Origin of the sequence: Salmonella sp. NW645 (assembly GCF_051703725.1) — a bacterium.
GTDB classification, from domain to species: Bacteria; Pseudomonadota; Gammaproteobacteria; order Enterobacterales; family Enterobacteriaceae; genus Salmonella; species Salmonella enterica.
Genome location: NZ_JAMMKR010000004.1, coordinates 45,538 through 466,694, shown reverse-complemented (window position 1 = coordinate 466,694; position 421,157 = coordinate 45,538). Strand labels below are relative to the sequence as shown.

Below are 421,157 nucleotides of genomic sequence, written 5' to 3'. Positions count from 1 at the left end.
CCGAAGGAGGTATAAGATGGGAAGTGGATGGCATGAATGGCCGTTGATGATCTTCACGGTCTTTGGTCAGTGCGTGGCCGGTGGTTTTATTGTTCTGGCTCTGGCGCTGATGAAGGGCGACCTGCGCGCGGAAACGCAGCAGCGGGTGATCGCCTGTATGTTTGGTCTGTGGGTGCTGATGGGGATTGGCTTTATCGCCTCGATGCTGCATCTGGGCTCGCCGATGCGCGCGTTTAACTCGCTTAACCGCGTGGGTGCTTCCGCACTGAGCAATGAAATTGCCAGTGGCTCGGTGTTTTTTGCGGTCGGCGGGATTGGCTGGCTGTTGGCGGTACTGAAAAAGCTGCCGCCGGCACTGCGCACACTCTGGCTGATTATCACGATGGTACTGGGCGTCGTCTTCGTCTGGATGATGGTACGCGTCTATAACAGCATCGATACAGTACCGACTTGGTATAGCGTCTGGACGCCGCTGGGCTTCTTCCTGACGCTCTTTATGGGGGGGCCGCTACTGGGTTATCTGCTGCTGCGCATCGCGGGCGTGAACGGTTGGGCGATGCGTCTGTTGCCTGCGGTGTCGGTGCTGGCGCTGGTGGTTATTGCCATTATGGTGGCCATGCAGGGCGCGGAACTGGCGACGATTCACAGTTCCATTCAGCAGGCGTCTGCTCTGGTGCCGGATTATGGCTCGCTGATGGCCTGGCGTATGGTGCTGCTTGCGGCGGCGTTGTGCTGCTGGATTGTGCCACAGTTAAAAGGGTATCAACCTGCGGTACCGTTGCTCTCTGTCGCCTTCATTCTGATGCTGGCGGGGGAATTGATTGGCCGCGGCGTATTCTATGGGCTGCATATGACCGTGGGCATGGCGGTAGCCAGCTAACGCGTTGACGCGTATTCGGCCTGCAGAACGTGCAGGCCGAATACGCCTTTAGCCGCCATCAATTTAAGGGATATAACCGGGGCGGAGAAGGTGCATATAAATCCATAGAGAAGAAAACGAAGCTAAAGGAACCATGAAATTTTTCGACTGAACAAAACGCCGATTTTGCGGGTTAGATCAATAAAAACAAGGGGATGATTTTTTAGCCTTTTAATATATTCACGTGCAGAATAAGTAAATCAAATCGATAGTCTCAAAACTTGCGGATCGCCCATGCGGAGCCGATTGACAATGTTTTTGGCGATGGCATGATGCGCATGAAATTTGAACTTCCTCACGGTTTTTATTCATGTCCACCTATACCCGTCCCGTCATGCTTTTGCTGTGCGGGCTACTTTTGTTGACCCTGGCCATTGCGGTACTGAATACGCTTGTGCCGCTGTGGCTTGCTCAGGCAAACCTTCCGACCTGGCAGGTGGGGATGGTCAGCTCGTCTTATTTTACCGGCAATCTGGTCGGGACGTTATTTACCGGGTATTTAATTAAACGCATTGGGTTTAACCGTAGCTATTATCTTGCCTCGCTGATCTTCGCCGCGGGTTGTGTCGGGTTGGGCGTGATGGTGGGGTTCTGGAGCTGGATGAGCTGGCGTTTTATTGCCGGTATCGGCTGCGCTATGATTTGGGTGGTTGTCGAAAGCGCGTTGATGTGCAGCGGAACCTCGCATAATCGCGGGCGCCTGCTGGCTGCCTATATGATGGTCTATTACATGGGGACCTTCCTTGGACAATTATTGGTCAGTAAAGTATCTGGTGAATTGCTGCACGTCCTTCCTTGGGTGACCGGAATGATTCTGGCGGGAATTCTGCCGCTACTCTTTACCCGAATTGTAAATCAGCAAACGCAGGCACGTCATTCCTCTTCTATTAGCGCCATGCTGAAGCTACGCCAGGCGCGTCTTGGCGTGAATGGTTGCATTATTTCCGGCATTGTTCTTGGTTCATTATATGGCCTGATGCCGTTATATCTGAAGCATCAGGGGATGGCTAACGCCAGCATCGGTTTCTGGATGGCGGTGCTGGTGAGCGCCGGCATTTTGGGGCAATGGCCAATGGGACGTCTGGCGGACAAATTTGGTCGCTTGCTGGTGTTACGCGTACAGGTATTCGTTGTCATACTCGGTAGTATTGCCATGTTAACCCAGGCGGCGATGGTGCCAGCTCTGTTTATTCTGGGGGCGGCGGGTTTTACGCTTTATCCCGTCGCAATGGCCTGGGCCTGTGAAAAAGTCGAACATCACCAGCTTGTGGCAATGAACCAGGCGCTGTTGTTAAGTTATACAGTAGGGAGCCTGTTGGGGCCGTCTTTTGCTGCGATGTTAATGCAGAATTATTCAGATAATCTGCTGTTTATTATGATCGCCAGCGTATCGTTTATTTATCTGCTGATGCTGTTACGTAACGCCGGTCAGACGCCCAATCCTGTCGCCCACATCTAACTGTTCTCTGAATCGTATGCAGGACGTGAGTCTTGCATACTCTTTGTTTATGTTTTACGTAAAATAATTGACCTACATAATTTTCTTGCTTTACTGAAAAATAAAATGTGCCGAAGGTTATAATTTTGCGCTCCTCTATTTTCTCTCTTCGTCTTTACCGCGCATAATCCCCCGCTTCATTTATAGTAATAGCATTGTGTTCACGAAGGATCGCGTTATGCCGAATGTGCAGGAAAAACAGTTGCGATGGTACAACATCGCCCTGATGTCGTTTATTACCGTTTGGGGATTCGGCAATGTTGTCAATAACTATGCTAACCAGGGGTTAGTGGTTGTCTTCTCCTGGGTGTTTATTTTTGCGCTCTATTTTATTCCTTATGCCTTAATCGTGGGGCAACTGGGCTCAACCTTCAAAGAGGGAAAAGGGGGCGTCAGTACCTGGATTAAGCATACGATGGGGCCGGGGTTGGCTTACCTTGCGGCATGGACTTATTGGGTCGTGCATATTCCCTACCTGGCGCAAAAGCCGCAGGCGATACTCATTGCATTGGGATGGGCTTTAAAAGGCGACGGCTCGTTGATAAAAGAATATACCGTCGTTGCCTTGCAGGGGCTGACGCTGGCATTGTTTGTTTTCTTTATGTGGGTTGCTTCCAGGGGGATGAAATCGCTAAAGGTTGTTGGGTCTGTGGCCGGGATTGCCATGTTTATCATGTCAATTTTATATGTTGTGATGGCAGTGACCGCGCCAGCAATTACAAACGTTGAAATTGCGACCGCAAACATCACCTGGCAGTCATTTATTCCTCATATCGATTTTACCTATATCACCACTATCTCTATGTTGGTCTTTGCGGTTGGTGGGGCAGAGAAGATCTCGCCTTATGTCAACCAGACGCGGAATCCAGGAAAAGAATTTCCGAAGGGGATGCTCTTTTTAGCCGTCATGGTTGCGGTCTGCGCTATCCTCGGTTCGTTGGCGATGGGAATGATGTTTGATTCCCGGCATATACCTGACGATTTAATGACCAATGGGCAATATTATGCATTCCAGAAATTGGGTGAGTATTACCATATGGGTAATTCATTAATGGTGATTTATGCCATTGCCAATACTCTGGGGCAAATCGCCGCGCTGGTGTTTTCTATTGATGCGCCACTAAAAGTATTGCTGGGTGATGCAGACAGTAAATATATCCCGCAGCGCTTATGTCGTACTAACGCTTCAGGTACGCCAGTTAACGGTTATTTGCTGACATTGGTGTTGGTCGCTATCTTGATTATGTTGCCAACGCTTGGCATCGGCGATATGAACAACCTGTACAAATGGCTGCTTAATCTCAACTCAGTTGTTATGCCGCTGCGCTATCTGTGGGTATTTGTCGCCTTTATTGCTGTCATTCGACTGGCGCAAAAGTACAAACCCGAATATGTGTTTATTCGCAACCGGGCGTTGGCGTTAACTGTGGGAATATGGTGTTTTGCCTTCACCGCGTTTGCCTGCCTTACCGGTATTTTCCCCAAAATGGAGGCGTTCACACCGGAGTGGACATTCCAGCTGACGTTGAACATCGTGACGCCTTTTGTCCTGGTCGGGTTGGGATTAATTTTCCCACTGCTGGCGCGTAGAAACACATAACGACGCTCTTTTCCACGGCGCTCCTGTCAGGCGAGCGCCTTTTAAGGTCACAGGTGCCTGGGTTCCAGGCGGAGACCATGGTATTAACAGGCACCGGGTCAGCAATAGTTGTCAGACCTTCAACCCAGCAGCAGATAAGCGTAATACCTGGTAAGCGCAATATTGTTAACCAGGCCTGTCTGACGGCGGAGTCGGGTATTTTAGCGGTAAGAGCGTTATCCAGACAGCAAAACGGCTACCGTCACGGGTAGCCGTTTAAAAGCGGATAAGATAGCAGGCGATTAATACATCACTTTATGACCATACTGCTCAAGAATGCCCTTCACACGCTCCATGGTCTCTTTTTTAGGCGGCTTCACGCCATCCAGTTTATATTCTTCGCCCATTGCCACCCATTTATGTTTGCCCAGCTCATGATAGGGCAGCAGTTCGATTTTTTCGACATTCCCCATATCGCGGGTAAACTCACCCAGGCGATGCGCGGAATCATCGTCGTCAGACCAGCCGGGAACGACAACGTAACGGATCCAGACCTTCACATTTTTCTTTGATAAATACTGAGCGAATTCCAGCGTCCGGTGATTAGAGACACCGACCAGATTCTGGTGGATCTCATCATTCATCTGCTTGAGATCGAGCATCACCAGATCGGTAACGTCCAGCAGTTCATCAATCACTGGGTCATAACGGCGCACAAAGCCGTTGGTGTCGAGACAGGTGTGGATACCTTCTTTTTTACAGGCGCGAAACCAGTCGCGTACAAATTCTGCCTGCAAAATGGCCTCGCCGCCGGATGCCGTCACGCCGCCGCCAGAAGCATTCATAAAATGCCGATAGGTCACCACCTCTTTCATTAAGTCTTCAACGGTGATTTCTTTACCGCCATGCGTATCCCATGTGTCGCGGTTATGGCAATACAGGCAGCGCATCAGGCAGCCCTGGAAAAAGGTAATAAAGCGGATGCCTGGGCCATCAACGGTGCCACAGGACTCAAAGGAGTGAATGCGACCAATAACCGGCTTTTTATCAGCAGTTACTGCAACACTTTCATTTGTAATACAATCGGTTAAGTTACTCATATCGCTTCGGCTAGCTCTAAATAACATGGGGTTTATGGACACATTCCGGGCATGTTGAGCACCCTGGTAAGGGGGTTGCATCCTGTAAAAAAGCGGTACTGCGAGCGTAAATTTTGGACTACAGAATGTGTGGCTGTTCCAGAATGTGCTGCAATGGAGCTATTTTACCTCTATTCAGTATAAAATATACGGCAAATCTATGCTGCATAACTTGCACCGCCAGAAATTCTGGCTCATTCATCAGCTCGTAACGCCTCAACCGCAATACATACTGTAAGTGTATCATCCATAGCGTCCTGGTTTTGCTGTTTATGATCCGCCTCTTTTTTCGAATGGTTGGCGCCGTTTTGTTGTGGTCAGAACGAAAATAATTCTCAACATAATTCAGATGCGTCCAAAGAACGTTATGCGCTGTCCAGCGCCTGGCGTCGCATTCAACGTGTTATCAGGTGAAAATCTGATGCCATTTCTAAAGCCGGACTGATTCAATCTCTTAAATAGAGTGTGGCTTTAATCAAAAAATGAGAGCAACGGATTGGATTTTGCTTTCGCGGTAAATAATCAAGGGAGTTATTATGCCAGTTACGTTAAGTTTTGGTAATCGTCATCACTATGAAATTAATACTTCACGGCTAGCCCGTTTGATGAGTCCTGATAAAGAAGAAGCGCTATACATGGGGGTATGGGATAGATTTAAGGAATATTTCAGAACACACAAAAAAAGAGAGGTGCTGGAGGTATTATATACACTCATCCATGGATGTGAACGTGAAAATCAAGCTGAACTTAATGTTGATACAGTCGGCATGGAGAAGATATATGCCTTTGCACAATTAAAACAATATGCTAATCCATCTCAACAAGACCGCTTTGTTATGCGTTTTGATATGAATCAGACACAAGTTTTATTTGAGATTGATGGCAAGGTTATTGATAAATGTAATTTGCATCGTATCCTCAACATTTCAGAAAACTGTATTTTTAAAGTGATGGAAGAAGATGAAGAAGAGTTGTTTTTTAAAGTATGTATTAAGTATGGAGAAAAAATTGCTTGCTATCCAGAATTATTAGAAAACTTTGCTTTTGACCTTAGGCAGGAAGTTAATGAGGATGATGACATTAAGGATGAAGTTTATAAGCTTATGCGATCTGGAGAAGATCGAAAAATGGAATGTGTTGAATGGAATGGTACGCTTACTGAGGATGAGATGGATAAACTACGCTGTCTTCAAATGGGGTCTTTTGGTATTCATACCCAATTTTGTAAAATAGGTTACTGGGAATTAGAGGGAGAAGTCCTGTTTGATATGCTTCATCCAACACTTATCTATCTGCTACATGGATATATACCGTCATTGTCATGTGATTTTAAAGAAGCTAACACCATGCTGTTTTCTACTGTATTAAATAAGGATTATGATGATTATCAAAATAATAAAAGAGAAATTGATGCTATTCTGAGAAGAATATATAGATCACATAATAACACTTTATTTATAAGTGAAGGTTCTTGTTGTCGCAATATGCTTTTATAAAAATTAAAAAGGCCCCACTGACATGGAGCCTTTTTTTTGTACGCTTTTTATGGCGTAATTTCAGTCAAACCCATTACATGGTCTGCGTGAAGGTACGAGTAATAACGTCCTGCTGCTGTTCTTTCGTCAGGGAGTTAAAACGTACTGCGTAACCAGATACACGGATGGTCAGCTGCGGATATTTTTCCGGATGTTCCATCGCGTCCAGCAGCATTTCACGGTTCATGACGTTGACGTTCAGGTGCTGACCGCCTTCGATGGACGCTTCGTGGTGGAAGTAACCATCCATCAGACCTGCCAGGTTAGTCTTACGAACTTCGTCGTCTTTACCCAGTGCGTTCGGAACGATAGAGAAGGTATAAGAAATACCATCTTTCGCGTAAGCAAACGGCAGTTTAGCAACGGAGGTCAGAGAAGCGACAGCGCCTTTCTGGTCACGACCGTGCATCGGGTTAGCACCTGGTCCGAACGGCGCGCCAGCACGACGACCATCCGGGGTGTTACCAGTTTTCTTACCATACACAACGTTAGAAGTGATGGTCAGAACAGACTGCGTCGGGATAGCGCCACGGTAGGTGGTCAGTTTCTGAATTTTCTTCATGAAACGTTCTACCAGGTCAACCGCCATGTCATCTACACGAGCGTCGTTGTTACCAAACTGCGGGTATTCGCCTTCGATTTCGAAGTCGATAGCCAGACCATCTTCGTCACGAATCGGTTTAACTTTCGCATATTTGATGGCAGACAGGGAGTCAGCCGCAACGGACAGACCTGCGATACCACACGCCATGGTGCGGATAACGTCACGGTCGTGCAACGCCATCAGAGAGGCTTCGTAGCTGTACTTGTCGTGCATGTAATGGATAACGTTCAGCGCGGTGACATACTGTTTAGCCAGCCAGTCCATGAAGTGATCCATGCGATCCATCACTTCGTCGAAGTTCAGAACATCGCCTTTGATCGGTTCGGATTTCGGACCAACCTGCATTTTCAGTTTTTCATCAACGCCGCCGTTGATTGCATACAGCATGGTTTTCGCCAGGTTTGCACGCGCACCGAAGAACTGCATTTGTTTACCAACGATCATCGGGCTTACGCAGCATGCGATAGCGTAGTCATCGTTGTTGAAGTCCGGACGCATCAGGTCATCGTTCTCGTACTGCAGAGAAGAGGTGTCGATGGAGACTTTAGCGGCGAATTTCTTGAAGTTCAGCGGCAGTTTTTCAGACCACAGAACGGTGATGTTCGGCTCCGGAGACGGCCCCATGGTGTACAGGGTGTTCAGGAAGCGGAAGCTGTTTTTGGTGACCAGAGTACGGCCGTCAACGCCCATACCACCGATAGATTCGGTTGCCCAAATCGGGTCGCCGGAGAACAGTTCATCATATTCCGGAGTACGCAGGAAGCGAACCATACGCAGTTTCATGACCAGGTGGTCAATCATTTCCTGTGCGTCTTGCTCGGTGATTTTGCCTGCTTTCAGGTCACGTTCGATGTACGCATCCAGGAAGGTGGATACACGACCGAAGGACATTGCTGCGCCGTTCTGAGATTTAACCGCAGCCAGGTAACCGAAGTAAGTCCACTGGATTGCTTCCTGAGCGTTAGTCGCCGGGCCAGAGATATCGCAGCCGTATTTAGCTGCCATTTCTTTGATCTGACCCAGAGCGCGGTGCTGTTCAGCGATTTCTTCACGCAGACGGATAGTCGCTTCCAGATTTACGCCGTTTTCCAGATCGGATTGCAGAGACGTAAACTGCGCGAATTTGTCTTTCATCAGGTAGTCGATACCGTACAGCGCTACGCGACGGTAGTCACCGATGATACGGCCACGGCCATACGCATCCGGCAGGCCGGTCAGAACGCCAGATTTACGGCAACGCAGGATGTCCGGAGTATAAACGTCGAATACGCCCTGGTTGTGGGTCTTACGGTATTCGGTGAAGATTTTTTTGAGCATTGGGTCCAGCTCGCGATTGTACGCTTTGCAGGAACCTTCAACCATTTTGATGCCGCCGAACGGGATAATCGCACGCTTCAGCGGAGCTTCAGTCTGCAGACCAACAATTTTCTCAAGCGCTTTGTTGATGTAGCCAGCGTCGTGAGAAGTGATGGTGGAAGCAACGGAGGTGTCAAAGTCAACAGGCGCGTGAGTGCGGTTTTCCTGTTTAACGCCTTCCATTACGCTGTCCCACAGCTTGGTGGTCGCGTCAGTAGCGCCAGCCAGGAAGGACTCGTCACCCTCATACGGAGTGTAGTTTTTCTGAATGAAGTCACGGACGTTTACTTCATTCTGCCAGTCACCTTTGGTAAAACCTTCCCAGGCTGTGGCTAACTTTTCATTAAGCTCGGACATGTAACACCTACCTTCTTAAGTGGATTTTTTATTTACTGCGTGTAATGGGCATCAACAGATTAATGATGCTCGTTACCACGCAGGTAAATGACCCAGTATGTCAACCCGACCAACAAACCGCCGCCGATAATATTACCGATCGTGACCGGAATCAGGTTATCAGTGATGAAGCTCATCACGGTCAGGTGAGAAAAACTTTCCGGAGACGAACCGACTGCGGTCCAAAACTCCGGTGTAGCGAAATCGCGTATTACAATACCCATAGGAATCATAAACATGTTTGCGATACTGTGCTCAAAACCGCTGGCGACAAACATGGCGACGGGCAGTACCATGATGAACGCTTTGTCCATCAGGCTACGACCTGAATAGCTCATCCACACGGCCAGACAAACCATCAGGTTCGCCAGAATACCGAGGCAGACAGCTTCAATAAAAGTGTGGTGCATTTTGTGGTCGGCGGTTTGCAGGACGTTAAGTCCCCATTGACCGTTGGCAGTCATATACTCGCCGGAAAGCCACATCAGTAACACGAAAAGCAGAGCGCCAATCAGGTTACCAAAATAGACGTTTAACCAGTTTTTAGCCAGTTGCCCCCAGGTGATGCGACCGCTAGCTTTAGCTACAACGATCAGAACAGTAGAGGTGAAGAGATCAGCGCCGCAAATAACACAGAGAATCAGTCCCAAAGAGAAACAGATACCCCCGATAAGTTTCGCCATGCCATAAGGCATCGCGCCAGTACCGGTTGTCGCAGTAATATAAAAAACAAAGGCAATTGAAATGAATACGCCGGCGGTAATCGCCAGATAGAAAGTCTTAAGCGGATGTTTCGTTGCTTTATAGACGCCTGCTTCTTCAGCCACTTTGGCCATTGCTGCAGGGAGTAAAAGGTCAAAAGGGTTGTCAGCTTTCACACTAACTCTCTCTTTATTAAGTCGGCGACGAGATACTAACAAAGCATTATAGATGAGAATTTGATATAGATCATATCTCGCCTGGCTTATAGGCCCGTAAGTCGCATGGCTTTTATGCAATTACGGTGTAACTTTTTGATTATCCTAATAAAAATAAATTTTAAAAATTATAAATAGAGTTGAATTTTTTCCTGACTCCTCCTGCTGCACGGTTAATTAATATGGAGTAATCAACAAATAAAGTAACATCACTATGTCAATTAATTTAATATCAACAACCAATATTTAACCTTGTTATTACATTTTTCGCCGTTTAGCGAAAATAAATAAAACGGGGCCGCAAAGGCGCCCCGTAATATAACGCAGCCGAGAGGGTAAACCTACCCTAAGTCACTCATATGGCCTTATTTTGACCAGTATGCCGCTTTCGCACGCTGTAATTTATCATACGCTTTTAACAAGGACTGATGCGCCGGGAACGCTTGTAGATCGTGGTCGACAGCCGGTAGTCCATAAAAAGCCGCTTCACCGCTAAGCGCGGCGCTGGCGGCTTCTACAGCCTCTGCGCCATACATTTTTATAAAAGCATTGAGATATTGCAGCGGCTGACGCGCATCTTCTTGCGACAGGAGCAGCAGCGTTTGCAGGCAACGGTAATAGTTTGCGCGTGCCGGACTAAAGACCGACGAATTGAACTCCATCGTCCATTCTGTCCAGATTAGCGCCTGCTCCAAATCGCCGCCCGCTAACGCTAGCATTGCTTTTAATTCGCCGACGCGCAGTGTATACCAACCATTGTCCGCTCCGGTCGCCAGACCCAACAGTTCACGCACGCGGGTGAAATCGTCAAAACCTTCTTCATCCAATTGTTCAATCAGATTGAGATAGTCTTCTTTATTCCAGGCGCTACCGGGCAGCGAAAGCAGAGTCTCACGAAGATGGCTACCCATATTGTTGTTGGCCAGCCACAGATCTTCGGCAGGATAAATATCAGACATTCCCGGTACGATAATACGACAGGCGTATACGCCGAGATGCTCGTAATCGGCAATGTAAACTTCTTTATCTTCAGCAGCAAAGATGGCCATCAGCGTGGCGAATTCTTCTTCGGTAGTGCCGGAAAAACTCCAGTCCGTGAACGGGTAATCGGCGTCCTGTTTGAACAGATCCCAGGAAATCAGGCCGCTGGAGTCGATGAAGTGGGTCTCCAGATTAGTGTGCTCCGCGACTTCTTCATCATCGAACGTTGGCGGGGTGAAGACATCAAGATCTTTCAGACCGCGTCCCTGGAGTAGTTCGGTCACTGTACGTTCCAACGCAACGCCAAAGTCAGGATGGGCGCCAAAAGAAGCAAAGCAGGTACCGTTAGCCGGGTTGAACAGCACGACGCAGATAACCGGATACTTACCGCCCAGCGAGCCGTCATAGGCGAAAATCGGGAAACCCTCGGCTTCCAGCGTGGCGATTGACTCCATTACCGCCGGATAACGCGCCATCACCTCTGCGGGAATCTCCGGCAGACTGATACTTTCCGCAATGATGCGATTTTTCACATAGCGCTCGAAGACTTCCGACAGTCCCTGAACGCGGGCTTCATTACGCGTATTGCCAGCGGACATTCCGTTAGAGACATACAGGTTGCCGATAATATTCATCGGAATATACACGGTCTGGTTATCTGACTGACGGGTAAATGGCAGGCCGCAGACGCCGCGTGCTTCATTGCCGGACTGAAGATCAATTAACTGGCTTCCGGTGAGTTCATTTTCCGGATCGTAAAACGCGCGCAGACGGGCATCAAGCAAGCCTTCCGGTACGTCGTCATTTTCAGTCAGCGGGAACCACTTTTCATTCGGATAATGCACGAATGGCCCGTTGGCGACCGTTTCGCCAAGCCAGAAATCAGCAAAAAAGTAGTTGGTTGACAGACGCTCGAAGTATTCGCCCAGCGCCGAGGCCAGCGCCGCTTTTTTGGTCGCGCCTTTTCCGTTGGTAAAGCATAACGCGCACTCTTTATCGCGAATATGCACTGACCAGACGTTTGGCACCGGGTTCAGCCAGGAGGCCTCTTCGATGTGAAAGCCGAGGTCGAGTAACTTTTGCTGGAAGCGGGCGATGGAGTCTTCCAGCGCGGCGTCTTTGCCGGGAATAAATGTTTGCGTCATGAAAATCACTTTTGTCGTACGGAAAGCGCGCAATGATACGGGTTTTATGTGACGGGCGCTATCTCGCCGGGACATCGGCGGAAATAAAAGTATTGGCTATGCTTTTACACTGGAATTCACAGGAAGAGCATAAAAAATGAAAGCATTTGATTTGCAACGAATGGCGCTGGATAACGTGCCGGTAGCGTTTTTGGGGGAAGTGGCGCTACGTAGCTTTTACACCTTTGTTCTGGTGTTTCTTTTCTTAAAGGTTACAGGACGACGCGGCGTACGGCAAATGTCGCTTTTTGAAGTGCTGATCATTTTGACATTGGGGTCGGCGGCAGGCGACGTCGCGTTTTATGATGACGTTCCGATGCTCCCTGTTCTGGTGGTATTCATCACCCTGGCGCTGCTCTATCGCCTGGTCATGTGGCTGATGGCGCATAGTGAAAAGTTGGAAGATCTGCTGGAAGGCAAGTCGGTGGTCATTGTTGAAGACGGCGAACTGGCGTGGGAAAAACTGCAGCGCTCGAACATGACGGAGTTTGAGTTTTTTATGGAGCTTCGCTTGAATGGCGTTGAGCAACTGGGGCAGGTCAGACTGGCCATCCTGGAGACAAACGGACAAATCAGCGTCTATTTCTTTGAAAATAAAGACGTTAAGCCGGGGTTAAGCATTCTTCCTGAGCACTGTACGCCACGCTTTATCGTGGCGCCGGAGGCTGGCGACTATGCCTGCGTACGTTGCAGTGAAGTGATACGCATGAACGTCGGGAAAAAGCAATTATGTCCGCGCTGCGCAAATCCAGAATGGACGAAGGCAAGCCGGGCTAAACGCGTTGTTTAACAGCGAAAATATCGGATTTATACGGTTAATCCGGAAGATTCTGTTGTGTGACGCATGCCGCATTTTCTCCTCGCATTGTTTTACCCATTGCGGCGCGTGTCACTGAATGATAAAACCGATATTCACATGAATAACGTTTGCCTGATGTCTGTCAGGCAGGAAACAATGCAGCGTGGTGAGGGGAAATGGCTCAGGTCTTTAATTTTAGTTCAGGTCCGGCGATGCTACCGGCGGAAGTACTTAAACTGGCGCAACAGGAACTGCGTGACTGGCACGGTCTTGGTACGTCGGTAATGGAAATTAGCCATCGAGGCAAAGAGTTTATCCAGGTCGCTGAAGAAGCGGAGCAGGATTTTCGCGATCTCCTTAATATCCCCTCCAACTATAAAGTTTTATTTTGTCACGGCGGCGGTCGCGGGCAGTTTGCTGGCGTGCCGCTCAATCTGCTGGGCGATAAAACCACGGCGGATTATGTCGATGCTGGTTACTGGGCGGCGAGCGCCATCAAAGAAGCCAAAAAATACTGTGCGCCGCAGATTATCGACGCCAAAATCACCGTTGACGGCAAACGTGCCGTAAAACCGATGCGCGAGTGGCAGCTTTCCGATAACGCCGCTTATTTACACTATTGCCCGAATGAGACCATTGACGGCATCGCCATTGATGAAACGCCTGATTTTGGCCCGGAGGTGGTCGTCACGGCGGACTTTTCTTCTACCATCCTGTCTGCGCCGCTGGATATCTCTCGCTATGGCGTAATTTATGCTGGCGCGCAGAAGAATATCGGTCCGGCAGGACTGACGCTGGTTATCGTCCGGGAGGATCTGTTAGGCAAGGCGCATGAGAGCTGCCCGTCCATCCTCGACTACACCGTCCTGAATGATAACGACTCGATGTTTAATACGCCGCCGACTTTCGCCTGGTATCTTTCCGGTCTGGTATTCAAATGGTTGAAAGCGCAGGGCGGCGTGGCGGCGATGCACAAAATCAATCAGCAGAAAGCGGAGTTGCTGTACGGTGTGATTGATAACAGCGATTTCTACCGTAACGATGTCGCACAGGCCAACCGTTCGCGGATGAACGTTCCGTTCCAGTTAGCGGACAATGCGCTGGACAAGGTCTTTCTGGAAGAGTCTTTCGCCGCCGGTCTGCACGCCTTAAAAGGGCACCGTGTTGTTGGTGGTATGCGCGCCTCTATCTATAACGCCATGCCGATTGAAGGGGTGAAAGCGCTGACCGATTTCATGATCGATTTTGAGCGTCGCCACGGCTAATACATTTCTTTTTTCATCCCCACGGCCAGTCTGTGGGGTTTTTATTTCTGTTTTTTGAGAGTTGAGTTTCATGGAATCCCTGACGTTACAACCCATCGCGCGGGTCGATGGCGCCATTAATTTACCTGGCTCCAAAAGTGTTTCAAACCGTGCTTTGCTCCTGGCGGCTTTAGCTTGTGGTAAAACCGTTCTGACGAATCTGCTGGATAGCGATGACGTCCGCCATATGCTCAATGCCCTGAGCGCGTTGGGGATCAATTACACCCTTTCTGCCGATCGCACCCGCTGTGATATCACGGGTAATGGCGGCGCATTACGTGCGCCAGGCGCTCTGGAACTGTTTCTCGGTAATGCCGGAACCGCGATGCGTCCGTTAGCGGCAGCGCTATGTCTGGGGCAAAATGAGATAGTGTTAACCGGCGAACCGCGTATGAAAGAGCGTCCGATAGGCCATCTGGTTGATTCGCTGCGCCAGGGCGGGGCGAATATTGATTACCTGGAGCAGGAAAACTATCCGCCCCTGCGTCTGCGCGGCGGTTTTACCGGCGGCGAGATTGAGGTTGATGGTAGCGTTTCCAGCCAGTTCCTGACCGCTTTGCTGATGACGGCGCCGCTGGCGCCTGAAGACACAACTATTCGCGTTAAAGGCGAACTGGTATCAAAGCCTTACATCGATATCACGCTAAATTTAATGAAAACCTTTGGCGTGGAGATAACGAACCATCACTACCAACAATTTGTCGTGAAGGGCGGTCAACAGTATCACTCTCCAGGTCGCTATCTGGTCGAGGGCGATGCCTCGTCAGCGTCCTATTTTCTCGCCGCCGGGGCGATAAAAGGCGGCACGGTAAAAGTGACCGGAATTGGCCGCAAAAGTATGCAGGGCGATATTCGTTTTGCCGATGTGCTGGAGAAAATGGGCGCGACCATTACCTGGGGCGATGATTTTATTGCCTGCACGCGCGGCGAATTGCACGCCATAGATATGGATATGAACCATATTCCGGATGCGGCGATGACGATTGCCACCACGGCGCTGTTTGCGAAAGGAACCACGACGTTGCGCAATATTTATAACTGGCGAGTGAAAGAAACCGATCGCCTGTTCGCGATGGCGACCGAGCTACGTAAAGTGGGCGCTGAAGTCGAAGAAGGGCACGACTATATTCGTATCACGCCGCCGGCGAAGCTCCATCACGCGGATATTGGCACGTACAACGACCACCGTATGGCGATGTGCTTCTCACTGGTCGCACTGTCCGATACGCCAGTCACGATCCTGGACCCGAAATGTACCGCAAAAACGTTCCCTGATTATTTCGAACAACTGGCGCGGATGAGTACGCCTGCCTAATCCTTCTGTTGCGCCAGTCGACAGGCTGGCGCATCAAGGTCCGCATTCGCACTATTTTTACAATTATGACTAATGCTAATTTGTTGATGATTTAACACATTGATTTATGTGTTTTTTATAATAGTTATCAACGGAAGATTAGTATGAAAAATAAATCATTATTACTGGCGGTGGCGATTTCCGCTACGCTACTGGCAGGATGTAAAAATGGCGTGAATGGCAATTTAATCGCCAGTTCCGGCATGTCAGCCTACAAAGCCGCCACACTGTCCGATGCGGATGTTAAGGCATTATCTAATAATGCCTGTAAACAAATGGACAGCGAGAATCAACTGGCAGGTTCGAAAAGCAAATACACCAAACGTCTGAGCAAAATCGCTAAAGCGCTGGGTAACAACATTGACGGTACGCCGGTTAGCTATAAAGTCTATATGACCAGCGATATCAACGCATGGGCGATGGCGAACGGTTGCGTTCGCGTATACTCCGGCCTGATGGATCTGATGACCGATAATGAAATTGAAGGCGTACTGGGCCATGAACTGGGCCATGTCTCTTTAGGGCACTCCCGCAAGGCAATGCAAACCGCCTATGCCACGCTGGCGGCTCGCGATGCGATTTCCGCCACCAGCGGCGTCGCAGCGCAGCTTTCCCAGTCTCAATTGGGCGATCTGGCGGAAGGCGTAATCAATTCGGCGTTTTCTCGCAGTCAGGAGTCGGATGCGGATGACTTCTCTTACGATCTGCTGAAAAAACGCGGGATTAACACCCAGGGCTTAGTCACGGCATTCGATAAATTCGCCACAATGGACGCAGGTCATGCAAAATCATTGATGGACTCCCACCCGGCCTCAGCCGATCGCGCGCAGCATATGCGCGACAGAATTGCCGAAGATAAAAAGTAAATCATTGTCATCTTTCGGGCTGGTTTCTCGCCGGCCCGCTATAATTGCGCAATTATTCCGCATCTGATTACAGACAAAACTGGTTTTTGCACGCAACGTTAACGGTCGCGAGCGTTGGCGCGTATAATGCGCGGCGTTTACGTTAACGGTACGCCTGTTTAAGGAGATAAAGATGACGGCAATTGCCCCGGTAATAACCATTGATGGCCCAAGCGGTGCAGGTAAAGGCACCTTGTGCAAAGCAATGGCGGAAGCATTGCAATGGCATCTGCTGGATTCCGGCGCGATATACCGCGTATTGGCGCTGGCGGCATTGCACCACCATGTCGATCTCGCCTCTGAAGATGCGCTGGTGCCGCTGGCGTCCCATCTGGACGTGCGTTTCGTCTCAACGGACGGCAACCTGGAAGTTATCCTGGAAGGCGAGGACGTTAGCGGCGAAATCCGTACGCAGGAAGTCGCGAACGCGGCATCCCAGGTGGCGGCATTCCCACGCGTGCGCGAAGCGCTTCTTCGCCGCCAACGTGCATTCCGCGAAGCGCCTGGTTTAATCGCCGATGGACGCGATATGGGGACCGTGGTCTTCCCGGATGCGCCGGTAAAAATTTTCCTTGACGCCTCCTCGGAGGAACGTGCGCATCGACGTATGCTACAGTTGCAGGAGAATGGCTTTAGTGTTAACTTTGAACGCCTTTTGGCCGAGATCAAGGAACGCGACGATCGCGATCGTAATCGCGCTGTAGCGCCGTTAGTTCCTGCTGCTGATGCATTAGTTTTGGATTCTACCCGATTAAGCATTGAGCAAGTGATTGAAAAAGCGTTACAATATGCGCGCCAAAAATTGGCTCTCGCTTAAATGCGACCGAATTTGTAGTACCCCCGTTGCAAAGGATTGACAGCGGGTATGTTAAACAACCCCATCCGGCACGGAGCCAGGTGGACGTTAAATATGAAACCTGAAGATTAAACATGACTGAATCTTTTGCTCAACTCTTTGAAGAATCCTTAAAAGAAATCGAAACCCGCCCGGGTTCCATCGTTCGTGGTGTTGTTGTTGCTATCGACAAAGACGTAGTACTGGTTGACGCCGGTCTGAAATCTGAGTCCGCCATTCCGGCTGAGCAGTTCAAAAACGCCCAGGGCGAACTGGAAATCCAGGTTGGTGACGAAGTTGACGTTGCTCTGGATGCAGTAGAAGACGGCTTCGGTGAAACTCTGCTCTCTCGTGAGAAAGCTAAACGTCACGAAGCATGGATCACGCTGGAAAAAGCTTACGAAGATGCTGAAACTGTTACCGGTGTTATCAACGGCAAAGTTAAGGGTGGCTTCACTGTTGAGCTGAACGGTATTCGCGCGTTCCTGCCGGGTTCTCTGGTAGACGTTCGTCCGGTGCGTGACACTCTGCACCTGGAAGGCAAAGAGCTTGAATTCAAAGTAATCAAGCTGGACCAGAAACGTAACAACGTTGTGGTTTCTCGTCGTGCCGTTATCGAATCCGAAAACAGCGCAGAACGCGATCAGCTGCTGGAAAACCTGCAGGAAGGCATGGAAGTTAAAGGTATCGTTAAGAACCTCACTGACTACGGTGCATTCGTTGATCTGGGCGGCGTTGACGGCCTGCTGCACATCACTGATATGGCCTGGAAACGCGTTAAGCATCCGAGCGAAATCGTGAACGTTGGCGACGAAATCAACGTGAAAGTGCTGAAATTCGACCGCGAGCGTACCCGTGTATCCCTGGGCCTGAAACAGCTGGGCGAAGATCCGTGGGTTGCTATCGCTAAACGTTATCCGGAAGGTACCAAACTGACCGGTCGCGTGACCAACCTGACCGACTACGGCTGCTTCGTTGAAATCGAAGAAGGCGTTGAAGGCCTGGTTCACGTTTCCGAAATGGACTGGACCAACAAAAACATCCACCCGTCCAAAGTAGTTAACGTTGGCGACGTAGTGGAAGTAATGGTTCTGGATATCGACGAAGAACGTCGTCGTATCTCCCTGGGTCTGAAGCAGTGCAAATCTAACCCGTGGCAGCAGTTCGCAGAAACCCACAACAAGGGCGACCGCGTTGAAGGTAAAATCAAGTCTATCACTGACTTCGGTATCTTCATCGGCCTGGACGGCGGCATCGACGGCCTGGTTCACCTGTCTGACATCTCCTGGAACGTTGCAGGCGAAGAAGCAGTTCGTGAATACAAAAAAGGCGACGAAATCGCTGCAGTTGTTCTGCAGGTTGACGCAGAACGTGAACGTATCTCCCTGGGCGTTAAACAGCTCGCAGAAGATCCGTTCAACAACTGGGTTGCTCTGAACAAGAAAGGCGCTATCGTAACCGGTAAAGTCACTGCAGTTGACGCTAAAGGCGCAACCGTAGAACTGGCTGACGGCGTTGAAGGTTACCTGCGTGCTTCTGAAGCATCCCGTGACCGCGTTGAAGATGCGACTCTGGTTCTGAGCGTTGGCGACGACGTTGAAGCTAAATTCACCGGCGTTGATCGTAAAAACCGCGCAATCAGCCTGTCTGTTCGTGCGAAAGACGAAGCTGACGAGAAAGATGCCATCGCAACTGTTAACAAACAGGAAGATGCAAACTTCTCTAACAACGCAATGGCTGAAGCATTCAAAGCAGCTAAAGGCGAGTAATCCTCTGAAACTTCGGGCCTTTTAGTCCGAAGTATAACGAGATTACTTGACAGATTGCAGGTTTCGGCCTGTAATCAAGCACTAAGGGCGGCTGCGGCCGCCCTTAATCAATCTCACGGCTGCAGCCAATTTGCCTTTAAGGAACCGGAGGAATCATGACCAAGTCAGAATTGATTGAAAGACTTGCAACCCAGCAATCTCACATTCCCGCTAAGGCGGTTGAAGACGCGGTAAAAGAGATGCTGGAGCATATGGCCTCGACTCTTGCGCAGGGCGAGCGTATTGAAATCCGCGGTTTCGGCAGTTTTTCTTTGCATTACCGCGCGCCTCGTACCGGACGTAACCCCAAGACCGGCGATAAAGTGGAACTGGAAGGAAAATACGTTCCTCACTTTAAACCGGGTAAAGAACTGCGCGATCGCGCCAATATTTACGGTTAAGTTTTAACGCAAAACTTGAACCCGAAAAAAGCACCGTCAGGGTGCTTTTTTCATTTATACGCCGTCAGGCGCAAACGCTATTCGACCGAAAACTGGAAAACGTTTCGCATTTTTTGCTGCGTCTTACATTTATCAGGTAAAAAACCTGGAATCCGCGCCGTATAGTACAAAATCCCCTCCAGACAATGGCGTCCTGAACCTGCACACTTTCCCGCACAGGGAGGTGTCTATGAAGATAACGACGGTCAGCGTATGCGTAGTATGCGGCATACTTCCGCTCATGATATTGCCAGTATTACCTGACACGTGGATTCTCGCGGTGCTGTTTTGTCTGGCATGTTTGCTTTGCCTCATACCCCATCACTATGCGCGCTACGCGGCATTAACTTTGCTCTTTTTCATGTGGGGGATATTTGCCGCCAGGCAGGCCATCTGGGCGGGAAACGTCCTGCCCGCCGCGACGCAGGAGGCGACAGTCGTCATTACTGCCACCGATCATATGACCACTCATTATGGGCGAATCACCCATTTGCGCGGAAAGCCGCTCTTTCCTGCTGTAGGGATTGTCCTGCATGGCCAGTACTTACCCACGGAAGTGTGTGCCGGGCAACAGTGGGCGATGACGCTGAAGGTCAGAGCGGTACACGGACAGCTTAACGAAGGCGGTTTTGATAGCCAACGTTACGCGCTGGCGCAGCATCAACCGTTGACCGGGCGTTTTCTACAGGCTAAAGCGATTAACCCTGAGTGTAGCTTGCGAGGGCGCTATCTTGCTTCGCTTCGCGCTACGCTTGCGCCTTATCCGTGGCAGCAGGTTATTCTGGCGTTGGGAATGGGGGAGCGGGGAGCGGTGTCGCAGGAGGTGAAGGCCGTTATGCGCGATACGGGGACGGCCCATTTGATGGCGATTTCCGGCCTGCATATCGCTTTTGCCGCGTTATTGGCTGCCGGATTAATCCGTGGCGGACAATTCTTTTTGCCGGTCAGATGGATTCGTTGGCAGACGCCATTGCTGGGCGGCATTCTTTGCGCGATATGTTATGCCTGGCTTACCGGCTTACAACCGCCTGCGCTGCGCACGGTGGCGGCACTGAGCGTCTGGGGAGGATTAAAATTAAGCGGACGACAGTGGAGCGGCTGGCAAGTCTGGTGCTGCTGTCTGGCCGCGATTATTTTCGCCGATCCTGTGGCGGTTATATCACAAAGTCTTTGGCTGTCAGCATTTGCAGTTGCCGGCCTGTTATTCTGGTATCAGTGGTTTCCTGCGCCAAACGGAAATTTTCCACGGGGCGTACGCTGGTTGCTTAACCTGCTTCACCTACAGGCAGGCATTACACTTCTGCTTTTGCCTCTCCAGGTGGCGCTTTTTCATGGCATAAGCGTTACCGCAATGCTGGCGAATCTTTTTGCCGTACCCTGGGTCACATTTGTGACGGTTCCACTCATCCTGGCGGGAATGATTCTGCATTTAACCGGGCCGTTTTTTCTTGAAGAGTGGGTATGGTACCTGACCGATCGCGCGCTAGCCGCGCTATTTTACCTGTTGAATGCTTTACCGCAGGGCTGGGTGAATATTGATAACCGTTGGCAGTGGCTGACGCTTTTACCCTGGCTAACGCTTATCGCGTGGCGATTAAACGTCTGGCGTACCTGGCCGGCGGTTTGTTTATGCGGGTTATTGTTGATGAGCTGGCCACTCTGGCGGCCGATAAACGCCAGCGGATGGCAGGTGCATATGCTGGATGTCGGTCAGGGGCTGGCGATAGCGATCGTCAGGGGCGATAAAGTAATACTCTACGATACCGGTCGGGCATGGCCGGAGGGCGACAGCGGGCAACAGGTTATTATTCCCTGGTTGCGCTGGCATAATCTGACGACGGAGGGCGTTATTTTGAGTCATGAGCATCTGGATCATCGGGGCGGGCTGCGTTCGCTACAGCAGGTCTGGCCGTCAATGTGGATTCGCAGCCCGTTAGGCTGGCAGGGACATTTGCCCTGTTTTCGCGGCGAGCAGTGGCAATGGCAGGGGCTAACGTTTCAGGCGCACTGGCCGTTACGCGAAAGTGCCGATCGAGGAAATAACCGTTCTTGTGTGGTCAAAGTGGATGACGGTGTACATAGCATCCTGCTCACGGGCGATATTGAAGCGGGCGCTGAACAAAAAATGCTAAGTCGTTACTGGCGACATCTTGCGGCGACGTTTATCCAGGTGCCGCATCATGGTAGTAATACGTCGTCGTCGCTACCATTTATTCAGCGCGTACATGGTGAAGCGGCGCTGGCGTCCGCATCGCGCTATAACGCATGGCGGCTGCCGTCCCGCAAGGTAAAACAGCGCTACCGACAACAGGCGTATCTGTGGTTTGATACACCCCACCAGGGGCAAATTTCGCTGCGGTTTTCTCCGCAGGGCTGGCGCATACAAGGCTTGCGGGATCAAATTTTACCTCGCTGGTATCATCAGTGGTTTGGCGTGTCCGAGGATAACGGGTAGAATATGCGGCTATTTCAACAAATGCTGGTTTTTTGAATGCATAACGATAAAGATCTCTCTACGTGGCAGACCTTCCGCCGACTGTGGCCAACCATAGCGCCTTTTAAAGCAGGTCTGATCGTGGCGGGCATAGCGTTAATTCTCAACGCAGCCAGCGATACCTTCATGCTATCGCTCCTCAAGCCATTACTGGATGATGGTTTCGGTAAAACGGATCGCTCAGTGTTGCTGTGGATGCCGCTGGTGGTTATTGGGCTGATGATATTACGAGGCATCACTAGCTATATCTCCAGCTACTGTATTTCATGGGTGTCAGGCAAGGTGGTAATGACCATGCGCCGTCGCCTGTTTGGCCATATGATGGGAATGCCCGTCGCCTTTTTTGATAAACAGTCTACCGGTACGCTGCTGTCGCGTATTACATACGATTCAGAACAGGTTGCCTCTTCTTCATCTGGCGCGCTGATTACCGTGGTGCGTGAAGGGGCATCGATCATCGGATTGTTTATCATGATGTTCTATTACAGCTGGCAGTTGTCGATCATCCTGGTTGTTTTAGCGCCGATTGTGTCGATTGCGATTCGCGTTGTCTCAAAGCGGTTCCGCAGCATCAGTAAAAATATGCAGAACACGATGGGACAAGTGACTACCAGCGCTGAACAAATGCTGAAAGGACACAAAGAGGTACTGATTTTTGGCGGTCAGGAAGTCGAAACTAAACGCTTTGATAAAGTCAGCAATAAGATGCGACTGCAAGGCATGAAAATGGTCTCTGCCTCGTCAATTTCCGATCCTATCATTCAGCTCATTGCCTCGCTGGCGCTGGCGTTTGTTCTCTATGCTGCGAGCTTCCCAAGCGTAATGGATAGCCTGACGGCTGGGACCATCACCGTGGTGTTCTCCTCCATGATCGCGCTGATGCGTCCATTAAAATCGCTGACAAACGTTAACGCGCAGTTCCAGCGTGGGATGGCGGCTTGTCAAACGTTGTTTGCGATTCTGGATAGCGAACAGGAGAAAGATGAAGGTAAACGTGTCATTGACCGCGCGACCGGCGATCTCGAATTCCGCAATGTGACGTTTACTTACCCGGGCCGTGAAGTGCCGGCATTGCGTAACATCAATTTGAAAATTCCTGCCGGGAAAACCGTGGCGCTGGTGGGGCGTTCCGGATCGGGTAAATCAACTATCGCCAGTCTGATCACCCGTTTCTACGATATTGATGAAGGACACATCCTCATGGATGGTCACGATCTACGCGAATACACTCTGGCCTCTCTACGTAATCAGGTGGCGCTGGTTTCGCAAAACGTGCATCTGTTTAACGACACGGTCGCCAATAACATTGCTTATGCCCGGACGGAAGAATATAGCCGCGAGCAGATTGAAGAGGCGGCGCGCATGGCCTATGCCATGGACTTTATCAACAAGATGGATAATGGCCTGGATACCATCATCGGCGAAAACGGCGTACTGCTTTCCGGCGGTCAACGCCAGCGTATCGCGATTGCCCGCGCCTTACTGCGCGACAGTCCGATTCTGATCCTTGATGAAGCTACGTCTGCGCTGGATACCGAATCTGAACGTGCGATTCAGGCAGCGTTGGATGAGCTGCAGAAAAACCGTACCTCTCTGGTGATTGCGCATCGTCTCTCCACCATCGAACAGGCGGATGAGATCGTTGTGGTCGAAGACGGCATTATCGTTGAGCGCGGCACTCATAGCGAGCTGCTGGCGCAACACGGCGTTTACGCCCAGCTACATAAGATGCAATTTGGCCAATGATTGCGCGTATCTGGTCTGGTGAATCCCCGCTATGGCGGTTACTGCTGCCGCTCTCCTGGCTGTATGGCCTGGTGAGCGGGGCGATTCGTCTGAGCTATAAGCTTGGTTTTAAACGCGCCTGGCGAGCGCCGGTACCGGTGGTTGTAGTAGGGAATCTTACGGCTGGCGGTAACGGTAAAACACCCGTAGTCATTTGGCTGGTGGAAAAGCTGCAACAGCGTGGCGTGCGCGTGGGGATCGTTTCCCGCGGCTACGGCGGGAAAGCTGCCGCTTATCCGCTGCTCCTGACGCCGGAGACGACAACCGCAGAAGCGGGAGATGAACCGGTATTGATTTATCAACGGACCGGCGCGCCTGTCGCGGTGGCGCCTGAACGCGCCGCGGCGGTGAAAGCGATTCTGGCGGCGCATAATGTGCAGATTATTATCACCGACGATGGGTTGCAGCATTACCGACTAGCGCGAGATATTGAAATTGTGGTGATTGACGGCGTGCGCCGTTTTGGCAACGGCTGGTGGCTTCCTGCCGGTCCTATGCGCGAACGCGCCAGTCGCCTGAAAACCGTGGATGCCGCTATCGTGAATGGCGGCGTCGCCCGGGCGGGCGAAATCCCCATGCAGCTAACGCCTGGACTGGCGGTGAACTTACGTACGGGAGCGCGTTGCGATGTGGCGCAACTGAGCAATATTGTGGCGATGGCGGGCATCGGTCATCCGCCGCGATTTTTCGCGACGCTGGAAGCCTGTGGCGCGCATCCGCAAAAGTGCGTCCCGCTGGCCGATCATCAAACGCTCGCCCCTGCTGACGTTCAGGCGTTGGTCGGTGAAGGGCAGACCCTGGTTATGACGGAAAAAGACGCGGTGAAATGCCGTGCTTTTGCCGAAGATAACTGGTGGTTCTTACCGGTTGATGCGCGTTTGTCCGGTGAGCAGCCTGATAAGTTGCTTGAACATATCACCTCGCTGGTTCGCTAGCGTACCCCAATGCTGCGGCAGTGATGAATTTATGGAGTCATGAATGTCATTGTCGTACCTTTCTCTTTCCCAGGCCCGTTGTCTTCACCTTGCTGCGCAGGGGCTATTGAAAAAGCCGCGCCGTAACGCGCTGCCTGGCGATGTTCTTGCCGCCATCTCACGCATGGCGTTGCTGCAAATTGATACCATCAATGTTGTCGCACGTAGCCCCTATCTGGTGCTGTTTAGCCGTCTCGGTTCGTACCCGCAGGCCTGGCTGGATGAGGCGCTGCGACGCGGCGAGTTAATGGAATACTGGGCGCATGAGGCCTGTTTCTTACCACGCCGCGACTTTAAACTTATCCGCCATCGTATGCTGTCGCCGGAAAAGATGGGCTGGAAATATCGCGCGGCATGGATGCATGAGCACGCGGAAGAAATAGAACAGCTAGTGCGGCATATTCAGGAGCACGGTCCGGTGCGTTCTGCCGATTTTGAACATGCGCGGAAAGGCGTCAGCGGCTGGTGGGAATGGAAACCACATAAACGCCACCTTGAGGGTTTATTTACCGCCGGAAAAGTCATGGTTGTTGAGCGGCGTAATTTTCAACGTGTATATGATTTAACGCCCCGTGTGATGCCGCACTGGGATGATGGACGCGATGGACTGTCACAGTCGCAGGCGGAAAGCCTGATGCTGGATAATAGCGCGCGCAGTCTGGGGATTTTCCGTGAACAGTGGCTGGCGGATTACTACCGCCTGAAACGTCCTGACCTGAAGGGATGGCGGGAGAGCCGGGCGGAACAGCAGCAGATTATTCCGGTCGAGGTGGAAACGTTGGGGCGGATGTGGCTTCATGCCGATCTTCTTTCGCAGCTTGAACCGGCGCTAAATAACGCCTTAAAGGCGACCCATAGCGCAGTGCTGTCGCCTTTCGATCCTGTGGTATGGGATCGCAAGCGGGCAGCGCAGCTTTTCGGATTTAACTATCGGCTGGAATGTTATACGCCTGCGGCGAAGCGCCAGTACGGTTATTTTGTGCTGCCGCTATTATACCAGGGCCGTTTAGTCGGGCGAATGGATGCCAAAATGCACCGTAAAACGGGGGTGCTTGAGGTTATCTCGCTGTATCTGGAGGACGATATCCGCCCTGGCGTTAGTCTGCAAAAAGGAATCTGGCAGGCTATTAGCGCGTTTGCTGCCTGGCAACGGGCATCGCGCGTGACGCTGGGACAATGTCCGCCAGGCCTGTTTAGCGCCATGCGTCATGGCTGGGAAATAGACCCTGCATCATAACCGATTATGTTAATATTGAAGGATTCACAATCCGGTCCATCTGGAGGAACTATGGATCATCGTCTGCTTGAAATCATCGCCTGCCCGGTATGTAACGGCAAACTCTGGTATAACCAGGAAAAGCAAGAATTAATTTGCAAACTGGATAATCTCGCTTTCCCGTTACGCGACGGCATTCCTGTATTGCTGGAAAATGAAGCTCGCGCCCTGACATCTGATGAGAGTAAATCATGAGTTTCGTCGTCATCATTCCGGCCCGTTTTTCATCTACCCGACTGCCAGGCAAACCATTAGTGGATATTAATGGTAAGCCCATGATTGTTCATGTCCTGGAGCGGGCGCGTGAATCTGGCGCGGAACGCATTATTGTCGCGACCGATCATGAAGACGTGGCTCGTGCGGTAGAAGCGGCTGGCGGCGAAGTGTGCATGACGCGCGCCGATCACCAGTCCGGCACCGAACGGTTGGCGGAAGTGGTAGAGAAGTGCGGATTCAGCGACGATACCGTTATTGTGAACGTTCAGGGCGATGAGCCGATGATCCCGGCGGTTATTATTCGCCAGGTCGCGGAAAATCTGGCGCAGCGCCAGGTTGGCATGGCGACGCTGGCGGTGCCGATTCACAGCGCCGAAGAAGCGTTTAACCCGAATGCGGTAAAAGTCGTGTTGGATGCCGAAGGCTATGCGCTTTACTTTTCCCGGGCGACGATTCCCTGGGATCGCGACCGCTTTGCAAAAAGTATGGAAACGGTAGGGGATACTTGCCTGCGCCATCTGGGCATTTACGGCTATCGCGCGGGTTTTATCCGCCGTTACGTGAGCTGGCAACCCAGCCCGCTGGAACATATTGAAATGCTGGAGCAACTCCGTGTGCTGTGGTACGGCGAAAAAATTCATGTCGCCGTCGCCAAAGCGGTGCCCGGCACGGGCGTAGACACCGCCGACGACCTGGAGCGCGTGCGCGCTGAAATGCGTTAACATGATCCTGTTCATGATCGTCTTAGACGGTCATGAACAGCGCGGTATGATAGCGCAAAGATGAATACTCACGTTTGCTCATCAGTGGCGGTTTTCTCGTACCGTTACGATTTTCCTCATTTTTCTTTTCTTCCCTTGATCTGATACGGGTGACATCTGTCCATACGACGCTCATTATTAAAGCAGTAGCACTAATGGGGGTAATCTGGAATGGAACAGTTGCGGGCCGAACTCAGTCATTTGTTGGGTGAAAAACTTAGCCGTATAGAGTGCGTGAATGAGAAAGCGGATTCCGCATTGTGGTCATTATATGACAGCCAGGGAAATCCGATGCCGCTGATGGCGCGAAGCTTTACTACTCCCGGCGTTGCGCAGCAACTGGCATGGAAAACCTCAATGCTGGCGCGTAGCGGTACGGTGAGGATGCCGGTAATCTATGGCGTATTGACGCATGAAGAGCATCCTGGTCCGGATGTGCTGCTACTGGAACGACTGCGCGGTGTGCCGGTCGAGGCGCCGGCGCGCACTCCGGAACGCTGGGAACAGCTAAAAGATCAGATTGTCGAAGGGCTGTTAGCCTGGCATCGGCAGGATAGCCGCGGTTGCGTTGGCGCCGTAGACCATACTCAGGAGAATATCTGGCCTTCCTGGTATCGTCAGCGTGTGGAGGTGCTGTGGACGACGCTAAATCAGTTCAGCAATACTGGCCTGACGATGCAGGACAAACGCATTCTGTTTCGTACCAGAGAATGTCTTCCTTCGTTATTTGAAGGGTTTAACGACAACTGCGTACTGGTGCATGGCAACTTCTGCCTGCGCAGTATGCTTAAAGACGCCCGTAGCGATCAGCTTCTGGCGATGGTCGGCCCCGGGCTGATGCTGTGGGCGCCGAGAGAGTTCGAACTGTTTCGCCTGATGGATAATCCATTGGCGGAGGGATTGCTTTGGCATTATCTGCAACGCGCGCCAGTGGCGGAGTCATTCATCTGGCGGCGTTGGCTCTATGTGCTGTGGGACGAGGTTGCGCAATTGGTCAATACCGGACGTTTTAACCGTACCAATTTTGATCTGGCGGCGAAATCATTACTCCCCTGGCTTGCCTGATATGCCTTTCAGCCATTGCCAAAGTCGCCCTAATGTTTCATACCCAGCGCGATCGCTGTGCATCAGCCAGACCGGGGACGGAATTGCCCGCTCCCAGGGATTGAGCGGCGAATCGATCGCCAACTGATTCGCCGGCGCGGGAAGCGGATTCAGCCCGGCATGCTGAAAGAAAATCATCGCACGCGGCAAATGCGAGGCGGAGGTTACCAACAGGAAAGGGGCGTCGCCGATGGCCTGCTTAACGGCGGCGGCTTCTTCTTCCGTATCTTTTGGCTTATCCAGCGTAATAATATCGCTACGCGGTACGCCCAGTGACTGCGCCACCCGCGCACCGACTTCCGCCGTGCTTACCGTATTGGTTTTTGCTACGCCGCCGGTAAAAATCAGCTTGGCTCCCGGATTCGCGCGCCACAGCCGAATGCCTTCCGCCAGCCGCGGCAAGCTGTTGTTAATTAAATTAGAGCTCGGCGCCCACTGCGGGTTCCAGGTATAGCCGCCGCCGAGAACCACAATATATTCCACCTTTTGCGGACCCTGCCAGGTAGGGTAGCGGTTTTCTATCGGACGCAGCAGATGGTCAGAGACGGGTTGCAGGCTTAATAGCAATAGCGCCAGCCAACCTACGCTGATAAATACTTTTCCGGTTTTCTGAAAGCGGCTAAACCAGAGCAGCGCCAGGCCGACGCCAATCATTAGCAACATCAGCGGAAGCGGCAATAACATACCGCCAATCACTTTCTTTAGCGTAAAAAGCATCCTTTTTGGTTCCTTTTTTAACCATATAGCGGAGGATTAACGGTGATATTACACCAGACAGGTTCATTCTCGCCGCGGCTGTGACAAAATAGCGGTTTTATCAGATAACGCCTAAGCCAGCCTGTGGAGAGTCCGATGCAGGATCGCAATTTTGATGACATTGCTGAAAAGTTTTCCCGTAACATTTACGGCACGACCAAAGGACAACTACGGCAAGCCATTCTGTGGCAAGACCTGGATCGCGTGCTGGAGGAGATTGGCGGGCGAAAACTGCGGGTACTGGATGCCGGCGGCGGCGAAGGGCAAACGGCGATTAAGATGGCGGAACGCGGCCATCAGGTGACGTTATGCGATCTGTCTGGCGAAATGATCGCCCGCGCGCGGCAGGCGGCCGAGGCAAAAGGTGTGAGCAAAGACATGCATTTTATACAATGCCCGGCTCAGGACGTCGCTTCGCATTTGGAAAGCCCGGTTGATCTGATATTGTTTCATGCTGTGCTGGAGTGGGTAGCCGATCCTGTCGGCGTATTAGAAACGCTCTGGTCAGTATTGCGCCCTGGCGGCGCGCTGTCGTTGATGTTCTATAACGCTAACGGTTTGCTGATGCACAATATGGTGGCGGGTAATTTTGACTACGTGCAGGCGGGGATGCCTAAACGCAAGAAGCGCACGCTGTCGCCTGACTACCCGCGCGACCCCGCGCAGGTGTACCAGTGGCTGGAGGCGATTGGCTGGCAGATTACCGGTAAAACCGGCGTGCGTGTGTTTCATGATTATCTGCGTGAAAAACACCAGCAGCGTGACTGTTATGAGACCCTGGTCGAACTGGAAACGCGTTATTGCCGCCAGGAGCCGTATATTAGCCTTGGGCGCTACATTCATGTCACCGCGATTAAAAGCCCGGCGCTAGCCGCAGATGCAAGGATAACCTATGAGTGAATTTTCCCAGACAGTCCCCGAACTGGTTGCCTGGGCCAGAAAAAACGACTTTTCCATCTCGCTGCCGGTAGACAGACTTTCCTTTCTGCTGGCGGTCGCCACGTTGAACGGCGAACGCCTTGACGGCGAGATGAGTGAAGGCGAGCTGGTGGATGCATTCCGCCATGTGAGTGATGCGTTTGAGCAAACCAGCGAAACCATCGGCGTGCGCGCTAATAACGCGATTAACGATATGGTGCGTCAACGTCTGCTGAACCGCTTTACCAGCGAGCAGGCGGAAGGCAATGCGATTTACCGATTAACCCCGCTCGGGATTGGCATCACCGATTACTACATTCGTCAACGCGAATTCTCTACGCTGCGTCTTTCTATGCAGTTGTCGATTGTGGCCGGCGAATTGAAGCGCGCGGCGGATGCGGCAGCGGAGGGTGGCGATGAGTTCCACTGGCATCGCAACGTTTACGCGCCATTGAAATATTCGGTGGCGGAGATTTTCGACAGTATCGATCTGACCCAGCGCATCATGGATGAACAGCAGCAGCAGGTGAAAGACGATATCGCACAACTGCTGAATAAAGACTGGCGGGCGGCGATTTCCAGCTGTGAACTGCTGCTTTCCGAAACGTCTGGTACGCTGCGCGAGTTGCAGGATACGCTGGAGGCGGCGGGCGATAAGCTGCAGGCTAACCTGCTGCGCATTCAGGATGCCACGATGACGCACGATGATCTGCATTTTGTCGACAGGCTGGTGTTTGACTTACAAAGTAAACTTGACCGCATTATCAGTTGGGGTCAGCAGTCTATTGATTTATGGATCGGCTACGATCGTCACGTGCATAAATTTATCCGTACCGCGATCGATATGGATAAAAACCGTGTCTTCGCCCAGCGGTTGCGCCAGTCCGTACAGACTTATTTTGACGATCCGTGGGCGCTAACCTACGCGAATGCCGATCGTCTGCTGGATGTGCGCGATGAAGAGATGGCGTTGCGTGACGATGAAGTCACCGGGGAGTTGCCGCCGGATCTGGAATATGAAGAGTTTAACGAGATCCGCGAGCAGTTAGCGGCCATCATTGAAGAACAGCTGGCTATCTACAAAACCAGACAAACGCCACTGGATCTTGGGCTGGTGGTGCGCGAGTATCTGGCGCAATACCCGCGCGCGCGTCATTTCGACGTGGCGCGTATTGTTATCGATCAAGCGGTACGTCTTGGCGTAGCGCAAGCAGATTTCACCGGACTGCCAGCCAAATGGCAGCCGATTAATGATTACGGAGCCAAGGTACAGGCGCATGTCATTGACAAATATTGAACAAGTGATGCCGGTTAAGCTGGCGCAGGCGCTGGCGAATCCGTTATTTCCGGCGCTGGATAGCGCATTACGTTCGGGCCGCCACATCGGGCTGGACGAACTGGATAATCATGCCTTTCTGATGGATTTTCAGGAATACCTGGAAGAGTTTTACGCGCGTTATAACGTGGAGCTGATTCGCGCGCCGGAGGGGTTCTTCTACCTGCGTCCGCGTTCTACCACGCTTATCCCGCGCTCGGTGTTATCCGAACTGGATATGATGGTCGGTAAAATTCTCTGCTACCTCTATCTTAGCCCGGAGCGTCTGGCCAACGAAGGGATCTTTACTCAGCAAGAGTTGTACGACGAGCTGCTTACCCTTGCGGACGAAGCCAAACTGCTAAAGCTGGTGAATAACCGCTCGACGGGATCTGACGTTGATCGTCAGAAACTGCAGGAAAAGGTGCGTTCTTCTTTGAACCGCCTGCGTCGTTTGGGCATGGTATGGTTTATGGGCCACGACAGCAGCAAATTCCGCATTACCGAATCGGTCTTCCGCTTTGGCGCGGATGTCCGCGCCGGCGACGATCCTCGCGAGGCGCAGCGTCGTCTCATCCGCGACGGGGAAGCGATGCCCATTGAAAACCATCTGCAACTTAATGATGAGACCGAAGAGAGTCAGCCGGACAGTGGAGAGGAAGAATAATGATTGAACGCGGTAAATTTCGCTCGCTAACGCTGATTAACTGGAACGGTTTTTTTGCCCGCACTTTTGACCTGGATGAACTGGTCACGACGTTATCCGGGGGCAACGGCGCCGGAAAATCCACGACGATGGCGGCGTTCGTCACGGCGCTGATCCCGGATCTCACATTACTGCACTTTCGTAACACCACGGAAGCCGGCGCCACCAGCGGTTCGCGCGATAAAGGTCTGCACGGTAAGCTGAAGGCGGGCGTCTGTTACTCCATGCTCGACACCATTAATTCCCGCCATCAGCGGGTGGTGGTCGGCGTGCGTCTGCAGCAGGTCGCTGGGCGCGATCGCAAAGTGGACATCAAACCGTTCGCTATCCAGGGGCTGCCGATGTCGGTACAGCCGACACAACTGGTGACGGAGACATTAAACGAACGTCAGGCGCGCGTACTGTCGCTTGCTGAGTTGAAAGACAAGCTTGACGAGATGGAAGGCGTGCAGTTTAAGCAGTTTAACTCCATCACCGATTATCATTCGCTGATGTTTGACTTAGGGATTATCGCCCGTCGTCTGCGCTCCGCTTCCGATCGTAGTAAATTCTATCGTTTGATAGAGGCCTCGCTGTACGGCGGGATCTCCAGCGCCATTACCCGATCGCTGCGCGATTATTTATTGCCAGAAAACAGCGGCGTGCGCAAGGCATTCCAGGATATGGAAGCGGCGCTGCGCGAGAACCGACTCACGCTGGAAGCGATTCGTGTTACCCAATCCGATCGCGATCTGTTTAAGCATTTGATCAGCGAAGCCACCGATTATGTGGCGGCGGATTATATGCGCCACGCCAATGAGCGTCGGGTTCACCTTGATCAGGCGTTGGCGTTTCGACGCGAACTGTACACATCGCGCAAGCAACTGGCGGCAGAGCAGTATAAGCACGTCGATATGGCCCGTGAGTTGGGCGAACATAACGGCGCCGAAGGTTCTCTTGAAGCGGATTATCAGGCGGCGAGCGATCACCTGAATCTGGTGCAAACCGCGCTGCGCCAGCAGGAAAAAATTGAACGCTACGAAGCAGATCTTGAAGAGCTGCAGATTCGACTCGAAGAGCAAAACGAAGTGGTGGCGGAAGCCGCCGAAATGCAGGACGAAAATGAAGCGCGTGCCGAAGCCGCCGAGCTGGAAGTCGATGAACTCAAAAGCCAGCTTGCGGATTACCAGCAGGCGCTGGATGTACAGCAAACGCGCGCGATTCAGTATAACCAGGCGATATCAGCGCTTGCCCGCGCTAAAGAACTTTGCCATCTGCCGGATCTAACGCCGGAAAGCGCCGCCGAATGGCTGGATACTTTCCAGGCAAAAGAGCAGGAAGCTACGGAAAAACTGCTGTCGTTGGAACAAAAAATGAGCGTGGCGCAAACCGCGCACAGTCAGTTTGAGCAGGCTTACCAGCTGGTGGCGGCGATCAACGGCCCGCTGGCGCGTAGCGAAGCCTGGGACGTGGCGCGCGAGCTGTTACGGGACGGCGTGAACCAGCGTCATCTGGCGGAACAGGTACAGCCGCTGCGGATGCGCCTGAGCGAACTGGAACAGCGGCTGCGCGAGCAGCAAGAGGCGGAACGTCTGCTGGCGGAGTTCTGTAAGCGACAGGGCAAAAATTTTGATATTGACGAACTGGAAGCGCTGCATCAGGAGCTGGAAGCCCGCATCGCGTCCTTGTCTGATAGCGTATCGTCAGCCAGCGAACAGCGTATGGCCTTGCGTCAGGAGCAGGAGCAGCTTCAATCCCGTATCCAGCATCTGATGCAACGCGCTCCTGTCTGGCTGGCGGCGCAAAACAGCCTTAACCAGCTTAGCGAACAGTGTGGCGAGGAGTTTACGTCCAGCCAGGAAGTGACCGAATACCTGCAACAGCTGCTGGAGCGTGAGCGCGAAGCCATTGTCGAACGCGACGAAGTGGGCGCGCGTAAAAATGCGGTTGATGAAGAGATCGAACGTTTAAGCCAGCCGGGCGGCGCGGAAGATCAGCGTTTGAATGCGCTGGCGGAGCGTTTTGGCGGGGTACTGCTGTCGGAAATCTACGATGATGTCAGTCTTGAAGATGCGCCGTACTTTTCCGCACTGTATGGCCCGTCGCGCCATGCGATCGTCGTACCGGATTTATCGCAAATAGCCGAACAGCTTGAAGGTCTGACCGACTGCCCGGAAGATCTGTACCTGATCGAAGGCGATCCGCAGTCTTTTGATGACAGCGTATTCAGCGTTGACGAGCTGGAAAAGGCGGTGGTCGTGAAAATTGCCGACCGTCAGTGGCGTTATTCGCGTTTCCCGTCGCTGCCTATTTTTGGCCGCGCGGCGCGCGAGAACCGTATTGAAAGTCTCCATGCGGAACGGGAAGTGCTTTCCGAGCGCTTTGCCACGCTCTCGTTTGACGTTCAGAAAACCCAGCGTTTGCACCAGGCGTTCAGCCGTTTTATCGGCAGCCACCTTTCCGTTGCTTTTGAGGACGATCCGGAAGCGGAAATTCGCCGACTGAACGGGCGTCGCGTCGAACTGGAGCGCGCGCTGGCGACGCATGAAAGCGACAACCAGCAGCAGCGCCTTCAGTTTGAGCAGGCGAAAGAGGGCGTTTCCGCGCTTAACCGTTTGCTGCCGCGGCTGAATTTATTGGCCGATGAAACGCTGGCCGATCGGGTCGATGAAATTCAGGAACGGTTGGATGAGGCGCAGGAAGCGGCGCGATTTGTGCAGCAATATGGCAACCAGTTAGCCAAACTGGAGCCGGTGGTTTCCGTTCTGCAAAGCGATCCGGAACAGTTTGAGCAGTTAAAAGAAGACTATGCATGGTCGCAGCAAATGCAGCGCGACGCGCGCCAGCAGGCTTTTGCGCTGGCTGAAGTCGTCGAACGTCGGGCGCATTTCAGCTATTCCGACTCGGCGGAAATGTTGAGCGGCAACAGCGATCTCAACGAAAAGCTGCGCCAGCGGCTGGAGCAGGCGGAAGCCGAGCGTACCCGCGCCCGCGAAGCGCTGCGCAGCCATGCCGCGCAGTTAAGTCAGTACAGCCAGGTCCTGGCCTCGCTAAAAAGCTCTTACGACACGAAAAAAGAGCTGCTTAACGATTTGCAGCGCGAATTACAGGATATTGGCGTTCGCGCCGATAGCGGGGCGGAAGAGCGCGCTCGCCAGCGTCGCGATGAACTGCACGCTCAGTTGAGCAATAACCGTTCGCGTCGCAATCAGCTTGAGAAAGCGCTCACTTTCTGCGAAGCGGAGATGGAGAACCTGACCCGTAAGCTGCGCAAGCTGGAGCGCGATTATCATGAAATGCGCGAGCAGGTCGTAACCGCGAAAGCCGGCTGGTGCGCAGTCATGCGGATGGTGAAAGACAATGGCGTGGAACGCCGTCTGCACCGTCGTGAGCTGGCTTATCTGTCGGCGGATGAACTGCGCTCCATGTCGGATAAGGCGTTGGGCGCGCTGCGCCTGGCCGTCGCGGATAACGAACATCTGCGCGACGTATTGCGTCTGTCGGAAGATCCGAAACGCCCGGAACGTAAAATCCAGTTCTTTGTGGCCGTTTACCAGCATCTGCGCGAGCGTATTCGTCAGGATATTATTCGTACCGACGATCCGGTTGAAGCCATTGAACAAATGGAGATTGAACTGAGCCGTCTGACGGAAGAGCTAACATCGCGTGAGCAAAAGCTGGCGATCAGTTCCCGCAGCGTGGCAAACATCATCCGCAAGACTATCCAGCGTGAGCAGAACCGTATTCGTATGCTGAACCAGGGTTTGCAAAGCGTCTCGTTTGGCCAGGTGAATAGCGTGCGGTTAAACGTCAACGTGCGTGAAACGCATGCCACCTTGCTGGATGTGCTTTCAGAACAGCAGGAGCAGCACCAGGATCTGTTTAACAGCAATCGTCTGACCTTCTCTGAAGCGTTGGCGAAACTGTACCAGCGCCTGAATCCGCAGATCGATATGGGGCAACGCACGCCGCAGACCATCGGCGAGGAGCTGCTGGATTACCGTAACTATCTGGAAATGGAAGTTGAAGTTAACCGTGGGTCCGACGGCTGGCTGCGTGCGGAATCCGGCGCGCTATCCACGGGTGAAGCTATCGGGACCGGGATGTCAATTCTGGTGATGGTGGTGCAAAGCTGGGAAGACGAAGCGCGCAGACTGCGCGGGAAAGATATTTCGCCATGTCGCCTGCTGTTCCTCGATGAAGCGGCGCGTCTGGATGCGCGCTCTATCGCCACGCTGTTTGAACTATGCGAACGTTTGCAAATGCAGCTCATCATCGCCGCGCCGGAAAACATCAGTCCGGAGAAGGGCACGACCTATAAACTGGTGCGTAAAGTGTTTCAGAATACTGAGCATGTTCATGTTGTCGGGCTGCGTGGCTTTGCGCCGCAGCTTCCGGAAACGCTTCCCGGTACGCAGACGGAAGATACGCCTTCAGAAGCGAGTTAAATACGGCAGAAATAATGAAGTGCCCGATGGCGCTTCGCTTATCAGGCAAGGCCGGATAAGTCGGTTACGCCGCCATCCGGCACAACAAGTTCTGCTTTATCATTACCCTGGGGCGGCGAAAGCCGCCTTTTTCTTTATCTGAAAAATCTCTCCGGGTAGTGCATTTTCTTTAAACTTCTTTACATTAGGTTAGGCAAAAACGTAACGAACTTTATATACTGGAGTTAAGCCTGACGAGTGAGCAGGCTGACTCGTCATACTAAACAAAAGCATTGGTTGCGGTTGACCCGCGCTGCGGGCAGCACAATCATGCGGAGTATGATAATGAAAACAGGGGGCAAGGGATGTTGCTTAATAAGATGTGTGGTCGTTGTCTGTCGGCAATCAGTTTATGCCTGGCCGTAACATTCGCTCCACTGTTCAATGCGCAGGCCGATGAGCCTGAAATGATACCTGGCGATAGCGCCGTTGCCGCGACGGATCAGGCTGGGCCGCAGAAGCAATCCGCCGCGACGGCGATTATGGCCGGGATTCAGCCGCTGCCGGAGGGCGTTTCAGCCGAGAAAGTCCGGGCTGATTTACAGTCGCAGCTTCCTTCCGGCTATACGCCGGTCTATATGAGCCAGCTGACATTGCTGTATGCCGCGCGCGACATGAAGCCCATGTGGGATAATCGCGATGCGGTGAAAGCCTTCCAGCAACAGTTGGCGGAGGTGGCGATTGCCGGATTCCAGCCGCAGTTTACCGCCTGGGTGGCATTGTTGACCGATCCCGCCGTAAACGGTATGGCGCGCGATGTTGTGTTGTCAGACGCCATGATGGGCTATCTCCATTTCATTGCGAATATCCCCGTCAAAGGCCAGCGCTGGTTATATAGCAACAAACCTTACGCATTGGCGACGCCGCCAGTCTCGGTGATTAACCAGTGGCAAATCGCGCTGGAAGAGGGCCAGTTGCCGATGTATATCGCCAGCCTGGCGCCGCAGCATCCACAGTATGCGCCCATGCATGACGCGCTACTGAAGCTGGTGGCGGACTCTCGCCCGTGGCCGCAGTTGACCAATACCGCGACGCTGCGCCCGGGGCAATGGAGTAACGATGTGCCTGCGCTGCGCGAAATATTACAGCGTACGGGGACGCTGGATGGCGGTCCAAAGATAGCCTTACCCGGCGATAACACTGCTGATAGCGCCGTCGTCAGCCCCTCCGCCGCGGTAGTCGAAACATCGGTGGCGCAGCCGGTCGACGAACAAACGGCCCGCCGTAGTAAGTCGGCTCCGGCGGCACGCGCCTACGATCGTGAACTGGTCGAGGCGGTAAAGCGTTTTCAGGCATGGCAAGGGCTGGGGGCGGATGGCGTTATTGGCCCGGCGACGCGTAACTGGCTTAATATGACCCCCGCGCAACGCGCAGGCGTACTGGCACTGAATATCCAACGTTTACGCCTGCTGCCGGCGGAACTCTCTACCGGTATTATGGTAAACATTCCCGCTTATTCGCTGGTCTACTATCAGAATGGCAACCAGGTGCTGGCTTCGAGGGTGATCGTCGGGCGTCCTGACCGTAAAACGCCGATGATGAGCAGCGCGCTGAATAATGTGGTGGTGAACCCGCCGTGGAACGTTCCGCCCACGCTTGCGCGTAAAGACATTTTACCGAAGGTGTGGAATGACCCAGGCTATCTGGAGCGCCATGGCTACACCGTGATGCGCGGCTGGAACAGCAAAGAAGCGATCGATCCGTGGCAGGTTGACTGGGCCACCATTACGCCATCGAATCTTCCGTTCCGTTTCCAGCAGGCGCCAGGCGCGCACAATTCGCTGGGGCGTTATAAATTTAATATGCCGAGTTCAGATGCGATCTATCTGCACGATACGCCCAACCATACTCTCTTTCAGCGTGACGCCAGGGCGTTAAGTTCCGGCTGCGTGCGGGTCAATAAGGCCTCTGAACTGGCGAATATGCTCTTGCAGGATGCTGGCTGGAACGATGCGCGGATCTCAGGCGCCCTGAAGCAAGGCGACACGCGGTATGTCAATATCCGGCAGAACATTCCAGTAAATCTTTACTATCTGACCGCGTTTGTCGGCGCAGATGGACGTATGCAATATCGTACAGATATTTACAATTACGATCTCACAGCGCGATCCAGCGCACAAATTGTGCCAAAGGTTGAACAATTAATCAGGTAAATGAAGAAGTTCTGGTAAATATGTTGTCCTAATGTTTGGCTTCAACGGGGCGTTTCGCTGTAGACCCCCGTTGTGGCTGGGAGAGGGCCATCTTGACGCGGGCTTTATCGGCAGTTAAGGTGCCTTTCGTGCGCCAGAAGTGCATATACAACAACCTTTAAGTCGACCGGGCCGTTCAGAAGTCTGTGCCAGCCGGTATCATGTCTGCTTAAAGGTAGAAGTGTATTAACGATAACATTGACCTGTAGACCTGATTATCATGGACAAATTTGACGCTAATCGCCGCAAGCTGCTGGCGCTTGGTGGTGTCGCTCTCGGCGCCGCCATCCTGCCCGCGCCAGCGTTTGCCACACTCTCGACCCCACGCCCGCGCATTTTGACGTTAAACAATCTCCATACCGGAGAGTCAATCAAGGCGGAGTTTTTCGATGGAAGAGCCTACATTCAGGATGAATTAGCAAAGTTAAACCATTTTTTCCGTGACTATCGCGCGAATAAAGTCCGATCAATCGATCCCCGCCTGTTTGACCAACTTTACCGACTTCAGGGGCTGTTAGGGACGCGTAAACCTGTGCAGCTCATCTCGGGCTACCGTTCTCTTGATACCAATAATGAATTACGCGCCCGTAGCAGCGGCGTAGCGAAAAAAAGCTACCATACAAAAGGGCAGGCGATGGATTTTCATATTGAGGGCGTGGCGCTGAGCAATATTCGCAAAGCGGCGTTATCTATGCGCGCAGGTGGTGTAGGATATTACCCACGTAGTAACTTTGTGCATATTGATACCGGGCCGGCGCGGCACTGGTAATCAGCGAGGCTTAATCAAAGGAGCAGTATGAACTATCGTATTATTCCGGTCACCGCGTTCTCCCAGAACTGTTCATTAATCTGGTGCGAACAAACCCGGCTGGCGGCGCTGGTCGATCCGGGCGGCGACGCGGAAAAAATTAAACAGGAAGTGGACGCCAGCGGCGTGACGTTGATGCAAATTTTACTCACGCATGGGCATCTCGATCATGTCGGCGCGGCGAGTGAACTGGCGCAGCATTACGGCGTTCCTGTTATCGGTCCGGAAAAAGAAGATGAGTTCTGGCTGCAAGGACTGCCGGCGCAAAGCCGCATGTTTGGTCTGGATGAGTGTCAGCCGCTGACGCCTGATCGCTGGTTGAACGACGGCGATCGCGTCAGCGTAGGGAATGTGACGTTACAGGTGTTACATTGTCCGGGACACACGCCGGGACACGTGGTTTTCTTTGATGAACAGTCGCAACTGCTGATCTCCGGCGATGTGATTTTCAAAGGTGGCGTCGGGCGCAGCGATTTTCCTCGCGGCGATCATACCCAGTTGATTGACGCCATTAAGCGTAAATTGTTGCCGCTTGGCGATGATGTGACCTTTATTCCTGGCCACGGCCCGCTCTCTACGCTCGGGTACGAGCGTCTGCATAATCCCTTCCTGCAAGATGAGATGCCGGTCTGGTAAGCAGAATGAAAAAGCCTGCAATGTGCAGGCTTTTTTATCGGTCACGCCAGTCGGCAGCTTTTTACAGTACCGCGACAATGGCTTCGCACAGCGGCGCCATATTATCCGGGGTCATGCCCGCCACGTTCACGCGACCAGAAGCCACGGCATAAACGCCGAACTCTTCACGCAGACGCAGCACCTGCTCTTTGGTCAGTCCGCTGAATGAGAACATCCCGTTCTGCTTGATAATAAAGCTGAAGTCACGGTTCGCGCCTTTTTCCTGCAAGGTATTCACGAACAGTTGACGCATACGCTGAATACGCTGGCGCATGTCCGTCAGTTCCTGTTCCCAGATAGCGCGCAGGGCGTCATTACTCAGGATAGTCGCGACGATGGACGCGCCGTGCGCTGGCGGGTTGGAGTAGTTAGCGCGAATGGCGGATTTCATCTGGCTAAAAGCGCGATCCACGGTTTCCACATCGGCAGCCACGAGGGTGCAGGCGCCGACGCGTTCATTATATAAGCCGAAGTTTTTGGAGTAGGAGCTGGCGACAATAAGCTCTTTATGCAGCGCGGCAAAGGCGCGCAGACCTTCCGCATCTTCTTCCAGGCCGCGGGCAAAGCCCTGGTAAGCGAAATCGAATAGCGGCAGCCACCCTTTTTCAACGGAAAGCTCAGCCAGAACCTGCCACTGTTCCAGAGTAGGGTCAATGCCGGTTGGGTTATGACAGCAACCGTGGAACAGAACCACATCGCCGGCCTGTGCTTCGCTCAGGCTGGCTTGTAGCGCTTCAAAATCCAGCGTGTGATTTTCCGCATCGTAGTAAGCGTACTCCCGAACTTCCAGGCCGGCAGCGTTAAACACGCTTTTGTGGTTCGGCCAGCTGGGGTTGCTCACCCACACCCGTTTTACCGGAGTATTTTTTGCCAAAAAGTCGGCGGCAATGCGTAACGCGCCGGTACCGCCCGGCGTTTGCGCCGTGCGTGCGCGCTTATCGTTAATCAGCGCGCTGCCTTTGCCGAACAGCAGTTCCTGAGTACAGCGAGCAAATTCCGGAATCCCGTCAATGCCGAGATAGTTTTTCGTCGTTTCATTTTCCAGTAAATACTGCTCGGCTTTTTTAACGCTGGTGAGCACCGGTGTTTTGCCGGTTTCATCTTTATATACGCCAATGCCAAGGTTAATTTTCCCTGGACGGTCATCGGCGCGAAACAGATCGGCCAGGCCCAAAATTGGGTCGGCAGGAGCGGCGGTTATGTTCTCAAACATGACGAGGTTCCATTATAGTTACAGAAGGGAAATCCGCTATCAGGTTAACGGCAGATTTACAAAATGCCAACCGTTAGCGCTAAAAAGCCCGCCTGTTTTTGAAAGACGCACATTTTCTCTAAGAGAGATAAAAAAACAGGACCGAAGTCCTGTTTTTGAGGCATAAAACAAAGGGGTCTGCTGATCAGAACTGGTAAGTAATACCGACAGCCGCCTGATCGTCGGTGCCAACGTAGCTGGAGCTATAGTCGTTTTCGTCCAGCAGGTTGAAACGGTAGTCAACCCATACGTTCATGTTTTTGTTGAAGTAGTAAGTCGCGCCCGCCTGAATATATTTCGCCAGATCGGCCGAGCCGTCGGCGCCGTTCAACTGCTTACCTTTACTCTGCACATACGAGATTGCCGGACGCAGGCCGAAGTCAAACTGGTACTGAGCGACCACTTCCAGGTTCTGCGTTTTGTTTGCCATTTCCACGGTATCGGTAACCGTATTTTCAACAATGCTCATATTGCGGGTTTCAGCATATACGGCAGCCAGGTAGACGTTGTTTGCATCATATTTCGCGCCAACGGCCCATGACTCTGCGCGATCGCCATTACCATCGCGATCCTGCTGATCGTTAGTACGCTTGCTGTTGCTGTACGCTGCGGTGACGCCAAAGCCGTCGAACTCATATGCCATGGTGTAACCTACGCCATCGCCATTCTGAGAGTTAATGCTGTGGTTGTCCTGATTTTTACCCTGATACTGGATACCGAAAGAGAGACCGTCCACCAGACCAAAGAAGTCAGAGTTACGATAGGTCAACAAACCGCCAGCACGGCTGGTCATGTAGTTATCGGTATAGGCGCCGCCCCAGGTTTCGCCGGAGAAGTAGGGGGCCATATCGGTATAGGATTCAACATCGTAAACGATACCGTAGTTACGACCATAATCGATTGAACCCACTTCCGCGTATTTCAAACCCGCGAAAGCCAGACGGACCAGATTCGAGTTCTGCTGTTCGCCTTCAGCGCGGTCTGCTTTAGTACGGTATTCCCACTGACCGAAACCGGTCAGATCGGTGTTAATCTGCGTTTCCCCTTTAAAACCAATCTGGGCATAAGTCTGGTCGGCATTTTTGCTATCGCCGGTCGTTGTCCATACGTGACGACCCACGGCTTTACCGTACAGATCCAGCTTATTACCATCTTTATTATAAATTTCTGCTGCGTTTGCGGTTGCAGCAGCCAGCAGGGCAGGGATCACCGCTGCCAGGATTTTGCGCTTCATCATTATTTATTACCCTCATTGGTTTTTTTATATGACACCTGCCACTGCCGTCAATAAATTCCGTCAATAAAACTTTACAGAAATATTGATGAGAGTTTGGTGTCTTTATGTGTCTGACAGGCATCTTTCCATTCAAACTAACGTTTCGCTACCGTGAAAGTGCTACAAATATAAAGATTTAGTTTCAAAAGGAAAAAATATGTAAACAAATGTTATTTTCGCGGAACTTTGTGAACAACGTCAAACTTCCCCTGAGTTCTCGCTTTGATTTGATCGTTTTTCTTTTATCACTATGATTTTATTGCAATTATTGGCTTGTAGAACCGTTGTGTCTGAAAAAGCAGCAGGCGAGCTATTTCATAAAAATAGCCATTTGGAAGTCTTGATGTCTGAAATTGTGGTTAAAAATTGTGCTATTAGAACAGAAAAATCTAATCCGCAATAAAATTAAGGATTAATTTTTATGTGTAAATATTTTCGTGAAATATACAGTAACAAGATGTGGTAATTCAGAGGGTTGTAATTAAATTTATTTACTTATTGATAATAAAACTGACATTCAGGCGAAAAAAAGGCCAGCATAGCTGGCCTTGAGTGTGACGTAAAAATCAGAAGCTGGCGTTGCGTGGGGTCCGTGGGAACGGAATAACATCGCGCACGTTTTGCACACCCGTGACGTAAGCGATAAGGCGTTCAAAGCCCAGGCCAAAGCCGGAATGCGGTACAGTACCGTAGCGACGCAAGTCGCGATACCACCAGTAATCCTCTTTATTCAGCCCCATTTCGGCCATACGGGCATCCAGCACATCCAGACGCTCTTCACGCTGGGAACCACCGATGATTTCGCCGATTCCCGGCGCCAGCACATCCATGGCCGCCACGGTTTTGCCATCTTCGTTAAGGCGCATGTAAAATGCTTTAATTTCCTTCGGATAGTTTTTCACCACTACCGGCGCTTTGAAATGCTCTTCCGCCAGATAACGTTCGTGTTCGGAAGAGAGGTCGACGCCCCAGAACACCGGGTTTTCAAATGTCTTACCACAGCGTTCCAGAATGGCGACCGCATCGGTGTAATCCACCTGAGCGAAGTCGGTAGAGACAAAACGCTCCAGACGAGCGATAGCGTCTTTATCCACGCGTTCGGCAAAGAACTTCATATCATCCGCACGCTCTTCCAGAACCGCCTTGAAGACATATTTCAGCATGGCTTCCGCCAGACGGGCGTTGTCTTCCAGATCGGCGAACGCCACTTCCGGCTCCAGCATCCAGAACTCCGCCAGGTGGCGGCTGGTGTTGGAATTTTCCGCGCGGAAGGTCGGCCCAAAAGTATAGATTTTGGACAGCGCACAGGCATACGTTTCACCGTTGAGCTGGCCGGAGACGGTCAGGAATGATTCTTTGCCAAAAAAGTCTTTGTCAAAATCTACTCTGCCCTGGTCGTTACGCGGCAGGTTTTCCAGATCCAACGTTGAGACGCGGAACATTTCGCCAGCGCCTTCGGTATCGGAAGCGGTAATCAGCGGGGTAGAGACCCAAAAGAAACCCTGCTCATCGAAGAAGCGATGCAGCGCCTGCGCCAGAGTATGGCGGACGCGCGCTACCGCGCCAATCAGGTTGGTGCGCGGGCGCAGATGCGCGACCTCACGCAGATACTCAATGCTATGGCGTTTTGCCGCCATCGGGTAGGTATCCGGATCTTCCACCCAGCCTGCGACCTCTACTTTCGTAGCCTGGATTTCGAAACTTTGCCCCTGTCCCGGCGACGCGACAACCTTACCTGTTACTACTACGGAGCAGCCTGTCGTCAGGTGTAATACTTCTTCATTATAATTGGGCAGAGAATTATTAATGACAGCCTGTACAGGATCAAAGCAGGAGCCGTCATAAACGGCGAGGAAGGAGATGCCAGCTTTTGAATCTCGGCGGGTACGCACCCATCCGCGCACGGTGACTTCTTGGTCAACGGCTACGCGGCCCTGGAGTACGTCGGCTACAGGCACAACGCTCATAATATTCTCTCTGTTAATAGTCGGAAAAAATAAACACTTGTCCACCCGAAATGGGGGTATTCCTATGTTACCTGGCATCTGCAATCAGACAAGCAGAAATCGCATCTGGAAGCAGGTTTTCAGAAAGAAACCTGTAAAAAGTTCGCACCTGCTCGCGAACCATTGAGAATTTAGGCTGGTTTTGCAAGCTTTGCGCACGTTACTCGATCAGGACGCGCATCTCTTGCTTGGCGTTTTGCATCACGACAATCGTTTTAAAAGACTTAATATTGCCTGAGGAAAAGAAAAGCTCACGGGTAAGCGCTTCATATTCCGCCATGTCACGAACATTGAGCACCAGTAAAAAGTCGAAATCGCCCGTTACGTAGTAGACCTGCTGCACCTGCGGGCAACTGACAAACCGTTGACGAGCCTCTTCCAGTAAATTGAATCGCTCGTTTTCGATCACCACCTGCACCACAATCGTGACCGGGCGTCCCACTTTGCCAGCATCAATAAGGCTGACATTGCCTTTAATTATGCCCGCCTCCTCCAGTGCCGCGATACGACGATTCACTGCCGAAGGTGAAAGATTGACCTGTTCGGCGATTTCCCGCTGAGAAAGACGATTATCGCGTTGCAATAATGTCAGAATGTTTTTATCCCAGGCGTCAAGCTTCATATCGCAAATAACCTCTTTAATGTGATGACTATCACTGTGCGCAATTTTGCCGCGTCCAGGCCGTTAAAAAAAGGTGAAAATTGCACGACGATGGGCATTTTCGCGCCATTTAACAGCAATAAGCATAGTACTATCATAATCAGCGGAATAAAGAAACGGACGTAATAGATATTGTGCGACTCTTTTATCAGTACGTTTATTAAAGTGAGGATAACCACTACTACAGCCACAAAACGCGAGTTCTTTACTTGTTTCTACTCAATAATTGCCAAAAACATATTATTTCAATAAATAAACTTTAACAAAAGGTATCATTATGCATGAACTTATTAAATGCCAGTTTAATACACGTCGGAAAAAATATGGTACAGGAGCGGCCTTAAGTTTGCTTAACGAAAATGTTGGGCGTGAGGTGTTAGCATTTCATAAAAAATTACCCAATTATGCCGTTACGCCGTTACATAATCTGGCGCATCTAAGCCGGCGGCTTGGACTAGGGTCCATCCATATTAAAGATGAGTCCTGGCGTTTTGGCTTGAATGCTTTTAAAGGTCTGGGCGGCTCTTATGCTGTAGGAAAATATCTCGCTGATAAATTGCAATTTGATATTAACTCGTTAAGTTTTGCTGCCCTTAACACTCCTGAGATTAAAGAAAAAATTAAGGATTGTGTTTTTGTTACCGCGACGGATGGCAATCATGGCCGTGGTGTGGCGTGGGCGGCGGAGCAATTAGGTCTAAAAGCCGTCGTTTATATGCCTAAGGGATCATCGTTAATCCGGGCAGAGAATATTCGCCATCATGGAGCTGAATGCACCATCACCGATTTGAACTACGATGATGCAGTGCGACTGGCCCATAGAATGGCGCAAACAAAAGGCTGGGTGCTTTTGCAGGATACAGCCTGGACAGGGTATGAAGAGATCCCAACGTGGATTATGCAAGGCTATATGACACTAGCGGTTGAAGCTTATGAGCAGCTCGCAGAAACAAACAGTCCGTTGCCAACCCACCTTATTTTACAAGCGGGGGTGGGATCGTTTGCTGGCAGTGTTATGGGTTATTTTGTTGAAAAAATGCAGGAAAATATCCCTAATATTATTGTAGTTGAGCCGCATCAGGCCAACTGTCTTTATCAATCCGCAGTTATGAATGATGGTCAACCTCACTGCGTCACTGGCGATATGGCGACGATAATGGCCGGGCTTGCGTGTGGGGAGCCGAATATTATCAGTTGGCCTATTATTCGGGACAACACCAGTTGTTTTATTTCCGCTGATGATTGTCTGGCGGCTAAAGGTATGCGCATTTCTGCCGCGCCGCGTCCAGGCACTGATACGCCTTTTATTTCCGGCGAGTCCGGAGCTATTGGCGTAGGGTTACTTTATGAGTTGATGAACAATATGCGTTATCAGGATCTTGCTAATCGCTTACAGCTTGATGCCAGTGCTCATGTTCTGCTTATTAGCACCGAAGGCGATACGTCACCAGATATTTATGAAGATATAGTCTGGAACGGACGCAGTGCTTAAACATTACGACTAAAAAATTAGATAACAAAGGCAGCATGCAAAAATCGCGTTTTTTATACGCATAATAAACCTAATGCAGGAAGCAAAACTTCATAACAATATACCATTAAAACGGCATTTAGTGAGTAAGGGATGCTCCTACCCGCTGACTTTCCAGTTTAGTGTTGTTGGCAAAATTCAGGATTACGCTGAACTGGAAAGATTATTTCTGAGACTGAACGAATTAATTTAAATCCGAGGTCATTATGTTAGAGCAACTTTCACAACTCTTTGAATTTCTATGGGGTGGCCCATTATTTTTGTGTGTCATCGGCATTGGTTTTTATTTTACAGTACGCCTCAAATTTTTCCAGATTATCAATTTAAAAGAAATTTACCGTAATACAATTGGTACACTTGCCGGAAAAAATAAACAAAACACTACTGGCGAGGCAGCGTCTAAAAAATCCCTAAAATCAATAGAGGTGGCTGCCACTGTGCTATCCGGCTCATTAGGCGCGGGAACGATCGCAGGTGTTGCTGCGGCTATTGCGGTTGGCGGACCTGGGGCAATTTTCTGGATGTGGATCATTGCGGTCGTGGGTATGATGACCAAAATGGTTGAAGTGACGCTGGCGGTGAAATACCGAAGTAAAGGTGAGAATGGCGAATATTATGGCGGCCCAATGCATTATATTAAGAAAGGGCTCAATAAAAAATGGCATCCCCTGGCAGGATTATATGCGTTTGCATTAATGATTCTGGTTATTACGGATGCCTGTTTTGTGCAAACCAATACGATGGCGGCGGTCATTCACTATACGTTTGACATCCCAACAAGCGTCATTGGGGGATTTATTGTCATCGTAGGCGCGTTGGTTATTTTAAAAGGACTCGCCAGTCTTGGTAAATTCTGTACGGTTGCACTTCCACCGATCACCATTGCCTATTTCATTGGTGCCGCTGGTGTAGTGGTATTGAATATCGAGGCTATCCCACAGGTTATAAAAAGTATTTTCTATTATGCCTTTGCCCCTGCGCCAGCAGCCGGTGGCTTTGTCGGGTCAACCATCATGATGGCCATCAGTAAAGGAGCCAGTCGCGGAATATTCACTAACGAAGCTGGCATGGGTACCTCGGCCACAGTACATGCTACTGCCAACGTGGATTACGCTTTCCGTCAGGGAATGTGGGGGGCAGTGGAAGTTTTTTTTGTCTCAATGATTACCTGTAATTTTACTGCATTTGCTGTACTTGCTTCTGGTATGTGGGCAGACGCCAGTTATCAAGGTATTCAGATTATCTTTGCCGCCTTAAAAGAAACATGGCATCCGATTATTGTTCAGGTTCTCTGTCTCGGTGTGGCGTTGATTCTGTTTACTTCTTATCTTGGTTCATATATTAAATTTCGCACTTCGATAAACTATATTTTTGGCGATAAGCTAGAACGCATCATTAAATGGCTATATTTTTTGCCGCCACTGATTGCCGTTAATATGGAAATCCCGGTAATCTGGTTAATGGCTGATATTGCTGTCGGTTTTCTGGTTATCCCCAACGTAATTGCACTGTTCTTGCTGCGTAAAGAATTTATTAGCGAATTCAATATATTCAGAACGCGTACACAGCGGGACACTAATTCTGTAAAAACAACGCAAATCACGCACGTAAATATGTCGAAGAGTGAAGGGGAAGAATAGTCACCATCGCGGCCAGAACAAGTAAGATGGTCAGAAGAGTAACAAGCGCCCACTTTCCGGGCGCTTCGCACAGGCATGGTTAACTTGCTTTACGCACCTGCGGGAGATCAAAGGCTTTACGCAGCGCGCGCACAAACGCTTTATCATGACAGATCGTTTTACCGGGGCTGTCGGAAAGTTTAGCCACCGGCTTTCCGTTACATTCCACGAGTTTAATCACAATATTGAGCGGTTTTACCTGAGGGATATCGCAGGTCAGGCGGGTACCGATGCCGAAGCTTAACTGCACGCGAGAGGCGAAATGGCGATAGAGCTCGACCGCCTTTTGCAGATCAAGGTTATCTGAAAAGACCAGCGTTTTTGTCAGCGGATCAATCCCCAGCTTTTCATAATGGGCAATCGCCTTTTCGCCCCATGCGACAGGGGCTCCTGAGTCGTGGCGTAACCCCTGATAACGGCTGGCGAATTCAATGCCGAAATCGCGTAAAAACGCATCCATTGTAATGCAATCTGTCAATGCGATACCAAGCTGGTCCGGATATTCGTTAAGCCAGGCGGCCAACGCGGCACGCTGGCTGGTCGCCAGGTCCGGACTGATTTGTTGATGCGCCTGGAACCATTCGTGCGCCTGAGTGCCCATCGGCGTCAGCGCCAGGCGACGCGCGAGATCATAGTTGCTGGTGCCGACGAACCATGACTCCTGCTGGAGACGTTTAACTATCGCCTGCTGCACTTCACGAGAGAAACGGCGGCGGGTGCCGAAGTCCATCAGGTGGAAGCGGGACATATCGAGATTGGCGGTTAACGCAGTGAAATCAACCAGCTTACTTTCCAGCGCGTCGAGCGCCTGATCAACGCCCGCGTTTGGCGAGCGGTAGTGATGAACCAGCTCACTGATCACGGCCAGCAGCGGCACTTCCCACATAATGACTTCACGCCACGGGCCGGTTAAGCGAATATTCAGCTTGCCGTTATCGTTGGTGACACAGACTTGAGCTGGGTTATAGCGAAACTCGCGTAACCAGTTCAGATAATCCGGTTTAAAAAAGGGCAGGCCGGAGAGCCACTGGAACTCGTCCTCCTGGAGGCGCAGGTGCTGCATCGCGTCCACCTGCTCGCGAATAGCATCGGCATAAATACCCAGCAGGTCGTCGCCACGGCAACGAAACTCAGCCGCTACCTGCACATCATAGTAGTGGTGAAAAACGGCTTGCTGCATATGCAACTTATAAGCATCTGTATCCAGCAACGAGTGCAGAACAGGAGAAGCGAATTGTGTCATAGGTGCGCTGTTGCGTCCTCTCACGGGAGCGTTTAGTACAATAAACAACTAAGAAAACCGCTGGAGTATACCTTGTTTAGCGATTTATTGAACCCCGATCACACCATAAGCTGTCTTTAGGGTCGAGCGCATTTCGTGCCCCATGTTATAAAAATGTAGCAAAGAGGCCGTTTGTGCCTGAAAAGATGAACATTCTGCGTAGCGCGATTTGCGCAACAGGAATAGACTGGAGTCGACACTCTACACAAAGATGCGAAAGGTTTTTTATGACACAACAGCCACAAGCCAAATACCGCCATGACTATCGCGCGCCGGATTACCAGATTACTGATATTGACTTGACCTTTGACCTCGATGCCGAAAAAACCGTGGTCACCGCAATAAGCCAGGCTGTTCGTCATGGCGCGCCTGATGCGCCTCTTCGCCTTGATGGGGAAGATTTAACGCTGGTATCTATCCACGTCAACGATGCGCCGTGGACAGCATATAAGGAAGAAGAGGGCGCGCTTATCATCCGCGACCTGCCAGAGCGTTTTACGTTACGCATTGTCAACGAGGTAAGTCCGGCGGCGAATACGGCGCTGGAAGGATTGTACCAGTCCGGCGATGCGCTCTGTACCCAGTGTGAAGCGGAGGGCTTCCGCCATATTACCTGGTATCTTGACCGCCCGGACGTACTGGCGCGATTTACCACCAAAATTATTGCCGATAAAAGCAAATATCCCTTCCTGCTCTCCAATGGCAACCGTGTTGCGCAGGGCGAACTGGAGAATGGCCGTCACTGGGTTCAGTGGCAAGATCCGTTCCCGAAACCGTGTTATCTGTTTGCGCTGGTGGCCGGTGATTTTGACGTGCTGCGCGATACCTTTACCACCCGCTCCGGGCGTGAAGTCGCGTTAGAACTGTACGTTGACCGTGGCAATCTGGATCGCGCGCCGTGGGCAATGACCTCGCTGAAAAATTCCATGAAATGGGATGAAACGCGTTTTGGGCTCGAATATGACCTCGACATCTATATGATTGTCGCGGTGGATTTCTTTAATATGGGCGCGATGGAGAATAAAGGTCTCAATATCTTTAACTCCAAATACGTGCTGGCGCGAACCGATACCGCGACGGATAAAGATTATCTCGATATTGAGCGCGTGATAGGTCATGAGTATTTCCACAACTGGACCGGCAACCGCGTCACCTGCCGCGACTGGTTCCAGTTGAGCCTGAAAGAGGGGCTAACCGTGTTCCGCGATCAGGAGTTTAGCTCTGATTTGGGGTCACGCGCGGTGAACCGCATCAGTAACGTGCGTACCATGCGCGGTTTACAATTCGCGGAAGACGCCAGCCCGATGGCGCATCCTATCCGCCCGGATAAAGTAATCGAAATGAATAACTTCTACACCCTCACCGTTTATGAAAAGGGTGCGGAAGTCATTCGCATGATCCACACGTTGCTGGGTGAGGAAAATTTCCAGAAGGGGATGCAGCTTTATTTTGAGCGCCATGACGGCAGCGCCGCGACGTGTGATGACTTCGTACAGGCGATGGAAGATGCTTCTAATGTCGATTTGTCCCATTTCCGCCGCTGGTACAGTCAGTCCGGCACGCCGATTGTAACGGTAAAAGATGATTATAATCCGGAAACCGAGCAGTACACGTTGACCATCAGCCAGCGTACTCCGGCGACGGCGGATCAGGCGGAGAAGCAGCCGCTGCATATTCCATTCGCCATTGAACTGTACGATAACGAAGGCAACGTCATTCCGTTGCAAAAAGGCGGTCACCCGGTCAATGCCGTGCTGAACGTCACGCAGGCGGAGCAGACATTTACCTTCGATAATGTCTACTTCCAGCCTGTTCCGGCCTTGCTGTGCGAGTTTTCAGCGCCGGTGAAACTGGAATATAAATGGAGCGATCAGCAGTTGACGTTCCTGATGCGCCATGCGCGCAATGATTTCTCCCGTTGGGATGCGGCGCAAAGCCTGCTGGCCACATACATTAAACTGAATGTGGCGCGTCATCAGCAGGGGCAACCGCTATCGCTTCCGGTGCATGTCGCTGATGCGTTCCGTGCAGTACTGTTGGATGAGAAAATCGATCCGGCGTTGGCCGCAGAAATTTTAACGCTGCCTTCGGCCAATGAAATTGCGGAGCTGTTTGAGGTCATTGACCCGATCGCCATTGCGCAAGTTCGTGAAGCGCTAACGCGTACGCTGGCGGCAGAACTGGCGGATGAGTTCCTGGCTATCTATAACGCCAATCATCTGGATGAGTATCGTGTTGATCACGGCGATATCGGTAAGCGCACGCTGCGCAATGCTTGCCTGCGCTTCCTGGCGTTTGGTGAGACGGAGCTGGCTAATACGCTGGTCAGCAAACAGTATCGCGACGCCAATAATATGACCGATGCGCTGGCGGCCCTGTCTGCTGCGGTGGCGGCGCAGTTGCCGTGCCGCGATATGCTGATGCAGGAGTATGACGATAAGTGGCATCAGGACGGCCTGGTGATGGATAAATGGTTTATCCTGCAATCCACAAGCCCGGCGGAAAATGTACTGGAAACCGTACGCAGCCTGCTCAAACACCGTTCTTTCAGTATGAGCAACCCGAACCGCATCCGTTCATTAATTGGCGCATTTGCTGGCAGCAACCCGGCGGCGTTCCATGCGCAAGACGGTAGCGGATACCAGTTCCTGGTCGAGATGCTGACCGATCTGAATAGCCGTAACCCGCAGGTAGCATCTCGCCTCATTGAACCGCTGATTCGTCTGAAACGTTATGATGATAAGCGTCAGGAGAAAATGCGCGCGGCGCTGGAGCAGTTAAAAGGACTGGAGAATCTTTCCGGCGATCTGTACGAGAAGATAACTAAAGCGTTAGCCTGACAGTATCTGCTATAAAGAGGTAAGACATGCCCGGTAAGCGTTAGCGCTGCCGGGCATTTTTTTGCCGGACGATGACGCTCGCTGGCGAAACGTGAAGTGAGAATGAAGGAAAACGATTGCTATTTATTGCCGTAGGTCAATTCCCTTTTGCTTTGTTATCGCCCATAATACGCCCCCGGTTTGCACACCGGGAATCCAGGAGAGTTCATGTACTATCCCTTCGTTCGTAAAGCCCTTTTCCAGCTCGATCCAGAGCGCGCTCATGAATTTACATTTCAACAATTACGCCGCATTACAGGTACGCCGCTGGAAGCGCTGGTGCGCCAGAAAGTACCGACAAAGCCGGTTACCTGCATGGGACTTACCTTTAAAAATCCACTGGGGCTGGCTGCCGGTCTGGATAAAGACGGGGAGTGCATCGACGCGTTAGGCGCGATGGGGTTTGGCTCCCTGGAAATCGGCACCGTGACGCCGCGCCCACAGCCGGGTAACGATAAGCCGCGTCTTTTTCGTCTGGTGGATGCTGAAGGTCTGATCAATCGGATGGGCTTTAATAATCTGGGCGTCGATAACCTGGTCGAGAATGTTAAAAAAGCCCATTTTGATGGTATTCTGGGAATTAACATCGGTAAAAATAAAGATACGCCTGTCGAAAATGGCAAAGATGACTACCTGATTTGTATGGAAAAAGTCTATGCTTATGCGGGTTATATCGCCATTAATATTTCTTCGCCGAATACGCCAGGGCTACGTACGCTCCAGTATGGCGATGCGCTGGACGATCTGTTAACTGCCATTAAAAATAAGCAAAACGATCTTCAGGCGATCCACCATAAATATGTGCCGGTGGCAGTAAAGATCGCGCCGGATCTTTGTGAAGAAGAATTGATCCAGGTTGCCGATAGCCTGCTTCGTCATAATATTGATGGGGTGATTGCGACAAATACCACCCTCGATCGTTCTCTGGTACAAGGAATGAAAAATTGCCAGCAAACGGGGGGATTAAGTGGCCGGCCATTACAATTAAAAAGCACAGAAATTATTCGCCGTTTATCCCAGGAGTTAAAAGGACAATTGCCTATTATCGGCGTCGGCGGCATTGACTCAGTTATCGCCGCGCGCGAGAAGATAGCGGCAGGAGCTACGCTGGTACAAATTTATTCCGGCTTTATTTTTAAAGGCCCGCCATTGATTAAAGAAATCGTAACGCACATCTAAACTTTAGCCTTTATCAGACAACCAGGGCTTTATTTCCGGCGCTGGTTGTTTTATATTTCTCCACTGTTGCTTATTTAGACATTTTAGGCTTTTATTATTGGGGTAATAAACGAAGCGGCGAAAGGACAATGCTGTTACGAGTTGCTTAAAAGCGGGAGAGAGGTAATGCGAATTAAACCTGACGATAACTGGCGCTGGTATTATGATGAAGAGCACGATCGTATGATGCTCGATCTCGCCAATGGTATGCTTTTTCGCTCGCGCTTTTCTCGTAAAATGCTTACGCCGGACGCGTTTTGCCCGACCGGTTTTTGTGTGGATGATGCCGCGCTCTATTTTTCCTTTGAAGAAAAATGCCGGGATTTCGAATTAACTAAAGAGCAACGCGCGGAGCTGGTGTTGAATGCGCTGGTGGCGATTCGCTATCTCAAACCGCAGATGCCAAAAAGCTGGCATTTTGTGGCGCATGGCGAAATGTGGACCCCAGGAACGGGCGATGCCGCAAGCGTCTGGTTAAGCGATACGGCGGAACAGGTTAATTTGCTGGTCGTTGAGCCGGGAGAAAATGCCGCGTTGTGTCTGCTGGCCCAGCCGGGCGTGGTGATAGCAGGCCGAACCATGCAGCTTGGCGATGCGATTAAAATTATGAACGACAGGCTGAAACCGCAGGTTCACTGTCACAGTTTCAGCCTTGAACAAGCGGTTTAATTTTCCAGTCGTAACGCGGTCTTAGGTACGCAGCTACAGCTCAGAATCGTACCATCGTCACCCATAGCCGATTTTTTCAGCGGACTTACTTCGCCTTCCAGCAAACGTATCCGGCAGCAACCACAGATACCAGCCCGGCAAGAATACGGAATACGAATTCCCTGATTCTCCAACTGTTCCAGTAGTACCTGTTGATTATTCCCGCAGAAGGTTTGCCCCTGCCAGTCGATGGTTACACTCGCGTCCGGGTGTTTCTCTGGCGTAACGCTGTCGTCGACCGTTGTGGTGCCATAAGCTTTTGCCGGAGCTGTCGCCAGAATCTCCACTTCATCGCCGACGCGAACGACGCCGCTATTGCGGGCAATCAGATTCTGACCGAAATCCACATCGCCATTGTCCTGGGCGGTACGAAAAGCTTGCAGTGTCGCCAGCGGTTCTCCGGAAGGATGTTTTTGCCCCTTTTCAGGGCTGACGGTCGTAAAAATACAGCGGCTACAGGGCTTCACGACGTCAAAAATCACATCGCCAATGCGAAGCACTTTCCAGCTATCTTCCTCCCAGGCCGCTACGCCGGAAACCACTAAGTTTGGGCGGAATTGTTCCATTTGTACGCCTGCCGGACAACGCTGTTGCAGATCGCGCAGCGAGGCTTCGTTGGTCAATAAATACGGGTAGCCATCGGCAAATCCCAGCGGCACCGCGTTATGCCGTTTAACCCGGCGCGTCAACTGCGGCCCAACCCAGCGCAACTGGACATCGCGGGAGAAAAAGGCGCTCAACCATTGATTAATCGCCGTCGGGGCGACGCGAGCGGTAAAATGGTTTCCCCAGACCTCGGTCGGCGCATCCTGCGGGGTGAAATCCGTAAAGCGAACCAGCGCGCTACTGCCGTCTGGCGCGGTCAAATGAAGGCCGTCGTGTAAGGGGGAGGGGGTAAAACGTACCATTTGTGGAAACTGGCGGGCGGTGATAAATGTGCCGTCAGGCTCGGTTATCATAAAGATGCGATCAAAAGCCAGGCCGCTGATATCTGCCAGCGCATGAGTCAGACCAATGCCGCGCATGGATTTGACCGGATGAATAAAGAGCCGTGATAACGTCGCCACCGTACAGTCCCTCAAATGAAAATAAGCCTTCAACTTTATGACATGGGCGTGAGATTAGCTATAATGCGCAACAATTTTCTTAGCGTAAAAGTGACAATATGAATTCTCTGTTTGCCAGTACGGCCCGCGGGCTGGAAGAGCTGTTAAAAACTGAACTGGAAAAACTGGGCGCCGTAGGGTGTCAGGTTGTTCAGGGTGGGGTCCATTTTCAGGGCGACACGCGGCTTATTTACCAGAGCCTGATGTGGAGCCGCCTGGCCTCGCGTATTATCCTGCCGATGGGTGAGTGCAAGGTCTACAGCGATCTCGATCTTTACCTCGGCGTTCAGGCGATAAACTGGACAGAGATTTTTAATCCTGGCGCGACGTTTGCGGTGCATTTCAGCGGCCTGAACGACACCATCCGTAATAGCCAGTATGGCGCGATGAAAGTTAAAGACGCGATTGTCGATGCGTTTACGCGGAAAAATCTTCCGCGTCCAAATGTGGACCGCGAATCGCCGGACCTCCGTATTAATGTCTGGCTGAATAAAGAAACTGCCAGCATTGCGCTGGATCTCAGTGGTGATGGCCTGCACCTGCGCGGTTATCGCGATCGCACCGGGCTGGCGCCAATTAAAGAGACGCTGGCGGCAGCGATTGTTATGCGTTCCGGCTGGCAACCAGGTACGCCGCTGCTCGACCCTATGTGTGGTTCGGGGACACTATTGATTGAGGCCGCGATGTGGGCGACCGATCGCGCGCCGGGCCTGCACCGTGGTCACTGGGGATTTAGCGGCTGGGCACAGCATGACGAGGCTATCTGGCAGGAAGTGAAAGCCGAAGCGCAGACCCGGGCGCGTAAGGGGCTGGCGGAGTATTCCTCTCATTTCTACGGTTCCGACAGCGATGCGCGCGTCATTGAGCGGGCGCGCAGCAACGCCCGTCGCGCCGGTATCGGGGAGCTTATCACCTTTGAAGTGAAAGATGTGGCGCAACTGAGTAATCCATTGCCGAAAGGCCCGTATGGTACGGTGATCAGTAACCCGCCTTACGGCGAACGTCTGGACAGCGAACCGGCGCTGATTGCGTTGCACAGCCTGCTGGGCCGTACCATGAAAAACCAGTTTGGCGGCTGGAACCTGTCGCTGTTCAGCGCTTCGCCCGATTTGCTGGGCAGCCTGCAATTACGTGCCGACAAACAGTTTAAAGCCAAGAATGGCCCGCTGGACTGCGTGCAGAAAAACTATCATATTGCGGAAACCACGGCGGACAGTAAACCGGCGACGGTGGCGGAAGATTACGCTAATCGCCTGCGTAAAAATCTTAAAAAGCTGGAGAAATGGGCGCGCCAGGAAGGGATTGAATGCTATCGCTTGTATGATGCCGACCTGCCGGAATATAACGTGGCGGTAGACCGTTACGGCGACTGGGCAGTGATTCAGGAATATGCGCCGCCGAAAACGGTGGATGCGCAAAAAGCGCGGCAACGTCTGTTCGATATTATTGCGGCAACCTTGTCAGTGCTCGGTATTCCGCCGAATAAACTGGTGTTAAAAACCCGTGAACGACAAAAAGGAAAAAACCAGTATCAGAAAATGAGCGAGAAGGGCGAGTTCCTTGAGGTCAGCGAATATAATGCGCGCTTATGGGTAAATCTGACGGATTATCTCGACACCGGTCTGTTCCTCGATCACCGTATTGCCCGCAGAATGCTGGGAGAAATGAGCAAAGGCAAAGATTTCCTGAATCTCTTTTCTTATACCGGCAGCGCCAGCGTACATGCGGGGCTGGGCGGCGCGCGCAGCACCACAACGGTGGATATGTCCCGCACCTATCTGGAGTGGGCCGAACGTAATTTGCGTCTGAACGGACTGAGTGGCCGCGCGCATCGCCTGATTCAGGCCGACTGCCTGGGCTGGCTGCGCGAGGCGAATGAACAGTTCGATTTGATCTTTATCGATCCGCCAACGTTCTCTAACTCAAAACGTATGGAAGAGTCGTTTGATGTTCAGCGCGATCATGTTGCGTTAATGAAAGATTTAAAACGCCTGCTGCGTAAAGGCGGCACCATCATGTTCTCAAATAATAAGCGCGGATTCCGTATGGATCTGGAAGGGCTGGCTGAGCTGGGGCTTACCGCACAAGAAATTACGCAAAAAACGCTTTCCCCGGATTTTGCCCGTAACCGTCAGATTCATAACTGTTGGCTGATCCGCGCCGCCTGAAAGGAAAAGTAAATGTCATTAATCAGTATGCATGGCGCATGGCTGTCGTTCAGCGACGCGCCGCTTCTCGATAACGCAGAGTTGCATATCGAAGATAACGAACGCGTCTGTCTGGTGGGGCGTAACGGCGCCGGGAAATCCACCTTGATGAAGATCCTCAACCGCGAACAGGGTCTGGACGATGGGCGTATTATTTATGAGCAGGATCTGATCGTCGCGCGTCTGCAACAGGACCCGCCCCGTAATATTGCGGGCAGCGTCTATGACTTTGTCGCCGAAGGTATCGAAGAACAAGCGGAATACCTCAAGCGCTATCATGAGATTTCCCGTCTGGTGATGACCGATCCCAGCGAGAAAAACCTCAATGAAATGGCGCGCGTACAGGAACAGCTCGATCATCATAATCTGTGGCAGCTGGAAAACCGTATTAATGAAGTGCTGGCGCAGCTTGGACTCGATCCTAACGCCGCGCTGTCGTCGCTCTCCGGCGGCTGGCTGCGTAAAGCCGCGCTGGGTCGGGCGCTGGTCAGCAATCCGCGCGTATTGTTACTGGATGAACCGACTAACCATCTGGATATCGAAACTATCGACTGGCTGGAAGGGTTTCTGAAAACCTTTAACGGAACGATTATTTTTATCTCTCACGATCGTTCGTTTATTCGCAATATGGCGACCCGCATTGTCGATCTCGATCGTGGCAAACTTGTCACCTATCCGGGAAATTACGATCAATACCTGCTGGAGAAAGAAGAAGCGCTGCGCGTAGAAGAATTACAAAACGCGGAATTTGATCGCAAACTGGCGCAGGAAGAAGTCTGGATTCGCCAGGGTATCAAGGCGCGCCGCACCCGTAATGAAGGGCGCGTGCGGGCGTTAAAAGCGATGCGTCGTGAACGCAGCGAGCGCCGGGAAGTGATGGGCACGGCGAAGATGCAGGTCGAAGAGGCGACGCGCTCCGGTAAAATCGTTTTTGAGATGGAGAATGTCGATTACCAGGTAGAAGGAAAACAACTGGTAAAAGATTTCTCCGCTCAGGTGCAGCGCGGCGACAAGATTGCGTTAATTGGCCCGAACGGCTGCGGTAAAACCACGCTACTGAAACTGATGCTGGGACAGCTTCAGGCTGACAGCGGGCGCATCCACGTAGGAACGAAGCTGGAAGTCGCCTACTTCGATCAGCATCGCGCCGAACTGGATCCGGAAAAAACCGTGATGGATAACCTTGCGGAAGGCAAGCAAGAGGTGATGGTAAACGGTAAGCCGCGCCATGTACTGGGCTATTTGCAGGACTTCCTGTTTCATCCCAAACGGGCGATGACGCCCGTTCGCGCGCTTTCTGGCGGCGAACGTAACCGTCTGCTGCTGGCGCGACTGTTCCTCAAGCCGAGCAATCTTTTAATTCTCGATGAACCAACGAACGATCTTGACGTCGAAACGCTGGAACTATTAGAAGAATTAATTGATGGCTATCAGGGCACGGTACTACTGGTCAGCCACGATCGGCAATTTGTCGATAATACAGTGACGGAATGCTGGATTTTCGAGGGCGGCGGCAAAATCGGACGTTATATCGGCGGCTACCATGATGCGCGTGCGCAGCAAGAGCAGCATCTGGCGACGAAACAGCCGATGGCGAAAAAAAATGAGGAAGTTATTGCCCCTAAAGCAGAAATTGTAAAACGTGGCAGTAGCAAACTAAGCTATAAACTGCAGCGCGAGCTGGAGCTGTTACCCGGTCAGCTTGAAGACCTGGAAGCGAAGCTGGAAGCGCTACAGGCGCAGGTTGCGGATGCGGCCTTTTTTAGCCAACCCCATGAGCAAACGCAAAAAGTTCTGGCCGATTTAAGTCAGGCGGAGCAAGAACTTGAGCAAGCCTTCGAACGTTGGGAGTATCTTGAAGGCCTGAAAAACGGGGCATAACGAAAGGAGCGCCTATGTGTGAACATCACCATGCTGCGAAGCACATATTGTGCCCGCAATGCGACATGCTGGTGGCTTTACCCCGCCTCTCGCATGGGCAAAAAGCAGCATGTCCACGATGCGGCGCAACGTTAACGACCGAGTGGGACGCGCCCCGGCAGCGTCCTACCGCCTATGCGTTAGCGGCACTATTTATGTTGCTGCTTTCTAACCTTTTTCCCTTCGTGAATATGAATGTCGCGGGCGTCACCAGCGAAGTCACGCTTCTGGAAATCCCCGGCGTCATGTTTTCTGAAGATTACGCCAGCCTCGGCACGTTCTTTTTATTATTTGTCCAACTGGTGCCGGCATTTTGCCTGGTGACCATTCTATTACTTGTCAACCGCGCCAATCTGCCGTTGTCGGTAAAAAAAACGCTGGCAAGGATCTTTTTCCTCCTCAAATCGTGGGGAATGGCGGAAATATTTCTCGCCGGGGTGTTGGTCAGTTTTGTTAAGCTGATGGCCTACGGCGATATCGGCATCGGCAGCAGTTTTATTCCCTGGTGCTTATTTTGTCTCGTTCAACTGCGGGCGTTCCAGTGTGTCGATCGCCGCTGGTTGTGGGATGATATCGCCCCGCAGCCTGCACTGGCGCAGCCGTTAACGCCGGGGATTACCGGTATCCGGCAGTCTTTGCGTTCTTGCGCCTGCTGCACGGCGATCCTGCCTGCGGAGAGTCTCGTCTGTCCGCGTTGCCATACGAAAGGCTATGTCCGGCGTAAAAACAGTTTGCAGTGGACGCTGGCGTTATTATTTACCTCGATCATGCTTTATCTGCCCGCCAATATTTTGCCGATTATGATTACCGACTTACTGGGCTCTAAAATGCCGTCGACCATTCTGGCTGGCGTGATTTTGCTGTGGAGCGAGGGGTCTTATCCGGTGGCGGCGGTTATCTTTCTCGCCAGTATTATGGTGCCGACGCTAAAAATGATCGCTATTGCCTGGCTTTGTTGGGATGCGAAGGGCCACGGTAAGCGCGACAGTGAACGGATGCATTTTATTTATGAAGTAGTGGAGTTTGTGGGGCGCTGGTCAATGATTGATGTCTTTGTCATTGCCGTACTCTCTGCGCTGGTGCGTATGGGAGGGTTAATGAATATTTATCCTGCGATGGGTGCGTTGATGTTTGCTTTAGTCGTCATAATGACAATGTTTTCTGCGATGACCTTTGATCCGCGTCTGTCGTGGGATCGTGAATACGAACCAGGCCATGAGGAGTCCTGATAGCATGGAACCTAAAAAAGGGGAAGCCAAAGTACAAAAGGTGAAAAATTGGTCGCCTGTCTGGATATTCCCGATTGTTACTGCGCTTATCGGAGCCTGGATTCTGTTTTATCACTACAGCCACCAGGGGCCGGAAGTTACCTTAATTACCACCAATGCGGAAGGTATTGAAGGCGGAAAAACGACGATCAAAAGTCGCAGCGTGGATGTTGGCGTGGTTGAAAGCGCGACGCTGACTGACGATCTGACCCATGTACAAATCAAAGCGCGGCTTCATTCCGGTATGGAAAAGTTGCTGCATAAAGACTCGGTATTTTGGGTCGTAAAACCGCAGGTGGGGCGTGAAGGCATCAGCGGGCTTGGGACGCTGCTATCAGGCGCGTATATTGAACTACAACCAGGAAGTAAGGGCAGTCAGCCGGAAAGCTATCAGCTTCTTGACTCACCGCCGTTGGCGCCGCCCGATGCCAAAGGTATTCGTGTGATTCTGGACAGCAAAAAGGCCGGTCAGCTCAGTCCTGGCGATCCCGTTCTGTTCCGGGGCTATCGGGTAGGATCCGTTGAAACCAGCTCTTTCGATCCGCAAAAACGGACAATGAGTTATCAGTTGTTCATTAAGGCGCCAAACGATCGATTGGTTACCAGTAATGTCCGATTCTGGAAAGATAGCGGTATCGCTGTGGATCTGACATCGGCGGGAATGCGCGTGGAAATGGGATCGTTGACGACATTGTTTGGCGGCGGCGTGAGTTTTGATGTGCCGGAAGGACTTGAGCAGGGGCAACCTGTCGCCGAAAAAACGGCGTTTAATCTCTACGACGATCAAAAAAGTATTCAGGATTCGCTGTACACCGATCATATCGATTACCTGATGTTCTTTAAAGATTCGGTGCGCGGATTACAACCTGGCGCGCCGCTGGAGTTCCGCGGTATTCGTCTGGGGACGGTAAGCAAAGTGCCTTTCTTTGCGTCTAAAATGCGCCAGGTATTTAACGATGATTACCGTATTCCTGTGCTGGTGCGCATTGAACCGGAGCGTCTGAAAGCGCAACTGGGAGAAAATGCGGATGTTGCCGCGCATTTGGCGGAGCTGCTTAAGCGCGGTCTGCGTGCATCGCTTAAAACCGGTAATCTGGTGACCGGAGCGCTGTATGTCGATCTGGACTTTTATCCTAAGGAACCGCCGATTACCGGGCTACGCGAATTTGATGGTTATGAAATTATTCCCACCGTCAGCAGCGGCCTGGCGCAAATTCAACAGCGACTGGTGGAAACGTTGGATAAGATCAACAACCTGCCGCTGAATCCGATGATTGAACAAGCGACCAATACGTTGTCTGAAAGCCAGCGTACTATGCGTCGGCTGCAAACCACGCTGGATAATATGAACAAGATTACCTCCAGTCAGTCGATGCAGCAGCTTCCGGCGGATATGCAAACGACGTTACGCGAACTTAACCGCAGTATGCAAGGCTTCCAGCCTGGATCGGCGGCGTATAACAAAATGGTGGCGGATATGCAGCGTCTCGATCAGGTGCTTCGTGAGTTACAACCGGTGTTGAAAACTCTGAACGAGAAGAGCAACGCGCTGGTATTTGAAGCGAAGGATAAAAAAGATCCTGAGCCTAAGAGGGCGAAACAATGAAAAAATGGCTAGTCGTGATAATGGCGTTCTGGCTGGCGTCATGTAGTTCCGGCGGAGAAAATAAAAGCTATTATCAGCTCCCGATAGTGCAAAGCGGTGTGCAAAGCACCGCAAGCCAGGGCAACCGTCTCTTATGGGTAGAGCAGGTTTCCGTACCTGACTATCTGGCAGGTAACGGCGTGGTGTATCAAACCAGTGATGTTCAGTATGTGATTGCCAATAACAATCTGTGGGCCAGCCCGCTGGATCAGCAATTGCGTAACACGCTGGTGGCGAATCTTAGCGCCCGGCTTCCTGGCTGGGTCGTCGCTTCCCAGCCGTTGGGAACCACCCAGGATACGTTAAACGTTACCGTAACCGGATTCCATGGACGTTACGATGGTAAGGTTATCGTCAGCGGGGAGTGGCTATTAAACCACAACGGACAACTGATTAAGCGGCCTTTCCATATCGAAGCCAGCCAGCAGAAAGATGGCTATGATGAGATGGTCAAAGTACTGGCAAGCGCATGGAGTCAGGAAGCAGCCGCTATCGCAGATGAGATAAAGCGCCTTCCCTGAGATAAAAGTAATGTAAATTTAACCGCTTCAGGTCGTACGCCTGAGGCGGTTTTTTTATTTTTGACGCCGGAAAAATAGTTGTTATGGCTCACATTTTTTGTACAAATGATTTACCGTATAGCTCACAAATATGACATTGGTGTGAATTTTGCGCATTGACGGGCGATCCATTTAGAGGTATTCGTGTAGTGTGATTGCACATTTTGTAATCACTGTTTTCTTTTCCACCAGATACAAATATGAGGGAAACGAGGCATGAAGAGACAAAAACGAGATCGCCTGGAACGGGCACATCAACGTGGATATCAGGCCGGCATCGCCGGACGATCAAAAGAAATGTGTCCCTATCAGACGCTGAATCAACGGTCATACTGGTTGGGAGGTTGGCGACAAGCCATGGAGGACAGGGCGGTAATGGCCTGATTCTGTCTCTTTAGAAAAAGAAACCTCCGCAGTGCGGAGGTTTCGCCTTTATTGGCTTTGCAAGCATGATACCGATAGCGCGGAATATCAATTCAACACTTAGAACGCGGAAGTATCCTGGAACAAACCGACTTTCAAATCGTGTGCGGTATAGATTAGACGACCATCCACCAGAACCTCACCGTCCGCCAGGCCCATGATCAGGCGACGGTTTACGATACGTTTGAAATGAATGCGATAGGTGACTTTCCTGGCTGTCGGCAGAACCTGACCGGTAAATTTCACTTCGCCCACGCCCAGAGCGCGGCCTTTGCCTTCGCCGCCCAACCAGCCCAGGTAGAATCCCACCAATTGCCACATAGCATCCAGACCCAGGCAACCGGGCATCACCGGATCGCCGATAAAGTGGCATCCGAAGAACCATAGGTCCGGATTGATATCCAGCTCGGCTTCGACATAGCCTTTGTCGAAATTGCCGCCCGTTTCGGTCATCTTAACGACGCGGTCCATCATCAGCATGTTCGGCGCAGGGAGTTGCGGCCCTTTAGCGCCAAACAGTTCACCACGACCAGAGGCAAGAAGGTCTTCTTTTGTATAGGATTCGCGTTTATCTACCATGTTTTATGTAAACCTTATTTTATTGAAGCACGCAGGATAGCTAACACGTGTACGCTGAACAAGTCCGATCAGTTCGGAATAAAAGCGTTCAGCCAACGTAATGGCCACGGGAAACGATGACGGCCTTCCTGTTGCGTCGCCTGCGCGATACGCTCCTGGATAGTCTGCATCAACGTCGTTTGACCTTCGCCATCCCACACCAGATTTAACAGTAGCGGTAAGGCGTCGGTCACGTCGTCTACCGCCCAGATAGTGAACTTCTCTTCTTTAACCGCTTGCAGCAGTTCAGATTTAAGACTGAGATGGCGGACATTGGCGGCAGGGATAATCACGCCCTGTTTACCGTTTAATTCCCGCTGCTCGCAGATGGCGAAGAAACCTTCAATTTTTTCGTTTAGCCCGCCCACCGGTTGCGCGCGACCAAACTGATCGACCGAGCCGGTAATCGCAATGTTTTGATTCACTGGCACATTGGCCAGCGCGCTGATAAGCGCACATAATTCCGCCATTGAGGCGCTATCGCCATCCACTTCGCTGTAGGATTGCTCAAAGGTTAACGAGGCAGAGAAGGGAATTTGTTGCTCCAGCTGCAACTCCGACATCAGGAAGGCCTGCATAATCATCATTCCCTTAGCGTGGATATTTCCGCCAAGTTCGGCCTTGCGCTCAATATCGTTAAATTCGCCATCGCCGATATGCACAACACAGCTAATTCGCGACGGTTCGCCAAAGGCGCGCGGATGCCCGGGAAACTCAATGACGGAAAGCGCATTGATTTGTCCAACGCGTTCGCCTTCGGTTTCAATCAGGATCTGCTCTTGCAGAATCTCATCCTGCATCCGTTCCGCCAGAAAGCCTTCTCGCCATTCGCGTCGGGCAAGCATCAGACTGAGCGCTTCTGCGCTACAGGTATCGCCTTCGCATAAAGGCGACGCCTCCTTAAACTGGCGGGCTATCCACAGTGGGCAAAGAGGCAGCGTATCCTGTTCGCCGGTATAGCGCACAGCCTCGCGTATCAGGACGGGCCAGGCGTCCGGTGCCGGAGGGGGCAAATTATCGCGTAAAGCGATACGCGTCACCCATTGACACCACAGGGTCATAGCTTCTGCGTCCGCTATCTGTAAATTGTCTTCAAATTCACTGTAGATAGCCTGTTCCGCGAGCTCCGGTTCCATTTCCTGAAAATCAGCCAGTGATTCACGTTCGCCAACCAGAATCACCTTCAGTTTGAGCGGCATTGATGGCACGGAGACCGGTAATGGACGCGACTCGTCAAACGCCACCCAGTCAAAACGCTCGCGGCTAACGATGGCTTTCAGACGCATCCACAGTAACGGCTGCGCCAGAAGGGTTCGTAAGGAAATAATCAGCACGCCGCCGTTTGCCTGATGAACCAGTCCCGGCTGCAGGGTAATGTCGCCGTTATACTGCCGCAGGCAACCAAAGAGCTGTTCGGCTTCGACCCAGTCCGCGCTGACGACTTGTGTGACGGTGGCAAAGTTGTCTTGCGCATTCTGCGCGGCGCGGTAATGAACAGTATGCCCGGAAACGTCATAATGTCCGCCGGTTAATTGTCCGGCATCGGTTTGCAGAGCGCGGACGGCATCTGAAAGTAAAGTGAGATACTCTTGCTCTTCAGGCGCTTTAGTCAGCATAAAAGAGGATGAGGTCCACGGCTGAATAAGTTGCTCAAGCGCAAATTGCAGTCGTGGCTGAGTATCACTGAGTAAGGTGTCGTTTTCGTCAGTCGCGTGTGGCTGTGCAAATATCTCCTGATAGCTTTCGCTATCCGGAACCAGATCACGCCATGCAAGTTTCGTAATGGTCAAAGTTGAGGTTTTTTAGTCTGTTGTAAAAGGGGGGATTATAGCCTAACCCGTCACGCTGCACACGCGGAAAGCGAATGCAAAGTAATATGAAGACGTGTAACCATTCACAGGTTCGAGATTCTTTTCTTCAGATGGCTAAAAAACTGATATTCTGATAACAGTTACACGGTAACATTGGGATCACAATGAAATATCAACAACTTGAAAATCTTGAAAGCGGTTGGAAATGGAAATATCTGGTGAAAAAGCACCGCGAAGGGGAGTTGATCACCCGCTACGTGGAAGCCAGTGCTGCCCAGGAAGCCGTCAATTTGTTGTTGGCCCTCGAAAATGAACCGGTGCGGGTAAATGTCTGGATAGACAGGCATATGAATCCTGCCTTGCTTAATCGGATGAAACAAACCATTCGGGCAAGACGCAAACGACACTTCAATGCGGAACATCAGCATACGCGCAAAAAATCTATCGATTTAGAGTTTATGGTCTGGCAGCGTCTGGCGGGCCTTGCGCAGCGACGCGGTAAAACATTATCCGAAACGATAGTGCAACTGATAGAAGACGCGGAGCATAAAGAGAAATATGCCACGCAAATGACCACGTTAAAGCAGGATTTACAGGCGTTATTAGGCAAGAAGTAACGCTGAAAGGCGTTGTCATCCAGACCAGAGCAAAAAACCCCGCGACGCGGGGTTTTTTATCAGACGGAAACTTAAGCCTGCGGCTGAGTTACCACGTCTTTAACGCCTTTAACTTCGATCTCTACGCGACGATCCGGAGCCAGGCAATCGATCAGGGCAGCGCGAGGTTTCACGTTGTCACAGGTGTTGCCGGTAACCGGGTTAGATTCGCCCATACCACGTGCGGAGATTTTGTCAGACGGAATACCTTTGGAGATCAGGTAATCAACAACAGACTGAGCACGTTTCTCGGACAGACCCTGGTTGTAAGCGTCAGAACCGATACGGTCAGTGAAGCCCAGAACGACGACGGAACCGTCTTTCGGATCCAGGTTGCTCAGCTGGCTGTACAGCTGATCCAGAGCCTGCTGGCCTTCTGGTTTCAGAGTTGCTTTGTTGAAGTTGAACAGTACGTCAGACTTCAGAGTGAAGTGCTTGGTCTGTACTTCCGGAGCCGGAGCCGGTGCCGGAGCTACTACCGGAGCAGCTTCTTGCTGGCCGAAACGGTAGGAAACACCTACGCTCAGCAGGCCGTTGTCCGGACGGGTGCCGATGGTGTTGGCATCACCGATGTTGTTAGTCCACTGGTATTCCAGACGGGTTGCGATTTCAGGGGTGATGGCATACTCGATACCGCCCGCGAATACCGGGGAAACGCCGGTGTCGTGGTCTTTAGTAGACGCGCCGCCAGGGACGTTAGACTTGGTGTCTGCACGCCATACCATACCACCCAGACGGGTATAAACGTCCAGATCGTCAGTGATTGGATAACCCAGTTTAGCGGTCAACTGAACGCCCTGAGCTTTATAAGCGCCATTGATGTTGTCGCCTTTGTACGGCATACGGCCTAACCAGTCGTAGCCCATTTCAAAGCCAACGTACGGGTTAACCTGGTAACCACCAAAAGCACCTGCGCCCAGTTGGTTTTCATGAGTCGGGCCATCATTGTTAATGAAGCCGGTGTCATGGTACTGAGACCAGCCCAGTTTAGCACCAGCGTACCAGGTGTTATCTTTCGGAGCGGCCTGCGCTACGGTAGCGAAACCAGCCAGTGCCACTGCAATCGCGATAGCTGTCTTTTTCATTTTTTGCGCCTCGTTATCATCCAAAATACGCCATGAATATCTCCAACGAGATAACACGGTTAAATCCTTCACCGGGGGATCTGCTCAATAGTTACTCTACCGATATCTACGGCTTATGCTGAGCACCCCTGGCGATGTAAAGTCTACAACGTAGTTGGAAACTTACAAGTGTGAACTCCGTCAGACATGTGAAAAAAACATGATGGATATACACATCATTTAACAGTTTCAGATGATAAATCGTACAGCAAAAATTGCGGAAACCGCTTCTGGCAAGCTTTCTCGCAAAAAAAACGTTACCACTCAAAGGAGATGCGTTCGCGTAAAAAAAAGTCCAGGATAAATCCTAATTTTACTTAATGATACAAATTAGAGTGAATTTTTAGCCCGGAATGCTGTCTCCTGGGTAAAGCGTGCGCACGTACAGGGCGCATGATAAACCCTACCGCATTACCTACCTTCGCTGCTTCAACCAGGCTGGCATGTTCTTCTTCTGTCAGTTCTTCAGTCAACCAACCAATTACCACGCTGTAATTTCCTGTACGCAAAGCGCGGATCATCGACTCCAGCGTATGACGAGGCGCAAGCTGGCTAATTTGCATCACTTTCGTTAATGGCAAACCTGAAGACTGTACCCATTCACGGCTGAGCTTTTGCTGCGGCGTGAGCCAGAGCTGCCAGCGTGATTGTTGGCCTAACTGACGGAGTAAAGGCAAAAGCAGGAGCTGCGCCATCATGGGCTGGTCTTCGTGGTAGACAACTTCACTGACCAGTCCTGCCGCGGCATTTTCCGTAGCGGTGCGCGCAGCGTTGTGGGTAGTGGTAGGAAATGACGAAGAACGATTTGCATAACCTGAAGTGTACATAATCAATCCAGCCCTGTGAGTTACTGTATATTCATACAGTACCCCTGTGGCGATGAAAGATCAACTCTATTTTCGGAAACTGTCTCGCAATTTTTATTCTTAGTGGCGTCAAAAATAAAAATCATCTTGCTCGCGGAGTATAAGTTGCCTATTTTCGTCATTAACGGATCCGTTACTGCAAATCATTCTTTTACTTTATGATTTAAAAGGAATTTTATGAGAGCACTCTCTTATGACAGGATCTATAAATCGCAAGAATATTTGGCCTCTTTGGGGACGATCCAGTATCGATCTTTATTCGGTAGCTATAGTCTGACCGTGGAGGATACCGTCTTTGCGATGGTGGCTAATGGCGAGCTTTATCTCCGCGCCTGTGAAGAAAGCGTACCCTACTGTGTGAAGCATCCTCCCGCCTGGCTCATGTTTATGAAATGTGGACGTCCCGTTATGCTCAACTATTACCGGGTGGATGAAAGCCTGTGGCGCGATCAGCAGCAGCTGGTACGTTTATCGAAGTATTCTCTTGACGCGGCAATGAAGGAAAAACACAGCCGTATTTTACAGCACAGACTCAAAGATCTCCCCAATATGACCTTCCATCTGGAAACATTGCTCAATGAGTCAGGGATAAAGGACGAAAATATGTTACGCATACTGGGCGCGAAAATGTGCTGGCTAAGGTTGCGACAAAGCAATCCCTTGCTGACAGTGAAAGTTTTGTATGCCCTGGAAGGCGCAATTGTCGGCGTACATGAAGCGGCGCTCCCGGCGAGTCGTCGCCAGGAGCTTGCCGACTGGGCTCATTCGCTTACGGCTGGGTAATTAATGTAGAAGTCGGCGGTGAAATTTGCCGTTGCAAGCGTCCAATCTCGGGCAGTAAGGCAATGAGCAAACCAATTTGTTGAACAACCAGAGGTTCTTTGCTGTCCGGACGTGTTTCCAGCGACTGAACTCGCTGCTTTAAACCCTCCAGCGCCTGGTGTACGCGCTGTTCGTCTTCAGGTTGATGATGAAGCGCATCATCAACGTAGCAGACCGCGTCATCCAGAAGCCCCAACACGTCCGGATTACTGAGCTTTTCGCGGTGCGCGCCGAGGGCGGAGATATAGCTGGTAAAAGTGTGATTGAGGCAAAGCAGCCTGAACGCCGCCTCCCGGGTTTCGGCCGTGACGTCGGGTTCGCTCGACATATTAGAAACCACGGATGCCAGTTCTGCATCGCGGTTGTGCGCGTCGCGTCTGGCAATGCGATAGGTCAGGCGGTTATCCCGTCCCTGGTGATATTGCTCAAGGATCGCATCAAGGTAGCGGCAATTAGCATCGGTGGCGCGCTGGAGTACCCGGGGAAGGTTGCGAAAGCGCCAGTCCGGCCAAATAAAGCTGACCGCAGCCCAGGCGATAGCGCAGCCAATTAACGTGTCGACGACGCGCGGTAACGCTACCTCGAAGCCTTCGCCCAGGAGGTTAAAGCAGAGTAATACCAGCAGGGTGATGAACATCGTCGCATGGGCATACTGCACATTACGGAATGCGAAGAAAAGCACGCCGGTAATCACCAGCAGAACTAACTGTCCTTCAAGCGAAGGGACAAACCATAAAATCGGCAGGCCGATCGCAACGCCTACCAACGTACCGATAATCCTGAGCGCAAGGCGATGGCGGGTCGCGTTATAGTTAGGCTGACAAACGAACAGGCTGGTGAGCAATATCCAGTACCCGTGGCGCATCCCGGTAATTTGGATGAGAGCATAACCGATGCACAATACCAGCGACATGCGTACCGCATGGCGAAAGAGAGCGGACTCCGGGGTAAAATTACGGCTCAGACGCAGCCAGATGTCGCTAAACCCGTGCAGGCTATCATCAGCCAACTGGTTTTCTGACTCATTGCGCGGCATTGCCTGGGCCTGCTCCGACTCGATCGTCGCCAGTTGCGCATCAATGGCGCGTAGGTTGGTTAATAAGAACCCAAGCGTATTTAACAGCTCTAAAGAAGCGCCGCTGGCGCGCATACGTTCAAGCGCGGCGTCAATGTGGGTAAAGGCGCGTTCAAAACGCGGATCATGCTGGTACGGCGTACGCAGTAAGATACAGCGCGCCAGCTGCGTACAGGCCTGCGCCTGCATCGACATCAGACGTTGAAAGCGGAACATGACGTCGCTATGGCGAAAATAATCGCGCAGCGTCTGGTATTGAATATGCGAAGAACTGGCGCGTTCATGAATATCCTGCGCCACAAAATAGTAATGGAGGGTGCGGCGCGTACCGCGTTGACCGCGATCGCCGCGCAGGCGAGTCAACAACGACACTTTCGTTTGGTTCAGCGTCGCCATTAACTGCCCGTTCGCTAACGCTAAATCATAGAGCGGCGCCTGGCTTTCATCTTCAATATCAGGATCAAACAGACGTGATTTCAGTTCCAGATAGTGCGCTAACTGTTCGTAACTGCGTGCCAGATTATCCTGCAACGGACGGATCGGAAATAGCAGATGCCCGGTTAGCGTCAGTAGGTTATACCATACTGCGCCTGCCAGCAGGAGCAGTGGTTGCTGATACCAGTGATCGTATAAAGAAGCGCCCAGCATCGTATAGATGGCAATGAGTAACGCGCCGAACGCGATGGTGGCATAGCGTTGCCCCAGTCCTCCCAACAGAATAAACCCGCTGGTGGATAACGTTAAGCCCAACGCAAATAGCCACGGCCAGGGAAAGAGCAGCTCCACAGAAGCCGACGCGATAAAAAAGCAAATTAAGGTAATGATTAAATTACGCAAGCGTCCGGCAAGGCGATCGTCGAGATCGGTTAGCGCCGCGGCAACCATACCGAGCGTGAGCGGGATGGTAAGTTTGACGTCGCCCAGCCACCAGGGCAGGGCGGTGGTGCCGCACAGAGCGATAAAAATGCGGATGTAATACAGCCAGGCACTGTTCCAGGTATAACGGCGAATCAACGGACTTAACATAAAGGCTATTTGTCCCGATCATTCAAAACGGCGGCGCGCGTTAGCTTCTCGCGCGGCGCGAGCGGTTTCTACAGAGACGACGCGGCGACCGACAGGCCAAAGCGCAATCGCGGCAATTTTAAAGTTCGCAATACCGACAGGTATCCCGATGATAGTGACACACTGCGCGATACCGGAGGCAATGTGCATCAGGCATAGCCACCAGCCGAAAAAAAGTAACCAGAAAATATTCAGCAAAGTACCGCCAGTATTCATTAATACGCTTTTCGCCGCCGGATTAAGTTCGTCAACGTGAATGGCTTCATTACCGTAAGGGAACAGGGACAGTTTGGTTATCTCCCAGCAGGAGCGGGTCAACGGCAGGGTGAAAATAAGCACAATACTGACCAGCGTCGCCAGCAGCCAGGCCAGCGTAGTGGCAAAGCCGCCCAGTACAAAGTTTAAAATATTCAGAACGGTACGCATAAACCCTCAGTTCATTCCGGTTTTCTATCACTGCGGGCAATTGTAACGTTTTTTTAGACTGGAGCACGTTTTCTCTGGCGGTTACACTGATAAGCACATCTTTACGTCTGGATTCGCTGAGTCATGGAACTGAAAGCTACTTCTCTTGGAAAACGTCTGGCGCAACACCCGTATGATCGTGCCGTGATCCTCAACGCTGGGGTGAAAGTGTCTGGCGACAGGCATGAATATCTTATTCCATTCAATCAGTTATTGGCGATTCACTGTAAGCGTGGGCTGGTATGGGGCGAGCTGGAGTTTGTCCTGCCGGAGGATAAAGTCGTGCGTTTGCATGGTACTGAGTGGTCGGAAACCCAGCAATTCCATCGCTATCTGGACGCGCACTGGCGTCGCTGGAGCCAGGAGATGAGTGATGTCGCCGCGCAGGCATTGCAGGAGCAATGGGAGCGTATTAGTGAGCGAACGGGCGAAAACCAATGGCTTACCCGTGAACGCGTTCGGGGGCTGGAACACGAAATTCGCCAGACGTTTGCCGCCTTGCCGCTGCCGGTCTCACGTCTGGAGGAGTTTGCTCACTGTCGCGAGATATGGCGTAAGTGTCTGGCCTGGTTACAGGATAGCGAGGGAAGTCGGCAGCAGCATAATCAGGCGTATGCTGATGCCATGCTGGAAGCGCATGCCGACTTTTTTACGCAGATAGAATCTTCTCCGCTTAATCCTTCCCAGGCCAGGGCGGTGGTTAACGGCGAATCATCGTTACTGGTACTGGCGGGCGCGGGAAGCGGTAAGACCTCGGTGCTGGTGGCGCGCGCGGGTTGGCTGTTGGCGCGCGGACAAGCAGATGCGGGGCAAATTCTTTTACTGGCGTTTGGTCGCAAGGCGGCAGAGGAGATGGATGAGCGTATCCGCGAGCGCTTACATACGGAAGAGATTACTGCCCGTACGTTCCATTCGCTGGCGCTGTATATTATTCAGCAAGGCAGTAAAAAAGCGCCGGTTGTCAGTAAGCTGGAAAGTGACGCCACCGCGCGGCATCAGCTATTTCTGCGCACCTGGCGTCAGCAGTGTAGCGAGAAAAAAGCGCAGGCCAAAGGCTGGCGTCAGTGGCTGGAAGAGGAGATGCAGTGGGTAGTGCCGGAAGGTAATTTCTGGGACGATGAGACATTGCAGCGGCGTCTGGCCCCTCGCCTGGATCGTTGGGTCAGCTTGATGCGTATGCACGGCGGCGCGCAGGCAGAAATGATCGCTGGCGCGCCAGAGGAGTGCCGCGAGCTGTTTGGCAAACGCATTAAGCTGATGGCGCCGCTGCTGAAGGCCTGGAAAAGCGCGTTGAAAGCGGAAAATGCCGTTGATTTCTCCGGTCTGATCCATCAGGCAATGGTGATCCTCGAAAAAGGGCGTTTTATCAGCCCGTGGAAGCATATTCTGGTCGATGAATTTCAGGATATTTCCCCGCAACGGGCGGCGCTGTTAGAAGCACTGCGCAAGCAGAATAGCCAGACTACGCTGTTTGCCGTGGGCGATGACTGGCAGGCGATTTACCGTTTTAGCGGGGCGCAGCTCTCCTTAACGACGGCGTTTCATCAGATGTTCGGCGAGGGCGAGCATTGCCACCTGGACACCACGTACCGTTTTAACAGTCGGATTGGCGATATTGCCAATCGCTTTGTACAGCAGAATCCGCACCAGCTTAAAAAACCGTTAAATAGTCTGACCCCAGGCGATAAAAAAGCGGTGACGTTATTAGATGAAAGCCAGTTGGACGCGTTACTGGATAAATTATCCGGCTATGCGAAGGAAGATGAACGTATCCTGGTGCTGGCGCGCTATCATCATCTGAAACCCGCGAGTCTACAAAAAGCGGCGACTCGCTGGCCGAAGTTACAGATAGACTTCATGACTATCCATGCCAGCAAAGGCCAACAGGCCGATTACGTGATTCTTGTCGGATTGCAGGAGGGTAACGACGGTTTCCCCGCCCCGGCGCGAGAATCCATTATGGAAAGTGCGCTTCTTCCTCAGGTTGAGGATTTTCCGGACGCTGAAGAGCGGCGTTTGTTATATGTGGCGTTGACGCGCGCGCGTGCGCGGGTCTGGCTGCTTTTTAATAAAGATAATCCCTCGCGCTTTGTGGAGGCGCTTAAACAGCTGGATGTGCCGGTGGCGAGGAAGCCCTAAAGCGCGGGCGGTACAGCATCCCGCCCGCGTAGCGGTTATTTCAGGCGCTCGGCCAGATAACGCGCATAATCCGGAATAAGAATATCTACAGCGTCATTAAAATGCGGGGACTGGATGATAAAGTCCGCCGTTGAGACATTAGTGGCGACAGGAATATTCCATACGGTGGCCAGACGCAGTAGCGCTTTGACATCGGGGTCGTGCGGTACCGCGTTAAGCGGGTCCCAGAAGAAAATCAACACGTCGATTTTCCCTTCTGAAATGAGCGCGCCAACCTGCTGGTCGCCGCCCATCGGGCCGCTCAGCATCGCATTAACGTCCATACCGGTTGCGCGCTGGATCAGATTCCCCGTGGTGCCGGTTGCATAAAGAACGTGTTTTTCCAGCAACGGCTGATGGCGTTCCACCCAGTTCATTAACATCTGTTTGCAGTGGTCGTGAGCAACCAACGCGATATGTTTGCGCGTCGGCAAGGTGCGAGTCGTCAGTTCCATAATTCGATTCCGTAGTTAACCTGTCTACAGATTACTGGAAGCGCTTGATGCTGCAAGAGAAAGACAAAAAAATTGCGCGCTGGGACAACTCATATCAAGAGGGCGGCTGTTTTTCCGCCCATTGCAGAAAATGATGGCGTGTCTGCGGGTCGGCCAGTCGGAACCAATATTTCAGCCGCTGTTCTGTCAGAGTTTGTGATTGCGGCGGTACGGTATCAAGCTCTGAGACGTCGGAAAGTAATGTGCTGTCGTCTGCCATCATCGTGGCGAACTGAGGAAGCGAGGCGCGTTTCGCCGATTTATTATAACGCTCGGTCTCTATTTCATAATCGACCACTTTAGCCGTAGAAGTAATGGCCAGAATATCGAGTTTTACCGGAATGGGCATGGCGTCGCCGTCCAAAAGCGCCAGACGCGGCGCCGCGTTAAAATGCGAGGCTTCGCGCTCGTTTTCCAGCCGCGGGAGCTGAAAATTGACCTGACTTATCAGCTGGGTATCGAAACTTATCACCAGCGGCGGAGAAATATAAAGCCGCTCTTCATTACCGGGCAGGCGGATGGTTTTTTCCACCCGGAAAACGAGTTGATGCGGCCCGTTTTCCAGTTCGATGCTCTCTGCGCCGCGTAATAAAGAGCTGGACACCTTTTTACCGTCCAGCACCAGCAGATCAACCTCATTCGACAAACGGAGCGTTGTGGCAAAAACAGTCACCGGCAAACAGAGAGCAAGGAAGGTGGTTAGCGCGCCGGTTTTCATAAGGTTCTCCTGTCCAAAGGCCGTCTGGCTAATAATGTATCGAAATTTTTCTTAGATCATGTTTACTAACATATAGACATATTTTGGCGTTTTGCTCTCATACATCGGTATGGGATGAATGGTTGCTATGTCAGGTTTGTCGTACACTTTGCAAAACAGCCAGGAGAAAGATGATGAAAGAGACCGATATTGCTGATGTATTGACGTCCACTCGCACTATCGCGCTGGTAGGTGCGAGCGATAAACCCGATCGTCCAAGTTATCGGGTAATGAAATACCTGCTTGAGCAGGGTTACCATGTGATTCCGGTTGCGCCAAAAGTCGCGGGTAAGACATTGCTGGGGCAACAGGGGTATGCCACGCTGGCGGACATTCCAGAAAAAGTCGATATGGTGGATGTTTTTCGCAACTCTGAAGCTGCATGGGGCGTTGCGCAGGAAGCTATCGCTATCGGCGCAAAAACGCTGTGGCTACAGCTTGGCGTGATCAACGAGCAGGCGGCGGTACTGGCGCGGGATGCAGGCATGACCGTGGTGATGGATCGCTGCCCGGCGATTGAGATCCCTCGCCTGGGGCTGGCGAAATAAAAGTTTAAATGGCCGGATATCGCCCTCCGGCCTTTTAAATACAATCAGTTACGTAGTCGCGGCGCCTGAAGCTGTTTGCGAATGGTACGCGCCAGTTCATCCATCGATGGCTGTTCTGGATGCTCGTCCCGCATTTCGCTTCGCAACTGGGCCTCGGCCAGATAAGTATGCACTGGCTGACCATCATCATCTTCCATTACCACGTGGTACCACGGAGCGGCGCGAAGTTCGTCGTTAACCGCCAGTTCATCAGGCGACGGCTCATCAAGCGAATATTCCGGGTCGATATCGACGACCACTCCGAGGTAACCTAACAGGGAATGGCGGACCTGTTGGCCGATACCGAATTTGCTGGCTATCATAGTCACCTCCCGGGAAATAGATACCCTTTATATGAGGATACTATTCCACTTTTCAAGTTACATGACGCGACAGGCAAACCCTTTCAGATACAGCCCTTCCGGGTAGGTGGCGATCACCGGGTGATCGGCGGCCTGACGGAACTGCTCTATAAATTGTACATCACGACCGGCATCTATTGCGGCATCGGCAATGATTTTCTGAAATAAATCGCTGGTCATCAGTCCGGAGCAAGAGAATGTCAGCAGTATGCCGCCCGGATTGAGCAGTTGAATCGCTAGCATGTTAATGTCTTTATAGCCCCGGCAGGCACCCATTAACTGGCTTTTATTTTCGACGAATTTGGGCGGATCCATGATGATGACGTCGAATTTTTCGCCGTGTTCACGGTAAGCGCGCAGCAACTTAAACACGTCATCGCGCACGAATTCGGCTTTGCTCAAATCCAGTTGGTTCAGTTCAACGTTTTGCCTGGCGATATCCAGCGCATCCTGTGAGGTATCCACGCTGACAACCTGGCGACAACCGCCCATTAATGCCGACACGGCAAAACCGCCGGTATAAGAGAAGCAGTTCAGTACCCGCTGATTTTCCACGTAGCGGCGCGTCGCCAGACGACTGTCGCGCTGATCAAGATAATAACCGGTTTTGTGGCCGCCCTGGATATCGACCAGCAATTTCATACCGTGTTCTTCAATTGGCAGAAGCGCAGGCGGCAGTTCGCCAGTGACCGGGCCTTGCGTCAGCGCCATCCCTTCTTTTTTCCGCACGGCGACGTCGCTGCGATCGTAAATAGCGCAATCCGGATAGCATGTTTGCAGAGCGCTAATTAATGCGGCGCGTTGATATTCGGCCCCGGCGCTGAGCAGTTGCAGCACCAAAAAATGACCAAAACGATCGATAGTGACGCCAGGCAGGCCATCGGACTCACCGGCGATCAGACGATAGCTATCCAGGCCGTCTTTTTTCGCCAGCCAGTCGCGCCACTGCTGCGCCTGGCGCAGGCGGCGGGTGAAAAACGCAATATCAATGGATTCTGCTTTATCAAATGTCCAGACGCGCGCGCGGATCTGGGATGCTGGCGACCAGGCGCCGCGTGCTAACCACTTTCCCTGATGGTCGACGATATCGATAGTTTCACCGAGGTTGGCTTTGCCTTCCAGGCGGGATACGGCGCCGGAAAAGACCCATGGGTGGCGGCGGAGTAAAGATTTTTCTCGCCCTTTGCTGAGGACTAAACGGGGATATTGCGAAAATGTAGATTCAGTCATGCGGAGTAACCTCTCACAAACAGTAACGCGAGCCGGATGATAGCTCCAGCCAGGGACCGTGAAAACGAAATGGCGCGTAGGGTAGCACAGATAAGAGGGGCAATCATCAGCGTATGGTGGTGAGCGTTTCTGCACAAAATAGAATCGTAAAGGCACAGTTTCTTCAGCGGGCGCTTTTTATAGTGTTATTTCTTTATATGAAGAAGGAAATACAATGAAAACAGTCTTCTCTTTGACCGCAGCCGCAATGATGGCATTGAGTGGCAGCGTATCTGCCGCATCGGCGTTTAGCCTCAGTAGCGCGGATATTCCGGCGGATTTTCGTTTAACGCAACAGCACGTCTTTAAAGGATTTGGTTGTAGCGGAGAAAATATTTCGCCGCAGCTGAGCTGGCGCAATCCGCCTGCCGGAACCAAAAGCTACGCTATTACCGTCTTCGATCCTGATGCGCCCACCGGAAGCGGCTGGTGGCACTGGACGATGGTGAATATTCCTGCGCAGATTCACGACCTGCCGACGGGGGCTGATAAAAAAACGTTACCCGCTGGAGTGGTGCAGGGACGGAATGATTTCGGTTATGCTGGCTTTGGCGGCGCCTGTCCGCCGCCGGGCGATAAGCCTCATCGCTACCAGTTTACTGTGTGGGCGCTGAATACGGCAACACTGCCGCTCGACAGTGAGTCGAGTGGCGCGTTGGTAGGGTTTATGCTTAACGCGCATGTGATTGCGAAAGCAAAATTCACGGCCACATACGGAAGGTAAAACAGAGGACGGCACGGTGCAGGAGATGCATATTCGACATCAGGATCTTACGACGGCAGAGGTGCGTTCCAGTCATCTGCACCGTTTGCATCGTGTTACGCTTTTTTCCGCCGCTATCTGCCATATTACGCAGGGCAGTAAAGTCATCATTCAGGATGATAGCCGCCTTGTCGCCGGGCCGGGCGAGTTGATTATTATTCCGGCGAACACGCCGCTGGAGATTATTAATCAGCCTGCGCAGAACGGTTTTCGCTCCGACCTGTTGTTACTTTCACCGGAGATTATTGCTCGCTTTAAAACGATGTACGTTCAGGATTATCCACCGGCAAACCTGACATCGCTGTGTACGCCGATGAGCCGTAGCCTGACATTTATGTGGGAGAACGTGTTGGATGCTGTGCGCCAGGGTTTACCCGTTGGGCTACAGGAACATCAGGCGATGGGGTTACTGTTAGCGCTTTTGCATGATGGCGCGGCAGGACCGCTGCTTATTGAACGGCGTTACACCCTCACGGAGCAGGTGCGGCAACTGATTATGCTCTCGCCTGCTAAGCTATGGACAGCCCAGGAGATAGCCCGCCGTCTTGCTATGGGAACATCGACGCTGCGTCGACGTTTGCAGCGCGAATCGCAGAGTTATCGACAAATTGTTGAAGAGGTGCGCATGTCCTGCGCGCTTTCTCAACTGCAATCGACGACGCTGCCGATCGGCGAAATAGCGCTACGGTGCGGCTACCTGTCGGGGTCGAGATTTACGGCCAGATTCCGCCAACATTATGGGTGTCTGCCCAGTCAGGTACGTTAAGTATGTCCTGTATGAGCCTCCACCACTGATTATGAAAGGAGAACCATCATGTCGAACGTCTGCATTATCGCCTGGGTTTATGGTCGAGTTCAGGGAGTCGGGTTTCGCTATACCACGCAGCATGAGGCGCAGCGGCTGGGGTTAACCGGCTATGCGAAGAATATGGATGACGGAAGCGTAGAAGTAGTGGTCTGTGGCGACGCGGCGCAGGTGGAAAAACTCATCAAGTGGCTGAAAGAGGGCGGGCCGCGCTCTGCTCGTGTGGACAAAATCCTCACTGAACCGCACAGCCCTCGCGAGACGCTAACAGGCTTTAGTATTCGATATTAAATACATTTTACCGGCTTGGGCAGACCGGCGATTTTGGTCGCTTGCTTTGCCGGGCCTTTCGGGAACAGACGATACAGATAGCGGCTGTTGCCTTTTTCTTCGCCGAACTTATTCGCCATCGCTTTTACCAGCATTCGGATGGCGGGAGAGGTATTAAACTCCAGGTAAAATTCGCGCACGAAGCGCACGACTTCCCAGTGTTCCGCAGAGAGCTCAATGCCTTCATTGGCGGCGATAGCGACTGCCAGCGCTTCACTCCACTGCGTCGTCTCTTTCAGATAGCCTTCGCTATCAGTACTGATTTCTTTACCTTCAAAGATCAACATAACGTTTCACTGCGTAATCAACACGGACGGCAGTGTAGCAAAAAATAAAGCCCTGCATAAGCAGGGCTGGAAGAGGGGAATGTCGATTAGTCGCGGCTGGCGAAGCCCAGAATGCTGAGCAGGCTGACAAAGATGTTGTACAGCGAAACGTACAGACTGACGGTCGCACGAATATAGTTGGTTTCACCGCCGTGAATGATGTTACTGGTTTCATACAGGATAGCGCCCGAGGAAATCAGGATAAACACCGCGCTAATCGCCAGGTGCAATGCAGGCAGTTGCAGGAAAATATTCGCCACCATACCAATCAGCACGACGACGATCCCGGCCATTAACATACCGCCCAAGAAAGACATATCCTTACGGGTGGTCAGAACGTAAGCGGAGCAGCAGAAAAATACTAACGCGGTCCCACCCAGCGCCAGGCCAATGACATCGCCCATGCCTGCTGACAGATAGGCGTTAAGAATCGGGCCCAGGATATAGCCGAGGAAGCCGGTAAACGCAAAAGCAGACAGGATACCGACCGGCTTATTGGCGGTTTTATAGGTCAGGAACATCAGCCCATACATACCGACCAGCGTCAGAATCAGGCCGGGGGAGGGCAGCATCAGTACCGTACTGGCTGTCGCGGTAATTGCGGAGAAAGCCAGCGTCAGGCTCAACAGAAAATAGGTGTTGCGCAGTACTTTGTGCGTACTCAGTAGCGAGCTACGATCACGCGATGATGTAATGATACGATCCATTAGTCACTCTCTTATGACAGATGTAATTAATAAAGGAGAATAATAAAAACAGTCACTGTCACCCAGTGGTTTTACCCATCTTTACGCATTCGTTTACGTTTAGTTTCCTTAAGAGATTTCAGGTGATTACCGTCGTTAAAACGGTCTGCTCATGCCTGGCGCTACGCCATAAAACAGGCGGCAGCGCCAACTACGCGCTACCGATAAAAAATTGATAATCACAGAGGTAAAACAGTGGGGACGATCAACACGTATTAAGCCAGTTTTTGTGTTGAAGAAATGGTCAATGTGCCGCTATTTCAGGCAATTAACGAAATTTTGCCTGTTTTTCACGCAAACGAACACATTCGGTCTTTACATGACGCACCGGGATGTTTATAGTGCGCCTCATTCCGGAAGTGTGGCCGAGCGGTTGAAGGCACCGGTCTTGAAAACCGGCGACCCGAAAGGGTTCCAGAGTTCGAATCTCTGCGCTTCCGCCAGATTAAACAAGGGGTTACCGAAAGGTAACCCCTTTGTTTTTTGGCGCTTAGAATATAGTTAGAAAATACTGCTAGAACATTTCCCGAAAAAACGGACTACGCGGGTCTTTAGTTTCTTTTCGTTTCCTGATGTGTCTATTTATTGAAGATGTAGGCCATTCCAGGAGGTGAAGGATGCCCCATCTCTTTCAGAATAATGTTGGTATATTCGACAACAGGGTCTCCTGGATGATTTTTTTCTTTATCCTGAAGATGGCTCAGTGCATGTACAACTTCATGAATAAATGAACGTTTTATGTCAAAAAGTTGTGGTCCTTCGTTACTTTCATAATGTTCGGTATATGAATCATCAGAATCGTCCAGATTGAGACAAATAACGTTCCTGCCTTCTGAAAGTTTGAAGTGTTCCTGAGCCACGGTAGTTTCAAAGGCTTCGCCTGCCCCCGATAGCCAGCGCTGCTCCACATCATGTAGTTCTTTTTCATATGCGTAATTCATCAGTCTGCGGAATGTTTCGCTTTGGGTGTACGCATTTTGAAGTACGGAGGATAGTTCATCGTAGCATTCGTCATAAATGTCGTCATCAATTTCTGTATCAGGGTCTATTCCACCCGCGCCTGAGATAAGGTACTCCACAGCCTGGATATTTTTAATCAAAGAGCTTATTCTGCTACGCTCTCATATCAACAATGTAAAAATACGCTGAAAATGTTATTTATAATGAAACTTAGGGGCGGGGTTTATTTAATAAAACAAGGGGGGCTTCTGTTTGAATACTTCTTGTTTATAAAATCCCTTTATCTCGACTAAAATATCGGATGGGGGAAGAGAGTTTCATCATTGTAATCCGGGAGTGGAGTAGGGGTATGTTGACTACCTGTCAGATCGGCTCCTGTTAATGCTTTCGCTAAAGTTAGAGCTATCTTATCTAATTTTGCACCATTTAGTTTGGTGCCAGTTAAGTCTGAGCCGAATAGAATTGCAGCGGTTAAGTTTACACCGGACATGTTAGCGCAAGTCAGGTCTACGTGAGTCAGGTTTGCTTTAGTCATGTTTGAACCCATTAGATTTACAGCGTGTAGATTTGCACAACACAAATTTGCACCGACTAAATTTACATTAGAAAGAGTTGTTTCCCGGAAATCTGCATTAGAAGCATCTATTTCTGACAAATCTTCCCCCTGGAAATCTTTATGAGCCAGGTTTACTCCGCGCAGGTTCAGAAAACCATCTTCGGTTATAAGTGAATCAGGCTGTTGTATATTATGTTTACTCATCAGCTTTAACATTCGACATACATTCCAAAATCTCTCACTATCAACGTTATCCGTTACAGTTTTTCCACTTTTGTTCACTTCAATAATGACCATGGGATCCGTATTTTCGGATGCTGCTCCACATGACAGACATATAGTACACCCGTTGACATCCTCCAGAAATATTTTATTACCATCGAAGAAAGCATCTTTATTTACATATAATAATGATGTGGTCAGTTTTCCAATTACCTCCTGAAAGCATCTTTCATTGCTTCTTCTTACTCCACCACAGGTAAAAAAATTGACAAACCATTCCAGTATACCGCGTGGTGAAGTTGCACTTTTCATTGCTTCTTTCGTACCGGTACCGGCCGCATGCAAATATCTTAATATATTTTCTGGGGACGCGTTAGTTATTGGCATTTTGATTCCTTCTTATGGAAGTGAGTCGATTCCTTATAGGTGTGAGTCAAGTCACATTTATACAAGGAATAATAAAAAAAGATATAAGGTGATTTTTGTATTTAGAGCTTTGGTTGAGTATGAGTAGGTGTCTGGCATCTGACAAGAGGCGATGATATCTGCCATAACGGTGAAGCAGAAGTAATATCACCCGTGAATAATAAGATTATCCTTACTATTGACTTCCTTCATTTCCAGCATAGCTTACGCTTCATCATCAATGAATAAACAATTAAGTTTGTTGAGCGAAAATTTACCTAAAGAAAAAATAATAAGCCTTAATATTTTTTTTGCAGTATTTCAACTTATAGCAGAATAAATGTGCGTAGATGGCGTAAAAACCTGACGAGCAGAAATACTTACACACTAAAAATGCTCCCGCAAACAGAGCAAAATGAGAAAGAGGAACGTTTGCCCCTTACATTTCCACCAAAGATTCTGGTTTTGTCTCTTGTAAAGGGCATACGTATCGCGTTTTATCTCATTAAGAAAGTATGTTGACGTATTAAATTAAGCATAATGCTCTTTCAATTGCTTCACGTTTGAAATGAATAATTCAAAACCAGTGAGCGCCTCTTCTTCGGTACTGGTTTGCGGCAAGCGATAAAGCGCCACTAAAGCAGTATTGTCTGCGTCAGCGCCGATAGTGACGGCGCTGGTGTAGTTCAGACGTAAAAAATGCTGCAAAGTCAGGATGTCGTCAGGCAATGGCATAAAGGGACAGCACATTTCCAGTGTATGATCGGATTCATTAAAATAAACCTGTATCCCATCATCAATGATAAGCAGTGGCTCATCTTCTGGCGCATCCAGGCCTAACGCGTCATATAAACGATTTAATAGACTTTCCATATAGTTACCTCAAGACTCAAGATGTGATTAATGAAGAAATGCCTTTTACTGACTGCCAAATATTTTCATCCCCAACTCGTTTTTGATAGGAAAGATTGAGCACCTCTGGCGATAAATTTTTCATTACTTTGTTTCCCGCCCCGCCCGTATTTTGTTTCTGAATCTCCAGGTTGCCGCTATTCAGTAATACTTTTTGGAAAATTTTCTGTCCACCGCTATCCGGAAGACTACCAGGCGCACTTAACATATGGGTCTGATGTAAAGAAATGTGCTCTCGCTTGATTTCTGAATCCATCATCCCTGTACGATCTTTGCCGCTTTTACAATTCCAGGCGGGCACCGCGTCAATTTCATGGGCTAACATGGCAAGGCGTTGTGCGAGTTTATAGGGTTCACCGCCATCTTTATGATGTAGGTTATTTTTCCAGATATCCTTAATCTGGCGCGCTAATGTATTGACGACCTCATAATTATCCGGGTATTGCGCCAGCCATTCGCCAACCCAGCCACCAGGTCTGGCTTCAGGGCGTAAATCATTGCCTAATAACTGATGTAGCGCTTCGGCATTATATCTATCCGATGCCTTAAGGCCAAAGCCGAGCTTGAGCGCCAGCTCATTAACACCCACATTAAATGCGGCGACGTCCGGTTTTATTTTTACCGTCTGTAGATCGCCATCTTTATTGCGGATTTTTAAATGAATCATTTTTCCCGGCTGGGTCAACGATTGCCATGCGCGCATTTGATCCTCGACCATCGTTCCCTCTTTGCCGAAAATATTCGACGCGGTGAGTAACCCGACGGATACCAGTTTCAGGCTTACCGCTTCGCCCTCTAAGGCTCTGTTAAGCAACTCAGGTTTACTAAAAAGTGCCGCAGTTAATACTTCTTTGGCTTTGTTTTCAGCGCCGACCTGACGCAGAAGCGGATCTTTTTCATGATAGGGGGAAAGCACGCCATGACGTATCCCGCAAAAGAGCGTTTTATCTTTACCGTCCTCATGCACACTCACCGTGGACATCCACAAATTATTGGCGTGATGAATATTCCTGGTATCCCAACTGCATACCCCCTTTCCCTGATAAGCACTGGGAAAGATATCTTTTGCGCCGATTTTCATCTCTGCGGCAGGGAGCTGCGTGTTGGTATAGTGATGCCCGTTATGCGTGAGTGTATTTTTTATGGTTTGCCAGGGCTGGTTATTAAGCTGCTTGACCTGAGCATCTCTAAACGCTACTGCCGCAAAGCGATGAGCTTCTTTTGCAGGTAGGCCATTTTGCTGCTGAGTGCGTGCTGCAATAAGTTCGATAAGATTTTTCTTCAATGCTTTTGCCGCGGCTTCTTCTTGTTTTGTTGCTGGCCGGTCCGCTTTAACTTTGGCTAACTCCATTTGGTTTGCCATTGACGTTAGAACCGGGTCTTGTTTACCCAGAACGGTTGCCGCGACGGTAAGAAGATCGCGCTGTAAGTTATAGAGGTTATGCAGCGAGTGGTTAGACGTCTTCTGATGCTGTAGATAATTCCCCCATGTCGCGCCAGGTTCTCGCAGGACAATAATTTCCGGGCGAACGTCGGGCGCTTTAGCCGGCGCTTTGCCCTGGCCTGAGAGAATCTGCATTCCGTTGTATAAGGTTTTTTGTAGGCTTTTAAAAGCCTCCTGGGTTTTTAGTGAAGCTGAGTGATAGAAGCTCTGTATTTGCATAGCGTTTTTAATATTCCTGAATAGGGGAGTGGGAACATTCAACAGGGTTAACAACCCTTTAAAAGAATGTGACTTTTATGCGCCAGGAACTTTAAAAAAATGTCCTTTTTAATGAGAAAGCGCTTCTGATCAGGCGGGGAGGTGTCCTGACGTGCATACGTAGTGGCGATCATGGGGGGAACGGCGCATCAAATGTTCATAAAATCTACAAACTTCACAATTTAGGGCACAACTTTTATTGAAAACCCACCTTCTTGACTCAGATCAAATTCACCGATTTACTCCTGCGTAAAGTAACGGCGTTACATCAAATGTTATACAGGTGTGTGTATGCCAGCAAAGCCCCGGACAAGTAAGACCGTGACGAAGAATATTCGTTTTTCCTATTCCATGCTTGAACAGATAGAATTCGCGTTGAAATCTGAAAAGACGCGGAATTTTTCAGCGTGGGTAAAAGAGGCCTGTCGGGAAAAGTTATGTAACACGGGACATAAGTTGTAGTTATCGTTTTATGCGAGAGGAGGCGGCCATTTTGAAAAGAACAACGTGCTTATATACCTCCTGGGTTTTTGCCGCTTTTGTCTCTCTGCTGATATTTGCCTGGAGTGTCATAAACTATCCTCTCTATGAATCCATAATAATTATTGTCTTTTATATCTGGCTAATTCTGGTGCCGCTTTATCTTATTGTGTATGAGTGGCTAATAGATTGTCATTAAATTTATGGTTGCGTACTTGAAAAGTGATATTTCATATCTGTGCGGTAAGTCATTGTCGTAATAATATTATTGGTCAGGCGACGGGCGAGCGTCTGCGCATTTTGCATCGTTTTATCTTCAAAATTTTGCAGTAAGCGTTGCGCTTCTTTCGGATGCGACGCATATAATCTCAGATAGCTCTGCTCCATCTTATACTGCTGCTTAGCTGTTTGCTGTTCAAATGTTTTCCAGGCGTGTTGCACATCTGGCGCAAACGCATTGTAGTCCTGCATAACCAGCGTTTGCAGCGTGCGGAATGTCCAGTAGGTAGAGTCGTTGCTCGCCCGATCGGTTCCTTTATCATCTCCGGGTTGATAATGACGCATTCCCTGATAATAGGGGAGATAGACGCTAAGAGATGGCATTCCATAGGCGATGTATTCTACGTTGCCGATAGCCTGCGGTAATTTCGGTCTGACCTGTAAAATATGTGACTCCTGGGTACGAAAAACGGATATAGGTCGCCATGGTTCTTGTGGATTATGACTGGCATAAGGGTCGTGCGACGTTCCCTGATAGTGATTGCGTAACGCGTTTTTTACTGCCGCCACGCTAATTTTCGTTATTGGCGTTAAAAAAACAGGAAATGTTTCTCCTTCGCTAACGGCCGTATCCAGATGCGGATTAAACTGATGTTGTAGCGTCCAGACGCGCGGATAATTATAGGTGGTATCGTTTTTGTTATCCTGCGAATAGGCTTGATGAAAGTCGAATTCGCCGCGGGCCGGATCATATAATCCCTGCTTTTTCGCAAAGCTTACTAACGTTGGTGACGCCATATAATTCGCGTTATCATTCGGATCGTAATGGCGTAAACGTCCCTGATTGGCGGAAACGAAATAGCTATCTGCCGGAAGTCGTACTGCCAGCCATTGATGACCGCTTCCCGTCTCCAGATACCATATCTCTTTGCTATCAATAAACGCGACGCCGAAACCTTCGCCAGCGCCTTTTTGTTCAATAATGTCTCCCAGTAATTTGGCGCCCTGACGCGCCGATTGCGCCACTGGCAGGATCACGGACTCAATGGCGTCTTCCGTGATTCCCGTTTTTGTCACGTAAGGATCGGCAGCCAGCGCCGCTCTGCCGTTATAAATGGTTTCCGTTGCGCTCATTCCGACGCCCGCCGAATTGAAACCGGCTTCACCCATGGCGTTATCGTTAGTATCAAAGTCATGAATCGCCGTATAGCGCATCGCTGTCTCCGGAAGCGGCCAGCTAAAATTGTTCCGATGTGCTTTATACTCGCCTTGTTGATGAAACGCGACGGGATGAATAACCTTATGCTTGGCGTTATTTGCCGAGCCATCCTCGTTGCGCGCGATAATAAAGGAGCCGTCAGCCGAAGCCTGATTGCCTACCAAAAGGGTAGTACAGGCGATGACTTTACCCATACCCAGCAGCGTAACGGCGAATGCAAGATACTTTTTCATAAAGGTTCCCACTGAATAACGCGTTATGGGATGAATTGACCCTGGATTGGAAACCGAGAAAGTGATCGAGCCAGCAATATTCTTTGCCGGCATCCTTTATTTTCTCTTTATTGAGGTTGTATTGATAACCACAGCCCTGTGGCAGGGAAGGGGAACAGAACCTGTACTGACCTTAGCTATCACCGCTATCAGGCAGACGAACCGAAAAGATATTATGTTCATCGGCATAGCGGTAAGATGCCGAACCACCGTGTAATAGAGCAATCGCGTTAACTAACGATAACCCCAGGCCGAAACCGGCAGTGTGGCGGGCATTATCTCCTCGCCAAAAACGCCGGAAAAGCTTATCCGCATCGGCGGGGTGGCTGCCCGGATTAGCGACCCGAATTTCTGCAACGTTATCATCATAAGCGCTTTCAATACGTATCACGGCGTTTTCATCAGAATAACGGATGGCATTCGTCAGCAGGTTTGAGAGCACTCTTTGTAATAATATTTCGTCAGCCCATACCGTTCCCTGACATTGATTTATAAAACAGATGCGCTTCTCCTCGGCAAGGGGGCTAAGATAATCCAGCATATTTTCGACCAGCGCATTGAGCGAAACAGGCTGTTTTTTTACCGCTATATTCTGGTGCTCCGCGCGTGCCAGAAAGAGAATATTTTCTGTCAGTCGCGACAGTCCCTCCAGCTCTTCAATATTATCGACAAGGGCTTGTTGATACTCTTCGGCGCTGCGTTCCTGACTCAGCATCACCTGATTCTTCCCCAGTAAAATATTAACAGGCGTGCGCAGCTCATGCGCCAGATCGTCGGCAAATTGGTTCAGGCGTTCAAAATCGTCGGAAAGCTTCTGGCGCATGGTATTTAGCGCTTGTCCAAGCGGCCTGAGCTCAACGGGTAACGCCTGTTCCGCCAACGGCTGGCGAAGTGTGCCGCTATCTGTCGCCGCGGTGAGTCGGCTGAGCGACGTAATGGCCCGCAGCCCGTTTCTGATGACTAATGGACTGAGCGCCGAACAGACGAGGATCGCGATAAGGCTAATCAGCAAACTGTTGCGGCGATATTGCGCCAGCATTTGCCGTCTTTCCGTCGCCAGCCTGGCAATAGTAAGGGTCAGCGGGTCATCGCCGCTTCTGGCGTTTACTCGTACCGCGGTCAGTTCCGTGCCTTGTACCGCCTGGCGAAATAAGGTTTCGCGGGTGATGTTTTTAGCCAGCGGAATCTCGTTAAAGCGTTGGTCGGGGATGCCGCTATGATTAATCGCAACATTGTGGCCTGTTGCTGAATGGATCAATAAGATATCCTGCTTCGTATCCACCATCCGATTGAAATAGAGCGGCAGATTTTCCGGCCTGGCGCCATCCAGTAACAGTTGCTGCATTTGCGCCGCCCGATTTATTAGCGTCATATCATCCCGATACGTTAATTCTTTGCTCAGCGCGTTATAGAGCGTCCAGCTAATGCCGGTACAGGCGAGGATAAGTATGGCGATAAAAGAAATTGTCAGGCGCAGCGTCATTGATAACTTAACCATTCTGCGACGTTTCCGCCTGTAATTGATAACCCATCCCCCGGACGGTCATAATGAGCTTCTTTTCAAATGGATCGTCTACTTTGGCGCGCAGCCGACGAATCGCGACATCAACGGTGTTGGTTTCACTATCAAAGTTAATTCCCCAAACTTCGCTGGCGATCGCGGTTCGGGGCACAATTTCTCCTGCCCGGGAGGCCAGTAACCAGAGGAGCAGGAATTCTTTGCGGGTCAGGGAAATCGGTTTGCCATTTCGTGACACCGATTGCTTTGTGGCATCCATGTCCAGACCATTGATCGTCAGTCGGGTAAAGACCGGGACGTGCTGTCTGAGTTGAGCTCTCACCCGGGCCAGCAGTTCGGCGAAGGAAAAAGGCTTAACAAGGTAATCATTAGCGCCCGCCTCAAGACCTTTGACGCGATCCTCAACCGAGTCGCGCGCCGTCAGGCAAATAACGGGGGACTGATGCGCAGTGCGTAACGCGCGTAAAACCTGCCATCCATCAAGCCCCGGCAGCATAATATCAAGAATAATCAATGAATAATGTTCCTGAAGGGCCAGGTGTAATCCGTCTCGTCCATCACAGGCATAATCAACCACATAGCCTGCCTCCGTGAGTCCCTGACGTACCCACTGAATGGTTTTCTGGTTATCTTCAATCAATAAAATCTTCATCAACGCAGTATGCCATAGGCTTGGTAGCGAATCCGTAAATCTCCAACAAGATGACATAATTGTCATGTCCGTGTAAGGTTAATCCTGGACGCGCCAGATATATTTTCCTGCATCAATACCGTAAAGGAGTGAAGCATGAAACGATATATACTGGCTACCGCGATAGCATCTCTTGTTGCAGCCCCTGCAATGGCGCTGGCCGCTGGCAACAATATTCTCAGCGTACATATTCTCGATCAGCAAACAGGCAAACCGGCGCCCGGCGTGGAGGTGGTACTGGAGCAGAAAAAGGATAACGGATGGACGCAATTAAATACCGGGCATACCGACCAGGACGGACGTATTAAAGCACTGTGGCCCGAAAAAGCTGCCGCGCCGGGGGATTATCGCGTTATTTTTAAAACCGGCCAGTATTTTGAAAGTAAAAAACTGGATACGTTTTTCCCGGAGATTCCCGTCGAGTTTCATATCAGCAAAACGAATGAGCACTATCATGTGCCGCTGTTATTAAGTCAGTATGGTTATTCAACCTATCGCGGGAGCTAATTTAGAGCCTATCCCATTAGGGCTATTTTACTTGCCATTTTGGACCTGGGCAGTGCTCGCCAAAACGCGTTAGCGTTTTGAACGCCGCTAGCGGCGGCCCGAAGGGCGAGCGTAGCGAGTCAAACCTCACGTACTACGTGTACGCTCCGGTTTTTGCGCGCTGTCCGTGTCCAAACTGGCTGCGCCAATAACGCCTGGTGGGATAGGCTCTTAGATTGTATTAATCGCCGCGATTTATGGCGATCAAACATCGCGGCGGGAATAAAAATCTTCAGCGTATCGACTCTTCTCCCACAAGCGGTGGTTATCCCGCTTGTGGGCATGAGTGACGGTTAAACAGGCGCTTCCATCTCAAGTCTGACCGGATGAAAACGGCGTTTGAAATAAATCAGGCCATGCCCATCCTGGCTAAGGATAATATTTTTGATCGCCACCAGATACACCAGATGCGTGCCAATGGTTTGTACCTCGCTGATCTCGCCTTCAAGACCGGCCAGCGCGCCGTTAAGTACCGGCTGGCCCAGCGGCCCGTTTTGCCAACATGGCTGGTGAAAACGCTCCTCCATCGCCATCCCCGTCATACCGGCAAAGTGGCGCGCCATCAGCTCCTGCTCATGGTTAAGTACATTAATGCACAGCCTGCCGTTGCCCTGAAAGACGGGGTTCATGGCGCTATTGGCATTAATACATACCATTACGGAGGGCGGCGTATCGGTGACGGAACAGACCGCTGTTGCGGTGATACCGCAGCGTCCGGCGTGACCCGCCGTGGTTACGATGTTGACCGCTGCCGCCAGACTTGCCATCGCATCGCGAAAACGCAGACGTTGTTCATCTACTTGCATGAGAACCTCCTGCCGCGTTATTTCAGCAGCTTATCCAGTTGATTGATGTCGTCGTTATTGTGCAAATGCGAAACCGTCCAGCCATTCTGATCGTATTCGGAGAGGCAGCGATCGACCATTGCCATCATCTTATCCATATTGCCGGAGCTCTGGGCCTGACGCAGGCACTGCAGACGAATTTCATCCTGGCTGCCCGAGTAGTTAATCTCGTACAGCTCATGGCGACCGCCAAACTCGCTGCCGATGGCATCCCACATCAATTTAAGAATTTTGATACGTTCAACATGGTCCATTCCGTTAGAGCCACGTACGTATTTCGCCAGGTACTGGTCGATTTGCGGATTATTCAGATCGCGGGCGCTGGAAGGCAGGTAAATCAGGCCGCTGGTAACGTTACGTTCAATAATATTTTTAATTTTCGCGTAGGCCATTGGGGCCATGACACGATAGGTTTGCAGCGCGGCGTGGTCCGGTAGCCAGGCGCCGTTTACCCACGGGGTTGCTTCAGAACACATAGAATCGCTCAATGCCCAGAACATATTACGCCAGGCCACGACTTCGCCGAGATCGGCCTGCACGCCCCGGAACTCTACGGTACCCGTACATTCGAGCGATTTTTTCAGCAGCGCGGTAATGAAATCAAGTTTAACCGCCAGACGAACACAGGCTTGCAGTGGATACATACGGGCAAAGCCGCCTTCCATCGTCCAGCGACGGCAACGATCGAAATCACGGTAAATTAATACGTTTTCCCACGGGATCAGCACCTTGTCCATCACCAGAATGGCATCGTTTTCATCAAAGCGGCTGGAGAGGGGATAATCAAACGGCGAGCCCGTCGCGCCCGCGACCATTTCATACGAGGCGCGCGAAATAAGTTTTACGCCTTCGGCATCCATTGGCGCGACAAACATCAGAGCAAAATCCGGGTTTTCGCCCATCACCTGGGCTGAGCCGAAACCAATCATGTTGTAGTGAGTCAGGGCGGAGTTAGTGGCGACAACTTTCGCTCCGCTGACAATAATCCCGGCGTCCGTCTCTTTCTCCAGCTTGATATAGACGTCTTTCACTTCGTCGGCAGGTTTGTGGCGGTCAATGGGCGGGTTGACGATAGCATGGTTAAAGTACAGGCCGGTCTCCTGAATACGGGTGTACCAGTTACGGGCGTTCTGCTCAAACTGGCCGTAGAAAGCTGGGTTAGCGCCCAGAGCGCAGCCAAAGGCGGCTTTGTAATCCGGTGTGCGTCCCATCCAGCCGTAACTCAGGCGTGACCACTCGGCGATAGCATCACGCTGTTGGCGCAGATCGTCTGCGCTTTTCGCCACGCGGAAAAATTTATGCGTATAACCGCCGCTGCCGGTATCGGTATTCCAGCACAGGGTATCTTGCATCGACGGTTTATGTAATGCGTCATACAGTTGTGCGACAGAGGCTGCGGCATTGCGGAATGCCGGATGTGTCGTAACATCTTTAACGCGTTCACCGTAAATATAAATTTCCCGCCCGTCCTGCAGGCTTTTTAAATACTCTTCGCCCGTTAACGGACGCTTGTTATCAGTACGAAAATCTTCAGGTTTCATTGCGGCCTCTTCCTCGTTAATCGGAATGTTTTGTTAATAATATGTTTCTTATTTGTTGTTTAATTGAATAGGCAGAAGCGTAAACTGTGAAGAGACTTTCAGGACAACGGCGGGTACTTTTCAGATGAACGTCGAAGAAGAAGAGTAAAATGCGATCGCCGTCAACGTTGTAAGCGGGAGGGGATTCCCGTGTCGGCGGCGAGGGAAGGTAAGAATACTATGCTTCCGCTTCGCTATCAGGATGCTGGCGTCCCAGGGCAATAAGATCGTCCAGCAGCAGCATCAATTGCTGTGTTTTTTCGGGCGTGAAATCGGCCTCAATTTTTCGATAAGCCTCTTCTACCTGGCTCCGGGCACGGGCGTACAACGTTTGTCCCTGCTCCGTCAACATGACATATAACTTACGCTGATCGTTAACCGGCTTGAGTCGCAACACCAGTCCGTCTCGCTCCATGCGCGTCAATATTCCGGTCAGACTTGGACGCAAAATGCAGGTACGAAAGGCCAGCTCGTGAAAATCCATAGAGGGGCTATCGGCCAGGATTCGCACAATGCGCCATTGCTGGTCGGTCAGATTGTGGCTTTTAACGATGGGGCGGAAATAGGTCATTGCTGCTTCGCGCGCCTGAAGCAATGCGATGGTTAATGAATCATGCATAAGCGTTTCTCTTTTGCAGAATTATTAATACCTGAATAATCGTGTTTACCGATGTGAGCTATGACATCTGTTTTATGTCCAAAGTTTAACAGAAACAAGGTGTTTTATTTAACTATTTGATATATATGTATTTAATTATTGTTTTGTGAAAATATTGTTAATCACATCACAAATACTTTACTTCAGCTTGCTAAATGTACAGCGAAAGCATAAATCTAATCATTAATATATTAATGAAATCACAGCCCGTTAAATCGGCCTGAGGAGTTTATGTATGAAGGGTACTGTTTTCGCCGTTGCGTTAAACCATCGCAGCCAGCTTGATGCCTGGCAAGAGGCTTTCTCTCAGCCTCCCTATAATGCGCCGCCTAAAACCGCAGTGTGGTTCATCAAGCCGCGTAATACGGTGATTCGTCACGGCGAACCCATTCCTTATCCGCAGGGAGAAAAGGTACTGAGCGGCGCGACAGTGGCGCTCATTGTGGGGAAAACCGCCAGCCGGATACGCCCTGAAGCGGCGGCGGACTATATCGCCGGGTATGCGTTGGCTAACGAGGTCAGCCTGCCGGAAGAGAGCTTTTATCGCCCGGCGATTAAAGCGAAATGTCGCGATGGCTTTTGCCCTCTGGGTGAAATGGCGCCGCTGAGTGATGTGGATAACCTCACCATTATCACTGAAATCAACGGACGAGAAGCGGACCACTGGAATACTGCCGATTTACAGCGTAGCGCCGCACAGCTGCTTAGCGCGTTAAGTGAGTTCGCTACGCTTAACCCTGGCGATGCGATCTTACTCGGTACGCCACAGAATCGCGTTGCGCTGCGTCCCGGCGATCGGGTGCGTATTCTGGCGAAAGGTTTACCCGCGCTGGAAAATCCGGTTGTCGCAGAAGATGAATTCGCCCGCCACCAGACGTTTACGTGGCCGTTGTCAGCAACGGGAACGCTATTTGCGCTGGGGTTGAACTACGCCGATCACGCCAGCGAGCTGGCATTTACGCCGCCGAAAGAGCCGCTGGTATTTATCAAAGCGCCAAACACCTTTACCGAACATCATCAAACGTTGGTGCGCCCGAACAACGTCGAATATATGCACTATGAAGCCGAACTGGTCGTGGTAATTGGCAAAACGGCGCGTAAGGTGAGCGAAGCCGAAGCCATGGAGTATGTGGCCGGTTACACCGTCTGTAACGACTACGCGATCCGCGACTATCTGGAAAACTACTACCGTCCAAATCTGCGGGTAAAAAGCCGCGACGGCCTGACGCCGATAGGCCCGTGGATTGTGGATAAAGAGGCGGTTTCTGATCCGCATAACCTGACGTTACGCACCTTTGTCAACGGTGAGCTGCGGCAGGAAGGGACGACCGCCGATCTGATCTTCAGCATCCCGTTCCTGATTTCTTATCTGAGCGAATTTATGACGTTGCAACCGGGCGACATGATTGCCACCGGTACGCCGAAAGGGTTGTCCGATGTGGTGCCGGGGGATGAAGTTGTCGTGGAAGTAGAAGGCGTGGGTCGCCTGGTTAACCGAATCGTCAGTGAGGAGAGCGCAAAATGAAGAAAATAAATCATTGGATTAACGGCAAAAATGTTGCAGGTAACGACTACTTCCAGACCACTAACCCGGCGACCGGTGACGTGCTGGCGGAAGTGGCCTCCGGCGGTGAAGCAGAGGTGAACCAGGCTGTCGCGGCGGCAAAAGAGGCGTTCCCGAAATGGGCCAACCTGCCGATGAAAGAGCGCGCGCGCCTGATGCGCCGCCTTGGCGACCTGATTGACCAGCATGTGCCGGAAATCGCGGCGATGGAAACCGCCGACACCGGCCTGCCTATTCACCAGACTAAAAACGTGCTGATTCCGCGCGCCTCGCATAACTTCGAATTCTTCGCTGAAGTGTGCCAGCAGATGAACGGCAAGACCTATCCGGTTGATGATAAAATGCTCAATTATACGCTGGTGCAGCCCGTCGGCGTCTGCGCACTGGTGTCGCCGTGGAACGTGCCGTTTATGACCGCGACCTGGAAAGTCGCGCCGTGCCTGGCGCTGGGTAACACTGCGGTGCTCAAAATGTCCGAGCTGTCGCCGTTGACTGCCGACAGGCTGGGCGAGCTGGCGCTGGAGGCAGGAATTCCGGCAGGCGTGCTGAACGTGGTGCAGGGCTATGGCGCGACGGCTGGCGATGCGCTGGTACGCCACCATGACGTGCGTGCGGTGTCGTTTACCGGCGGTACCGCCACCGGTCGCAATATCATGAAAAATGCCGGCCTGAAAAAATACTCGATGGAGCTGGGCGGCAAATCGCCGGTGCTGATTTTTGAAGATGCCGACATTGAGCGCGCGCTGGACGCCGCGCTGTTCACCATCTTCTCGATCAACGGCGAACGCTGCACCGCCGGGTCGCGCATCTTTATCCAGCAGAGCATTTACCCTGAGTTCGTGAAGCGCTTTGCCGAACGCGCGAATCGCCTGCGTGTCGGCGATCCGACCGACCCGAACACCCAGGTCGGCGCGCTGATTAGCCAACAGCACTGGGAGAAAGTCTCCGGTTATATCCGCCTCGGCATTGAAGAAGGTGCAACGCTGCTGGCGGGCGGCCCGGAAAAACCCACTGACCTGCCTGCGCATCTGAAAGGCGGTAACTTCCTGCGCCCAACCGTGCTGGCCGATGTCGACAACCGTATGCGCGTCGCGCAGGAAGAGATCTTTGGGCCGGTCGCCTGCCTGCTGCCATTCAAAGACGAAGCGGAAGGGTTACGTTTGGCGAACGACGTGGAATACGGTCTGGCCTCTTATATCTGGACCCAGGACGTGAGCAAAGTGTTGCGCTTGGCGCGTGGGATTGAAGCCGGCATGGTCTTCGTCAACACCCAGAACGTCCGCGACCTGCGCCAGCCGTTCGGCGGCGTGAAAGCCTCCGGTACCGGGCGCGAAGGCGGCGAATATAGCTTCGAAGTGTTTGCGGAAATGAAAAACGTCTGCATCTCAATGGGCGACCATCCTATCCCAAAATGGGGAGTTTGATATGGGCAAGTTAGCGTTAGCAGCAAAAATTACCCACGTGCCGTCGATGTATCTTTCTGAACTGCCGGGAAAAAATCACGGTTGTCGTCAGGCAGCCATTGATGGGCATATTGAAATTGGCAAGCGTTGCCGCGAAATGGGCGTTGACACCATTATCGTATTCGACACCCACTGGCTGGTGAATAGCGCTTACCACATTAATTGTGCCGACCATTTCCAGGGCGTCTATACCAGCAACGAATTGCCACACTTTATTCGCGACATGACCTATGACTATGACGGTAATCCGGAGCTCGGCCATCTGATCGCCGACGAGGCAGTCAAACTGGGCGTGCGCGCTAAAGCGCATAACATCCCGAGCCTGAAGCTGGAGTATGGCACGCTGGTACCGATGCGCTACATGAACAGCGACAAGCACTTCAAAGTGGTCTCCATCTCGGCGTTCTGCACTGTGCATGATTTTGCCGACAGCCGCAGACTGGGTGAAGCCATTCTCAAGGCGATTGAGAAATATGACGGTACCGTAGCGGTATTCGCCAGTGGTTCTCTGTCGCACCGTTTTATTGACGACCAACGGGCGGAAGAGGGGATGAACAGCTACACCCGCGAGTTCGATCATCAAATGGACGAGCGCGTGGTCAAGCTGTGGCGCGAAGGCAAATTCAAGGAGTTTTGCACCATGTTGCCGGAGTACGCCGACTACTGCTACGGCGAAGGCAACATGCACGACACGGTCATGCTGCTGGGAATGCTGGGTTGGGACAAATACGACGGCAAGGTGGAGTTCATCACCGACCTGTTCGCCAGCTCCGGTACCGGCCAGGTGAACGCTGTTTTCCCGCTGCCTGCGTAAGGGGTGTTTATGCCGCACTTTATTGCTGAATGTACTGAAAATATTCGCGAGCAGGCTGATTTACCCGGCCTGTTCAGCAAGGTAAACGAGGCGCTGGCCGCCAGCGGGATTTTCCCCATCGGCGGTATCCGCAGTCGCGCCCACTGGCTGGATACCTGGCAGATGGCTGACGGTAAGCATGATTACGCGTTTGTGCATATGACGCTGAAAATCGGCGCCGGGCGCAGCCTGGAGAGCCGTCAGGAAGTTGGCGAAATGCTGTTTGGGCTGATTAAAGCCCACTTCGCCGACCTGATGGAGAACCGCTATCTGGCGCTGTCGTTTGAGATTGCCGAGCTACATCCGACGCTCAATTACAAACAAAACAACGTACACGCGCTGTTTAAATAGCACACTCTTTCGCCCGGTGGCGCTGCGCTGACCGGGCCTACAAAAAAAACGATGCACGAAGCAATACCGAACCGTAGGCCGGGTAAGACGCACCCGCGTCGCCACCCGGCGCAGCAGCACCGAATGACGTAACAGGAAGCAACTATGCTCGATAAACAGACCCATACCCTGATCGCCCAGCGACTTAATCAGGCTGAAAAACAGCGTGAACAGATTCGCGCAGTGTCGCTGGATTATCCCAACATCACTATTGAAGATGCCTATGCCGTACAGCGTGAATGGGTCAATATCAAGATCGCCGAAGGGCGCACGCTCAAAGGCCACAAAATCGGCCTGACCTCAAAAGCGATGCAGGCCAGCTCGCAAATCAGCGAACCGGATTACGGCGCGCTGCTTGACGATATGTTCTTCCATGACGGCGGCGATATCCCCACCGACCGTTTTATCGTCCCGCGTATTGAAGTGGAGCTGGCGTTCGTGCTGGCGAAACCGCTGCGCGGCCCTCACTGCACGCTGTTCGACGTCTACAACGCCACGGATTATGTGATTCCGGCGCTGGAACTGATTGACGCCCGTAGCCACAACATCGACCCGGAAACCCAGCGCCCGCGCAAAGTGTTCGACACCATTTCCGACAACGCCGCCAACGCCGGGGTGATCCTCGGTGGTCGTCCCATCAAACCAGACGAGCTGGATCTGCGCTGGATCTCCGCGCTGCTCTATCGCAACGGCGTGATCGAAGAAACCGGCGTCGCCGCAGGCGTGCTGAATCATCCGGCCAACGGCGTGGCGTGGCTGGCGAACAAGCTTGCCCCCTACGATGTCCAGCTTGAAGCCGGGCAGATCATCCTCGGCGGCTCGTTCACCCGCCCGGTGCCGGCGCGCAAGGGCGATACTTTCCATGTCGATTACGGCAACATGGGCGCGATCAGTTGCCGGTTTGTGTAAGGAAAAAACGATGAAAAATGCTTTCAAAGACGCGTTAAAAGCGGGGCGCCCGCAAATCGGTTTGTGGCTGGGGCTTGCCAATAGTTACAGCGCTGAACTGTTAGCGGGCGTCGGCTTCGACTGGCTACTGATTGACGGTGAACACGCGCCAAACAACGTGCAGACGGTGTTGACCCAGTTGCAGGTGATTGCGCCTTATCCCAGCCAGCCGGTGGTGCGTCCGTCATGGAACGATCCGGTACAGATTAAGCAACTGCTCGACGTCGGCGCGCAAACGCTGCTGATACCGATGGTGCAGAATGCCGATGAAGCGCGAAACGCCGTGGCGGCTACGCGTTATCCGCCTGCCGGTATTCGCGGCGTGGGCAGCGCGCTGGCGCGGGCATCGCGCTGGAACCGCATTCCGGACTATCTCCACCAGGCCAACGACGCCATGTGTGTACTGGTGCAGATTGAAACGCGTGAGGCGATGAGCAATCTGGCGTCAATTCTCGACGTGGATGGCATTGACGGCGTGTTTATTGGTCCGGCGGATCTTAGCGCCGATATGGGCTTTGCCGGCAATCCGCAGCACCCGGAAGTGCAGGCGGCGATTGAGAACGCCATCGTGCAGATACGCGCGGCGGGGAAAGCGCCGGGGATTCTGATGGCCAATGAAGCACTGGCGAAACGTTATCTGGAACTGGGGGCGCTATTTGTCGCCGTCGGCGTTGACACCACGCTGCTGGCGCGCGGAGCGGAGGCGCTGGCGGCGCGCTTTGGCGCAGAAAAAAACCTGTCCGGTGCGTCCGGCGTCTATTAAGCCTGGCCCGGTAAGCGTAGCGCTACCGGGCAACCGTAGTACCCTACAAAAATTCCCATCAGAGGAAAAAAAATGAGCGACACATCATCTGCACTTCCGGAAAGCCCCGAGTCTGTCCGTTCGCACAACGCGCTCAGCACGGGTCAACAAACCGTCATAAATAAACTGTTCCGCCGACTGATCGTATTTTTATTCGTGTTGTTTATCTTCTCGTTTTTAGACCGTATCAACATCGGTTTTGCCGGGTTGACGATGGGGCAGGATCTGGGGTTAAGCGCCACCATGTTTGGCCTTGCCACGACGCTGTTTTACGCCACCTACGTCATTTTCGGCATTCCCAGCAACGTGATGTTGAGCATCGTCGGCGCCCGCCGCTGGATTGCGACCATTATGGTGCTATGGGGCATTGCATCTACCGCTACGATGTTCGCGGTGGGACCGAAAAGCCTGTATGTGCTGCGAATGCTGGTGGGCATTACCGAAGCGGGCTTTTTGCCAGGAATATTGCTCTATTTAACCTACTGGTTCCCGGCATTTTTCCGCGCCCGCGCCAACGCATTATTTATGATTGCCATGCCGGCCACTACCGCGTTGGGGTCGATTGTCTCCGGCTATATTTTATCGCTGGACGGCATATTCAATCTGCATGGATGGCAGTGGTTATTCCTGCTGGAGGGATTTCCGTCAGTTTTGTTAGGCATTATGGTCTGGTTTTACCTGGATGATACCCCGGCAAAAGCCAAATGGCTGACGGCAGAGGATAAAAAATGTTTGCAGGAGATGATGGATAATGACCGCCTGACGCTGGTTCAGCCGGAGGGGGCCATCAGCCATAACGCCATGCAGCAGCGTAGTCTGTGGCGCGAAGTATTCACGCCAATTGTACTGATGTATACGCTGGCCTATTTTTGCCTTACCAATACGCTTAGCGCCATTAGTATCTGGACGCCGCAAATCCTGAAAAGTTTTAATGAAGGCAGCAGCAATATCACCATCGGCCTGCTGGCGGCGATCCCGCAGATTTGTACTATTCTGGGCATGATTTACTGGAGCCGCCATTCGGACAAACATCAGGAGCGTAAACATCACACGGCGTTGCCGTTCCTGTTTGCCGCCGCGGGCTGGCTGCTGGCGTCGGCGACCGACCATAACCTGATCCAGCTCCTGGGGATCGTGATGGCATCCACGGGTTCCTTTAGCGCGATGGCGATCTTCTGGACCACGCCGGATCAGTCGATCAGTTTACGCGCCAGGGCAATAGGCATTGCGGTCATCAATGCCACCGGCAATATTGGCTCCGCACTCAGCCCATTTATGATTGGCTGGCTAAAAGATATCACCGGTAGCTTCAATAGCGGACTCTGGTTTGTCGCTTCTCTGTTAGTCGTCGGCGCCGCCATTATCTGGCTCATTCCCATGAAAGCATCGCGTCCGCGCGCCACCCCTTGAGGAGAAACTATGTGCCAACGTGCGATCGCCAATATTGATATCAGCAAAGAGTATGACGAAAGCATGGGCAGTAACGATGTGCATTATCAGTCGTTTGCTCGTATGGCGGATTTCTTTGGTCGTGATATGCAGGCGCATCGCCACGACCAGTTTTTTCAAATGCACTTTCTTGATACCGGGCAGATTGAGCTACAGCTCGACGATCATCGCTATTCGGTGCAGGCGCCGCTATTTGTGCTTACGCCGCCCTCGGTGCCGCATGCTTTTATTACCGAATCGGATAGCGATGGTCATGTTCTGACGGTACGCGAAGAGCTGGTTTGGCCGCTGCTGGAAGTGCTTTATCCCGGCACCAGAGAGGCCTTCGGCCTGCCGGGAATCTGTCTGTCGCTGGCGGATAAACCCAACGAGCTGGCGGCGCTCAAACATTACTGGCAGCTAATTGAGCGGGAGTCCACGGAACAACTGGCTGGCTGCGAACATACCCTGGTGCTACTGGCGCAGGCGGTATTTACCTTGCTGTTGCGTAATGCGAAGCTGGACGATCACGCCGCAACCGGGATGCGCGGTGAACTGAAACTTTTTCAGCGCTTTACCCTGTTAATTGACAACCACTTCCATCAGCACTGGACGGTGCCCGATTATGCCTGCGAGTTGCATATTACCGAATCTCGTTTGACCGATATTTGCCGACGTTTTGCTAATCGCCCGCCTAAACGCCTGATTTTTGATCGGCAATTACGCGAGGCGAAACGACTGCTGCTTTTTTCCGACAATGCTGTCAACGAGATCGCCTGGCAATTAGGTTTTAAAGATCCGGCTTATTTCGCCCGTTTCTTTAATCGCCTTGCTGGCTGTTCTCCTTCGCAGTTTCGCCAACGTGAAGTTCCCTCTTTTCTCAACTAAGAAGAGTAAAAACATGATGAAAAAAAGCGTCGCTATGCTGGCGGTTTGTATGCTGGCGCAAAGCCACCTTGCTATTGCTGCTGGTGCTCCTGCGCCTCAAGAGATCAACATTGTTTTACTGGGCACCAAAGGCGGGCCTTCTTTGCTCAATACAGCCAGACTACCGCAAGCGACGGCGCTCACTATCGGCGATAAAATATGGCTGATAGATGCCGGCTACGGCGCCAGTCTGCAACTGGTGAAAAACGGCATTCCACTGCGCAACATCAATACTATTTTGCTCACCCATCTGCACAGCGACCACATACTGGATTATCCTTCCTTGCTGATGAATGCCTGGGCAAGTGGTCTGAAAGACCATACCATACAGGTGTATGGCCCGCCGGGAACCCAGGCGATGACGAAGGCTAGCTGGAAGGTCTTTGACAGGGATATCACGCTACGCATGGAAGAAGAGGGGAAACCCGATCCGCGCAACCTGGTTAAGGCGACCGATATTGGTCAGGGCGTCATCTATAAAGATGAACTGGTCACAATAAGCGCGCTAAAAGTGCCTCATTCCCCTTTCCCGGACGGTGAAGCGTTTGCTTACCGTTTTGATACTCAGGGTAAGCGAATCGTCTTCTCTGGCGATACGTCCTGGTTTCCGCCGCTTGCAACGTTTGCCCAGGGGGCGGATATCCTGGTACATGAGGCGGTACATGTCCCTTCAGTAGCAAAACTGGCTAATAGTATTGGCAACGGAAAAACGCTGGCTGAAGCGATTGCGTCGCATCACACCACGATTGAAGATGTCGGTAAGATTGCTCGCGAGGCCCACGTGAAAAAACTGGTGTTAAGTCATCTGGTGCCTGCGACGGTTGCGGATGACGTCTGGCAACAGGAAGCCATGAAAAATTACCCGGGCCCTGTCATTGTCGGTCATGACAATATGACGATAAGCGTACCGTAAGTATCAGGGCAAGGGTAAACCCACGGGCTGACATGATGTCAGCCCGTTATGCTTTTGGCGATCAGCATGACGCGCAGAGCTTTTGTCTAAAACATTATTTTTTCTAAACACTACTTGCTGATTTTTATGCACAATAAAGGTAAGATGATTGCTCTGGTGAAATATTACTAAATAAGAATGTCACGGATGGAATTTATACAGTGTTAAAAGCAATGCGTTTCTTTGTCTGCCGGCCATCAGTAATATCCTCTGTACCGGCTCCTCGTTGCCAAAGTGAAGGTTAGATTAAACGAATCAAAAAATATCCGAACTGTACAATTTTTATATCAAACATATTTAACTGCAAAATACTGCAAACGTGCGCGAATATACTTAATCAGTAATATGGCTAATGCATACTTTATTTCCTAAACTTTCTTATTATCTATTTGAATATTTCTGGTTAAACCAAATGGACAAACGGATACCAGACACTCGAAAGGATAACTGCAGGCTTCTGGTTTAGGATTGCAGTTACCAGGACAGTGGCTATTTTCTTTAAGCGATTTCCATAGAACAGGATTAAACCTGGTAACGTTGTAAACAGTAACGGGATAAAGTTTATCGTTTATTAAGACCCCCTTATTAAAGGGGATGATAATGCTACCTGGAGGCATGTAAACATCTGCCTGATACCATAAGGTCAATCTAAGATTTTTTAGGCTATGTATGCATGAGAACGATACTCCGGTAGAGGGACTTATAACTGTATCAACGACCTTCCATTCCATTACAGAAACCTTTTAAGTGAAATAGTCAATGGTGTAAATTACATTTTCCGCAAGCCTATTCAGGATAGATGAAAATCTGAGAAACATAACTCGTTGAAAACGATCGTTTTTTATTGACCACTCTATTTATATTGATTTTTTAATAAGTTATTTATTTTATGCTCTTATTTTGTTTACATTCTATTACATTTTTGTATTTTATACGTGGTGTAAATATTGGGCGGCAGTGGATGTTATAACGCTCAATTATTAAACTGTAAGTGACTGTTGTATTTCTTATTTATAAATACTGCAACCTGTAAGCGCAGCGGTACATTTTACCCGGCATTGACAGGGAGAAGGTACGTATCAACCAGAGAGTACAAAACAGTGAAAGAATATATTCTTCAGGCAATAAATGATCGCTAACGTGTAAAAATAACCGACGTATCTAAAAAATGTGAACTTGTGGCTGGTCTTTATTTAAACGATGATCTTCGCAATGGCGCATTAATGGCTGACATTGGCGGTTCGTTGATCGGGTTGTGCGCGGTGAAAGGCTATATTTCTTCCGTTGGGGGAAGTATGTCAGAGGCATTCTGGTATTATACCGGGTGCATGTAAATCCGGGGCGGGCAGAAAGCCCACCCTCGGTTTATTGCCTTTATCGTGGATTAGGGATGCGAGATAAAGCGAGAAAGGCGTTGCAGCAGTAACCGGTTTTCTTCGCGCAGCCGTGAATTCTCTTCCAGCAGCGTTAACGCGACCGCGATCCCAGGCCAGTCGAGCGCCAGCTCCTCGCGTAAGCGTAGCGCGCGTTGTACCACGCTCGCTGCGCGATCGTCGAATTGCCAGTCGGCGTTATCGTCTTCGTAAGGCTCAATTACGCCAAGTCCGACGATTTCGTTTAGCTCCTCTTCCGTCACGCCGGTGTGCAAACAAAATTCGGTGATGGTAAAGGTGACAGTGATGTTAGCCATTATGCTTTCCCCCATTGCTGGCGTGGGTCAAAGGACGACTGCGCGTCCGCCAGTTGTTGCCACAGGGCAGCTGTTTTCTCGTCAGGTTTCGGCGGCATAACGATTTTGATGATGGCATAGAGATCGCCAGTGTGCTTTTTACTGGCTAATCCTTTTCCTTTGATACGCAGCCGCTGACCTGCCTGGCTGCCGGGGGGAATGGTCAGCAAAATACGCTCTTTAAGCGTTGGCACAGACACCTTCGCGCCGAGCGCCGCCTCCCATGGGGCAAGCGGAAGGACGACTTCCAGATCCTGATTGACGATATCAAAGAGCGGATGCGGGGCAATATGGATAACGAGCCATAAATCGCCATTGGGTCCGCCGTTTTCCCCCGGCGTGCCCTGGCCTTTCAGTCTGATTCGTTGCCCGTTGCTGACGCCAGCCGGGATTTTCACATTCAATGTTTTGGGAATTTCCCGCTCCACCAGACCGAACGCGTTATAAACGGGGACGGAATAGCTAATCGTACGCTGGTGCTCTTCCAGCGTTTCTTCCAGGAATACCGCCACTTCAATTTCGATATCATGACCGCGTGCGGCGTGGCGGTGGTGCGAATGGCGACCGTGCTGACCAAAAATAGACGAGAAAATATCATCAAAATCTTCGGCGTTATACGGTTGGCCTTCGTGTTGCTGGAACTGGCGATTAAATTGTGGATCGTTACGGTGTTGCCATAACTGGTCATACTCGGCGCGCCGTTGCTCATCACTCAGCACTTCCCATGCTTCAGCAACCTCTTTGAAACGGGCTTCGGCATCGGGTTCTTTGCTGACATCTGGATGGTACTTGCGGGCCAGTCGGCGATAGGCGGTCTTAATCGTCTTGAGATCGTCCGTCGGTTTCACGCCCATAATGGCGTAATAATCCTTAAGTTCCATAGCATCATCTCGCTAAATCAATACATACAGAAGGGACCCCAAAAAGGTTTCTCCACTAAGTGTAGGGTAAACCTGAAAAGTGCGTATGAAAACACCAGTTATATCATTAGTAAGAATAAATTACGTTGTTCGACTATCAGAAGGTTGCGCAGCGCGCCGACATAACTTTACAGGGGAAAGGTTGCCAAAACCGCGCCAGTGGCTAAGATAACTCGCGTTAAACAGTGAGGGCGCAATGGCGAAACAACAACGGATGGGCTGGTGGTTTCTTTGCCTTGCATGTGTCGTGGTAATGGTTTGTACCGCGCAACGCATGGCGGGCCTGCACGCCTTGCAGATGCAGGCGACGGCCTCTTCAGTGGTGGTGAGCGCTCCCTCTTCGACAGATGACGGCTCGCCGGTCACTCCCTGTGAATTAAGCGCCAAGTCGCTGCTGGCGGCGCCTCCGGTACTCTTTGAAGGCGCTATCCTTGCGCTTTGTCTACTGCTTTCCTTACTGGCGCCTGTCCGGATCATGCGCCTGCCGTTTTCGCCTCCACGGGCTATTTCGCCGCCCACATTACGGGTACATCTACGATTTTGTGTCTTCCGTGAATGACAGACCGGTTATTGCTAACGGTTAATTACTCATTCACGGAGAAAAAATATGATGATTTTGTTCAGGCGGATACTGTTCTGCCTGTTATGGCTTTGGCTGCCCGTCTCCTGGGCGGCGGAAAGCGGCTGGCTGCGTTCGCCCGATAACGACCATGCCAGCATACGGCTACGTGCCGATACGTCCGCTAACGGTGAGACCCGGCTGTTGCTGGATGTCAAACTGGAAAACGGCTGGAAAACCTACTGGCGCGCGCCGGGGGAAGGGGGCGTGGCACCCTCTATCGCCTGGAAAGGCGACATGCCTGAGGTAAGCTGGTTCTGGCCAACCCCCTCGCGCTTTGATGTGGCGAATATCACCACCCAGGGATATCACGACGAGGTGACCTTTCCGATGATCGTGCGCGGTACGCCGCCGGCGACCTTGAGCGGCGTGTTGACGTTATCAACCTGCAGCAATGTTTGTCTGTTGACCGATTACCCCTTTTCCGTGACGCCCACTGTGCAGAATGCCGATTTTGCCCATGACTATGCGCGGGCGATGGGTAAAGTTCCGCTCCGCAGTGGGCTAACGGACTCGCTTGAGGTCGGCTATCGCCCGGGAGAACTGGTGGTCACTGCTACGCGAGCGGCGGGCTGGTCATCGCCCGGGCTCTATCTTGACACCATAGATGACGTCGATTTTGCGAAGCCTCGCCTGCGCGTAGAGGGCGACAGGTTACAGGCGACGGTGCCGGTGACGGACAGTTGGGGCGAAAAGGCGCCCGATTTGCGCAACAAATCGCTGACCCTCGTGTTAGCCGATGGCGCTATCGCCCAGGAGAGCACGCAAACCATTGGCGCTGCGCCAGCGCAAACGCCGGACAATGCGGCGCTACCTTTCTGGCAAGTTGTAATGATGGCGCTGATCGGCGGACTGATTCTTAATTTAATGCCCTGCGTGCTGCCGGTTCTGGGCATGAAACTTGGCTCTATTTTATTGGTAGAGGAAAAAAGCCGCTCTCACATCAGGCGACAATTTTTGGCTTCGGTCGCCGGTATCATTGCGTCATTTATGGCGCTGGCGGCGTTTATGACCCTCCTTCGCCTGTCAAACCATGCGCTGGCCTGGGGGGTCCAGTTCCAGAATGCATGGTTTATTGGTTTTATGGCTCTGGTGATGTTGTTGTTTAGCGCCAGCCTGTTCGGGCTTTTTGAGTTCAGGCTTCCCTCATCTATGACCACGAAACTGGCCACTTACGGCGGTAACGGTATGTCGGGACATTTCTGGCAGGGGGCGTTCGCCACGCTGCTGGCGACGCCTTGTAGCGCGCCGTTTCTGGGTACGGCGGTGGCGGTGGCGCTCACGGCGTCGTTGCCGACGCTATGGGGGCTGTTCCTTGCGCTTGGCCTGGGAATGAGCGCGCCGTGGCTACTGGTCGCGATACGACCAGGGCTTGCGCTACGTTTACCGCGCCCCGGGCGTTGGATGAATGTCCTGCGCAGGATCCTCGGTCTGATGATGCTGGGGTCGGCTATCTGGCTGGCGACGTTACTCCTGCCGCATTTCGGCTTCACTGCGTCAAAGAGCGCGCAAGACACGGTTCAGTGGCAACCGTTGAGTGAACAGGCAATCCAGTCGGCGCTGGCGCAGCATAAGCGGGTATTTGTCGATGTTACTGCGGACTGGTGTATTACCTGTAAAGTGAATAAATACAACGTCCTGCAAAAAGAGGATGTGCAGGACGCCTTGCAACAGCCGGATGTTGTGGCGCTGCGGGGAGACTGGACGCTGCCGTCCGATGCCATTACAGATTTTCTGAAAACGCGTGGTCAGGTCGCCGTGCCGTTTAATCAGGTATATGGCCCCGGCTTGCCGGAAGGGGAGGCACTGCCCACTTTGCTGACCCGCGATGCGGTATTACAAACGTTGAAAAAAGCGAAAGGAATAACCCAATGAAATACATGATTGTTTTACTGCTGGCGCTGTTTTCGACGCTGAGCATCGCGCAAGAAACCGCCCCTTTTACGCCGGATCAGGAAAAGCAGATTGAAAATCTGATCCATGCGGCGTTGTTTAACGATCCTGCCAGCCCGCGGATAGGCACTAAACACCCTAAGCTGACGCTGGTGAACTTTACGGATTACAACTGCCCGTACTGCAAACAGCTCGATCCGATGCTGGAAAAGATTGTGCAGAAATATCCTGACGTTGCGGTCATTATTAAACCGCTGCCATTCAAAGGAGAGAGCTCCGTACTGGCGGCGCGTATTGCGCTGACCACCTGGCGCGAGCATCCGCAACAGTTCCTCGCGCTACATGAAAAACTCATGCAAAAGCGCGGTTACCATACGGATGACAGTATTAAACAGGCCCAGCAGAAAGCAGGGGCTACGCCAGTGACGCTGGATGAAAAAAGCATGGAAACGATACGCACTAATTTGCAGTTGGCAAGGCTGGTCGGCGTGCAAGGAACGCCAGCGACGATCATTGGCGACGAGCTGATTCCGGGCGCAGTGCCCTGGGATACGCTGGAAGCGGTGGTGAAAGAAAAACTGGCGGCTGCCAATGGCGGGTAAACTGCGGCGTTGGCTGCGTGAAGCCGCGGTTTTTCTGGCGCTCCTCATCGCGATAATGGTGGTCATGGACGTCTGGCGCGCGCCGCAGGCGCCTCCGGCGTTTGCCGCGACACCGTTACATACGCTGACGGGAGAGTCGACAACTCTGGCGACATTGAGCGAAGAACGCCCCGTACTGCTCTATTTTTGGGCCAGCTGGTGCGGGGTATGCCGCTTTACTACGCCTACGGTCGCTCGTCTGGCGGCGGAAGGGGAAAACGTCATGACCGTTGCGCTCCGCTCCGGCGATGACGCTGAGGTTGCCCGCTGGCTGGCGCGCAAGGGCGTTGACTTTCCGGTCGTCAATGATGCTAATGGCGCCTTATCTGCTGGCTGGGAAATCAGCGTGACGCCAACGCTGGTGGTGGTTTCACAAGGTCGGGTTGTGTTCACCACCAGCGGCTGGACCAGCTATTGGGGCATGAAGCTTCGGCTGTGGTGGGCAAAAACGTTCTGAATATGCGCCGGGGTTTCCCGGCGCTAACGCGTTTACTGTAAGAAAAACCCCCGTTTTGCGAAATCGTTCCCGGAAAAATGATCCATTTCTGTCACACTCAGAACGATTTGATAACAATAAGAGGTCATAGGGATGAAAAAATCATTACTCGCTGTTGCTGTGGCAGGGGCTGTTTTGTTGTCATCCGCCGTACAGGCGCAGACAACGCCGGAGGGTTATCAATTACAACAGGTGCTGATGATGAGCCGCCATAATCTGCGGGCACCGCTGGCGAATAATGGCAGCGTACTGGCGCAGTCGACGCCGAATGCCTGGCCGGCGTGGGACGTTCCCGGCGGGCAACTGACGACGAAAGGCGGCGTGCTGGAAGTCTATATGGGACACTACACACGTGAATGGCTGGTCGCGCAGGGGCTGATACCGTCGGGAGAATGTCCGGCACCCGACACGGTATATGCCTATGCGAATAGTTTGCAGCGCACCGTCGCCACCGCGCAATTTTTCATTACCGGCGCTTTCCCCGGCTGTGATATTCCTGTTCATCATCAGGAAAAAATGGGCACTATGGATCCTACCTTCAATCCGGTGATTACCGATGATTCCGCCGCGTTCCGGCAACAGGCCGTACAGGCGATGGAAAAGGCGCGTAGTCAGCTACATCTTGATGAGAGTTATAAACTGCTTGAGCAGATAACGCATTATCAGGACTCGCCGTCCTGCAAAGAGAAGCATCAGTGTTCGCTAATCGACGCGAAAGATACCTTCAGCGCGAACTATCAGCAAGAGCCTGGCGTGCAGGGGCCGCTGAAAGTAGGGAACTCGCTGGTGGATGCGTTTACCCTGCAATATTACGAAGGGTTTCCGATGGATCAGGTCGCCTGGGGCGGGATCCACACCGATCGGCAGTGGAAAGTGCTGTCAAAACTGAAAAACGGCTATCAGGACAGCCTGTTTACCTCACCCACGGTGGCGCGCAATGTCGCTGCGCCGCTGGTGAAATATATCGATAAGGTGCTGGTTGCCGATCGCGTTAGCGCGCCGAAGGTGACCGTGCTGGTGGGGCATGACTCCAATATCGCGTCGCTGCTGACGGCGCTGGATTTTAAACCCTATCAGCTCCATGACCAGTATGAGAGAACGCCGATTGGCGGCCAGCTTGTCTTCCAACGCTGGCATGACGGCAACGCTAACCGGGATTTGATGAAAATCGAGTATGTCTACCAGAGCGCCCGGCAGTTACGCAATGCGGAAGCGTTAACGCTCAAATCGCCCGCGCAAAGGGTAACCCTGGAACTGAAAGGATGTCCGGTGGATGCGAACGGCTTCTGTCCGCTGGATAAGTTCGATAACGTCATGAACACTGCCGCAAAATAGCCGTATGCCCCCGCGCAGGCGGGGGCGTTTGTGTTATACGTTCTTACGTTCGATGATTTGTTCGCCCCAGAAGAGCGAGTCTTTGTCCGTTTTCTCAAAGGCTTTGATCAGCACCTCATCGCTACCTTCTTCCCATATTTTTTCTGCCAGTTTCTCGTCATAGTGAGCGACTTCAAAAATGGCTTCGGCAATTTCCGGCGACGTATTACGCAGGCTTGCCCATTCGCCGACGCGGTGCGCTTTTGCTTCTTGAGTTGGCATTCGAATCCTCCTGTTGAAGATTAGCCGTTGAGTTTGACTGCCAGACCGGCGACGTATTCCCCCTGATAGCGAGCGATAGAGAGTTCCTCCTGGCTTGGTTGACGCGAACCGTCGCCTCCGGCGATAGTCGTTGCGCCGTAAGGCGTGCCGCCGCGAACCTGGGAGACGTCAAACAGTTCCTGTGCGGCATAGCCTATCGGGACAATCACCATCCCATGATGGGCAAGCGTAGTCCAGGTCGAGGTGATCGTCTGCTCCTGGCCGCCGCCCGTTCCGGTAGAACTGAACACGCTGCCGAGCTTGCCGTATAGCGCGCCGGATGCCCACAGTCCGCCGGTTTGGTCCAGGAAGGTACGCATCTGGCCTGACATATTGCCAAACCGGGTTGGCGTACCAAAAATAATGGCATCGTAATCCGCCAGCTCCTGTGGGGTGGCAACCGGTGCGTTTTGCGTTTTACCGCCAGCTTTTGCGAAGATTTCAGGCGGCATTGTTTCTGGCACACGCTTTATAATGACCTCTGCGCCGTCGACTTTCTTTGCCCCTTCCGCCACCGCGTGCGCCATGGTTTCAATGTGTCCGTACATGGAATAATAGAGCACCAGAATCTTTGCCATTTGTACTACTCCTCAGATTAATCAGGTGTGTAGCGATTCGCTACGTCTATTTAAAGATATGCTCTCCTGTGAAGAGTGCAAATTTCAGCGCCATTTCTTTGATTTATAACAATAATTAATTTGGCGACCTTTGTTGCAAAATGATACATTTTTAAGCGCTTTGATTTTTCTAAATATAAGAATAACTTATTTATTTCTTATGGTTATTATTCTGCATATTCGGCTTCTGATGTTGCAGAATATTTCGGTAAGCGGCCTACCACGGCGTTTTTCACTATGCTTAATGTTACGCGGCGTTACTGATGATATCGTTCATACGCTGCGCGAGGAGATACTCCTCATTACCTATGCAATATGATGTCTAATCTATGACGGAGGTCAGTAATGGCAAACCATCGTGGCGGTTCCGGTAATTTTGCGGAAGACCGCGAAAGAGCATCAGAAGCAGGTCGTAAAGGTGGTCAGCACAGCGGGGGCAATTTTAAGAATGACCCGCAGCGTGCATCCGAAGCAGGCAAAAAAGGGGGCAAAAGCAGTAACCGTAATAGCTAGCCTGCGTCACAACAGCAAGACGCTGAGCGTTTCGCGCTAAAAAGCGTCATGCGCCACCGCCGCCGGATTTCCGGCGGTTTTTTTGTTTATAAGCCGGATTTGGTATGCTTGCGTCCTGACAAAAAGGAGAGGGCGCATGTCGCAACGCACAGAGAAAAAAATCGGGAAACGCTCGCAGGCCACCGGTGCAAAACGGCAGCTTATCTTAACCGCCGCGCTTGCTGTTTTTTCCCAGTATGGCATTCATGGCGCGCGTCTTGAGCAGGTCGCCGAGCGGGCAGGCGTCTCCAAAACCAATCTGCTTTATTATTATCCCTCGAAAGAGGCGCTGTATGTCGCGGTAATGCGACAGATCCTGGATGTCTGGCTGGCGCCGCTCAAGGCGTTTCGCGCAGAATTTTCCCCTCTGGAGGCCATCAAAGAGTATATCCGTCTCAAGCTGGAAGTTTCGCGTGATTATCCGCAGGCGTCGCGGCTCTTCTGCATGGAGATGCTGGCGGGCGCGCCGCTCTTAATGGAGGAACTGACCGGCGATCTAAAAGCGTTGATAGATGAAAAATCCGCGCTGATTGCCGGATGGGTGCACAGCGGGAAACTGGCGCCCGTCTCCCCGCACCATTTGATCTTCATGATTTGGGCCGCCACGCAACATTACGCCGATTTTGCCCCTCAGGTTGAAGCGGTAACCGGCGCGACGCTTCGCGATGAAGCCTTTTTCAACCAAACGGTCGAAAGCGTTCAGCGCATTATTATTGAAGGGATTCGCGTGCGTTAACCGGCAGGCGGCAGTGGGCAGCTCAAATCCCCCTCTTCACATTGCAGCAGCGAGGCTAAAAACGCTTCGCGTTCGTTCGTTTTATCGGTCAGGCACTGGCTGGCGATCATGGGTTGCACGCTGCCGCCCTCCGTACCTGAACGAATCAGAGCGCAATCGGCGTCGCGCAGGGCAATCCATGCCACCTGCGCTTTTTGCAACAGCTCGCGCTGCGGCGGTTGCGCACGCTTAAGCGCGCTTTGATAGGTTTCGTTCAGCTTTTTATCTGCCGCCTGGTATTGCGCGGCGGCGCAGCGATTCATTTCCAGCTGCGTACTGGCGCTGGCGCACTCATCAGCCAACGCCTGACTGCTGAACAACAACGCAGCGCAGGTAAGGAAAATTCGTTTCATACGGTCCTCTGACGCGAGTAAAAAGGCTCCATTGACGGAGCCTTAATTAACCACAGTATTAGCCAATTGTCATCAGGCTGGCATTACCGCCAGCGGCGGCAGTGTTTACGCTCAGCGAACGTTCAATATAGAGCCGTTCCAGCAGCATATTGCTTTCGCCGCGGGCGAACCCCTGTACCGACACTATCGCGCCTTCGCGGGCGGCGACGGCTTCGCACACGGTTCGTAGCTTGTCGGAGTCGCCGTGGAAAATCACCGCGTCAAACGGCTGCGCCATCAGTGTTTCCGCTTTCGCAAACTGGACACGCGCCGCGACGGCGGCGGGGAGACGTTTCGCCAGATCGCGGTGGAAGGCGTCGTCTGACCATAGCGCCTGACTGCCGACGGCGAGAACGGCGGCAAGCTGTGTCAGCGCATCCTGTTCATCATCAGCCAGGCATAACACCCGTTCACGCGGCAATAGCGTCCAGGTATTACGCTCGCCGGTCGGTCCCGGTAGCAGGCGCTGCGTGCCGGCCTGCGCCAGATCGGCGAATTGTCGGCAGAGCGTCTGTAGCGCCGGGCGATCCGCCGCCCATTGCGTCAGGGCGGTCAACGGCGCGAGTAGCGTGGTTTTAAGCTGCGCATCCACCGGGTAGCGCGCATCCTGACGAGTCAGCGTCGTATTGAGAGCATTGGGCGGGCGGTGTGCCAGCAGGCGGTAGAGATAGAGCGGCCCCCCCGCTTTTGGCCCGGTACCGGACAGGCCTTCGCCGCCAAACGGCTGGACGCCGACAACCGCGCCCACCATATTACGGTTAACGTACAGGTTGCCGACATGGGCGGAACCGGTGACTTGCGCAATGGTTTCATCAATACGGGTATGTACGCCCAGCGTTAGCCCGTAGCCGGAAGCGTTAATCTGTTCGATAAGCTCCGCCAGTTGGTTACGGTTATAACGCACGACATGCAGCACGGGCCCGAAGACCTCTTTTTCCAGTTCTGCGAAGTTTTCCAACTCAATAAGCGTGGGCATAACAAACGTACCGGTCTGCCATTCCTGCGCGTCATCGTTGTTTTCACGCGCGGCCTGGAAAACCGGGCGGCCTTTGGCGCGCATCGTCTGGATATGACGCTCGATGTTGGCTTTGGCCTCGCTATCAATCACCGGCCCGATATCGGTCGTCAGACGGCCTGGATTCCCCATCCGACACTCCGCCATCGCGCCGCGTAACATTTTCAGCGTATGTTCGGCGATATCGTCCTGCAAACACAGCACGCGGAGCGCGGAACAGCGTTGTCCGGCGCTGTCGAAAGCGGAAGCCAGCACATCCACGACCACCTGCTCGGTGAGCGCGGAAGAGTCGACAATCATAGCGTTCATACCGCCAGTTTCCGCAATCAACGGAATAGGGCGGCCCTGGGCGTCAAGACGCGTGGCGATGTTGCGCTGCAACAACGTCGCGACCTCCGTGGAACCGGTAAACATCACGCCGCGTACACGCGCATCGGCGGTAAGCTGGGCGCCGACGGTTTCTCCCCGTCCCGGCAACAGTTGCACGACGCCCGGCGGTACGCCCGCTTCCAGCAAAATGGCAATGCCCTGGGCGGCAATCAGCGATGTCTGCTCTGCCGGTTTCGCCAGAACGCTGTTACCTGCCGCCAGCGCGGCGGCGATTTGGCCGGTGAAAATGGCCAGCGGGAAGTTCCACGGACTGATACAGACCACCGGCCCTAACGGGCGATGCGTTTCGTTATCGAAATCGTCACGCACTTGACCGGCATAATAATGGAGGAAGTCTACCGCTTCGCGCACTTCGGCAATGGCGTTGCTGAACGTTTTCCCCGCTTCGCGCACCAACAGGCCAATCAACTGCTGCATTTGGTCTTCCATCAATACCGCCGCCCGCTGCAAAATGGCGGCGCGTTCTTGCGGCGGCGTCGCAAACCAAACCGGCGCCTGATTGACCGCGTTTTGCAATGCCTGTTCAACCTCGCTTTCTGTCGCTTCGCGTCCCCAGCCGACAATATCTTTCGGTTCCGCCGGGTTGATAACCGGCGTCATCTCACCGTCGGCCACCGGTTGTTCCAGCACAGGTTTGGCCTGCCATTTCTGCATGGCGTTGCTTAACAGGGCAGAAGAAAGCGAGGCGAGGCGATGTTCATTCGCTAAATCAAGTCCGGCGGAGTTTATCCGACCTTCGCCGTACAGATCGCGCGGCAGCGGAATTTTCGGATGCGGTATGCCAGCCTGACCTTCCTGCTGCGCCAGTTTTTCCACGGCCTCGACCGGGTCGGCCACCAGTTCATCGAGCGGTAGGGTGGCATCGGCGATGCGGTTGACAAAAGAGGTGTTGGCGCCGTTTTCCAGCAGGCGTCGTACCAGATAGGCCAGCAGGGTTTCGTGCGTTCCCACCGGCGCGTAAATACGGCAGGGACGGTTAAGTTTTCCGTCCGCCACTTTACCGGTGACCTGTTCATACAGCGGTTCGCCCATGCCGTGCAGGCACTGGAATTCGTACTGACCCGGATAGTAATTTTGCCCGGCCAGATGATAAATCGCCGCCAGTGTGTGTGCGTTATGGGTCGCGAACTGCGGGTAGATCAGATTAGGGACGGCGAGCAATTTTTTCGCACAGGCCAGATAAGAGACATCGGTATACACTTTGCGGGTATAAACCGGATAGCCCTCCAGCCCTTCCATTTGCGCGCGTTTGATCTCGCTATCCCAGTAGGCGCCTTTCACCAGACGAATCATCAGCCGACGGCGGCTACGGGAGGCCAGATCGACTAAATAATCAATGACCAGCGGGCAGCGTTTCTGGTAAGCCTGGATCACAAAGCCAATGCCGTTCCAGCCCGCCAGTTCGGGTTCGAAGCAGAGTTTTTCCAGCAGATCGAGCGAGATCTCCAGACGATCCGCCTCTTCGGCGTCGATATTGAGACCGATATCATACTGGCGCGCCAGCAGCGTCAGGGATTTCAGGCGCGGATAAAGCTCCTCCATTACCCGATCGTATTGCGCGCGACTATAGCGTGGATGCAGGGCGGACAGCTTAATCGAGATGCCTGGCCCTTCGTAAATACCGCGACCGTTAGACGCTTTGCCGATGGCATGAATCGCTTGCTGGTAAGAAACCATATAGGCCTGCGCATCGGCGGCGGTTAACGCGGCTTCGCCCAGCATATCGTAAGAATAGCGGAACCCTTTCTCTTCCAGTTTTCGGGCATTCGCCAGCGCCTGAGCAATGGTTTCGCCAGTCACGAACTGCTCGCCCATTAAACGCATCGCCATGTCGACGCCTTTGCGGATTAACGGTTCGCCGCTCTTGCCGATAATGCGGTTCAGCGAGCGTGAAAGATTAGCTTCGTTATGCGTTGAGACCAGTCGGCCGGTAAAGAGCAGCCCCCAGGTGGCGGCGTTTACAAACAGCGACGGGCTACGGCCAATATGCGACTGCCAGTTGCCATTACTGATTTTGTCGCGAATTAACGCATCGCGCGTAGCTTTGTCGGGAATACGCAGCAGCGCTTCCGCCAGACACATCAGCGCAACACCTTCTTGCGAAGAGAGGGAAAACTCCTGCAACAGGCCTTGTACCATACCCGCGCGACCGCTGGCGGATTTTTGATTGCGCAATTTCTCCGCCAGTTGATACGCCAGTTTATGCGCCTGCTCAGCGACAGGCGGCGACAGGCGCGCCTGTTCCACTAGCATTGACACCGCATCGGTTTCCGGGCGGCGCCAGGCGGCAGTGATGGCGGCGCGAGAGACGGATTGGGGAAGAATCTGTTCGGCAAACTCCAGAAAGGGCTGATGCGGCTCATCCTGCGGCGCGACCGGCTCCTCGCTTTCATTTGCCGCGCCGGCAAACAGCGCAGGTAGCTCCGGTAGCGTATCGCTATTTTCCAGCTTGTCCAGATAGCTAAAGATTGCCTGTTTTATTAACCAGTGCGGCGTGCGATCGATACGCGAGGCGGCCATTTTGATCCGTTCGCGCGTGGCGTCGTCCAGCTTAACCCCCATCGTGGTGGTTCCCATACCCTCTACTCCTGTTATTCGCTCTATCTGCTAACCAATAGTTAGCGGAAAATATCCACTATGTTGCAACTTTGTGCAACCGCGTTAAATGTGACCTGCGTTGCAAGCTTAAAAATGAATAAATTGTTAAAAAAAGAAAGTGGGAGTCTGACGGGGAAAACCATCTGGATTTATTTTCTCTGCGGTAGTTAACACTTTTAAAAGGTGCAACCGCAAAAAATGTGAGAGAGTGCAACCTGGAGAAAAATAGTATCCCTCTGCAATCAAATTTGATGTAAATGGTGTGTTAAATCGATTGTGAATAACCACCGCTTCCGGCAGGATACGGTCGCCCTGGTAAACATAACACCCTTGCCACGTTCCGGCAGGGTACAAAACGGCACGCTACGGTAGTGCCAATAAATAAATTTGGAGAACCTTGATGGCTATTAGCACACCGATGTTGGTGACATTCTGTGTCTATATTTTTGGCATGATATTGATTGGGTTTATCGCCTGGCGCTCAACCAAAAACTTTGATGACTATATTCTTGGCGGTCGCAGCCTGGGGCCGTTTGTTACGGCTTTATCAGCCGGCGCGTCGGATATGAGCGGCTGGCTGTTAATGGGGCTGCCTGGCGCTATCTTTCTGTCGGGGATCTCTGAAAGCTGGATCGCCATTGGCCTGACGTTAGGCGCATGGATTAACTGGAAGCTGGTGGCCGGGCGCCTGCGCGTGCATACCGAATTTAACAATAACGCGCTCACGTTGCCGGACTATTTTACCGGTCGGTTTGAGGATAAGAGCCGAGTCCTGCGTATTATTTCCGCGCTGGTCATTCTGCTGTTTTTCACTATCTATTGCGCGTCAGGTATTGTCGCTGGAGCACGACTGTTCGAAAGCACCTTCGGTATGAGCTATGAAACCGCACTGTGGGCGGGGGCCGCGGCAACCATTATTTATACCTTTATCGGCGGGTTTCTTGCCGTTAGCTGGACGGATACCGTTCAGGCCAGCCTGATGATTTTTGCGTTAATCCTGACGCCGGTGATGGTTATTGTCGGCGTAGGCGGTTTTAGCGAGTCGCTGGAGGTGATCAAGCAAAAGAGCATCGAGAATGTCGACATGCTCAAGGGGCTGAATTTTGTCGCCATTATTTCCCTGATGGGCTGGGGACTGGGTTACTTCGGTCAGCCGCATATCCTGGCGCGCTTTATGGCGGCGGACTCCCATCACAGCATTGTTCATGCGCGTCGTATCAGTATGACCTGGATGATTCTGTGTCTGGCGGGCGCGGTGGCGGTGGGCTTCTTTGGCATTGCGTACTTTAACAATAACCCCGCGCTGGCCGGGGCGGTGAACCAAAACTCAGAGCGCGTATTTATTGAACTGGCGCAGATCCTGTTTAACCCGTGGATTGCCGGTGTTCTGCTGTCTGCTATCCTGGCGGCGGTGATGTCGACGTTGAGCTGTCAGTTGCTGGTATGCTCCAGCGCGATTACGGAAGATTTATATAAGGCTTTTCTGCGTAAAAGCGCCAGCCAGCAAGAGCTGGTATGGGTAGGGCGAGTGATGGTGCTGGTGGTAGCGCTGATCGCCATTGCGCTGGCGGCGAATCCCGATAACCGTGTGCTGGGGCTGGTGAGCTACGCCTGGGCTGGATTCGGCGCGGCATTTGGACCTGTTGTCCTGTTTTCTGTGATGTGGTCGCGTATGACACGTAACGGCGCGCTGGCGGGAATGATTATTGGCGCGGTGACGGTTATCGTCTGGAAACAATATGGCTGGCTGGATCTGTATGAGATCATCCCTGGCTTCATTTTCGGCAGCCTGGGGATCGTAATCTTTAGCCTGCTTGGCAAAGCGCCGACAGCAGCGATGCAGGAACGCTTTGCAAAAGCGGACGCGCATTATCATTCCGCGCCGCCGTCGAAGCTACAGGCGGAATAACCGACATGTCCGATAGCATTATTGCCATCGGACATATTTTACCAGGCGGCGTTATACGCCTGCCTGGTCCTCTGATAAGTCCCGGACCGATTGACTGAAGATGTTCAGGTAAATGAGGACGCTCTCTCAAACTATTTTTAGCCCTTGAGCGCCGTTAACGCGGGCGTAATACATCTCAAGTAATCACTAACTAGCCATATATGAAATCGCCTGTTAATGGTACCAATAGCCTTGACGCAATAGAGTAATGACAAAAATTAAAACGAGTCAGCGTTACTGGCGTAAGTATGCCGCACAAAATTTTGCATAAATAATGCCGTTTTAGCGATGGGAGAGAGGACACGTTAATTACTCCATTTTAACCTTTTATATGTTGACTATTCAATGGGTTATGGATGTTTTCAGCATTAATACCCGCAGTAGCTAATGATTATCTTTTTTAGTCTCCTGCCGATGAAATAATCGTGTAATCTTTCTGTAAGAGACTGACAATGACGCAATAATTTTTGGTTAATGCTTGGTGAATATATTGTTGCATTATTGATGTTTTGTGTTGTACTTAGTAGTAATAGCGGTAGTTCCCCGGCAGTGATGGTCACTCACTATGGAGATCGCGAATGGTAATGTCCGCACCAGGACACATTGTTTACAGTAGTTACAACACCCTGTACGGACATTCTCTCTCCGGTGGTGGTCTTGTCATCTTAAAAGCTCTCATCATTTCCCTTACTGACCATACCCATGACGTCATATGTGGTGCGCGTAGCCGTGTGTGGCGTCGTTTCAAAAAGCAAGCTAAGGCTTACAAGGAAGCCAACCCTCAGATGTGTGTGCGCATAATCGCGTTCAAGAGAACGCGGGTGATGTATACCTACAACTCAAGGTGCTATCCATGGGAAGACAAAAAGCAGTGATCAAAGCTCGTCGTGAAGCAAAGCGTGTGTTGAGACGAGATTCGCGTAGTCATAAGCAACGTGAAGAAGAATCGGTCACGTCACTGGTACAGATGGGCGGAGTAGAAGCCATTGGCATGGCGCGCGATAGTCGCGATACCTCTCCTGTTAAGGCGCGAAATGAAGCACAGGCGCATTATCTGAACGCTATCGACAGTAAACAGCTTATTTTTGCGACCGGCGAAGCCGGCTGCGGGAAAACATGGATCAGTGCGGCAAAGGCGGCAGAAGCATTGATTCATAAGGACGTCGAGAGGATCATTGTGACGCGTCCGGTATTGCAAGCTGATGAAGACCTTGGTTTTTTGCCCGGTGATATCGCTGAAAAATTCGCGCCTTATTTTCGGCCCGTCTACGATGTCCTGCTTAAACGGTTAGGCGCGTCCTTTATGCAATATTGCTTGCGCCCGGAAATCGGTAAGGTAGAAATTGCCCCGTTCGCCTATATGCGTGGGCGTACTTTTGAAAATGCGGTCGTGATCCTCGATGAGGCGCAAAATGTGACTGCGGCGCAAATGAAAATGTTTTTGACGCGATTAGGCGAAAATGTCACGGTCATTGTCAATGGCGATATTACGCAATGCGACCTGCCGCGCGGCGTGCGTTCCGGGTTGAGCGATGCGTTGGAACGCTTTGAAGAAGATGAAATGGTAGGGATTGTGCATTTCAACAAAGACGACTGCGTGCGCTCGGCGCTTTGTCAGCGAACGCTTCACGCATACAGCTAATATAGCATTGACTTTCAGAGCCCGGGAAACCGGGCTTTGTTATCTATAAAGCATCCAGCAGACTCATGGACAAAAAAGGAAAATGACGCCTGTACGGGAAAGGAATTATTTTGTCATGTCCAGGGCATTCATTGTCCGTAATTTGCTTTCTCGGGCCTGTTCCGGCGAGGACTGTACAAGAAGGGTATAGAGCAGGTCAAAGACGAAAAGCTGCGCGGCTTTCGTACCGATCGAGTCACCCTGCAACATTCCTTGCCGATTACCATTGATCAGGCAAAAATCGGCCTCTTCACATAATGGAGAACCCAGATTATGGGTAATGGCGACTGTGGTGGCACCAGCCTGTCGGGCCAATCGGAGTGAATGCACTGTTTCTGGCGATGTGCCCGAGTGACTGACACCCATCGCGACATCGCCTGCTTTTAATAGCGTAGCCTGCATGTACATAAAATGGTTATTGCTTACCGCATCGCCCCGTAAACCAATACGCATTAGCTTGTGTTTCATATCCAGCGCCGTGATCCCCGATGAGCCCACACCAAAGATATAAACTGAGTGACAGTGACGTAGGGCGTCCACGACACCGAGAACCTGTTGCATATCAAGCAGATTTAGCGTTTCAGATAATACATTACTAATGGTGTTCTGCAATTTTAAACCAATGGCGTGGGCATCGTCGGATTCGCTAACTTCGGCATCCAGTAGAGGACTACTGTCATCAGACTCGGTAGTGGCAAGTTCAATGGCCAGGTCCATTTTAAAATCCTGAAAACCTTTATAGCCCAGGGTGCGACAAAAGCGAATAACCGTGGCTTCTCCGGCCTGTGTTTCGCGTGACAAATCGGCAATAGATGACTGTGTCACCTGTCTGGGGAAGGCTAAAATATATTGCGCAATACGCTGGGAGGCACGTGTCAGGCTTTTTTGCATAGCACCCAGAGTGTCAAGGATTTTTCCGGGTTTAAGACGTGGGGGTTGAGGCTCCATATAGTTCCTGCTCTTGAGGGCTGATTGCGGCACAAAGCCTGCAATATCGAACAGAGCAGAGCCTATCAAGTCTGCGGCATGAAAAAAAGCGCGATGTAAGTAAAGGAGGGGGAATATTTACATCGCGTTGCCAACTTATGACAGAACATCACTGGAGAGTAATCTGTTTGCTCTTACGGTGTTTATAGCGCGCCATTTGACGGATGGTTTATACCTGGCCCGGTATTGTCGCCCCGGGCGTTGGCGTCACCGTGTGCTGTGTCGGTATAGCGTGGTATCATGAAATCATAATGTCACCTTTGGTTCAGGTTTTTCATCCAGCGTCAATGGCGGTGCCGGGGCAAATAACGGGGCGAAAATAACGCCGCTGATCACCACGCTTAGCGAGCCAATGACCCCATAAAAGAAGAAGTTAAGGTCAGTGGCATAGCGTGCGCCCAGCACGGTAATGACGCTGATAATAATTCCTAAAACCGCACTCCCGGCATTTGCTCGTTTAAAGAAAATGCCCAGCATGAACAGACCGGTCATTGGCCCTCCCATCAGACCTATCAGACTATTAAATGCATCCCAGATTTCTGATTCATCGGCCATGACCAGCCATACCGAGGCCGCGCTACTTATTAGGCCCGCGACCAGAATAACTAACTTAGCTATTTTCATACGGTTTTCAGGCGTTCTTTTTTTATGACTCAAACGCTGATAGATATCGGAATTAAAACAACTAGAAATGCTGTTTAAGCTGCTGGAGATACTGGACTGCGCAGCAGCGAAAATAGCGGCGATTATCAACCCTGCAATGCCGACTGGCATTTCGGTGACCACGAATAAGGGTAAAATGCCGCCAGTGTTGAATCCCGCCGGTAATAATTGTGGATGTTGCTGATAGTAGACAAACAATGCCGAGCCGATAGCAAAAAAGAAAACAGGGATCACAGCAACCAGTTTGGCATTTGTAAGTAATGTTTTCTTCGTTTCCTCTATGGAGTCAGTCACGATATAGCGTTGGACCACATCCTGACTGGCAGTAAATTGCTGAATATTGGCAAACAGAAAACCAATAATCAATACAGGTACTGTGCTTTCCGTCCAGCTCCAGTGGAACTGCGTAGCCGGAAAGAATTTATCCGCCTGCTGCGTCACCGTAAAAATTTCACCAATGCCGCCCTGGACTTTGAGACATATCACTATAAAAATCAGTATCGCGCTGCCAGAAAGTAAGAGGCCTTGAATAACATCAGTCCATATTACTCCTTCAATTCCACCCATCCAGGTATAAATGATACACATCACGCTAATCAACAGTACCAAAATCACCGGGTCTATAGCGATGAAGGGGCGCAAGGCCAGCACGGTGAGGAAAGTGATAATGGCGATACGTCCGATATGAAACAACATAAATGACATGCTGGCGAATAGACGGCAGCGCACATCGAACCGTGCTTCGAGATATTCATAGGCTGATGTGACTTTCAATTTCCGAAAAAACGGAATATAGAAATAAAAAACCAGCGGTAAAATTGCGATAGCCAGATACTGACCAATGATAAACGTCCAGTCGGAAGTAAACGCTTTGGCAGGAATTGACATAAATGTAATTGAGCTTAACGTAGTAGCAAATACACTGACCCCAGCCGCCCAACCAGGAACCCGGCCACCACCGCGAAAATAATCGTCTGCTGTTTTTTGCCGTCTGGAAAAATAGACACCGACTAACATCATGGCCAGGAGGTAGCCAAATAATACAAGATAATTAACGATGCCGAAAGAATGTGTAATCATAGTTCTTTCCTGCTTATGGTTTTGAGTAGAGTTGCGGTCATCGTCTGTGTATTTTTATCTTCCCATCATTCAGACGATACGATATTCAGATCAAGTAATAGTTTTTGTTAATCTCAATGACGGTAATCATGAGATGTAAAAGGCAGAACATTTATGCTCCACCAATGGTGATGCCCAGACGTATGTCCTGCCGGATACCTGAAATAGCAGCTATCCGATATTGCGTTCAAACAGGTTTCAGGCCTGGGTATCGTATTTGCCGATAGCATTATTAACGTCGGATCATTCTCTGAGACATAAATATCAATAGTAAGCGTGTTCATTTTCTTTTCCTGTTCAGCGTCTTACTGCATGACTGAACCACTGACAGATATGCTCGATACGGGTGATAGCGGAACCAACGGTAACTGCCCAGGCACCATGCTCAATAGCATTGGCCGCCAGTGCAGGCGTGTTATAGCGCCCCTCGGCAATAACACGACAACCTGCATGGCTCAGTTGCGTCACCATTGCCAAATCTGGCTCAACCGGCGTGATGGGGCCGGTATAGCCAGACAATGTTGTACCAATGAATTCGATTCCTTTCTGATGGCAACTTATGCCTTCATTCACGGTTGAACAGTCTGCCATCGCCAGTAATCCATGCAGGCGAATACGTGTCAGTAAACTATCAATATCAACCGGGCGAGAGCGGAATGAGGCATCAAAAGCGATAATATCGGCACCTGCCTGCGCCAGGGCGTCAACATCCTGTAAATAGGGAGTGATACGGACTGGCGACCCTGTAAGGTCACGTTTAATTATCCCAATAATTGGAACAGAAAGATGGGGACGAACAGTCCGCAGATTCTCAATGCCTTCAATGCGCACAGCGACCGCACCCGCCGAAGCCGCTGCCTGTGCCATTGCAGCCACAATTTCAGGTTTATCCATAGGGCTGCCTGGTACCGGTTGGCATGAGACAATCAGCCCACCGTTTTCGTGTACACTTTGTTCCAGCCTGGCTAATAGTGACATCCAGTTCCGCCTTATATATTTTGAAGTTTTGCTCTGTTTTATGTTATGTTGTGGAGTGTTGCTGCATCAAGCAAAAAGATAGAAAAATGTGAACACAGTCATAAGGTATGTTTGTTATTCAATTACTGCGCAAGCGGATTTGAGGCTATAACCTGAAGCTACAAGACAAATACAATTCATTCTGACGGCAGCATGCTGTATTTTATTAACTGCTTCCGGAATAAAGATAAAATGCTCAGAAGGAGCTTATACGCCACGGGATAGCCAGTATGAAATGCATCACATAATTCTTGTTGTATTTATTCAGAATGCTATCACTAATGAGTTTGGCCATAACAGGTCACCCATAATCACTTCTAACATCACCATGGGGTGCTTTTACCTCGCACATGATAACCCCATGTAATTATTTTTAGCGCTTGGTCACATTTTGTCATTATCATTGTTGAAATTATGCTCCATAAGATCACTAATGATGAAGCTTTACTCCAATTGTATTTCTTCGCATGGGGATGCAGATGAAAAACTTTAAGAAAATGATGACGCTAATGGCGCTATGTTTATCAGTCGCTATCACCACATCAGGATATGCAACGACGCTTCCTGATATACCAGAACCACTGAAAAATGGTACTGGCGCTATTGATAATAATGGCGTGATTTATGTCGGCTTAGGTACCGCAGGGACATCCTGGTATAAAATTGATCTTAAAAAGCAACATAAAGACTGGGAGCGTATAAAGTCGTTTCCTGGTGGAGCTCGTGAGCAATCCGTGTCGGTATTTTTAAATGATGAGCTTTATGTTTTTGGTGGCGTAGGGAAAAAAAACAGTGAATCACCGTTGCAGGTTTATAGCGATGTGTACAAATACTCACCGGTGAAAAATACATGGCAAAAAGTTGACACTATATCTCCAGTTGGATTAACAGGGCATACGGGAGTAAAATTAAACGAAACGATGGTACTTATTACCGGAGGGGTTAATGAGCATATCTTTGATAAGTATTTTATTGATATAGCGGCTGCGGCTGCGGATGAAAGTGAAAAAAACAAAGTCATCTATAATTATTTTAATAAACCTGCCAAAGATTATTTTTTTAATAAAATCGTATTTATCTACAATGCTAAAGAGAACACATGGAAGAATGCCGGTGAGCTGCCAGGCGCGGGGACGGCAGGATCGTCATCGGTAATGGAAAATAATTTCCTGATGCTGATTAATGGTGAGCTCAAACCGGGTTTACGTACCGATGTGATTTACCGCGCCATGTGGGATAACGATAAGCTAACATGGTTGAAGAACAGCCAGTTACCGCCATCGCCTGGAGAACAACAGCAGGAAGGGTTGGCCGGAGCATTTTCGGGCTATAGTCACGGTGTCCTGCTTGTCGGTGGTGGCGCGAATTTTCCGGGAGCAAAACAAAATTATACCAATGGAAAGTTTTATTCCCACGAAGGAATAAATAAAAAATGGCGAGATGAAGTCTATGGTTTGGTTAATGGCCATTGGCAATATATGGGTAAAATGAAACAACCTCTCGGCTATGGTGTATCAGTAAGTTATGGTGATGAAGTTTTCCTTATCGGTGGTGAAAATGCTAAAGGGAAACCTGTTTCGTCTGTAACCTCCTTTACCATGCGTGATGGTAATTTATTAATAAAATAATTTTTAAATACAAAAATAAAGTTAATTGATAAGCGGAGTATTTTATGAAAATCAACAGATATCTTCTGGGTATGGTTTCGTTTATAGCATTTTCATCATATCTACAAGCGGCAACCCTTGATTATCGGCATGAATATGCTGATAGAACCAGAATTAATAAAGACCGTATTGCTATAATTGAAAAACTTCCTAACGGCATTGGTTTTTATGTCGATGCCAGCGTTAAATCGGGAGGAGTAGATGGTGAGCAGGATAAGCATTTAAGCGATCTCGTCGCAAACGCTATAGAACTGGGCGTAAGTTATAATTATAAAGTTACGGACCATTTTGTTTTGCAGCCTGGATTTATATTTGAAAGCGGTCCAGACACTTCAATTTATAAGCCTTATTTAAGGGTGCAATATAATTTTGATTCTGGTATTTATATGGCTGGTCGTTACCGCTATGACTATGCAAGAAAGACAGCTAACTACAATGATGATGAGAAAACGAATAGATTTGATACTTATATAGGTTATGTTTTTGATGAGTTGAAATTAGAATATAACTTTACCTGGATGGATAGCGATCAAATTAAATTTGATAACAAAAAAACAAACTATGAGCATAATGTGGCTTTAGCCTGGAAACTGAATAAGTCATTTACACCATACGTTGAGGTCGGAAATGTAGCGGTGAGAAATAATACCGATGAGAGACAGACCCGTTATCGCGTTGGATTACAATACCACTTTTGAGAAAGGTTAAAGAGTTACTGTACTAATCTTTGCTTAGTATTCATATCGATAATCTTATAGCCCGTGGCTACGTTACAGAACGTTAGACTTTGTCTTGAGTATTCACGTCCTTAACGTAGCTACGAATAAGGATGATAAACAATGAATATACGCTTTACATAGCTACGATCTCAGGCGGTTGTCGGAAAGTGCCGGTTGATAGTGTCTTATTCGGCAATTGATATGACTTAAAAATTAATTCCGTAAGCATTTCAGACGGTAACAGCAAATAAGGGTTTTATTGTGATAGCAAAATTCTTCCCGTGGTATAGCGAGATAACTCGTCCACAAAAAAATGCTTTATTTTCAGCATGGCTGGGTTACGTTTTTGATGGCTTCGACTTTATGCTGATTTTCTACATTATGTATCTGATCAAGGCTGACTTAGGATTGACAGATATGGAGGGCGCATTCCTTGCCACAGCGGCCTTTATTGGGCGACCATTTGGCGGGGCGCTATTTGGTCTGCTGGCAGATAAATTTGGCCGTAAGCCGTTAATGATGTGGTCGATAGTTGCCTATTCTGTAGGTACAGGGTTAAGTGGCCTGGCTTCCGGTGTAATTATGCTGACGCTTAGTCGTTTCATTGTCGGTATGGGGATGGCGGGGGAGTATGCTTGCGCTTCTACTTATGCCGTGGAAAGTTGGCCAAAGCATTTAAAATCTAAAGCGAGCGCATTTCTGGTTTCAGGTTTCGGTATTGGTAACATCATAGCAGCCTACTTTATGCCGTCATTTGCCGAAGCGTATGGTTGGCGTGCTGCTTTTTTTGTCGGTTTGCTACCCGTTCTTTTAGTAATCTACATCCGGGCCAGGGCTCCTGAATCTAAAGAGTGGGAAGAAGCCAAACTCAGTGGTCTCGGAAAGCACTCACAAAGTGCCTGGTCAGTTTTCTCTTTGTCAATGAAAGGGCTATTTAATCGAGCTCAATTTCCACTGACATTATGTGTATTTATTGTTCTGTTCTCTATTTTCGGCGCAAACTGGCCGATCTTTGGTCTACTGCCTACATATTTGGCGGGAGAGGGCTTTGATACGGGCGTGGTCTCTAATTTAATGACGGCGGCGGCATTCGGCACTGTATTGGGAAATATCGTTTGGGGTCTGTGCGCAGATAGAATTGGTTTGAAGAAAACGTTCAGCATTGGTCTTCTCATGTCCTTTTTATTCATTTTCCCGTTATTCAGAATTCCGCAAGATAATTATTTACTGCTGGGCGCATGTTTATTCGGTTTAATGGCGACTAACGTAGGTGTTGGCGGGCTGGTTCCCAAATTTCTCTACGACTACTTTCCTCTTGAGGTTCGTGGTTTGGGTACCGGGCTGATTTACAATCTTGCTGCGACATCAGGCACATTCAATTCAATGGCGGCGACCTGGCTTGGAATAACAATGGGGCTAGGCGCTGCGCTAACGTTCATTGTTGCCTTCTGGACCGCAACAATTCTACTCATTATTGGCTTATCCATTCCGGATAGGCTAAAAGCACGTCGTGAAAGGTTTCAGTCAACAAAAGAATTTTAATAGAGGATAAATGATGACGAAATACGGTGTTGTAGGTACGGGTTATTTTGGCGCTGAACTGGCGCGATTTATGTCTAAGGTTGAAGGAGCGAAAATCACTGCGATTTACGATCCGGTAAATGCGGATCCGATAGCGAAAGAGCTGAACTGTGTCGCCACTGCAACAATGGAGGCGCTTTGTACCCATCCTGATGTGGATTGCGTAATTATTGCTTCACCAAATTACTTACATAAAGCGCCGGTCATTGCGGCGGCTAAAGCGGGTAAACACGTGTTTTGTGAAAAACCTATCGCCTTAAATTACCTGGATTGTAAGGATATGGTTGATGCCTGCAAAGAAGCTGGTGTTACCTTTATGGCGGGTCACGTTATGAACTTTTTTCACGGGGTTCGCCACGCTAAAGCGCTCATCAAAGCCGGTGAAATCGGTGAAGTTACACAAGTTCACACTAAACGTAATGGTTTTGAAGACGTGCAGGATGAGATCTCATGGAAGAAGATTCGCGCAAAGTCAGGCGGGCATCTGTACCATCACATTCACGAGCTAGATTGTACACTGTTCATCATGGATGAAACCCCATCCCTGGTTTCAATGGCGGCGGGGAATGTTGCGCACAAAGGTGAAAAATTTGGTGATGAAGATGATGTTGTCCTAATCACTCTTGAGTTCGAAAGCGGTCGTTTCGCGACACTTCAGTGGGGATCATCGTTCCACTACCCTGAGCACTATGTATTAATTGAGGGCACGACAGGTGCAATTCTCATTGATATGCAAAATACGGCTGGTTATCTAATAAAAGCGGGCAAAAAAACACACTTTCTTGTGCATGAAAGCCAGGCGGAGGATGACGATCGTCGCAACGGTAACATATCCAGCGAGATGGATGGCGCAATCGCTTATGGTAAACCCGGTAAACGTACGCCGATGTGGCTCTCATCAATTATGAAACTGGAGATGCAGTACTTGCATGATGTGATAAACGGTCTGGAGTCAGGCGAGGAGTTTGCTAAATTGCTAACGGGAGAAGCGGCGACAAATGCCATTGCTACCGCTGATGCTGCGACGCTTTCCTCAAACGAGGGGCGCAAAGTAAAACTCACTGAAATTCTTGGCTAAAATTGAAAGCCGGATGGTGGTGTTATTGCCCGGTGGCGCTGCGCTTATGTAGACCGGATAAGGCGCCCGTGAACTGTGCCGCCATCCGGCAATGGACGGGTCACATATAAGCAAAAAGCCCGTACTTCTGTACAGGCTCTCAACTTAAATATGGCGGTGAGGGGGGGATTGACTCGCTGCGCTCGCCCTTCGGGCAGTCTCCTCGCAAGCTCGTCGTCTGTCCAACTGGCTGCGCCGCTATTCAGCCCATCCCTGGGCCTCGCCCCTTCGGGGCCAGAGCAAGCTCTGTTCAAAAACGCTCCCGGCGTTTTTGTGTCGAACCCCGGTCGGGTGTTCTCATCCCCCCTTGGTTTGGGGGATACATATAAGCAAAAAGCCCGTACTTCTGTACAGGCTCTCAACTTAAATATGGCGGTGAGGGGGGGATTCGAACCCCCGATACGTTGCCGTATACACACTTTCCAGGCGTGCTCCTTCAGCCACTCGGACACCTCACCAAATTGTCGCTCCAGCATTACTGGAACGGGCGCTAATGTAGGGAAATATCTTTTCTACGTCAATCAACTTTTTTAAAAAAAAGCGCGTTTATACAAACTTCCACCAATCTGTGGCTTTAATAGGCGAAAACTGCTTTTTTTGCCCGCGCCGGGAAATTTGCTATGCTGCACATCCCGTTGAAAACGCTGATAACAGGCGCAATCACATTCCGCACCATACTGCTCAGGAGATAACATGGAGATAATTTTTTATCACCCGACATTTAACGCCGCCTGGTGGGTAAATGCGCTGGAGAAGGCTCTCCCACATGCGCGCGTTCGTGAATGGAAGGTCGGTGATAACAACCCCGCAGACTATGCGCTTGTATGGCAGCCCCCGGTTGAAATGCTGGCCGGAAGACGCTTAAAAGCCGTCTTTGCGCTGGGCGCGGGGGTGGATGCAATTCTGAGTAAATTAAATGCGCATCCGGAAATGCTGGACGCCTCCATTCCTCTATTCCGTCTGGAAGATACCGGAATGGGCCTGCAAATGCAGGAGTATGCCGTCAGCCAGGTATTACACTGGTTCCGTCGTTTCGATGATTATCAGGCGCTGAAGAATCAGGCGCTATGGAAACCGCTGCCGGAATATACCCGCGAAGAATTTAGCGTCGGTATCATGGGCGCAGGGGTGCTGGGCGCAAAAGTGGCAGAAAGTCTACAGGCGTGGGGGTTCCCGTTACGTTGCTGGAGTCGTAGCCGCAAATCCTGGCCTGGCGTGGAAAGTTATGTGGGGTGTGAAGAGCTGCGCGCTTTCCTGAACCAGACGCGGGTGCTGATTAATCTGCTGCCGAATACGGCCCAAACGGTAGGAATTATTAATAGCGAATTGTTGGATCAATTGCCGGATGGCGCCTACGTGCTGAATCTCGCGCGCGGCGTTCATGTTCAGGAGGCTGATCTGCTGGCTGCGCTTGATAGCGGTAAGCTAAAAGGCGCGATGTTGGATGTCTTTAGCCAGGAACCGTTACCGCAGGAAAGCCCATTATGGCGCCATCCGCGAGTCGCCATGACGCCGCACATTGCGGCAGTCACCCGTCCGGCGGAAGCCATCGATTATATTAGCCGCACAATTACCCAGCTGGAGAAGGGAGAGCCGGTGACGGGGCAGGTGGATCGGGCGAGAGGATATTGACATCAACCCGGCGCGGGCCGGGTTTCGCTAAAAAACGCTGGCGATACCTGCTATCCTTGTCGGAAATGACTACAGGAGAGAGCAATGTATCCCGTTGACCTGCATATGCATACCGTCGCCAGCACTCATGCCTACAGTACTCTGAGCGATTATATCGCGGAAGCCAAACGCAAAGGCATTAAACTTTTTGCGATTACCGACCATGGTCCGGACATGGAAGATGCGCCGCATCACTGGCATTTTATTAACATGCGCATCTGGCCGCGTCTGGTTGACGGCGTGGGGATACTGCGTGGCATTGAGGCGAATATCAAGAACATTAACGGTGAAATTGATTGCTCCGGAAAGATGTTCGACTCGCTGGATCTGATTATCGCAGGCTTTCATGAGCCCGTTTTTGCGCCGCATGATAAAGAAACCAATACTCAGGCGATGATCGCGACCATCGCCAGCGGCAAGGTGCATATAATTAGTCACCCCGGAAATCCAAAGTATCCAGTGGAGGTTAACGCCATCGCGCAGGCGGCGGCGAAACACCATGTAGCGCTGGAAATCAACAACTCTTCTTTTCTGCATTCGCGTAAAGGAAGCGAAGATAATTGCCGCGCGGTCGCTGCCGCCGTACGCGATGCGGGAGGCTGGGTAGCGTTAGGCTCTGATTCCCATACGGCCTTTACGCTTGGCGATTTCACCGAATGCCGGAAAATTCTGGATGCGGTGAATTTTCCGGAAGATCGAATCCTGAACGTCTCGCCGCAGCGCTTACTGGCCTTTCTCGAATCACGCGGTATGGCGCCTGTACCGGAATTTGCCGAACTTTAATCGTTATTTACGGGAAGATATCAATGAATGAGTTTTCAATCCTGTGCCGTGTGCTGGGATCGTTGTATTACCGCCAACCGCAAGATCCTTTACTGGTTCCGCTGTTTACGTTAATCCGTGAAGGTAAACTGGCGGCAAACTGGCCGCTGGAGCAGGATGATATGCTGGCGCGTTTACAGAAAAGCTGCGATATCACGCAGATTTCCACTGATTACAATGCGTTATTTGTTGGGGAAGAGTGCGCGGTAGCGCCATACCGCAGTGCGTGGGTCGAAGGCGCGGAAGAGTCTGAGGTGCGCGCTTTTTTAACGTCGCGAGGGATGCCGCTGGCCGATACGCCTGCCGATCACATTGGTACTTTATTGCTCGCGGCCTCCTGGCTGGAAGATCAGTCTGCCGAAGATGAAAGTGAAGCGCTGGAAACCTTATTTGCCGATTATCTGCTTCCCTGGTGCAATACCTTCCTCGGTAAAGTTGAAGCCCATGCCGTTACGCCATTCTGGCGCACTTTGGCGCCGCTAACGCGTGATGCGATAGGGGCCATGTGGGATGAACTTCAGGAAGAAGATGAAGAATAATGTGATGTAAATCACTTTTAACTGCAACTGGTTTTACATAATTGCATAAAATGTGTGCGTGATCTCATTAATGTGCCGCTTTTCTGTTATGATGCGCGCCATGAACATACTTCTTTCTATTGCTATCACGACGGGCATCCTTTCTGGAATATGGGGATGGGTGGCCGTCTCCCTGGGGTTACTAAGCTGGGCCGGTTTTTTAGGCTGTACGGCTTATTTCGCCTGTCCGCAGGGCGGCTTTAAGGGATTGTTGCTTTCCGCCTGTACGCTGTTAAGCGGTATGGTGTGGGCGCTGGTCATTATTCACGGTAGCGCGCTGGCGCCGCATCTGGAAATTGTCAGTTACGTGTTGACGGGGATCGTGGCATTCCTGATGTGTATCCAGGCAAAGCAGCTATTGCTTTCTTTTGTTCCGGGAACATTTATCGGCGCCTGCGCGACATTTGCAGGGCAGGGTGACTGGCGGTTGGTATTACCGTCGCTGGCGCTGGGGCTAATCTTTGGCTATGCCATGAAAAATAGTGGGCTATGGCTGGCATCACGCCGCGAGCAACATTCAGCGAATACGGCGGTCACAAAATAAAAAAAGCGTGGGGTCTTCCCCACGCTTTGTCGTATTCATCAGGATTCTGGCGGTACTGACAGCTCACGGTATTTCACCAGAATATCATTTTGCCTGTCCGCTTTATTCTGCAAATCCCACAGGCCGCGATCGATACCATCATTAATGAGGAAGATAACGCCGGTTTCAATGGCTGACATCAGACACAGCATCACCGGTTCGTTCGAGGTATAGCCGATTTCGCCTTCCAGTAAGCGCTGGTAATCAATAAAACGGAACACGCCTGCCTGTACTTCATAGGAAAGGATCGTTTTACTGGTGTTCACCGAAGAAAGGATCTCGCCCGTACTGACGTTAACCACGCGCAGGTTGACAGCAATCTGATCCAGCTGATACTGCGTATCGGCGCCAATACCGAAATATCTTGCGCCGACCCCGCCGGATTTGACATTACTTTCATAACCAATAATAGAACCTTCCACCATAATATTTGCCGCCGTCAGCGACTGAAGCGGGATACGGTTATTCATCGCCACGGTGCCGTTTTCCTGGGCTGCGCGAATAATTTTCCGTTCATTCAAAAGATTCTGTAAGCCTTGTCGTTCCAGTGGGATAAACCAGCGCGAATCTTTCAGCGCGGTGACCAACATAGCGGTGGCGCTCTGCGGCACAGCCGTGGAAAAGTTACTTGCCGGGTAAGGTTTAAATTGGCCCGTTTCATCCTGAATGTTATATACCGAAACAAAGATCTTACCGGTGGGAGCAGGTAAGTGCGTCAAATCTTTGTAACTTTGTGCGCGGGGCATTAATGTCGGTTTCGCAGCTTGTTTCGGCGGGGCAGTTAAGCATCCGCTCAACAATAAAACGGTAACCAAAATAAGTAAGCGCGGCATGATTTATATCCTTTAGTGACTGTAGCTTAAAAATCGGTTGACTGAGTTTGTAAACCTGACACTTCGATGGTCGAGGTTCTTCCCGTTTTTCTGTCCGTAACGTTGAGCTGGAGCTGTCCGTCGCGATTAGCGATATCGATAATAAAATCGTTGGTCACCATACGTCCTGGTTTCCCGGTATTAATATTGGTCAACAAGCCGCCCAGAATTTGCGATTGAATAGCCTGCGTAAAGTTATCCAACGCTGAGGGGGTTTCGATACCAAAATCGTTATCATAAGCGGGGTCTTTATATGAATTTTGCGCCTGGGCGCTATTCAATAAAAAGGAACCGTTATTGGGGTTTCCACCAAAGTTAGGATTACGGAACTGGAACGTCATATTTCCAGCCCAGGTTAATGGCGAAAAAAGCATGAGCAGCACTACTGCATGTTTAACACGCATGACAGCCTCCGGATAAAAATCATGTTTTAGAATTCATCACGCGCTAAATCACTCGTACTTAATAGCGTTTGATCTATTTGTCGGCGATTTAATGCTTCCTCTGTTTGCGCTAATGCGAAGACGACGGTTTTCTCGAAGTCTCTTTTCATTGGAAATAAAAAAGTCTGGAAAATAACGTCCTGATTTACCGTTATGGTGATCCAGCTTCCCCAACGCGCACTGGGTCTTTCATTAATGGTCAGATTGCCGGTGTAGTCGCTTTCCCATTTGTCGCTGAATGCACGATAGAATTCATGTCCTATCGAAGAGACGGTATGGTCGGTTAACAATCCGGGAACCTCGACTTCAACTTCATTGGCATGCAGGTTTCCGGTAGCGAACAGTAACTCTGCTGCTACAATCCAGGTCAGATAGCGTTTCATGGCCTTACCGCCTGAGATTATCGTTTGCCCATGAAACTGCCTGGGTGCGATTTTTGACAGCTATCTTTTTGAAAAGATTATAAAGATGTGTCTTAACCGTATTCTCGCTGATAAATAGCGACCTGGCGATTTCATTATTAGAGGCACCAATACGTAACTTATTGAGGATCTCTTTTTCGCGATGAGTGAGTAATGCGGACTCGGTGCTGTTGTAGCGGTAATTTCCTGAGTGTGTAATCAGGTAACTGGCTAATTTTTGTGAAAAATAGCATTCGCCCCGCAGAATACCCTGTAATCCGCTGACCACGTGTTCCTGGTCTTCAGTGGCGTAAAACACGCCGTTAATATGAGGCCAGTTTTCAATTTCACGGTAGGGATAATCGTCAGGGGTATTTAACAATAATGTTTTTATATTATTGTTTTTGCGGCTTAAATTATCCTGCCAATAGTGGATAAGCTTCTTATCCGCTTCCATCATATCCATTAAAACAATGCAACCGGCTGAGATATCTTCCAAAGAACGTTGAATATTATGCAGTTTTCCGGTTATGGCCAGCGATTGCTTTAAATGTTGCAATAATGCCGTAGCTTGCAGAGATGGCTTTGTGATCAACAATAGTGTGTGACCATGACTACTATGGACTTCATTAAACATGATGAAACTCCACTTTTTTTAATCGCACATCTGACAGCTGCCCCCATAAAATAAAGGCACCAGAAGTACTGACAGATGTTGCACTGCTGTGGGTTGAAATAGCCCATTATCCAGAAAGAGAAAAATATTTACGAAAATACTTTTAACTGTTTTCAATCTAGCCATTACAAATCTTAAAGCAAGTGTTAAACTTGTAACAAGATGTAAAAATATATATTAAAATGTTGTTTTTGGGTTTTTTTGAAGTTTAGATTTGATAGTAAAGTTGTACATTTAGCTGTTATTGCATAGATTTAAAAAATCATACAAATTATAATAATTCATTGATTTTTAATCATTTTAATTATTGTAAGTCATGTTTTGATTTTATTTTTTCTTAAAATTTGAGACGTGGCATTAACCTGGACAGCACAAAGACAAAAAAAACGAAGTGTGTCACGTCTTGTGCGTATTGCCCCCCATGGGAAGCATAAGAACATCCCCATGGTGGCATAACACACACCAACACTTCATTTTTTGGGTGCGCGATACACTCTCTTCTGTGGCCAAAAATCAATTATAAAAAATCACATGGCTATCGTTTTATTAGCACTTTGGTATGAGCTTAAATAACAAAATACCACGCGTGGGTGAGTTATTAAAAATGTTTCCACGGACATACTCTTCATCGTAACGACGCGTTAACAAAAAACGCATGTCGCTAACAAAGCAATAGATAGTTTTCGCTATGTACGACCAGGTCCAGGGTGACAGCATGAAAAACAAATTGTTATTTATGATGTTGACAATACTGGGTGCGCCTGGGATTGCAACCGCGACAAATTATGATCTGGCTCGTTCAGAATATAATTTTGCGGTAAATGAATTAAGCAAGTCTTCATTTAATCAGGCGGCCATTATTGGTCAAGTCGGCACGGATAATAGTGCCAGAGTACGCCAGGAAGGATCAAAACTATTGTCCGTTATTTCACAAGAAGGAGGAAATAATCGGGCGAAAGTCGACCAGGCAGGGAATTATAACTTTGCATATATTGAGCAAACGGGCAATGCCAACGATGCCAGTATATCGCAAAGCGCTTACGGTAATAGTGCGGCTATTATCCAGAAAGGCTCTGGAAATAAGGCCAATATTACCCAGTACGGTACGCAGAAAACAGCAGTTGTAGTGCAGAAACAGTCGCAGATGGCTATTCGCGTCACCCAACGCTAATACCGTTACGACTTTTAAATCAATCCGATGGGGGTTTTACCATGAAACTTTTAAAAGTGGCAGCATTCGCAGCAATCGTAGTTTCTGGCAGTGCTCTGGCAGGCGTCGTTCCACAATGGGGCGGCGGCGGTAATCATAACGGCGGCGGCAATAGTTCCGGCCCGGACTCAACGTTGAGCATTTATCAGTACGGTTCCGCTAACGCTGCGCTTGCTCTGCAAAGCGATGCCCGTAAATCTGAAACGACCATTACCCAGAGCGGTTATGGTAACGGCGCCGATGTAGGCCAGGGTGCGGATAATAGTACTATTGAACTGACTCAGAATGGTTTCAGAAACAATGCCACCATCGACCAGTGGAACGCTAAAAACTCCGATATTACTGTCGGCCAATACGGCGGTAATAACGCCGCGCTGGTTAATCAGACCGCATCTGATTCCAGCGTGATGGTGCGTCAGGTTGGTTTTGGCAACAACGCCACGGCTAACCAGTATTAATTTAGCGTCTGCGCTAATAAAAAAACAGGGCGTAAGCCCTGTTTTTTTTCGGGAGGAAATTATGCATAATTTATTGCTCCTTGCCGCACTTTCAAATCAGATTACGTTTACCACAACTCAGCAAGGCGATATTTACACGGTGATCCCTCAGGTAACATTAAACGAACCCTGCGTCTGTCAGGTGCAAATTCTCTCTGTGCGCGACGGTGTCGGGGGACAAAGCCATACACAGCAAAAACAAACGCTATCTTTACCTGCTAATCAACCGATTGAGTTGTCTCGTCTTAGTGTAAATATATCTTCAGAGGACTCGGTTAAAATTATTGTTACTGTTTCGGACGGACAATCACTGCATTTATCACAACAATGGCCGCCTTCTGCACAGTAGTTTTTGATGGTGGCGGAAATGGATTGGCTGACCTGGGTATAAAGAGGCGATAAAAGCGTCTCATCGTCTCGGCATGTCGCTAAAAGGTAACGCCGAACCCTCGAGGATGACTAATCATTGAGGAGTTAACATGTCCGTAATCAAGAAAAATATCCCTGCCATAGGCCTGTGTATCTGCGCTTTTTTTATCCATTCTGCGGTAGGGCAACAAACGGTACAGGGCGGCGTTATCCATTTTCGCGGCGCGATTGTTGAGCCACTGTGCGATATTTCTACTCACGCCGAAAATATTGATTTAACCTGCCTACGCGAAGGTAAAAAGCAAATGCACCGGATTGACCTTCGGCAGGCATCTGGATTACCGCAGGATATTCAGTCCATTGCGACGGTTCGGCTGCATTATCTCGATGCGCAAAAAAGCATGGCGGTGATGAATATTGAGTACCGTTAACGGCGGTGTCATAGATATAAAAAGAGCGACTCTGTTGAAAGCCCTGCTGTACACTTTGCAGATAAGGTGAGACAAAGGGGGGGTTATGACATCACGTCTTCAGGTCATACAGGGTGATATCACTCAACTTAGCGTCGATGCGATTGTGAATGCCGCTAACGCATCATTAATGGGCGGCGGCGGCGTAGACGGCGCGATTCATCGCGCGGCGGGGCCGGCATTGCTGGACGCCTGTAAACTCATCCGCCAGCAACAGGGCGAATGTCAGACGGGACATGCGGTTATTACGCCTGCTGGCAAGCTTTCGGCAAAGGCGGTTATTCACACAGTGGGGCCCGTCTGGCGAGGCGGCGAACACCAGGAAGCTGAGCTACTCGAAGAGGCATACCGGAATTGTTTGCTGCTTGCCGAGGCGAATCACTTTCGTTCCATCGCTTTTCCGGCAATCAGTACCGGCGTTTATGGCTATCCACGCGCCCAGGCCGCTGAGATCGCCGTCAGGACGGTTTCAGATTTTATTACCCGTTACGCTCTGCCTGAACAGGTATACTTTGTCTGTTATGATGAAGAAACTGCCCGGCTTTACGCAAGATTACTTACTCAGCAAGGCGACGACCCTGCCTGATAAAACACGCCTGGAGCGTGCCGTTGAACCGCTATGCGCGCGCCATCCCGGAGAGTGCGGCATTCTGGCGCTGGATAACAGTCTGGACGCTTTTGCCGCCCGCTACCGCCTGACCGAAATGGCGGCGCGGACGCTGGATGTGCAGTATTATATTTGGGAAGACGATATGTCCGGGCGGCTGCTCTTTTCGGTACTGCTGTCGGCGGCGAAGCGCGGCGTTCATGTTCGTCTGCTGCTGGATGATAACAATACGCCTGGTCTGGATGATACGTTGCGCTTGCTGGATAGCCATCCTAATATCGAAGTTCGTCTGTTTAATCCTTTCTCTTTTCGTACACTACGCGCGCTGGGATATTTGACGGATTTTGCGCGGCTGAATCGGCGGATGCACAATAAAAGTTACACTGCCGACGGCGTAGTGACGCTGGTCGGTGGGCGCAACATCGGCGATGCCTATTTCGGCGCTGGCGAGGAGCCGCTATTTTCCGATCTGGACGTGATGGCCATTGGCCCGGTGGTCAATGATGTCGCTAATGATTTTGAACGTTACTGGCGCTGTAGTTCAGTGTCGACATTGCAGCAAGTATTATCCCTTTCTGAGCAGGAACTGACGCAGCGTATCGAACTTCCCGAATCCTGGTATAACGATGAGATCACCCGCCGTTATCTGCATAAGCTGGAAACCAGCCAGTTTATGGCGGATCTCGATCGCGGAACGTTGCCGCTGATTTGGGCAAAAACACGCTTGCTTAGCGATGACCCTTCTAAAGGCGAGGGGAAGGCGCAGCGCCATTCGCTTCTTCCGCAGCGATTATTTGACGTGATGGGGTCGCCGACGGAGCGTATCGACATTATTTCCGCTTACTTTGTCCCTACGCGCGCAGGCGTGGCGCAGTTGCTTAATCTGGTCAGGAAGGGCGTGAAGATCGCCATCTTAACTAACTCTCTGGCGGCCAACGATGTGGCGGTCGTTCACGCAGGGTACGCGCGCTGGCGAAAGAAATTACTGCGCTATGGCGTGGAGCTCTACGAACTGAAACCGACCCGCGAACATGAAACCGCCGTACATGATCGCGGACTCACCGGGAACTCAGGTTCCAGCTTACATGCTAAAACGTTCAGTATTGATGGTAGTAAGGTGTTTATCGGGTCGCTTAATTTTGATCCCCGTTCAACGCTTTTAAATACCGAAATGGGCTTTGTCATTGAAAGTGAGACGCTGGCGACGCTTATTCATAAGCGTTTTACGCAGAGCCAACGCGATGCGGCCTGGCAACTGCGGCTGGATCGCTGGGGACGAATTAACTGGATCGATCGTCAGCAAGAAGAGGAAAAGGTGTTAAAGAAAGAACCCGCTACGCGTTTCTGGCAGCGAGTTCTGGTACGGTTGGCGGCAATTTTACCTGTGGAATGGTTGCTGTGAACCCGCGCGCGGAAAACTACCCGATCGCGGCGCGGCTTTCTTGTTTTACCGGCGGTTTACCTGAAAAGAGAAATTTCAGGAGCGGGATGCGTAAATGAATTTCATACAGAATTAACGCAATACCCATAACAAATATCAGCCCGCACAAGAACCCGATCAGGTTGGAGGTGATATGCGGTGTAATATACGCGCCAAAGAAAAGCGTTAAGGGATGATGCACCAGATAGATAAACAGCGAAGCATTCACGAAATAGGTGACACGCGCGGACTGGAAGTTTAACAAGCGATGCCCCAGTGAGAATACCACGTTCACCATCCACAGTCCCATGACCATCGTAATCACGGATTCGGTTTCGTACATCCAGGCGTCGCCGCTCCCATAACGTTGATTCAGCAGATACGCGATAAAAGCAACGGCAGCGCCTAAAGTGCATCCGCGTGAGGGCGTGGTGAAGCGCGCTTTCAGATCGGGGTGAATGAAGGCCAACGCGCCGAGAATAAAAAATGGCACATAAAATAGCGTTTGCATCACAATAAAATTGAACATGCCGTCACTGAGGATTGCTGGATATACGATGAAAATAATGCGCCTGATAGCGGCGTAAGCGATCCCCAGCAGGAAAAAAATAAGCGAAAGTTTGGCCAGTGAAATAGCGGCGGGACGAGGCTTGCTTGTTTCCTGCCTTTTTTGGAACCAGGTAAAAATCCCGATGCTGACTGTGGTTAATATCACCAGCACCAGTAAAAACCACAGATGTGAAATGAGTTCCCACGCTAACGTATTATATTTTTCATAGGCAGAGAGTGTAGGCCAGTTCTCTGTTTTCTCTTTGACATATTGCAACAGGATAAATTGCGGCAAGGTAAGCAAAGGGATTGCGGTAAGCATGGGAATACCCACACGTTCTACCCGTACTTTCCACCAGCGTTTTAACGGATAACGTAAAAACAACATGTACGAAAAATAACCAGAAATAACAAAAAACACCTGCATACGAAAAGCGTGGATAAAATCGTTAAACAGGGTTAGCCACCACGATGGCGCGGCGCTATTGACATGCCAACTGTGAGTGGAATAGATCAACGAGATATGAAAGGGAATCCCTAACAACATCAGCCATGCGCGGATAGAGTCAAGAAAATATTCGCGCGGCGCGGGTACAGAGCTCATATAAGGTCACGTATTCTCAGATTTTTCACCTTATCCATAAGGCGAATTATAGTTACATTCGGTAGCAACCCTACACCAACTCCGACAACCTGTCTCCAGGATAAGCACGCAAAGTGAAAACAGGCGCGGGAGGTGCTTAATCCATGAGCCAGCGCGCTGAACAAAGCCTGGATTCAGTTGTCGTAATGCCTGATTATCCATTAAAATGGATCGGATCGATATAAGCACACAAAGGGGGAAGTGCTTACTTATTATGAAACATAAACGACAAATGATGAAAATGCGTTGGTTGGGCGCAGCTATTATGTTAACGCTCTACGCATCATCGAGCTGGGCGTTCAGTATTGATGACGTGGCAAAACAAGCTCAATCTTTAGCCGGGAAAGGCTATGAGGCGCCTAAAAGCAACTTGCCCTCCGTTTTCCGCGACATGAAATATGCGGATTATCAGCAGATCCAGTTTAACAGCGATAAAGCCTACTGGAACAACTTAAAGACCCCTTTTAAGCTCGAATTTTACCATCAGGGGATGTACTTCGATACGCCGGTCAAGATTAACGAAGTGACGGCGACGACGGTCAAAAGAATCAAATACAGCCCGGATTACTTCAATTTTGGCAATGTTCAGCACGATAAAGACACGGTAAAAGATTTAGGCTTCGCCGGGTTCAAAGTCCTGTACCCCATCAACAGTAAAGATAAGAACGACGAAATCGTCAGTATGCTTGGTGCCAGCTATTTCCGCGTGATCGGCGCAGGCCAGGTATATGGCTTATCTGCGCGCGGCCTGGCGATTGATACCGCCTTACCATCTGGTGAAGAGTTTCCCCGCTTTCGCGAGTTCTGGATTGAGCGTCCAAAACCCACCGATAAGCGTTTGACCGTCTATGCATTACTGGATTCTCCGCGCGCGACCGGCGCTTACCGTTTTGTGATCATTCCTGGCCGCGATACCGTGGTGGACGTGCAGTCAAAAGTCTATCTGCGCGATAAAGTGGGCAAGCTGGGCGTTGCGCCATTAACCAGTATGTTCCTGTTTGGGCCAAACCAGCCGTCGCCGACGACCAACTATCGTCCGGAATTGCATGACTCGAACGGCTTATCCATTCATGCGGGTAATGGCGAGTGGATTTGGCGTCCGCTGAACAATCCAAAACACCTCGCGGTGAGCAGCTATGCGATGGAAAACCCTCAGGGATTCGGCCTGTTGCAGCGCGGCCGCGAGTTCTCGCGCTTTGAAGATTTAGACGATCGCTACGACCTGCGTCCAAGCGCCTGGATTACCCCGAAAGGCGACTGGGGCAAAGGTAAGGTTGAACTGGTTGAAATTCCGACCAATGATGAAACCAACGATAACATTGTCGCTTACTGGACTCCGGATCAACTGCCGGAACCGGGTAAAGAGATGAACTTCAAGTACACTCTGACCTTCAGCCGCGATGAAGATAAACTTCATGCGCCGGATAATGCCTGGGTGCTGCAAACACGCCGCTCAACGGGCGACGTTAAACAGTCGAATCTGATTCGCCAGCCCGACGGCACTATTGCCTTTGTGGTGGATTTCGTTGGTGCCGACATGAAAAAACTGCCGCCGGATACGCCTGTCGCTGCGCAAACCAGCATTGGCGATAACGGTGAAATCGTTGACAGTAATGTACGCTATAACCCAGTCACTAAAGGCTGGCGTTTAATGCTGCGCGTGAAAGTCAAAGACGCGAAGAAAACCACGGAAATGCGTGCCGCATTGGTGAATGCCGATCAGACGCTAAGTGAAACCTGGAGCTACCAGTTACCTGCCAATGAATAAAACAACTGAGTATATTGACGCACTGCTGCTTTCTGAACGTGAGAAAGCGGCATTGCCGAAAACTGACATCCGCGCCGTGCATCAGGCGCTGGATGCCGAGCATCGGACTTACTCGCGAGAAGACGATTCACCGCAGGGTTCCGTAAAAGCCCGCCTTGAACACGCCTGGCCGGATTCATTGGCGAAGGGGCAGTTAATTAAAGATGATGAAGGGCGCGATCAGTTGCAGGCTATGCCAAAAGCGACGCGCTCTTCGATGTTTCCCGAACCCTGGCGAACCAACCCGGTTGGACGTTTCTGGGATCGCCTGCGTGGGCGGGATGTAACGCCGCGCTATGTTTCTCGTCTGACAAAAGAAGAGCAGGCGAGCGAGCAAAAATGGCGTACCGTCGGCACTATACGCCGCTATATTTTGTTAATTTTGACTCTGGCGCAAACCGTCGTCGCGACCTGGTATATGAAGACCATTCTGCCTTATCAGGGATGGGCGCTCATCAATCCTATGGATATGGTGGGGCAGGATATTTGGGTCTCCTTTATGCAGCTCCTGCCCTACATGCTGCAAACCGGTATCCTGATTTTGTTTGCCGTGCTGTTCTGCTGGGTGTCAGCCGGATTCTGGACGGCGCTGATGGGCTTCCTGCAACTGCTTATCGGGCGCGATAAGTACAGCATCTCCGCGTCTACGGTTGGCGATGAGCCCCTCAATCCGGAACACCGGACGGCGCTGATCATGCCTATCTGTAATGAAGACGTTAGCCGCGTTTTCGCCGGTCTGCGCGCGACCTGGGAGTCCGTTAAAGCCACAGGCAACGCCGCGCATTTCGACGTCTATATCCTTAGCGACAGTTATAACCCGGATATCTGCGTGGCGGAGCAAAAGGCGTGGATGGAGCTTATTGCGGAAGTGCAGGGCGAAGGCCAAATTTTTTACCGTCGCCGCCGCCGCCGTATGAAACGCAAAAGCGGCAATATTGACGATTTTTGCCGCCGCTGGGGCAATCAGTACAGCTATATGGTGGTGCTGGACGCGGACTCAGTGATGAGTGGCGAGTGTCTGAGCGGGCTGGTGCGCCTGATGGAAGCGAATCCAAACGCCGGGATTATCCAGTCTTCGCCGAAAGCGTCGGGGATGGATACTCTGTATGCCCGCTGCCAACAGTTCGCGACCCGTGTTTATGGGCCGCTGTTTACCGCCGGGCTGCACTTCTGGCAGTTGGGAGAGTCGCACTACTGGGGGCACAATGCCATTATCCGCGTGAAACCGTTTATCGAGCACTGCGCTCTGGCGCCGCTGCCGGGAGAAGGTTCGTTCGCCGGATCGATTCTTTCCCACGACTTTGTGGAGGCGGCGCTAATGCGTCGGGCAGGGTGGGGCGTCTGGATTGCCTACGATCTCCCCGGCTCCTATGAAGAGCTGCCGCCAAACCTGCTGGATGAGCTTAAACGCGACCGCCGCTGGTGTCACGGCAACCTGATGAACTTTCGTCTGTTCCTGGTGAAAGGAATGCACCCGGTGCATCGCGCCGTGTTCCTGACCGGGGTAATGTCATATCTGTCCGCGCCGTTATGGTTTATGTTCCTCGCGCTTTCTACCGCGCTGCAGGTCGTTCATGCGTTAACAGAGCCGCAATATTTCCTTCAGCCGCGCCAGCTTTTTCCGGTCTGGCCGCAGTGGCGTCCGGAACTGGCAATCGCGCTGTTTGCGTCAACGATGGTGCTGCTGTTCCTGCCGAAGCTGCTCAGTATTATGCTGATCTGGTGTAAAGGCACCAAAGAGTATGGCGGTTTCTGGCGCGTTACGCTGTCGCTGTTGCTGGAAGTGCTGTTCTCCGTGTTGCTGGCGCCGGTGCGTATGCTGTTTCATACCGTGTTTGTGGTCAGCGCGTTTCTCGGCTGGGAAGTGGTCTGGAACTCACCGCAACGCGACGATGATTCTACGCCGTGGGGAGAAGCCTTTATGCGTCACGGCTCTCAACTGCTGCTGGGGCTGGTCTGGGCGGTGGGTATGGCGTGGCTGGATTTACGCTTTCTGTTCTGGCTGGCGCCGATTGTCTTTTCGCTGATTCTGTCGCCATTTGTTTCGGTGATCTCCAGTCGTTCAACGGTAGGATTACGCACCAAACGCTGGAAGCTGTTCCTGATCCCGGAAGAGTATTCGCCGCCTCAGGTGTTGGTCGATACCGATAAATATCTGGAGATGAATCGCCGCCGTATTCTGGACGATGGCTTTATGCATGCGGTATTTAACCCGTCGCTGAATGCGCTGGCGACCGCGATGGCCACCGCGCGTCACCGCGCCAGTAAGGTGCTGGAAATAGCCCGCGATCGTCATGTGGAGCAGGCGCTAAACGAAACGCCGGAGAAACTGAATCGCGATCGGCGTCTGGTTTTGCTCAGCGATCCGGTGACGATGGCGCGTTTACACTATCGGGTCTGGAATGCGCCAGAGAGATACTCTTCCTGGGTAAACCATTATCAGTCTCTCGTCCTGAATCCGCAGGCGTTGCAGGGACGAGCATCGTCAGCGGGATAAGGTCTTCAGGTCTGGAGTGAGGTGAAAAATACCGGCGTGATGCCGGTATTTTTATAGTGAAATGAGGTATCAGGTGCGTATATTCGCGGTGAGCATAATGGTGATTACCCTGAGCGGCTGCGGCAGTATTATCAGCAGAACGATCCCCGGACAAGGACACGGCAACCAGTATTACCCTGGCGTGCAGTGGGATATGCGTGATTCCGCATGGCGCTATATCACTATCCTCGATCTGCCCTTCTCACTGATCTTCGATACACTGTTACTGCCGCTCGATATTCACCACGGGCCTTATGAGTAATTAACGCTCATCCCATTCGTCTGCCGCAGTACGGCCTTCCTCGGTATCGAGCGGGGGTTCAAGCTGGAATTCCCCCTCATCCCATTCATGCAAGGTATTCTCTTCCTGCCATTCCTGGCGGATCTCTATCTCATCATAATCGCCGTCAAACACGCTCTGCGCGGCTTCACCACTCAGCATCGGCAGACATTCGCCATCTTCACCTTCATCGGCGAAAAATTCGACCTGCCACATGATGTCCCCATCCTGCAGTACATATTTCTGAACGTTGAACTGCTGCACATTCGCTTCATCTTGTTCGAGGCCTGGATGGTCAGCCAGAAATTCTTCCCGGGCTGCATCGATAGCTTCTTCCAGCGTGGCATACATGGTCATCAGTGTCTCCCTTTGATTTGACGAGGTATTTAGGGAAAGAATAGCTGATTATGTGATATTGCAAGTATGAAAGCGCAAAAATCATTCTATTGCCAGTCTGCGCCGTCGTAAGCTGTTCCATGAATAGATAGCATTGAACAACACCACGCCTGCCGTGACGCAGAATACGGCGCGGAAGCCATAGCTCGCGGAAATTGCGGCGCCCATGAGAGGGCCGGTGACGTTGCCGATATCGCGGAAAGATTGGTTGTAACTGAATATGCGACCGGCTATCTGGTTGGTAGAGTTGTAAACCAGCAGAGTTTGAACGGCTGGCAGCAGCGCGCCATCCGCCGCGCCAAGCAGAAACCGCAATAGCGCGAGCTGCCACGGCGTTTGCACAAAAGACATTGGAATCAGCAGCAGTACGGAAATAATCAGCGCGACGATAAGGATCTTTTCCGGGCCAATTCTGTCGCCGAGCTTGCCTAGTCGGGGGGCGCTAAGTAATGCCGCCACGCCGGGAACGGACGCTATCATCCCGCTAATGAACGCAATATTACTGACATTTCCCGCGAGTTCGCGCACATAGAGCGTCAGGATGGGCGCAATAGACCCCGTCGCCACCTGAATAATCAGCGTGGTGACAAACAGACTTAACACCAGGCGGGGATTTTTTAACGAGGCGACCACTTCCCGAACGTGAAGCATCTCTTTTTTGCTCACCGGCAGGAAATTCTCGCGAATAAAAAAGAAGGTGAGCAGAAAACAGATAAACAACACGCTGGCGGTAATAAAAAAGACCGGGCGAAGGCCGTAATGGTCGGCGAGCAGACCGCCCGCAAGTGGGCCAAGCAGAGCGCCGCTGACGCCGCCAGTAGAGAGCGTCCCTAACGCCCAGCCGCTTTTATGGCGCGGCACCTGAGTGGCGATGAGCGCATTGGCGTTGGGAATAAATCCGCCCAGCAGGCCTAATAACGCGCGGAGGATCAGAAATTGCCAGATATTTTGCGCCATGCCCATTAACAGCATCACAATGGCCATGCCGAGAGCGGAACGCAACAGCATGATCTTACGCCCTTTACGATCCGCCAGGCCGCCCCAAAAAGGGGAAGCGATAGCTGAAAAGAGGAACGTAATACTAAAGACCAGCCCGGACCACATGTTGAGCGCGCTATGGCCTGTTACGCCGAGTTGCTCAACGTAGAGAGGGAGAAAAGGCATGACCAGGCTGAATGCCGCGCCGGTTAAAAAACAGCCCAGCCAGGTAACGGTTAGATTGCGTTTCCAGTTTATGGGGACATCAGAGGGTGACATAGCGTTCCACAGTATGATGCGCGGTTTGCGCTATCATCAATTTAATTATGAGCGTACTAATTATAATTATGCGCCGACCTTACCAGCCTCGCAATGTGGGGAGCTTTTAAAGCTAAAAGAGGGGAAAAATTGCAGCCTGACGGCTGCAATCCTGTCAATAGCGCGACGGTACGCCTTCAGGGCGAGTTTTAAAGCGGCGATGCAGCCACATATACTGCTCTGGCGCCATCATAATGCACTGCTCAACAATCTTATTCATCCATGCGGCAGTCGCTTCTGCGCTCTCCAGTGGAGGCGAATATTCCGCAGGAAGAATGATCAGTTCGTAGCCTTTCCCATCGGGTTTACGGCGAGGCACGAAGGGGATAATACAGGCTTTAGACATGCGCGCGAGCATCCAGGTACCGGAGGTCGTGGCAGCCTGGTCGACAGCGAATAATGGTACAAAAACGCTGGCGCGCGGGCCATAATCGTGATCCGGCGCATACCAGATCAATTCGCCGCTTTTCAATGCCTTAACCATGCCTTTCAGATCTTTGCGATCCAACATCGATTTATTGGAGCGTAAGCGTCCCCAGGTCTGTAACCAGTCGAGCAACGGATTATCATTCGGGCGATAAACCCCGATCCCCGGGTTATGCATACCAAACATGCGGGCGCCAAACTCAAGGGTAAGGAAATGTATTCCTACCAGAATGAACCCCAGTCCCTGCGCCTTAACTTCACGGATATGCTCCAGACCGCTCGCTTCCATCCAGCGGTTCACTCGCCGATCGGGCCAGAACCAGGCCATGCCGGTTTCCATCACGCCCATACCGACGGATTCAAAGTTTTTGACCACCATGGTGTGGCGTTCCTGCGCGCTCATTTCCGGAAAGCATAATTCAAGGTTGCGATAGGCGATTTTTGCGCGGCGTTTCATTACGCGTCGCGCCAGGTGGCCCAATGCGCAACCCAATTTATAGATGACCGGGTAGGGGAGTTGCACGACCAACCAAAGCGCGCCTATACCCAACCAGGTTAACCAATAGCGCGGGTGCAGTAAGGCCACGGAGAACTTAGGCAACTTCGTCATTTCTATCCTGTCTTTCAACGAACAATTCCCCGTATTCTCGCATCTTTTTGCGTTGAGCAAAAATATGTAGCAGGAGAGTGGCGATTAAATCGACAATTGTTGTTAATTATTTAGTGTAAAGCAGGAAATGTAGCGCAAAATGTGTGGATGTAAATTGGCGAGACTTGCCTTATCATGCCTGCCCACTTTATTTTTTGCTGATTGCAGGATACGTACACCATGCCAGTGTTACACAACCGCATCTCTAATGACGAGCTGAAAGCCAAAATGCTGGCGGAAAGCGAGCCGCGTACGACAATTTCTTTTTATAAATATTTCACAATCGCCTCGCCGCAACAGACGCGGGACGCGTTGTATCAGGTGTTTACGGCGTTGGACGTTTTTGGTCGCGTTTACCTGGCGCATGAAGGCATCAATGCGCAAATCAGCGTGCCGCAAAGCAAGCTCGAGACGTTTCGTCAACAGCTTTATACGTTCGACCCCGCGCTGGACGGGCTGCGTTTAAATATCGCTCTGGAGGATGACGGAAAGTCATTTTGGGTGCTGCGTATGAAAGTTCGCGACCGTATCGTTGCTGACGGTATTGACGATCCGACTTTTGACGCCAGTAATGTCGGCGATTATCTGAAGGCGGCAGATGTGAATGCGATGCTGGACGATCCTGACGCGGTCTTTATTGATATGCGCAACCACTATGAGTATGAAGTCGGCCATTTCGAAAATGCTCTGGAAATCCCGGCGGATACGTTTCGTGAACAGTTGCCAAAAGCGGTTGAAATGCTGCGGGAACATGCAGATAAAAAGATAGTGATGTACTGTACCGGCGGTATTCGTTGTGAGAAAGCCAGCGCCTGGATGAAACACAACGGTTTCAATAAAGTCTGGCATATTGAGGGTGGCATCATTGAGTACGCCCGTCGCGCGCGCGAGCAGGGGCTTCCCGTTCGCTTTATCGGCAAAAATTTTGTATTTGATGAGCGAATGGGCGAACGAATCTCGGATGAGGTTATCGCGCATTGCCATCAGTGCGGCGCGCCCTGCGATAGCCATACCAACTGCAAAAATGACGGTTGCCATCTGCTGTTTATCCAGTGTCCGCAGTGCGCCAGTAAATTTAACGGCTGCTGTAGTGAACAATGCTGTGAAGAGTTGGCCTTGCCGGAGGAAGAACAGCGCCGACGTCGTGCGGGTCGCGAGAACGGCAACAAAATTTTTAATAAATCGCGTGGTCGGCTTAATAGCAAACTGAGCATTCCCGATCCAGCTGAGTAATATTTTGCCGGATAGCCGCGTAAAGGCCGCTATCCAGCATTTCGCCAGGCGTTACTTCTGCTGAACGCCTTCTACTGAGATGATAAGCTCAACCTCTTGTGAGGCCGGGCCGAGATCGGTAGTTATATTGAAATCCTTCAGCTTAATTTTTCCTTCGGCCTCAAAGCCCGCGCGCTTACCGCCCCACGGATCGTCGCCCTGGCCCATCAGCTTCGCTTCCAGCGTCACCGGTTTAGTCACGCCATTGAGCGTCAGATTGCCGGTAATATCCAGTTCATCGCCCTCTTTTTTCACGCTGGTAGAGGTGAAGGTTGCCTGCGGGAATTTCGCAGCATTAAGAAATTCCGCGCTACGCAGGTGTTTGTCACGTTCGGCATGGTTAGTGTCGACGCTATTGGTGTTAATGGTCACGTTCACTTTGTCTGCCGACGGATTTTTTTCGTCAAAAGTAAACGTGCCGTCGAAATCTTTAAAGGTGCCGTATAGCCAGCTGTAGCCCAGATGCTGAATGCGGAAATTGACGAACGCATGTTGGCCTTCTTTATCAATTTTATACTCCGCCGCCACGGCGGAACCGGTCGTGAATAACAAGGATGCGAGGGTGAATCCCAGCAGGTTTTTTTTCATTTTTGAGCTCCATAGTCAGATGACGACATTCCTGTCATACGTTTCAGTGTGTCGTCTTTATCGATGAAATGGTGTTTTAGCGCCATAACCCCATGCGAGAGCGAGATAATGACCAGCGACCAGGCAAACCACAGATGCAGCGTTCCGGCGATGTCAGCCTGCGCGCCCGCGTCCGTAAGCGTGGCCGGAATCTCAAACCAGCCAAAGACGCTAATCGGTTTACCGTCGGCGGTGGAAATCAGGTAGCCGCTAATGATTATCGCAAAGAGCAGGAGATACAGGAGGAGATGACCTGCGGCGGCGCCAGCGCGCGTTAAACGGGAATAGCTGGTCAACGCAACGGGTGGTGGAGAATAAAGCCGCCAGATAATACGCACGATCAGCGCCATCATCAGTAATATGCCAATACTTTTATGTATTTCCGGTGCCTGGTGATACCAGCCGTCGTAATAACTGAGCGTGACCATCCATAAACCCAACGCAAACATGCCATAGACCACCAGGGCGGTCAGCCAGTGGAGCGCGGCGGAAACCACGCCATAACGCTGTGGAGTATTTTTAAATTGCATAAACACACCAATGAATATTTCACGAGAGAATGAAAATGGCGTGGAAAAGCGCCGAATGCAACTTATAAATAAGAATTTGAATGATATTTATTTTTATTTCAATAATTTTGATGTTGTTTGCGGTTCAGCTTCAGAAGTTTCGAGATATTTCCCCCTGATAACCGCGCAACGGCAGGAACTGGCATTATTGCCGTGCTTCAACGTTATGAAATAAAAAGTGAGGAACTTTCAGGAAGTGTCAGTTAACGTCAATGAAAAGCAATCAGAAGAAAAGGAGATAAACAATATCCATCACCGCCAGCAGCGACCAAAGAATAACGTAAAGCATGAAATGTTCGCGAATATTATTCATCAGAAAATGAAAGAGACGACGCATAGCTTACCTTAATAAACAGCCCCTTTACGGGGCCGACAAATTATTGGCTAAAACGGGAAAGCCGGAACGGCGTCAGATCAAAGGAGGGCGTTTTTCCCAACGCAAAATCCGCAGCGATTTCTCCTAACACGGGGGCGAATTTAAAACCATGTCCGCTGAGTCCAGTGATGACAAGCGTATTCTCATGACCAGGCAGCGTATCGATAATGAAATCCTCGTCCGGCGAATTATCGTAGGTACATGCCGCCCCATGTAAACAACCGCCGATACCCGGCAGTACGTTACGCAGGAAAGGAAATGCTTCCGCGCCATCGCTGGCAACGGCGGCAAAGGGCTTGCGCTCTTCCGGAGCCTGTATTCGCTGCCCGCCATTGTGTTTGCCGATTTTTAACTCGTCGTTCTCCGCCGGGAAGCCGTAATAGTGATCGCCGTTGGGCATTTCGCCGGTAAAAGCCGGAAAGCGGTTTTTAGTGCTGTAACGTCCATCCGCCTTAAACCAGGCAAAAACTTTACGTACGGGCTGAACGGGCAGCTCCGGTACCAGCGCTTTGACCCAGGTGCCCGCGCTAATCAGCGCCTTGCTGGCGTGGTAGCAGCCTTCACTCGTCTCTATCGTCATACCGTTATCATCATGGTGAATATGGCTTACCGGGCTGTTAAATAGCTGTGCGCAGCCTGCCTCTCGGGCCAGACGAAGCCATGTGGTAATGGCTAATTCGCTGCGCAGGAAACCGGAGTCAGTTTCAAACAGCCCGATATAATTATCGGGCACGCGAATTTCCGGCCAGCGCGTCATGAGGGCCGTCGCGTCCAGGCGCTCGACGTTTAATTGCCACTGTTGCGCGCTTCGTGCGACGTTGGCTAAGAAAGCGGAGTCGGCCGGGCCGAGGTTAACGACGCCGGAGCGGACAAAAATAGGCTCTTCATTGTGTGTGGAGAGTTCATCCCAAAGCGCCTGGGCGCGAAGCACCAGTGGGACATATTTTTCGCCTTCACCATAAGCATGGCGGATAAGACGGGTATCGCCGTGATGGCTGCCCTGTTGATGAGGCGGCATATGCGCATCGGTCATCAGGACCTTTAGCCCGGCGCGGGTGGCGTAATAACCAGCGGCGGCGCCAACCGAACCGCTGCCGATAATAATAAGGTCGTATTTCATCAGCTTCTCTCTGCTATCGCGATGATTTCAGGGTAAATAACTGCGCTGAGATATACAAGCCAGAAATAAGTGAGGCACCTTACGGTGCCTGAGAGAGGGGGAGCGCGTCACGCTAATGGCGACGATACTCGTTTTCCTGGTAATCACCTGATTCTATTTTGGCGATGCCGGCTTCTAATATTGAAATAAATTGCCTGGCTACATCTGTCGTTAACCAGAGCGTTTGACCAACTTCAGTCCCTTCCGGTTCCGGACGATTTGGGGTCTGGTAGTGCAAACGCAGCATCAGCGCATCATAGCTATCGACGGTGCTGATGTCCCATCCTACAAGCGGATGGGTCTGAATGACTTCATTATTCTTTTCCATCATGCCCCCCTGGTACGTGTTATAAGACAACGGTTCTCGAGGTTCAATGCGTGTTTTTCTTCTGAAGCAACTTCAGTATACCAATTAATAAGGCTATTCACTGCGTTTTTAAAGAGACCGGAGGATAAATTTCTCTTTTTAAGAATTATATGAACAATAAAGCGGCAGTTCATTCATATTTTTTTAGGATGTTGTGCAATTATTTTGAGGGTCAGGCGAAATATTCATCAGTTGCGCAAATAAAAAAGCCGGGGCGACCCGGCAAACATACATCACTGCATATCATTTTTTATTCATTGATGAACCAGTCATCAGCGCTCTCCCAGGTCTCCTGGAGAATCTCGCTAATGCGTTCTTTGTCCTCTTTTGATGCGCCAATGACGGACAAGTTGTTGGCGGTAGCGTAACGTACGGTGACGTTACCCAAGTTCTCAGGAAAATGATGGCTAATACGACGGGAGAGTTCGCCCGCCAGCGCATCAATCGCACCGGCAGGCAGAGGTGACGTTTTGGCTATAGTGACTTCAATACGCATAATGGCCCCCTGTTGAATATACTGGATATATATACAGTTAAATCCAATATATAGCAACAAGTAAGCGCATTTTTTATTTTTTTACTGACCAGCGTACTGTTTCACCCGCTAAAAAAGGCACCAGCGAATCATCAGCCAGCGCGATATTTTCCGGTATCTGTTGTTCATCGCGAACCAGTTCCACCCACCCCGTATTCACCGGCAGGCCATAGAATTGCGGGCCATTCAGTGAACAGAACGCTTCAAAGTGCGCTAGCGCGTTCATTTCCTCAAACACGGCGGCATAACTGCCAAGGGCGGAGGGGGCGTTGAAACAACCGGCGCAGCCGCAACTGGTCTCTTTACGATGACGTGAATGCGGCGCTGAATCCGTCCCCAGGAAGGCGCGCGTAAAACCACTGGCAACCAGTTCGCGTAACGCCTGCTGGTGAATATTGCGTTTCAGAATCGGCAGACAGTACAGGTGAGGACGAATGCCGCCAACCAGCATATCATTACGGTTAAACATTAAATGTTGAGGCGTAATGGTAGCCGCCAGGTAGTCGTTGCCGTCACGGACATACTGCGCGGCATCTTTGGTCGTGATGTGTTCAAAGACCACTTTAAGCGCGGTCAGACGCTGGCGTAGCGGTTCCATTACGGTGTCGATAAAACGCGCTTCGCGATCGAAGATATCAACATCCGCATGGGTCACCTCACCGTGGACCAGTAATGGCATTCCGAGTTTTTCCATCCGCTCCAGTACCGGCATGATAGCGTCGACTGACGTTACGCCATGACTGGAGTTAGTGGTGGCATTGGCCGGGTAAAGCTTAGCCGCAGTAAACACGCCTTCATGGAAACCACGCTCCAGTTCATCGGCATCGAGCGAATCCGTTAAATAGCAGGTCATTAACGGCGTGAAATCATGCCCGGCGGGCACCGCATCGAGAATATGCTGACGGTAGGCGATCGCTGCATCAACGGTCGTGATGGGGGACGCCAGGTTCGGCATCACGATAGCGCGACCATAAATTTCGCTGGTATAGGGTACGACCGTTTTTAACATGTCGCCATCGCGAAGGTGAACGTGCCAGTCGTCCGGGCGGCGGATCTTTAAAACCTGGGATGGTGCAGTCATTAATAAGCTCCGGCTGAGGAATAGTCTTTTTGCCGGAAACAAAGGATAAGCGGAAACGTTTTCGTTTGCACGTAAAAAAAGGGCGCGAGCGCGCCCTCGATATCAATTGGTGAAAGGAATAACGATTTCACCAGGTTTAACTTCAATACCTTTCGCGAGTTTCTTCGCTAACGCTTCGCCTTTACTGCTGTCCTCACGCAACACGTAAGCGGGCCGCTGGTTAAAGTAGCTACGTAAAGACTGATTTAAATAAGGCAGGAGCGTTTGTAGCACCGATTGCATTTTCTCCGGCGTCACGGTGGCGTCTACTACTTCCATCTCCTGAAGATAGATGGTGCCTTTTTCTTTATCAAAGACCGGCAGGGCTTTTAGCTTGAGTTTCATCGTCGCTTTTTGACTGCCAAACAGGGAATTCATATCCAGCCTGGCATCGCCAGTAAGGGTGACTTTATTAGGCTCTTCCCGACCAATCTGGCTGACAAGGTTAGTCAATACGATATGCGCGTCGGCAATGCCGGGCAGACCAATATCTTTTGAGAAATTATTCCGTTTTTCAAGCGCTTGATTGATTTCTTGTTCGCTAATGGTGTATTGCGTAAGTTGATTACAGCCCACTAACAGGCCGCTAACTACCAGCGCAGCGGCAAAAAAAAACTTTTTCATGGCGTTCCTTAGCATGTTGCCTATGCCCTAATCTTGACACAAAGCAGCATGTCGCGCCAGCGGACATGGCGCCACTAGAAAAAGCTGAAAAAGGCGGCAAGAAAGGGTTGCCGCCTGGCGGGCGTTAGATAGCCATTGAGGAGAGTAAATTAATTTGCGTCTGCTTTGCCATATTATCGCGATAGTCCGCGACTTTTGTCGGCCAGTGGATACCGGCGACCAGCGTCAGATTACGCAGAAGCGGAAACAGATGAATATCATCTTCCGATAATTCGCCGTTAACGGCGTTAGGCTGTACGATGAGTTTATCCAGCAAACGTAAATCATCGCCGATCTTTTTAATCAGTCCGGCAGAGTGCGCAAGATGGTTGTCAAAACTGCCAGATGAGGCCTCTTTTTTGCGGATAAAATACTGGCGCGCCGCAGGGGTAGAAAATTCATCGAAAGCGGATTTTGCAAATCGCGGCAGCAGTAGCTGATTAACGTAACCGTTAACTTTGCGCAACCACTCTTCAATGGCTGGATTGCGTTTCCCGGTTAACAGCGGTTTGCCGTCGAGGTTGTCGACATAATGTACAATATCCATACTCTCAGGAAGGTAGCGACTATCATCTTTTTGCAGGATGGGCACCATCTTTTGACCAATCATCCGGGTGGGCGTCGCCTCGTCGTCATTTTGTAACACGTTAAGTTCAACGGGGATGTTCTTCAGGCCGAAAATCATGCGGGCTTTAACGCAGAAAGGGCAATGATCGTAAATATAAAGCTTCACGTTTCTCCTCCATTTGACTGTCGGTTCCTGACCAGTATGGAGGAGATAGCGACAGGTATCAAATCAGGCACCGGGTTCCAGCATCCGGCGCGGCGTGCGTTTATGACTAAATTGCCAGCCTAAAGCCAAAAAGGTGATAAAGCCGATAATACCGAGCATCATCCACGGTAGTTCAGGCTGCGCAAGCGCTTTACCCATATCAAACAACCAGCCGCCGCCGATATAACCAATCGCGCCGCCAATGGCTAATCCCAGACGGCTAAAGCCCATATAGCTTCCCCGCGCTCTCGCGTCCGCGAGCGACGCGCTGAGCGTTTCGCGCGCCGGTTCGGCGATAACCGAGCCGATGTAGAAAGCGCAAATAAGCGTAAAAAGCTGCTGTAAATTGCCCACCATCCCGATGGGGAGCATGCTCAGCGACATGACGAGCAAACCGGCCATCAGCCGATGCTCCAGCCGAAAACGCTTTTCGCTCCAGCGGGCAATCGGGTAGAGCAACGTCAGCGAGAGACACGCCTCTATAGCGTACATCCATTTCACGGCAGCAGGCGAGCCGGCGATATCGTTTACCATAATTGGCAGCATTAACATGACCTGTACCGCCAGCATATAGTAGCCCGCCAGCGTCAGCACGTAGGTGACAAACCTTTTATCGCTCATGACGCGGCGCATTCCTTCACGCACCGGCGTTCTGACCGTTGATAGCTTCCAGGCCGGAAGCAGCCATGCATTGAAAAGGGCGCATAATATGAACAAAATAGCGCCTGTCGCGCAGACCAGACGAAAATCGTATTGCAGCAACCAGCTTCCCAGTAGCGCGCCAATCACCGCACCCGCGCTGTCCTGCATCATCAACAGAGAGAAGAAGCGGCCCCGTTGCTCCGGACGAATTAATTTGACCACCAGCGCTGAGCGCGGCGGGTCGAAAAGCGTACCGCCGAGACCGGAAAGAAAGCAGGAAAACCACAAGAGCCAGGGCTCATGCGCGATACCCATAGTGGCAAAGCCGGCGGCGCGCATCAGCATACCGGTGACAATCATCGGTTTCGCGCCAAAGCGATCGGCGATGGCGCCGCCAAAAATGCCCAGACCTTGTTGAATAAACTGGCGCAGGCCGAGCGCGATCCCTACCATTACGGCAGCCCACCCCATTTGATCGACAAAGCGAATAGAGATGAGCGGGAAGACGACGAAAAAACCCAGCACCACTAACATGTTATCGATGAGAAGAAAATATTTACCCAGGTTCCTCGCCTGCGAGACGCGCGACATTTCCCCTCCCGGGAAATAAAAGATGAGCGTCTTCTATTCTGCGGCGGCGTTTCGTTTTTTCCTACCGTTAGCGGGACAATATTTTTTTATCAAAAGTCCTTTTTAATCGAGAGTTTTCATCAAAATGTGGCAGCAATTCAAAAAATGACGATTTGCGCTTTTCACAGAGCCTGGTTGCGCAGGTATAGTAATGTTACTGGCGTGCTGAAGACGTTACAGGAAGGAGTAGGTATAGAATGTTTGGCTATCGTAGTAACGTGCCAAAAGTGCGCTTAACCACCGATCGTCTGGTGGTACGTTTAGTGCATGAGCGTGATGCCTGGCGTCTGGCCGATTATTACGCGGAAAATCGTCATTTTTTAAAACCCTGGGAACCGGTCCGTGATGAAAGTCATTGTTATCCTTCAGGATGGCAGGCGCGTCTGGGAATGATCGGTGAATTTCACAAACAGGGCTCCGCCTTCTATTTCGCGCTACTTGATCCGGAAGAAAAAGAAATTATCGGCGTGGCGAATTTTTCCAATGTGGTGCGCGGTTCTTTTCATGCCTGTTATCTGGGCTATTCCATTGCGCAGAAGTGGCAGGGGCAGGGGCTGATGTTTGAAGCCTTAACCGCTGCGATTCGCTATATGCAGCGCACTCAGCATATCCACCGTATCATGGCGAACTATATGCCGCACAACAAACGTAGCGGCGCGTTGCTGGCGCGGCTTGGCTTTGAGAAAGAAGGCTATGCGAAAGATTACCTGTTGATTGATGGACAATGGCGCGACCATGTCCTGACGGCGTTAACCACGCCGTTATGGACGCCGGGGCGTTGAGCGGCTTACGGAATGAGAGGCAAAGGGAGAAAACGATGAAATATGAATTAACCGCCACTGAAGCGCGAGTGATTGGCTGTCTGCTGGAAAAGCAGGTGACAACGCCGGAACAGTATCCGCTTTCCGTCAACGGGGTGGTGACAGCCTGTAATCAGAAAACCAACCGTGAACCGGTGATGAACCTGACGGAACAAGAGGTACAAGAACAGCTCGATAACCTGGTGAAACGCCACTTTTTGCGTACGGTCAGCGGGTTTGGCAACCGCGTCACCAAATATGAACAGCGTTTCTGTAATTCCGAATTTGGCGATCTGAAACTTAGCGCGGCGGAAGTGGCGCTTGTCACTACGCTGCTGCTGCGCGGCGCGCAAACGCCCGGCGAGTTGCGTAGTCGGGCGTCGCGGATGCATGAATTCAGCGATATGGCGGAAGTTGAATCCACGCTGGAACGGCTTGCCAGTCGTGAGGACGGCCCGTATGTCGTCCGTCTGGCGCGTGAACCGGGTAAGCGCGAAAGCCGTTATATGCACCTTTTTTGCGGCGACGTCGATGAACTGTCTCTCCAGACGTCTGCGCCGGAAAGTGCATCGGGCGATCTTCAGTCGCGCGTCGAAGCGCTGGAAAGCGAAGTGGCGGAGTTAAAGCAGCGGCTGGATTCTTTGTTAGCTCACCTGGGGGAGTAATGTGAGAACATTACGGATTGGCATTGTCGGATTAGGCGGTATTGCGCAGAAGGCCTGGCTGCCGGTATTAACCAACACCGCCGGATGGACGTTACAGGGCGCCTGGTCTCCTTCGCGGGATAAAGCCTTACGTATCTGCGAAAGCTGGCGCATACCGTATGTGGATTCGCTGGCGAATTTAGCGTCCGGCTGCGATGCGGTCTTCGTCCACTCCAGTACCGCAAGCCATTATGCCGTGGTCAGCGAACTTCTCAATGCCGGCGTCCATGTTTGCGTGGATAAACCGCTGGCGGAAAATCTACGTGATGCCGAACGGCTGGTGGCGCTGGCGGCGCAAAAAAAATTGACGCTGATGGTTGGCTTTAATCGCCGTTTCGCGCCGCTGTACCGCGAACTGAAGACGCGCCTCGGCACTGCGGCGTCACTGCGTATGGATAAACATCGTACCGATAGCGTCGGGCCGCACGACTTACGTTTTACTTTGCTCGATGACTATCTGCATGTCGTGGATACCGCTCTGTGGCTGGCGGGCGGCGAGGCGCGCCTTGCCAGCGGCACGTTGCTCACCAGCGAGTCCGGCGAAATGTGCTATGCGGAACATCATTTTTCCGCCGACAAACTACAAATTACCACCAGTATGCACCGGCGCGCCGGAAGTCAGCGTGAATCGGTCCAGGCCGTCACCGACGGCGGGCTGTATGACGTGACGGATATGCGTGAATGGCGCGAAGAGCGCGGGCAGGGTATTCTCATCAAACCCATTCCGGGTTGGCAAACGACGCTTGAACAGCGTGGTTTTGTCGGATGCGCGCGGCATTTCATTGACTGCGTACAAAATCAGACGGTTCCGGAAACGGCGGGGGAGCAGGCGATTTTGGCCCAGCGCGTCGTGGAGGCGCTGTGGCGGGACGCCATCAGCGAATAATCCTCTGTAACATCTGGCGGTAGTAATTCATCGTAATCCAGGTACTATACCCTCAATAATTCGAGTTGCAGAAAAGCCAACGCACATGCAGCTCGAAGTATGGCGGGTATATATGCCCACTCTACATAATACCTCTTTTCACAGTGAATAATGGCAAACCGTGGGGAGTCTGTAAGGCCTGATAAGACGTTTTAACGTCGTCGTCAGGCGCGGTGATACAGCCGGATACGGCAGAAGTTGCGTTATCCGGTCGATGGATCAGCCATGCAGGAGTTTTACGCCAGGGTCTGGAATACAAAAGAAATGAATTTATTGAAATCGCTGGCTGCCGTCAGCTCGATGACTATGTTTTCACGCGTGTTGGGTTTTGCCCGTGATGCGATTGTCGCCAGAATTTTTGGCGCAGGGATGGCGACCGACGCCTTTTTTGTGGCGTTTAAACTCCCTAATTTACTACGCCGGATCTTTGCCGAAGGCGCTTTTTCTCAGGCCTTTGTGCCTATCCTGGCGGAATATAAGAGCAAGCAGGGTGAAGAAGCGACGCGGATCTTTGTCGCTTACGTTTCCGGCCTGTTGACGCTGGCATTGGCCGTCGTGACGGTGGCCGGTATGCTGGCCGCCCCGTGGGTGATTATGGTAACCGCGCCGGGTTTTGCCGATACTGCGGATAAATTCGCGCTGACGACGCAACTGCTGCGGATTACGTTTCCCTATATTCTGCTGATCTCGCTGGCTTCACTGGTTGGCGCCATTCTCAACACCTGGAATCGCTTCTCCATTCCCGCTTTTGCGCCGACATTTCTTAATATCAGCATGATCGGTTTTGCATTATTCGCCGCGCCATACTTTAATCCGCCGGTGCTGGCGTTAGCCTGGGCAGTCACCGTCGGCGGCGTGCTGCAACTGGTGTATCAACTTCCGTATTTGAAAAAGATCGGTATGCTGGTGCTGCCGCGCATTAACTTTCGCGACACCGGGGCGATGCGGGTGGTCAAACAGATGGGGCCGGCGATTTTGGGCGTTTCCGTCAGTCAGATCTCCCTTATCATCAATACCATTTTCGCCTCGTTTCTGGCCTCCGGCTCGGTCTCATGGATGTACTATGCCGATCGGTTGATGGAGTTCCCGTCCGGCGTGCTGGGCGTGGCATTGGGGACCATCCTGTTGCCGTCATTGTCGAAAAGCTTTGCCAGCGGCAATCATGATGAGTACTGCCGCCTGATGGACTGGGGGCTGCGTTTGTGCTTTTTACTGGCGTTGCCGAGCGCGGTAGCGTTAGGCATTCTGGCGAAGCCGCTGACGGTCTCGCTGTTTCAGTACGGTAAATTCACCGCCTTTGATGCGGCGATGACGCAGCGGGCGTTAATCGCCTATTCGGTGGGGCTGATTGGCTTGATCGTCGTAAAAGTGCTGGCCCCGGGCTTCTATTCTCGCCAGGATATTAAAACGCCGGTGAAAATCGCCATCGTGACGTTAATCATGACGCAGTTAATGAACCTGGCGTTTATTGGACCGCTGAAACACGCCGGACTGTCGCTCTCTATTGGTCTGGCGGCATGTCTCAATGCGTCGCTGCTGTACTGGCAACTGCGCAAACAGAATATCTTTACGCCACAACCGGGCTGGATGTGGTTCCTGATGCGTCTGATCATTTCCGTACTGGTGATGGCCGCCGTATTGTTCGGCGTGTTGCATATTATGCCGGAGTGGTCGCAAGGGTCGATGCTATGGCGTTTGCTACGTTTGATGGCGGTAGTGATCGCGGGTATCGCGGCCTATTTCGCCGCGCTTGCCGTGCTGGGCTTTAAAGTGAAAGAGTTTGTTCGCCGGACGGCGTAAATTCAGTGCCTGATAGCGCTGTGCTATCAGGCCTACAAGGCATTCAGGCCGGAAAGGCGCAACGTCGCCATCCGGCAATGATTAGATAGAAATTTTTTTACCGCCGCGGTGAGAGACGGAAGTCTGACCGTCAGCCCCGTACAAGGTCGGCTCCTGGTGAGGTTTCAGCACCTCCAGCGCCTGTTGATTACGCTCGATTTGCCCTTCCAGCAGCCAGCCGTTGTGCTGGTTGAGGTCGCGAAGATGCTGCGTTTTTTCGGTAATCGCCTGCCAGCGCTCTGCAATGTCATCGTTTGCGCTACGCTGCGCGTTCTGTTCCAGACGGCGCTGTTGTTCCAGATAATCCAGCGTCGCCAGCAACGAGCTTTTTTCTTCTGTAATACGCTGTAGCTGGCTGCCGTTAATCTGGCCTACGGAAAGCTGTTGTTGCTCGGCGTCCATCACCGTCTTCAGGTCATTCAGGACGGTGGTCATCTGGTCAAGTATTTCTGACAAACGAGTCATACGCTTATTTACTCTGTAAGTAGCTCTGCGCCTCGCGAATGAGCGAGTCTGCTATTTTTCCCGTATCCATTTTTAACTCACCGTTACGGATAGCTGTTTTTAATGCTTCGACGCGTTCCATATTAATGTCGCTGACGCCTGGCTGCATGAGCTTCGCTTGCGCGTCGCTTAACGTTACGCTGGCGCTCGTCGCGGCGGACGTTTTTTCCTGACGCGTTTTTTGTACCGGCGTATCGCTGGTTTCGCGCGTCTGGACAGTGCTAACGGGTTTCAAAGGTGAGGTACGGTCAATGCTCATTTATTTATCCTCATCGAGGGTTACGTTGTAGCGGCCAGCTACCATCATGGTTGAATATCTCATCGGCAGCCGCGACAAAATCTTTACACAATTATAGGTTAATAAGAATATTCCCATCAGAATCGACGGTTCCACTCACGATTTGACCCGATGTCATGCGCACGCGCGCATTTTGCGCGACGGCGGCATTATTCATCGCCTGACCTTCCGCATTGACGCTAAACCCCTCGCCATTGGCGATAACCTGTACTCGTTGCCCCGCTTTGACGCGCCAGGCCTGACGTATCATCGTAAGCTGTACCGGCTGCCCGGGAGCGAGATCGCGCAAACTGACGGCATCCTGAATCTGACGGATATCCAGTACCGTCCGCGGCGGTAACTGATCCAGCCTGCCACGTTTTAGCGTGACGTTGGCCGGCGTCAATTTTCCGCCGCGCGCGACGGGCGCGGCAACGGCGACATAATTGCCGGTCGCTTGCACATTCACCTGCAAATAACGTTTTTCATTGGCGCAGCGCGCCACCACATTGACGTTGCCCCACAGCTTCGCGCTGCCCGTCATGCTGAAGGCTGGCTGCTCGCAGCTCGGCAGCAGATTAGGCGATGAACGGAGCGTGACAACCACCTCATCGCTGAAGCCAGCCAGACGCTGGGAAAACCACGTGGTCAATTGGGCGTTGATGTCCTGCGCCATTGTCAGGGGGCTGAACAGCAAAGCCGCCACGGCGAATCCTCGTTTTAACGTTTGCATGGTACTTCCCCCTGGTTGATGTCATGACAGGATTCTACCCGTGTGAAGCAAGCATCAACGCAATAAATAGCGACGCATTTTGCGTTTATTCCGTCGATAACGCGCGCGTGAAGGCATTTAAGCTGTCGGCTGAATTTTGCCATTTGCGGAGGAGATATGCTCGACAGGCTCGATGCCGCCTTACGATTTCAGCAGGAAGCGCTAAATCTGCGCGCGCAACGTCAGGAAATATTAGCGGCGAATATCGCCAATGCCGATACGCCGGGGTATCAGGCGCGCGATATTGATTTTGCCAGTGAGTTAAAAAAGGTGATGGTGCGTGGACGGGAAGAAACCGGCGGCGTCGCGTTAACGTTGACTTCCTCTCACCATATTCCCGCTCAGGCGGTCTCTTCTCCCGCAGTGGATCTGCTTTACCGCGTACCCGATCAGCCTTCTTTGGATGGTAACACCGTAGATATGGACAGGGAACGTACGCAGTTTGCGGATAACAGTCTCAAATATCAGATGGGGCTTACCGTTCTGGGTAGCCAACTCAAAGGCATGATGAATGTGCTACAGGGAGGAAACTAATTCGTGGCGCTGTTAAACATTTTTGATATTGCCGGATCGGCGCTTGCCGCGCAGTCCAAGCGGTTGAACGTTGCGGCCAGTAACCTGGCGAATGCGGATAGCGTCACCGGCCCGGACGGACAGCCTTATCGCGCCAAACAGGTGGTTTTTCAGGTGGACGCCGCGCCGGGTCAAGCCACTGGCGGGGTAAAGGTCGCCAGCGTGATTGAAAGTCAGGCACCGGAAAAGCTGGTTTATGAGCCAGGCAATCCGCTGGCGGACGCTAATGGTTACGTCAAAATGCCCAACGTCGATGTGGTCGGCGAAATGGTTAACACGATGTCAGCCTCGCGCAGCTATCAGGCAAATATCGAAGTCCTGAATACCGTAAAAAGCATGATGCTTAAAACGCTGACATTAGGCCAGTAAAGGAGGCGCGTATGTCTATTGCCGTAAATATGAATGACCCGACCAACACGGGCGTCAAAACGACGACCGGCAGCGGGTCGATGACCGGAAGCAACGCTGCCGATCTGCAAAGCAGTTTCCTGACCTTACTGGTCGCGCAATTGAAGAACCAGGACCCGACTAACCCATTACAAAATAATGAGTTAACGACACAGTTGGCGCAAATCAGTACCGTGAGCGGCATTGAAAAACTGAATACGACGCTGGGGGCTATTTCCGGGCAAATCGATAATAGTCAGTCCCTACAGGCGACCACGCTGATTGGGCATGGCGTTATGGTGCCTGGCACCACAATTCTGGCGGGTAAAGGCGCGGAAGAAGGGGCCGTGACGTCCACGACGCCGTTTGGCGTGGAATTGCAACAGCCTGCGGACAAAGTGACGGCAACCATTACCGATAAAGATGGCCGGGTGGTACGGACGCTGGAGATCGGTGAGTTGCGAGCCGGGGTACACACCTTTACCTGGGATGGTAAGCAAACGGACGGAACAACGGTACCGAATGGTTCTTACAACATTGCGATTACCGCCAGCAATGGCGGGACGCAACTGGTGGCGCAGCCGCTGCAATTCGCTCTGGTACAGGGCGTGACGAAGGGCAGTAACGGCAACCTGTTGGATCTGGGTACCTACGGCACCACCACACTCGACGAAGTTCGGCAAATAATCTAAGCCCTTACACTTATCAGGAGTCAGTCATGTCTTTTTCTCAAGCGGTTAGCGGCCTGAACGCTGCGGCCACCAACCTTGATGTTATCGGTAATAACATCGCCAACTCCGCCACCTATGGCTTTAAGTCCGGTACGGCATCATTTGCCGATATGTTTGCCGGTTCCAAAGTGGGGCTGGGCGTAAAAGTGGCGGGGATTACCCAGGATTTTACCGACGGTACGACAACGAACACCGGGCGCGGGCTGGATGTCGCGATTAGCCAGAACGGTTTTTTCCGCCTGGTAGACAGCAACGGCTCCGTGTTCTATAGCCGCAACGGCCAGTTCAAACTGGACGAGAACCGTAACCTGGTCAATATGCAGGGGATGCAGTTGACCGGCTATCCGGCCACCGGTACGCCGCCGACCATTCAGCAGGGGGCGAATCCTGCGCCGATCACCATTCCGAACACGCTGATGGCGGCGAAATCGACCACCACCGCGTCAATGCAGATCAACCTGAACTCGACGGACCCTGTGCCGTCTAAAACGCCCTTTAGCGTGAGTGATGCGGATTCGTATAACAAAAAAGGCACCGTCACCGTTTATGACAGCCAGGGTAATGCCCATGACATGAACGTCTATTTTGTGAAAACCAAAGATAATGAATGGGCCGTGTACACCCATGACAGCAGCGATCCTGCAGCCACAGCGCCAACAACGGCGTCCACTACGCTGAAATTCAATGAAAACGGGATTCTGGAGTCTGGCGGTACGGTGAACATCACCACCGGTACGATTAATGGCGCGACAGCGGCCACCTTCTCCCTCAGCTTCCTTAACTCCATGCAGCAGAACACCGGGGCTAACAACATCGTCGCCACCAATCAAAACGGCTATAAGCCTGGCGACCTGGTGAGCTACCAGATTAACAACGATGGCACCGTAGTTGGCAACTATTCCAACGAGCAGGAGCAGGTGCTGGGGCAGATTGTGCTGGCTAACTTCGCCAACAACGAAGGTCTGGCATCCCAGGGCGATAACGTCTGGGCGGCGACGCAGGCCTCCGGGGTAGCGCTGCTGGGGACTGCCGGTTCCGGCAACTTCGGTAAGCTGACGAACGGCGCGCTGGAAGCCTCTAACGTGGATTTGAGTAAAGAGCTGGTGAATATGATCGTCGCGCAGCGTAACTACCAGTCGAATGCGCAGACCATCAAAACCCAGGACCAGATCCTCAATACGCTGGTTAACCTGCGCTAAGCGCCTGACGGGATAGCTTAATGGATCACGCAATTTATACCGCTATGGGGGCGGCCAGCCAGACGCTTAACCAGCAGGCGGTAACGGCCAGCAACCTGGCTAATGCCTCAACGCCGGGCTTTCGCGCGCAGCTTAACGCGTTACGCGCGGTGCCCGTTGATGGCCTCTCTTTAGCAACGCGCACGCTGGTTACGGCGTCGACGCCGGGGGCGGATATGACCCCGGGTCAGTTGGACTACACCTCCCGTCCGCTGGATGTCGCGTTACAGCAGGACGGCTGGCTGGTAGTGCAAGCGGCGGATGGCGCTGAAGGATATACCCGTAACGGGAATATCCAGGTGGGTCCGACCGGGCAGTTAACCATTCAGGGACATCCGGTTATCGGCGAAGGCGGCCCGATTACCGTTCCTGAAGGGTCGGAAATCACCATTGCGGCAGACGGCACGATCTCCGCGCTCAATCCCGGCGACCCGCCAAACACGGTGGCGCCCGTTGGGCGACTGAAGCTGGTCAAAGCGGAAGGCAATGAGGTGCAGCGGAGCGATGACGGTTTATTCCGCCTTACCGCCGAGGCACAGGCTGAACGCGGGGCGGTACTGGCCGCCGACCCGTCAATTCGCATTATGTCGGGCGTGCTGGAGGGCAGTAACGTCAAGCCGGTTGAAGCCATGACCGACATGATCGCCAACGCACGTCGTTTTGAAATGCAGATGAAGGTTATCACCAGCGTAGATGAGAACGAAGGGCGAGCTAACCAACTGCTGTCGATGAGTTAATACAGGACATTTTATGATCAGTTCATTATGGATCGCCAAAACCGGTCTGGACGCGCAGCAAACCAATATGGATGTGATTGCCAATAACCTGGCAAACGTCAGCACCAATGGTTTTAAGCGTCAGCGCGCGGTATTTGAAGATCTGTTGTATCAGACCATCCGCCAGCCGGGCGCGCAGTCGTCCGAGCAGACGACGCTGCCTTCCGGGCTGCAAATCGGTACCGGCGTACGTCCGGTCGCCACGGAGCGCCTGCACAGTCAGGGGAACCTGTCGCAGACCAACAACAGTAAAGATGTGGCGATTAAAGGGCAGGGCTTTTTCCAGGTCATGCTGCCGGACGGTACGTCTGCCTATACCCGCGACGGCTCTTTCCAGGTGGATCAGAATGGTCAACTGGTGACGGCGGGCGGTTTTCAGGTGCAGCCGGCAATCACCATTCCGGCCAACGCGTTAAGCATCACGATTGGCCGCGACGGCGTGGTCAGCGTGACCCAGCAGGGGCAGGCCGCGCCGGTTCAGGTCGGGCAGCTTAACCTGACCACCTTTATGAACGACACCGGGCTGGAAAGCATCGGCGAGAACCTCTATATCGAAACGCAATCGTCCGGCGCGCCGAACGAAAGCACGCCGGGGCTCAACGGCGCGGGGTTGTTGTATCAAGGGTATGTCGAAACGTCGAACGTTAACGTGGCGGAAGAGCTGGTGAACATGATTCAGGTTCAACGCGCCTATGAAATTAACAGTAAAGCAGTATCGACGACCGATCAGATGCTGCAGAAACTGACGCAACTCTAAGGGGCCGCCGGTGGGGATACGCCACCGGCTCCCTGATTTTGAAGATGAAGGTAATGCAAAAATACGCGCTTCACGCTTACCCAGTTATGGCCCTGATGGTCGCGACGCTGACAGGATGCGCCTGGATACCCGCTAAACCGCTCGTGCAGGGGGCGACCACGGCGCAGCCGATACCTGGCCCGGTACCGGTGGCGAATGGCTCCATATTTCAGTCTGCGCAGCCGATTAATTATGGCTATCAGCCGCTTTTTGAAGATCGTCGACCGCGTAATATCGGCGATACGCTCACGATTGTGTTACAGGAAAACGTCAGCGCCAGTAAAAGCTCGTCGGCAAATGCCAGTCGCGACGGCAAAACCAGTTTTGGTTTTGATACGGTACCGCGTTATCTGCAGGGATTATTCGGTAATTCCCGCGCGGATATGGAGGCCTCCGGCGGCAACTCTTTTAACGGCAAAGGCGGCGCGAATGCCAGCAATACTTTTAGCGGCACGCTGACCGTGACCGTCGATCAGGTTCTGGCCAATGGCAATTTACACGTCGTGGGGGAAAAACAGATCGCGATTAATCAGGGAACGGAATTCATCCGCTTCTCCGGCGTGGTAAATCCACGCACCATCAGCGGCAGCAACTCCGTTCCCTCGACACAGGTGGCGGATGCGCGGATTGAATATGTCGGGAACGGCTATATTAACGAAGCGCAAAATATGGGCTGGCTGCAACGTTTCTTCCTTAATTTGTCGCCGATGTAAGCGAGGTGTATGTGTTTAAAGCTCTTGCAGGAATCGTTCTGGCACTGGTTGCCACTCTGGCGCACGCCGAGCGTATCCGGGATCTGACCAGTGTCCAGGGAGTACGGGAAAACTCGCTGATCGGTTACGGGCTGGTGGTCGGGCTGGACGGTACGGGCGACCAGACGACTCAGACGCCATTTACCACCCAGACGCTGAATAACATGCTGTCACAACTGGGGATTACGGTCCCCACCGGCACCAACATGCAGTTGAAAAACGTGGCGGCGGTGATGGTGACGGCGTCGTATCCGCCTTTTGCGCGACAGGGACAAACGATCGATGTCGTCGTTTCCTCAATGGGGAACGCTAAAAGTCTGCGTGGCGGGACGTTATTAATGACGCCGTTAAAAGGGGTGGACAGCCAGGTGTATGCTCTGGCGCAGGGCAATATTCTGGTCGGCGGCGCGGGCGCTTCCGCAGGCGGCAGTAGCGTGCAGGTTAACCAGCTTAATGGCGGGCGCATCACTAATGGCGCGATTATCGAACGTGAGTTGCCGACTCAGTTCGGCGCTGGCAACACCATTAATCTGCAATTGAACGACGAAGATTTTACGATGGCGCAGCAAATTACCGACGCCATCAACCGCGCCCGCGGTTACGGCAGCGCCACTGCGCTTGATGCGCGAACGGTACAGGTACGCGTGCCCAGCGGCAACAGCTCGCAGGTGCGTTTTCTGGCGGACATTCAAAATATGGAGGTCAACGTGACGCCGCAGGATGCAAAAGTTGTGATCAACTCGCGTACCGGTTCGGTGGTCATGAATCGGGAAGTCACGCTGGATAGCTGCGCTGTGGCGCAGGGCAATTTGTCAGTGACAGTCAATCGCCAGCTCAACGTCAACCAGCCGAATACGCCATTTGGCGGCGGGCAGACCGTGGTGACGCCACAGACTCAGATAGATTTGCGTCAGAGCGGCGGATCGCTACAGAGCGTGCGTTCCAGCGCCAATCTGAACAGCGTAGTGCGTGCGCTGAATGCGCTTGGCGCGACGCCGATGGACCTGATGTCGATTTTGCAGTCCATGCAGAGCGCGGGCTGTCTACGCGCCAAACTGGAAATCATCTGATGATCGGAGACGGTAAATTGCTGGCCAGCGCGGCCTGGGATGCGCAATCTCTGAACGAACTGAAAGCGAAAGCGGGCCAGGACCCGGCGGCGAATATCCGTCCTGTGGCCCGTCAGGTGGAAGGGATGTTTGTGCAGATGATGCTGAAAAGTATGCGTGAGGCTTTACCCAAAGATGGTTTATTCAGCAGCGATCAGACGCGTCTGTATACCAGCATGTATGACCAGCAGATCGCCCAGCAGATGACCGCCGGTAAGGGATTGGGGCTGGCGGATATGATGGTTAAACAGATGACGGGCGGGCAGACGATGCCTGCGGATGACGCGCCGCAAGTACCGCTTAAATTCTCCCTGGAGACGGTAAACAGCTATCAAAATCAGGCGCTGACCCAACTGGTGCGCAAAGCCATCCCGAAAACGCCGGACAGCAGCGATGTGCCGCTCTCCGGCGACAGTAAAGACTTTCTGGCCCGGCTTTCGCTCCCGGCGAGGCTGGCCAGCGAACAAAGCGGGGTGCCGCATCACCTGATTCTGGCGCAGGCGGCGCTGGAGTCGGGCTGGGGGCAACGGCAAATCCTGCGGGAGAATGGCGAACCCAGCTATAACGTATTTGGCGTGAAAGCGACCGCCAGTTGGAAAGGGCCGGTGACGGAAATCACCACCACTGAATACGAAAATGGCGAAGCGAAAAAAGTGAAAGCGAAATTCCGCGTCTATAGCTCGTATCTGGAGGCGTTATCGGATTATGTCGCGCTGTTAACGCGTAACCCACGCTACGCTGCCGTGACCACTGCCGCCACGGCAGAGCAGGGCGCAGTGGCTCTGCAAAACGCCGGATACGCCACTGACCCGAATTACGCGCGTAAATTGACCAGCATGATTCAGCAGTTGAAAGCGATGAGTGAAAAGGTCAGCAAAACCTACAGCGCGAATCTCGACAATCTCTTTTAAATTGCTCAAGTCCACGTAGTCGCTGCCGATAACAACGAGTATTGAAGGATTAAAAGGAACCATCATGTCCAGCTTGATTAATCACGCCATGAGCGGACTTAACGCCGCGCAGGCCGCGTTAAATACGGTCAGTAATAACATCAACAATTATAACGTTGCGGGTTATACCCGGCAGACAACTATTCTGGCGCAGGCAAACAGTACGTTAGGGGCTGGCGGCTGGATAGGTAATGGCGTTTACGTTTCAGGCGTACAGCGCGAATATGATGCGTTTATCACTAATCAGCTACGCGGCGCGCAAAATCAGAGCAGCGGCTTAACCACGCGCTATGAACAAATGTCGAAAATCGACAACCTGCTGGCCGATAAATCCAGCTCACTGTCTGGTTCGTTGCAGAGTTTTTTTACCAGCCTGCAAACGTTAGTCAGTAACGCGGAAGATCCTGCGGCGCGTCAGGCGCTGATTGGTAAAGCGGAAGGGCTGGTAAACCAGTTCAAAACCACCGATCAGTATCTGCGCGATCAGGATAAACAGGTCAATATCGCGATTGGCTCCAGCGTGGCGCAAATCAACAATTACGCGAAGCAGATAGCTAACCTGAACGATCAAATCTCCCGTATGACGGGCGTAGGCGCGGGCGCATCGCCGAACGACCTGCTCGATCAGCGTGATCAGTTGGTCAGCGAGCTTAACAAGATCGTTGGCGTCGAGGTGAGTGTACAGGACGGCGGCACCTATAACTTGACGATGGCCAATGGCTATACGCTGGTGCAGGGGTCGACGGCGCGTCAGTTGGCGGCGGTTCCCTCCAGCGCCGACCCGACGCGAACGACTGTCGCTTATGTCGATGAGGCCGCCGGTAACATCGAAATTCCGGAAAAGTTGCTGAACACCGGTTCGCTCGGCGGGCTACTGACGTTCCGTTCTCAGGATCTGGATCAGACTCGTAATACGCTGGGCCAGTTGGCGTTGGCGTTTGCCGATGCGTTTAACGCGCAGCATACCAAAGGTTATGACGCCGACGGCAATAAAGGGAAAGACTTCTTTAGCATTGGCTCGCCGGTGGTATATAGCAACAGTAATAATGCCGATAAAACGGTATCGCTAACCGCTAAGGTGGTCGACAGCACGAAGGTTCAGGCGACGGATTATAAGATTGTTTTTGACGGTACAGACTGGCAGGTTACTCGCACTGCGGATAACACTACCTTCACGGCGACAAAAGATGCTGACGGAAAACTGGAGATTGACGGTCTGAAAGTGACGGTAGGAACCGGCGCACAGAAAAACGACAGTTTTCTTCTCAAGCCGGTCAGCAATGCTATCGTCGACATGAACGTTAAAGTGACAAATGAAGCCGAGATTGCGATGGCGTCTGAGTCAAAACTCGATCCTGATGTGGATACCGGCGACAGCGATAACCGCAATGGTCAGGCATTGCTGGACTTACAAAACAGCAATGTAGTGGGCGGCAACAAAACCTTTAACGATGCTTACGCCACGTTGGTCAGCGATGTGGGTAACAAAACGTCAACGCTGAAAACCAGCAGCACCACGCAGGCGAATGTGGTTAAACAGCTTTATAAACAGCAACAGTCGGTTTCCGGCGTTAACCTCGACGAAGAGTACGGCAATTTGCAGCGTTATCAGCAGTATTATCTGGCGAATGCGCAAGTATTGCAGACCGCGAATGCGCTGTTTGATGCGTTACTGAATATTCGCTAAAGGAGAAGGATGACATGCGTATCAGTACCCAGATGATGTACGAACAAAATATGAGCGGCATCACTAATTCTCAGGCCGAATGGATGAAGCTGGGCGAGCAGATGTCTACCGGTAAGCGCGTTACCAACCCATCTGACGATCCGATCGCCGCGTCGCAGGCGGTAGTACTCTCTCAGGCGCAGGCGCAGAATAGCCAGTACGCCCTGGCGCGTACGTTTGCCACCCAAAAAGTGTCGCTGGAAGAAAGCGTACTCAGTCAGGTGACGACGGCGATTCAAACCGCGCAGGAAAAAATCGTCTATGCCGGAAACGGCACGTTAAGCGACGATGACCGCGCGTCGCTGGCGACGGATTTACAGGGGATCCGCGATCAGCTGATGAACCTGGCAAACAGCACTGACGGCAATGGTCGCTATATCTTTGCCGGGTATAAAACGGAAGCGGCGCCATTCGACCAGGCGACAGGTGGTTATCATGGCGGCGAGAAAAGTGTTACCCAGCAGGTGGATTCCGCACGCACGATGGTAATTGGTCATACGGGAGCGCAAATTTTTAATAGCATCACCAGCAATGCGGTGCCGGAACCGGATGGCTCGGACTCCGAAAAGAATCTGTTTGTCATGCTCGATACGGCAATTGCCGCGCTCAAGACCCCGGTGGAAGGCAATGACGTGGAAAAAGAAAAGGCCGCTGCCGCCATTGATAAAACCAATCGCGGCTTAAAAAATTCGCTCAATAACGTCCTGACCGTTCGTGCGGAACTGGGAACGCAACTGAGCGAACTCAGTACGCTGGATTCACTGGGAAGCGACCGTGCGCTGGGACAAAAGCTGCAGATGAGCAACCTGGTAGATGTGGACTGGAACTCGGTCATCTCCTCCTACGTAATGCAACAGGCGGCATTACAGGCGTCCTATAAAACGTTTACCGACATGCAGGGAATGTCGCTTTTCCAGTTGAACCGGTAACACCTCTTTTTGAAACATATCACGAAACTGGATATGTTTTGTCTGCCCGCGCCATCCACCCCGGCGCGGGCATTTTTTTAGTCGTCATTGAGTTAGTGGTCATATTGTCGCGCCCGTAGCGACGCCATCCGTACGTATTATCCCGCCCGATCTCATGACTAAAAGACGCCATGGGGTAAGGCATCGCCCTGTAAGGGGCATAAAAAAGCCGACCTGGCGGTCGGCTTTGTATCAGCATTTACATCATTCTACCGGTTGTGGGCGTGTCGCCGGGGCGCTGGCGACACGTGTGGCGCTGTGTCCGCCTGCTGCGCCTTTACCTTCAAAGTGGAAGGAAGGGCGTTGCCAGTCGCTATGGTGCGGGGTTTCCGGCACATATTCCGGCGCTGGCGCACGCGTCATCGGCGCGCTGGCGTGGTTATGATCGTCAACGCAGACAACGTCCTGCGGCTTTTCCACCACCTGGGCCGGTGCGATAACGGTTTCTTCTGCCGTGTGCTCCACAACAGCCGCTTCCGCTTTTGTCTCTTCTTCTGGCTCGACAACGACAACATCAGCTACGTTTTCAGCCACCGTAATGGACGCGTCGGCGGTTTCTGCTACCGGTTCGGCGTCAGCAATAACCTCTTGCGCTTCCGGCGTATCGCTTTCGGCAATCAGTTGCGGCTGTTCATCAACCGGCGCGGCAATCACTTCCGGATGCGTTGTCTCGACCTCGACGACTTCCGGCGCCTGTGGTTCGGCGACGGTCTGCGGCTCAACGGCAACGTTTTCTACTGCCTGTACCGACGCTTGTGGTTCTAACGCTACGGTCGCAGCGATAACCTGCGGTTCAGCGACAACCGGTTGTGGCAGCGCCAGATCTGCTTCACGCTGCTCTTCAACAACCTGCGTTTCCTGAGGACGGACAATCGGGTAGCGGATCCAGACTTTACCGGACGCCATTTCCGGCGACGCGCAGGCGACGGTTAACGGCATCGGCGATTGTGTCGGGTAGCGCTCGTCACGATAGCGACGACGACGCTGACCGCTAACGCGCAGGTGGCGCGGAGAACGGCGGGAGCGACGCGGCATACCAGTATTATCGCGAGGTTCTACGCTATCATCCTGCTCCGGCGCGATATCGGCAACGACAGGTAAATCAACTTTCGCCAATTCGGTACGCGGCGCTGGAACGGGCTGTTCAACGTTTTCAACCGGGCGCGGTTCGTCGACGACGACCGGCGTGTCAACCGTTTCAACCACTGCGCTGTTGGTAAAGCGGACTTTCTGATTAAGCTGACGCTGCTTGCGGCGCGGCTGAACCTGCTGAACGCGTTCTTCCTGCTCGGTCTCCTGGACAGGCAGTTCTTCGCGGTTAAGCGCTTTTACTTCCTGCTGCGCCTGGCGTTTGTCATCATTGCGGCGGCGGCTGCGTTCGCGACGCGGCGTCTGTTGCTGCTCATCGCCGGTTTTCACTTTTTCCGCCGTTTCCTGCTGGCGGGTATCGCGCGCTTCCGCATTTTGCTGCTGCGCCTGGCGACGGTTACGACGATTATCGTCGCGGCTCTCGCCGCCGTCACGTCCGGCACGGTTATCACGGGTGTCGCGGCGTTCGTTACGATCGCGACGGTTGTTCTGCCGTGGCTTGCGACGATCCTGCTGACGCTCCGCTTTTTCTTCCGCTTTCGGCGCGGCTGTTTCGACGGTTTTCGTTTCTTCACCGCTGAACAGTTGTTTCAGCGCGTTAAGGAAGCGGCTAAACAGACCCGGCTGGGCAGGCTGCGCGGCGGCAACATTATCCTTTTTCGCCGTGGCGACGCTAACCGCCGGTTCGACAGGCGTCGGCGCCGGAGGCACATCTGGCATAGCGAATGTCGCCAGCGCAGGCTGTTCCGGGCGTTTACGCTCGGCGTACTCTTCTTCAGAAGGCAGCGCCATCGCTTCTTCGTGCAGCTTCGGCAGCATGTAGCTCAGGGTCGGCGTTTCTTCCCCTTTGCGTACGCGCAGCACGGAATAGTGCGGCGTTTCCATCTGATCGTTCGGGACGATGACACAGCGGACGCCATCCTGACGCGTCTCAATAGCGTTAACTGCCGTCCGTTTTTCGTTAAGCAGATAAGAGGCGATCGGCACCGGAACAATGGCATGGACTTCCTGCGTATTCTCTTTCAGCGCTTCTTCTTCAATCAGGCGCAGAATGGACAGCGACAGAGATTCGTTATCGCGCACGGTGCCGGTACCGCTACAGCGCGGACACACGTGATGACTGGATTCGCCCAGCGACGGGCTCAGGCGCTGACGCGACATTTCGAGCAGGCCGAAGCGGGAAATATGGCTAATCTGAATACGCGCCCGGTCCTGACGCACCGCTTCACGCAGGCGGTTTTCTACCGCGCGCTGGTGACGTACCGGCGTCATATCGATAAAGTCGATAACGATCAGGCCGCCCAGGTCGCGCAGACGCAGCTGGCGGGCAATCTCGTCGGCCGCTTCGAGATTAGTGTTGAACGCGGTTTCTTCGATATCGCCGCCGCGAGTCGCGCGGGCGGAGTTGATATCGATGGCGGTTAACGCTTCGGTACTGTCAATGACAATGGAGCCGCCGGAGGGCAGGCGCACTTCACGCTGGAACGCTGACTCGATCTGCGATTCGATCTGGTAATGGCTGAACAACGGGATTTCACCGGTGTACAGCTTAATTTTGCTGCTAAAATCCGGGCGGCCCAACGCGGCGATATGCTGACGCGCCATTTCCATCACTTTTGGATTGTCGATCAGGATTTCACCGATATCCTGACGCAGATAGTCGCGAAACGCGCGTACGATGACGTTGCTTTCCTGATGGATCAGGAACGGCGCGGGACGGCTTTCAGCGGCTTTCTGAATGGCTTCCCAGTGTTTCAGGCGGAAGCTTAAATCCCACTGCAACGCTTCGGCGGATTTACCCACGCCCGCGGTACGCACGATAAGCCCCATCCCTTCAGGAAGTTCCAGGCTGGCCAACGCTTCTTTTAACTCGGTACGATCGTCGCCTTCAATGCGACGGGAAATACCACCCGCGCGCGGGTTATTCGGCATCAGCACCAGGTAGCTGCCCGCCAGACTGATAAAGGTGGTTAACGCCGCGCCTTTGTTGCCGCGCTCTTCTTTATCGATTTGAACAATGACTTCCTGGCCTTCGCGTAACACGTCTTTAATGTTCGGGCGACCATGAGCGCTGTAGTTAGCGGGGAAATATTCGCGGGCAATTTCTTTTAACGGGAGGAAACCGTGGCGTTCTGCGCCGTAATCAACAAAAGCCGCTTCCAGGCTCGGTTCAATACGGGTAATTTTGCCTTTATAGATGTTCGCTTTTTTCTGCTCGTGTCCGGGGCTTTCTATATCCAGATCGTACAGACGCTGCCCATCTACAAGGGCGACGCGCAACTCTTCCTGCTGAGTCGCGTTGATTAACATTCTTTTCATCGTAACTTACTCATTATTCTTACGTTGACGACTAAGCTGCGGGCATGGTGACGCCTTACCGGGCATGAACCGATGGCCTCGTGACTATTTCGCGTCGCCAACCTCACGGTTATCGTCAGCTCAAAGAGGCGCAGAGTGTCGGTTGCCTGTATTTCATACGGAAACACAGCGCAATTATCAGGGAAGCAGCCTGGGCATTACTCTCCAGAGAAGATCCTATCTACCGGTAAGGACTGCAACCCGCAGCCCGCTAACTGTCTGAAAAATCAATACGTCTTACGCCATTGCTGCGTTGATGATCGGTCAGACAAAATGGGTTATTCCGCTAAACTTTTTGTTTTAACAAGTTTCGGTGCGGAAACCGCATCATTATTCCACTGCTAACCTTGTTATAGCAAGATGACTTTTACCATTTATCACCCGCTTACTCACAGTTTTTTCACCAGCGTGAGCCAATTGCTTTAATAACCAGCAAAACCGCAGTGAAAAATGTTCATCCACTGGCGTAGGCGTCTCTATAAGCATAGAAAAATGTGTGGCGCGAATCTCACAGGCTATTTAGAATCGCCCCCCATGAAAACAGAAACGCCATCCGTAAAAATTGTTGCCATCGCCGCTGACGAAGCGGGGCAACGCATTGATAACTTTTTGCGCACCCAACTGAAAGGGGTACCAAAAAGTATGATTTATCGCATCTTGCGTAAAGGCGAGGTGCGGGTGAACAAAAAACGCATTAAACCGGAATACAAACTGGAAGCGGGCGATGAAGTCCGCATTCCGCCGGTTCGCGTTGCTGAACGCGAAGAAGAGGCCGTGTCGCCGCATTTGCAAAAAGTGGCGGCCTTGGCGGACGTCATTTTGTATGAAGACGACCATATTCTGGTGCTGAATAAGCCTTCCGGCACCGCCGTACACGGCGGGAGCGGGTTAAGTTTTGGCGTCATCGAAGGGCTGCGGGCGTTGCGTCCGGAAGCGCGATTCCTGGAACTGGTGCATCGTCTTGACCGCGATACCTCCGGCGTGCTATTGGTGGCGAAAAAACGCTCCGCGCTGCGTTCGCTGCATGAGCAACTGCGCGAAAAGGGAATGCAGAAAGATTATCTGGCGCTGGTGCGCGGCCAGTGGCAATCGCACGTTAAAACCGTACAGGCGCCATTATTAAAGAACATTCTGCAAAGCGGCGAACGCATTGTTCGCGTGAGCCAGGAAGGCAAACCGTCAGAAACGCGCTTCAAGGTGGAAGAGCGCTATGCCTTCGCCACGCTGGTGCGCTGTAGCCCGGTCACGGGCCGTACGCATCAGATTCGCGTACATACCCAATATGCCGGTCACCCTATTGCGTTCGACGATCGCTACGGCGACCGTGAGTTTGATAAGCAACTGGCGGATACGGGGTTGAACCGACTTTTCCTGCACGCAGCAGCGTTGAAATTTACCCATCCGGGAACGGGTGAAGTGATGCGTATTGAAGCGCCGATGGATAAGCAATTGAAGCGCTGCCTTGAGGTATTACGTAGTAAAGCCTGATGCGCGTTGCTTATCAGGCCTACAATCGTGTGATGCACCGTAGGCCTGATAAGACGCATCGCGTCGCCATCAGGCAGATTAATCAGGCATTCAGCGGGTTCATCTCTTCCCGCCGCAGCATTTGACACAACGCGATCAGCGGCAAACCGATCAAGGTATTTGGGTCACGACCTTCCAGGCGTTCAAATAATGCAATGCCTAAACCTTCGCTTTTAAAACTTCCCGCGCAATGCAGCGGATGCTCTTTACGGACATAGTCGTCTATTTCCGCTTCGCTTAAATGGCGAAAATGAACGTCAAAAGGCTCCACTTCGGTTTGTAAGTGCCCGGAGGCGGAGTTATACAGCGCCAGTCCGGTATAAAACGTCACAATATTTCCGCTGGCTTTGGCTAATTGCTGACGCGCTTTTTCTTCCGTCAGCGGTTTGCCGGTGATTTCGCCGTCCAGAACACAAATTTGGTCGGAGCCAATAATCAAATGATTCGGGAAACGCGCGGCGAGCGATTGCGCCTTCGCCTGCGCCAGCCGCAGCACCAACTGACGCGGCGCTTCGCCCGGCATGGGGGTTTCATCAACATCCGGCGCGGCGCATTCGAAAGGAATCGTCAGCTTTTCCAGCAGCGCGCGACGCCAGGGAGAGGTAGACGCAAGGATGAGACGGGGCATATTTTTTCCCTCAGATATAGCGTAATGATGAGAGCCATCTTAAACTATGCTCTTCGGTCTTCAAGCCTGTCATACTGACTCGTCTTGAGCGAAAATAAGTCTGTAACCCGCAATGTGTGCGAATTATTGGCAAAAGGCAACCGCAGGCTGCCTTTTTCTTTGACTATATGACGTTACGAAGTTAATATGCGCGCCCTATGCAAAAGGTAAAATTACCCCTGACTCTTGATCCGGTTCGTACCGCTCAAAAACGCCTTGATTACCAGGGTATCTATACCCCCGATCAGGTTGAGCGCGTTGCCGAGTCTGTAGTCAGTGTGGACAGTGATGTGGAATGCTCCATGTCGTTCGCTATCGATAACCAGCGTCTCGCCGTTTTAACCGGCGATGCGGTCGTTACGGTGTCGCTCGAATGCCAGCGTTGCGGGAAACCGTTTACCCATCAGGTTCACACAACGTATTGTTTTAGCCCTGTCCGTTCCGACGAGCAGGCTGAAGCACTGCCGGAAGCGTATGAGCCGATTGAGGTAAACGAATTCGGCGAAATCGATCTGCTGGCGACGGTTGAAGATGAAATCATCCTCGCCTTGCCGGTAGTTCCGGTGCATGATTCTGAACACTGTGAAGTGTCCGAGGCGGACATGGTCTTTGGCGAACTGCCTGATGAAGCGCAAAAGCCAAACCCATTTGCCGTATTAGCCAGCTTAAAGCGTAAGTAATAGGTCTTCCCCGCGGACGCAGGGATAAACCGTAATTGAGGAGTAAGGTCCATGGCCGTACAACAGAATAAACCAACCCGTTCCAAACGTGGCATGCGTCGTTCCCATGACGCTCTGACCGCAGTCACCAGCCTGTCTGTAGACAAAACTTCTGGTGAAAAACACCTGCGTCACCACATCACTGCCGACGGTTACTACCGCGGCCGTAAGGTCATCGCTAAGTAATCGCGCGATACTCGATGCCTTTTGCATCACAGGCGTGCCTGTGGTGTAAAAGCCGAAGAGTACAAGCGTGATAAAGCTTAGTGAGGATTTCTCCGCGTAAGCGGAGAACACCGAACCAGGCAGCGACGATACCTTGACACGTCTAACCCTGGCGTTAGATGTCATGGGGGGCGATTTTGGTCCTTCCGTGACGGTGCCTGCAGCATTGCAGGCACTGAACGCTAATTCGCAGCTCACTCTTCTTTTAGTCGGGAATCCCGATATTATCACGCCATTACTTGCCAAAGCTGACTTTGAACAACGTTCGCGTCTGCAGATTATCCCTGCACAGTCAGTTATTGCCAGTGATGCCCGGCCTTCGCAGGCGATCCGCGCCAGTCGCGGGACATCCATGCGTGTGGCCCTGGAGCTTGTGAAAGAAGGCCGAGCCGAAGCTTGCGTTAGCGCCGGTAATACCGGGGCGCTGATGGGGCTGGCGAAATTATTGCTCAAGCCTCTTGAGGGGATTGAGCGTCCGGCGTTGGTGACGGTATTACCGCACCAGCAAAAGGGCAAAACGGTAGTGCTTGATTTGGGGGCCAACGTCGACTGCGACAGTACCATGCTGGTGCAGTTTGCCGTGATGGGCGCCGTTTTGGCGGAAGAGGTCGTCGGGATCAAAAATCCCCGCGTGGCGCTACTCAATATCGGGGAAGAAGAAACCAAAGGCCTCGACAGTATTCGTGAAGCCTCTTTAATGTTAAAAACAGTTCCAACCATCAATTACATCGGCTACCTTGAGGCGAATGAGTTACTGACGGGAAAAACCGATGTACTGGTGTGTGACGGCTTTACAGGCAATGTCACACTTAAAACGATGGAGGGGGTTGTCAGAATGTTCCTTTCACTGCTGAAATCACAGGGCGAAGGGAAAAAACGGTCGTGGTGGCTGCTGTTATTAAAACGTTGGTTACAAAAAAGCCTGACGAGGCGATTCAGTCACCTCAACCCCGACCAGTATAATGGCGCCTGTCTGTTAGGATTGCGCGGCACGGTGATAAAAAGTCATGGTGCGGCCAATCAGCGAGCATTTGCAGTCGCGATTGAACAGGCAGTGCAGGCGGTGCAGCGACAAGTTCCTCAGCGAATTGCCGCTCGCCTGGAATCTGTATACCCAGCCGGATTTGAACCGCTGGACGATGGCAAAGGCGTAAACCTGCGGGCGCACAGATAATATCGCTGTCTCCCCGGCGCCGCCAGCGTGCCAGACGTTTACAGGTAACGGTATATAACCGAAAAGTGACTGAGCGTACATGTATACGAAGATTATTGGTACTGGCAGCTATCTGCCCGAACAAGTGCGGACTAACGCCGATCTGGAAAAAATGGTTGAGACCTCTGACGAGTGGATTGTCACTCGTACAGGTATTCGTGAACGCCATATCGCCGCGCCGAATGAAACTGTCGCGACGATGGGCTTTACCGCTGCGAATCGCGCGATTGAGATGGCGGGGATCGATAAAGACCAAATTGGCTTGATTGTGGTGGCTACCACATCAGCAACGCATGCATTTCCAAGCGCGGCATGTCAGATTCAAAGTATGCTCGGTATTAAAGGTTGCCCGGCGTTTGATGTCGCGGCAGCGTGCGCAGGTTTCACCTACGCGTTAAGCATCGCCGACCAGTACGTTAAATCCGGCGCGGTTAAACACGCGCTGGTGGTCGGTTCCGATGTATTAGCCCGCACTTGCGATCCTGGCGATCGCGGTACGATCATTATTTTCGGCGATGGCGCAGGCGCGGCCGTACTGAGCGCTTCTGAAGAACCGGGTATTATCTCCACTCATCTTCATGCCGATGGCCGTTACGGTGAATTACTGACCCTGCCGAATGCCGATCGCGTAAATCCGGATAACCCGATTTACCTGACGATGGCGGGTAATGAAGTCTTTAAAGTGGCGGTCACTGAACTGGCGCATATTGTCGATGAGACGCTGGCGGCTAATAACCTGGATCGCTCAGAACTCGATTGGCTGGTGCCGCATCAGGCTAACCTGCGTATCATTAGCGCGACAGCGAAAAAACTCGGCATGTCGATGGACAATGTCGTCGTCACGCTGGACAGGCACGGCAATACCTCCGCGGCTTCTGTGCCGTGCGCGCTGGATGAAGCCGTGCGTGACGGGCGAATTAAAGCCGGTCAGCTGGTATTGCTTGAAGCCTTCGGGGGTGGATTCACCTGGGGCTCCGCGCTGATTCGTTTCTAGTATAAGGATTTAAACATGACGCAATTTGCATTTGTGTTCCCCGGTCAGGGTTCTCAGAGCGTTGGGATGTTGGCCGAGATGGCGGCAAATTACCCTATCGTAGAAGAAACGTTTGCTGAAGCTTCTGCGGCTCTGGGATATGATCTGTGGGCGCTCACCCAGCAAGGTCCAGCGGAAGAACTGAATAAAACCTGGCAGACGCAGCCGGCGTTATTAACCGCTTCCGTCGCGCTTTGGCGCGTTTGGCAGCAGCAGGGCGGTAAAATGCCTGCGTTAATGGCAGGTCACAGCCTGGGCGAATATTCCGCGCTGGTTTGCGCTGGCGTCATCAACTTTGCTGATGCCGTTCGTCTGGTGGAAATGCGCGGTAAATTCATGCAGGAAGCGGTTCCGGAAGGTACTGGCGGCATGTCTGCGATCATCGGTCTGGATGATGCCTCTATTGCTAAAGCCTGTGAAGAATCTGCCGAAGGGCAGGTTGTTTCGCCGGTTAACTTTAACTCGCCGGGACAGGTGGTTATCGCCGGGCATAAAGAGGCAGTAGAACGCGCGGGCGCAGCCTGTAAAGCCGCTGGCGCGAAACGCGCGCTGCCGCTGCCGGTGAGCGTACCGTCGCACTGCGCGCTGATGAAACCAGCGGCAGATAAGCTGGCGGTTGAATTAGCCAAAATTACCTTTAGCGCGCCAACGGTGCCGGTAGTAAACAACGTTGACGTGAAATGTGAAACCGATGCCGCCGCTATCCGCGATGCGCTGGTTCGCCAGTTGTACAATCCGGTACAGTGGACGAAGAGCGTGGAATTTATCGCGGCGCAGGGCGTTGAACATCTTTATGAAGTGGGTCCAGGTAAAGTCCTCACTGGTCTGACGAAACGTATTGTCGACACCCTGACAGCGTCGGCGCTGAACGAGCCGGCGGCGCTGTCTGCGGCACTTACGCAATAAAAGAGGAAAACCATGAGCTTTGAAGGAAAGATTGCGCTGGTGACTGGTGCAAGCCGTGGCATAGGCCGCGCAATTGCAGAGACTCTCGTTGCCCGCAGCGCGAAAGTTATCGGGACTGCGACCAGTGAAAATGGTGCGAAGAACATTAGCGACTATTTAGGTGCTAACGGGAAAGGTTTGATGTTGAATGTGACCGATCCTGCATCTATTGAATCTGTTCTGGAAAATATTCGCGCAGAATTTGGTGAAGTGGATATCCTGGTTAATAATGCCGGTATCACTCGTGATAATCTGTTGATGCGAATGAAAGATGATGAGTGGAACGATATTATCGAAACCAATTTATCATCCGTTTTCCGCCTGTCAAAAGCGGTAATGCGCGCTATGATGAAAAAGCGTTGTGGTCGCATTATCACTATTGGTTCTGTGGTTGGTACCATGGGAAATGCAGGTCAGGCAAACTACGCTGCGGCGAAAGCGGGCCTGATCGGTTTCAGTAAATCACTGGCGCGTGAAGTTGCGTCCCGTGGTATTACTGTCAATGTTGTGGCTCCGGGTTTTATTGAAACGGACATGACGCGTGCGCTGTCTGACGATCAGCGTGCGGGTATCCTGGCGCAGGTGCCTGCGGGTCGCCTCGGCGGCGCTCAGGAAATCGCCAGTGCGGTTGCATTTTTAGCCTCTGACGAAGCGAGTTACATCACTGGTGAGACTCTGCACGTCAACGGCGGAATGTACATGGTTTAATCACGATTGAAAAATATTTGCGTTATTAGGGCGAAAGGCCGCAAAATAACGTAAAATCGTGGTAAGACCTGCCGGGATTTAGTTGCAAATTTTTCAACATTTTATACACTACGAAAACCATCGCGAAAGCGAGTTTTGATAGGAAATTTAAGAGTATGAGCACTATCGAAGAACGCGTTAAGAAAATTATCGGCGAACAGCTGGGCGTTAAGCAGGAAGAAGTAACCAACAATGCTTCTTTCGTTGAAGACCTGGGCGCAGATTCTCTTGACACCGTTGAGCTGGTAATGGCTCTGGAAGAAGAGTTTGATACTGAGATTCCGGACGAAGAAGCTGAGAAAATCACCACCGTTCAGGCTGCCATTGATTACATCAACGGCCACCAGGCGTAAGTGAACATCTCCAGGCGGTCATTCGACCGCCTGAGTTTTATCTTTTTGTCCCACTAGAATCATTTTCCCTCCCTGGAGGACAACCGTGTCTAAGCGTCGTGTAGTTGTGACCGGACTGGGCATGTTGTCTCCTGTCGGCAATACCGTAGAGTCTACCTGGAAAGCTCTCCTTGCCGGTCAGAGTGGCATCAGCCTGATCGACCATTTCGATACTAGCGCCTATGCAACGAAATTTGCTGGCTTAGTAAAGGATTTTAACTGTGATGACATTATCTCGCGCAAAGAACAGCGCAAGATGGATGCCTTCATTCAATATGGAATTGTCGCTGGCGTACAGGCCATGCAGGATTCTGGCCTTGAAGTGACGGAAGAGAACGCAAGCCGTATTGGCGCCGCTATCGGCTCCGGTATCGGTGGTCTCGGTCTGATCGAAGAAAACCACAGTTCGCTGGTAAAAGGCGGACCGCGTAAGATTAGCCCGTTCTTTGTCCCGTCGACGATTGTTAACATGGTAGCAGGCCATCTGACTATCATGTATGGCCTGCGTGGGCCAAGCATCTCTATTGCGACTGCCTGTACTTCAGGCGTGCATAACATCGGCCATGCCGCGCGTATCATCGCCTATGGCGATGCGGACGCGATGGTGGCAGGTGGCGCAGAAAAAGCCAGTACGCCGCTGGGCGTAGGTGGTTTTGGCGCAGCGCGCGCGCTGTCGACCCGCAACGATAACCCACAGGCGGCGAGCCGTCCGTGGGATAAAGAACGCGATGGTTTTGTACTGGGCGACGGTGCCGGTATGTTGGTGCTTGAAGAGTACGAACATGCAAAAGCGCGTGGTGCGAAAATCTATGCTGAAATCGTCGGCTTTGGTATGAGCAGCGATGCTTACCATATGACGTCGCCGCCGGAAAATGGCGCAGGCGCTGCGCTGGCGATGGTTAACGCGTTGCGTGATGCCGCGATTGAGCCTGCTCAGATTGGCTACGTCAACGCGCACGGCACGTCGACGCCTGCCGGCGACAAAGCTGAGACGCAGGCGGTTAAGTCAGTCTTTGGCGATGCCGCAAGCCGAGTGATGGTGAGCTCGACCAAATCGATGACCGGCCATCTGTTGGGCGCCGCAGGCGCAGTAGAGTCTATTTTCTCTATTCTGGCGCTGCGCGATCAGGCCATTCCGCCAACCATTAATCTGGATAACCCGGATGAAGGTTGCGATCTGGACTTCGTGCCGCATGAAGCGCGCCAGGTCAGCGATCTGGAGTACGCTCTGTGTAACTCCTTTGGCTTTGGCGGTACTAACGGTTCCTTGATTTTTAAAAAGATTTAAGTTAAGCCAGAGACAAACATTAATAAAAAGGTCCGCTTGTCGGGCCTTTTTTATCAGGCATATCACCTCTTGTTCTGCGTTATTCATCCTGCCACACTAGCAGGCGACGGATAAGGAGCCACTATGTTTTTAATTAATGGCCATGCGCAGGATCAACTTGCTGTAAGCGACCGGGCGACGCAGTTCGGCGATGGCAGTTTTACGACCGCACGTATTGTTGATGGCAACATTTGCCATCTGGAAGCGCATCTTCAGCGCTTGCAGGTTGCCTGTGAAAAATTACAGATCGCTTTTAGCCATTGGGCGACCCTTCGGCAAGAGATGACAATGTTGGCCACAGGGCATGATTCAGGCGTGTTGAAAGTGATCATTAGCCGTGGCAGCGGCGGCCGGGGATACAGCGCCATGAATTGTCAGGCAGCTACCCGAATCCTCTCCGTTTCTGCTTATCCCGCTTATTATTCTCAGTGGCGTAAGCAAGGCATCACTCTTACCCTTAGTCCCATACCGCTTGGGCGCAATCCTTATCTTGCCGGATTAAAACATCTGAACCGCCTCGAACAGGTGTTGATTCGCTCTCATCTTGAGCAGACGGACGCCGATGAGGCGCTGGTTCTTGACAGCGAGGGATGGGTTACGGAATGCTGTGCGGCTAATTTGTTCTGGCGTACAGGCGACATTGTTTTTACGCCGCGTCTGGATCAGGCCGGGGTGAACGGCATTATGCGACAATTTTGTTTACGCCAACTGGCGCAATCTCCTTTCCAGGTCCTTGAAGTTCAGGCGAGAGAGGAGGCGGTCAGGCAGGCGGATGAGGTTATCATCTGCAATGCGCTAATGCCGATTATTCCCATACGCGCCTATCACGGGACGTCGTATTCTTCGCGAACACTGTTTCAATTTTTAGCCCCATTTTGTGAGCATCCGAATTAGTTATGAAAAAATTGTCAGGCGTTTTCCTTCTGCTGTTGGTTGTGCTGGGTATTGCCGCGGGCGTGGGGATGTGGAAAGTTCGCCATCTGGCGAACAGCACGTTACTTATTAAAGACGAGACTATCTTTACGCTCAAGGCGGGAACGGGGCGGCTGGCGCTTGGCGACCAGCTTTATGATGAAAAAATCATTAATCGCCCCCGGGTATTTCAGTGGCTGCTGCGCGTGGAGCCTGAGTTATCGCACTTTAAAGCGGGAACTTACCGTTTTACGCCGGGGATGACCGTACGGGAGATGCTTGAGTTGTTGGAGAGCGGCAAAGAAGCGCAATTCCCGTTGCGGTTTGTGGAAGGGATGCGCCTTAGCGATTACCTGAAACAGCTACGAGAGGCGCCGTATATTCGCCATACATTGCCGGATGATGACTACGCCACTGTCGCTCAGGCATTAAAGCTTGCGCACCCGGAATGGGTAGAAGGGTGGTTCTGGCCCGATACCTGGATGTATACCGCCAACACCAGCGATGTCGCTATTCTCAAGCGAGCGCACCAAAAGATGGTGAAAGCTGTCGATACTGTCTGGAAAGGCCGGGCCGAGGGGCTGCCTTATAAAGATCAGAACCAACTGGTGACAATGGCCTCGATTATTGAAAAAGAGACGGCTGTCGCCAGCGAACGCGATCAGGTGGCTTCAGTCTTTATTAATCGCCTGAGAATCGGTATGCGCCTTCAGACCGATCCCACCGTGATTTACGGGATGGGGACGAGTTATAATGGTAACTTGTCGCGTGCGGATCTGGAAAAGCCGACGGCTTATAACACGTATACCATAACCGGGCTGCCGCCAGGACCGATTGCATCGCCCAGCGAAGCGTCATTGCAGGCGGCGGCGCATCCGGCGAAAACGCCGTATCTCTATTTTGTGGCCGACGGTAAAGGCGGTCACACATTTAACACCAATCTTGCCAGCCATAATCGGTCAGTGCAGGAGTACCTGAAAGTGCTTAAGGAAAAAAATGGGCAGTAATTATATCGTCATCGAGGGCCTGGAAGGCGCCGGAAAAACCACTGCGCGCGACGTGGTGGTGAAGACCCTTGAGCAACTGGGTATTCGTAACATGATTTTTACCCGTGAGCCGGGCGGTACGCAGCTTGCCGAAAAACTGAGAAGTCTGGTGCTGGATATTCGATCGGTAGGCGACGAAGTGATTACCGATAAAGCGGAAGTGCTGATGTTTTATGCCGCTCGCGTACAGCTCGTCGAAACGGTAATCAAACCCGCGCTGGCGCAAGGCGTATGGGTGATCGGCGATCGACACGATCTCTCGACCCAGGCGTATCAGGGGGGAGGGCGCGGCATTGATCAAACCATGCTGGCGACACTACGCGATGCCGTGCTGGGCGATTTTCGCCCTGACCTGACGCTGTATCTGGATGTCACGCCGGAAGTCGGGCTAAAACGCGCCAGAGCGCGCGGCGATTTGGATCGCATTGAGCAGGAATCTTTTGATTTCTTTAACCGGACTCGCGCGCGCTATCTGGAACTGGCGGCGCAAGACTCGCGTATCCGCACCATTGACGCGACCCAGCCGCTGGATGCCGTCATGCGCGACATTCGCGCCACGGTGACGAAGTGGGTGCAGGAGCAAGCGGCATGAAATGGTATCCATGGTTACGGCCCGCCTATGAAAAACTGGTAGAAAGTTACCAGGCGGGACGTGGGCACCATGCGCTACTGATTCAGGCCTTACCTGGCATGGGCGACGAGGCGCTGTGCTATGCGCTGAGCCGTTATCTGTTATGCCAGCAGCCTGAGGGCCACAAAAGCTGTGGGCATTGCCGTGGCTGTCAGCTTATGCAGGCTGGCACGCATCCGGACTATTACACGCTGACGCCGGATAAAGGCAAAAGCAGCCTCGGCGTAGATGCGGTACGCGAGGTCAGCGAGAAATTGTACGAGCACTCCCGTCTGGGCGGCGCGAAGGTGGTGTGGATTGCGGATGCGGCGCTATTAACCGACGCCGCCGCCAATGCGTTGCTCAAAACGCTGGAAGAGCCGCCGGAGCAAACCTGGTTTTTCCTTGCCAGCCCGGAGCCTGCTCGTCTGTTGGCGACATTACGCAGCCGCTGCCGGCTGCATCATCTGGCGCCGCCGTCCGAATCGTATGCGATGTCATGGCTGTCGCGAGAAGTGACGGCGTCACAAGAAGCATTGCTCACGGCGCTACGCCTGAATGCGGGGTCGCCCGGCGCCGCGCTGGCGCTGTTGCAGTCTGAACGCTGGGCGCAGCGTGAGGCGCTGTGTCAGGCGTTAATGGACAGTTTACATACGGGCGACTGGTATGCGTTATTAACGGCGCTCAATCATGAGCAAGCCCCGGCGCGCCTGCACTGGCTGGCGACGCTGCTGGTTGATGCTCTTAAACGTCAGCACGGCGCGTCGTACCTGACAAACGTTGATGCGGACGCGGTTGTTGCCGCGCTGGCGGGGCCGCTATCCCCGGCGCGTATTCAGGCAATCCTGAACGATGTTTGCCATTGTCGTGATCAATTACTTCATGTGACCGGATTAAACCGCGAACTGGTATTAACCGATCTCATTCTCCGCATCGAGCATTACCTGCAACCAGGCACCTTGTTGCCTGTTCCTCATCTTTGAGAGAGACATTATGTTTTTAGTCGACTCACACTGCCATCTTGATGGTCTGGATTATCAATCTTTGCATAAGGACGTGGACGATGTGCTGGCGAAAGCCGCCGCGCGCGATGTGAAGTTCTGTTTAGCGGTGGCGACGACGCTGCCGGGGTATCGCCATATGCGCGAGCTGGTGGGCAAGCGCGATAATGTGGTCTTTTCCTGCGGCGTGCATCCGTTAAATCAGGATGAAGCGTATGACGTAGAAGAACTGCGCCTCCTTGCTGCAGAAGACGATGTGGTGGCGATGGGCGAGACCGGGCTTGATTATTTTTACACGCCTGAGACCAAAATCCGCCAGCAGGCGTCTTTTATTCATCATATCCAGATTGGCCGCGAATTGCATAAACCGGTGATTGTCCATACTCGCGACGCGCGTGCCGATACGCTGGCTATCCTGCGTGAAGAAAAAGTGACGGATTGCGGCGGCGTACTACACTGTTTTACAGAAGACAGAGAAACGGCCGGCAAATTGTTGGATCTGGGGTTTTATATCTCTTTTTCCGGCATCGTAACGTTCCGTAACGCTGAACAGTTGCGTGATGCGGCGCGCTATGTGCCGCTGGATCGGTTATTAGTCGAGACCGATTCTCCTTATCTGGCGCCGGTGCCGCATCGCGGTAAAGAGAACCAGCCTGCGATGGTACGCGACGTCGCAGAATATATGGCGGTATTGAAAGGGGTTGCCGTTGAAGAACTGGCGCAGATCACCACCGATAACTTTGCTCGCCTGTTCCATATTGACGCGTCTCGTCTGTCATCAATCCGTTAAACGAGTTTTTTTAAAGCTCGTAATTAATAAGCAAAACGCGTAAAGTTCACCGCCACAAAAGGGGCGGTGAGCGAGCTTATAGAAACATTCGGAAACCCATTTTGGCAGAATGTGATACTTTTTAGGCTATCTGGCGCTGAAACGTGATAGCCGTCAAACAAAATCAGACGTATTTATTTTACTCTGTGTAATAAATAAAAGGGCACTTAGATGTCCTGTCCACGGCGGGGTTCTCCCCCCTCGCCAATGCGTGAGAACGTAGAAAAGCACAAATACTCAGGAGCACTCTCAATTATGTTTAAGAATGCATTTGCTAACCTGCAAAAGGTCGGTAAATCGCTGATGCTGCCGGTATCCGTACTCCCTATCGCAGGTATCCTGCTGGGTGTCGGTTCCGCTAACTTCAGCTGGCTGCCAGCCGTTGTATCGCACGTTATGGCAGAAGCGGGCGGATCTGTTTTTGCCAATATGCCGCTGATTTTCGCTATCGGCGTGGCGTTGGGCTTTACCAACAACGACGGCGTTTCGGCTCTGGCGGCGGTAGTAGCGTATGGCATCATGGTGAAAACCATGGCTGTGGTTGCGCCGCTGGTTCTGCATTTACCTGCTGAAGAGATCGCCGCTAAACACCTTGCTGATACGGGTGTTCTCGGGGGGATTATCTCCGGTGCGATCGCAGCGTATATGTTTAACCGCTTCTACCGTATCAAACTGCCTGAGTATCTGGGCTTCTTTGCGGGCAAACGCTTCGTGCCGATCATTTCGGGTCTGGCCGCTATTTTTACCGGTGTGGTGCTGTCTTTCGTATGGCCGCCAATCGGTACGGCTATCCAGGCGTTCTCGCAGTGGGCGGCTTATCAGAATCCGGTTGTCGCGTTTGGTATTTACGGTTTTATCGAGCGTTGCCTGGTGCCGTTTGGTCTGCATCATATCTGGAACGTTCCTTTCCAGATGCAGATCGGCGAATACACCAACGCAGCGGGTCAGGTATTCCACGGCGACATTCCGCGCTATATGGCGGGCGACCCGACGGCGGGTATGTTGTCTGGCGGCTTCCTGTTCAAAATGTACGGTCTGCCGGCTGCGGCCATTGCTATCTGGCACTCTGCTAAACCGGAAAACCGCGCAAAAGTGGGCGGTATAATGATTTCCGCCGCGCTGACCTCGTTTTTGACGGGTATTACCGAGCCTATCGAGTTCTCCTTCATGTTCGTGGCGCCGATCCTGTACATTATTCACGCGATTCTGGCAGGTCTGGCATTCCCGATCTGTATCCTGCTGGGGATGCGTGACGGTACGTCGTTCTCCCACGGTCTGATCGACTTTATCGTGCTGTCCGGTAACAGCAGCAAATTGTGGCTGTTCCCGATTGTTGGTGCCGGTTATGCGATTGTGTACTACACCGTGTTCCGCGTGCTGATCAAAGCGCTGGATCTGAAAACGCCGGGTCGTGAAGACACTACTGATGACGCAAAAGCGGGCGCGACCAGCGAAATGGCGCCGGCTTTGGTTGCGGCGTTTGGCGGTAAAGAGAACATCACTAACCTGGATGCCTGTATCACGCGTCTGCGCGTGAGCGTAGCCGATGTAGCGAAAGTGGATCAGGCTGGCCTGAAGAAACTGGGCGCGGCAGGCGTTGTCGTCGCGGGTTCCGGCGTTCAGGCTATTTTCGGTACGAAATCCGATAACCTGAAAACGGAAATGGATGAGTACATCCGTAACAGCTAAGCAGTAATGATGTTGGGGAGAATTAAGGCAGCCATTCGGCTGCCTTTTTTAATGGCGCTTTATATGCCGCTCTCCGACAGTCTGTCAGAACTGATAATTGGCGGTGAGGCTGACGTTACGCGGCGCGCCGTAAACAATGGAACCATCAATATTGGTGTCGTAGGTTTTATCGAACAGGTTGTTGATGTTTCCCTGTACGGAGAAATTTTTCGTCACCTGATAGCGGGTAAACAGATCGACCAGCGCATAGCTGCCCTGTTCGGCGCGGAAAGTGCCGTACGGCGTCGTGGTATCTTTGTAAACCCGATTCTGCCAGTTCACGCCGCCGCCGACCGTCAGCTCCGGCATCGCCGGCAGACGATAGCGGGTGAATAACTTCACGCTGGTGCGCGGGAGATTAGGGTTCACGGCGTTACCTTCATTGTCCTCGGCAACATACCGGGTAGCCCCGAAAGTCATCTGCCAGTTATCGGTAATTGCGCCGTTCACTTCAAATTCGACGCCTTTGCTCACCGTTCCGTCAGTAGACTTCCAGGCAAACTCCCCATTACTGCCAGGGATGGGAATAGTGGTTGCCTGAGCGACGTTATTCTGCTCAATGCGGAACACGGACAACGTGGTGGTGAGGCGGCTGTTCATCCAGTCGGACTTCAGGCCCGCTTCATAGTTATTACCGGTAATCGGAGCCAGATATTGACCTGCTTTGTCACGTTTATTCTGCGGCTGAAAGATAGAGGTATAACTGGCATAAGCGGACCAGTTGTCGTTGATATCATAAATCAGCCCGGCATACGGCGTGGTATGGTTTTTCTCCATGCTGTAGGTCAGTGTATCAACACGCCAGTTGGTATAACGAGCGCCAAGAATCAGATGCAGCGGATCAGCCAGCGAAATGCGCGTAGCGGCATACAGCGATTTCATATGCGTGGTATCGTCCTGCGCCAGATTTTGTGGCGCCCAGTGGGTTTGGGGGAAATTACCGTTAAAGGCGCTGAAGTTGCCAATGTCGTCCGGAAAGACGTTCGCCCAGGCGCTAAAATAGCGGTTATTCTGCTTACTATAACTGCCGCCAAACATCATATTGTGCTGACGGCCAAACAGCTCATAAGCGCCATCGGCAAAGAGATCTATGGCATCTACTTTGCGCTTGCCGCTGTTCCAGCCCGTACCGCCGACCACGGGGTAGCTTGCGCCATAAGGACTCACCAGCGTACCTGTCTCTTTATCGACTAACGCATCGATATACATCATTTTACTGTCGAATTTGACCTCAGTATGGGTCGCATTCAGGGTCGCCTGCCAGCTTTCGGCAAAACGCTGCTTAAGCGTGACGAAGAATTTATTTATCTCTTTGTTGTTATAAGCCCAGTCCGGGGCGGTACTACGCGCGCGGTCATAGCTATTTTTGCTGCCATCGGTGTTCCAGCGCGGCAGACCGCCCCAGGTCGGGCTATTGACATCAATTTTTTGATATTCATAACCGGCTGAAAGGCCAGTGGTTGCACCCAGATCGGCATCGACAATTCCGGAAAAGAACGCTTTCTCACTGTTATAGCGGTCCAGCCAGGAATCATTATTCTGATAACCCGCCACGATGCGCCCACGGACATTGCCGTCTGCGGTGAGCGGACTTTGCAGATCCATGACGTAACGCTGCTTATTCCAGCTACCGTATTCTGTGGAGACGTTACCTTTGAACTCCCGACTGGTGGCGTGTTTACGAATCATATTTATTGAGGCAGAAGGATTACCGGTTCCGGTCATCAGCCCATTCGCGCCGCGAACCACCTCCACGCGCTCATACAGCGCGGTATCCGTTAGCGCATCGCCCAGATTCCAGCGGGACTCAAAATACGTTGGAATACCGTCAACCATATAGTTGTCAATTTCAAACCCGCGCGAGTAATAGCTGATGCGATCGGAGTCAGCCTGGCTTCCGCTGATCCCCAGCGTATTGGTCATCACCTCGCCCAAGGTTTGCAACTGCTGGTCTTCCATACGCTGTTGGCTGACAATACTGACCGACTGCGGGATATCGCGCTGAGTCATCGTCATTTTGGTGCCCGCAGCGGTCGTTTTCACGCTGTAATCCTGTTCTTCGCGGTTTACGGCGTCAGCGGTCGTCGCGCCCTCGACAATAACGGTATCCTCAGCCGCGAAGGCGGCAGGCATAAATGCCATCGCCATACCCATAGCTAACAGCGACGGTGCGGCGGTGGACTGAAGGTGTTTGTCCCGGCGGTATTGAATGAAAGACATCTGAAAATCCTTGCTTGTTATTGGGGTAAGTTCAGGACGTATGACGTTGAACCTTTTCATTCTTTGCTAGTTAATGCGCATAAAAATACAAATGAGAAATATACGCATTTGTATTAAATGTGTAAAACGGTATAAACAGGCAAACTAAAAATATTTTTTAAGCGTACAAAGGCGTCATGGCAGGGGGATATGGCGGTAAGCCCAGCATGTAGTCATTTTTCGCTTAATAAATCGTGGGTTAAAGTTGAAAGAGCGTCGGTAACTCGCTCATACTCTATACTCGCAGTATGGCTCGGCGTAGCATGTGCGCTGCAAGGGCTATTATGAAAAAGGAAAACGTCGTGGCAGAAGAAACTATATTCAGCAAAATTATTCGTCGTGAAATCCCTTCGGATATCGTTTATCAGGATGAGCTGGTCACCGCCTTTCGTGATATTTCACCGCAGGCGCCGACGCATATCTTGATTATTCCCAATATCCTGATCCCAACCGTCAATGACGTGACGGCGGAACATGAACAGGCGTTAGGTCGGATGATCACCGTGGCGGCGAAAATCGCCGAACAGGAAGGCATTGCCGAAGATGGGTATCGTTTAATCATGAATACCAACCGTCATGGGGGCCAGGAAGTTTATCATATCCATATGCACCTACTGGGCGGCCGCCCGCTAGGCCCGATGCTGGCGCATAAAGGCTTGTAAATATGATCAAAGGATGCATCGCGGTTTCTCTGGGCTTGCTGCTGCTTACCGGCTGCCGGTCACACCCTGAAATTCCGGTAAGCGACGCGCAGTCGCTGGTGATGGAGTCCACGGTTCTGGCGGCGGGGGTCACCGCAGAGCCGCCTGAACTGACGGCGTCTGATATCCAGCCATCAGCTTCTTCCCGCGTCTATAACGAAAGGCAAGAGCCCATAACCGTTCATTATCGGTTTTACTGGTATGACGCGCGGGGGCTGGAGATGCATCCGCTGGAGGCGCCGCGTAGCGTAACCATACCCGCGCGTTCGTCGGTAACGCTATTTGGCAGCGCCAATTATCTGGGGGCGCATAAGGTCAGGCTTTATCTTTATTTGTGAGGAGTGAATTTTGATGACAAAAATGCATCGCTACGCTGCCATTGCTGCGCTGGCGATATTTCTCTCCGGGTGTATGGCGCAACGTCAACCTGCGCCAGTTGAAGAGGTAAAACCAGCGCCAGAACAACCCGCGCAGCCACCACAGCCTCCTGTTGTGCCGTCTGTGCCAACCATTCCACAGCAACCGGGGCCGATCGAACATGAAGATCAAACGGGCCAGCCAGCGCCTAAGGTGCGCCACTATGACTGGAACGGCGCGATGCAACCGCTGGTCAGCAAAATGTTGCAGGCTGATGGCGTGACGGCCGGAAGCGTATTGCTTGTCGACAGCGTGAATAACCGGACGAATGGGTCGTTAAATGCGAACGAGGCAACGGAAACGTTACGTAATGCGCTGGCGAACAACGGTAAATTTACGCTGGTCTCCGTACAGCAACTCTCGATGGCAAAACAGCAGTTAGGGTTGTCTCCGCAGGATAGTCTGGGAACGCGCAGTAAAGCTATTGGCATTGCGCGCAATGTCGGGGCGCAATATGTACTTTACTCCAGCGCATCCGGTAACGTTAACGCGCCTGCATTACAGATGCAGTTAATGCTGGTGCAAACGGGCGAGATAATCTGGTCAGGTAAAGGTGCGGTCCAACAACAATAATCCCTTAACGCGCGACGAGATCCTGTCGCGCTATTTTCCCCAGTATCGTCCCGCCGTCGCCGCATCGCAGGGGCTAAGCGGCGGGAGCTGTATTATTGCCCACGATACTCACCGTGTCGTGCTGCGTCGTCATCACGACCCCGACGCTCCACCAGCCCATTTTTTACGTCATTACCGCGCCTTATCCCAATTGCCGGCCAGTCTTGCGCCGCGAGCGCTTTTTTATACGCCAGGCTGGATGGCGGTAGAATATCTGCATGGTGTGGTAAATTCCGCTCTGCCAGATGCCGACGAACTGGCGGCCTTACTGTATCATTTGCATCAACAGCCGCGTTTTGGCTGGCGTATCGCGCTATCGCCACTATTGGCGCAGTACTGGTCGTGTTGCGATCCGGCAAGGCGTACGCCGTTTTGGTTGCGGCGGCTCAAACAGTTGCAAAAAAACGGAGAACCTCGCCCGCTGCGGCTCGCGCCTTTGCATATGGATGTCCATGGCGACAATATAGTATTAACGCCCGCCGGGTTGAGACTGATTGACTGGGAGTATGCCGGAGACGGCGATATTGCGTTGGAGCTGGCGGCAGTATGGGTTGAGGATGAACGCCAGCACCGACAACTGGCAGACGCTTATGCCGCGCGCGCGCGAATCGACGCCCGGCAACTATGGCGACAGATACGATTATGGCACCCCTGGGTCATTATGCTAAAAGCAGGGTGGTTCGAATACCGCTGGCGACAAACCGGCGAGCAACAATTTATCAGGCTGGCCGATGAAACCTGGCGCCAGCTACGTATGAAAGGATAAGGAGAGCAGTGTGGGCCCAGTAATGTTGAATGTCGAAGGATGTGAGCTGGATGCGGAGGAGCGCGAGATACTGGCGCATCCGCTGGTTGGCGGGCTTATTCTGTTCACGCGTAATTACCATGACCCGGAACAGCTGCGCGAATTAGTGCGCCAGATTCGGGCGGCATCGCGTAACCATCTGGTGGTGGCCGTCGATCAGGAAGGCGGGCGCGTACAGCGTTTCCGTGAAGGGTTTACCCGCCTGCCCGCGGCGCAATCTTTTTTTGCGCTGCATGGGCTGGAAGAGGGGGGACGACTGGCGCAGGAGGCAGGGTGGCTGATGGCCAGCGAAATGATCGCGATGGATATTGATATCAGTTTTGCGCCAGTGCTGGACGTCGGGCATATCAGCGCGGCAATTGGCGAGCGCTCCTATCATGCCGATCCCGCAAAAGCGTTGGCAATGGCAACGCGCTTTATTGACGGCATGCATGACGCCGGGATGAAAACGACCGGTAAGCATTTCCCCGGCCACGGCGCGGTCACGGCGGACTCCCACAAAGAGACGCCGTGCGATCCACGTCCTGAAACGGATATCCGTGGCAAAGATATGTCGGTGTTCCGCACGCTGATTAGCGAGAATAAACTGGATGCGATTATGCCTGCCCACGTGATCTACCGCGCTATCGATCCACGCCCGGCAAGCGGTTCGCCGTACTGGCTGAAAACGGTGCTGCGTCAGGAGTTAGGCTTTGACGGCGTCATTTTCTCCGACGATCTGTCGATGGAGGGCGCGGCGATTATGGGCAGCTATGCTGAGCGCGCTCAGGCGTCGCTGGATGCGGGTTGCGATATGATTCTGGTCTGCAATAATCGTAAAGGCGCAGTCAGCGTGTTGGATAATCTGTCGCCGATCAAAGCAGAACGTGTTACACGTTTGTATCATAAAGGTTCATTTTCACGCCGGGAGCTCATGGACTCAGCACGCTGGAAAACAGCCAGCGCCCAGCTCAACCAGTTACATGAACGCTGGCAGGAAGAAAAAGCAGGTCATTAACTCGAGTTTTCGTGAGGGTGCCAGATGATTATTTATTTACACGGTTTTGATTCAAATAGTCCGGGCAACCATGAAAAAGTGTTGCAATTACAGTTTATCGACCCGGATGTTCGGCTGGTAAGCTACAGTACGCGGCATCCTAAGCACGATATGCAGCATCTGCTGAAAGAAGTGGACAAAATGTTGCAGTTGAATGTGGACGAGCGCCCTTTAATCTGTGGCGTGGGGCTGGGCGGTTACTGGGCGGAGCGGATTGGCTTTTTGTGCGATATCCGTCAGGTGGTTTTTAACCCGAACCTGTTCCCCTATGAAAACATGGAGGGGAAAATCGATCGCCCGGAAGAATATGCGGACATCGCCACAAAGTGCGTGACCAACTTTCGCGAAAAAAATCGCGATCGTTGTCTGGTGATCCTCTCGCGTCATGACGAAGCGCTGGACAGCCAACGCTCAGCGCAAGCGCTTCACCCGTATTATGAAATTGTGTGGGATGAGGAACAGACTCACAAATTCAAAAATATTTCGCCGCATTTGCAACGTATCAAAGCGTTTAAAACGCTGGGATAACGCCATCCGGCAATATGGCGTTATCAGTGACCGGATAACCAGCCTTGCGGCTGGTTTTTTTATGCTCAATTCTCGCAAACTGTCTATCTTTTCAGCATGAAAACTTGATGCACATCAATTTTGGTATGACCAATGCACCGTTCATGCTATTCTCATATCAGAAGCTTATTCTCATTAACGTAACTTGTTGTTAATTAAAGGCTATGCTAATAACTTTTAATTAACAATTGGTTAATAAATTTAAGGGGGTCACGTTGACTACACCATTAAAAAAGATCGTGATTGTCGGCGGCGGCGCTGGCGGGCTGGAAATGGCGACGCAGTTAGGCCATAAACTGGGGCGCAAGAAAAAAGCGAAAATCACGCTGGTAGACAGAAATCACAGCCATCTGTGGAAACCATTGCTGCACGAAGTGGCGACTGGCTCTCTGGACGAAGGCGTGGATGCGCTGAGCTATCTGGCTCATGCGCGTAATCATGGTTTCCAGTTCCAACTGGGGTCGGTGATGGATATCGATCGCGAAGCGAAAACCATCACCATTGCCGAGCTGCGTGATGAAAAGGGCGAACTGCTGGTGCCGGAGCGCAAAATCGCGTATGACACGCTGGTGATGGCGCTGGGCAGCACCTCTAATGATTTCAACACGCCGGGCGTGAAAGAGCACTGTATCTTCCTCGATAACCCGCATCAGGCGCGCCGTTTTCACCAGGAGATGCTGAACCTGTTCCTCAAGTATTCGGCTAATCTGGGCGCGAACGGTAAGGTCAATATCGCCATCGTTGGCGGCGGTGCGACGGGGGTTGAGCTGTCGGCTGAACTGCATAATGCGGTAAAACAGCTGCATAGCTATGGTTATAAGGGGCTCACCAACGACGCGCTGAACGTGACGTTGGTTGAGGCTGGCGAGCGTATTCTGCCTGCGTTGCCGCCGCGTATCTCCAGCGCCGCGCATAATGAACTGACCAAACTGGGCGTTCGCGTGCTGACGCAAACTATGGTCACCAGCGCCGACGAAGGCGGTCTGCATACGAAAGAAGGTGAATATATTCAGGCCGATCTGATGGTGTGGGCGGCGGGTATCAAAGCGCCAGATTTTATGAAAGAGATTGGTGGTCTGGAAACGAACCGCATTAACCAACTGGTGGTGGAACCGACGCTGCAAACCACGCGCGATCCTGATATTTATGCGATTGGCGACTGCGCTTCCTGCGCACGCCCGGAGGGAGGTTTTGTGCCGCCTCGCGCTCAGGCGGCGCATCAGATGGCTACCTGCGCGATGAATAACATTCTGGCGCAGATGAATGGCAAACCGCTGAAAGCTTACCAGTATAAAGATCATGGTTCGCTGGTCTCTCTGTCCAACTTCTCTACCGTGGGTAGTCTGATGGGGAACCTGACACGCGGTTCAATGATGATTGAAGGACGTATCGCCCGCTTCGTGTATATCTCACTATACCGTATGCACCAGATAGCGCTGCATGGATACTTTAAAACTGGCCTGATGATGCTGGTGGGCAGTATCAACCGCGTCATTCGTCCGCGCCTGAAACTGCATTAATTTCTCTGCGCCTCACCGGCTGCTCGCGCCGGTGAGCGCTTCTCCATCACTCGCTTCGGAGTTGTCCGAATCCTTCAGCTTTACCGCCTCATCCCGCATTTTTCATCCTCATTCCGATTGGCTTTGTTCGCATACTGGTTGCAAAATTGTTACCAATAGCAACGAAGGAGGAACTCCCGTGAATAAATCAATGTTGGCGGGTATAGGGATTGGCGTAGCGGCTGCGCTGGGTGTGGCGGCAGTGGCCAGTCTCAACGTATTTGATCGTGGTCCGCAATATGCGCAGGTGATATCGGCTAAACCGATTAAAGAGACGGTAAAAACGCCGCGTCAGGAGTGCCGTAATGTCACGGTCACGCATCGCAGACCGGTTCAGGACGAAAACCGTATTGCCGGCTCGGTGCTTGGCGCAGTAGCAGGCGGCGTGATTGGACATCAATTTGGCGGCGGTCGTGGTAAAGATGTGGCGACGGTCGTCGGGGCGCTGGGCGGCGGTTATGCTGGCAATCAAATCCAGGGATCAATGCAGGAAAGTGATACTTATACTACCACGCAGCAACGCTGTAAGACGGTGTATGACAAATCTGAAAAGATGCTTGGCTACGACGTGACCTATAAAATTGGCGATCAGCAGGGCAAAATCCGCATGGATAAAGACCCCGGAACGCAAATTCCCCTCGACGGCAATGGTCAACTGGTTCTGAATAACAAAGCATAAAAAAGCTGTACTCTGCAAGTTAGCCCCTCATTCGCTCAGGCTGAGGGGCTTTTTTTATCCGAAGCCGCGTCGTTCAGGACTTGAGCAGTTCAGGCCAGATGCGCAGGGTCGTACGCGTAATTTGCATCAGTTGTTCGAAGGTGGCTCCCTCGCGGGCGCTGATCGACATTCCCTGTAAAATACAGTTTATATATTCCGCGAGCGCCTGCGGGTTACAGTGCGCCGGAATTTCACCGCGCTCCTGACGTTGGCGCAAAAACTGGATGAGCGTCTGTTCCTGCATGGCGTGGCGTGATTTTACCGTGCGAGCGATATCGCGCGAGGAGGCGGCGAGGGTGGCGGACGTATTAATCATAAAGCAGCCAGCCGGCGTGTCCGTACTGGTAAAGCAGGCGGCAATTTCTGTGAAGTAATCTTCCAGCGCCGATTCCACGCTTTTCTCTTCACAAAAGAGCTGGGCTTCGTGCTTTGAGGCAAAGCGAGTGATGTAGCGATCCAGGACAGCGCGAAATAATCCTTCTTTGTTAGTGAATTCCGCATAGAGAGTAGGCGCTTTCGCCCCGGTAGCCTCTACGAGATCGGCAAGCGAAGTTGCTTCATAGCCGTGCTGCCAGAAGAGAGTCATGGCCTTATCAAGCGCAGCTTCCCTGTCGAACACTTTTGGTCGGCCACGGCTTTTCTTCGCGCAACTCGTGGTATCCGTTGTCATGATGCCGTTGTACCTGTTTAAAGAGCGGTCTCTCTATTATAAAAACAAACCACTTCTGGCTCCAGAGTATTCATTAGAAAAATAAATCAATTCTATTCACATGAAAAATAACATCTTTATAAATTATATAACGATCATTATAAAAAGAAGTTGACGTGTGATGTAGATCACATCTATGATTAACTTATCGATCGTTAAGTTAATACTTACGACACCCATTCATCTGCTAAAGGTCATCACTATGAAAAACGTAAAAACCCTCATCGCTGCTGTGGTACTGAGTTCGCTCTCATTCGCCAGCTTCGCCGCCGTTGAAGTTCAGGCAACGCCAGAAGGTCAACAGAAGTTTGGCACCATTTCCGCGAATGGCGGCACGAATCTGGGCTCGCTGGAAGATCAGCTGGCGCAAAAAGCGCAGGAGATGGGGGCGAAGTCTTTCCGTATTACCTCTGTTACCGGCCCGAATACCCTTCACGGTACGGCGGTAATCTATAAGTAAGCATTAACCCTCATTAATGCCGCTGCGATTGCCACAATAAAAAGAGAAAGCCTCGCGATGCATCGCGAGGCTTTTTTGTCGGTCAGCTATTCACGCTTACAGCGACTGCGGTTTCGCCTCTGATTGACGGGTTACATCCACCGGCATTCCGGAGCGCACTTCCATAACATGTTCCATCACCGCGGCGTCGGTCTGCGGCGCGTCCTTAAAGGTCTGCATCGGGCCATTCAGCACAATCGGCAGCACCTGCGGATCGTCGCCTATATTTTTAGACAGCGGCTGATGAACTTCCACCAGTCGCACGCCGCCTGGCTCCACCGAGGCTTTAATCGGCGTATTGATAATATTCACTTTGGTTCCCGGCGTGACCTGACGGAACAATGTCTCTATATCACCGTCGCGCAGACGGATACAGCCGGAACTGACGCGCATACCAATGCCAAAATCGGCATTCGTGCCATGTAACAGATAGACGCCGCCGTAGGCCGCTAAACGAATCGCGTGATGCCCCATTGGGTTATCGGGACCGGCAGGCACCACGGCGGGGAGATCGATGCCTTGCGCTTTATAACGGGCGCGAATATTGGCGGTCGGCGTCCAGGTTGGATTGGCGCGTTTATCCGAAATGGTCGTCACCATCGTTGGCGTCAGGGTATCGCCGCCCAGTTGGCCAATCCCGATAGGGTAGACCGTGACCGTATTTTTCCCCGGTTGATAATAGTAAAGCCGTAATTCCGCGAGGTTAATGACGATACCTTCACGTGGCGCGTCCGGTAGCAGCGTTTGCAGCGGAATCGTCAGCACGCTGCCTGCGCGTGGCACGTAAGGATCAATGCCGGGGTTGGCCTGTAACAGGGCTAAAAAGCCCACGTTATATTTTTTGGCGATCGCCTCCAGCGAGCCGCCGTCGTCTTCAACGACATGGAATTTATTTTCTCCCACCAGTCGACTGCCGGGGGGCGGAAGAGGCCACGTATTTGCCTGCGCGGGAAGGGCAAGCATGATGGTCGCGGTAAGCGCAAACAACGCCCACCAGCGAGAGAGTCGCGTATTGTTGAACATTATAATAAACCCATGATTATTATGTGGTTATTTTTATAAAAGAGGAAATAAGAATTATGGCGGCTGGCTGTGTCTGGAACTGCAGGGAAGTGCAAAGAATTTGTAAAGATTAGGCCGGACGCAGGGTAATGACGCCCGGCCTGACGCTTATGCAATAGCGTTTTCTTCCAGTTGCTGCATGAACTGGCGTACCCAGTCTATACGCGTTTTACGTTCGCTTAAATCCTGAATAAACTTGAGGCGCGTCGGGCCATCCAGACGGAAATGCTGCGGTTGTTTTTGCAGCAACCCGATAAGCCAGGCAGGGTCAACGTGGTTTTTCTCGGCGAACTCAATCGTTCCGCCTTTCTCGTTACCCTCCAGTTTTCGGATGCCGAGCTTTTGCGCCTGTTGGCGCAGGCGGGCGATATCCAGCAGATTACGCGCTGGATCGGGCAGCAGGCCGAAGCGATCGATCAATTCCACTTTGATCTCTTCCAGCTCGTTTTCGTTCTTCGCGCTGGCAATGCGTTTATAGAATGACAGTCGGGTATTAACATCCGGAATAAAATCATCCGGCAGTAACGACGGCATTCGCAGCTCGACTTCCGTTTGCTGACTGGTGAGATCTTCCAGCGAGGGTTCGCGGCCTGCTTTCAGCGCATCGACGGCGTTTTCCAGCAGTTCCATGTAGAGTGAGAAGCCGATGGTTTCCATTGAGCCGCTTTGCTCTTCGCCAAGCAGTTCGCCTGCGCCGCGGATCTCCAGATCGTGGGTCGCCAGCGCAAACCCGGCGCCTAAATCCTCCAGCGACGCAATCGCCTCCAGCCGTTTTTGCGCATCGGTGGTCATGGCCTTAGGATGTGGCGTCAACAGCCAGGCGTAGGCCTGGTGGTGCGAGCGCCCTACGCGGCCACGCAACTGGTGCAACTGCGCGAGGCCGAAATGATCCGCGCGTTCAATGATGATCGTGTTAGCGGTGGGGATGTCGATCCCCGTTTCGATAATGGTAGTACACACCAGCACGTTAAAACGTTGATGGTGGAAATCGTTCATGACCCGTTCCAGCTCACGTTCGCGCATCTGCCCGTGGCCTATAGCGATTCGCGCTTCCGGCACCAGTTCCGCCAGCCGCTCTGCGGCTTTCTGAATATTTTCGACGTCATTGTACAAATAGTAAACCTGACCGCCGCGCAGGATTTCACGCAGAATCGCTTCCCTTACTACCAGGCTATCATACTCGCGGACAAAGGTTTTTACCGCCAGACGACGGGCAGGGGGGGTGGCGATAATGGAGAGATCGCGCATACCGCTCATCGCCATATTCAGCGTCCGCGGGATCGGCGTCGCCGTGAGCGTCAGAATATCGACATCGGCGCGCATCGCCTTAATTCGCTCTTTGTGGCGCACGCCGAAACGGTGCTCTTCATCGACAATCAGCAGGCCGAGGTCGCGCAGCTTCACATCGCTTTGTAGCAGTTTATGCGTACCGATCAGAATATCGATCTTACCCTCGGCGGCTTCCGACAGGATTTGCGTCTGCTCTTTGGCGCTGCGAAAGCGGGACAGCATCTCAATGCGTACCGGCCAGTTGGCGAAACGGTCGCGGAAGTTGTCATAGTGTTGCTGCGCCAGCAGCGTGGTCGGCACCAGTACCGCTACCTGTTTATGGTTTTCCACCGCCAGGAACGCGGCGCGCATCGCCACTTCGGTTTTGCCGAAGCCGACGTCGCCGCACACCAGCCTGTCCATCGCCAGCGGTTGGCACATATCGCTCAATACGGCGTTAATCGCCTGTGCCTGATCGGGCGTCGTTTCAAACGGGAAGCTGTCGCAGAATAACTGATATTGCTCACGATCATGCTTAAAGGCAAAACCCTCTTTTGCCGCCCGTTGCGCATAAATATCCAACAGTTCCGCTGCGACATCGCGCACTTTTTCCGCCGCTTTCTGCCGGGCGCGCGACCAGGCGTCGCCGCCCAGTTTATGCAGCGGCGCACTTTCTTCCGCGCCGCCGGCATAGCGGCTAATCAGATGCAACGAGGAGACCGGCACATACAGTTTGGCGTCATTGGCGTAGGTGAGCATCAGATACTCACCCTTGATGCCGCCAGCCTCCAGAGTGGTCATGCCGGCATAGCGCCCGACGCCGTGCTCCAGATGCACTACCGGTTGACCGACGTGGAGCTCCGCCAGGTTACGAATCAACGTATCCGGGTTGATCGTGCGGCGGGAATCCAGGCGGCGACGTGCAACCCGCTCACCCAGGAGATCGCTTTCACAAATCAGAGCCAGATTGCGTTGGGTGTCGATAAAACCATGTTCTGCGGCGCCAATCATCAGATAGCGTCCCGCATCCTGCGCCTCGTCCAGGCGTAATATCCGCTTCGGCGCGATTTTTATGCGAGCCAGGAGCTCTCCCAGCGCTTCGCGGCGTCCTTCGCTTTCCACCGAAAAAATCACCGGGCCGCTGAAAGATTCGAGGAACTTACGCAGCGCGTCCAGCGGCGCTTTCTGCTGCGCCTGGATAGCCAAATCCGGTAATTTCTGGAAACCGAGATTGGTATTGGCGGCTTTTTCCGGCAGATGGTCGGTTTTAAGCTGGAGGCGAGGCCAGCGTTTAAGCTCGGAAAAGAGCTCATCTACCCGTAGCCAGAGGGCTTCCGGCGGCAAAAGCGGGCGCATAGGATCGACGCCGCGATTTTCAAAACGCGCCAGCGTATCGGCCTGAAAGCGTTCGGCGCTGGTTTCCAGCGAGCCGGTATTCACCACCAGAGTATTGGCGGGGAAGTAGCTAAATAATGGCGGTAACGGTTCGCTGAAAAAGAGCGGCTGCCAGTATTCGATCCCGGCGGGCAGGGTGCCTTTGCTGACCTGCTGATAGATGTGCTCGGCGTCGCGTTTTACCTCAAAGGTATCGCGCCACTGGCTACGGAAAAGCTCAATAGCGGCTTTGTCGGTAGGAAATTCGTGCGCGGGCAACAAATTGATGGCCTCGACCTCCTCCAGCGTACGCTGGGTATCCGCGTCAAACAGACGCAGGCTGTCGATTTCATCATCAAAAAAGTCGAGGCGATAAGGCTGTTCGCTGCCCATCGGAAAGAGATCCAACAGCGCGCCGCGCGTCGCGTATTCGCCATGCTCCATCACCTGATCGACATGCCGATAACCGGCGCTGTCAAGCTGCGCGCGCAGAGCGTCGCGGGACAGCCGCTGGCCTTTTTTCATCACCAGCGCATGACCATGCAGATAGCTATGCGGACAAACGCGCTGCATCAGGGTGTTTACCGGTACAATCAAGACGCCGCGCTGCATTGACGGCAACTGGTAGAGCGTGGACAGGCGCGAAGAGATAATTTCCTGATGCGGGGAGAAGCTGTCATACGGTAGCGTTTCCCAGTCCGCCAGGTTCATGACCATCTGATCGGTAAACTGGCGGATTTCATCATGCAATCGCAGAGCATTTTGCATGTCAGGCGCTATGAGTACCACCGGACCGGCATGGCGTTCGGCTATCTCCGCCACCAGCGTAGCGCAGGCGGCGCCGGTAAGTTCGCCCAACTGGCGCTGATCGCCCGCTTTTGTCGGCAGCGTGTAACGTTGTTTTTCAGGCATAACGGTTGTCAGTATCTCTTTTTGTTTTACGCCGCACTCTACGCGTCACCCTTCAGGCTGCTTCATGGTTGGCTGTGCGCCAGGACAGCATGAAGGACTCAGGTATTCAGGGGCATATGACTGATAAGCAATGTTCTTTATTATCCGCGATCGTTGTTTATTAGCAAATTGAATCCGCCGGATAACGCGCCGAACAGGTAAAGTATGAACATGTAAGTGACTTGATTTGTCGGCCTTTTTCAGAATAACGCTGACGAACTCTTACGGTTCAGACATTTACGCATTCCGCTTTCGCTTATATACTCGGGACTTTGCTAACAGCAACCAGACGGATTACATGTATCAACCTGTCGCTCTATTCATTGGCCTGCGTTACATGCGCGGGCGTGCAGCAGATCGCTTCGGTCGCTTCGTTTCCTGGCTTTCCACTATCGGCATTACCCTGGGGGTGATGGCGCTGGTCACGGTATTGTCGGTGATGAACGGTTTTGAGCGCGAACTGCAAAATAACATTCTTGGTTTGATGCCTCAGGCCATCCTCTCTGCTGAACATGGTTCTCTTAACCCGAATCAGATGCCGGAAAAAGCGGTGAATCTGCAAGGCGTTAACCGTATTGCGCCGCTGACGACGGGCGATGTCGTACTGCAAAGCGCGCGTAGCGTTGCGGTTGGCGTGATGTTGGGTATCGATCCGGCGCAAAAAGATCCATTAACGCCGTATCTGGTCAATGTGAAGCAAAGCGAATTACAGCCGGGTAAGTATAATGTCATCCTCGGCGAGCAGCTCGCCGGACAGTTAGGGGTCAACCGCGGCGATCAGATTCGGCTAATGGTGCCATCTGCCAGCCAGTTTACGCCAATGGGACGCCTGCCCAGCCAGCGTCTGTTTACGGTGATTGGCACATTTGCCGCCAATAGCGAGGTCGATGGCTATGAAATGCTGGTCAATATTCAGGACGCGTCGCGTTTAATGCGCTATCCGGCAGGCAATATTACCGGCTGGCGTCTGTGGCTGGATGAACCGCTGCAAGTCGATACCCTCAGCCAACAGACGCTGCCGCAAGGCACGAAGTGGCAGGATTGGCGCGAACGTAAAGGCGAGTTGTTCCAGGCTGTGCGCATGGAAAAGAACATGATGGGATTGTTGCTGAGCCTCATCGTGGCGGTCGCGGCTTTTAACATTATTACTTCGTTGGGTCTGATGGTCATGGAGAAGCAGGGCGAAGTGGCGATTTTACAAACTCAAGGGCTGACGCCGCGACAAATTATGATGGTCTTTATGGTGCAGGGTGCCAGCGCCGGGATTATCGGCGCGCTGTTGGGCGCCGCGCTGGGCGCATTGCTTGCCAGCCAACTGAATAACCTGATGCCGATCATCGGCGCGTTTCTGGATGGCGCTGCGTTGCCCGTGGCGATAGAGCCGTTACAGGTGATCGTTATCGCTCTGGTGGCAATGGCCATCGCGCTGCTTTCTACGCTTTATCCTTCCTGGCGCGCTGCCGCCACTCAACCCGCTGAGGCTTTACGTTATGAATAAGATCCTGTTGCAATGCGACAACCTGTGCAAACGCTATCAGGAAGGCACCGTACAAACCGACGTGTTGCACGATGTCAGCTTCAGTATCGGCGAAGGCGAAATGATGGCGATCGTCGGCAGTTCCGGTTCGGGTAAAAGTACGTTGCTGCATCTGTTAGGCGGGCTGGATACGCCTACCTCTGGCGATGTGATTTTTAGCGGCCAGCCGATGAGCAAACTCTCTTCTGCGGCAAAAGCGGAATTACGTAACCAGAAACTGGGGTTTATCTATCAGTTTCATCATCTCCTGCCGGATTTTACGGCGCTGGAAAACGTGGCGATGCCATTATTAATTGGCAAAAAGAAACCGGCGGAGATTGACGCTCGGGCGCGAGAAATGCTGCACGCCGTAGGGCTGGAGCATCGCGCAACCCATCGACCTTCGGAACTTTCCGGCGGTGAGCGCCAGCGTGTCGCGATAGCGCGCGCGTTGGTGAATAACCCGCGTCTGGTACTGGCGGATGAGCCGACCGGTAATCTGGATGCGCGTAATGCCGACAGTATTTTTGAGCTTCTGGGCGAGTTAAATCGTCTGCAGGGAACCGCGTTTCTGGTGGTGACTCACGATTTGCAACTGGCGAAACGTATGAGCCGCCAGCTTGAGATGCGCGATGGTCGCCTGACGGCGGAACTGAGCCTGATGGGGGCTGAGTAATGGCGTCGCCTTTATCATTATTAATTGGGTTGCGCTTCAGCCGTGGGCGGCGGCGCGGCGGTATGGTTTCGCTCATTTCCGTCATTTCTACCATCGGTATCGCGCTGGGCGTGGCGGTATTGATTGTCGGTTTAAGCGCGATGAACGGTTTCGAACGCGAGTTGAACAACCGTATTCTGGCGGTGGTTCCACACGGGGAGATTGAAGCGGTCAATCAGCCGTGGACCAACTGGCGTGAAGCGCTGGCAAAAGTGCAGAAGGTGCCGGGCATTGCCGCCGCCGCGCCGTATATCAATTTTACCGGCCTGGTAGAGAGCGGGGCGAATTTGCGCGCCATTCAGGTTAAAGGCGTCGACCCTAAGCAAGAGCAGCAGCTTAGCGCGTTACCGTCATTTGTGCAAAATCACGCCTGGGATCATTTCAAAGCGGGCGAACAGCAGATCATTATCGGCAAAGGTGTCGCCGATGCGCTGAACGTGAAACAGGGCGACTGGGTGTCCATCATGATCCCCAATGCGAATACCGACCATAAGCTGCTCCAGCCCAAACGCGTGCGTTTGCATGTCATCGGGATTCTGCAACTGAGCGGCCAGCTCGATCACAGCTTCGCCATGATCCCGCTTGAGGATGCGCAGCAGTATCTGGATATGGGGGCCAGCGTTTCCGGTATCGCGCTTAAAGTCCATGACGTGTTTAATGCGAACAAACTGGTGCGTGACGCGGGTGAGGTGACTAACAGCTATGTCTACATTAAGAGCTGGATCGGCACCTACGGCTATATGTATCGCGATATCCAGATGATTCGCGCCATTATGTATCTGGCGATGATTCTGGTGATCGGCGTGGCCTGTTTTAATATCGTTTCCACCTTAGTGATGGCGGTAAAAGACAAAAGCGGCGACATTGCGGTATTAAGAACGCTGGGGGCGAAAGATGGTTTGATTCGTGCCATTTTCGTCTGGTACGGACTACTGGCGGGCTTGCTGGGCAGCTTGATTGGCGTGGCGATCGGCGTTGTCGTTTCGCTTCAGCTTACCGCCATTATTAATGGGATTGAAAAGGCGATCGGGCATCAGTTTTTGTCCGGCGATATCTATTTTATCGACTTCCTGCCATCCGAATTACATTGGCTGGACGTTGTTTACGTACTGGTCACGGCGTTGTTGTTAAGCTTACTGGCGAGCTGGTATCCGGCGCGGCGGGCGAGCAACATTGACCCTGCGCGAGTATTGAGCGGCCAGTAATCGCGGAATATAAAAACAAGGAGCGGTGATGTATTACGGGTTTGACATTGGCGGAACAAAGATTGCGTTAGGCGTATTTGACTCAACGCGGCGGCTACAGTGGGAAAAACGGGTTCCCACGCCCCATACCAGCTATAGCGCCTTTTTAGGCGCCGTGTGCGAACTGGTCGCGGAAGCCGACCAGCGATTTGGCGTAAAAGGGTCGGTAGGGATTGGCATACCCGGTATGCCGGAAACCGAAGACGGCACGCTGTACGCCGCGAATGTCCCGGCAGCCAGCGGTAAGCCGTTGCGCGCCGATCTCAGCGCCCGACTGGATCGCGATGTGCGTCTGGACAATGACGCTAACTGTTTTGCCTTGTCCGAAGCCTGGGATGATGAATTCACGCAATATCCTTTGGTTATGGGGCTTATCCTCGGCACCGGCGTCGGCGGCGGCCTGGTGCTAAACGGGAAGCCGATTACCGGTCAGAGCTATATCACCGGCGAGTTTGGTCATATGCGTTTACCGGTTGACGCGCTAACGTTGATGGGGTTTGATTTTCCTCTCCGCCGTTGTGGATGCGGTCAGATGGGCTGCATTGAGAATTATCTGTCCGGGCGCGGGTTTGCGTGGCTATATCAGCATTATTATGATCAATCGCTGCAGGCGCCGGAGATTATCGCGTTGTGGGAGCAGGGCGATGAGCAGGCGCACGCGCATGTTGAGCGCTATCTGGATTTACTGGCGGTTTGTCTGGGGAATATACTGACGATTGTCGATCCCGATTTATTAGTGATCGGCGGCGGACTATCGAACTTTACGGCAATAACAACGCAACTGGCGGAAAGACTGCCGCGCCATCTCCTCCCTGTTGCCCGCGCGCCGCGCATTGAGCGTGCGCGGCATGGGGATGCAGGTGGGATGCGCGGTGCTGCTTTTTTACATCTTACCGACTAATCAAAAAAAGAGGTTGTTATGCAGTCGCGTCGGTTTCATCGATTAAGCCGCTTTCGTAAAAATAAACGTCTGTTGCGTGAACGTCTGCGCCAGCGGATCTTTTTCAGAGACAGAGTGGTGCCGGAAATGATGGAAAACCCAAGAGTATTAGTCCTTACAGGTGCAGGAATTTCTGCAGAGTCTGGTATTCGTACGTTTCGCGCGGCGGATGGCCTTTGGGAAGAGCATCGGGTTGAAGATGTGGCCACGCCGGAAGGATTCGCCCGTAATCCGGGGCTGGTGCAGACATTTTATAATGCCCGCCGTCAGCAGCTTCAACAGCCGGAAATACAACCCAATGCGGCGCATCTGGCGTTAGCGAAGCTTGAAGAAGCGCTTGGCGATCGCTTTTTGCTGGTGACGCAAAACATCGACAATTTGCATGAACGCGCGGGCAATCGCAACATCATTCATATGCATGGCGAGCTGTTGAAGGTGCGTTGTTCGCAAAGTGGCCAGATTCTGGAATGGAACGGTGATGTGATGCCGGAAGATAAATGTCACTGCTGTCAGTTCCCGGCGCCGCTACGTCCGCACGTGGTGTGGTTTGGCGAGATGCCGCTTGGCATGGATGAAATTTATATGGCGCTGTCGATGGCGGATATTTTTATCGCCATTGGCACATCCGGTCATGTCTATCCGGCTGCGGGTTTTGTGCATGAAGCAAAACTGCACGGCGCACATACGGTGGAACTGAATCTTGAGCCAAGCCAGGTCGGCAGCGAGTTTGAAGAGAAGCACTACGGCCCGGCAAGCCAGGTTGTGCCGGAATTTGTTGATAAATTCCTGAAAGGGCTGTAGTGCTGTTTGCCCGGTAACGCCTTATCCGGCCTACATTTCACGTTACGTTCATCTGTAGGCCCGACAGGCGCTTTGGCTGAATTAGCGTCCTGCTTTTAGCTTTTGATAATACTCTTCATAAATGGCGCTGGCGTCGCCGACATCGTTTTGCCACTCGCCTTTGCTGATGGTTTGCGCATCCGGATAGAGCGACTTATCATTGGCGACCTCCGGGCTTAACAGCTTACGCGCCGCCAGGTTGGGGGTAGGGTAGCCGATGGTTTCTGCCACCTCTTTCGCGACGTCAGGACGCAGCAGGAAGTTGATTAGCTTCAGCGCGCCCTCTTTATTTTTCGCGTTCGCCGGAATAGCCAGGCTGTCCATCCAGAAAATACCGCCTTCCTTCGGCCAGACGACCTCCAGCGGCGTGCCAGCCTGACGAGCAACGAAGGCCGAACCGTTCCACACCATCCCCAGGTTGACTTCCCCTTCCATATACGGATTCGCCGGATTATCGGAGTTGAAGGCCGCTACGTTCGGCATCAGTTTTTTCAACTCTTCATATGCCGCTTCGATCTCTTTCGGATCGGTAGTGTTACCGGAATAACCTAGCTTGCGCAGCGCCATCTGGAAGACTTCTCGCGCATCGTCGGTTAAAAGCAGGCTGTTTTTATATTCCGGTTTCCACAAGTCAGCCCAGCTGGTAATGGTTTTTGGATCGATAGCATCGCTGTTCACGCCAATTGCCGTTGCGCCCCAGATATATGGAACGGAATAATCGTTGTTGGGGTCAAACGGTTTGTTGAGCATTTCCGGATCGAGGTTGTGGAAATTGGTTAATTTCGACTTATCGATCTTCTGGATCATGCCTTCTTTGCGCATTTTGTCGACATAGTATGTAGAAGGAACAACCAGGTCATACGCGCCATCTTTATAGGTTTTGAGTTTGGCATACATGGTTTCGTTCGACTCGTAGGTCGAATAAATCACCTTAATGCCAGTCTCTTTAGTGAACTGTTCCAGCAGGCCCGGCGGCACATACTCAGTCCAGTTATAGAAATAGAGCGTGTCGTTGTCGGAGGCATGAGCGGCACTCATACCCAGCGCCAGGGCGCCCGCCGCGAGCAGGTGGCGTGACCATTTTTTCATTTAACGTCCCCTGAATTACGGGCCTTATCGGCCCTTGGTTTTATCACGAGCAATAAGCTGGCTGGCAATGACCATTACCAGAGACAGCACCAATAAAACGGTCGCCAGCGCGTTCACTTCTGGTGAAACGCCGACTTTTACCATGGAATAAATCTTTAAGGGTAAAATTTCATAGCCCGGCCCGGTGACAAACGACGAGACCACGACATCGTCCATCGACAACGTAAAGCTCAGCAACCAGCCCGCCGCCACCGCCGGCATCGCCAGCGGCAGAATGATTTTGCGTAAAATCGTTACCTCACTGGCCCCCAGGTCTTTTGCGGCTTCCAGCATTCTGACATCAAAGCCTTTCAGGCGCGAATAGACCGTGACGACCACAAACGGCAGGCTAAAGGTGATGTGCGAGAACAGCAACGACCAAAAGCCCAGTTGAATGCCGAGTAACATAAACAGCACCAGCAGGGAGATCGCCATCACGATATCCGGCGACATCATTACTACAAACAGCATCCCGCTGACGAATGGCTTCCCGCGAAAGCGGTAGCGATAAAGCGCCACCGCGGTTAACGAGCCAATCAACGTGGCGAAGGTCGCTGAAAAAATCGCCATCGTCAGTGAATGTTGAGCGGCCTGCAACAGACTGTCGTTATTGATCAGTAGTTCGTACCATTTAGTGGTAAAGCCCTGCCAGTTAATGCCGAACCGCGAACTGTTGAAGGAGTTCACGATCAGAATAATGATGGGAATATACAGATACGCATAGATGGCAGTCATGAAACCGCCACGGAGCAGCCGACCGATCATTCAAGTTCCACCTTCTTATTCAGAGGATGGGGTGCTTTTAGAGTATTGAAAATGATCAATTTTTTCTCTTCTCCAAAATCTCTCCAAAACGTCTCGCGGTTATCAGCAGCCAGGAAGAAGCAAGCTGCCGCTTGAAGCCGCGAATTTTACAACAAATTGCCAGACGAGCGGGAAAAAAAGGCCATTTAAATGACTATTCTCATCCGATCCGGTCATATGCGGCATTATTGCGCCAGGCAAGAGGTTACTCTGTAGGCAAACATGGAGTACGTGAGTAAACCCTGAACGTGACGTTTGAGAAAGCGTCGTCTGATTTTATAAAAAACAACATAAACAGCCGCTTTGTTGTTCTGAGCGAACGTGTAGCGTGGTTAACTGTTCTTCCGCCATTTTTTGTATAGCCTGGGGGTCTATTCTAAAAATGGCGTGAAAAACCTGATCAGAGAGGGTTTCGATTATCTCAGCTAACATGCTTAGGCTGGCGCTGGGATCCGTTACAAGGAACGCCTGAAACGTCTTATCCGCCAGTAAAACCTCTTCTACCATTTTTTCAATAGGTATGTGGGTATGCGGTGGTGGTATTTCAATCTGTTTTAAGCCACACATCGTCATTGTTTCTAAAAATGCGTTTTGCTGAGTACTTTCGGATATATTCGCATGCTGTAAAATGCGCGTTGTCTTTTCAATCCCAGACTGAATTTTCGCTGCCAGGTAGGTTACCTTTTCTTGCGTTTTCCACTCATCTAAATTTCCTTTTCTCCATTCAGAATATAAATACCCCTTTATGTTGTCTAATGGAACCGATAATGTCGGCGCGCCAGCAGGATTGAGACATAATGTCGAAGGGAGGGGGTAATCTACGATTTCGCTATATCTTCTATTAATCATGGCCGTCATTTGTGGATGCGGTTTTAAAATATCGGGGCGATCTTTTATTAAAAAATAAGCATTCCCCATGACTTCACAGGTAAAGGCATCGGTATTTTGAGTGATACGTAACAATTCGTTCTCTTCGTTTTGATCCATGATGCGAAGAATAATAGTGTCATCATTTTCATTAGGATTATAAACCTGAAATCTATCTCTTTGTGATGCGCAGGCTAACTCTTTTAACTCAAAAAAAATCTCTGTAAGCCGCTCTCGTGTGGGGGTGCGATCGGCAAACAACATCTCATGTAGACAACTGTCCGCTTTTGCTTTGCCAGTAGAAAAAAAGAAGTCTTTAATTTTTTCCCATAAAACTTTCCACCATGCTTCTTTCGTATTCCTTGGGGAGTTGGTAAGGATTTCACTTTTTAAAAAACCATTCCCTATAGTAATCGGCATATTAATCTCACTTATACTGGAGTAAAAATGACTACATAATTGATTAAATCGGCCCTTTCTATCTCTACTGCGGGCGCATCGGATGTAATATAATTTTTAAAAGAGACTGGCAATCAGTATAAAACCTGAGAGCTTCGCGTATAAACGCATTACTGTCTGTGATAGCGTCGCTACAGGTAAAAATAAAAGAAGGCCTGGCGCGGATGATGCTGTAGATTTGCAATACTGGCGGCAACTGCTTTCATGCGTTTTTTATGCCGGAGGCATGAAGTTTACCCTTGAATAAACTTCATGCCTGAATGCGTATGGATTTGTTAGCGTTGCGCAATTAATCGCTTATATCACTCACCTTCTTATTCAATAAGCGGGAAGCCCGCCAGTAAATCAACAGCATGAGTCCCATCACAATGGTCAGCGTAATGCTGGTAGCCGCGCCAAACGGCCAGTCGCGAATATTCAGGAACTGTACCTTAATGACGTTACCAATCAGCAGGTTTTTCGCGCCACCCATTAAATCGGAGACGTAGAACAGGCCCATTGCCGGTAGCATCACGAGCAGGCAACCGGCGACAATGCCCGGCATGGTTAATGGAATAATGATGCGGATGAACGTTTGCATTTTACTGGCGCCGAGATCGCGTGCGGCCTCCAGTAGTGGTTTGTCGAGCTTCTCAATGCTGGAGTAGAGCGGCATGACCATAAACGGCAGCAAAATGTAAACCAGGCCGATAATAACGGCGCTCGGGGTGAACATGATGCGAATCGGCGTATCAATCACGCCCAGCCACAGCAGGAATTCATTGAGATAACCTTTAGTGCTCAGGAATATTTTCAACCCATAGATGCGGATCAGTGAGTTGGTCCAGAAAGGAACGATCAGCAAAAACAGCAATAACGGACGTATCTTTTCCGGTAACTTCGCCAGAAACCAGGCAAAAGGATAGCCTAGCACCAGGCAGGAGAGGGTGGCGATCAGCGCCATATTCAGAGAGTGCAGGAGCACTTCAAAATAGAGCGGATCGAGCAGGCGTGCGTAGTTATCCAGCGTAAAGACCATCTTAACGAAACTGGCGTCGTCACGGGTCAGAAAGCTGGTGCCAATGATCATCAGGTTGGGCAGAAAAACAAACAACACAAGCCAACCGACGATAGTGACAATCACTACATTCTGGAATTTACTTGTGTTCTTCATCAGCCAGTACGACCTCCCAGCTTTCTACCCAACTAATGGCCATTTTTTGGTCAAGTGAATGGTCGAAGTCAGGATCGTCTTCGTTGAAGAATTCGCTGACCATCACCATTTTGCCATTTTCCAGTTCAACCACCGACTCCAGCGTCATACCTTTATAATTGCGCTCGCGCACGTAGCCGATAAGCCCTTCGATGTGGTTATCATCGTTGATCTCTTCGACGCGTAGATCTTCCGGTCGCAGCAGGACGTTCAGTTTTTGGCCTGGTTCGACAGCGAAATTGACGTATATATTGCACTCCCGACCTTCTACGCTGGCGCGGACGCGCTGTTCATCAAGCCGTTCAATGACGGTTGCGTCAAAGCGGTTAATTTCGCCGATAAAACCGGCGACAAACAGGTTTTTTGGCTCTTCATAGATTTCACGCGGCGTGCCGTCTTGCTCAATCACGCCATTACGCATTACCACGATACGATCGGACATGGTGAGCGCTTCTTCCTGATCGTGAGTGACAAAAACAAACGTGATACCGAGTTTACGCTGTAATGCTTTAAGCTCGTTCTGCATTTGTTTGCGCAATTTATAGTCCAGCGCGGAGAGCGATTCATCCAGTAATAACAGGCGAGGTTTATTCACCACCGCGCGGGCGATAGCTACACGCTGCTGCTGTCCGCCGGAAAGCTGGTGCGGTTTACGTTGTGCAAACTCTTCAAGCTGCACCATACGCAGCGCATCGGTCACGCGGGGCGCAATCTCGGTGGCTGGCGTTTTTTGCATCCGTAAGCCAAACGCGACATTTTCAAACACCGTCATATGCGGAAATAAAGCGTAGCTTTGAAATACGGTGTTCACATAACGATTTTCGGCGGGAACGTGGGTGATATCCTGGTTATCCAACATGATATGCCCGGCATCAACGGTTTCCAGGCCGGCAATCAGGCGAAGAACGGTTGTTTTACCGCAGCCGGAAGGGCCAAGCAGCGTGAGGAATTCGCCATTGTTAATGGTCAAATCCAGTTGTGAAATGACCTCTTTGCCATCGAAACTTTTGCTAATTCCCGACAAAAGCACCAGCGGTGAAAGCGAACGCGGTTGTTTATTCAATTTCTTACTCTGTCCCATGTAAACGCAACGGATGGCTGACCGCTGCGGGGTTTGTGGTTAACCACCTTAATCACTCTTAATGAGGGCGGTCATTCTACGGCAAACCACTGTGATCGCCAATCCTTGTTGCGAATTACTGACTTAGCTTTATAGTCAGAAAGCGTGTCAAAGTGAAATATTCTTGTTTGCAGGGATAAAAGTGACCTGACGCAATATTTGTCTTTTCTTGCTTATTAATAATGTTGTCACGAAAAGTGAGGGTGACTGCATGGATAAACTACTTGAGCGTTTTTTACACTACGTATCGCTGGATACCCAATCAAAGTCGGGTGTTCGGCAGGTTCCCAGCACTGAGGGGCAGTGGAAGTTACTACGTTTGCTCAAACAGCAGCTCGAAGAGATGGGGCTGGTTAACATTACATTAAGTGAAAAAGGGACGTTGATGGCGACGCTCCCGGCCAATGTTGAGGGGGATATTCCCGCCATTGGTTTTATCTCCCATGTGGATACCTCTCCGGATTTCAGCGGTAAAAACGTTAACCCGCAGATTGTCGAGAATTATCGCGGCGGCGATATAGCATTAGGGATTGGCGATGAGGTGTTGTCACCCGTGATGTTCCCGGTACTGCATCAATTACTGGGACAGACGCTGATTACTACCGATGGTAAGACATTGCTGGGCGCGGACGATAAAGCCGGCGTTGCGGAGATCATGACCGCGCTGGCGGTGCTGAAAGGTAATCCTATTCCCCACGGCGACATTAAAGTGGCGTTTACGCCTGACGAAGAGGTAGGGAAAGGCGCGAAGCACTTCGATGTTGAGGAGTTTGGCGCGCAGTGGGCCTATACGGTCGACGGCGGCGGCGTGGGCGAACTGGAGTTTGAAAACTTCAATGCCGCCTCGGTGAATATCAAAATCGTCGGCAATAACGTGCATCCCGGTACGGCGAAAGGCGTGATGGTCAATGCGCTGTCATTGGCGGCGAGGATTCACGCGGAAGTGCCGGCGGATGAAGCGCCTGAAACCACCGAAGGTTACGAAGGGTTTTATCATCTGGCCAGCATGAAAGGCACCGTTGATCGGGCCGAAATGCACTACATCATTCGCGATTTCGACCGTAAGCAGTTTGAAGCGCGTAAACGCAAAATGATGGAGATTGCCAAAAAAGTCGGTAAGGGACTGCATCCGGACTGCTATATCGAGCTGGTGATAGAAGACAGTTATTACAATATGCGCGAAAAAGTGGTTGAACATTCGCATATTCTCGATATCGCCCAACAGGCGATGCGCGACTGTCATATTACGCCGGAGATGAAACCGATTCGCGGCGGTACAGACGGGGCGCAACTGTCGTTTATGGGCCTGCCGTGTCCTAATCTCTTTACCGGCGGATATAACTATCATGGTAAACATGAGTTTGTGACGCTGGAGGGGATGGAAAAAGCGGTACAGGTGATTGTACGTATCGCGGAGCTGACGGCGAAGCGCGGCCAGTAGCGAATGTTACGCATTGTGGCGAAGCGTTTTATTATTTATGGCGGGATATTTTCCGCCATAAATTTTTCTGCCTGGAGCGCCGAATATCCGCCTTCCTGGTCCCAGCGCCAGCAACAATCTGCAGCATGTTTTATGACCGGCGATGAAACCTGCATAACGTTTATTGATGATGCGGTGAGGCTGGCCTCGCAGCAATATGGCAAACGCTCAATACAGCTTGTTCGTAGCCTGCTATTACAAAGCGATATTTATCAATGGCTGGGTAAACCGGAGTTAACGCCGCAAATGCTGTTGCGGGCGCGGGCAATAATGAAAACATTTCCGGCGGGCACTTATCCGGGCGATCCGCAATATAACGATTTCGCCAAACCTGGCGGCGATCGTTGTGGATAGTTTGCGTCAGCCCGGCGGTCGCCGGGCATTGCGATGTTCTTATCCTTCGAAGAACCAGTACCCGCTATTCACCAGCGCCGCCAGCATCGCGAGGAAGGACGGGTCTTCCAGCGCATCGCCGAAGTTTTCAGCGGTTAGTGCAATATGATTGGCGAGCGCCTCCAGAGCGGGGCGATGCGGAGAGTCTATTTTTTCGCCATTCGCATAGACCTCATCGCCGATACGCAATACGCGAAGCCCTCCGAGACGTACTAATACCTCGCCTTGCTTTAAAGCATCGTAAATCTCATCAGGCTGATACGGCGGCTCCGGCGGCGCAATATCCAGTTCGTGGCGTGACTGAGAGAGAAACTCGCCAAGCCACTGTTGGAAATGCGCGGGTTCATTGATCAAATCGAGCATCATATTACGCAGTTTATCCATCTCCTGCGGCAGGATATCCGCCGGATGCTTGCGGGACGGCATATCCGGATCGCTGTAGTATGTATTGCCCAACTCCCGTTGCAGGACGTAATCGGCAAAACCGCTGATCAGCTCACGGCTATTGGGCGCGCGAAAACCAACCGAATAGTTCATGGCGTTTTCCAGCGCATAGCCTTCATGCGGGAATCCTGGCGGAATATACAGAATGTCGCCCGGCTCCAGCTCTTCATCAATAATGGCCTCGAACGGATCGACTTGTAACAGGTCGGGATGCGGGCAGTGCTGACGCATTTGCAGCTTTTCGCCCACGCGCCAGCGACGGCGACCAGTTCCCTGGATAATAAACACATCATACTGATCCAGATGCGGGCCAACGCCGCCGCCGGGAACGGAAAAGGAGATCATCAAATCGTCGATACGCCAGTCCGGCAGAGCGCGGAACGGGCGCATCAAGGCGGCGGTTGGTTCATGCCAGTGGTTTACCGCCTGTACCAGCAGCGACCAGTTGCTCTCACCCAGATGATCGTAGCTTTCGAAAGGGCCATGGCTGACCTGCCATTTGCCATCCTGATGGCTAACGAGACGACTGTCGATTTCGCTTTCCATCGCCAGCCCCGCCAGCTCATCCGGCGAGAGCGGATCGATAAAGTTGCTAAACCCACGTTTTAACACCACCGGGCGTTTTTGCCAGTGGCGTTCAAGAAAGTCGGGCCAGTTAAGAGTTAATTGGTATTCCATGTTAAGTATCCGCAGGCTGGTATCTGACACCGATTATAACGGATGCTTAACGAGATGCGTGGAAGAACGCACAGAAATGTTTATTCCTCTTTCTGTGTGGGGTGCTGTCGGCCAAAAACGACCTCCATACGGGCGCCGCCGAGCAGACTGTCGCTGGCAATGATCTGCCCGGCGTATTGTTCCGTAATCTCGCGCGCGACAGCCAGCCCCACGCCTTGTCCTGGTCGTAGGGTATCGGCGCGCTGACCGCGATCAAACACCAGGGATCGTTTGCTGTGGGGAATGCCTGGGCCATCATCTTCGACGAAAATATGCAAATGATCGTCGGTCTGGCGAGCCGAAATCTCGACAAACTCCAGACAATATTTACAAGCGTTGTCCAGTACGTTGCCCATTACTTCGACAAAGTCGTTTTGCTCGCCGACAAAACTGATCTCTGGTGAAATATCCATACTGATATTCACCCCTTTACGCTGATAAACTTTATTTAGCGCGGAGATCAGGTTATCTAACAACGGCGCGACGGGATGCAGTTCGCGGCTTAACAATACGCCGCTACCGCGCATACTGGCGCGATGCAGATAATAGCCGATCTGCTGGGAAATCCGGCTGATCTGTTCCAGCATCACCGGTTCAGCTTTGCTGACGCTCATCTTTTCGTTGCGTAAAGAGCGTAACGTACTCTGCAAAACCGCGAGCGGCGTTTTTAAACTGTGCGTCAGGTCGGTCAGGGTCGTGCGGTATTTGTTATAACGTTCACGCTCGCTTTTGAGCAGTTGATTAAGGTTGCGCACAAGGCTGGTCAGCTCACGCGTCGTCTCCGGATTGAGCATTTCGCGGTGATGATCTTCAAGCTCGCGGACTTCCCGCGCCAGCGCCTCGATAGGGCGTAAGCTCCACCAGGCGGCGATCCACAGTAAAGGAATGACTAACAGTAAATTGGCGGCCAGCACGTATACGAACCAGCTCCACACCATATAGGAGCGTTTTAGTTCTATCGGAATGGTATCGACCACCACGATGGTTAACTGCGGCATCCGCGCCGTGGCAGGATAAATATTTACCGCTACCGAGTGGGTCATCTCGGCATCATCGTCATCTTCACGTACTTCTTTGAGTTTTTCCTGCGCGGAATGGTCCTCGCTCAACAGCGTGCTGGTAGCGTCTACGTTGGTTTCAATTTCATGGAAGCCGTTCGTTTTTAACCATTCTGGTTGAATGCTTTTAATCAGCCAGGGGATGTTGCGCTGCGTCCATAATAATTTGCCCGTTTCATCGTAAATCAGCGTCATGGTCGGGCTTTGCATGTCCAGATTTTCAGGCAGCTCAACGCTGATTTTATTATTTTCCCATTTGGCGAGGGTATAAAACAGGTTGCTTTCGCCGCGCAGTAGACGAAAGGTGGTTTTATCAAAACTTACGCTATAGCCGACCAGCGCCACTATGCCATATGCCAGAGAAAGCACCAGCACGACGCCGGCTGTCGCCAGCAAAAAACGAACCCGCAGCGACAGCGGCAGAAAATGGCGAGCAAATTTATTCATTAGCGCAATTCAAAAAGATATCCTTGTCCGCGTACGGTGGTAATGACATCGTGCGGATACTGGGCCTGTATTTTTTTCCGCAGACGCCCCATGAGAACATCAATGGTATGACTTTCCCGCAGTTCCGCATCCGGATACAGCTGAAGCATCAGCGAATCTTTGCTGACCACTTTACCGTTGTTACGGATAAGCGTTTCCATAATGGTGTATTCGAACGCCGTGAGTTTGATGACCTCTTCATTGACGGATAATTCCCGGCGTGAGAGATCCACCTGGAAAGGCGGGATGTTGATCACCTGGGAGGCCAGACCGCTATTACGGCGCATTAACGCCTGCATACGCGCCATTACCTCTTCGATGTGGAATGGCTTCGTCACGTAGTCATCGGCCCCGGAGCTGAGAACCTCGACTTTATCCTGCCAACCTTCGCGCGCGGTTAACACCAGAACCGGCAGTGAAACATCACTGCTGCGCCAGCGGCGTATTAAGGAAAGGCCGTCTTCATCCGGCAGACCTAAATCGACAATAGCGATATCCGGAAGGTGTTCATTAAGGTAATAATCAGCTTCCCTGGCATCTTCTGCGGCATCGACCTGGTGACCTGAATCCTGGAGCTGAACCTTCAGGTGGTGGCGTAATAATGCATTATCCTCTACAACCAGTACGCGCATCATCTCTTCTCCCTTGTGTTAACAATAAGAACAGTCTAGCGTTGATTATGGTGCTTTGGGGATAAACAGTTAATAAACCAGACAAATAGTCACCCTCTTTCTGAAGAAAAGAGGGTGAGGCACGCATTATTTAAGTTCGTCGACCAGAGTCACAGCGCGACCGATATAATTTGCCGGCGTCATGGCTTTAAGGCGCGTTTTTTCTGCTTCCGGCAGGGCCAGACTATCAATAAACTGTTTCATTCCTTCGGCATCAACACGCTTGCCACGGGTCAACTCTTTCAGTTTTTCATATGGTTTTTCAATACCATAGCGGCGCATGACGGTCTGGATCGGTTCGGCTAATACTTCCCAGTTGTGATCCAGTTCGTCAAGCAGATGATCGCGGTTTACTTCCAGCTTGCTGACGCCCTTCAGGGTGGACTGATAAGCGATAAGCGCATAGCCGATGCCGACACCCAGGTTACGCAGAACGGTTGAGTCGGTCAGATCGCGCTGCCAGCGGGAAACCGGCAGTTTGTTTGCCAGATGGTGCAACACTGCATTAGACAGACCGAGGTTGCCTTCTGAGTTTTCAAAGTCAATGGGGTTAACTTTGTGCGGCATGGTAGAAGAACCGATCTCCCCGGCGATGGTTTTCTGTTTGAAATGGTTCAACGCAATATAGCCCCAGACATCGCGATCGAAATCGATCAGGATGGTGTTAAAGCGCGCGATACAGTCAAACAGTTCCGCAATATAATCATGCGGTTCAATCTGGGTGGTGTAAGGGTTCCACTGGATGCCCAGTGAGGTGACGAACTCTTCGCTGAACTGATGCCAGTCAACTTCCGGATAGGCGGCGATATGCGCGTTATAGTTGCCTACGGCGCCGTTGATTTTACCGAGGATCTCCACCTGGTTGAGCTGGCGGAACTGACGCTCCATACGATACGCCACGTTCGCCATCTCTTTACCCAGAGTGGAAGGCGTTGCCGGCTGGCCGTGGGTGCGGGAGAGCAGAGGAATGTCGCGATACTGCGTGGCGAGATCTTTAACCGCGTTAATCACCTGACGCCAGTAAGGCAGGATCACTTCATCGCGCGCGGTTTTGAGCATTAACGCGTGCGACAGGTTGTTAATGTCCTCAGAAGTGCAGGCAAAGTGGATAAACTCGGAAACGTCATGTAGCGCCGGGATCGCGGCGACTTTTTCTTTCAGAAAATACTCAACCGCTTTCACATCGTGATTCGTGGTGCGCTCAATGGTTTTAATGCGCGCGGCATCTTCTTCATTGAAGTTTGCAACAAGCGTATCCAGGTAACCGTTTGCGTCGGCAGCAAAAGCAGGAACTTCCTTGATCGCTGCGTGCGCGGCTAATTTCTGCAGCCAACGTACTTCGACTTGTACACGAAATTTCAGCAAACCGTATTCGCTAAAAATTCCGCGCAGCGCGCTGACTTTATCGCCGTAGCGTCCATCGACAGGGGAAACGGCGGTCAGTGAGGATAATTCCATAGATCATAACTCCGGGGTTAAATGAGCAAGAATTTGTTTTGCCTGAGTCGTCAGGCGATGACGAGAAAACATAAGCTGTAGGCGACCACCGCCTACCTGATGCCAGAGCACGGCTGCACGGATGCCTGCCAGTAGCGAAGCGCGGACTTTGGCCTGAACCTGCGGACTTTGCAGAACGGCCGGGGAGCCCGTCACCTGAATGCGTGGGCCCAATGGGCTAATCACATCCACGTAGATGCCCGCCATGGCGCTCATTAACGTGTCTGACTGTAAATCAAAATGGTCAAGCTGGCGCTGCAGGCCGTTAATGCGATCGCCTAACGTATTCAACGCGCCTTTGGTGGATGACAGCTTGCGCTCCAGCACCATCAGGCTAAGCGTATAACGCGTCAGTTCGGCGTTAAGTCCTTGTCGGCTGCTGGCATTCAGCACGCCGAGCAGTGTTTCCAAACCAAGACGCAGGTTAGCTTCGCTGCCGCCGAACACGCCCAGAGTAGAACTGGGATTCATATCAATGACACTGTTGAGTGAAACGTGCAACGCGTCGGCATCACAGTGCCCCTGGTGCGCCAGTTGTTGCACCAGGCGTGCCGACTGGCAAATGCCAGACAGCGCGAGGGTGATGTCATAATAATTCTTTGCCACAATCACTGCTTCCTTGTATCAAATAAAATACACTTCATCTTTTAAGCCGCTTTGAGGCGACTTGAATGATGTTGTGTATTGAATAATCAGACCGTCAGCGGCAGTCGCTGCTCGATAATGCCGCCGCCCAGGCAGACTTCGCCGCTGTAAAAGACAGCGGACTGGCCCGGCGTAACGGCGGCAACCGGCTCGTCAAAAATGACCTCGATACGATCGTCATCCAGCGCGTTAATCGTGCACGGAATATCGGTCTGGCGGTAGCGGGTTTTTACCGTACAGCGCAGGGTGCCGGTGAACGGTTCGCGATCGACCCAATGTAGCTGCTGGGCGATGAGGCCTACCGACATCAGGCGTGGGTGCTCATGCCCCTGGGCGACAATTAACACATTGTTTTCAACGTCTTTATCCACCACATACCAGGGGTCTTCGCTACCGTCTTTGGTGCCGCCGATTCCCAGCCCTTTACGCTGACCGAGCGTATGATACATCAGACCCTGATGCTCGCCGATTTCATCGCCGTCAACGGTAATGATTTTCCCCGGCTGCGCAGGCAGATAGCGCCCTAAAAAGTCGCGGAACTTGCGCTCGCCGATAAAGCAGATACCGGTAGAATCTTTTTTCTTGGCGGTTACCAGCCCCAGATCTTCGGCGATTTTACGCACCTGCGGTTTTTCCAGCTCGCCAACCGGGAACAGACTTTGCGCAATCTGCTCATGGCCAAGCGTATAGAGGAAGTAGCTCTGATCTTTGTTGCCATCGAGCCCGCGCAACAACCGGCTTTTGCCGTTTACATCCGCGCGGCGAACGTAGTGACCGGTGGCGATATAGTCGGCGCCTAAATCTTCTGCGGCAAATTCAAGGAAGGCTTTAAATTTGATCTCTTTATTGCACAGAATATCCGGGTTCGGCGTACGGCCCGCTTTGTACTCTTCAAGGAACAGTTCAAAGACGTTATCCCAATATTCTGCGGCAAAATTGACGGTATGCAGTTCAATGCCAAGCTTGTCGCACACGGCCTGCGCGTCAGCCAGATCGGCTGCCGCGGTACAGTATTCCTCACCATCGTCCTCTTCCCAGTTCTTCATGAACAGGCCTTCTACCTGATAACCCTGTTGTTGCAACAGCCAGGCGGAAACGGAGGAATCGACACCGCCGGACATGCCGACGATCACTTTTTTTGGGCTTTCTGACATTGGAATACTCGCGACATTGAACTTCAAGGCGGCGTATTCTATCACGCAGCCCTTTACTTGACACCCTCTGTAAACGGCCAGTTAAATTCGCCCACTATGGATAAGGGGTAACGTTGTCCCGTTTGATAACTGCGAATGCTTTCAGCCACCAGCGGAGAACGTAAATTCGGCGCGTTCAGAATCTCGTCGGCACTCACCCAACGGCAGCAATCGATGTCATTGTCATGGGGGGCGGTCGCGCAAATATGATCAAGCTTGATGGCGAATAAAAAGCGCAGGAACGGGGTTTTATCCGGCGCAATCCACTGATGCATACGGATAAAATACTGTGGTTGCGCCGTGATGCCAGTCTCTTCCCACAGTTCACGCGCGGCGGCCTGCGCCAGCGTTTCATCTGCCTCCAGGTGTCCGGCAGGTTGATTCCATAACGATTTACCGTTGATGGTCTCTTCCACCACCAGAAATTTATCTTCGGCATGTACGATGCAGGCAACGGTCACGTGCGGCTTGAACATAGGCATCCTTATTACAGCGGTTTATCAATGTGGTCATAGATCGCGTCAAGCTGTTTCAGACGCTCGTTATAAGCTTTTGTCAGGCAGGTGACGTCGGCCTTGCACTGCTGACGCTGTTTAAGCCAGCTCTGCTGGGCGTCCTGCAGCGCGCCGCGACTGCCCATCGCGAACAACCCTTTCAGAAACTGATATTTGGTGTGCATTTCCACGTCTTTATCATTCAGCGTCAGGTGCGCGCAGATAGCCTTTTCATCCGCAGCCTGCGCTTTCTGGCAGTCGAAGCTGGCCGCATTGACGGATAACGGTGTTAATAAAGCAAAAGCAATGAGAAGCCGTTTCATCTGTCTTTCTCCTGTGCGATCTCGCGCCACTGTCCATTATCGAGGCCGCTGAGCGTGTAGTCGCCCATGCTGTAACGAATTAATCGTAGAGTGGGATGACCGACATGCGCTGTCATGCGTCTTACCTGGCGGTTGCGGCCTTCATATAAGGTGACTTTTAGCCAACTGGTGGGAATATTCTTCCGCTCGCGAATCGGCGGGGTGCGCGGCCACAGCCAGTCAGGCTCCGCGACAATCTCAATACCGGCGGGCAGGGTAGGGCCATCGTTGAGCGTGACGCCAGTACGAAGCGCCTGTAGCGCTTCATTATCCGGGATGCCTTCTACCTGAACATAGTAAATCTTGCCGGTGCGCTTGCCCGGTTGCGTGAGGCGCGCCTGCAGCGCGCCGTCATTAGTCAGCACCAAAAGCCCTTCGCTGTCGCGGTCCAGGCGGCCTGCGGCATAAACGCCTTGCACAGGAATAAAATCTTTTAACGTGCGGCGACCTGCTTCATCCGTGAACTGCGGCAACACATCGTAAGGTTTATTGAACAAAACCACGCGTTTTGGCTGGTTTTCTTTCCGTGATTTAGATGCTTGTCGTGAGCTGAATCGCTTAACGTAGTGATTTCTAAAAGAAGTTTTTTGCATGGTGTTTTCAGAACTTATTAATTGCCGCATTATAGCGCAATAATGAGTGTCTTTCATGGCGGCAAACAATAGGGTAGTATTGACATGCTCATTACAAAACATTAACAAAAAATTGCTCTAACGCAGTCGTGCAGCAGGACGCCATTGCACATGCAGCGCGATGACAGACGAGCAAACCAGAAGCGCTCGAAGGAGAGGTGAATGGAAAGCAAAGTAGTTGTTCCGGTGGAAGGTAAGAAGATCACCCTGCAAAACGGCAAACTCAACGTTCCTGAGAATCCGATTATCCCGTTTATTGAAGGCGATGGTATCGGTGTTGATGTCACTCCAGCCATGCTTAAAGTGGTCGATGCCGCCGTCGAGAAAGCCTATAAAGGCGAGCGTAAAATTTCCTGGATGGAAATTTACACCGGAGAAAAATCCACACAGGTTTACGGCCAGGATGTCTGGCTTCCCGCTGAAACCCTTGATTTAATTCGTGATTACCGCGTAGCGATTAAAGGTCCGTTGACCACGCCGGTTGGCGGCGGTATCCGCTCTCTGAACGTTGCCCTGCGTCAGGAGCTTGACCTGTACGTTTGTCTGCGTCCCGTTCGTTACTATCAGGGCACGCCAAGTCCGGTGAAACATCCGGAGCTGACCGATATGGTCATCTTCCGTGAAAACTCTGAAGATATCTACGCCGGAATTGAATGGAAAGCTGACTCTGCAGACGCTGAGAAAGTGATCAAGTTCCTGCGCGAAGAGATGGGCGTGAAGAAAATTCGCTTCCCGGAGCACTGTGGTATCGGTATCAAACCGTGTTCTGAAGAAGGCACTAAACGTCTGGTTCGCGCGGCGATTGAATACGCTATTACTAACGATCGCGATTCCGTTACGCTGGTACATAAAGGCAATATCATGAAGTTCACCGAAGGCGCGTTTAAAGACTGGGGCTACCAGTTGGCGCGCGACGAGTTCGGCGGTGAGCTTATTGACGGCGGTCCGTGGCTGAAAATTAAGAACCCGAACACGGGTAAAGAGATCGTGGTTAAAGACGTTATCGCCGATGCGTTCCTGCAACAGATCCTGTTGCGTCCGGCGGAATACGATGTTATCGCCTGTATGAACCTGAACGGTGACTATATTTCCGATGCCCTGGCGGCTCAGGTTGGCGGTATCGGTATTGCACCGGGTGCGAATATCGGCGACGAATGCGCGTTGTTTGAAGCCACTCACGGGACTGCGCCGAAATATGCGGGCCAGGATAAAGTCAACCCAGGCTCCATTATTCTGTCTGCGGAGATGATGCTGCGCCACATGCAGTGGTTCGAAGCCGCAGACCTGATTGTTAAAGGTATGGAAGGCGCGATTGCCGCGAAGACCGTGACCTATGACTTTGAACGCCTGATGGAAGGCGCTAAACTGCTGAAATGTAGTGAGTTTGGCGACGCGATTATCGCAAATATGTAATATCGATAATTGTTAAAAACAAAAACGGGGACTTAACGTTCCCGTTTTTATTATTAGCATTCGAACGGTTATCAAAATAATTTATCAAAACTCCCTCAATTCAGACCGCAATAGTAATCTATCCTTTACCCCGATCGTCGTGGTAACCTGAGCCCCCCTGAAAGTTGATAGTTACCGGTTTTGATTGTAGTGGTTTTCTTTATGATGTGTGGTTTGGCTATTTTTTGAAAGTGCCTTATCAGATTTGTTGTTATTATCAGGATAATATTTCAATAAAAGGTGATAATTTATAGACTGCAATAGTGGGTAGATTAAGTATTTTATGAAATTATTAGTATGCTTTATTTGCACTTCTACAAGGCGGCTAAGAAGTGTTGAAATATCAGCCTGATAAAGAATACATCAGCGAAAGTGAATACTATTAGTCGTAAAAATTCAGGAGACATATGCTCAAACCTATCTGCTATAGTGGAAGTGTAAAGGTTCCGGAATATCTGGAAACAGATAAGGAAAAAAATGTCGGACATACTCCTCTGTCTTCAGACATTCAGCAAGTTAAAAATGTTGTTGAAGATGTTCCGCCATTTCCAGAAAGCAGAGCGGCGAGAGGTTCTGTAAGCGCAGCGTACAGGCTTTCTTTTGACGAAGTGTTTTGCGGTATCAGCAATGAAGAGCGTAAAAAGGCGTATGGTCGCCTTTTTGGAAAACAAGTACTTGCGCATATTCATTCCAGGTGTCAGCGCGACGCTGACATAATAAGAGAAAAAGCGCTCAGGCGGATAAGCCGTGAGTGTGGTGCCGAAATAGATTGCACTCTTTTGCTAAATAAGATGGTGGATGTTTTACAAAATGCCCGGTTGACAATAAATTTTAATGCAGCAAAAATTGACTTTGTCTCTCTCTTAAAAAATAAAGAATATCTGAACTCTTATGCATTAGGTTGCAGACCAGGCGATTTACCTGCTTATAATGTCGGACGTGATTCAGTTGAAACTAAAGCATTTGAACTGGAGAAGCTTGCAGATTCACCTTATGCCCCATATGGTCAGACAGGCGGTTTTTCCGTAGCATATACTCCCAATAGTAGAACCTTTAGCCCTACAAGCAGACCAATTTATGCTGCACTGGACTTTCTGAACGGTAAAAATGGAGGTGCCAGCGCCTATGGGAAATCATTTTTTGAATTAAATGATAATGTAAAAACAAATTGTACATTCTCACCTTTTGATACCTACGGCCACAGATTTGGTCTGGATACGAGTAAATTATCTACATTTTGGCATATGGAGAACCTGATTGCATCCTGTCAAAATGATTTTTTTGGTTATAATTGCTTTAAGAGTTTGGTTAAAATGGCTAAGGGCGAAAAGTTTTTAGCTCACTCTAATTATGGTACAGGCTATGAAGGGAATTATATAGAGGCTCATATCCATGGTGATGTATGCTTATTTAGAGATATAAAACACGTTTATTTGTCTTTGCAAGAAAATTCTTACTCGAAAAGTCAACTATATGATTATGCAAAACAAATAAACCAGGCGCTTGATAGAGACTGCATAATATTATATTGACAAGCTTAGTATCAGGCTCTTTAAAAGAGCTTTAAATGATCATGAGCGCATACTCCTTGAGGTAGGCAGTAGCTGCTATCTTTTCATATTTATTAGCTTAGGATCAATCTGGCAGATACCTGTGTGGCACTTCAGTATGGCCTGGCAAAATAGAGGAATATGGACCAGCAGAAGCGCCTGCTGGCTACTTTTCACTTAAATCGCTGGACTTCACCGGCGCTTCAGATGAAGCGACCTTCACAGTCATCAGGTGTCCTGCATTACCACAGGAGTGATTTACTGGCTATCGATGTTCCTGCTCATCAGGTTTTTACGCCATCTACGCACATTTATTCTGGTATAGTTGAAATACTGTAAAAATATTAAGGCTTATTATTTTTTCTTTAGGTAAATTTTCGCGCAACAAACTTGGATGCGTGAATGTTTGAAATATCATTGCTTTATACTAGATCTCAGCGACCTACAGCTCACAATTTTATTAGATCATCTTCCTGAACATATTACTTTTCTGGCGGTTATCAACAATAGGCTGACTAAATTGTCTGACACTTTACCTGGAGGGTACAGACTGATTACGCGGGTAGGATCACTACACTGGAAAAAGATTGCCAGTTAATAAGATGTCGTCCATGATTCAGTTGGATGATAATGATTTATTCCCCACTCTTTGATCCTACAATAGTGATCTGATAGTTATCCAGAACGTTCTTGCAAAGAGCGGACTTGTTAAATTATCGTCAATTTCTTAATGAGTTATGTCCTGCTTTGCTGAAAATGAAAACCAGTAGACAGACGACGGCGATCAATATGAGCCGGAAGTACCTGTGTTATTACCGTGGCAGGAATTCTGTAACTGATAAAACAGGTGTGCTTATTATCAGTGATGAAATTTTTTATATATGTATTAATTGCTATTCACAAGTAATTTGAGTGTTTGTTGTGGTTGGTAACATTGTGTTGAAGTAAATCATGATAGACTGGATTTAGATGTGATGAGATATAATAAATTTGTGCTTTGTTAATTATTTTAAATGTACAGGAGAGTAGTATGTATATAAATAAGTTTGTGCCTGTTTATACATTATTAATTCTCATTTATTCTTTTAATGCCAGCGCTGAGTGGACAGGAGATAAAACGAACGCCTATTACTCAGACGAAGTTATCAGTGAATTACATGTTGGTCAGATAGATACTAGTCCTTATTTTTGTATAAAAACGGTTAAAGCTAACGGTAGTGGTACACCAGTTGTTGCATGTGCGGTATCAAAGCAGAGCATATGGGCACCCTCCTTTAAAGAACTTCTTGACCAGGCAAGATATTTTTATAGTACAGGGCAATCCGTAAGGATTCATGTTCAAAAAAATATCTGGACCTATCCGCTTTTTGTAAATACCTTTTCAGCAAATGCTCTTGTGGGACTATCATCGTGCAGTGCGACACAATGCTTTGGACCCAAGTAAGAGGGGGGAAGAAATAATGAAAAAGTTAATACTCTTAACCTTATCTATAGTTAGCTTTAATAACTATGCAGTAGATTTTGTGTATCGTGTGGACTCAACCCCGCCGGACGTTATTTTTCGCGATGGGTTTTCACTACTTGGATATAACCGTAACTTTCAGCAATTTATCAGTGGAAGGTCATGTAGTGGTGGAAGTAGTGACAGTCGCTATATTGCAACAACCTCAAGTGTTAATCAAACATATGCTATAGCCAGGGCGTACTATTCTCGCTCAACATTCAAAGGTAATTTATACAGATATCAGATTCGTGCAGATAATAATTTCTACAGCTTGCTCCCATCCATCACCTATCTGGAAACGCAAGGTGGTCACTTTAATGCTTATGAAAAAACGATGATGCGATTGCAAAGAGAGTATGTTTCCACATTATCTATTTTACCCGAGAATATTCAAAAGGCCGTGGCGCTTGTTTATGATAGCGCAACAGGTCTGGTAAAGGATGGTGTAAGCACAATGAATTCCAGTTATTTAGGTTTAAGCACTACGTCTAATCCTGGCGTGATACCTTTTCTTCCGGAACCGCAGACGTATACCCAACAACGAATTGATGCATTCGGCCCATTAATAAGTTCATGCTTTTCAATAGGTAGCGTATGTCAATCACATCGAGGGCAAAGAGCTGACGTATACAACATGTCTTTTTATGATGCAAGACCTGTAATAGAACTTATACTTTCTAAATAAATGAAACTTACCTATGTTGCCTATTAAATTAAACAGACCGTTTATTAGTGGTCTGGTTAATATTGTTTATTAAGTTGGCTATCCACTTAAGTTTATATACTTCAATAAGTTTTTTATCAGATTCATTGCATTATCAATCATAGCATTCAGGTACGTATTTTATTAATATTAGAAGGAGTCATTATGACTAAAGATGAAATCTTTGCATCTATCCTTAGTAGAGAAGGCGGTTACGTTGATCACCCTGACGACAGGGGGGGACCAACGCATTGGGGTATAACCCTGACGACGGCCCGGGCTAATGGCTATATGGGGGATATGCGGAATCTTACCCGTAATCAAGCATTAAAAATCCTTGAGGCAGATTATTGGTATGGTCCACGACTTGATCAGGTTGCCATTATCTCTCACTCTATCGCAGCTGAGCTTTGTGATACTGGTGTGAACATGGGACCCTCAATCCCGATTAAGTACTTCCAGCGTTGGCTTAATGTTTTTAATGATCAGCAAAAAATTTATCCGGATTTGATAGCAGATGGTCAGATTGGGCCACGGACGCTTTCGGCACTAACATTTTTTCTCTCTCACCGGAGAGATGAGGGCGAAATGATACTTATCCGGGCATTGAATTGTAGTCAGGGACAACGCTATCTGGAGTTAGCTGAAAAGCGCCAGGCGAATGAGTCATTTGTTTATGGATGGATAAAGGAACGGGTAAGGTTGTAATCCCCTTACTTACCACTATGGCGGTTTGTGATGATAGCATATAATGATATATTCACACAGAGAACTGGTGAAAGCCACTAAGTCTCATTATTACTATATTAAGGCGTCAGGTTTTTCTATAGTTCTTTGTGTGTTAAAAACGAGAAATTAATTATGTTGTATGGTATGAGAATGATAGTATTTCCAGCCAAATATTCTTACGGCTAAATACATTATTATCCTTTTCCATTTTGGCACGCCCAGAACTTTCATTCCATCCAGGAATATGAGATCGGACTCTTTTCTGTTACGTAATGGATAATGATACAGGTAGTCATGAATGATTGCCGCTTTGGCATATTCACCATCCGGTGGCAATAATGACCAGAAAATACGCGGAACAGTGGCAAGGTCGGTAACGAATCCTACCGGTACTTCAATGACATCATTTTTATCTTCACTGAGATAAAACCTGAATGGCTCATAAACACGCCATTTATAATGACCTAACATTTCCATAATTGCTGGACTGGTAAAACAACTCATAATTTTACCTTACAATAAATATATATTCTGCACCTTACGCTCAAAGTACATGTCGTCAACGCTATTTACTCATTAACAGCTTCGTGCCAAAAAGGCTACGGGATAATGATCAGAAGCGAGTTGTGGATTACGTAATGCTTCAACCCTTTGTGAATAAGGTGCTCGATCGACAATGACCCCATAATCTAAAATACCACCGCCAATTTGCGTGGGTTCTGTAGGTGCGAGTACGGCTACAACTCGTTCCAGATGCTCAGTCATCAGGTCATTTTCAAGTCTGTCTGGGCTGCGATTAAAATCCCCGGCAAGAAACCAGGATAAATGCCGCATCTGAGGTTGTCTAAAAAAATTAATGGTAACCCTGACAATAGCTGCAGCATCCGGACCTCCACTAGCCAGTGCGTGCGCTGTCAGAAAAACATCATTACCCAGTCCGATGCCAATGACGGGGCGAGATGCGACAGTTGTCGGACGCAAGACATAAACATTATCCGCTCTTTGTCTGGAAACTATTGCCAGATTAACACGGCGCGCTCCAACATCAATAGCCGAGTGGTAGATATATCTTATATCCTGACGGCTGGTGGTTCCGAGATTCCAGGTGTATTCATCAATGGGAATACCCACTCCAAAAGGCTGAATATGTCGTCCGGTAGGAACCGCTGAGGTGGGAACAGCACCGGCCTCCTGTACCATAAGAATATCCACACCGGCAGTACCACTTAAAAGCTGTCTGACATTGACATTCCATTTACTTTCTGTAGATGCTGAAGAGCCCTGAAGATTCCAGGTCATAACTTTGTAGTCACTGATATTAGCGCAGGCAAAAGAAATATAGCTGCAGATGATCATGGTCAGAAGGAAAAAAACAGGTTTTTTCATGATATCTACTCTCCCGATTATTACTTCTTTATCTGAATGATATATGTGTTCATAACCCATTGTTTCATGACGTTGATTTTATTCTGGCAATGCCTGACTTGTTTCTGGTTCTATGTCTTGTGCAGATAGTAAGATACATAGTCTAACGTCAATAAAACTAAAATAGATGTCTATTACAGAGGTAAAATGATAGTTTATTCAGTACAATCAATTAATTATTGTTAATACCAAAGAGACAACTATAGATAAACAACTAACTGAATTTAAAACTACATTCACTTATCTCATTGTAACTGTATTGGGTTGATTTATATGCGGAAATAGAGATTCGATATCATTAGTAATTTATAAGTAAACATAAATTTTTAATTACCAGGATTATTATATCCCTGTGTGGAAGGTAACATTTCATCTATTCTCATTCTTGTAGTGACACAGTAAATTTGGTCACCTGATTAAAGGTGATATTCTCACCTCAACACAAAACAGGTGACTTAATGAACAAGAAAACCGGACAAATTAATGGATACATCTTGAACGACTACAATAGCGTCACACCTCACCATTATAACGGTGCACTGACGCCGGAAAAACCTGAGAACAGGTACCGTTTTATTGTAAAACCGTGACCAATATTATCGATGCGCAGCAAAACGTATAATCCGTTGATAGGGCGTACAGGTGTGGCACTGGGCAAAACGTTCAGTGGCAAGGACTGGAGCTGGCGGCATTTGGCAAATAGAATGTTGACCACGCTATAAACGCCACTTCCGCTACATGTTCTGAGTGGTGGCGTTTGCGTTATATCGTCACAGACAGCGCCTCAGGGCGCTGTTTTCGATCGGATATGTCGCTTTCGCAGGAGGGGACGTTATTCGGCGACCAGCCACATATCAGCCTCTTCAAACATCTCTTCCAGCATACGGTGCAGCCGTTCTTTCTCGGTTTTTGTACAGTCACTGTTTAATGCGTTCGCCTGCATTGGCTTAACTTTCACTTGCGCATCGGGAAAAAGTTGATGTACACGTTTTGTGAGTTCATTGAGGATGATTTCGCGTGCGCCTGGCAAACCTTCAACATTTCGCTTGTCATAAACGAGTTCGACGAACATCGCCATTTCCTTTTTACTGGTTGGATGACCAGTATTTAAGCTGGGTATATAACCTGTGTCAAGGTTTAGCCGCCGTTTTGTCATCCTGACGTCGCGGACGTAAAGTAAATTGGCCACACGTGGAAGTAAAGGTCGCTAACCTGTTGTCGTGTCATGAGGTTAGCGGCTCTCTCTTCACAGCGGTGTCCTGCTACCTGATGGTAAATTCCAGGGCACGACTAAAATCGCAATCGGCCAATACAACAGGGTCGCCTTTTCTGACAATAATGCTATTTGTGCCCAGGCATTTTCGGCTCTGTTTCCCCTTAATTTTGTTATCATCAGTGAGCCAGCGCTGGTTATCATTACCCGTGCATGAATAAAGAATGATTGGCGTGCCTTCTTTCGTACCCTGTCCTGCAGCATCCAGACATTTCTCACCCTGCATGATTCTGTCTCGGTGAAATGAGAAAAGCTGAGATTGCACATGCTTACACTCCCGCAGCGTCAAACGATTCTGTTGATCTGGGCCTGTATCAAGGCACAGACCATCAGTTGTCCGAATTTGTTCCGCGTCATTTATGTAATAACCACCGGAATTAATTTGGTTTTGTGTAATGACCGGGAACGACAAATTAATACTATAAGGTGCGGGTAAGCCGTTCGTCGTACATCCAGATAAAATAGAGGAGAGGCAGAGAACCAGTGTAGTTTTTCCTGAAAGCAAAGTCATTCAATTATTACCCTAAAAATAAATAGCGTTACAACTATATTGGCGATTTATACCCACTGAATATGACGTAGCATTGAGCGGCAATAGAGATAATTCCGATAGAATCACATAAATACTTCGGTTAAATGCGCGCAGCCAGCCACTCCTGTGACGATGGGTATATAGCGTTAAATACTTTTGCAATATTAGATGCTATCACAGTGAAAAACGGCTGTACATTTCTTCACGTTAAACAAAGTGAGAAGGGGGCTGACACCCGATATATGATAAGAGAGGTTACGGGAGTCATCAGCAAAATAAATCCTTTAGATTTTCGCCACTGAAAACATTCTGCAGCCTTTCAGGCAAAGCCTCATAGCACAGACTGCGGAGGTATACGGGCTCGCTAAATTTTTCTGAAAAAATGCCGAGTGACGAATTATGAAAGATAAACGTTGGCGGCGGTAGGTCCGCGGAGGCCATTAATACGACAAAACTCAACGCGTATACCGGGGATAAGCGCTTCTGTTTCGTGTTGGCAACATGCTGAAATGTGGACCTGAACATCTTTGCGTCCATCGGAGGGGGTGATGAGACCTTTACCGCTCTTACAATCAAAGGTTTTGACAATTCCTGTCATTTTACGAGACAAACAAATTCCTTAATGGGGATAACGAGGCGCACTATACACGTCAGGAAAAATAATGCCAGCTATATTTGATGGCAATCAAGATTTCCGGACGGCTAAAAGTAGTCGTTCGGCACCATTGTAGATAAAGAACATTATGTTCTGGAGAAAGTATTCCCTTTCCTGGCGTCATTGACTGGTGCGGACATCATGGGTTTTGCCGTCGGGCAGGATGGTGAACTAATCTGCCTGGCTTGCTTTTTATCGGTACTTGCAGGCGGCTGCGGGGTTTTACTACCAAAATCGTAGATAAAAATTTCCCATGATGCCTGTTGTAAACCAGGATAATGGCCTGAACTGGCCAAAACATGGAATGAAAAAATAAGTAATGACCAAAGTATAAAAGCATGATGTTTCATAACGCCTCCTGTTATACGCAATGACTTGTGAAGTTCATCTCCAGAATTATGGAGCGTCATTGGCATTTTTTATTCAACGAAGAGTTAACTATTCTTAATAATAATGGGTTTTATAGAGAAATAGACTTTTTTATCGGGTTTTCAATATTTGCGTCCGTTATTATTTTTCTGGAATGTAAATTCTCTCTCAACACAGGTGATATTTATATTGTAATTGTGGTGTTGATTCTATTCTTATAACAAGAAATGTTGTAACTGATAGATATATTAAAAAGGTTAAATCGGAGCGGGAATAAAGCGTGTTGAGCATCATAGTGAATATGGTTACGGCACCAGCGATGGCATATAACATTATTTCGGCTGGAGCATCAAGTGAGGACTGTGAAGCACAATGAGATATGTTCTGGTTATATGGCGAGTTTGCTTACTGATATGTTTTTAGTCGCGCGGCGTCAGTTCTCTTAGCATGGTTGTGGGGTTTTTCTTTAAATATCAAAATGTTGTGTGGCGAATTTATTGTTCCATAGTGGCTAAATACTTTATAGTTTCTGTTAAATATATATGCGTGAGAAAAATTAGCATTCAAATCTATAAAAGTTAGATGACATTGTAGAACCGGTTACCTTAAGGAGCGATAGAGAACTTCGGTAGTAAAAATATCTTTCAGGAAGTAAACGTATCAGGAGCGATAGTGGTGAATTATTCGTGGTTTTGTCGATTCGGCATAGTGGCGATAACTGAATGCCGGATCGGTACCGCAGGTGTTTAAACACACCGTAAATAATAAGTAGTATTAAGGAGTTGTTATGAAAAATATTATTTTATCCACTTTAGTTATTACTACAGGCGTTTTGGTTGTAAATGTTGCACAGGCCGATACTAACGCCTTTTCCGTGGGGTATGCACAAAGTAAAGTTCAGGATTTCAAAAATATCCGAGGGGTAAATGTGAAATACCGTTATGAGGATGACTCTCCGGTAAGTTTTATTTCCTCGCTAAGTTACTTATATGGAGACAGCCAGGCTTCCGGGTCTATTGAGCCTGAAGGTATCCATTACCATGACAAGTTTGAGGTGAAGTACGGCTCTTTTATGGTTGGGCCAGCCTATCGATTGTCTGACAATTTTTCGTTATACGCGCTGGCAGGTGTCGGCACGGTAAAGGCGACGTTTAAAGAACATTCCACTCAGGATGGCGATTCTTTTTCTAACAAAATTTCCTCAAGGAAAACGGGATTTGCCTGGGGCGCGGGTGTACAGATGAATCCGCTGGAGAATATCGTCGTCGATGTTGGGTATGAAGGAAGCAACATCTCCTCTACAAAAATAAACGGCTTCAACGTCGGGGTTGGATACCGTTTCTAAAAAGCATAAGCTATGCGGAAGGTTCGCCTTCCGCACCGCCAGTCAATAAAACAGGGCTTCTTTACCAGTGCACGTACCTGCCTGACTTTTCTCTCTTCGTTATAGTGATGCTGTACATAACATCTTACCAGCATAAGCACAGATAAGGGATTGTGGTAAGCAATCAAGGTTGCTCAGGTAGGTGATAAGCAGGAAGGACAATCTGGTATAAATAACGCCAGATCTCACAATATTCACTCTGAAAAATTTTCCTGGAATTAATCACAATGTCATCAAGATTTTGTGACCGCCTTCGCATATTGTACCTGCCGTTGAACGACTACTGAAAAGTAGCAAGGTATGTATCTTATCCAGGAGAGCACCTTTTTTGCGCCTGGCAGAAGTCCCCAGCCGCCACTAGCTCAGCTGGATAGAGCATCAACCTCCTAAGTTGATGGTGCGAGGTTCGAGGCCTCGGTGGCGGTCCAATGTGGTTATCGTATAATGTTATTACCTCAGTGCCAGGCTGATGATGTGGGTTCGACTCCCACTGACCACTTCAGTTTTGAATAAGTATTGTCTTGCAACCCTGTTACAGAATAATTTCATTTATTACGTGACAAGATAGTCATTTATAAAAAATGCACAAAAATGTTATTGTCTTTTATTACTTGTGAGTTGTAGATTTTTCTTATGCGGTGAATCCCCCTTTGCGGCGGGGCGTCCAGTCAAATAGTTAATGTTCCTCGCGAGCCATATTGACTGTGGTATGGTTCACCGGGAGGCACCCGGCACCGCAATTTTTTATAAAATGAAATTCACACCCTATGGTTCAGAGCGGTGTTTTTCTACATCAGGTGGGCAAGCATAATGCAGGTTAACGTGAAAGATATGAGCAATAGCAGAAACCTGTGATTTCGTTTATGGCCTGGGGATTTAACCGCGCCAGAGCGTATGCAAGACCCTGGCGCGGTTGGCTGGTAATCGTTCAATAGTGCGAATATGAATGGTTACCAGCCGCTGTGAATTCTACCTGGGCCACTTAATAAAGCAAAACATTTAAACACTAAACAACGACAATTAAGACAGTTCGAACTTTTCTTTAAAAATAGGATTAGCCATGTTTAAAAGTGGTTACTAATTAGCCATTATTTTATTGTAGTGATTCACATATTTTTTAACGTTACGTTACAGGAAGGTTGAAGTGGAAATGCCTGATGAGCCTTCAGGCATTTCTGAAGGTTAGTTAGCTAAGGAACAGTTACTGAGAACAGGTTTATCATCACCTTCCACCAGTTCAGCCGTTTTGCCTTTGGTATAAAGTTTATAAGTATAATTTTTGTCTATGGCTTCGTAATTTGCTCCGGAGGCCATTTTCATTAACCGCATCGGGATCATCTCGTTTACCTGGCTGATAATCGCATAGGCGTTTCCAGCCTCAGTGTTGACGTAAATCACCTCCATAACCTGGTTATCATTACAGGTGTATATAGATTTAGAAATCTCCTGCGAAGCTGCTATAGAGGTGGTACTGGCGCTAAGCGCAGCGAGAAAGAGGGCAAATGGGATCAATTTACGTTTCATCATTAGTATCCTTTGTGCATAAAATTGTCGTTAATTCCCTGAAGAACGGGAGATAAAGCGGCATCAATACGATGAATGCTGTAGTATTCCTGTTTACTGACGAAAAGTGCGCCAGAAAAGCGTATTATAATTTATCCATCACTGACATAGGTGATGAGTAGACAAATCTTAAAATCATAAACTATAGGCTGCAAATCATTATGGCGCGATAGAAAATGATTGTCACCACTGCTCAATACTATGGCATAAAAAGCGAAGAAAACGGTACTGTTCACTGTCTCGTTTCATACGGTATCTGTCAGTGAAACTATTTCTTCAAATGATGGTCTTTTTATTATCGATCAGATAATGACATCAACAGGGGTTATTCAGGAGTATATGTGAAAAAGTGGCTTATAGGAGGGATATTGATCGCAAGTTTTCTGACCGGTTGTCTGATGTGGCACAACATTGATAAATGGTTTAATAAAGATATCGAATTTTTCTACGCCGGAGACGATGACTAAAATTCCTGTCAGCTGGCAACGGGTGTCATATCTTCAGGTATGGCGCCCGGAGTAGCCGGGCGCAAATTGTAGATGTATAAATGTCATTTCAAATGTCATTTCAAATGTCATTTCATTAAAATTTTAGCGACAACATGGACAGCCACTATCGCGTGCTAACGACCCTCTGAAGTCACAAGATGAATAAGCCAGTTTTTTGTTTCAGCGGTGACTGAAACATATTTTGTTCCTGGTGGGCTTACCGCCAGTTGCTGAAAAAGACAACGATGATGTAACTGTTGCAGAGACTGATGAATACGACGACCGTGAATTTTATTTTTGGCGACCATATTTCCTCCCAAAAGGCCGCCCGAAGGCGGCGCTGGGTTTGATAATGGAGAAGGGCGTTGGTCACTGCCATAACCAACCTGTATACATTAATGCAATTGATAATCATTATCAATTGAGCTGGTGAAGAAAAATTGTAAAGATGAAGGGACAGCGGAAATGGCAATGAACGGGATGAGATTTTTCGTTAACCACTTAAATTTGTGACTAAAAAAAGGCTTTTATAGGCTTGAAAATGTTTTTTCCGTCCCTATGTAGTCAGTGGACAAGCAATGCTTGCCTTGATGTTGAACTTTTGAATAGTGATTCAGGAGGTTAATGATGGCACTCAGAACCTTGTCAGCACTTCCCGTGTTTGCTGATTCTCTTTTCTCTGACCGTTTCAACCGTATTGATAGACTTTTCAGTCAATTAACAGGAGATACGCCAGTCGCTGCGACGCCAGCTTACGATCTGCAAAAGCGCGATGCGAATAACTATCTGCTTACCGTGAGCGTTCCTGGCTGGAAAGAGGAAGAGCTTGAAATTGAAACGGTTGGCGGCAACCTGAATATTACGGGTAAACACACTGAAGATACGGTAGAGGATCAGACGCACTGGATTTATCGGGGTATTCGTAAGGCGGATTTCCAGTTGAGTTTTTCTTTGCCTGAACATGCTAAGGTGAATAATGCGAAACTGGAACAGGGCCTCTTGTTGGTCGAGATTTACCAGGAGATCCCTGAAAGCGAGAAACCGAAAAAAATTGCCATAGAAAGTAAACCAAAGGCGATTGAACACAAATCATAATCGCGTTAATGGAGGCCCGTTTAGACGGGCCTTCATTGTCTGTAGCGAAAAGTATCCCGTCATGCTTGTAGGCACAGATCGCTAAATATTATAACCCTGACCTCTATATTATCCCGTGCCACTGACCTCGTCGCCATTGGACGGCGGTAAGTTGGAATTATCCGCGAGGTCAGTCCAATTTTTGTCCACTCTCGACATTCTGCCTGTTATGGGCGCGATATCTGAACATAAATTCGTATAGCGGTTCATCGTTTTCACCGCGTTGATGCTATTTCTGCTAACACTACTTTCATACGTAAAAAAGCTGATGCTTTTTACCTTATTTAATAGAGGCAGGTATGAAATTAGCGCTCGTCAATCGGCAGGTCATTTTACCGGAAAGCGGAACCGAGCCCTTCCAGTGCCATGCCTCTACGCTTGTTCGCTTACCGTGCGGTACGCTCGTGGCCGCATGGTTCGCGGGGCTGCGCGAAGGAAGCGAAGATACAGCCATCTGGCTATCTCGCTATGAACATAATATCTGGACAACACCGCAGCGAGTGGCGGCACGCGAGGGGGAAGCGCACTGGAATCCGGTGTTATTTTACCCGTCGGATAAATTGTGGTTATTTTATAAAGTAGGCAGCGACGTACACGTGTGGAAAACCTGGTTTATCATCTCCAGCGATCGAGGATTTACCTGGAGTACGCCAGCTCCGTTGGTTAACGATGATATTTTGCCGCGCGGTCCCGTAAAAAATAAACTCCTGCTGGCATCAAATGGCGCCTGGATTGCGCCAGGGTCGATTGAAAGTCCTGAACGGTGGAGGGCATTTGTGGATCGATCCTCTGACGAAGGAAAACACTGGAATATCTCTTTTGTTCCGCTGGAGCCTGATAACGCTATTTCCGGGACAAACGTAGCGTTGTGGGATGGTGTAAAAAAGGGGATGTTGTGGGAATGTTGTCTGGAAAACCTCCTGCGCTGGGATGGCGTTATTCAGCCTACGCTGTGGGAGTCTTCTCCGGGGCATATCCATATGTTGTTACGAAGCACACGCGGGGCAATTTTTCGCAGTGATTCAATCGACTATGGCGCTACCTGGTCTGTTGCCCGCGCGACATCTTTACCGAATAATAATAGTGGTATCGATCTGGTTAGTATGCAGGACGGTACGCTGATTCTTGCGTTAAATCCGGTCAACGGCAACTGGGGAAAGCGCTATCCGCTTTCACTGATTGCTTCCCAGGATAATGGCGAATCATGGCTACCGCTACTGGACCTGGAAAGTGACCACGGTGAGTATTCTTATCCCGCTATTATTAGCGAGGGCGGCGTCGTACATATCACCTACACGTGGAACCGGAAAAATATCGTATATTGTCGATTACAAACGGTGTAAGGCGCTATAAGTCGAAATCGATAGCGCTGGAATAATAATGCCTTGCCCGGCGTGCTCAGTCACGCCGGGATGGCCGAAATAGTCATGATTTACCGGGTAACATCCTTGAAAATGTATCGTCTTTTTGTATGTAATGGTGAAACAACGCCGCTGCTGCATGCATAGCAATCAGGAAATAGCCGATATTGGCCAGCATTTCATGAATACGCTTTATATCCGATTTTAGGGTGCTATCTGGCGTCAAAAATACCGGTACAGTAAAACCAAAAAAGCTCCAGCTTTTTCCGCCTGACGCCATCATCGCGACGCCCAGCAGCGGTAAGGCGAGAAAAGTGAGATAAAGCGCGATATGCATTAATTTAGCGGCTACGTGCTGCCAGTGAGGAGGGGGAGGCGTAATGACCGGATCCGGGTATTTGTGTTTAAGATATAACCGTAAAAACATCAGCGCCCAGACCAGAACGCCCATGTCATAGTGCATGTCTTTCATAAACAGGTAAACGCTGGAGCCTTTTGGCACCCACCCCCGTAACTCAATAGCCGCATATGCGATGCCTGTCAGGAGCAGTGTTAACCAGTGAAGCGTTATTTGCAGTCTTGAGAAATGTGCCATTATTATTATCCTTTATTAACAACTGCTTGTAGGGTATGCGTAAAATCTTAACAGAACCTTAAAGCGGGGGCTGAGTCGCAAGGAACAGACAGAGATAGCGGCACGTAAAATGGGATAAAAAGCCGGCGGCATCGCCGGCTTACTGTTGTTATTGTCCTCTTACGACAACACAGGTTTTACCATAAAACGGATATGAGCCCGTAGTTTCATAATCAACACTCGACACTAAAGAAATATCGCCCGCTTTTTTCGCTGAATCAATAGATGCGTCGCCGGTATTTACAATACCCAATACCGTTTGCGCACACGCTTTACCGGTTTTGGTTGCCGGGAGACTCGTGGCAGTAATTGGCCCTTTAACATCCGTATATAAGCCAATCCCTGTCGGTGATGGTCCTGTAGCACACCCCGTTAAAAGAGAACCAATAAAGATAATTGAAAAAATGTGTTTTTTATTTGTCATGGGATTAGTCCATTATAAATTAATAGAAAATTTACCGTCCGAAAATGTCCGGACAGTCATTTAAAAAGTGGTGTATATTAAATATGCGATATTACTCTTTGCACCCTCCTGTTGATGTCGTACCTGATGGACAAATATCCGTTGAAGCCGGATATATTCCCCACGCCGTGTTTTTATAACTTGCGCATCCTGTCAGCAATGAGAACAGTACGGCTAAAAAAATCATCACGAGCCCTGGCGGCGTTAACATTTTTCGGTTGGACTCCATAGCATGTCATTTCATCGGGTTGCCATATGACTGGCGTTCTGCTGGTAAGTTTCATTAACGCCCGGTTCGTTTAATATTGGTTTAGGTTTAAAGCCAGGAGGCGCTAATTACGATACCTTCTTACGTTTCAGCACTGACTAATAACGTTGAGAAAATGAACAGCGTCGGATGGGAAGACGTAATACAGAATAGAAAGGCAATAAGAGAATAAGATGGCGTTAATTAACCCGCTATTCCTGGCATCATTTCTCTTGCGTTTTATCCCCATCAAAAGCGGCCTTTAGCCCACGTTGGCGCTCCCGGCGTTTGTGCGTATGATGTTTTTAAAAGATCGTCATACTTTCTGTTCTGCATCAATTTTTTCATTACAAATGCTCGCCATAATGCCGTCCTCAGGAGGCCTCCCGACGTTTATGCTGCGCCGGGAGGAACAAAAACAACGTATAATCTGGGGTAAACTGATGATTAAAGGCAAACTGGCGCTCATAACGTGCGCGATGGCTCTGGCATTCACCTCGCCGCTTTTCGCCGCGTCGGACACGGCAGATGGCCATACCTTAAAGCTGGCCATTGGCCCTGAGCCAACGGAAGGCTTTGATCCTATGCTGGGCTGGAGCCACGGCAGTTACTTATTGCTTCATGCGCCGTTGCTCAAGCAAAACGCCGATATGAGTTGGGGTAATTTACTGACGGAAAAAGTGGACACCAGCCCCGATGGTAAAACCTGGATACTGACCTTAAAACCCGATCTGAAATTCTCCGATGGCTCGCCATTAACTGCCGAAGATGTCGTTTTTACATATAACAAAGCGGCGAAGAGCGGCGGTAAAATTGACATGGGCAACTTTAGTCATGCGCGAGCGCTGGATGCGCGCCGAATTGAGATGACGCTGAGCCATCCGCAGAGTACCTTTGTGAATGTACTCGGGTCGTTAGGGATTGTTCCGGCCAGCCGTTATGATGAAAAAACGTTTGCCCGCGAACCGATAGGCGCCGGTCCGTACCGACTGGTCAGTTTCCAGCCTGGTCAGCAACTGATTGTTGAAGCCAACCCCTGGTATGCAGGTAAAAAGAATGACTTTAACCGGCTGGTTTTTGTCTTCCTGGATGAAGATAATGCTTATGCCGCCGCGCGCAGCGGACAGTTGGGACTGGTGCGCATTGCCCCTTCTATGGCGGTGGCCCCGCAGCAGGATAATCTTAAACTCTGGGTACGCGATAGCGTTGAAAACCGGGGCATAGTCTTCCCGATGGTGCCAGCCGGTAAAAAGGATGCTAACGGTTATCCTGTCGGCAACGATGTGACCGCTGATGTCGCTATCAGACGCGCAATTAACTATGCCATTAATCGTAAGCAACTAGCGGAACAGGTGATGGAAGGCCATGCGATACCCGCCTATAGCGCGGTGCAGGGATTGCCGTGGCAAAATCCTTCAGTGGTATTCAGCGATGGCGATATTGCAAAAGCGCGCGCCATCCTGGAAGAGGCTGGCTGGAAGATAAACAGTGCGGGCGTGCGTGAAAAAGCAGGTAAAGAAGCGCGTCTGACCTTATGGTATGCCAGTGGCGACAGCACCCGGCGGGATCTGGCCGAGGCGGTGCGCGCCATGTTGCAGCCTTTAGGCATTGTCGTCTCGTTGCAATCGGGAAGCTGGGAAACCGTAGAGCGCCATATGCACGCTAACCCTACGCTGTTTGGCTGGGGAAGTCTGGACCCGATGGAACTCTTCCATCACTACAGCGGAAAAGCCGCTGGTGTGGAATATTATAACCCGGGCTATTACAGCAACCCTGCGGTAGAAGCACATCTGAAACAGGCTATAGATGCGCCTGACTGGCAAAAGGCGATTCCTTTCTGGCAGCAGGTTGAGTGGGATGGAAAGCAGGGCGCGGGCGTCCAGGGCGATGCGGCATGGGCATGGCTGCTTAATATTCAGCATACCTATTTGGCCAACCCTTGTATTGATCTGGGAAAAGGCGCGCCAGAAATCCACGGTAGCTGGTCGGTGTTAAACAATCTTGATGACTGGACCTGGACCTGTCGGTGATGAAATTGTTCTTCAGTCATTTTTTGCGGCTGATTATTCTGTTGGTGCTGGTGGCTGCCGGCACCTTCATTTTGCTTAGCTTTTCGCCCGTTGATCCTATCCGCGCTTATATTGGCAACGATCTGCTCCATGTTCCGCCAGAACAATATGCGCGGATTGCGGCGCGCTGGGGGCTTGACCAGCCGCTGTGGGAGCGTTTCGGTCACTGGTTTTGGCGTCTGCTCCAGGGTGACATGGGGTATTCCATGCTGTTTAACATGCCTGTCGCCAGCGTGATCCGGGAACGTTTTGCGACGTCATTCGCGCTGCTGGCAGGCGCCTGGCTATTGTCTGGTGTGTTGGGCGTGACATTGGGTTTTCTGGCCGGACGTTTTCTCCACCGTTGGCCGGATAAGATGATTTGCCGTATCAGCTACTTATTGTCATCGTTGCCCACTTTCTGGATAGCAATGCTGCTGCTGGCGCTGTTTGCCGTCCGCTGGCCGGTATTACCTGTTTGTTGCGCCTGGGACCCCGGAAATAATGCAGGAACAGCTCTTTTATCGGAACGTTTACGCCATCTTGTGTTGCCGGTATGTGCGTTAAGTCTGTTGGGCATGGGGCAAATTGCGCTGCATACGCGAGAAAAAATAGCCAGCGTAATGAAGAGCGAATTTATTCGTTTTGCGCGCGCTCAGGGGGATAAAGGATGGTCGCTGTTACGTCACCAGGTGTTACGTCATGCGATTACCCCAGCACTCTGTTTACAGTTTGCTTCTCTGGGCGAACTGATGGGGGGGGCGTTACTGGCAGAAAAAGTCTTTGCGTATCCGGGGCTGGGACAGGCCACTATCGATGCCGGCCTGCGTGGCGATGTCCCGCTACTCATGGGGATCGTTTTATTCTGTACGCTATTAGTGTTTGCCGGAAATACGATTTCAGCCTGGCTTGTGGTGGTGCTTAATCGATCGCTGGAGCGTCCCGATGCTCTATAATCCTGCCCCGACATTGCTTCGTCTGATCCTCTCCGTTACCTGCCTGCTGTTTATTGCCGGATACGGTTATGCCACGTTGAGCCAGCCGCCAGAGGTTAATCTGCTTGCCCGGCATCTGTCGCCTGATATCCAGCACTGGTTTGGCACCGATAATCTGGGGCGCGATGTATGGCTTCGTTGCTTTCAGGGGGCCTTCACCAGTTTACAAATTGGCGTTGGCGCCGCGTTGTGCAGCGGCGTTATTGCGCTAGTGATGGCGGCAGCGGCGCGTATTCATCCCCGGCTGGACCTCCTGATGCGGCTGATAACCGATGCCATGCTCGCCATGCCGCATTTACTTTTGCTGATCCTTATCTGTTTTACGCTCGGCGGCGGTAAAAGCGGCGTCATTGCGGCCGTGGCGTTAACGCACTGGCCCCGTCTGGCGCTGATTCTGCGCGCCGACGCGGAGCGGGTAGCGCAGAGTGACTACCTGACATTGACCTATCGTCTGGGGCATGGACACCTTTATTGCTGGCGATATCACTATTTTCCGGCGCTATTGCCGCAATGGTTGACGGGAACGTTATTGATGTTTCCTCATGCGGTATTGCACAGCGCGGCGTTAAGTTTTCTGGGGTTTGGGCTGGCGCCGCATGAGCCTTCGCTGGGACTGTTGCTGGCGGATGCGTTACGGTTTATTAGCCATGGAAACTGGTGGCTGGTGCTGTTTCCCGGCCTAATGTTATTCACGCTGGTGATGCTCTTCGATCAGTTTGCGCGCGCCATTCAGCGGCTGTGGCTAAGGAGTGACGTATGCTGAGTTTACAACAGGTTACGCTGGAAAGCGCGCGTTATCGCTGGTATGGCGCGAGACGCTGGTCGCCGTTATTACAGAATGTCTCTTTTGATATCGCGCCCGGAGAAATGGTGGCATTGGTTGGCGGCAGCGGGGAAGGCAAAAGTCTGCTGCTGCAATGCCTGCTCGATCTGCTGCCGGAAAATTTACGCTTTCGGGGGGAAATTACGCTTGATGGCAACCGGCTGGACAGACATACCATCAGGCAGCTTAGGGGCAATACGTTTAGCTACGTGCCGCAGGGGGTACAGGCGCTTAATCCTATGCTGAATATCAGAAAACATTTGAACAGAGCATGTCATCTGACCGGACGCGTCTGGGATGAGACGCAGATGGTACAGCTATTGCAGCAAAGCGATCTCGAACCGACAGTCCTGGAACGCTTTCCTCGCCAGCTCTCCGGCGGGATGGCTAAACGAATTCTGGCGTGCCACGCCTCGCTCAGCCAGGCACGTTATATCCTCGCGGATGAGATCACCGCCTGGCTTGATACCGCACTGGCAAACCAGTTGCTTGAGCACTTGCGAGGTCTCTGCGAGCGGGGATGCGGCGTGCTGTGGGTGACTCATGACCTGCTGCTGGCGGCGCGGTATGCCGATCGCATTGTGGCGCTGCATCAGGGTTATATCACGGACAATATTCGCCGTGAACGATTACAGCCGGAAGAGATGAGTGAGCCGTTAAAACGGCAATGGCAAGCATTGCCTGAACTAAACCCGTTATTTATGCCGACCGGAGAGGGAATAGAATGCTAAGCTGCCGCGACCTCGTTATTCGTCAGGGTGGGAAAGTCTTATGGCATAACCTGACGTTTACGATTTCTGCCGGTGAACGGGTAGGAATTCATGCGCCAAGCGGAACGGGGAAAACAACGTTGGGGCGCGTCCTGGCCGGATGGCAAAAACCGACGGCGGGCGACGTTCTGCTGGACGGTAGCCCGTTACCCCTGCATCAGTATTGTCCGGTACAGCTGGTCCCCCAGCATCCTGAACTGACGTTTAATCCCTGGCGAAGCGCCGGAGACGCTATGCGTGATGCCTGGCAGCCTGACCCGGAAACGATGAGGCATTTGCATGTGCAGCCCGAGTGGCTGACGCGTCGGCCAATGCAGCTCTCAGGCGGTGAGTTGGCGCGTATTGCGATACTGCGCGCGCTTGACCCGCGAACGCGTTTTCTGATTGCCGACGAAATGACGGCGCAACTCGATCCGTCTATTCAAAAAGCGATATGGGTATACGTGCTTGAGGTGTGCCGCAGCCGTTCATTAGGGATGTTGGTGATTAGTCATCAGTCTGCGCTGCTTGATCAAGTCTGTACCCGCCATTTACAGGTGGAATAGCCGCAAGTCGTTTCCCCGCATTGCCGTGTCGCCGTTAACGCACCGGGAACCCATGGGTTCCCGGTATTGTCGGCAGAGATTTTACTGCATGACGCGTTTATCTGCGTTTTTTGCATCAGCGGTATTACTGTAGTCCCTGGTCTCTTCAACCTGTACAGGGGCTCTGACGACCAGACTAGGCAGCGCCAGTTCGATATCATTCTCAATGAGTTTTTCAATAATACGGATATTTATCTCTTGCTGAATATCCATGTATTTATTGTAATCCGCGGTATTGACGATATGCACCACCTCATAGGTCAGCCGATCCTGACCAAAGGCCAGTAGATGGGCGCGGTCGAATTGTGTTTCGCCGACATCGGTAATAATCTTTTTCACCATATCGCCGATGAGGCGTAACTTTTCCGGCGGTGTCGCAGTGGCGACGCCAAAAGTAAACACGATACGACGCGTTTGCATCCGCTTATAGTTGTGTATGGTTTGCTGCAACAACTGCGCGTTTGCACAAACGATCTGTTCGCCGCTGAGGCTACGGATGCGGGTGGTTTTCAAACCGATATGTTCAATCGTACCGGCTACATCATTAAAGACGACGAAATCGCCGATCTCGAAGGGCTTATCGAAACCAATCGACAGCGAAGCGAAGACATCGCTCAGAACGGTTTGTACCGCCAGGGCAATAGCAATACCGCCCACGCCGAGGCTTGCTACCAGTGCAGTAATATCCACGCCGACGTTCGCCAGGATGGAGAGCAGCATCATAGACCAGACGAGCACGCGCAAAATCATACCAAGAATGACTAACGTCACCGGGTTTTTATTGGAGCCTGGGGCATACAGTAAATGACGCATCCATGACTGTACGCCCTGATCAAGCCAAATCGCCATTTGAATCGCAACCACTAAAAACCAGGCGTGAGAGAGGGTAGAGAATAACCGGTCGGGCAGGGCGACAAAGCGCAGACTAAAGAGAAATGCGGCAAAAAAGATTAGCATTTTACTGGTCTTTTTCAGCATCTCGAAAACAATAGGCCGCAGCCGCCCATGAGCATCATCCTTTTTATCAGGGCGTTGTAGCGCTTTATAGACCACATTAAGTAGCCAGTTGATGAGCCAGTAAGTAATGAGGGTGACGAAAAAAACGACCGCCAGATTGATCCAGAACGTCGTTGACATCAGCATCGCAACGATATTTAGTCGTGCTAAATACTCCATTTTACCTCCGATGAAAAGCAGATGAACATTACAGTATAGACGTCACATCACCGAGGCCGATTTCCGGCTTTACTATTGCTGTTTTATTCAGCACTTTTGTTCAAAAAGTATGAAAAAGAGGGGTAGCCGTTTGGCTATCCCGGCGTTTCTGTGCAGACTTATCTACTCCTCTTAATAAAATAAGGAGTCATTTATGCAACAAGAACATCGTGAGTGTATTGAGCAGTGTTATGAATGCGCGGCGGCGTGTGATATCTGCGCCTCTTCTTGTCTGCGTGAAGATAACGTCGAAATGATGAAGCACTGCATCCAGTTAGATATGCAATGTGCGGCCATTTGTCGCCTGGCGGCGCAATTTATGGCGTTGGAAAGCGAGTACTCACAAAAATTATGCCGCCTGTGCGCGGATATCTGCAAAGCCTGCGCCGAAGAGTGTGCAAGGCACGATCACGACCATTGCCAGAATTGCGCGCGGGCATGCAGCCAATGCGCAGACGCCTGCCTTAAAATGGCCGCGTAATTTTTCTTCCGCCATTAGCTCAACCGGATAGAGCATAGAGCTTCTACCTCTAAGGTTCGGGGTTCAATTCCTCGATGGCGGACCAGTTGATATCAAAAAAGGCCACCTGCGCGGTGGCCGCTGAGTTTTTGTTGAAATAATTGTAATGTTATAATATAACAATCATCTTTCTAAGAAAGATGAGGGTAACGTTTTGGTGATTCATTTAAAAAAACTGACAATGCTTCTGGGAATGCTGTTGGTAAATAGTCCTGCCTTCGCGCATGGTCATCATGCTCATGGCGCGCCGATGACGGAGGTTGAGCAAAAAGCGGCAGCGGGCGTGTTTGATGACGCTAATGTACGCGATCGCGCGCTCACCGACTGGGATGGTATGTGGCAATCCGTCTATCCTTATCTGGTCAGCGGCGAGCTGGACCCTGTCTTCAGACAAAAGGCGAAGAAAGACCCGGAGAAAACGTTTGAGGATATTAAAGCGTATTATCGCAAAGGATACGCGACGAATGTTGAGACTATCGGCATTGAAAATGGCGTTATAGAATTCCATCGCGACAATAACGTTGCATCCTGTAAATACAATTATGCCGGCTATAAAATTCTGACTTACGCATCGGGTAAAAAAGGGGTGCGCTATCTGTTCGAATGTAAAGATGCGAATAGCAAAGCGCCTAAATATGTTCAGTTTAGCGATCATATCATTGCCCCGCGCAAATCGGCGCATTTTCATATCTTTATGGGAAATACCTCGCAGCAGGCATTGTTGCAAGAGATGGAAAACTGGCCTACCTATTATCCTTATCAGTTAAAGGCGAATGAGGTCGTTGACGAAATGCTACATCATTAAGTCTGATTGCAATGTTAAAAGCTCGCTATGAATAGCGAGCTTTTTTTCTGCCGTTATGCCATATTTCTGGCAATCAATATAAAAAATACCTGCGCCCCCGGAGCGATGATGACGCTGTCCATACCGCCCTCGATTCAATGCCAAACGGAAGCGGCATGTCGCCTGATTACTCGTGTCACAGGCGATACGTTGCGTGCTATTCATTTATATGGTTCCGCTGTCGCGGGCGGTCTGAAGCCAAACAGCGACATTGATCTGCTGGTGACAATATGTCAGCCGCTGACGGAGGCCCTACGCGCAATGCTGATGCAGGAATTGCTGGCGCTTTCATCGCCGCCGGGGGCGTCGGCAGAAAAACGCGCTCTGGAGGTCACTGTCGTGCTTTATTCGCAGCTGGTTCCCTGGTGTTTTCCACCTTCCAGGGAAATGCAATTTGGCGAGTGGCTAAGAGAGGACATTTGTCAGGGGATTTATGAACCAGCGCAGCAGGACTGGGACATTGTGTTACTGATAACCCAAATTCTGGAAACCAGTATACCGCTAAAGGGCGAACGCGCGGAACGGCTGTTCACGCCAGCCCCTGCGGCGCAGTTGCTGAAGGCCTTGCGTTATCCCCTCGACCTTTGGCAATCCACGGCAGATGTGCAGGGAGATGAGTATCATATCGTTTTAACCCTGGCGCGTATCTGGTACACCCTTTCTACCGGGAGATTTACCTCTAAGGATGCGGCGGCTGACTGGCTGTTACCTCAGTTGCCAGAAGATTATGCTGCTACGTTGCGTGCGGCGCAGCGTGAATATTTAGGTCTGGAGCAGCAGGACTGGCATATTTTGCTGCCTGCGGTCGTACGCTTTGTGGATTTTGCGAAAACGCACATCCCCACGCAGTTCACATAAGATGCCCCAGGACGTCTGTCAGGTTGCGCAAACGGCGTTCCTCAACTACTACTTAATAGGTTCTCATCGCTGAAGTAAGCAGATGATCTTATGCGGGCCATCGAATGGATATTTCCACATGGCTCTCGTTTTGTTGAGGTGGATATGACTGGTTCCGCATCATCTGTTTTAAAGACAGATACAAGACTATTGAGCGAAAACCTGTTTCTTAATTATGGTCTGGAGTCCTTATTTAAGGACGTCGCAATAATAGCTGGTAACGTAAATTATATTATTTTTGATATCGACGATTACTACACCGTACAGCAGTCTATTACTTCCACATTTAAAACGGTACTCATTGGAATTGTTACCAATAATGAATATAACTTTATTGATGAACATAATGCCATATATCGAATAAAGGTCGATGCCTCTATTGCTGAGTGGCGCGAATTACTGATTTTGGCCGCTGCTGGTCAATTTTTTCCCAGGTCAGAGAAAGTCAGATTAACGGCGAATGAAAGAAATGTTTTGGCGATGCTTGTTAAAGGAATGGATATCCGACAAATAAGCTGTGAGCTGAATGTACATTTAAAAACTATTTACTCAGTACGCTACCATGTTCTGACTAAATTAGGTTGTAGAACAGTTCTGGATTATCAAATACTGTCCGTCTCTAAAGCCTTTACGCACTGGCTGACAATAAATAATGTCGATAATGTAATTTCACGTGTAAATAGTAAGGTCATTGCTTAATAATGATTTGCTTCTGATGGCGTTTAGGTTCACTATGCTTTCTTACATCATCATGAGGCCAGACAGGCATGGCTACTTTTAGTATTAGCGCAATGGCGGCGCAGTGTGGTGTCACAACAGCAAATATCAGGTCCTGGGAACGCTATGGCCTGCTTCAACCTACCAAAGATGAAGTTGGCAATCGTTTTTATTGCATAGAAGATGCTATCAGAATACAGCATATTATCGACGCGTTAAGCAAAGGCTTCTCATTAAAAGAGATTAAACCTGCCCTCTATGGTGAAGAAACGCATTGCCGCTCGGGATGGTTATTCTACCAGGAAGAGATTTTAGCGCAGTGTAGAAAATTCGAACCCGCCAAATTGCGAAAATTACTCTGGCGTTATGGTCGGGAAATTCCGCCGTGTATCGTAATTGAGTCAATACTGCGTCCTTTACGGCTGTGGTTGTCCGCAGGCGATGATGATACACGCCGATTTGAAAAGGCATTACTGGATACTGCGATTATTGAATACGCCACGTTCCAGCTAAGTAGCGTACGAAAGGCGCCAGCAGGCACAATGCTTATTGCTGCGTTTTCGCTGAACGACCCCATTGAGCTATGGCTGGAAACGATTAAATATTGTAGTGAAGGTATGCGAGTTGAAGTCATCCCCTGGCAGGCGCCGATGCCCGATCTTTTATCAACGTCTTTCGAGCATATTGTTCTGTGGCATGATGAGACATTAACTCCCGCCCAGGAAAATCTTATTCAGGCGTTAAAAGAATCGGGTAAATTTAGTCTTCATGTGAAAAATGGCTCAGGCTTAACATTACTGCCAGCCGTATACCGGCAGCATGAGATGCCAGAAAGCATGCAGCATGTTGCACCGCAAATCCATGCAAACGGCTACGAAAAATCAGGTACCGCACGTTGAGGCATCTGCATTATTAACGAACAGGGGAGGAGTAACCCCCTCCCTTGTTTATACCCTTCATACTTCAAGTTGCTTATGTGTTGGCTACGGATTACTCGGCCCATCCATGGGCCTCGCCCTGACGGGCCGTCGCACGCGACGTTCAAATCTGCTCCCGGCAGATTTGTCGTTCACCCCAGTCACATAGTTATCTATGCTCCTGGGGACTCACTCCCTTGCCGCCTTTAAGCAACTCGAATTATTTTGGGTATATATTAGATGTCGTCAGGTGTCTGAAACAAAACGGCTTCTAAGGCATTACGGTAAATATCAAGCTGCACTACGTCTTTTTCTGTTTCCAGTTTTTCAATAAGTTTGGCGATGATATCCTTATTTGAGACATGCTGCTGCGATTGCAATAGTTCGTAAGTAATTTCCTGAATAGCTCGCTGTTCACATAACATATGTGCAGAAAAAGGATTGCCAGTACTATTTTGTTCGTTGACTAGTGTAATGGTAGTCATATTTCACCATATTCGATGTAAATTGAAGCCGATCTCCCTGAGCGGGGGAGAGAAATTAGTGACCTATTAAAGTTAGACCTATATCATAAAACTGTAATAAAAAAACATAAAAACGTGACGCGCATCACATTTGTGTGATTTGTTGTATATTTTATACACTTTAAATGAAGGTGAAGATTCCGCAGAATCAACGGCCTGTTCTTTTTATCACTCCAGTTTAAACGAATAAGCATTAATACCCATTTGTAATAATTACTTAATGTTATCTTAATAAAGGTAAATTACTGTCAGGCCTCCGTAAAAGGAGGTTGATTAATGATTCGTCATATCGCCATTTTTCTTTGTTCTTTATTGATGTGCAGCACCACTTTTGCCGATTCGGTAACGTCGGTATCGCTTGGCGCACTCTTAACCGCGCTCAATGAACGCATGTTATTAATGAAAGATGTGGCTGCTTATAAAATGAAGCACCATCTGCCGATAGAGGATTTCACGCGTGAACAAAATGTTTTTGCCGAGGCTGAAGAAGAAGCGAAAAATAACGGTCTGGACCCGCATTCGATAACCCCTTTTATTCGTTCGCTAATGGATGCCAGTAAAGCGATACAGTACCGCTATTTAGCGCAGTGGCGAACCGGCCCAGAACCCTCCTTTCCTATACAAACCTTGTCGGTCACCCGGCAACGTATTCGACAACTTGATAATCAAATGTTGATCATTATCAGCCAGCGCCTGATGGTCGGCGCTTTCAGCCATGAGGATATGGTGTGGCTGAGAACGCACTTTAATGCGCCGAATCTGAATGAGAGCGATATCAGTGATGTGTTGGCATCTCTGTCTTTGGTGCGACGCGCGCGTTAATTCCCCATGAGGAAACGTGGGCCAATACCTGGTGATTGCCTGCGGGGGGCGCGATACAAGAACGTTTTTGGGTGATGTGGATATAAGCGTGGCGGAATAGCGGCTGGAGAGACGTGGTTTCGCTTCCCATCTTCCGGTGCATTCGTTAGCATACTGTTTCGCAGCTAAGCGTAAATGTTTTCAGGAAGAGGTTAATGTGTTCGCGGAGTATGGTGTTCTGAATTATTGGACGTACCTGGTTGGGGCGATTTTTATCGTTCTGGTACCGGGGCCGAATACGCTTTTTGTGCTTAAAAACAGCGTGGGACGCGGGGTTAAAGGAGGATATCTTGCCGCATGCGGCGTGTTTATCGGCGATGCGATATTAATGTTTCTGGCGTATGCGGGCGTGGCGACGCTGATCAAAACAACGCCGGTTCTGTTTAATATTGTTCGCTATCTCGGCGCGTTTTATCTGCTCTACCTTGGCGCAAAAATCCTTTACGCCACGCTGACCTCAAAGGGGCGTGCGGCGACGGAAACGGTAGTTCCTTTTGGCGCTATTTTTAAGCGTGCTTTAATTCTTAGCCTGACGAATCCTAAAGCCATACTTTTTTATGTTTCCTTTTTTGTGCAATTTATTGACGTTACTGCGCCGCATACTGGGGTGTCATTTTTTATTTTGGCTACCACCCTTGAAATCGTCAGTTTTTGCTATCTGAGCTTTTTAATTCTTTCTGGCGCTTTTGTAACCCACTATATTGGTACCAAAAAGAAACTGGCAAAAGTGGGCAATTCGTTGATTGGCCTTCTTTTCGTCGGATTTGCCGCCCGGCTGGCAACGCTCCAGTCTTAACCCCCTGGACCCGTCGACAACGGCGGGTCATTGCTCTCCTTTCGGTTTTATTGCGTGGAAAACAGCAAAATAGTAACCAATAAATGGTATTTAAAATGCTGTTTTTGGAGCGTAACCTTTTTACGACAGCGATGAGATTATCGCTGAGTAACTTGCGGGAAGAGGGAAGCAAATGCGGCAAATTCCACAAAATCATATCCATACACGTTCCACGCCATTCTGGAACAAAGAGACGGCGCCTGCCGGAATTTTCGAACGCCACCTTGATAAGGGAACGCGACCCGGCGTTTATCCTCGCCTCTCGGTGATGCAGGGGGCGGTCAAATATCTCGGATACGCTGATGAACATTGCTCTGAGCCGGAAGAGATCATGGTGATCAATGCCGGCGAGTTTGGCGTGTTTCCTCCGGAAAAGTGGCATAATATTGAGGTCATGACGGATGATACCTATTTTAACATCGACTTTTTTGTCGCGCCGGAAGTACTGATGGAAGGGGCGACCTCACGAAAAATCATTCATGCCGGGAGAGAATAATAATGGGAAAAGCTACTTATACTGTCACGGTCACGAATAATAGCAACGGCGTCTCTGTGGACTATGAAACGGAAGCACCGATGACGTTGCTGGTACCTGAAGTTGCGGCAGAAGTTGTGAAGGATTTGGTCAATACCGTGCGTTCCTACGATACCGAAAACGAACACGACGTTTGCGGCTGGTAAGGATCTTGTAGTATCTATTTGATATAAAGTGATTTTTTAAATCAGAAGCCGCATCGCGCGTCGCCAGCGTGATGCGGTTTTTGCGTATTGAAAAGCGCTGTTTATTTACATCAGACATGGGTTGAAAAGAAACATTAAGAAAACATTAAGAATAGCGCATTGTTTGCTAATGAGAGCGTATTCATAAAACTTATGATTGGGTATTAAAAACCAGAAGAGTCTTATGATCATGAAACTCGATACCCGATTAACTTCGTCAGCACTTACTCTTGCGCTTGCCGCTGTGGTCATCCCGTTTACGGCGGACTGGCAATTGCCTTTGCTTAACGGCGTGGTGGTCCGATGGATTGAAAACGGACAAGCGTTATGGTTACTGTTTGGGGCGCTATTTACCGCCTGGTATATACGGCCACTTTCCCGTCCCGAAGGGGCAAAGCAGTTTTGGCTATGGGCTGTTGTCTGGTGGCTGGTACTGCTGGGTAGAAGCACCAGTTGGGGGCGTGACTATTTCCCTGACGAGCCGCGTATACTGTTCAGAATGATTTCAGTGCTATTAATTGCTGCGTTAGTCTTGCCAGTCCTGTTTTCTGCCGGGCTACGTAAGGAGATTGTTCGTCGTCTGCGGGACGTTTCTCTGCCATTGTGGCTGTTTGCCGTGACGGCATGTTCATATCTGATTTCCGACACTGTCGAGCATCATCGGTGGTTGTCGCCGATATTCCTGCATAACGCGCGTTACACAGATTTGATTGAAGAGCTTTATGAAGTGCCATTTATGATCGGTTTGTTTATGGTGACCATGGGGTTTATGCAGCAGGACAAGCAGGATGAATGTACGGCGCTGGAGATGACCCCGTATCACGCAAAATAGCGCGGCTGAAAAAGACCATGAATTCGACATGGGATAGATAGCGGTTAGCAAAAAAAGCCCGCGCTCGGTGAGGCGGGCAAATAATACTGGAAGCAATGTGAGCAATGTCGTACCGAACAGGTGGGTTATAAACTCAACCACTCGGTGTTGATAAAGATAATCGTTATCATTAATGATTGCAACCCTGATATTTATGCGCTTTTATCCACGACGCTAAAAGGTGATGGATATCACAAACTTCACTTTCCTGACGATGTGCTATTCTTTTTAACGGCAAATAAACCGCTAACGTTAAGACATAAGTGAGGAAAAAATGGGCATTCTTTCATGGATTATTTTTGGACTTATTGCGGGTATTTTGGCTAAGTGGATCATGCCAGGTAAAGATGGTGGCGGATTCTTTATGACGATCATTCTGGGGATCGTTGGTGCGGTAGTCGGAGGATGGATCAGTACGTTCTTTGGCTTTGGCAAAGTGGATGGTTTCAACTTCGGCAGCTTTGCAGTCGCGGTGATCGGCGCGATTGTCGTGCTGTTAATCTACAGAAAAATCAAAAGCTAAACGCAGAACTTTCAGAGATAATAAAGGCTACGACAGGTAGCCTTTATTATTCAAAATGAATTTACCACCAGCCCAGTTCGGTACCCGCCGCCGCAATTAGCGCGATGCCCATCAACACCATCGTTGTTTTCCTCATGGTTATGCTCCCGGCGCGGCGTAACCGCCAATAAAAAACCATGCCAAAAATAATATTGCCGTAATGAAAATGACGACAGGGAAGAGGATACCCACTCTCATGCTATTACCTTCACTGTTCAGGGGGTGCCAGAATAGCAGGGTTTTCTCAGCGACAAAAGGTCGGTTGCTTTGTGACAGGGCGTGGTTATTACTGACTTAACCCGGGATAAACACCCACTAAAGCGCTGACAGAAAGTATGGAAATAGCGTACCCGCCAGGTTATCCTGGACAAAATATCGCTTTAAGGAGTCGTTATGAAATTTACGTGGATTGCGTTGCCAGGCGTATTGCTGCTGAGCGCTTGTTCATCGTCGCAACCCAACGCCCCCAGGCCGCCGCGCATTGGGATGCCTAATCCGGCAGCCGTCTACTGTGAGCAACAGGGCGGTACGCTGATGCCGGTGCAGACCCCACAAGGCGTGCGTTCCGATTGCAAATTGCCCAATGGCGAAATCATTGATGAGTGGACATTATGGCGCAGAGAGCACCCTGATACGAAAAAGTGACAACCTGCGGTCCGACGGGATATGATTAAGAACAATCTGATAATGAGTTTCATGCGGCGCAAGAAAATATGTTTCAGTTAAAGCCGGGCGCGTTGGCAATAGTTATTGGCGCTAAAACACCCGCCGGACGGCGGAATATTGGTAAGTCGGTTGAGCTATTTTGCCTGTGCCAACCTGGGGATGAATTCATTAACCCGGTAAATGGACACGTCACCTTACTGCCGAAAGAAGCGCCTCGGGCGCTGTGGCTGGTTACGGGCGATGTAGCCTCCGTCGATGGTCAGCACGGTTTTGCCTGGGTGCGGGCAGAACATTTGATGCCGTTGTCCCCGGACAGACAACCAGGCCAGGCGGCGGCACGACAATCACAGCTCTCGTAGCCACTCCGCCAGTACAATGGCATGGTTCTGGCGAGTATCTTTAGCGGCGTATAGCAACGTTAGCGGTTGGTGTCGGGCAATATCCGCCAGCCGTTTGCCTTCTTGATGCTGTTGCGCAAGTTCTGCCCGGTATTGCTGCGCGAAGTGGTTAAAATCAATCACTTCGCTATGAAAGGCTTTGCGCAATTCGGTTGAGGGCGTAATGGCCTTATTCCATTCATCATAGACCAGCGCGGATTTTTTAATGCCTCGCGGCCATAGCCTGTCAACCAATACCCGATAACCATCGTCTTTTTCCGCCGGGAAATAGACGCGCTTACACTGGATTCGCATTTTTCCCTCCTGTGATGGTGTCGCTTACGGTACTTTTGTCGGATAGCGGTAATGATTTTAATGGATCAGGCCTGATAAACGAAGCGTCATCAGGCATTCAAGTGGGTATCAGGTTTATTTATGACGCTATCTCTCGATCGCGTCCGGCGTAGAGGCCGAAAATCGCCATGATGATAGCCAGAACCGTCACGCCTGATAGCGGCAGATACCAGCTACCACTGGCATCATGAAGTTTTCCCATGACGGGCGGCCCACATGCCGCCAGTAAATACCCGACCGACTGCGCCATGCCGGAAAGCGCCGCCGCCTGATGCGCCGAACTGGCGCGCAGGCCGATAAACGTCAGGCCGAGGATCATCGTCGCGCCTGAACCGAAGCCGAACAGTAGCGTCCAGATGATCGCCTGGCCCGGCACAAACCAAAGCCCCGTCGCGCCCACCGCGCACAATAGTGAGACCAGCGCGGCAATCCAGCGTTGATCGTTAAAGCGAGGCAAAATAAGCGGAATGGCTAACCCAGGCGCCGCGGTCGCCAGTTGTAGCAGGCCATGTAGCGATCCTGCCTGTGCTTCGCTGTAACCGTGGCTGATGAGTATTGTCGGTAACCAGCCGATAATCACATAATAAATCAGTGAGTTAAGTCCCAGAAACAACGTAACTTGCCAGGCTAAAGGCGAACGCCAGATACCGCGTTCATGTAATGCCCGGGAGCTACTCAGGTTAGCTGAGCGGGTAGTGCGCCACTGCGGCAACCAGATAAGAAACGCCAACAGCGGAAACAGCATTAGCATTAACAGCGCGCCGCGCCAGCCAAAACCGTGCAACGCCAGCGGAACCACCAGCGCAGACCCCAACGCGGCGGCGGCGCCCATCGTCAATGAGTACGCGCCCGTCAGCCTGGCGACATGTTGTGAAAAATCGCGCTTAATCAATCCTGGTAGCAGCACATTACCCAGCGCTATCCCGCACCCAATAATGGCAGTTCCGGCAAACAACAATGCAGCGGAGGGTAGGGAGCGGAGGGCAATACCCGCGCAAATCAGCAGCATTGCGGCAAACAGACTGCGTTCCATCCCAAACCGGCGGGCAATACCGGCCGCCAGCGGCGAAACCAGTGCAAACGCCAGAAGCGGCAAGGTTGTTAGCAGGCCCGTCTGGGCGGTGGAAAGACCGTAATCCGAACGGATTGTCTCCAGCAACGGCGCAGCGCCGGTAAATGTTACGCGCAGCGTAGTGGCTATCATCAAAATACCGGCAATCAGTAAAGCGCCCTGTTTGCCGCGTGGTGAAAGGGCTGTCGTCATCGTTTTCTCATCTCGTCAGGCGAGGCGATACCTTAACAGTTTTTACTGTTTGGATGAATCAAGCTAAAATGACAATTTATCGCTAAAATCGGACAATATAATGATTGGCCTGAGACTGGACGGTTACGATCCCGACCTTCACCACGATGCCGCTGTGGCCTTTTGTATTCGCGCCAGGGATGATGAACTGTTTAGCCCTCGCCATCAGCATCGCAAGGGACAGTTGATTCTCGCTCTGCACGGCGCGATCACCTGTGAGGTGGAAAATGCGATGTGGATGGTTCCGCCCCAGTATGCCGTCTGGCTCCCCGGCTCGCTGCCGCACAGTAATCATGTGACCGCAGGGGCGGAACTGTGCTTTTTATTTATTGAACCTGCGGCGGTCGTCATGCCGGAGCGTTGCTGCACGCTGAAAATTTCGCCGTTATGCCGGGAGTTGATTTTGTCGCTGGCGCGCAGAACCGATTCCGAAAGAGCGCAAATGCCGACGCAGCGCCTTATTCAGGTGTTGTTTGATGAACTGCCGCAGCAGCCGCAGGAACAATTGCAATTACCGGTATCGGGGCATCCGAAAATTCGCCAAATGGTTGAGACAATGGCGCAGGAGCCCGCGCGATGGAATACGTTAGGGCAGTGGGCCAGCGTATTCGCGATGAGCGAGCGTAACCTTGCCCGGCTGGTCGTCAAAGAGACGGGGCTAAGCTTTCGTCGCTGGCGTCATCAGTTGCAATTAATTCTGGCGCTACAAGCGCTAATCGCGGGACGTAATGTACAGCAGACGGCGCAAATGCTGGGTTATGATTCCACCACGGCATTCATTACGATGTTTAAAAAAGGCCTGGGGCAGACCCCAGGCCAGTATCTGACGGGCGAGTTACTGCTTCCCCACAATTAAAGAGACCAGCCCCGCCGCAATCAGTGGGCCGACCGGCACGCCGCGAAACAGCGCGACGCCAAGTACCGTACCGACCAGCAGCCCGGCGACGAGCTGCGGTTGGTTTCCCATCAGCGTAATGCCGCGACCGCCCAGCCAGGAGACGAAAACGCCGACGGCAATCGCGACCAGCGATTTCCAGTTCACAAAAGAGTGGATCAATGTGGAGGGCGGTAGGGTTCCGCTGGCGATGGGGGCCATCACGCCGATGGTCAGAATGATAATCCCGACGGTGAGTCCCTGTTTTTCAATCCAGGGAAAAAAGGTATTCAACGGGGTTACGCGGACAATAATCAGCACCAGAATTGAGACGGCGACAGTGGTGTTGTGGCTGATAAATCCCAGAGCTGCCAGTCCGAGCAGGATCAGCAGAGTGACATCAAACATTATGGTTTCCTTGCCAAAAAGTAAGCCTGACTACTTTACGCCCAAACGGGAAAGCGCACAGGCCTTTTTAACGATTGATGCGGATTTCAGGCAACTGCCTGAAAGACAATCTTTACATGAAAAACGGCGTTGTCATTAAATTGCCATCAACGCCGCGTATTGCTAACAGGTGAACCGTCATTGTTGTCTTCCTGAGGATACAATTATGTACGATCCACCATTTCTTGAAGCGCTGATGATAACGGCGTCGTTTTTCGCCATTATTATCATTATCGTTGTGTCTGTATTGCTCCTTGAAGGGGATAGACTCTAAGCCGTTGGCGATGACTGTAAGCGGCGGAAGACTGCCAGTTCTGGTCGGGCGATGCGCAGATAGTCCTGTGTATTCATAATGACTGATTTTTCCAGCAGGCCGGCATTAAAAGCAATTTCATCGAAACGCTCAAACAGGAGCGGATCGGCGACCAGTTTCAGATTGGGGTGAAAACTGAAAGGCGGGATCGCGCCAAAAACGCAGCCGGTCAGCATATCGACTTCCGCCGGGCTGGCAAGGGAAGCGCGTAAGCCGCCCAGATGTGAAGCAAGCTGAGAGAGGTCGGCTTGCTGATCGGCCGCCAGAATAGCAAGAACGTGCTGGTTGACGCCGTTGCCTTTGACTTTACAGACCAGCGCTTTTGCGCCCTGGCCCAGCGCAGTACCGCGTATTTCAGATACCGCTTCGCATTTCCCTACCGCTTCATGGCTAACCACACGATAGCGCGCGTTCTCCTGCGTTAATAAAGCCACTAAACGTTGGTGTGTAGCGACACCCTTCGCGACTTCAATCATTTCGGCCATTTCTTACTCCTGGTGCAATATGAACATTTACTGCGAAGCACTATGATGAACGATGTTGTTTTTGTTGTTTGTTCAGATAGAGCTGCGCATCGGAAGCCTGGTAGGCATCATTAATCGTATCATTGGGCTGCATATTATAAATCCCGGCGGAAAAATGGACTGTCTTATCCGGTGCGATAATTTGCAGGTTACGAATAATACGCTCCGGCAGATGGATAGCCAAATCCGCCGCGTAATCAACAAGAATAATACAGAACTCATCGCCGCCGAGGCGGATGGCGTAATCGCTTTTACGAATCGATGTTTTAATCGCTTTCGCCAACAGGGTAATAATTCGGTCGCCTTCCTGGTGCCCCTGGGTATCGTTGATCAGTTTTAACCTATCGCAATCAATAGCGACAAATGTCACCGGCGTCCCGGTATTGACCAGGCGTTGCAGTCGCTGTTCCAGCACTGGTGTTAATATTTTACGGTTGTAAAGCCCGGTCATGGCATCGCTAATATTTTCGCGTGTGACGTTGCGATAAAGCCGAAAGTGCATCCGTACCATATTAAGCAGGAGCGCCGTTGCCAGTAAGTAAAAGGCCAGCGCTTTCCAGGACGAGACAAGGAAATAGGTTAAATCAAGGGACAACGAAACGCGCAGCCCACCAGGGATATCATGGCTATAATTCACATATTGAAACAGATTATTTTTGCTTTGATTAATAATAATTTCTTTTCCGGAGTCCATATCCTTTAGTGTTACGTTAAGATAACGCCAAACCAGCGGACGGTCCTGGGTATAAAAAATATTTTTTAAATTATCCTGGTTAACATCTACCATCACGATACCTTTTAACGTTCCCGCCAGATAGACTGGCGTTAAAAAGCTCATGACGTTTTCCTGGGTAATATCATCCATGTAAATACTTGAAATAACTGTACGACCGGTAAAAAGTTTATCTATATCTTTTCTGTTAATACCCATTGTGCCTTTTTGTAAAAAAGTCCAACGATGCATGGCGAAGCGCCGTGAGTTGATTAAATCATAGAAATAGACATAATGTTTATTTAAATCAACGTAATAACGGAATTTAAGCTCCAGTGTGCCCAGCCCGTGACTGTGGTCGTCCTGCGAACGGTTGATGCTTACCGCCTGATCAAATGCAGGCAGTAAAAGGGCGTCATCAAGATTATCGGTACACTGTGTAGCGGCGGTTTGCAGGGTACCATGTAGCGCCGGGTAATTATGCCGGGTCAGGTTGACGCCGTGCGTACCGTTAATAGCCTCAAAGGCGTCGCAAAACGCGCGGCGTTTTTCTGCGGTGACGGGGTCTCCCGGCGCTTCAAAAGTTCGCATCAAATGTGCGGCGATGCTCTGATTCTGGTACTTATCGTACAAAAACGACGAATCGGCTCTCTCCATGATATAACGCATATAGGCATTCATTGCCCTGTCGCTGGCAATAAGTTCGTAAATCAGGAAGGACGATGTCAAAACGATGACGCTTGCCGAGATAAAGTGCCTGAGCGCTTTATGATGCAAATTCATGATGAACTACAGCCCTGAAAGTCGGATGCGTTAGTTTACCATAGCGATGAGAATTCCTCTAATAGACTGTTTAAAAATAAAACGTGTTGATGTTATGGAATAAAAATCATTCTCGGTTTAATAAACCAATTAATACGCTGTGTTTATATTTTCGTGTGTGACTATTGTGATAAAAACTAAATTTTTAACCAACAATACTGATCTATTTGTGACAAAAAGAAAATAACCTTTATTATGATGATGAAAGGAGTGTGAAGTGGTAAGGATAATAATGTACTTCCGTTCGGAGGCACTATGAAACGATTTAACGAGATGGCTGTGATTTTATTTTTTGCATTACTGGCAGCAGGTTTTACGTCGTCGGCGATGGCGGATGATCCTTTTTCACATGTTCTTGATCATGTTTTTGATAAAGTCCCTGCCTGTCACATTCTTCCTCCTGGAGTGGGGCAACCAGAACATCTTGGATATCAGCCTTGGCCTTGGTGTTGGTGATATTAACATGATGGAATTCTATTAATGGGTTAAATTACCCGATATGCCGGAATACCTTCATTCAGACTATTCGCGGGTAATTGCTTCAGTCATAAAAACCGAACACCAGGTTTATTAAAATCCGCCCGACATATGAACGGGCGGGTTTATTTATACGTTTTGATTGGCGCTCTGTTTCTGAAACAATTCGCGGAATACCGGATAAATATCCTCCTGATCGCGAATATGCTGCATGGCGAAGTTATCGAACGTCGCCTGCAGATGTTCATACTCGCGCCATAAGGTCTGGTGGGCGCGGCGGGTAATCTCGATATAGCTGTAATAGCGCACTACCGGCAGCAGCTTTTTCGCCAGAATCTCATGACACAGCGGTGAATCGTCGGCCCAGTTATCACCGTCTGACGCTTGCGCCGCATAGATGTTCCATTGACCGGGGTCGTAGCGCTCTTTAACTACTTCATCCATGAGTTTAAGCGCGCTGGAGACAATCGTCCCGCCGGTCTCTTGCGAATAAAAGAACTCATGTTCGTCCACTTCCTTCGCCTGGGTATGGTGGCGGATATAAACCACCTCTACGTTCTTATACGTTCGGCTCAAAAACAGATAGAGCAGAATGTAAAAACGCTTGGCCATATCTTTGGTTGCCTGGTCCATCGAACCCGAGACGTCCATCAGACAGAACATTACCGCCTGGCTGGAGGGTTCAGGCCGTTTTTCATAATTTTTATAGCGTAAATCAAAGGTGTCGATAAACGGCACCCGCTCGATTTTAGCCCGCAGTTCGGCAATCTCCCGACGTAACCGCTCCTCTTCAAGCAGTTGCGCTGGTTCGCTATGGCTGATGGTCTCCAGTTCCGTTTCCAGCGCGTGCAGTTCGCGGCGTTTTCCTGCCGTCATTGCTGTACGTCGCGCCAGAGAGTTTTGTAGCGAACGTACCACGCTGATATTGGCCGGCACGCCGTTTGAGGTGAAACCGGCGCGGTGAGTTTTATACTCGTTAAGCTGGCGATGCTGGTTTTTTTTCAGATTAGGCAGCGCTAAATCTTCAAAGAGCAGATCCAGATACTCATCTTTTGAAATCTGAAAAACAAACTCATCCTGGCCTTCGCCGTCCTGGCTGGCCTGACCTTGACCGCTGCCGGAACCGCCGCCGCCACCGCCTTGCGGACGCTCAATGCGATCATTCTGGATAAAGTGATCGTTACCCGGATGGACGCGATGGCGCAGACCGCCGCGCCCCTGATGAAACATCGGTTCGCTAATATCATCGGTTGGAATAGAGACGGACTCTCCGCTGTCGACATCGGTCACAGAGCGTTTATTAATCGCTTCGGAAATCGACTGCTTAATTTGTGCTTTATAACGACGCAAAAAGCGCTGGCGATTCACCGTGCTTTTATTTTTGCCGTTAAGACGTCGGTCTATGAACCAGGTCATATGCCCCCCGTACTGCCAACTGAGCGCCTGTTCTGTCAGTGCCGGATAGCGCTAACGCTTAGCCAGTCTACAGAACATTACTTTGTAGGCCCGGTAAGCGCAAGCGCCACCGGGCATTAACATCACGACGATTTACGCACGCGCAGGTACCACTCGCACAACAAACGAACCTGCTTACGGGTATACCCTTTCTCCATCATCCGATCGACAAAGTCGTCATGCTTTTTCTGCTCGTCAGTCGACGTTTTGGCGTTAAAAGAAATGACCGGCAACAGCTCTTCAGTATTAGAGAACATTTTTTTCTCAATCACCGTGCGCAGCTTCTCGTAACTGGTCCAGTTTGGATTACGGCCGCTATTGTTGGCTCTGGCGCGCAGGACAAAGTTTACTATCTCATTACGGAAATCTTTCGGGTTACTGATACCCGCTGGTTTTTCAATTTTTTCCAGTTCGGCGTTCAGCGACTCGCGATCGAACAGTTGACCGGTATCCGGGTCGCGATACTCCTGATCCTGAATCCAGAAATCCGCATAAGTCACGTAACGATCAAAAATGTTCTGCCCGTACTCAGAGTAAGATTCGAGATAGGCCGTCTGGATCTCCTTGCCGATAAATTCGGCGTATTTCGGGATCAGATAGCCTTTCAGGAACTCCAGATAACGTTCAGCCTGCTCCTGCGGGAACTGCTCACGCTCGATTTGTTGTTCCAGAACGTAGAACAGATGTACCGGGTTTGCCGCCACTTCCGCATGGTCGAAGTTGAATACGCGGGAGAGGATCTTAAAGGCGAATCGGGTGGAGAGACCGTTCATCCCTTCGTCCACGCCCGCATAGTCGCGATACTCCTGGTACGATTTGGCTTTGGGGTCGGTATCTTTCAGGCTTTCACCGTCATAAACGCGCATTTTCGAGTAAATACTGGAATTTTCCGGCTCTTTCAGGCGAGAAAGAATTGAGAAACGCGAAAGCGTTTCCAACGTGCCCGGCGCGCAGGGCGCATGAGCCAGCTCGCTATGATTAAGTAGTTTCTCGTAGATTTTGATCTCTTCGGAGATTCGCAGGCAATAAGGCACCTTCACAATATAGACACGGTCAAGGAACGCTTCGTTATTTTTATTGTTACGGAAAGTCACCCATTCAGATTCGTTTGAGTGGGCAAGTATGATGCCATTAAAGGGCAGGGCGGAAATACCTTCCGTACCATTGTAGTTACCTTCCTGAGTTGCGGTCAGCAAGGGGTGCAGCACCTTAATAGGCGCTTTAAACATCTCGACGAACTCCATGATCCCCTGGTTAGCGCGGCACAGCGCGCCAGAGTAACCATACGCATCCGGATCGTTCTGGGCGTGGTGTTCGAGTTTACGAATATCCACCTTGCCGACCAGCGCCGAAATATCCTGGTTGTTTTCATCGCCGGGTTCCGTTTTGGCGATGGCAATCTGCTCCAGAATGGAGGGCCAGACTTTCACCACGCGGAATTTAGTAATATCGCCGCCAAACTCATGCAGGCGTTTGGCCGCCCACGGGGACATAATCGTACCGAGATAGCGGCGCGGAATACCGTACTCTTTTTCCAGAATCTGCGCATCTTCCTGCGGATTAAACAGGCATAACGGATGATCGTTGACCGGGCTACGCTCGCCGTTGGCGCTTAAAACATAAATTGGCACGCGCTGCATTAGCGATTTCAGCCGTTCGGCGAGCGATGATTTGCCACCCCCCACAGGTCCCAGCAAATAGAGAATTTGCTTCTTCTCTTCCAGCCCTTGCGCCGCATGTTTCAGATAAGAGACAATCTGTTCAATCGCGTCTTCCATGCCGTAAAACTCTTCAAACGCAGGATAGCGAGCAATAACCCGGTTGGAGAAGAGTCGGGAAAGTCGGGGTTCCTGGGCAGTGTCGACCATATTAGGCTCGCCGATAGCCATTAATAGCCGCTCTGCCGCGTTGGCATAAGCACTGCGATCTTGCCGACAAATGGTAAGAAAATCCTGCAGTGTGAACTCTTCGTCCTTGGCAGCTTCGTAACGCTGGCGATAGTGATCGAATATATTCATGATATGCCATCCTTTCGTTTTTTCGCACATGTTAAGAGCCGTTCATATGAATAGTAGAGGCTCCCGGAAGAGGTAGACTGAACGCCGTCTCTGCTAAGGAAAAAAAAGCAACTCTCATGCCATTTTATTGGCCAGAAGATCAACGTGTCCGGTGATACACCTTCTTAACATTAAGCGTAGATGGCATTTGCAAAACTTGCCTGTACGCGTCAGTGGATTTCGATGACATATCAATAACTCATCAGGTAGAAAAGGCTGGTGGATATCAGAAAAAGCGTTCCCGGTCACATAACGATCATCAACCGATCATCTGAAAATAATCGGTGATGGTGATATTAAACGGTTACATTGTGTAAAATAGTTGGGCTTACAGGTATTGGCGGTTACACTTTTGCCGCAGAACATTTAAATAAGGAATTATGGATTGTGACCAAACTTAAACTTCTGGCTCTTGGCGTGTTTATTGCAACATCCGCCAGCGTCGCGCACGCTGAAAGCAACCTGACGTTGGGCGCAGGCGTTGGTGTGGTTGAACACCCTTATAAAGATTACGATAGCGATGTTTATCCGATACCGGTCATCGCTTATGAAAGCGAAAACTTCTGGTTCCGTGGTCTGGGCGGCGGCTACTACTTGTGGAATGACAATGCCGATAAGTTGTCAATCATGGCATACTGGTCCCCGATGTACTTCAAACCGGGCGACAGCGATGACCATCAGTTGCGTCGTCTGGACAGGCGTAAAAGTACTATGATGGCGGGCGTTTCTTACGCGCATCACACCCAGTATGGATTCCTGCGTACCTCACTGGCAGGGGATACGTTGGATAACAGTAACGGTATTGTCTGGGATCTGGCCTGGCTTTATCGGTATACCAATGGCGGGCTGACCTTAACGCCAGGTATCGGGGTTGAATGGAATAGCGAGAACCAGAACGATTACTATTACGGCGTATCACGTAAAGAATCTTCGCGTAGCGGCCTGCGCGGCTATAACCCGAACGATAGCTGGAACCCGTATCTTGAACTGAGCGCTAACTATAATTTCGCCGGTAACTGGAGCGTATATGGTACTGCGCGCTACACCCGTCTGTCGGATGAAATTACCGATAGCCCGATGGTGGATAAATCCTGGACCGGTATCCTTTCTACTGGCGTGACCTATAGATTCTGATTGATTGAATTTGCCAGAAAAACCATGACAAAGCCTGCGTTATGCAGGCTTTGTGCTGTCTGAAACGCGAACATGGCGGCTTGCATAAATGCGCTGTTGACCGGGTATGGCGCAGCCTTATGTGATTTATACTTTGTTACATCAATTTAAAAAACTAGCCTTTTATATGAAAAATCCAGGTGATTACAACTGCGCTAACAATTAGCGTAATAATTGTTGCAATGCTGGCTGATATCGCCCTGTCACGTCCCGCTTATGCTATACCCATTCTTCACAGCGAGTAAGACGAATGAGCATAGTATTCAATACCGTAGCCAAGCCCAGCGGCAGTCTGTGTAACTTATCGTGCAAGTACTGTTTCTATCTTGATAAACCCCGGGGCCAGCGCGTCATGTCTGACGATGTGCTGGAGACGTATATCCGCCGGGTAATTGATGATACGCCATCCTCAGAGGTCTCGTTTTGTTGGCAGGGGGGAGAGCCGACGCTATGCGGTCTTTCTTTTTACCAAAAAGTGGTGCGCTTGCAGCAACGCTATGCCAACGGCAAAACTATTTACAACAGTCTGCAAACCAATGGCGTATTAATCAATGAAGAATGGGCGGCTTTCTTTGCGCAGCACCAGTTCCTGATTGGTATATCGATTGATGGGCCGCAAGTCGTTCATGATAATTACCGGAAAACGCCGTCAGGGCGGGCGTCTTTTTCCCGTGTCGTTAATGCTATCCGCCTTCTGCAGGCAAATGATGTCGAGTTCAACACGCTCACTGTCGTGAATGATGTGTCATGCCGTCATGGCAACGCTATTTATCATTTTTTGACGCAGGAATTGGAAAGTAAACACCTGCAATTTATTCCCATTGTTGAGCCGCTCGCGCAAAAAACGCAGCGTTCTTTGACGTTATCTGACAATGAGGATTCGCCTTCGCTGATGCCCTTTTCCGTCACGCCTGAAGGGTGGGGCGCCTTTATGTGCGATGTTTTTGATCAATGGATACGTCACGATGTCGGACGCATATTCGTACAGCTTTTTGACAACTTACTTGGCGTCTGGATGGGGGAGCCCGCCACGCTTTGTACGATGCAGTCGACCTGCGGGCAAAGTTTGCTGGTGGAGCAGAATGGCGACGTGTTTAGCTGTGACCATTTTGTTTTTCCCGCCTATAAACTGGGCAATCTGCAGCAACACTCTTTAGAAGAAATGGCGGCTTCTTCTTTTCAGCAGCAGTTTGGCGCGGCTAAAGCAAACCTTTCCTCACGCTGCCAGAACTGTACGTGGCGCTTTGCCTGTCACGGCGGTTGTCCGAAACATCGAATTTGCATGGACGGCGGCGAACGGCAAAATTATCTCTGTAAAGGATATCTGGAGTTCTTTCAACATGTGACGCCCTATATGAATGTGATGCGTCAATTATTACTGAATCAGCGACCCGCCGCGCATATTACCCGCATCGTCGACATGATTGCGGATGACGTTCGTCAGTGACAAGAAAATCGCCCCCTTGCGCGGTATGATGCCGGACATTACCGTAGGGTCTAAGAGTCCTGTATTGTTTTACCGTCGAGTGACATTGAAAAGGAAATGAAATCAGTGAAAAACGTAACGTTTTGCGGGCAGGTGACGCTTCCTGCCATCGGACAGGGAACATGGTATATGGGCGAGCGCGCGGATCAACGTCAGCGCGAGGTTTCGGCGCTGCGCGCGGGGCTGGATTTGGGGTTACGCCTTATTGATACGGCGGAAATGTATGCCGACGGCGGGGCGGAAAAGGTCGTGGGCGAGGCGTTAGCAGGGCGACGCGATGAGGCATTTCTGGTGTCAAAAGTGTACCCGTGGAACGCTGGCGGCCAGAAGATAGTTGCCGCCTGTGAAGAAAGCCTGCGTCGTCTGAAAACAGATTATCTCGATCTCTATCTATTGCACTGGGCCGGAAGCTTTTCATTCGAAGAGACCGTTGAAGGTATGGAGCGGCTAATCGCGCAGGGAAAAATTCGCCGTTGGGGAGTCTCTAATCTTGATTATGACGATATGCAGGCGCTGTGGCGCATCCCCGGGGGACAGCAATGCGCGACAAATCAGGTGCTCTATCATCTGGCGTCACGCGGTATTGAGTATGATTTATTGCCGTGGTGTCAACAACAGCGAATGCCAGTGATGGCCTATAGCCCGCTGGCGCAGGCTGGCCGGTTACGTAGCGGTTTACTGAATCATCCGGTGGTGAATGAAATTGCGCAAGCGCATAACGCTACGGCGGCGCAAATCTTACTGACGTGGGTGATTGCGCATCCGGGCGTGATGGCGATCCCGAAAGCCGGAAGTACAGAACACGTGAAGCAAAATGCGGCGGCGCTTGAGATTACCTTGTCAGCAAACGAACTTGCCTTACTGGACAACGCCTGGCCTGCGCCAAAAGGGAAAACCGCGTTGGATATGGTGTGACGCCGGATAAAATGTGTAAGTGCCGCCATCCGGCAGGTCATGCCTGATGGCGGCTGACGCCTTCCAGAGCCTATAGCAACGCCGTTATCCATTCACTTTTAGCGTTTTGCGACGCAGATAGTCTGCGCCAGACGAGAGGGTTTTTCTTCTGTGGCTTGTTGCGGCGCAGTAGCATAAGCCGTTTCAACGCAGACAAACGTTTTATAGCCGTCATCCGGCATGTCGCCCATGCTGACGGACAACGCCGGGCCAGGGTTCCAGCCTACGACGTTAAGATGATGGTGGTGGACCACATCAATCGTGCGGTTTAATGTCGCATCGTGGATCACGCTACATGCTTCAGGATTGAGGTAAACGCGATCGGTACGGTCCGGAAAGGTTTGTATACCGTCGGCCAGGACATCTTCTTTAGCGTCGTTAACTTTATCAATAAACCGATCGCCGAGTCCGCTGACCTTAACGTTGGCGATGTCGCCAACGTTAAAATAGCTGTGGAGCGCGGATGTGGTTGCAAACTCGCCATGCGCTTCCAGTTCAATTTCACAGGTTTTGCCCACTTTAAAACGTGCCAGCAGCGTGAAATCGTGCGGCCAGTATTTCCGGGTGGCCTCACTGCTTTGCAGCTCAAATGTCAGCATTACGCCATTATTATCTTCATTATGCGCTTTTAGCGCCCACGGTAGATTACGCGCAAAGCCGTGTGACGGCAGACCCTGTTGAGCCGCAGGTCCAAACCAGGGCCAGCAGATCGGTACGCCGCCGCGTAGCGCCACGCCGGTTTTGAAAGGCGTATTATTACTGAGCCACAATACCTCTTCCTCGCCAACGGGTTTCCAGGAGAGAAGGTGCGCGCCCTGTAATGCAAAAGAGGCTTTAACCTGCGGATGGTCAACGACGATCAGATCCAGGTCATCAAGCTGACGACGGGAAAGGACAGGGGTAAGCTGTTCGATAACCGGGAGGGCAAAAATTTTATTAATCATTACGCAATCCTCTTAACCCTAAATAATTCGAGTTGCATGACAAGGCGCTTGTGCCTTGACCAGTGCTTGCGCTGGCCCGTAGAGGCGGGGCCGCAGGCCGAGTAACGCGGCAAGTGAACGACAAATTCATCGGGAACGAATTTGAACAACCGTAGGTAACCTACGGCCAGGGACATCCCTGATTCATCCCGATAAGTTCGACTTCCGTCAGTGATTCGGGTGAGAAAGCATAGCCAACACACCTGCAACTTGAAGTATGACGGGTATATCTTTAAGCAAAAAAAAGAGCGACCTAAGTCGCTCTTACCAATGACTGTGTCATCTCAACTTATTTGGAGATGTGAGCAATCAGGTCCAGTACTTTGTTGGAGTAACCGGTTTCGTTATCGTACCAGGAGACCAGTTTCACGAAGTTGTCGTTCAGCGCGATGCCTGCTTTAGCATCGAACACGGAAGTGCATACTTCGCCGTTGAAATCGGTAGATACAACGTCGTCTTCGGTGTAACCCAGAACGCCTTTCATTTCGCCTTCGGCAGCAGCTTTAACAGCAGCTTTGATCTGCTCGTAGGTAGCCGCTTTTTCCAGACGAACGGTCAGGTCAACAACGGATACGTTCGGAGTCGGAACGCGGAACGCCATACCGGTCAGTTTGCCATTCAGTTCCGGCAGTACTTTACCTACTGCTTTAGCAGCGCCAGTAGAGGACGGGATGATGTTCTGAGATGCGCCGCGGCCGCCGCGCCAGTCTTTGTGAGACGGGCCGTCAACGGTTTTCTGGGTTGCGGTAGTCGCGTGAACAGTAGTCATCAGACCTTCGATGATACCGAAGTTGTCGTTGATAACTTTAGCCAGCGGCGCCAGGCAGTTGGTGGTGCAGGAAGCGTTGGAAACGATGTCCTGGCCTTCGTATTTGTCAAAGTTAGCGCCTTTAACAAACATTGGGGTGTTGTCTTTAGACGGACCCGTCAGAACCACTTTTTTCGCGCCAGCGGTGATGTGTTTACGCGCGGTTTCGTCAGTCAGGAAGATACCGGTAGCTTCAGCCACTACGTCAACACCAACTTCGTCCCATTTCAGGTTAGCCGGATCGCGTTCAGCGGTAACACGGATTTTTTTACCGTTAACGATCAGATGACCGTCTTTCACTTCAACAGTACCGTCGAAACGGCCGTGAGTGGAGTCATATTTCAGCATGTATGCCATGTACTCTGCGTCTAACAGGTCGTTGATTGCAACGATCTCGATGTCAGAACGTTTCTGAGCAGCACGGAAAACAATGCGACCGATACGGCCAAAACCGTTGATACCTACTTTGATAGTCATATATTCCACCAGCTATTTGTTAGTGAATAAAAGGTTGCCTGTAAAATTACAAAAACCTTACGCAGCGTCAAGCGGAATCGTGTCAATCATTGCGACAAATCAATCCTCTGCACAACCTTTGCGCGGCTGATTCGCCTCACTCTTCCTTTCGGCTTGAAACCACATGGGGGCGCCGCCCCGAATTTTAAAGGGCAACCGAGATAATAATGTGACATCAGTCACGATTCGTGAGCCGCCATTTCGCAATGATCAAGTTTAGAACAAAAGTTGGTACTGAGGTGTTAATGTTTTGTTAGAATCGGTCAGGCAATGTGAGCACGTTTAAAGTGAGATGTGAGCAAATGGCTAACCAACCTTCAGCAGAAGAACTCAAGAAAAAATTGTCCGAAATGCAATTCTACGTGACGCAGGATCGTGGCACAGAACCGCCATTTACCGGACGCCTGCTACATAATAAACGCGATGGGGTTTATCACTGCCTGGTCTGTGATACGCCGCTTTTTCACTCCCACACCAAATACGATTCAGGCTGCGGCTGGCCTAGCTTTTACCAGCCTGTCAGCGAAGAGGCGATTCGTTACATAGACGATTTTTCTCATGGCATGCAGCGTGTCGAAATTCGTTGCGGAAACTGTGATGCGCATCTCGGACACGTTTTCCCGGACGGGCCGCAGCCAACCGGTGAGCGCTATTGCGTTAATTCGGCCTCGCTGGCCTTTTCTGACGAGAAAAACGGCGATCAACTGAAAGGTTGAAAAAACGATTCAGCAAATTATTCCACAGGAGCGGACACATCATGAATCTTGATGAGATCATTAACAGCATGACGCCGGAAGTGTATCAACGTTTATCCACCGCCGTTGAGCTGGGTAAATGGCCGGATGGCGTGGCGTTGACGCCGGAACAGAAAGAAAACAGCCTACAGCTGGTGATGCTATGGCAGGCGCGGCACAATACCGAAGCGCAACATATGACGATCGATACTCACGGTCAGATGGTGATGAAAAGCAAGCAGCAGCTCAAAGCGGATTTCGGTATTACGTCAAAGCCGATTGCGACATTGAAAATGCAGTAACGGCAGCCGGATAAGAGGTAGCCGCCATCCGGCGGTTTCATTGCCGATGCGTTGTGCTTACCGGGCCTGCACATTGCTGTCAGGCACAGGCCCGCCATATTTTTACCCATTACGCTTAATGTCCAGCGAGTCCGCCAACTGTGTCGCTAACTGATTATTGTCATCGGTGCCTTATTCCCAGAACATTGCGCCAGCCAGCCCGCGCTTTTTAATCTGTTTTGTTAGAAGCGCTCTCCAGCCTGCGTTGAGCTTTGCCTGGTAGCGACGCTGACGTGACGTATCCGGCCCAAAGATCTATGCAATGGTCTCACCGTTGCGTGATGTATTGACCGGATACGATACCTGCTCCGCTACCTGGCGACAGCCTGGCCCTGCGTCTCTTCCCAGTCTGCCAGCGTATACAGCGTCGCGCCTGCCGCCGCCATCTCCATAAACGCGTGTGCGCTATCCTGCGGGTGAATATTCACGCCGCGACAGCCATCGGTGATAACGTTAACGGCATAGCCCAACTCTAGCGCATCCAGCACCGTAAATTTTACGCAGTAATCGGTCGCCAACCCCATCACGATAAGCTCGGTAACGTCATGCTCGCGAAGCCAGGTATCAAGGGTAGTTTTCTGCCGATGTTCGTTGTCAAAAAACGCGCTGTAGCTATCAATCAGCGGGTTTTCACCCTTATAGATGCAGGCGTCAATCGCATGTTGGTTAAGCAGGGGATGTAACGCCGCGCCGTCGGTATGTTGAACGCAGTGATCCGGCCAGAGCGTTTGCGGCAGCCCGTCCAGCTTTCCCTGACTATAGGGTTCCGCCTGATGCTGGCTGGCGAAGCTGCCATGCTGCGCGGGATGCCAGTCCTGGCTGGCCAGCACCGGAATCTGCCGGGGCTGGCACCAGTCAATAAGAGCGTTGGCGATGTCGATGGTGCTGTCGCCTTCCGCTACAGCCAGCGCGCCGCCGGCGCAAAAGTCATTTTGCAAGTCGACCAGTAATAAGGCCCGGTTTGTCATTATCTTCTCCTTGTCGTCGGGATTTTTTAATCATCCGGCGTCAATTCACCACGCAAGTTTTGCGCCATCGCGCTACGAATCGCCTGAGTGTCCAGACCCTGGCTTAACAAATAATGCAGTTTGGTTAAGGTGGCTTCGACGGTCATATCGGCACCGCCAATCACGCCAGCGTGCGCCAGTGCATTACCGGTAGCGTACCCGCCCATATTGACTCGCCCTGACATGCATTGCGTCAGGTTAACCACCACGATGCCGCGCGAACTGGCCTCTTTCAGCTCCTGTAAAAACGCTTTATTTTGCGGCGCGTTGCCTACGCCATAAGAGCGCAGAATCAGCGCTTTTACCGGCTGACGCAGAAAGTTACGTACTACCTCGGCGGAAATCCCCGGATAAATCGTCACTACGCCTATCGGCTGCGGCGTAATAGGGTGAACGATTAATTCACCAGAACCGTAGGGCGCGGGAGGCGTATTTAAACGGCGAATGTGAATTCCTGCTTCCAGCAAGGGCGGCAGATTAGGAGAGGCAAAAGCGTCAAAACCATCCGCATGGGCTTTGGTCGTGCGATTGCCGCGGAACAGACGATTATTAAAAAACAGCGTTACTTCATTAACAGGATAGTTGGCGGCGACATAAAGCGCATTCAGCAAATTAATTTGCCCGTCGGAGCGCAGCTCAGCCAGCGGAATTTGTGACCCTGTCACAATAACTGGTTTACCCAGATTTTCCAGCATGAAAGAGAGCGCCGATGCGGTAAACGCCATCGTGTCGGTGCCGTGCAGAATAACAAAACCGTCATACTCATCGTAGTGCGCTTTGATATCTGCAGCGATATGCTGCCAGTCTTCCGGCGTCATATCTGATGAATCCATCAGCGGGGCATATTCATGGATGGTAAAATCCGGCATCTCCGGGCGGTGGAATTCCGGCATCAGCGCCAGCTGGCGCTGAAGGTGCCCGGACACCGGGATATACCCTTTATCTGAGCGCTGCATACCGATAGTACCGCCGGTATAGGCAACGTAAATTGATTTCTTTTGCATGATAATGTTCAGTCGTGTCGCGAAGGACGTATTAATGATTATCGGATGGCGGCTATGAGCAGACGCCGCCATCCGGTATGGCTATTGATGAAGCATTAGCGAACGTTCGCGCAAGTCAAACAGAACGCATAACGGTTTTGCGGATCGTTAAATGCCGCCAGTTTATCCCCCTCGGCCTTCACCGTGTTGGCGGCGGAAACGAGCGGCGCCGGGAGCATCGCCTGAATGGCCTCCGGCAGCATGGCGCGTACTGATCCGGTCATACTGTCCATGACCATATCAAGGACCGTCGGTTCGTCCTGATAGTAATCAAGATGCCACTGTTTCAGTTTCGCCAGCTCCGCCGCTTTGGCGACGGCGTCGTCAAAGTCGCCGAGACTGTCCACCAGACCATTGGCTTTCGCGTCTTCTCCGGTCCAGACATGGCCTTGTGCGATTTTATCAATCTGCTCCGGCGTACGCTTACGCGCGTCTGCCACCAGCGTGATAAAGCGTTTGTAGCCGTACTCAATACTGAGTTGCATCATCTGCTGCACTTCCGGTGACAGCGCTTTGGTCATCGAAATATCCGCCAGCGGCGAGGTGGAAACGCCGTCGCTGTGTACACCAATCGACGACAGGCTGTTTTCTACCGTATTGATGACGCCGAAGATGCCAATTGAACCCGTCAGCGTGCTGGGGTTGGCCACGATATAGTTTGCCGGCGTAGAGATCCAGTAACCGCCGGAGGCCGCCATGCCGCCCATTGAGACCACCACCGGTTTGCCGGCCGCTTTTGCCGCCGCCAGTTCGGCGCGGATAACTTCGGAGGCGTTGACGCTCCCGCCTGGGCTATTGACGCGCAGCACAATCGCTTTCACTTTAGGATCAAGGCGTGCGTCGCGGATCTGCGATGCCGTAGTGTCGCCGCCGACATTCCCTGGTGTTTCTTCGCCATCCATAATCGCGCCATTGGCGAAAATAACCGCAATAGTACCGCCGGTATCCGCAGGCGTTTTCAGCGAATAATCGTAATAGCTGATCGCGCGATAGTTATTTTCAGTTTTGCTCCAGCCAAACTGCTTCGTCAGCGCTTTTTCAACATCTGCGCTGGAGGCGAGGGCGTCCACCAGTTTATGGTCGAGCGCATATTTGGCGGTGTCACCGCCCACGCTGGTTAACCCGTCGATAATAGCCTGGGCGCCGGGGAAGAGTTGTTGCGGCGAAATCTGGCGATTGGCGGAAACGGTATGCAGGTAGTTCTGCCACAGTTCGCCTATCCAGCGGTTGTCGGCCTCGCGGGCGGCGGGCGACATATCGTCGCGGATAAACGGCTCGACGGCGGATTTATAGGTGCCGACCCGGAAAACGTGGGTAGAGACTTTCAGCTTATCCAGCAGCGTTTTGTAGTACAGGCCATTCGTAGCGAAGCCGTGAAGATCTACCTGACCCTGTGGGGAAAGCCAAATTTTATTGGCGAAACTGGCGAGGTAATACTGACCCTGGCTGTAGTTTTCACCCACGGCGAAAACCGGTTTGCCGCTATCGCGGAATTCGCGCAGCGCTTTACCGATATAGCGCATTGACGGCTGATCGGCGCCGGTGAAGTTTTTCAGATCCAGAACGATACCAGTGATGTTACGGTCATCTTTCGCCTGACGAATAGCGTTGACGATGTCAAACAGGGAGTTTTCCTGCAGACGGTCGGAGCTGGCGCCAAATAACTGGCGACCCAGCGCGCCCAGACGGTGATTGGTGGAGGGTTTATCCACAATGACGCCGGAAATATCCAGCAGCAGAGCGCCGCGCGCGGTTTGCTCACTGTTGCTGCCGTTACCGATCTGCATCCAGATCCCAACGCCCACCAGAACCAAAAAAATAAAGAACAGGTTGAGTACCATTTCACGGACGAGGTTCAACACTCGCCACGTCCATTTAAAAAATCCGGCAATAAATCGCCACAGGGTTCGCATGTATTCTCCCTATCTGAGTAACAACGCTTATACCTTGGTGAGGATAAAGCATTAAGATGTGGCTATCGTAATGACCCATCAGGCAGTTGTCAGCAGGAATCACTGCCTGCGCTGTAACAAAATCCGCTCCCGTGTTAATTTTGTGAATAAATATCATTGCTGGAGTTAATCAAATGGATGCACTAGAACTGCTGGTCAACCGTCGTAGCGCCTCTCGTCTCGCAGAACCGGCGCCTGTCGGAGAGCAATTACAGAACATTCTGCGGGCGGGAATGCGTGTTCCCGATCATAAATCTCTACAGCCGTGGCGTTTTTTTGTGATTGAAGGAGAGGGGCGCGACCGCTTCAGCGCCGTGCTTGAACAAGGCGCTGTCGCTGCCGGGGGCGATGAGAAAGCGATCGAAAAAGCGCGTAATGCGCCGTTTCGCGCGCCGCTGATCATTACCGTGGTGGCGAAATGCGAAGAAAACCATAAGGTTCCAGTGTGGGAGCAGGAGATGTCTGCCGGATGCGCGGTGATGGCGATGCAAATGGCGGCGATTGCGCAAGGGTTTAATGGTATCTGGCGTAGCGGCGCATTAACGGAGAGCGCTATCGTGCGGGAAGCCTTTGAGTGCCGCCCGCAGGATAAAATTGTTGGTTTTCTCTATCTCGGCACGCCGCAGCTCAAAGCGTCAACGACGATCAGTACCCCCGACCCCACGCCGTTTGTGCGTTATTTCTGACGCTGAGGGATAAAACTGTCTGGATTCTGAGCAAAGGCGCGGTAATTCAGACAGTGATACTTACCACATCAGGGAATGAGCGCTACCATAGCGCGAATGCAATGACAGGAGATGTCCATGAGCGAGCAAGCCATTCGTTTAACGCAATACAGCCACGGCGCTGGTTGCGGTTGTAAAATTTCCCCTAAAGTGCTGGAGACTATCCTGCATAGCGAGCAGGCGAAGTTCGTCGACCCGAACCTGCTGGTGGGTAATGAAACCCGCGATGATGCGGCGGTTTACGATCTGGGTAATGGCACCAGTATTATCAGCACCACCGACTTCTTTATGCCGATAGTCGACAACCCGTTTGATTTTGGCCGCATTGCGGCAACAAACGCCATCAGCGATATTTTTGCGATGGGCGGCAAACCGATTATGGCGATCGCGATCCTTGGCTGGCCGATTAATACCCTGTCGCCCGATATTGCGCGTGAAGTGACCGAGGGGGGGCGTTTTGCCTGCCGTCAGGCCGGTATCGCGCTGGCGGGCGGACACTCTATTGACGCCCCGGAGCCGATCTTTGGTCTCGCGGTCACAGGCGTAGTGCCGACCGAACGGGTGAAGAAAAACAGTACCGCGCAGGCGGGATGCAAACTCTTTCTGACCAAACCGTTGGGGATTGGCGTGTTGACCACCGCCGAGAAAAAATCGCTGCTTAAGCCTGAACATCAGGGGCTGGCGACGGAAGTCATGTGTCGGATGAACATTGCTGGCGCGGCGTTTGCCAATATCGACGGCGTAAAAGCTATGACTGACGTTACCGGTTTTGGCCTGCTGGGGCACCTGAGCGAGATGTGCCAGGGCGCAGGCGTGCAGGCGCTGCTTTGCTATCAGGACATCCCTAAACTGCCGGGCGTGGAAGAGTATATTGCTCTGGGCGCCGTACCGGGCGGCACAGAGCGCAACTTCGCCAGCTATGGTCATTTGATGGGCGACATGTCGCGTGAAGTTCGTAGCCTGCTGTGCGATCCGCAAACGTCAGGCGGTCTGTTGTTGGCGGTAACGCCGGACGCCGAAGACGATGTTAAAGCCACCGCGGCGGAATTTGGTATCGATCTGACCGCGATTGGCGAACTGGTCGAGGCCCGCGGCGGTCGCGCTATGGTTGAGATTCGTTAACCTGATGCGGTTGTTTATTGCCGAAAAACCGAGTCTGGGGCGCGCCATTGCGGATGTGCTGCCAAAACCGCACCGTAAAGGCGATGGTTTTATTGAGTGCGGAAACGGGCAGGTCGTCACCTGGTGTATTGGTCATTTGCTGGAACAGGCGCAGCCGGATGCGTATGACAGCCGTTATGCGCGCTGGAATCTGGCTGACCTGCCTATCGTGCCGGAAAAATGGCAGCTTCAGCCTCGTCCTTCCGTCACCAAACAGCTCAATGTGATTAAGCGCTTTTTGCATCAAGCCGGTGAAATTATTCACGCCGGCGACCCGGATCGCGAAGGGCAGCTTCTGGTTGATGAAGTGCTGGATTATCTCCAGCTTCCTGCCGAAAAGCGCCAGCAGGTGCGGCGTTGTCTGATAAACGACCTTAACCCGCAGGCGGTCGAGCGTGCTATCGACAGGCTGCGGGCGAACAGCGACTTCGTGCCGCTGTGCGTCTCCGCGCTGGCGCGAGCGCGAGCGGACTGGCTGTATGGCATTAATATGACCCGCGCTTACACGATCCTGGGCCGGAATGCCGGCTATCAGGGCGTGTTATCCGTGGGACGCGTGCAGACGCCGGTACTGGGGCTGGTGGTGCGGCGAGACGAAGAGATTGAGAACTTCGTCGCCAAAGACTTCTTTGAAGTAAAGGCGCACATCGTTACGCCTGCCGACGAGCGTTTTACCGCTATCTGGCAGCCGAGCGAGGCGTGCGAACCTTATCAGGATGAAGAGGTGCGCTTGCTGCATCGTCCGCTGGCGGAGCATGTAGTGAACCGAATCAACGGTCAGCCCGCGCTGGTAACCAGTTATAATGATAAACGGGAATCAGAATCCGCGCCGCTGCCGTTTTCGCTCTCGACGCTACAGATTGAAGCCGCTAAACGTTTTGGCCTGAGCGCGCAAAACGTGCTTGATATTTGTCAGAAGCTATATGAAACCCACAAACTGATTACCTATCCGCGTTCCGACTGCCGTTATCTGCCGGAAGAACACTTTGCCGGACGGCAGGCGGTCATGAACGCGATTAGCGTCCACGCCCCGGATTTACTGCCGCAGCCTGTGGTTAATCCTGATACGCGCAATCGCTGCTGGGATGACAAAAAAGTGGATGCGCACCACGCGATTATCCCGACGGCGCGCAGTTCTTCTGTCCATCTGACGGAAAACGAAGCGAAAGTGTACACCCTGATTGCGCGTCAGTATCTGATGCAGTTCTGCCCGGACGCGGTGTTTCGTAAATGCGTTATTGAACTGGAAATCGCCAAAGGAAAATTTGTCGCCAAAGCGCGTTTTCTGGCGGAGGCCGGTTGGCGGACGTTACTGGGCAGTAAAGAGCGCGACGAGGAAAACGACGGTACGCCGCTGCCGGTTGTCGCCAAAGGTGATGAGTTGCTGTGTGAAAAGGGGGAAGTGGTCGAGCGCCAAACCCAGCCGCCGCGTCATTTCACCGATGCGACATTGCTTTCCGCGATGACCGGAATTGCCCGCTTCGTGCAGGATAAAGATCTGAAAAAGATCCTGCGCGCGACCGATGGGCTGGGGACGGAAGCCACGCGCGCCGGGATTATCGAGCTGCTGTTCAAACGTAGCTTTCTGACCAAAAAAGGGCGCTACATTCATTCTACCGATGCTGGCAAAGCGTTAATACATTCGCTGCCGGAAATGGCGGCCCGTCCAGATATGACCGCGCACTGGGAATCTGTTTTGACGCAAATCAGCGAAAAGCAGTGCCGTTACCAGGATTTCATGCAACCGCTGGTCGGCACGTTATATCAGCTGATCGATCAGGCTAAGCGCACGCCGGTGAAGCGCTTCAGAGGGATAGTCGCGCCAGGCGGTGGAGACAAGAAAAAGAGCGCGCCGCATAAGCGAGCGGGCAAAAAAAGCCCGCCTGCTGAGGAGACAGGCCGTCAGACCGAATAAGCGTAAAGCCATCTGGCCTGACGACGGGATTAAATGACGCCCTGCGCCAGCATGGCGTCGGCGACTTTCACGAAACCGGCGATGTTGGCGCCCTGAACGTAGTTGGTATGCTTATTATCGCCGCCGTACTCGACACAGGCGTGGTGGATATCCAGCATAATGTGATGCAGACGGGCGTCCACTTTCTCGGCTTTCCAGCTCAACCGCGCGGCGTTCTGCGCCATTTCCAGACCTGATGTCGCCACGCCGCCCGCGTTGGCGGCTTTACCCGGCGCAAACAGTACGCCCGCCTCAAGGAAGAGATCGGTCGCTTCAATCGTGGTTGGCATATTTGCCCCTTCCGCCACGGCTTTTACGCCATTGGCAATCAGTACACGCGCGGCGTCAACGTCCAGTTCGTTCTGCGTCGCGCATGGCAGGGCGATATCCACCGGTACGCTCCAGGGCTGCTGGCCTTCCAGATAGGTTAAGCCAAACTCACGGGCGTAGTCAGCGACGCGACCGTCACGGCTGGCTTTAATTTCACACAGACGCGCCAGCTTCTCTGGCGTGAAGCCACTTTCATCGACCACCGTCCCGCTCGAATCCGACGCGGTAACCACGCGCGCGCCAAAGGCCATCGCTTTCTCAATGGCGTATTGCGCTACGTTGCCGGAGCCGGACACGGCGACGCGCATCCCTTCGAAACCGAGACCATGACGTTTAAGCATCGCTTCGGTGAAGTAGACCAGGCCATAACCCGTTGCCTCCGGGCGAATCAGACTGCCGCCGAAGGAAAGCCCTTTGCCGGTGAAGACGCAGGCGCTGTTATTGGAAAGCTTGCGCATCATTCCCGCCATAAAGCCCACTTCGCGCCCGCCCACGCCGATATCCCCGGCAGGCACGTCGGTATCCGGCCCTAAATGGCGATACAGTTCAGTCATCAGCGCCTGGCAGAAACGCATCACTTCGCCTTCGCTTTTCCCTTTCGGATCAAAATCGCTGCCGCCTTTACCGCCGCCCATCGGCAACGTGGTGAGGGCATTTTTAAAGGTTTGCTCAAAGCCGAGGAACTTAAGGATGGAAAGGTTTACCGAAGGATGGAAGCGCATACCGCCTTTATAGGGGCCGATAGCAGAGTTGAACTGCACGCGCCAGGCGCGATTTACCTGCACCTGGTTTTTGTCGTCCAGCCACACTACGCGAAACTGAATTACGCGCTCTGGTTCAACCAAACGTTCCAGTAAAGACATGTGGCGGTAACGGGGGTTTTGTTCAAGAAACGGCCACAGGGTGGTCATGACTTCACGGACGGCTTGCGCGAACTCGGTTTGATGCGGGTCGCGCTTTTGTACATGGTTGAGGAACGATTCCAGAGAACATGTCTGATCCATAGATATAAAAACCTCTTATATATTAATGTGGTTGTATTTGCGTTTTATCAGAATATGTATTTGCAGTTTTCGACTATACCATCAGCAATGTGACGGTAAGCAAGAAAAAAATGACGCTGCTAAGTAAATTCATAACGGGGCGAGGGTCATAACTAAAAGCGATGACAAAAGAGGATTAAAGTTTTCACGGCGGCTTACCGTTATACTGAGAATATACTTAGAAAAATAAGGAAATTCTATGCGCCGAAGCCTCGTGGTCGCCGTGATGGCGATAATGCCAATGGTCGGGCTGGCAAACCAGAACAGTCGTCCTGATATTCAGGTGAATGTCCCGCCGGAAGTTTTCAGCACGCGCGGTCAGTCGTCCCAGCCCTGCATTCAGTGCTGCGTTTACCAGGATCAGAATTACTCCGAAGGCGCGGTAATAAAAGTGGAAGGCGTCGTGCTCCAGTGCCAGCGTGACGAAAAAACCATCAGCACGAATCCGTTAGTCTGGCGTCGCGTAAAGCCATAAACGCCTGCAATAGCGGAATATCCGCCGGGGCGAGGGGGTACTCCAGCGCCTCTTCCGGCGTACACCAGGCTAATGCCTGATGTTCCAGCGCACGTATCAGACCGTTAAACGCAGGCACATGCCAGGCGTGCAAATGTATTCGTCGGCCAGACACGTCGCGTTGATGGCTGGCGATATAGACGCCGGGCGTGGCGTCAATCCCTAACTCTTCGCGTAGCTCGCGGATAAGCGCCTGCGGCTGGGTTTCGCCGGGTTCGACTTTACCGCCGGCAAACTCCCATAAACCGGCTTGATCCGCATGATCTGGGCGCTGGGCCAGCAGAATTTTGCCGTCGCGTTCAATGATGGCGGCAACAACATCGAGTTTTTTTATCATTGTCGTTAAGGTCGTTATTCCTGCCGGGAAGCGTCGCGCTATCCCGGACTTACGGTTAATCAGAAAGCGGAATCAAACACGAAACGTCGCCCAGACCGGCGCATGGTCGGAGGGTTTTTCCATACTGCGAATGTCGTAGTCTATACCGGTTTCTGCGCAACGTTCGGCCAGCGGAGCGCTTGCCAGCAAGAGGTCGATGCGCAGCCCGCGATTATCCACGAAACCTTTTGAGCGGTAATCAAACCACGAAAATTTATCCATTGTTTGCGGATTCGCCTGACGGAACGTGTCCACTAATCCCCACTTCAGTAACCGTGACATCCATTCACGCTCCTCCGGCAGGAAGGAGCATTTACCGGTACGCAGCCAGCGTTTGCGGTTCTCTTCGCCGATGCCAATATCCAGATCGGTCGGGCTGATATTCATGTCGCCCATAATTAATACCGGATTATCACACTTGAGTTCCGTTTCAAGATAGTTTTGCAAGTTCTGATAAAACTGCGCTTTCGCGGGGAACTTCAACGGATGATCCCGGCTTTCCCCCTGCGGGAAATAGCCGTTAATGACGGTGATATTACCCAGCGGCGAGGGGATTTCCGCCATGATAATGCGGCGTTGCGCCTCTTCGCCATCATCCGGGAAACCGCGTCTGACGGAAATGGGCGTGGCTTTTGTTAGCAGCGCGACGCCGTAATGGCCTTTTTGTCCATGATAGAAAACGTTATAGCCCAGCTTCGCGACCTCTTCGAGCGGGAACATTTCGTCGTGGACTTTTGTCTCCTGTAGACCGATCACATCGGGCTGGTGTTTTTCGACAATCGCTTCAAGCTGATGGGGACGGGCGCGCAGGCCGTTGATATTAAAAGAGACAAATTTCATAGTCACTGCCACTTTGCAAGGTGAATCGTGTTGGGATGGTAACAGAAATTTTACCGGGTGACTGCCACTCATCGTCAGATTCGGCCAATGGAAGCGTATGGTGTTTTCTATAGCGCGAAAATGGCACGGTTTGCGTGCAGATGCGCCAGAACGGGGCGGTAATTTCCAGTAAATTTCGTATAAGATCACAATTCCAGAATTATATTTGGCAACTGAATAATATTTCGCTTTTTCCTCTTTTTAGCCACCGATTATGCGGAAATATTCACTTTTCATGCAGTAAAAGTGAATATCGCTACGCTGTAACCCATTGATTTACCGTTTATCACTTCTGTTTATGCAATGTTAACGCTGGCTGGCACGAATGCTGCAATCTACATTTACAGCGCAAACACTCATATTAATTAACATATAAATAACTTTATTTTTACCAAAAGAGGTCGCTATGTCTCTGTCAGTTACGCGTGAAAACTTTGATGAATGGATGGTGCCAGTATACGTTCCCGCGCCTTTTATTCCTGTACGCGGAGAAGGCTCACGCCTGTGGGATCAGCAGGGGAAAGAGTACATTGATTTTGCTGGCGGGATCGCGGTCAACGCTTTGGGACATGCGCATCCGGCGCTGCGCGAGGCGTTAAATGAACAGGCGAATCGCTTCTGGCATACCGGGAACGGTTACACCAATGAACCGGCGCTGAGACTGGCGAAAAAACTGATCGACGCGACCTTCGCCGAACGCGTTTTCTTTTGTAATTCAGGCGCTGAAGCAAATGAAGCAGCATTAAAACTGGCGCGCAAATATGCCCACGATCGTGTCGGCAATCATAAAAGCGGCATTGTGGCCTTTAAAAACGCGTTCCATGGCCGCACGCTCTTTACCGTCAGCGCTGGCGGTCAACCCACCTATTCACAGGACTTTGCGCCGCTGCCGCCGGATATTCGTCATGCAGCCTATAACGATCTGAACTCCGCCAGCGCGCTAATTGATGACAATACCTGCGCCGTGATCGTAGAGCCTGTGCAGGGCGAGGGCGGCGTGATCCCCGCCACGAAAGCTTTTTTGCAGGGGCTGCGTGAATTGTGCGACCGGCATCAGGCGTTACTGATTTTTGATGAGGTGCAGACGGGCGTCGGACGTACCGGCGAACTGTATGCATATATGCATTATGGCGTTACGCCCGATATCCTGACGACCGCTAAAGCGCTGGGCGGCGGCTTCCCGATCGGCGCGATGCTGACCACGCAAGACTATGCCAGCGTCATGACGCCAGGCACGCATGGCACCACCTACGGCGGTAATCCGCTGGCAACGGCAGTTGCCGGAAAAGTTCTGGATATCATCAATACGCCGGAGATGCAAAACGGCGTCAGACAGCGCCACGATGCGTTTATTGAACGTCTAAATACCATTAATGTACGTTTTGGCATGTTCAGTGAAATTCGCGGGCTGGGGCTACTGCTTGGCTGTGTGCTACAGACGGAGTTTGCCGGAAAAGCCAAACTCATCGCTCAGGAAGCGGCAAAAGCCGGCGTGATGGTGCTCATCGCCGGCGGCGACGTGGTGCGTTTTGCGCCAGCGTTAAATGTGAGCGACGAGGAGATAGCCACCGGGCTTGATCGTTTTGCCCTGGCGTGCGAACGCCTTCAGACGGGAGGCGCATCATGCGGGTGATTCGTCCTGTCGAACATGCGGATATCGCCGCGCTGATGCAGCTTGCAGGCAAAACGGGCGGCGGCTTAACCTCGCTACCGGCAAATGAAGCGACGCTGGCGGCCCGCATTGAACGCGCGCTAAAAACCTGGTCCGACGAGCTGCCAAAAGGCGAACAAGGGTATGTATTCGTTCTCGAGGACAGTGAAACGGGTGAGGTCGGCGGGATCTGCGCCATTGAGGTCGCGGTCGGTCTTAACGATCCCTGGTATAACTATCGTGTCGGTACGCTGGTTCATGCCTCCAAAGAGCTGAATGTATATAACGCGTTGCCAACATTATTCCTGAGTAATGATCATACCGGCAGCAGTGAGCTTTGCACGCTGTTTCTCGATCCCGAATGGCGTAAAGAGGGTAACGGCTACCTGTTGTCAAAATCGCGCTTTATGTTTATGGCCGCGTTTCGCGATAAATTCAATGAGAAAGTGGTGGCGGAAATGCGCGGCGTCATTGACGAGCACGGTTATTCTCCCTTCTGGCAAAGTCTCGGCAAACGCTTTTTTTCTATGGATTTCAGCCGGGCGGATTTTTTATGCGGTACCGGGCAAAAAGCGTTTATCGCCGAGCTGATGCCCAAACATCCTATTTATACCCACTTCTTATCTGAAGAGGCACAGGCCGTAATTGGCGAAGTCCACCCGCAAACGGCGCCAGCCCGCGCGGTGCTGGAAAAGGAAGGCTTTCGCTATCGCCACTATATCGACATCTTCGACGGCGGGCCGACGCTGGAGTGTGATATTGACCGCGTGCGGGCCATTCGTAAAAGCCGACTGGTGGAAGTCGCGGAAGGGCAACCCGCGCCTGGCGACTATCCGGCATGTCTGGTCGCCAATGAAAACTATCACCACTTTCGGGCCGCGCTGGTGCGTGCCGATCCGCAGACTTCACGACTTGTACTTACCGCCGCGCAGTTGGATGCGCTGAAATGTCGCGCGGGCGACCACGTTCGGCTGGTACGCCTTTGCGCTGAGGAGAAAACCGTATGACGCTATGGATAAACGGCGACTGGATAACCGGTCAGGGCGAACGCCGCCGCAAAACGAACCCGGTGAGCGCGGAGATACTTTGGCAGGGGAATGACGCTAATGCGGCACAGGTCGCCGAGGCCTGTCAGGCGGCGCGCGCGGCGTTTCCTCGTTGGGCCAGAGAGCCTTTTGCGGCACGACAGGCTATCGTAGAGAAATTTGCCGCCCTGCTGGAGGCGCATAAAGCCGAGCTCACGGAGGTCATCGCGCGTGAAACCGGTAAACCGCGCTGGGAGGCGGCAACCGAAGTGACGGCGATGATCAATAAGATTGCCATCTCGATTAAGGCTTACCATGCCAGAACAGGCGAACAAAAAAGCGAACTTGTCGATGGCGCCGCGACGTTGCGCCATCGTCCTCACGGTGTGCTGGCGGTATTCGGCCCTTATAACTTTCCCGGCCATTTACCGAATGGCCATATTGTGCCCGCGTTGCTGGCAGGCAATACGCTGATTTTCAAACCTAGCGAGCTAACGCCATGGACCGGGGAAACGGTAATAAAACTCTGGGAACAGGCGGGGCTACCGGCAGGCGTTCTTAATCTGGTGCAGGGCGGCCGGGAGACCGGACAAGCGCTGAGTTCGCTCGACGATCTCGACGGACTGCTGTTTACCGGCAGCGCCAGTACCGGATATCAGCTTCATCGCCAGCTATCCGGCCAGCCGGAAAAAATCCTGGCTCTTGAAATGGGCGGAAACAACCCGCTCATTATTGAGGTTGTGGCAAATATAGATGCGGCGGTACATCTGACGCTGCAATCGGCGTTTATTACCGCCGGACAGCGCTGTACCTGCGCGCGACGCCTTCTGGTAAAACAGGGTGCGCAGGGAGATGCATTTCTGGCGCGGCTGGTTGACGTCGCCGGACGTCTGCAGCCCGGCAGATGGGACGATGATCCGCAGCCGTTTATCGGCGGACTGATTTCAGCGCAGGCGGCACAGCATGTGATGGAGGCCTGGCGTCAACGAGAGGCATTAGGCGGTCGCACGCTACTGGCGCCGCGGAAGGTCAAAGAGGGAACCTCTCTGCTGACGCCTGGCATCATTGAGCTGACGGGCGTCGCGGATGTGCCGGATGAAGAGGTGTTTGGTCCGCTGCTGAGCGTCTGGCGTTATGCGCATTTCGATGAGGCGATTCGTCTGGCGAATAATACCCGTTTTGGTCTGTCGTGTGGGCTGGTGTCGACGGATCGCGCGCAGTTCGAACAGCTCTTGCTGGAGGCGCGGGCAGGGATCGTTAACTGGAATAAACCGCTCACCGGGGCAGCGAGTACTGCGCCGTTTGGTGGTGTCGGCGCGTCTGGCAACCATCGGCCCAGCGCCTGGTATGCCGCCGATTATTGCGCCTGGCCGATGGCCAGTCTGGAATCTCCCGAACTGACGTTGCCTGCGACATTAAGCCCCGGCCTCGACTTTTCTCGCAGGGAGGCGGTATGACGGCGCATGAAGTTAATTTTGACGGGCTGGTGGGGCTTACGCACCATTATGCCGGGCTATCCTTCGGCAATGAGGCATCGACCCGCCACCGTTTTCAGGTGTCGAATCCTCGTCTGGCGGTAAAGCAGGGGCTGCTAAAGATGAAGGCTTTGGCGGATGCCGGCTTTCCCCAGGCGGTGATCCCGCCGCATGAGCGGCCTTTTATTCCGGCGTTGCGTCAGCTCGGCTTCACGGGTAGCGATGAGCAGATTCTGGATAAGGTTGCGCGTCAGGCGCCACGCTGGCTTTCCAGCGTGAGTTCCGCGTCGCCAATGTGGGTTGCGAATGCGGCGACGGTTTGCCCATCGGCAGACGCGCTGGACGGGAAAGTTCACCTGACGGTGGCGAATTTAAACAATAAATTTCATCGCGCTCTGGAGGCACCTGTTACCGAAGCGCTGCTACGCGCCATATTTCGCGATGAAAGTCAGTTTTCAGTGCATAGCGCGTTACCGCAGGTCGCATTATTGGGAGATGAAGGCGCGGCGAATCATAACCGTCTTGGCGGCGAGTATGGTTCGGCAGGCGTGCAGCTTTTTGTCTATGGGCGCGAAGAGGAGAATGAAATACGACCCGCTCGTTATCCGGCGCGCCAGAGCCGCGAAGCCAGCGAGGCCGTGGCTCGTCTTAATCAGGTGAATCCGCAACAGGTTATCTTCGCTCAGCAAAACCCGGAGGTCATCGATCAAGGCGTATTCCATAATGATGTCATTGCCGTCTCGAATCGACAGGTATTGTTTTGTCACGAAGCGGCGTTTGCCCGGCAGAAAGTGCTCATTAATCAGTTGAGTACGTGCGTTGACGGTTTTATGGCGATAGAGGTGCCCGCCGGTGAGGTTTCTGTATCAGATGCTGTGGCGACCTACCTGTTTAATAGTCAGTTGTTAAGCCGTGACGACGGCTCAATGCTGTTAGTGTTGCCGCGGGAATGTCAGGACCATGTCGGCGTCTGGCGCTATCTGAATAAGCTGGTGGCGGAGGATAACCCCATCAGCGCGATGCAGGTGTTTGATTTGCGAGAAAGTATGGCCAACGGCGGCGGCCCGGCCTGTCTGCGATTACGCGTGGTGTTAACAGAAGAAGAACGACGGGCGGTGAATCCAGCGGTAATGATGAATGACGCTCTGTTTACGGCCCTTAACGCGTGGGCGGATCGTTATTATCGCGATCGCCTGACCGCCGCCGATCTGGCCGATCCGTTATTATTGCGAGAAGGCCGGGAGGCGCTGGATGTGTTAACGCGTCTGCTGGATTTGGGGTCGGTTTATCCTTTCCAGCAAACGGGGGCGGCTGATGGATAACTTTCTGGCGTTGACGCTAAGCGGCACGACACCACGGGTGACGCAGGGGAAGGGCGCGGGTTTTCGCTGGCGCTGGTTAGGCCATGGTCTGCTTGAACTCACGCCCGATGCGCCGGTCGACCGCGCGTTAATTCTTTCTGCGGGGATACACGGCAATGAAACCGCGCCGGTCGAGATGCTGGATAAGCTGCTGTCGGCGCTGTTTTCAGGCAGCTTGATGTTAACGTGGCGAGTGCTGGTGGTACTCGGCAATCCGCAGGCGCTGGCGGCGGGAATACGCTATTGTCACAGCGATATGAACCGTATGTTTGGCGGGCGTTGGCAGTCCTTTGCCGAAAGCGATGAAACGCGGCGGGCGCGTGAGCTGGAGCTAAGTCTGGAGACCTTCTTTTCCTCTGGTCAGGCGCGGGTACGCTGGCATCTGGATCTGCATACCGCCATTCGTGGCTCGCATCATTTGCGTTTTGGCGTATTGCCGCAGCGCGACCGCCCGTGGGAGACAGATTTTCTGGCATGGCTGGGCGCGGCAGGACTGGAGGCGTTGGTATTTCATCAGGCGCCCGGCGGTACGTTTACGCACTTTAGCTCTGAACATTTCGGCGCGCTTTCCTGTACGCTGGAGTTGGGAAAGGCGTTGCCGTTTGGGCAAAACGATCTGACGCAGTTCAGCGTAACCTCGCAGGCGTTGTCGGCGCTGTTGAGCGGTGTCGAAACGTCAACCTCGTCTTCTCCGCCGCTACGCTATCGGGTGGTGTCGCAAATCACGCGTCACAGCGATAAGTTCACGCTTTATATGGATGCGCAAACGCTGAATTTTACTGCCTTTGCGAAGGGAACGTTGCTGGCCGAGGAGGGGGATAAGCGTGTGACGGTGACGCATGACATTGAATATGTTCTCTTTCCTAATCCCTCTGTCGCCTGCGGATTGCGGGCTGGATTAATGCTGGAAAGACTGCCTTGATAAATGTCCCTGTAAGCTCACGTTAGGATTACAGGGATGATTTGGGACACAGTTTCATGCTATTACGGATTATTCCTGGAGAATTGCTTTATTAATAAGCGTTGCTGCGTTATAGTTCTGCATAATTTCTGCTATATCATGCTACTGTATATTTATCTTTCAACTCTGCGCAATTTATTCTTTTTTTCTTCACAATTGGCGAAAAAGTGTTTTTTATACTTTCATTGTTTTACCGTTGTTATGACTAATTGACGCTAAGACGGTTAAAGTTAATCACGACAACACGGCGCTGTTTTAAATATGCCGTAAAAATAACTGAAAGGAAGGATGGAAATATGCGTAAACTGACTGCTCTATTTGTTGCCTCTACCCTGGCGATGGGTGCTGCGAATCTGGCTCATGCCGCTGAGACTACCACCGCCGCGCCAGCGGATGCGAAGCCAATGATGCAGCATAAAGGTAAATTTGGCCCACATCACGATATGATGTTTAAAAACCTGAACCTGACAGACGCACAGAAGCAACAAATTCGCGACATTATGAAAGCGCAGCGCGAGCAAATGAAACGTCCGCTGCTGGAAGAGCGTCGCGCCATGCATGATATTATTGCCAGCGATACCTTCGATAAAGCCAAAGCCGAAGCGCAAATTACGAAAATGGAAGCGCAGCGCAAGGCCAATATGCTGGCGCATATGGAAACCCAGAATAAAATTTATAACGTTCTGACGCCGGAGCAGAAAAAGCAATATAACGCTAATTTTGAGAAGCGTCTGACAGAACGCCCGGCGCAAGAAGGTAAAATGCCTGCTGCGGCAGAATAACTTTCCGCATAATTTAAGACCGCCGGTCTTGTCGACAACACAATCGTTGAGGTGGACAGGATCGGCGGTTTTCTTTATGACTGGCGACAGTCGGTGTGCAGTTCAATGATCTCATATTGACCTGACATTAGTGGCTTACAGAGAATTTTATAGCCATCCTGATCAAAGCCCGCAGGGGTGCGCACCAGGGTGGCGGCCTCATCCAGCGAGGGGACCGCCCCCAGCCATAACCAGTTGTTGATAATATGGAACTGGGTCATTTGCGGGCGGCTCTCTTTTAACGCGATAGCGCCTTTCCAGGGCCAGCAAACCACACGTAACCGTTCCAGCGAGGCCTGCAGACGAAGAAAATGCGCCTGCGGGGTTTCTTGCCCACAGCACGCGCCAGCGCAGCGCTTCAGAGCGAAACGAAAACAGGCGCGCCCACGGCTTACCGGTTCAAGCCCCAGCAGGCCATAACACAATTTTTGTTCATCGGCGAGGTTCTGTAAGCTTTGCAGCGCCGCCCGACGGTTGGCGAAGAGCCCAAACAGGTTCGGCTCATGGGAAAAATCGACGCTGCGGGCGGAAACGACCTCAATCTTTTGTTCGCTCAACTGTAGAGAGCAAAGCTGGCGATTACGCCGTAACCGCTTGTTAAACAGCGGCTGTTGTTCTTTGATCAGCCGCGCCTCCAGCAGCAACGCGCCCATTTCCCCAGCGGTGCAGATCCAGCTTATCCGCCGCGCCTGTCGCAGCATAGCGGCCTCGTCAGGCGTTCGCAGATGTGAGAGCACCCGGCTGCGAATATTTACGCTTTTACCGATATAAAGCGGCAGCGTATCGCTTTCGCTATGAAATATATAGACGCCCGGTAAGGCTGGCGCTTCGCTGAGGAAAGGACGTAAATGTTCTGGATATTCGTAAATGGCCGCCGCTTCAAACTCAAGGCGGGGGGCTGATTGACGCCGTACCACAGTGATCTCCGTTAACTGGTTATTCATCCAGTATAACAGCGGATGGGTGATTAAAAAAGAGGCTGGGAAGAGAGGAGGCCGGATAGACGAGCGATATCCGGCGCAACAGTAGAAGTACGCTTACTTTTTCCAAAAGTCGTCGAATACCGTAATCGGTAAACGGCGCTTATGTTCAGTTTTTACATACCAGCCTTCGATAGTTTTAGCGATGGCGGGGTCCAGCGTTTTGCCTTCCAGGTAATCGTCAATATTGTCATACGTTACGCCCAGCGCGGCTTCATCAGGTAGTGAAGGGCGGTCGTCTTCCAAATCGGCGGTGGGGACTTTTTTATACAGATGCTCAGGACAGCCCAGCTCTGCGAGAAGCTGTTTGCCCTGGCGTTTGTTAAGGCGATGAAGCGGGTTAATGTCGGTACCGCCATCGCCATATTTGGTGAAGAACCCGGTTATCGCTTCCGCCGCATGGTCGGTGCCCACCACGACGCCGTGAGTCATACCGGCGATGCTATATTGCGCTTTCATTCGCTCACGCGCTTTTTCATTGCCGCGAACAAAATCGCTCAGCTCAATTCCCGCTTCGCGCAGCGCCTGCTCGCTGGCGAGGACGGCGCCTTTAATATTGACGGTGAGTACTCTGTCCGGCTGAATAAAAGCAATGGCGTCCTGGCAATCCTGTTCATCGGCCTGTACGCCATAAGGCAGACGAACGGCGATAAACTGCAGCGCATTATCACCAGTCTCTTCCCGCAATTCGGCGATAGCCATCTGGCTGAGTTTCCCGGCCAGCGTCGAATCCTGCCCGCCGCTAATGCCTAACACCAGCGATTTCAAAAAGGGATAGGTTTTCAGGTACGCTTTAAGAAAATCCACGCTGCGGCGAATTTCTTCTTCAGGGTTGATATGTGGTTTCGCGCCAAGCGCCTGGATTATCTCTTGCTGCAGAGTCATTTAACCCCCTTCGACATTAAAAAAATGAATCTTTACCCTGTTAAAGCTAACCCTTCGCCGCTGAAACGACAAGGTTTGGCGGGCTAAGCGGTGTTTAAAACAACATATCGCCGCGTTAGAGAATTTTCCGAAAGGCTTTTTGTGGCGGGTCGCGGCTTGAAAAATATTCTGATGTATTCCAGGCTTACATAACACGCTGATAAACAAGAGGACGGAAAATGAACAAGAACGTAGCAGGAATTTTAAGCGCAGCGGCGGTAATGACTATGCTGGCAGGCTGTACGGCGTATGATCGTACAAAAGACCAATTTGTTGAGCCTGTCGTTAAAGATGTTAAAAAAGGAATGAGCAGGGCACAGGTTGCGCAGATTGCGGGCAAACCGTCATCTGAAGTGAGCATGATTCATGCGCGCGGTACCTGTCAGACCTACATCCTGGGTCAACGTGATGGTAAAGCGGAAACCTACTTTGTTGCGCTGGATGATACCGGGCACGTGATTAACTCCGGCTACCAGACCTGTGCGGAGTACGACACTGACCCACAGGCGCCGAAGCAGTAACAACTGTACATTGCCTGAACATTCAAGGAAACCGGCCTGCGAGCCGGTTTTTTTGTGCCTGCAATAACCTTATTTATTATCGCGAATTATTTGCCCGAAATGTGAGGGGGGTCATAACGCCAGGTCAATGAGAGACAATTTAGTGGGTCAAGGAAATACCATCCGGCGGTCCGATCCCGTATACTCATTTCAGCCACCTAAAAAAGTAAATCCGGTTACGCAAGTCGCCCAGAGTATGGATGCAGGTTGAGGCGTGCGGCGTATCTGGTTGACAGATAATCGCACATGAGGAAGGTTTTTATGGAAAAGAAACACATTTATCTGTTTTGTTCTGCGGGCATGTCAACATCGTTACTGGTATCAAAAATGCGCGCTCAGGCTGAAAAATATGAAGTACCGGTTATTATTGAAGCATTCCCTGAAACCCTGGCCGGTGAAAAAGGCCCGGCAGCGGACGTCGTGTTATTAGGCCCGCAAATTGCTTATATGCTCCCCGAAATTCAGCGTTTATTACCCGGTAAACCGGTAGAAGTCATTGATTCAATGTTGTACGGCAAGGTAGATGGTTTAGGCGTGCTTAAAGCTGCGGTAGCGGCAATTAAAAAAGCCGCCGCGAATTAATTATTTTTTAATTTTTCCCGTCAAAGAGTTATTTCATACACTAACCGCAATATTTTATTGCGGTATTTAAGGGTATTTTTCTATGAGTAACGTCATTGCTTCACTTGAAAAGGTACTCCTTCCTTTTGCTGTAAAAATAGGAAAGCAGCCACACGTTAATGCAATCAAGAACGGCTTTATTCGTTTAATGCCATTAACCCTTGCGGGGGCGATGTTTGTATTAATTAATAACGTTTTCCTGAGCTTTGGGGAGGGGTCGTTTTTTTATTCCATGGGCATTCGGCTTGATGCCTCAACCATTGAAACACTTAATGGATTGAAAGGCATCGGCGGGAACGTCTATAACGGCACATTGGGCATTATGTCGCTCATGGCGCCATTTTTTATCGGCATGGCGTTGGCGGAAGAGCGCAAGGTTGATGCGCTGGCCGCCGGACTGCTCTCCGTGGCGGCATTTATGACCGTAACGCCGTATAGTGTCGGCGAGGCCTATGCCGTAGGCGCAAACTGGCTGGGCGGCGCGAATATTATCTCCGGTATTATTATTGGCCTGGTGGTCGCGGAGATGTTTACATTTATTGTCCGGCGCAACTGGGTGATTAAACTACCGGACAGCGTACCGGCTTCGGTGTCTCGTTCATTCTCAGCATTAATTCCCGGCTTTATTATTCTCTCTATTATGGGGATTATTGCCTGGGCGCTGTCTAATTACGGTTCTAACTTCCATCAGATTATTATGGACACTATCTCTACGCCGCTGGCATCGCTGGGTAGCGTGGTAGGGTGGGCATATGTCATTTTTGTACCGCTGCTGTGGTTCTTTGGTATTCATGGTTCGCTGGCGCTGACCGCGCTGGACAGCGGCATCATGACGCCCTGGGCGCTGGAAAACATCTCTATTTACCAGCAGTATGGCTCCGTCGATGCGGCGCTGGAAGCCGGTAAAACGTTCCATATCTGGGCGAAACCGATGCTGGATTCTTATATCTTCCTCGGTGGTAGCGGCGCAACGCTGGGTCTGATCATCGCTATCTTCCTCGCATCTCGTCGCGCGGACTATCGCCAGGTGGCAAAACTGGCGCTGCCGTCAGGTATCTTCCAGATTAACGAACCCATCCTGTTTGGTCTGCCGATTATTATGAACCCGGTGATGTTTATCCCCTTTATTCTGGTACAACCGATTCTGGCGGCGATTACGCTGGTGGCTTACTATTTGGGTATTATTCCGCCGATTACCAATATTGCGCCGTGGACCATGCCAACCGGGCTGGGGGCGTTCTTTAACACCAACGGCAGTGTCGCCGCGTTGCTGGTTGCGCTATTTAACCTGGCGGTCGCTACCCTGATTTATCTCCCCTTCGTGGTGGTGGCTAACAAAGCGCAGAACGCCATCGAGCAGGAAGAAAGCGAAGAAGATATCGCTAACGCACTGAAATTCTAAACTCCGCGCCGGCATGGGATGCCATGCCGGGCTGAATCAGAGGAAAGACTATGTTTGATCTTGAAAATGTTGTAGATAACCAGACAGCGGCTGAGGAACTCGAAGAAGTCGTTATGGGGCTTATCATCAATTCTGGTCAGGCGCGCAGCCTGGCATATGGCGCGCTCAGAAAAGCGAAAGAAGGCGATTTTGAGGCGGCGAAAGCGATGATGGACCAGTCGCGCATAGCGCTCAATGAAGCGCATCTTGTGCAGACAAAACTCATCGAAGGCGATCAGGGCGAAGGCAAAATGAAAGTCAGTCTGGTCCTGGTTCACGCTCAGGATCATTTGATGACCTCAATGCTGGCTCGTGAACTGATCGCTGAGTTGATTGAGCTCCATGAGAAACTGAAATAACAGGGGGCGGATGATGCAGCTACAGGTTAACGCAACGGAAATCAAAACGGTTTATGAGCAGCAGCTCTTCAATGGCAAAAATTTCCATGTGTTTATCTATAACAAGACGGAAAGCGTCACCGGGCTGCATCAGCACGACTATTATGAATTTACCCTGGTATTAACCGGACGTTATTACCAGGAGATTAACGGGAAGCGTGTGCTGCTGGAACGTGGAGATTTTGTTTTTATCCCGGTGGGGTCGAACCACCAAAGTTTCTATGAGTTTGGCGCAACGCGTATTCTGAACGTAGGAATTAGTAAACGTTTTTTTGAACAGCATTATCTTCCGTTACTGCCGTTTTGTTTTGTGGCATCGCAGGTATACAGGGCGAATAGCACCTTCCTTACCTATATTGAAACGGTGATTGCGTCGTTGAACTTTCGCGGTAATGGGCTCGACGAATTTATTGAAGTGGTGACATTTTATATTATAAACCGCTTACGTCATTACCGCGAAGAGCAGGTTTATGATGATATTCCACAATGGCTGAAAGCAACCGTGGAGATAATGCATGATAAAACGCAGTTTGGCGAACATGCGCTGGAAAATATGGTGCGCCTGTCGGCAAAATCCCAGGAGTATCTGACGCGCGCCACCCGACGTTATTACAGCAAAACGCCGATGCAAATCATTAATGAGATTCGCATTAATTTTGCCAAGAAACAGTTGGAAATGACCAACTATTCGGTTACGGATATTGCTTATGAAGCCGGGTATAGCAGTCCAAGTCTGTTTATTAAAACGTTTAAGAAGATGACCTCATTCACACCGAATAGTTATCGGAAGCGATTGACGGAAATTAATGAGTAACGGTTTACATTGCTCGATTAGTTACATTTCACGCTTGCCCCAATAGCGCGGGGAACGTCACGCTATTTCTTACGAGCGGGCATAGCGTAATACATATCAGTGTCATACACTGAAGGGAGATATTATGAGCCAGAAATTAAAAGTCGTCACTATTGGTGGCGGGAGCAGCTACACCCCTGAATTACTTGAAGGCTTTATTAAGCGCTACCATGAATTACCTGTCACCGAATTATGGCTGGTTGATGTTGAAGACGGGAAAGAGAAGCTGGACATTATTTATGATCTCTGCCAGCGAATGATTGATAAAGCAGGCGTTCCGCTAAAATTGTATAAAACGCTGGATCGCCGGGAAGCGCTCAAAGACGCTAATTTTGTCACTACCCAGCTACGCGTTGGTCAACTCAAAGCCCGTGAACTGGACGAGCGTATCCCGCTTAGCCACGGCTATCTGGGGCAAGAAACCAACGGCGCTGGCGGTTTATTTAAAGGGTTGCGTACCATTCCGGTTATTTTTGACATCATTAAGGATGTTGAAGAATTATGTCCGAATGCGTGGGTCATTAACTTTACTAACCCGGCGGGGATGGTGACGGAAGCGGTTTATCGTCATACCAACTTTAAAAAATTCATCGGCGTATGTAATATTCCTGTCGGCATGAAAATGTTTATTCATGACGTGCTGGCGCTGAATGAGAATGACGATCTTTCCATTGACCTGTTTGGTCTAAACCATATGGTCTTTATTAAAGACGTGCTGGTGAATGGCACCTCACGGTTCGCAGAATTACTGGATGGCGTGGCGTCCGGTCAGTTGAAAGCGTCAACCGTAAAAAATATCTTTGATCTGCCGTTTAGTGAAGGATTGATTCGCTCGCTGAACATGCTGCCGTGCTCTTATTTGTTGTATTACTTCAAGCAAAAAGAGATGCTGGCGATTGAAATGGGCGAATATTACAAAGGCGGCGCGCGCGCTCAGGTCGTACAAAAAGTGGAGAAACAACTCTTCGACTTGTACAAAAATCCTGAGCTAAACGTGAAGCCGAAAGAGCTTGAGCAACGCGGCGGCGCTTATTATTCCGATGCCGCTTGTGAAGTCATTAACGCTATTTATAATGACAAGCAGACTGAGCATTACGTTAATATTCCACATCATGGGCATGTCGAGAATATCCCGGCGGACTGGGCGGTGGAAATGACCTGCATTCTGGGACGCAATGGCGCGACGCCGCACCCGCGTATCACCCGTTTTGACGAAAAAGTGCTGGGGCTTATCCACACTATTAAAGGATTTGAGGTCGCGGCCAGCAATGCGGCGCTGAGCGGAAACTTTAATGATGTGCTGCTGGCGCTTAACCTGAGTCCGCTGGTGCATTCCGACCGCGACGCAGAAGTCCTGGCGCGTGAGCTCATCCTGGCGCATGAAAAATGGCTGCCTAATTTTGCCGCTTGCATCGAAGCGCTTAAAGGTAAGCACCACTGACAGAGGTAGGCTATGGAACGCGTGTTGATTGTGAATGCCGATGATTTTGGCCTGAGTAAAGGGCAAAATTACGGCATTGTTGAAGCATATCGCAACGGCGTTGTGACCTCCACGACGGCGCTGGTCAATGGCGAGGCTATTGACCATGCGGCGCAGCTTAGCCGCGAGCTGCCTGCGCTTGGGGTGGGAATGCATTTTGTTTTGACGTTAGGCAAACCGGTGTCAGAGATGCCGGGCCTGACGCGAGATGGCCTGTTGGGGAAATGGATCTGGCAAATGGCGGAGGAGGATACGCTTCCGCTGGATGAAATTGCGCATGAACTGGCGTGTCAGTATCAGCGTTTCATCGACGTATTTGGCCGCGAGCCAACGCATCTCGACAGTCACCATCATGTGCATATGTTCCCGCAAATTTTCCCCATCGTCGCCCGCTTTGCGGCGCAGCGCGGGATTGCGTTACGTATTGACCGCCAGACGGTGTTGAACGCCGACGATCTGCCGTCGGATTTGCGCAGCACTCAAGGATTTAGCAGTGAATTTTACGGCGAGGAGATCACCGAAGCGTGCTTTTTACGCATTTTGGATGCCTCGGCGCATCGAGGAGAGGCCTCTCTGGAGGTGATGTGTCATCCGGCGTTTGTGGACAACATTATTCGCCAGAGCGCCTATTGTTACCCCCGCTTAACTGAACTGGAGGTGTTGACGTCTGCGTCACTCAAGGCAGCGATTGCGGAACGTGGATATCGTCCTGGCAGTTTTCTTGATATTTAGCTCCTGAGTTTGCGGCGCAAGAATGCGCCGCATTTTTTGCCGTTTATGCAGGAATCGCGTTAATTTTCCCCGCACGCGACCAGACACGGTGTGCCGCCATCAGCGTCAGCAGAGTGTCCATAAAGTGGTGGTCAACGTTATCTGCCTCAACAAGTCCTTCTTCCCCCTGGCTATCAATGTTTAAAAGCGCCTTAAACCGTCGGGCGTCGCCTGCCAGTGCGATGGGCTTCAGATGTTTGTAGGCTTCCAGAAGGTAGTAACGAGCATCGCCGCAACTCTCGATATCGGCAATATTGCCGCACGGTACTATTACCGCATCGACCGTTAGCGACGGCGCGCCGGCAAAGGTTGCCGCAATAGTTAATGTTGAACCGTCATCAGCCGTTACTTCACCCATCCGTGAATAGAGCAGTTTTGCGTGGACGCCTTTAGCTTTTAAAGCCTGCAAAATGGTCAGCAGATCGGCGGCGTTAACCTTGTCGTTCAGCAGGATAGCGACCACGCGGCCTTTAACATCGCCGTCCGGCACCGCATACAGGCTGAGCGCCGGATCTTTTTTCAGACCGTTGACATCAGGAGGCGGGGCAATTTGCGTTTGCTCATGGGTGAGTGCAAAACCGAGATTATGCGCGACGCCCTCAGCCAGCGTGACATCAATATGCGCTAACTGATCGACCACCCGCTCCCGAATATACGCGCGGGCGACTTTACCCAGTTCAAAGCTGAACGCGTCAATAATATGCTGCTGTTCTATCGGCGTCTGACTGAGCCAGAACAGGCGAGGATGCGCGTAATATTCACCGAAAGAGGGGCTGCGTTCGCGGATTTTATTGCCATCCACGCGTTCCTGGTATGATTCGAAGCCGCCGCGTTTTGGCGCTGGCGGCGTTTCGCGCGGCCAGTTGTCATTAATGGAGTTTGGTTCATAGTTCGCCGGATTGGTGTCGATATCCATCCGGTGCATACCGTCACGCTGGAAGTTATGGTAGGGGCAGGTAGGGCGGTTAATCGGAATTTCGTGGAAGTTTGGCCCGCCCAGACGACTGATTTGCGTGTCGGTATAAGAGAACAGACGCCCCTGTAACAGCGGATCGTTGGTAAAATCAATGCCGGGAACAATATGCCCTGGATGAAATGCCGCCTGTTCGTTTTCAGCGAAAAAGTTATCCGGATTACGGTTTAACACCATTTTGCCGACGCGTTGTACTGGCACCAGCTCTTCCGGAATCAGTTTGGTCGGATCGAGCAGATCAAAATCGAATTTAAATTCATCCTCTTCGGCAATGAGTTGTAGGCCCAGCTCGTATTCCGGGAAATCGCCCGCTTCGATGGCCTCCCACAGATCCCTGCGGTGAAAATCCGGATCGCGACCGGTCAGTTTTTGTGACTCATCCCACACCAGCGAGGCTTTACCTGCCAACGGTTTCCAGTGGAAACGGACAAAGGTCGCTTTCCCTTGTGCATTGATCAGACGGAAGGTGTGAATGCCGAACCCTTCCATCGTCCGATAACTCCGTGGAATACCGCGATCCGACATTGCCCACATGACGTTGTGCAGCGTCTCAGGCTGTAAGGAAACATAGTCCCAGAAGGTGTCGTGCGCGCTCTGTCCTTGCGGAATAGCCCAATGTGGTTCGGGCTTAACGGCGTGCACAAAATCCGGAAACTTATGCGCATCCTGGATAAAAAAGATCGGCGTGTTATTACCGACGAGATCGAAAATTCCCTCTTCGGTATAAAATTTGGTCGCAAAACCGCGGATATCACGTACGGTATCAGCAGACCCCGCGCCGCCCTGTACTGTCGAAAAGCGAACAAAGACCGGGGTAATTTTCTGTGGATCGCACAGAAACGCGGCTTTCGTGATGTCGCTCAGGTCTTTATATGGCTGGAAATAGCCGTGCGCTGCAGATCCGCGGGCGTGAACGATCCTCTCCGGGATACGCTCATGGTCAAAGTGGGTAATTTTCTCGCGCAGGATAAAATCTTCCAACAGCGTAGGGCCACGGCTGCCGGCGCGAAGAGAATTTTGATCGTCGGCGATGCGCACGCCCTGATTGGTGGTCAGCGCATAATTTTCGCTGCCTTTACGAAAGGCGTCGAGGGCGGTGAGCTTATCATTCGCGGTCTCGGGCGCTTTTAAGCTGCCGGGGGCCGTTGGTTGCGCGCCCGGCGGCGTCGGTTCTGGCGTGGGGCGATGTGAACCGTCTGACGGTGCCAGGGAGTCCAGGCCGGGCTGTGATTCACGGGTATCATGCACGGGGGACTGATGGGGGGATTTTTCATTATGCGACATTGAACTCGTCTCCTGCTTTCATCACTGAAATGGGCGTGGTAGTAGTCAAAATCACTCTAACTATAGAACATTTCAGCAATTATGCCGGGGGAGAGCGGAACGGCAGACAGGGTACAACGGGGAAATCGCACGCGCGGAACAGGACGTCGGGGGCGAAGATCGGCTAAAATAGTGTTTTTCTGATTTTTAGCCTTAGAGCCTATCCCAGTAGGCGTTATTGGCGCAGCCAGTTTGGACACGGACAGCGCGCAAAAACCGGAGCGTACACGTAGTACGTGAGGATTTTGAGCACTGCCCAGGACCAAAATGGCAAGTAAAATAGCCCTAATGGGATAGGCTCTTAGCCTCTTTTAGTGAAGCATTAATGATGAAACCTCTTCGCCAGCAAAATCGCCAGATTATTAGCTATATTCCGCGTGTTGAACCAGCGCCGCCGGAACATGCGATAAAAATGGATACGTTTCGCGACGTCTGGATACTGCGCGGTAAATATGTTGCCTTTGTTCTGACGGGGGAGTCATTTCAACGGTCGCCTGCCTTTAGCGTGCCAGAATCGGCGCAGCGTTGGGCGAATCAGGTTCGCCAGGAGAACGAAATCGCTGACTAAGTAAAAAACAAAACGCCGGTACTGGAGACCGGCGTTTTTAGTGACAGACATTTTGAGTTGCTGATCGTCGTGTCTCAGACGATATGAACTCCCGATAATGTATTATCGATGCGCCAGTTCGGCGTCTTCTTCGCTATCGAGAATGGTTTTATCGGTCTGCTTCAGCCACTGGCTGGTCAGCGTACCCGCGGTCATTGAGCCACTCACGTTCAGTGCGGTACGGCCCATATCAATCAACGGTTCGACGGAGATTAACAGCGCGACCAGCGTGACCGGTAAGCCCATGGCAGGCAGCACAATCAGCGCGGCGAAGGTCGCGCCGCCGCCAACGCCGGCAACACCCGCCGAACTTACGGTAACGATACCCACCAGCGTGGCTATCCATACGGGGTCTAAGGGGTTGATGCCGACCGTCGGCGCAACCATTACCGCCAACATCGCAGGATAAAGACCGGCACAACCGTTTTGGCCGATGGTCGCGCCAAAAGAGGCAGCAAAGCTGGCGATGGACTCCGGCACGCCCAGGCGGCGGGTTTGCGCTTCGACATTAAGTGGAATGGAGGCGGCGCTGGAGCGGCTGGTAAAGGCAAATGTCAGCACCGGCCACACCTTGCGGAAATATTTCAGCGGGCTAATCCCGTTCACGCCCAATAGTATGCCGTGAACCACAAACATTATCGCCAGACCAAGATATGACGCTACCACGAAGCTTCCAAGCTTAATGATGTCCTGCAGATTAGAGCCGGCAACCACTTTCGTCATCAGCGCCAGTACGCCGTAAGGCGTAAGTTGCATCACCAGACGCACCAGCTTCATTACCCAGCTTTGCAGGGTATCGATAGCAACAAGCACACGCTCGCCTTTTGGCGCATCATCTTTCAGCAGTTTAAGCGCGGCCACGCCCAGGAAGGCGGCGAAAATCACCACGCTGATAATAGACGTAGGATTTGCGCCAGTCAGATCCGCAAACGGATTTTTCGGTACAAAAGACAGCACCAGTTGCGGCACGCTGAGATCGGCCACTTTGCCGACATAGCTCGTCTCAATGGCATTCAGACGCGCGGTTTCCGCGCCGCCCTGAACCAGACCTTCCGCCGTCAGTCCGAACAGATTGGTGACCAGCACGCCCACCAGCGCTGCGATAAGGGTAGTAAACAGCAGCGTGCCGATAGTCAGAAAACTGATTTTCCCCAATTGAGAGGCGTTATGCAGTCGTGCCACGGCGCTTAAAATAGAGGCGAATACCAGCGGCATCACAATCATTTGTAGCAATTGCACATAGCCGTTGCCGACAATATTGAACCACTGAATGGAGTCTTTTAACACCTGACTGTCAGCGCCATAAATGGTGTGCAGGGCCAGACCAAAGACCACGCCCATCACAAGGCCGACAAGCACTTTTTTAGCCAGACTCCACTGTTTATGACGGGCCTGCGCCAGTACAAACAGCAGAATGACGAACACCGCAATGTTCGCAATTAATGGAAAATTCATCCCCGTTCTCCTGATTTTTTTATTATGAAGCGCTGTGTTTTAGCGATTCTGTTCGCGCAAGATTAGCAGAACTGTGAGCTGGCTCTTATATTCAAATGGAATGGTTTATACCAAAAATGACTTTGGCGTTGGTTTACTAATCAATCTGGTGATTTATAAAACGATTGAACTGCATTTGCAGGATAGTGATCATCTGCGAAGACCAGCGTATGACGTTGTTTTCCGGCATGGACTGCGGCATCCACACCGCCCAGGCAAACAACGCCATACATAAAAATCGCTCCAGTTGATTGCCCTTGCGCGGCGCCAGAATAGGCAGGCGGAAACGCCAGCGGCACGGCCACAGTAAGGGAACGCCTGCGGGGGTGAGCATATCCGCGACGATATGGCTTAAATAGCCGAGTACCATGCCTTGCAGCGCATCCGCCGGGATAATCCACGTATCCGGAACCTTGAGATAAAAGGTCGCCAGTAGGGCAAAGACCGCCAGCAGACTATGGGTAAACCCCCGGTGACCGAACGCGCGGGCGATCGGTTTCGATACCCATTTCAGGCGCTGACCAAGAAAAGATTTGGGGTGGTCGATATCCGGCAGCAGACAGGTCAAAATAGCCGAAGGAATAATATGCCACCAGTCGCCGTGCGCAAGGACGGGCGTTAACTCGGCATTCTTGGCGAAAACCGCGCTGGCTATAGAAAAAAGAAGATGTCCTTCCGCCGTCATGATAAAACCCATTAAACTGTCAATTCATACAGTATAGGGTTTTTATACAGTAGGCGGAAGTGGTGACGTTGTAACTCTTTGTCTCTGTCAAAGCCGCTTGCCGTCTGGCTCAGCGGCTAATTGCCCGTTGACTTTGTTTCGGAAACATCTTAACCGAGTAGATGCGCCGCCGTCAGCTCTGTCAGTGAGTTAAGTTTGACATTCGCCAGCGCAAAGCGCGGATCATGCTGGTTTTCTTCTGCTGGCACCACAATGGCGCGCATTCGCGCCGCCTTTGCCGCGATTAGACCATTCACCGAATCCTCCAGCGCCACGCAGGTTAATGGACCAACGCCTAATTTGGCCGCACAATCCAGATAGACCTGCGGATGCGGTTTGCTGTAGGGCAATTTTTCCGCAGAGGCCAGCGCGTCAAAACTGTCGCGCAGCTCAAACATGGTGAGCACTTTTTCCAGCATATGCAGCGGCGATGCCGAGGCAAGCCCCACTAATAGCCCCTGCGCTTTACACAGCGCCACGGCCTCGCGCACACCCGGTAAAAGAGGGCGCGTCTCTTCGATAAGCGTAATCGCGCGGGCAATGACACGGTTTGTCACTTCCTGGCGATCGGGGCCGCTCCACGGTTGCTGCGCAAACCAGAGATCGACAACCATATCAATGCGTAGCCCAAGCGTGTCTGGTAACTCATGGCGCCGAGTAATATCTACGCCTAAACTTGCCATCACGTCCAGTTCAGCGCGATCCCAGAGCGGTTCGGAATCGATCAGTAGTCCATCCATATCGAAAATTGCAGCAAGAATTTGACGTGGGGTTGACATCACAACCTCTCCTGTTGAGATTAAAAAATAACGAATTAAGCGTTCATTATGACCATGTTCTTAGTATATCGCCCTTAAAGATCAGGCGAAAACGGGAATCAACAGGTAGACTTAGGCCAAAACGACGCGTCTTTATCAAGGGGAACTCATGACGTATCAACAAGCTGGACGCATTGCAATCCTAAAAAGAGTTGTTGGGTGGGTTATTTTTATTCCGGCACTGCTTTCCACGCTCATCTCAGTCCTTAAATTTATGTATGCGCACAGTGAAAAGCAGGAGGGGATAAATGCGGTAATGCTGGATTTTACCCACGTAATGATAGACATGATGCGCGTGAATACGCCGTTTCTGAATGTTTTTTGGTACAACTCGCCGACGCCGAATTTTCAGGGAAGCCTGAATATCGGTTTCTGGCTCATTTTTATTCTGATTTTTGTCGGGCTGGCGATGCAGGATTCCGGCGCCAGAATGAGCCGCCAGTCACGTTTTTTGCGTGAAGGCGTGGAAGATCAGTTGATTCTGGAAAAAGCAAAAGGCGCGGAAGGGCTAACGCGTGAGCAGATAGAGTCACGTATCGTGGTGCCGCACCATACCATCTTTTTACAGTTTTTCCCGCTCTATATTTTGCCGGTCATTATTATCGTGCTCGGCTACTTTTTCTTTTCCTTGTTAGGCTTCATGTAAACTGAAAAATGCCGGATAGCCCGTATCCGGCATGGGCTGTACCTATACCGCAAGCAGCCGATCCATCGCTTTTTGCGCAGTAGCCAGGTGCTGACCGCCAAACAGCCTTGCCCGATTAAGCAGGGTGTAGAGCTGGTAAATCGGCTGCCTGTCGAGAAAATCCAGCGGTAGCGGCGAAACGGACTGATAGCCATCATAAATCTGCGGTGGCTGATCGGTATGCAGCGGCAGCATCGCCAGATCGCATTCTCTGTCGCCCCAATAGCAGGCTGGATCGAAGATATAGGGGCCGTCAGGGCCAAGCGCGCAGTTCGCCGACCATAGATCGCCATGCAAAAGAGAAGGCTGCGGTTGATGCGACGCCAGACGTTGCTGAACATGTTCAACAATGGCGTCAATATTACCAAAAGTAATGCCTTTTTCCGCGGCGAGTTCAAGCTGCCAGCCAATGCGCTGTTCGGCGAAAAAAGTCGACCAACGGCGTTGCCAGGTATTCGGCTGCGGCGTGGTAGAGAGCGCGTTGTCAAAATCGAGACCGAATTGAGGTTGATCGCTCCATTGGTGCAGACGCGCCAGCTGTTGCCCAAGAATAAACGCATTATGAGCATCCAGCGGGCGGGGCGAGAGGTAGTCCATGACTAAAAAGCTGTAATCCCGATCCGAACCTACCGCCCATACCTTAGGCACAACAACGGTTTTACTGCGGGAGAGCAGCTCCAGCTGATCGGCTTCAGCGGTAAAACCGCGAAGCATTTCTCGTTCATCGCACTTCACGAAAAAATCATGGCCTGCATAACGTAAATGCCATGCGGCATGAACTTCTCCGCCAGGCAGTTCATTACGCAGTTCGATTTCGCCTTCACCGACTTGCTCGCTTAAAAGACGACTGATAGCTTGCCACATAATGTCTCTCCCCACGTTGTCTGCCAGATCATAAGGTTAGCGCAAAAATGCGGTTAAAAAATACGAACTAACGCACATCGCGGACGCGCCGCGGCGGGAATGGCACTTATTGTGCGTTTTTACTCCACGCCTCCCAGGTCGCCACGGTAATGTCGACATCCTTATCTAACGCGCTTTTCGCAAGTCCGGCGACAAGCGCTTTGATTTCATCAGCGCTCTGAGCGCTAACAAAGCCAAACGTATTGGTGCCGAGCTCATGCACATTCCCTTCATCGTCCGTTAATGTCAGCAAAAAACCGCTGCGCGTCAGATGATTATTGAGTTCGTTAATCTCGGTCAGGGAATCTTCATGGAAGGTTACGGTAATAACATAACGGGTAATATCGCCACTGGCCATCGTTCACCTTGTTGGGAGCAACTGTGTTTTTAGCAGCGGCGGATGCGCCGCCCGTTAACCGATTTTCCGGTTTCCCCCTCGGCGAGGGGGAAACGATTATTGCGCGGAAAGATAGGCGTATATTTTTTGGGTATCGTCACGAGAACACAGACGCGTACCTTGATTGAGCGTAGCAGCGCTGCCTGCCGCCACACCGAAGCGCACCATCTCTTCCAGCGACGCGTCTTGCGCCAGTTTTAACGTCATCGCGCCTACCATACTGTCGCCTGCGCCAACAGTACTTTGACTTTTCACCGGGGGAGGAACAACCTGGATGCAATTCTCACTGTCTATGCCCAGTGCCCCTTGCGGCCCCAGAGAGACCACTACCCGGCGAGCCTTGCCGCTTTGCACTAATTCCTGGGCCGCTTTACGCACATCATCAGGTTGCGTCAGATCGCGATTAACCAACGCGCTCAATTCTTTCAGGTTAGGTTTCACCAGTTCGATATCGCCAAGCGCCAGCGCGGCGGTGAGCGCGTCGCCAGAGCTATCAATAATGCAGCGAATGCCTTGCTTCTGCGCGGCGGAAATCAGTTGCGTGAGTTTCTCGACCTTAACGCCGGGCGGAAGGCTGCCGCTGATAACCAGAATTGCCCCGGATTCAATTTCCAGTACCTGTTCTTCAAGCTGGCGAAATTCGTCATCGTCCAGCGTGGCGCCGGGCATAACAAAACGATACTGTTCGCCGCTGGACTCGACGTGGACGTGCAGGTTCTGACGCGTCCAGTCCTTCGCATCGACGGTAGACACGGGGACATTTTCGTCAGCCAGTAGTGCGACCAGATGTTCGCCGGTAGCGCCGCCAGCCGGGAAAATTGCGGTCGCGGTGCCGCCAAGATGCGCAATGGCGCGAGCGACATTAATACCCCCGCCACCGGGTTCGAATACCGGCGCGGAGCACCGCAGTTTACCTTCGGGATAAATTTGCGGCGTGATTGTTGCGCTATCGAGAGAGGGCGCAAGCGTCAACGTATAGATACGTACCATCGTTACCTCCTGTTAGGCTGATTTCAGTCTGGCACTTAATCCCCGGAAAGTGAAGGAATTAACAACATGATTTTCCGGATCTTTATTTAAAGAAGTACGATGTAAAGTTATATAAATAAATGAATGCTTCGGGAGGGTTCTTATTCAAAAAATGAAATAGTAATTGATTGCTATGTTATTCGGGGCTTCTTATAATTCGCTACCTTTCCAGGGGCGTTTGTCATTGATCCCTATGAAAGTTTCCGGGACCGTCGTGGTCTCTTTTTTAGTTGTACGGACTCTATATAAATGAAGCTTTTGAAGGCAGTACCCGCTGTAGTTATGCTGGCGGGTGGCGTGTTCGCGTCTCTGTATGCCGCCGCCGATGATTCCGTTTTTACTGTCATGGATGATCCCTCCACCGCGAAAAAACCTTTTGAAGGTAATCTGAATGCGGGCTACCTTGCTCAGTCAGGCAATACTAAAAGTTCTTCCTTAACGGCTGACACGGCGATGACCTGGTATGGACAACGTACCGCCTGGTCATTATGGGGCAATGCCAGCAATACCTCCTCTAATGATGAACGCTCTTCAGAAAAATATGCGGTAGGCGCGCGTAACCGTTTTAATATGACGGATTATGATTATACCTTTGGCCAGGCCAGTTGGCTGACAGACCGTTTCAACGGTTATCGTCAGCGCGACGTACTGACCGCCGGTTACGGGCGGCAGTTCCTTAATGGTCCAGTGCACAGCTTCCGTTTTGAATTCGGTCCAGGGGTTCGCTATGACGAACATACGGACGATACCACTGAAACGCAGCCGTTGGGTTATGCTTCCGGCAGCTATGCCTGGCAGTTAACTGACAATGCTAAGTTTACACAGGGGGTGTCAGTATTTGGCGCAGAAGACACCACACTAAATTCGGAAACAGCCCTCAATGTCGCCATTAACGAACATTTTGGTCTAAAGGTGGGGTATAATTTAACGTGGAACTCGCAGCCGCCTGAATCAGCGCCTGAACATACCGATCGCCGCACTACGGTAACGCTGGGCTATAAGATGTAATATTGTACCGGGTTACATTACGTAACCCGGTTATTCCGTGGTGACGCCTCAGAAGAAGAAGGTGATGTCGCCGTTGATATAAGAATAGTCGTCTCCGGTGCGAAATTCCGACGTGACTTTGTTTAAAGAAAGAGAAAATGCGACGGGAGAATAGCCGATGGTGGCACCGACGCGATATTCATCCACGGTTTTATTAATATCCACCGTTTCCATTTTTGTTTGCAGCGTTTTCCCCTGTAACGTGTAGTTTTTATCAACTTCCCTGCGCTCAACGCCAGCAAATACCTTATAGATCAATCTCTCTTTTTGAGTGTGTATTAACCCTCGGCGGGACAGTAACCCAAACCCATTATCAGAGTTGAAGGTCTTATCATTTCCCAGCGCAACGGTTGCGCCGTACCCTAAATACTGGAAGAGATTGCCGCCGACAGCAGAGACTTCTGGATAGAAGCCCACATTGACGCCCAGAATATCAATAGCTGGCGTAAGGGACACCATTCCTTTGGCCGTATAACCATAACGGTTTTCAATTTGATCCTGCCAGGCAGGGTATTTTTCTGCGCCTATTATTCGATGCGCCCGATTCTGAACCTCCTGACCACCTGCGTCAGGACCAATAACGCCGATATCGGTACCTAAACGATAACGTAACCAATTGGTGGCTAATGAATTCCACTCCAGTCCGGTATGAAGAAAGGCGCTGAACGCGCGGTCGCCTTTGACGGCTTCAGGCTTTCTCTTGTTAGCGCCTGATGGAGAATAAATATCTTGCGCGATATGAAAAGAGAGTTGACTGGCGTCAGTGAGATCGTGGCTGTAGCCTAAAAAGAGCCCGGCAGTATAATCACCCCGGTCTGCAGCCTTGTGCCCATAAAGGGCATTTAAGGATGGTTGAAATATACCTGCATCATCATTCGCCACTGAAATAGCAAGGCTACTGGCATTGGCCATTGTGGTCGTACTGAGTATGGCGGCAATCATCGTTGCGCAATAGCTGTATTTGTTCACTTTTTACCCCTGAATATGAAAGTGAATACTCTTATTTTTACAAAGTAATAAGCACAGCAGCATGATGCGCAGTGCTTATTAAACCTTTAAATATAACTAAACTCCTGCCAGCAGCGAGTCATTGAGAGGATACGTTGCCTTAATGTTGAAAAATGGTGTTGAAAAAAATGCGTCAGATATTATTGAATATCCATTTTTCATTCGCTATCTGAGTGCGAGAAATTATTGGCTTCACGATTATGCATATAATACGATGTTTTTTGGTATCAACATGAATATCACGTTGTATTCTTTTGAGCTCATTTTCTATGATGACTTCGATGTTTATCTGTTATTAATTTTTACCGTGATAGTGTTGTCTTTAATGATGAGAGTATCTAACGGCTGGTAGGGTAATATAACCAAATTATTACTATCTGAATTATTAGGGCAGTTATTATTAAGGAAGCAAAAGTGAATAAGACCATTAATCTGCTAAAATTACTGCCCGTAGTATTATTAAGCGCATGTACTACATCGTATCCTCCCCAGGATACAACATCGGCACCCGAGTTACCCCATCGTAACGTACTCGTTCAACAACCTGATAACTGTAGCGTTGGCTGTCCTCAAGGAGGAAGTCAACAAACAATCTATCGCCATGTCTATACGCTCAATAATAATAGCGCCACGAAATTTGCCAACTGGGTTGCCTATAGCGTGACAAAAACCAGCCAGGCAAGCGGTCGCCCGCGGAACTGGGCGCAGGACCCCGATTTACCGCCCTCGGATACGTTGGCCCCTTCCGCCTATAAAAATGCCCATACGCTATTAAAAGTCGATAGGGGACACCAGGCGCCGTTGGCAGGATTGGGCGGCGTATCGGACTGGCCGTCGTTAAATTATTTATCGAATATTACGCCGCAGAAATCCGCCCTGAATCAGGGAGCATGGGCTGCACTGGAAAACCGGGTGCGCGAACTTGCCAAACAGGCTGATGTATCTGTAGTGCACGTAGTGACCGGCCCCCTTTTTGAGCGGCATATCGCCACATTGCCAGAAGATGCGACGGTAGAAATTCCCAGCGGGTACTGGAAGGTTTTATTCACCGGAACGGCGCCGTCAAAAAGTGAAGGAAATTACGCTGCGTTTATTATGGATCAGAATACGCCCCGTTCGGCGAATTTTTGCGACTATCAGGTTACCGTGGACGCTATCGAACATAAAACGAAGCCAGTGCTGACGCTGTGGTCTGCCTTGCCTGAAGCGGTAGCCAGCGAGGTGAAAACAACAAAGGGGAGTCTGGCGCAGAAGTTAGGTTGTCGATGAGAAGCGCTATACGGCGCGTAGAAAGATAACGGAGAAATCCTGTCAAGGGTCTTGATTTGCTACAGAGTGATGCCATCTCCCTTTTTTTAGTGTTACCATCGTCATGCCGGACGAAAATAGCGATTTTCGTCTGTGTCGAAGGTTGTGCGCCAATTTAGCAATGGTTGGCTAGATGGATACACAACTCACTGTCAATAAATTCATTTTCTCTTTGTATGTGATCTTGCGTATGGGTCACCACTGCAAATAAGGATATAACATGCCTGTTATTACTCTTCCTGATGGCAGCCAACGCCATTATGACCACCCTGTAAGCCCGATGGATGTTGCTCTGGACATTGGTCCTGGCCTGGCGAAAGCCACCATTGCGGGCCGTGTGAATGGCGAGCTGGTTGATGCTTCCGATCTGATTGAAAATGATGCGACGCTTTCCATCATCACCGCAAAAGATGAAGAGGGTCTGGAGATCATTCGTCACTCTTGCGCGCATCTGTTAGGTCACGCTATCAAGCAACTTTGGCCGCACACGAAAATGGCGATCGGCCCGGTTGTCGACAACGGTTTTTACTATGACGTTGATCTTGACCGCACGCTAACTCAGGAAGATGTCGAAGCGCTCGAAAAGCGGATGCATGAGCTCGCCGAGAAAAATTACGACGTTATCAAGAAGAAAGTCAGCTGGCACGAAGCGCGTGAAACCTTCGTGAAGCGTGGTGAAAGCTACAAAGTTTCCATTCTTGATGAAAACATTGCCCATGATGATAAGCCAGGCTTGTACCATCATGAAGAATATGTCGACATGTGTCGTGGTCCGCACGTGCCGAATATGCGTTTCTGCCATCACTTTAAACTGATGAAAACTGCTGGCGCATACTGGCGCGGTGACAGCAATAATAAGATGTTGCAGCGTATTTACGGTACGGCATGGGCAGATAAAAAAGCCCTGAACGCTTATCTGCAGCGCCTGGAAGAGGCCGCAAAACGCGACCACCGTAAAATTGGTAAGCAGCTCGACCTGTATCATATGCAGGAAGAAGCGCCGGGCATGGTGTTCTGGCATAACGACGGCTGGACTATCTTCCGCGAGCTGGAGGTCTTTGTTCGTTCTAAACTCAAAGAGTACCAGTATCAAGAAGTTAAAGGCCCGTTCATGATGGACCGTGTGCTGTGGGAAAAAACCGGGCACTGGGACAACTATAAAGATGCGATGTTCACCACATCCTCAGAAAACCGCGAATATTGCATCAAGCCGATGAACTGCCCGGGCCACGTTCAGATCTTTAACCAGGGTCTGAAATCCTATCGTGATTTGCCGCTGCGTATGGCGGAATTCGGTAGCTGCCACCGTAACGAGCCATCAGGCGCGCTGCATGGTCTGATGCGCGTACGCGGCTTTACGCAGGATGATGCGCATATCTTCTGCACCGAAGAGCAGATCCGCGATGAAGTTAACGCTTGTATTCGTATGGTCTACGATATGTACAGCACCTTTGGCTTCGAGAAGATCGTCGTCAAGCTTTCCACTCGTCCTGACAAGCGTATCGGCAGCGATGAGATGTGGGATCGTGCTGAGGCGGATCTGGCGGTTGCGCTGGAAGAAAATAATATCCCGTTTGAGTATCAACTGGGTGAAGGCGCATTCTACGGTCCGAAAATTGAATTTACCTTATATGACTGCCTCGATCGTGCATGGCAGTGCGGTACAGTACAGCTGGACTTCTCCTTACCGTCTCGTCTGAGCGCCTCCTATGTAGGCGAAGACAATGAGCGTAAGGTGCCGGTAATGATTCACCGTGCGATTCTTGGGTCGATGGAACGCTTCATCGGTATCCTGACCGAAGAGTTCGCTGGTTTCTTCCCGACATGGCTCGCGCCTGTTCAGGTAGTCGTGATGAATATTACCGATTCGCAGTCTGAATACGTTAACGAATTGACGCAGAAACTACAAAATGCGGGCATTCGTGTAAAAGCAGACTTGAGAAATGAGAAGATTGGCTTTAAAATCCGCGAGCACACTTTACGTCGTGTCCCTTATATGTTGGTCTGTGGTGATAAAGAGGTGGAAGCAGGCAAAGTTGCCGTTCGCACCCGCCGCGGTAAAGACCTGGGCAGTCTGGACGTAAATGACGTGATTGAGAAGCTGCAACAAGAGATTCGCAGCCGCAGTCTTCAACAACTGGAGGAATAAAGTATTAAAGGCGGAAAACGAGTTCAAACGGCGCGTCCGAATCGTATTAATAGCGAAATTCGCGCGCAAGAAGTTCGCTTAACAGGTCTGGAAGGCGAGCAGCTTGGTATTGTGAGTCTGAGAGAAGCTCTGGAAAAAGCTGAAGAAGCCGGAGTAGACTTAGTCGAAATCAGCCCTAACGCCGAGCCGCCGGTTTGTCGTATAATGGATTACGGCAAATTCCTCTATGAAAAGAGTAAGTCTTCTAAGGAACAGAAGAAAAAGCAAAAAGTTATCCAGGTGAAGGAAATTAAATTCCGTCCTGGGACAGATGAAGGCGACTATCAGGTAAAACTCCGCAGCCTGATTCGCTTTCTCGAAGAGGGCGATAAGGCCAAAATCACGCTGCGTTTCCGCGGTCGTGAAATGGCCCACCAGCAAATCGGTATGGAAGTGCTTAATCGCGTGAAAGACGATTTGCAAGAACTGGCAGTGGTCGAATCCTTCCCAACGAAGATCGAAGGCCGTCAGATGATTATGGTGCTTGCTCCTAAGAAGAAACAGTAAGGCCTTCAAGTAACAATTCTGTGAAGCCTTCGGGCTTCACAGGTTTTGTTCGCCTATGTTTCGTTTATTAACAATGCGAAGTGGAAGTTATTAAAATGCCAAAAATTAAGACCGTACGCGGTGCTGCTAAGCGCTTCAAAAAAACCGGTAAAGGTGGTTTTAAGCACAAGCACGCTAACCTGCGTCACATTCTGACCAAAAAAGCGACTAAACGTAAACGTCACCTGCGTCCGAAAGCCATGGTTTCTAAAGGCGATCTGGGCCTGGTTATCGCGTGCCTGCCGTACGCATAAGCCGTTAACGTTTTTAACTTTTTAATTAGAATAGATACAGGAGAGCACATATGGCTCGCGTAAAACGTGGTGTAATTGCACGCGCACGTCACAAGAAAATTTTGAAACAAGCCAAAGGCTACTACGGTGCGCGTTCTCGCGTATACCGCGTTGCCTTCCAGGCAGTTATCAAAGCTGGTCAGTATGCTTACCGTGACCGTCGTCAACGTAAGCGTCAGTTCCGTCAACTGTGGATTGCGCGTATCAACGCAGCAGCACGTCAGAACGGTATTTCTTACAGCAAATTCATCAACGGCCTGAAAAAAGCCTCTGTTGAAATCGACCGTAAGATCCTGGCTGATATCGCCGTATTCGACAAAGTCGCGTTCACCGCGCTGGTTGAAAAAGCGAAAGCAGCTCTGGCATAAGCCAGTGAAAAGAGGGAGCCTGGCTCCCTCTCTTTTATTTACTGTTCAGTGAGTTGACAATTGACCTGTAACCCTTTTCAATAAAGGATATTCGGTTTTACCACATAAGGTAACGCAAGCATGAACGCTGCTATTTTCCGTTTCTTTTTTTACTTTAGCACCTGATCCCAGGAGGCTAGCGCGTGAAAAACGAAACGAAAAACAGCGCAAAAAAGCCTCCTGATGGAGGCTTTTTTTGTATCTGAAATCGAGAGATTACGTCCAATGAACCGGTGTCTTCACCGACACAATGAGGAAAACCATGTCACATCTCGCAGAGCTGGTTGCCAATGCAGCGGCCGCCATTAACCAGGCGTCAGATGTTGCCGCGTTAGACAATGTACGCGTCGAATATTTGGGCAAGAAAGGGCATTTAACCCTTCAGATGACGACCCTACGCGATCTGCCGCCGGAAGAGCGTCCGGCAGCCGGGGCAGTCATTAACGCCGCGAAAGAGCAGGTACAACAGGCTCTTAACGCGCGTAAAGCCGAGCTGGAAAGCGCAGCGCTTAACGCCCGTCTGGCCGCTGAAACCATCGATATCTCCCTGCCGGGGCGCCGTATTGAGAACGGCGGTCTGCATCCGGTCACGCGTACCATTGACCGTATTGAAAGTTTCTTCGGCGAGCTTGGTTTTACCGTGGCGACTGGCCCGGAAATCGAAGATGACTACCATAACTTCGACGCGTTAAACATTCCGGGTCATCATCCGGCCCGCGCCGATCATGATACCTTCTGGTTTGACGCGACCCGTCTGCTGCGGACCCAGACGTCTGGCGTCCAGATCCGGACGATGAAAGCGCAGCAACCGCCGATCCGCATTATTGCGCCGGGCCGTGTATACCGTAATGACTACGACCAGACGCATACTCCGATGTTCCATCAGATGGAAGGCCTGATTGTTGATACCAACATCAGCTTCACCAACCTCAAAGGTACGCTGCACGACTTCCTGCGTAATTTCTTTGAGGAGGATCTGCAGATTCGCTTCCGTCCTTCTTATTTTCCGTTTACCGAACCTTCTGCAGAAGTAGATGTGATGGGTAAAAACGGCAAATGGCTGGAAGTGCTGGGCTGCGGGATGGTGCATCCGAATGTGCTGCGTAATGTCGGTATCGATCCGGAAATCTATTCTGGCTTCGCTTTTGGTATGGGGATGGAACGTCTGACCATGTTGCGTTACGGCGTCACCGACCTGCGTTCATTCTTCGAAAACGATCTGCGTTTCCTTAAACAGTTTAAATAAAGGCAGGATAAAACAATGAAATTCAGCGAACTGTGGTTACGCGAGTGGGTTAACCCGGCAATTGATAGCGATGCGTTGGCTAACCAGATTACGATGGCTGGCCTGGAAGTAGACGGCGTTGAGCCGGTCGCGGGAAGCTTCAATGGCGTTGTGGTTGGGGAAGTGGTTGAGTGCGCCCAGCATCCGAACGCTGACAAATTGCGTGTAACGAAAGTCAACGTTGGCGGAGAACGCCTGTTGGATATCGTCTGCGGCGCGCCAAACTGTCGTCAGGGGCTGAAAGTAGCGGTGGCCACCATTGGCGCTATTCTGCCGGGCGATTTCAAAATTAAAGCGGCAAAACTGCGCGGCGAACCGTCTGAAGGGATGCTGTGCTCCTTCTCCGAACTGGGGATTTCCGACGATCACAGCGGCATTATCGAACTGCCGGCGGATGCGCCGCTGGGTACCGATATCCGTGAATACCTGAAGCTCGACGACAATACCATCGAAATTAGCGTCACGCCAAACCGTGCGGATTGCTTAGGTATCATCGGCGTTGCGCGTGATGTGGCGGTACTGAACAAAGCGCCGCTCCAGGAGCCTGAAATGGCGCCGGTTGCGGCAACCATCAGCGATACGCTGCCGATTACGGTAGAGGCCGCTGATGCGTGTCCACGCTATCTTGGCCGGGTGGTAAAAGGCATCAATGTTAACGCGCCGACGCCGCTGTGGATGAAAGAGAAACTGCGTCGCTGCGGTATTCGCTCCATCGATGCGGTGGTTGACGTCACCAACTATGTGTTGCTCGAACTGGGTCAGCCAATGCATGCTTTCGATAAAGATCGCATTGATGGCGGTATTGTCGTGCGGATGGCAAAAGAGGGTGAAACCGTCGTCCTGCTGGACGGTAGCGAAGCGACGTTAAATGCGGACACGCTGGTGATCGCCGATCACCATAAGGCGCTGGGGATAGCCGGTATTTTTGGCGGCGAACATTCCGGCGTGAACGGCGAAACGCAAAATGTGCTGCTGGAGTGTGCGTATTTTAATCCGCTGTCTATCACCGGTCGCGCTCGCCGCCACGGTCTGCATACCGATGCGTCTCACCGCTACGAGCGCGGGGTAGACCCGGCGCTGCAATATAAAGCGATAGAGCGCGCTACTCGTCTGCTTCTTGATATCTGTGGCGGTGATGCGGGTCCGATAATTGATGTGAGCAACGAAGCAACGTTGCCGAAACGCGCCACCATTACGCTGCGTCGCAGTAAACTGGATCGCCTGATCGGGCATCATATTGCGGATGAGCAGGTCAGTGATATTCTGCGTCGTCTGGGCTGTGAAGTGACCGAAGGGCAGGACGAGTGGAAAGCCGTGGCGCCGACCTGGCGTTTCGATATGGAAATTGAAGAAGATCTGGTGGAAGAGGTGGCCCGCGTTTACGGTTATAACAATATTCCGGACGAGCCAATCCAGGCCGGTTTAATCATGGGGACGCACCGTGAAGCCGATCTGTCGTTGAAGCGGGTTAAAACCATGCTGAACGACAAAGGCTATCAGGAAGTGATTACCTATAGCTTTGTCGATCCTAAAGTACAACAGCTTATCCATCCAGGCGCAGAAGCGCTGCTGCTGCCAAACCCTATCTCCGTTGAGATGTCGGCGATGCGTCTGTCTCTGTGGAGCGGATTGCTGACGACGGTGGTCTATAACCAAAACCGCCAGCAGAATCGCGTGCGTATTTTTGAAACCGGTTTACGTTTCGTTCCGGATACACAAGCCAATCTGGGTATTCGACAGGATCTGATGCTGGCTGGCGTGATTTGCGGCAACCGCTATGATGAGCACTGGAACCTGGCAAAAGAGACCGTTGATTTCTATGATTTGAAAGGCGATCTGGAAGCAGTACTGGATTTAACCGGCAAACTGGGTGATATCCAGTTTAAGGCGGAGATGAATCCGGCTCTGCATCCGGGACAGTCTGCGGCGATTTATCTGAAAGATGAACGTATTGGTTTTATTGGGGTTGTTCACCCTGAACTGGAACGTAAACTGGATCTGAATGGTTGTACGCTGGTGTTTGAACTGGAATGGAATAAGCTCGCAGACCGTATCGTGCCGCAGGCGCGGGAGATTTCACGCTTCCCGGCCAACCGTCGCGATATTGCGGTTGTTGTTGCAGAAAACGTTCCCGCAGCGGATATTTTATCCGAATGTAAGAAAGTTGGCGTAAATCAGGTAGTTGGCGTAAACTTATTTGACGTGTACCGCGGTAAGGGTGTTGCGGAGGGTTATAAGAGCCTCGCTATCAGCCTGATCCTTCAGGATACCAACCGTACACTCGAAGAAGAGGAGATTGCCGCTACCGTCGCCAAATGTGTAGAGGCATTAAAAGAGCGATTCCAGGCATCATTGAGGGATTGAACCTATGGCGCTTACAAAAGCTGAAATGTCAGAATATCTGTTTGATAAGCTTGGGCTTAGCAAGCGGGATGCCAAAGAACTGGTTGAACTGTTTTTCGAAGAGATCCGTCGTGCTCTGGAAAACGGTGAGCAGGTGAAACTCTCTGGTTTTGGTAACTTCGATCTGCGTGATAAAAATCAACGTCCGGGGCGTAACCCGAAAACGGGTGAAGATATTCCTATTACAGCACGGCGCGTGGTGACCTTCAGACCCGGGCAGAAGTTAAAGAGCCGGGTCGAGAACGCTTCGCCCAAAGAAGAGTAATCAGATCCAGGCATAACATCCATCAGGGTGTATTGCGGCAGATACGCTGCCATCCCGAAAGTAGATCAGCGGGATGACAGCGTATCTGTTAGCCTGAAAGATGACTCGTATAACTAAAAAGGCCGCATTGCGGCCTTTTTTCTTTCAAGTAAAGGATACCCACCGTAAAATCACGCTACCTCTTTTCAGCTGAATGGATAACATGCTGACTTTTGCCCGCCAACAACAGCGACGAAACGTTCGCTGGCTTCTGAGCCTGTCACTGCTGGTGCTACTGGCTACATTTCTGAGCTTATGCGCAGGCGAACAGTGGATTGCCCCCGGTGACTGGTTAAGCGCCCGGGGAGAACTGTTTGTCTGGCAAATTCGTCTTCCCCGCACGCTTGCGGTATTGCTGGTTGGCGCTGCGCTGGCGCTATCGGGCGCTGTGATGCAGGCGCTGTTTGAAAACCCACTTGCTGAACCGGGCCTGCTCGGCGTTTCGAATGGGGCCGGTGTTGGGCTTATTGCCGCCGTCTTACTGGGGCAGGGGCAACTGCCTGGATGGGCGCTGGGACTGTGCGCTATAGCCGGCGCGCTCATTATTACGTTAATCCTGCTGCGTTTTGCGCGCCGCCATCTCTCTACCAGCCGCTTGTTGTTGGCGGGCGTCGCGCTGGGCATTATCTGTAGCGCGCTGATGACGTGGGCTATCTATTTTTCCACCTCTTTCGATCTGCGGCAATTAATGTACTGGATGATGGGAGGATTCGGAGGCGTTGACTGGCAGCAGAGCTGGCTAATGATTGCGCTCATCCCGGTACTGATCTGGATATGTTGCCAGTCGCAACCGCTGAATATGCTGGCGCTAGGGGAAACCTCGGCGCGGCAGCTTGGCCTGCCGCTGTGGTTCTGGCGCAATTTGTTGGTCGTCGCCACCGGCTGGATGGTGGGCGTCAGCGTGGCGATGGCGGGGGCGATTGGTTTTATCGGTCTGGTTATTCCGCACATCCTGCGCTTATGTGGTTTAACCGATCACCGGGTTTTACTTCCCGGCTGTGCGTTGGCCGGGGCTATCGCCCTGCTATTGGCTGATGTGGTCGCCCGACTGGCGCTGGCGTCGGCTGAACTGCCTATCGGGGTGGTCACCGCCACATTGGGGGCACCAGTGTTTATCTGGCTGCTGCTCAAATCCGCGCGTTAGCGCATCGGTAAACAACTGCTTTCATCATTCGCAGTCTATGATTAAAGGCTAACGATGAAACCCGCTATTCTACCGACATCAGGGAGACACCATGCAAAACTCGCTTCTTAATACTCACGTTACGACGATTGATGGAGAGGTCACTACACTTGAAAAATACGCCGGAAAAGTGCTGCTCATTGTAAACGTCGCCTCCAGATGTGGTCTGACGCCGCAATATGAACAGCTGGAAAATATCCAGAAGGCGTGGGCAGATCAGGGGTTTGTCGTGTTGGGTTTTCCCTGCAACCAGTTTATGGGGCAGGAGCCAGGCAGCGAAGAGCAGATTAAAACCTATTGTGCCAGCACCTGGGGCGTCACGTTCCCGATGTTCAGTAAAATTGATGTGAATGGCGACGCGCGTCATCCGCTGTATCAAAAACTGATAGCCGCTGCGCCAACGGCAGTCGCGCCGGAGAAGAGCGGCTTTTACGAACGGATGGTAAGCAAAGGGCGTACGCCACTCTATCCGGATGATATTCTGTGGAATTTTGAAAAATTTTTGGTAGGCCGGGATGGTCAGGTGGTACAGCGTTTTTCGCCGGATATGACGCCTGAAGATCCTATTGTGATGGAAAGCATAAAAATCGCGTTGGCAAAATAATGTCTCAATTGATGCAATTAAAGGACGTCGCCGAGAGCACCCGCCTGGGGCCGCTTTCCGGCGAAGTAAGCGCAGGAGAGATCCTTCACCTTGTCGGGCCGAACGGCGCCGGAAAAAGCACGTTGCTGGCGCGTATGGCGGGGTTAACCTCAGGCGAGGGGAGCATCAGGTTTGGCGGAGCGCCGCTGGAGGCATGGGCGACGGCAACGCTTGCCCAACACCGCGCTTATCTTGCGCAACAGCAAAATCCGCCGTTCGCCATGCCGGTCTGGCATTACCTGACATTGCATCAACCTGATAAAACGCGAACCGGGCAGCTTAACGAGGTGGCCGATATGCTTGGATTGGGCGACAAACTGGGGCGAAGCGTGAATCAGCTTTCCGGTGGCGAGTGGCAACGTGTTCGCCTTGCTGCCGTTGTACTACAAATTCATCCCGACGCTAATCCGGTCGGTCAATTATTGCTGCTTGATGAGCCGATGAACAGTCTCGATGTTGCGCAACAAAACGCTTTGGATCGGGTATTACATCATTTGTGTCAGGCAGGAATCGCGATTGTGATGAGTAGCCACGATCTGAACCACACGCTGCGCCATGCGCATAAAGCCTGGTTACTAAAGCGCGGTAAACTCATTGCCTGCGGCCGCCGGGAAGAGGTGCTCACCCCCTCTTATCTGGCGCAAGCCTACGGTCTGCGCTTTCGACGACTCGACGTTGAGGGGCATCCAATGCTCATTTCGGCCACTTAAGTAAAATCGTTTCTTGAAAAGCAGGTAATTTCGACGCTAAATTAATACCAAAATAAAAACAGAGGATTGTTGCGGCATGCGTTTTTGGCTTCTTGTTATCACAGCATTGTTCCTGGCAGGATGCAGTACTCATCGGGCACCGGCGCCAAACGCCAGATTATCAGACTCCATTACCGTCATTGCGGGTCTGAACGATCAGTTGCAGTCCTGGCGCGGTACGCCATACCGTTACGGCGGCATGAGTCGCAGAGGTGTGGACTGTTCCGGCTTTGTGGTAGTCACTATGCGCGACAAGTTTGATTTGCAGTTGCCTCGTGATACGCGTGAACAATCAAAAATCGGCACCAGAATCGATAAAGATGAATTGCTGCCCGGAGATTTGGTTTTCTTTAAAACCGGTTCGGGCGAAAGTGGTTTACATGTTGGTATTTACGATACAAATAATGAGTTTATTCATGCCTCTACCAGTCGTGGCGTGATGCGTTCATCGCTGGATAATGTGTACTGGCGAAAAAACTTCTGGCAGGCACGGCGAATTTAACCTCGCAGACGATATAAATTTTATAGTCTATTTTTAACATACCGTCGGTTGAACTTATGACATCTGTTGTCATCATATATAATGATATAACCGTAGCATTTACAAACGTACTTTTATTAAAAACGGGCGTGCTCACGCCCTGTTAAAAGTACAACATTGGATATTGGTTTATAATCAGAGTAAGTTAAAAAAAGGAACCGGTTTACCGGTAAACAAGAAAAATGATGACGCTTCAATTAGTATCTGAAGTTACGTCTGTTTCCGTCCGTAGTGACTGGATGGCGAATAGCGCCCTAACCATGGGACTGGCGTAATGATTGCTTCACTTGATGAGCTTTACCATTCCGAACTCTTTTTCCTTCCCGTCATGGATGAAAACGCTCGGCTTGTTGGTTTAGAGATTATTGCAACGTTTGCCGCTGAAGACGGCGCCGTGCGGATGCCGACTGAGTTGGTAGCGCCTCGCCTTTCGGTGGAGGAGCAATACTGTCTGTTTGTTGAAAAACTTGCGTTGTTAGAAACCTGTCAGCACTTTTTTATTCAGCATAAACTTATTGCATGGCTTAATTTACCGCCTGCAATTAGTGACTTATTATTATTAGATAGCGAACTTTTTTCCCGGGCAGCACGCTTTCCGTTTCTTGAATTAGCTATAAATGAGAATTATCCTGGGTTAAACCAGGGCAAAAACAATGAAACGTTAGCTAATCTGGCAATGCATTTCCCATTAATGCTGGCAAATTTTGGGGCAGGCGAGGCGTCGACTAAAGCTATTTTCGATGGACTTTTCAAACGAGTCATGTTGGATAAAAACTTTATTCAGCAGCGTGCTGAAATGATCTCATTCGAACCATTCATGCACGCTATCGTTGCCCAGATCTCCTCCAGCTGCGAGTCGCTGATGATTGCCGGTATTGATACTGAGGCGATGTTTGCGCGCGCAGCGCCATTGGGGTTTAGCGCATTCCAGGGCGGACTATGGCCTCCGGTGCCGGTAAACCAGCTCATTAAACTCGTTCAGCGATAACCTTTCTGTTTGCCGGTGTTTAACCGGTGATTAACCGTCTACACTGAAGACAGGAGGCCCTATGACCCTGTCTTTTACTGCCCGTTGGCGCGATGAACTGCCAGCAACGTATACCGCGCTTTTACCCACACCGTTAAAAAATGCGCGACTGATTTGGTATAACGACGAACTGGCGCAGCAGTTAGCCATTCCCGCGTCGTTATTTGACGTTACCAATGGCGCTGGCGTTTGGGGCGGCGAAACCTTATTACCCGGTATGTCGCCTGTCGCGCAGGTATATAGCGGGCATCAGTTCGGCGTCTGGGCGGGACAACTCGGCGACGGACGCGGTATTTTGCTGGGCGAACAGCTCCTGGCGGATGGCTCGACCCTCGACTGGCATCTGAAAGGCGCCGGATTAACACCCTATTCGCGAATGGGGGATGGACGCGCCGTCCTGCGTTCAACCATACGAGAAAGTCTTGCCAGCGAAGCCATGCATTATCTGGGTATTCCCACTACGCGCGCGTTATCTATCGTAGCCAGCGATACGCCGGTTCAGCGAGAGACGCAGGAAACGGGCGCCATGTTAATGCGTCTGGCACAAAGTCATATGCGTTTTGGTCATTTCGAACATTTCTATTACCGCCGTGAGCCGGAAAAAGTTCAGCAACTGGCTGATTTCGCTATTCGTCATTACTGGCCGCAATGGCAGGATGTCCCGGAAAAATATGCTTTGTGGTTTGAAGAGGTGGCGGCGCGTACCGGAAGACTTATCGCCGAGTGGCAAACCGTCGGTTTTTCGCACGGCGTTATGAATACGGATAACATGTCGATTCTGGGGCTGACCATCGACTATGGCCCCTTTGGTTTTCTCGATGACTACGATCCCGGCTTCATTGGTAACCATTCCGATCATCAGGGACGTTACCGCTTCGATAATCAACCGTCGGTGGCGCTGTGGAATTTACAACGTCTGGCGCAGACGCTAACCCCTTTTATTGAGATCGACGCGTTAAACAGAGCGCTGGATCGTTACCAGGACGCGTTGTTAACGCACTATGGGCAGCGAATGCGCCAGAAGCTGGGCTTCTTTACCGAGCAAAAAGACGATAACGCTTTACTGAATGAATTGTTTAGTCTGATGGCGCGCGAAGGGAGTGATTATACCCGTACATTTCGGATGTTAAGCCATACGGAGCAACAGAGCGCTTCCTCGCCGTTGCGGGATACGTTTATCGATCGCACGGCGTTCGATGCCTGGTTCGACCGCTACCGGGCGCGATTGCGCACAGAGGCGGTGGATGACGCGCTGCGCCAGCAGCAGATGCAACGCGTGAATCCTGCGGTTGTGTTGCGCAACTGGCTGGCGCAACGCGCGATAGATGCGGCTGAACAAGGAGACATGGCGGAACTGCATCGGTTGCATGAAGTTTTACGTCAACCTTTTACTGATCGAGATGATGACTATGCCAGCCGACCGCCGGAGTGGGGAAAGCGGCTGGAGGTCAGTTGTTCAAGTTAGCCTGATGCCAGCAGCATCGTCTGCTGGCGGAGCGTTATTTGGTTAACAGTAGCTTACCAGCCTGAGTTTTACGCAACAGATACTCCTGACCATTGTGATCGATAATGACTTTGCCGTCCGGACCTAATAGCGCCTGACTGTTGACGCGCCGTTCAGCGGCAGGGAGAAGCGTTTCATTGTCTATTTCCTTAGGGTGAGGCAGCTCGGTGTTATCCATACGCGACATGCTATTTATTAATAATCAAACTCACAATGATTATTATTATCAATAATTAATGCGATAACAGCAAGTGCTAATTCTGCGGAGTGATATACGCGCGCGGAGAGAAAAGGGCGGGTAAAGCATCGAAGAAACGCCCATCCCGGCAGGATGGGCGAGCTATTAAAAGCGGCTATCTACCGCCGCGGCCAGTTTTTCCAACAGAACTTCCGTATCTTCCCAGTTCAGGCAGGGATCGGTAATGGACTGACCATAGATTAATGGTTGACCGCTGATAATTTTTTGCGTGCCTTCCCGTAAAAAACTCTCGGCCATAATCCCGGCAATTGCCGTGGAGCCATTACGAATCTGCTGGCAAATATCATCACATACCTCTAACTGGCGGCGATGCTGTTTTTGACAGTTGCCGTGGCTGAAGTCGACGACCAGATGTTCCGGCAGATCAAATTCATGCAACGTGTCGCAGGCGGCGGCAATATCTTCAGCGTGGTAGTTAGGTTTTTTACCGCCGCGCATGATGATGTGCCCATACGGGTTGCCACTCGTTTGGTAGATGGTCATCTGTCCGTCTTTATCCGGCGAGAGAAACATATGGCTGGCGCGGGAGGCGCGAATAGCGTCAACGGCAATGCGAGTATTGCCATCCGTACCATTTTTAAAGCCGACCGGACAAGAGAGCGCAGAAGCCATTTCTCGATGGATTTGGCTTTCGGTGGTACGCGCGCCAATCGCTCCCCAACTGATCAGATCGGCAATAAACTGGCCGGTGACCATATCAAGAAATTCTGTGGCGGTCGGTACTCCCAATTCGTTCACCTGCAATAGCAAGCGACGCGCCAGTTCAAGCCCATAATTGACGCGGTAACTTCCATTCAAATCGGGATCGGAAATCAGGCCTTTCCATCCCACAACGGTGCGCGGTTTTTCAAAATAGGTGCGCATGACGATTTCCAGACGCGCCTGATGCTTTTGGCGTTGTGCCTGGAGCTGCGTCGCGTATTCCATAGCAGCATTCAGATCGTGAATCGAACAGGGGCCAATGACGACCAGTAGCCGTGGATCTTCACCATTTAAAATCTTTTCTATCCGGCGTCGGGAGTCGGTAACGTGACTGGCGACGGAGGACGATACAGGATACCGCTGCGCGAGTTCGGTCGGTGTTACCAGGCTGTCGATACGCGCAGTACGGAGTTCGTCGGTTCTGTTCATTACAAGTCTCAGAAATTTGTTGCTTCAACGGCAGGACTACCGGGAAGTGATGGGCATCACGATAAACCAATCCCTGCTGATTTCAAGTGCGAGGCGTGTCACACCTCGCAGGCAGAACAGCATGATAACAAAAACCAAACCATTAAACTAGTTTGCTAGTACATTCTGCGGTTAAGCCCCATAATATCGAGAATCTTGGTGGCTATCTCTTCAACGGAATAATTGGTGCTGTTCAGGCAGGGGATCTGATTCTTACGATACAGCGCTTCGACCTCCGCCACTTCCATGCGGCACTGACGCAACGAGGCATAGCGACTGTTTTCACGGCGTTCTTCGCGAATAGCCGCCAGGCGTTCAGGGTCAATTGTCAGGCCGAACAGTTTATGTTGTAGCGGTTTTAACGATGTGGGCAGCGTCAAATTATCCATATCATCGGCGATGAAAGGGTAGTTAGCCGCACGAATACCGAATTGCATCGCCAGATAGAGACTGGTGGGCGTTTTTCCACAGCGCGAAACGCCAAGCAAAATGACCTGAGCCTGATCGAGGTTGCGCAATGAAATGCCATCATCATGCGCCAGGGTATAATCGATAGCGGCAATACGGGCGTCATACTTGTTCAGGTTACCCGGATTAAGCCCATGAGTACGATGAGCGATCGGCGTCGGATCCAGTTTCATCTCCTGCTGAAGCGGCGCCACCAGCGCCTGGACGATATCCTGGCAGAAACCTTCGCTCTGTAAGATGATGGCGCGAATTTCAGGTAAAACAATCGAGTAAAACACCAGCGGGCGAACGCCGGTTTGCTGATAAATGGCGTCAATTTGGTCTTTGACGGCGCGGGCGCGACTTTCGTTTTCCACGAATGGCAGCGTGATGCTGCTGATCGTCACCGGAAACTGCGACATAACCGCGTGACCCAGGACCTCGGCGGTGATGGCGGTACCATCAGAAATATAGAAAACATGGCGATCAACAACATTATCCATTCTGTTCATCCTGAAGAGTAAACATAATTATCTGAAAGCATAAATTAAAAGTAACGGGAAACGTATAACTTGTCGCTTATTTTATAAAATGACAGACACTTTTTATAATTAATGAAAAGTGTGTTTCATTTCCTGGAAACGCAGTTTATACCGAGGGTGATTAAGGGAATGCCGTGCTATGCGCGGGTTTGCGCAACTACGTAAACAATCTGAAAAAATGAAAAAATAAATTTGCTTGAACGATTCACCGTTTTTTTCGCGGGTTTAAGTATGCCAGGATAAATACGCAACTATGTGTTTCTTAAACTCGTTCATTTATCACAAAAGGATTGTTCGATGTCCAACAATGGCTCGTCACCGCTGGTGCTTTGGTATAACCAACTCGGCATGAATGATGTAGACAGAGTTGGGGGCAAAAATGCCTCCCTGGGTGAAATGATTACTAACCTTTCCGGCATGGGCGTATCCGTTCCGAATGGTTTTGCAACCACTGCCGATGCGTTTAACCAGTTTTTGGATCAAAGCGGCGTAAACCAGCGCATTTATGAGCTGCTGGATAAGACAGATATTGATGATGTCTCCCAGCTGGCGAAAGCGGGCGCGCAGATCCGCCAGTGGATTATCGACACTCCTTTCCAGCCGGAGCTGGAAAACGCCATCCGCGATACCTATGCGCAGCTTTCGTCGGATGATGAAAATGCCTCTTTTGCCGTGCGTTCCTCCGCCACGGCGGAAGATATGCCAGATGCTTCGTTTGCGGGTCAACAGGAAACGTTTCTTAACGTTCAAGGCTTCGATGCGGTTCTGGTGGCAGTGAAACACGTATTTGCTTCTCTGTTTAACGATCGCGCCATCTCTTATCGCGTTCACCAGGGATATGATCATCGCGGCGTAGCGCTTTCCGCTGGCGTGCAGCGGATGGTTCGCTCCGATCTCGCCTCGTCAGGGGTGATGTTCTCTATCGATACCGAATCCGGTTTTGACCAGGTGGTCTTTATCACTTCGGCATGGGGACTGGGTGAAATGGTGGTGCAGGGCGCGGTTAACCCGGATGAATTTTATGTCCATAAGCCAACCCTGGCGGCAGGCCGTCCGGCCATCGTACGCCGCACCATGGGGTCGAAAAAAATCCGCATGGTTTATGCCGCCACCCAGGAGCACGGCAAGCAAGTGAAGATTGAGGATGTGCCGCAGGAACAGCGCGACATTTTCTCGCTCACCAACGAAGAAGTGCAGGAACTGGCGAAACAAGCGGTGCAGATTGAGCAGCACTATGGTCGTCCGATGGATATCGAATGGGCGAAAGACGGTCATACCGGTAAACTCTTTATTGTGCAGGCACGTCCGGAAACCGTGCGCTCCCGTGGCCAGGTGATGGAGCGTTATACGCTACATGCGCAGGGGAAAATCATTGCCGAAGGTCGTGCCATTGGGCATCGTATCGGCGCAGGTACAGTAAAAGTTATTCATGATATCGGCGAAATGAACCGTATTGAGCCTGGCGATGTGCTTGTCACCGATATGACCGACCCGGACTGGGAACCGATCATGAAAAAAGCGGCGGCGATTGTCACTAACCGTGGCGGGCGCACCTGTCACGCGGCGATTATCGCCCGCGAATTGGGCATTCCGGCGGTAGTCGGCTGCGGCGACGCCACCGAACGCATGAAAGATGGCGAAAAAGTAACCGTCTCCTGCGCAGAAGGTGATACCGGTTATGTTTATGCCGACATGCTGGATTTCAGCGTAAAAAGCTCCAGCGTAGACACCATGCCAGAGCTACCGCTGAAGGTCATGATGAATGTCGGCAACCCGGACAGGGCATTTGACTTTGCCTGCTTGCCGAATGAAGGTGTAGGTCTGGCGCGACTGGAATTCATCATTAACCGTATGATTGGCGTTCACCCGCGTGCGCTGCTGGAGTTTGACGACCAGGATGCCGCGCTGCAAAACGACATTCGTGAGATGATGAAAGGGTTTGACTCGCCGCGTGAATTTTACGTTGGTCGACTGACGGAAGGGATCGCGACGTTAGGCGCCGCCTTCTACCCGAAACGCGTTATCGTTCGTCTGTCTGACTTTAAGTCCAACGAATACGCCAACCTGGTCGGCGGCGAACGCTATGAGCCGCATGAAGAAAACCCTATGCTGGGCTTCCGCGGCGCGGGCCGTTACGTCGCAGAAAGTTTCCGCGATTGTTTTGCGCTGGAATGCGAAGCGGTGAAACGCGTGCGCAACGATATGGGCCTTACCAACGTCGAAATCATGATCCCGTTCGTGCGGACGGTCGACCAGGCGAAAGCGGTCATCGAAGAGCTGGCGCGCCAGGGGCTTAAACGCGGCGAGAACGGGCTGAAGATCATCATGATGTGCGAGATCCCGTCCAATGCCTTGCTGGCTGAACAGTTCCTCGAATATTTTGATGGCTTCTCGATTGGTTCTAACGACATGACGCAGCTGGCGCTGGGGCTGGATCGCGATTCCGGCGTGGTGTCTGAACTGTTTGACGAGCGTAACGACGCGGTGAAAGCGCTACTGTCGATGGCGATCCGCGCGGCGAAAAAACAGGGCAAATATGTTGGAATTTGCGGCCAGGGCCCGTCCGACCATGAAGACTTTGCCGCCTGGCTGATGGAAGAGGGGATCGACAGCCTGTCTCTGAACCCGGACACCGTGGTTCAGACCTGGCTGAGTCTGGCGGAACTGAAGAAGTAAACCGTGACCAGATAACGCTATGCTTATCCGGCCTGCACAAGAAACATGTTGTGTAGGCCGGATAGGGCGTAAGTTGCCCGACGCCTGCATAATGCCGGGTCAGGCGTTGTGCAGAATCATTAATACACTGCGTAGATCATTTACGGCGATTTGCCCCGGCGCTGAAGCCTGCTTCACCGCGCCAAACGTGGCGGCAGAGCCAAACACTTCCCCTGCCAGACGTGAAATGACACCCTCTTTCGCCATTGACATAGTAATTACCGGACGGTCGGCGTAATGTTGCTGCATCTCCAGCGTGGCAGTGAGTAACGTTAATACATCATGCTTGCTTTGCGGCATAACGGCAATCTTGGGAATATCCGCGCCGAGCGCTTGCATTTTACGTAGCCGCAGAACCATTTCCTCTGCGGACGGCGTCTGGTGAAAATCGTGGTTAGACATCACGACATAAACATTATGCGCATGGGCATAATCGACAGTGGCTTTAACGTCAGCATCACCGGTAAATAGCTCAAGATCGATCATATCGACCAGGCCGCTGTCGATTGCGGCACGATTAAGCGTGAGATAATGCTGAGTGGTTATTGTCTGCTCGCCGCCTTCTTTGGCGCTGCGGAAAGTAAACAGTAACGGAATGTCAGGCATCGCATCGCGGATAACACGCGCAGCGGTAAGAACGGATTGAGTCGATGCGATATCCATAAAGTGATCCACGCGCCACTCCAGAATATCGAATGTAGCTTCGCGGTAGGCTAGCGCCTCTGCTTTCACGCTATTGATGTCTCTTCCCATCAACGACACGATAATTTTGGGCATCCCTTCGCCAATGATAAGATTTTTTACGGTGACGGTTTTCATGCGTGTCCTGTCAGTTTTTTTTCTTCTCGCCATTATGAACGGTGAGGCTGGCCGCTTGAAGTAAAAAAAAAGCCCATCGTAGGAGACGGGCAAAGACTACACACAGCAATTCGTTGTTTCACTCAGGGGATTTCCATGCTTATAAATCAATGTGTTGATTTATAACCGTGTGCTAATAGTAGGCATGAGCACTTTTTGCGTCGATCAGATTCGTCTCAATAGTTTAAAAACTGTAACGGATTTGCGACAGAAATGAGATGCGGCGGGGAACAGACGGGCGAATCAAAATGGGGTGTGCGTTGAATTGATAAACGTCGCTAAAGCATCGGGCGGCGATGCCGCCCGACGGGATTATGACTGCTTGTTGGCTTCCTCGATGTCATCCAGCTCTTCAAGGATCTCCTCTGGTTCATTCGTCGGCGCCGGAACTTCATGTACCCATGCGGAGAACAAACGCCAGGTCACGGCCAGAAGCACCGGTCCAATAAACAGACCAATCATACCGAATGCAATCAGTCCGCCGATTACCCCGGAAAGGATCAGAAGCAGCGGTAAATCGGCGCCCATGCGGATGAGCACCGGGCGAATCACGTTATCCAGCGTGCCGACGACGGCGCTCCAAACCAGCAGCACGGTGCCCCAGGTGGTGTCGCCTGTCCAGTAAAGCCAGATAATGGCTGGAATCAATACCGGCAACGGCCCCAACTGAACCAGACACGAAAGGATCATCACTACCGTCAACAGGGTAGCGTAAGGCACGCCGGAAATCGCCAGCCCGACGCCGCCAAGTACCGCCTGTACCAGCGCGGTGACCACCACGCCAAGCGCCACGGCGCGGATCGCCTGGGCAGCCAGCAGAACCGCCGCATCGCCGCGTTTAGCCGCGAGACGACAGGCAAAATGGCGTATTCCCATCGCCACTTGTTCGCCGCGCCAGTAAAGCAGGGCGCTAAACAACAGCATCAGGGCGCAGTGCATCATAAAGCGTCCGATATGCGCCGCCTGACCGACAAACCAGGTCGTGGTTGTGCCGATATAAGGCCGCACTTTCGCCATAATAGCGCTACCGCCCATATCCAGCAGGCTATGCCATCCGGCATACAGTTTGGCGCCAACTAACGGAATATTATTTAACCATGCCAGATCGGGTAGCGTCATATCGCCGCCAGTCACTGCATGGATGAGCGGGCCGCTACCGTCGACAATGCTGTTCACCAGCAAGGCGACGGGAATAACGAAGAGCAGCACTAACAGCAGCGTCATGACCAGTACGGCAAGCGAGCGGCGGCCCCACAATATTTTTTGTAATTTCAGCAAAACGGGCCAGGTCGCGATAACAATCGTACCTGCCCATGCAAACCCCAAAATAAAAGGCTGTACTATCCACAAACAGGCCACAATCATGATGGCTAAAAACAGCACCGATAGCAGCACTTGCGCAATATCCCTGGGCTGACGAACATTTACCATAAATACTTTTCACCTTTGTCTTTGCGCCAGAACGTTGGCGCGACGTGAACATGCAAACCACACCCTATAATGATGAGCAATTTCAGCGGTTTTTAACAGGCCGATTCTGCATGTAATTCTGTTGGGCGCACAGGAAAAAAATGTGATACAACAAATAACGCAACACGCAAACGATTAAGCATCCCTTCCTGTGCGTAGACCGCTCGCGCTCGCCGGGTTGGGCGCCACCGTTCACAACATAGACCGCAGGAAAAGGTCAATATAATGATTCCACAAATTTCTCAGGCACCCGGCGTCGTTCAGCTGGTGCTCAATTTTTTGCAGGCGCTGGAGCAGCAAGGGTTTACGGGCGATACGGCAACCAGCTATGCCGACCGTCTGACAATGTCGACCGATAACAGTATCTACCAGCTTCTTCCCGATGCTGTTGTGTTTCCCCGTTCTACGGCGGATGTCGCGCTTCTTGCCCGTCTGGCGGCGGAGCCGCGCTTTACGTCGCTGATATTTACCCCGCGAGGCGGCGGTACTGGCACGAATGGCCAGGCGCTAAACCAGGGCATTATTGTTGATATGTCCCGCTATATGAACCGCATTATTGAAATTAATCCTGAAGAGGGATGGGTGCGGGTAGAGGCGGGAGTGATAAAAGATCAGCTTAATCAGGCGTTAAAGCCGTATGGCTATTTTTTTGCGCCGGAACTTTCCACCAGTAATCGCGCAACGCTTGGCGGTATGATTAATACCGATGCCTCTGGTCAGGGGTCGCTGGTCTATGGAAAAACGTCAGATCACGTCTTAGGCATACGGGCCGTATTGTTGGGGGGCGATATCCTTGACACGCAATCGATGCCCGTAGAGCTTGCCCGGACGTTGGGTGAAAACACGACGATGCCAGGCCGCATCTATCAGACCGTCTATCAGTCCTGCCTGGAAAACCGTCAACTTATCCTCGATAGCTTTCCAAAGCTCAATCGCTTCCTGACAGGCTACGATTTACGCCACGTCTTTAACGATGACATGACCCGCTTCGATCTTACCCGCATCTTAACGGGGTCGGAAGGGACGCTGGCGTTTATTACTGAAGCCCGGCTGGATATTACCCCGATACCCAAAGTCCGCCGTCTGGTGAATGTAAAATACGACTCCTTTGATTCCGCGCTGCGTAGCGCCCCTTTTATGGTTGATGCGCGCGCCTTATCCGTCGAGACGGTCGATTCCAAAGTCCTTAACCTCGCGCGGGAAGATATTGTCTGGCACTCCGTTAGCGAATTGATTACCGATGTGCCGGATAAAGAGATGCTTGGCCTGAATATCGTGGAATTCGCGGGTGACGATGAAGCGCTTATTGACGGGCAGGTCGAGACGCTGTGCCACCGGCTGGATGGCCTGATGGCGCGTGCGGAAGCGGGCGTGATCGGCTGGCAACTTTGTACCGATTTGACGGGTATTGAGCGTATTTACGCGATGCGTAAAAAAGCGGTAGGGCTGCTGGGTAATGCGAAAGGCGCAGCCAAACCGATTCCTTTTGCGGAAGATACCTGCGTGCCGCCTGAACATCTGGCCGATTACATCGCCGAATTTCGCGCTCTGCTGGATGGTCATGGCTTAAGTTACGGCATGTTCGGCCACGTGGATGCCGGGGTGCTGCATGTGCGTCCGGCGCTGGATATGTGCGATCCGCAGCAGGAACTGCTGATGAAACAGATCTCCGATGAGGTCGTCGCACTGACTGCCAGATACGGCGGGCTGTTGTGGGGTGAGCATGGAAAAGGTTTTCGTGCGGAATACAGCCCGGCCTTTTTCGGCGAAGTCCTGTATGGCGAGCTGCGCAAAATAAAAGCGGCTTTTGATCCGCATAATCGACTTAACCCGGGTAAAATCTGTCCACCGCAGGGGATAGAGGCGCCGATGATGAAGGTGGATGCGGTAAAACGCGGCACCTGGGATCGGCAAATCCCGCTGGCGGTGCGGCAGACCTGGCGCGGCGCTATGGAGTGTAATGGTAACGGCCTGTGCTTTAATTTCGATGCGAAAAGCCCAATGTGCCCGTCGATGAAAATTAGCCTTAACCGGATCCACTCGCCGAAAGGGCGGGCGACGCTGGTGCGGGAATGGCTCCGTCTATTGGCCGATCGCGGCGTCGATCCGTTGAAGCTGGAAAAGGAGCTGCCGGAAAAACGCGCCAGCTTGCGCACGCTGATTGCTCGCACCCGGAATAGTTGGCACAAACGCAAAGGCGAGTATGACTTTTCCCATGAAGTTAAAGAGGCCATGTCCGGCTGTCTGGCGTGTAAAGCCTGTACGACCCAGTGTCCGATTAAAATCGATGTTCCGGAGTTTCGTTCACGTTTCTTACAGCTTTACCATACGCGTTATCTGCGTCCGGTACGCGATCATCTGGTGGCGACGGTCGAGACCTACGCGCCGCTGATGGCGCGTGCGCCAAAGACCTTTAACTTTTTTATTAACCAACCGATGGTTCGCAATCTGGCGAAAAAACATATCGGTATGGTGGATTTACCTCTGCTTTCTGCCCCTTCATTGCAACAGCAACTGGTGGGCCATCCGTCCGCTAATATGACGCTTGAGCAACTGGAGCGCATGAGCGCCGAGCAAAAAGCGAAAACGGTACTGGTGGTTCAGGACCCGTTTACCAGCTACTACGACGCCCGGGTCGTAGCGGACTTTATCCGCCTGGCGGAAAAACTGGGCAGGAGGCCGGTATTGTTACCGTTCTCGCCGAATGGTAAGGCGCAGCATATTAAAGGTTTTCTTAATCGCTTTGCGAAAACGGCGAAAAAAACCTCTGAGTTCCTTAATCGGATCGCCGCGTTGGGGATGCCGATGGTGGGCGTCGATCCGGCGCTGGTACTGTGTTATCGCGACGAATACAAACTGGCGCTGGGCGAACAGCGCGGCGATTTTCATGTGTTGTTGGTGAATGAATGGTTGGCGCAGGAAATAAATGCAAGACTGTCCGTCGAGGTGAGCGGCGAACCGTGGTACTTTTTTGGTCATTGTACGGAAGTCACGGCGTTACCCGGCGCGCCTGCGCAGTGGGCCGCCATCTTTGCCCATTTTGGCGCGAAGCTGGAAAATGTCAGCGTAGGCTGCTGCGGTATGGCGGGCACTTATGGACATGAACTCACCAATCATAAAAATTCGCTGGGAATTTATGAGCTATCCTGGCATCAGGCGATGCAACGTCTACCGCGAAACCGTTGCCTGGCAACCGGCTATTCCTGCCGAAGCCAGGTTAAACGCATTGAAGGTACGGGCGTGCGTCACCCGTTGCAGGCATTACTGGAGATTATAGGTTGATCTGGAAACGTGAAGTGACCCTCGATGCGCTTAATGCGATGGGGGAAGGGAATATGGTTGGCCTGCTTGATATCCGCTTTGAGCATATTGGGGACGATACGCTGGAAGCGACAATGCCCGTCGATCATCGCACCAAACAGCCGTTCGGCTTGCTGCATGGCGGAGCGTCTGTGGTGCTGGCGGAAAGTATCGGCTCGGTCGCAGGCTATCTGTGTACGCAGGGGGAGCAAAAGGTGGTGGGGCTGGAGGTGAATGCCAACCATGTACGGTCGGCGCGTCAGGGGCGCGTACGAGGCGTCTGTAAAGCGTTGCATACCGGGGCTCGCCATCAGGTCTGGCAGATAGAGATCTTTGATGAACAGGGACGTCTGTGCTGTTCTTCGCGCCTTACTACGGCGATTGTGTGACGTTGTCACCATAAAAGTGTGATGCATATTGCTTTTGGTCAAAATGTGCGCAGAAAAAGGTGATATACTGTGCACGTTTACACATAAGCGAGGATGATATGTCTACTGATTTAGACCCAACCCAACTGGCGATTGAATTTTTACGCCGTGATAAAACCGAACTTTCTCCCGCGCAGTATTTGAAGCGTTTAAAACAGCTGGAGTTAGAGTTTGCCGATCTCCTCACCCTCTCTGCAACCGAACTGAAAGAAGAGATCTATTTCGCCTGGCGGTTGGGCGTGCATTAATAAAGTCGGTGTAGGCCGGATAAGGCGTTAGCCGCCATCCGGCTATGTTACCAGGCAATCTCACCAGACCCTGTCCCCAGGTAATAGATAATCCTCTTGATTTTGTTTAAAAAAAATACAGATCGCCATTTGTGCTAAAAAGGCGCGCTCTCTTTATGAGATTATTCTTATGCCCCTTCAAGAGCTAAGCCATTAAGAGTGCCGGAGATAAGCGCCGGATGGGGCCGGAACCCTTAAGCCTGTATTGAACAGACTTAAGGGTTTTTCTTTTCCGGGCGCGTAAAAAACTAAGGTCTGTCAATAACCGCTGGCATGTCGTCAGCCGTATGATTATTCAAAATACGGTTAGCCAGCACACCTGACATCATCGATCCGTTAACGTTCAGAGCCGTGCGGGCCATATCAACGATAGGTTCGATGGCAATAAAAATACCGACCAGCGCAACGGGAAAATTCAACGTCGACAGGACAATCAGCGCCGCGAACGTACCACCGCCGCCGACGCCGGCTACGCCAATAGACCCTAGCGCAATGGCAGGCAACATCGCGGCCAGAAAATGCAGCGAGAGCGGATCAATGCCGATGGTGGGCGCAATCATCGCTACCATAATAGCCGGATAAATCCCGGCGCAGCCATTTTGCCCCATACTGGAGCCAAACGAGGCGGAAATATTGGCAATGGTGCTTTGTACGCCAAATTTTTCCTGGGCGGAAATGGCCAGCGGGATAGAGGCTGCGCTGCTGCGGGAAACAAACGCAAAGGTTAAGACGGGCCAGACCATTCTGAAATAACGCGCTGGATTATTACCGCTGAGGATCAGCAAAATGGCGTGCACGATAAACATCATGAAAATCGCGATGTAACAGGCACCGATAAAACCAAGTAAACTGGCGAATTGTTCAAGGCGGTATGATGAAAATACGGTAGTCATTAATGCCATGACGCCATAGGGCGTTAATGCAATAACGATACGTACCATCTTCATGACCCAGATCTGAATAGCGTTAATGCCTGCGCTTAATTTCTGACCTTCTTCCGGCGCCTCTTTTTTGACCTTTAACAGAGCGATCCCCGCTATTAGCGTGAAGATAACGATGCCGATAACGGAAACACTTCTGGCTCCCGTAAGATCAAGAAAAATATTAGTCGGGATCAGCGATGTCACTAACTGGGGAATCGACACCGCGGCAGTCTTATTGACTTCTTCCGTAGTTAACATTGACGGCATGTGCACAAAAGCGCTGGCATCAAGCCCCAGCACATGAGCGGTCAGTAATCCGATAAAACCGGCAGCCATCACCAGGCATAACATGCATCCGACGATCGTCAGCGACATTTTTCCGATGCCGGCGCTATTTTCCAGTTTATTGATGGCGGAAAGAATAGAAATAAAAATTAGCGGTATAGCGACCAGTTTTAACAGGTGGACGTAACCATTGCCGACGATGCTGTACCATTCGATAATAGTTTTAGTGTGATTTGCTGAAATAAAATGCAGGGATAAACCAATAACAGCCCCTAAAAAGATAGCGATAAAAACGCTTTTCGACAGGGAATCGCTTTTTTGATTAATTCTCAAGATGACCCACGAGAAAACCAAAAAAAGTGCGATATACGCGAGCGTAACAACCATATTTTAAGCCTCTTGCCTCATTCAGCACCTGAAATGCCGGAAAGAGTTTACATAAACCTATAGCTCAAACTGAGTTATAGAACCGCAGCGGATTATAAAGAGCGCAACGCCAGGTATCCATACAAAAAATGGGGTTCTGACCTCGCCACCCGGCAATGTCGACAGCCTATTAATTAAATAGTCATTTTCTATACATCTTTTCGTTTTTGACCTGCCAGAACGGTTAACATCTTATAAATCGTTAATTATCAAAAGGTTAAGTGATTTTTTGTCTATCGTATGACCTGGCGGACAGGGTCTATGCTTAATAAAAGGCGCTCAATATGACCATTTGTTGGAAAGCCCCTGCGGTTAAGGGGTTGAAGTGATAATCATTATCACTAACATGCTGTTATATCCTGGTGATTTAGAACGCGAGGTAACTCTATGGAATTGCATTCAGACACGTTTAACCCGGAGGACTTCCCCTGGCAAGGGCTGACGTTAACGCCAGCGGCGGCAGCGCACATACGTGAACTGGCAGCAAAGCAGCCGGGCATGTTGGGCGTGCGGTTAAGCGTAAAACAGACGGGATGTGCCGGATTCGGCTATGTTCTGGATACCGTTCGGGAGCCGGATAAAGACGATCTGGTTTTTGAAGCCGAAGGCGCAAAGCTTTTCGCACCGTTACAGGCGATGCCTTTTATTGACGGAACAGAAGTGGATTACGTACAGGAAGGGCTGAACCAGTTATTTAAATTTCATAACCCCAAAGCCCAGAATGAATGCGGCTGCGGCGAAAGTTTTGGGGTATAGGCGGTACTATGTCTCGTAATACTGAAGCAACGGAAGAGGTCGGCATCTGGACAGGCGGACGCCTTAATTACAAAGAAGGATTTTTCACGCAACTACCCACTGATGAACTGGCAAAAGGCATCAGCGAAGAGGTGGTGCGCGCGATTTCCGCAAAGCGTAACGAACCTGAGTGGATGCTGGAATTTCGTCTCAATGCCTATAGAGCCTGGCTGGACATGGATGAACCGCACTGGCTGAAGGCGCACTACGATAAACTGAACTATCAGGACTACAGCTATTACTCTGCGCCATCATGTGGAAACTGCGACGATAGCTGCGTTTCCCAGCCCGGAGCCGTACAGCAAACGGGCGCGAATACCTTTTTGAGTAAAGAGGTAGAAGACGCCTTCGAGCAACTTGGCGTTCCGGTTCGCGAAGGGAAAGAGGTCGCCGTCGATGCGATTTTTGACTCGGTCTCCGTAGCGACCACATACCGTGAAAAACTGGCGGAACAGGGCATTATTTTCTGTTCTTTTGGCGAAGCGATACACGATCACCCTGACCTGGTCAGGAAATATCTTGGCACCGTCGTGCCGGGGAACGATAACTTTTTTGCCGCGCTGAATGCGGCAGTCGCTTCCGATGGGACATTTATCTATGTTCCCAAAGGCGTGCGTTGCCCGATGGAGTTATCCACCTATTTTCGCATTAACGCTGAGAAAACCGGTCAGTTTGAGCGCACGATTCTGGTGGCGGATGAAGGCAGCTATGTGAGTTATATCGAAGGCTGCTCCGCGCCCGTACGCGACAGTTATCAGCTCCACGCCGCGGTAGTGGAAGTCATCATCCATAAAGATGCTGAAGTAAAATATTCCACCGTACAAAACTGGTTCCCGGGCGACAACAACACGGGTGGTATTCTGAACTTTGTGACCAAGCGGGCGTTGTGCGAAGGGGAAAACAGCAAGATGTCGTGGACCCAGTCGGAAACCGGTTCGGCGATTACCTGGAAATACCCGAGCTGTATTCTGCGTGGTGATAATTCTATCGGCGAGTTCTATTCCGTTGCGCTGACCAGTGGACATCAGCAGGCTGACACCGGTACCAAAATGATCCATATCGGTAAAAACACGCGCTCAACCATTATCTCAAAAGGCATTTCCGCCGGCCACAGCCAGAACAGCTACCGTGGGTTGGTAAAAATTATGCCGACGGCGACCAACGCCCGAAATTTCACCCAATGCGACTCCATGTTGATTGGCGCGGACTGCGGCGCGCATACGTTCCCGTATGTTGAATGCCGCAATAACAGCGCGCAGCTGGAGCACGAAGCGACAACATCACGCATCGGTGAAGATCAGCTTTTCTATTGTCTGCAACGCGGCATCAGCGAAGAAGACGCTATTTCGATGATCGTCAACGGTTTCTGTAAAGACGTTTTCTCGGAACTGCCGCTGGAGTTTGCCGTTGAAGCGCAAAAACTGCTGGCGATTAGCCTTGAGCACAGCGTCGGTTAATGATGAAGGAAAACCCATGTTAAGCATTAAAGATTTACAGGTCAGTGTGGAAGAAAAAGCGATTTTGCGTGGCCTGAATCTGGAGATTCGCCCCGGCGAAGTTCACGCCATTATGGGGCCGAACGGTTCCGGGAAAAGCACGCTCTCCGCCACCCTGGCGGGACGTGAAGATTACGAGGTCACCGGCGGCTCGGTTACGTTCAAAGGTAAAGATCTGCTTGAACTGTCGCCGGAGGAACGGGCGGGCGAAGGGATTTTTATGGCCTTCCAGTACCCGGTAGAAATCCCCGGCGTCAGTAACCAGTTTTTCCTGCAAACCGCGCTGAATGCCGTGCGCGCCTACCGCGGGCAGACGTCGTTGGATCGCTTTGATTTTCAGGATCTGATGGAAGAAAAGATCGCATTGCTGAAAATGCCGGAAGATTTGCTGACCCGTTCGGTAAACGTCGGTTTTTCCGGCGGGGAGAAAAAGCGCAATGATATTTTGCAAATGGCGGTGCTGGAGCCGGAACTGTGCATCCTTGATGAGTCGGACTCCGGACTGGATATCGATGCGTTGAAAATTGTGGCGGAAGGCGTCAACGCGTTACGCGACGATAAACGCGCTTTTATTATCGTGACCCACTATCAGCGCATACTGGACTACATCAAGCCTGATTACGTCCATGTCCTCTATCAGGGGCGAATTGTCCGATCCGGCGATTTTACTCTGGTCAAACAACTGGAGGAGCAGGGTTATGGCTGGCTTACCGAACAGCAGTAAAGCGCTACAGCAATGGCAGCATCTCTTTGAAGAAAAAGGAGAAAGTCGAACTGAGCAGGCAAGACAACATTTACAACAGATGTTACGTCTGGGATTGCCGACGCGTAAACATGAAGACTGGAAATACACGCCGCTGGAGGGCTTAACCCATAGCCAGTTTATCCAGCAGTGTGCGACTATCAGCGCCGCACAGCGTGATGCGCTGGCGCTGCAAATCGATGCCGTGCGGCTGGTGTTTGTCGACGGTCGGTTTATGCCAGAGCTTAGTGATAGCACGCAAAACAGCGGATTTGACGTTAGCGTCAGGGATGAACGCCAGACGCTTGCCGCGCCGGTACATCCCGAGGTTTTTCTGCATCTGACGGAAAGCCTGGCGCAATGTGTCACGTATATACAGGTACGGCGAAATCAGCGTCCGACCAGGCCGCTACTGTTAATGCATATCACGCAGGGCGTGGATGGCGACGAGCTGAATACCGCGCATTATCGCCACCATCTGGCGCTGGCGGAAGGCGCGGAAGCGACGGTTATTGAGCATTATGTCAGCCTTACAGCGGCAAAACATTTTACCGGCGCGCGTCTGACGATGAACGTTGCAGACAATGCGCAACTGCGTCATATCAAACTGGCGTTTGAAAATGCGTCCAGCTATCACTTTGCGCATAACGATCTTCTGCTGGCGACAGACGCCTCGGCGTTTAGCCACAGTTTTCTGCTGGGCGCCGCAGTACTACGTCACCACAGCAGCTCACAACTGAATGGCGAAAACGCGACGCTTCGACTGAATAGTCTGGCGATGCCGGTGAAAAATGAAGTCTGCGATACGCGGACATGGCTGGAACATAACAAAGGTTACTGTAACAGCCGCCAGTTGCACAAGACCATCGTCAGCGACAAAGGACGCGCGGTCTTTAATGGCCTGATTAACGTGGCGCAACACGCCATTAAAACCGACGGCCAGATGACCAATAATAACCTGTTGTTGGGGAAACTGGCTGAAGTCGATACCAAACCGCAATTGGAGATCTATGCCGATGACGTGAAGTGCAGCCACGGCGCGACGATCGGGCGTATTGACGATGAGCAGATGTTTTATCTGCAATCACGCGGCATCAGGCAGCAGGAGGCGCGGCACATGATTCTTTACGCGTTTGCCGCAGAGTTAACGGAAGCTATCCATGATAGCGCCCTTAAACAGCAGGTGCTGGCGCGAATCGGCCAGCGACTGCCCGGAGGCCTGGTATGACATTTCCTGTAGAAAAAGTACGGGCAGATTTTCCCATACTGCAGCGTGAAGTTAACGGCCTGCCGCTGGCTTACCTGGACAGCGCAGCCAGCGCTCAAAAACCCAATCAGGTGATTGACGCTGAATCTGCCTTCTACCGTCACGGCTATGCTGCGGTACATCGGGGTATCCATACGTTAAGCGCGCAGGCGACCGAAAGCATGGAGAATGTGCGTAAGCAGGCGTCGCGGTTTATTAACGCCCGCTCCGCAGAAGAACTGGTTTTCGTGCGCGGTACGACGGAGGGCATTAACCTTGTCGCCAACAGTTGGGGAACGGAAAATATTCGCGCCGGGGATAACATTATTATCAGCGAGATGGAGCATCACGCCAACATCGTTCCCTGGCAGATGCTGTGCGAGCGCAAAGGCGCCGAACTGCGCGTGATCCCATTGCATCCTGACGGTACGCTGCGGCTGGAGACCTTAGCTGCGCTGTTCGATGACCGGACCCGACTGCTGGCCATTACCCACGTTTCCAATGTGCTGGGGACGGAAAACCCACTGCCGGACATGATTGCGCTGGCGCGCCAGCATGGGGCGAAAGTGCTGGTGGATGGCGCCCAGGCCGTGATGCATCATGCTGTTGACGTCCAGGCGCTGGACTGCGATTTTTACGTTTTCTCCGGCCATAAACTTTACGGGCCGACCGGCATCGGCATTCTGTATGTTAAAGAGGCGTTGCTGCAAGAAATGCCGCCGTGGGAAGGGGGCGGGTCGATGATCTCGACCGTCAGCCTGACGCAGGGAACGACATGGGCGAAAGCGCCCTGGCGTTTTGAGGCGGGAACGCCGAATACTGGCGGCATCATCGGTCTGGGCGCGGCAATTGACTATGTGACGTCGCTGGGACTGGATAAGATTGGCGATTATGAGCAGATGCTGATGCGCTATGCGCTGGAGCAACTGGCGCAGGTGCCTGATATCACGCTGTATGGTCCGGCACAGCGGTTGGGCGTCATCGCGTTTAATCTGGGTAAACACCATGCTTACGACGTCGGCAGCTTTCTTGATAATTACGGCATCGCGGTACGAACGGGGCATCACTGCGCAATGCCGCTCATGGCCTGGTATGGCGTGCCGGCAATGTGCCGGGCTTCGCTGGCGATGTATAACACCCATGAAGAAGTGGACCGACTGGTGGCAGGATTAACGCGTATCCACCGCTTATTGGGATAACAGTGAGGTTTTATGGCTGCGCTACCGGATAAAGAAAAATTGCTGCGTAACTTTACGCGTTGCGCTAATTGGGAAGAGAAATATTTATATATTATTGAGTTGGGGCAGCGCCTGGCGGAGTTAAATCCGCAGGATCGCAATCCGCAAAATACGATTCATGGCTGTCAGAGCCAGGTGTGGATCGTGATGCGGCGAAACGCCAACGGCATTATCGAATTGCAGGGCGACAGCGACGCGGCGATCGTTAAAGGCCTTATGGCGGTGGTATTTATTTTGTACCACCAAATGACGGCGCAGGATATTGTGCATTTTGATGTCCGGCCATGGTTCGAAAAAATGGCGCTTACACAGCACCTCACGCCTTCTCGTTCTCAGGGGCTGGAAGCAATGATTCGCGCAATTCGCGCTAAGGCCGCCACTCTTAGCTAAACTGTACAGACAGCGTTCTACCTGATGTCAAATCCTTTGTCGGACGGCGACGTCGCTTTATCCAGAGTGGACAGAGCGTATATTTTGTTGTTCTGATAAGCGAAGCGCTATCAGTCGTCGCAGAGGACATCACCAGGAATACAGGAGGTTTGGTATGAAACGTGCGTCTTTCATTACTCTAGCTATTATCGGCGCGTATAGCGCGTTACAGGCAGCCTGGGCGGTTGATTATCCATTACCGCCCGAAGGCAGCCGTCTTATTGGTCAGAATCAAACCTATACCGTACAGGAAGGTGATAAAAACCTGCAGGCTATCGCCCGGCGTTTTGATACGACGGCGATGCTCATTCTTGAAGCGAACAATACGATTGCGCCGGTGCCTAAGCCCGGTACGCTAATTACCATTCCCTCGCAGATGCTATTGCCGGATGCGCCCAGGGAAGGCGTTATCGTCAACCTCGCGGAGCTACGGTTGTATTATTATCCGCCGGGAGAAAACCTCGTTCAGGTATATCCCATCGGCATCGGTTTGCAGGGACTGGAAACTCCCGTCATGGACACCCGGATAGGGCAAAAGATCCCCAACCCGACGTGGACGCCGACGGCGGGCATACGCCAACGTTCGCTTGAGCGGGGGATCACGCTGCCGCCGGTGATCCCTGCCGGGCCAAATAACCCGCTGGGACGCTATGCGCTGCGTCTGGCGCACGGTAATGGGGAATATCTCATTCATGGCACCAGCGCGCCGGATAGCGTGGGTCTGCGCGTGAGTTCCGGTTGCATTCGCATGAACGCGCCGGACATCAAAGCGTTATTTGCGCAGGTCAGAACGGGGACGCCGGTAAAAGTGATTAACCAGCCGGTGAAATTCTCTGTCGAGCCGAATGGCATTCGTTATGTAGAGGTACACAGGCCGCTATCGCCGGAAGAAGAGCAAAACGTGCAGACGATGCCCTACGTGTTGCCTGCGGAATTTACCGCATTCAGAAACGCGCAAGGGGTGGATAGTCGCCTGGTCGATAAGGCGCTATACCGGCGAGCCGGGTATCCTGTCAGTGTGAGCGCCGGGCAGACGCCAGCGGTAAATACGACCGCAGTCGAATCCGCTCAGAACGGTTTTGTCGGGGAAGAGGGGCAAACGCGCGCGACGCAGTAGCCTTCGCAGCAAACGACGGACAAAAAAATGGCGCACGATGTGCGCCATTTTTATTACGCAGGTACTATTACTTACGGTATTTAGTAGCCTGGTTGTCCAGACGCTGGTTAGCGCGAGCTGCGTCGTCTTTAGCAGCCTGAACGTCGGAACGCATTGCGTTCACGTCGTTGCTCAGCTGGTCAACTTTAGCGTTCAGAGTCTGAACGTCAGAAGACAGCTGATCGATTTTAGCGTTGCTGGAGCAACCAGCCAGCAGAGTAGAACCCAGGATTACCGCGCCCAGTACCAGTTTAGTACGATTCATTATTAATACCCTCTAGATTGAGTTAATCTCCATGTAGCGTTACAAGTATTACACAAACTTTTTTATGTTGAGAATATTTTTTTGATGGGAATGCACTTATTTTTGATCGTTCGCTCAAAGAAGCATCGAAATGCATGAAAGTCCCTAAAAAACCGAAAGAAAACAGGGGGCTTCCATCGGATTCTTCTTAGATAATCCGCAATTAGATAGTAAAATCCGATTTGATTTTTTTATTAATAGTGGCTATCGATTAAATAAAAAAAGCGCCGGAAGGGCGCTTTTTTAAACAAATTAATTCACACAACAATTATTACAGTACGTGAACAGAGGCGGTGTTAGTGGTGCCGCTTGGAACCAGCGCGCCGGAGACCATCACTACGACGTCACCTTTCTGGGCGAGGCCGCTTTGCAGGGCGACATCTTTGCCCAGACGGTAGAAATCATCAGTAGAATTGATTTCTTTCACCAGCTGCGATACCACGCCTTTGCTCAGTACTAACTGACGGGCGGTCACTTCATTGGTGGTCAATGCCAGGATGGTGGCGTCCGGGAAGTATTTACGCACGGCGCGAGCGGATTTACCGCCCTGGGTCGCTACCACGATCAGCGGCGCTTCCAGTTTTTCGGCGGTTTCTACCGCACCGCGGCATACCGCTTCCGTAATGCGCAGTTTACGGCTGTCGTTGTTGTAGTCCAGACGGCTATTCATGACACGGTCGGTACGTTCGCAGATGGTCGCCATGATAGAAACGGCTTCCAGCGGGTATTTCCCTTTTGCGGATTCGCCGGACAGCATAACCGCATCCGTACCGTCGAGGATGGCGTTCGCAACGTCGCCTGCTTCTGCACGGGTCGGACGCGGGTTTTTGATCATAGAATCCAGCATCTGAGTCGCGGTGATCACGACTTTACGTGCGCGGATACATTTTTCGATCATCATTTTCTGCGCAAAAATCACTTCTTCAACCGGGATTTCTACGCCCAGGTCGCCACGCGCAACCATGATGCCGTCGGAAGCTTCGAGAATTTCATCGAAGTTGTTCAGGCCTTCCTGGTTTTCGATCTTAGAGATAATCTGGATGTTTTCGCCGCCGTGGGCTTTCAGATGCTCGCGAATTTCGACAACGTCAGAACGTTTACGGATAAAGGACGCCGCAACAAAGTCAACGCCCTGTTCGCAACCGAAGATCAGGTCCTGTTTGTCTTTTTCAGCCAGCGCCGGCAGAGCAATAGAAACGCCCGGCAGGTTAACGCCTTTGTTCTCGCCCAGATCGCCGTTGTTCAGCACCTTACAAATTACTTTATTGCCTTCGATGGCGGTCACTTCCATACCGATCAGACCATCGTCAACCAGGACGGTGTTGCCAACGCTCAGGTCGCTGGTGAAGCCTTCATAGGTGACGGCAACGATTTCATTATTACCGACCACGGATTTGTCGGTGGTAAAAGTGAAGGTTTGACCCGCTTTCAGCGAAACGTCGTTACCGCCTTCCAGTTTAATGGTGCGGATTTCTGGTCCTTTAGTATCAAGCAGAATAGCGGCTTTTTTACCAGTTTTGCTCATCACGTTGCGCAAGTTCTGGATACGCTGACCGTGTTCTGCATAATCGCCATGAGAGAAGTTCAGACGCATCACGTTCATGCCCGCGTCCAGCATTTTGCTTAACATCTCTTCGGATTCGGTTTTCGGACCGATAGTACAAACAATTTTCGTCTTTTTCATGACAGTCTTAGTCTTTAAGTTGAGGAGGATATGGAAATCTGGCTTCGGGCGCGCACGGCCCGGAAGCTAAGCCTGTGTTGCTAAAGTGATGATGCCTCGCTCTAAGGATAGGTGACATCGAAAGAGCGTGCAGAGGAATGTGTGCTCGCGTTTCAGCCCAACGGGAAGGGGATAATTTTAGTCGTTGAGTTTTACAGTCCAATGCGCTGAAACCATTCAAGAGACAATTGGCGCGCATTATACGCTGAAATTTACAAAAAAGGAAAATGAAAACCCTGTTTCAAAAGACATCTGTGCAGATCCACAACGGTTTGTTATTACGCTGTTTACGATGTCGCTGGCGATGACGCCGCCCGAACAGGGGCGGCGTTGCGCAACAATGGGTGTTGTTGCGCATAATGTCAATCGAGCAACTTTTTGCCTTCCAGGTCGATGGCGATGTTTTGGTTGTGTGCTTTTCGATAGCACAGAATCGCTATCCCGATCGCCGCCCAGCTAATTCCGAGTATCAGAGCGTGAATGTTCATGTTTAAACAGACGTAGCCGATGACGATCATCCCCATGATCGGCGAAATGACATGGGCGAAAATGCGCCGCTGGGCTTTCATCCGGAAATTGAACAGGATAAACACACACAGGTTCACGACAAAAAAAGCGAAAAGCGCGCCAAAGTTCACCAGCGTGGAGATAGATTCAATCTTGCCGGAAAACAGGTAGCTGAGCAGTAGGGTGACGCCGCCGGTAAACAGAATGGCATAATCCGGCGTTTTACGCGTGGTATGGACGTGAGCGAGGAAGGCGGGCAACATTCGGTCGCGCCCCATTGAAAATAGCACTCTGGACACCGCCGTTTGCGCGGTAATAATGTTTCCGACGGCGCACACAAACGCCACAATGATGGAAAACGCCACTTTGAGCCAGATACCGCCAACGTTGCCGGCAATGGTGAAAAATGCTTCATTCGTCGCATTACCTTCCGCGAAGCGGTCGACATTACCGGTGGCGAACGCCGCAAACGCCACAACGATAATAAACAGTACCGTCGCCAAAACTAACGCCAACAGCGTTGCTTTACTGACGGCGCGTCCCCCGCCTTCGCTTTCTTCACTTAATGTACTGATAGCGTCAAAGCCGAGAAAGTTCAGCGCAGCCACCGAAATCGCCGTCGCGATGAGCCCTGGGGTGAACCACTGTGAATCGAAAAAAGGCCGGAAGGAAAGCGTTATCTGACTACTGTCCAGCATCAACAGACGGACAATGAGCAGAACGAAAATCGCCAGAATACCGAGTTGAATGAAGACCAGTAACTTATCAAATTTCGCCGTTTGCTGTATCCCGAGATAGTTGACTCCGGTGCCAATAGCCACATAAATCAACGGCCAGACCCAGACCGGGATTTGCGGTAAAATAGCGTGGACCGCGACGCCGCCCAGCACTGCCACGAGCGTAGGGAACAAAAGATAATCCAACAGTAATATCCATCCGGTCAGAAACCCTACGGCGGGATTAATGCATACGCCAGCATACGCATAGGCCGAACCCGACGAGGAGATATGTTGCGATAAGGTAGAGTAGCTGTACGCGGTAAAAAACATCGCGATCGCGCCAATAATATAAACCAGCGCAACCATACCGTGCGAAAGATTATAAACGACGCCATAAAGAGAGACTGGCGCGATAGGCACCATAAACACCAGACCATAAAGCACTAAATCGGTAAGAGACAATTTTTTGACTTTTTTCATGATAAATACCTTAATGGCTTTTTATGCCAGATCGCGTAAAAACGCGCTTACCGCTGCGAGGCAGGGCGCGATATTTTCTTCATGTGGGTTATGGCTGCTGCCGGGAATAGTGACCGCGCGGCAGTCTGAAATGTGAGAGAGCAGCGGAGAGACGACGCGCTCGGTTGCCTGATCGTTTTCGCCGCGTAATACCAGAACAGGACAGCGTATCTGGCACAAATGGGGCGTAATATCCCAGTCGGCAAGTTTGCCATTTGCCGCCAGTTCATTGGTTCCCCATAAAATGTGATAACCCGTAGGGTCGGCGGCGAACTGCGCATTAGATCGCTGAACATGAACGGCTTCTTCCGCGAGGGTATAAACGTGCCTGGCATAATAAGCGACCAGCTGTTCCGGTGGGTTTTGATAAATGACGGCGGGCATAATGACGTTTTTGATATCGTCATCGGACATTGGCGTCAGAGCGTTAAAGAGCCGTATGCCTTCCTGTTGCCACAGGGCGATACTGGCCGGCGAACTGGCCAGTATCGTCCCGCGAAGCCCGGCAGGCTGTAAGCAGGCGTGCTCTGCGGCAAGCATTCCGCCCCAGGAATGTCCCAGTATCGAATACCCGTGTCCAATACCCAGGTGATTAATTAATTGGGTTAATTGACGGAGATAACGCGCAATAGTCCAGAAAGACGCGTCGGCATGAGGAAAATGCGTTGAACGACCGCAGCCATATTGATCGTAAAATATTACCATGCGCCCGTCATCAGCCAGATGGCGATAATTTAATAAATAATCAAAGCCGCCAGAAGGGCCGCCGTGAAGGATAATGAGCGGCGTGAGTAATGATTTTCTGTCTCCATAAATCCGATAGCTTGTCAATATGTTTTCAGAAAACATTTCGCCATAGAGATAAGTATCATTCATATTCTTAATGACTCAGTGTGTGGCAGGGCAGGCGAAATTTATATTCGCCTGGATAATATTATTTTTTTATTGTGTGTAAAACATTACACCAGAAGGTGGCGTAATGTTCCCATTGCAGAAACTGCGGGCTTCCCCAGTGCGGCGAACAATCACTGGCAAAGCAACATACTTTCCCTTTATGGTAAGTACCCATAACTAACAGTGGATCGCCATTAATTTCAGCAAGGACCTGACTATTTTCTTTGGCGATAAGCTTGTTATAGCCCAACAGCGGCGGCCATTCGCTAAATGGCTGGGTAATAACATGCTCTACCGCAGTATTTACTGCTTTACATCCTTGCGGTAGTTCTACGCGGTCATCTACATCCAGCATATCAACCGGCAATACCTCCGCCAGAATCGTATTTTTATAATTGGCTTTTGCTTCTATTCCCGTAAAGGATAAATACCCGCCGATCATCAACAGACCGCCGCCCTCAGCAACATAATCCGCGATAAGTTGTAATGCATCAGGAATAATATCCATATTATAAAACGTTCTGTTTTGTAGCAGGAACGTATTGCTACCGATATCACTGATGACGATCGCATCATAGCAGGCTAATGCTTCGGCGGTTTGTGGAAAACGAGTTTGCACAATATGGGCAGGCATGTAGTCCACATCGATATTACCCTGGCGTAAGCAGGATAATAAATAGTCTGCGCCTTCTTCATATTTGCTCGATGTAAAGCTATCAAAACCTTTAGAGTGAATCATATGAATGTGCCAGGATTCGCCAATAAATAAAATTTTCATTATGTCACCTGTTAATTAATGTTAATGACTTTATTAGATTGGGTACGCATTCGATGTAAAACCTGCAAGTGCTGAGGCATACTCGACGCACCGACTTGTTCCACCGCCAGAGAAGCGAAAGCGGAGGCATATTGAATGGCTGCGACCATGTCTGCTTGTCGCGCCAGCGCGGCGGCTAAGGCGCCATTAAAAGCGTCACCGGCCCCGGCGGCATCTTTTACCACGGCGCTCCACGCAGGAATATACAACGTGCGGGCGTGCTCACAGAGCAGAAAACCACGGGCGCCAAGGGTAATGATGACTTTTTTCACCCCGGATTGCAGAATAATATTTCCGGCTTTTTTCGCATCATTAATATCAGTAATGGTTACGCCGGATAAAAAAGATGCTTCAGTTTCATTCGGCGTGATGATGTCAATATCAGATAATAAATGCGTCACCTGTTTCGTATAGGGGGCAGGATTCAGCATGATCATTTTATTTTCTTGTTTGCCCAGGCGAATAAATTCAGTCAACGCTTCAATGTTCGTTTCGAGCTGCATTAACATAACGTCAGACTCGGCGATATAACGGTGTTGCTCGTTAATCTCTTGCGTGGTGAGCATCATATTGGCGCCAGGGTAGATGGCGATAATATTATCGCCATCTACGGCGGAGACATAGATCAATGCGCTACCGGTGGGCGCTTTATCTGTTTGATACGCGCTGTATGAGGTGATGCCTGATTGAATAATATGATTCATAGCAAATGCGCTGAACTGATCTTTGCCCACTTTAAAAATAAAATGCGCCGCAGCGCCGGCATTGTTTGCCGCTAAAGCCTGGTTGGCTCCTTTACCGCCAGGATAGAATCCAAATTGACTGGCCAGAATGGATTCTCCGCTTTGTGGAAACCACGGCACGGTTGCTGAAACATCAATATTGAATGAGCCTAAAACACACACCTTGCCTGCTTTTTTTGTGTTTTCCCGGCGCAGTTTTGCATCCTGATGGATTGGCGTGGCGATAGTGCTGGAGATATCAATCTTATTTTCAGTGATAAGCTTACTCAGCGCGTCACGGTTTAAAATCCCTCCGCCATAGCAACGCTGAAGCATACCTGATTTCTGGAAATAGCGTAGATCGGAACGAATAGTCTCCTGGCTAACCTTATAAAGGTCTGAAAGTTTACTGACGCTAACACTATTATCCTTTATCAGTAAATTAATGATGGCATGACGTCTTTCTTCTTTAAACATATTGCCTCCGGGTAGTGAGTTGAATTGTATTTATGGCAATGTTGTCATGCGGTGAATTCAATCACAGATTATGCGGTCAACCGGAAGTAACCCCAAATGAATGTCAATAATCAGAAGCGCAGCCAATGTGTTAAATATTAATTGCTTACAGAAGGGGAAAATAGTTTTGTGAGTGTTGTCATATATTTTCTATGTAATATGACGGGGTGAACGTAAAATAGTTGGGCTTGCACGATTCAGTGAGTATATGCAGCCGGACAGCGTTCGCTTATCAGTCGCTACCCTCGACGAAATAAGACGATATCGCTCTCCGGCCCTGGGGTTATATACGCTCGATTTTTGCCGGTAGCCCCTGACGTACCGCCGCGCCAGAAACCCAGTCGAGCCAGGTGTTGGTAATGGTTCTTGTCGGATCGGCAAAGCCCAGATCGTTAAGATTTATGCCTGCCCTGATTTGTGGATCATACGGCATAGGCACGCCATCCAGAGAGTGCTGCGTTGCGCCCATCTCGCGGTGACCATATCCGTGTTCGATGGCGATGACGCCTGGCATCACGCCATTTAACAAACTGATTTGCGCCACGACCTGACCGCCCGGCGTAATGATCCGTACCCGATCGCCATGTTGCAGTCCATAACGCTCGCCGTCTTGCGGATTCAGCGCCACCAGGTTTGCTGGCTTCACATGGTGTAAGCGCGGGATGACGGCTGTTGAGCTGGACATGGTGTTTGATTTAAATGAAATCAGTTTCAGCGGCCACTGTCCAATGGGAAACTGGTCGTCAATCGCACGACCATCTGACAAACGCGCCGGATACCAGACCGGGCAACCGCTGAAACGCTCCCCGGTGATGGCGTGACGGTGGGCGGCGACATCTGCATTCCAGATCTGTAAGGGTTTTTTCCACGCGTTACCTAACCGTTGCTCCGTATAGCCGCTATCCTCGGGCGCAAACCGGCCGCCACGCGAGTAGATAAACGCCACGCGATCGACCTCATCAGCTTTAAGCGTGTGCTGAATTGCTGGCAGAATGCGGCTGACGCCGGTAAGCGAAATATCTTCCTGATTTGCCGGCGCGACCGGCGTCTTGCCCATAAAGGCGATATTAGCGGCTACGCGCAGATAGAAATCTTCCGCCCGGTTCAGTGGAAAAGCATTGCCCTGCGGATCGGTTATCGCCCGGTCGCCGAAGCCGGGCAGATGGAGCCGTTTTGCTACCGCAATACAAAATGCTTCCATTGAGACAGGTTGCCCGTCCGCCGTTCGGCGAGTGGCGGGGGCGACAACCGGCCAGCGGGCGGTAGTGGCTTTACTGGCTACGCCGCCCCAGGGTGCCGTAAAGCCCCAGCTCTCAAAATTGTGCGTATCCGGCACAATGTAATCCGCCAGCGCCGTCGTTTCATTCATAAAGGCGTCAATCGCGATAAAGAGCGGCAATCGGCGAGGGTCTTTTAGCTTTTCTTCCGCCACGGCGCGTAGACCGGGAACACCGTAAAACGGGTTGCTCATATTGGAAATCCAGGCTTTAAGCGGATAAGGATAGCCTTCGAGTGCGGAGGTCAACAGTTCGGTAAGCTGGCCTGCCACAAAGGGATACCACGGCGCTTTGGCTGGATAAGGGGATTGCCCGCCGGCAATTTTGTCGCGGTATTCTTCCGATGCTTCATAAGCGGTTTTGCTACGGGCAATACTTAACCCGGACGGTTTCACTTTTCCGGCAAAACTGTTCATGTTGTAGCGGGGGCCGTCGCTAACGCCGTTGAATTTGCCGCCGCCGACAAAGACGCCGCCGGACAAGCTGAGGTTGCCGATCAGCGCGTTAAGCATCATGACCGACCAGGCGTTATAAAACCCATTGCCGGCCATCATGCCGCCGTGACTGATGACCGCGGCTTTACGTCCGTGACCGGTAAAGGTTTCCGCCAGCGCGATAATTTGCGCTTCCGGCACGCCGCACTGTTCGCTGTATTGCGCCAACGAGAGCTTTTCTGCCGCCTCTTTCAGGCGTTGCAACCCGCTCTTCACCGTGACCCGTTGGCCGTCGGCGAGCGTAACGTACTGCGTCACGAAAAGCCGTGCCTGTCGGCAAGTGGACGCATCGACCAACTCGCCGTCGGTATTCAGCACGACGGGGGTCTCTTCGCCATCGGGCGTAAGATGGCGCAGCGTCAGGTGTTGTCCGGCAAGCGTCGGCAGTTCATCCGCAATGACCAGGTGCGTGGCGTTGGTCCAACTTTGCTCGCCGGCCTGCTGCATCGCTTGTACGCCGGGAATCGCCAGATAATCAGCATTATAACGTTGATTATCCATGATCCAGCGGATCATCCCCATTGCCAGCGCCGAATCGCTGCCGGGCATAACCGGTTGCCAGCGACCGCGAGGATCGGCGAGCACCGTTGATAAGGGCAGGGCAGGGGCGACCACGACGTATTGAAAATTCTCACGCAGCCGGGCGCTCGCCAACTGACGCGCCTGGCGTTTAAACGGATTGCCGGACTGTGCCGGGGAGGTGCCCATAAAGAGCGCAAACTCCACGTTTTCCCAGTCGGGTTTGACATGCGGGTTTTTATCCAGATCGCCCATCAGCGCCCCGGAGCCGGCCCGGTAAGCTAGTCCACAGTAGGCGCCATGCGCGCCGAAATTCTTGCTGCCGAAGCTATTTAGCGCAAAACGACGCAGAAACGCATCGCGGCCTTCGTCGCTGGTATTCGTGACCAGTAACTGATTGGTTTTGGGCCCGAAACTGGGATGCTTTGCGTCAATTGGCGTATCCGGCGCATGAATAGCGCGCAGTCCGTCCACATGACCTTCGCCAAACAGATCGCCGCCTTCCACGACTTCTTCAATAAGCTGCTCAAAGCTGATGCGCTGCCATTTCCCTTCGCCGCGTTTACCCACGCGTTTCATTGGTTCAAGCAGTCGCAGCGGACTGTACAGGCTTTCCAGCAGCGTGGCGCCGCGCGCGCAGGCGGTTGAGCGGGCGTCAAGACCGCTTTCTCCCGCCAGTTGCTCCATGGCTTCGCTAAAAGGGACGGACGAGTCAATCGGGTGTTCCTGCGACAAGGGGTGATAGGGATTGCCGGCGATGCGTATCACTTTGCCATCGGCATTAACCCGGGCGCGGATACCGCACTGTGTCCAACAGCCGAAGCATTGCGTCATGGCGATGGTTTGTTGTGGATTTTGCTGCCAGTGCGTTTGCGCCTGCGCCTCCGGAATTAACGCATTGCCAAAGATGCGGTCGCGCGTTACCTTGCCGGATGTCCCGTTTAACAGGCCATCAATTGCGCGTTTCGCCACATCACGGTAGCTCAGACCAAAAGTGACCATCCCACCGACGGCGAGACCGACTTTTAGCCACTGACGACGGGTTAAATTAGCCATGTTGTAATCTCCTGGTGAGTCCGTTCAGCGTTTCACGAATAATAATCAGTAGCGCTATCCACAGGCCGAAGGTGCCGAGAATAGCCAGCCAGCCATCCGTTCCGCCTGGTAACGAGTAAGGGTTAAATTGCGCGTTGAACTTGGGTACGGTTTGTACCTGAATCAACAATGTCCAGCGTATCAGCCAACATAGCGCCAGCGCGCTCAGAGCCAGCAGAACGCGTCTTAGCTGCGATAACGGATGACGTAGCGCCAGGCTACAGAACAGCAGCGTGAATACCCACAGCGCTAGCCAGCCGACAGCGTAATATTTGGCTGACAGGGCGACGGAAATCCACTGACGGATTGCCGTGCCGGAAAGCGTATCGCCGCTGACCCACATGGCCACGACCAGCCCCAGCGCCGCCAGCGTCCAGAGTTGTCCCCACAATATTTTTGGCAGCCTTACCGAGTCGCGTCGGGCGGCGACAATCATCAGCGCGAAGAACGCCTGTAAGGCGCTAAGAAACATCGCCACGGGGAAGGCGTAGCTAAACCAGATTGGGCGCGCCAGCACAACGGAGACTTCGCGGCCGGTATAAATCAACAGGCCCACCGCGCAAAGCGCGCTGGCTAACGCCAACCATTTAGTGACGTTGTAACTTTTATTGAATAATCGTTTTATTTGCTGCGCCAGGAACCACAGAGCGAGAAATCCGGTAAACAGCGGCAGGAACAACGCTCCCCAGGGCATCCACGACCAGGGCGTCGGCCAGGCATAGAAATGCCAGACGCGGGCGGTCTGGTGCAGATCCGCCGTCAGCGCCAGCGGTGCGGTAATCGCACAGGTAATGGCAATCAGTAATGCCCGATTTTCTTCTGTTGCGGCGTCTTTTTTCCGCCAGTGAAGATAACAGGCAAACAGTGCGGCGCAGGCGGCAATGCCAATAAAAAAGAAATATTGTACCGCCCACGGCAGCCAGCTAATGTCCTGCGGGTGAGCCAGCACTTCTTCAATGATGAGTGAATGCGTCATTCAGACCTCCTGCCAAAGCGCGGGCTGCGCACGGCCCATTAATGGGGTGACAAAGGCGTCGTCCAGACCCAGGTAGAAAACATGGGGCAACGTGCCGTTTTCCGGCTTTAATACCTTGATAGCGTCGCGATGTTGATGAAGCATGGTGGCGATGCGGCTATGGGGATCTTTGATATCGCCAATAATACGCGCGCCGCCGACGCAGGACTCTACGCAAGCGGGTAACAGTCCGGCTTCCAGACGATGGACGCAAAACGTGCATTTATCGGCAGTTTGCGTTTCATGATTGATAAATCGGGCGTCGTAAGGACACGCCTGGACACAATAGGCGCAGCCGACGCAGCGTTTGTTATCCACCACCACAATGCCGTCTTCCCGCTGAAAGGTGGCTTGTACCGGGCAGACCGGCACGCAGGGGGGGTTATCGCAATGGTTGCACAGACGCGGCAACAGCACATTCGTGACTTCCTGACTACCTTCACGCTGGACCTGGTATTGGTTCACCGTCGTACGAAACGCGCCCTGCGGCGTTTGGTTTTCAATAGTGCAACTTACGGTACAGGACTGACAGCCGATACAACGCCGCAGGTCGATAAGCATGGCGTAACGGTGTCGGGGAGAGCCTTCATGCCGCTCCGGCGAAAAAGGAAATTTCGCTTCAGCCAGCGGAACCAGCGAGGCGCCAGCGGTCAGGACGCCGAGCTGCTGGAGAAATTGCCGTTTACTGCTGTCCATATTGACTCCCGTCCACATTGCCAACAATGAAACATTTGTCACGATGTTGGTTCATGTGTAATGAATAAAAAATGTTGATGATTTACAGTGTAAAAATCGAGACGGGGTGCGCTCTATTGTGGTTAACCACATACCCGGCTTGTTGTTGATCTAAAACAACATAATTGACAGGGATATTGGGGTGAGAGGTAAAACCGTAAGGCGCCTGGCGGTGTTGGCGGCAGTAGGGCTACTTTGTCATGGCGCGTGGGCAGGGACGTGGAATATCGGTGTTTTGGCCATGCGCGGCGAGGCGTCTACGCGTAGCCACTGGCAACCGTTGGCAAAGACATTAAGCCAACAGCTTCCAGGCGAAACCTTTCACATCCAGCCGCTGGATCTGCATCAAATGCAGGAGGCCGTTAACCAGGGAACCGTGCAGTTTGTGATAACCAACCCGGCGCAATTTGTCCAACTGAACAGCCATGCGCCGCTCCGCTGGTTAGCTTCCCTGCGCTCCACGCGCGATGGGAAAGCGGTGAGTAATGTTATTGGCAGCGTGATTTTGACCCGGCGCGATAGCGGCATCACCACGGCGCATGATCTCATCGGTAAGACAGTCGGCGCGATTGATGCTCAGGCGTTTGGCGGCTATTTATTAGGCTATAAAGCGCTCAGCGACGCGGGCTTACGCCCGGAGCGCGATTTTCATCTTCGTTTTACCGGATTTCCTGGCGATGCCTTAGTCTATATGCTGCGCGAAAAAGCGGTGCAGGCGGCAATTGTGCCAGTGTGCCTGTTAGAAAATATGGATCAGGAAGGATTGATTAATAAAAAGGACTTTATCGCGCTGCTTTCCCGACCGACGCCCCTACCTTGCTTAACCAGTACGCCGTTATATCCTGACTGGTCGTTCGCGGCGCTACCTGCGGTAAGCGATGCGTTGGCGGATCGCGTAACGCGAGCGCTATTCAACGCGCCCGCCGCCGCGCCATTTCACTGGGGCGCGCCTGCGTCCACCAGTCAGGTGGAAGCGTTGCTGCGCGATGTTCGTCAGCACCCTCAGCAGCGTCGACTGTGGCTGGATGTCAAAAGTTGGTTAATCCAGCACCAGCTAATGGTCGGCGGCGTGATTCTGGCGTTCCTGTTGCTCACGCTCAATTATATTTGGGTCATGCTGCTGGTGCGTCGACGTGGAAAGCAACTGGAACGTAATAGCGTAGTCCTTCATCAGCATGAGCGGGCGCTGGAAACCGCCCGGCAAATGAGCGTGTTGGGTGAAATGACCTCCGGGTTTGCCCATGAGCTTAATCAGCCGCTTTCCGCGATTCGACATTATGCCCAGGGGTGCCTGATTCGACTGCGCGTTGCAGATGAACAGCATCCCTTGCTGCCGGCGCTGGAGCAGATTGACCAGCAGGCGCAACGCGGTGCGGATACTCTGCGTAACCTGCGTCACTGGGTTAGCCAGGCGCAGGGCAACCCGGTGCTAACCGAAGCGTGGAAGGCCATAGCCATTCGCGAGGCGATTGATCATGTCTGGCAATTGTTGCGTATGGCGCAACAGTTTCCGACAGTGACTCTGCATACCGAGGTTAGCGCTGCGCTGCGCGTAACGCTGCCATCAATGCTGCTGGAACAGGTGCTGGCGAATATCATTCTTAATGCGGCTCAGGCGGGCGCCACCCATTTATGGGTCGTTGCTGAACGTACTGAAAACGGCATCAGTATCGTTTTACAGGATAACGCCGGGGGAATCGACGAGGCGCTATTACGTCAGGCGTTTCAGCCGTTTATGACCACCCGCAAAGAGGGGATGGGCTTAGGGCTGGCGATTTGCCAGCGGCTGGTGCGGTATGGGCGGGGCGATATCAGCATCAGGAACCAGACCGCGCCGGATGGTCTGTCGGGAACGGTGGTCACGATACATTTCTTACATGAACATGGGGGCAGGGATGGCGACAATTCATCTACTGGATGATGATACGGCGGTCACTAACGCGTGCGCGTTTTTACTGGAAAGTCTGGGATATGACGTAAAATGCTGGACGCAGGGGGCGGATTTTTTGGCGCAGGCCAGTCTGTATCAGGTCGGAGTCGTATTACTGGATATGCGAATGCCGGTACTGGATGGGCAGGGCGTTCATGATGCGTTGCGCCAGTGCGGAAGTACCCTGGCGGTTGTTTTTCTTACCGGGCATGGCGATGTACCGATGGCCGTGGAGCAGATGAAACGCGGTGCCGTCGATTTTCTGCAAAAACCGGTATCGGTAAGACCGCTACAGGCGGCGCTGGAGCGTGCGCTGACGGTTTCATCGGCAGCGGTGGCGCGCCGTGAGATTATACTTTGTTACCAGCAGTTGACGCCGAAAGAGCGTGAGCTGGCCAGCCTGGTGGCAAAAGGATTTATGAACCGTGAAATTGCGGAAGCGATGAATATCGCGGTGCGTACCGTAGAGGTGCACCGCGCCAGAGTCATGGAAAAAATGCAGGCCGGTAGCCTGGCGGAACTGATTAGGCGTTTCGAAAAAATGGCCTCGCCAGAGACCAGAATACGAACAACGTATGAACCATGAATAATAAACTGCGTTATTTCTTTGATTTGCATCAAATTTTGTTTAATAGAGAAGACTGTTATATTCTGTTGGTTTGATCTGGCGACGAGTAAAACGTATGACAAAACCGACAAAAGATGACGAGCTGTACCGCGAGATGTGCCGGGTGGTGGGCAAGGTCGTGCTGGAAATGCGCGATTTGGGGCAGGAGCCTAAATATATTGTTATTGCGGGCGTGCTAAGAACCGCGCTGGCGAATCAACGCATCCAACGTAGCGCGTTAGAAAAACAGGCTATGGAAACCGTGATTAACGCTCTGGCGCGGTCATAGCCGCTATCAGGGTGGAAACAGTCTGTTGGCAATAACGAAATCGCCTTTGAATTGTCGCTATTGTCACCATGGCGGGCAGGTTGCCCGCCGTTAGCGATGCGCAGGGTTATCAGTTGATGGCTAAGCGCAGCCCTAATGTATCAGGGTACGGCTCAAAATAATTCTGGCTGCGTAGATAGTCATCCGGATGTTCCGCCAGATAGTGCTTCAGCAGCGTTAACGGTGCCAGGATAGGTAGTCGGCCCGCCCGGTAGCCGAGAATCACCTCGCGTAATTCCGCGCGTTGCCTGCTGTTCAACGCACGGTGAAAATAGCCCTGGATATGCATCAGCACATTGGTGTGATTTTTACGTGAAGCGGGATGGCGCAGGATAGCCATCAGTTTTTCTCTGTATCGGACAAAGAAGGCATCCAGATCGTCCCACTCATGCAGACGCGCGACGAAAGGGCCAATTTCGCGGTAGCCGGCCTGGTGGTGGGCGAGAAGCTGAAGTTTGTATCGGCTATGAAACGCGAGCAAACTATGACGACTCAAGCCCTGCGCGCGTAGCGCATTTAATTCATGTAGCGCGAAGATACGAGCGATGAAATTCTCGCGTAGTACCGGATCGTGCAGGCGACCATCTTCCTCTATCGGCAGCCAGGGATATTTGTCCATCATCGCGGCGGTAAACAGCCCCGTGCCAGCTTTGCGGCCCCTGTTACCCTTTTCATCATACAGGCGAACGCGCTCCATTCCGCAACTGGGCGATTTTGCACACACAATAAACCCCGCCAGTTCGCCTATTGTTGGCAGAAACCGATCGGTAAAGGCATTCATTCGCTCGGTAACGTCATCGTGCGGGGCATGGCTATAACGCATCCGAATGTCGCCACAGGTCGTCTGGATAAGACGCAGCGCAGGGCGAGGCACGGGCAGGCCGATCGCCACCTCCGGGCAGATCGGTTTGTAGTCCACCCACGGTGCCAGAGAGTTCATGACAAAATCCATACGCTTATGTCCGCCATCAAAGCGTACCGCGGCGCCAGTCAGACATCCGCTAATGCCGACTACGGGTTTGTTATTCATGATTGCCCCTTATTGAAAGTACGACGACTGACGCCAATGGCGCAAAATGTTATCTCACGCTGATTTAAAACTTACACAACTTTGTTTTTTTGTCTAAGTTTTCGCGGGAATTTTTTTGACGTAGTTAAATATCAATAAGATAGAATGAGGGGAAGAAATCTATTTCAGCGCTTATAGTGTGATAACCTCCAGCGAAGCGACCACGTTGCGCCACTGGGCAAGCTGTTTTTTCTGCCCGGTAGTGAGCTTTCCGGTGGTCACCAGGAACCATTTTCTCTGGGCGAACAGCTCGGGCGCCAGTATGGCTGGTGGAGAGGGAAGCACATTGAGCCGCAGCTCTTGTCCGGTACGAGTCAACGCTTCCAGCCAGATTTCACAGTGATCCGAGAGATGCCATCCGCTAATAAAGGCATTGTTGCCAGGCGCTTTTCTGTCGCCTTCAAGGCAAAAAGAGGTGTAGGCAATAATGATGCCATCCAGTATTTCGCGCAGCGTCATCACGGCGGGAAGATGCGCGGACACTTTGCTGCGCAACGGACGCAATAAATGGGTCACCAGTTCTGCGCGAGGATATTCCCGGCCACAGTCATAAATCAACTGCCGCAGCGCGTCAATTCGCCCTTCGTGGAGATGTTGAAGCATCGTCTCCTGAATCGTTATCCAGTTATCGCCCAGGCGAATGACCGGACGCGATAGTAAGGGTTTGACCTGGCTTATCGGTACGCCTTTTCTCACCCAGTCGAGGATGCTAAGCGCTTGTCGAATATCGTCATCGCTGTATAAGCGATGCCCGCCATCAGTACGCTGCGGTTTCAATAAACCATAGCGTCGCTGCCATGCCCTTAGCGTGGCGGCATTGATACCGCATAGTCTGGCAAATTCGCCGATAGAATACGACATGGTAAAGCCCGTTAAATAAGGGGATTCTACTATATCATGATTAAATGAAGACTAAGGTAGTGATAAATGGTGCGGCATACCAGGGCATCCGTATGGATTTTGTCGATGATGAGCAATACTGCGTGGCGTAAGGCTCATCAAAATATGACCAATGCTTAATACCATCGGATGCCCCTGGTTAATACTCTATTAACCTCATTCTTCGGGCGCAGTTAAGTAACTCTGTCACTTTATGAACCTGTAGCTTTCTCATCATATTCATCCGATGTGTTTCGACGGTTTTTATACTGATATGTAGCTTTTCGCTGATCCCATGATTGGTATACCCCTCGTCAATAAGTTTAAGAACCTGACGTTCGCGCAAAGTAAGCAGTTGATGATTGGTCGTGTCAGCGTTTAATTCAGCCAGGATAGCTTCCCGATTCAACGTCGGGTCAATGTAACGCTTGTTTACTGCTACTGTTTGCAATGCCGCTAACAGAACTTGCTGACTACTGCTTTTTAAAACATAGCCATTAGCACCTGCGGCTAAAGTTTTAATGGTCATATACTCTTGTTGGTATGCTGTGTAAACCAGAATATTCATTGCTGGCCAACGCTGATGTAATTGGGGAATGATATCCAGGCCATTGATGCCAGGTAAACTAAGATCAAGGATAAGTATGTCAGGCTCGTATGCGCAACAGGCATTATAAACCTCAAGACCATTTTTAACATGTTCTACAATTTTAAAATGAGGCCAGGGTAGTAAGGCATTCATAATGCCGTTAATGATGATTTCATGATCGTCTACTAATAAGATCTTATATTCTTTCATTTTGCTGCCCTCGCGAAAATTAAGATAATATTAAGTAATGGTGTAGTTTTTGAAGATTATACGTATTTTCTGGCGTAAGTCGGTTAGTTCCTCCAGCGCGATGATTTTCCCCATTTTTACGCGATTCTCAATGTCTATGACATAGCATACCAATTCAGTCTGCCCTATTTGACCTAAACAGCCTTTTAATGTGTGAATTAACTGATCGATTTTTTTTCCAGCCGATACGGCATTTTCAATATCAGCCAGCAAGAGGTCCAGTGATTGGAAAATCTTGCTATTAATGACCATATCATCTGTCGCCAGTAGCGCTGAGCAGCGACTCGGATCCTGCTCCTGTAGCTCTATATTTCGCAAAAGTTGATATTCTGCGGCAATACTGATATAGCGAGCTAAGGTAGCCAACGTCACTGGTTTGGTAATGTAATGATGAATCCCATTTTTTTTACAACGATGAATATCTTCTGTCGCTACGCTAGCGGATAGCGCCACAAACATGCAGTCAGGATCTAAATTATTCGGCTCATCGTGCCATAATTGTACACATTCAATACCATCTATTTCTGGCATTCTAATGTCAATCAGTACTAAATCGAATCGCTGCTGTTGTGATAAAGTCAGAGCCTCGTTACTACTGGCGGCAATAGTGACGTGTTGGCCCAGGCTGACAAGCATTTTGCCGATGATATCCCGATTAATATCGGCATCATCAACCAAAAGAATCTGCAACTGCCAGGGTGGTAACAAATTATTTATTACTGGTATATTTGGTGTACACAATATTAACTGTTGCGCCAGGTCGTAAAGTTTTCCGGGGAAATACAAAAGCTCTGCGTTGAGAAGCGCATTTTGCTGGTGGGGTGGCTCGCCGCGTATTCCCCAGCAAGCCAGTTGGCGATGCAGGCAGAACGGCGCTGACAGTGTCCCTTTAATTGGTTGAGGCGGCTGGTATTCTTGTAAGGGTAATACTAGCGAGACACAGGTTCCAACCCCGGGGACACTTTTTAGTGTCAGATTACCGCCCATCATTTTAGCCAGGCTTGACGCAATAGTCAGTCCAATTCCTGTACCTTGCGAATTTGTGTCTGCTTGATAAAAAGCAGTAAAGATTTGAGACTGCTGCTGTATTTCAATCCCTTTACCGCTATCGCTAACCAGAAATATTAATTGTTCCTCATGACGCTTGACCGTCAGACGTATCCCTCCGGTTTCGGTAAATTTTACCGCGTTCCCGAGTAAATTAACCAAAATTTGCCGTAAACGGATACTGTCGGTATGAAAATAGAGAGGGACATGTTGACCGACAAAAGTACGTAATGACAGTTTTTTGCTTTGCGCCGGCCCCTGGATGGTTTGCATTGCCTGGTCCAGTAACGGCAGTAACGCTGTTTCTTCCATATGTAATGTGAAATGACCAGACTCGATGCGTGAAAAATCCAGCAGATTATTAATAATAGCTAACAAAGACAGTGTACAATTCCTGGCGGTATCAGCTAATCCTTGCTGCTCTATGTTTAAAGGGGTGGTTTGTAATAATTCAATCGCACCGAGTACGCCATTCATCGGAGTACGTAACTCATGACTTATTACCGTAAGATGAATGCTTTTACGTTTGTTAGCTTGCTCAGCGCGTTTTTTTGCTTCATTTAGCGCCTGGGTGCGCTCTGCGACTTTGTTTTCCAGATTGTCGTATTGGACTTGTAGAGTATCAAGCAGTTGGTTAAAAGCACCGGCAATACTATCTAATTCATCCAGTCGTTGTGCTGGTAAACGTGTGCTCAGCGGTGCAGTTGCGGTTTTATTAATGACATCGACAAAACGCCATAACGGTTTGGCCAGTGAGCGATGTAGTAACCAACAAAAAGCCGACGTCATCAACACCAATGCTGTTAATGTAAAGGGGATTTGTTGAAGGATAATTTTTAAGATGCGATTATGTAGATTACCGTATGGGTACAGCGTAACCAGACTCCATCCGGGGCCATGCAAGGTTGTGCGTAATATCAGAAATCCGGGAATTTGCTGCCATCCATCATGCAGCGTTACATTTTCTAACTGTGTACGTATTTTTTGCGGGATGTATGAAAACGGCAATAAGTGGTTGTTTTGATCCAGCCATACTCGAATACTATCATCTAATGGCAGGTGGCTCTTAGTAATGAGATCAGGAAGTTTAACCGTCACCCCAAAAAATACGCCTTGCTGATCGGCAACCGCAACGGAAGCGTGCCATCCTTTGCCGTTTATGTATTCTGGTTCACTCCAGTAAAACCCGGCATGGGTTGGGTATAAAGGAAAGCTTTTTCGCGTTAAAGGCTGTAGAGTTGAATAATCTGAAGGGTTATCAGTAGATAATAACGAAATCTCATTTTTATGGTTAAGAATAAAACTATCGCGACGAAAGCTTTTTTCATCGATATCAGAGGACTGCAGAAAGATACGGTGCTTCTCTCCGTTTAGCGTCGGCGTGCAATTTGAAGGACCGACAGAAAGATGCCGGCTCACCTCAGGGAAAATATCGTTATGATGAATCTCAGTCGCTAATGAGCATTGATACATTAAGTTTTTAGCGTCACGCTCAGCCTCTTCAAATCGTTGATTGCTTAGTACAATATTCATCTCGGATAGAACAGATAAGTCCTCTATTATATGCTGCCGTTTCTGAACCATTGATATATAAGCTGCAATAAGCACAGATAGCAGCCAAATAATTATTATTGTTAATAAAAATAAAAAAGTTAGCCTGATTACTAAAGATGTTTGCAGCGTATTCTTGAGATTGAGCAAATTCATAATGCTTTCCTTCAGTTGCCTGTTGCAAAATCTTTGGCACTTGATCACTATCGCAGTACATATAGTTTCATCAGAAGATTAATCGATGGTGTTATCATTAGGAAGGTAAATTTCTTCATATATAACCCAGTCGATGACTACAATTACTTTTTAATAAAGCGGCGATGTAAAAACATCGTAACAGTTTATTTAATAAATAATTTTTCAAATTGTAATTTTTTATGTCAATACTGAAAGTGTAATTGTGAATTTATCGGAAAATCCGAATGATAGAATCGCCTGTCACAAGGTGTATGTAGACAGCATCTTGATATTGTACAAGAAGAGTATAGTCGAAATAAATGTGAATCAGGCTTTTTACGGATGTGGTTGTGAGCGAATTTGATAGAAACTCTCATTTATGTCTGAGGAGGGATTCATGCTGGCAGTTTTAAAAGGCATTCCATTAATTCAGGATATCAAGGCCGAAGGTAATAGCCGATCCTGGATAATGACTATTGATGGGCATCCTGCCAGAGGAGAAATTTTCTCAGAAGCATTTTCTATTTCTTTGTTCTTAAATGACCTGGAAAGCTTACCTAAGCCTTGTCTTGCCTATGTGACACTACTGCTTGCAGCACACCCGGATGTCCATGATTATGCTATACAGCTCACAGCGGATGGAGGATGGTTAAACGGTTATTATACCACAAGTAGTAGCTCTGAGCTTATTGCTATTGAGATAGAAAAACACCTGGCTTTAACTTGCATTTTAAAAAATGTAATACGCAATCACCATAAACTTTATTCGGGTGGGGTATAAAATGGTAGTAAATAAACGTTTAATTTTAATTTTACTATTTATACTCAATACGGCAAAGAGTGATGAGTTATCATGGAAAGGTAATGACTTCACCCTTTATGCCAGACAAATGCCATTAGCAGAGGTTTTACATCTGCTCTCAGAGAACTATGATACGGCTATTACTATTAGCCCATTGATAACAGCTACATTTAGTGGAAAAATTCCGCCTGGACCACCGGTCGATATTTTGAATAACCTGGCAGCACAATATGATTTGCTTACCTGGTTTGATGGCAGCATGTTATATGTATATCCTGCATCATTATTAAAACATCAGGTTATCACTTTCAATATTTTATCTACTGGGCGGTTCATTCATTACTTACGCAGCCAGAATATCCTTTCATCACCGGGATGCGAGGTTAAAGAAATTACCGGTACCAGCGCTGTGGAGGTGAGCGGTGTTCCCAGTTGCCTGACCCGTATTAGTCAATTAGCTTCAGTGCTGGATAATGCGTTAATCAAACGAAAAGACAGTGCGGTGAGTGTAAGTATATATACGCTTAAGTATGCCACTGCGATGGATACCCAATACCAATATCGCGATCAGTCCGTCGTGGTTCCTGGGGTCGTGAGTGTATTGCGTGAGATGAGTAAAACCAGCGTCCCGGCGTCATCGACGAACAATGGTTCACCCGCTACACAGGCATTGCCCATGTTTGCTGCCGACCCACGCCAGAATGCAGTGATCGTTCGTGATTATGCGGCCAATATGGCCGGGTATCGGAAACTCATCACAGAATTAGATCAACGCCAGCAGATGATAGAGATTTCGGTGAAAATTATCGATGTTAATGCTGGCGATATTAACCAGTTAGGCATCGACTGGGGAACGGCAGTGTCGCTGGGTGGCAAGAAAATTGCGTTCAATACAGGTTTGAATGACGGTGGAGCTAGCGGTTTTTCAACGGTAATCAGCGATACCTCAAACTTTATGGTGCGTTTGAATGCCCTGGAAAAAAGCTCTCAGGCTTATGTACTTTCCCAGCCATCTGTGGTGACTTTAAATAATATCCAGGCTGTGCTGGATAAGAATATTACTTTCTATACCAAACTGCAGGGAGAAAAAGTGGCTAAACTTGAATCCATCACTACGGGTTCTTTGTTGCGCGTTACACCTCGCTTGTTAAATGACAATGGCACGCAAAAAATAATGCTTAATCTTAATATTCAGGATGGACAACAAAGTGATACGCAAAGCGAAACAGACCCGCTGCCCGAAGTGCAAAATTCTGAAATTGCTTCGCAGGCCACATTATTGGCCGGACAAAGTCTATTGCTGGGAGGATTTAAACAAGGTAAACAAATCCACTCGCAAAACAAAATTCCTTTATTGGGCGATATTCCTGTCGTAGGTCATTTGTTTCGCAATGATACGACTCAAGTACATAGTGTAATCAGGCTTTTTTTGATTAAAGCCTCAGTAGTAAATAATGGCATATCTCATGGTTAATCCAAAGAGCTCATGGAAAATACGTTTTTTAGGTCACGTTTTACAAGGCCGGGAAGTATGGCTGAATGAAGGTAACCTGTCACTGGGGGAGAAAGGATGCGATATTTGTATTCCGCTTACTATAAATGAAAAAATTATTCTGAGAGAACAGGCAGATAGTTTATTTGTTGATGCCGGGAAAGCCAGAGTTAAAGTTAACGGCCGCAGATTTAATCCAAATAAGCCGCTACCATCCAGTGGGGTTTTGCAGGTTGCGGGAGTGGCTATCGCGTTTGGTAAACAGGATTGTGAACTTGCTGATTATCAAATACCCGTTTCCAGATCAGGGTACTGGTGGTTGGCTGGCGTATTCTTGATTTTCATCGGTGGAATGGGGGTCCTGTTAAGTATTGGCGGTCAGCCTGAAACGGTAAATGACTTACCTTTGCGGGTTAAGTTTTTATTAGACAAAAGCAATATTCATTATGTGCGGGCGCAATGGAAAGAAGATGGCAGCCTGCAGTTGTCCGGTTATTGCTCGTCAAGCGAACAGATGCAAAAGGTGAGAGCGACTCTCGAATCATGGGGGGTCATGTATCGGGATGGTGTAATCTGTGATGACTTATTGGTACGAGAAGTGCAGGATGTTTTGATAAAAATGGGTTACCCGCATGCTGAAGTATCCAGCGAAGGGCCGGGAAGCGTGTTAATTCATGATGATATACAAATGGATCAGCAATGGCGTAAGGTTCAACCATTACTTGCAGATATTCCCGGGTTATTGCACTGGCAGATTAGTCATTCTCATCAGTCTCAGGGGGATGATATTATTTCTGCGATAATAGAGAACGGTTTAGTGGGGCTTGTCAATGTTACGCCAATGCGGCGCTCTTTTGTTATCAGTGGTGTACTGGATGAATCTCATCAACGCATTTTGCAAGAAACGTTAGCAGCATTAAAGAAAAAGGACCCCGCTCTTTCTTTAATTTATCAGGATATTGCGCCTTCTCATGATGAAAGCAAGTATCTGCCTGCGCCAGTGGCTGGCTTTGTACAGAGTCGCCATGGTAATTACTTATTACTGACGAATAAAGAGCGTTTACGTGTAGGGGCATTGTTACCCAATGGGGGAGAAATTGTCCATCTGAGTGCCGATGTGGTAACGATTAAACATAATGATACTTTGATTAACTATCCATTAGATTTTAAGTGAGTGGAAAATGACAACTCTGACCCGGTTAGAAGATTTGCTGCTTCATTCGCGTGAAGAGGCCAAAGGCATAATTTTACAATTAAGGGCTGCCCGGAAACAGTTAGAAGAGAACAACGGTAAGTTACAGGATCCGCAGCAATATCAGCAAAACACCTTATTGCTTGAAGCGATCGAGCAGGCCGAAAATATCATCAACATTATTTATTATCGTTACCATAACAGCGCACTTGTAGTGAGTGAGCAAGAGTAAAGTAAAAATATCTTAGAGCCTATCCCACCAGGCGTTAATTGGCGCAGCCAGCCTGGACACGGATAGCGCGCAAAAACCGGAGCGTACACGTAGTACGTGAGGATTTTGAGCACTGCCCAGGTCCAAAATGGCAAGTAAAATAGCTCTAATGGGATAGGCTCTTAGTTAGCACGTTAATTATCTATCGTGTATATGGAGGGGAATGATGATAAAGAAAAAGGCTGCGTTTAGTGAATATCGTGATTTAGAGCAAAGTTACATGCAGCTAAATCACTGTCTTAAAAAATTTCACCAAATCCGGGCTAAGGTGAGTCAACAGCTTGCTGAAAGTGCAGAGAACCCCAAAAAGAGCAGAGAGACAGAGAGTATTCTTCATAACCTATTTCCACAAGGCGTTGCCGGGGTTAACCAGGAGGCCGAGAAGGATTTAAAGAAAATAGTAAGTTTGTTTAAACAACTTGAAGTACGACTGAAACAACTTAATGCTCAAGCCCCGGTGGAGATACCGTCAGGAAAAACAAAAAGGTAAAGCATAATGTCTTCAGGAAACATCTTATGGGGAAGTCAAAACCCTATTGTGTTTAAAAATAGTTTCGGCGTTAGCAACACTGATACCGGGGGGCAGGATGACTTATCCCAGCAAAATCCGTTTGCCGAAGGGTATGGTGTTTTGCTTATTCTCCTTATGGTTATTCAGGCTATTGCAAACGATAAATTTATTGAAGTCCAGAAGAACGCTGAACGTGCCAGAAATACCCAGGAAAAGTCAAATGAGATGGATGAGGTGATTGCTAAAGCAGCAAAAGGGGATGCTAAAACCAAAGAGGAGGTGCCTGATGACGTAATTAAATACATGCGCGATCACGGTATTCTCATCGATGGTATGACCATTGATGATTATATGGCTAAATATGGCGATCATGGGAAGCTGGATAAAGGTGGTCTACAGGCGATCAAAGCGGCTTTGGATAATGACGCCAACCGGAATACCGATCTTATGAGTCAGGGGCAGATAACAATTCAAAAAATGTCTCAGGAGCTTAACGCTGTCCTTACCCAACTGACAGGGCTTATCAGTAAGTGGGGGGAAATTTCCAGTATGATAGCGCAGAAAACGTACTCATGAAAAAAGACCCGACCCTACAACAGGCACATGACACGATGCGGTTTTTCCGGCGTGGCGGCTCGCTGCGTATGTTGTTGGATGACGATGTTACACAGCCGCTTAATACACTGTATCGCTATGCCATGCAGCTTATGGATGTAAAAGAGTTCGCCGGCGCAGCGCGACTTTTTCAATTGCTGACGATATATGATGCCTGGTCATTTGACTACTGGTTTCGGTTAGGGGAATGCTGCCAGGCTCAAAAACATTGGGGGGAAGCGATATACGCCTATGGACGCGCGGCACAAATTAAGATTGATGCGCCGCAGGCGCCATGGGCCGCAGCGGAATGCTATCTCGCGTGTGATAACGTCTGTTATGCAATAAAAGCGCTAAAGGCTGTGGTGCGTATTTGCGGCGAGGTCAGTGAACATCAAATCCTCCGACTACGTGCAGAAAAGATGTTACAGCAACTTTCTGACAGGAGCTAAAAATGAATCGAATTCACAGTAATAGCGATAGCGCCGCAGGAGTAACCGCCTTAACACATCATCACTTAAGCAATGTCAGTTGCGTTTCCTCGGGTTCGCTGGGAAAGCGCCAGCATCGTGTGAATTCTACTTTTGGCGATGGCAACGCCGCGTGTCTGCTGTCAGGGAAAATTAGTCTTCAGGAGGCAAGCAATGCGTTGAAGCAACTGCTTGATGCCGTACCCGGAAATCATAAGCGTCCATCATTGCCTGACTTTTTGCAGACCAATCCCGCGGTTTTATCAATGATGATGACGACATTAATACTCAGTGTTTTTGGTAATAACGCTCAATCGTTATGCCAACAGCTTGAGCGGGCAACTGAGGTGCAAAATGCATTACGTGATAAGCAGGTAAAGGAGTATCAGGAGCAGATCCAGAAAGCGATAGAGCAGGAGGATAAAGCGCGTAAAGCGGGCATTTTTGGCGCTATTTTTGACTGGATCACCGGCATATTTGAAACCGTGATTGGCGCCTTAAAGGTTGTGGAAGGTTTTCTGTCCGGTAATCCCGCAGAAATGGCTAGCGGCGTAGCTTATATAGCCGCAGGTTGTGCAGGAATGGTTAAAGCCGGAGCCGAAACGGCAATGATGTGCGGTGCTGACCACGATACCTGTCAGGCGATTATTGACGTGACAAGTAAGATTCAATTTGGTTGTGAAGCCGTCGCGCTGGCACTGGATGTTTTCCAGATTGGCCGTGCTTTTATGGCGACGAGAGGTTTATCTGGCGCAGCTGCAAAAGTGCTTGACTCCGGCTTAGGCGAAGAAATGGTTGAGCGTATGGTTGGTGCAGGGGAAGCAGAAATAGAGGAGTTGGCTGAAAAGTTTGGCGAAGAAGTGAGCGAAAGTTTTCTCAAACAATTTGAGCCGCTTGAACGTGAAATGGTTATGGCGAATGAGATGGCAGAGGAGTCTGCCGAGTTTTCTCGTGAGGTAGAAAATAATATGACGCGAAGCGCGGGAAAAAGCTTTACGAAAGAGGGGGTGAAAGCCATGGCAAAAGCAGCGGCAAAAGAAGCCCTGGAAAAATATGCGCAAGAAGGGGGAAAATTTCTGTTAAAAAATTTTCGTAAGAAAGTTCTCTGGAATATGTTCCAAAAAATCCTGTATGCCTTACTGAGGGATTGTTCATTTAAAGGCTTACAGGCTATCAGATGTGCAACCGAGGGTGCCAGTCAGATGAATACTGGCATGGTTAACACAGAAAAAGCGAAGCTCGAAAAGAAAATAGAGCAATTAATAACTCAGCAACGATTTCTGGATTTCATAATGCAACAAACGGAAGACCAAAAAAAGATAGAACAAAAACGCTTAGAGGAGCTTTATAAGAGTAGCGGTGCCGCGCTTAGAGATGTATTAGATACCATTGATCACTATAGTAGCGTTCAGGCGAGAATAGCTGGCTGTCGCGCTTAATCTGAGGATAAAAATATGGAAGCGAGTAACGTAGCACTGGTATTACCAGCGCCTTCCTTGTTAACGCCTTCTTCCAGTCAAGCTCCCTCCGGGGAGGGAATGGGTACTGAATCAATGCTTCTGTTATTTGATGATATCTGGACGAAGCTAATGGAGCTTGCCAAAAAGTTGCGCGATATCATGCGCAGCTATAACGTAGTAAAACAACGGCTGGGCTGGGAACTGCAAGTCAATGTTTTACAGACGCAAATGAAAACAATTGATCAAGCGTTTAAAGCATCAATGATTACTGCGGGTGGCGCAATATTGTCGGGAGTGCTGACGATAGGATTAGGGGCTGTAGGCGGGGAAACCGGTCTTATAGCGGGTCAAGCCGTAGGCCACACAGCTGGGGGCGTCATGGGCCTGGGGGCTGGTGTAGCGCAACGTCAAAGTGATCAAGATAAAGCGATTGCCGACCTGCAACAAAATGGGGCCCAATCTTATAATAAATCCCTGATGGATATTATGGAGAAAGCGGCTGAAATTATGCAGCAAATCATCGGTGTGGGGTCGTCACTGGTCTCGGTTCTTGCTGAAATACTCCGGGCATTAACGAGGTAAATATGGTGCAAGAAATAGAGCAATGGTTGCGTCGGCATCAGGTGTTTACTGAGCCTGCATATTTAGGGGAGACCGCCATATTACTTGGGCAACAGTTTATATTATCGCCTTACCTGGTGATCTATCGTATTGAGGCAAAAGAAATGATTATTTGTGAGTTCAGGCGCCTGACGCCCGGGCAACCTCGACCACAGCAATTGTTTCACTTACTGGGACTTTTACGCGGGATATTTGTGCATCACCCGCAGTTAACATGTTTAAAGATGTTGATAATCACCGACGTTCTGGATGAAAAAAAAGCCCTGCTACGCAGGAAATTATTGCGCATCCTGACAGTAATGGGAGCGACCTTTACACAGCTTGATGGCGATAACTGGACAGTTTTATCCGCCGAGCATCTTATCCAGCGACGTTTTTAAATGACCTTCCTGACGTAAATCATTATCACGTGAAAATAACAATCAATAGGTATGATGATGAAAGAAGATCAGAAAAATAAAATACCCGAAGACATTCTGAAACAGCTATTATCCGTTGATCCGGAAACCGTTTATGCCAGTGGTTACGCCTCATGGCAGGAGGGGGATTATTCGCGCGCCGTAATCGATTTTAGCTGGCTGGTGATGGCCCAGCCATGGAGTTGGCGTGCCCATATTGCATTGGCTGGCACCTGGATGATGCTTAAAGAATACACGACGGCCATTAATTTCTATGGACATGCCTTGATGCTGGATGCCAGCCATCCAGAACCGGTTTACCAAACGGGCGTCTGTCTCAAAATGATGGGGGAACCCGGGTTGGCGAGAGAGGCTTTTCAAACCGCAATCAAGATGAGTTATGCGGATGCCTCATGGAGTGAGATTCGCCAGAATGCGCAAATAATGGTTGATACTCTTATTGCTTAAATAACAGAACGAAATATGAAAATTCATATTCCGTCAGCGGCAAGTAATATAGTCGATGGTAATAGTCCTCCTTCCGATATACAAGCGAAGGAGGTATCGTTTCCTCCCCCTGAAATTCCAGCCCCAGGTACCCCCGCAGCCCCAGTGCTGCTTACGCCTGAACAAATAAGGCAGCAGAGGGATTATGCGATACATTTTATGCAATACACTATTCGTGCGCTGGGTGCGACAGTCGTGTTTGGGTTATCGGTTGCTGCAGCGGTAATTTCTGGTGGGGCAGGATTACCCATTGCTATTCTTGCGGGGGCGGCGCTCGTGATTGCTATTGGGGATGCTTGCTGTGCGTATCATAATTATCAATTGATATGTCAGCAAAAGGAGCCGTTACAAACCGCCAGTGATAGCGTTGCTCTTGTGGTCAGTGCGCTGGCCTTAAAATGTGGGGCAAGTCTTAACTGCGCTAACACCCTTGCTAATTGTCTTTCTTTATTAATACGTTCAGGAATCGCTATTTCTATGTTGGTTTTACCCCTACAGTTTCCACTGCCCGCCGCTGAAAATATTGCGGCCTCTTTGGACATGGGGAGTGTAATTACCTCCGTTAGCCTGACGGCGATAGGTGCGGTACTGGATTATTGCCTTGCCCGCCGCTCTGGCGACGATCAGGAAAATTCTGTTGATGAACTTCATGCCGATCCCAGTGTGTTATTGGCAGAACAAATGGCAGCGCTCTGTCAATCTGCTACTACACCTGCATTAATGGACAGTTCTGGTCATACATCTCGGGGAGAACCATGAAACCTGTTAGCCCAAATGCTCAGGTAGGAGGGCAACGTCCTGTTTACGCGCCTGAGGAATCACCTCCATGTCCCTCATTGCCACATCCGGAAACCAATATAGAGAGTGGTAGAATAGGACCTCAACAAGGAAAAGAGCGGGTATTGGCCGGACTTGCGAAACGAGCGATAGAGTGTTTTCCAAAAGAAATTTTTAGTTGGCAAACGGTCATTTTGGGCGGACAGATTTTATGCTGTTCCGCTGGAATAGCATTAACAGTGCTAAGTGGTGGAGGCGCACCGCTCTTAGCCCTGGCGGGAATTGGCCTTGCTATTGCCATTGCGGATGTCGCCTGTCTTATCTACCATCATAAACATCATTTGCCTATGGCTCACGACAGTATAGGCAATGCCGTTTTTTGTATTGCTAATTGTTTTGTCAATCAACGCAAAAGTATGGCGATTGCTAAAGCTGTCTCCCTGGGAGGTAGATTAGCCTTAACCGCGACGGTAATGACGCATTCATACTGGAGTGGTAGTTTGGGACTACAGCCTCATTTATTAGAGCGTCTTAATGATATTACCTATGGACTAATGAGTTTTACTCGCTTCGGTATGGATGGGATGGCAATGACCGGTATGCAGGTCAGCAGCCCATTATATCGTTTGCTGGCCCAAGTGACGCCAGAACAACGTGCGCCGGAGTAATCGTTTTCAGGTATATACCGGATGTTCATTGATTTCTAAATTTTGCTATGTTGCCAGTATCCTTACGATGTATTTATTTTAAGGAAAAGCATTATGGATATTGCACAATTAGTGGATATGCTCTCCCACATGGCGCACCAGGCAGGCCAGGCCATTAATGACAAAATGAATGGTAATGATTTGCTCAACCCAGAATCGATGATTAAAGCGCAATTTGCCTTACAGCAGTATTCTACATTTATTAATTACGAAAGTTCACTGATCAAAATGATCAAGGATATGCTTAGTGGAATCATTGCTAAAATCTGAAGTTATTAGCGACGATGTTCGACGGTTGCTGCTGGAAATCATGTTTGCGGGCGTTAACCATAGCCTGATTTCCCAGGTACATGCGATGTTACCAGCGCTAACGGTTATTGTTCCGGATAAAAAATTACAGTTGGTATGTCTGGCATTATTGTTGGCGGGTTTAAATGAGCCGCTAAAAGCCGCGAAAATTTTATCGGATATTGATTTGCCAGAGGCTATGGCGCTGCGTCTGTTATTTCCTGCACCAAATGAGGGGTTTGAAAATTGAATATTTCTGATATGAGCGTAGTGCCTGTAAGCACTCAATCTTATGTAAAGTCCTCTGCAGAACCGAGCCAGGAGCAAATTAATTTTTTTGAACAATTGCTGAAAGATGATGCATCCACCAGTAACGCCAGTGCTTTATTACCGCAGGTTATGTTGACCAGTCAAATGGATTATATGCAGTTAACGGTAGGCGTCGATTATCTTGCCAGAATATCAGGCGCAGCATCGCAAGCGCTTAATAAGCTGGATAGCATGACATGAAGGTTCAGCGTATAGTATTTCTTACTGTCCTTACGTTCTTTCTTACGGCATGTGATGTGGATCTTTATCGCTCATTGCCAGAAGATGAGGCGAATCAAATGCTGGCATTACTTATGCAGCATCATATTGATGCGGAAAAAAAACAGGAAGAGGATGGTGTAACCTTACGTGTCGAGCAGTCGCAGTTTATTAATGCGGTTGAGCTACTTAGACTTAACGGTTATCCGCATCGGCAGTTTACAACGGCGGATAAGATGTTTCCGGCTAATCAGTTAGTGGTATCACCCCAGGAAGAACAGCAGAAGATTAATTTTTTAAAAGAACAAAGAATTGAAGGAATGCTGAGTCAGATGGAGGGCGTAATTAATGCAAAAGTGACAATTGCGCTACCGACTTATGATGAGGGGAGTAACGCTTCTCCGAGCTCAGTTGCCGTATTTATAAAATATTCACCTCAGGTCAATATGGAGGCCTTTCGGGTAAAAATTAAAGATTTAATAGAAATGTCAATTCCTGGGTTGCAATACAGTAAGATTAGTATCTTGATGCAGCCTGCTGAATTCAGAATGGTACCTGATGTACCCGTGAAACAAACATTCTGGATTATGGACGTGATCAACGCCAATAAAGGGAAGGTGGAGAAGTGGTTGATGAAATACCCTTATCAGTTGATGTTATCGTTGACAGGACTGTTAATAGGAGTGGGCATCCTGATCGGCTATTTTTGCCTGAGACGCCGTTTTTGAGCCGACCTGATCCCGAGGTGTTGCAACTTTATCGTTATTTCTGGCAACCTGCTCGTTACGCTGTACCGGAATGGCTTGATAAGCTGGGTTTTCATCCTTCAAACTGCTGGCGTTATGGCGATCGGCCCGAGTTGGATCGTCTTCTTGACAGAGCGTTAAATAGACTAAGGGGAAGCTCTGTTATTCCAGCCTGTTTAAATGACAGGCAAAAACGGCAGGTTCGTCTTGCGCCGCGTATATCGGCATTTGCCTTTGGGCTGGGATTATTCAAACTCAGGTGCAGTGACTATTTTATGCTACCAGAGTATCGGCAATTGCTTCTACAGTGGTTTAGCGAGGATGAGATCTGGCAGCTATATGGTTGGTTGGGGCAAAGAGATGGCAAATTACTTCCTCCGCAAGTGATGCAACAAACTGCATTGCAGATCGGTACCGCCATTCTTAATCGGGAAGCGCATGACGATGCGGTTTTACATGCGCTATTAGTATTATTACCCCCTCCGCAGCGTATACTTTGGCCGAAGACTTCTCTTACCGAGATTATCTTCATGGAGCATTTGCTATGAGTTTCACTTCACTTCCACTGACGGAAATTAACCATAAGCTACCCGCTCGAAATATTATTGAGTCACAGTGGATAACATTACAATTAACTTTATTTGCACAAGAGCAACAAGCTAAGAGAGTTTCACATGCTATTGTGAGCTCCGCTTACCGTAAGGCTGAAAAAATCATCCGAGACGCCTATCGTTATCAGCGTGAACAGAAAGTTGAGCAGCAACAAGAACTAGCGTGGTTGCGTAAAAATACGCTGGAAAAAATGGAAGTGGAATGGCTGGAACAGCATGTAAAACATTTACAAGACGATGAAAATCAATTTCGTTCATTGGTCGATCAAGCAGAGCATCATATTAAAAATAGTATAGAACAGGTTCTGTTGGCCTGGTTCGACCAACAGTCGGTAGACAGTGTTATGTGCCATCGTCTGGCACGCCAGGCTACGGCTATGGCGGAAGAGGGAGCGCTTTATTTGCGTATTCATCCTGAAAAAGAGGCATTGATGCGTGAAACTTTTGGCAAGCGGTTTACGTTGATTATCGAGTCTGGTTTCTCTCCCGATCAGGCTGAACTTTCCTCAACACGATATGCCGTTGAATTTTCACTTTCTCGTCATTTCAACGCGTTACTGAAATGGTTACGTAATGGTGAAGATAAAAGAGGTAGCGATGAATATTAAAATTAATGAGATAAAAATGACGCCCCCTACAGCATTTACCCCTGGCCAGGTTATAGAGGAACAAGAGGTTATTTCGCCTTCAATGTTAGCTCTCCAGGAGTTACAGGAAACGACGGGGGCAGCGCTCTATGAGACGATGGAAGAAATAGGAATGGCGCTGAGTGGTAAACTGCGCGAAAGTTATAAATTCACTGATGCTGAGAAACTGGAGCGCAGACAACAGGCTTTGCTGCGTTTGATAAAACAAATACAGGAGGATAATGGGGCAACGTTGCGTCCGCTTACCGAAGAGAATAGTGATCCTGATTTACAGAATGCGTATCAAATTATCGCTCTTGCAATGGCGCTTACTGCCGGCGGGTTGTCAAAAAAGAAAAAACGCGATTTGCAATCGCAACTGGATACGCTTACAGCGGAGGAGGGATGGGAACTTGCCGTTTTTAGTTTACTGGAACTTGGCGAAGTGGATACCGCTACGCTGTCCTCGCTGAAGCGTTTTATGCAACAGGCGATAGACAACGATGAAATGCCCTTATCGCAGTGGTTCAGACGCGTGGCAGACTGGCCGGATCGCTGTGAACGGGTCCGTATTTTGCTAAGAGCGATAGCCTTTGAACTTAGCATATGCATCGAACCCTCGGAGCAAAGTCGTTTGGCCGCAGCATTAGTACGCTTGCGTCGTTTGTTGTTATTCCTTGGCCTTGAAAAAGAGTGCCAGCGTGAGGAGTGGATTTGCCAGTTGCCGCCTAATACATTACTGCCGCTACTACTCGATATCATTTGTGAGCGCTGGCTTTTCAGTGATTGGTTGCTTGATAGACTTACCGCTATAGTTTCTTCATCGAAGATGTTCAATCGGCTACTCCAACAACTTGATGCGCAGTTTATGCTGATACCCGATAACTGTTTTAACGACGAAGATCAACGTGAACAAATTCTCGAAACGCTTCGTGAAGTAAAGGTAAATCAGGTTTTATTCTGATACCTGGCTTTCAATATTTAGGTAAATTGGCGTTCTGGCTCATCATGAGGCGGCAGGATGGATTGGGATCTCATTACTGAACGTAATATTCAGCTTTTTATTCAATTAGCAGGATTAGCTGAACGGCCTTTAGCAACCAATATGTTCTGGCGGCAAGGACAATATGAAACCTATCTAAACTATCATAACGGTCGTATTCACTTATGTCAGATACTCAAGCAAACCTTCTTAGACGAAGATCTGCTTTTTAAAGCCTTAACTCACTGGAAACCTGCAGCGTTCCAGGGTATTCCTCAACGATTATTTTTGTTGCGCGATGGGCTTGCAATGAGTTGTTCTCCTCCTCTTTCCAGCTCCGCCGAGCTCTGGTTACGATTACATCATCGACAAATAAAATTTCTGGAGTCGCAATGCGTTCATGGTTAGGTGAGGGAATCAGGGCGCAACAGTGGCTCAGTGTATGCGCGGGTCGGCAGGATATGGTTCTGGCGACGGTGTTATTAATCGCTATTGTGATGATGCTGTTACCTTTACCGACCTGGATGGTTGATATCCTGATTACTATCAACCTTATGTTTTCAGTGATCCTGCTCTTAATTGCTATTTATCTTAGTGACCCTCTCGATTTATCGGTATTTCCGTCTTTATTACTTATTACTACATTATATCGTTTGTCACTCACAATCAGCACATCACGGCTGGTACTGTTACAACATAATGCCGGTAATATTGTGGATGCTTTCGGTAAGTTTGTCGTAGGAGGAAATCTCACCGTTGGGTTGGTCGTATTTACCATCATTACTATCGTGCAATTTATTGTCATTACAAAAGGTATCGAGAGGGTGGCGGAAGTTAGCGCACGTTTCTCGCTTGATGGGATGCCAGGCAAACAAATGAGTATCGATGGCGATTTGCGTGCCGGAGTTATCGATGCAGACCATGCCCGTACATTAAGGCAACACGTCCAGCAGGAAAGTCGTTTTCTCGGTGCGATGGACGGTGCGATGAAATTTGTTAAAGGCGATACGATTGCCGGTATTATTGTTGTTCTGGTGAACATTATCGGCGGTATTATTATCGCTATCGTACAATATGATATGTCGATGAGTGAGGCTGTTCACACTTATAGCGTACTGTCAATCGGAGATGGTTTATGTGGGCAAATTCCATCGCTGCTGATTTCCCTTAGCGCGGGAATTATTGTCACCCGTGTTCCGGGTGAGAAACGCCAGAACCTGGCGACAGAGTTGAGTTCTCAAATTGCCAGACAACCTCAGTCGCTAATATTAACCGCTGTGGTTTTAATGCTCCTCGCCTTAATTCCTGGCTTTCCTTTTATCACTCTCGCTTTCTTTTCAGCGTTGTTAGCATTGCCAATTATCCTCATTCGTCGCAAAAAGTCTGTGGTTTCCGCAAATGGCGTCGAAGCGCCGGAAAAAGATAGTATGGTTCCCGGCGCATGTCCTCTAATCTTACGTCTTACCCCGACGTTACATTCTGCCGACCTGATTCGTGATATTGACGCCATGAGATGGTTTTTATTTGAGGATACCGGCGTCCCTCTCCCTGAGGTGAATATTGAGGTTTTGCCTGAACCCACCGAAAAATTGACGGTACTGCTATATCAGGAACCCGTATTTAGTTTATCTATTCCCGCCCAGGCGGATTATTTATTGATAGGCGCGGACGCCAGTGTGGTGGGTGATAGCCAGACGTTACCGAACGGGATGGGGCAGATCTGTTGGCTTACAAAAGATATGGCCCATAAGGCGCAAGGTTTTGGACTGGACGTTTTCGCGGGCAGCCAACGTATCTCTGCCTTATTAAAATGTGTCCTGCTTCGGCATATGGGAGAGTTTATTGGTGTTCAGGAAACGCGTTATCTAATGAATGCGATGGAAAAAAACTACTCTGAGCTGGTGAAAGAACTTCAGCGCCAGTTACCCATTAATAAAATCGCTGAAACTCTGCAGCGGCTTGTATCAGAGCGGGTTTCTATTAGAGATTTACGTCTTATTTTCGGCACCTTAATTGACTGGGCACCACGTGAAAAAGATGTCCTGATGTTGACAGAATATGTCCGTATCGCGCTTCGCCGTCATATTCTGCGTCGTCTTAATCCGGAAGGAAAACCGCTGCCGATTTTGCGGATCGGCGAAGGTATTGAGAACCTCGTGCGTGAATCCATTCGCCAGACGGCAATGGGGACCTATACTGCGCTGTCGTCTCGTCATAAGACGCAGATCCTGCAACTTATCGAGCAGGCGCTGAAGCAGTCAGCCAAATTATTCATTGTCACTTCTGTCGACACCCGACGTTTCTTGCGAAAAATTACAGAAGCCACCTTGTTCGACGTACCGATTTTGTCATGGCAGGAATTAGGAGAGGAGAGCCTTATACAAGTAGTAGAAAGTATTGACCTTAGCGAAGAGGAGTTGGCGGACGATGAAGAATGAATTGATGCAACGTCTGAGGCTGAAATATCCGCCCCCCGATGGTTATTGTCGATGGGGCCGAATTCAGGATGTCAGCGCAACGTTGTTAAATGCGTGGTTGCCTGGGGTATTTATGGGAGAGTTGTGCTGTATAAAGCCTGGAGAAGAACTTGCTGAAGTCGTGGGGATTAATGGCAGCAAAGCTTTGCTATCTCCTTTTACGAGTACTATCGGACTTCACTGCGGGCAGCAAGTGATGGCCTTAAGGCGACGCCATCAGGTTCCCGTGGGCGAAGCGTTATTAGGGCGAGTCATTGATGGCTTTGGTCGTCCCCTTGATGGCCGCGAACTGCCCGACGTCTGCTGGAAAGACTATGATGCAATGCCTCCTCCCGCAATGGTTCGACAGCCTATTACTCAACCATTAATGACGGGGATTCGCGCTATTGATAGCGTTGCGACCTGTGGCGAAGGGCAACGAGTGGGTATTTTTTCTGCTCCTGGCGTGGGGAAAAGCACGCTTCTGGCGATGCTGTGTAATGCTCCAGACGCAGACAGTAATGTTCTGGTGTTAATTGGTGAGCGTGGACGAGAAGTCCGCGAATTCATCGATTTTACACTGTCTGAAGAGACCCGAAAACGTTGTGTCATTGTTGTCGCAACCTCTGACAGACCCGCCTTAGAGCGCGTGAGGGCGCTGTTTGTGGCCACCACGATAGCAGAATTTTTTCGCGATAATGGAAAGCGAGTCGTCTTGCTTGCCGACTCACTGACGCGTTATGCCAGGGCCGCACGGGAAATCGCTCTGGCCGCCGGAGAGACCGCGGTTTCTGGGGAATATCCGCCAGGCGTATTTAGTGCATTGCCACGACTTTTAGAACGTACAGGAATGGGGGAAAAAGGCAGTATTACCGCATTTTATACGGTACTGGTGGAAGGCGATGATATGAATGAGCCGTTGGCGGATGAAGTCCGTTCACTGCTTGATGGACATATTGTGCTATCCCGACGGCTTGCAGAGAGGGGGCATTATCCTGCCATTGACGTGTTGGCAACGCTCAGCCGCGTTTTTCCAGTCGTTACCAGCCATGAGCATCGTCAACTGGCGGCTATATTGCGACGGCGCCTGGCGCTTTACCAGGAGGTTGAACTGTTAATACGCATTGGGGAATACCAGCGAGGAGTTGATACAGATACTGACAAAGCCATTGATACCTATCCGGATATTTGCACATTTTTGCGACAAAGTAAGGATGAAGTATGCGGACCCGAGCTACTCATAGAAAAATTACACCAAATACTCACCGAGTGATCATGGAAACTTTGCTGGAGATAATCGCGCGGCGTGAAAAGCAATTACGCGGCAAACTTACCGTACTTGATCAGCAGCAACAGGCGATTATTACGGAACAGCAGATTTGCCAGACGCGCGTTTTAGCAGTGACTACCAGACTGAAAGAATTAATGGGCTGGCAAGGTACGTTATCTTGTCATTTATTGTTGGATAAGAAACAACAAATGGCCGGACTATTCACACAGGCGCAGAGCTTTTTGACGCAACGGCAGCAGTTAGAAAATCAGTATCAGCAGCTTGTCTCCCGGCGAAGCGAATTACAGAAGAATTTTAATGCGCTTATGAAAAAGAAAGAAAAAATTACTATGGTATTAAGCGATGCGTATTACCAAAGTTGAAGGAAGTCTAGGGTTGCCATGCCAGTCTTATCAGGATGATAACGAGGCGGAGGCGGAACGTATGGACTTTGAACAACTCATGCACCAGGCATTACCCATTGGTGAGAATAATCCTCCTGCAGCATTGAATAAGAACGTGGTTTTCACGCAACGTTATCGTGTTAGTGGCGGTTATCTTGACGGTGTAGAGTGTGAAGTATGTGAATCAGGGGGGCTAATCCAGTTAAGAATCAATGTCCCTCATCATGAAATTTACCGTTCGATGAAAGCGCTAAAGCAGTGGCTGGAGTCTCAGTTGCTGCATATGGGGTATATAATTTCCCTGGAGATATTCTATGTTAAGAATAGCGAATGAAGAGCGTCCGTGGGTGGAGATGCTTCCAACGCAAGGCGCTACCATTGGTGAGCTGACATTGAGTATGCAACAATATCCAGTACAGCAAGGGACATTATTTACCATAAATTATCATAATGAGCTGGGTAGGGTGTGGATTGCAGAACAATGCTGGCAGCGCTGGTGTGAAGGGTTAATTGGCACCGCTAATCGATCGGCTATCGATCCTGAATTGCTATATGGAATAGCTGAATGGGGGCTGGCGCCGTTATTGCAAGCCAGTGATGCCACCCTCTGTCAGAACGAACCGCCAACATCCTGCAGTAATCTACCACATCAGCTAGCGTTGCATATTAAATGGATAGTTGAAGAACATGAGTTCCATAGCATTATTTTTACATGGCCAACGGGTTTTTTGCGCAATATAGTCGGAGAGCTTTCTGCTGAGCGTCAACAGATTTATCCTGCTCCTCCTATTGTAGTCCCTGTATATTTAGGCTGGTGCCAGCTTACATTAATTGAACTTGAGTCTATCGAAATCGGCATGGGCGTTCGGATTCATTGCTTTGGCGACATCAGACTCGGTTTTTTTGCTATTCAACTACCAGGGGGAATCTACGCAAGGGTATTGCTGACAGAGGATAACACGATGAAATTTGACGAATTAGTCCAGGATATCGAAACGCTACTTGCGTCAGGGAGCCCAATGTCAAAGAGTGACGGAACGTCTTCAGTCGAACTTGAGCAGATACCACAACAGGTGCTCTTTGAGATCGGACGTGCGAGTCTGGAAATTGGACAATTACGGCAACTTAAAACGGGGGACGTTTTGCCTGTAGGTGGATGTTTTGCGCCAGAGGTGACGATAAGAGTAAATGACCGTATTATTGGGCAAGGTGAGTTGATTGCCTGTGGCAATGAATTTATGGTGCGTATTACACGTTGGTATCTTTCCAAAAATACAGCGTAAACCTGATAAGAAAAATAATATGCGAACAATATAATAGCGTTCCAGGTCGTGTCATGAGAGATACAGTATGTCTTTACCCGATTCGCCTTTGCAACTGATTGGTATATTGTTTCTGCTTTCAATACTGCCTCTCATTATCGTCATGGGAACCTCTTTCCTTAAACTGGCGGTGGTATTTTCGATTTTACGAAATGCTCTGGGTATTCAACAAGTTCCCCCAAATATCGCACTGTATGGCCTCGCGCTTGTACTTTCCTTATTCATTATGGGGCCGACGCTATTAGCTGTAAAAGAGCGCTGGCATCCGGTTCAGGTCGCTGGCGCTCCTTTCTGGACGTCGGAGTGGGACAGTAAAGCATTAGCGCCTTATCGACAGTTTTTGCAAAAAAACTCTGAAGAAAAGGAAGCCAATTATTTTCGGAATTTGATAAAACGAACCTGGCCTGAAGACATAAAAAGAAAGATAAAACCTGATTCTTTGCTCATATTAATTCCGGCATTTACGGTGAGTCAGTTAACGCAGGCGTTTCGGATTGGATTACTTATTTATCTTCCCTTTCTGGCTATTGACCTGCTTATTTCAAATATACTGCTGGCTATGGGGATGATGATGGTGTCGCCGATGACCATTTCATTGCCGTTTAAGCTGCTAATATTTTTACTGGCAGGCGGTTGGGATCTGACACTGGCGCAATTGGTACAGAGCTTTTCATGAATGATTCTGAATTGACGCAATTTGTAACGCAACTTTTATGGATCGTCCTGTTTACGTCTATGCCGGTGGTGTTGGTGGCATCGGTAGTTGGTGTCATCGTAAGCCTTGTTCAGGCCTTGACTCAAATACAGGACCAAACGCTACAGTTCATGATTAAATTATTGGCAATTGCAATAACCTTAATGGTCAGCTACCCATGGCTTAGCGGTATCCTGTTGAATTATACCCGGCAGATAATGTTACGAATTGGAGAGCATGGTTGAATGGCACAACAGGTAAATGAGTGGCTTATTGCATTGGCTGTGGCTTTTATTCGACCATTGAGCCTCTCTTTATTACTTCCCCTATTAAAAAGTGGCAGTTTAGGGTCCGCGCTTTTACGTAATGGCGTGCTTATGTCACTTACCTTTCCCATCTTACCAATCATTTACCAGCAGAAGATTATGATGCATATTGGTAAAGATTACAGTTGGTTAGGGTTAGTCACCGGAGAGGTGATTATTGGTTTTTTAATTGGGTTTTGTGCGGCGGTTCCCTTTTGGGCCGTTGATATGGCGGGGTTTCTGCTTGATACTTTACGTGGCGCGACAATGGGTACGATATTCAATTCTACAATGGAAGCTGAAACCTCACTTTTTGGCTTGCTTTTCAGCCAGTTTTTGTGTGTTATTTTCTTTATAAGCGGCGGCATGGAGTTTATATTAAACATTCTGTATGAGTCATACCAATATTTACCACCGGGGCGTACTTTATTATTTGATCGGCAATTTTTAAAATATATCCAGGCAGAGTGGAGAACGCTTTATCAATTATGTGTCAGTTTCTCTCTTCCTGCCATAATATGTATGGTATTAGCCGATCTGGCTTTAGGTCTTTTAAATCGGTCGGCACAACAATTGAATGTGTTTTTCTTCTCAATGCCGCTCAAAAGTATATTAGTTCTACTGACGCTCCTGATCTCATTCCCTTATGCTCTTCATCACTATTTGGTTGAAAGCGATAAATTTTATATTTATCTGAAAGACTGGTTCCCATCTGTATGAGCGAGAAAACAGAACAGCCTACAGAAAAGAAATTACGTGATGGCCGTAAGGAAGGGCAGGTCGTCAAAAGTATTGAAATAACATCATTATTTCAGCTGATTGCGCTTTATTTGTATTTTCATTTTTTTACTGAAAAGATGATTTTGATACTGATTGCGTCAATAACTTTCACATTACAATTAGTAAATAAACCATTTTCTTATGCATTAACGCAATTGACTCATGCTTTGATAGAGTCACTGACTTCTGCACTGTTGTTTCTGGGCGCTGGGGTAATAGTTGCTACTGTGGGTAGTGTGTTTCTTCAGGTGGGGGTGGTTATTGCCAGCAAGGCCATTGGTTTTAAAAGCGAGCATATAAATCCGGTAAGTAATTTTAAGCAGATATTCTCTTTACATAGCGTAGTAGAATTATGTAAATCCAGCCTAAAAGTTATCATGTTATCTCTTATCTTTGCCTTTTTCTTTTATTATTATGCCAGTACTTTTCGGGCGCTACCGTACTGTGGGTTAGCCTGTGGCGTGCTTGTGGTTTCTTCTTTAATAAAATGGTTATGGGTAGGGGTGATGGCTTTTTATATCATCGTTGGCATACTGGACTATTCTTTTCAATATTATAAGATTAGAAAAGATCTAAAAATGAGTAAAGATGACGTAAAACAGGAGCATAAAGATCTGGAGGGCGACCCTCAAATGAAGACACGGCGTCGGGAAATGCAGAGTGAAATACAAAGTGGGAGTTTAGCTCAATCTGTTAAACAATCTGTTGCGGTAGTGCGTAATCCAACGCATATTGCGGTTTGTCTTGGCTATCATCCCACCGATATGCCAATACCACGCGTCCTGGAAAAAGGCAGTGATGCTCAAGCTAACTATATTGTTAACATCGCTGAACGCAACTGCATTCCCGTTGTTGAAAATGTTGAGCTGGCCCGCTCATTATTTTTTGAAGTGGAACGCGGAGATAAAATTCCTGAAACGTTATTTGAACCCGTTGCAGCCTTGTTACGTATGGTGATGAAGATAGATTATGCGCATTCTACCGAAACACCATAAATGCCTTTGGTATGCTTCTTCAGGCCACTGCGAAGGTTAAGAGGGTAATAGCGTATAGAGCAGCGCGTTGATTTGTTTGACGATAAAGATGAGAGACTGAAAATAATCGCTTTTAGCCTGACACAAGCACCAGATAGCGTATTATAAAATTAAACAAGATAATGGATTGGTGCGTCTGAATGGACTCGAACCATCGACCCCCACCATGTCAAGGTGGTGCTCTAACCAACTGAGCTACAGACGCATTAAAATGATGGTGCGTTCAATTGGACTCGAACCAACGACCCCCACCATGTCAAGGTGGTGCTCTAACCAACTGAGCTATGAACGCAACGTTGTAGGTGACAACGGGGACGAATATTAGCGTCACAACTGCAATGAGGCAAGAGGGAAATCGCAATTTTCTTCCTGAAATCACCTGATTGCGGTGGAAATATGCAACATGTCGAGAAAATAGCCGCCATGCGACGGCTATCGTCGTATTATCGCGCAGCGCGCTGCAAAATGATGGCGGACGGCTGACGTTGTAGATAGCGCATCCGTAGCATCATTAACACCGCCGCCGAGGTCAGGCCGATGATGAACCCCATCCAGAAGCCTGCCGGTCCCATACGATCCACCACCAGATCCGTTAACGCCAGGATATAACCGCTGGGTAAACCTAACACCCAGTAGGCGGTAAAGGTGATAAAAAAGATGGAACGCGTATCTTTATAACCGCGCAGAATACCGCTGCCGATAACCTGTATAGAGTCGGAAATCTGGTAAACCGCAGCGAGCAGCATTAATTGCGCGGCAAGCGCCACGACCTCAGGGTTGTCATTGTAGAGCAAAGCAATATGCTTACGCAGAGTAACGGTAAAGATCGCGGTAACCACAGCCATACAAATGCCGACGCCTAAACCGGTACGCGCTGCGGTTTGCGCATCCAGCGTTGAGCCCTGGCCCAGACGATAACCCACTCGAATCGTTACCGCCGCAGCCAGCGACATCGGCAGTACGAACATCAGCGAGCTAAAGTTAAGCGCAATCTGATGACCCGCGACATCCACAATACCTAATGGCGAAACCAGCAGCGCAACGACCGCAAACAACGTCACTTCAAAGAACAGCGCCAGCGCAATCGGCAACCCCAGTTGAACCAGGCGCTTCATGACGACGCTATCGGGTTTGCCAAAGCCTGTTTCATTACGAATATCACGCATTGAACGCGCGTGTTTAATGTAAGAAAGCATGGCGATAAACATCACCCAATAGACCGCCGCGGTCGCAACGCCGCAGCCGATACCGCCGAGTTCAGGCATACCAAAATGGCCATAGATAAAAATATAGTTCACCGGAATATTCACCAGCAGGCCCAAAAATCCCATCACCATACCCGGTTTGGTTTTGGCCAGACCTTCGCACTGGTTTCGCGCTACCTGGAAGAAAAGGTATCCTGGCGCGCCCCACAGTAGCGCGCGAAGATAACCCACGGCTTTATCGGCCAGCGCCGGATCAATATTATGCATGGAGCGGATAATGTATCCGGCATTCCACAGGACGATCATCACCAGCACGGAGACAAAGCCCGCCAGCCAGAACCCTTGTCGAACCTGATGCGCGATACGCTCACGACGGCCGGAGCCATTGAGTTGCGCAATCACAGGCGTCAAGGCCAGCAGTAAGCCGTGACCAAACAAAATGGCGGGAAGCCAGATAGAGGTGCCGATAGCGACGGCAGCCATGTCCGTAGCGCTATAGCCTCCTGCCATGACGGTATCGACGAATCCCATTGCGGTCTGTGCCACTTGCGCAAGGATCACCGGTATCGCTAACGCTAATAACTGACGCGCTTCACTGGTATACTTCTGCACGTATTCACCTTTTATTTTGTTGTTATATGAAAGACTAAAAAGCCGCCGTAGTGGCAGCCAAAAGAAATAGCAGGGGAAATTTCAGTCTATTGTAGCGGGGTATTACTATTTCTCCAGCGAAAAAACAGTTGTTAACGGCGCATTGCTGGCAAGCTGTTTTTCCACCTGCTATTGTGCTGAACAGTTCTGCTTTTATTTATTTCAGGAGTTGAAGATATGTTTACGGGGATCGTACAGGGTACCGCGAAACTGGTATCGATTGATGAAAAACCCAACTTTCGCACCCATGTGGTGACGTTACCGGACTACATGCTGGAGGGGCTGGAGACGGGGGCGTCGGTAGCGCATAACGGATGCTGTTTGACGGTGACTGAAATAAACGGCAACCAGATAAGCTTTGATCTGATGAAAGAAACGTTGCGCATCACCAATCTGGGCGCGTTGAGGGTAGGTGATGAGGTCAACGTAGAGCGCGCCGCCAAATTCAGCGATGAAATCGGTGGTCATCTGATGTCGGGGCATATTATTACGACGGCGGAGATCGCGAAAATCCTGACCTCCGAAAATAACCATCAGGTGTGGTTTAAAGTGCAGGATGCGTCCCTGATGAAGTATATCCTGTATAAAGGCTTTATCGGCGTCGACGGCATCAGTTTGACCGTCGGCGAGGTAACGCCAACGCGCTTCTGCGTGCATCTCATTCCGGAAACGCTGGAACGTACTACGCTTGGCAGAAAAAAACTGGGTGAGCGTGTGAATATCGAGATCGATCCGCAAACGCAGGCGGTTGTTGATACCGTAGAACGCGTACTGGCTGCACGAGAAAATGCGGTCAGAAATCAGGCCGACATTGGCTAACGGAAAATAAGATTCCCCCGCATGAAATGCGGGGGAGATGATTAGCGAGGAACGCGCAGACCGTTTTCAACGCCGCGCGTAAATACCACCTGCCAAAGCTGGATATCACGCGCGCGAAACGCACCCGCGCAGGCGTTGAGATAATAGCTGAACATACGTTTAAAGCGCTCGTTATAATTGCCCGCAATCTCTGGCCAGGCATTGATAAAGCGCTCATGCCACGCCATCAGAGTCGTGTCATAGTCGGCGCCAAAGTTATGCCAGTCTTCCATTACAAAGTGTGATTCGCTGGCCTCGGCGATTTGACGAACAGACGGCAAACAACCGTTGGGGAAAATATACTTATTGATCCACGGATCGACATTATGATCGGTTTTTTTAGAACCAATAGTATGGAGCAGGAAAAGACCATCCGGTTTTAAATTCCTGTCAACAACCTCAAAATAGGTGTTGTAGTTTTTTGGCCCGACATGTTCGAACATACCGACGGAGACGATTCGGTCAAACTGATCGTTAAGGTCGCGATAATCTTCCAGGAGAATGGAGACATCCAGACCTTCGCAACGCGTCTGCGCCATTTTTTGTTGTTCAGCGGAGATCGTTACGCCCACCACGCTAACGCCATAATGGGTCGCCATATATTGCGACAGGCCGCCCCAGCCGCAGCCGATATCCAGCACACGCATCCCGGGTTGTAGCTGTAGCTTTTCGCAAATTAATTTCAGCTTGGCTTGCTGTGCCGCTTCCAGCGTATCGGCATCTTTCCAGTAGGCGCAAGAATATTGCATATAGGGATCGAGCATACGGGAAAAAAGGTCATTACCAAGATCGTAATGTTCCTTGCCGACAATCCAGGCGCGTTTTTTACTTTGTAGATTAATCAGACGCGCGCCGAGGATACGGAGCGTATCTTTAACATGGTGGGGGAGTTGATTTTCAAGACCGGCACGTAAGACTTTGCTGAAGAAAATATCCAGACGCTCGCATTCCCACCAGCCATCCATGTAACTCTCACCTAACCCCAACGATCCTTCCTGAAGGACGCGTTTAAAAAAATCGGGATTCTTAACACGAATGTCAGACGGGGCGGAACCATTAATTGTAATATCCGCGCGACTTAACAATTCGTTGGCGATTCGGTACCAGTTATCATCCGGTACGCTGACTTCTTCTATACACGATGAACTCATAGTTTCTCCATCACTGGACGGTGATCAGAACCTTAAAACAGCGTAGACGCTTTTTTGGCTTTGTGAGAAATCCCACGGGCAATTCCGTGAGCCAGTTATCCGACGTAGAACAGAGGAAGGGAGGAACCCTTGCCGAAAAGGCCATCCATGGTGAATCGGGAACGCTCCGGTTCCCGTTAATGCCTAATAATTATCGTAATATAAACAACCGTGAATCAGTATAGGCCGCAATTTTTGATGATTCAACCGAAAATTGTTAGCGTGCTAATTACCAGCGGTTAACAAGCTTTTAGTGAGACTTGTCGTGGGCGACATTGGCATGGTGAAATTCGGCCTCAGCGCACTCTGCATGAGACTGCATTTTGTAACCTAACGCCGCCAGAACAACGGTAGAGAGCATTACGCTGGTGGTAGTCAGTAGCGGCGTGCTGATGAGCCATGAAACCACCAGGCTTGCCAGGAAACATAACCCCAGCTGCAGCGTATTTTGTAGCGCCGCAGCGCGCCCAGTGGCTTGAGGGAAAGGGCGTAACGCTTGCGCGACGACGATAGGGTAGATGGCGCCATTAGCAATCGCCATTACGCAGAAAGGAATCAGGATCTCCACCAGTGAGGCATTATTCAGAAGGCCCGCTCCCCAGGTGGCGATAACGCTCAGCGCGTACAGCCCTAACAGCCACGGAAGCAATTGGTAGCCCTGCCATTTTTGTAGCGCCGCGCGGCAACCATATCCGCCAATCAGAAAAGCGATGGTTTGCGGAACATAGCTCAGGCCAATCACTGCCGGGCTGTAACCCATCGCGCTGAGAATAAACGGCGACCCTGTTAGCCACGCAAAAAAGCTGGCGGAACAGGCGGCATAAATCAGCACATTACCGCGATAGGTTTTAGAGCGTAACAACGTCGCGAAAGTGAGTTTATCCTGTCCCTCGGTACGCGCTTTTACCGATGGTTTTAAGCGCAGCGCCGGCAACATCAGCAACAACGTAATCACGAACAGGGTGGCGAAAATCGCCTGCCATGAGAAATGCGTCAGTATCCAGCTTCCCAGTAAGGGCGCAAGCGCCGGGGATAATCCCACCAGTGGCATGATCGTGGCGAAGATACGGTTAATTTTTTGCGAAGGATAATAATCGGTCACCAGCGCTTGCCAGATTACCGTTGCCGCGCAAACGCCGACGGCCTGCACAAAGCGCAGCGTCAGCAGTGCTGCCGCGCTTTCTACCCACAGCATCCCCAGACTTCCGAGTGCAAAGATAGATAACCCCAGCAGTAAAATCGGTTTACGGCCATAACGATCCGATAGCGGTCCCCAGAGGAGTTGCGCGACGGCAAAGCCAGCTAAAAACAGGCTGAGGCTGGCGCTGACCGCGGCGGCAGGCGTTTGTAAATCCGCCTGTATGGCGGCAAACGCGGGCAGGTACATGTCCGTAGCCAGAAACCCCAGCACGCTAAGGCCGGCTAACCAGACTAAAAAACCTTTTCCAGGTTGCATATTTGTTTCTCTTTCTTATCAGACAGACATTGTCGCAGAGTGTAGGGAGTGAAATTACGGTTGTGAAACGTTAATATTTGTCCAGTGAATTCAAAATTTTTGTAGGCAAATTATGTGGTCGGAATACTCGCTTGAAGTGGTTGACGCCGTGGCGCGCAATGGCAGTTTTAGCGCGGCGGCGCAGGAACTGCACCGTGTGCCTTCAGCAGTCAGTTACACCGTTCGTCAGCTAGAGGAGTGGCTGGCCGTACCGCTTTTTGTACGACGTCACCGTGATGTTGAACTGACGCCTGCTGGCATCTGGTTTTTAAAAGAAGGGCGTTCTGTTATCAAAAAAATGCAGATCACTCGCCAGCAGTGTCAGCAAATTGCTAATGGCTGGCGCGGGCAGTTAGCTATTGCGGTGGACAATATCGTCAGACCAGAACGTACCCGGCAGATGATCGTCGATTTCTATCGCCATTTTGACGATGTGGAACTGCTGGTTTTTCAGGAGGTGTTTAACGGCGTCTGGGACGCGCTCTCCGACGGGCGTGTCGAACTGGCGATTGGGGCGACGCAGGCGATTCCGGTAGGGGGGCGTTACGCTTTTCGGGATATGGGGACCCTGAGCTGGAGCTGCGTAGTGGCAAGCGATCATCCGCTGGCGTCAATGCCTGGGCCGTTAAGCGACGATACCCTGCGCAACTGGCCGTCGCTGGTCAGGGAAGACACTTCGCGAACCTTACCGAAACGGATTACCTGGTTGCTGGATAACCAAAAAAGGGTCGTCGTACCGGACTGGGAGTCATCGGCAACCTGCCTGTCGGCAGGACTATGCGTGGGAATGGTGCCGACGCATTTTGCCCGACAGTGGATAGACAGCGGAAAATGGGTGGCGCTGACGTTAGAGAATCCGTTTCCCGATGCGGCCTGTTGCGTGACGTGGCAGCAAAACGAGGCCTCGCCCGCGCTGGCATGGCTGCTGGACTATTTGGGCGATAGCGAAACGTTGAATCGGGAGTGGCTTCGGGAGCCAGAAGAGGCTCCCGACTGCGGGGATTAACGCCGATAGTCGCGGAACGGGCCGTCAGCGACCGAGCGACGCTCAACCAGGCGTGGATGAACTTCAATAGACTGTGACTCTTCACGCTTATTGACGATGCGATCCAGTAGCATATTAAATGCGGTTTCGCCTAAAGAGTCTTTGGGCTGGTGAATCGTCGTCAGCGCCGGGGTAAAGTAACGGGCGTTACGCACATTGTCATAACCGATCACCGAAACATCCTGCGGTACGCGAAGCCCCATTTCGTCAGCCGCGCAAAGCGCGCCCATCGCCATAATATCGCCGCCGCAGAAAACGGCGGTAGGGCGATGTGACTGCGATAAAATTTGCTGCATCGCGTGGTAACCGGATTCCGGCTCGAAGTCGCCCTGAACAATCCAGTTGTCCGGCACGTTGATCAGCGCCTCCTCCATGGCTTTCATGAAGCCTGCCAGCCGGCCCGCGCCGGTGTTGCGCTCCAGCGGGCCGGGAATAACGCCAATATCCCGGTGGCCGCGCTCAACCAGATAACGACCCGCCATATAGCCGCCTGCAAAGGCGTTATCAATCACCGTGTCGGTAAAATCGGCCTTCGCCTCACCCCAGTCCATCACCACCATCGGAATATGGCGATACTCTTCCAGCATGGAAAGCAGAGGTTCTGGATACTCAGAACACATCACCAGCAGGCCATCCACGCGCTTTTGCGCCATCATGGACAGGTAGGCGCGCTGTTTTTCCAGGTTATTCCAGGCGTTGCCTAAAATCAGCGTATAGCCTTTCTGGAAACAGTTTTTTTCAACTGCCTCGATAATTTCGGCAAAATAGGCCGCTTCGCTGCTGGTCGCCAGTAAGCCTATCGACTTGGTATGGTTAACCTTCAGGCTACGTGCGACGGCGCTGGGAGAGTAGTGCAGCTCTTTAATTGCCGCCCAGACCGCGTTACGCGTTTCTTCAGCGACAAAACGCGTTTTGTTGATTACGTGTGATACAGTTGTAGTGGAAACGTTTGCTCGTTTCGCTACATCTTTAATTGTTGCCATTACATTTCACTCCAGACCCTCGCTAAGCTCCTGAGAAACGCCAGGTAAACGTTTGCCTACACACACCCTAATCGCAACATCAGGGTTGCGGCACGCCGGAAAAACGACACGGAACGTCAGGAAGGGGTCAATGGCCGTTACGCTAATTCAGTAAGCCTGGAATTTTGTCTGATCTTGAGGAAAAGGGGAAGCGTTAAAAACAGTTATCAATATAAAACATGAGAGATTTTTGTGCGGGAATGTGCAAAAATGCGCTATATCACTTTTTGTGTGGGAATAAAAAGGAGAAAACTTGATGAGTACCGACCTGAAATTTTCGTTGATTACTACGCTGATTGTTCTGGGCGTGATTGTCGCAGGTGGATTAACGGCCGCTCTGCACTGATTTCCTCTCTTCTGAGGGTGGGCGTCTCCTCTATTCTATCCCTCTCTAAAACGCAGAAGGCGTACCTTCTGCGTACTCAGACTTATGCGGCGAGATTTTTCGCAACAAATTCCCAGTTAACCAGCGCCCAGAAATGCTCCAGATAGTTTGGACGGGCGTTGCGGTAGTCGATGTAATACGCGTGTTCCCACACATCAACCGTCAGCAACGGCGTTGCATCCGTAGTCAGCGGCGTACCGGCATTTGAGGTAGAAACGATAGCCAGTTTGCCATCAGCGCTTTTTACCAGCCATGTCCATCCGGAACCAAAGTTTTTGATAGCGGCATCGGTGAACTGCGCTTTAAATTCCGCGAAGCTGCCAAAAGATGCCGCGATAGCATCAGCCAGTTTCCCGGTCGGTTCGCCGCCAGCGTTTGGCGCCAGGCAGTTCCAGTAGAAGGTGTGGTTCCATACCTGAGCGGCGTTATTAAAGATACCGCCTTCGGAGGCTCGCACGATCTCTTCCAGCGATTTGCCTTCAAACGCCGTGCCTTTGATCAAATTGTTAAGATTGGTCACGTAAGTCTGATGATGTTTGCCATAGTGATATTCCAGCGTCTCAGCAGAAATATGCGGTGCCAGAGCATCTTTGGCATACGGTAATGCAGGTAATTCGAACGACATTGCTTCTCTCCTTATTATTAATATTGCGCACGCACAATAACCCTGGTGCGCGTAAGGATAGGGTAGCAAATTGAGAGGTGGCGCAAAAGAAGAAGTTATCCTGTCGTTAAACGACAGGATAAAATATTAGCGAATTGTTTTAGGCGTCATCACCCGACGGGCGCCGACATAATGACGCTGCCAGTACTCTTCGTTCAGTGAGGTGATCTTAATTTCCTGACCGCTGCGCGGAGACTGGATAAACTTACCGTTGCCGACATAGACGCCAACGTGATCGGCGGTGCCGCGCCCCTGCGTACGGAAGAACACCAGATCGCCGTTTTTCAACTCGCTACGCTCAATGGGCGCCGCGTCACGCAGGTGATACATCTCATTCGCCGTTCGGGGGATACGGATCTTCACTAAATCTTTATAGGCATAATACACCAGACCGCTGCAATCAAAACCGGTGCGCGGCGACGCGCCTCCCCAGTGATACGGTTTACCAATCTGATTCATGAGCTTGGACATCGCGGTTTTCGTCGCTTTTTGTACTTTTGCACGATGCGCATCGGCAATAGAGACCGGCAATGTTCCTTTCCCCTTCACGCAGTGCGGCTTACGGCCTTTACGCGTCGTGCATTTTTCCGTTACGTCGAGGGCGGCGATTGACGTGGGCGCGGTTCTGTTACGACGATGCGTCGTATGACGAGATTTCGTGGAGGCGGTGGTACGTTTTGGCGTAGAAGCGGAAGAAGAACGGCTGGTTTTTGAGGTTTTTTTTACGTTTTTTTTGTTGGTCTTACTGATCTTTTTCGTTGTGCTTTTCTTTTTATCTGCCGTTTTCGTGACATGAGAAACAGCAGGCGTCGCTTTGGCTTGCCTGGAAGCATGGGCCATTGGCGTAAAAGGGAGAGTAGTAAAAAGTAAAGCACAGAGCGTGATCGAGATTTTGTTTATCCGCGCCACTGAGCAATCCTCTGTTAAAGGCAGGCGATTCATGCCTGCGTATGATTTACAAAACCTGATAATTCTAATCTACAAAAGCACAGATTGGTAATTGCTTTTGGTTTCTGAAGCTGTGTTTCGTTAACAGATGTAAAAAAAATAGCAATTAATGCTAAACACGAACGCGTTATCTACAAATCACTGCGTGGCAACCCGCTTAAAAGATATTTTGTATACAACTTATTCCCGCAGACGGTAAAATAATAAGGCATGATGAAAATGTTATTTTCCGTTGCCAGCCTGACCCGTTACAATGACAGGCTTCAGTCGTAAAAGTAGTTTAAGGAAGCGAGACAATGAGCACCACTATCGAAAAAATTCAGCGCCAGATCGCTGAAAACCCGATTCTCCTGTATATGAAAGGTTCACCGAAACTGCCAAGCTGTGGTTTCTCTGCGCAGGCCGTTCAGGCGCTTTCAGCCTGCGGGGAACGTTTTGCCTATGTTGATATCCTGCAAAACCCGGATATTCGCGCTGAATTACCGAAATATGCCAACTGGCCGACATTCCCACAACTGTGGGTGGACGGCGAGCTGGTCGGCGGGTGTGATATTGTGATTGAAATGTATCAGCGTGGTGAGTTGCAGCAGCTTATTAAAGAAACTGCGGCAAAATATAAAACTCAGGAGCCGGACGCAGAGTAATCTGTGAAAGGAGAAAGCGACCTGTAAAGGTCGCTTTTTTACTGCCATCGTGAGCAAAAGCGGCGTCGTTAGCCACGTTATTTGTCCGTCGGCAAAGGTAACGGCCAGCCGCCCAGGCGCTTCCAGCGATTGACGATTTCACAAAACAGTACCGCTGTCCGCTCGGTATCATACAAAGCGGAATGGGCCTTTTCGCCGTCAAACTCCATACCTGCCGCCAGGCACGCTTTTGATAACACCGTTTGTCCCAGCGCCAGTCCGCTCAATGCCGCGGTATCAAAGGTGACGAACGGATGAAACGGGTTACGTTTCAGCGAGGCGCGCTCTGCGGCGGCCATCATAAAACTGTGATCAAAAGTGGCGTTATGCGCGACCATAATGGCGCGGCTACAACCGCTTTCTTTGATACCTTTACGCACCATTTTGAAAATAGCGTGTAGCGCCTCATATTCACTCACCGCGCCGCGTAGCGGGTTAGAGGGATCGATACCGTTAAACGCGAGCGCTTCCGGCTGTAAGTTGGCTCCAGCGAATGGCTCCACATGGAAATGCAGCGTCATGTCCGGCATCAGCCAGCCTTGTTCATCCATTTTCAGCGTGATGGCGGCGATTTCGAGCAGCGCATCGGTTTTAGCGTTAAATCCTGCAGTTTCAACGTCGATGACGACAGGATAAAAACCACGAAAACGGTCGCACAGACCGGAAAGTTGAGCGTTATCGGACATCTGAGTCTCTTAATACGAAAAAATGCAGCGCGTATTATGGCAAATTTTACGCCGGGATGCAGTAAAACAACGGGCGCAGTGACCTGCGCCCGGCGGGGGATCAGTTACCCAGACCGCGGCCTGCGTCTTTAGCTTCAATCAATTCGATTTTATAGCCATCCGGATCTTCAACGAAGGCGATGATGGTCGAACCGCCTTTTACCGGCCCCGCTTCACGGGTCACGTTGCCGCCGTTCTGACGAATGCGTTCACAGGCTTCAGCAGCATTGTCAACGCTCAGCGCGATATGCCCGTACGCATTACCCATGTCGTAGCTCTCAACGCCCCAGTTATAGGTTAGTTCGATGACCGCTTCTTCCGTTTCCGGACCATATCCCACAAAGGCCAGCGAGTATTTGTATTCCGGATTCTCACTGGTACGCAGCAATTTCATGCCCATAACGTTAGTGTAAAAAGCGATGGAACGCTGCAAATCGCCGACGCGCAGCATAGTATGCAATAAACGCATTTTCGTTGTCCTTAAAATAGTCAAGATATTCAAAGTATAGCGGCGATGTGAGGCCGCTATCAATGAAATTACAGAGTAGGGTAGTCAGTGTAGCCTTCCGCGCCGCCGCCATAAAAACTTTCGGGACGCTGTGGATTGAGTTTCGCTTTACATTGCAGACGCGCTACCAGATCCGGGTTAGCGATGTAATCGCGACCAAACGCCACGGCGTCAATCAGCCCTTTTTCGATCAGATCTTCCGCTTTTTCTGGCGTATAGGCACCAGCGCCGATGATGGGACCGTGGAAACGTGCGCGCACTTTTTCACGGAACGCGTCGCTGTACGGTTCGCCGCCCGCCCAGTCTGGTTCAGACATATGCAGATAAGCAATGCCGCGTTTGCCTAACGCTTCAATCAGATAAAGGGCGTCAGCTTCTTCATTCGGGCCGTTATCGACATTCTGGAAAGTGCCGACAGGAGAAAGGCGGATGCCGATACGGTCCGCGCCCCATTCCTTAATGCCGGCATCAACCACCTCCAGCACCAGACGGGCGCGATTCTCTACGCTGCCGCCGTACTGATCGGTACGGTGATTAGAAGACGGTGAGAGGAACTGGTGCAGCAGATAACCGTGCGCGGAGTGCAGCTCCACCAGATCGAAGCCTGCCTCTCGGGCATTGGCGATAGCCTGGCGGAAATCGTTGACGATCCCTGGAATCTCGTGAGTATCCAGCGCGCGCGGCGTGGAAGTCTCTACGCGGATGGCCTGGCCGTTTTCATCACGCAAAGAGGTGCGGGTTCCCGCATTGATAGCGGATGGCGCGACGGGCGCTTGTCCGCCTGGTTGCAGGCTGGCGTGTGAAATACGGCCCGTATGCCACAGTTGCACCGCCATATGGCCGCCCTGGGCATGGACTCCCTGAGTGATTTTTTTCCAGGCGGCGATCTGCTCATCGCTGTGTAATCCCGGTGCGCCGGCATAGCCTTTCGCCTGTGCGGAGATTTGTGTGGCTTCGCTGATGATCAATCCGGCGCTGGCGCGTTGACGGTAATATTCCGCCATTAACGGCGTAGGAATGTCGCCCGGTTCAATACTCCGCAAACGCGTCAAAGGCGCCATAAATACGCGATTTGTCGCCGTGATGGCACCCACCTTGAGGGGGGTAAACAATTTTGCTGATGACATAGTGGCTCCTGATATAAGTAGACCGGTCGTCTTGTAATAAAGGAAATAAAAACGCCTGTTACTGCTCAGGCGTTGCAATGATGGTCTTAACATGCGCCAACGCATTTTCCAGCGGCGCGGCGCTACGGGATATTTTGGCCTGCAAATTGGCGCCCAGCCACAGGGCATAAAGTACCTGCGCCTGTGGCAACGGCTGGCCGGTGAAATGTAAACAGTGGCTATTACGGCCATCTTCCAGCGCGCGTGCAAGCAGTGCCATGATCTCCTGCGCCCCTTTATCCATCGTAGAGCGCATATCCTCCGACAGATCGCAGACTTCCGCTGACAGTTTCACCGTCAGGCAACCGCTGATGGCGCCTTGCTGGCAAAACTGCTTTAACGTTTCCTGATACCAGGCGAGAAGACGATCGCGATGATTACCGGGACCGGAGGTGAAGTGCGCCGTAAGACGCTGATGATAGCAGGCGTAATGTCGTTCAAGCATGGCGACGCCGAAGGCTTCTTTCGAGCGAAAGTAGTGATAAAACGACCCTTTAGGCACCTGGGCGGTTTTGAGCAACTCGCTAAGCCCCATGCCGGTAAAACCCCGTTGCATACAAAGCTGCTCGCCGGTGGCCAGCAGATGTTCGCGGGTATCGTGTTCGGTTTGCTTATTCATGACAGGCAGTATAGTAGACCAGTCGGTCTACTGCAAGCAGAGTTGCCATAATGTCAGTTAGCGTCTTCAATAGTCATAAGCGCCAAACGTTGAGGAGGGGATGTGGCCGAGCAGTTGGAGTTTTTTCCTGTAGCAAGCCCATGTCGCGGTATCTGCCAGTCTGATGAGCGTGGCTTTTGTCGGGGATGTATGCGCAGCCGCGACGAACGGTTTAACTGGCAAAAAATGAGCGATGCCGAGAAACAAAATGTACTGCGGCTTTGTCGCCAGCGTTTCTTGCGTAAAATACGCGCAAATAAGCCTCTCCCATCGGAAGATCCTCAACAACCTTCACTCTTTTAAACGCGGAATTGCGTATACTCAACCTCATTATACTCTATGAGGAATCTGTTATGGTTCAGCGTGTCACCATCGCTCCACAAGGCCCGGAGTTTTCGCGTTTTGTCATGGGTTACTGGCGTTTGATGGACTGGAATATGTCCGCGCGTCAGTTAGTGAGTTTTATCGAAGAACATCTGGATTTGGGCGTCACTACCGTTGACCATGCGGACATTTATGGCGGTTATCAATGCGAAGCGGCGTTTGGCGCGGCGCTAACGTTGGCGCCGCATTTGCGGGAAAAACTGCAAATCGTTACCAAATGCGGTATTGCGACCACCGCCAGAGCGGAAAATAGGCTCGGTCATTATATTACCGATCGCCGCCATATTATTCTGAGCGCCGAACAGTCATTAAAAAATCTGGCGACAGATTATCTGGATATGTTGTTAATTCACCGTCCCGATCCGTTAATGGATGCGGATGACGTCGCCGAGGCGTTTCAACATCTGCACCAAAGCGGCAAAGTGCGCCATTTTGGCGTTTCTAATTTTACGCCAGCGCAATTTACGTTGCTGCAATCGCGCCTGCCGTTCACCCTGGCGACCAATCAGGTGGAGATCTCGCCGGTTCATCAGCCTTTGTTGCTGGACGGCACATTAGATCAATTACAGCAACTGCGTATTCGTCCGATGGCCTGGTCATGTCTTGGCGGCGGTCGGCTGTTTAATGATGAGGCTTATCAGCCGTTGCGCCAGGAACTTTCCGTTATCGCGCAAGAACTCAACGCCAGTTCTATTGAACAGGTGGTCTATGCCTGGATTTTACGTTTGCCGTCGCAGCCGCTGCCGATTATTGGCTCGGGTAAAATCGAACGCGTACGCGCTGCACTAGAAGCGGAAACGCTGTCATTGTCGCGTCAACAGTGGTTCCGAATCCGCAAGGCGGCACTGGGTTATGACGTGCCGTAATCGCCAACTCGTTGACTTTCCGTTCATGTTTTCGCCAGTGGTTTACACTTAACAGACGACCACATGTAACGGAGGTTTTATGAAGCGATTAAGTTTAGCGATGGTGACGCTGCTGGCCTGTGCGGGTGCGCAGGCCGCCAGCGAGAAAGTAGAGATGAACCTGGTGACGGCGCAAGGCGTAGGACAGTCTATCGGCACCGTCGTCGTCGATGAAACCGAAGGCGGCTTAAAATTTACCCCACACCTTAAAGCGTTACCGCCGGGCGAGCATGGTTTTCACATTCATGTCAACGGTAGCTGCCAGCCCGCGATTAAAGATGGCAAAGCGGTTGCCGCAGAAGCCGCTGGTGGTCATCTGGACCCACAAAATACCGGTAAGCATGAAGGACCGGAAGGTCAGGGGCATCTGGGCGACCTCCCGGTGTTAGTCGTTAATAATGATGGTATCGCCACCGAACCGGTTACTGCGCCGCGTCTGAAGTCTCTTGATGAAGTGAAAGATAAAGCGCTCATGATCCATGTGGGCGGCGATAACATGTCCGATCAGCCGAAACCGCTCGGCGGCGGCGGAATGCGTTACGCCTGCGGCGTCATTAAATAACCCGGAGACAGTGTTCCCTGCGCTGGAGCCTGTTCCAGCTGCGACAGCGAACAGTGTAAACGCCAGATAATCGCCGCCAGCTCATGCGCGGCGGGCTGATGATGATGTGCGAGCGTGTCGCAGATACGCTGTAATTCCTGTAGCGTGACGGCAAGCGGGCGTTGCTGCACGCCGCGCTCGCTCATCACATCACGCAGCAGGGATATACAAATATCCCGCACCCGGGAAAGCGGATCGGAACGCGACTCCCAGGCGCGCAGCTGCCACACCACATGCGAGCAGTTCAGCAGTACCACTCCCCAACGTAATAACCACCGGCGCGCCAGCGCATCTTGGCTATTGCTGAGCTGACTGACGTGATGATAGGTCAGCGATTCAAACTCGCTTTCGCTATGGGAAGGATGACGGCTAAGCTGATCGACGAAATCCCGGCGTAGCGCGCGGATATGGCGGCGACTTTTTACGGCATCGGAACCGGGGCGCAAAATCGCAAACGCCAGCCAGGAAATCGCGACGCCGACGATCTTGGCGGTATTATCGTTAAGGAAGTCGGCGAAGTCGTACACCGGCGGGTTGGTCACGGCGATGAATGAGCCCATAAAAACGATAAGCTGCCCCCACAGTCCCGCCAGCTTAGGCATCTGCAGTTTAAGCAGTTGCATCGTGACGAACAGCGGAAAAAGGAAAAGCAAGAATTGCCACAGATCGGTGATTTGCACCATCAGGCCAAATTTCACCACGAAGCTGAATAAGGACAGCAGCACTAAAGTACGCATTAATAAGGTGAGCGACTTAAACGGCGTGGCGACGATGGAGTAGAGGACGCAACTGATCGCCGCCAGGGTTAATGCGCCGGGCCCGGATTCCCATTGCGCGCCAATACTCCAGGCGCCAATCACCGTGAGCGTGCAAAAGGTACGCACGCCGCTCCAGATGGCCTCTGCGTTATCCGTATGCCGCGCAAGGCCGGGAGTGCGGCGGATATGGATTTGATCCACCGGCGCGCCGCTTTCGATCAGATATAACTGGCGGCTGCTGCGCAGATATAGCTGGCAAAAATAGCGTAATCGCTGCCAGAACGCGAGGTGACGATAATCCTGTTCATCCTGCGGGCGTAGCGGCGCAATAATCCGCGCCACGGTGTAGCTGTCCGCGCGCGGTTTCGCCAGCGCAGCTAAGAGTTGTTCAATAACTTCGCGGCTGTTTTCCGGCGGCGTCGGCCAGTTTAAAAGCATTCTACGCAGACTGGAGATCACGCTGGTTAGCCGTAATTGCTGGTGTAACAATGCATTTAGCAATGCATTCTGGCGGCGAAAACGGTAGTGACTCCAGAAGGCCTGAATACGCAGCAGGTTCATGGTCAGGATTTGCCCAATGACGCCCTCATGCGCGGAGCGGATGGCGTCGGTAGTCTCCGGCTGCCAAAGTAGACTGGCATGTTCCAGCAAGCGCGCATGCATGTTTTTCAACGCGGTGAGCAGGGCTGTGCCATCCGATGTGCTGGGCAGGATCATCATCATCATGCCGCCACAGAGGATGCCGACGATAACTTCACATACACGTGCCTGGGCGATATCCCACAACTGCGTGATTTCTACAATATTAACCATCGGGAACGCGATGATTGCCGCCGTGTAGCCGGACAACTGGAAAGCATAAGCGGCATTATTGGTAAAATGCGCGCAGGCCCAGGTACAAAAACCGATCCAGGCGGCCATGCTAAATAAGAACAACCAGGGTTCATTCAGCGTATGGCCGGCAATAATTAACGCGGCGGTCGCGCCGAGTAAACTCCCGGCAATACGCCCCAGACTTTTACTGATTACGCCGCCTACGGTCGGAAAGCTCACCACTGCGGCCGAAGTCATCGCCCAGTAGGGCTCATCCAGATTGAGATAATAAGCGAATGTCAGCGCGAGACACATAGCAATGGTATTGCGCAACGCGTAACGCCACTGGCCGGAGGTCGCTTTAAACCAGGGCGTATTTCGCAGGGCCGGCAGGGATAGTTTCATTACCGCTGTCCAATGGCTACGCTGCAGGTAGTGCCGGAGACGAGCGTGATATCCTGCGGCAAAGCGTCAAATTCGATACGTACCGGTACGCGTTGCGCCAGACGTACCCACGGTACGTTGGGTTTGATATCGGGCACTAAACCGGAGTCGCTTTCCACGCTTTGGTCGTAAATAGCGCGCCCGATACTGCCAACGTGACCCTGTAACTTAATATTGCCACTATACAGTGTTATTAATGCAGGCTCACCTTCGCGGATATGGCGTAGTTTGGTTTCTTCGAAATATCCCATTACATAAAATGAATGGCTATCTACCAGGGCGAAAAGCGGCTTACCGGTACTGGCATAATCACCGGTACGCGTGGAAAGGTTGGTCACCCAGCCGGATACCGGCGCTTTTACTTCCGTCTGGCTAAGCTGCCACTGCGCCTGTTTTAACGTTGCCAGTGCGACATCTACGTTGGCCTGCATCGCTTTAACATTCAGATTGGCACTATCCAGATCTTCAGCAGAGATGTAGTTACGCGATAAATGTCGACGTCGATCGGCTTCATTATTCGCTTTTGCCAGATCGGACTGCGCTTTGGCCAACTGCGCCTGCGCGTTAAGTTCTGCAATATGGAAGGGCGTTTTATCAATGACAAAGAGAACGTCCCCGGCGTTGACGAACTGATTATCTTTGATATTGAGTTGGGTAATGCTGCCAGAAACCTGTGGCGTTACGCTGACCTGTTCCGCGCGGATTTTACCATCGCGCGTCCACGGTGACTGCATATAGTAATTCCATAACCACCACGCGGCCAGAACGGCGACGACGGCGACAATGAGAGTAGAAAAATATTTTATTGTTTTTAAGGACATATTTACCACGCGATCAGTAAAACGAGGCCCAGACATACGCAAAGCGTAAAGAGGGAGAGATCCATTAACAGGGGATGCCAGATTTCATCAGAGTATATCCGGTCACGCAGGAGTCGGTGAATAAACAACCAGATAACGAACCCAAGCGCAAAGGCTTTAAAGAATGGCGGAAAGTAAACAGATGCTCCCAACATGAGATCTTGTAAGGGCAATCCTGTGGCGTTGAGTATACACTTCACAAGCAATGTTCCTTTGCGTCAGACATCGATGCTTTGGTTTTAGCCAAAACCGAAGCTACAGGTGCCAGGTGCGCACTATGTCTGAAAAAATGTCTATTGGTAAGCAAATTTAGCAATACATTTGTTTTGAGAATACAAATACTGCACACTATTCTAAAATCAGCATAATAACTTAGCAAGCTAATTATAAGGAGATGAAATTGGAATCGCCACTAGGTTCTGATCTGGCACGGTTAGTGCGCATTTGGCGTGCTCTGATTGACCATCGCCTCAAGCCTCTGGAATTGACGCAGACACATTGGGTCACGTTGCACAATATTCATCAATTGCCGCCTGACCAGTCGCAGATTCAATTGGCTAAAGCGATAGGCATTGAGCAGCCATCGCTGGTACGCACGTTGGATCAACTTGAAGATAAGGGGCTAATTTCGCGGCAAACCTGCGCCAGCGATCGTCGCGCTAAGCGCATTAAACTGACCGAAAAAGCGGAGCCGCTGATCGCTGAGATGGAAGCGGTCATTCATAAAACGCGCGGTGAAATTTTGGCTGGGATTTCTTCAGAGGAGATTGAGATTCTGATTAAACTTATCGCCAAGCTTGAACACAACATTATGGAATTGCACTCTCACGATTGAGGTGCAGGGGCATACGTGTGGCCATGTGACCACACGTAAAGCCTGGTTTAGCGTGGAGAGACAGTAACCTGGCTGCCATTGCTGGCCAGCACGACACGCTGACCTGCCGAGAAACGCGTATTTCCTTGTTTCTGCACAACCATAATGGTGTTGCCATCGTCTTTACGAATTTCCAGTTCCACACCCTGGGTTTTATTCATTGCGCTCTGGACGCCCTGGCCCGCTACGCCGCCAGCCACCGCGCCTGCCGCGGTCGCCAGTGAACGACCCGTACCACCGCCGATAGTGTTGCCGAGGAATCCGCCCAACACCGCGCCGCCGATAGCGCCAATCACGTTAGAATCATCACCGCCCTGAATTTGAACCGGACGAACGTTAACGATAGTACCGTACGTTACATTCTGAACTTGTTTAGCCTCGGATGCGGTATAAACATCACCCGAAAGGCTATCATTGTTAACACACCCCGCTAAGGATAACCCCATCAGTGAAACGGCCAGTACACGTTTAATCATTTACCCATCTCCTGTTCTTCACGAAACGCTATTTCAGCATCCCTATAGCTAAATTATATGGCATTTATGCAGTTAAGGTCATATCTTCTGCCAAAAGAATGTAAAAATCATAATCAGAAGTTAATTAACTAATCTTAAACGAAGTGGGAAGCAAGAAAAGATAGGTCATTGATATCCGTGGACGGCACGGCAAAAAACGTGACGCGGGCATCGCATTGCAAAATACGTTATGCCGAGTGTTAAGGCTTAACCCAGCTTAATAAGGAAGAGGTATGAAATCGGGCCGTTTTATTGGCGTTATGTCCGGGACCAGCCTTGATGGCGTGGATGTTGTACTGGCGGCAATTGATGAAACAATGGTAGCGCAACAGGCAAGTCTCACCTGGCCCATTCCCGTTCATCTGAAAAAAGGCATTCTCGATATTTGCCAGGGACAGCCGCTTACGCTCTCGCAACTCGGCCAGCTGGATACCCAGTTAGGCCGACTTTTTGCACAGGCGGTTAATGCGCTGTTAGCGCAACAACGTTTGCAGCCGCGGGATATCGTCGCCATTGGTTGTCATGGGCAAACGGTCTGGCATGAGCCGACCGGCGAGGCCCCGCATACGTTGCAAATTGGCGATAATAATCACATCGTCGCCCATACGGGGATTACAGTGGTCGGCGATTTTCGGCGGCGGGATATTGCGCTGGGCGGACAAGGCGCGCCGCTGGTGCCCGCTTTCCATCACGCGCTGTTGGGACATCCGACGGAAAAACGTATGGTCCTGAATATCGGCGGCATCGCCAATTTATCTCTGCTTTTCCCCGGGCAGGCGGTGCGCGGGTACGACACGGGGCCGGGTAATATGTTGATGGATGCGTGGATTTGGCGACAATGCGCGCAGCCCTACGACAAAGACGCGGCATGGGCGAAAGAAGGTCAGGTTATTCTTCCATTGCTGCAAAAGATGTTGCGCGATCCGTACTTTGCTGCGTCGGCGCCCAAAAGTACAGGACGCGAATATTTCAACTATGGCTGGTTAGAGCGTCATCTTACGGCTTTCCCTGGCGCAGACGCGCGCGATGTACAGGCCACGCTGGCGGAGCTGACGGCGGTCTCCATCGCCCAACAGGTGCTGCTCAATGGCGGCTGCGAGCGGCTGATGGTCTGTGGCGGCGGAAGCCGGAATCCGTTAGTGATGGCCCGTCTGGCGGCGCTGTTGCCCGGTATCGAGGTTTCGACCACCGATAAGGCGGGGATCAACGGCGATGATATGGAAGCGCTGGCCTTTGCCTGGCTTGCCTGGCGAACGCTCGCGGGCCTGCCGGGAAATTTACCTTCCGTGACGGGGGCTACAGAAGCCAGTGTTTTAGGCGCTATTTACCCGGCTAACCCAATAACTCAGAGTTAACTGAATTTTTCCCGGACCCTATATCGGTAAACTAGCAAGGTCAGGAAGGGGCATTTGCCCTTCCAGAAGCAGGAGAGCTTTCGGGATATGCCTATGAAAAAGATCGCAATAATGTGTTTACCTGTGCTGCTGACCGGCTGTAGCGTTTATCAACAATTTGTTGAACGTATGCAAACGGATACGCTGGAATACCAGTGTGATGAGAAGCCGCTTACCGTTAAAGTCAATAACCCGCGTGAAGAGGTCAGTTTTGTTTATGACAATAAGCTGCTGACCCTGAAGCAAGGAATCTCGGCCTCGGGCGCGCGTTATACCGACGGGATTTATGTTTTCTGGTCGCAAGGCGAGAGCGCCACGGTCTATAAACGAGACAGAATTGTGCTTAATAACTGTCAGTTACAAAATCCGAAGCGTTGAGATTTTCAGTATGGGGGCGCACAATAGCGCCACCCACTGTTTATTTCTGATCAACGCCATGTCTGATAACGACCAATTGCAGCAGATCGCGCATCTGCGCCGTGAATACACGAAAGGCGGCTTGCGTCGCCGCGATTTACCCGCTGAACCGTTAACCTTATTCGAGCGCTGGCTTGGGCAAGCGTGCGACGCCAGACTGGCCGATCCGACGGCAATGGTCGTGGCGACCGTAGATGACAAGGGGCAACCGTACCAGCGTATTGTATTGCTCAAGCATTATGATGAAAAAGGCCTGGTCTTTTATACCAACCTGGGAAGCCGCAAGGCGCATCAGATTGAGCACAATCCGCGTATCAGCCTGTTATTTCCCTGGCATATGCTTGAACGCCAGGTGATGGTGACAGGCAAAGCCGAGCGTCTCTCCACACTTGAGGTGGTGAGGTATTTCCACAGCCGTCCGCGCGACAGCCAGATTGGCGCATGGGTCTCTAAACAATCCAGCCGCATTTCCGCGCGCGGTATCCTCGAAAGCAAATTCCTGGAGCTCAAGCAGAAGTTTCAACAGGGCGAAGTACCGTTACCCAGCTTCTGGGGCGGTTTTCGCGTGAGTATCGAACAGATGGAGTTCTGGCAGGGCGGCGAACATCGTCTGCACGATCGCTTTTTATACCAACGCGACGACGGCGCATGGAAAATCGACCGTCTTGCGCCCTAAAGATGCAAAAATCTTGTTTTAAGCACTGGTGCGGATGAATCCGCCGTTTTATGCTATGTCTCTTTCGCGTCTGGCGAAAAGTCGTGTACCGGCAAAGGTGCAGTCGTTTTATACATGGAGATTTTGATGGCAAGCAGTAACTTGATTAAACAATTGCAAGAGCGGGGGCTGGTAGCCCAGGTGACGGACGAAGACGCGTTGGCAGAGCGACTGGCGCAAGGCCCGATCGCGCTCTATTGCGGCTTCGATCCTACCGCTGACAGCTTGCATTTGGGGCATCTGGTTCCATTGTTATGCCTGAAACGCTTCCAGCAGGCAGGGCACAAACCTGTTGCGCTGGTAGGCGGCGCGACCGGTCTGATTGGCGACCCGAGCTTCAAAGCCGCCGAGCGTAAACTGAACACTGAAGAGACCGTTCAGGAGTGGGTGGCGAAAATTCGTAAACAGGTTGCCCCATTCCTGGACTTTGATTGCGGCGAAAACTCCGCTATCGCGGCCAATAACTATGACTGGTTCGGCAGCATGAATGTGCTGACTTTCCTGCGCGATATCGGTAAACATTTTTCCGTTAATCAGATGATCAACAAAGAAGCGGTGAAGCAGCGTCTGAACCGTGACGATCAGGGTATCTCTTTCACGGAGTTCTCTTATAACCTGCTACAGGGGTACGACTTCGCTTGTCTGAATAAACTGCACGGCGTTGCCTTACAGATTGGCGGTTCTGACCAGTGGGGGAACATCACTTCCGGTATCGACCTGACCCGTCGCCTGCACCAGAATCAGGTATTTGGTTTGACCGTTCCACTGATCACCAAAGCTGACGGCACGAAATTCGGTAAAACCGAAGGCGGCGCTGTCTGGCTGGATCCGAAGAAAACCAGTCCGTACAAATTCTACCAGTTCTGGATTAACACCGCAGATGCCGATGTTTATCGCTTCCTGAAATTCTTCACTTTTATGGACATTGAAGAGATCAATGCCCTGGAAGAAGAAGATAAAAACAGCGGGAAAGCGCCGCGCGCGCAGTATGTGCTGGCCGAGCAGGTGACGCGCCTGGTTCATGGTGAAGAAGGGCTGGTCGCGGCGAAACGGATCACTGAATGTCTGTTCAGCGGTTCACTGAGCGCGCTGAGCGAAGCTGACTTTGAGCAGTTGGCGCAGGACGGCGTACCGATGGTTGAAATGGAAAAAGGCGCCGACCTGATGCAGGCGCTGGTAGACGCCGAGCTCCAGCCGTCACGTGGTCAGGCGCGTAAGACTATCGCCTCCAACGCTGTCACTATCAATGGTGAAAAACAATCCGATCCTGAATACATCTTTAACGATGAGGACCGTCTGTTTGGCCGCTATACCTTATTACGTCGCGGCAAAAAGAACTATTGTCTGATTTGCTGGAAATAAGGCATTAAGTAACAGGGAGTGAGAAATCACTCCCTTATTTTTGATGTTCAGGTAAAAAAATGAAGAATATCCTCGCTATCCAGTCCCATGTTGTTTTCGGACATGCGGGCAACAGCGCCGCCGAATTTCCCATGCGCCGTCTTGGCGCGAATGTTTGGCCGCTGAATACCGTTCAGTTTTCTAACCACACGCAATATGGTAAATGGACCGGCTGTGTCATGCCGCCCAGCCATCTGACTGAGATTGTCCAGGGGATTGCGGACATTGGCCAGTTAGCGCACTGCGACGCCGTACTTAGCGGTTACCTGGGATCTGCCGAGCAGGGAGAACACATTCTCGGTATTGTGCGCCAGGTTAAAGCGGCAAATCCGCAGGCAAAATATTTCTGCGATCCCGTGATGGGGCATCCGGAAAAGGGCTGTATCGTGGCGCCTGGCGTCGCAGAGTTCCATGTGCGTTATGCGCTACCCGCCAGCGATATTATCGCGCCTAACCTGATTGAACTGGAAATTCTCAGCAAACATAGCGTGAATAGTGTGGATGACGCCGTGCAGGCGGCGCGCGAACTGATTGCTCAGGGGCCAGAAATTGTACTGGTAAAACATCTCGCCCGCGCCGGTTACAGTTCAGAACGCTTTGAAATGCTGCTGGTGACAGCGCAGGAAGCCTGGCATATTAGCCGTCCGCTGGTGGATTTCGGCTCACGTCAGCCGGTTGGCGTTGGCGATGTCACCAGTGGTTTATTGCTGGTCAAACTTTTGCAGGGCGCGACGTTGCAGCAGGCGCTGGAGCACGTTACGGCGGCAGTCTATGAGATTATGATCGCCACCAAAACGATGCAGGAATACGAACTGCAGGTCGTGGCGGCCCAGGACAGGATCGCTAACCCTGAACATTACTTCAGCGCAACGCGGCTGTAATTATTGCTGCTAAAAAGAGGCCGGATGGCGCTACAGCGAGCTATCCGGCAACATGACATTAATTCAGTCCTTCCGCTTTAAGCGCTGCCGCAACGGTCGGTCTTTTTGCGACACGCTGCATATAACTTTCAATATGCGTTAACCCGTCCATATTCAGTTTTACGCCATAGGCCCAACGCAATACGGTAAACAGATAAGCGTCTGCAATGGTAAAACGCTGGCCGCAAATCCACTGGTCGTCTGAAAGCGACTCATCCACATACTGCAATTTCTTTTCCAGACCGGCGCGAACGGCGGGTTTAAGTGTTTCCGGCGTGTCAGGGCGGAACAGCGGGGTAAAGCCTTTATGCAGTTCCGTTGCAATATAGTTGAGCCATTCCAGCGTATGATAGCGAGCAAGACTACTTACCGGCGCCAGAAGCTGGCGGTCGGGAACGCTGTCGGCGAGGTACTGCATAATGGCGACGCCTTCAGTCAACAGTGTGCCGTCATCCAGCAGCAGAGCCGGAACCTGTCCTTTAGGGTTGACTGCCAGGTAATCATCACCGTTTTCCAGGCGTTTTTTTGCGAGATCGACGCCATCAAGCGTAAAGTCTTTGCCAATTTCGCGCAGGGTAATATGGGAAGCAAGAGAGCAGGCACCCGGTTTGTAGAACAGTTTCATCGGTAACTCCTTTTTGCTGAGGTTTAAAGTATGGTAGTGCGGGGACGAGCAAAAAAAAAGCCGCTAACGCACAGTTAGCGGCCTGAATGTTGTTTCCCGGAAAATTAAACTGTAGCGGCTTTAGAGCCTTTTTCAGCGTTATCATCGTCCTGGGTCATACGGTTCAGCTTAGGCGCTGTCAGCAGCATCAGGATGGCGATAACGGCGGTTGCTATGCCAATCTGCATAAATACGCGACCATAGACTTCCAGGGACATCAGTGGGTCAGTCACGTCGCTCGGCACAGCCATCAGGTTGGCGACATAACCGCCGATGATGTTAGCGCCTGCCGTTGTCAGGAACCAGCTACCCATGATGAAGCCCATCAGACGCTGCGGAACCAACTGTGCGACCATTGCCAGTCCCAGACCGGAGATCATCAGCTCACCGATACTTTGCAGGCCGTAGCTTGCGATCAGCCAGTTTACGGATACGATGCCGGCATCGTTCGCAAATTTGGCGCCCAGCGGCAGAATCAGGAACGCGCCGGAACACAGCACCATACCAATGGCGAATTTCATCGGCATCGGCAGCGTATCGCCCATCCTGTTATAGATAGCGGCCAGAATCGGGCTGCCGATAATGATCCAGAATGGGTTCAGCGCCTGATACTGTTCCGGTTCGAACGCGATACCGAGAATAGAGTGCTCGACGTTACGAATGGCAAAGAAGTTCAGCGACGTCGGCATCTGGCTGTACAGTACGAAGAAGATAATCGCCTGCAGCATCAAAATAAAGGCGACGATCATTTTACGGCGAGCCGCGCCGTGCATGGAAAACGCTTCTTTACCGAAGATAATGACGATGCCAAGAGCGATTACGCCCAGCACCATACGCGCGATATCCTGGTTGTGCAACAGCCAGGTGGCGACCGCAATCAGAACGACAATACCCACGATTGTCAGCAGCAGATTACGGAAGTTGATCGGTTCAAAGTCGGGTTTGGAACCGTAGCTTTTCACCCAACGCTGGCAGAAAGCAAAGTTAACGACGGTTATCAGCATACCGACGACGCTAAGCGCAAACGCGGTGCTCCAGCCATAACGCGCCGCCAGCCACGGCGTCGCCAGCATAGAGAAGAAGGAGCCGATGTTGACGGACATATAATACATCGTAAATGCGCCGTCGAGACGCGGATCGTCCTTCGCGTAACAGGTAGACAGCAGGGAAGACGGGTTAGCTTTAAACAGACCGTTACCCACAGCGATAGCCGCCATGCCCATATAGACGATGCCAGCGTCATGACCAGACCATGCGACCAGCGCATAACCGATAGCCAGCACCACGGCACCCAGCATAATAACGCGTTTGGTGCCCAGAATTTTATCACCTAACCAACCGCCAATGGCGACCAGGCCGTACACCAGCGCACTGAAGGAAGAGAAAAGGGTGATGGAATCCGCTTCTGACATACCCAGTTGTTTTACCAGGTAGACGGCCATAATGCCTTGCAGGCCGTAATAACCAAAACGCTCCCATAACTCTATCGAGAAGATGAGATAGAACGCCTTCGGTTGTTTGAAAGCGTTCAAACTGACGCTCTCAGTTGGTTTTTTGTTTGCAGTAGACACTTTTACCTCTTTTTTACGCCCCGTATTAACAGGGATTGTCTGGCGCGTGATGAGTCAGACTCATCCGTCCGATTGTTATATTGGAGGGGAAACGGCAGGTAATGTTCACTATCTTTCCTCTCCAGACAAGAGCTTTGTAATAATCTGTTACATATAACTCTTCTGGTTGAATCGTCCGATGTCAGAAATGTTATCCAGCGTTAAATTTCTTCATTTGAAGAATGGCAGATTTTTACACTGCAAAAAGGCCATTGGTTTGGGTGAAAGGCGATATCTTCTGCTATTTAAGGTGAAAAGCAGTGATATAGGCCATTATCTGAAAAAATGGCAGAGTAATATTTTGTAGTGAAAACGGGGCGTCAGTCTATCCGGTTGTAAATGTAACCTTAGATGTCATTAAATTTCACATGAAGTTATCAAAGTGATCCTGATCACGGATAGATAGAAATTTTTGCGATTAAAAAAATGATTAACCTGACGTGGAGGGAAAACGAAAGCACATTACATCAGAAAAAGGACAGAGACTGGAATGATTGATGGCTAAAATAGATCCAAGCCGAAGGTGGGAGCGCGCTGGCGTGACGGACGCGCTCCGAGCATATCAAATATCGACTTTTTCTTTGTATTCGCAAAGGTCTTCAATGAGGCAGGAGCCGCAGCGGGGTTTTCGGGCGATACAGGTATAGCGGCCATGCAAAATTAACCAGTGATGGCAGTCCACTTTGAACTCATTCGGCACTACTTTCAGTAACTTCTCTTCTACCTGCTCGACATTTTTACCCGGCGCGAACTGTGTTCGGTTGCATACACGAAATATATGCGTATCAACGGCGATGGTCGGCCAGCCGAAGGCGGTATTTAGCACCACGTTAGCGGTTTTACGGCCCACGCCGGGAAGCGCTTCCAGCGCCGCCCGATCCTCCGGCACTTCGCCATTATGCTTGTCCAGTAAAATACGGCAGGTCTTAATCACGTTTTCCGCTTTACTGTTAAATAAACCGATGGTTTTGATATAGGATTTCACGCCTTCTACGCCCAGTTCCAGCATCGCGGCTGGCGTATTGGCGACCGGGTAAAGTTTGGCGGTAGCCTTGTTCACGCTGACGTCGGTTGCCTGCGCGGAAAGCAACACGGCAATCAGCAACTCAAACGGCGACGTGAAATTGAGTTCCGTTGTGGGGTGCGGATTGTTGTCGCGCAGGCGCGTCAGAATTTCCAGCCTTTTTGCTTTGTTCATCAGACTTTCCCTGTTTCACCTGCCGGAACAGCGGAAGGCGCGGTTTCGGCGCGGCGTTTCTTCATTTTTTCATCAATAAGATATTTTACCGCCAGCATGAGCCCCAGGCCGATAAACGCGCCTGGCGGCAGCATCGCCAGCAGGAAAGGCGAGTCGGTGTGAAATATCTCGACCCGTAATACTTTTGCCCAGCCTCCCAGCAGGCTATCCGCGCCATCGAAAAGCGTACCATTCCCGAGGATCTCGCGCAGCGAACCCAGCACGAACATCGCGCCTGTCGCGCCCATGCCGATGGAAAAACCGTCCAACGCGGAAAGCCACGGTCCTTTTTTCGCGGCAAACGCTTCGGCGCGACCGACAACAATGCAGTTCGTTACAATCAGCGGAATAAAAATCCCTAAAGACTGATATAAACCGAACGCATACGCATTGATCAGCATCTGTACTGCGCTTACCACCGAGGCAATGATCATAACGTAAATCGGGATACGGATTTCTGCCGGCGTCCAGCGACGTAGTGCGGATACCGTAAGGTTGGTCAGCGTTAATACCAGCGTTGTGGCCAGACCCAGCCCCAGAGCGTTGGTTGCCGTAGACGTCACCGCCAGTAAAGGGCACAGGCCAAGTAGCTGCACCAGAGCAGAGTTATTTTTCCATAACCCCTGAACAACAATGTCTTTTATTTCGCTCATGGCTATTCTCCACAGGCGGTTAAATGGGGGAGCTGAGCGGGCAGTGATTCGGCGTACAGCCCGGCGCGTTTAACCGCATTCACCACGGCGCGCGGCGTTATTGTCGCCCCGGTAAATTGATCAAAATCACCGCCATCCTTTTTCACCGCCCAGTGCGTATCATTTTCACCGCTGATGGTTTTACCGCTAAAGTGGGTAATCCAGTCAGACAAACGGCGCTCAATTTTATCACCTAACCCTGGCGTCTCATGATGTTCCGTCACACGCGTCCCCAGGACGGTACCGTTGAAATCTGCGCCAACAATAAGCTGGATAGCGCCGGAATAGCCATCTGGCGCGGTGGCCTCAATGATGGCTGCTACGGGTTTATCATCCTTGCGAGCGATAAAAACACGATGTGTGCCTTTGCCGAGGGCGGGCGCATCGACCAGATAACAGCTATCTTGCAGATTATTATTGTAACGATCTGGCGGCAATACCTGATCGAACAGGGCATGCTGTTGTTGCAGCGCTTGTTCGTGGATGGTTGATTTTGTCATCTGATTAATCACCGCAGTCAATCCCGTAGAACCTGCGGCAAAAAGCGCCAGCGTAATACCGTGTTTACGAATCGTTTTCAGCATGGTTTATCCTTTGCGATGTCCATAGACGCGGGGGCGCGTGTAGTAGTCGATCAGAGGAACCGTGATATTCGCCAACAGGACAGCAAAAGCAACGCCGTCCGGATAGCCGCCGAAGCTACGAATCAGCCACACTAATACCCCAGCCAGCGCGCCGAAAATTAAACGTCCACGGTTGGTCGTGGAGGCGGTAACCGGATCCGTCAAGATAAAAAATGCGCCCAGCATGGTGGCGCCTGACAGCAGATGAAGCTGCGGCGAGGCCAGCGTAGCGGGCGAAAAAAGCCAACCTAACGCGGCGCATAGCGCCAGCGTCAGTAGAAAACTGACCGGGATATGCCAGCGGATAGCTTTTTGCCACAGCAGGAATACGCCGCCGACAAGCCAGGCGAGGTTAACCCACTGCCAGCCCACGCCAGCCAGCGCGCCGCTGTATATCGGGTACTGCATGATTTGCTCAACGGAGTGCCCGGCGCGCAAGGACGTTTTAAACGTATCCAGCGGCGTCGCCTGGCTGATACCGTCAATACCAATACGTAGCAGTGTCATATCGCCGCCGCTGGCGGTATGCCCGGTAAAAATCATCCGCAACGTGTCCAGCATATCGGGCGTTGTTGCGGCTATTTCATAAGGCGGCAACCAGCTTGTCATTTGCACCGGAAAGGAGATTAAGAGCACCACGTAACCGATCATTGCCGGATTAAAGGGGTTTTGTCCCAGCCCGCCATATAACTGTTTAGCGATAATAATGGCGAATCCGGTTCCCAGCACGACCATCCACCAGGGCGCGAGCGGAGGGATGCTGACCGCCAGCAAAAGCCCCGTCAATAACGCGGAATAATCCTGTAGGTGACTGGCGACCGATTGTTTGCGCAGTCTAAGGACAATGGCTTCCGCGACGAGCGCCGTGATGGCAGCCAGAACGATCTGGAAAAGCGTTCCCCAACCAAAAAACCACGTCTGCGCGGCAATCCCCGGCAGAGAGGCGATTAATACCAGCAACATGATTCGCGATGTCTGGCGCTGGTTATGGGTATAAGGCGAGCTTGCGATTCTGAATACCATTTAATCCTCGTTAACAACCTGCTGCTGTGCTGCTTTTTTTGCCTGAACGCGGGCGATGGCCGCTTCCACCGCGGCTTTACGCGGGTCGGCCGGTTCGACAGGTTCGCTTCCGGCCTGCTGCTCCTGCTTGCGGGCTTTGGCGCGGGCGATAGCCGCCTCCACCGCGGCTTTGCGCGGATCGACCGGTTCGGCAGGTTCGCTTCCGGCCTGCTGCTCCTGCTTGCGGGCTTTGGCGCGGGCGATAGCCGCCTCCACCGCAGCTTTGCGCGGATCGACCGGTTCGGCAGGTTCGCTTCCGGCCTGCTGCTCCTGCTTGCGGGCTTTGGCGCGGGCGAT

417 protein-coding genes, 6 tRNA genes, 1 other RNA gene, 8 pseudogenes and 1 other annotated feature are annotated in these 421,157 nt (G+C 50.9%); of the genes and pseudogenes, 262 read left to right on the top strand and 170 right to left on the bottom strand.

Going from position 1 to position 421,157, the window contains the following annotated elements:
* Window positions 1-16: 16 nt before the first annotated feature.
* The 3 genes from NA389_RS11850 to NA389_RS11840 all read left to right on the top strand — a co-directional run bounded on the left by NA389_RS11850 (window position 17) and on the right by NA389_RS11840 (window position 4,017).
* Window positions 17-880, top strand: coding sequence for a dimethyl sulfoxide reductase anchor subunit family protein (locus tag NA389_RS11850; RefSeq protein ID WP_000534681.1), 864 nt, complete (start codon window positions 17-19; stop codon window positions 878-880).
* A gap of 349 nt (window positions 881-1,229) precedes the next feature.
* Window positions 1,230-2,378 carry an MFS transporter gene (locus NA389_RS11845; protein ID WP_061377723.1) on the top strand — a complete coding sequence of 383 codons (1,149 nt, stop codon included), beginning with the start codon at window positions 1,230-1,232 and terminating at the stop codon, window positions 2,376-2,378.
* A 217-nt stretch (window positions 2,379-2,595) separates the two neighbouring features.
* Window positions 2,596-4,017 (top strand): APC family permease, encoded by a 1,422-nt coding sequence (locus NA389_RS11840; RefSeq protein WP_001134260.1) that lies wholly within the window; start codon window positions 2,596-2,598, stop codon window positions 4,015-4,017.
* A 281-nt stretch (window positions 4,018-4,298) separates the two neighbouring features.
* Here NA389_RS11840 and pflA read toward each other — a convergent pair whose 3' ends face one another.
* Together pflA and NA389_RS11830 are read right to left on the bottom strand one after the other, a co-directional pair.
* The gene (gene pflA, locus NA389_RS11835; RefSeq protein ID WP_000067928.1) at window positions 4,299-5,096 is read right to left on the bottom strand and encodes a pyruvate formate lyase 1-activating protein; all 798 of its coding nucleotides are present in this window, start codon (window positions 5,094-5,096) and stop codon (window positions 4,299-4,301) included.
* Between the two features lie 118 nt (window positions 5,097-5,214).
* Window positions 5,215-5,484, bottom strand: coding sequence for a cytoplasmic protein (locus tag NA389_RS11830; protein ID WP_077905952.1), 270 nt, complete (start codon window positions 5,482-5,484; stop codon window positions 5,215-5,217).
* A gap of 187 nt (window positions 5,485-5,671) precedes the next feature.
* Here NA389_RS11830 and sopD2 point away from each other — a divergent pair, with 187 nt between their 5' ends.
* Window positions 5,672-6,631, top strand: a complete 960-nt coding sequence (sopD2, locus tag NA389_RS11825) for a type III secretion system effector SopD2 (protein ID WP_001145550.1) — start codon at window positions 5,672-5,674, stop codon at window positions 6,629-6,631.
* Between the two features lie 73 nt (window positions 6,632-6,704).
* On the opposite strand, the gene pflB is transcribed toward sopD2, so the two are convergent.
* From pflB to ycaO, 3 genes are all read right to left on the bottom strand, one after another.
* Window positions 6,705-8,987 (bottom strand): formate C-acetyltransferase, encoded by a 2,283-nt coding sequence (gene pflB, locus NA389_RS11820; protein ID WP_001292803.1) that lies wholly within the window; start codon window positions 8,985-8,987, stop codon window positions 6,705-6,707.
* Window positions 8,988-9,046: 59 nt separating this feature from the next.
* The gene (gene focA / locus NA389_RS11815; RefSeq protein WP_000642539.1) at window positions 9,047-9,904 is read right to left on the bottom strand and encodes a formate transporter FocA; all 858 of its coding nucleotides are present in this window, start codon (window positions 9,902-9,904) and stop codon (window positions 9,047-9,049) included.
* Between the two features lie 404 nt (window positions 9,905-10,308).
* Complete coding sequence (gene ycaO / locus NA389_RS11810; protein WP_000194822.1) at window positions 10,309-12,069, bottom strand: 30S ribosomal protein S12 methylthiotransferase accessory factor YcaO; 1,761 nt, start codon at window positions 12,067-12,069, stop codon at window positions 10,309-10,311.
* Window positions 12,070-12,205: 136 nt separating this feature from the next.
* Between ycaO and NA389_RS11805 the strand changes: the two genes are divergently transcribed.
* The 14 genes from NA389_RS11805 to NA389_RS11740 all read left to right on the top strand — a co-directional run bounded on the left by NA389_RS11805 (window position 12,206) and on the right by NA389_RS11740 (window position 28,124).
* Window positions 12,206-12,898, top strand: a complete 693-nt coding sequence (locus NA389_RS11805; protein ID WP_000642869.1) for a DUF421 domain-containing protein — start codon at window positions 12,206-12,208, stop codon at window positions 12,896-12,898.
* A 185-nt stretch (window positions 12,899-13,083) separates the two neighbouring features.
* Window positions 13,084-14,172, top strand: coding sequence for a 3-phosphoserine/phosphohydroxythreonine transaminase (gene serC / locus NA389_RS11800; protein ID WP_000079586.1), 1,089 nt, complete (start codon window positions 13,084-13,086; stop codon window positions 14,170-14,172).
* 70 nt (window positions 14,173-14,242) lie between these two features.
* Entirely contained in the window at window positions 14,243-15,526 is a 1,284-nt protein-coding gene (gene aroA, locus NA389_RS11795; RefSeq protein WP_000445193.1) for a 3-phosphoshikimate 1-carboxyvinyltransferase, read from the top strand.
* A 143-nt stretch (window positions 15,527-15,669) separates the two neighbouring features.
* Entirely contained in the window at window positions 15,670-16,431 is a 762-nt protein-coding gene (locus tag NA389_RS11790) for a M48 family metallopeptidase (RefSeq protein ID WP_000792301.1), read from the top strand.
* 172 nt (window positions 16,432-16,603) lie between these two features.
* A complete protein-coding gene (cmk, locus tag NA389_RS11785) occupies window positions 16,604-17,287 on the top strand; it encodes a (d)CMP kinase (RefSeq protein ID WP_000125007.1) in 684 nt (227 codons plus the stop codon).
* Between the two features lie 113 nt (window positions 17,288-17,400).
* Window positions 17,401-19,074 carry a 30S ribosomal protein S1 gene (gene rpsA / locus NA389_RS11780; RefSeq protein WP_000140324.1) on the top strand — a complete coding sequence of 558 codons (1,674 nt, stop codon included), beginning with the start codon at window positions 17,401-17,403 and terminating at the stop codon, window positions 19,072-19,074.
* A gap of 155 nt (window positions 19,075-19,229) precedes the next feature.
* The gene (gene ihfB, locus NA389_RS11775) at window positions 19,230-19,514 is read left to right on the top strand and encodes an integration host factor subunit beta (RefSeq protein WP_000167332.1); all 285 of its coding nucleotides are present in this window, start codon (window positions 19,230-19,232) and stop codon (window positions 19,512-19,514) included.
* A 229-nt stretch (window positions 19,515-19,743) separates the two neighbouring features.
* Window positions 19,744-22,008, top strand: a complete 2,265-nt coding sequence (locus NA389_RS11770; protein ID WP_000705788.1) for a ComEC family protein — start codon at window positions 19,744-19,746, stop codon at window positions 22,006-22,008.
* A gap of 36 nt (window positions 22,009-22,044) precedes the next feature.
* On the top strand, window positions 22,045-23,793 hold the full coding sequence (gene msbA, locus NA389_RS11765) for a lipid A ABC transporter ATP-binding protein/permease MsbA (protein ID WP_000551246.1): 1,749 nt from the start codon (window positions 22,045-22,047) through the stop codon (window positions 23,791-23,793).
* Window positions 23,790-24,767 (top strand): tetraacyldisaccharide 4'-kinase, encoded by a 978-nt coding sequence (gene lpxK, locus NA389_RS11760; RefSeq protein WP_000561674.1) that lies wholly within the window; start codon window positions 23,790-23,792, stop codon window positions 24,765-24,767. The genes msbA and lpxK overlap by 4 nt, the downstream gene beginning before the upstream one ends.
* Window positions 24,768-24,810: 43 nt before the next feature.
* The gene (locus tag NA389_RS11755) at window positions 24,811-26,043 is read left to right on the top strand and encodes a winged helix-turn-helix domain-containing protein (protein ID WP_000059524.1); all 1,233 of its coding nucleotides are present in this window, start codon (window positions 24,811-24,813) and stop codon (window positions 26,041-26,043) included.
* A gap of 51 nt (window positions 26,044-26,094) precedes the next feature.
* Window positions 26,095-26,277, top strand: a complete 183-nt coding sequence (gene ycaR / locus NA389_RS11750; RefSeq protein WP_000350055.1) for a protein YcaR — start codon at window positions 26,095-26,097, stop codon at window positions 26,275-26,277.
* Window positions 26,274-27,020 (top strand): 3-deoxy-manno-octulosonate cytidylyltransferase, encoded by a 747-nt coding sequence (gene kdsB, locus NA389_RS11745; RefSeq protein ID WP_000011578.1) that lies wholly within the window; start codon window positions 26,274-26,276, stop codon window positions 27,018-27,020. Before ycaR ends, kdsB begins: the two co-directional genes overlap by 4 nt.
* A 210-nt stretch (window positions 27,021-27,230) precedes the next feature.
* A complete protein-coding gene (locus tag NA389_RS11740) occupies window positions 27,231-28,124 on the top strand; it encodes a YcbJ family phosphotransferase (RefSeq protein WP_000436893.1) in 894 nt (297 codons plus the stop codon).
* On the opposite strand, the gene elyC is transcribed toward NA389_RS11740, so the two are convergent.
* Entirely contained in the window at window positions 28,104-28,880 is a 777-nt protein-coding gene (gene elyC, locus NA389_RS11735; RefSeq protein WP_000899562.1) for an envelope biogenesis factor ElyC, read from the bottom strand. The two genes, NA389_RS11740 and elyC, sit on opposite strands and share 21 nt — an antisense overlap.
* A gap of 135 nt (window positions 28,881-29,015) precedes the next feature.
* Here elyC and cmoM point away from each other — a divergent pair, with 135 nt between their 5' ends.
* The 7 genes from cmoM (at window position 29,016) to NA389_RS11700 (ending at window position 39,960) form a co-directional block, all read left to right on the top strand.
* On the top strand, window positions 29,016-29,819 hold the full coding sequence (gene cmoM, locus NA389_RS11730; RefSeq protein ID WP_001154025.1) for a tRNA uridine 5-oxyacetic acid(34) methyltransferase CmoM: 804 nt from the start codon (window positions 29,016-29,018) through the stop codon (window positions 29,817-29,819).
* Entirely contained in the window at window positions 29,812-31,134 is a 1,323-nt protein-coding gene (gene mukF, locus NA389_RS11725; RefSeq protein ID WP_001288830.1) for a chromosome partition protein MukF, read from the top strand. The genes cmoM and mukF overlap by 8 nt, the downstream gene beginning before the upstream one ends.
* Window positions 31,115-31,819: a chromosome partition protein MukE gene (gene mukE / locus NA389_RS11720; protein ID WP_000060025.1), complete on the top strand. Its 705-nt coding sequence runs from the start codon at window positions 31,115-31,117 to the stop codon at window positions 31,817-31,819. The genes mukF and mukE overlap by 20 nt, the downstream gene beginning before the upstream one ends.
* The gene (mukB, locus tag NA389_RS11715; protein ID WP_000572738.1) at window positions 31,819-36,285 is read left to right on the top strand and encodes a chromosome partition protein MukB; all 4,467 of its coding nucleotides are present in this window, start codon (window positions 31,819-31,821) and stop codon (window positions 36,283-36,285) included. The genes mukE and mukB overlap by 1 nt, the downstream gene beginning before the upstream one ends.
* Window positions 36,286-36,629: 344 nt before the next feature.
* Window positions 36,630-38,477, top strand: coding sequence for a L,D-transpeptidase (ldtD, locus tag NA389_RS11710; protein ID WP_000925894.1), 1,848 nt, complete (start codon window positions 36,630-36,632; stop codon window positions 38,475-38,477).
* Window positions 38,478-38,736: 259 nt separating this feature from the next.
* The gene (locus NA389_RS11705; protein WP_000357052.1) at window positions 38,737-39,285 is read left to right on the top strand and encodes a YcbK family protein; all 549 of its coding nucleotides are present in this window, start codon (window positions 38,737-38,739) and stop codon (window positions 39,283-39,285) included.
* A gap of 27 nt (window positions 39,286-39,312) precedes the next feature.
* Complete coding sequence (locus NA389_RS11700) at window positions 39,313-39,960, top strand: MBL fold metallo-hydrolase (protein ID WP_001109471.1); 648 nt, start codon at window positions 39,313-39,315, stop codon at window positions 39,958-39,960.
* A gap of 61 nt (window positions 39,961-40,021) precedes the next feature.
* On the opposite strand, the gene aspC is transcribed toward NA389_RS11700, so the two are convergent.
* The 4 genes from aspC to NA389_RS11680 form a co-directional block, all read right to left on the bottom strand.
* The gene (gene aspC, locus NA389_RS11695; protein ID WP_000462656.1) at window positions 40,022-41,212 is read right to left on the bottom strand and encodes an aspartate transaminase; all 1,191 of its coding nucleotides are present in this window, start codon (window positions 41,210-41,212) and stop codon (window positions 40,022-40,024) included.
* Between the two features lie 184 nt (window positions 41,213-41,396).
* Window positions 41,397-42,488 (bottom strand): porin OmpF, encoded by a 1,092-nt coding sequence (gene ompF / locus NA389_RS11690; protein WP_000977709.1) that lies wholly within the window; start codon window positions 42,486-42,488, stop codon window positions 41,397-41,399.
* A gap of 605 nt (window positions 42,489-43,093) precedes the next feature.
* A complete protein-coding gene (asnS, locus tag NA389_RS11685) occupies window positions 43,094-44,494 on the bottom strand; it encodes an asparagine--tRNA ligase (protein ID WP_000117867.1) in 1,401 nt (466 codons plus the stop codon).
* Window positions 44,495-44,693: 199 nt separating this feature from the next.
* On the bottom strand, window positions 44,694-45,155 hold the full coding sequence (locus tag NA389_RS11680; RefSeq protein WP_000762342.1) for an Lrp/AsnC family transcriptional regulator: 462 nt from the start codon (window positions 45,153-45,155) through the stop codon (window positions 44,694-44,696).
* 316 nt (window positions 45,156-45,471) lie between these two features.
* Between NA389_RS11680 and dpaL the strand changes: the two genes are divergently transcribed.
* Both dpaL and NA389_RS11670 read left to right on the top strand, forming a co-directional pair.
* Window positions 45,472-46,686 (top strand): diaminopropionate ammonia-lyase, encoded by a 1,215-nt coding sequence (gene dpaL, locus NA389_RS11675; protein WP_000544847.1) that lies wholly within the window; start codon window positions 45,472-45,474, stop codon window positions 46,684-46,686.
* A gap of 245 nt (window positions 46,687-46,931) precedes the next feature.
* Window positions 46,932-48,365 carry an alanine/glycine:cation symporter family protein gene (locus tag NA389_RS11670; protein ID WP_000893194.1) on the top strand — a complete coding sequence of 478 codons (1,434 nt, stop codon included), beginning with the start codon at window positions 46,932-46,934 and terminating at the stop codon, window positions 48,363-48,365.
* 79 nt (window positions 48,366-48,444) lie between these two features.
* Here the strand turns inward: NA389_RS11670 and pncB are convergent, their stop codons facing one another.
* On the bottom strand, window positions 48,445-49,647 hold the full coding sequence (pncB, locus tag NA389_RS11665; protein WP_000191403.1) for a nicotinate phosphoribosyltransferase: 1,203 nt from the start codon (window positions 49,645-49,647) through the stop codon (window positions 48,445-48,447).
* 266 nt (window positions 49,648-49,913) lie between these two features.
* Between pncB and pepN the strand changes: the two genes are divergently transcribed.
* The 3 genes from pepN to zapC all read left to right on the top strand — a co-directional run bounded on the left by pepN (window position 49,914) and on the right by zapC (window position 54,452).
* On the top strand, window positions 49,914-52,526 hold the full coding sequence (pepN, locus tag NA389_RS11660; RefSeq protein WP_000193768.1) for an aminopeptidase N: 2,613 nt from the start codon (window positions 49,914-49,916) through the stop codon (window positions 52,524-52,526).
* A gap of 207 nt (window positions 52,527-52,733) precedes the next feature.
* Window positions 52,734-53,744, top strand: coding sequence for a quinone-dependent dihydroorotate dehydrogenase (gene pyrD, locus NA389_RS11655; RefSeq protein WP_000291723.1), 1,011 nt, complete (start codon window positions 52,734-52,736; stop codon window positions 53,742-53,744).
* A 165-nt stretch (window positions 53,745-53,909) separates the two neighbouring features.
* Window positions 53,910-54,452, top strand: a complete 543-nt coding sequence (gene zapC, locus NA389_RS11650; RefSeq protein ID WP_001220671.1) for a cell division protein ZapC — start codon at window positions 53,910-53,912, stop codon at window positions 54,450-54,452.
* On the opposite strand, the gene NA389_RS11645 is transcribed toward zapC, so the two are convergent.
* Entirely contained in the window at window positions 54,449-55,558 is a 1,110-nt protein-coding gene (locus NA389_RS11645; protein WP_000224061.1) for a YcbX family protein, read from the bottom strand. The genes zapC and NA389_RS11645 overlap by 4 nt on opposite strands.
* 98 nt (window positions 55,559-55,656) lie before the next feature.
* Here NA389_RS11645 and rlmKL point away from each other — a divergent pair, with 98 nt between their 5' ends.
* The 6 genes from rlmKL to rmf all read left to right on the top strand — a co-directional run bounded on the left by rlmKL (window position 55,657) and on the right by rmf (window position 63,581).
* Window positions 55,657-57,765: a bifunctional 23S rRNA (guanine(2069)-N(7))-methyltransferase RlmK/23S rRNA (guanine(2445)-N(2))-methyltransferase RlmL gene (gene rlmKL, locus NA389_RS11640; RefSeq protein ID WP_001086481.1), complete on the top strand. Its 2,109-nt coding sequence runs from the start codon at window positions 55,657-55,659 to the stop codon at window positions 57,763-57,765.
* Window positions 57,766-57,777: 12 nt separating this feature from the next.
* Window positions 57,778-59,685: an ABC transporter ATP-binding protein gene (locus NA389_RS11635; RefSeq protein WP_000053043.1), complete on the top strand. Its 1,908-nt coding sequence runs from the start codon at window positions 57,778-57,780 to the stop codon at window positions 59,683-59,685.
* A gap of 14 nt (window positions 59,686-59,699) precedes the next feature.
* Window positions 59,700-60,953 (top strand): membrane integrity-associated transporter subunit PqiA, encoded by a 1,254-nt coding sequence (gene pqiA / locus NA389_RS11630; protein WP_000333143.1) that lies wholly within the window; start codon window positions 59,700-59,702, stop codon window positions 60,951-60,953.
* Between the two features lie 4 nt (window positions 60,954-60,957).
* Entirely contained in the window at window positions 60,958-62,598 is a 1,641-nt protein-coding gene (pqiB, locus tag NA389_RS11625; protein WP_000433412.1) for an intermembrane transport protein PqiB, read from the top strand.
* Window positions 62,595-63,158: a membrane integrity-associated transporter subunit PqiC gene (gene pqiC / locus NA389_RS11620; RefSeq protein WP_000759139.1), complete on the top strand. Its 564-nt coding sequence runs from the start codon at window positions 62,595-62,597 to the stop codon at window positions 63,156-63,158. The genes pqiB and pqiC overlap by 4 nt, the downstream gene beginning before the upstream one ends.
* 255 nt (window positions 63,159-63,413) lie before the next feature.
* Entirely contained in the window at window positions 63,414-63,581 is a 168-nt protein-coding gene (rmf, locus tag NA389_RS11615) for a ribosome modulation factor (protein WP_001537784.1), read from the top strand.
* 99 nt (window positions 63,582-63,680) lie between these two features.
* On the opposite strand, the gene fabA is transcribed toward rmf, so the two are convergent.
* Entirely contained in the window at window positions 63,681-64,199 is a 519-nt protein-coding gene (gene fabA, locus NA389_RS11610) for a bifunctional 3-hydroxydecanoyl-ACP dehydratase/trans-2-decenoyl-ACP isomerase (protein WP_000227928.1), read from the bottom strand.
* Between the two features lie 68 nt (window positions 64,200-64,267).
* Entirely contained in the window at window positions 64,268-66,028 is a 1,761-nt protein-coding gene (locus NA389_RS11605; protein ID WP_000156463.1) for an AAA family ATPase, read from the bottom strand.
* Window positions 66,029-66,213: 185 nt separating this feature from the next.
* On the opposite strand from NA389_RS11605, the gene matP reads away from it, so the two are divergent.
* Entirely contained in the window at window positions 66,214-66,666 is a 453-nt protein-coding gene (gene matP, locus NA389_RS11600; RefSeq protein WP_000877172.1) for a macrodomain Ter protein MatP, read from the top strand.
* 71 nt (window positions 66,667-66,737) lie between these two features.
* On the opposite strand, the gene ompA is transcribed toward matP, so the two are convergent.
* Both ompA and sulA read right to left on the bottom strand, forming a co-directional pair.
* The gene (gene ompA / locus NA389_RS11595) at window positions 66,738-67,790 is read right to left on the bottom strand and encodes a porin OmpA (protein ID WP_001562588.1); all 1,053 of its coding nucleotides are present in this window, start codon (window positions 67,788-67,790) and stop codon (window positions 66,738-66,740) included.
* Window positions 67,791-68,146: 356 nt separating this feature from the next.
* Complete coding sequence (sulA, locus tag NA389_RS11590; protein ID WP_000288730.1) at window positions 68,147-68,656, bottom strand: SOS-induced cell division inhibitor SulA; 510 nt, start codon at window positions 68,654-68,656, stop codon at window positions 68,147-68,149.
* 216 nt (window positions 68,657-68,872) lie between these two features.
* On the opposite strand from sulA, the gene NA389_RS11585 reads away from it, so the two are divergent.
* Complete coding sequence (locus NA389_RS11585; protein ID WP_001202375.1) at window positions 68,873-69,478, top strand: TfoX/Sxy family DNA transformation protein; 606 nt, start codon at window positions 68,873-68,875, stop codon at window positions 69,476-69,478.
* On the opposite strand, the gene yccS is transcribed toward NA389_RS11585, so the two are convergent.
* A complete protein-coding gene (gene yccS / locus NA389_RS11580) occupies window positions 69,465-71,618 on the bottom strand; it encodes a YccS family putative transporter (protein ID WP_000950858.1) in 2,154 nt (717 codons plus the stop codon). The two genes, NA389_RS11585 and yccS, sit on opposite strands and share 14 nt — an antisense overlap.
* Window positions 71,619-71,636: 18 nt before the next feature.
* Window positions 71,637-72,083, bottom strand: coding sequence for a YccF domain-containing protein (locus NA389_RS11575; RefSeq protein ID WP_001261222.1), 447 nt, complete (start codon window positions 72,081-72,083; stop codon window positions 71,637-71,639).
* Window positions 72,084-72,206: 123 nt separating this feature from the next.
* On the opposite strand from NA389_RS11575, the gene helD reads away from it, so the two are divergent.
* Entirely contained in the window at window positions 72,207-74,261 is a 2,055-nt protein-coding gene (helD, locus tag NA389_RS11570; protein WP_000420528.1) for a DNA helicase IV, read from the top strand.
* Between the two features lie 35 nt (window positions 74,262-74,296).
* On the opposite strand, the gene mgsA is transcribed toward helD, so the two are convergent.
* A complete protein-coding gene (gene mgsA / locus NA389_RS11565; protein ID WP_000424187.1) occupies window positions 74,297-74,755 on the bottom strand; it encodes a methylglyoxal synthase in 459 nt (152 codons plus the stop codon).
* A gap of 94 nt (window positions 74,756-74,849) precedes the next feature.
* A complete protein-coding gene (locus NA389_RS11560) occupies window positions 74,850-75,512 on the bottom strand; it encodes a DUF2057 family protein (RefSeq protein WP_000847732.1) in 663 nt (220 codons plus the stop codon).
* Window positions 75,513-75,685: 173 nt separating this feature from the next.
* On the opposite strand from NA389_RS11560, the gene NA389_RS11555 reads away from it, so the two are divergent.
* On the top strand, window positions 75,686-76,099 hold the full coding sequence (locus NA389_RS11555; protein ID WP_001537782.1) for a CoA-binding protein: 414 nt from the start codon (window positions 75,686-75,688) through the stop codon (window positions 76,097-76,099).
* A 44-nt stretch (window positions 76,100-76,143) separates the two neighbouring features.
* Here the strand turns inward: NA389_RS11555 and hspQ are convergent, their stop codons facing one another.
* Complete coding sequence (gene hspQ / locus NA389_RS11550) at window positions 76,144-76,461, bottom strand: heat shock protein HspQ (protein ID WP_000561983.1); 318 nt, start codon at window positions 76,459-76,461, stop codon at window positions 76,144-76,146.
* A 57-nt stretch (window positions 76,462-76,518) separates the two neighbouring features.
* On the bottom strand, window positions 76,519-77,730 hold the full coding sequence (gene rlmI / locus NA389_RS11545) for a 23S rRNA (cytosine(1962)-C(5))-methyltransferase RlmI (protein ID WP_000140488.1): 1,212 nt from the start codon (window positions 77,728-77,730) through the stop codon (window positions 76,519-76,521).
* A 214-nt stretch (window positions 77,731-77,944) separates the two neighbouring features.
* Here rlmI and NA389_RS11540 point away from each other — a divergent pair, with 214 nt between their 5' ends.
* The 3 genes from NA389_RS11540 to yccX are packed head-to-tail and all read left to right on the top strand — an operon-like array spanning window position 77,945 to window position 79,628.
* A complete protein-coding gene (locus tag NA389_RS11540; protein WP_000859426.1) occupies window positions 77,945-78,493 on the top strand; it encodes a YbhB/YbcL family Raf kinase inhibitor-like protein in 549 nt (182 codons plus the stop codon).
* 25 nt (window positions 78,494-78,518) lie between these two features.
* Window positions 78,519-79,298, top strand: coding sequence for a helix-turn-helix transcriptional regulator (locus NA389_RS11535; protein ID WP_000548082.1), 780 nt, complete (start codon window positions 78,519-78,521; stop codon window positions 79,296-79,298).
* Between the two features lie 48 nt (window positions 79,299-79,346).
* Window positions 79,347-79,628: an acylphosphatase gene (yccX, locus tag NA389_RS11530; RefSeq protein WP_000072886.1), complete on the top strand. Its 282-nt coding sequence runs from the start codon at window positions 79,347-79,349 to the stop codon at window positions 79,626-79,628.
* Here yccX and tusE read toward each other — a convergent pair.
* Window positions 79,625-79,954, bottom strand: a complete 330-nt coding sequence (gene tusE / locus NA389_RS11525; protein WP_000904446.1) for a sulfurtransferase TusE — start codon at window positions 79,952-79,954, stop codon at window positions 79,625-79,627. The genes yccX and tusE overlap by 4 nt on opposite strands.
* 86 nt (window positions 79,955-80,040) lie before the next feature.
* Window positions 80,041-80,700, bottom strand: coding sequence for an FtsH protease modulator YccA (gene yccA / locus NA389_RS11520; RefSeq protein WP_000374046.1), 660 nt, complete (start codon window positions 80,698-80,700; stop codon window positions 80,041-80,043).
* A 394-nt stretch (window positions 80,701-81,094) separates the two neighbouring features.
* On the opposite strand from yccA, the gene NA389_RS11515 reads away from it, so the two are divergent.
* Window positions 81,095-81,182: transfer RNA gene (locus tag NA389_RS11515), tRNA-Ser, on the top strand.
* Window positions 81,183-81,317: 135 nt separating this feature from the next.
* Here the strand turns inward: NA389_RS11515 and NA389_RS11510 are convergent.
* Together NA389_RS11510 and pipB are read right to left on the bottom strand one after the other, a co-directional pair.
* Window positions 81,318-81,818, bottom strand: a pseudogene (locus NA389_RS11510) (PipA/GogA/GtgA family type III secretion system effector); the annotation flags it as partial.
* Between the two features lie 170 nt (window positions 81,819-81,988).
* The gene (gene pipB, locus NA389_RS11505) at window positions 81,989-82,864 is read right to left on the bottom strand and encodes an SPI-2 type III secretion system effector PipB (RefSeq protein WP_079917085.1); all 876 of its coding nucleotides are present in this window, start codon (window positions 82,862-82,864) and stop codon (window positions 81,989-81,991) included.
* Window positions 82,865-83,081: 217 nt separating this feature from the next.
* Here pipB and NA389_RS11500 point away from each other — a divergent pair.
* Window positions 83,082-83,404 (top strand): annotated as a pseudogene (locus NA389_RS11500) (hypothetical protein).
* A 9-nt stretch (window positions 83,405-83,413) separates the two neighbouring features.
* Here NA389_RS11500 and sigE read toward each other — a convergent pair.
* Both sigE and sopB read right to left on the bottom strand, forming a co-directional pair.
* Entirely contained in the window at window positions 83,414-83,755 is a 342-nt protein-coding gene (gene sigE, locus NA389_RS11495) for a type III secretion system chaperone SigE (RefSeq protein ID WP_000444724.1), read from the bottom strand.
* A 16-nt stretch (window positions 83,756-83,771) separates the two neighbouring features.
* The gene (gene sopB / locus NA389_RS11490) at window positions 83,772-85,457 is read right to left on the bottom strand and encodes an SPI-1 type III secretion system effector inositol phosphate phosphatase SopB (RefSeq protein ID WP_001166958.1); all 1,686 of its coding nucleotides are present in this window, start codon (window positions 85,455-85,457) and stop codon (window positions 83,772-83,774) included.
* A gap of 330 nt (window positions 85,458-85,787) precedes the next feature.
* On the opposite strand from sopB, the gene NA389_RS11485 reads away from it, so the two are divergent.
* Window positions 85,788-85,958, top strand: a complete 171-nt coding sequence (locus NA389_RS11485; protein ID WP_001111006.1) for a YlcI/YnfO family protein — start codon at window positions 85,788-85,790, stop codon at window positions 85,956-85,958.
* On the opposite strand, the gene NA389_RS11480 is transcribed toward NA389_RS11485, so the two are convergent.
* The 4 genes from NA389_RS11480 to hprR form a co-directional block, all read right to left on the bottom strand.
* Window positions 85,959-86,069, bottom strand: coding sequence for a hypothetical protein (locus tag NA389_RS11480; protein ID WP_000174815.1), 111 nt, complete (start codon window positions 86,067-86,069; stop codon window positions 85,959-85,961). It abuts the gene before it with no gap.
* A gap of 108 nt (window positions 86,070-86,177) precedes the next feature.
* Window positions 86,178-87,647 (bottom strand): C69 family dipeptidase, encoded by a 1,470-nt coding sequence (locus NA389_RS11475; RefSeq protein ID WP_000760232.1) that lies wholly within the window; start codon window positions 87,645-87,647, stop codon window positions 86,178-86,180.
* Window positions 87,648-87,819: 172 nt separating this feature from the next.
* On the bottom strand, window positions 87,820-89,184 hold the full coding sequence (locus NA389_RS11470) for a heavy metal sensor histidine kinase (protein WP_000240026.1): 1,365 nt from the start codon (window positions 89,182-89,184) through the stop codon (window positions 87,820-87,822).
* Window positions 89,177-89,857: a response regulator transcription factor HprR gene (hprR, locus tag NA389_RS11465; RefSeq protein ID WP_000698216.1), complete on the bottom strand. Its 681-nt coding sequence runs from the start codon at window positions 89,855-89,857 to the stop codon at window positions 89,177-89,179. Before hprR ends, NA389_RS11470 begins: the two co-directional genes overlap by 8 nt.
* Window positions 89,858-89,992: 135 nt before the next feature.
* On the opposite strand from hprR, the gene hiuH reads away from it, so the two are divergent.
* The gene (gene hiuH / locus NA389_RS11460; protein ID WP_000833182.1) at window positions 89,993-90,403 is read left to right on the top strand and encodes a hydroxyisourate hydrolase; all 411 of its coding nucleotides are present in this window, start codon (window positions 89,993-89,995) and stop codon (window positions 90,401-90,403) included.
* Between the two features lie 332 nt (window positions 90,404-90,735).
* Here the strand turns inward: hiuH and NA389_RS11455 are convergent, their stop codons facing one another.
* The 3 genes from NA389_RS11455 to hpaR form a co-directional block, all read right to left on the bottom strand.
* Complete coding sequence (locus tag NA389_RS11455; RefSeq protein WP_001195556.1) at window positions 90,736-91,248, bottom strand: 4-hydroxyphenylacetate 3-monooxygenase reductase subunit; 513 nt, start codon at window positions 91,246-91,248, stop codon at window positions 90,736-90,738.
* Between the two features lie 17 nt (window positions 91,249-91,265).
* Window positions 91,266-92,828 carry a 4-hydroxyphenylacetate 3-monooxygenase, oxygenase component gene (gene hpaB / locus NA389_RS11450; protein WP_000801496.1) on the bottom strand — a complete coding sequence of 521 codons (1,563 nt, stop codon included), beginning with the start codon at window positions 92,826-92,828 and terminating at the stop codon, window positions 91,266-91,268.
* A 217-nt stretch (window positions 92,829-93,045) separates the two neighbouring features.
* Window positions 93,046-93,486, bottom strand: coding sequence for a homoprotocatechuate degradation operon regulator HpaR (gene hpaR, locus NA389_RS11445; RefSeq protein WP_000543922.1), 441 nt, complete (start codon window positions 93,484-93,486; stop codon window positions 93,046-93,048).
* Between the two features lie 274 nt (window positions 93,487-93,760).
* On the opposite strand from hpaR, the gene hpaG reads away from it, so the two are divergent.
* The 9 genes from hpaG to NA389_RS11400 all read left to right on the top strand — a co-directional run bounded on the left by hpaG (window position 93,761) and on the right by NA389_RS11400 (window position 102,813).
* Window positions 93,761-95,050 (top strand): 4-hydroxyphenylacetate degradation bifunctional isomerase/decarboxylase, encoded by a 1,290-nt coding sequence (hpaG, locus tag NA389_RS11440; RefSeq protein ID WP_000679209.1) that lies wholly within the window; start codon window positions 93,761-93,763, stop codon window positions 95,048-95,050.
* On the top strand, window positions 95,047-96,513 hold the full coding sequence (gene hpaE / locus NA389_RS11435; protein ID WP_000723525.1) for a 5-carboxymethyl-2-hydroxymuconate semialdehyde dehydrogenase: 1,467 nt from the start codon (window positions 95,047-95,049) through the stop codon (window positions 96,511-96,513). The genes hpaG and hpaE overlap by 4 nt, the downstream gene beginning before the upstream one ends.
* Window position 96,514: 1 nt before the next feature.
* Complete coding sequence (gene hpaD, locus NA389_RS11430) at window positions 96,515-97,366, top strand: 3,4-dihydroxyphenylacetate 2,3-dioxygenase (RefSeq protein ID WP_000516978.1); 852 nt, start codon at window positions 96,515-96,517, stop codon at window positions 97,364-97,366.
* Between the two features lie 9 nt (window positions 97,367-97,375).
* Window positions 97,376-97,756, top strand: a complete 381-nt coding sequence (locus tag NA389_RS11425) for a 5-carboxymethyl-2-hydroxymuconate Delta-isomerase (protein ID WP_001119849.1) — start codon at window positions 97,376-97,378, stop codon at window positions 97,754-97,756.
* Window positions 97,757-97,900: 144 nt separating this feature from the next.
* Window positions 97,901-98,704 (top strand): 2-oxo-hept-4-ene-1,7-dioate hydratase, encoded by an 804-nt coding sequence (gene hpaH, locus NA389_RS11420; protein WP_000884795.1) that lies wholly within the window; start codon window positions 97,901-97,903, stop codon window positions 98,702-98,704.
* Window positions 98,705-98,714: 10 nt separating this feature from the next.
* On the top strand, window positions 98,715-99,506 hold the full coding sequence (gene hpaI / locus NA389_RS11415; protein WP_000785078.1) for a 4-hydroxy-2-oxoheptanedioate aldolase: 792 nt from the start codon (window positions 98,715-98,717) through the stop codon (window positions 99,504-99,506).
* Window positions 99,507-99,578: 72 nt separating this feature from the next.
* Window positions 99,579-100,955, top strand: coding sequence for a 4-hydroxyphenylacetate permease (gene hpaX, locus NA389_RS11410; RefSeq protein ID WP_001285795.1), 1,377 nt, complete (start codon window positions 99,579-99,581; stop codon window positions 100,953-100,955).
* A gap of 9 nt (window positions 100,956-100,964) precedes the next feature.
* Window positions 100,965-101,861: a 4-hydroxyphenylacetate catabolism regulatory protein HpaA gene (gene hpaA, locus NA389_RS11405; protein ID WP_000336602.1), complete on the top strand. Its 897-nt coding sequence runs from the start codon at window positions 100,965-100,967 to the stop codon at window positions 101,859-101,861.
* A gap of 13 nt (window positions 101,862-101,874) precedes the next feature.
* Complete coding sequence (locus NA389_RS11400; protein ID WP_000976557.1) at window positions 101,875-102,813, top strand: MBL fold metallo-hydrolase; 939 nt, start codon at window positions 101,875-101,877, stop codon at window positions 102,811-102,813.
* Window positions 102,814-103,220: 407 nt separating this feature from the next.
* Here NA389_RS11400 and NA389_RS11395 read toward each other — a convergent pair whose 3' ends face one another.
* The 3 genes from NA389_RS11395 to cbpA form a co-directional block, all read right to left on the bottom strand.
* Window positions 103,221-103,583: an anti-adapter protein IraM gene (locus NA389_RS11395; RefSeq protein WP_001537781.1), complete on the bottom strand. Its 363-nt coding sequence runs from the start codon at window positions 103,581-103,583 to the stop codon at window positions 103,221-103,223.
* 653 nt (window positions 103,584-104,236) lie between these two features.
* Window positions 104,237-104,542: a chaperone modulator CbpM gene (cbpM, locus tag NA389_RS11390; protein WP_001284251.1), complete on the bottom strand. Its 306-nt coding sequence runs from the start codon at window positions 104,540-104,542 to the stop codon at window positions 104,237-104,239.
* A complete protein-coding gene (cbpA, locus tag NA389_RS11385) occupies window positions 104,542-105,462 on the bottom strand; it encodes a curved DNA-binding protein (protein ID WP_000420603.1) in 921 nt (306 codons plus the stop codon). The genes cbpM and cbpA overlap by 1 nt, the downstream gene beginning before the upstream one ends.
* Window positions 105,463-105,697: 235 nt before the next feature.
* Between cbpA and NA389_RS11380 the strand changes: the two genes are divergently transcribed.
* The 5 genes from NA389_RS11380 (at window position 105,698) to agp (ending at window position 110,485) form a co-directional block, all read left to right on the top strand.
* On the top strand, window positions 105,698-106,060 hold the full coding sequence (locus tag NA389_RS11380) for a hypothetical protein (RefSeq protein WP_001118907.1): 363 nt from the start codon (window positions 105,698-105,700) through the stop codon (window positions 106,058-106,060).
* A 48-nt stretch (window positions 106,061-106,108) separates the two neighbouring features.
* On the top strand, window positions 106,109-107,995 hold the full coding sequence (locus NA389_RS11375) for a protein-disulfide reductase DsbD family protein (protein WP_000972972.1): 1,887 nt from the start codon (window positions 106,109-106,111) through the stop codon (window positions 107,993-107,995).
* On the top strand, window positions 107,992-108,615 hold the full coding sequence (locus NA389_RS11370) for a DsbA family protein (protein ID WP_000876694.1): 624 nt from the start codon (window positions 107,992-107,994) through the stop codon (window positions 108,613-108,615). The genes NA389_RS11375 and NA389_RS11370 overlap by 4 nt, the downstream gene beginning before the upstream one ends.
* Complete coding sequence (locus NA389_RS11365) at window positions 108,605-109,111, top strand: protein disulfide oxidoreductase (protein WP_000907525.1); 507 nt, start codon at window positions 108,605-108,607, stop codon at window positions 109,109-109,111. Before NA389_RS11370 ends, NA389_RS11365 begins: the two co-directional genes overlap by 11 nt.
* Window positions 109,112-109,243: 132 nt before the next feature.
* A complete protein-coding gene (gene agp / locus NA389_RS11360) occupies window positions 109,244-110,485 on the top strand; it encodes a bifunctional glucose-1-phosphatase/inositol phosphatase (RefSeq protein WP_000749201.1) in 1,242 nt (413 codons plus the stop codon).
* Window positions 110,486-110,518: 33 nt separating this feature from the next.
* Here agp and NA389_RS11355 read toward each other — a convergent pair whose 3' ends face one another.
* Both NA389_RS11355 and wrbA read right to left on the bottom strand, forming a co-directional pair.
* Window positions 110,519-110,746 carry a YccJ family protein gene (locus NA389_RS11355; RefSeq protein ID WP_001143125.1) on the bottom strand — a complete coding sequence of 76 codons (228 nt, stop codon included), beginning with the start codon at window positions 110,744-110,746 and terminating at the stop codon, window positions 110,519-110,521.
* A gap of 20 nt (window positions 110,747-110,766) precedes the next feature.
* Window positions 110,767-111,363 (bottom strand): NAD(P)H:quinone oxidoreductase, encoded by a 597-nt coding sequence (gene wrbA / locus NA389_RS11350; RefSeq protein WP_001062898.1) that lies wholly within the window; start codon window positions 111,361-111,363, stop codon window positions 110,767-110,769.
* A 384-nt stretch (window positions 111,364-111,747) separates the two neighbouring features.
* Between wrbA and NA389_RS11345 the strand changes: the two genes are divergently transcribed.
* Both NA389_RS11345 and rutR read left to right on the top strand, forming a co-directional pair.
* The gene (locus tag NA389_RS11345) at window positions 111,748-111,915 is read left to right on the top strand and encodes a general stress protein (RefSeq protein ID WP_001273663.1); all 168 of its coding nucleotides are present in this window, start codon (window positions 111,748-111,750) and stop codon (window positions 111,913-111,915) included.
* Between the two features lie 136 nt (window positions 111,916-112,051).
* A complete protein-coding gene (gene rutR, locus NA389_RS11340) occupies window positions 112,052-112,690 on the top strand; it encodes an HTH-type transcriptional regulator RutR (protein ID WP_000083128.1) in 639 nt (212 codons plus the stop codon).
* Here rutR and NA389_RS11335 read toward each other — a convergent pair.
* Both NA389_RS11335 and putA read right to left on the bottom strand, forming a co-directional pair.
* Window positions 112,687-113,082, bottom strand: coding sequence for a lysozyme inhibitor LprI family protein (locus NA389_RS11335; protein ID WP_000821064.1), 396 nt, complete (start codon window positions 113,080-113,082; stop codon window positions 112,687-112,689). The genes rutR and NA389_RS11335 overlap by 4 nt on opposite strands.
* A gap of 58 nt (window positions 113,083-113,140) precedes the next feature.
* Complete coding sequence (gene putA, locus NA389_RS11330) at window positions 113,141-117,103, bottom strand: trifunctional transcriptional regulator/proline dehydrogenase/L-glutamate gamma-semialdehyde dehydrogenase (RefSeq protein ID WP_000537519.1); 3,963 nt, start codon at window positions 117,101-117,103, stop codon at window positions 113,141-113,143.
* 421 nt (window positions 117,104-117,524) lie between these two features.
* Here putA and putP point away from each other — a divergent pair, with 421 nt between their 5' ends.
* Both putP and phoH read left to right on the top strand, forming a co-directional pair.
* Window positions 117,525-119,033 carry a sodium/proline symporter PutP gene (gene putP / locus NA389_RS11325; protein ID WP_001018467.1) on the top strand — a complete coding sequence of 503 codons (1,509 nt, stop codon included), beginning with the start codon at window positions 117,525-117,527 and terminating at the stop codon, window positions 119,031-119,033.
* A gap of 892 nt (window positions 119,034-119,925) precedes the next feature.
* Window positions 119,926-120,714, top strand: a complete 789-nt coding sequence (phoH, locus tag NA389_RS11320) for a phosphate starvation-inducible protein PhoH (protein WP_000533527.1) — start codon at window positions 119,926-119,928, stop codon at window positions 120,712-120,714.
* A 105-nt stretch (window positions 120,715-120,819) separates the two neighbouring features.
* On the opposite strand, the gene NA389_RS11315 is transcribed toward phoH, so the two are convergent.
* From NA389_RS11315 to NA389_RS11305, 3 genes are all read right to left on the bottom strand, one after another.
* Entirely contained in the window at window positions 120,820-121,701 is an 882-nt protein-coding gene (locus NA389_RS11315) for a MurR/RpiR family transcriptional regulator (protein ID WP_000433674.1), read from the bottom strand.
* 285 nt (window positions 121,702-121,986) lie between these two features.
* A complete protein-coding gene (locus NA389_RS11310) occupies window positions 121,987-123,483 on the bottom strand; it encodes a sodium:solute symporter (RefSeq protein ID WP_000628083.1) in 1,497 nt (498 codons plus the stop codon).
* A gap of 336 nt (window positions 123,484-123,819) precedes the next feature.
* Window positions 123,820-124,500: an N-acetylmannosamine-6-phosphate 2-epimerase gene (locus NA389_RS11305; protein WP_000054244.1), complete on the bottom strand. Its 681-nt coding sequence runs from the start codon at window positions 124,498-124,500 to the stop codon at window positions 123,820-123,822.
* Window positions 124,501-125,006: 506 nt separating this feature from the next.
* Between NA389_RS11305 and NA389_RS11300 the strand changes: the two genes are divergently transcribed.
* From NA389_RS11300 to NA389_RS11285, 4 genes are all read left to right on the top strand, one after another.
* The gene (locus NA389_RS11300; RefSeq protein ID WP_000525757.1) at window positions 125,007-126,167 is read left to right on the top strand and encodes an N-acetylneuraminate epimerase; all 1,161 of its coding nucleotides are present in this window, start codon (window positions 125,007-125,009) and stop codon (window positions 126,165-126,167) included.
* A 44-nt stretch (window positions 126,168-126,211) separates the two neighbouring features.
* On the top strand, window positions 126,212-126,904 hold the full coding sequence (locus NA389_RS11295) for an oligogalacturonate-specific porin KdgM family protein (RefSeq protein ID WP_000700859.1): 693 nt from the start codon (window positions 126,212-126,214) through the stop codon (window positions 126,902-126,904).
* A gap of 282 nt (window positions 126,905-127,186) precedes the next feature.
* A complete protein-coding gene (locus tag NA389_RS11290) occupies window positions 127,187-128,467 on the top strand; it encodes an MFS transporter (RefSeq protein WP_000560753.1) in 1,281 nt (426 codons plus the stop codon).
* A 10-nt stretch (window positions 128,468-128,477) separates the two neighbouring features.
* Window positions 128,478-129,584: a Gfo/Idh/MocA family protein gene (locus NA389_RS11285; protein ID WP_000988593.1), complete on the top strand. Its 1,107-nt coding sequence runs from the start codon at window positions 128,478-128,480 to the stop codon at window positions 129,582-129,584.
* Window positions 129,585-129,993: 409 nt separating this feature from the next.
* Here the strand turns inward: NA389_RS11285 and NA389_RS11280 are convergent.
* Window positions 129,994-130,081 (bottom strand) — tRNA-Ser (locus tag NA389_RS11280).
* A 235-nt stretch (window positions 130,082-130,316) separates the two neighbouring features.
* On the opposite strand from NA389_RS11280, the gene ghrA reads away from it, so the two are divergent.
* The 4 genes from ghrA (at window position 130,317) to NA389_RS11260 (ending at window position 133,238) form a co-directional block, all read left to right on the top strand.
* Window positions 130,317-131,255, top strand: a complete 939-nt coding sequence (gene ghrA / locus NA389_RS11275; RefSeq protein WP_000402547.1) for a glyoxylate/hydroxypyruvate reductase GhrA — start codon at window positions 130,317-130,319, stop codon at window positions 131,253-131,255.
* Window positions 131,256-131,339: 84 nt separating this feature from the next.
* Window positions 131,340-132,077, top strand: a complete 738-nt coding sequence (locus tag NA389_RS11270) for a phosphatase (protein ID WP_000283646.1) — start codon at window positions 131,340-131,342, stop codon at window positions 132,075-132,077.
* A gap of 23 nt (window positions 132,078-132,100) precedes the next feature.
* A complete protein-coding gene (locus NA389_RS11265) occupies window positions 132,101-132,655 on the top strand; it encodes a TorD/DmsD family molecular chaperone (RefSeq protein ID WP_001001890.1) in 555 nt (184 codons plus the stop codon).
* A gap of 100 nt (window positions 132,656-132,755) precedes the next feature.
* Window positions 132,756-133,238, top strand: coding sequence for a DUF1097 domain-containing protein (locus NA389_RS11260; RefSeq protein ID WP_023212476.1), 483 nt, complete (start codon window positions 132,756-132,758; stop codon window positions 133,236-133,238).
* Window positions 133,239-133,276: 38 nt separating this feature from the next.
* Here the strand turns inward: NA389_RS11260 and csgG are convergent, their stop codons facing one another.
* The 4 genes from csgG to csgD are packed head-to-tail and all read right to left on the bottom strand — an operon-like array spanning window position 133,277 to window position 135,630.
* Window positions 133,277-134,110 (bottom strand): curli production assembly/transport protein CsgG, encoded by an 834-nt coding sequence (gene csgG, locus NA389_RS11255; protein WP_079917084.1) that lies wholly within the window; start codon window positions 134,108-134,110, stop codon window positions 133,277-133,279.
* A 26-nt stretch (window positions 134,111-134,136) separates the two neighbouring features.
* Window positions 134,137-134,553, bottom strand: coding sequence for a curli production assembly/transport protein CsgF (gene csgF / locus NA389_RS11250; protein WP_001264073.1), 417 nt, complete (start codon window positions 134,551-134,553; stop codon window positions 134,137-134,139).
* A 26-nt stretch (window positions 134,554-134,579) separates the two neighbouring features.
* On the bottom strand, window positions 134,580-134,975 hold the full coding sequence (csgE, locus tag NA389_RS11245; protein WP_000833305.1) for a curli production assembly/transport protein CsgE: 396 nt from the start codon (window positions 134,973-134,975) through the stop codon (window positions 134,580-134,582).
* Between the two features lie 4 nt (window positions 134,976-134,979).
* Window positions 134,980-135,630 carry a biofilm master transcriptional regulator CsgD gene (gene csgD / locus NA389_RS11240; RefSeq protein ID WP_000481517.1) on the bottom strand — a complete coding sequence of 217 codons (651 nt, stop codon included), beginning with the start codon at window positions 135,628-135,630 and terminating at the stop codon, window positions 134,980-134,982.
* Window positions 135,631-136,384: 754 nt separating this feature from the next.
* Between csgD and csgB the strand changes: the two genes are divergently transcribed.
* The 6 genes from csgB to NA389_RS11210 all read left to right on the top strand — a co-directional run bounded on the left by csgB (window position 136,385) and on the right by NA389_RS11210 (window position 140,224).
* A complete protein-coding gene (gene csgB / locus NA389_RS11235; protein WP_000791656.1) occupies window positions 136,385-136,840 on the top strand; it encodes a curli minor subunit CsgB in 456 nt (151 codons plus the stop codon).
* Window positions 136,841-136,881: 41 nt separating this feature from the next.
* Window positions 136,882-137,337 (top strand): curli major subunit CsgA, encoded by a 456-nt coding sequence (gene csgA / locus NA389_RS11230; RefSeq protein ID WP_000771416.1) that lies wholly within the window; start codon window positions 136,882-136,884, stop codon window positions 137,335-137,337.
* Between the two features lie 61 nt (window positions 137,338-137,398).
* A complete protein-coding gene (csgC, locus tag NA389_RS11225; RefSeq protein ID WP_000551739.1) occupies window positions 137,399-137,725 on the top strand; it encodes a curli assembly chaperone CsgC in 327 nt (108 codons plus the stop codon).
* A gap of 130 nt (window positions 137,726-137,855) precedes the next feature.
* Window positions 137,856-138,176 carry a type 1 fimbrial protein gene (locus NA389_RS11220; protein ID WP_000111255.1) on the top strand — a complete coding sequence of 107 codons (321 nt, stop codon included), beginning with the start codon at window positions 137,856-137,858 and terminating at the stop codon, window positions 138,174-138,176.
* 85 nt (window positions 138,177-138,261) lie between these two features.
* Window positions 138,262-138,801: an O-acetyl-ADP-ribose deacetylase gene (gene ymdB, locus NA389_RS11215; protein ID WP_000203941.1), complete on the top strand. Its 540-nt coding sequence runs from the start codon at window positions 138,262-138,264 to the stop codon at window positions 138,799-138,801.
* Entirely contained in the window at window positions 138,737-140,224 is a 1,488-nt protein-coding gene (locus NA389_RS11210) for a phospholipase D family protein (RefSeq protein WP_000976323.1), read from the top strand. The genes ymdB and NA389_RS11210 overlap by 65 nt, the downstream gene beginning before the upstream one ends.
* A gap of 16 nt (window positions 140,225-140,240) precedes the next feature.
* Here NA389_RS11210 and mdoC read toward each other — a convergent pair whose 3' ends face one another.
* Window positions 140,241-141,395: a glucans biosynthesis protein MdoC gene (mdoC, locus tag NA389_RS11205; RefSeq protein ID WP_000100058.1), complete on the bottom strand. Its 1,155-nt coding sequence runs from the start codon at window positions 141,393-141,395 to the stop codon at window positions 140,241-140,243.
* Window positions 141,396-141,666: 271 nt separating this feature from the next.
* On the opposite strand from mdoC, the gene mdoG reads away from it, so the two are divergent.
* From mdoG to NA389_RS11190, 3 genes are all read left to right on the top strand, one after another.
* Entirely contained in the window at window positions 141,667-143,202 is a 1,536-nt protein-coding gene (gene mdoG, locus NA389_RS11200; protein ID WP_001562609.1) for a glucans biosynthesis protein MdoG, read from the top strand.
* Window positions 143,195-145,738 (top strand): glucans biosynthesis glucosyltransferase MdoH, encoded by a 2,544-nt coding sequence (gene mdoH, locus NA389_RS11195; protein ID WP_001044615.1) that lies wholly within the window; start codon window positions 143,195-143,197, stop codon window positions 145,736-145,738. Before mdoG ends, mdoH begins: the two co-directional genes overlap by 8 nt.
* Before the next feature lie 73 nt (window positions 145,739-145,811).
* Window positions 145,812-146,039 (top strand): YceK/YidQ family lipoprotein, encoded by a 228-nt coding sequence (locus NA389_RS11190; RefSeq protein WP_001217832.1) that lies wholly within the window; start codon window positions 145,812-145,814, stop codon window positions 146,037-146,039.
* On the opposite strand, the gene NA389_RS11185 is transcribed toward NA389_RS11190, so the two are convergent.
* The 3 genes from NA389_RS11185 to NA389_RS11175 all read right to left on the bottom strand — a co-directional run bounded on the left by NA389_RS11185 (window position 146,040) and on the right by NA389_RS11175 (window position 148,785).
* Window positions 146,040-146,414: a MysB family protein gene (locus NA389_RS11185; RefSeq protein ID WP_000180050.1), complete on the bottom strand. Its 375-nt coding sequence runs from the start codon at window positions 146,412-146,414 to the stop codon at window positions 146,040-146,042.
* Between the two features lie 81 nt (window positions 146,415-146,495).
* The gene (mdtG, locus tag NA389_RS11180; RefSeq protein WP_000075053.1) at window positions 146,496-147,710 is read right to left on the bottom strand and encodes a multidrug efflux MFS transporter MdtG; all 1,215 of its coding nucleotides are present in this window, start codon (window positions 147,708-147,710) and stop codon (window positions 146,496-146,498) included.
* A gap of 154 nt (window positions 147,711-147,864) precedes the next feature.
* A complete protein-coding gene (locus NA389_RS11175; protein ID WP_000163973.1) occupies window positions 147,865-148,785 on the bottom strand; it encodes a Kdo(2)-lipid IV(A) acyltransferase in 921 nt (306 codons plus the stop codon).
* 219 nt (window positions 148,786-149,004) lie between these two features.
* On the opposite strand from NA389_RS11175, the gene trhO reads away from it, so the two are divergent.
* Complete coding sequence (gene trhO, locus NA389_RS11170) at window positions 149,005-150,057, top strand: oxygen-dependent tRNA uridine(34) hydroxylase TrhO (protein WP_001144629.1); 1,053 nt, start codon at window positions 149,005-149,007, stop codon at window positions 150,055-150,057.
* A 51-nt stretch (window positions 150,058-150,108) separates the two neighbouring features.
* Here the strand turns inward: trhO and NA389_RS11165 are convergent, their stop codons facing one another.
* From NA389_RS11165 to mdtH, 10 genes are all read right to left on the bottom strand, one after another.
* On the bottom strand, window positions 150,109-150,684 hold the full coding sequence (locus NA389_RS11165) for a YceI family protein (RefSeq protein WP_000739884.1): 576 nt from the start codon (window positions 150,682-150,684) through the stop codon (window positions 150,109-150,111).
* Window positions 150,681-151,253, bottom strand: coding sequence for a cytochrome b (locus NA389_RS11160; RefSeq protein ID WP_001159784.1), 573 nt, complete (start codon window positions 151,251-151,253; stop codon window positions 150,681-150,683). Before NA389_RS11160 ends, NA389_RS11165 begins: the two co-directional genes overlap by 4 nt.
* Before the next feature lie 262 nt (window positions 151,254-151,515).
* Window positions 151,516-151,629: a YceO family protein gene (locus NA389_RS11155; protein WP_001253282.1), complete on the bottom strand. Its 114-nt coding sequence runs from the start codon at window positions 151,627-151,629 to the stop codon at window positions 151,516-151,518.
* 40 nt (window positions 151,630-151,669) lie between these two features.
* Window positions 151,670-152,788, bottom strand: coding sequence for an N-methyl-L-tryptophan oxidase (gene solA, locus NA389_RS11150; protein WP_079917083.1), 1,119 nt, complete (start codon window positions 152,786-152,788; stop codon window positions 151,670-151,672).
* Window positions 152,789-152,900: 112 nt separating this feature from the next.
* Window positions 152,901-153,155 (bottom strand): biofilm formation regulator BssS, encoded by a 255-nt coding sequence (gene bssS, locus NA389_RS11145; RefSeq protein WP_000414441.1) that lies wholly within the window; start codon window positions 153,153-153,155, stop codon window positions 152,901-152,903.
* 289 nt (window positions 153,156-153,444) lie between these two features.
* Window positions 153,445-153,690 (bottom strand): DNA damage-inducible protein I, encoded by a 246-nt coding sequence (dinI, locus tag NA389_RS11140; RefSeq protein WP_001217763.1) that lies wholly within the window; start codon window positions 153,688-153,690, stop codon window positions 153,445-153,447.
* Between the two features lie 73 nt (window positions 153,691-153,763).
* On the bottom strand, window positions 153,764-154,810 hold the full coding sequence (gene pyrC / locus NA389_RS11135; RefSeq protein ID WP_000126577.1) for a dihydroorotase: 1,047 nt from the start codon (window positions 154,808-154,810) through the stop codon (window positions 153,764-153,766).
* 102 nt (window positions 154,811-154,912) lie between these two features.
* Window positions 154,913-155,473 (bottom strand): lipoprotein, encoded by a 561-nt coding sequence (locus NA389_RS11130; protein ID WP_000713058.1) that lies wholly within the window; start codon window positions 155,471-155,473, stop codon window positions 154,913-154,915.
* Window positions 155,474-155,597: 124 nt separating this feature from the next.
* Entirely contained in the window at window positions 155,598-156,245 is a 648-nt protein-coding gene (grxB, locus tag NA389_RS11125; protein WP_000780893.1) for a glutaredoxin 2, read from the bottom strand.
* A 63-nt stretch (window positions 156,246-156,308) separates the two neighbouring features.
* Window positions 156,309-157,517: a multidrug efflux MFS transporter MdtH gene (gene mdtH, locus NA389_RS11120; protein WP_000092178.1), complete on the bottom strand. Its 1,209-nt coding sequence runs from the start codon at window positions 157,515-157,517 to the stop codon at window positions 156,309-156,311.
* Between the two features lie 236 nt (window positions 157,518-157,753).
* Here mdtH and rimJ point away from each other — a divergent pair, with 236 nt between their 5' ends.
* The 4 genes from rimJ to murJ all read left to right on the top strand — a co-directional run bounded on the left by rimJ (window position 157,754) and on the right by murJ (window position 161,785).
* Window positions 157,754-158,338 carry a ribosomal protein S5-alanine N-acetyltransferase gene (rimJ, locus tag NA389_RS11115; protein WP_000468204.1) on the top strand — a complete coding sequence of 195 codons (585 nt, stop codon included), beginning with the start codon at window positions 157,754-157,756 and terminating at the stop codon, window positions 158,336-158,338.
* 35 nt (window positions 158,339-158,373) lie between these two features.
* Entirely contained in the window at window positions 158,374-159,021 is a 648-nt protein-coding gene (locus tag NA389_RS11110; protein WP_000873047.1) for a YceH family protein, read from the top strand.
* 1 nt (window position 159,022) lies between these two features.
* A complete protein-coding gene (locus NA389_RS11105; protein WP_001259728.1) occupies window positions 159,023-159,946 on the top strand; it encodes a Gfo/Idh/MocA family protein in 924 nt (307 codons plus the stop codon).
* Between the two features lie 303 nt (window positions 159,947-160,249).
* On the top strand, window positions 160,250-161,785 hold the full coding sequence (gene murJ, locus NA389_RS11100) for a murein biosynthesis integral membrane protein MurJ (RefSeq protein WP_001537775.1): 1,536 nt from the start codon (window positions 160,250-160,252) through the stop codon (window positions 161,783-161,785).
* Between the two features lie 81 nt (window positions 161,786-161,866).
* On the opposite strand, the gene flgN is transcribed toward murJ, so the two are convergent.
* From flgN to flgA, 3 genes are all read right to left on the bottom strand, one after another.
* Window positions 161,867-162,289 carry a flagella biosynthesis chaperone FlgN gene (flgN, locus tag NA389_RS11095; protein ID WP_000197547.1) on the bottom strand — a complete coding sequence of 141 codons (423 nt, stop codon included), beginning with the start codon at window positions 162,287-162,289 and terminating at the stop codon, window positions 161,867-161,869.
* Between the two features lie 4 nt (window positions 162,290-162,293).
* Window positions 162,294-162,587: a flagellar biosynthesis anti-sigma factor FlgM gene (gene flgM, locus NA389_RS11090; RefSeq protein WP_000020893.1), complete on the bottom strand. Its 294-nt coding sequence runs from the start codon at window positions 162,585-162,587 to the stop codon at window positions 162,294-162,296.
* 91 nt (window positions 162,588-162,678) lie between these two features.
* On the bottom strand, window positions 162,679-163,338 hold the full coding sequence (flgA, locus tag NA389_RS11085) for a flagellar basal body P-ring formation chaperone FlgA (RefSeq protein ID WP_001194086.1): 660 nt from the start codon (window positions 163,336-163,338) through the stop codon (window positions 162,679-162,681).
* Window positions 163,339-163,494: 156 nt separating this feature from the next.
* Here flgA and flgB point away from each other — a divergent pair, with 156 nt between their 5' ends.
* The 11 genes from flgB (at window position 163,495) to flgL (ending at window position 173,344) form a co-directional block, all read left to right on the top strand.
* Window positions 163,495-163,911: a flagellar basal body rod protein FlgB gene (gene flgB / locus NA389_RS11080; protein ID WP_000887043.1), complete on the top strand. Its 417-nt coding sequence runs from the start codon at window positions 163,495-163,497 to the stop codon at window positions 163,909-163,911.
* A 3-nt stretch (window positions 163,912-163,914) separates the two neighbouring features.
* Window positions 163,915-164,319 (top strand): flagellar basal body rod protein FlgC, encoded by a 405-nt coding sequence (flgC, locus tag NA389_RS11075; protein ID WP_001196448.1) that lies wholly within the window; start codon window positions 163,915-163,917, stop codon window positions 164,317-164,319.
* A gap of 11 nt (window positions 164,320-164,330) precedes the next feature.
* Complete coding sequence (flgD, locus tag NA389_RS11070) at window positions 164,331-165,029, top strand: flagellar hook assembly protein FlgD (RefSeq protein ID WP_000020450.1); 699 nt, start codon at window positions 164,331-164,333, stop codon at window positions 165,027-165,029.
* A gap of 26 nt (window positions 165,030-165,055) precedes the next feature.
* Window positions 165,056-166,267, top strand: a complete 1,212-nt coding sequence (gene flgE, locus NA389_RS11065; RefSeq protein ID WP_000010567.1) for a flagellar hook protein FlgE — start codon at window positions 165,056-165,058, stop codon at window positions 166,265-166,267.
* Between the two features lie 20 nt (window positions 166,268-166,287).
* Window positions 166,288-167,043: a flagellar basal body rod protein FlgF gene (locus NA389_RS11060; RefSeq protein ID WP_000349278.1), complete on the top strand. Its 756-nt coding sequence runs from the start codon at window positions 166,288-166,290 to the stop codon at window positions 167,041-167,043.
* Window positions 167,044-167,056: 13 nt separating this feature from the next.
* Window positions 167,057-167,839 (top strand): flagellar basal-body rod protein FlgG, encoded by a 783-nt coding sequence (gene flgG / locus NA389_RS11055; RefSeq protein ID WP_000625851.1) that lies wholly within the window; start codon window positions 167,057-167,059, stop codon window positions 167,837-167,839.
* Between the two features lie 53 nt (window positions 167,840-167,892).
* Window positions 167,893-168,591, top strand: a complete 699-nt coding sequence (gene flgH / locus NA389_RS11050; protein ID WP_001174897.1) for a flagellar basal body L-ring protein FlgH — start codon at window positions 167,893-167,895, stop codon at window positions 168,589-168,591.
* 11 nt (window positions 168,592-168,602) lie between these two features.
* A complete protein-coding gene (locus NA389_RS11045) occupies window positions 168,603-169,700 on the top strand; it encodes a flagellar basal body P-ring protein FlgI (RefSeq protein ID WP_001518955.1) in 1,098 nt (365 codons plus the stop codon).
* Window positions 169,700-170,650, top strand: a complete 951-nt coding sequence (gene flgJ / locus NA389_RS11040; protein ID WP_000578688.1) for a flagellar assembly peptidoglycan hydrolase FlgJ — start codon at window positions 169,700-169,702, stop codon at window positions 170,648-170,650. Before NA389_RS11045 ends, flgJ begins: the two co-directional genes overlap by 1 nt.
* Window positions 170,651-170,714: 64 nt before the next feature.
* The gene (flgK, locus tag NA389_RS11035) at window positions 170,715-172,376 is read left to right on the top strand and encodes a flagellar hook-associated protein FlgK (RefSeq protein ID WP_000096425.1); all 1,662 of its coding nucleotides are present in this window, start codon (window positions 170,715-170,717) and stop codon (window positions 172,374-172,376) included.
* 14 nt (window positions 172,377-172,390) lie between these two features.
* Window positions 172,391-173,344: a flagellar hook-associated protein FlgL gene (gene flgL / locus NA389_RS11030; RefSeq protein ID WP_001223032.1), complete on the top strand. Its 954-nt coding sequence runs from the start codon at window positions 172,391-172,393 to the stop codon at window positions 173,342-173,344.
* A gap of 243 nt (window positions 173,345-173,587) precedes the next feature.
* Here flgL and rne read toward each other — a convergent pair whose 3' ends face one another.
* Complete coding sequence (gene rne / locus NA389_RS11025) at window positions 173,588-176,791, bottom strand: ribonuclease E (protein WP_000827463.1); 3,204 nt, start codon at window positions 176,789-176,791, stop codon at window positions 173,588-173,590.
* 573 nt (window positions 176,792-177,364) lie between these two features.
* Between rne and rluC the strand changes: the two genes are divergently transcribed.
* The gene (gene rluC, locus NA389_RS11020; protein WP_000846310.1) at window positions 177,365-178,318 is read left to right on the top strand and encodes a 23S rRNA pseudouridine(955/2504/2580) synthase RluC; all 954 of its coding nucleotides are present in this window, start codon (window positions 177,365-177,367) and stop codon (window positions 178,316-178,318) included.
* An 82-nt stretch (window positions 178,319-178,400) separates the two neighbouring features.
* On the opposite strand, the gene NA389_RS11015 is transcribed toward rluC, so the two are convergent.
* Window positions 178,401-178,985 (bottom strand): Maf family protein, encoded by a 585-nt coding sequence (locus NA389_RS11015; RefSeq protein ID WP_001137603.1) that lies wholly within the window; start codon window positions 178,983-178,985, stop codon window positions 178,401-178,403.
* A 197-nt stretch (window positions 178,986-179,182) separates the two neighbouring features.
* On the opposite strand from NA389_RS11015, the gene yceD reads away from it, so the two are divergent.
* The 14 genes from yceD to ptsG all read left to right on the top strand — a co-directional run bounded on the left by yceD (window position 179,183) and on the right by ptsG (window position 191,712).
* The gene (yceD, locus tag NA389_RS11010) at window positions 179,183-179,704 is read left to right on the top strand and encodes a 23S rRNA accumulation protein YceD (protein ID WP_001174492.1); all 522 of its coding nucleotides are present in this window, start codon (window positions 179,183-179,185) and stop codon (window positions 179,702-179,704) included.
* A 51-nt stretch (window positions 179,705-179,755) separates the two neighbouring features.
* Window positions 179,756-179,929, top strand: a complete 174-nt coding sequence (rpmF, locus tag NA389_RS11005; RefSeq protein ID WP_000290727.1) for a 50S ribosomal protein L32 — start codon at window positions 179,756-179,758, stop codon at window positions 179,927-179,929.
* A 133-nt stretch (window positions 179,930-180,062) separates the two neighbouring features.
* Window positions 180,063-181,142 carry a phosphate acyltransferase PlsX gene (gene plsX, locus NA389_RS11000; RefSeq protein ID WP_001518286.1) on the top strand — a complete coding sequence of 360 codons (1,080 nt, stop codon included), beginning with the start codon at window positions 180,063-180,065 and terminating at the stop codon, window positions 181,140-181,142.
* A 79-nt stretch (window positions 181,143-181,221) separates the two neighbouring features.
* Window positions 181,222-182,175, top strand: a complete 954-nt coding sequence (fabH, locus tag NA389_RS10995; protein WP_000288148.1) for a beta-ketoacyl-ACP synthase III — start codon at window positions 181,222-181,224, stop codon at window positions 182,173-182,175.
* A gap of 15 nt (window positions 182,176-182,190) precedes the next feature.
* Window positions 182,191-183,120 carry an ACP S-malonyltransferase gene (gene fabD / locus NA389_RS10990; RefSeq protein WP_000191343.1) on the top strand — a complete coding sequence of 310 codons (930 nt, stop codon included), beginning with the start codon at window positions 182,191-182,193 and terminating at the stop codon, window positions 183,118-183,120.
* A 12-nt stretch (window positions 183,121-183,132) separates the two neighbouring features.
* Window positions 183,133-183,867 carry a 3-oxoacyl-ACP reductase FabG gene (fabG, locus tag NA389_RS10985; protein ID WP_079917081.1) on the top strand — a complete coding sequence of 245 codons (735 nt, stop codon included), beginning with the start codon at window positions 183,133-183,135 and terminating at the stop codon, window positions 183,865-183,867.
* A 155-nt stretch (window positions 183,868-184,022) separates the two neighbouring features.
* Window positions 184,023-184,259: an acyl carrier protein gene (acpP, locus tag NA389_RS10980; RefSeq protein ID WP_000103754.1), complete on the top strand. Its 237-nt coding sequence runs from the start codon at window positions 184,023-184,025 to the stop codon at window positions 184,257-184,259.
* 85 nt (window positions 184,260-184,344) lie between these two features.
* A complete protein-coding gene (gene fabF / locus NA389_RS10975) occupies window positions 184,345-185,586 on the top strand; it encodes a beta-ketoacyl-ACP synthase II (RefSeq protein ID WP_000044664.1) in 1,242 nt (413 codons plus the stop codon).
* Between the two features lie 123 nt (window positions 185,587-185,709).
* Window positions 185,710-186,519, top strand: a complete 810-nt coding sequence (gene pabC, locus NA389_RS10970) for an aminodeoxychorismate lyase (protein ID WP_000478652.1) — start codon at window positions 185,710-185,712, stop codon at window positions 186,517-186,519.
* Window positions 186,520-186,521: 2 nt separating this feature from the next.
* The gene (yceG, locus tag NA389_RS10965) at window positions 186,522-187,544 is read left to right on the top strand and encodes a cell division protein YceG (protein WP_000736454.1); all 1,023 of its coding nucleotides are present in this window, start codon (window positions 186,522-186,524) and stop codon (window positions 187,542-187,544) included.
* Window positions 187,534-188,175: a dTMP kinase gene (gene tmk, locus NA389_RS10960; protein WP_000535406.1), complete on the top strand. Its 642-nt coding sequence runs from the start codon at window positions 187,534-187,536 to the stop codon at window positions 188,173-188,175. Before yceG ends, tmk begins: the two co-directional genes overlap by 11 nt.
* Complete coding sequence (holB, locus tag NA389_RS10955; protein WP_000872450.1) at window positions 188,172-189,176, top strand: DNA polymerase III subunit delta'; 1,005 nt, start codon at window positions 188,172-188,174, stop codon at window positions 189,174-189,176. Before tmk ends, holB begins: the two co-directional genes overlap by 4 nt.
* Before the next feature lie 10 nt (window positions 189,177-189,186).
* Window positions 189,187-189,984: a metal-dependent hydrolase gene (locus NA389_RS10950; protein WP_000480268.1), complete on the top strand. Its 798-nt coding sequence runs from the start codon at window positions 189,187-189,189 to the stop codon at window positions 189,982-189,984.
* 294 nt (window positions 189,985-190,278) lie between these two features.
* Window positions 190,279-191,712, top strand: coding sequence for a PTS glucose transporter subunit IIBC (gene ptsG / locus NA389_RS10945; protein WP_000475705.1), 1,434 nt, complete (start codon window positions 190,279-190,281; stop codon window positions 191,710-191,712).
* An 84-nt stretch (window positions 191,713-191,796) separates the two neighbouring features.
* Here the strand turns inward: ptsG and fhuE are convergent, their stop codons facing one another.
* Complete coding sequence (gene fhuE / locus NA389_RS10940; RefSeq protein ID WP_000008418.1) at window positions 191,797-193,971, bottom strand: ferric-rhodotorulic acid/ferric-coprogen receptor FhuE; 2,175 nt, start codon at window positions 193,969-193,971, stop codon at window positions 191,797-191,799.
* A gap of 341 nt (window positions 193,972-194,312) precedes the next feature.
* Here fhuE and hinT point away from each other — a divergent pair, with 341 nt between their 5' ends.
* The 8 genes from hinT to NA389_RS10900 all read left to right on the top strand — a co-directional run bounded on the left by hinT (window position 194,313) and on the right by NA389_RS10900 (window position 200,386).
* Window positions 194,313-194,672 carry a purine nucleoside phosphoramidase gene (gene hinT, locus NA389_RS10935; RefSeq protein ID WP_001532068.1) on the top strand — a complete coding sequence of 120 codons (360 nt, stop codon included), beginning with the start codon at window positions 194,313-194,315 and terminating at the stop codon, window positions 194,670-194,672.
* Between the two features lie 2 nt (window positions 194,673-194,674).
* Window positions 194,675-195,049, top strand: a complete 375-nt coding sequence (locus tag NA389_RS10930; RefSeq protein ID WP_000589563.1) for a YcfL family protein — start codon at window positions 194,675-194,677, stop codon at window positions 195,047-195,049.
* Window positions 195,050-195,062: 13 nt separating this feature from the next.
* Window positions 195,063-195,701: a penicillin-binding protein activator LpoB gene (gene lpoB / locus NA389_RS10925; protein WP_000164359.1), complete on the top strand. Its 639-nt coding sequence runs from the start codon at window positions 195,063-195,065 to the stop codon at window positions 195,699-195,701.
* Window positions 195,682-196,506, top strand: coding sequence for a thiamine kinase (gene thiK, locus NA389_RS10920; RefSeq protein ID WP_001257331.1), 825 nt, complete (start codon window positions 195,682-195,684; stop codon window positions 196,504-196,506). Before lpoB ends, thiK begins: the two co-directional genes overlap by 20 nt.
* Window positions 196,507-196,516: 10 nt before the next feature.
* Window positions 196,517-197,542 (top strand): beta-N-acetylhexosaminidase, encoded by a 1,026-nt coding sequence (gene nagZ / locus NA389_RS10915; protein ID WP_000529340.1) that lies wholly within the window; start codon window positions 196,517-196,519, stop codon window positions 197,540-197,542.
* 24 nt (window positions 197,543-197,566) lie between these two features.
* On the top strand, window positions 197,567-198,109 hold the full coding sequence (ycfP, locus tag NA389_RS10910) for an alpha/beta hydrolase YcfP (protein WP_000587945.1): 543 nt from the start codon (window positions 197,567-197,569) through the stop codon (window positions 198,107-198,109).
* 254 nt (window positions 198,110-198,363) lie between these two features.
* Entirely contained in the window at window positions 198,364-199,668 is a 1,305-nt protein-coding gene (gene ndh / locus NA389_RS10905; RefSeq protein ID WP_000211053.1) for an NADH-quinone dehydrogenase, read from the top strand.
* 178 nt (window positions 199,669-199,846) lie between these two features.
* A complete protein-coding gene (locus NA389_RS10900; protein WP_001043449.1) occupies window positions 199,847-200,386 on the top strand; it encodes a glycine zipper 2TM domain-containing protein in 540 nt (179 codons plus the stop codon).
* Window positions 200,387-200,459: 73 nt separating this feature from the next.
* Here the strand turns inward: NA389_RS10900 and comR are convergent, their stop codons facing one another.
* Window positions 200,460-201,095 carry a TetR family copper-responsive transcriptional repressor ComR gene (comR, locus tag NA389_RS10895; protein WP_000205986.1) on the bottom strand — a complete coding sequence of 212 codons (636 nt, stop codon included), beginning with the start codon at window positions 201,093-201,095 and terminating at the stop codon, window positions 200,460-200,462.
* 241 nt (window positions 201,096-201,336) lie between these two features.
* On the opposite strand from comR, the gene bhsA reads away from it, so the two are divergent.
* Window positions 201,337-201,594 (top strand): multiple stress resistance protein BhsA, encoded by a 258-nt coding sequence (bhsA, locus tag NA389_RS10890; RefSeq protein WP_000800161.1) that lies wholly within the window; start codon window positions 201,337-201,339, stop codon window positions 201,592-201,594.
* A gap of 96 nt (window positions 201,595-201,690) precedes the next feature.
* Here bhsA and ldtC read toward each other — a convergent pair whose 3' ends face one another.
* Complete coding sequence (ldtC, locus tag NA389_RS10885) at window positions 201,691-202,656, bottom strand: L,D-transpeptidase LdtC (RefSeq protein WP_000482962.1); 966 nt, start codon at window positions 202,654-202,656, stop codon at window positions 201,691-201,693.
* Between the two features lie 147 nt (window positions 202,657-202,803).
* Window positions 202,804-206,250 (bottom strand): transcription-repair coupling factor, encoded by a 3,447-nt coding sequence (gene mfd, locus NA389_RS10880; protein ID WP_001114324.1) that lies wholly within the window; start codon window positions 206,248-206,250, stop codon window positions 202,804-202,806.
* 337 nt (window positions 206,251-206,587) lie between these two features.
* On the opposite strand from mfd, the gene lolC reads away from it, so the two are divergent.
* Genes lolC through cobB form a run of 5 tightly spaced genes read left to right on the top strand, consistent with a single transcriptional unit; the run spans window position 206,588 to window position 211,505 of the window.
* Entirely contained in the window at window positions 206,588-207,787 is a 1,200-nt protein-coding gene (lolC, locus tag NA389_RS10875) for a lipoprotein-releasing ABC transporter permease subunit LolC (RefSeq protein WP_001518787.1), read from the top strand.
* On the top strand, window positions 207,780-208,481 hold the full coding sequence (gene lolD / locus NA389_RS10870) for a lipoprotein-releasing ABC transporter ATP-binding protein LolD (protein ID WP_001033714.1): 702 nt from the start codon (window positions 207,780-207,782) through the stop codon (window positions 208,479-208,481). The genes lolC and lolD overlap by 8 nt, the downstream gene beginning before the upstream one ends.
* Complete coding sequence (gene lolE, locus NA389_RS10865) at window positions 208,481-209,725, top strand: lipoprotein-releasing ABC transporter permease subunit LolE (RefSeq protein ID WP_000168095.1); 1,245 nt, start codon at window positions 208,481-208,483, stop codon at window positions 209,723-209,725. Before lolD ends, lolE begins: the two co-directional genes overlap by 1 nt.
* 28 nt (window positions 209,726-209,753) lie before the next feature.
* Window positions 209,754-210,665: an N-acetylglucosamine kinase gene (nagK, locus tag NA389_RS10860; RefSeq protein WP_000291341.1), complete on the top strand. Its 912-nt coding sequence runs from the start codon at window positions 209,754-209,756 to the stop codon at window positions 210,663-210,665.
* Between the two features lie 18 nt (window positions 210,666-210,683).
* A complete protein-coding gene (cobB, locus tag NA389_RS10855; protein WP_001191856.1) occupies window positions 210,684-211,505 on the top strand; it encodes a Sir2 family NAD+-dependent deacetylase in 822 nt (273 codons plus the stop codon).
* A gap of 81 nt (window positions 211,506-211,586) precedes the next feature.
* On the opposite strand, the gene potD is transcribed toward cobB, so the two are convergent.
* From potD to potA, 5 genes are all read right to left on the bottom strand, one after another.
* Window positions 211,587-212,633, bottom strand: coding sequence for a spermidine/putrescine ABC transporter substrate-binding protein PotD (potD, locus tag NA389_RS10850; RefSeq protein WP_000759329.1), 1,047 nt, complete (start codon window positions 212,631-212,633; stop codon window positions 211,587-211,589).
* A 24-nt stretch (window positions 212,634-212,657) separates the two neighbouring features.
* Window positions 212,658-213,437, bottom strand: coding sequence for a spermidine/putrescine ABC transporter permease PotC (gene potC / locus NA389_RS10845; RefSeq protein ID WP_000580297.1), 780 nt, complete (start codon window positions 213,435-213,437; stop codon window positions 212,658-212,660).
* Between the two features lie 315 nt (window positions 213,438-213,752).
* Window positions 213,753-214,763 carry an SPI-2 type III secretion system effector SifA gene (sifA, locus tag NA389_RS10840; RefSeq protein ID WP_001531091.1) on the bottom strand — a complete coding sequence of 337 codons (1,011 nt, stop codon included), beginning with the start codon at window positions 214,761-214,763 and terminating at the stop codon, window positions 213,753-213,755.
* Window positions 214,764-215,091: 328 nt separating this feature from the next.
* Entirely contained in the window at window positions 215,092-215,955 is an 864-nt protein-coding gene (gene potB / locus NA389_RS10835; protein ID WP_000799391.1) for a spermidine/putrescine ABC transporter permease PotB, read from the bottom strand.
* Window positions 215,939-217,075 carry a spermidine/putrescine ABC transporter ATP-binding protein PotA gene (potA, locus tag NA389_RS10830; RefSeq protein ID WP_000531583.1) on the bottom strand — a complete coding sequence of 379 codons (1,137 nt, stop codon included), beginning with the start codon at window positions 217,073-217,075 and terminating at the stop codon, window positions 215,939-215,941. The genes potB and potA overlap by 17 nt, the downstream gene beginning before the upstream one ends.
* Before the next feature lie 250 nt (window positions 217,076-217,325).
* Between potA and pepT the strand changes: the two genes are divergently transcribed.
* Both pepT and NA389_RS10820 read left to right on the top strand, forming a co-directional pair.
* Entirely contained in the window at window positions 217,326-218,555 is a 1,230-nt protein-coding gene (gene pepT / locus NA389_RS10825) for a peptidase T (protein WP_000359413.1), read from the top strand.
* Between the two features lie 3 nt (window positions 218,556-218,558).
* Window positions 218,559-218,900 (top strand): annotated as a pseudogene (locus NA389_RS10820) (hypothetical protein); the annotation flags it as partial.
* Between the two features lie 87 nt (window positions 218,901-218,987).
* On the opposite strand, the gene NA389_RS10815 reads toward NA389_RS10820, so the two are convergent.
* The 9 genes from NA389_RS10815 to rluE form a co-directional block, all read right to left on the bottom strand.
* A complete protein-coding gene (locus tag NA389_RS10815; RefSeq protein WP_000456511.1) occupies window positions 218,988-220,109 on the bottom strand; it encodes a ribosomal protein uL16 3-hydroxylase in 1,122 nt (373 codons plus the stop codon).
* An 80-nt stretch (window positions 220,110-220,189) separates the two neighbouring features.
* Window positions 220,190-221,653 (bottom strand): two-component system sensor histidine kinase PhoQ, encoded by a 1,464-nt coding sequence (gene phoQ, locus NA389_RS10810; protein WP_001031687.1) that lies wholly within the window; start codon window positions 221,651-221,653, stop codon window positions 220,190-220,192.
* Window positions 221,653-222,324 (bottom strand): two-component system response regulator PhoP, encoded by a 672-nt coding sequence (phoP, locus tag NA389_RS10805; protein ID WP_001537766.1) that lies wholly within the window; start codon window positions 222,322-222,324, stop codon window positions 221,653-221,655. The genes phoQ and phoP overlap by 1 nt, the downstream gene beginning before the upstream one ends.
* A 126-nt stretch (window positions 222,325-222,450) precedes the next feature.
* Window positions 222,451-223,821 carry an adenylosuccinate lyase gene (purB, locus tag NA389_RS10800; protein WP_000423763.1) on the bottom strand — a complete coding sequence of 457 codons (1,371 nt, stop codon included), beginning with the start codon at window positions 223,819-223,821 and terminating at the stop codon, window positions 222,451-222,453.
* A gap of 3 nt (window positions 223,822-223,824) precedes the next feature.
* Window positions 223,825-224,466 (bottom strand): high frequency lysogenization protein HflD, encoded by a 642-nt coding sequence (hflD, locus tag NA389_RS10795; RefSeq protein WP_001542628.1) that lies wholly within the window; start codon window positions 224,464-224,466, stop codon window positions 223,825-223,827.
* Window positions 224,467-224,552: 86 nt separating this feature from the next.
* Window positions 224,553-225,659 (bottom strand): tRNA 2-thiouridine(34) synthase MnmA, encoded by a 1,107-nt coding sequence (gene mnmA / locus NA389_RS10790; RefSeq protein WP_000004540.1) that lies wholly within the window; start codon window positions 225,657-225,659, stop codon window positions 224,553-224,555.
* A gap of 53 nt (window positions 225,660-225,712) precedes the next feature.
* Complete coding sequence (locus tag NA389_RS10785; protein ID WP_000476064.1) at window positions 225,713-226,174, bottom strand: NUDIX hydrolase; 462 nt, start codon at window positions 226,172-226,174, stop codon at window positions 225,713-225,715.
* An 11-nt stretch (window positions 226,175-226,185) separates the two neighbouring features.
* A complete protein-coding gene (locus tag NA389_RS10780; RefSeq protein ID WP_000825956.1) occupies window positions 226,186-226,515 on the bottom strand; it encodes a lysozyme inhibitor LprI family protein in 330 nt (109 codons plus the stop codon).
* Window positions 226,512-227,177, bottom strand: coding sequence for a 23S rRNA pseudouridine(2457) synthase RluE (gene rluE, locus NA389_RS10775; RefSeq protein ID WP_001249416.1), 666 nt, complete (start codon window positions 227,175-227,177; stop codon window positions 226,512-226,514). The genes NA389_RS10780 and rluE overlap by 4 nt, the downstream gene beginning before the upstream one ends.
* Before the next feature lie 171 nt (window positions 227,178-227,348).
* Here rluE and icd point away from each other — a divergent pair, with 171 nt between their 5' ends.
* Complete coding sequence (gene icd, locus NA389_RS10770) at window positions 227,349-228,599, top strand: NADP-dependent isocitrate dehydrogenase (RefSeq protein WP_000444508.1); 1,251 nt, start codon at window positions 227,349-227,351, stop codon at window positions 228,597-228,599.
* Between the two features lie 446 nt (window positions 228,600-229,045).
* Entirely contained in the window at window positions 229,046-230,170 is a 1,125-nt protein-coding gene (gene sopF / locus NA389_RS10765) for a type III secretion system effector SopF (RefSeq protein WP_000917276.1), read from the top strand.
* Between the two features lie 291 nt (window positions 230,171-230,461).
* On the opposite strand, the pseudogene NA389_RS10760 reads toward sopF, so the two are convergent.
* Window positions 230,462-230,606 (bottom strand): annotated as a pseudogene (locus tag NA389_RS10760) (hypothetical protein); the annotation flags it as partial.
* Window positions 230,607-231,218: 612 nt separating this feature from the next.
* Between NA389_RS10760 and pltB the strand changes: the two are divergent.
* From pltB to NA389_RS10745, 3 genes are all read left to right on the top strand, one after another.
* Window positions 231,219-231,632: a typhoid-like toxin S-CDT binding subunit PltB gene (gene pltB, locus NA389_RS10755; RefSeq protein ID WP_000275698.1), complete on the top strand. Its 414-nt coding sequence runs from the start codon at window positions 231,219-231,221 to the stop codon at window positions 231,630-231,632.
* Between the two features lie 16 nt (window positions 231,633-231,648).
* Window positions 231,649-232,377: a typhoid-like toxin S-CDT ADP-ribosylating subunit PltA gene (gene pltA / locus NA389_RS10750; RefSeq protein WP_000733630.1), complete on the top strand. Its 729-nt coding sequence runs from the start codon at window positions 231,649-231,651 to the stop codon at window positions 232,375-232,377.
* Window positions 232,378-232,560: 183 nt separating this feature from the next.
* Window positions 232,561-233,103 carry a glycoside hydrolase family 108 protein gene (locus tag NA389_RS10745; RefSeq protein ID WP_000158845.1) on the top strand — a complete coding sequence of 181 codons (543 nt, stop codon included), beginning with the start codon at window positions 232,561-232,563 and terminating at the stop codon, window positions 233,101-233,103.
* A 147-nt stretch (window positions 233,104-233,250) separates the two neighbouring features.
* Here NA389_RS10745 and NA389_RS10740 read toward each other — a convergent pair whose 3' ends face one another.
* Window positions 233,251-233,628, bottom strand: a complete 378-nt coding sequence (locus NA389_RS10740; protein WP_001277616.1) for a DUF1353 domain-containing protein — start codon at window positions 233,626-233,628, stop codon at window positions 233,251-233,253.
* A gap of 72 nt (window positions 233,629-233,700) precedes the next feature.
* The gene (cdtB, locus tag NA389_RS10735; protein ID WP_001529135.1) at window positions 233,701-234,510 is read right to left on the bottom strand and encodes a cytolethal distending toxin S-CDT; all 810 of its coding nucleotides are present in this window, start codon (window positions 234,508-234,510) and stop codon (window positions 233,701-233,703) included.
* A gap of 497 nt (window positions 234,511-235,007) precedes the next feature.
* Here cdtB and NA389_RS10730 point away from each other — a divergent pair, with 497 nt between their 5' ends.
* The gene (locus NA389_RS10730) at window positions 235,008-235,139 is read left to right on the top strand and encodes a hypothetical protein (RefSeq protein ID WP_256861182.1); all 132 of its coding nucleotides are present in this window, start codon (window positions 235,008-235,010) and stop codon (window positions 235,137-235,139) included.
* Between the two features lie 6 nt (window positions 235,140-235,145).
* Window positions 235,146-235,229 (top strand): annotated as a pseudogene (locus NA389_RS10725) (hypothetical protein); the annotation flags it as partial.
* A 152-nt stretch (window positions 235,230-235,381) separates the two neighbouring features.
* On the opposite strand, the gene msgA reads toward NA389_RS10725, so the two are convergent.
* From msgA to pagD, 4 genes are all read right to left on the bottom strand, one after another.
* Window positions 235,382-235,621, bottom strand: a complete 240-nt coding sequence (msgA, locus tag NA389_RS10720; RefSeq protein WP_000497451.1) for a virulence protein MsgA — start codon at window positions 235,619-235,621, stop codon at window positions 235,382-235,384.
* Window positions 235,622-235,811: 190 nt separating this feature from the next.
* Window positions 235,812-236,333: an RICIN domain-containing protein gene (locus tag NA389_RS10715; RefSeq protein WP_024134268.1), complete on the bottom strand. Its 522-nt coding sequence runs from the start codon at window positions 236,331-236,333 to the stop codon at window positions 235,812-235,814.
* A 418-nt stretch (window positions 236,334-236,751) separates the two neighbouring features.
* The gene (gene cspF, locus NA389_RS10710; protein ID WP_061377749.1) at window positions 236,752-236,964 is read right to left on the bottom strand and encodes a cold shock-like protein CspF; all 213 of its coding nucleotides are present in this window, start codon (window positions 236,962-236,964) and stop codon (window positions 236,752-236,754) included.
* A 131-nt stretch (window positions 236,965-237,095) separates the two neighbouring features.
* Window positions 237,096-237,359: a virulence protein PagD gene (gene pagD / locus NA389_RS10705; RefSeq protein WP_001605721.1), complete on the bottom strand. Its 264-nt coding sequence runs from the start codon at window positions 237,357-237,359 to the stop codon at window positions 237,096-237,098.
* Between the two features lie 806 nt (window positions 237,360-238,165).
* Here pagD and pagC point away from each other — a divergent pair.
* On the top strand, window positions 238,166-238,723 hold the full coding sequence (gene pagC / locus NA389_RS10700) for a virulence membrane protein PagC (protein WP_000789467.1): 558 nt from the start codon (window positions 238,166-238,168) through the stop codon (window positions 238,721-238,723).
* A gap of 390 nt (window positions 238,724-239,113) precedes the next feature.
* A tRNA-Arg gene (locus NA389_RS10695) sits at window positions 239,114-239,190 on the top strand.
* Between the two features lie 754 nt (window positions 239,191-239,944).
* Here NA389_RS10695 and NA389_RS10690 read toward each other — a convergent pair.
* Window positions 239,945-240,289: a c-type lysozyme inhibitor gene (locus tag NA389_RS10690; protein WP_000977720.1), complete on the bottom strand. Its 345-nt coding sequence runs from the start codon at window positions 240,287-240,289 to the stop codon at window positions 239,945-239,947.
* Window positions 240,290-240,666: 377 nt separating this feature from the next.
* On the opposite strand from NA389_RS10690, the gene NA389_RS10685 reads away from it, so the two are divergent.
* The 4 genes from NA389_RS10685 (at window position 240,667) to NA389_RS10670 (ending at window position 243,290) form a co-directional block, all read left to right on the top strand.
* Window positions 240,667-240,792: a hypothetical protein gene (locus NA389_RS10685; protein WP_000758944.1), complete on the top strand. Its 126-nt coding sequence runs from the start codon at window positions 240,667-240,669 to the stop codon at window positions 240,790-240,792.
* Window positions 240,793-241,015: 223 nt separating this feature from the next.
* Entirely contained in the window at window positions 241,016-241,246 is a 231-nt protein-coding gene (locus NA389_RS10680) for a hypothetical protein (RefSeq protein ID WP_077905964.1), read from the top strand.
* 194 nt (window positions 241,247-241,440) lie between these two features.
* Entirely contained in the window at window positions 241,441-241,908 is a 468-nt protein-coding gene (locus tag NA389_RS10675) for an Hsp20 family protein (protein WP_001218117.1), read from the top strand.
* Between the two features lie 338 nt (window positions 241,909-242,246).
* Window positions 242,247-243,290 carry a sialidase family protein gene (locus NA389_RS10670; protein WP_000761732.1) on the top strand — a complete coding sequence of 348 codons (1,044 nt, stop codon included), beginning with the start codon at window positions 242,247-242,249 and terminating at the stop codon, window positions 243,288-243,290.
* 82 nt (window positions 243,291-243,372) lie between these two features.
* Here NA389_RS10670 and NA389_RS10665 read toward each other — a convergent pair whose 3' ends face one another.
* Together NA389_RS10665 and NA389_RS10660 are read right to left on the bottom strand one after the other, a co-directional pair.
* The gene (locus NA389_RS10665) at window positions 243,373-243,903 is read right to left on the bottom strand and encodes a cytochrome b (RefSeq protein ID WP_000929983.1); all 531 of its coding nucleotides are present in this window, start codon (window positions 243,901-243,903) and stop codon (window positions 243,373-243,375) included.
* Between the two features lie 148 nt (window positions 243,904-244,051).
* On the bottom strand, window positions 244,052-244,366 hold the full coding sequence (locus NA389_RS10660; protein ID WP_000182479.1) for a TRL-like family protein: 315 nt from the start codon (window positions 244,364-244,366) through the stop codon (window positions 244,052-244,054).
* A gap of 681 nt (window positions 244,367-245,047) precedes the next feature.
* On the opposite strand from NA389_RS10660, the gene NA389_RS10655 reads away from it, so the two are divergent.
* From NA389_RS10655 to NA389_RS10635, 5 genes are read left to right on the top strand one after another with little or no spacing between them, the layout of a single operon-like run.
* Entirely contained in the window at window positions 245,048-246,682 is a 1,635-nt protein-coding gene (locus NA389_RS10655; RefSeq protein ID WP_000946070.1) for an ABC transporter substrate-binding protein, read from the top strand.
* On the top strand, window positions 246,682-247,656 hold the full coding sequence (locus NA389_RS10650) for an ABC transporter permease (RefSeq protein WP_001520270.1): 975 nt from the start codon (window positions 246,682-246,684) through the stop codon (window positions 247,654-247,656). Before NA389_RS10655 ends, NA389_RS10650 begins: the two co-directional genes overlap by 1 nt.
* Window positions 247,646-248,458, top strand: a complete 813-nt coding sequence (locus NA389_RS10645; protein ID WP_000966647.1) for an ABC transporter permease — start codon at window positions 247,646-247,648, stop codon at window positions 248,456-248,458. The genes NA389_RS10650 and NA389_RS10645 overlap by 11 nt, the downstream gene beginning before the upstream one ends.
* Entirely contained in the window at window positions 248,452-249,249 is a 798-nt protein-coding gene (locus NA389_RS10640) for an ATP-binding cassette domain-containing protein (protein WP_000950208.1), read from the top strand. The genes NA389_RS10645 and NA389_RS10640 overlap by 7 nt, the downstream gene beginning before the upstream one ends.
* Window positions 249,243-249,833, top strand: coding sequence for an ATP-binding cassette domain-containing protein (locus NA389_RS10635; RefSeq protein WP_000947448.1), 591 nt, complete (start codon window positions 249,243-249,245; stop codon window positions 249,831-249,833). Before NA389_RS10640 ends, NA389_RS10635 begins: the two co-directional genes overlap by 7 nt.
* Window positions 249,834-249,914: 81 nt before the next feature.
* Here NA389_RS10635 and NA389_RS10630 read toward each other — a convergent pair whose 3' ends face one another.
* Window positions 249,915-251,048, bottom strand: a complete 1,134-nt coding sequence (locus tag NA389_RS10630) for a mechanosensitive ion channel family protein (protein WP_000456065.1) — start codon at window positions 251,046-251,048, stop codon at window positions 249,915-249,917.
* A 193-nt stretch (window positions 251,049-251,241) separates the two neighbouring features.
* Between NA389_RS10630 and NA389_RS10625 the strand changes: the two genes are divergently transcribed.
* From NA389_RS10625 to NA389_RS10600, 6 genes are all read left to right on the top strand, one after another.
* Complete coding sequence (locus NA389_RS10625; RefSeq protein ID WP_001183699.1) at window positions 251,242-251,568, top strand: four-helix bundle copper-binding protein; 327 nt, start codon at window positions 251,242-251,244, stop codon at window positions 251,566-251,568.
* Window positions 251,569-251,576: 8 nt separating this feature from the next.
* Window positions 251,577-251,653: transfer RNA gene (locus NA389_RS10620), tRNA-Arg, on the top strand.
* Window positions 251,654-251,764: 111 nt separating this feature from the next.
* Window positions 251,765-252,412 carry a metal-binding protein ZinT gene (gene zinT, locus NA389_RS10615; protein ID WP_001537483.1) on the top strand — a complete coding sequence of 216 codons (648 nt, stop codon included), beginning with the start codon at window positions 251,765-251,767 and terminating at the stop codon, window positions 252,410-252,412.
* A 108-nt stretch (window positions 252,413-252,520) separates the two neighbouring features.
* Window positions 252,521-253,309: a cryptic aminoglycoside nucleotidyltransferase ANT(3'')/ANT(9) gene (gene aadA / locus NA389_RS10610; RefSeq protein WP_000175790.1), complete on the top strand. Its 789-nt coding sequence runs from the start codon at window positions 252,521-252,523 to the stop codon at window positions 253,307-253,309.
* Between the two features lie 144 nt (window positions 253,310-253,453).
* On the top strand, window positions 253,454-254,047 hold the full coding sequence (locus tag NA389_RS10605) for a helix-turn-helix domain-containing protein (protein ID WP_077905965.1): 594 nt from the start codon (window positions 253,454-253,456) through the stop codon (window positions 254,045-254,047).
* Between the two features lie 68 nt (window positions 254,048-254,115).
* Window positions 254,116-254,964 (top strand): MerR family transcriptional regulator, encoded by an 849-nt coding sequence (locus tag NA389_RS10600; RefSeq protein ID WP_000190271.1) that lies wholly within the window; start codon window positions 254,116-254,118, stop codon window positions 254,962-254,964.
* Between the two features lie 254 nt (window positions 254,965-255,218).
* Here the strand turns inward: NA389_RS10600 and NA389_RS10595 are convergent, their stop codons facing one another.
* Both NA389_RS10595 and NA389_RS10590 read right to left on the bottom strand, forming a co-directional pair.
* Entirely contained in the window at window positions 255,219-255,467 is a 249-nt protein-coding gene (locus tag NA389_RS10595) for a biofilm/acid-resistance regulator YmgB/AriR (RefSeq protein WP_000208086.1), read from the bottom strand.
* A gap of 78 nt (window positions 255,468-255,545) precedes the next feature.
* Window positions 255,546-255,700, bottom strand: a pseudogene (locus tag NA389_RS10590) (hypothetical protein).
* An 82-nt stretch (window positions 255,701-255,782) separates the two neighbouring features.
* Here NA389_RS10590 and NA389_RS10585 point away from each other — a divergent pair.
* The 6 genes from NA389_RS10585 to NA389_RS10560 all read left to right on the top strand — a co-directional run bounded on the left by NA389_RS10585 (window position 255,783) and on the right by NA389_RS10560 (window position 259,316).
* Window positions 255,783-256,328: a chorismate mutase gene (locus NA389_RS10585; protein ID WP_000617984.1), complete on the top strand. Its 546-nt coding sequence runs from the start codon at window positions 255,783-255,785 to the stop codon at window positions 256,326-256,328.
* Window positions 256,329-256,524: 196 nt separating this feature from the next.
* A complete protein-coding gene (leuE, locus tag NA389_RS10580; RefSeq protein WP_000457190.1) occupies window positions 256,525-257,163 on the top strand; it encodes a leucine efflux protein LeuE in 639 nt (212 codons plus the stop codon).
* A gap of 172 nt (window positions 257,164-257,335) precedes the next feature.
* A complete protein-coding gene (yeaR, locus tag NA389_RS10575; protein WP_001248992.1) occupies window positions 257,336-257,698 on the top strand; it encodes a DUF1971 domain-containing protein YeaR in 363 nt (120 codons plus the stop codon).
* A 2-nt stretch (window positions 257,699-257,700) separates the two neighbouring features.
* Complete coding sequence (locus NA389_RS10570; RefSeq protein WP_000513733.1) at window positions 257,701-257,883, top strand: DUF1869 domain-containing protein; 183 nt, start codon at window positions 257,701-257,703, stop codon at window positions 257,881-257,883.
* A gap of 229 nt (window positions 257,884-258,112) precedes the next feature.
* Window positions 258,113-258,754 carry a hypothetical protein gene (locus NA389_RS10565; RefSeq protein WP_000762775.1) on the top strand — a complete coding sequence of 214 codons (642 nt, stop codon included), beginning with the start codon at window positions 258,113-258,115 and terminating at the stop codon, window positions 258,752-258,754.
* Between the two features lie 313 nt (window positions 258,755-259,067).
* Window positions 259,068-259,316: a GlsB/YeaQ/YmgE family stress response membrane protein gene (locus NA389_RS10560; RefSeq protein ID WP_000512149.1), complete on the top strand. Its 249-nt coding sequence runs from the start codon at window positions 259,068-259,070 to the stop codon at window positions 259,314-259,316.
* A 138-nt stretch (window positions 259,317-259,454) separates the two neighbouring features.
* Here the strand turns inward: NA389_RS10560 and NA389_RS10555 are convergent, their stop codons facing one another.
* The gene (locus NA389_RS10555) at window positions 259,455-259,553 is read right to left on the bottom strand and encodes a YoaK family small membrane protein (RefSeq protein ID WP_001589065.1); all 99 of its coding nucleotides are present in this window, start codon (window positions 259,551-259,553) and stop codon (window positions 259,455-259,457) included.
* A 195-nt stretch (window positions 259,554-259,748) separates the two neighbouring features.
* On the opposite strand from NA389_RS10555, the gene NA389_RS10550 reads away from it, so the two are divergent.
* Both NA389_RS10550 and NA389_RS10545 read left to right on the top strand, forming a co-directional pair.
* The gene (locus tag NA389_RS10550) at window positions 259,749-260,000 is read left to right on the top strand and encodes a putative hemolysin (RefSeq protein WP_000673492.1); all 252 of its coding nucleotides are present in this window, start codon (window positions 259,749-259,751) and stop codon (window positions 259,998-260,000) included.
* A gap of 68 nt (window positions 260,001-260,068) precedes the next feature.
* Window positions 260,069-260,380 carry a hypothetical protein gene (locus NA389_RS10545; protein ID WP_000487132.1) on the top strand — a complete coding sequence of 104 codons (312 nt, stop codon included), beginning with the start codon at window positions 260,069-260,071 and terminating at the stop codon, window positions 260,378-260,380.
* On the opposite strand, the gene NA389_RS10540 is transcribed toward NA389_RS10545, so the two are convergent.
* Complete coding sequence (locus NA389_RS10540; RefSeq protein ID WP_001222533.1) at window positions 260,366-260,713, bottom strand: DUF488 domain-containing protein; 348 nt, start codon at window positions 260,711-260,713, stop codon at window positions 260,366-260,368. The two genes, NA389_RS10545 and NA389_RS10540, sit on opposite strands and share 15 nt — an antisense overlap.
* A 118-nt stretch (window positions 260,714-260,831) precedes the next feature.
* Entirely contained in the window at window positions 260,832-262,016 is a 1,185-nt protein-coding gene (locus NA389_RS10535) for a CynX/NimT family MFS transporter (protein WP_000205347.1), read from the bottom strand.
* Window positions 262,017-262,116: 100 nt separating this feature from the next.
* Between NA389_RS10535 and NA389_RS10530 the strand changes: the two genes are divergently transcribed.
* Window positions 262,117-262,911 carry an AraC family transcriptional regulator gene (locus NA389_RS10530; RefSeq protein ID WP_000579798.1) on the top strand — a complete coding sequence of 265 codons (795 nt, stop codon included), beginning with the start codon at window positions 262,117-262,119 and terminating at the stop codon, window positions 262,909-262,911.
* Here the strand turns inward: NA389_RS10530 and NA389_RS10525 are convergent.
* Complete coding sequence (locus NA389_RS10525; protein WP_000460698.1) at window positions 262,891-263,337, bottom strand: DUF441 domain-containing protein; 447 nt, start codon at window positions 263,335-263,337, stop codon at window positions 262,891-262,893. The genes NA389_RS10530 and NA389_RS10525 overlap by 21 nt on opposite strands.
* Window positions 263,338-263,542: 205 nt before the next feature.
* Between NA389_RS10525 and yoaI the strand changes: the two genes are divergently transcribed.
* Complete coding sequence (gene yoaI, locus NA389_RS10520; protein WP_000272242.1) at window positions 263,543-263,650, top strand: small membrane protein YoaI; 108 nt, start codon at window positions 263,543-263,545, stop codon at window positions 263,648-263,650.
* Here yoaI and NA389_RS10515 read toward each other — a convergent pair.
* Window positions 263,647-264,165 (bottom strand): YbaK/prolyl-tRNA synthetase associated domain-containing protein, encoded by a 519-nt coding sequence (locus tag NA389_RS10515; protein ID WP_162264639.1) that lies wholly within the window; start codon window positions 264,163-264,165, stop codon window positions 263,647-263,649. The genes yoaI and NA389_RS10515 overlap by 4 nt on opposite strands.
* A gap of 49 nt (window positions 264,166-264,214) precedes the next feature.
* Entirely contained in the window at window positions 264,215-265,708 is a 1,494-nt protein-coding gene (gene dgcJ / locus NA389_RS10510; RefSeq protein ID WP_001048658.1) for a diguanylate cyclase DgcJ, read from the bottom strand.
* A 294-nt stretch (window positions 265,709-266,002) separates the two neighbouring features.
* On the opposite strand from dgcJ, the gene NA389_RS10505 reads away from it, so the two are divergent.
* Window positions 266,003-266,203, top strand: a complete 201-nt coding sequence (locus NA389_RS10505; protein WP_100206854.1) for a hypothetical protein — start codon at window positions 266,003-266,005, stop codon at window positions 266,201-266,203.
* A gap of 150 nt (window positions 266,204-266,353) precedes the next feature.
* Here NA389_RS10505 and NA389_RS10500 read toward each other — a convergent pair whose 3' ends face one another.
* Both NA389_RS10500 and yeaG read right to left on the bottom strand, forming a co-directional pair.
* A complete protein-coding gene (locus tag NA389_RS10500; RefSeq protein WP_000219713.1) occupies window positions 266,354-267,640 on the bottom strand; it encodes a YeaH/YhbH family protein in 1,287 nt (428 codons plus the stop codon).
* Between the two features lie 122 nt (window positions 267,641-267,762).
* Window positions 267,763-269,697 carry a protein kinase YeaG gene (gene yeaG / locus NA389_RS10495; protein WP_001518010.1) on the bottom strand — a complete coding sequence of 645 codons (1,935 nt, stop codon included), beginning with the start codon at window positions 269,695-269,697 and terminating at the stop codon, window positions 267,763-267,765.
* A 426-nt stretch (window positions 269,698-270,123) separates the two neighbouring features.
* Between yeaG and NA389_RS10490 the strand changes: the two genes are divergently transcribed.
* The 3 genes from NA389_RS10490 to NA389_RS10480 all read left to right on the top strand — a co-directional run bounded on the left by NA389_RS10490 (window position 270,124) and on the right by NA389_RS10480 (window position 273,310).
* Window positions 270,124-270,870, top strand: coding sequence for a MipA/OmpV family protein (locus NA389_RS10490; RefSeq protein ID WP_000163762.1), 747 nt, complete (start codon window positions 270,124-270,126; stop codon window positions 270,868-270,870).
* 289 nt (window positions 270,871-271,159) lie between these two features.
* The gene (locus NA389_RS10485) at window positions 271,160-272,356 is read left to right on the top strand and encodes an anaerobic sulfatase maturase (RefSeq protein ID WP_000029250.1); all 1,197 of its coding nucleotides are present in this window, start codon (window positions 271,160-271,162) and stop codon (window positions 272,354-272,356) included.
* Between the two features lie 96 nt (window positions 272,357-272,452).
* Window positions 272,453-273,310, top strand: coding sequence for an aldo/keto reductase (locus NA389_RS10480; RefSeq protein WP_000843752.1), 858 nt, complete (start codon window positions 272,453-272,455; stop codon window positions 273,308-273,310).
* 98 nt (window positions 273,311-273,408) lie between these two features.
* On the opposite strand, the gene NA389_RS10475 is transcribed toward NA389_RS10480, so the two are convergent.
* Complete coding sequence (locus NA389_RS10475; protein ID WP_000608667.1) at window positions 273,409-274,293, bottom strand: D-hexose-6-phosphate mutarotase; 885 nt, start codon at window positions 274,291-274,293, stop codon at window positions 273,409-273,411.
* Window positions 274,294-274,621: 328 nt separating this feature from the next.
* Window positions 274,622-275,617 carry a glyceraldehyde-3-phosphate dehydrogenase gene (gapA, locus tag NA389_RS10470; RefSeq protein ID WP_000153505.1) on the bottom strand — a complete coding sequence of 332 codons (996 nt, stop codon included), beginning with the start codon at window positions 275,615-275,617 and terminating at the stop codon, window positions 274,622-274,624.
* 341 nt (window positions 275,618-275,958) lie between these two features.
* Here gapA and msrB point away from each other — a divergent pair, with 341 nt between their 5' ends.
* Window positions 275,959-276,372 (top strand): peptide-methionine (R)-S-oxide reductase MsrB, encoded by a 414-nt coding sequence (gene msrB / locus NA389_RS10465; protein ID WP_001519539.1) that lies wholly within the window; start codon window positions 275,959-275,961, stop codon window positions 276,370-276,372.
* A gap of 41 nt (window positions 276,373-276,413) precedes the next feature.
* Window positions 276,414-276,692, top strand: coding sequence for a YeaC family protein (locus NA389_RS10460; protein WP_001046864.1), 279 nt, complete (start codon window positions 276,414-276,416; stop codon window positions 276,690-276,692).
* A gap of 350 nt (window positions 276,693-277,042) precedes the next feature.
* Here the strand turns inward: NA389_RS10460 and pncA are convergent, their stop codons facing one another.
* The 3 genes from pncA to sppA form a co-directional block, all read right to left on the bottom strand.
* Window positions 277,043-277,699, bottom strand: coding sequence for a bifunctional nicotinamidase/pyrazinamidase (gene pncA / locus NA389_RS10455; protein ID WP_000184707.1), 657 nt, complete (start codon window positions 277,697-277,699; stop codon window positions 277,043-277,045).
* 26 nt (window positions 277,700-277,725) lie between these two features.
* Window positions 277,726-278,742, bottom strand: coding sequence for an asparaginase (ansA, locus tag NA389_RS10450; protein WP_001170136.1), 1,017 nt, complete (start codon window positions 278,740-278,742; stop codon window positions 277,726-277,728).
* 95 nt (window positions 278,743-278,837) lie between these two features.
* Entirely contained in the window at window positions 278,838-280,694 is a 1,857-nt protein-coding gene (gene sppA / locus NA389_RS10445; RefSeq protein ID WP_001259882.1) for a signal peptide peptidase SppA, read from the bottom strand.
* Window positions 280,695-280,867: 173 nt separating this feature from the next.
* On the opposite strand from sppA, the gene NA389_RS10440 reads away from it, so the two are divergent.
* From NA389_RS10440 to topB, 3 genes are all read left to right on the top strand, one after another.
* The gene (locus NA389_RS10440; protein ID WP_000339313.1) at window positions 280,868-281,419 is read left to right on the top strand and encodes an NAD(P)H nitroreductase; all 552 of its coding nucleotides are present in this window, start codon (window positions 280,868-280,870) and stop codon (window positions 281,417-281,419) included.
* A 117-nt stretch (window positions 281,420-281,536) separates the two neighbouring features.
* Window positions 281,537-282,580, top strand: a complete 1,044-nt coding sequence (selD, locus tag NA389_RS10435) for a selenide, water dikinase SelD (RefSeq protein WP_001294888.1) — start codon at window positions 281,537-281,539, stop codon at window positions 282,578-282,580.
* 4 nt (window positions 282,581-282,584) lie between these two features.
* Window positions 282,585-284,534: a DNA topoisomerase III gene (gene topB / locus NA389_RS10430; RefSeq protein ID WP_079917080.1), complete on the top strand. Its 1,950-nt coding sequence runs from the start codon at window positions 282,585-282,587 to the stop codon at window positions 284,532-284,534.
* 29 nt (window positions 284,535-284,563) lie between these two features.
* Here the strand turns inward: topB and gdhA are convergent, their stop codons facing one another.
* On the bottom strand, window positions 284,564-285,907 hold the full coding sequence (gdhA, locus tag NA389_RS10425; RefSeq protein ID WP_000372865.1) for an NADP-specific glutamate dehydrogenase: 1,344 nt from the start codon (window positions 285,905-285,907) through the stop codon (window positions 284,564-284,566).
* Between the two features lie 238 nt (window positions 285,908-286,145).
* Here gdhA and NA389_RS10420 point away from each other — a divergent pair, with 238 nt between their 5' ends.
* A complete protein-coding gene (locus NA389_RS10420; protein WP_001254683.1) occupies window positions 286,146-286,421 on the top strand; it encodes a YnjH family protein in 276 nt (91 codons plus the stop codon).
* On the opposite strand, the gene NA389_RS10415 is transcribed toward NA389_RS10420, so the two are convergent.
* Both NA389_RS10415 and xthA read right to left on the bottom strand, forming a co-directional pair.
* Window positions 286,381-286,797 carry a pyrimidine (deoxy)nucleoside triphosphate diphosphatase gene (locus tag NA389_RS10415; RefSeq protein ID WP_000592141.1) on the bottom strand — a complete coding sequence of 139 codons (417 nt, stop codon included), beginning with the start codon at window positions 286,795-286,797 and terminating at the stop codon, window positions 286,381-286,383. The two genes, NA389_RS10420 and NA389_RS10415, sit on opposite strands and share 41 nt — an antisense overlap.
* Window positions 286,798-286,869: 72 nt before the next feature.
* Window positions 286,870-287,676, bottom strand: a complete 807-nt coding sequence (xthA, locus tag NA389_RS10410; protein ID WP_000673954.1) for an exodeoxyribonuclease III — start codon at window positions 287,674-287,676, stop codon at window positions 286,870-286,872.
* Window positions 287,677-288,121: 445 nt separating this feature from the next.
* On the opposite strand from xthA, the gene astC reads away from it, so the two are divergent.
* From astC to spy, 6 genes are all read left to right on the top strand, one after another.
* The gene (gene astC, locus NA389_RS10405; RefSeq protein ID WP_000059506.1) at window positions 288,122-289,348 is read left to right on the top strand and encodes a succinylornithine/acetylornithine transaminase; all 1,227 of its coding nucleotides are present in this window, start codon (window positions 288,122-288,124) and stop codon (window positions 289,346-289,348) included.
* Window positions 289,339-290,373 (top strand): arginine N-succinyltransferase, encoded by a 1,035-nt coding sequence (gene astA / locus NA389_RS10400; protein WP_001263885.1) that lies wholly within the window; start codon window positions 289,339-289,341, stop codon window positions 290,371-290,373. Before astC ends, astA begins: the two co-directional genes overlap by 10 nt.
* On the top strand, window positions 290,370-291,848 hold the full coding sequence (astD, locus tag NA389_RS10395; RefSeq protein WP_079917079.1) for a succinylglutamate-semialdehyde dehydrogenase: 1,479 nt from the start codon (window positions 290,370-290,372) through the stop codon (window positions 291,846-291,848). Before astA ends, astD begins: the two co-directional genes overlap by 4 nt.
* A complete protein-coding gene (gene astB, locus NA389_RS10390) occupies window positions 291,845-293,188 on the top strand; it encodes an N-succinylarginine dihydrolase (RefSeq protein WP_000123953.1) in 1,344 nt (447 codons plus the stop codon). Before astD ends, astB begins: the two co-directional genes overlap by 4 nt.
* Window positions 293,181-294,149 carry a succinylglutamate desuccinylase gene (astE, locus tag NA389_RS10385; RefSeq protein ID WP_000368447.1) on the top strand — a complete coding sequence of 323 codons (969 nt, stop codon included), beginning with the start codon at window positions 293,181-293,183 and terminating at the stop codon, window positions 294,147-294,149. Before astB ends, astE begins: the two co-directional genes overlap by 8 nt.
* 335 nt (window positions 294,150-294,484) lie before the next feature.
* Complete coding sequence (spy, locus tag NA389_RS10380; RefSeq protein WP_001228998.1) at window positions 294,485-294,970, top strand: ATP-independent periplasmic protein-refolding chaperone Spy; 486 nt, start codon at window positions 294,485-294,487, stop codon at window positions 294,968-294,970.
* A 74-nt stretch (window positions 294,971-295,044) separates the two neighbouring features.
* On the opposite strand, the gene cho is transcribed toward spy, so the two are convergent.
* Both cho and nadE read right to left on the bottom strand, forming a co-directional pair.
* Entirely contained in the window at window positions 295,045-295,926 is an 882-nt protein-coding gene (gene cho, locus NA389_RS10375) for an excinuclease Cho (RefSeq protein WP_001518228.1), read from the bottom strand.
* A 120-nt stretch (window positions 295,927-296,046) separates the two neighbouring features.
* A complete protein-coding gene (nadE, locus tag NA389_RS10370; protein ID WP_000174985.1) occupies window positions 296,047-296,874 on the bottom strand; it encodes an ammonia-dependent NAD(+) synthetase in 828 nt (275 codons plus the stop codon).
* A gap of 218 nt (window positions 296,875-297,092) precedes the next feature.
* On the opposite strand from nadE, the gene osmE reads away from it, so the two are divergent.
* From osmE to chbG, 7 genes are all read left to right on the top strand, one after another.
* The gene (gene osmE, locus NA389_RS10365; RefSeq protein WP_001039301.1) at window positions 297,093-297,434 is read left to right on the top strand and encodes an osmotically-inducible lipoprotein OsmE; all 342 of its coding nucleotides are present in this window, start codon (window positions 297,093-297,095) and stop codon (window positions 297,432-297,434) included.
* 300 nt (window positions 297,435-297,734) lie between these two features.
* Entirely contained in the window at window positions 297,735-298,055 is a 321-nt protein-coding gene (gene chbB, locus NA389_RS10360) for a PTS N,N'-diacetylchitobiose transporter subunit IIB (RefSeq protein WP_000412161.1), read from the top strand.
* A gap of 82 nt (window positions 298,056-298,137) precedes the next feature.
* The gene (chbC, locus tag NA389_RS10355; RefSeq protein ID WP_000073063.1) at window positions 298,138-299,496 is read left to right on the top strand and encodes a PTS N,N'-diacetylchitobiose transporter subunit IIC; all 1,359 of its coding nucleotides are present in this window, start codon (window positions 298,138-298,140) and stop codon (window positions 299,494-299,496) included.
* Window positions 299,497-299,546: 50 nt separating this feature from the next.
* Window positions 299,547-299,894: a PTS N,N'-diacetylchitobiose transporter subunit IIA gene (gene chbA / locus NA389_RS10350; RefSeq protein ID WP_000459883.1), complete on the top strand. Its 348-nt coding sequence runs from the start codon at window positions 299,547-299,549 to the stop codon at window positions 299,892-299,894.
* A gap of 10 nt (window positions 299,895-299,904) precedes the next feature.
* Complete coding sequence (gene chbR, locus NA389_RS10345; RefSeq protein ID WP_000983393.1) at window positions 299,905-300,747, top strand: transcriptional regulator ChbR; 843 nt, start codon at window positions 299,905-299,907, stop codon at window positions 300,745-300,747.
* A gap of 124 nt (window positions 300,748-300,871) precedes the next feature.
* Entirely contained in the window at window positions 300,872-302,227 is a 1,356-nt protein-coding gene (locus tag NA389_RS10340) for a 6-phospho-beta-glucosidase (protein WP_000078772.1), read from the top strand.
* A 12-nt stretch (window positions 302,228-302,239) separates the two neighbouring features.
* Window positions 302,240-302,998: a chitin disaccharide deacetylase gene (chbG, locus tag NA389_RS10335; RefSeq protein ID WP_000442730.1), complete on the top strand. Its 759-nt coding sequence runs from the start codon at window positions 302,240-302,242 to the stop codon at window positions 302,996-302,998.
* A gap of 43 nt (window positions 302,999-303,041) precedes the next feature.
* Here chbG and katE read toward each other — a convergent pair whose 3' ends face one another.
* Window positions 303,042-305,294 carry a catalase HPII gene (gene katE / locus NA389_RS10330; protein WP_000019096.1) on the bottom strand — a complete coding sequence of 751 codons (2,253 nt, stop codon included), beginning with the start codon at window positions 305,292-305,294 and terminating at the stop codon, window positions 303,042-303,044.
* 364 nt (window positions 305,295-305,658) lie between these two features.
* Here katE and cedA point away from each other — a divergent pair, with 364 nt between their 5' ends.
* On the top strand, window positions 305,659-305,901 hold the full coding sequence (gene cedA / locus NA389_RS10325) for a cell division activator CedA (protein WP_000977510.1): 243 nt from the start codon (window positions 305,659-305,661) through the stop codon (window positions 305,899-305,901).
* Between the two features lie 102 nt (window positions 305,902-306,003).
* On the opposite strand, the gene tcyP is transcribed toward cedA, so the two are convergent.
* From tcyP to hxpB, 3 genes are all read right to left on the bottom strand, one after another.
* Window positions 306,004-307,395: a cystine/sulfocysteine:cation symporter gene (gene tcyP / locus NA389_RS10320; protein ID WP_001010662.1), complete on the bottom strand. Its 1,392-nt coding sequence runs from the start codon at window positions 307,393-307,395 to the stop codon at window positions 306,004-306,006.
* Window positions 307,396-307,531: 136 nt separating this feature from the next.
* Window positions 307,532-308,131, bottom strand: coding sequence for a metal-dependent hydrolase (locus NA389_RS10315; protein ID WP_000505804.1), 600 nt, complete (start codon window positions 308,129-308,131; stop codon window positions 307,532-307,534).
* 137 nt (window positions 308,132-308,268) lie between these two features.
* Window positions 308,269-308,937 (bottom strand): hexitol phosphatase HxpB, encoded by a 669-nt coding sequence (hxpB, locus tag NA389_RS10310; protein WP_000106857.1) that lies wholly within the window; start codon window positions 308,935-308,937, stop codon window positions 308,269-308,271.
* Between the two features lie 148 nt (window positions 308,938-309,085).
* Here hxpB and NA389_RS10305 point away from each other — a divergent pair, with 148 nt between their 5' ends.
* A complete protein-coding gene (locus tag NA389_RS10305; protein ID WP_000222158.1) occupies window positions 309,086-309,622 on the top strand; it encodes a YniB family protein in 537 nt (178 codons plus the stop codon).
* A gap of 42 nt (window positions 309,623-309,664) precedes the next feature.
* Here NA389_RS10305 and NA389_RS10300 read toward each other — a convergent pair whose 3' ends face one another.
* From NA389_RS10300 to pfkB, 3 genes are all read right to left on the bottom strand, one after another.
* The gene (locus NA389_RS10300; protein ID WP_000267686.1) at window positions 309,665-310,525 is read right to left on the bottom strand and encodes a fructosamine kinase family protein; all 861 of its coding nucleotides are present in this window, start codon (window positions 310,523-310,525) and stop codon (window positions 309,665-309,667) included.
* 106 nt (window positions 310,526-310,631) lie between these two features.
* A complete protein-coding gene (ghoS, locus tag NA389_RS10295; protein ID WP_000146133.1) occupies window positions 310,632-310,922 on the bottom strand; it encodes a type V toxin-antitoxin system endoribonuclease antitoxin GhoS in 291 nt (96 codons plus the stop codon).
* A 96-nt stretch (window positions 310,923-311,018) separates the two neighbouring features.
* Window positions 311,019-311,951, bottom strand: coding sequence for a 6-phosphofructokinase II (gene pfkB, locus NA389_RS10290; protein WP_000251707.1), 933 nt, complete (start codon window positions 311,949-311,951; stop codon window positions 311,019-311,021).
* Between the two features lie 288 nt (window positions 311,952-312,239).
* Here pfkB and NA389_RS10285 point away from each other — a divergent pair, with 288 nt between their 5' ends.
* On the top strand, window positions 312,240-312,998 hold the full coding sequence (locus NA389_RS10285; RefSeq protein WP_000770981.1) for a DUF481 domain-containing protein: 759 nt from the start codon (window positions 312,240-312,242) through the stop codon (window positions 312,996-312,998).
* A 48-nt stretch (window positions 312,999-313,046) separates the two neighbouring features.
* Here NA389_RS10285 and NA389_RS10280 read toward each other — a convergent pair whose 3' ends face one another.
* Window positions 313,047-314,006: a lipid A deacylase LpxR family protein gene (locus NA389_RS10280; protein ID WP_001046435.1), complete on the bottom strand. Its 960-nt coding sequence runs from the start codon at window positions 314,004-314,006 to the stop codon at window positions 313,047-313,049.
* A 142-nt stretch (window positions 314,007-314,148) separates the two neighbouring features.
* Here NA389_RS10280 and NA389_RS10275 point away from each other — a divergent pair.
* The 16 genes and pseudogenes from NA389_RS10275 (at window position 314,149) to selO (ending at window position 328,387) form a co-directional block, all read left to right on the top strand.
* A pseudogene (locus NA389_RS10275) lies at window positions 314,149-314,463 on the top strand (hypothetical protein).
* Window positions 314,460-315,314, top strand: coding sequence for a DNA/RNA non-specific endonuclease (locus NA389_RS10270; protein ID WP_001044092.1), 855 nt, complete (start codon window positions 314,460-314,462; stop codon window positions 315,312-315,314). The pseudogene NA389_RS10275 and the gene NA389_RS10270 overlap by 4 nt, the downstream one beginning before the upstream one ends.
* A 259-nt stretch (window positions 315,315-315,573) precedes the next feature.
* Window positions 315,574-317,502, top strand: a complete 1,929-nt coding sequence (thrS, locus tag NA389_RS10265; RefSeq protein ID WP_001144226.1) for a threonine--tRNA ligase — start codon at window positions 315,574-315,576, stop codon at window positions 317,500-317,502.
* A gap of 3 nt (window positions 317,503-317,505) precedes the next feature.
* A complete protein-coding gene (gene infC / locus NA389_RS10260) occupies window positions 317,506-318,048 on the top strand; it encodes a translation initiation factor IF-3 (protein WP_001574431.1) in 543 nt (180 codons plus the stop codon).
* Between the two features lie 95 nt (window positions 318,049-318,143).
* Window positions 318,144-318,341, top strand: coding sequence for a 50S ribosomal protein L35 (gene rpmI, locus NA389_RS10255; protein WP_001124225.1), 198 nt, complete (start codon window positions 318,144-318,146; stop codon window positions 318,339-318,341).
* A gap of 50 nt (window positions 318,342-318,391) precedes the next feature.
* Entirely contained in the window at window positions 318,392-318,748 is a 357-nt protein-coding gene (gene rplT, locus NA389_RS10250) for a 50S ribosomal protein L20 (protein WP_000124850.1), read from the top strand.
* Window positions 318,749-318,863: 115 nt separating this feature from the next.
* Window positions 318,864-318,987: a sequence feature (Phe leader region), on the top strand.
* A complete protein-coding gene (gene pheM, locus NA389_RS10245; RefSeq protein ID WP_001386830.1) occupies window positions 318,869-318,913 on the top strand; it encodes a pheST operon leader peptide PheM in 45 nt (14 codons plus the stop codon). Its footprint overlaps the feature before it by 45 nt.
* Before the next feature lie 62 nt (window positions 318,988-319,049).
* The gene (gene pheS / locus NA389_RS10240) at window positions 319,050-320,033 is read left to right on the top strand and encodes a phenylalanine--tRNA ligase subunit alpha (RefSeq protein ID WP_000018570.1); all 984 of its coding nucleotides are present in this window, start codon (window positions 319,050-319,052) and stop codon (window positions 320,031-320,033) included.
* A 15-nt stretch (window positions 320,034-320,048) separates the two neighbouring features.
* A complete protein-coding gene (gene pheT, locus NA389_RS10235; RefSeq protein ID WP_000672394.1) occupies window positions 320,049-322,436 on the top strand; it encodes a phenylalanine--tRNA ligase subunit beta in 2,388 nt (795 codons plus the stop codon).
* A gap of 4 nt (window positions 322,437-322,440) precedes the next feature.
* Complete coding sequence (gene ihfA / locus NA389_RS10230; protein ID WP_001229266.1) at window positions 322,441-322,740, top strand: integration host factor subunit alpha; 300 nt, start codon at window positions 322,441-322,443, stop codon at window positions 322,738-322,740.
* 202 nt (window positions 322,741-322,942) lie between these two features.
* Window positions 322,943-323,923, top strand: a complete 981-nt coding sequence (gene btuC, locus NA389_RS10225; RefSeq protein WP_000954977.1) for a vitamin B12 ABC transporter permease BtuC — start codon at window positions 322,943-322,945, stop codon at window positions 323,921-323,923.
* A gap of 91 nt (window positions 323,924-324,014) precedes the next feature.
* Window positions 324,015-324,566: a glutathione peroxidase gene (locus NA389_RS10220; RefSeq protein ID WP_001181570.1), complete on the top strand. Its 552-nt coding sequence runs from the start codon at window positions 324,015-324,017 to the stop codon at window positions 324,564-324,566.
* Window positions 324,566-325,315, top strand: a complete 750-nt coding sequence (gene btuD / locus NA389_RS10215; RefSeq protein ID WP_000080607.1) for a vitamin B12 ABC transporter ATP-binding protein BtuD — start codon at window positions 324,566-324,568, stop codon at window positions 325,313-325,315. Before NA389_RS10220 ends, btuD begins: the two co-directional genes overlap by 1 nt.
* Window positions 325,316-325,391: 76 nt before the next feature.
* A complete protein-coding gene (locus NA389_RS10210; RefSeq protein ID WP_001213256.1) occupies window positions 325,392-325,856 on the top strand; it encodes a C40 family peptidase in 465 nt (154 codons plus the stop codon).
* Between the two features lie 313 nt (window positions 325,857-326,169).
* On the top strand, window positions 326,170-326,883 hold the full coding sequence (ydiV, locus tag NA389_RS10205) for an anti-FlhDC factor YdiV (RefSeq protein ID WP_000562004.1): 714 nt from the start codon (window positions 326,170-326,172) through the stop codon (window positions 326,881-326,883).
* A 61-nt stretch (window positions 326,884-326,944) separates the two neighbouring features.
* Window positions 326,945-328,387: a protein adenylyltransferase SelO gene (selO, locus tag NA389_RS10200; protein ID WP_000175670.1), complete on the top strand. Its 1,443-nt coding sequence runs from the start codon at window positions 326,945-326,947 to the stop codon at window positions 328,385-328,387.
* A 34-nt stretch (window positions 328,388-328,421) separates the two neighbouring features.
* Here selO and hemP read toward each other — a convergent pair whose 3' ends face one another.
* The 3 genes from hemP to ppsR all read right to left on the bottom strand — a co-directional run bounded on the left by hemP (window position 328,422) and on the right by ppsR (window position 330,805).
* Entirely contained in the window at window positions 328,422-328,613 is a 192-nt protein-coding gene (hemP, locus tag NA389_RS10195) for a hemin uptake protein HemP (protein WP_000089115.1), read from the bottom strand.
* A gap of 156 nt (window positions 328,614-328,769) precedes the next feature.
* The gene (gene aroH, locus NA389_RS10190; protein WP_001082196.1) at window positions 328,770-329,816 is read right to left on the bottom strand and encodes a 3-deoxy-7-phosphoheptulonate synthase AroH; all 1,047 of its coding nucleotides are present in this window, start codon (window positions 329,814-329,816) and stop codon (window positions 328,770-328,772) included.
* A gap of 155 nt (window positions 329,817-329,971) precedes the next feature.
* Window positions 329,972-330,805, bottom strand: a complete 834-nt coding sequence (gene ppsR, locus NA389_RS10185) for a posphoenolpyruvate synthetase regulatory kinase/phosphorylase PpsR (RefSeq protein ID WP_000370992.1) — start codon at window positions 330,803-330,805, stop codon at window positions 329,972-329,974.
* A gap of 336 nt (window positions 330,806-331,141) precedes the next feature.
* Here ppsR and ppsA point away from each other — a divergent pair, with 336 nt between their 5' ends.
* Window positions 331,142-333,520 carry a phosphoenolpyruvate synthase gene (gene ppsA, locus NA389_RS10180; RefSeq protein ID WP_000069342.1) on the top strand — a complete coding sequence of 793 codons (2,379 nt, stop codon included), beginning with the start codon at window positions 331,142-331,144 and terminating at the stop codon, window positions 333,518-333,520.
* A gap of 99 nt (window positions 333,521-333,619) precedes the next feature.
* Here the strand turns inward: ppsA and aroD are convergent, their stop codons facing one another.
* The 3 genes from aroD to ydiK all read right to left on the bottom strand — a co-directional run bounded on the left by aroD (window position 333,620) and on the right by ydiK (window position 335,848).
* Entirely contained in the window at window positions 333,620-334,378 is a 759-nt protein-coding gene (gene aroD / locus NA389_RS10175) for a type I 3-dehydroquinate dehydratase (protein ID WP_000860215.1), read from the bottom strand.
* Window positions 334,379-334,439: 61 nt separating this feature from the next.
* Window positions 334,440-334,547: antisense sRNA RprA (gene rprA / locus NA389_RS10170), an RNA gene on the bottom strand.
* A gap of 182 nt (window positions 334,548-334,729) precedes the next feature.
* Window positions 334,730-335,848: an AI-2E family transporter YdiK gene (ydiK, locus tag NA389_RS10165; RefSeq protein ID WP_000248615.1), complete on the bottom strand. Its 1,119-nt coding sequence runs from the start codon at window positions 335,846-335,848 to the stop codon at window positions 334,730-334,732.
* 264 nt (window positions 335,849-336,112) lie between these two features.
* On the opposite strand from ydiK, the gene ydiJ reads away from it, so the two are divergent.
* The 3 genes from ydiJ (at window position 336,113) to NA389_RS10150 (ending at window position 339,863) form a co-directional block, all read left to right on the top strand.
* Window positions 336,113-339,169 carry a D-2-hydroxyglutarate dehydrogenase YdiJ gene (gene ydiJ, locus NA389_RS10160; protein WP_000612911.1) on the top strand — a complete coding sequence of 1,019 codons (3,057 nt, stop codon included), beginning with the start codon at window positions 336,113-336,115 and terminating at the stop codon, window positions 339,167-339,169.
* A complete protein-coding gene (menI, locus tag NA389_RS10155; RefSeq protein WP_000637926.1) occupies window positions 339,166-339,576 on the top strand; it encodes a 1,4-dihydroxy-2-naphthoyl-CoA hydrolase in 411 nt (136 codons plus the stop codon). The genes ydiJ and menI overlap by 4 nt, the downstream gene beginning before the upstream one ends.
* A 98-nt stretch (window positions 339,577-339,674) precedes the next feature.
* A complete protein-coding gene (locus NA389_RS10150; protein WP_001537749.1) occupies window positions 339,675-339,863 on the top strand; it encodes a YdiH family protein in 189 nt (62 codons plus the stop codon).
* A 287-nt stretch (window positions 339,864-340,150) separates the two neighbouring features.
* On the opposite strand, the gene NA389_RS10145 is transcribed toward NA389_RS10150, so the two are convergent.
* Window positions 340,151-341,497: an L-cystine transporter gene (locus NA389_RS10145; RefSeq protein ID WP_000261857.1), complete on the bottom strand. Its 1,347-nt coding sequence runs from the start codon at window positions 341,495-341,497 to the stop codon at window positions 340,151-340,153.
* A 426-nt stretch (window positions 341,498-341,923) separates the two neighbouring features.
* Between NA389_RS10145 and sufA the strand changes: the two genes are divergently transcribed.
* The 7 genes from sufA (at window position 341,924) to ldtE (ending at window position 348,599) form a co-directional block, all read left to right on the top strand.
* A complete protein-coding gene (gene sufA / locus NA389_RS10140; protein ID WP_000418969.1) occupies window positions 341,924-342,292 on the top strand; it encodes a Fe-S cluster assembly scaffold SufA in 369 nt (122 codons plus the stop codon).
* A gap of 8 nt (window positions 342,293-342,300) precedes the next feature.
* The gene (gene sufB, locus NA389_RS10135; RefSeq protein WP_000089383.1) at window positions 342,301-343,788 is read left to right on the top strand and encodes a Fe-S cluster assembly protein SufB; all 1,488 of its coding nucleotides are present in this window, start codon (window positions 342,301-342,303) and stop codon (window positions 343,786-343,788) included.
* Window positions 343,789-343,804: 16 nt separating this feature from the next.
* Window positions 343,805-344,551, top strand: a complete 747-nt coding sequence (gene sufC, locus NA389_RS10130) for a Fe-S cluster assembly ATPase SufC (protein WP_000948904.1) — start codon at window positions 343,805-343,807, stop codon at window positions 344,549-344,551.
* Window positions 344,526-345,797, top strand: a complete 1,272-nt coding sequence (gene sufD / locus NA389_RS10125; protein ID WP_000907929.1) for a Fe-S cluster assembly protein SufD — start codon at window positions 344,526-344,528, stop codon at window positions 345,795-345,797. Before sufC ends, sufD begins: the two co-directional genes overlap by 26 nt.
* Window positions 345,794-347,014, top strand: coding sequence for a cysteine desulfurase SufS (gene sufS, locus NA389_RS10120; RefSeq protein WP_000143859.1), 1,221 nt, complete (start codon window positions 345,794-345,796; stop codon window positions 347,012-347,014). Before sufD ends, sufS begins: the two co-directional genes overlap by 4 nt.
* A 12-nt stretch (window positions 347,015-347,026) precedes the next feature.
* Entirely contained in the window at window positions 347,027-347,443 is a 417-nt protein-coding gene (gene sufE, locus NA389_RS10115) for a cysteine desulfuration protein SufE (RefSeq protein ID WP_000729470.1), read from the top strand.
* A 154-nt stretch (window positions 347,444-347,597) separates the two neighbouring features.
* A complete protein-coding gene (ldtE, locus tag NA389_RS10110) occupies window positions 347,598-348,599 on the top strand; it encodes a L,D-transpeptidase LdtE (protein WP_000817052.1) in 1,002 nt (333 codons plus the stop codon).
* Between the two features lie 67 nt (window positions 348,600-348,666).
* Here the strand turns inward: ldtE and lpp are convergent, their stop codons facing one another.
* The 10 genes from lpp to ttrB all read right to left on the bottom strand — a co-directional run bounded on the left by lpp (window position 348,667) and on the right by ttrB (window position 360,455).
* Window positions 348,667-348,903, bottom strand: coding sequence for a murein lipoprotein Lpp (lpp, locus tag NA389_RS10105; protein ID WP_001082307.1), 237 nt, complete (start codon window positions 348,901-348,903; stop codon window positions 348,667-348,669).
* Window positions 348,904-349,213: 310 nt separating this feature from the next.
* The gene (gene pykF, locus NA389_RS10100; protein WP_000751447.1) at window positions 349,214-350,626 is read right to left on the bottom strand and encodes a pyruvate kinase PykF; all 1,413 of its coding nucleotides are present in this window, start codon (window positions 350,624-350,626) and stop codon (window positions 349,214-349,216) included.
* A 7-nt stretch (window positions 350,627-350,633) separates the two neighbouring features.
* A complete protein-coding gene (gene ynhH, locus NA389_RS10095; protein ID WP_418143684.1) occupies window positions 350,634-350,864 on the bottom strand; it encodes a protein YnhH in 231 nt (76 codons plus the stop codon).
* A gap of 163 nt (window positions 350,865-351,027) precedes the next feature.
* Entirely contained in the window at window positions 351,028-352,371 is a 1,344-nt protein-coding gene (locus NA389_RS10090; RefSeq protein WP_000756083.1) for an APC family permease, read from the bottom strand.
* 21 nt (window positions 352,372-352,392) lie between these two features.
* Window positions 352,393-353,286 (bottom strand): proline iminopeptidase-family hydrolase, encoded by an 894-nt coding sequence (locus tag NA389_RS10085; RefSeq protein WP_001000504.1) that lies wholly within the window; start codon window positions 353,284-353,286, stop codon window positions 352,393-352,395.
* Window positions 353,287-353,344: 58 nt separating this feature from the next.
* Window positions 353,345-354,082 carry a glutamine amidotransferase gene (locus tag NA389_RS10080; RefSeq protein WP_000697182.1) on the bottom strand — a complete coding sequence of 246 codons (738 nt, stop codon included), beginning with the start codon at window positions 354,080-354,082 and terminating at the stop codon, window positions 353,345-353,347.
* A gap of 11 nt (window positions 354,083-354,093) precedes the next feature.
* A complete protein-coding gene (locus NA389_RS10075; protein ID WP_000471819.1) occupies window positions 354,094-355,320 on the bottom strand; it encodes a PfkB family carbohydrate kinase in 1,227 nt (408 codons plus the stop codon).
* Between the two features lie 322 nt (window positions 355,321-355,642).
* Entirely contained in the window at window positions 355,643-358,705 is a 3,063-nt protein-coding gene (ttrA, locus tag NA389_RS10070; RefSeq protein WP_000002373.1) for a tetrathionate reductase subunit TtrA, read from the bottom strand.
* A complete protein-coding gene (ttrC, locus tag NA389_RS10065) occupies window positions 358,698-359,720 on the bottom strand; it encodes a tetrathionate reductase subunit TtrC (protein WP_000149762.1) in 1,023 nt (340 codons plus the stop codon). Before ttrC ends, ttrA begins: the two co-directional genes overlap by 8 nt.
* Window positions 359,721-360,455: a tetrathionate reductase subunit TtrB gene (gene ttrB, locus NA389_RS10060; protein WP_001667155.1), complete on the bottom strand. Its 735-nt coding sequence runs from the start codon at window positions 360,453-360,455 to the stop codon at window positions 359,721-359,723.
* A gap of 181 nt (window positions 360,456-360,636) precedes the next feature.
* Between ttrB and ttrS the strand changes: the two genes are divergently transcribed.
* The 3 genes from ttrS (at window position 360,637) to fumD (ending at window position 363,320) form a co-directional block, all read left to right on the top strand.
* Window positions 360,637-362,415 carry a tetrathionate respiration histidine kinase TtrS gene (gene ttrS / locus NA389_RS10055; RefSeq protein WP_001214424.1) on the top strand — a complete coding sequence of 593 codons (1,779 nt, stop codon included), beginning with the start codon at window positions 360,637-360,639 and terminating at the stop codon, window positions 362,413-362,415.
* Complete coding sequence (gene ttrR / locus NA389_RS10050; RefSeq protein ID WP_000190933.1) at window positions 362,390-363,010, top strand: tetrathionate respiration response regulator TtrR; 621 nt, start codon at window positions 362,390-362,392, stop codon at window positions 363,008-363,010. Before ttrS ends, ttrR begins: the two co-directional genes overlap by 26 nt.
* Before the next feature lie 97 nt (window positions 363,011-363,107).
* A complete protein-coding gene (gene fumD, locus NA389_RS10045; protein WP_000165779.1) occupies window positions 363,108-363,320 on the top strand; it encodes a fumarate hydratase FumD in 213 nt (70 codons plus the stop codon).
* Between the two features lie 109 nt (window positions 363,321-363,429).
* Here the strand turns inward: fumD and mlrB are convergent, their stop codons facing one another.
* From mlrB to NA389_RS10025, 4 genes are all read right to left on the bottom strand, one after another.
* Window positions 363,430-364,389, bottom strand: coding sequence for a transcriptional regulator MlrB (mlrB, locus tag NA389_RS10040; RefSeq protein WP_001060725.1), 960 nt, complete (start codon window positions 364,387-364,389; stop codon window positions 363,430-363,432).
* A gap of 171 nt (window positions 364,390-364,560) precedes the next feature.
* Window positions 364,561-365,289, bottom strand: coding sequence for a MerR family transcriptional regulator (locus tag NA389_RS10035; protein WP_000122316.1), 729 nt, complete (start codon window positions 365,287-365,289; stop codon window positions 364,561-364,563).
* A gap of 178 nt (window positions 365,290-365,467) precedes the next feature.
* On the bottom strand, window positions 365,468-366,106 hold the full coding sequence (locus NA389_RS10030) for a two component system response regulator (protein WP_000666335.1): 639 nt from the start codon (window positions 366,104-366,106) through the stop codon (window positions 365,468-365,470).
* A gap of 30 nt (window positions 366,107-366,136) precedes the next feature.
* Window positions 366,137-368,899 (bottom strand): two component system sensor kinase, encoded by a 2,763-nt coding sequence (locus NA389_RS10025; protein ID WP_001050750.1) that lies wholly within the window; start codon window positions 368,897-368,899, stop codon window positions 366,137-366,139.
* Window positions 368,900-369,299: 400 nt separating this feature from the next.
* Here NA389_RS10025 and spiC point away from each other — a divergent pair, with 400 nt between their 5' ends.
* The 30 genes from spiC (at window position 369,300) to ssaU (ending at window position 390,729) form a co-directional block, all read left to right on the top strand.
* A complete protein-coding gene (gene spiC, locus NA389_RS10020; RefSeq protein ID WP_001562740.1) occupies window positions 369,300-369,701 on the top strand; it encodes an SPI-2 type III secretion system protein SpiC in 402 nt (133 codons plus the stop codon).
* A 1-nt stretch (window position 369,702) separates the two neighbouring features.
* Window positions 369,703-371,196 (top strand): SPI-2 type III secretion system protein SpiA, encoded by a 1,494-nt coding sequence (gene spiA / locus NA389_RS10015; protein WP_000261289.1) that lies wholly within the window; start codon window positions 369,703-369,705, stop codon window positions 371,194-371,196.
* On the top strand, window positions 371,177-372,388 hold the full coding sequence (ssaD, locus tag NA389_RS10010) for a SctD family type III secretion system inner membrane ring subunit SsaD (protein WP_000323795.1): 1,212 nt from the start codon (window positions 371,177-371,179) through the stop codon (window positions 372,386-372,388). The genes spiA and ssaD overlap by 20 nt, the downstream gene beginning before the upstream one ends.
* Window positions 372,389-372,395: 7 nt before the next feature.
* A complete protein-coding gene (ssaE, locus tag NA389_RS10005) occupies window positions 372,396-372,638 on the top strand; it encodes a YscE family type III secretion system co-chaperone SsaE (RefSeq protein ID WP_000210202.1) in 243 nt (80 codons plus the stop codon).
* A gap of 202 nt (window positions 372,639-372,840) precedes the next feature.
* Complete coding sequence (gene sseA, locus NA389_RS10000) at window positions 372,841-373,167, top strand: SPI-2 type III secretion system chaperone SseA (RefSeq protein WP_079917111.1); 327 nt, start codon at window positions 372,841-372,843, stop codon at window positions 373,165-373,167.
* Between the two features lie 6 nt (window positions 373,168-373,173).
* A complete protein-coding gene (gene sseB, locus NA389_RS09995) occupies window positions 373,174-373,764 on the top strand; it encodes an SPI-2 type III secretion system translocon protein SseB (protein ID WP_000094428.1) in 591 nt (196 codons plus the stop codon).
* Window positions 373,761-374,234 (top strand): SycD/LcrH family type III secretion system chaperone SscA, encoded by a 474-nt coding sequence (gene sscA, locus NA389_RS09990; protein ID WP_000711021.1) that lies wholly within the window; start codon window positions 373,761-373,763, stop codon window positions 374,232-374,234. The genes sseB and sscA overlap by 4 nt, the downstream gene beginning before the upstream one ends.
* 2 nt (window positions 374,235-374,236) lie before the next feature.
* A complete protein-coding gene (sseC, locus tag NA389_RS09985; protein ID WP_001079767.1) occupies window positions 374,237-375,691 on the top strand; it encodes an SPI-2 type III secretion system translocon protein SseC in 1,455 nt (484 codons plus the stop codon).
* 15 nt (window positions 375,692-375,706) lie between these two features.
* Window positions 375,707-376,294 (top strand): SPI-2 type III secretion system translocon protein SseD, encoded by a 588-nt coding sequence (gene sseD, locus NA389_RS09980; protein ID WP_000388319.1) that lies wholly within the window; start codon window positions 375,707-375,709, stop codon window positions 376,292-376,294.
* Window positions 376,295-376,296: 2 nt separating this feature from the next.
* Window positions 376,297-376,713: an LcrR family type III secretion system chaperone SseE gene (gene sseE, locus NA389_RS09975; protein WP_000249602.1), complete on the top strand. Its 417-nt coding sequence runs from the start codon at window positions 376,297-376,299 to the stop codon at window positions 376,711-376,713.
* A gap of 51 nt (window positions 376,714-376,764) precedes the next feature.
* The gene (gene sscB, locus NA389_RS09970) at window positions 376,765-377,199 is read left to right on the top strand and encodes a SycD/LcrH family type III secretion system chaperone SscB (protein WP_000979963.1); all 435 of its coding nucleotides are present in this window, start codon (window positions 376,765-376,767) and stop codon (window positions 377,197-377,199) included.
* A gap of 15 nt (window positions 377,200-377,214) precedes the next feature.
* A complete protein-coding gene (gene sseF / locus NA389_RS09965) occupies window positions 377,215-377,997 on the top strand; it encodes a type III secretion systems effector SseF (protein ID WP_000690712.1) in 783 nt (260 codons plus the stop codon).
* The gene (gene sseG, locus NA389_RS09960; RefSeq protein WP_000805852.1) at window positions 377,994-378,683 is read left to right on the top strand and encodes a pathogenicity island 2 effector protein SseG; all 690 of its coding nucleotides are present in this window, start codon (window positions 377,994-377,996) and stop codon (window positions 378,681-378,683) included. The genes sseF and sseG overlap by 4 nt, the downstream gene beginning before the upstream one ends.
* Before the next feature lie 93 nt (window positions 378,684-378,776).
* A complete protein-coding gene (gene ssaG, locus NA389_RS09955) occupies window positions 378,777-378,992 on the top strand; it encodes a type III secretion system needle filament protein SsaG (RefSeq protein ID WP_000350226.1) in 216 nt (71 codons plus the stop codon).
* Window positions 378,970-379,260, top strand: coding sequence for an EscG/YscG/SsaH family type III secretion system needle protein co-chaperone (locus NA389_RS09950; RefSeq protein WP_000444713.1), 291 nt, complete (start codon window positions 378,970-378,972; stop codon window positions 379,258-379,260). The genes ssaG and NA389_RS09950 overlap by 23 nt, the downstream gene beginning before the upstream one ends.
* An 11-nt stretch (window positions 379,261-379,271) precedes the next feature.
* Window positions 379,272-379,520, top strand: a complete 249-nt coding sequence (gene ssaI, locus NA389_RS09945; RefSeq protein WP_023194623.1) for a SctI family type III secretion system inner rod subunit SsaI — start codon at window positions 379,272-379,274, stop codon at window positions 379,518-379,520.
* Entirely contained in the window at window positions 379,517-380,266 is a 750-nt protein-coding gene (ssaJ, locus tag NA389_RS09940; RefSeq protein WP_000868146.1) for an SPI-2 type III secretion system apparatus lipoprotein SsaJ, read from the top strand. Before ssaI ends, ssaJ begins: the two co-directional genes overlap by 4 nt.
* A 17-nt stretch (window positions 380,267-380,283) precedes the next feature.
* A complete protein-coding gene (locus NA389_RS09935; protein WP_001531605.1) occupies window positions 380,284-380,832 on the top strand; it encodes a type III secretion system domain-containing protein in 549 nt (182 codons plus the stop codon).
* Window positions 380,829-381,503, top strand: a complete 675-nt coding sequence (gene ssaK / locus NA389_RS09930) for an SPI-2 type III secretion system apparatus protein SsaK (RefSeq protein WP_000011207.1) — start codon at window positions 380,829-380,831, stop codon at window positions 381,501-381,503. The genes NA389_RS09935 and ssaK overlap by 4 nt, the downstream gene beginning before the upstream one ends.
* Window positions 381,469-382,485, top strand: coding sequence for an SPI-2 type III secretion system apparatus protein SsaL (gene ssaL, locus NA389_RS09925; protein WP_000238886.1), 1,017 nt, complete (start codon window positions 381,469-381,471; stop codon window positions 382,483-382,485). Before ssaK ends, ssaL begins: the two co-directional genes overlap by 35 nt.
* A gap of 57 nt (window positions 382,486-382,542) precedes the next feature.
* A complete protein-coding gene (ssaM, locus tag NA389_RS09920; RefSeq protein WP_000383700.1) occupies window positions 382,543-382,911 on the top strand; it encodes an SPI-2 type III secretion system apparatus protein SsaM in 369 nt (122 codons plus the stop codon).
* The gene (gene ssaV, locus NA389_RS09915; RefSeq protein ID WP_001258220.1) at window positions 382,896-384,941 is read left to right on the top strand and encodes an SPI-2 type III secretion system apparatus protein SsaV; all 2,046 of its coding nucleotides are present in this window, start codon (window positions 382,896-382,898) and stop codon (window positions 384,939-384,941) included. The genes ssaM and ssaV overlap by 16 nt, the downstream gene beginning before the upstream one ends.
* Complete coding sequence (gene ssaN, locus NA389_RS09910) at window positions 384,931-386,232, top strand: SctN family type III secretion system ATPase SsaN (RefSeq protein ID WP_000787216.1); 1,302 nt, start codon at window positions 384,931-384,933, stop codon at window positions 386,230-386,232. Before ssaV ends, ssaN begins: the two co-directional genes overlap by 11 nt.
* Before the next feature lie 2 nt (window positions 386,233-386,234).
* Window positions 386,235-386,612: an SPI-2 type III secretion system apparatus protein SsaO gene (gene ssaO / locus NA389_RS09905; protein WP_000449093.1), complete on the top strand. Its 378-nt coding sequence runs from the start codon at window positions 386,235-386,237 to the stop codon at window positions 386,610-386,612.
* On the top strand, window positions 386,593-386,967 hold the full coding sequence (gene ssaP / locus NA389_RS09900) for an SPI-2 type III secretion system apparatus protein SsaP (protein ID WP_001223304.1): 375 nt from the start codon (window positions 386,593-386,595) through the stop codon (window positions 386,965-386,967). The genes ssaO and ssaP overlap by 20 nt, the downstream gene beginning before the upstream one ends.
* Window positions 386,948-387,916: an SPI-2 type III secretion system cytoplasmic ring protein SsaQ gene (gene ssaQ / locus NA389_RS09895; protein ID WP_000944198.1), complete on the top strand. Its 969-nt coding sequence runs from the start codon at window positions 386,948-386,950 to the stop codon at window positions 387,914-387,916. Before ssaP ends, ssaQ begins: the two co-directional genes overlap by 20 nt.
* A gap of 67 nt (window positions 387,917-387,983) precedes the next feature.
* The gene (gene ssaR / locus NA389_RS09890; protein ID WP_000056367.1) at window positions 387,984-388,631 is read left to right on the top strand and encodes an SPI-2 type III secretion system export apparatus protein SsaR; all 648 of its coding nucleotides are present in this window, start codon (window positions 387,984-387,986) and stop codon (window positions 388,629-388,631) included.
* Window positions 388,628-388,894: an SPI-2 type III secretion system apparatus protein SsaS gene (ssas, locus tag NA389_RS09885; protein ID WP_000999982.1), complete on the top strand. Its 267-nt coding sequence runs from the start codon at window positions 388,628-388,630 to the stop codon at window positions 388,892-388,894. The genes ssaR and ssas overlap by 4 nt, the downstream gene beginning before the upstream one ends.
* Window positions 388,895-389,674 carry an SPI-2 type III secretion system apparatus protein SsaT gene (gene ssaT / locus NA389_RS09880; RefSeq protein WP_000068771.1) on the top strand — a complete coding sequence of 260 codons (780 nt, stop codon included), beginning with the start codon at window positions 388,895-388,897 and terminating at the stop codon, window positions 389,672-389,674. It abuts the gene before it with no gap.
* Window positions 389,671-390,729: an SPI-2 type III secretion system apparatus protein SsaU gene (gene ssaU / locus NA389_RS09875; RefSeq protein ID WP_001291708.1), complete on the top strand. Its 1,059-nt coding sequence runs from the start codon at window positions 389,671-389,673 to the stop codon at window positions 390,727-390,729. The genes ssaT and ssaU overlap by 4 nt, the downstream gene beginning before the upstream one ends.
* 167 nt (window positions 390,730-390,896) lie before the next feature.
* Here the strand turns inward: ssaU and NA389_RS09870 are convergent.
* The 3 genes from NA389_RS09870 to mdtK form a co-directional block, all read right to left on the bottom strand.
* Window positions 390,897-390,973, bottom strand: a tRNA-Val gene (locus NA389_RS09870).
* A gap of 10 nt (window positions 390,974-390,983) precedes the next feature.
* A tRNA-Val gene (locus NA389_RS09865) sits at window positions 390,984-391,060 on the bottom strand.
* Window positions 391,061-391,211: 151 nt separating this feature from the next.
* Complete coding sequence (gene mdtK, locus NA389_RS09860) at window positions 391,212-392,585, bottom strand: multidrug efflux MATE transporter MdtK (RefSeq protein WP_001175083.1); 1,374 nt, start codon at window positions 392,583-392,585, stop codon at window positions 391,212-391,214.
* A 216-nt stretch (window positions 392,586-392,801) separates the two neighbouring features.
* Between mdtK and NA389_RS09855 the strand changes: the two genes are divergently transcribed.
* Window positions 392,802-393,443 (top strand): riboflavin synthase, encoded by a 642-nt coding sequence (locus NA389_RS09855; protein ID WP_000493971.1) that lies wholly within the window; start codon window positions 392,802-392,804, stop codon window positions 393,441-393,443.
* 41 nt (window positions 393,444-393,484) lie between these two features.
* On the opposite strand, the gene cfa is transcribed toward NA389_RS09855, so the two are convergent.
* Together cfa and punC are read right to left on the bottom strand one after the other, a co-directional pair.
* Entirely contained in the window at window positions 393,485-394,633 is a 1,149-nt protein-coding gene (gene cfa / locus NA389_RS09850; protein WP_000098879.1) for a cyclopropane fatty acyl phospholipid synthase, read from the bottom strand.
* Window positions 394,634-394,922: 289 nt separating this feature from the next.
* Complete coding sequence (gene punC / locus NA389_RS09845; RefSeq protein ID WP_001182317.1) at window positions 394,923-396,128, bottom strand: purine nucleoside transporter PunC; 1,206 nt, start codon at window positions 396,126-396,128, stop codon at window positions 394,923-394,925.
* Window positions 396,129-396,240: 112 nt separating this feature from the next.
* On the opposite strand from punC, the gene punR reads away from it, so the two are divergent.
* A complete protein-coding gene (punR, locus tag NA389_RS09840; protein ID WP_000269512.1) occupies window positions 396,241-397,173 on the top strand; it encodes a DNA-binding transcriptional activator PunR in 933 nt (310 codons plus the stop codon).
* Here punR and purR read toward each other — a convergent pair.
* On the bottom strand, window positions 397,170-398,195 hold the full coding sequence (gene purR / locus NA389_RS09835; RefSeq protein WP_000190993.1) for an HTH-type transcriptional repressor PurR: 1,026 nt from the start codon (window positions 398,193-398,195) through the stop codon (window positions 397,170-397,172). The genes punR and purR overlap by 4 nt on opposite strands.
* Window positions 398,196-398,490: 295 nt before the next feature.
* Here purR and NA389_RS09830 point away from each other — a divergent pair, with 295 nt between their 5' ends.
* Window positions 398,491-398,580 (top strand): YnhF family membrane protein, encoded by a 90-nt coding sequence (locus NA389_RS09830; protein WP_000102277.1) that lies wholly within the window; start codon window positions 398,491-398,493, stop codon window positions 398,578-398,580.
* Between the two features lie 82 nt (window positions 398,581-398,662).
* Here the strand turns inward: NA389_RS09830 and sodB are convergent, their stop codons facing one another.
* Window positions 398,663-399,244, bottom strand: coding sequence for a superoxide dismutase [Fe] (gene sodB / locus NA389_RS09825; protein ID WP_000007294.1), 582 nt, complete (start codon window positions 399,242-399,244; stop codon window positions 398,663-398,665).
* 126 nt (window positions 399,245-399,370) lie between these two features.
* Window positions 399,371-400,192, bottom strand: a complete 822-nt coding sequence (locus NA389_RS09820; protein WP_023223549.1) for a C40 family peptidase — start codon at window positions 400,190-400,192, stop codon at window positions 399,371-399,373.
* A gap of 335 nt (window positions 400,193-400,527) precedes the next feature.
* On the opposite strand from NA389_RS09820, the gene grxD reads away from it, so the two are divergent.
* A complete protein-coding gene (gene grxD / locus NA389_RS09815) occupies window positions 400,528-400,875 on the top strand; it encodes a monothiol glutaredoxin 4 (RefSeq protein WP_000108176.1) in 348 nt (115 codons plus the stop codon).
* Between the two features lie 77 nt (window positions 400,876-400,952).
* Here the strand turns inward: grxD and rnt are convergent, their stop codons facing one another.
* From rnt to NA389_RS09795, 4 genes are all read right to left on the bottom strand, one after another.
* Entirely contained in the window at window positions 400,953-401,600 is a 648-nt protein-coding gene (gene rnt / locus NA389_RS09810) for a ribonuclease T (RefSeq protein WP_001282270.1), read from the bottom strand.
* A gap of 100 nt (window positions 401,601-401,700) precedes the next feature.
* Window positions 401,701-402,108, bottom strand: coding sequence for a lactoylglutathione lyase (gene gloA / locus NA389_RS09805; protein ID WP_001237791.1), 408 nt, complete (start codon window positions 402,106-402,108; stop codon window positions 401,701-401,703).
* Window positions 402,109-402,176: 68 nt separating this feature from the next.
* The gene (locus tag NA389_RS09800) at window positions 402,177-403,274 is read right to left on the bottom strand and encodes an alkene reductase (RefSeq protein WP_000092927.1); all 1,098 of its coding nucleotides are present in this window, start codon (window positions 403,272-403,274) and stop codon (window positions 402,177-402,179) included.
* Window positions 403,275-403,332: 58 nt separating this feature from the next.
* Window positions 403,333-403,932 carry a TetR/AcrR family transcriptional regulator gene (locus NA389_RS09795; RefSeq protein WP_001041823.1) on the bottom strand — a complete coding sequence of 200 codons (600 nt, stop codon included), beginning with the start codon at window positions 403,930-403,932 and terminating at the stop codon, window positions 403,333-403,335.
* Between the two features lie 102 nt (window positions 403,933-404,034).
* Between NA389_RS09795 and NA389_RS09790 the strand changes: the two genes are divergently transcribed.
* From NA389_RS09790 to sodC2, 3 genes are all read left to right on the top strand, one after another.
* Window positions 404,035-404,274: a DUF1289 domain-containing protein gene (locus tag NA389_RS09790; protein WP_001538148.1), complete on the top strand. Its 240-nt coding sequence runs from the start codon at window positions 404,035-404,037 to the stop codon at window positions 404,272-404,274.
* A 50-nt stretch (window positions 404,275-404,324) separates the two neighbouring features.
* Complete coding sequence (locus NA389_RS09785; protein ID WP_000250715.1) at window positions 404,325-405,221, top strand: aldo/keto reductase; 897 nt, start codon at window positions 404,325-404,327, stop codon at window positions 405,219-405,221.
* A gap of 79 nt (window positions 405,222-405,300) precedes the next feature.
* The gene (sodC2, locus tag NA389_RS09780; RefSeq protein ID WP_000826827.1) at window positions 405,301-405,822 is read left to right on the top strand and encodes a superoxide dismutase [Cu-Zn] SodC2; all 522 of its coding nucleotides are present in this window, start codon (window positions 405,301-405,303) and stop codon (window positions 405,820-405,822) included.
* Here sodC2 and NA389_RS09775 read toward each other — a convergent pair.
* From NA389_RS09775 to NA389_RS09765, 3 genes are read right to left on the bottom strand one after another with little or no spacing between them, the layout of a single operon-like run.
* A complete protein-coding gene (locus NA389_RS09775) occupies window positions 405,798-407,837 on the bottom strand; it encodes an FUSC family protein (protein WP_000777616.1) in 2,040 nt (679 codons plus the stop codon). The genes sodC2 and NA389_RS09775 overlap by 25 nt on opposite strands.
* Window positions 407,837-408,697, bottom strand: coding sequence for an efflux RND transporter periplasmic adaptor subunit (locus tag NA389_RS09770; RefSeq protein WP_001527784.1), 861 nt, complete (start codon window positions 408,695-408,697; stop codon window positions 407,837-407,839). The genes NA389_RS09775 and NA389_RS09770 overlap by 1 nt, the downstream gene beginning before the upstream one ends.
* 2 nt (window positions 408,698-408,699) lie before the next feature.
* On the bottom strand, window positions 408,700-408,936 hold the full coding sequence (locus NA389_RS09765; RefSeq protein ID WP_000649755.1) for a DUF1656 domain-containing protein: 237 nt from the start codon (window positions 408,934-408,936) through the stop codon (window positions 408,700-408,702).
* A 194-nt stretch (window positions 408,937-409,130) separates the two neighbouring features.
* On the opposite strand from NA389_RS09765, the gene slyA reads away from it, so the two are divergent.
* Window positions 409,131-409,571, top strand: a complete 441-nt coding sequence (slyA, locus tag NA389_RS09760; RefSeq protein ID WP_000764550.1) for a transcriptional regulator SlyA — start codon at window positions 409,131-409,133, stop codon at window positions 409,569-409,571.
* 47 nt (window positions 409,572-409,618) lie between these two features.
* On the opposite strand, the gene slyB is transcribed toward slyA, so the two are convergent.
* Window positions 409,619-410,086 (bottom strand): outer membrane lipoprotein SlyB, encoded by a 468-nt coding sequence (slyB, locus tag NA389_RS09755; RefSeq protein ID WP_000597179.1) that lies wholly within the window; start codon window positions 410,084-410,086, stop codon window positions 409,619-409,621.
* Between the two features lie 272 nt (window positions 410,087-410,358).
* Between slyB and anmK the strand changes: the two genes are divergently transcribed.
* The 5 genes from anmK (at window position 410,359) to pdxY (ending at window position 414,933) form a co-directional block, all read left to right on the top strand.
* Window positions 410,359-411,480 carry an anhydro-N-acetylmuramic acid kinase gene (gene anmK, locus NA389_RS09750; protein WP_000835018.1) on the top strand — a complete coding sequence of 374 codons (1,122 nt, stop codon included), beginning with the start codon at window positions 410,359-410,361 and terminating at the stop codon, window positions 411,478-411,480.
* Window positions 411,481-411,567: 87 nt separating this feature from the next.
* Window positions 411,568-411,897: a C-type lysozyme inhibitor gene (gene mliC, locus NA389_RS09745; protein WP_001132086.1), complete on the top strand. Its 330-nt coding sequence runs from the start codon at window positions 411,568-411,570 to the stop codon at window positions 411,895-411,897.
* A 58-nt stretch (window positions 411,898-411,955) separates the two neighbouring features.
* Window positions 411,956-412,612: a pyridoxamine 5'-phosphate oxidase gene (pdxH, locus tag NA389_RS09740; RefSeq protein ID WP_001282334.1), complete on the top strand. Its 657-nt coding sequence runs from the start codon at window positions 411,956-411,958 to the stop codon at window positions 412,610-412,612.
* 126 nt (window positions 412,613-412,738) lie between these two features.
* The gene (gene tyrS, locus NA389_RS09735) at window positions 412,739-414,013 is read left to right on the top strand and encodes a tyrosine--tRNA ligase (RefSeq protein ID WP_000168626.1); all 1,275 of its coding nucleotides are present in this window, start codon (window positions 412,739-412,741) and stop codon (window positions 414,011-414,013) included.
* Window positions 414,014-414,072: 59 nt separating this feature from the next.
* Window positions 414,073-414,933, top strand: coding sequence for a pyridoxal kinase PdxY (pdxY, locus tag NA389_RS09730; RefSeq protein WP_000789740.1), 861 nt, complete (start codon window positions 414,073-414,075; stop codon window positions 414,931-414,933).
* Window positions 414,934-414,991: 58 nt separating this feature from the next.
* Here the strand turns inward: pdxY and gstA are convergent, their stop codons facing one another.
* The 7 genes and pseudogenes from gstA to NA389_RS09695 all read right to left on the bottom strand — a co-directional run.
* The gene (gene gstA / locus NA389_RS09725; RefSeq protein WP_000765727.1) at window positions 414,992-415,597 is read right to left on the bottom strand and encodes a glutathione transferase GstA; all 606 of its coding nucleotides are present in this window, start codon (window positions 415,595-415,597) and stop codon (window positions 414,992-414,994) included.
* 104 nt (window positions 415,598-415,701) lie between these two features.
* Window positions 415,702-417,207, bottom strand: a complete 1,506-nt coding sequence (dtpA, locus tag NA389_RS09720) for a dipeptide/tripeptide permease DtpA (RefSeq protein ID WP_000100909.1) — start codon at window positions 417,205-417,207, stop codon at window positions 415,702-415,704.
* A 601-nt stretch (window positions 417,208-417,808) separates the two neighbouring features.
* Entirely contained in the window at window positions 417,809-418,444 is a 636-nt protein-coding gene (gene nth / locus NA389_RS09715; protein WP_001030318.1) for an endonuclease III, read from the bottom strand.
* A complete protein-coding gene (locus NA389_RS09710) occupies window positions 418,444-419,136 on the bottom strand; it encodes an electron transport complex subunit E (protein ID WP_001289628.1) in 693 nt (230 codons plus the stop codon). The genes nth and NA389_RS09710 overlap by 1 nt, the downstream gene beginning before the upstream one ends.
* 2 nt (window positions 419,137-419,138) lie before the next feature.
* Window positions 419,139-419,759, bottom strand: coding sequence for an electron transport complex subunit RsxG (gene rsxG / locus NA389_RS09705; protein WP_000920817.1), 621 nt, complete (start codon window positions 419,757-419,759; stop codon window positions 419,139-419,141).
* Window positions 419,760-419,762: 3 nt separating this feature from the next.
* A complete protein-coding gene (gene rsxD / locus NA389_RS09700; RefSeq protein WP_079917113.1) occupies window positions 419,763-420,821 on the bottom strand; it encodes an electron transport complex subunit RsxD in 1,059 nt (352 codons plus the stop codon).
* A pseudogene (locus tag NA389_RS09695) lies at window positions 420,822-421,157 on the bottom strand (electron transport complex subunit RsxC); the annotation flags it as partial.

What these genes read in the sequence shown, in the direction of transcription:
- ttrB (WP_001667155.1), bottom strand. Translation starts at nt 360,455, where the DNA reads ATGGACAGCAGTAAACGGCAATTTCTCCAGCAGCTCGGCGTCCTGACC.
- ompF (WP_000977709.1), bottom strand. Translation starts at nt 42,488, where the DNA reads ATGATGAAGCGCAAAATCCTGGCAGCGGTGATCCCTGCCCTGCTGGCT.
- rmf (WP_001537784.1), top strand. Translation starts at nt 63,414, where the DNA reads ATGAAGAGACAAAAACGAGATCGCCTGGAACGGGCACATCAACGTGGA.
- NA389_RS10815 (WP_000456511.1), bottom strand. Translation starts at nt 220,109, where the DNA reads ATGGAATACCAATTAACTCTTAACTGGCCCGACTTTCTTGAACGCCAC.
- NA389_RS11680 (WP_000762342.1), bottom strand. Translation starts at nt 45,155, where the DNA reads ATGAAGCTTGACGCCTGGGATAAAAACATTCTGACATTATTGCAACGC.
- ppsR (WP_000370992.1), bottom strand. Translation starts at nt 330,805, where the DNA reads ATGGATAATGTTGTTGATCGCCATGTTTTCTATATTTCTGATGGTACC.
- NA389_RS11805 (WP_000642869.1), top strand. Translation starts at nt 12,206, where the DNA reads ATGAAAGCATTTGATTTGCAACGAATGGCGCTGGATAACGTGCCGGTA.
- mdtH (WP_000092178.1), bottom strand. Translation starts at nt 157,517, where the DNA reads ATGTCGCGCGTCTCGCAGGCGAGGAACCTGGGTAAATATTTTCTTCTC.
- slyA (WP_000764550.1), top strand. Translation starts at nt 409,131, where the DNA reads ATGAAATTGGAATCGCCACTAGGTTCTGATCTGGCACGGTTAGTGCGC.
- NA389_RS11220 (WP_000111255.1), top strand. Translation starts at nt 137,856, where the DNA reads ATGTCCGTAATCAAGAAAAATATCCCTGCCATAGGCCTGTGTATCTGC.
- mdoC (WP_000100058.1), bottom strand. Translation starts at nt 141,395, where the DNA reads ATGAGCTCTGTACCCGCGCCGCGCGAATATTTTCTTGACTCTATCCGC.
- pfkB (WP_000251707.1), bottom strand. Translation starts at nt 311,951, where the DNA reads ATGGTACGTATCTATACGTTGACGCTTGCGCCCTCTCTCGATAGCGCA.
- NA389_RS10625 (WP_001183699.1), top strand. Translation starts at nt 251,242, where the DNA reads ATGCAACAAGAACATCGTGAGTGTATTGAGCAGTGTTATGAATGCGCG.
- sppA (WP_001259882.1), bottom strand. Translation starts at nt 280,694, where the DNA reads ATGCGAACCCTGTGGCGATTTATTGCCGGATTTTTTAAATGGACGTGG.
- NA389_RS10035 (WP_000122316.1), bottom strand. Translation starts at nt 365,289, where the DNA reads ATGTCGTATTCTATCGGCGAATTTGCCAGACTATGCGGTATCAATGCC.
- punC (WP_001182317.1), bottom strand. Translation starts at nt 396,128, where the DNA reads ATGCAACCTGGAAAAGGTTTTTTAGTCTGGTTAGCCGGCCTTAGCGTG.
- ttrR (WP_000190933.1), top strand. Translation starts at nt 362,390, where the DNA reads ATGGCGACAATTCATCTACTGGATGATGATACGGCGGTCACTAACGCG.
- csgE (WP_000833305.1), bottom strand. Translation starts at nt 134,975, where the DNA reads ATGAAACGCTATCTGACCTGGATTGTAGCAGCAGAGTTACTGTTCGCT.
- mlrB (WP_001060725.1), bottom strand. Translation starts at nt 364,389, where the DNA reads ATGAATAACAAACCCGTAGTCGGCATTAGCGGATGTCTGACTGGCGCC.
- nth (WP_001030318.1), bottom strand. Translation starts at nt 418,444, where the DNA reads ATGAACAAAGCAAAAAGGCTGGAAATTCTGACGCGCCTGCGCGACAAC.
- rutR (WP_000083128.1), top strand. Translation starts at nt 112,052, where the DNA reads ATGTCGCAACGCACAGAGAAAAAAATCGGGAAACGCTCGCAGGCCACC.
- NA389_RS10565 (WP_000762775.1), top strand. Translation starts at nt 258,113, where the DNA reads ATGAAACTCGATACCCGATTAACTTCGTCAGCACTTACTCTTGCGCTT.
- NA389_RS09830 (WP_000102277.1), top strand. Translation starts at nt 398,491, where the DNA reads ATGAGTACCGACCTGAAATTTTCGTTGATTACTACGCTGATTGTTCTG.
- NA389_RS10630 (WP_000456065.1), bottom strand. Translation starts at nt 251,048, where the DNA reads ATGGAGTATTTAGCACGACTAAATATCGTTGCGATGCTGATGTCAACG.
- NA389_RS10535 (WP_000205347.1), bottom strand. Translation starts at nt 262,016, where the DNA reads ATGACGACAGCCCTTTCACCACGCGGCAAACAGGGCGCTTTACTGATT.
- rne (WP_000827463.1), bottom strand. Translation starts at nt 176,791, where the DNA reads ATGAAAAGAATGTTAATCAACGCGACTCAGCAGGAAGAGTTGCGCGTC.
- putP (WP_001018467.1), top strand. Translation starts at nt 117,525, where the DNA reads ATGGCTATTAGCACACCGATGTTGGTGACATTCTGTGTCTATATTTTT.
- sseD (WP_000388319.1), top strand. Translation starts at nt 375,707, where the DNA reads ATGGAAGCGAGTAACGTAGCACTGGTATTACCAGCGCCTTCCTTGTTA.
- sufD (WP_000907929.1), top strand. Translation starts at nt 344,526, where the DNA reads ATGGCTGGCTTACCGAACAGCAGTAAAGCGCTACAGCAATGGCAGCAT.
- pyrC (WP_000126577.1), bottom strand. Translation starts at nt 154,810, where the DNA reads ATGACTGCACCATCCCAGGTTTTAAAGATCCGCCGCCCGGACGACTGG.
- ydiK (WP_000248615.1), bottom strand. Translation starts at nt 335,848, where the DNA reads ATGGTAAATGTTCGTCAGCCCAGGGATATTGCGCAAGTGCTGCTATCG.
- rplT (WP_000124850.1), top strand. Translation starts at nt 318,392, where the DNA reads ATGGCTCGCGTAAAACGTGGTGTAATTGCACGCGCACGTCACAAGAAA.
- rsxD (WP_079917113.1), bottom strand. Translation starts at nt 420,821, where the DNA reads ATGGTATTCAGAATCGCAAGCTCGCCTTATACCCATAACCAGCGCCAG.
- NA389_RS10285 (WP_000770981.1), top strand. Translation starts at nt 312,240, where the DNA reads ATGAAGCTTTTGAAGGCAGTACCCGCTGTAGTTATGCTGGCGGGTGGC.
- pqiA (WP_000333143.1), top strand. Translation starts at nt 59,700, where the DNA reads ATGTGTGAACATCACCATGCTGCGAAGCACATATTGTGCCCGCAATGC.
- rluC (WP_000846310.1), top strand. Translation starts at nt 177,365, where the DNA reads ATGAAAACAGAAACGCCATCCGTAAAAATTGTTGCCATCGCCGCTGAC.
- NA389_RS10300 (WP_000267686.1), bottom strand. Translation starts at nt 310,525, where the DNA reads ATGTGGCAAGCTATCAGTCGTCTTTTAAGCGAGCAAGTCGGTGAAGGC.
- ycaR (WP_000350055.1), top strand. Translation starts at nt 26,095, where the DNA reads ATGGATCATCGTCTGCTTGAAATCATCGCCTGCCCGGTATGTAACGGC.
- asnS (WP_000117867.1), bottom strand. Translation starts at nt 44,494, where the DNA reads ATGAGCGTTGTGCCTGTAGCCGACGTACTCCAGGGCCGCGTAGCCGTT.
- NA389_RS11740 (WP_000436893.1), top strand. Translation starts at nt 27,231, where the DNA reads ATGGAACAGTTGCGGGCCGAACTCAGTCATTTGTTGGGTGAAAAACTT.
- ldtD (WP_000925894.1), top strand. Translation starts at nt 36,630, where the DNA reads ATGTTGCTTAATAAGATGTGTGGTCGTTGTCTGTCGGCAATCAGTTTA.
- astE (WP_000368447.1), top strand. Translation starts at nt 293,181, where the DNA reads ATGGATAACTTTCTGGCGTTGACGCTAAGCGGCACGACACCACGGGTG.
- mfd (WP_001114324.1), bottom strand. Translation starts at nt 206,250, where the DNA reads ATGCCTGAAAAACAACGTTACACGCTGCCGACAAAAGCGGGCGATCAG.
- flgL (WP_001223032.1), top strand. Translation starts at nt 172,391, where the DNA reads ATGCGTATCAGTACCCAGATGATGTACGAACAAAATATGAGCGGCATC.
- NA389_RS11210 (WP_000976323.1), top strand. Translation starts at nt 138,737, where the DNA reads ATGATGAAGAAACTGCCCGGCTTTACGCAAGATTACTTACTCAGCAAG.
- NA389_RS11535 (WP_000548082.1), top strand. Translation starts at nt 78,519, where the DNA reads ATGCATATTCGACATCAGGATCTTACGACGGCAGAGGTGCGTTCCAGT.
- pflA (WP_000067928.1), bottom strand. Translation starts at nt 5,096, where the DNA reads ATGAGTAACTTAACCGATTGTATTACAAATGAAAGTGTTGCAGTAACT.
- yeaR (WP_001248992.1), top strand. Translation starts at nt 257,336, where the DNA reads ATGCGGCAAATTCCACAAAATCATATCCATACACGTTCCACGCCATTC.
- ssaT (WP_000068771.1), top strand. Translation starts at nt 388,895, where the DNA reads ATGGCACAACAGGTAAATGAGTGGCTTATTGCATTGGCTGTGGCTTTT.
- NA389_RS11540 (WP_000859426.1), top strand. Translation starts at nt 77,945, where the DNA reads ATGAAAACAGTCTTCTCTTTGACCGCAGCCGCAATGATGGCATTGAGT.
- flgM (WP_000020893.1), bottom strand. Translation starts at nt 162,587, where the DNA reads ATGAGCATTGACCGTACCTCACCTTTGAAACCCGTTAGCACTGTCCAG.
- sseG (WP_000805852.1), top strand. Translation starts at nt 377,994, where the DNA reads ATGAAACCTGTTAGCCCAAATGCTCAGGTAGGAGGGCAACGTCCTGTT.
- ssaJ (WP_000868146.1), top strand. Translation starts at nt 379,517, where the DNA reads ATGAAGGTTCAGCGTATAGTATTTCTTACTGTCCTTACGTTCTTTCTT.
- tyrS (WP_000168626.1), top strand. Translation starts at nt 412,739, where the DNA reads ATGGCAAGCAGTAACTTGATTAAACAATTGCAAGAGCGGGGGCTGGTA.
- msbA (WP_000551246.1), top strand. Translation starts at nt 22,045, where the DNA reads ATGCATAACGATAAAGATCTCTCTACGTGGCAGACCTTCCGCCGACTG.
- tusE (WP_000904446.1), bottom strand. Translation starts at nt 79,954, where the DNA reads ATGTTGATCTTTGAAGGTAAAGAAATCAGTACTGATAGCGAAGGCTAT.
- aroH (WP_001082196.1), bottom strand. Translation starts at nt 329,816, where the DNA reads ATGAACAGAACCGACGAACTCCGTACTGCGCGTATCGACAGCCTGGTA.
- pltA (WP_000733630.1), top strand. Translation starts at nt 231,649, where the DNA reads ATGAAAAAGTTAATACTCTTAACCTTATCTATAGTTAGCTTTAATAAC.
- NA389_RS10655 (WP_000946070.1), top strand. Translation starts at nt 245,048, where the DNA reads ATGCTGCGCCGGGAGGAACAAAAACAACGTATAATCTGGGGTAAACTG.
- ppsA (WP_000069342.1), top strand. Translation starts at nt 331,142, where the DNA reads ATGTCCAACAATGGCTCGTCACCGCTGGTGCTTTGGTATAACCAACTC.
- yceG (WP_000736454.1), top strand. Translation starts at nt 186,522, where the DNA reads ATGAAAAAATTGTCAGGCGTTTTCCTTCTGCTGTTGGTTGTGCTGGGT.
- mukE (WP_000060025.1), top strand. Translation starts at nt 31,115, where the DNA reads ATGTCATTGACAAATATTGAACAAGTGATGCCGGTTAAGCTGGCGCAG.
- gstA (WP_000765727.1), bottom strand. Translation starts at nt 415,597, where the DNA reads ATGAAACTGTTCTACAAACCGGGTGCCTGCTCTCTTGCTTCCCATATT.
- ghrA (WP_000402547.1), top strand. Translation starts at nt 130,317, where the DNA reads ATGGAGATAATTTTTTATCACCCGACATTTAACGCCGCCTGGTGGGTA.
- lpp (WP_001082307.1), bottom strand. Translation starts at nt 348,903, where the DNA reads ATGAATCGTACTAAACTGGTACTGGGCGCGGTAATCCTGGGTTCTACT.
- sscA (WP_000711021.1), top strand. Translation starts at nt 373,761, where the DNA reads ATGAAAAAAGACCCGACCCTACAACAGGCACATGACACGATGCGGTTT.
- NA389_RS11285 (WP_000988593.1), top strand. Translation starts at nt 128,478, where the DNA reads ATGATGACGAAATACGGTGTTGTAGGTACGGGTTATTTTGGCGCTGAA.
- NA389_RS10585 (WP_000617984.1), top strand. Translation starts at nt 255,783, where the DNA reads ATGATTCGTCATATCGCCATTTTTCTTTGTTCTTTATTGATGTGCAGC.
- astC (WP_000059506.1), top strand. Translation starts at nt 288,122, where the DNA reads ATGTCTCTGTCAGTTACGCGTGAAAACTTTGATGAATGGATGGTGCCA.
- fabD (WP_000191343.1), top strand. Translation starts at nt 182,191, where the DNA reads ATGACGCAATTTGCATTTGTGTTCCCCGGTCAGGGTTCTCAGAGCGTT.
- ssaI (WP_023194623.1), top strand. Translation starts at nt 379,272, where the DNA reads ATGAGCGTAGTGCCTGTAAGCACTCAATCTTATGTAAAGTCCTCTGCA.
- icd (WP_000444508.1), top strand. Translation starts at nt 227,349, where the DNA reads ATGGAAAGCAAAGTAGTTGTTCCGGTGGAAGGTAAGAAGATCACCCTG.
- holB (WP_000872450.1), top strand. Translation starts at nt 188,172, where the DNA reads ATGAAATGGTATCCATGGTTACGGCCCGCCTATGAAAAACTGGTAGAA.
- trhO (WP_001144629.1), top strand. Translation starts at nt 149,005, where the DNA reads ATGCCAGTGTTACACAACCGCATCTCTAATGACGAGCTGAAAGCCAAA.
- NA389_RS11475 (WP_000760232.1), bottom strand. Translation starts at nt 87,647, where the DNA reads ATGAAAAAGTATCTTGCATTCGCCGTTACGCTGCTGGGTATGGGTAAA.
- acpP (WP_000103754.1), top strand. Translation starts at nt 184,023, where the DNA reads ATGAGCACTATCGAAGAACGCGTTAAGAAAATTATCGGCGAACAGCTG.
- ldtC (WP_000482962.1), bottom strand. Translation starts at nt 202,656, where the DNA reads ATGTTCAACAATACGCGACTCTCTCGCTGGTGGGCGTTGTTTGCGCTT.
- sigE (WP_000444724.1), bottom strand. Translation starts at nt 83,755, where the DNA reads ATGGAAAGTCTATTAAATCGTTTATATGACGCGTTAGGCCTGGATGCG.
- fumD (WP_000165779.1), top strand. Translation starts at nt 363,108, where the DNA reads ATGACAAAACCGACAAAAGATGACGAGCTGTACCGCGAGATGTGCCGG.
- ssaL (WP_000238886.1), top strand. Translation starts at nt 381,469, where the DNA reads ATGGTGAAGATAAAAGAGGTAGCGATGAATATTAAAATTAATGAGATA.
- rlmKL (WP_001086481.1), top strand. Translation starts at nt 55,657, where the DNA reads ATGAATTCTCTGTTTGCCAGTACGGCCCGCGGGCTGGAAGAGCTGTTA.
- NA389_RS11265 (WP_001001890.1), top strand. Translation starts at nt 132,101, where the DNA reads ATGAATGAGTTTTCAATCCTGTGCCGTGTGCTGGGATCGTTGTATTAC.
- NA389_RS10780 (WP_000825956.1), bottom strand. Translation starts at nt 226,515, where the DNA reads ATGAAACGGCTTCTCATTGCTTTTGCTTTATTAACACCGTTATCCGTC.
- chbG (WP_000442730.1), top strand. Translation starts at nt 302,240, where the DNA reads ATGGAACGCGTGTTGATTGTGAATGCCGATGATTTTGGCCTGAGTAAA.
- pepN (WP_000193768.1), top strand. Translation starts at nt 49,914, where the DNA reads ATGACACAACAGCCACAAGCCAAATACCGCCATGACTATCGCGCGCCG.
- hpaE (WP_000723525.1), top strand. Translation starts at nt 95,047, where the DNA reads ATGAAGAAAATAAATCATTGGATTAACGGCAAAAATGTTGCAGGTAAC.
- mdoH (WP_001044615.1), top strand. Translation starts at nt 143,195, where the DNA reads ATGAATAAAACAACTGAGTATATTGACGCACTGCTGCTTTCTGAACGT.
- NA389_RS10715 (WP_024134268.1), bottom strand. Translation starts at nt 236,333, where the DNA reads ATGACTTTGCTTTCAGGAAAAACTACACTGGTTCTCTGCCTCTCCTCT.
- ssaE (WP_000210202.1), top strand. Translation starts at nt 372,396, where the DNA reads ATGACAACTCTGACCCGGTTAGAAGATTTGCTGCTTCATTCGCGTGAA.
- ssaN (WP_000787216.1), top strand. Translation starts at nt 384,931, where the DNA reads ATGAAGAATGAATTGATGCAACGTCTGAGGCTGAAATATCCGCCCCCC.
- NA389_RS09855 (WP_000493971.1), top strand. Translation starts at nt 392,802, where the DNA reads ATGTTTACGGGGATCGTACAGGGTACCGCGAAACTGGTATCGATTGAT.
- sseA (WP_079917111.1), top strand. Translation starts at nt 372,841, where the DNA reads ATGATGATAAAGAAAAAGGCTGCGTTTAGTGAATATCGTGATTTAGAG.
- pepT (WP_000359413.1), top strand. Translation starts at nt 217,326, where the DNA reads ATGGATAAACTACTTGAGCGTTTTTTACACTACGTATCGCTGGATACC.
- lolE (WP_000168095.1), top strand. Translation starts at nt 208,481, where the DNA reads ATGGCGTCGCCTTTATCATTATTAATTGGGTTGCGCTTCAGCCGTGGG.
- NA389_RS11705 (WP_000357052.1), top strand. Translation starts at nt 38,737, where the DNA reads ATGGACAAATTTGACGCTAATCGCCGCAAGCTGCTGGCGCTTGGTGGT.
- NA389_RS10080 (WP_000697182.1), bottom strand. Translation starts at nt 354,082, where the DNA reads ATGAAAATTTTATTTATTGGCGAATCCTGGCACATTCATATGATTCAC.
- fabG (WP_079917081.1), top strand. Translation starts at nt 183,133, where the DNA reads ATGAGCTTTGAAGGAAAGATTGCGCTGGTGACTGGTGCAAGCCGTGGC.
- NA389_RS11370 (WP_000876694.1), top strand. Translation starts at nt 107,992, where the DNA reads ATGAAATACATGATTGTTTTACTGCTGGCGCTGTTTTCGACGCTGAGC.
- NA389_RS11555 (WP_001537782.1), top strand. Translation starts at nt 75,686, where the DNA reads ATGAAAGAGACCGATATTGCTGATGTATTGACGTCCACTCGCACTATC.
- cbpM (WP_001284251.1), bottom strand. Translation starts at nt 104,542, where the DNA reads ATGGCTAACATCACTGTCACCTTTACCATCACCGAATTTTGTTTGCAC.
- NA389_RS10460 (WP_001046864.1), top strand. Translation starts at nt 276,414, where the DNA reads ATGAATCTTGATGAGATCATTAACAGCATGACGCCGGAAGTGTATCAA.
- sopF (WP_000917276.1), top strand. Translation starts at nt 229,046, where the DNA reads ATGCTCAAACCTATCTGCTATAGTGGAAGTGTAAAGGTTCCGGAATAT.
- hpaA (WP_000336602.1), top strand. Translation starts at nt 100,965, where the DNA reads ATGTGCCAACGTGCGATCGCCAATATTGATATCAGCAAAGAGTATGAC.
- rpmF (WP_000290727.1), top strand. Translation starts at nt 179,756, where the DNA reads ATGGCCGTACAACAGAATAAACCAACCCGTTCCAAACGTGGCATGCGT.
- csgF (WP_001264073.1), bottom strand. Translation starts at nt 134,553, where the DNA reads ATGCGTGTTAAACATGCAGTAGTGCTGCTCATGCTTTTTTCGCCATTA.
- NA389_RS11670 (WP_000893194.1), top strand. Translation starts at nt 46,932, where the DNA reads ATGTTAGAGCAACTTTCACAACTCTTTGAATTTCTATGGGGTGGCCCA.
- NA389_RS09795 (WP_001041823.1), bottom strand. Translation starts at nt 403,932, where the DNA reads ATGAATAAGCAAACCGAACACGATACCCGCGAACATCTGCTGGCCACC.
- hiuH (WP_000833182.1), top strand. Translation starts at nt 89,993, where the DNA reads ATGAAACGATATATACTGGCTACCGCGATAGCATCTCTTGTTGCAGCC.
- ssaO (WP_000449093.1), top strand. Translation starts at nt 386,235, where the DNA reads ATGGAAACTTTGCTGGAGATAATCGCGCGGCGTGAAAAGCAATTACGC.
- btuD (WP_000080607.1), top strand. Translation starts at nt 324,566, where the DNA reads ATGTCTCAATTGATGCAATTAAAGGACGTCGCCGAGAGCACCCGCCTG.
- NA389_RS10640 (WP_000950208.1), top strand. Translation starts at nt 248,452, where the DNA reads ATGCTGAGTTTACAACAGGTTACGCTGGAAAGCGCGCGTTATCGCTGG.
- purB (WP_000423763.1), bottom strand. Translation starts at nt 223,821, where the DNA reads ATGGAATTATCCTCACTGACCGCCGTTTCCCCTGTCGATGGACGCTAC.
- hpaD (WP_000516978.1), top strand. Translation starts at nt 96,515, where the DNA reads ATGGGCAAGTTAGCGTTAGCAGCAAAAATTACCCACGTGCCGTCGATG.
- csgG (WP_079917084.1), bottom strand. Translation starts at nt 134,110, where the DNA reads ATGCCGCGCTTACTTATTTTGGTTACCGTTTTATTGTTGAGCGGATGC.
- sseC (WP_001079767.1), top strand. Translation starts at nt 374,237, where the DNA reads ATGAATCGAATTCACAGTAATAGCGATAGCGCCGCAGGAGTAACCGCC.
- ssaQ (WP_000944198.1), top strand. Translation starts at nt 386,948, where the DNA reads ATGTTAAGAATAGCGAATGAAGAGCGTCCGTGGGTGGAGATGCTTCCA.
- spiA (WP_000261289.1), top strand. Translation starts at nt 369,703, where the DNA reads ATGGTAGTAAATAAACGTTTAATTTTAATTTTACTATTTATACTCAAT.
- NA389_RS11015 (WP_001137603.1), bottom strand. Translation starts at nt 178,985, where the DNA reads ATGCCCCGTCTCATCCTTGCGTCTACCTCTCCCTGGCGTCGCGCGCTG.
- NA389_RS10540 (WP_001222533.1), bottom strand. Translation starts at nt 260,713, where the DNA reads ATGCGAATCCAGTGTAAGCGCGTCTATTTCCCGGCGGAAAAAGACGAT.
- cbpA (WP_000420603.1), bottom strand. Translation starts at nt 105,462, where the DNA reads ATGGAACTTAAGGATTATTACGCCATTATGGGCGTGAAACCGACGGAC.
- rpmI (WP_001124225.1), top strand. Translation starts at nt 318,144, where the DNA reads ATGCCAAAAATTAAGACCGTACGCGGTGCTGCTAAGCGCTTCAAAAAA.
- NA389_RS11395 (WP_001537781.1), bottom strand. Translation starts at nt 103,583, where the DNA reads ATGGAATGGAAGGTCGTTGATACAGTTATAAGTCCCTCTACCGGAGTA.
- pabC (WP_000478652.1), top strand. Translation starts at nt 185,710, where the DNA reads ATGTTTTTAATTAATGGCCATGCGCAGGATCAACTTGCTGTAAGCGAC.
- NA389_RS10930 (WP_000589563.1), top strand. Translation starts at nt 194,675, where the DNA reads ATGATCAAAGGATGCATCGCGGTTTCTCTGGGCTTGCTGCTGCTTACC.
- katE (WP_000019096.1), bottom strand. Translation starts at nt 305,294, where the DNA reads ATGTCGCATAATGAAAAATCCCCCCATCAGTCCCCCGTGCATGATACC.
- aadA (WP_000175790.1), top strand. Translation starts at nt 252,521, where the DNA reads ATGACGCTGTCCATACCGCCCTCGATTCAATGCCAAACGGAAGCGGCA.
- ssaP (WP_001223304.1), top strand. Translation starts at nt 386,593, where the DNA reads ATGCGTATTACCAAAGTTGAAGGAAGTCTAGGGTTGCCATGCCAGTCT.
- NA389_RS11355 (WP_001143125.1), bottom strand. Translation starts at nt 110,746, where the DNA reads ATGCCAACTCAAGAAGCAAAAGCGCACCGCGTCGGCGAATGGGCAAGC.
- potA (WP_000531583.1), bottom strand. Translation starts at nt 217,075, where the DNA reads ATGGGACAGAGTAAGAAATTGAATAAACAACCGCGTTCGCTTTCACCG.
- aroA (WP_000445193.1), top strand. Translation starts at nt 14,243, where the DNA reads ATGGAATCCCTGACGTTACAACCCATCGCGCGGGTCGATGGCGCCATT.
- sscB (WP_000979963.1), top strand. Translation starts at nt 376,765, where the DNA reads ATGATGATGAAAGAAGATCAGAAAAATAAAATACCCGAAGACATTCTG.
- anmK (WP_000835018.1), top strand. Translation starts at nt 410,359, where the DNA reads ATGAAATCGGGCCGTTTTATTGGCGTTATGTCCGGGACCAGCCTTGAT.
- ssaR (WP_000056367.1), top strand. Translation starts at nt 387,984, where the DNA reads ATGTCTTTACCCGATTCGCCTTTGCAACTGATTGGTATATTGTTTCTG.
- pagC (WP_000789467.1), top strand. Translation starts at nt 238,166, where the DNA reads ATGAAAAATATTATTTTATCCACTTTAGTTATTACTACAGGCGTTTTG.
- NA389_RS11295 (WP_000700859.1), top strand. Translation starts at nt 126,212, where the DNA reads ATGAAAATCAACAGATATCTTCTGGGTATGGTTTCGTTTATAGCATTT.
- NA389_RS10665 (WP_000929983.1), bottom strand. Translation starts at nt 243,903, where the DNA reads ATGGCACATTTCTCAAGACTGCAAATAACGCTTCACTGGTTAACACTG.
- NA389_RS10525 (WP_000460698.1), bottom strand. Translation starts at nt 263,337, where the DNA reads ATGTTTGATGTCACTCTGCTGATCCTGCTCGGACTGGCAGCTCTGGGA.
- pheT (WP_000672394.1), top strand. Translation starts at nt 320,049, where the DNA reads ATGAAATTCAGCGAACTGTGGTTACGCGAGTGGGTTAACCCGGCAATT.
- NA389_RS11485 (WP_001111006.1), top strand. Translation starts at nt 85,788, where the DNA reads ATGCCAGCAAAGCCCCGGACAAGTAAGACCGTGACGAAGAATATTCGT.
- chbC (WP_000073063.1), top strand. Translation starts at nt 298,138, where the DNA reads ATGAGTAACGTCATTGCTTCACTTGAAAAGGTACTCCTTCCTTTTGCT.
- csgA (WP_000771416.1), top strand. Translation starts at nt 136,882, where the DNA reads ATGAAACTTTTAAAAGTGGCAGCATTCGCAGCAATCGTAGTTTCTGGC.
- cmoM (WP_001154025.1), top strand. Translation starts at nt 29,016, where the DNA reads ATGCAGGATCGCAATTTTGATGACATTGCTGAAAAGTTTTCCCGTAAC.
- NA389_RS10210 (WP_001213256.1), top strand. Translation starts at nt 325,392, where the DNA reads ATGCGTTTTTGGCTTCTTGTTATCACAGCATTGTTCCTGGCAGGATGC.
- NA389_RS10600 (WP_000190271.1), top strand. Translation starts at nt 254,116, where the DNA reads ATGGCTACTTTTAGTATTAGCGCAATGGCGGCGCAGTGTGGTGTCACA.
- NA389_RS10415 (WP_000592141.1), bottom strand. Translation starts at nt 286,797, where the DNA reads ATGATAAAAAAACTCGATGTTGTTGCCGCCATCATTGAACGCGACGGC.
- NA389_RS10650 (WP_001520270.1), top strand. Translation starts at nt 246,682, where the DNA reads ATGAAATTGTTCTTCAGTCATTTTTTGCGGCTGATTATTCTGTTGGTG.
- pheS (WP_000018570.1), top strand. Translation starts at nt 319,050, where the DNA reads ATGTCACATCTCGCAGAGCTGGTTGCCAATGCAGCGGCCGCCATTAAC.
- NA389_RS11770 (WP_000705788.1), top strand. Translation starts at nt 19,744, where the DNA reads ATGAAGATAACGACGGTCAGCGTATGCGTAGTATGCGGCATACTTCCG.
- NA389_RS11700 (WP_001109471.1), top strand. Translation starts at nt 39,313, where the DNA reads ATGAACTATCGTATTATTCCGGTCACCGCGTTCTCCCAGAACTGTTCA.
- ssaG (WP_000350226.1), top strand. Translation starts at nt 378,777, where the DNA reads ATGGATATTGCACAATTAGTGGATATGCTCTCCCACATGGCGCACCAG.
- rpsA (WP_000140324.1), top strand. Translation starts at nt 17,401, where the DNA reads ATGACTGAATCTTTTGCTCAACTCTTTGAAGAATCCTTAAAAGAAATC.
- pyrD (WP_000291723.1), top strand. Translation starts at nt 52,734, where the DNA reads ATGTACTATCCCTTCGTTCGTAAAGCCCTTTTCCAGCTCGATCCAGAG.
- chbA (WP_000459883.1), top strand. Translation starts at nt 299,547, where the DNA reads ATGTTTGATCTTGAAAATGTTGTAGATAACCAGACAGCGGCTGAGGAA.
- NA389_RS11165 (WP_000739884.1), bottom strand. Translation starts at nt 150,684, where the DNA reads ATGAAAAAAAACCTGCTGGGATTCACCCTCGCATCCTTGTTATTCACG.
- zapC (WP_001220671.1), top strand. Translation starts at nt 53,910, where the DNA reads ATGCGAATTAAACCTGACGATAACTGGCGCTGGTATTATGATGAAGAG.
- NA389_RS11270 (WP_000283646.1), top strand. Translation starts at nt 131,340, where the DNA reads ATGTATCCCGTTGACCTGCATATGCATACCGTCGCCAGCACTCATGCC.
- NA389_RS11155 (WP_001253282.1), bottom strand. Translation starts at nt 151,629, where the DNA reads ATGCGTCGTCTCTTTCATTTTCTGATGAATAATATTCGCGAACATTTC.
- NA389_RS10595 (WP_000208086.1), bottom strand. Translation starts at nt 255,467, where the DNA reads ATGACTACCATTACACTAGTCAACGAACAAAATAGTACTGGCAATCCT.
- NA389_RS11400 (WP_000976557.1), top strand. Translation starts at nt 101,875, where the DNA reads ATGATGAAAAAAAGCGTCGCTATGCTGGCGGTTTGTATGCTGGCGCAA.
- sufE (WP_000729470.1), top strand. Translation starts at nt 347,027, where the DNA reads ATGGCTGCGCTACCGGATAAAGAAAAATTGCTGCGTAACTTTACGCGT.
- NA389_RS10440 (WP_000339313.1), top strand. Translation starts at nt 280,868, where the DNA reads ATGGATGCACTAGAACTGCTGGTCAACCGTCGTAGCGCCTCTCGTCTC.
- csgB (WP_000791656.1), top strand. Translation starts at nt 136,385, where the DNA reads ATGAAAAACAAATTGTTATTTATGATGTTGACAATACTGGGTGCGCCT.
- NA389_RS11380 (WP_001118907.1), top strand. Translation starts at nt 105,698, where the DNA reads ATGGCGAAACAACAACGGATGGGCTGGTGGTTTCTTTGCCTTGCATGT.
- NA389_RS11470 (WP_000240026.1), bottom strand. Translation starts at nt 89,184, where the DNA reads ATGGTTAAGTTATCAATGACGCTGCGCCTGACAATTTCTTTTATCGCC.
- NA389_RS10085 (WP_001000504.1), bottom strand. Translation starts at nt 353,286, where the DNA reads ATGAATGATACTTATCTCTATGGCGAAATGTTTTCTGAAAACATATTG.
- hpaG (WP_000679209.1), top strand. Translation starts at nt 93,761, where the DNA reads ATGAAGGGTACTGTTTTCGCCGTTGCGTTAAACCATCGCAGCCAGCTT.
- NA389_RS11425 (WP_001119849.1), top strand. Translation starts at nt 97,376, where the DNA reads ATGCCGCACTTTATTGCTGAATGTACTGAAAATATTCGCGAGCAGGCT.
- sopD2 (WP_001145550.1), top strand. Translation starts at nt 5,672, where the DNA reads ATGCCAGTTACGTTAAGTTTTGGTAATCGTCATCACTATGAAATTAAT.
- ttrA (WP_000002373.1), bottom strand. Translation starts at nt 358,705, where the DNA reads ATGGCTAATTTAACCCGTCGTCAGTGGCTAAAAGTCGGTCTCGCCGTC.
- NA389_RS10500 (WP_000219713.1), bottom strand. Translation starts at nt 267,640, where the DNA reads ATGACCTGGTTCATAGACCGACGTCTTAACGGCAAAAATAAAAGCACG.
- ssaK (WP_000011207.1), top strand. Translation starts at nt 380,829, where the DNA reads ATGAGTTTCACTTCACTTCCACTGACGGAAATTAACCATAAGCTACCC.
- ptsG (WP_000475705.1), top strand. Translation starts at nt 190,279, where the DNA reads ATGTTTAAGAATGCATTTGCTAACCTGCAAAAGGTCGGTAAATCGCTG.
- pqiC (WP_000759139.1), top strand. Translation starts at nt 62,595, where the DNA reads ATGAAAAAATGGCTAGTCGTGATAATGGCGTTCTGGCTGGCGTCATGT.
- NA389_RS10475 (WP_000608667.1), bottom strand. Translation starts at nt 274,293, where the DNA reads ATGATTAATAAAATTTTTGCCCTCCCGGTTATCGAACAGCTTACCCCT.
- sufB (WP_000089383.1), top strand. Translation starts at nt 342,301, where the DNA reads ATGTCTCGTAATACTGAAGCAACGGAAGAGGTCGGCATCTGGACAGGC.
- hpaX (WP_001285795.1), top strand. Translation starts at nt 99,579, where the DNA reads ATGAGCGACACATCATCTGCACTTCCGGAAAGCCCCGAGTCTGTCCGT.
- kdsB (WP_000011578.1), top strand. Translation starts at nt 26,274, where the DNA reads ATGAGTTTCGTCGTCATCATTCCGGCCCGTTTTTCATCTACCCGACTG.
- elyC (WP_000899562.1), bottom strand. Translation starts at nt 28,880, where the DNA reads ATGCTTTTTACGCTAAAGAAAGTGATTGGCGGTATGTTATTGCCGCTT.
- comR (WP_000205986.1), bottom strand. Translation starts at nt 201,095, where the DNA reads ATGACAACGGATACCACGAGTTGCGCGAAGAAAAGCCGTGGCCGACCA.
- NA389_RS10570 (WP_000513733.1), top strand. Translation starts at nt 257,701, where the DNA reads ATGGGAAAAGCTACTTATACTGTCACGGTCACGAATAATAGCAACGGC.
- ihfA (WP_001229266.1), top strand. Translation starts at nt 322,441, where the DNA reads ATGGCGCTTACAAAAGCTGAAATGTCAGAATATCTGTTTGATAAGCTT.
- NA389_RS10605 (WP_077905965.1), top strand. Translation starts at nt 253,454, where the DNA reads ATGACTGGTTCCGCATCATCTGTTTTAAAGACAGATACAAGACTATTG.
- serC (WP_000079586.1), top strand. Translation starts at nt 13,084, where the DNA reads ATGGCTCAGGTCTTTAATTTTAGTTCAGGTCCGGCGATGCTACCGGCG.
- fabH (WP_000288148.1), top strand. Translation starts at nt 181,222, where the DNA reads ATGTATACGAAGATTATTGGTACTGGCAGCTATCTGCCCGAACAAGTG.
- NA389_RS11315 (WP_000433674.1), bottom strand. Translation starts at nt 121,701, where the DNA reads ATGGAGCCTCAACCCCCACGTCTTAAACCCGGAAAAATCCTTGACACT.
- aspC (WP_000462656.1), bottom strand. Translation starts at nt 41,212, where the DNA reads ATGTTTGAGAACATAACCGCCGCTCCTGCCGACCCAATTTTGGGCCTG.
- NA389_RS11480 (WP_000174815.1), bottom strand. Translation starts at nt 86,069, where the DNA reads ATGACACTCCAGGCAAATATCAGCAGAGAGACAAAAGCGGCAAAAACC.
- astD (WP_079917079.1), top strand. Translation starts at nt 290,370, where the DNA reads ATGACGCTATGGATAAACGGCGACTGGATAACCGGTCAGGGCGAACGC.
- NA389_RS11160 (WP_001159784.1), bottom strand. Translation starts at nt 151,253, where the DNA reads ATGCAATTTAAAAATACTCCACAGCGTTATGGCGTGGTTTCCGCCGCG.
- NA389_RS10745 (WP_000158845.1), top strand. Translation starts at nt 232,561, where the DNA reads ATGACTAAAGATGAAATCTTTGCATCTATCCTTAGTAGAGAAGGCGGT.
- murJ (WP_001537775.1), top strand. Translation starts at nt 160,250, where the DNA reads ATGAATTTATTGAAATCGCTGGCTGCCGTCAGCTCGATGACTATGTTT.
- mgsA (WP_000424187.1), bottom strand. Translation starts at nt 74,755, where the DNA reads ATGGAACTGACGACTCGCACCTTGCCGACGCGCAAACATATCGCGTTG.
- sulA (WP_000288730.1), bottom strand. Translation starts at nt 68,656, where the DNA reads ATGTACACTTCAGGTTATGCAAATCGTTCTTCGTCATTTCCTACCACT.
- flgN (WP_000197547.1), bottom strand. Translation starts at nt 162,289, where the DNA reads ATGACTCGTTTGTCAGAAATACTTGACCAGATGACCACCGTCCTGAAT.
- selD (WP_001294888.1), top strand. Translation starts at nt 281,537, where the DNA reads ATGAGCGAGCAAGCCATTCGTTTAACGCAATACAGCCACGGCGCTGGT.
- lpxK (WP_000561674.1), top strand. Translation starts at nt 23,790, where the DNA reads ATGATTGCGCGTATCTGGTCTGGTGAATCCCCGCTATGGCGGTTACTG.
- NA389_RS10690 (WP_000977720.1), bottom strand. Translation starts at nt 240,289, where the DNA reads ATGATGAAACGTAAATTGATCCCATTTGCCCTCTTTCTCGCTGCGCTT.
- cdtB (WP_001529135.1), bottom strand. Translation starts at nt 234,510, where the DNA reads ATGAAAAAACCTGTTTTTTTCCTTCTGACCATGATCATCTGCAGCTAT.
- NA389_RS11175 (WP_000163973.1), bottom strand. Translation starts at nt 148,785, where the DNA reads ATGACGAAGTTGCCTAAGTTCTCCGTGGCCTTACTGCACCCGCGCTAT.
- xthA (WP_000673954.1), bottom strand. Translation starts at nt 287,676, where the DNA reads ATGAAATTTGTCTCTTTTAATATCAACGGCCTGCGCGCCCGTCCCCAT.
- ansA (WP_001170136.1), bottom strand. Translation starts at nt 278,742, where the DNA reads ATGCAAAAGAAATCAATTTACGTTGCCTATACCGGCGGTACTATCGGT.
- NA389_RS10505 (WP_100206854.1), top strand. Translation starts at nt 266,003, where the DNA reads ATGAAACGATTTAACGAGATGGCTGTGATTTTATTTTTTGCATTACTG.
- sodC2 (WP_000826827.1), top strand. Translation starts at nt 405,301, where the DNA reads ATGAAGCGATTAAGTTTAGCGATGGTGACGCTGCTGGCCTGTGCGGGT.
- flgJ (WP_000578688.1), top strand. Translation starts at nt 169,700, where the DNA reads ATGATCGGAGACGGTAAATTGCTGGCCAGCGCGGCCTGGGATGCGCAA.
- msrB (WP_001519539.1), top strand. Translation starts at nt 275,959, where the DNA reads ATGGCTAACCAACCTTCAGCAGAAGAACTCAAGAAAAAATTGTCCGAA.
- dgcJ (WP_001048658.1), bottom strand. Translation starts at nt 265,708, where the DNA reads ATGAATTTGCATCATAAAGCGCTCAGGCACTTTATCTCGGCAAGCGTC.
- NA389_RS10530 (WP_000579798.1), top strand. Translation starts at nt 262,117, where the DNA reads ATGATTGGCCTGAGACTGGACGGTTACGATCCCGACCTTCACCACGAT.
- NA389_RS10740 (WP_001277616.1), bottom strand. Translation starts at nt 233,628, where the DNA reads ATGAGTTGTTTTACCAGTCCAGCAATTATGGAAATGTTAGGTCATTAT.
- hspQ (WP_000561983.1), bottom strand. Translation starts at nt 76,461, where the DNA reads ATGATAGCCAGCAAATTCGGTATCGGCCAACAGGTCCGCCATTCCCTG.
- sifA (WP_001531091.1), bottom strand. Translation starts at nt 214,763, where the DNA reads ATGCCGATTACTATAGGGAATGGTTTTTTAAAAAGTGAAATCCTTACC.
- NA389_RS10730 (WP_256861182.1), top strand. Translation starts at nt 235,008, where the DNA reads ATGAACAAGAAAACCGGACAAATTAATGGATACATCTTGAACGACTAC.
- ssaV (WP_001258220.1), top strand. Translation starts at nt 382,896, where the DNA reads ATGCGTTCATGGTTAGGTGAGGGAATCAGGGCGCAACAGTGGCTCAGT.
- NA389_RS10340 (WP_000078772.1), top strand. Translation starts at nt 300,872, where the DNA reads ATGAGCCAGAAATTAAAAGTCGTCACTATTGGTGGCGGGAGCAGCTAC.
- flgG (WP_000625851.1), top strand. Translation starts at nt 167,057, where the DNA reads ATGATCAGTTCATTATGGATCGCCAAAACCGGTCTGGACGCGCAGCAA.
- NA389_RS10315 (WP_000505804.1), bottom strand. Translation starts at nt 308,131, where the DNA reads ATGGGTTTTATCATGACGGCGGAAGGACATCTTCTTTTTTCTATAGCC.
- NA389_RS09800 (WP_000092927.1), bottom strand. Translation starts at nt 403,274, where the DNA reads ATGTCATCAGCAAAATTGTTTACCCCCCTCAAGGTGGGTGCCATCACG.
- pdxH (WP_001282334.1), top strand. Translation starts at nt 411,956, where the DNA reads ATGTCTGATAACGACCAATTGCAGCAGATCGCGCATCTGCGCCGTGAA.
- gloA (WP_001237791.1), bottom strand. Translation starts at nt 402,108, where the DNA reads ATGCGTTTATTGCATACTATGCTGCGCGTCGGCGATTTGCAGCGTTCC.
- sodB (WP_000007294.1), bottom strand. Translation starts at nt 399,244, where the DNA reads ATGTCGTTCGAATTACCTGCATTACCGTATGCCAAAGATGCTCTGGCA.
- NA389_RS11365 (WP_000907525.1), top strand. Translation starts at nt 108,605, where the DNA reads ATGGCGGGTAAACTGCGGCGTTGGCTGCGTGAAGCCGCGGTTTTTCTG.
- pncA (WP_000184707.1), bottom strand. Translation starts at nt 277,699, where the DNA reads ATGACAAACCGGGCCTTATTACTGGTCGACTTGCAAAATGACTTTTGC.
- NA389_RS09710 (WP_001289628.1), bottom strand. Translation starts at nt 419,136, where the DNA reads ATGAGCGAAATAAAAGACATTGTTGTTCAGGGGTTATGGAAAAATAAC.
- yceD (WP_001174492.1), top strand. Translation starts at nt 179,183, where the DNA reads ATGCAAAAGGTAAAATTACCCCTGACTCTTGATCCGGTTCGTACCGCT.
- NA389_RS10645 (WP_000966647.1), top strand. Translation starts at nt 247,646, where the DNA reads ATGCTCTATAATCCTGCCCCGACATTGCTTCGTCTGATCCTCTCCGTT.
- yoaI (WP_000272242.1), top strand. Translation starts at nt 263,543, where the DNA reads ATGTACGATCCACCATTTCTTGAAGCGCTGATGATAACGGCGTCGTTT.
- NA389_RS10145 (WP_000261857.1), bottom strand. Translation starts at nt 341,497, where the DNA reads ATGGTTGTTACGCTCGCGTATATCGCACTTTTTTTGGTTTTCTCGTGG.
- NA389_RS11850 (WP_000534681.1), top strand. Translation starts at nt 17, where the DNA reads ATGGGAAGTGGATGGCATGAATGGCCGTTGATGATCTTCACGGTCTTT.
- NA389_RS11585 (WP_001202375.1), top strand. Translation starts at nt 68,873, where the DNA reads ATGAGAGCACTCTCTTATGACAGGATCTATAAATCGCAAGAATATTTG.
- phoQ (WP_001031687.1), bottom strand. Translation starts at nt 221,653, where the DNA reads ATGAATAAATTTGCTCGCCATTTTCTGCCGCTGTCGCTGCGGGTTCGT.
- NA389_RS10560 (WP_000512149.1), top strand. Translation starts at nt 259,068, where the DNA reads ATGGGCATTCTTTCATGGATTATTTTTGGACTTATTGCGGGTATTTTG.
- bhsA (WP_000800161.1), top strand. Translation starts at nt 201,337, where the DNA reads ATGAAAAACGTAAAAACCCTCATCGCTGCTGTGGTACTGAGTTCGCTC.
- solA (WP_079917083.1), bottom strand. Translation starts at nt 152,788, where the DNA reads ATGAAATACGACCTTATTATTATCGGCAGCGGTTCGGTTGGCGCCGCC.
- ldtE (WP_000817052.1), top strand. Translation starts at nt 347,598, where the DNA reads ATGAAACGTGCGTCTTTCATTACTCTAGCTATTATCGGCGCGTATAGC.
- msgA (WP_000497451.1), bottom strand. Translation starts at nt 235,621, where the DNA reads ATGTTCGTCGAACTCGTTTATGACAAGCGAAATGTTGAAGGTTTGCCA.
- NA389_RS11260 (WP_023212476.1), top strand. Translation starts at nt 132,756, where the DNA reads ATGAACATACTTCTTTCTATTGCTATCACGACGGGCATCCTTTCTGGA.
- thrS (WP_001144226.1), top strand. Translation starts at nt 315,574, where the DNA reads ATGCCTGTTATTACTCTTCCTGATGGCAGCCAACGCCATTATGACCAC.
- NA389_RS11060 (WP_000349278.1), top strand. Translation starts at nt 166,288, where the DNA reads ATGGATCACGCAATTTATACCGCTATGGGGGCGGCCAGCCAGACGCTT.
- yccA (WP_000374046.1), bottom strand. Translation starts at nt 80,700, where the DNA reads ATGGATCGTATCATTACATCATCGCGTGATCGTAGCTCGCTACTGAGT.
- ydiJ (WP_000612911.1), top strand. Translation starts at nt 336,113, where the DNA reads ATGATTCCACAAATTTCTCAGGCACCCGGCGTCGTTCAGCTGGTGCTC.
- sufS (WP_000143859.1), top strand. Translation starts at nt 345,794, where the DNA reads ATGACATTTCCTGTAGAAAAAGTACGGGCAGATTTTCCCATACTGCAG.
- rlmI (WP_000140488.1), bottom strand. Translation starts at nt 77,730, where the DNA reads ATGACTGAATCTACATTTTCGCAATATCCCCGTTTAGTCCTCAGCAAA.
- sseF (WP_000690712.1), top strand. Translation starts at nt 377,215, where the DNA reads ATGAAAATTCATATTCCGTCAGCGGCAAGTAATATAGTCGATGGTAAT.
- phoH (WP_000533527.1), top strand. Translation starts at nt 119,926, where the DNA reads ATGGGAAGACAAAAAGCAGTGATCAAAGCTCGTCGTGAAGCAAAGCGT.
- phoP (WP_001537766.1), bottom strand. Translation starts at nt 222,324, where the DNA reads ATGCGCGTACTGGTTGTAGAGGATAATGCATTATTACGCCACCACCTG.
- NA389_RS10545 (WP_000487132.1), top strand. Translation starts at nt 260,069, where the DNA reads ATGTTTCAGTTAAAGCCGGGCGCGTTGGCAATAGTTATTGGCGCTAAA.
- NA389_RS10675 (WP_001218117.1), top strand. Translation starts at nt 241,441, where the DNA reads ATGGCACTCAGAACCTTGTCAGCACTTCCCGTGTTTGCTGATTCTCTT.
- spiC (WP_001562740.1), top strand. Translation starts at nt 369,300, where the DNA reads ATGTCTGAGGAGGGATTCATGCTGGCAGTTTTAAAAGGCATTCCATTA.
- pykF (WP_000751447.1), bottom strand. Translation starts at nt 350,626, where the DNA reads ATGAAAAAGACGAAAATTGTTTGTACTATCGGTCCGAAAACCGAATCC.
- NA389_RS11335 (WP_000821064.1), bottom strand. Translation starts at nt 113,082, where the DNA reads ATGAAACGAATTTTCCTTACCTGCGCTGCGTTGTTGTTCAGCAGTCAG.
- gdhA (WP_000372865.1), bottom strand. Translation starts at nt 285,907, where the DNA reads ATGGATCAGACATGTTCTCTGGAATCGTTCCTCAACCATGTACAAAAG.
- sopB (WP_001166958.1), bottom strand. Translation starts at nt 85,457, where the DNA reads ATGCAAATACAGAGCTTCTATCACTCAGCTTCACTAAAAACCCAGGAG.
- ghoS (WP_000146133.1), bottom strand. Translation starts at nt 310,922, where the DNA reads ATGGCCAGTGGCGATATTACCCGTTATGTTATTACCGTAACCTTCCAT.
- NA389_RS10785 (WP_000476064.1), bottom strand. Translation starts at nt 226,174, where the DNA reads ATGTTCAAGCCGCACGTGACCGTTGCCTGCATCGTACATGCCGAAGAT.
- NA389_RS10670 (WP_000761732.1), top strand. Translation starts at nt 242,247, where the DNA reads ATGAAATTAGCGCTCGTCAATCGGCAGGTCATTTTACCGGAAAGCGGA.
- lolC (WP_001518787.1), top strand. Translation starts at nt 206,588, where the DNA reads ATGTATCAACCTGTCGCTCTATTCATTGGCCTGCGTTACATGCGCGGG.
- ssaU (WP_001291708.1), top strand. Translation starts at nt 389,671, where the DNA reads ATGAGCGAGAAAACAGAACAGCCTACAGAAAAGAAATTACGTGATGGC.
- astA (WP_001263885.1), top strand. Translation starts at nt 289,339, where the DNA reads ATGCGGGTGATTCGTCCTGTCGAACATGCGGATATCGCCGCGCTGATG.
- pqiB (WP_000433412.1), top strand. Translation starts at nt 60,958, where the DNA reads ATGGAACCTAAAAAAGGGGAAGCCAAAGTACAAAAGGTGAAAAATTGG.
- ymdB (WP_000203941.1), top strand. Translation starts at nt 138,262, where the DNA reads ATGACATCACGTCTTCAGGTCATACAGGGTGATATCACTCAACTTAGC.
- rimJ (WP_000468204.1), top strand. Translation starts at nt 157,754, where the DNA reads ATGTTTGGCTATCGTAGTAACGTGCCAAAAGTGCGCTTAACCACCGAT.
- mnmA (WP_000004540.1), bottom strand. Translation starts at nt 225,659, where the DNA reads ATGTCAGAAAGCCCAAAAAAAGTGATCGTCGGCATGTCCGGCGGTGTC.
- rluE (WP_001249416.1), bottom strand. Translation starts at nt 227,177, where the DNA reads ATGCGGCAATTAATAAGTTCTGAAAACACCATGCAAAAAACTTCTTTT.
- hpaH (WP_000884795.1), top strand. Translation starts at nt 97,901, where the DNA reads ATGCTCGATAAACAGACCCATACCCTGATCGCCCAGCGACTTAATCAG.
- NA389_RS11375 (WP_000972972.1), top strand. Translation starts at nt 106,109, where the DNA reads ATGATGATTTTGTTCAGGCGGATACTGTTCTGCCTGTTATGGCTTTGG.
- mliC (WP_001132086.1), top strand. Translation starts at nt 411,568, where the DNA reads ATGCCTATGAAAAAGATCGCAATAATGTGTTTACCTGTGCTGCTGACC.
- NA389_RS10515 (WP_162264639.1), bottom strand. Translation starts at nt 264,165, where the DNA reads ATGATTGAAGTCGCGAAGGGTGTCGCTACACACCAACGTTTAGTGGCT.
- NA389_RS09775 (WP_000777616.1), bottom strand. Translation starts at nt 407,837, where the DNA reads ATGAAACTATCCCTGCCGGCCCTGCGAAATACGCCCTGGTTTAAAGCG.
- rsxG (WP_000920817.1), bottom strand. Translation starts at nt 419,759, where the DNA reads ATGCTGAAAACGATTCGTAAACACGGTATTACGCTGGCGCTTTTTGCC.
- NA389_RS11845 (WP_061377723.1), top strand. Translation starts at nt 1,230, where the DNA reads ATGTCCACCTATACCCGTCCCGTCATGCTTTTGCTGTGCGGGCTACTT.
- NA389_RS11345 (WP_001273663.1), top strand. Translation starts at nt 111,748, where the DNA reads ATGGCAAACCATCGTGGCGGTTCCGGTAATTTTGCGGAAGACCGCGAA.
- NA389_RS10950 (WP_000480268.1), top strand. Translation starts at nt 189,187, where the DNA reads ATGTTTTTAGTCGACTCACACTGCCATCTTGATGGTCTGGATTATCAA.
- sufC (WP_000948904.1), top strand. Translation starts at nt 343,805, where the DNA reads ATGTTAAGCATTAAAGATTTACAGGTCAGTGTGGAAGAAAAAGCGATT.
- putA (WP_000537519.1), bottom strand. Translation starts at nt 117,103, where the DNA reads ATGGGAACCACCACGATGGGGGTTAAGCTGGACGACGCCACGCGCGAA.
- hprR (WP_000698216.1), bottom strand. Translation starts at nt 89,857, where the DNA reads ATGAAGATTTTATTGATTGAAGATAACCAGAAAACCATTCAGTGGGTA.
- NA389_RS10660 (WP_000182479.1), bottom strand. Translation starts at nt 244,366, where the DNA reads ATGACAAATAAAAAACACATTTTTTCAATTATCTTTATTGGTTCTCTT.
- topB (WP_079917080.1), top strand. Translation starts at nt 282,585, where the DNA reads ATGCGGTTGTTTATTGCCGAAAAACCGAGTCTGGGGCGCGCCATTGCG.
- potB (WP_000799391.1), bottom strand. Translation starts at nt 215,955, where the DNA reads ATGAAGAACACAAGTAAATTCCAGAATGTAGTGATTGTCACTATCGTC.
- NA389_RS09785 (WP_000250715.1), top strand. Translation starts at nt 404,325, where the DNA reads ATGGTTCAGCGTGTCACCATCGCTCCACAAGGCCCGGAGTTTTCGCGT.
- ycfP (WP_000587945.1), top strand. Translation starts at nt 197,567, where the DNA reads ATGATTATTTATTTACACGGTTTTGATTCAAATAGTCCGGGCAACCAT.
- mukB (WP_000572738.1), top strand. Translation starts at nt 31,819, where the DNA reads ATGATTGAACGCGGTAAATTTCGCTCGCTAACGCTGATTAACTGGAAC.
- flgE (WP_000010567.1), top strand. Translation starts at nt 165,056, where the DNA reads ATGTCTTTTTCTCAAGCGGTTAGCGGCCTGAACGCTGCGGCCACCAAC.
- fabA (WP_000227928.1), bottom strand. Translation starts at nt 64,199, where the DNA reads ATGGTAGATAAACGCGAATCCTATACAAAAGAAGACCTTCTTGCCTCT.
- cedA (WP_000977510.1), top strand. Translation starts at nt 305,659, where the DNA reads ATGATGAAACCTCTTCGCCAGCAAAATCGCCAGATTATTAGCTATATT.
- pltB (WP_000275698.1), top strand. Translation starts at nt 231,219, where the DNA reads ATGTATATAAATAAGTTTGTGCCTGTTTATACATTATTAATTCTCATT.
- grxD (WP_000108176.1), top strand. Translation starts at nt 400,528, where the DNA reads ATGAGCACCACTATCGAAAAAATTCAGCGCCAGATCGCTGAAAACCCG.
- bssS (WP_000414441.1), bottom strand. Translation starts at nt 153,155, where the DNA reads ATGGAAAAGAATAATGAAGTCATTCAGACCCATCCGCTTGTAGGATGG.
- pflB (WP_001292803.1), bottom strand. Translation starts at nt 8,987, where the DNA reads ATGTCCGAGCTTAATGAAAAGTTAGCCACAGCCTGGGAAGGTTTTACC.
- punR (WP_000269512.1), top strand. Translation starts at nt 396,241, where the DNA reads ATGTGGTCGGAATACTCGCTTGAAGTGGTTGACGCCGTGGCGCGCAAT.
- nagK (WP_000291341.1), top strand. Translation starts at nt 209,754, where the DNA reads ATGTATTACGGGTTTGACATTGGCGGAACAAAGATTGCGTTAGGCGTA.
- pipB (WP_079917085.1), bottom strand. Translation starts at nt 82,864, where the DNA reads ATGCCAATAACTAACGCGTCCCCAGAAAATATATTAAGATATTTGCAT.
- lolD (WP_001033714.1), top strand. Translation starts at nt 207,780, where the DNA reads ATGAATAAGATCCTGTTGCAATGCGACAACCTGTGCAAACGCTATCAG.
- osmE (WP_001039301.1), top strand. Translation starts at nt 297,093, where the DNA reads ATGAACAAGAACGTAGCAGGAATTTTAAGCGCAGCGGCGGTAATGACT.
- nadE (WP_000174985.1), bottom strand. Translation starts at nt 296,874, where the DNA reads ATGACTCTGCAGCAAGAGATAATCCAGGCGCTTGGCGCGAAACCACAT.
- tmk (WP_000535406.1), top strand. Translation starts at nt 187,534, where the DNA reads ATGGGCAGTAATTATATCGTCATCGAGGGCCTGGAAGGCGCCGGAAAA.
- sseE (WP_000249602.1), top strand. Translation starts at nt 376,297, where the DNA reads ATGGTGCAAGAAATAGAGCAATGGTTGCGTCGGCATCAGGTGTTTACT.
- dpaL (WP_000544847.1), top strand. Translation starts at nt 45,472, where the DNA reads ATGCATGAACTTATTAAATGCCAGTTTAATACACGTCGGAAAAAATAT.
- ssaD (WP_000323795.1), top strand. Translation starts at nt 371,177, where the DNA reads ATGGCATATCTCATGGTTAATCCAAAGAGCTCATGGAAAATACGTTTT.
- hpaR (WP_000543922.1), bottom strand. Translation starts at nt 93,486, where the DNA reads ATGCATGATTCATTAACCATCGCATTGCTTCAGGCGCGCGAAGCAGCA.
- flgK (WP_000096425.1), top strand. Translation starts at nt 170,715, where the DNA reads ATGTCCAGCTTGATTAATCACGCCATGAGCGGACTTAACGCCGCGCAG.
- NA389_RS11110 (WP_000873047.1), top strand. Translation starts at nt 158,374, where the DNA reads ATGAAATATGAATTAACCGCCACTGAAGCGCGAGTGATTGGCTGTCTG.
- mdtG (WP_000075053.1), bottom strand. Translation starts at nt 147,710, where the DNA reads ATGTCACCCTCTGATGTCCCCATAAACTGGAAACGCAATCTAACCGTT.
- chbR (WP_000983393.1), top strand. Translation starts at nt 299,905, where the DNA reads ATGATGCAGCTACAGGTTAACGCAACGGAAATCAAAACGGTTTATGAG.
- hemP (WP_000089115.1), bottom strand. Translation starts at nt 328,613, where the DNA reads ATGTCGCGTATGGATAACACCGAGCTGCCTCACCCTAAGGAAATAGAC.
- pagD (WP_001605721.1), bottom strand. Translation starts at nt 237,359, where the DNA reads ATGAAACATCATGCTTTTATACTTTGGTCATTACTTATTTTTTCATTC.
- slyB (WP_000597179.1), bottom strand. Translation starts at nt 410,086, where the DNA reads ATGATTAAACGTGTACTGGCCGTTTCACTGATGGGGTTATCCTTAGCG.
- dinI (WP_001217763.1), bottom strand. Translation starts at nt 153,690, where the DNA reads ATGCGTATTGAAGTCACTATAGCCAAAACGTCACCTCTGCCTGCCGGT.
- sufA (WP_000418969.1), top strand. Translation starts at nt 341,924, where the DNA reads ATGGAATTGCATTCAGACACGTTTAACCCGGAGGACTTCCCCTGGCAA.
- chbB (WP_000412161.1), top strand. Translation starts at nt 297,735, where the DNA reads ATGGAAAAGAAACACATTTATCTGTTTTGTTCTGCGGGCATGTCAACA.
- NA389_RS10220 (WP_001181570.1), top strand. Translation starts at nt 324,015, where the DNA reads ATGCAAAACTCGCTTCTTAATACTCACGTTACGACGATTGATGGAGAG.
- NA389_RS10030 (WP_000666335.1), bottom strand. Translation starts at nt 366,106, where the DNA reads ATGAAAGAATATAAGATCTTATTAGTAGACGATCATGAAATCATCATT.
- flgD (WP_000020450.1), top strand. Translation starts at nt 164,331, where the DNA reads ATGTCTATTGCCGTAAATATGAATGACCCGACCAACACGGGCGTCAAA.
- NA389_RS11185 (WP_000180050.1), bottom strand. Translation starts at nt 146,414, where the DNA reads ATGACCATGTATGCCACGCTGGAAGAAGCTATCGATGCAGCCCGGGAA.
- NA389_RS10635 (WP_000947448.1), top strand. Translation starts at nt 249,243, where the DNA reads ATGCTAAGCTGCCGCGACCTCGTTATTCGTCAGGGTGGGAAAGTCTTA.
- cobB (WP_001191856.1), top strand. Translation starts at nt 210,684, where the DNA reads ATGCAGTCGCGTCGGTTTCATCGATTAAGCCGCTTTCGTAAAAATAAA.
- lpoB (WP_000164359.1), top strand. Translation starts at nt 195,063, where the DNA reads ATGACAAAAATGCATCGCTACGCTGCCATTGCTGCGCTGGCGATATTT.
- NA389_RS10090 (WP_000756083.1), bottom strand. Translation starts at nt 352,371, where the DNA reads ATGAAAAAAGTCAAAAAATTGTCTCTTACCGATTTAGTGCTTTATGGT.
- mukF (WP_001288830.1), top strand. Translation starts at nt 29,812, where the DNA reads ATGAGTGAATTTTCCCAGACAGTCCCCGAACTGGTTGCCTGGGCCAGA.
- wrbA (WP_001062898.1), bottom strand. Translation starts at nt 111,363, where the DNA reads ATGGCAAAGATTCTGGTGCTCTATTATTCCATGTACGGACACATTGAA.
- NA389_RS11575 (WP_001261222.1), bottom strand. Translation starts at nt 72,083, where the DNA reads ATGCGTACCGTTCTGAATATTTTAAACTTTGTACTGGGCGGCTTTGCC.
- potD (WP_000759329.1), bottom strand. Translation starts at nt 212,633, where the DNA reads ATGAAAAAATGGTCACGCCACCTGCTCGCGGCGGGCGCCCTGGCGCTG.
- aroD (WP_000860215.1), bottom strand. Translation starts at nt 334,378, where the DNA reads ATGAAAACCGTCACCGTAAAAAATCTTATCATTGGCGAAGGGATGCCC.
- ssaM (WP_000383700.1), top strand. Translation starts at nt 382,543, where the DNA reads ATGGATTGGGATCTCATTACTGAACGTAATATTCAGCTTTTTATTCAA.
- pncB (WP_000191403.1), bottom strand. Translation starts at nt 49,647, where the DNA reads ATGACACAATTCGCTTCTCCTGTTCTGCACTCGTTGCTGGATACAGAT.
- NA389_RS09770 (WP_001527784.1), bottom strand. Translation starts at nt 408,697, where the DNA reads ATGTCCTTAAAAACAATAAAATATTTTTCTACTCTCATTGTCGCCGTC.
- ompA (WP_001562588.1), bottom strand. Translation starts at nt 67,790, where the DNA reads ATGAAAAAGACAGCTATCGCGATTGCAGTGGCACTGGCTGGTTTCGCT.
- NA389_RS11840 (WP_001134260.1), top strand. Translation starts at nt 2,596, where the DNA reads ATGCCGAATGTGCAGGAAAAACAGTTGCGATGGTACAACATCGCCCTG.
- NA389_RS10550 (WP_000673492.1), top strand. Translation starts at nt 259,749, where the DNA reads ATGAAATTTACGTGGATTGCGTTGCCAGGCGTATTGCTGCTGAGCGCT.
- NA389_RS10305 (WP_000222158.1), top strand. Translation starts at nt 309,086, where the DNA reads ATGACGTATCAACAAGCTGGACGCATTGCAATCCTAAAAAGAGTTGTT.
- fhuE (WP_000008418.1), bottom strand. Translation starts at nt 193,971, where the DNA reads ATGTCTTTCATTCAATACCGCCGGGACAAACACCTTCAGTCCACCGCC.
- flgH (WP_001174897.1), top strand. Translation starts at nt 167,893, where the DNA reads ATGCAAAAATACGCGCTTCACGCTTACCCAGTTATGGCCCTGATGGTC.
- ssas (WP_000999982.1), top strand. Translation starts at nt 388,628, where the DNA reads ATGAATGATTCTGAATTGACGCAATTTGTAACGCAACTTTTATGGATC.
- matP (WP_000877172.1), top strand. Translation starts at nt 66,214, where the DNA reads ATGAAATATCAACAACTTGAAAATCTTGAAAGCGGTTGGAAATGGAAA.
- NA389_RS10150 (WP_001537749.1), top strand. Translation starts at nt 339,675, where the DNA reads ATGTCTACTGATTTAGACCCAACCCAACTGGCGATTGAATTTTTACGC.
- rnt (WP_001282270.1), bottom strand. Translation starts at nt 401,600, where the DNA reads ATGTCCGATAACGCTCAACTTTCCGGTCTGTGCGACCGTTTTCGTGGT.
- astB (WP_000123953.1), top strand. Translation starts at nt 291,845, where the DNA reads ATGACGGCGCATGAAGTTAATTTTGACGGGCTGGTGGGGCTTACGCAC.
- hpaB (WP_000801496.1), bottom strand. Translation starts at nt 92,828, where the DNA reads ATGAAACCTGAAGATTTTCGTACTGATAACAAGCGTCCGTTAACGGGC.
- NA389_RS11300 (WP_000525757.1), top strand. Translation starts at nt 125,007, where the DNA reads ATGGGGATGCAGATGAAAAACTTTAAGAAAATGATGACGCTAATGGCG.
- NA389_RS11310 (WP_000628083.1), bottom strand. Translation starts at nt 123,483, where the DNA reads ATGATTACACATTCTTTCGGCATCGTTAATTATCTTGTATTATTTGGC.
- flgA (WP_001194086.1), bottom strand. Translation starts at nt 163,338, where the DNA reads ATGCAAACGTTAAAACGAGGATTCGCCGTGGCGGCTTTGCTGTTCAGC.
- gapA (WP_000153505.1), bottom strand. Translation starts at nt 275,617, where the DNA reads ATGACTATCAAAGTAGGTATCAACGGTTTTGGCCGTATCGGTCGCATT.
- NA389_RS11560 (WP_000847732.1), bottom strand. Translation starts at nt 75,512, where the DNA reads ATGAAAACCGGCGCGCTAACCACCTTCCTTGCTCTCTGTTTGCCGGTG.
- cfa (WP_000098879.1), bottom strand. Translation starts at nt 394,633, where the DNA reads ATGAGTTCATCGTGTATAGAAGAAGTCAGCGTACCGGATGATAACTGG.
- NA389_RS11305 (WP_000054244.1), bottom strand. Translation starts at nt 124,500, where the DNA reads ATGTCACTATTAGCCAGGCTGGAACAAAGTGTACACGAAAACGGTGGG.
- purR (WP_000190993.1), bottom strand. Translation starts at nt 398,195, where the DNA reads ATGGCAACAATTAAAGATGTAGCGAAACGAGCAAACGTTTCCACTACA.
- flgB (WP_000887043.1), top strand. Translation starts at nt 163,495, where the DNA reads ATGCTCGACAGGCTCGATGCCGCCTTACGATTTCAGCAGGAAGCGCTA.
- spy (WP_001228998.1), top strand. Translation starts at nt 294,485, where the DNA reads ATGCGTAAACTGACTGCTCTATTTGTTGCCTCTACCCTGGCGATGGGT.
- btuC (WP_000954977.1), top strand. Translation starts at nt 322,943, where the DNA reads ATGCTGACTTTTGCCCGCCAACAACAGCGACGAAACGTTCGCTGGCTT.
- yccX (WP_000072886.1), top strand. Translation starts at nt 79,347, where the DNA reads ATGTCGAACGTCTGCATTATCGCCTGGGTTTATGGTCGAGTTCAGGGA.
- cmk (WP_000125007.1), top strand. Translation starts at nt 16,604, where the DNA reads ATGACGGCAATTGCCCCGGTAATAACCATTGATGGCCCAAGCGGTGCA.
- yccS (WP_000950858.1), bottom strand. Translation starts at nt 71,618, where the DNA reads ATGTTAAGTCCGTTGATTCGCCGTTATACCTGGAACAGTGCCTGGCTG.
- NA389_RS11455 (WP_001195556.1), bottom strand. Translation starts at nt 91,248, where the DNA reads ATGCAAGTAGATGAACAACGTCTGCGTTTTCGCGATGCGATGGCAAGT.
- ttrC (WP_000149762.1), bottom strand. Translation starts at nt 359,720, where the DNA reads ATGACGCATTCACTCATCATTGAAGAAGTGCTGGCTCACCCGCAGGAC.
- sseB (WP_000094428.1), top strand. Translation starts at nt 373,174, where the DNA reads ATGTCTTCAGGAAACATCTTATGGGGAAGTCAAAACCCTATTGTGTTT.
- NA389_RS11790 (WP_000792301.1), top strand. Translation starts at nt 15,670, where the DNA reads ATGAAAAATAAATCATTATTACTGGCGGTGGCGATTTCCGCTACGCTA.
- NA389_RS10420 (WP_001254683.1), top strand. Translation starts at nt 286,146, where the DNA reads ATGCGCCGAAGCCTCGTGGTCGCCGTGATGGCGATAATGCCAATGGTC.
- hxpB (WP_000106857.1), bottom strand. Translation starts at nt 308,937, where the DNA reads ATGTCAACCCCACGTCAAATTCTTGCTGCAATTTTCGATATGGATGGA.
- NA389_RS11635 (WP_000053043.1), top strand. Translation starts at nt 57,778, where the DNA reads ATGTCATTAATCAGTATGCATGGCGCATGGCTGTCGTTCAGCGACGCG.
- tcyP (WP_001010662.1), bottom strand. Translation starts at nt 307,395, where the DNA reads ATGAATTTTCCATTAATTGCGAACATTGCGGTGTTCGTCATTCTGCTG.
- ihfB (WP_000167332.1), top strand. Translation starts at nt 19,230, where the DNA reads ATGACCAAGTCAGAATTGATTGAAAGACTTGCAACCCAGCAATCTCAC.
- ycaO (WP_000194822.1), bottom strand. Translation starts at nt 12,069, where the DNA reads ATGACGCAAACATTTATTCCCGGCAAAGACGCCGCGCTGGAAGACTCC.
- NA389_RS10480 (WP_000843752.1), top strand. Translation starts at nt 272,453, where the DNA reads ATGAAATCAGTGAAAAACGTAACGTTTTGCGGGCAGGTGACGCTTCCT.
- yeaG (WP_001518010.1), bottom strand. Translation starts at nt 269,697, where the DNA reads ATGAATATATTCGATCACTATCGCCAGCGTTACGAAGCTGCCAAGGAC.
- agp (WP_000749201.1), top strand. Translation starts at nt 109,244, where the DNA reads ATGAAAAAATCATTACTCGCTGTTGCTGTGGCAGGGGCTGTTTTGTTG.
- selO (WP_000175670.1), top strand. Translation starts at nt 326,945, where the DNA reads ATGACCCTGTCTTTTACTGCCCGTTGGCGCGATGAACTGCCAGCAACG.
- ynhH (WP_418143684.1), bottom strand. Translation starts at nt 350,864, where the DNA reads ATGCGCGCCAATTGTCTCTTGAATGGTTTCAGCGCATTGGACTGTAAA.
- NA389_RS10075 (WP_000471819.1), bottom strand. Translation starts at nt 355,320, where the DNA reads ATGTTTAAAGAAGAAAGACGTCATGCCATCATTAATTTACTGATAAAG.
- hpaI (WP_000785078.1), top strand. Translation starts at nt 98,715, where the DNA reads ATGAAAAATGCTTTCAAAGACGCGTTAAAAGCGGGGCGCCCGCAAATC.
- NA389_RS11130 (WP_000713058.1), bottom strand. Translation starts at nt 155,473, where the DNA reads ATGAAAAAGTTTTTTTTTGCCGCTGCGCTGGTAGTTAGCGGCCTGTTA.
- NA389_RS10025 (WP_001050750.1), bottom strand. Translation starts at nt 368,899, where the DNA reads ATGAATTTGCTCAATCTCAAGAATACGCTGCAAACATCTTTAGTAATC.
- csgD (WP_000481517.1), bottom strand. Translation starts at nt 135,630, where the DNA reads ATGTTTAATGAAGTCCATAGTAGTCATGGTCACACACTATTGTTGATC.
- ydiV (WP_000562004.1), top strand. Translation starts at nt 326,170, where the DNA reads ATGATTGCTTCACTTGATGAGCTTTACCATTCCGAACTCTTTTTCCTT.
- NA389_RS10555 (WP_001589065.1), bottom strand. Translation starts at nt 259,553, where the DNA reads ATGAGAGTGGGTATCCTCTTCCCTGTCGTCATTTTCATTACGGCAATA.
- mdoG (WP_001562609.1), top strand. Translation starts at nt 141,667, where the DNA reads ATGATGAAAATGCGTTGGTTGGGCGCAGCTATTATGTTAACGCTCTAC.
- NA389_RS10485 (WP_000029250.1), top strand. Translation starts at nt 271,160, where the DNA reads ATGAGCATAGTATTCAATACCGTAGCCAAGCCCAGCGGCAGTCTGTGT.
- csgC (WP_000551739.1), top strand. Translation starts at nt 137,399, where the DNA reads ATGCATAATTTATTGCTCCTTGCCGCACTTTCAAATCAGATTACGTTT.
- pdxY (WP_000789740.1), top strand. Translation starts at nt 414,073, where the DNA reads ATGAAGAATATCCTCGCTATCCAGTCCCATGTTGTTTTCGGACATGCG.
- helD (WP_000420528.1), top strand. Translation starts at nt 72,207, where the DNA reads ATGGAACTGAAAGCTACTTCTCTTGGAAAACGTCTGGCGCAACACCCG.
- potC (WP_000580297.1), bottom strand. Translation starts at nt 213,437, where the DNA reads ATGATCGGTCGGCTGCTCCGTGGCGGTTTCATGACTGCCATCTATGCG.
- NA389_RS11755 (WP_000059524.1), top strand. Translation starts at nt 24,811, where the DNA reads ATGTCATTGTCGTACCTTTCTCTTTCCCAGGCCCGTTGTCTTCACCTT.